The sequence below is a fragment of the Sphingomonas sp. Leaf198 genome (assembly GCF_001424005.1).
Classification (GTDB): Bacteria; Pseudomonadota; Alphaproteobacteria; order Sphingomonadales; family Sphingomonadaceae; genus Sphingomonas.
In genome coordinates, this window is record NZ_LMPX01000002.1 from 1 (window position 1) to 456,478 (window position 456,478).

A 456,478-nucleotide genomic window follows, 5' to 3' on the forward strand; every position below is an offset into this window, starting at 1 on the left:
ACACTCGCATAACCCTCTCTTCCGAGAAAGCTTGGAGCATCTGGTTTTTTGCGACCGCTTCAGAAGCCGGTGAGGCACTCCGCTGCGGTGACACCCCTCTAAGGCCAACCCACAAACCCGTCAAACACTATTTTACAGTTTTTGGTCGGTTTTCGGGAAAATGAAGCCTGCGGCCCCTGTGACGCTGGGCGGGGCGATATCAGCCTCACCGGGGGTGCAGCTTGGCCAACGCTATACCTGCAAGGTTCTGGGCTCGACCGATATGCCGGATGCGTAGGCGCTCGAACCCAACCGCTAGCTCCATGAACCTGGCCCGGTGTGCTTCGAGTTCGGGCGAGCGACACCGCGCCGTTCGATTGGCTTGGGTCACGACCAGCGTGGAGTCGCCGAGCAGCGTGATATCGCGGTCGCCGTTTCGTGCCGCGATCTCCAATGCCTGGATCGCCGCCAGCCATTCGGCGTCGCTGTTACTCCCGTTACCCAGATCGTGCCGGTAGTGCGCGACCCCCTTGCGGACTACGGCGCATTCGATTGGGCCGGGGTTTGGCCGGCAACCGCCGTCGAAGAACAGCGTGATCGACCGCCCATATGTCATCTGGCCTTGGCTCGCGTTTTCGCTGCCACCTCGTCAGACGCACGCCGCTTCCGGTGCGCTAGCGCTGCGCCAACAGCCATCAGGCAAAGACCCGGGACCGGCGAGCCGCGACAGATCGACCTTAGACCGCCAAGCGCCAGAAGCGATGCTGGTAACCCTGCCTGCATGCCGCTGAAATGGGCTGCGGCCAAGACCCCTACCCTGCCCGGTTCCCCGGGCTGAACAACTGGCTTCGGGTCAATGTCTGTCGCAACCGTATCAGCGACGGTCGCACCTCTCGTTCCCATCGGTGTAGCCTCACCAGTCGTCGTGTCGCTCGTCGTTTGGTGCTCCAGTTCCGAATTCAGCTCTGCTCCGAGCAGGAAAACGTAGGCCGAGAGCCACAGCCACGTGAGGAGCACGATGACCGCGCTCAGCGAACCATAGGTCGCGCCGTAATTTCCAAAACGCGAGACATAGACGCCGAACCCGATCGTCGCACCCAGCCATATAACCGTCGCAGCCAAAGATCCTGGCGTCAGCCACGCCCATTTGGCTTTGTGACGATTGGGGCCGAACCGATACAGGCACGCCGCTGCCGTAACGCCCAGCGAGGCGAGCACGCCGTAACTGACGAGGCGGATCGCCAGAAGCATGATTTCCGGCGCGCCAGGTATCAGGCTGTCGAGTAGCGCAAACGCTGCGGTCGACAGGGCGGCAACCAATGCCAGCATCACCGCCCCACCAGTGATCGCGAAGGCCAGCAGGTTCAACACGATGAACCCCCGCGCTTCCTTCTCTTCATAGGCGATGTTGAGCGCGATGACGATCGACGAGGCACCCTTGGTGCCGCCGTACAAGGCAATCCCCAGCGCGATGACGAGACCGAAGCCCTTCTTGCCTTCCGACGTGCCGACGACGGTCGCCAGCTGATCGCCGATCACGCGGGCCGCATCATCGGGGAGGACGTTGAAAAGAGCACGGATGTTGGCGACGACGGTCGCGGTATCGGCAACCAAGCCATAGATCAGGACGACCGACGCCAGCAACGGGACGATCGCCGCGAACCCGTAGAACGCGGTCCCCGCGGCGATGAGCCCGATATTATCGTCCGCTGCCTCGGCCCAGGTCCGTTTCAGGACCTTCCACCATTCGCCTGCCGACATCGACCAGGGGCTGGTGGCAGTGTTCGGCAAAGCGGTCGTATCGGCCAGAGTCTTGGTCCTCGGAAAACAGTGGTGACGCGAGGATTGCCCCGCATCATGCTAACGCCGCGGGTCAGGAAACGTGCCGCATGTCCGTACGCATTCCTCGTCTAAAGCTCGCGAAGCGCGCGTGCGGGGCGCGCGCCGAGAATTGGCCACGCGCCAATCAGTCCGATCGCCATCGTCAGCCCGGCGCCGCCGACCAGCGTCGCGAAGACCGCTGCGTAATCCGGCAGCCATTCGAACGTGAACAGTTGGGTCACGACATACCACGCGCCGCCGAGCCCCAGCAGCAAGGCAAGCAGCGACAGCACGATGCTCAAAAACGCGTATTCGAGCGCCTGGACCGCGAGCACCTGCCGCCGCGTGGCGCCAAGCGTGCGCAGGATCACCCCGTCATAGGTGCGCACCTCGCGTGCGGCGGCGATCGCACCGATCAGCACGGCGATACCGGCCAGGATCGCGACCGATGCCGCCGCGGTGATCGCCGTCGCCATTTGCGAGACGATCGCGCGAACCTGCCCGAGCACGCCGCGCACCTCGATCACCGAGACCGATTGGAAGCGGGGCAGCAACGCACGCATCACCTTCGCCTCCTGCCCGGGCGCGAGATCGATCGTCGCTGCGAGATTGTGCGGAGCGTCCTCGATCGCGTTTGGCGAGAAGACCATCACGAAGTTGAAGCCAAGCGTATCCCAGCTGATCCTCCGGAACGATGCGATCGTCGCGGTTCGCTCCACCCCGAGCAACGTGTAGCTGAGCGGATCGCCGATCTTCAGATCGAGCACCTTCGCCAAACGCTCGTCGATCGAGACGAGCGGCGCCCCATGGTAGCTTCGCGGCCACCAACGGCCCGCGGTTAGTTCGCTCCCTTCAGGAAGCGTCTCGGAATAGGTCAGCCCGCGCTCGCCACGCAGCGCCCATGCGCCCTCCGGCAACGTCTTCAGGTCGGCGACACGCGTCGTGCCGTAGCCGGTGATCGTGCCGCGCATCGCCGGCACCGTTCGGATCACCGGGTGGGTGGCGACGGCTTCGACGACCCGGCGAAACTCGGCCTCGCGATCGGGTGGGACGTCGAGCGCGAACAACGCGGGCGCGCGCTGCGGCACGGTCCGCTCGATGTTCGCGTCAATGCTGGTGCGGATTCCGGCCAGCAGGACGAACAGCGTCAAGCCCAGACCGAGCGCGACGACCAACGCCCCGGTCCTCGCACCGGGGCGATGCAGACCGGCAACCGCCAAGCGGAGTAACGGGCGCCGCGATCGAGGTAGAAGTGCCGCCCCGCGACGGATGCCCCATCCGAACAGCGCCAGGATCGCAAGCACGCCCGCCACCGCTGCGAGGAAGCCGGCGCTCAGACCGGGCTGTTCGGCGGTGAACAGCGCCAGCGCGACGATCGCCGCACCGGCGCCGATCACCCAGGGAAGCGTCCGGTGGAGCGGTACGCGGCGCTCGCCGGCTAGCCCACGCAGCAACCCGGCGGCAGGAATGCGCCCCGCCTCGATCAAGGGCGGTGCGGTAAAGGCCAGCGCGATCAGCATGCCGTACGCCGCGGCAAGCGCAAGCGGCGCGACCTGGACGACGAACCGCGGCGCGACGGGCAAGACGTCGCCTGCGAGCCACACGATCAACGGCACCGTCACGATCCCGGCGACCGGCCCCGCGGCGATCCCCATCGCCGCGACTACCGCGACCTGCAGGATATAGATTCGCGCGATGATCCCCGAGGTGGCGCCGAGCACCTTCAGCGCGGCGATGCTGCTGCGGCGCGCGGTCAGGTAGGACGACACGCCGTTGCCGACGCCGATCCCGGCGATGACCAGCGCGGAGAGACCGACGAGCAGCAGGAACTGGCCCATCCGGTCGACGAAGCGCTCGGCGCCGGGTGCGGCGCGGTCGCGCGTCTTGGTTTCCCAGCCGCCGGTCGCGAACGCCGCCTTGAAGCGGTCGGTGGCGGTTTGCGGCGACGCGCCTTCGGGCAACCGGACGCGGTATTTGCTTTCGTACAGACTGCCGGGCTGGACGAGGCCGGTCCGTGCGATGCCCGCGAGCGAGACGATCGCGACCGGGCCGAGCGTGAAACCCTCACCCAGCCGGTCCGGCTCGCTCGTGACGATCCCGCCGACGGTGAATTCTGCAGTGCCGAGCCTGACTCTGGCGCCGGGCGCTATCCCGAGGCGCTCCGCCAGCGCGGGCACGACGAGTACAGTCGTCGCGTCGAGTGGTCTTGCCGATCGGCCACCGCGCAAAGCCAGCGCGCCATAGAGCGGATAGGCGGTATCGACACCTTTCAGCTCGATCGGCACGCTGTTGGTGCCGCGCACGGCCATCGCCTGCATCCGCACCGTCTCCGACACGACACCAAGCCGCGCCATCGCCGCACGTTCGGCCGGCGTGGCGGCGCGCTGCGAGGCCGAAAATTCAACGTCGCCGCCGAGGATCGCGCTACCGCGGGAGGCGAGTTCGATATCGATCGCCTGGGTCAGGCTGCCGATCGCAGCGAGCGCCCCGACGCCGAGGAACAGGCACGCGAGCAACAGCCGCAGCCCGCGAAACCGCAGGTCGAGTTCGCGCCGCGCAAGTCGCCACGCCAGCCGCCAGTCGTTCACCGCAAGCGGTCCGCGACGATACGCCCGTCGCCAAGCTCGACGATGCGGTCGCAGCGCGCCGCGAGCGCGGGATCGTGCGTGATGACGATCAGCGTCGCGCCGGTCGCGGCACGGCGATCGAACAGCAGGTCCATGATCGACATGCCAGTCGCGGTATCGAGATTGCCGGTCGGTTCGTCGGCGAACACGATATCGGGCCTTGGCCCGAGCGCGCGGGCGATCGCCACGCGCTGCTGCTCGCCGCCCGACAATTGCGTCGGGTAATGGCCGATGCGGTGCGACAGGCCAACCGCGGTCAGTTCGGCCTCGGCGCGCGCGAACGCGTCGGGCATGCCGGCCAGTTCCATCGGCACCGCGACGTTTTCTAGCGCGGTCATCGTCGGCAGCAGATGGAAGGCCTGGAGGACGATGCCGATCCGCCCGCGTCTCGCCCGCGACAACGCATCCTCGTCGAGCGCCCCGAAATCGAGCCCCGCGACCCGCACGCTGCCGCCGCTCGCCTTTTCGAGTCCGGACAGGATCGCCATCAGCGACGACTTGCCCGATCCCGACGGTCCGAGCAGCGCGATGCTGGTCCCGCGCGCGATATCGAGGTCGATGCCCTTCAAGATCGTCGTCGCCGCGGTTGCCGCGCCGAGCGTCAGGGTGACATCGCGAATGGTGATCACCATGTCGTCTGCGGCGTCGTCTGCGGCATGATCGGGCACGGCGTCGTGCGCATTGTGAGTCATGGGTGGTTGGAGATCTTCACGTTGGAGCGAAATCGAAAAAGCAGGCGTCGGACACTGTATGGGGTCGGCGCGGTCCTTCTCCAAGCCGGGCTGCTCGCCGGGTGCGATCGAAGCGACACGACTCCCGCCCCCTCACCTCCCACCAATGCCGTCGCGCGCGTCGTTGCAACGCCAGCGCCGAAAGGTCCGCAGAAGTTGATCCTCGCCTTCGGGGACAGCCTGTATGCGGGGTACGGGCTCGATCGCGGGCAGAGCCTGCCGGATGCGGTGCAGGCCCGGCTGCGGCGTGACGGGATCAATGCGACGATCGTCAACGCGGGCGTATCGGGGGATACGAGCGCGGCGGGGCGTCAGCGGTTCGCGTTCGCGCTCGACAACATGACGCGCAAACCCGATCTCGTGCTGATCGGGCTGGGCGGGAACGACGTGCTGCGCCAGATCTCGCCTGCCGAGACGCGGGCAAACATGACGGCGATGCTCGACGAAGCGAAACGACGCGGTATCCCGGTGATGCTGACCGGGATGATGGCGCCGCCCAATCTCGGGCCGGACTTCGCCAATCAGTTCAACGCGATCTGGCCGGATTTGGCCAAGCGGTACGATGTTACGCTCTATCCGTTCATTCTGGACGGGGTGATCGGCAATGCGCAGTTGATGCAGGCGGATCATGTTCATCCCAATCCCGGCGGTGTCGCCAAGATCGCAGCAAAGGTCACGCCGGTGGTCGAAACTGCGCTTGGAAAAGCCAATTAACCCCTTCGCTTGAGCAGCGCTGTTCGCAGGCATTGGCAGACGATCTCGTCGCGCTGGTTGATCAGGCGGTGGGTGAAGGTGACGATGCCTGCCTCGGGTCGCGACTTGCTCGGTTTCAGTTCGGTCACATCGGTTTCCGCACGCATCGTGTCGCCGATGAACACGGGCTTCGGGTGTACCAGCTTGTCGTAGCCAAGATTGGCGACGAGCGTGCCGAGCGTCGTCTCACCGACCGACAGCCCGACCATCAGCGCGAAGGTGAAGGTGCCGTTGACGAGTATCCGGCCGAACTCGCTCGCCTTTGCCGCCTCGATATCGAGGTGGAGCGGCTGCGGGTTGTGAGTCATCGTCGAGAACAGGAGGTTGTCCGTCTCGGTCACCGTGCGGCGGATCTCGTGTTCGATCCGGTCGCCGATGCTCCAGTCGTCGAAATAGCGGCCGGCCATCAGGAATCCTTCTCGATGCGGACGAGCATGGCGCCCTCAGTCACCTGCCCGCCCTCGATTGCGTTGAAGTCCGCGACGACGCCGTCGAACGGCGCGGTCAGCGAATGCTCCATCTTCATCGCCTCGAGCGTGACGAGCTTCTGGCCCTTGGTGACGGTGTCGCCGGCCGAAACGTCGACCGCGATGATCCGGCCGGGCATCGGCGACAGGATCGCGCCGTCCGCCGCTCCGCCCGCAGCGACACCAGACGCACGCCAAGACTTGAGCTGCCAGGTCTGGCCGGCTTCGGAGATCAGGACGTCTTCGAACGCCGACGTAGTTCCGGCCTGTCCGTCGAGATCGACCTCGACCGGTTCGCCGTCCAGCAGGAATGTCGCAGTACGGCGCGACGAGGCGTTCAGACGGAAACCCGAGATCGGATCGGTGGAGACGAGCGCGCCCGCGGCCTCGGCCAACGCCTCCTCGGTCGGGTGGGTCGGCGGCATGAGCGCGTCGCCGTCGCGGGCGATCAGTCCGGTGTCGAGCGTGCCCGCCACGAAGTCGGGATGGTCGAGCGCTTCGACGAGGAACCCGGCGTTGGAGCGTACCGGCCAGACGACCGCGCCGTCGAGCGCGTACGCCAAGGCTTCGCGCGCGGTCTCGCGGTCTTCGCCCCAGGCGATGACCTTGGCGATCATCGGGTCGTAGAACGGCGAGATTTCAGCGCCCTGCTCTACCCCGGTATCGACGCGGGCGGTGGTGCCGAGGTCGAAGCGTTCGAGCGTTCCGATCGACGGCAGGAACCCCTTGGCGGGATCTTCCGCATATAAACGCGCCTCCATCGCCCAGCCGTCTATCACCAGTTCGTCCTGCCGCTTCGGCAAGGGCTCGCCGCTGGCGACGCGGAGTTGCCATTCGACGAGGTCCTGGCCGGTGATCTCTTCGGTGACCGGATGCTCGACCTGCAACCGGGTGTTCATCTCCATGAACCAGATGCGGTCGGCGCGGAGGCCTTCGCTGGCGTCGGCGATGAACTCGATCGTGCCGGCGCCGACGTACTCGACTGCCTTGGCGGCCTTGACCGCGGCGGCGCAGATGGCTTCGCGGGTGGCGGCGTCCATACCGGGCGCGGGGGCTTCCTCGATCACCTTCTGGTGGCGGCGCTGGAGCGAGCAGTCGCGTTCGAACAAATGGACGACGTTGCCGTGGCTGTCGCCGAAGACCTGCACCTCGATATGGCGCGGCGACTGAATATATTTTTCCAGCAAAACGCGATCGTCGCCAAAACTGGACGCGGCCTCGCGCCGGCACGATCCGTACGCCACGTCGAACTCATAGATATCCTCGACGAGCCGCATTCCTTTTCCGCCACCGCCGGCAACGGCTTTGATCAACACCGGAAGCCCGAGTTTTTCCGCTTCTGCGATCATGCGGCCAATGGTTTGATCATCGCCCTGATAGCCCGGAGTCACGGGAACGCCGGCGGCAATCATGCGCGCCTTCGCGGCGTCCTTGAGGCCCATCGCGCGGATGCTGTCGGGGTTGGGACCGACCCAGATCAGTCCGGCGTCGAGCACGGCTTGGGCGAAGTCCGCGTTCTCCGACAGGAAGCCGTAGCCGGGGTGGATAGCCTCGGCGCCAGTATCTAGTGCGGCGGTGATGATGCGGTCGGCGACGAGGTAGCTTTCGCGCGCGGGGGACGCACCGATGTGGACGGCTTCGTCGGCCTGACGGACGTGGAGCGCGTTCGCGTCGGCGTCCGAATAGACTGCGATCGTGCGGATGCCGAGCGCCCGCGCGGTGCGGATGATGCGGCAGGCGATCTCGCCGCGGTTGGCGATCAGGAGGGACTCGATCATCGATTCGCTCCGCGGAAGTGCACAAAGTGCAGACGCTCCAGCGATGTGCACATCGGGCTCGAAAGCCGCTCGACGGCAGGAAGATCGGCGGAAAGGATCGACTGGTTCATCATGGTCATCCCGGCATAAGCCGATGCGGGCGGTGTAGGACAGGCCATGTCAGTTCGCGCAGCCGGTGGTGCGCTTCGACCAGGTGATGTTGGCGATCTTCCAGCGGCCGGCCTCGCGGACCATGTCGAAATGGTCGGTGCCGCAATGCGCGACCTTGCCATCGATGGTGAAGACATAGGGCGACCAGACCATCGCGATGTCGCCGTCGATGTCGACCGCGGGATCGGTGAGGCGCTCGGCGTAGCGCTCGGGGCCTGGCTTGATCGATGCGGCGAACTCGGGCCAGCCCGTGCGGCGGACCGAGCGCGTACCGTCGGGCTTTTCCTCGGCGACGGTGGCGCTGCCTTCGGGGCGGACCTGGGTAAGGATGGCCTGCCCGTCGCGCGCGGCGAGCGCGGCGAAGAGCGCGTCGATCGGGACCATGACGCCGGCCTCTTCGGTCATTGCCGCTGGCGGCAGGCCGGTGCCCTTGACGATCGGCTGGACCGGGGTGATCTGACCAGCGGCGAGGAGAAGTGACAGCAGGATCATCGGGTTACATCCTGAACACGCCGAACGCGGGGCGTTCGGGGATGGGAGCATTGAGCGTCGCGGCCAAGGCTAGGCCGAGCACGTCTCGCGTTTGAGCGGGATCGATGATGCCGTCGTCCCACAACCGCGCGGTGGCGTACCAGGGGTTGCCCTCGTCCTCGTATTTCTGGCGGACGGGCGCCTTGAAGGCTTCGGCCTGTTCGGGGGTCCAGCTGTCCGCGTCGCGGTGGACGGTGGCGAGGACCGAGGCCGCCTGCTCGCCGCCCATCACGCTGATCCGGCTGTTGGGCCAGGTGAACAGGAAGCGCGGCGAATAGGCGCGGCCGCACATCCCGTAATTGCCCGCGCCGAAGCTGCCGCCGATCAGGACCGTGATCTTCGGCACGGTCGCGGTGGCGACGGCGGTTACAAGCTTGGCGCCGTGCTTGGCGATGCCCTCCGCCTCGTATTTGCCGCCGACCATGAAGCCGGAGATGTTCTGGAGGAACAGCAGCGGGATGCGGCGCTGGCACGCGAGCTCGATGAAATGCGCGCCCTTCTGTGCGCTTTCGCTGAACAGCACGCCGTTGTTGGCGAGGATCGCAACCGGGATGCCCCAGATATGCGCGAAGCCGCAGACGAGCGACGTGCCGTAGAGCGCCTTGAACTCGTGGAACTCGCTGCCGTCCACGAGGCGCGCGATGACTTCGTGGACGTCGTAGGGCGCGCGGATGTCGCTCGGAACGATGCCGTACAGCTCTTCGGGGGCGAACTTCGGCGGCCTGGGCTGCTGGAGGTTCACCGCGGTCTGCGCCTGCGGTTGCAGCGTCGAGACGATGTCGCGGACGATGGTCAGCGCGTGTTCGTCGTTCTCGGCGACGTGATCGACCACGCCCGAGCGGCGGCCATGCGTGTCGGCGCCGCCCAGTTCTTCCGCGGAGATGACTTCGCCGGTCGCGGCCTTTACGAGGGGTGGGCCGGCGAGGAAGATCGTCCCCTGCCCGCGGACGATGATCGTCTCGTCGGACATTGCTGGGACGTAGGCGCCGCCAGCGGTGCAGCTGCCCATGACGCAGGCGATCTGCGGAATGCCGAGCGCGGACATGTTGGCTTGGTTGAAGAATATCCGGCCGAAGTGATCGCGGTCGGGGAAGACCTCGGCCTGATGCGGCAGGTTGGCGCCGCCGCTGTCGACGAGGTAGATGCAGGGGAGCCGGTTCTCCTGCGCGATCTCCTGCGCGCGGAGGTGTTTCTTGACGGTGAGCGGGTAGTAGGTGCCGCCCTTCACGGTCGCGTCGTTGCAGACGATCATGCACTGGCGACCGGACACGCGGCCGACGCCGATGATCAGGCCGGCGCCGGGGACTTCATCCTCGTACAGGCCGTTCGCGACGAGCTGGCCGATTTCGAGGAACGGCGAGCCTGGGTCGAGCAGGCGTTCGACGCGGTCGCGTGGGAGGAGCTTGCCGCGCGACGTGTGGCGCTCGCGGGACTTGGCGTTGCCGCCGAGTGCGGTGCGGGCGACGTCCTCGCGGAGGGTTTCGGCGAGCGCGCGGTTGTGGGTCGCGTTGGCTCGGAAGGTCTCGCTGTCGGGCGACAGTGCGGAGGTGAGGACGGGCGCGGTCATATGATTCCCCTCCCGCTTGCAGGAGGGGTTAGGGGAGGGAATGCGACCAGGAAGGACGCTCGTGGCAAGCCCTCCCCCGACCCCTCCCGCAAGCGGGAGGGGAGAAGTAGGCGCATCACTGTGCCACCTTGGGGGCGGCCCCGATGAGTTCTCTACCGATCAGCATCCGCCGAATCTCGTTCGTCCCTGCCCCGATGTCGAGCAACTTCGCATCCCGCATGAACCGCTCGACCGGCCAGTCCTTGGTATACCCTGCCCCACCGAGCGCCTGGATCGACTCGAGCGACACCTTCACCGCGCTCTCGCTCGCCAGCAGGATCGCGCCGGCCGCATCGAACCGCGTGGTCTTGCCCGCATCGCACGACTTCGCCACCGCATAGACATACGCGCGCGCCGAACTCAGCGCGACGTACATGTCGGCGACCTTCGCCTGGATCAGCTGGAACTGGCCGATCGGCGTGCCGAACTGCTTCCGCTCGCGCACATACGGGATCACGACATCGAGGCACGCCTGCATGATGCCGAGCTGGATCCCGGCCAGTACGGCGCGCTCATAGTCGAGGCCCGACATCAAGACGCCGACGCCGCCATTCTCGGGGCCCATGACGTTCTCGGCCGGGACCACGCAATCGGTAAAGACGAGTTCGGCGGTCGGCGACCCGCGCATGCCCATCTTGTCGATCTTCTGACCGATCGAAAAGCCCGGCATGTCCTTCTCGATCAGGAACGCGGTGATCCCGCGGGAGCCTTCGCCGGTCTTCGCATAGACTACGAGAGTATCGGCGTAAGTCGCGTTGGTGATCCAGAATTTCGTCCCGTTGAGCACGTACCCCGCGTCGGTCTTGACCGCCTTGAGTTTCATCGAGACGACGTCGGAGCCCGCCCCCGCCTCGGACATGGCGAGGCTGCCGACATGCTCACCCGAGACGAGCTTGGGCAGATACTTGGCCTTCTGCTCGGGATTGCCCCAGCGGCGGATCTGGTTGACGCACAGGTTCGAGTGCGCGCCGTAGCTGAGCCCGATCGAAGCGGACGCGCGCGAGACTTCCTCGACCGCGACGACGTGTTCGAGATAGCCCAGCCCGAGGCCGCCATATTCTTCCTCGACGGTGATGCCGTGCAGGCCGAGTTCGCCCATCGCCGGCCAGAGTTCGCGCGGAAACCAGTCGTCGGCGTCGATCTTCGCCGCCAGCGGCGCGATCTTGTCCGCGGCGAACCGCTGCGTGGACTCGCGGATCATGTCCGCAGACTCGCCCAACGCGAAATCGAAATCGTTCAGCATGCCATCTCCGTGTCGCCTCGCTTGCCGAGGCTTGTTGCGCGGCGACTAGCACAGCGTTTCCTTGCGCGAAACCAGCGGTGAAACGGTCATCCCCCCTTCCCGCTGGGCGATGTTCGTGCGAACGATATTTGCTCATGGGGCGTGGACGTAAGGCACGAAGATGCAATTGAGCGGTTTGATCGCACGGCTGGGTCGACATCTCGACCTGACCGAGGCGGAGCGGGACGCGATCCTGCAGGCGGAAAAGGGCGAGCGACGTCTGAAAGCGGGCGACGTGCTGATGGCGGAGGGTGGTGAAAGCCATGCGCTGTACGTCGTGCGTCAGGGCTGGCTACATTCGTCGACCAAGCTGATCACCGGCGGGCGGCAGATCCTGCGGTTCCATTATGCGGGCGACCTGATCGGGACATCGAGCATGGCTTGGTCGCAGGCGGCGGCGACGCTGACCGCGATCTCCGACTGTATCGTGATCGAGATGCCGAAGAATGCCCTTGGCCAGCTGTTCCGCGCGCAACCGCGGATCGCCGGGTTGCTCTATGCGATCGCCGCGGCCGAGAACGTCGCGATGAGCGACCGGCTGACGACGATCGGCCGGATGGGGGCGAGCGAGCGGCTGTCGACTCTGCTGTTGGACATCATGGCGCGGCTGCGGGTGACCGCGGGCGGGATCGTCGACTCGTTCGACCTTCCGCTCACGCAGACCGATATCGGCGATGCGCTCGGGCTGACCAAGGTCCACGTCAACCGCACGATCCGCGCGCTGGAGAAGTCCGGCGTGATCGAGCGGACCGGGCGGCGGGTCAAGATCGTCGACGAGAAAGCGCTCGTCGCGGCGACCGGGTTCGTCGACCGCTATGGCGAGATCGAGACGGCGTGGCTGCCCGCCGCCGCGTGAAATTCAGGTACGATCGACCACGAACAGCGTGACCCGGTCGTACTTGATGTCGCCGGGATTGAAGATCGCATCGGGGACGAACGGGCGATCGATGACCTCGATATCCTTCAACCCGGCGAGCTTGAACGTGCCGAGCTTGATCTCTTTCGGCGGCTGACCGTCACGCTCGAGCGTGATCGCATCGACGAACACGTCGTCATGCTTGGTGTAGAGGATGTGCGGGGCGAGCGTGCAGACCATCCGGTTATACGTCGCGGTGATGCACTGGCGCAGTGCGATCGCCTGCAACAGCAGGGCGTTCGCGTTGGCGGGCGAGGATAAGTCTGGCGTCGAGGTCATGTTGTGCATCGCAGCATAAGTTTGGGGGATCGGAGCCGTTAGGCCGAACGCGGCGCTCGCGACAAGACCTAACTTGCCGCAAGCGCCCGTTTAGCCCGCGGCGTCGACCTCGTCGGTGTGGACATCGAAGCCGACCAGACGCGCCGGACCGAAGCTGGTGGTGAGCGCGGTATCGGTCGCGTCCCTCCCCCGCGCCATCAGGATCCGGCCGATCCGCGGACGATTGTGGCGCGCGTCGAGCGTGTGCCAGGTGCCGCCGAGATACACGTCGAACCACGCCGAGAAATCCATCGGCGCATCGACCGGCGGGATACCGATATCGCCAAGGTAGCCAGTGCAATAGCGCGCGGGGATGTTCATGCAGCGGCACAGCGTGATCGCGAGGTGGGCGAAGTCGCGGCACACGCCCTGGCGCTCCTGATAGACGTCCCACGCGGTCTTGGTCGAGCGCGCGAAATGATAGCCGAACTCGACATGGTCGTGCACGAAGTCGACGATCGCCTGGACGCGCTGCCAGCCCGCAGGGACGTGCCCGAACAGCGACCAGGCGGTCTCGGACAGCCGGTCGGTCTCGCAGTAGCGGCTGCCGAGCAGGTAGATGAGGACCTCGTCGGGCAGATCCTCGACCGCGTGCTGAACCGCATCGAGGGAGACCGCATCCGGCAAGCCGCTGTCCTCGATCGTGAAGTCGCACGATAGCGTCAGCCCCCCCTTGGGGACGGTGAAGCGCGAGCAGACGTTGCCGAACGCGTCGAGATAATCATAGGTCGGCACGTCGGGATCGGCCGCGAGCCGGTGCGGCGTGACCAGGTCCTTGTTGCGCGACGGATGCAGGCTCAGCATCGCCATCATCGGCGTCGCGACGTCGGTTTCGAAACGAATGTCGTAGCCGGCTCTGATCAGCATCGATGTCCCCCTTGGATGCCTGGTGTCATGCGGATTGCGATGATGGATGCTGGTGACGCGCGACCTCCGCGTCCTCGTCGACGGTGATGTCGACCGACACGCTCATGTCGAGAAAGCTGCCGGGGAAGCCGCTCCAGGTCCCCGAGACCGGAACCGCCTGGTAGATGTCGCGCGCGATCGCGACGCGGACGAGGCCGCGATTGCCGACGATGCCGTTGGTCGGATCGAACTCGACCCACCCCGAGCCCGGCAGGTACACCCGCACCCAGGCATGCGTGTTGCCGCCGCCGGTGCGATGCTCCCGACGTGTAGGGTTGTAGACATAGCCCGACACGAACCGCGCCGCGAAACCGAGCGCGCGGACCGCCTCGATCATCAGCATCGCATAATCGCGGCACGTGCCCTTGCGCGTCGTCAGCGTTTCGATCGGCGACTGCGTGCCCTTCTCCGGGCGCTGGACATAGGTGAATTCGCGTTTAATCGCGGCGGTCATCTCCGACAGCATCGCCAGCGTATCGGTCTTCCCGCCGGTGCCGACGAAACGCCGCGCCCAGCTGTCGATCTGGCGTTGCGGGTCGTGATGCTGGCGCTCGATCGAGCGCAGCAAATCGGGCATTTCCTCCGACGAGTAGGTGAACGGATACTGCCGCGCATAGCGTTCGATATCCACGCGTTGCAGCTCCGCCGGACTATGGTCGAGGCGGACGGTGCTGTCGATCACAAGGTCCTTCGCACGCTTGGCGAAGGTGGCGATCGCGACCGAATTGCCGAAGACGTCGTGCAGCCAGCGCACATCGGACGGCTCGGGGGTGATCGTCAGCGTGGCGTCGATCAGATGCTGATCGTAGCTTTCGCGCGGTCTGACCATGATCCGGTGCTCGCCGAACGCAACCGGTTGGCGATAGGAGTATTTGGTTACATGAGAGAGCGTTAGAGATGGCATCGAGGATCCACGTCGCATGAACAGCACTGCCAGCCAAACGCTGCTTGGGACCGAAGATGCCGCACCGGTCATGGTGGTCAACCCCAAAGGTGCGTCATCGTTCCTGTTGATCGGCGATCACGCCGGAAATGCCGTGCCGAAGCGGTTGAACGCGCTGGGCCTGAGCGAGACAGATCTGGCGCGGCATATCGGCTGGGACATCGGTATCGGCGAACTCGGCGCGATGTTGGCGGAAAAGCTCGACGCGGTGTTCGTCCGCCAGACCTATTCGCGGCTGGTGATCGACTGCAACCGCAACGAGACACAGCCCGACCTGATCGCGGACATCAGCGACGCGACGATCGTCCCGGGCAATGCCGGCCTTGGCGACGCCGACCGCGCGGTACGTCTGGCGGAGATCCATGCGCCGTATCAGGCGGCGATCGCGGCCGAGTTGGCGCGGCGAGATGCGGCGGGGATGCGGACGATACTGGTCGCGCTCCACAGCTTCACGCCCGCGATGCGCGGTGCGTTGCGCGACCAGGCACGACCCTGGCAGATCGGTATCCTCCACAACGGTGGCGACACGGGTTTTGCATACGCACTGCTCGATGTGTTGCGGACCGAGCCCGATCTGACGGTGGGCGACAACGAGCCGTACCGGATGGATCTGATCGATTACACCATCCCACGCCACGCCTATCCGGCGCGAAGGCCTTATGCGGAGATCGAGATCCGGCAGGACCTGCTCGGCTCGACCGAAGGCTGCGCGGGATGGGCGGATCGGCTGGCGCGGTTGCTCCCGGTCGCGGCCGACGCGAGTGCGGGGAGTCGACCTCCCGCAGGTATGACTGGCGTTCGCTGAACGAACGAGCGGCGATCCAAGGGTGACTGCCCCCGCCTTGTCATCCTGACCCAGGGTCACGTGATCCGCTGCTTGATTCTGATTTTAGAGTTCGTCGAGGCGAGCGCCCCCCCGTTCCCAAGGCCGGTCCGTGTTGCATTGCGGTAACAGCCAATGACCGATGTGCGAGCCTCACCCAATTCAATCTTGATATGATGTATCATATAGTTTTAATCATTGGTTCATTCAGGGACGACACGGGGAAATTTGATGAAGACGATGCTGTTTGGCGCCACCGCCCTGGCCGCCCTCCTAGCCGCACAGGCGCACGCGCAGACGACTGCCCCGGATCCGGCCGCTCGACCCGCGGCCCCGACCAATCAGCGTGACATCATCGTCACCGCGCCGATCCAGACCAGCGAGCGCGACGTGTTGCAGGGCACCACCGTTCTCACCGGGCAGGAACTCACGCGCCAGCTGCGTCCATCGATCGGCGAGACGCTCGCACGTCAGCCCGGCGTGTCGGCTTCCTCGTTCGGCCCGAGCGCCTCGCGTCCGATCCTGCGCGGCTTCCAGGGTGACCGCATCCGCGTGCTGACCGACGGGATCGGCTCGATCGACGTGTCGAACACTTCGGTCGACCACGCCGTCATCATCGACCCGCTGCTCGCCGAGCGTATCGAGATCCTCCGCGGCCCCAGCGCGCTCCTGTACGGCACGTCCGCAGTCGGCGGCGTCGTCAACGTCATCGACACGCGCATCCCGCGCACGGTGCCCGAGAACGGCTACCGCGTGAACGGCATCGCCAATTATGGCTCGGCCGCCAACGAGCGCTCCGGCGGGATGGCCGGCGACGTCGCGGTCGGCTCGCATCTCGTGCTCCACGCCGATGGCTCGTACCTCAAGTCAGGCGACCTGCGCACCGGCGGCTACATCCTCTCGCGCGACGCCCGCGCGCAGGCGCAGGCCACGGCCGCCCTCCCCGTCGATCCCAACGAGGCCGACCCGATCGACTACGCTGCATCGGCGCGGTTGAAGGGCAAGCTGCCCAACACGCAGGCCGAAACCTGGACCGCGGGCGCCGGCGCGTCGATCATCACCGACACCGGCAATCTCGGCATTTCGTACAGCCACTATGACAGCCTGTACGGCGTGCCGATCCGCTACGCCACGCAACCCGGCCAGGAGCAGGAAGCGCCCCGCCTCGACGTCGTCCAGAACCGCGTCGACCTGCGCGGCGAGATCGATACCGGCGGCGACGTCATCAGCAAGATCCGCATCCGCGCCGGGCAGGCGAGCTATCGCCATTTCGAGCTCGAGGAGGACAACTCCGTCGGCACCGCGTTCTACAACAAGGGCCTCGAAGGACGACTGGAGGTCATCCAGGCGAACCGTGGCGGCTGGCAGGGCGCGTCTGGCGTGCAGTTCTACAACCGGATCTTCAACGTGGTCGGCGACGAGGCCTTCCTGCCGAAGAACGAGACCAACCAGACCGGCCTCTTCACGCTCCAGCAATACGAGTCAGGCAAGTTCCACGCCGAGGGCGGCGTCCGCTACGAGATCACCGATCTCGCCGCGCGCACGCCGGAAGACGACCTACGCTTCTTCCGCGGCAGCCAGAGTTATCATTCGGTCTCGGGTTCGCTCGGCGCCTCCTACGCGCTGACCGACAGCATCCGCGTCGGCCTTAACGGCTCGCGGACCGAGCGTGCACCGTCGGCCGAAGAGCTGTTCGCGAACGGCGCGCATGCCGGCACGCAGGCGTACGAACTCGGCAATCCGAACTTCCGGCTCGAGAAGTCGTGGGGTTTGGAAGGCACGCTGCACGCGCATGGCGACGGCTTCAGCTTCGACGCGTCGGCCTATTACAACTGGTTCTCGAACTATATCTCGGAGAACCAGGTCGCGTCGTCGGTCTGCCAGACGGCAGCCGATCCGTCGGGCCGCGTCGTCGACCTGCCCTGCTTCCAGTACCAGCAGGCCGATGCCCGCTATTACGGGTTCGAGGCGGACGCGTCGGTGAAGGTCGCGCAGATCGGCGGCTATGCGGTCAATGCCGACGTGCTGGGCGACTACGTCCACGCCAACATCGTCGACCAGGGCCCGGTCCCACGCATCCCGCCGATGCGCGTGCTCGGCGGAATCGAGGCGCAGGGCGACCGGATCAACGGGCGCGTCGAGGTCGAGCACGTGTTCGACCAGAACCGCATCGCCGCGTTCGAGACGAAGACCAACGCGTACACGATGGTCAACGCCTCGATCGGCCTCAGCCCGTTCGGCAAGGATTCCAAGACGACGTTGCTGTTGAGCGCGAACAATCTGTTCGACGTGAACGCCCGCCGCGCGACGAGCTTCCTGAAGGACTTCGCCCCGCTTGCGGGTCGTGATTTCCGCGCAACGCTCCGCTTCGGGCTCTAGGCGAGCGGTCAAAGGAGGTTGGTGTCACTCGCCCGACCCCAACCTCCCAGTCTCGCGATCGACGCTAACGCTGCTGCGAAGACAGCATCTCGACCGATAGCGCGTGTTCTCCGAGCAGATCGGCGAGCAGTTCGCCGGATGCGAGCGCGGTGTCGCCCCACCAATCGCGCGCGTCGATCGCTTCGATATGACGCTCGGCGCAGCGCAACGGGACGACGCAGCGCAGGCTTGCCTCCTTGCCTACCCGCCGGAACGCTATGGCCCGATCCGCGCGAATGCCGGTCAAGCCGACAGGCTCGTAGGCGCCTTCCGAGAACACCGCCGGATGCTCCCGGCGCAGCGCGAGAAGCCGCGTGATCAGCGCCATCTTCGCCGGAGTCTTCGCGGCCGACCGATCGCGAAGGCGCGCATAGTCGACCGGACGGCGATTGTCGGGGTCTACCAGGCTCAAATCGGCCATTTCGGTACCCTGATACAGGTCGGGGACGCCGGGCACGGCATAGCGCAGCGCGACCTGCGCAAGGCTGTTGGCGGCCGCGGCGGGCGCGATCCGGCCTACGAACGCAACGATATCGTCGAGGAACGCGCGAGACCGTGCGGGATCGAGCAACGCGCGAACCAGGTCGTGGCAGCGGGTCTCATACGCATCGTCCGGTGCCTCCCACGACGAGCGGAGCTTGGCCTCGCGCAACGCCTTTTCCTGCCATGCGACGATGCGCTCGGCATACGCAGACAGGCCTTGGGTAGCGCCTGCGGCGAGGTCCTCGGGCCACGCACCGACCAGCGTCTGAAACAGCATATAGGTATCGGTTGGATCGACGTCGTCGGTGAAAGGCGCGGCAAGTTCGATCCATCGTTCGACGCAAGCACGCCACATGTCTGGCGCCTCGCTCAAAACCGCGAGCCGCGCGCGAACGTCTTCACCGCGCTTGTGATCGTGCGTTGCGGTCGCGAGCATCGCCGCTGGCCAATCCCGCGCGCGGTCGATCATCGCGGCGTGGAAGGCATCGATGTCCATGGATAGCCATGCGGCGTCGAAGCCGACGTCGTTGCGCGAGAGCAGGCGACCATAACGGTAGAACGCAGTGTCCTCGACCGCCTTGGCAGCGATCGGCGCGGACAGCTGCTGAAATTTTCGCACCGCCTCGGCCGCGAGTGCAGTGTCGCCGAGGCCTATGCCAGCCAGCCAGCCGAGGATCCGGTCGACGACGGCGCCTTCCCCTGGTGGGACGAACGGCACGATGCGCTGGCGGACGGTATCTCGGATCGTGGCGTCCGATGCCGGTGCGGCGCCGCCCGTTCCGTAAGTTCGGTACACGGGGAAAACCCAAAGCAGGCGTTCGATCGCGCGGTGAAGCATGCCAGCGGTAAGGCCATCGCAGTCGGGTGTGGAGCGCGCCAGCGCGACGAAGGCTGCGACGCACCGGCGGTGCTGCGCGTCGAACTGCCAGGCGAGCAATTCCTGCCGCGCACGCAGTTCCTCGGGTGCGAAGTCGGCGGAGCGCCCGCTTGTCTTTGCCCACAGTTCGGCGAGCGGTTCTGCCCCGGCGGGTGCGTGGAGCAAGGCGGTGACCTGCTCCATGAAGTCGTACCCGCTGGTGCCGTCGACACCCCAGTCGGTGCTGAGCGGTTCGCCGTCGGCGAGGATTTTCTCGATGACGATGTAGGCAGGCCCAGCCGGTGCATCGGCGGGACGTTCGCTCGCATCCAATCGCGAGCGGAGCTGGCGGCAATAGCCGGCGGGATCGGTCAGGCCGTCGACGTGGTCGACGCGGACGCCGTCGATCAGGCCCTCGGCGTAGAGGCGGAAATACAGCGCGTGCGTCGCCTCGAATACGACGGGATCTTCGGCGCGGAGGCCGGCAAGATCGTTGATCGTGAAGAAGCGCCGCCAGTTGAGTTCGTCGTTCGCGACGCGCCACGAGGCGAGGCGGTAGTGCTGACGGTCGATCAGCGCGGCGATGTCGTCGGTTAGCGCGGTGGCCTGGTCCTCGTCGCGGATAGGCAGGCGATGTTCGCCGTATGCTTCGAGGACGTAGCCGCCGTCGACCTGCTCGACCTTTAGCGCGCCGCTGGCCAGTGTTTCCGCGAGCGGATCGCCGAGGATCGGGAGGACCAGCTTCTCGCGCCAGTCGATGTCGAAGTAGCGCGCGAATTCGCTATCATCACCGTGTGTTAGAACGTCGTTCCACCATGCGTTCTCACCACCGGCGACGCCCATGTGGTTGGGGACGATGTCGATGATGACGCCCATGTCGCGCGTGCGGAGGGCTGCAACGAGGCTTCGGAAGGCATCCTCGCCGCCGAGTTCAGGGTTGATGCGGGTCGCGTCGACGACGTCATAGCCGTGAGTGGACCCGCTTCGCGCGGTGGTGATCGGCGAGGCGTAGAGGTGGCTGATGCCGAGGTCGTCGAGATACGGCACCAGCGCTTCGGCGTCGGCGAAGGTGAAGTCCTTGTGGAACTGGAAGCGGTAGGTTGCGCGAGGCGTGGTGGGGGGAGTCATGCGGGTCTCGTGGCGTTGAGCGTGTCGATGCGGGCGGCGACTTCGGGGCGGGCGAGCAGCGCCTCGGTCGTGTCGAGCATGCGGCGGCGCCAGTTGGGGTGCTCGTCGATCGTGCCGGGGAGGTTGGGTTGCTCGACCAGCCCGGCGAGGTCTTCGATCGGGATGATGGCGAGCGCGCAGGGCGTGCTGGCGACGTGCGCGATGGCGGCGTCGACGACCGGGTCGGTGTCTTCGGGGTTTGGCTGTTCGGTGCCGGTGTCGAATGCAGACCAGAGCGCTACGCGGTCCTCGGCGCGAGCGGCGAGGTCCGTGGGTTTGTCGGCAGCGTCGGACTTGCGTCCGAGGTCCCACGTCCAGTCGATATCGCGACCGCTCCACCAGCCGGCGACGGTGGCAAGATCGTGCGTACCGGTCATCGCCACCGCGTCGGGCGACCATTTGGCGGGCGACACGAAGCCGTCCGCGTCGCGCTCGAACCAGAGGACGCGCATACCGAGCATGGCGCGCGCGTCCATCGCCTCGCGGAAGCCATCGGGGACGGTGCCGAGGTCTTCGCCGATGACGATTGCCTTGGCACGCTGCGATTCCATCGCGACGATCCGCATCAGGTCGTCGAACGGCATGTCGAGATAGGCGCCTTCCGCGGCAGACGCGCCTTCGGGAACGACCCAGAGGCGACGGAGGCCGAACGCGTGGTCGATGCGGATGCCCCCGGCGTGCGCGAGCGCCGCGCGGATCGTCGCGATGAACGGGGCGAAGCCAGTATCGCGCAGCGCTTGTGGGTCGAACCCGGTGATGCCCCAGCTTTGCCCGTCTGGCCCGAGCGGATCGGGCGGCGCGCCGATCGAGAGCCCTGTCAGCAAGTCGCTGCGCCGGCTCCAGCCGTGGCTGCCGCCGGGGTCCATGCCGACGGCGAGATCGGCGATGAGGCCGATCGCCATGCCGGAGTCCTTGGTAGCCATCTGCGCAGCGTCGAGGTCCCGGCGCGCTAGCCACTGGAGGAAGATATAGAACGTGACGTCGTCCGCATGCTCCGCGACGAAGCGGCGGACGGTAGGCTTGGCGGGATCGTGATATTCAGCGGGCCATTGCTGCCAGCCGCGTGCGCAGGTGGTCGCGAAGAAGTGCGCGTGGAGGGCGTCGAACTCGGCGTGGCGTTCGAGGTCGCCGCCGCCTTGCCGCCTGAACACTGTCAGCGTTTCCTCAATCTGTGGAAGCACTTGGTCGAAGTTCTTGCTTAGTCGCGCGAGCTTTTCGGGGATCGCGGCGGGCCAGTCGATCAGTTCGGGGAGGTCGCGGTTGTCGGACTGTGCACCGAATGCGGCCGGGTCACCGTACAGCCCGTTGAGGAATTGCCGGCTCGAGGGTGCGTAGGGGCTGTACCGGCTGGCGTCGGCGGGGAACAGCGCGTGCGTCGGGCTGATCGCGAGAGCATCGGCGCCGCGTTGGCCGAACGCGCGGGCGGCGTCGGCTAGCGAAACGAAGTCACCGAACGCCTTCGGCACGTCGGTGCGGAGGCTCGGGATCTGGACGGCGGGCGCCCAGAGTTTGCGGCCCGGTAGCGCATCGGCGATCGTGTAGCAGCGGCGTGGCGCGACGAGAATGTCGATGACTTCGCCATTGATTTCAAGTTTGTGGTAGCCGCTCCTGCCTATCGGACTTAATTCGCCGTCATCGACCGTGACGGAGCGCGTCGTACCGTCTTCGAACGTAAGTCCGGCTTTGCCTGATACCTTCGATGCCAGCCCGATCGGGTCTCCCACATCGACCGACAAGAAACGGACACCCTGCGCGTTTCGCGCTTCGATCGCGGCTAGGCTGTCGGCGATCTGCTTTTCGCTCCCGGACGGATGGCCGAGACGATCCAGGATCGCCTGTAATGCGTCGTTGGCGACGGTCTGGCGACGACCCGCTGCGTCCTGCCACTCGGGCTGCAGGCCGGCCGCGACAGCGAGTGTTCGGAGGCTGCTCATCGATCCAGCCAGACTGCCACGGCAGCGGCCTCCCCTGGTTCGCCCTCGACGAAGATTGGCGAAGGCTTTATTACAGGGAAATCAACGACATCGTCGCCGAGGTTGAGCGCAATTGTCAGGATTGCGCCGTCACCCATTTTCCAGCGCGCAACGACCGCCCCCTCGCCGATCGCCTCGGCGCCTATTGCGGTCGTGTCACGCAGGCGGGGGATGATCTCCTCGTGTCGGATCTTGAGCAGGGTGCGGTACAGGTCCTGCCACTCGGCCGCATCAGCGCCGGGGCGTGCTCGCGATCGGTGGAAGGTTTCATGCGCGTTTGGGTCGGGGATTGCCTCGCGCGCTTCGGGATCGGCGAAGGCGGCGAACTTGGCGAATTCCTTGCGCCGACCTTCGCGCACCGCGTCCGCTAGCTCGTCGTGGAAGTCGGTGAAGAACAGGAACGGGCTTTCGCTGCCGTGGTCGTCGCCGATGAAGAGCAGCGGGATCTGAGGGCCGAGCAGGAGCAACGCGGTGGCGGCGCGGAGCTTCTGGCGGTCGGCGAGCAGCGTCAGGCGTTCGCCCATCGCGCGGTTGCCGATCTGGTCGTGGTTCTGGAGGAACGCGACGAATGCAGTCGGCGACAAATGCGCGCTGGGTTTGCCGCGCGGCTTGCCGTCATGGTTGGGGGAGCCTTCGCCCTGGTAGATGAAGCCTTCGCCCAAGCAGCGCGCGAGGCGTTCGGCGGGGCGGTCGGCGAAGTCGGCGTAATAGGCGCTGGTCTCGCCGGTGAGCAGGACGTGGAGGACGTTGTGGAAGTCGTCGTTCCACTGCGCGTCGAACGCCGCGGGGTGGAGCCGGTCGGCGTCGTTGCCTTCGTTCTCAAGGACGAGGTGGACGTGGCGGCCGGCGGTCTTTGCGCGCAGTTCGGCGGCCATCGCGTCGAGGAAGTCGTCGTTCTCGATCGCGTGGACCGCGTCGAAGCGGAGGCCGTCGAACTTGTACTCGTTGAGCCACATCAGCGCGTTGTCGACGAAATAGCGGTGGACCGGCGCCTGGTCGACCGCGACCGCGCCGCCCCAGGGAGTGTCGACTTCGGGGTGGAAGAAGCCCTTTGCATAGGCGCCGAGGTAGTTTCCGTCGGGGCCGAAGTGATTGTAGACCACGTCGAGGAACACGGCGAGGCCGAGCGCGTGGGCGCGGTCGACCAACGCTTTCAGCTCGTCGGGCGTGCCGTAGCTTTCGGCCGGGGCGTAGGGCAGCACGCCGTCATAGCCCCAGTTGCGGGTGCCGCCGAACGCATTGACGGGCATGAGTTCGATTCCCGTGATGCCGAGTTCGGCGATCGCCGGGAGGTGGTCCGCGACGCCTGCGAAGCCGCCGAGCGTGCCGACATGGACCTCCTGGATGATCATCTCTTCCCACGATCGGCCGCGCCAGTCCGGGGTGCGCCACGCGTAGGCGTCGGGATCGACGACGACGCTCCAACCATGGACGCCGCCGGACTGCGCGTGCGACGCCGGATCGGGAACCGCGAGATCGTCCTTCAGACGGAACCGGTAGAGGCTCCCGGCCCCTACCGGCGCCTTGGCGCTGAACCAGCCTTCCGGTTCAGGGATCATGGGGACCGACGGGCCATCGGCGATCTCGACCATCACTGCGTCGCGATCGGGTGCCCAGAGGCGGAACGTCGTTTCGTCCCCGGTGAGCGTCGGTCCCCAGCTACTCACGCTGCGATCGTCCAGGAGAGTAGTGCTGCACCCTGTGGGGGAAGCTCGTAGCTGTCCTTGATCGGTGTGGTGCCCTGTTCGGGCTTGCTGCTGTCGATCAACACGGTGCGCTCGACCTCTGCTGGCGGCGGCATATGGAACGTCAGCGGACCTTCCGAGGCGTTGAGCAGGAGGGAGATCACCTGCACCTCGCCCGACTCCTGCTCGCAGGCGCGACGCATCACAAGCGCGCGGCCGTTGGTGTTCTCCCAGTCCTCGGGCGTGAGTTGCAGGCCACGCTCGTCCCACCATTCGATGTCCTTGAGGCCTTCCGCGGGCGTGTCCTCGCCGTAGAGGAAGTTACCGGCGCGGAGCATCGGGTAGTCGCGACGGAGTGCGATCAGGCGGGCGGTGAAGTCGATCAACGCGTCGCCGTCGGGAGACTTGGCCTTGTTCCAGTCGAGCCAGCTGATCTCGTTGTCCTGGCAATACGCGTTGTTGTTGCCGTTCTGCGTGCGGCCGAACTCGTCGCCCGCGACCAGCATCGGCGTGCCGAGCGAGGCGAACAGCGTCGTCAGCATCGAGCGCATCACGCGCGACCGGGTCTCGAGGATCGTCGGGTCTTCGGTCGGGCCTTCGACGCCCCAGTTGCGCGAGCAGTTGTTCGAATGGCCGTCGTTGTTGTCTTCACCGTTCGCCTCGTTGTGGCGCTCTTCGTACGCGACGGTGTCGGCGAGCGTGTAGCCGTCATGCGCGCCCAGCAGGTTAACGCTCGCCCAGGGGCGGCGCGCCCGGCGGTCGAACAGGTCGGCGGAGCCGGTCAGGCGCGCGGCGAGACCGGCGCGCTGCGCATGATCACCGCGCCAGAACTTCCGCACGGTGTCGCGGTATTTGTCGTTCCACTCGGCGAAACCGGGGGGGAAGTTGCCGAGCTGATAGCCGCCGGGGCCGATGTCCCAGGGCTCGGTGATGAGCTTCAGCCTACCGAGCACGGGATCCTGGCGGAGTACGTCGAAGAACCCTGCGCCGGGATCGAAGCCGGTGTCCGTCCGGCCGAGCGTCAGACCGAGATCAAAGCGGAAGCCGTCGATGCCGAAGCTGGTCGCCCAGTAGCGGAGCGAGTCTGCGACCATCTGGATCACGCGAGCCTTGGTGAGGTTCAGCGTGTTGCCGGTGCCGGTGTCGTTGATCGAGTAGCGGGGGTCGTCCTTGACGAGGCGGTAGTAGCTGGCGTTGTCGAGCCCGCGCCAAGAAAGCGTCGGCCCCTGTTCGGAGCCTTCGCAGGTGTGGTTGTAGACGACGTCGAGGATTACCTCGATCCCGGCCGCGTGGAGGCGGCGGATCGAGCGACGGAGTTCGTCATGGCTGTCGGTCGCGAAGAACGAGCGCTCGGGCGTGAAGAAGTTGAGGGTGTTGTAGCCCCAGTAATTGCGCAGGCCCTTCTCCTGGAGGAAGCGGTCCTGGATGTACGTGTGGATCGGCAGCAGCTCGATCGCGGTGACGCCAAGCCGCTTCAGGTGATCGATGACCTTGGGGTTGCCGAGCGCCGCGAAGGTGCCGCGCTCGGAGGGCTGGACCTCCTCGAACAGCTTGGTCAGGCCCTTGGTGTGCGCCTCGTAGATCACCGTCTCGGACCAGGGCGTGTTCGGGCGCACGTCGCGCGACCAGTCGAAATGGCTGTCGGTCACGACGCCCTTGGGCATCGTCAGCGCACTGTCGCGCTTGTCGAAGCTCAGGTCCGCGCGCGGCGACTTGACCTGGTATCCGTACATCGCGTCGGTCCAGCGGAGTTCGCCGATCATCTGCTTGGCGTACGGATCGAGCAGCAGCTTGTTCGGGTTGAAGCGGTGGCCTTCCTCGGGCGCGTATCGGCCATGCGCGCGGTAGCCGTAGACGAGGCCGGGCTGCGCGTCGGGGAGGTAGCCGTGCCAGACTTCGTCGGTCCATTCGGGCAGCGGATAGCGCTTCAGCTCGCGGCGGCCGGTCTCGTCATAGACGCACAGTTCGATCTTCTCGGCATTGGCGGAATAGACCGCGAAGTTGACGCCGAGGCCGTCGAAGGTCGCGCCGAGGGGATAGGCCGAGCCGGCGTCGAGCGTGTCGGGCAGTAGATGCAATGCGTGGACCCTTTTCGTGTCGCCGGACCAACTTTATCGCGGTGCAGCATTCCTTGCCGTGAAACCCGCCCGCCCGTTCCTATGTTCCGCAAGCAGCAGCGAGTTTTCGCCGCACCTTCTTACAGATCAAGGAACATGCGCATGCCTTCCATCCGATCGATCGCCGCATGAGCGGCCCGAAACTGTTCGAGCCGCTCAAGGTCGGCAACCTGACGCTCGCCAACCGGATCGTGATCGCGCCGATGTGCCAGTATTCGGCGACCAATGGCTGCATGAACGACTGGCACCAGATCCACCTGGGGCAGCTCGCGCTGTCGGGCGCGGCGCTGCTGACGATCGAGGCGAGCGCAGTGCTGCCCGAGGGGCGGATCACCTATGGCGACGTCGGGCTGTACGACGACGCGACCGAGGCGGCGATGGCGGGCGTGATCGAGAGCGTGCGGCGCTGGTCCGACATGCCGATCGCGATCCAGTTGTCGCACGCCGGGCGGAAAGCGTCGTGCGAGGTGCCTTGGAAGGGTGGCCTACAGATCGCACCGGGCGAGCCGAACGGTTGGCAGACCGAAGGGCCATCGACGGTCCCGTTCCTGCCCGAGGAGAACGCGCCGGTCGCGCTCGACGTCGACGGGCTCGCGCGGGTGCGCGATGCGTTCGTGGCGGCGACGGTGCGTGCGGCGCGGCTGGGGATCGACGCGGTGCAGTTGCATGCGGCGCATGGGTATCTGTTGCACGAGTTCCTGTCGCCGCTGTCGAACCGGCGCGAGGACGAGTATGGCGGCAGTCTGGAGAACCGGATGCGCTTCCCGCTCGAAGTGTATGATGCGGTTCGGGCTGCGTTCCCGGCGGAGCGCGCGGTGACGATGCGCGTGTCGGGGACCGACTGGGCCGCGGGCGGCTGGGAGTCGGAGCAGACGGTGGCCTTCGCGAAGGCGCTGGAGGCACGCGGATGTAGTGCGATCCATGTGTCGAGCGGTGGGATGACGCCGGCGCAGCAGATTCCGGTCGGGCCGAGCTATCAGGTGCCACTCGCGCGGGCGGTGAAGCAGGCGGTGTCGATTCCGGTCGTCGCGGTCGGGCTGATCACCGATTTCGAGCAGGCCGAGGCGATTATCGGGACGGGCGATGCGGACATGATCGCGCTGGCGCGGACGATCCTGTACGATCCGCGCTGGCCCTGGCATGCGGCGGCGCATCTCGGCGGCAAGGTGAAGGCGCCGAAGCAATATCTGCGGTCGCAGCCTCGGCAGTTCAAGGACTTGTTCGAGGGGTAAGCGGACCGTCCGTGTAGCGACGCCGTTCCCGTGCCGACTGAGGAAACGGCGCCAACGCGCTGCATCTGCACTATTACTATCGGCCAAGCTCAGCGCTCACCCCCAGGCGCGGGGACCGCCATCGTCGAGCGCACGATCGAGATAGAAGGCGGCGCTGATCAGCGCGAGATGGCTGAATCCTTGCGGGAAATTGCCGAGGAACGTGCCGTCCTGCGCGATCTCCTCGGCGAACAGGCCGAGATGATTGCCATGCGCGAGCAGCTTTTCGAAGTTGAACCGCGCCTCGTCGAGGCGGCCGGCCCGCGCGAGGCATTCGACGTACCAGAACGAGCAGGCGACGAAGGTCCCCTCCTGCCCCGGCAACCCGTCGTTGATCTTGTAGCGATAGACCTGGCCGTCGTCGGACAGGTCCGCCCCGATCGCATCGAGCGTCGCCAGCCATTTGGGATCGGTCGGGCCGACGAAGCGGACCAGCGGCATCATCAGCAGCGCACCGTCGACCGCCCTGTCCGCCGGCGTATTCCCCGTCGCGCGGACGAAGCGCCCCAGCGTCTCGTCCCAGAAATTGGCCCAGATATCGTCATGGATCGCAGTGCGCGTTTCCGCCCAGCGCACCAGCGGCGCGGGCAGAGAACGCTTCTGCGCCAGCCGCACCGCGCGATCGACCGCGACCCAGCTCATCAGCCGCGAGTGCAGATAATGCTTGGTTGGGCCGCGCACCTCCCAGATCCCGGAATCGGGCGTCTGCCACGTCTCGCAGACCTGATCGACGACCCGGATGATGTTCTGCCAGCTGTCATGCGAGGGCGGCTCGCCATATTTGCTGCCCAGATAGACGGCGTCGAGCAGCGCGCCGTAAATGTCGTGCTGGACCTGAATATTGGCATCGTTGCCGACCACGATCGGGCCGGCGCCTTCGAAGCCGCCGAGTTCGAGCTTGCGTTCGGATGCCACGGGGCCGCCGTCGAGTGCGAACATGACGCCGATGCTGCCGTCCGTGCACTCGGAGGTTCGGTCCATCGCCCAGTGGAGGAAATCGACCGCCTCGCCCTGATAGCCGAGCCGGAGCAGCGCATAGACGGTGAAGGATGAATCGCGGATCCAGGTCGCGCGATAATCCCAGTTGCGGACGCCGCCCGGTGCCTCGGGCAGGCCGAACGTCGCCGCCGCCGCGATCGATCCGTGCTTGCGCGACGTCAGCAGCTTCAACAGCATCGCCGACCGCTCGACCGTCTCGCGCCAGCGGCCGCGGTACATCGATTGCCGGCTCCAGCTCCGCCAATAGCCGATATCTTTTTCGACGACCGCATCGAGCGCGGACGCGCCCAGCGACACGTCGTCGGGGTTGCTGAGCACCAGCGACACGGTCTCGTCTTCGGCAAGCTCGATCTCGGCGACGAGGTCTTGGCCGTCGGCAACGAGCGTCCCCTTGCCATGCAACGCCAGCGCGAGCCCGGTTTCATGATCGAACCGGCCGCGTGACACGCCGGGTGCGCTCCCGTTCTCGTCGGCGGTGAACGACGCCGCAACGGAGGCAGCGCGGCCGACTGCGCCGTAATCGAACCGCGGTGCGCAGCGGATGCGAACCGTGGCGCGCCCGCGCGTGCATGTGATCCGCCGGATCAAACGCGACGGGACCTCGTTCCGATTGTCACCAACCGGCATCAGATCGACGAGATCGACGCTTGCCTGCGTCCCCATCCAGCGGGTCATGAGGATGTTGGTTTCCGGCACGTACATCTGGACGACCCGCGCGCCATCGAGATCGGGTTCGATCGAGAAATGGCCCCCCTTTTCGGCATCGAGCAGGCGCGCGAACACCGACGGACTGTCGAGGCACGGCCAGCACAGATAATCGATAGTGCCCGCGGTATCGACAAGCGCGATCGTCTCCAGATTGCCGATCGCGCCGTGATCGGCGATCTGCGAGACCTCTGGCGTGCCGGACACGTTCCGGTCCGAAGCGCGGCCGCCCGTGACCGGCTTGGCGGCATCAGCCATTGTCGCGGAAGCCTGGATACAGCGACATCGCGCCATCAATCGTGAGCGTCGATCCGACGATATAGTCGGCAGCGTCAGACACCAGGAACAGCGCGGCGCGCGCGACATCGTCGGGATCGCCGATCCGACCATAGGGGATCAGTTCGAGCAGCTTGTCCTGATCGGCGGTCGCATCCGCGTTGATCGCGGTGGCTATCGCGCCGGGAGCGATGCCGTTCACGCGGATACGATCGCCCGCCACTTCCTGCGCGAGCGTCCGCATCAGCATGCCGCTGCCCCCCTTCGAGGCGGCGTAGTTGGCATGACCCGCCCAAGGAATGACCTCGTGCACCGAACTCATGAAGAGGATCTTGCCGATCGCCCGGCTGACGCCGCGGTCGCCCTGTTGGCGAAACCGGCGTACGGCCTCGCGCGTCACCAGGAACTGCCCGGTCAGGTTGACGTCGATGACCTGCTTCCAGTCCTCGAGAGTCATCTCGGCATAGGCCGCGTCCTTCTGCATGCCCGCATTGGCGAAGACGATGTCGACCCCGCCGAAACGCTCGACGGTCTCGTCGAACATCCGGATCACCGCGGCCTCGTCCGACGTGTCCGCCGCACACGCGAAGGCCTTGCCGCCGGCCTGGATGATCTGGTCGACGACCTCGCGCGCCTTGTCCTCGCTGCTGTTGTAGTTGACCGCGACGGCTGCACCGGCGGCGGCGAAGGCGATCGCGGCGGCGCGCCCCAGTCCCGAACTCGCGCCGGTGATGATCGCGGCCTGGCCGGTCAGGTCGATGTGCATGATGGGTCTTTCGTAGGAAACAGTCCTCGCCCAACGCACCGGGTGGCAACTCTTTCCAATCGCAGACAATCTACCTGATCCTGATCAATCGCGCTGAAACGGACGCAACTCAAACGTATCGCCATGCTTTATGACATCGACACAATGGTGGGGCAGCGTGTGACCAAGACTTTCGGTTCAGGGATGCGCGACTGCCGCAGTATCGGTTTAACGGCTGACCGACGAGGTCAAAGCCGGCCACGCGCGATACCGGCCATATCATTTTGAAAACTGCCTCTTTACCGCTATTTACGAAATCAATTGCGTCACAGCGTCATATCGCGATCGCTATCCCAATCAAAAACGAGGAGCAGCATCTCCCCGCCTGCCTCGCTGCGATCGACCGTGCAGCCGAGGTGTTCGGCGGTCGGGTCACGGTCGTCGCGCTGTTGAACGACTGTACGGACGGTACGCTGGAACTCCTCACGCAGTGGCGCCCACGATTTGCCGAGGTGTCCTGGCATGCCGTGTCGCTACTCGCCGGCTTTCGTCACGCGGGGTGGGCGCGCCGCCTCGCCTGGGATGCCGCGGCCGATCTGCTGGACACCGACGACGATCTGCTGCTGTCGACGGACGCCGATACCAATGTCGCGCCGGACTGGATCGTTCGCACGGTGGCGCATATCGACGGTGGCTATGATGCGGTCGCCGGGCGTGCGCTGACGCTGCGTGGAGACCGTGAGCATCTCGGCACCACGGCGCGGCGACGGCTGGACATGATCGGCCGCTATTATACCGCGCTCGATTACCTGCGCGCCGACGCGGAAGCCTCGCCGCACGATCCCTGGCCTCGACACTTCTACGAAGGCGGCGCGAGCATCGCCCTGTCGCGCAGGCTCTACCGCAGGATCGGCGGCGCCCCCACCCCGCCGGTTGCCGAGGATCGCGCGATGTTCGAGCGTATCAGGCAGTACGGCGGTCGCATTCGCCACGCACTCGACGTGAGGGTCTTCACCTCATGCCGCACCTCGGGCCGCGCGCCCGGTGGCATGGCCGATGCGGTCGCCCGCTGGATCGACCAACCGGAGCACGCGCCGCTCCACGAAACCTACGCGGTGGCCGCCGCGCTCGCCCCTGATCGCGCGACCCGTCGCGACCAACTCAGCTTTGCGACCCTGCCTGCCGCGATTGCCGAAGCGCAGCGCCTGATCAGGCTAGCCCGCCGCGCCAAACCGCCAAAGGTCGAGCCGATACGCGTCGTACCGATGACTGCGGACGACGGTGACCGTTTCGCCGAGGGCGACCTGGAGTTCGGCGACCGCGTCGTCCCCGCTTTTGGGATAATCGGTTTCACCGATCCAGTGCACCAGCAGAATGTGCCCGCCGGGTAAGATCGCAGTCCGCAGATAATCCGCCAACCGGCTGATATCGGCGCTGTCCCAGTAATACACGACCTCCGACAGCAGCACGAGATCGAAGGCGCCGTCGGGGGCTTCGGCGGGCAGGCGGCGACGTTCGACGCGAACGTTCGACTGCTTCCCACACCGTGCGCGCGCGGCGGTGAGGGCGGTGTCGGACACGTCGACCGCCAAGAGAGAGTCGCAGCGCTGCGCCAGGCGCGTCGTCAGGACGCCGTTCGCGCACCCGACTTCCAGTGCGCTGCCGAACCGATCGCCGGGCAACGCGGCGAGCGTCGCGTCATATTTCGCGGCTTCGTAGGCGCTGGTCTCGAAATGCCAGGGATCGCCCCGATCCTTGTAGAGCGCCTCGAAATAGGCGGGTTCGATCGAGTGTTCACGACGCAAGGCGGGTCTCCAGCAGCACGGTGTTGGGGCGATCGATCAGGCGAAGCATCGCTCGCGGAAGGCGGAAATTCTCTCGCGCGCCGACTATGCGGCCGCCGCGCTGGCTCCGGTGGCACGCCATCGCACGGCGTTGTTTCGGCCGCCCAGCCTCGCTGTCGATCGCCAAGGCGCGGACCCCGCGCAGGCGCTGGGTCAGCGCATCGACCGTCCAGCCCCAGACCAGATAGTCGTAGAGCCGGCAACGAAGCCGCGCTGCGACCGCCGCCGCCAGCGCCGCCGCGGCCTCGTGATCGCAGTGCGGGTCGCCCGACCACGTCACCGCGATCTGTCGGATGCCGCGTCGCCTGCACCACGCCACCAGTCGGTCGACGCTGCGGGCGAACACCGGATCGCCCGGTTTGGCGGGCGTCGCATCGGGCCAGTCGAGATGTAGCACGTCGGCCACGCCGCCAAGGATGCGTACCGCGGCCTGCGCTTCGCGGCGGCGCAACCCGGCGATCCGCTGCGCGCTCCAGCCGGGTGCATCGGGGTGCGATCCCGACCCGTCGGTCAGGAACGCAGTGTGCACCCTGCCCCCCGCGGCGCTGACCGCGGCGATCAGCGCGCCGCAGCCCAGCGTCTCGTCGTCGGGATGCGGTGCGAGCACGAGCCACGGCCCCTGTCGCGCCGCGTCCTTCGCCGAGATTCGCCGGGCACGCCGCGTCAGTGCACGCCATGCGTCCCCGCCGGGCGCTACCACCACCGATCGTCGCCCCAGCAATCCTCCTCGATCCACGCCGCCGCCGCCCGGTCGCGCGCCTGATCGGGCACCGGCTGACGCAGGTACAGCCCCAGATCGCGCGTGATCCGGTCGATCCGGCTTTTGGCAAAGAACGACGCAGTGCCGACCGACCGTGCGGCGGCCTCCATGGTACGCAACCCAGCCTCCTCGACGATTCCGCGGGTCATGAGCACGAACGGGATCGCTTCCGCCGCCTGCGTCTCGGCGAGATGCGCGGCGCGTCGAACCCACAGCCCTGCGCTGCGCGTCTCGGTGAGACAGGTGGCGAACCGCGCGCGCTGGATCGGATCGTCGGACTTTCCGCTCGCGACGAGGTGATCGCGCAAATGCCGCACCAATGCCTCGACCGCACCGAGTTGCACCGCGGTGAAGCGCCACGCGCCGGCACTGAACCTAGGTTCGCGCTCGTAATCGTTCGCCGCACCGATCACGCCCTCGCGACCGATCGTCATATCGGAAAAGTCGAACGCCCCGCTGCACGTCCCCCGCATCCCGCGAACCTGCCAACCGGTGTTGTCGGCGCGGGCGATTTCGCCGGCGATCGGCACGAGGACCAGTTGCTTGCCGCCGGTTTCGTCGCGCGCGGTGACGAGGATGCGGTCGAGATGCCCCGCCCCGGTCGCGAAGCTCTTCGCACCATCGAGAGTCCACCGATCGTCGGCAACCTTGCGAATCGCGAGACCGGGGGTTGGCTCGGTGTTCCAGACGCCGAACGTGCGTCCAGCCTCGAGATCGATGTCCAGCGTCGCGCGTTGCTCCGCGTCGCCATAGGTCGAGATCAACTGGACCGCGTTGACATGCCCCTCATACACCCGCCCGAGACTGAGATCCGCACCGCCGATCGCGCGCAGCACGTCGAGCAGCGCATCGGTCGAGCCCCCCGGCGTCACTGCTTTAAACGCTGCCAGCGCTCCCGCCTCGGCCAGCGCATGGAGACGCTCGGCGGGAAAATCTTCGTGCGTGTTCTCCTGGTCCCACGATGCCGCGAGGTGGCGGACGGCTTCGAGGACGGACCAGCCTGATGGATATTGCGTCAGTGGATACATCCCGGACCATCCGGTTGCGGGAGCGCACCGGTCACGAACAGACAACGTCGGACGCGCGCGAGCGTTGCGAGTCGCCGTCCGCCGCCGTTCAAACAGTTACGCAGAGGTAAAACGCATGCCAACCATCGGTTAACGCTTGGCCGGCATACTCGCAGCATCGGATAGGACGAGATCGATGGCAAGCACACAGGACGTCTTCACGCTGGTCGGCAAGCGCATGCGCGGCACTCTCGGTGAGCAAGGTCACCGGAGTCGGGCCGTCGAGATGCCGCCGATCGCCGAACTCATCTGCCGGATCGATCGCGCACTGCAGGATCGGCGCGCCGCCTGACCCGGGTCTAGTCGGATCGGTCCGCGACGGCGATTGCAGATGCGTACATCGCCGCGGCCCGACGCTCACGCAGATCCTCGAATGCATCGCGCGGGTCCGGCGCGTCGCCGGTCGAGCGCAACACCGCCCACAGGGCAAAGCGCCGGCCCGGTTCGCGCTCGGTGCCGAACGCGATGGCAACCTTCTCGCGTCCGTCGTCGATCGCGCTCTGATCGAGCGCATCGATATCGGCCGTGCCGAAGAAATGTCGTAGTACCGCGTCGAGATCCATTGCGCTTCCTGTAGCCCGCGTAGCCGAAACGCAACCGGTCCCGCGCGGCGCTGCGGCTCGAAACGGTTGCGATCCCGCCCCCTACCGCTTAGACGCCCGCCGATACACGCGTATCCCGGACGGGTGGCCGAGTGGTTTAAGGCAACGGTCTTGAAAACCGTCGTAGGGGCAACTCTACCGTGGGTTCGAATCCCACCCCGTCCGCCAAATTACGACGCTCGCCGGTGCAAATTCCGAAACGGACAATCAGTTGGTTCGGTCCGGCGGGACGATCGGTAAGGGCAGCGCGGCGATCGGGACGCCCTCTTCGGCCAGAGCCTTGGCCTCGGCGAGGCTGGCCCGTCCGTGGATGGTGGCGTGCTTTTCCTCGCCGAGATGCATGGCGCGGGCGCGATCGGCGAAGGCTGTACCGACCCATTGCGACGATTCGAGTGCCTTGGCCTGCTGTTTCGCCAGCGTCGCCAGGGCGGACTTGATCGCGTCGGGGCTCGGCATCGGCGCCTTGCTGTTGCCTTTTGCCGGGATCGCAGGGGCCATGAGCGCCTTGATGATCGTGCTGTCGTCGCAAATCGGGCAATGGACCTGCCCCGCTTCGCGCTGCGTTTCATACGCAATGCTGGAGCCAAACCAGGCTTCGAAGACATGGCCCCCGCCGCACTTCAGATCGAAGACGATCACCGCACGACCGTGACGGGGGGGATGGCACGACGGTGCGCGATCGCCGGGATGCGCGATCGGACGTCGCGCAGTCGGTCGGCGTCGATCTCGGCAAAACCCAACCCGGACGCCTCACCCATGTCGAGTAAAACATCGCCCCAAGGATCGATGACGAGCGAATGGCCGTAGGTCGTGCGTCCGTCGGCATGCTCACCGGTCTGCGCCGCGGCGACGACGAACGCCCCCGCCTCGATCGCGCGGGCGCGCAGCAGGATGTCCCAATGCGCCGCGCCAGTTGGTCGCGTGAAGGCGGCGGGGACGGACAATATAGTGGCGCCTGCGTCGCTCAAGGCGCGATACAGATCGGCGAACCGAAGATCGTAACAGATCGATGGACCGACCATCCCGACGGGCGTGTCGATCACGGTCGCGGCGTCGCCCGCGATATAGGCGGCGGATTCGCGCCAGCTCTCGCCGGTCGGCAGATCGACGTCGAACAGATGCAGCTTGTCGTAACGCACTCGGATCGTGCCGGTATCGTCGATCACGAACCCGCGATTAGCGAGCCTGCCGTCGGAGCGGCGAACCGCCAACGAGCCCAGATGCACCCATATGCCTGCATCGGCGGCAGCGGCGCAAACCGCTGCGAGCACGCGGTCCTCGGCCTCGCTTACGATCGAAGCGCCCGCCCGGACCCGATCGCGGTCGATCAGGCCCGACATCTCGGGCGTGAACAGCATCGCGGCATCCTCGCCTGCCGCCCTATCGATCGCATCGACCAGCGTCTTCGCATTGACGAGCGGATCGATACCGCTCGTCATCTGGAGAACGCCGATCCTGGCCATCAGGCCAGCAGAGCGTCGAGACCGCCCTTTGCGTCAAGCGCCGCGAGGTCGTCCGAACCGCCGATGTGCTTGCCGTCGATAAAGACCTGCGGCATCGTATTGCGACCGCCCGAGCGCTCGACCATCTCGGCTTTCTTCGGGCCGCCCATCGTCACGTCGAACTGCTCGGGTTCGACGCCCTTCGAGGCGAGAAGTTTCAGCGCGCGCGTGCAGTACGGGCAGAATGCCTTGGTATAGATTTCTACTTTTGCCATGCGCCGGAGATGTGGTTTCCGCCGAGCGCTGTCAACTCGGCGAGGGTAAATTGGGCGGTCAATTCGGCGTCGATCAATCGCTTGCGGTCGGAGACAGCACGCGCGCCCAGCACAATATCGTGACCGATCGCGCGCCCGCCTTGAGCAAGACGCGCGTACAGCCGTCCGTGGTCGCGCCGCTGGTATACACGTCGTCGACGAGCACAACCGACCGCCCCCTAACCCGCTCGGGCGTGCGAACAGCGAATGCACCCGCGACCGCCCTCGCGCGCGCTTTCCCTCCCAATCCTCGCAGCACGAGCGTCCGCCGCGTCCGAACGAGCACATCGCAATCATGGGTGACGCTGGATAATGCCGCCACAGATCGGGCGATCAGCGCCGCCTGGTTGAACCCCCGCGACCAGATCCGCCATCGGTGCAGTGGCACCGGCACGAGCAGGTCGGCATCATCGGGCATCAGGCGATGCATATGCCGCGCCATCGTCTCGGCAAAAGCGATCCGGCCGCCATATTTGAGCCGCAGCACGAGGCTGCTCGCGATGGGTCCGTAGGCGACCGCGGCGCGGACACCGGCATGCCGAGGCGGCTCGGCGAGGCATGGCGCGCAGACGACGCCCTCGCCGCGATCGAAGGCGAACGGGCGGTTGCACGCCACGCACCAGGGCGGTCCGAGAAACCGCAGGCTGCTCCAGCAGGTCGCGCAGAACCGATGATCCTCGGCGACGGGCGTCCCGCAGCCGCCACAGCGCGGCGGTAACGCGAGGCCGATGATCCGGCGAAACGGTCCGGTCATGCCGTATCTCCCCCGCCTTGAAGCCTGCTCCCGTCTGGCTCCCCCTGCGAGACCTTGTCGTGGAAGCCCGACCACGGCACAAGCGCGGTCGTGTCAGACAGCCCTCCCGAAATCTTCGACCGCGCCGCGCGTCGCCTGCGTCGCGACCGCGCCGCACCCGATTATGCCGATCATGCATTTCTTCGCGGGACGATGCTCGACGGAATCGCCGAGCGGCTCGACGCGGTCACCCGCCCGTTCACCGACATCCTCGACCTAGGGTGTTTCGATGGCGCATTCTCGCCGCCGCCGGGCGCCCGCGTAGTGCGGTGCGACGCGGGCTTCGCGTTTGCCGCACGAACCGGCGGGGTACAGGCCGACGAGGATCGCTTGCCGTTCGCCGACGCGTCGTTCGATCTGGTGGTCTCCGCGGGCGTGCTCGACCAGGTCAACGACCTGCCCGGCGCGCTTGCTCTCATCCGACGCGTGCTGCGTCCGGACGGGCTGTTTCTCGGCGCGTTCGTCGGCGCGGGGAGCTTGCACGCGCTCCGTGCGGCGTTGCGGATCGGCGAGAGCGAACGCCCCGCGGCGCGTCTTCATCCACAGATCGACGTGCGGTCGGCAGGGGACCTGCTGATGCGCGCCGGCTTCGCGTTGCCGGTCGCCGACGTCGAGACGCTCGATGTCCGCTATGCCGATCTGAGCCGCGTGTTCGCCGATCTGCGCGGCATGGCGGCGAACAATATGCTCGCGCAACGCCAGCCCCTGACACGCGACGTGCTCGCCCGGACGTTCGCAGCATTTGCAAATGCTGCCGACGATGCGGGAAGAACGCGGGAGACGTTCCAGATCGTCTTCCTGACAGGCTGGTCGCCCGATCCCTCGCAACCCAAGCCCGCGAAACGCGGCAGCGCGACAGCGTCGCTGGGCGACGCGCTCAAGCGCTAGGCGATCAGTCCGTCGCCCTCCGCGGCACGCGCCAGGATGCGTCCCATCGCCTCGAACAGCGCATCCATCGCGACCGGCTTGAAGATCACGTCGTCCGCTCCCGCGGCAAGGCATCGCTGGCGGAGGTCTGGCGCGATATCCGCGGTGACGACGATGATCGGCACGACCGCCTTTGCATCACCTCGGGCGCGGATGTGCCGAATCGCGGTTATCCCATCCATGCCGGGCATCCGCAGATCAACCAGCACGATCGCGAACTCGTCGTCATCGAGGATCTTCAAGCCGATTTCGGCGCTCTCCGCTTCGACCATCGTCGCCCCGGCGACGTCGAGCATGTCTTTGACAACACGCCGGTTCATCCGGTCGTCTTCGATGAAAAGGACGTTCACGAGGTAGGTCGCGAGGGGCGTTTGAAAGGAGGCGAAAGGACCGTCATGCCGCTACGTCTACGCGTCATGCAGCGTGAGATACAAGGTCAGGAATTGAGTGGTTTTTTAAAACTGATCCATGTAAAACTGCCGCGATAAGATCGGCCCCGCTGACCGGCTTTGCCACGACGCGCGTGATCCCTGTCGCGAGCAATTCCTCGCGTTCCCGATCAGCCGAAATGGGCCATAGCAGCGTCGTTTCGACACATGCCGATGCGGCTGCGTAGGCGATCCGAGTCAGCGCTGCGATATGATCGCCCTCCCCTCGTACCGTCGCGTCGTCGATCAGCACGCGCGCGACATTGCCCAGATCAAGTCGAGCGATAGCTTCGTCGACCGACGTCGCGCACCCGACTGGACCACAACGCGGCGTGAGCAACGTCGTGAACATACTGCATGTGATCGGGTTGCGATCGAGTACCAGCGTTACCGTTCCCTCCACAGCGCCGCGTTCGGTGATCGCGATAGGTTCGGCGCGGATCAACGGGAGCGTCAACGTGAACGTCGCGCCGCGACCGATCGCGCTGCCGACCGACACATCGCCGCCCATCGCACGCGCCAGGTTGCGGCAGATCGAGAGACCAAGCCCGGTCCCGCCGAATTGCCGCGTCGTGCCCGCATCGGCCTGTTTGAACGATTCGAATATCTCCTCGAACTTGCCCGGCGAGATGCCGATACCCGAATCCGTGACGGCAATGCGGAGACGGTCATCCGTAGCGACGTCGATCGTCAGCACCACCTCGCCCGATGTCGTGAACTTGAGCGCGTTCGACAGCAGGTTGAACACGATCTGTCGGACGCGCGCAGCATCACCCATGATCATGTCCGGACAGCCGTCCAGGTCGACGACGAACGACAATCCCTTGGCACGGGCCTGCTCGTCCCACATCCGGGTCGCGTCGATCACCGTCGCGCGAAGATCGAACGGCGCGGACTCGATCGTCAAATTCCCCGTCTCCATCTTGGCGACGTCGAGAATGTCATCGACCAGAGCGCGCATCCTGACACCGGCGCCGTGGACGATGTCGAGGCGGTCGCGGATCGCGGTCCCGAGCGCCCGATCCGCGAGCATCACCTGCGTCATGCCGAGAATACCGTTGAGCGGCGTCCGTATCTCATGGCTCGTGGTCGCCAGGAACTCGGTCTTGGCGGCGAGTGCTTTGCCAAGCGCATCGTTGGTCACGGCGAGGTCGTCGTTCGCCGCCCGCACGCGGTCGCGGCTGCGGCGGATCGTGACCAAGCCGACCGCCAACATTGCGATCAGCACCGCCACCGCGGCCGATGTCCCCAGAAACACGTAGCGCTGAGTCTGCGCGCGCGCGCGCTCGAACGCGATGCTGCGTTTAAGTTCTCTGGCCTTGAGTTGACTGATCTTCAGTTCCTGATTCGCGAAGTCGAACCGTGCCGCCATCAAAGCGGTCTTGGTGCTGGTTGCCAGTTTGGTGGCATCATCATCCAGTCGCTTGATCGCCTGAAGCTGAACCAAGGCGCTCGACGCGTCGCCGCTTTTTCTGCTGACATCATAGGCCGTCTGATGGACATCCCTGTATGACATATCGGTGGTCTTCGAATCGATCCCGGACAATGCCGCAGCGATCAACTCATGTGCCGAAGCGATATCGCCGTGCTGCAATGCAGCCTGTGCTTCGGTAGCGAACAGCCGGCTGCGTAGCCCCGCGTCGAGCGAATCAGCGGCCTTGCGCGCCATTCTTAGCGCTTGGTCCGCCCGCGCGAAATTTCCAATCTCCAGTTGGATGCGCGCGGTATTGATATAAATCTCTTCGATGAGATTGCGGCTTCCAAGCTTTTTGGCCATCGCCAGTGCCTGCGCCAGCTCGTCGCGTGCTTGCGGATAACGGCGCATCTGAGCCAGGGAGAGCGCCCGGTTATTATGAATGGCGAGCGAAAGACTGATATCGATCCCGTAGATATCCAATGCCTGCTGATAATATTTGAGCGCCGTCTGCTGCTCTTGGGCTTGGTCGTAGAGCGATGCGATAAACACCAGAGCGCGAGACTGCCCCCGCAGATCGTCGAGATACCGATAAAGTTCGAACGCCCGCTGATAGTCCCGCAACGCGTTGCCCGCCTGACCTCGATTGCTGTCTACCCACCCAAGCGAGAGAAGAAGGTCAGCATGCAGCTTCGACCTCGGTTCGCGCTGCACTACCTCGGTGATAGCACTCCTTACCGCGGCCTCCGCCAAATCTGTCTTGTTCGTCCTTAAATATGCTTCCCCCTGCAGCCACAGCGCAGTTGCCAGCGCGATGTCGCGGCGATCAGCTTGCGGGATGCGTGCGCCGAGACGCTCGGCGTCGATTGCCTTGGTCAGCGCCTCCGTCGGATCGGTCAGCATCGCCTCCTTCGCTGCGGCGACCGCCGTTTCGTAATTTTTGCTGCTCGTCGTCACGCGCGCAAGCGGTGACGCCGTCGCGGATGCGGCGTTCATCAGCAACACCAGCGGCGCCACGAACGTAGCGAAAAATCGGACTAGAGCGTGGGTCAGGCGCGCTTCCACACGGTCGCCAGTCGATTGAATGGCGCCCGGACGTCGGTGGCCAGCGCCAGCGCCTTGCCGTCGTCGAGAAAATGGATCAGCGCATCGATATTGATCGGACGACTGATCAGGAATCCCTGGATCATGTCGCACCCCATCACCGAAAGGAGCGCCATCGCCGCGGGCGTCTCGACGCCTTCCGCGACGACTTCCATTTCCAGCGCATGCGCGAGATCGATGGTCGAGCGAACGATCAGCGGGTCGCGGTTCGAGCTCGTCAATTGAGTCACGAAAAGCTTGTCGATCTTCAATTCTCGCGCCGGCAATTGCTTGAGATACGCCAGTGAAGACAACCCCGCCCCGTAATCGTCGATCGCGATGACGATGCCGATCTCGGCAAAGACCTTGAGGTTCGCGATCGCGCTTTCGGGATCGCGAATGACCGACGTTTCGGTGATCTCGAACCCGAGTTGAGCACCGCTCTGCTCGACCAACGCGCATGCCTGTTTAACGAACCACGCATCTGCCAGAAGCACGCCGGAGATATTGATGAACACCCGCAAATCGTGCCCGGCCTGCGACAATATCTTCTGGTCCTCGATTGACCGTCGTATCGTCCACAGGGTCAGCGCTACAATATCGTGGGTTTCTTCAGCCAATGGAATGAAGTCGCTCGGCAACACCAGTCCGCGTGTCGGGTGGTTCCAGCGAACCAGTGCCTCGACGCTCGTGATCTGCTGCCGCCGAAGGTGGACCTTCGGTTGATACTGCAGAAAGAGTTCTTCGTTTTCGATCGCAACGGGCAAGTCCCGGACGAGTTGAGCCCGATCGATTGCCTCCGTGCTTCCGGCTACGTCGAGCGCAACTGGGGTGCGCTCGATACGCGCCTCCGCCAAAGCCTGTTCCGCTGCCTCGATCAGGTGAACCTCGTCGCGATGCGGGGCCGCCGCGGCACCACCGAGGCGCGCCTGAATATCGTGGACCTCGCCGTCGATATCGAATGGACGTTCGAACGCGCCTTCCAGCGCGGCGATCGCGACATCGAGCGCAAGCCGAGCCCCGCTCTCGAACGCGATTTCCAGGATTTCGCGACCGACCGCAACGATGCGCGCGTCCGGAAGAGCTTCGCTCACTCTCGCGCCGAAATCGACGATCAGTGTCTCCGAACGGGCTTTGCCGAGGTGGCGTCGCAGCGCGGCAAAGTTGGCGATCTCTGCCAGGATCAGGAACCGCCAACCGTTCAACGCCCGATCGCAGATCCCGTCCTGCCGGAGTTCGCCGAGCAACACCGAGTCGACCAGCCGCGCATCGCTTTGCGCCGGGCTGCACTCGATCTGCGAGTACGGATGTTCGCTCATCCGGCCGTGCTATCGGCGAGCCCTAAACATACCCTTAACTGCAAACGACACACACATATAATGTATGGTTAACAGACTATAAAGATGATTGTTTAACGTCGCATTAGTGATATGTTGTGCGAGCACCGGTAACGGTGCTCATAAGGGAGCATAAACATGCTGAATTTCATTGTCTTTCTACTCGGTAACACCATCAAGCCTTGGTGAATAACGTTCGTCGGTCCGGATACAGATTCGCCACCAGTTGGCGCGTCAGGTTTCCGGACCGACATTTAACCGTTATTAGTCAATGACTAACGAGTTTTGATCAGGGCTGTCCAAACGCGCCTTTGATTAAAACTTCTAACGTTACTTCAAATAAAACCTCATTGGCTGCAAGTTGCACCAATTCCGGTTTCTAATCCCTACATTGCCGAACAGCGCTCGTTCACCAGCCGAATCGACGGTTAGGCCGGCGTCACGTAACATGTAGCGGATGAAGCGTTGCCGGGTTCGAGAACCTCATCGAGTCGTCGACCGAGCCGAACTTCAACGCCAGCAGATCCAGCGCGTAATTCTGGTTCAGCTTCCACGGCTTGCGTTCGCCTTGAACCGGCAGAGCCGCAGCGGCGCGCTGCACATAGCCTGAGGTGAAATCCAGGAACGCCTCCTGCTTCATGCTGGGATCGTCGTTGGTTGGTGTCGCCTGCCGCAACCCACGTTTCTTCATCGTGTTAAGCAGGCGGCAGACGTACACCGCGGTCAGGTCCGCCTTCAGCGTCCACGACGCGTTGGTGTAGCCGAAGGTGGAGGACAGGTTCGGCACGCCGTCGAACATCATGCCCTTGTACTGGAGCCGTCCGGCGAGTTCGATCGGCTTGCCGTCGAGGCTGAAAGCGACTCCGCTCATCAATTGCAGTTCGAGCCCAGTGGCGGTGACGATCACATCGGCGGGCAGGTCCTTGCCCGAATCGAGATCGATGCCCTCAGGCGTGATGCGCGCGATCGTGTCGGTGACGATCGAGGCGGCGCCAGCGTTGATCGCGGTGAACAGGTCGCCGTCGGGGACCAGGCAGACGCGCTGGTCCCAGGGGTTGTAGCGCGGGGTGAAGTGCGTCGCGACGTCATAGTCGGGGCCGAGATGATCGCGGACCATGCCGATCATCCGCTCCTTCACCTTGTCCGGCTTCTTCCGCGCAAGACGGTAGAAGACCATCCCCATCAGCACGTTCTTCCACCGCGTGATGCCGTAGGCGGCCTTGGCCGGCAGTTTGCCACGCAGCCAGTTCGCTACGCCGTCCTCGCCGGGCCGGGCGACGATGTACGTCGGCGAGCGCTGGAGCATCGTCACGTGCGCCGCGGTCTTCGCCATCGTCGGCACCAGAGTCACCGCGGTCGCGCCGCTGCCGATCACGACGACATTCTTGCCGCTATAGTCGAGGTCCTCGGGCCAGAATTGCGGGTGGACGATCTGCCCCGCGAAGCTCTCCGCGCCCTCGAACTCAGGCGAATAGGCCTTGGCGTAATTGTAATAGCCCGCGCACATCGAGAGAAAATTGCAGGTCAGCTTTTCCGGACCGTCGGGGCCGGTCGCTTCAACGGTCCAGCGCGCGTCCTCGGTTGACCACGCGGCGGACTTGACGTGGTGGCCGTAGCGGATCTTGCGATCGATCCCGTATTCCTTCGCCGTATCCTCGACATAAGCGCGGATCGAGGGGCCGTCGGCGATCGACTTGGCCGCGGTCCAAGGGTGGAAGACGAACCCCAGCGTGTGCATGTCCGAATCGGAGCGGATGCCGGGATAACGGAACAGATCCCACGTCCCGCCCATCGACTGCCGCCCCTCGAGGATCATGTAGGTCCGGTCGGGGCAGCGCGTCTGGAGGTGGTAGCCGGTGCCGATCCCGGAAATGCCGGCGCCCACCACGATCACGTCGACATGTTCGGTCATGCTGCATCCTCACGCCCCGGCGTTACGCCGTAGGTTTCATAACCGAACCTATCCTGTTGTGATCTTTACTCAATAGTCCTTCGTATATTTCACGCTCGCGCTCTGCCCGCCGCTCGATCCCGCTGCCGACAACAGGCTGAGCGCCTTGGTCAGTGCGATCTCGAGCTGCGTCGAGGTGAAGCCCTTCGCGTCGGTCACGATCTCCACATAAATGTTCTTCGTGATGTACTTGCCCGCAGCAAGGCTCGTCCCGCGACCGGTCGCCTGATCGGCGCCGAGCACGCGCAACCGGTCGAACCCGGTCGCCGAGCGCAGCTTGCCGAGCGGGTTCAGACCACCGCCGCCCGACCCGCGCAGCGAGTTCAGTGCGGAGGCCAGCTGGATCGCCTCGGTCGCCGACAAATTGGCCGGGCTGGACCCGAACAACAGGCGGCTGAGCACCTCGTCCTGCGGCAGTACCGGCGTCGACGTGAACGCGATCTGCGGCTTCTGGCCGGTCCCGGTGACGTTGATGACGACGGTGATGTCGCTGGTGGTCGTGGTCGCCTGGATGTTGATATCGGGATCGGTCAGCGCGCCGCCACGGAAGCGGATCTGGCCCTTGTTCACCTCGAACCGCTTGCCCGAGAACGAATAGGTGCCGCGGACCACGTCCATGCCGCCGGTGACGATCGGCGCGGCCGACGTGCCGCCGATGTGCATGTCCATCTCCCATTCGGATTCGAGGCCCATGCCCGAGACGAACAGCTGGTTCGGCGCCCGGACGCGGAGGTCGAGCTTGAACTTGCCGATCGCAGGCACGTCCGAGCGATCGGTCGAGACCGGCGTACGGATGTCGCTCTTGCGGCGGACACCCGTCAGTTCGGGCACCTCGGCCTGGCCCTGGCGGATGATCTGGTAGCGTGCCTCGGGGATCTGGAGATCGCCTTGGATCAGGCCACCATTGCGCCCGTTGGTGAGGTGGACCGTGCCCGTAGTCGTGGCGCTGATCGCGTCGCTCTTGGCAAGCTGCGCATTGTTCAGCGTCGCGCGGATGTCGATCGGGAAGCCGCTGTCCGCCGCGAACCCGATCGTGCCCTGCGCCTGCACGGTGCCGTCGCCGGCCTTGGCGGTCAGCTGCGTCAGTTGCAGGTCGGTGTTCGAGAACCGCCCGGCGATCCGCATCTGCGACAGGCGCGTGCCATAGGTCTCGTTGTCGTAGGTCAGGTTATCGGCGCGGACGACGCCGTTCAGCTGCGGCGCGGACAGCCTCCCGGAGAAGTCGGCGGCGACCGCAATCGGTCCCGACAGTTGCTGGTTCGGGATCGCGGCAAAGCTGAACAGCACCGCGGACGGACCGTTGTAGCGGATCCCACCCGACAGCGGCGCGGCCATCAAGCGCGTGCTCCAGGAGCCGTTGCCAGCCGGAAGCGGCCGAAGGTTGGCGACCATGCGGCCGATCACCGACGTCCCGCGGCGGACCAGCGCGCGGCCAGTCGCACCCTCGCCGCCGAGCGTCCCGGCGAACACGATGTCGACGGGGTCGGAGACGGCGGCGAGACCCGAGCGGGTGAAGTTGGTGACCGTCACGCGGGCGTCCGCGGTCGGCAGTGCGGCCGAGTTCGCCTGCGAGAAGTCGAGGCTGCCGGTCGCCTTGCCGCCGATGCCGAGGTTGGGGACGAGAGCGGAGAGCGTCGACAGGTCAAGGCGATCGAGCCGGACCTGCGCGTTCGTACCGCGGCCGTAGCTGCCAGCCAGGCGCGCCGAGCCGCCGCCTGCGCCACCGAAGTCAATCCGGGTCGGCGACAGGCGATATTCGCCCTTGACCGCCTGAATACGAGCCGGGTTGACCGTGCGGAAGTCGATGCCGTTCGCCTGCCCCTGTGCGGCGACGAGGTAATTGTTGGGGCTGAGCTTGGCATTGACGGCGAGACGGAACGGTACGCCGTTCGAGCCGGTCAGCAATGCCTGTGCGGTGCCGTTGCCACCGACGTAGTTCACCTTCGCACGTGCCGCGGATAGGACGATCGCGCCGTAGCGCATGTCCGCGACCTGTGCATCGGCAACGATCTGTGGCGTCGGGGTCAGGACGGCTGTGGCGTTGACGATCGCGCGGCCGATGGTGAAGTCGACCATGCCGGGGATCTTCGCGCCGTTGGCACGGGCCGCGACGTCGGCGCGCTGGTAGCCGCCCTGGTTGGCGAGGCGGACGTTGCCCGACAGGCCTTGTCCGGCGAACTGGAGCGCGCCCGCGAACGGGCCGGCCGCAGTCTGGACGATGCGGCCGCTGCCGACGATCCCGGCGAACACCACGCGGCGCACGTCGACCGCGAGTTGCGCGCCCGGTTTGACCAGCACGTCAGCGGTGAATGGCCCGTAGTTGGTGCCACCGCTCGCGGTGACGGCATACGCGCCGCCACGGCCGACGATGCGCGCGTTGAGATTGACGAGGCCAACGCCCACGCCCGGCCGCGGTGCACGCAGGACGACGACCGGCGCCGTCGCGCTGCCCGTGACGCGAGCAGACAAGGGGCCGTAGGCGGTCGAATAGGCGTCGGCATTCACCAGCACGGCGCCGGTGGCCGGATCGAACCGACCTTCGCCGCTCGTCACGCGGAACTGTGGCGCGTTCATGCGGAGATTGCGGAAGGTGACGATGCCTTCGGGGCTGTAGCCGATGTCCGAGCGGACGATCGCGTTGCCGCCGAGGAAGCTGCGCGCGCCTTCGTTAAAGATCTGCGAGGTCTGCGCGACGACGCGACCGGTGATCCCGAAGCCGCCGTTGGGGCCCGGTACCAGCTTGGCGTCGGTCGTCAGGTTGACGATGCCGATCCCGTCGACGCGGTAGTTGTTGATCCGCCCCTTGAGCGCACCCGTATAGCGCCCGGTCGCCATGTTGGCGACGACCACCGCGGTCGCATCGATCTTGTCCGAGCGGATCTTGAGGTTGTCGGAGAGGACGTTGACGCCGGAGATCGCGAAGTCGCCGTCGATCGCGACGTTGGTCGCGAGCCCGCCGACGGCGGCATTGAGCCCCGTCACGCGACGTGCGCGCGCCTTGACCGGCACGAGGATGCGGTCGGAGTTCACGCGCGCGAGACCCTCGGCGTAGAGGTTCTCGACGCCCATGTCGCCGAACGCGATCGTTGCGGCGCGGACCTTGTAGTCAACCGTCGGCGTCGCGAACGCGCCGTCGAGCACGACGCGCGCCGTGACGTCACGACCGCGAAGGTTCGGCAGGATCGCGCCCGGGGTCAGCAGCTTCGCGTTGACCGCGAAATTGCCGAAACGGCTGTTGGCGAGATCGATCAGGCCGCCGGCGTCGACCGCAAGCGCGTCCGACTTCAGCGTCATCCGCGTGTCGGCCTTGCGGTCGTTGAGCGTGGTATCGATCGCGACGTCGAGCTGCGGCGACGTCAGGCGCTCGACCGGACCTTCGAGATACAGGCCGGGACGCGTCGAACCGCGCACTTCGATATGACCGTTCTTCGCGGTCAGGCCAAGGTTGGCGAGTTGCCCGCCGCCGAGCGTGGCAACGGCGCGACCCTGCCACGAGGCCCAGCTGCCGCGACCATCGACGGTTGCCGTCAACGGTGCCTTGAACGACCCCATCGTCGAGACGACGCCGCCGACCGGCGCGGTCAGCTTGACGTTGACGTCGAGCTTGTTCTGTTCGGGCACAGCGTCGAGCTTGAGCACGAGGCGATCGCCACCGGCGATGCCGGGGCCGGTCAGCGCGGTCGCGTTGGTGGTCAGTTGCGCGCGCTTGTCGGCGATGTGGACCGCGCCGTCGATCTTGACGATATGCGTCTGGCCGGTGACCGGCTTGGCGATCAGGAAGCGATCGATCACCAGGCGGTTCACGTCGATGTCGAGATCGGGGAGCAGCGGCGCGTTCGGATCGGTCGGCGTTGCGTTGAGTATCGGGCGGCGCTGCAGCGTGACCAGCGGCGTGGTCAGCGAACGCACATCGACATGGTTCTTGGCGAACGCGAACGGACGCCAGTCGACGGCGAGCTTCGGGCTGGTCAGGAAGACGCCCTTGGGATCCGACACCCGCACGTCGCTGAGCGTCATCGCGCCGTAGATCGAGCCGTCGATCCGACCGACCTTGATGTTGAGGCCGGACGCGGTGGTGTAGCCGCCGATCTGGTCCGCGACGAGGCGCCGCCCCGGATCGGTGTTGATCCCGAACAGCACGATCAGGACGAGCGCGACGAGGCCGACAGCCAGGATCGCGAGCCATTTGAGGATGCGCTGCCATAGCGGGCGACGCTCGACGATCACCGTTTCGGTCTGCTCGAACTGGTCCCGCTCAGCAGGGCCCTGTTCAACAGGTGGAGTGCCGTTTTCGGCCATCAGAATGCCTGCCCGATCGAGATATAGAGGGCGACCTTGCCGTCGCCCTTGCGGGGGTTCAGCGGAGTCGCGACGTCGAACCGCATCGGGCCGAAGCTGGTGTAGAAGCGCCCGCCGATGCCCGCGCCGTAGCGAAGGGACGACAGGTTCGGCGTGCTGCTCTCATAGCTGTTGCCCGCGTCGATGAACGGCACGATGCCGTAATCGCCGAACCGGTAGCGGGCCTCGAGCGCGAATTCGTTGAGCGAGCGCCCGCCGACCGGGTTGCCGTTGGGATCGAACGGCCCGAGCCGCTGATAGCCGTAGCCGCGCACCGAACCGCCGCCGCCGCCGTAATAGCGCCGCGAGGGGGCGAGATCGTCGCGGTCGACGCCCTGGATCGAGCCGGCCTTGGCACGGCCCGCGATGACGATGCTGCTGGAGACGGGATAGTAGAACGTCCCCTCGATCATCGTGCGGACGTATGGCTTCACCGACCCCTGCACCGAGGTCTCGGGGCTGAGGTTGAGCGTGAGGCGATAGCCCTTGGTCGGGTTGAGCAGGCTGTCCGAGCGATCGAACTTCACCTGGCCCGGCAGCGCGACGATGCCGTAGGTGCGGCGGACGTCCTTGCCTTGCGTGAAGTCGTAGACGCTCTCGTTCGTGCCGACGAGTTCGCCGCCATAGTAATAGGTCAGCGGCTTCTGCCAGATCGGCGTGGAATCGTAGCTCCAACGAACGCCGACGCTGGTCGTGAACGCGTCATAGGCGTCGTAATTCGAATGGTTCGCGCCGGCGGTCAGGCTGAACGTCTTGTCGCGCTTGCCCGCGTTGGCGCGGCGGAACGTGCCCGCCAGACCCTGCTCCTGCGTACCGGCGATCACCGACGCGATCAGCGCGCCCTCGTACGGGAACAGGTTGCGGTGCTGCCACGTGCCTTCCGCGCGGAAGCCCTGCCCGGTCGAGAACCCGACATTGCCGCCGAGCGAGCGCGGCTTGCCCTCGCTCTGGCGGACCAGCAGGTCGACCTGCTCGGTGCCATCGGGGTTGATCGTGCCGGTGCGGACCGGCTCGACCGACACCGTCGAAAACAGCGACGTCGCGACCAGCGCATCGCGCAGATCGTCGGTCATCCGGTTGTCGTAGAGTTCGCCCGACTTGAAGCGAGGGAACAGGTTCAGATGCTCCAGGTTGAACACTGGATCGCCTTCGGTGCGAAGCTGCCCGAACGACGAGCGCGGGCCGGTATCGACGGGCAGCGTGTACGCGCCGGTCGGGGTCTGGTCGTCGAGCAGGATGTCGCGCTCGCCGATCTTGACGAACGGATAGCCCTGCTGCGGCAGCGTCAGACTGACATTCGCCTCCGCGCCCTGGATGCGTGCCGCCTCGATCGGATCGCCGACCTTCAGCGGCAATTGCGTACGGACCAGATCGGGGGGCGTCGTCGCGTCCGACTTCACCGTGATCGACGACAGCGAATAGAGCCGGCCGGGTTGCGCGCTGACCGTCGCCTTCAGCCGCGCGGGCTTGGTCTTGTCGGCGTCGGGGATCGTCTCGATCGTCGAGATCGCCGTCGCATCGTAATAGCCGAGCGACTTCAGCAGCCGCACCGCCAGCGCCTCGTCCTCACGCGCGCGCGCTGCGACCTGCGTGGCGTTCGCGGCCTTGCCCTTGCCCTCGGCGAGTGCGGACAGCGCCTTGTATTCGCCTTCGAGCCCGTCACCCGCCTTGTCGAGACCCTTGGTCGCGGTCTCGTAGCGGATCTCGGGCGCGTCCTTGTCCTTGATGTCCGCCGCGGTCTGAAGCGGGGTCGTGTCGAAGCTCGACAGCGGCGTCAGCGGTTGCGCGAGTTGCGGGTCGCTCGGGCCGGTCGGCGGCAGGACGTCGCCGGCCAGCGTGGTGGCGGGGGTCGTCGCGGTTGCGGGCGTCGCGGGTGCCTGGGCAGGTGTCTGCGTCGACGGAGCGGGCAGCGGCGCCATCGCTTCCAACGGCGCGTTCAGGTCACCGCTCAACGGCGGCAGCGCGCTGTCGAACTCGGCGTCCGGCACAATCGGCGCGTCGGCGCGTGGGTCGTTCGACTGCGGCTGATCGCTGGGCTTGGGCGCGTCGGGGCCTTTGGCCGGAGCGGTGCCCGGCTTGGCAAGCTGTGCGGACGCGAGACCCGCAAATCCCCCGGTAAAACCTGTAGTCGACGCTACCAACGCCAGAGCGAGCCAATGATGCCGGCGGTTAGAAGCTGTCACACGATCCCCTTTACAGGCAGCGATCGTGCTCGATTCACCCCCATCTTCGTCCACGTAACGCACATAGGACGGCTTGGTTTCACAAAAATTAACCTCAGACACAGCCGATTAGGCCGCCGACCGGCATGACGATCGTATCGCGGCCGGGGCGGTCGATCCGTAGCGTCGCGGACGTCACGGTCGCGCCGGCGGAGATGTCGGCGCGGACGGCGACCGCCATGTCGAGCGTCGCGGTCACGTCGCCGCCGCGATATTGCGTGACACCGCCAAAGCCGAAGCCGATCGCGGGCGACTGGGTCGTCATCGCATAGTCATTGGTCTTGCCGTCGATCGCCAGGCGGATCTGCGCGGGGTCGGCGGTGGCCATCGCGACGAGTTGTCGGCCGGTGTCCATGCTCCAGAGATACGCGGCGCATCCCTTGGCGGGGAGCTTCTGCGTGCCGATCGCGCCGAGGGGGCCCGGACCCGGATTCGACCCCGGATTGGCCGCAGCAGACGGGGCCGCGGCCTGCAGCGCGAGCATAAGAGCGAGCGAGATCATGGCGTCAGGCCTATCATGAACAGCCACGCGGGATAAGCCGCGATCGCCAGCAACGCGCCGAACGGGAGCGCGGTGTCCGCTGCCATGCTACGCCCCTTGAGGTGTGCGACGAGGACGACGCCGAGCCCGATCATGCTCGCGATCAGCAGGACGGCGGGCAGCATCTGCCACCCGAGCCATAGGCCAATCGCGCCGAACAGCTTGGGATCGCCGCCGCCCATGCCGTCGCGGCCACGGATGTGTCGATAGCCGAACGCGACCAGCCACAGCGTGCCGAACCCGGCGAGACCGCCGATCAGCCGTTCCTGAAGCGGCGGGTCGACACCGAGCGCGGCGCCGACGAGTGCGGCCGCAGCAAGAAGGATCGTCAGTCGATCGGGCAGCCAGAATGCGACGAGGTCTAGGCTTGCCAGCGCCAGAAGCAGCCATCCGAACACCGCGCCAGCGATACCAACCACCCCCGGTGCGACGATCCCCGCAGCCAAGCCGATCACAAGCCCCGCCAACTCGATCCGCCAATGCACCGGACTGATCGCGACGCCGCACCCTTTGCACCGGCCGCGCAGGACGAGCGCGCTTACCAGCGGTACCAGTTCGACCGCGCGGAGCGTCCGCCCGCAGCCATCGCACGCCGAGCGCCCCTGCATCACCGATCGTCCGTCGGGCCAGCGCGTCACCAGCGCCGCGACGAAGCTGCCGATGATCGCCCCGAGCACCCCCAGCACCACCGCCCAGAACCCGGCCTCAGACACCCGTTTTTCGCACCAGGTAGCGATACACGCCGAGGAGGTTGATCCCGAACAACACGATGTTCTGCGTGCCTAGCGCCCAGTCCCCGGTCAAGGCCGCACCGCTCAGCCAGGCGATCGACGAGCCGACGAACAGCACGAACCCCCACCCCGTCACGCGCCGCCCGAAGTCGAGCGACACCATGAACGCGGCGATGACGCCGGACGCTGCGGCGGACCATTTGAGCGTCGTGATGAGTGTTTCCATGACGGGAGGTCTAGGCGCATCCCGCGGTGCTTTGTATTGCCGCACATCAACCCCAGATACGGGGGCAGAAGAATATATGGAGAGTGAAGTGGCCGCCGATCGAGATCCCATCGTCATCCTGTCCTACGCGCGCACGCCGATGGGATCGTTCCAGGGCGCGCTTGCCGGCGCCACCGCAACACAGCTTGGCGCCGACGCGGTGCGCGGTGCGGTCGCGCGCTCGGGTGTGTCGGCGGCGGAGATCGAGCGGATCTACATGGGCTGCGTACTCCCCGCCGGACTTGGCCAGGCGCCGGCGCGGCAGGCGGCGATCAACGCCGGGCTGGGCGATCATGTCGAGGCGACGACGGTCAACAAGATGTGCGGATCGGGGATGCAGGCGGCGATCCTTGCCGCCGATGCACTGGCGGCGGGCTCGGTCGACCTGCTCGTCGCGGGCGGCATGGAAAGCATGACCAACGCGCCGTATCTCTCGAAGAGTCACCGCGGCGGCGCGCGGATCGGCCACGATCGGATGTACGACCATATGTATCTCGACGGGCTCGAGGATGCTTACGAACCCGGCAAGCTCATGGGCAATTTCGCCGAGGATACCGCGCACGAATACCAGTTTACGCGCAAGCAGATGGACGACTACGCGATCGAATCGCTGCACCGGGCGCAAGCCGCGCAGAAGTCCGGCGCATTCGACCGCGAGATCGTCTCCGTCGATATTGCTGGCCGCAAGGGCATGACGACGATCTCGCTCGACGAGCAGCCGGCCAAGGGCGACGTCGCCAAGATCCCGACGCTGAAGCCCGCCTTCTCGAAGGACGGCACGATCACCGCCGCCAACGCTTCGTCGATCTCCGACGGTGCCGCCGCTTTGGTGATGACGCGGGCGAGCGTCGCGGACCGGCTCGGCATCACGCCGATCGCCCGCGTCGTGGCGCATGCCGCACATGCCCATGCACCGGCGCTGTTCACGACCGCGCCGGTGTTCGCGATGCGCAAGGCGATGGAGAAAGCCGGCTGGTCGGCGTCGGATATCGACCTGTTCGAGGTCAACGAAGCCTTCGCCGTCGTCGCGATGATCGCGATGCGCGACCTCGGTCTGCCGCATGAGAAGGTGAACATCCACGGCGGCGCGTGCGCGCTCGGCCATCCGATCGGCGCTAGCGGCGCGCGGATCCTGGCGACGTTGCTGTCGGCGCTGGAGACGACCGGCCAGAAGCGCGGGCTTGCCTCGCTCTGCATCGGTGGCGGCGAAGCGACGGCGATGGCGGTGGAATTGATGAACTGACGGTATCGAGGGGGCACTGCCCCCTCGACCGCTGCCGGGATTAGATTTCCAGCGTGTAATACGCGGCGACGACGCGGTCGCTATAGACCCCGAACGGATCGCATGTCGTAAAACCGGCCTGTTCGTACAACACATGCGCCGCAGCAAAGGACGCTGCCGTTCCGGTTTCGAGGCTGATCCGCCGATACCCTCGGGTCCGGGCCTCGGCGATGACATGATCGAGCAGCCTCCGGCCCACGCCACGTCGTAGATAGTCTGGCGCAGTGCGCATCGATTTCAGTTCGCCGTGGGTATCGTCGAGACGCTTCAACGCCACCAGCCCGACCACTTGATCGCCGTCCCATGCCGACCAGACCGTGACCGTGGGATCGCGCAACCCGGTCAGGTCCAGCGCGAATACGCTGCCCGGCGGCGAATTTGCGTGGGCTGCGCGGAGATGCAGTTCGACCAGTGCGACGACCTCCGGCCTCGTCAGATCGTCACGAACGATCCGCCACGAATCGGACTTCAAGGCAAAACCTCACCAGCCTCGACTCCCCAGAGCCCGCCAACGGCAACAAACCCCGCCTGCCCCTTCACATCCAACCGGCACCAGCCATTGCCGCACCGGCTCAGCCGCCCGACCACGCCCGGCGCTGCACGCCACAGCAATTTGGCGGACGAGACAGGCTTCTCCCGCAATTCCACCGGCCCCGCGCCGTGGACGATCGCGGTGCGCGTACCGCTCAGCAGGTTCGCCTGCATCCAGCCTTCGGTGCCGTCGGGATCAGCGACCTTGCGCCACTCCTTGAAGATCGCGACGACCTTGATCGGCAGATCCTGGCGTTGATACAGCCAACTCGCCGGATACGTCCGTGCCGGCCCGGTCCGCATCCGCGCGCGCGACGCCGAGATTGAGGCGTAATAGGGCACGCTCTTCTTCGTCGCGTCGGCCGCGGTCGCCGGGTCGGGCACCAGCGCGGTGACAACAAGAGCGGAAAGCGCGGCGGCGAGAATGCGCATGGTCATGTCCTAACTGGCGAACCGAACTCCTATCGCGACGAACCGCTTTCCTCAACCGAAGTTGCGGCCCTCACGTTGACGGGACGTTGACGGGCACGAGCGCCTTCGCCAAGCCGTCCCCATGATCGACACACGCCGCTGTCCGAACCCCAAGGTCGTCGTCACCCGCGAGCTGGCCGATACGCTGATGGATCGGATGGAGGCGCTGTTCGAAACGCAGAACAACCGTGCCGACACCAAGCTCGACCGCGAGCAGCTTGCCGCGGCGATGGCCGATTGCGACGTGTTCGTGCCGACCGTGACCGACGATATCGACGCCGACCTGATCGCGGGCGCGGGTGACCGGCTGAAGCTGATCGCGAACTACGGCGCGGGCGTGAACCATATCGACCTGAAGGCGGCGCGCGCCCGCGGGATCATCGTCACCAACACGCCGGGGGTGCTCACCGAAGACACTGCCGACATGACGATGGCGCTGATCCTGTCGGTGCCGCGGCGCTTGGCCGAGGGCGAGAAGCTGGTGCGATCGGGCCAGTGGAACGGCTGGAGCCCCGGCGGGATGCTCGGCCACCGGATCGGCGGCAAGGCGCTCGGGATTGTCGGGATGGGGCGGATCGGCCAGGCGGTCGCGCTCAGGGCGCGCGCGTTCGGGCTGACGATCCATTATCATAACCGCACCCGCCTGCCCTCGGTTCGCGAGGCGCAGCTGGCCGCTACTTTCCACCCGTCGCTCGACGACATGCTGGCCGCCGTCGACATTGTCACGATCCACACGCCCCTGAACGCCGACAGCCGCGACCTGATCGACGCCCGTCGGATCGGCCTGATGCAGCCGCACGTGTACCTGATCAACGCCGCGCGTGGCGGGATCGTCGACGAGGGCGCGCTGGTCGATGCGTTGGAAGCGGGCAAGCTCGCGGGCGCAGGTCTGGATGTCTGGGCACACGAGCCGATAATCGATCCGCGGCTGCTCGCGCTGCCCAACGTCGTGATGCTGCCGCACATGGGCTCCGCGACGCTCGAAGGTCGGATGGCATCAGGCGAGCGCGTCATCCAGAATATCCGGATGTGGGCAGATGGCCATCGCCCGCCCGATCAGGTGCTCGACGGCTGGGTCTGAGCTTCAGCGATCGATCCTCCCCCGCGAGGGTGAGGTGGCGCTGAAGGTGACGGAGGGGAAACGGAACCCACGTTTCGCTTTCCTCCCCCTCCGTCTGGCAAGGGCCAGCCACCTCCCCCTGGCGGGGGAGGATCGCAACGCTTTAAACCGCGCGCATCCAGTGGGTTCGCGCTACCGTCCCGGTCAGGACCTTGGAGCCGAACGCCTTGATGATCTTCGCGGCGTCCGCACTGTTCATCAGCACGACGCGGGTGCCGCCCGACGGCAGCGTCTCGATCGCGCTGATGGTCGCGTCGTGCTTCTTGCACATCGCGACGACCTGAGGCTGTTCGACGCTGACGTTGACCGCGCGCGAGATCGGCACGACCGTTTCGGTGCCCGTCGTCACGATGCGATCCCTGAGGTCACGATGGCTGAAGTGATCGTCATGCGGCATTCCCGGCTCGGAGCGGGAGCGCAAAGCATCTCTCAGTCGCAGCCTGCCCGTACGAAGCGCCGCGATGCCTCGGCTATGCGCGCTATCGCCCCGAACGGCAATGGCGCGGCATGCTTTCGCTATGCCCGCACCCGCAGCAAAGCGAGGCCGAACCCGACGAAGATCGCCCCGGTCACGCGGTCGAACGCGCGCCGCAATGCGGGGCGCGTCAGATAGCGCGCGAGCGTTCGCCCACCGGCTGCATATACGCCGTACCAGAAGCTCTCGACCACCGCGAAGGTACCCACGAGGATCGCGAACTGCGGCGCCTGCGGTGAGGCGCGATCGACGAACTGCGGCAGGAATGCTGCGGCGAACAGCAGCAGCTTGGGATTGCTGATCCCGATCACGAACCCGCCGCGATACAGGCGCCACGCCGACACGGTTGGGAGGAGCGCCACCGGCGACGTATCGTCGCCGACATCGATCGGAGACCCCGCCCCGCGCCACGCCTTGATCCCGAGGAATATGAGGTACGCGACGCCGGCATAGCGCAACGCATCGAACACGCGTGGCCATGCTGCGAGCAACGCGGACACGCCTGCCGCCGACGCCGCCAGCACGAGCACCAGCGCGGTCAGGCACCCCGCCATCGCCGCGACGCTGCGCCGCGCGCCGAAGGCGATGCTGCGCGTCATGACGTGCAGCATGTTGGGTCCGGGCGTTCCGCATAGGAGGAACACCGCGACCACGAACAACCACCAGGCGTGTAGCGTCATGTTTACTCCCCTGCCCTTCATGCGGATGAAGAAGACCTGGCTGCCTACTGGCGCCCGCAGCCTGCTCAGAGCCCTGCCAAAAACAGTCCGTCACCCCGGACCTGTTCCGGGGTCCACGGTGCGGCAAACTCACACTCGAGAGAGCGCGGCACCGTGGATGCCGGAACAAGCCCGGCATGACGAAGAACGTGGCGTGTTGGCACAGCAGCACCGCCGCTAAACTGCGGTTCGCTACTGCCTCCAGCCTCAATCCCCCGTCAAAATCCGATCGACCAGCTGCCCGACGCTCGGCACGAAGCCGTTCGAATAGAACGGGTCCTTCTTGAAATTATACGCGGCATGCCCGGCGAACATCAGGTTCTGGTCGATGTCGCCGCCGTGCGCGATGTCCTGCAGCGTCTTCTGGATGCAGAAGCTGCGCGGGTCGGCCAGGCGGCCGGTCGAGTTGGTCTCGGTATCCGCCCAGCTCGAGAACGAGCATTGCGACAGGCAGCCCATGCAATCGGACTGGTCCTTGCGGATCATGCCCTTCTCGGTCGGGCTGACGAACACCAGCGTGTTGTCGGGCGTCTTGAGCGCATCGGTATAGCCCTCGCCGAACCACTGCCGCGCGCGCAGCAGGTCGTTGCGCGTGACCCAGAAGTTCTTGCCCTTCACGCCGACGTCGAGCTGGAACACGTGATCGCCAGCCTCCTGCGTCGAGAAGGCGATCTGGCGCTCGGAGCGTGCTTCCAAAGAGCGCAGGAACGGATTGCGCACCGCGGACGAATAGAAGCCGGTCGGCGAGAATTTGTGCAGCAGCACGTCGCCGGGCTCGATCTGCGTCAGCGCGTTCTTCCAGCCCTCGGGGATCGGGCTTTCGCGCGTCAGCAAAGGCCGCGTACCGAACTGGAACGCGATCGTGCCGAGCTCGGGATTGTCGATCCAGTCGTTCCAGTCGCGCAGATACCAGACGCCGCCCGCCATCACGATCGGCACGTCGTCCGAAATGCCGCCCTCGCGCATCACGTCGCGCAGTTCCTTCACGCGCGGATACGGGTCCTGCGGCTTCAGCGGGTCCTCGGCATTTGACAGGCCGTTATGCCCGCCTGCGAGCCAAGGATCCTCGTACACCACCGCGGCGAGCCACTCGGCCGCCTTCGAATACGCGCGCTTCCACAGCGCACGGAACGCGCGACCGGAACTGACGATCGGCAGATAGCTGACGCCGTAGGAGGCGGTGATCTCGGACAGCTTGTACGGCATGCCCGCGCCGCAGGTGACGCCGGCAACCTTGCCGCGCGTGCGCTCCAGCACACCGTGCAGGATCCGCTGCGCGCCGCCCATTTCCCACAGGACGTTGATGTTGATCGCGCCCTTGCCGTCGGCGATCTCGTACGCACGCTCGACCTGCTGGACCGCGCCTTCGATCGCGTATTCGACGAGTTCCTCGTGCCGGTCGCGCCGCGTCAGCGCCGCATAGACCTGCGGGATGATCTTGCCGTCGGGATCGTAGCTGTCGGCGTTGACCGCCGAGACCGTGCCGATGCCCCCGGCCGCAGCCCAGGCGCCAGCCGACGCGTGGTTGGTCGCGGCGACGCCCTTGCCGCCCTCAACCAGAGGCCAGACTTCCCGACCGTTATAGACGATAGGCTTCAGGCCCTTGAACACGACGTCACCTCTCCCGGAAAATACGGCCCCCTATATCGCAAGGACGCAGCGTGCGAGCAATATTAAGACCTAGGTTAGTAGATCGCCCAGTGCGCCCGGCCGGCCGAGCGCGTCCTCGTACAGCGTGCGATAGCGAGCGATCATAACCGCTTCGTCGAATTCCGCGCGCGCCTTGGCCTGGTTCGCGGCCCCGACCGAGGCGCGCAACGCCGGATCGGCAACCAGTGCCTGCAACGCGTCGCGCAGCCGGACTTCGTTGGCGATGTCGGTCACGAACGGCAGGTTTTCCGTCGAGACCATCCGCGTGATATCGCCGACCGGATAGCTCGCGATCGGCAGGCCCGCGGCCATCGCCTCGACCACCGCAATCGGGAACTGCTCGCTGCGGGACGACACGGCGAGCATGTCGAAATGGCCGATATAACGGTAGGGACGATCGAGGAATCCGGGCAGCACCAGCTTGTCCGCCATCCCCATCGCGGCGGCGGCTTGCAGGATGTTCGCGCGCTCCGGCCCCTCGCCGACGATCACCAGCCGCACCCGGCCCGAGACGCCACCGACCGCCCGGACCAGCGCGGTCAGGTCCTTCACCTCGCGCAGGCCAGCGAGCGCACCGATCACGGTTTCCTTGGCGTTGCGCGTGAACCCGGGGATCGCCTTGGGCTCGGGCTTCTGCGCGTAATAGGCGGTGCCGATCCCGTTGACGATCCGGTGGACGCGCTCGCGCGGCTGTTTCCAGGTCTTCAACGCGATGCCTTCGAGCACCTCGGACGGCACCGCGAGCGCATGCGCCGCGCCCAGCGCGAGCCGCCGATAGATGTTGCGCTCGATCTTGAGCCCGCTCGCCTCGTCCGCGTTGAACCCGTCCTCGTGGTGTACGAGCGGCGGCGCGCCCTTGGCGAACGCGCGGCGGGCCATCGCCCCGTCGATCGCGCCCCAGTTATACGTCAGCACCAGATCGAACCGCCGCATATACTGCGCGATCGCCTCGTAGCGTTTCACCGACGGCTTGCCGGTCAGCGGCGGTGGAGTCTGCGCGATCTCGTAGCGGATGCCCTTCGCGATCGAGTCCCGCGCGCTGAGCGCATCCGGCATCCCCGACACGATGGTGTGCTTTGCGCGATCGCCGAACGCATTCATCAGCCGGACCGCGCGCGCCTCCTTGCCGCCAAGGTCGAACGACGAGTGGAGATGGAGGATGTTGACGGGTGCGGCCATCCGCGACCGATGCCGATTTTCGCGGCAGCTTTCAAGGTGGCGCAAAGCCGTTTCGGCGGGTGTGGTCTTGCACGATCGATGCCGCGATGCCATTATATGACAACAACGTCATGCGCAGCAAGCAGCGTGACGACACCCGAAGACTGACAGAGAGTTGGACGAGGATTTCGAGCAGCGGTCGCGCTCGATCGATGGTTTTGCCCGCATGCGGCGAGGTCTTCGCGCGGCCCGAACGACAATCCGGTCCCTGAGTCCCGCCCCCGCTGTCGAAGCGCTGGAGGCCGGACAAGACCGCCAACGACGAGGCACGACGATGCGGCTCCCTTCCAACGACGACATGACCACGCCCCAGCTGAACGGCGACTCCGGTGCAGCGACGATCGATACGCGCGTGACCCGGCGCGGGCTGCTTGGGTCGGCGATCACTGCGGGCGGCGCGGCGATGCTGCCGCTGGCGTCCGCCGATGCCGCCCCGACCGAACGCAACGTCGACGTGCTGCTGGTCGGCGGCGGCATCATGAGCGCGACACTCGCGGTGCTGCTCCACCAGCTCGAACCGACCTGGACGATCGAACTGGTCGAGCGGCTCGACAAGGTCGCGGAGGAAAGCTCGAACGGCTGGAACAACGCGGGTACCGGCCACTCGGCGCTGTGCGAACTGAACTACACGCCGGTCAACGCGGCCGACGGCCTGGTCGAGATCAAGAAGGCGATCGAGATCAACGAACAGTTCCAGGTCACCCGCCAGTTTCTCAGCCATCAGGTCGATGCCGGGATGCTCGCCAACCCGCGCTCGTTCATCAACTCGACCCCGCATATGAACCTGGTCTGGGGCGATGCGAACGTAGCGTTCCTGCGCAAGCGCCATGCCGCGTTGCAGGCCAGCCCGTTGTTCTCGGGCATGGAATTCTCGACCGATCCCAAGCAGATCGCGCAGTGGGTACCGGTGATGATGCAGGGTCGCGACCCCGCCATGAAGCTCGCCGCGACGCGCTCGCCGCTCGGCACCGACTGCAACTGGGGCGAGGTCACGCGGCAATATGTCGACGCGATGCGCAAGCAACCGGGCTTCACGCTGACCACCGGCCACGAGGTGCGGTCGCTGGAACGCAGCGCGGACAAACGCTGGCGGGTGACCGCGCGCGACATGAAGAGCGACGAGAAGCGGATCATCAACGCGCGCTTCGTGTTCGCCGGCGCGGGCGGTGGCGCGCTACCGATCCTGCAGAAGTCGGGGATCCCCGAGGCGGACGATTATGCCGGCTTCCCGGTCGGCGGCTCGTTCCTCGTCACCGACAAGCCCGAGGTGGCGCAGCGTCACCTCGCCAAGGTCTACGGCAAGGCCGCGGTGGGCTCGCCGCCGATGTCGGTGCCGCATCTCGACACGCGCTATCTCGACGGCAAGCAGGCGCTGCTGTTCGGGCCGTTCGCGACCTTCTCGACCAAGTTCCTGAAGGAAGGCTCGTATTTCGATCTGCCGGCATCGGTGACGCTCGACAATTTCCGGCCGATGATCGCGGTCGGCTGGGACGATTTCGACCTGGTCGAATATCTCGCGGGGCAGCTGATCATGTCGGACGCCGACCGGATGACCGCGCTGCGCGAGTATTTCCCGGGGGCGAAGGATGGCGACTGGCGCCTGTGGCAGGCGGGCCAGCGCGTCCAGATCATCAAGCGCGATCCGAACAAGGGCGGCGTGCTGAAGCTCGGCACCGAGATCGTCGCGTCGAAGGACGGCTCGATCGCGGCGCTGCTCGGCGCATCGCCGGGCGCCTCGACCGCGCCGTCGATCATGCTCGATTTGTTGAAGAAAGTGTTCCCCAACCACCTCGCGACCGCGGCATGGCAGGGCAAGATCCGCGAGATCGTCCCGAGCTACGGCGTCACGCTCAACGACAAGCCCGACCTGATCGCCAAGACCTGGGCGGCGACCGCGCAGACGCTGCAACTGACGGTGCCATCGCCCGCGGTGTTCGTGTCGACGCAGCCCAAGCCGGCGGCGACGCGCGTCAAGGTCGACCGCAGCCCCGATCTGGCACTGTAAGGGCGGGGCGAGCCAACCCCATTACCGTCATCCCCGCGCAGGCGGGGATCCATACTGGCCGGCTTATCGGTAAATCGCCGGCTCTGAGGGTATGGATCCCCGCCTGCGCGGGGATGACTAATAAGGGAGGGTCAGGCGGCGAACACATCCTTCGGGATATGCGTGATCCGGCAGGCCAGGTCGGCCTCGCCGCTTGCCACGACGTAGAAGTCACCCGCGTCGGCGATGCCCGTCGTGAAGACGACGTTGTCGAGGTACATCTGGTCCTTCAACGGCTCGGTCAGTTCGGGCTTTGGCTCGAGCAGCGCGGTATGCTCGGTCGCGACGGTGATCGAGGGATCGTCCTTGTCGAGGATCGACCAGTACGTCCGGTAGATCCCGACGACGCCCGACGGCTCCACCCCGTGCCACAGCGTCAGCCAGCCACGATCGGTCAGGATCGGGGGCGCGCCGCCGCCCATTCGCGCGGTCGAGACGGTGGCCGAATGCGGCCGGATGCCGGGCTTGTCGTGCGGCTTCCAGTGCAAGGCATCGGGCGAGCGCGACAGGTTGATCGACGGTCCACTCCGCCATTCGCTACCCGGCGGATACGCGAAATACAGGTCGCCGAGCGGGCGGGTCTGCGCCCAATACTGCCCATCGATCAGCCCTTCGAAGATCAGCATGTCCTTGTTCTGGTGATCGAGCACGATCCCCTCGAGCTGCCAGTCGAGCGCGTCGGCGGACGAATACAACGTCGTCGAATGCCGCTCCGGGCTGACCGAGCACGTGGTCATCAGATAGCGGTCGCCGACCTTCGAGATCCGCGCATCCTCGACGCCGTAGCATTGGTACGAGGTGCGCGGCGCGATCGCCTTGTCGTAATGCACCTCGACCACCGATCGCCCCTCGGCGTCGAGTTCAACCGGCAGCAGCCACGACAGCGAGGTTAGCGCCATCACCTTCCATCCGCCGCCGGGGATCAGGAATTTGCGCGGGTCCTTGGTATCGACCATCTGCAGCGGCCACGCATCGAGCAGGTATGCGCCGTCCTGCCAGCGGATCGCGTGGACGTTGCCGTTCTTGACCGGCTGCTTGAGCGCCTCGGCGACGCGCACCATCAGCAGCAGGTTGCCGTTCGCCAGCCGCGTCATCCCGGGATTGAACGCGCCGAGCACATAGGTCTCCGCGCCGACCTTCCCCGCCAGCGGCGAGCGCGACAGGTCGATGTCGGCGGGGGTGAAGACGAGCTGGTCGAACATGCTATTCTCCTTGGTGATACGCGGCGACGCGACCATTCATCGCTACCGTCATCCTGACGAAAGTCAGGATCCAGAGCCGTGAAGGACGCCTCTCCGTTACTCTGGATCCTGACATTCGTCAGGATGACGGGAAGGGCGTGGCGCTCGACGACATACCGCCGAGCCGTCTTGCCTATTCCCCCTCAAGCGCCCGCGGGACGATGACGATCTGCTGGATCACGGTCCGGGTCGGCTGCGTCAGGACAAACTCCACCCCGACTGCGATGTCCTCCGCGCGCAGCATCTGCTCCGCCTCGATCATCTGGCGCTGCTTGTCGTCGGGCACGTCCGGATACTGCATGTTCGAGCCGACCTTGCCGGGCTCGACCAGCGAGACCTTGATCCCCTTCGGCCCGAGCTCACGCCGCAACGCTTCCGAGAAGCCGGCGATTCCGGACTTCACCCCGGCATACACCGTCGAGCTCGGCCCGAGGATATGCGCGCTCAGCGAGCCGATGATGACGATGTCGCTGATCGGCTTCATCCGATGCGCGGCATGATGCGCGCTGAGCAGGTATGCGGTGAAGTCGACCGCGATCGCGTAGCGAAGCTCGTCCTCGCTCATCTGCGTCAGGCCGCCGGCTGCGACCGCCGCGTTGACGACGGTGATGTCGAAGCCCCCGAGATACGCCTCGCCCGCATCGAAGAACGCGCGGACCTTGTCGGGATCGGCGAGCTCGGTGATCATCCCGTCGCCCTCGCCGACTTCGCGAATGCGGGCGAGCGCGTCCTGCAGATACCGTTCGTCGCGGCCGCAGATATAGACCTTGGCGCCCTCCGAGGCGAGCAGCACCGCGATTGCCCGGCCGATCCCGGTGGTCCCCCCGGTGATGATCGCGCGGCGGCCCTTCAGCGGGCGGACGGTGGTGTGGGCGTCGGAGAGTTCGGTCATCAAGTATCCCGGCTTGTCAGCAGATTGGCGGCGAAATGCACGGTGAAACACTGCGCGCCGCCCTCCCCTAAGCGCGGATCGCCGCCCCCTCAAGCGCGCGCGCCAGCAACCGGTCGATCGGCTCCTGCAGCATCGTCTCGCTCAGCGTCGGCGCGTGGCCGACGCCCGGCACCGTCACCACTTCGGCCAAGTCGAGCGACGCCGCCATCCGCTCCGCGGTCGCCGCCGACAGCAGGTCCGAGCGGCCACCGCGCACGATCAGCGTCGGCACGTCGCGCAGCGAGCCCAGCGCCTGCCACATGTCCGGCCCGGCCTCGTTGCCTGGTACGCGAAACGGCTCGGCGATCTTCAGATCGTAATCGAGCACGATCCGGCCCGAACTGTTGAGCCGGTACAGCCGCTTGGCCATCGCCAGCCAGTCCTCGATCTGCCAGTCGGGATAGACGTCGCCGTTATTCTCGGCGACGCAGCGCGCGGCGTGCATCCAGGTCGGGAAGACGCTGGACTTGCCGACATAGCCGCGGATCCGCGCCAACCCCTGCGCGTCGATCTCCGGCCCGACATCGTTGAGCAACGCCGCCGCCATCCGCCCCCGCGACGGCCCCGCCATCAGCATCGTGACGATTCCGCCCAGCGACGTCCCGAACGCGATGTACCGATCGATCCCCTGCTCCGTCAGCAGCGCCTCGACATCGTGCACGTAAGTAAGCGGGACATACGACATCGGGTCCTTGGCATATGCGCTCTCGCCACGCCCGCGAAAGTCCACTGCGATCAGGCGCCAGCGCCCGGCCAGCCTTGCCGCGAGCGCATCGAAATCGCGCGCATTCCGCGTCAGCCCGGCCATGCAGACGATCGGCGGTTGGCCTTCCTCGCCCCCCGGATAGTCCCGTGCGTGCAGTCTCAGCCCGTCGTTGGACCACCAATAGAGGTTTTCGTGTGCGGCCATGGTTGCGTCCTTCGGGTAGCGGCCACCATATCGCCGCATGGCCATCGACCCGCAAGTGTCCCCCTCGGCACGCTATCGCCCCGAAGCAAAGCTCCTCGACCTCGGCGACGGCTTCTTCGATCCCGTCGCGCCCGCCGACTTCCCGGAGACGCGGCTTCGTTTCCGCAACGACCGCGCCGCTGCGCAGATCGGCCTCGATGCGCTGACCGACAACGAATGGACGCGCCATTTCGGCCGGTTCTCACCGCTCCCCGACACGCTCCCCCAGCCCTTGGCCCTCCGCTATCACGGCCATCAGTTCCGCAATTACAATCCGGATCTCGGCGATGGCCGCGGTTTCACCTTTGCGCAGATGCGGGATGACCGAGGCCGGTTGATGGACCTCGGCACCAAGGGATCTGGCCAGACTCCGTGGAGCCGCGCGGGCGACGGTCGCCTCACGCTCAAGGGCGGGATGCGCGAGATCCTCGCCACCGAAATGCTCGAGGCGCTGAACGTCCCTACCTCGCGCACGCTGTCGCTGATCGAGACGGGCGAAGAACTCCAGCGCGGCGACGAGCCCAGCCCGACGCGTTCGGCGGTCCTCGTCCGCCTTAATCACAGCCACGTCCGAATCGGCAGCTTCCAGCGCCTCGCCTACGAACGCGACGAAGCGGGTTTGCGCAAACTCGTCGGCTACACGCTCCGCAACCTCTACGACGAGGACAGCGAAGACCCGGTCCGCCTGCTCGACCTCATCGTCGGCCGTACCGCGCGTCTCGCGGCGCGCTACATGGCGGCGGGCTTCGTCCACGGCGTGCTCAATTCGGACAATATCAACGTCACCGGCGAGAGCTTCGACTATGGCCCGTGGCGGTTCGCCCCGACCTGGGACCCGGCCTTCACCGCTGCCTATTTCGATCATCAGGGGCTCTACGCGTTCGGTCGCCAGCCCGAGGCGATCCACTGGGACGTGATGCAGCTGGCCGTCGCGCTCCGCCAGATCGCCGACAGCGATCCTTTGGTGGCTGCACTCGACGAGTTCGGTCCGCGCTATCAGCCGGAAGTCACACAGGCGATCCTCTGGCGCTTGGGCGTCCGCCCGCGCGATCCCGATACCGACCGCGACCTCGTCCAGGCCACCGAACGCGCGCTCCGCACCTCCGGCGTCGGGATCGACCGGTTCTTCTTCGATGCCTTCGGTGGGGATCTGCCCGACACCTACGCCGAACCCTGGGCCGAAGTCCGCACCGCGCTCGCCACCTACGAATCCCGGAAGGACCGTTCGCACCCGTACTGGGATGGCGAGCCGTGCAGCATGCTGATCGACGAGGTGGAGGCGATCTGGGCGCCGATCGCCGAGCACGACGACTGGAGTGTGCTGAACGCCAAGGTCGCCGCCATCCGCACGATGGGCGAAGCACTCGCCGAGTAATCTCCCCCCTCCCTGGAAGGGAGGGGCTGGGGGTAGGTCGGTTTCCGTGTGGTGCAACGGTTGCGTCGCAAACCGGCCTACCCACCCCCGCCCCCTCCCTTCCAGGGAGGGAGAAGCAAGCCGGGCACACCTCCACGGAACAGACCCCGCATCCGCCAGTGGAAACTCGCCGCGAATCAAGGCAAGAGCGGCGCATGTCCGACGAGATCATCTCCTACGAGCCGGCCACCGGCGCGATTCTCTGGCGTCAACCGATCGGCGACGTCGATGCCGAAGTCGCCTGCGCGCGCGCCGGCTGGTCGAGCTGGGCCTCGAAGCCGCTCGCCTTCCGGATCGAGACGATGCGGCGTTTCGCCAACATCGTCCGGCAGCGCAACGACGCGTTCACCGACCTGATCTCCCGCGAAACCGGCAAGCCGATCTGGGAAGCGCGCGGCGAGGTCGAGACGGTGATCGCCAAGGTCGACATCTCGGTCAGCGCCTATGCCGATCGCACCGCGCAGCGCCGCCTGGAAGCGACGATGGGGTCGCGGATCGCCGTCCGCCACAAGCCGCATGGCGTGCTCGCGGTGCTCGGACCGTATAATTTTCCCGCGCATCTGCCCAACGGGCACATCGTCCCCGCGCTGATCGCCGGCAACGCGGTCGTCTTCAAGCCGTCGGAAAAGACCCCGGCCGTCGGCGCGTTCCTCGTCGAATGCTTCCGCGCCGCCGGCGTACCGCCCGAGTGCATCCGCCTCGTGATCGGCGGCCCGAACGAAGGCAAGGCGCTTGCCGCGCACCCCGATATCGACGGGCTGTTGTTCACCGGTTCGGCGCGCACCGGCCTGGCGCTCAACCGCGCGTTCGCCGACAAGCCCGAGAAGATCCTCGCGCTCGAGATGGGCGGCAACAACCCGATCGTCGTCTGGGACACGCCCGACCTGCACACCGCAGCGATCCTGATCATCCAGTCGGCCTTCACCACCGCCGGGCAGCGCTGCACCGCGGCGCGCCGGCTGATCGTCGACACCAAGCTGTACGACCCGCTGATCGCCACCGTCGACAAGATGGTCGGGCGGATCATCGTCGGAGAACCGCACGCCAACCCCGCCCCGTTCATGGGCCCGGTGATCGACAACGAAGCCGCCGAGCAGCTGAGCGAAAGCTTCCTCGAACTGCTCACGCGCGGTGGCCGCCCGATCCGCCATCTCGAACGCCCGGTCGCGGACCTGCCGTTCCTGAAACCCGCGCTGATCGACGTCTCCGATATCGCCGACCGCCCCGATATCGAGCTGTTCGGCCCGATCCTGCAGGTCGTCCGCGTCGACGATTTCGACGCCGCGATCGCCGAGGCGAACAACACGCGCTACGGCCTGTCCGCCTCGCTGATCAGCCAGACGCCCGCGCTGTACGACCGCTTCTGGGCTAACATCCGCGCCGGCATCGTCAACTGGAACAAGCCCACCAACGGCGCCTCGTCAGGCGCCCCGTTCGGCGGCATCGGCTGGTCGGGCAACCACCGCCCGAGCGCCTATTACGCCGCCGATTACTGCGCCTACCCGGTCGTCAGCAGCGAATCCGAGAGCGCGCGTGCGTCGATCGGCATCGGCCTCGCCGACGGCTGACCGCGTTTCGGCGCGTTCGAAAGCAATCCTACCTCCCGCCAAAGCATCATTCGGTTGCGGTGCAGCGGGTTGCCGTCCATCTCTTATCCTATGGCAAGCCTCCTAGATCCCACCGCCCGCGGGCGCGTCATCCTCGTCGGGGCGGGACCGGGCGATCCCGGCCTCCTCACCGTCCGCGCGGTCGAGGCGCTGAAGACCGCCGACGTCGTCGTCCATGATGGGCTGATCGACCCGCGCGTGCTCGACATCGCGCCGCCGGAAGCCCAGCGCATCTCGGTCGCCAAACAGCGCGCGCGGCATACGCTGCCACAGGAGGCGATCAACGCGCTGATCATCGCGCATGTGAAGACCGGCGCGATCGTCATCCGGTTGAAGGGCGGCGACCCGTTCGTGTTCGGTCGCGGCGGCGAGGAGGTCGAGGCGGTCCGCGCTGCGGGCTTGCCCGTCGAGGTGATCCCCGGCGTCTCGGCCGCGCTCGGCTGTGCCGCCGAAGCGATGCTGCCGCTTACCCACCGCGATCATTCGAGCGCGGTCAGCTTCGTCGCGGGCCAGTGCAAGGGGCTGAGCGAGCAGAACTGGGCGGGGCTGGCTGGGCAGGGCCGGACGCTGGTGATCTACATGGGCATCGCGAGCGCGACCGACATCGCCGACAAGCTGATGACCGACGGCGTCGCCCCCGACATGCCCGTCGCGGTGCTAGAACGCGGCACGCTCGAGGGTTCGCGGGCGATCCGAACGCTGCTCGCCGATCTCGGCGCGATGGTCACGCGCGAGGCGGTGAAAAGCCCCGCGATCATCATCGTCGGCGAGGTCGTCGAACTGTCGGACGCCGAAGACAAACTCGCCCGCTGGGCCCGCGTAGCAGAGGACGCCGCCGCATGAAGCTGTTGACCGGAAACGATCTTCCCACCGGCGACGTCGTCTGGTGGACCGGCAACGGCTGGTCGCGCCACATCGAGGACGCGACCGATGTCGGCGTGGCCGGCGAAGCGATCCTCCAGGCGGAGGAAGGCGCACGCCGCGTCAACGTGCCCTATCTCATCGAGGCGACGCAGACCAACGAAGGCCCCCGCCCCGCCCACATCAAGGACCGCATCCGCGCTTTGGGCCCGACGATGCGGCCCGACCTTACTCTCAAACCCGCCGACCCCAACGCCGGCAGCTGGGTGATATGATTCACGCGAAGGCGCGAAGGCGCGAAGAGGTTAGTGAGAAGGTGTTTCACGCGGAGACGCAGAGACGCGGAGGTGTTGCGCTTGCCGCGCAGCAGCCTTCACACTCCTTAGCCGCTTCAGCTTTGTTGCCCGCTAGCGCGGGTGCTTTCTCCTCCGCGTCTCCGCGTCTCCGCGCGAACAAAATTCTTCTGAATCTCTTCGCGCCATCGCGCCTTCGCGTGAACCAATCCTTCTCCGGGACCTCGCATGTATAAATACGACGAATACGATCAGGCGATCGTCGACCAGCGCGTCGACGAGTTTCGCGATCAGGTCCGCCGCCGCCTCTCGGGCGAGCTGACCGAGGACCAGTTCAAGCCGCTGCGGCTGATGAACGGGCTGTACCTCCAGCTGCACGCGTACATGCTGCGCGTCGCGGTGCCGTACGGCACGCTCGACGGCCGCCAGATGCGGATGCTCGGGCATATCGCGCGCAAGTATGATCGCGGGTACGGCCACTTTACCACGCGCCAGAACATCCAGTTTAACTGGATCCAGCTCGACCAGACTCCGGACATCCTCCAGGAGCTGGCGACGGTCGAAATGCACGCCATCCAGACCAGCGGCAACTGCATCCGCAACATCAGCTCGGACCAGTTCGCCGGCGCTGCCGCGGACGAGGTCGCCGACCCCCGCCCCTGGGCCGAGCTGATCCGCCAATGGTCGACGTTCCACCCGGAATTCACGTACCTGCCGCGCAAATTCAAGATCTGCGTGATCGCGGCGGACGAGGATCGCGCGGCGATGCGGCTGCACGACATCGGCATCGGGTTGCACGTCCGCGACGGCGAACTTGGCGCGAAGATCTTCGTCGGCGGCGGCATGGGCCGCACGCCGATGATCAGCCACGAGATCCGCGACTTCGTGCCGGCCGACGACCTGATGAGCTATCTCGAGGCGTGCCTGCGGGTCTACAATCGCTATGGCCGGCGGGACAACATCTACAAGGCGCGGATCAAGATCCTGCTCCACGAGATCGGCCCCGACGAATATCGCCGCCAGGTCGAGGAGGAGTTCGCCGCGGTGAAGGGCCTCGGTCTCGATCCGCCGCGCGCGGAACTGGAGCGCATCACGAGCCACTTCGGCGCGCCCGACTTCGACGCCAGCGCCTCGACCGACATCGACCGCAGCGATCCCGACTTCGCGGTCTGGCTCGACCAGAACGTGAAGGCGCACAAGCAGCCGGGCTATGCGATCGTCAATATCAGCCTGAAGCCGATTGGCGGCATTCCCGGCGATGCGTCGGCGGACCAGATCGACGTGATGGCGGATCTCGGTACGCGCTACAGCTTTGACGAACTGCGCGTCACGCATGCGCAAAACATCGTCCTGCCGCACGTCCGCATCGCCGATCTGCACGCGGTGTGGTCGGCCCTCAACGAGGCGGGGCTTGCCGAAGCCAATCTCGACCTGATCAGCGATATCATCGCCTGCCCCGGTCTCGATTATTGCAGCCTCGCCAACGCGCGATCGATCCCGCTCGCACAGAAGATCGCGACGCGGTTCGGCAGTCTCGATCGCCAGCGTGACCTTGGCGAACTGAAGCTCAAGATCAGCGGCTGCATCAATGCGTGCGGGCACCACCATGCCGGCCACATCGGCATCCTCGGCGTCGATAAGAAGGGCACCGAGAATTACCAGCTGTCGCTTGGCGGCTCGGGTGCGGAGGACGTCAGCCTCGCGAAAATCACCGGGCCTGGCTTCTCCGAGGACGGCGTGGTCGACGCAATCGAGCGTGTGACCGACCGGTATCTGCAGGTCCGCGATCCCGGCGAACGCTTCCTCGACACCTACCGCCGCGTCGGCTTCGAGACGTTCAAGGAGGCGATCTATGGTTGAGTATCCGGACCAGACGCTGCTCCGCTTCCGCGACGACGAGCCGCATGACGAGCCTGCGGTAACGCTCGATTCGTTCATCGGCCAGAGCAACGCCGCGGCGGTGCGCCTGGAAGCGGGCGACGATGCCCGCGCGCTGCTGCCGCAGATCGACCAGCTCGCGCTGATCGAGGTGAGTTTTCCCGGCTACCGCGACGGGCGTGGGTATTCGTCGGCGCGGATCCTGCGCGAGGCGGGCTATACCGGCGAACTGCGCGCGCAGGGCGACGTGCTGGTCGACCAGATTCCGCTGATGCGGCGGTGCGGGTTCGACAGCTTCGCACCGCAGGCACCGATCGATATCGACGTGCTGCGCGCGAGCCTGGAACGCTACGATACGCCGTACCAGAAGGCGGCGGACGGTGCCGTGCCGGTGTGGAAGCTGCGCCATGGGTGAGCCCGCGCGCCAACTCGACATGATCGACGTCACGCCGGCGTTCACGCGCGCCGATGCGATGGCGATGCAGGAGCGGTTCGAAGGCGTCTCGGCGCAGGAGATGCTGTTCGAGTTGCTGGTCGGCGAGTTGCGCGGGCGGATCGCGGCGGTGTCGTCGTTTGGTGCGGAGTCGGCGGTGCTGCTGCACATGGTGGCGCAGGTCGATGTCGACGTGCCGGTGGTGTTCACGAATACGCAGAAGATGTTCGGCGAGACCTTGGCGTATCGTGACGAACTGGCCGAGAAGCTGGGCTTTACGGATCTGCGCGTGTTCCGGCCTGATCCGCGGTTGCTGGCGATCAAGGATAAGACGGGCCTGCGCTGGTCCTACGATCCCGATGGCTGCTGCGACCTGCGCAAGGTCGAGCCGTTGCGGCGGGCGCTCGCACCATTCGACGCGTGGATTTCGGGGCGGAAGGGCTTCCAATCAGGAACCCGTACCGCGCTGCCCCGGTTCGAGGAGGATGAGGGGCGGTTGAAGATCAATCCTCTAGCGGACTGGAACAAGGCCAAGCTCGACGCCTATTTCGCGGAGCATGATCTGCCGCGGCATCCGCTGGAGGCGCAAGGCTATCTCTCGATCGGCTGCGCGCCGTGCACGACCAAAGTCGCCCCCGGCGAAGACCCACGCGCAGGCCGCTGGCGGAGTTTCGACAAGGTCGAATGCGGCATCCACGCCCCCACCGACTACGACCCGATGATCTGACCACTTTCCCTCGCCCCTTCGGGGAGAGGGAGGGAGGAGCCACTTGGCGACGGAAGGGAGAGGGGAGTTGGGATGCAAAGTCCCGAGCCTCACTCCCCTCTCCCTTCCCACGGCAAGAGCCGCGGGCCCCTTCCCTCTCCCCGAAGGGGCGAGGGAGAAGCGGATCAATACTCGGCGAGATCCGAGAATTTCGTGATCGTCGGATCGAACTTCATCCGGACCTTGCCGGTCGCACCGTGACGCTGCTTCGCGATGATCAGTTCCGCCAGGCCGTAGACCCGCTCCATCTCCGCCGCCCACGACGCATGGTCCTCGAAGATCTTCGAGCTATCGCCTTCCGCCGGCCGCTTGGGCTCCTTCGATGCGACGTAATAATCCTCGCGGTACACGAACCAGACCATGTCGGCGTCCTGCTCGATCGAGCCGGACTCACGAAGATCCGAGAGCATCGGCGTCTTGTCTTCGCGCGATTCGACTGCACGCGAGAGCTGCGACAGCGCCAGCACCGGCACGTTGAGATCCTTCGCCAGCGTCTTCAGCCCGCGTGAAATCTCGGAAATTTCCTGGACGCGGTTGCCATCCTTGCTCTTGCCCGACCCCGACAGCAGCTGGAGGTAGTCGACCACCACCAGCCCGATCTCGTTGTTATGCCGGCGCTGCAACCGGCGCACGCGCGTATGCAGTGCGCCGATCGAGAGACCGCCGGTATCGTCGATGAACAGCGGCAGGTTCTCCAGTTCCGCGGCGGCGGCGGCGAGCTGTGCGAACTCGGTCCGGCTGATCTTACCCATGCGCAGCGATTCGGACGATATCTGCGACTGCTCGGCAAGAATACGCGTCGCCAGCTGATCCGCGGACATTTCCAGCGAGAAGAACGCGACCTTCGCCCCGACCGAATCCTTGGGCGCGATCCCGTCGGCCATGTCGCGCATCCAGCGCCGCGCGGCGTTGAACGCGATGTTGGTGGCGAGCGAGGTCTTGCCCATGCCCGGACGGCCGGCGAGGATCATCAGATCGCTGTGATGCATGCCGCCGATCTTCGCGTTGATCGAATCGATGCCGGTGGTGACGCCCGACAGGTTGCCGCCCGAGTTCAGCGCGCGCTCGGCCATCTTGACCGCCGCGGTGGTCGCCTGCGCGAACGACTTCACCGTGTTCTCGGAGCCGCCATCGGCCGCGACCTTGAACAGCTCTTCCTCGGCCAGCTCGATCTGCGCTCGCGGATTGACCTCTTCCGAGGTGTCCATCGCGCGATCGACCAGCGTGCGGCCGACCGACACGAGCGCGCGCAACATCGCGAGATCGTAGATCTGCTGCGCGAACTGGCGTGCACCGATCAGCCCCGCGCCGCTGCCGGTCAGCCCGGCCAGATACGCCGGCCCGCCCAATTCGCGCATACCCTCGTCCGCATCGAACATCGGCCGTAGCGTCACCGGCGTCACCAGCATGTCGTTGCCGCGCAGCGTCTTGATCGCCGCGAAGATGCGTCCGTGGACGGGCTCGAAGAAATGCCCGGGCTCAAGCTTGTCGACGAGGTCGTCCGCGAGCCGGTTGTCGATCATCATCGCACCGAGCATCGCGGCCTCGGCCTCGACGTTGCGGGGAAGCTGCTGCGGTTCGGGGACCGCGGGAACGGGGAATGCGAGAGTTGCCATGCACCGTACTTACGCGATGCTGACCTTCCGGTCCAAGCGCACTGCGACGGAATGTGGGGATAAGTCGCCTCCTTCTGCGCCCCTCCCTGAAAGGGAGGGGTCGGGGGTGGGGCGGGTTCCGGATCATGGAACGGTTGCGGCCAGAGCTGGCCTACCCACCCCCAGCCCCTCCCTTCCAGGGAGGGGAGCGCGTCTAGCTCTTGGCGTCCGCGTGTTCAGACCAAGTGACAGGCGATACGACCCCCGCTATCGAACCGGTATGGCCGACCCGCGGATCATCGACGTGCAACTCGACGAGACCAGTCTCGGCTGGCGCTCGCCCGACGTCGAGCAGGAGCGGCGGATCGCGATCTTCGACCTGATCGAGGGCAATCACTTCGCCCCGCAGCGCGCCTATGCCGACGGCTATGCGGGGCCGTACAAGATCAAGCTCCAGTCGGAGGAAGGGCGCCTCGGCATCCATATCCACCGCGAGGACGACACGCATCTCGAGACGCTGGTGCTCGCGCTCGGGCGCTTCCGCCGACCGATCCGCGATTATTTCGCGATCTGCGACAGCTATTACCAGGCGATCCGGCAGTCCTCCCCGGCGCAGATCGAGACGGTCGACATGGCCCGCCGCGGCGTCCACAACGAGGCCGCCGAGCTGCTGAAAGAGCGTCTCGACGGCAAGATCGAGGTCGATTTCGACACCGCGCGACGGCTGTTCACGCTGATCTGCGTCCTCCACATCCGCAACTAGAAGACCCATGGCTCACGCACTTTTGAAATTCGCGGCCGCGCTGGCCGCGACCGGCTTCGTCGGTATCTGCGGCTGGACCGCCGCGACCGGGTGGCACCCCGACGTCAAACACTACCCGCTGCAGGGCATCGACCTTGCCGAGAACCCCGGCCCGGTCGAATGGGGCACGGTGCGCGCGAGCGGCGCCGACTTCGCCTATATCGTCGCAACATCGGGGACCGACCGGCGCGATCCGACGTTCGAGGCGAACTGGGCGGCGTTGCCCGACGCCGGCCTGCGCCGCGGCGCGGTGCACGTCTATTCCTTGTGCCAGCGCGCGGACGAGCAGGCGAACGCGTTCAATACCTTCGTGCCGCGTACGTCGGACGCGTTGCCGACCGCGGTCGACATCGCGTTCCACGACGACTGCACCGCACGGCCGGATCGCGCGACGCTGATCGCCGACATCGCGCAGTTCGTGACGATGGTCGAGACGCACACCCGCCAGCCGGTGATGCTGCGGATCAGCAAGGCGGTGGATTCGAAATACACGCTGTCCGACGCCGTCCCGCGGCCGCTATGGGCGGTAGAGAATATCCTCAAGCCCGACTACACCGCGCGACCGTGGCGGATGTGGCGCGCAAGCGACTTCCGCCGCATCGACGGAATTGAGGGACCGGTGAACTGGGACGTGGTGGCATCATGAACGAACAAGCAACGCAACTCGTGGCCGCAGCACGCAACGCCGCGCGCAACGCTCACGCGCCCTACTCGCGGTTCGCGGTCGGTGCCGCAGTGCTGCTAGACGATGGCACGGTGATCACCGGCGCGAACTTTGAGAACGCCAGCTACGGCCTGTCGCTGTGTGCCGAGACCGTCGCGATCGCCACCGCCAGCGCGGCAGGGCGGCTCCGCGATATCGTCGCGATCGGCGTGATCGGCGGCGCGATGGATGCCGATGGCCGCCCGACCGGCACGTCCCCCGTGAGCCCGTGCGGCCGCTGCCGCCAGGTCATCAACGAAGCCGCGCAGATGGGGAAACGCGATCTCCCGGTGTACTGCGGCGCCGCGGAAGGCGATGCGATCCGCACCTATACCGTCTCGGAACTGCTCCCCGACGCGTTCGGTCCGGCGGATCTCGGAATAGGCTGACCGATCAGCGTCGCGTGATTGGCCCGGCCAGTGCGCGGCGGCGGATCGCGTGATGCTCGACACGACGGAGCAATTCGTCGAGGTCCTCCCGACCGACGTCGAGCGTCTCCCCGAGGTCGATCAGCGCAAGATCGAGATCCGCGTCGGTCAGCATCGCCGCTTCGGGCTCGCGCGCGGGTTCGCTGGCCGGCACCGGCCGGTGCGGATAGCGCTGCCCGGTGATCCGATGAAACGCCACGCCCAATCCGACCAACGCGACCGAGTTGACGGCGATCGGCACCAGCGCGAACCCGAACCCCGCGTCCCACACCGCCGGCCCGCCAAGCACCGCTGTCAGTGCCACCGCACCCGCCGGCGGATGCAACGACCGCGTCAGCGACATTGCGAGGATCGCGCCGCCCACCGCGAGTCCGGCCGCAACGACCGGAATCGGCACGAGCTTGAGAGCAGCGACGCCGACGAGCGCCGAGATCACATTGCCGCCGATCACCGACCAAGGTTGCGAGAGCGGGCTGGCGGGCACCACGAACACCAGCACCGCCGCGGCGCCCATCGGCGCGACCAGCAGCAGCAACGATCCGTGCGGGTGGATAATCGTCGCGCTGATGACGCTCGTCAGCGCTATGCCGAGGCACGCACCCAGGCATGCCAGCAGCCGACTGCGTAAAGTGACACCGGCGAGTATCGGAACGAACGCGCGCATCTTGACCCCTGCGATTGATCCGCGTCCGTAGGGCCTCGCGGACGGCAAGTCATCCGCAACGCGATTCTGCGCGCGTTTGCGGTCGTGCGTGGTGTCGCGAGCGTGCCCCCTTGCCGTGACGCCGCATCCGGGCGAAAGCGCACCCCGAAGAGGAGCTACCATGTCCGTGATGTCCGACCGCTGGATCCGCGAGCGCGCGCTCGGCGACGCGATGATCGAACCGTTCCATGAGGCGCAGCGCCGCGATGGCTGCATCTCGTACGGGCTGTCCTCCTATGGCTATGACGCGCGCGTTGCCGACGAGTTCAAGATCTTCACCAACGTAGACAGTGCGATCGTCGATCCGAAGGACTTCGCGGCCAACAGCTTCGTCGATCGCAAGACCGACGTGTGCATCATCCCGCCGAACAGCTTTGCGCTGGCGCGAACCGTCGAATATTTCCGCGTGCCGCGCGACGTCCTGGTGATCTGCCTCGGCAAGTCGACCTATGCGCGCTGCGGGATCATCGTCAACGTGACCCCGCTCGAGCCCGAATGGGAGGGCCATGTGACGCTCGAATTCTCGAACACCACGCCCCTACCGGCCAAGATCTACGCCAACGAAGGCGCCTGCCAGTTCCTGTTCCTCAAGGGGAACGAGCCTTGCAAAGTGAGCTACGCAGACCGCGCGGGGAAATACATGGGCCAGCGCGGGGTGACGTTGCCGCGTCTCTAGGGCTTAGGGCAAACCGAGTCGGGCGACTGCGGATAGTTCGGGACCCGATCCACCTTTGCTCCGGGTCTGCAGATTGCCCGCTTCCGCGGCACCTATCAGGCCAGGACAGTGGGTAAGCCGTATCCGCGTTCAGGGCCGCGCCGGAAGCACTCGCGCTCTCTCGCACTAAGAGCCTGCCATCACGGCCGCGAGGTTACGCTCAGCGAGTCGCGATCTGCTGGGTCTGGCGGGCGAGCGCCCGGTTTGCGAGATCGTGCGACGACGCCACTGCGCCCGACGGCAGGTCCATCGCGACCGCCGGTCGTTCCAGCACCGCCGCATACAGCGCGCGGGCTTCCGAGTCGCGACCGGTCCGATGATACACCGACGCCAGATTGATCATCAGCTCGGGACGTTGCGGGAAGATCTTCCGCTCGGCGACGATGCGCTGTTCCGCCGTCGAGAGGTCGCCCGCTGCGATCGCCGTATAGCCGGTACGATCCACGGTTGCGGACGATCCCGCCAGCGCCGGCGTTGCCGTGCCAAGGATTGCGAGAGCGAACAGAACGGTCTTGCGCATCATCCATCTCCACTGACCTCCGCCGATCCGAAGGTTTCATTTTTGTGACAACGGTGTGTCACTTTGAAGACTGTCATACAAGTACATCGATCAACTTCTCGTGGGGCCCCTGCGCCCCCCGTTCGGTGGCAAACAACAAAAAAAGGGCGGTCCCGGAGGACCGCCCTTTGGACGTTCGATGCTGTACGCCGACTTAGAAGTCGTTGCGGTACTGCTCGTTGCCGATGAAGCCGAGCTTCGTGATCGCGGACCGCTTGATCACCGCAAGCGTGCGATCGACCACTTCATACTTCGCCTGCGGATCAGGCTGGAAGTGGAGTTCGGGCTCCGGCGTCATGCCAGCGCTCTGATCCAGATACTGGCGCAGCGTGACCTCATCGACCGGCGCTCCGTTCCACGCCACGACACCCGCCGGATCGATCGAGATCTTGTTCTTCTCGGGATTGACCGGGTTCTGCGGCTGGTTCGGGCTGTTGACCGGAAGGTCGACCTTGACCGCATGCGTCTGGATCGGGATCGTGATGATGAACATGATGAGGAGAACGAGCAGGACGTCGATCAACGGCGTCATGTTCATTTCCATCATCGGCGCGCCGTCTTCTTTGCCGCCGCTCATTGCCATTTTATACTACTCCTAAATACGTCCGAGCCACCGTCAGCGGTCGGCATCAGCGTTCCGCATCAACGTTCGGTGGTGACGCCGGGAGGCGGTTCGGAGATGAAGCCGACACGGGCGAACCCGGCCTGCTGCATCGTGTAGATCGTGGCGCCGATGCAGCGATACGGTGCGTTCACATCGCCGCGGATATGCGCCTCGGGCAATTCGAGGCCAGCGGCATTGGCACCGCCCTGACGCGCGATCTCCGCCTTCAGCTTATCGACGCCCCGCTGCAGCAACTCTTCGTGAGTCACCGGGGAAAGACCCCAATAGACCTGGCACTGTCCGTTGGCCGACGTCACCGAGAGCGAGACGTTCTCGGGCTTGGTCATCGTCGGATCGAAGCGAACATCCGGCAGCTTCAGCTGCACCGCCTGGACCGCGACCGTAGTCGTCACCAGGAAGATGATCAGGAGCACGAGCATGACGTCGACCAGCGGCGTCGTATTGATGTCCGATATCGAACTCTCGGTGGAATCGCCACCAACACTCATCGCCATGTGCGAACTATCCTATCCATTTGATCGCCACCGGAACTGCCGGCGGCAATGAAGCGGAGCCGCTGCGGACAGCAGCCCCGCCTTTTGCGCATCTTGATTAGCGCGGTACGCCACCGGTCTGGCCGGCAGTCGTGGTCGTCGTGGCAGGCTTCGTCACCGGCTTTGCAGGACCGGCGATCGCCGGGCGAACCGCACCGTTCGACGCCAGGAAGCCGAGCACGTCGTTCGAGAAGGCCGACAGGTCCTCTGCGATCGACTTGTTGCGGCGCTGCAGCCAGTTGTACGACAGAACGGCGGGAACCGCGACGACCAGACCCAGTGCGGTCATGATCAGGGCTTCACCGACCGGCCCTGCGACCTTGTCGATCGACGCCTGGCCCGATGCACCGATCTTAACCAGTGCGCGGTAGATGCCGATAACCGTACCGAACAGACCGATGAACGGCGAGACCGAACCCACCGTCGCGAGGAAGGCGAGACCGCCACCCAGCTTCGAGTTGATCGCGGCTTCCGAACGCGCCAGCGAACCGTGCAGCCAGTCATGCGCCTCGACCGGATCGGTCAACTTCGAATGCTGCTCCTGAGCGGCCAGACCGTCGTCGACGATCTGCTTGTAAGCCGAGTTCTTCTCGAGCTTGGCCGAACCCTCGCGGAGGCTGTTCGACGACCAGAAGGCCTGACGGACGCGCTTGCCCTGGCCGATGATCTTCTGCTGCTCGAACAGCTTCGAGAACAGGATGTAGAACGACACGACCGACATCAGCACGAGGATGCCGAACACGGTCTGCGAAATCAGGCCGCCCTCGCGGAGTGCGGCTTGCAGGCCGTACGGGTTGGCGTCGGCTGCGGCGGGCGCTGCCGCTGCAAGAATGGTGGTGATCATGTTCGGTTAGTCCTCTGACTATAGTCTATGTCTGAAACGAAAGGTGCAGCGTAAACTGACCAGAGTATCGGGCCCAAATCATCAGGCCCGATAATCCCTGGCCCAAATCACTGAGGCGGGATCTTCCACGTCACGCGACGCGAAGAGCTCGACCGGATCGGATTGCCCGCCGTGTCCACTGCCGGCGAATACCGACCACGCCGGGTGATCGCGGCGCAAGCGGCCCGATCCAGCGCGGACGATCCGCTCGACGATGTGACTCGGCAGTTCTCGACGCGACCCTGGGTGTTGATGTCCCAGGCGATCCCGACGGTGCCTTCTTCCTCGGCACGCAGCGAACTCGGCGGATAATCGTCCGTCGAAACCCACTGCGCAGGATCACCCTTCGCACCGGCTGCCTTGCTGACCACCGGAGCGGGCGGCGCTGGTGCCACCGCCGGCGACGGCGGAGCCGGCGGAGCCGTCGGCTGGAACTTCGGGATGATGCTCGACGTCGTCAGCGCGGGCGCTGGCTGCGGCGTTACAACGACCGGCGGCGGCGTCACGACCGTGGTCGGTGGCGGCGGCAGGTTGGGCTGGTCAGGCGGCGGCGGCGGGGGCTCGTCGGGCGGAGGCGGCGGCGGTGGCGGCTCCACGTCGAACGTCGTCATCTTTTCTTGGGCCTTTTTCACGTACTGATACGCGAGGCCCGTGACGAAAGCGTAGCCCAAGGCCGCATGAATCAGCGCGACGATCACGATCGCGACGATTTTGCCTCCGGACATCTTCTGGTCAGTATAGGCCATTCAGAAACGACACTCCCTTAATCTGCCTGCTCCGTACGCACGTGTTCGCACCAAGTGCGCGACGCATACGTCTGCCGTTGGCCGGAATAACCACGGGGCAGTACCCGAGTCCTATCGCCACGTTCCGCGACACGCAAACGCTTTGTCGGACGCAACAAACGTACAACCTCGGGATGGCAGAATTATTTCTGTATCGTTCAGCTCCGATGGCGTAGCGCAAAGCGATGAAAATCTCCTTTCACGTTACGGCTTGCGTCGGCATCATCGCTTTGGCGGCGGGACCGATTTCTGCGTCCCAGACCGCCGTTTCCCCCGGTTATCCGACAAATGCGGCGTCATCCGGCCCGTCGTCCGCGGCATCGCCCTTCCAATATTCCGACCTTGCCGATCTCGTGCTGTCGGCGCCCGTGATCGCCGACGCGACTGTCCGATCGACCGCAAGGATCAAGCCGTCGGAGGCACCTGGTCTCACTTCGGGACAGGTTAGACTTTATGTCGAGGTCGATGTCGGGACGCTGATCCGTGGCGCAAACGGCCTGCCACCCCGAATCGGCTACCTGCTCGACGTCGCCCCCGACGCGCGCGGCCGCATACCCAAATTCAAGAAGGCGCGGGTGTTGCTGTTCGCACGGCCGGTCGCCGGCTCGGTCAACCAAGTGCAGCTCGTCGCGCCGGATGCGCAGATCGACTGGACACCCGCCGCACAGGCCACCGTCCGCCAGATCGCGGAAGCGGCCCTGGCGACCGACGCGCCGCCGGTCATCACCGGTGTCGGCAATGCCTTCCACGTGGCCGGCGCGCTGCCCGGCGAGGGCGAAACGCAGATCTTCCTGACGACCGCCGACCAACGCCCCGTGTCGCTCTCGATCCTGCGTCGCCCCGGCGAGCAGCCGCGCTGGGCGGTGGCGCTGAGCGAGATCGTCGACGAATCGGCCGCACCGCCCAAGCCAGAGACTTTGCTGTGGTATCGCCTGACGTGCGCACTGCCGTCGACGCTTCCGGACCACAGCACCACGTCGCTCGAAGCCGCCGACGCGGTCGTCGCGCGCGAGGACTATGCCTTCGTGCTGAAGGCGCTCGGCCCCTGCGGTCGAACGCGCAAACTCTAGCCGAGCCCAGGCGGGCGGACGTCGATGATCTGACCGGTGGTCGATCGGGCGTGGTCGAGGAAGACCGCCGCGGCATCGACATCGTCCTCGCGCGCGCCCTCCTCGGCAAATACCGCGTTGACCCGGCAGTCCGGCGCGCGCTCGATCGCCAGCGGTGGGATCGCAGCGCGCGCCAACGCAGTCCACAGCGCGTTCGCGGATGCCTGTACGACGACGACGATCGACTCGGCCTCGGCACGCCGGATCAGCGAGACGATATCGCCGTCCGATTCGAGAGTCAGCCGCACCATTCGGCCCCGCGGATCAGCGGCGATGGCGGACGAGAGTCACGCCGATCGCTTCGTCCGCCTCGGCGATCGCCAGCTTCACGATCTTCACTTGGACGCGGAGCACCCGCGCATCCTGCAGGAACAGCGTCTCGCAGATATGATCCGCGACGCCTTCGATCAGCGTGAAATGCACGCCGGGCGGCAGCGCGGTGGTCGCCGCGTTCTTCAGGTCGAGGTAATTCTTCGACGCCGACAGCGGCGTATCCGGGGCGAAGTGCTTCGGGCAGACCATGTCGACGGTCAGCGAGATCCGCAGCGGCTGCGGCAGGTGCGTCTCCTCCGAATAGATGCCGGTCAGGACCTGCACTTCGAGATCGTGGACTTCGAGTTGAAGACTGTCTTCCATCGCCGCGCCTCTAGCAGACGCACGCCGAGATGAAAGTCGGCTCTTCGCCGGGGCGATGCGATGCCGATCCCCTACGCGAGTCTCACCCCCGGTTATACTTGCGTTCAGGCTCGCCAAGGCTAAAGCGCGCTGCCCTCGCCGTTCATGCTCGGACGCCATCGGGGCAGGAGATGCCGGTGATTACGCTCGTCCCCCTCGACACGATCAATCCGACCGCGGTCGAGATGCTGCTCGATGCCGCGTTTGGCCCGGACCGGTTCACCCGAACCGCCTACAAGATCCGGGGCCCCGGCAGGCCGATTGCCGCGCTGAGCTTCGCAGCAGTCGAGGACGGCGCGCTGGTCGGCTCGATCCAGTGCTGGCCGATCGCGCTGATCGACGACGACCGCGAGAGCCCGCTGGTGATGGTCGGTCCGGTCGCCGTCGCCCCGACTAGGCAGGGCGACGGCATCGGCCGCGGCCTCGTCGCGCAGGTCCTCGATGCCGCCACTGCGAACGGCCTCGGCGACGCGCTCATGCTGATCGGCGATCCCGACTATTATGGCCGGTTCTTCGGCTTCACCGCAGACCGCACCGCCCGCTGGAACGCGCCCGGCCCGGTCGAGCGCCACCGCCTGCTCGCACGCGGCGAAGCGGTCCCGGACGGCACCGGAATGCTGGGTCCGCGCATGCCAGTCACCGCATCCGCATAAGCCGCCGCTTTACCTAGCGCCCCTGCCCGCCTAGTCCGCCGCCATGCCCATGGATCCCATCCCCGATATCGCCTCGCTCAGCCTCGCCGAGATCGCGCGGCTGGTCGAGGAAGCCAAGCTCCCGCCCGTCGAGAAATGGAATCCGACGCATTGCGGCGACAGCGAGATGCGGATCGCGCGCGACGGGACCTGGTATCATCAGGGCTCGCCGATCGGCCGCCCGGCGATGGTACGGCTGTTCTCGACGATCCTGCGCCGCGAACCCGATGGCAGCCACGTGCTCGTCACGCCGGTCGAGAAGCTCGATATCGAGGTCGAGGACGCCGCCTTCATCGCGGTCGAGATGAAGGCGGAGGGCAGCGGTCGCGACTCGAAGCTCGCCTTCCGGCTCAACACCGGCGACCTCGTCACCGCAGGCCCCGAGCATCCGCTGCGCTTCGTCGAGGATACGGACGGCCCACGCCCGTACCTCGCGGTGCGCGGCGGGATGGAGGCGCTGGTCGTGCGCTCGGTCTATTACGAGCTCGCCGACCGCGCGATCGCCGACGACGCGACTCCCGCCGGGCTTTGGAGCGATGGCGCGTTCTTCCCGCTGGAGCCGGCTGCATGAACCTGACGGAACGGCTGACCGCGGCGCTGGCGAAGGGCGCCGGGTCGCACATGATCCTGCTCACCGGCGACCAGCATGACGGCGATCTCTCCGCGGCCGATACGCTGCTTCCTGCCGCCGTCCTGATTGCGGTGACCGATCGCGCCGATCCCGGCGTGATCCTGACGCAGCGCACCGACACGATGAGCCGTCACCCCGGCCAGATCGCGTTCCCCGGCGGCCGGATCGATCCCGGCGAGGACGTCGTCACCGCGGCGCTGCGCGAGGCCGAGGAGGAGATCGCCCTCCCCCGCGACAAGGTCCGGGTGATCGGCGAGGCCGACAGCTACCGCACCGTCACCGGGTTCCAGGTGACGCCGGTGATCGGGATCATCCCGCCCGATCTGGTCTTCACGCCGAGCGAAGCGGAAGTTGCGAGCGTCTTCGAAGTCCCGCTCGCGTTCCTGCTCGACGAGGCGAACCATGTCGAGGCGACGCTCGAATGGCAGGGCCACGACCGGCATTATTACGAAATCATGTGGAACGAGCGCCGCATCTGGGGCGCGACCGCGGCGATGATCGTCAATCTCGCCCGCCGTCTGAGGTGGTCTTGATACTCCCGGCTGCGGCGTGGCGCGACCGTGACGGCCTAGACGCACTGACCAAGGTTCTCGGCGCGGCGGAGGGCGAGTCGCGCTTCGTCGGTGGCGCGGTGCGCGATACGCTGCTCGGGATCGACGTCGCCGATGTAGATATCGCCACCCGCCTGCCCCCGCAGGAGGTGATCGAGCGGCTCCAGGATGCGCGAATCAAGGCGGTCCCAACCGGGCTCGCACACGGCACGATCACCGCGGTCACCCCCGCAGGGCCGGTCGAGGTGACGACGCTGCGGCGCGACGTCTCGACCGACGGTCGCCACGCGATCATCGCCTATACCGACGACTGGCGCGAGGACGCAGCGCGCCGCGACTTCACGATGAACGCGCTCTACGCCGATCCCGCGACGGGCGAGATCTTCGATTATTTCGGCGGTCTCGACGACCTCGCGGCACGGCGCGTGCGCTTCATCGGCGACCCGTTGCAGCGGATTGCCGAGGATCATCTGCGCATCCTCCGCTTCTTCCGCTTCCACGCGCGGTTCGGCACCGCGATCGACGAAGCCGGGCTCGACGCCTGCACCGCACGTGCCAACGACTTGATGGCGCTCTCGCGCGAGCGCGTTGCGAGCGAAGTGCTGAAGCTGCTGGTCGCGGTCAACGCCGTTCCAGTGGTCGCGTTGATGGTCGAACGCAGCATTTTCCGCGCGGTTTTGCCGGAGATCGATGTGGCTGGGGCCGAGCGGCTAGCGCTCCTCGCCAAACGCGAAGCTGCGGCAGGCATAGCCCCCGACCCGATCCGCCGCCTCGCGATGACGATCGCTCCCGCTGCGGCCGAAGCCGTCGGCGCACGTCTGAAGCTCTCTAACACCGACCGCAAACGCCTGATCGCCGCCACCGCCGGGCCCGGCACCGAAGGCCCGCAGGCACTCGCCTACCGCACCGGGATGACCGTCGCGATCGACCGCCTCCTGATCGCCGGTGAAGACGTCTCGGCCATTAAAGACTGGACGCCGCTCGTGTTCCCGTTCTCCGGCGGGGCGCTCGTGGAACGTGGCCTGCGCAGGGGGCCGGAGGTCGCCGCGATGCTTCGCCAGGTCGAGACGCGCTGGATCGCCGAGGGCTTTCCCGACGCTGCGAGGGTCGCGGTCATCGCCGACGAAATGGTCGCAGCAGCGGTACTTTAGGCGCTGCTTCCGCCGGCTCCAGCCTTCGCCCCGACGAAAGCCGGGATGACGACGATGCGTTTACCGGGTCTAGCCGGCCTCGGCAGGAACAATCATAGCATACGCCGCATCCGCTTCGAGCGGCCGCGCGTAGAAATATCCTTGCCCATAGGTGCACCCGAGCGCGGTCAGCGTCTGCGCCAGGTCGAACGTCTCGACGCCCTCCGCGGTCGTCTTCATGCCCAGCGCCTGCGCCAGGCTCAGGATCGCGCGGACGATCGAGACCTTGTCGCGGTCTGCGAGCATGCCGGTGACGAAGCTGCGGTCGATCTTGAGCACGTCGATCGGCAGCTTCTGGAGGTAGGCGAGGTTCGAATAGCCGGTCCCGAAATCGTCCATCGCGAGCGTCGTGCCGAGCGCCTTTAGCGCATGCATCGTCTTCGCGATACGATCCGGATCGGTGACGATCGCGCTCTCGGTCAATTCGAGCGTGAACCGGTCGCCCGCGAGTCCGGTCGACGCGAGCGCGGCCTCCACCACCGGTGCGATCGCGTCGCGCTGGAGCTGAATCGCCGACAGGTTCACCGCCAGCCTGACGCCGCAATCGCCGCCAAACCGCGCATCCCAGGCTGCCAGCGTTCGGGCGGCCTCGTCGATCGCCCAGCGCCCCAACGGCACGATCAGGCCGGATTCCTCGGCCACCGGGATGAAGGTGGTCGGGCAATGCCGCTGACCGCTCGCGTCGGTCCACCGCGCCAGCGCCTCGAACGAGACGATCCGGCCACTGGAAAGATCGCAGATCGGCTGATACGCGAGCTGCAGCTCGCGATTCTCGATCGCCCGGCGCAGCGCGGTTTCCATGCTGAACTGCGCGCGCGCGATCGCGAAGTCCTGTGGCAGATAACTCTCGGCGAGGCCGCTCGCCTTGGCGCGCTTCACCGCGAACTGGGCGTGGCGGATCAGCTCGGCGACATCGCTCGCGTCGTCCCCACCATAGGCGATACCCACCGAACACTCGACGCTGATCTCGTAGTCGGTCAGCCGGAACGGCGTGGTCAGCGTCCGCTGGATCCGTTCGGCGAGCGCGTGGGCCTCCTCGCGATCGTCGTCGATGGTCATCAGTATCCCGAACTGATCGCCGCCGATCCGTGCCAGCATGTCGCGTCCGCGCAACGCACCCTTGATCCGCCGCGCCACGGTGATCAGCAGTTCGTCGCCCGCCAGCGATCCCAGGCACGAGTTCAGCCGACCGAACCGATCGATATCGACCGCGAGCACCGCGCTGATGCTACGGTCGGGCACGGTCTCGATCAGTTCCTCGAATCCCTCGCGATTCGGCAACCCCGTCAGGCTGTCGGTCGTCATTTCGCGTCGGAGACTGCGCTCGGTCTGGATCTGCGACGTCTGGTCGATGAAGCTCACGGTGCACCGGTCGTGCATCCAGGCGAACGTCCGCGCCATCGTCACGCGGTAATAGCGGCAATCGACCGCATCGCCCAGCGTCCAGTCGGTATCGATCCGCAGCTGCTGGCTCTCGAGAAACGCCCGAATTCGCGGCCCGAGGTCGACGATCATCGGCGATCGCTCCGCAACCACGCCGAGTCCCGCGAGACGGTAGGCCCGGTTCATCGCAAAGAGCTCGAACGCCCCGTCGATGAGATGGATATGCACGGCCGGAATCGGAATGAGTTCCAGCGCGCGCGAAACCAGATCGGTCGCGGTCGTCAGGTGCGTCGTCGCATCCGGGGCTGTCGATGCCATACCGATTGCATACACGTCCTTCGTTAAGACGAACTGAAGGAACCGCATCGGTTCATTTCGTCATATCGCGTTAAGTCGTTGGTTTACGGTACGCTAGCCAAAGCGATTATCGCGCGGGAACCCGGTCGGTGGCATTCTTCCGGCCGCGCCGCGCGCCGCCCGCCAGGGTCCAAGGTCCGATTCGGTTCTGGTCCGACCGGTTCCGCCGCCCATCGCCCAGCTCAGGCCCTCGGCGAACGTGAACGTGATCGCATCCGCCAGCCCTCCGTCGCGATACCGCTGCAACTGAAGCCCCTGTCCGCGCGTCATCTCGACGAGTTCGGCGAGCGGGAACACCAGCATCTTCCGGTTGTCGCCGATCGCCGCAACGTAATCGTCGTTGGGCCCGATCGGCCGAACGATCTTCAACTGCGCACCCGGCCGCGGCGTCATCACCGTCTTGCCCTTGCGGGTTTCGGCAATCACTTCGGCGCTGCTCACGGAGAACCCACGTCCATCGGTGGCAACGACAAGGAGCTTGGGATGCTTGCTCGCGGGCAGCAGCGCGACGATCCCGACGCTGCCGTCGAGATCGATCATCGCGCGCACCGGCTCGCCGAACCCGCGCCCGCCCGGCAGCTTGTCCGCCGCCAACGTGTAGAACCGCCCGTTCTCCGCCGCGAGCAACAGCTTGTCGGTGGTCTGCGCATGGAATGCATAGGCCGGGCCGTCACCCTCCTTGAACTTCAGCGCCTCCGGGCTCGCCAGATCGTTGTGCCCCTTCATCGCGCGGATCCAGCCGCGCTGCGACAGGATCACGGTGATCGGCTCGCGCTCGATCATCGCCTCGAGCGGGATATCGCGGGTCGGTGCGTGCTCCTCGATCGTCGTGCGTCGTTTGCCGAGTGGGGTCTCCAGCCCGTATCGGTCACGGATCTTCGCCATGTCGCGCTTCATCCGCGCGCGCTGCTTCTTCGGATCCGCCAGCAATGCCGAAAGTGCCGCCTGCTCCTTGTCGAGTTTCTCGCGCTCCGTCTTGATCTCGAACTCTTCGAGCCGCCGCAAAGATCGCAGCCGCATGTTGAGGATTGCCTCGGCCTGGCGATCGGTGAGCGCGAACTCGGCGATCATCACCTTTTTCGGCTCATCCTCGGTGCGGATGATCTCGATCACGCGGTCGAGATTGAGGTACGCGATCAGATAGCCGTCGAGCAGTTCGACCCGGTCGGCGATCTTGGCCAGCCGGTGCTCGGTTCGCCTGCGCAACACGACGAACTGGTGATCGACCCACGCCGCCAACGCCTCGCGCAGAGACATCACGCGCGGCGTGCGATCCTTGTCGAGCACGTTGAGGTTGAGGCTGATCCGCGTCTCGAGATCGGTCAGCCGGAACAACCCGTCCATCAGGATCTGCGGATCGACCGTGCGGCTGCGCGGCTCGAGCACGATGCGGATCTCGGTATCCGATTCGTCGCGCACGTCGGCGAGGATGGGCAGGCGCTTGGCGTTGATCAGATCGGCGATCTGCTCGATCAGCTTGCCCTTCTGCACGCCGTACGGAATCTCGGTGACGATCAGTTGCCAGCCGCCGCCCTTCTCGCGCTCGGTTTCCCAGCGCGCACGGACGCGGAACCCGCCCCGCCCGGTCGCATAGGATTCGCGGATGACCGCGGGCGGATCGACGACGAGTCCACCGGTCGGGAAATCGGGCCCCTTCACATGCTCCAGGATAGCCGCATCGTCCGCGTCCGGCGTATCGATCAGCACGATCGCCGCCTCCAGCAACTCGGCGGCGTTGTGCGGTGGAATGCTCGTCGCCATGCCGACCGCAATCCCGCTCGCGCCATTCGCCAGCAGGTTCGGGAACAGTCCTGGGAACAGCTCGGGCTCGTGATCTTCGCCGTTGTAGGTCGGGCGATACGCGACCGCGTCCTCGTCGAGCCCATCCATCAGGTCGATCGCGACCTGAGTCAGCCGCGCTTCGGTGTAGCGGTAGGCGGCGGCGTTATCGCCGTCGATGTTGCCGAAATTGCCCTGCCCGTCGACCAGCGGATACCGCATCGCGAACGACTGCGCCAAGCGGACCATCGCGTCGTAGACCGACTGGTCGCCGTGCGGATGGTATTTACCGATGACGTCGCCGACGACGCGCGCGCACTTCTTGTAGCCCTGAGCGGGATCGAGCTTGAGCAGCCGCATCGCCCAGAGCAGGCGCCGATGCACCGGCTTCATCCCATCGCGCACGTCGGGCAGCGACCGCGCGGTGATCGTCGACAAGGCATAGACGAGGTACCGCTCGGACAGCGCGCTGTCGAAGGGGGCGTCGACGATGGAGTCGAACGGATCTTTGAAATCGGTGGCCATTGCGCGCAGCGATAGCAGCCGCGAACGAAACGATCAAAGCATGAACGCAACGAACCCTGCGGCGTGCCGCGACGCGACGACATGCCCGCATGACGCGGTCGACCGAGCCCGCTACACCAACCCGATGATCCGCCTCGCCTTTCTCGCGCTCACCGCGATGTCCACGCCCGTCATGGCGCAAACGCCCGCTCCCCCGCCGCCCAAGCTGCTGACCTGGCCAGACCTGACGAAGCGTCCGAAACCGATGCCCGATGCTACCGTCGACTATGGCAGCGACCCGATGCAGAAGGTCGACGTCTGGCTCCCACGCGGCAAGGGGCCGTTCCCGGTCGTCGTGATGGTGCATGGCGGGTGCTGGACGACGAGCATCGCCGATCGCAGCCTGATGAACTGGATCGCCGACGACCTCCGCAACACCGGCGTCGCGGTCTGGAACATCGACTATCGCGGTGTTGACCGCACCGGCGGCGGCTATCCCGGCACCTTTGCGGATGCTGCGACGGGGGCGGATCAACTCACGGTCAACGCGAAGAAGTATAACCTCGATACGCGCCGCGTGCTCGCGATCGGCCACTCGGCCGGTGGTCACCTCGCGCTCTGGCTCGCCGCCCGCCCCAAGATCCCTGCGTCGAGCCCGCTCCATACCGCGCAGCCGCTCCGTATCCGCCACGTCATCAGCCTCGGCGGTCTGCCCGATCTCGAAGCCACCGCGACCAACGCCGACAATGGCTGCGGCACCGAAGTCGTCGCGAAACTGGTCGGCACGCCCACGCCGCAGCATCCGGACGCCTATGCCGACACGTCTGTCCCGCGCCTCCTGCCGCTCGGCGTGAAGCAGGACCTGATCAACGGCCGCGAAGACCGGATCATCCCCTTCGTCATGGCCACCGACTATATCGCCAAAGCAACCGCGGCCGGCGACACCGCAACGCTGCACACCATTCCTGCGACCGGCCATGTCGAACTGATCGCGCCGGAAACGCCCGCCTGGGCCGAAGCCAGACGCCTGATCCTGACCTATTTCGGAAAGACCCAGTGACTCTCGAAGACGCCCGCGCGCTCGACGCGACCGATCCGCTCGCCGCCTACCGCGACAAGTTCGCGCTCCCCGAGGGCGTGATCTACCTCGACGGCAACTCGCTCGGCGCGCTTCCCAAGGCAACGCCCGCCGCGCTCGCCGACGTCGCAACGCGCCAATGGGGCGACCGTCTCATCCGCAGCTGGAACGAAGGGTGGATCGACGCCCCCCAGCGGATCGGTGCGAAGATCGCTCCCCTGATCGGCGCTGGCGAGGACGAGGTGATCATCGGCGACACCACCTCGACGCACCTCTTCAAGGTCTTGGTCGCCGGTCTTCGCAGCACCCCCGACCGCCACACCGTCGTGAGCGAAGCGGGGAACTTCCCCACCGATCTCCACATCGCGGAAGGCGCTGTCGCCTGCGTCCCCGGGGCGCGGTTGAAGGTCGTCGCCCGCGAAGACCTAGCCGCGGCGCTCGACGACGACACCGCGGTGCTGCTGCTCACCCACGTGCACTACAAGACCAGCGACCGCTTCGACATGGCCGCCTGGACCGCGCGCGCGCACGATGCCGGCGCGCTCATGCTCTGGGACCTGAGCCACAGCGTCGGCGCGGTCCCGATCGACCTCGACGGCGCGAACGCCGATCTCGCGGTCGGCTGCACGTATAAATACCTCAACGGCGGCCCCGGCGCGCCCGCATTCCTCTACGTCGCCAAGCGCTGGCAGAACGCGCTCGCCAGCCCGCTCTCCGGCTGGATGGGCCACGCCGCGCCCTTCGCATTCGAGGACGCCTACCGCCCCGCCCCTGGCATGAAACGCTGGCTTGCCGGTACCCCCGCGATGCTCTCGACCGCCGCACTGGAAACCGCGCTCGACCTCTGGGCCGACATCGACCAGCACCTCGTGGCCACCAAGAGCGCGCAACTGTTCGACATCCTCGCCGCCGCCGGCGACGCGCTGGGCCTCAACTGCGTCAGCCCCCGAGACCCCGCCAAACGCGGCAGCCACATCAGCTTCCGCCATCCTCACGCCTACGAACTGACCCAGGCCCTCATAGCGCGCGGCGTAATCGGCGACTTCCGCGATCCAGACATCTTGAGACTGGGCCTCACACCTCTGTATCTCAGCCATGAAAATGTGTGGATCGCTGGCGAAATCCTCCGCGAAATTCTCGAAACCGAAGCATGGCGCGATCCGGCGTTTTCGCAACGGCTTGCGGTCACCTGATTGATCGAACCTCCCAATCCTTGGCCTCGTGGCCTAGTTGGGGACGATGCCCTGCTTATTGCCAGCCATGTGCCAGTGTGATTGATCCAATTCTGTACCAATAGATTTTTAAAAATATTCATCGTCGTGATACGCAGTCCACTATTGCCCCAGGTAAGGACTTTATGATGTCGTGGAGCTGTCAGCAAATAGAGGAGTTTGTTGCCCAACAGAGTGGCGAAAAAACGGAGCGAGCGGTTGAAGGTCCCGCAATTCTTGGAACACATGAGGTATGGCGGGTTTGGACCTTCGCTAATAACGAATACAATGCTCATTACGTTCTCGGAAATGAGTTCATGAATGAGCTGACGCTTTTTGAAAATTTTCAGCCCTTTGCGAATTGGCTCATGAAAGCCTTTAATGCCGCAGATCGCCATAATAGGGGATTGGACTGGCTGCGTAGCACGGTAGCCTCCGTGATAACCTTAACGCTGTTAGCGCTCGTTGTCTGGGCCGTCCTCAGCGGCAAGGCATCCGGCCTAGATTTCAAGTGGCTGGTTGGAGCGCTGGCGACAACTGCTCTCGGATACTTGTTAGGCGGATGGGTCAGAAAATCCCCCTGACATTCCACAACCGTGCGTCGCAACTGGTCATCGAACTGGTCGATCGAGCGCAGCATCTAACGCACGTGCGCCCATTGAAGGCTGACCGTATACGTCATGCCGTTGCAACACCCGCATACCTGATTATCGGCCAAGCAGCGATCCGATTGCACCCCTCGCACCCTTCGCCTATAGGCGCGGCCTATTCCGGCCTCGGCTTCGCGAACGATCTCGCGTAGGCTGGGGCCGCTCGATTTTCACCGCTCGATTTCCAGGGGACCGCGCATGGCTCGCCGCCGCCAGATCTACGAAGGCAAGGCCAAGATCCTCTACGAGGGTCCCGAGCCAGGCACGCTGATCCAGTATTTCAAGGACGACGCGACCGCGTTCAATGCCCAGAAAAAGGGCACGATCAACGGCAAGGGCGTGCTCAACAACCGGATTTCCGAGCACATTTTCACGCTGCTCGATCATATCGGCGTGCCGACGCACTTCATCCGCCGCCTCAACATGCGCGAGCAGCTGATCCGCCAGGTCGAGATCGTTCCGATCGAAGTCGTCGTGCGTAACGTCGCCGCGGGCTCGATCTCGACGCGTCTTGGGATCGAGGAGGGTACCAAGCTGCCCCGCACGATCATCGAATATTACTACAAGGACGATGCGCTCGGCGATCCGATGATCTCCGACGAACATATCGCCGCGTTCGGCTGGGCGAGCCAGGAGGAGATGCACGACATCGCCGACCTCGCGATCCGCGTGAACGATTTCCTGTGTGGGCTGTTCGCCGGCGTCGGCATCCGCCTCGTCGACTTCAAGCTCGAATTCGGCCGCATCTTCGACAACGACTTCGGTCGCATCATTCTCGCCGACGAGATCAGCCCCGATGGCTGCCGCCTGTGGGACATGGAAACCAACGAGAAGATGGACAAGGATCGCTTCCGTCGCGATCTCGGTGGCGAAGTCGAGGCATATCAAGAGGTTGCACGCCGGCTCGGCCTGCTGCCCGAGGGTGCCGACAACGCCGTCCTCGACCTCGAAAAGCATCGCAAGAACCGGGGCAAGTAAATGAAACTCAAGGTTTTCGTGACATTGAAGCCGGGCGTGCTCGATCCGCAGGGCCGGGCAATCCACCACGCACTCGGCAGCCTCGGCTTCGACGGCGTGCAGGACGTACGCCAGGGCAAGTTGATCGAACTGGAAGTCGCCGACGATACCGACGACGCGACCATCGACGGCATGTGCCGCAAGCTGCTCGCCAACACGGTGATCGAGAATTATCGGGTCGAGCGCGCATGAAGACCGCGGTCATCGTCTTCCCCGGCTCCAACTGCGACCGCGACATCGCCGTCGCGCTGGAGGCGGTGACCGGCGTCAAGCCGCTGATGGTCTGGCATGGTGATGCGGATTTGCCGGCGGACGTCGGCCTGGTCGCGGTACCCGGTGGCTTTTCGTACGGCGACTACCTGCGTTCGGGCGCGATCGCGGCACGGTCGCCGATCATGCGCGCGGTCGTCGAGCAGGCGGGCAAGGGCCTGCCGGTCCTCGGCGTCTGCAACGGCTTTCAGGTGCTGACCGAAGCTGGGCTCCTGCCCGGCGCGTTGATGCGCAACGAAGGGCTGAACTTCGTCTGCCGCGACGTCGCGCTTACGGTCGAGACCGCAAGCTCGACCTTCACCTCCGGCTACTCCGCGGGTGAGAAGGTCTCGTTCCCGGTAGCGCACCATGACGGCAATTACTTCGCCGACACCGAGACGCTCGACCGCCTCGAAGGCGAAGGCCGCGTGGCGTTCCGTTACGCCGAGAGCGTCAACGGTTCGGCTCGCAACATCGCTGGTTTGCTCAACGACAAGGGCAACGTGCTCGGCATGATGCCACACCCCGAACGTCGCATCGAAGCGGCGCACGGTGGCACCGACGGACGGCGCTTGTTCGAGGGTCTGCTCGAGGCCGTCAACGCCTAAACCTCCCGACAACCCTCCGTCACCCCTCCGTCACCCCGGACTTGTTCCGGGGTCCACGGTCCCGCGCAATCAATGGCCGGAGAGAGCCCGGAACGGTGGATGCCGGAACAAGCCCGGCATGACGGAGAGGGCGCGGCGGGTCGGGTCGGGTCAAACCCGCGTGCGGAACGGCGAGAAGTCCGTGCCCCGATCATACACATCGACACCCTCGCGGCGCTTTAGCCACCCTACCGCAACATAGGTGAGCGGCGTCAGCAGCACCTCCCAGGATACCTTCAGCAAGAACTGGCTGACCATCACCATGAGCATCGCCTCCACGGGCCAGTCCGGCGCGCCGTAGAACGCGAGCGGGTAGAAGATCAGGCTGTCGAACGCCTGCCCCACCACCGTGCTGCCGATCGTCCGCGTCCACAGCATCCGCCCCTGCGTCCAGATTTTCATCCGCGCGAGTACGAAGCTGTTGGCGAACTCGCCGACCCAGAACGCGCAGATCGACGCGAACACGATCCGCGGGACCTGCCCGAAGACCGATTCGTATGCCGCCTGCCCCGTCCACCCCTTGTCGGGCGGCAGGGCGACGACGACCGCCGACATGAACACCATGAAGATCATCGCGCCGAACCCCGCCCAGATGCAGCGCCGCGCCCGCGCGTACCCGTACACCTCGGTCAGCACGTCGCCGATCACATAGCTGACCGGGAAGAACAGGATTCCCGCGCCGAACGGCCATGCGCCGATGAACGGCAGGTCGATCACCGCGCGCTTGCCCGCGCCGATGACGTTCGACAGCAACAGGATCGTTACGAATGCGGCCATGACGAAATCATAATAGCGGAACTGCCCGCCCGACACGTCGCTCGCGGCGACTCCGATGGCGTCCGCCGGGACGCCCCTGCCCTGATCGATATCCATGCGGCGCATTATGATGACGGTTCCAAGCGCGCGCAATCCACGCTAATCGGTCTTCAGCGCGCGCCCGTAGCTCAGTTGGATAGAGCAAGGAGCTTCTACCTCCTCGGTCGGGGGTTCGACTCCCTCCGGGCGCGCCAATTTCCGCCGCCGATCCCGTATCTCGCGCGGATGATATCGTTACCGTGCCATGTGCGGTCGCGCTCAACGGCGCCTGCTCCTACACGTCGCTGGTACGATATATTCCCGAGGTATACGCAACGGACGATCCTTGCCCCATGCTGTGGCTATGAAGACATCCGACACAATCCCGGTTTACGGCAAAGATCGTATAATTGCGGTTGCACGGGATGGGTCGGAGACAGCATAGCATCCGCGACGGCCAACCGGGGCTTGACGACTCAGCCAAGCAGCATACGGTAACGCTAACAATTTCGGAGAGGATGACATCGTGGACATCGCATTCGCATCGGCGCGGGCGTTGCCTGCCGATTGGGAACAGGCCGCCTTGCTCGGTCGGATCGACCTGGGTGACGGACCGACCCCGGTCATCGTTCGCGGGGGACGCGTATACGACATGTCGTATGTGGCGCCGACCGTCGCGGCGCTGATCGAGGCGGGCAGTTTCGATACGGCAGCCGGCACCGATCTCGGCCATCTCGACGACCTGTCGTTCTCGATCGACGCGGACGCGACGCCGCGCCTGCTGAGCCCGATCGACCTGCACTGCGTCAAGGCGTCCGGCGTGACGTTCGCGGTCTCCGCGCTCGAACGCGTCATCGAGGAACGCGCCCGCGGCGATGCCTCGGCGGCGGCGGCGGTCCGCACGCGTCTCGAAGAACGTGTCGGTGGCAGCATTCGCTCGGTCGTGCCAGGATCGCCCGAAGCGGCCGCGCTGAAGGCCGCGCTGATCGAGGACGGCATGTGGTCGCAATATCTCGAGGTCGCGATCGGCCCGGATGCGGAAATCTTCACCAAGAGCCCGACGCTGTCGACGATCGGCTGGGGCGGCGAAGTCGGTATCCGCTCCGACTCGACCTGGAACAACCCCGAGCCCGAGGTCGTGCTGGTCGTCGACCGCAACGGCAAGACGATCGGCGCGACGCTCGGCAACGACGTCAATCTGCGCGATTTCGAGGGCCGCAGCGCACTGTTGCTCGGCAAGGCGAAGGACAATAACGCGTCCTGCTCGCTCGGGCCGTTCATCCGCCTGTTCGACGACGGCTTCGGGATGGACGACGTCCGCGCGTCGGAGATCGCGCTGACGATCGATGGCGCCGACGGCTACCGGCTCGAAGGCAGCAGCTCGATGGACCAGATCAGCCGCGATCCCGAGGACCTCGTCCGCCAGGCGATGAGCGAGCACCAATATCCCGACGGCTTCGTGCTGTTCCTCGGTACGCTGTTCGCGCCGACGCAGGACCGCGACGAGCCCGGCCGTGGCTTCACGCATGCGGTGGGCGACGTCGTCACGATCTCGAACCCGAAGCTCGGCGCGCTGGTCAATCCGGTGACGACATCGAAGGACGCCGCGCCGTGGAATTACGGGATCGGCGATCTCATGCGCAATCTGGCGGGCCGTGGCTTGCTGGCGCAAACCAAGAACCAGGGAGCGTAACCCCGTGCTGCAGAAGACCCAAGCCGCCGACCAGACGGCGATCTATCCCAGCCTCAAAGGCAAGCGTGTCCTGATCACCGGCGGCGCGTCGGGGATCGGTGCCGGGCTGGTCGAGGCGTTCGCGCGGCAGGGCGCGCACGTCGCGTTCGTCGACATGGCCGAGGACGCCGCGCACGATTTGATCGCGACGCTGACGCCTGCCGTCGCGACCGCGCCGATCTTTCTGCCGCTCGACCTGCGCGATATCGATGCGCTGAAGACGACGGTCGCGGCGATCGAAAGCCGGCTCGGCGGGATCGACATCCTGATCAACAATGCCGCCAACGACGATCGCCATACGATCGAAGAGATCACGCCCGCCTATTGGGACGAGCGGATGGCGACCAATCTGCGCCATCTGTTCTTCGCAGGCCAGGCGGTGGTGCCGTCGATGAAGCGCGCGGGCGGCGGCGTGATCCTGAACTTCGGGTCGATCTCGTGGCATCTCGCGCTGCCCGAACTGATGCTCTATCAGACCGCCAAGGCCGGTATCGAGGGCATGACGCGGGCGATGGCGCGCGATCTGGGCGGCGACGGTATCCGCGTGAACACGATCGTCCCGGGCAATGTCGAGACGCCGCGCCAGCTGAAATGGTACACCCCCGAGGGCGAGGCCGAGATCATCGCCGCGCAGTGCCTGAAGACCCGCGTCCAGCCCGCCGATGTCGCGGCGCTGGTGCTGTTCCTCGCCTCCGACGACGCGCGGATGTGCACCGGTCACGACTATTTCGTCGATGCGGGGTGGCGCTGAGATGGCGAACGACACGGTCGTCGCGACCAGCATCTGCGACGTCGCGGCAACGCTCGGCGAAGGCCCGATCTGGGTCGCTCGCGACAGCGCACTCTGGTTCGTCGATATCAAGGCGCCCTGCGTCTACCGGTTCGATCCCACCTCGGCATCGCTGGACTCTTGGGAAGCACCCGATCAGGTCGGCTGGGTGATCCCGGAAACTAGCGGCGGCTTTCTAGCCGGTGTCCGCGGCGGGCTGCACCGGTTCGACCCGGCAACGGGGTCGTTCGATCTGCTCGCACCCGTTCACGTCGAGACGCCCGGCAACCGCCTCAATGACGCGGCACGCGCGCCCGATGGCCGGGTCTGGTTCGGCACGATGGACAATGCCGAGACTGCCAAGTCCGGGCACGTCTACCACTGGCGTGACGGCACGCTGACGCAGACCGACGTGCCGCCCGTCGCGATTACCAACGGCCCTGCGATTTCACCCGACGGCCGCACGCTCTACACGGTCGATACGCTCGGCAAACGGACCGACGCGTGGACGGTCGGTGCCGATGGCACGCTCGACGATCGTCGCCCGTTCATCGTCGTGGGCCCCGACGATGGCCATCCCGACGGTGCGATCTGCGATTCCGAAGGCGGCGTCTGGGTCGGCTTCTTCGGCGGGTGGGCCGCGCGCCGCTATGCACCGGACGGCACTTGCACCGATGTGGTGCGCTTCCCGGTCGCGAACATCACTAAGATCGCGCTCGGTGGCGCGGACGGCCGGACCGCCTACGCGACGACCGCGGCCAAGGGCCTCGACGCCGCAGCGCTTGCGGAACAGCCGCTCGCCGGCAACCTGTTCACTTTCCGCGTCGCGGTCCCCGGCGTTCCGGTCGAGCCGGTCACACTCTAGAACCCGATACGGCCATCCCGACGAACGGGATGGCCGTAGTGCGCTCAGTGGTTATGCCGCGGCGTTTTCGCGGAAATCCCGCGATACTTCACTGCGAAGTCGAGCACGCCGCCCTCGGCGAGCTGCCCCGTCTTCTCGCGGTACAGCTCTTCCCACGGCGTATTGCTCTCGGGCACCGGTGGCAGCCCCTCGCCCTTGCGCCGCGCGATTTCGTCCGGCTCGACCAGTGCGTCGCACGTGCCCGCGACCAGATCGATCCGCACCACGTCGCCCGTCCGGATCCACGACAGTCCGCCGCCGACCGCACTCTCGGGCGAGACGTTCAGGATCGAAGGACTGTCCGACGTACCCGACTGCCGTCCGTCGCCCAATGTCGGCAGCGCGAGCACGCCGCGCTGGATCAGCGCGTCGGGCGGCTGCATGTTGACGACTTCCGCCGAGCCCGGCCAGCCGATCGGTCCCGCGCCGCGGATCACCAGGATGCATCCCTCGTCGATGTCGAGCGCAGGATCGTTGATCCGGTGGTGATAATCGTCCGAGCCCTCGAACACGATCGCCCGCGCCTCGAACCGATCCTCGGCCCCCGGCGTCGAGAGGTAGCGTGCGCGGAACGCCGGCGAGATCACCGACGTCTTCATGATCCCGAAGTCGAACAGATTACCCTTGAGCACCAGGAAGCCCGCGCGCTCCATCATCGGTGCGTCGAACGGCTTGATCATCTCGCGGTCGCGCGTCTCGCGACCTGCGATGTTCTCGCCGATCGATCGCCCGGTGACGGTCAGGCACGACGTGTCGAGCTTTCCGCCCGCGATCAGTTCGTGGAGCACAGCGGGCACGCCACCTGCGCGGTGAAAGCGCTCGCCGAGATACTTGCCCGCCGGCTGCATGTTGACGAGCAGCGGCAGGTCGTAGCCATGATCCGACCAGTCCTCCGGGTACAGCGTCACGCCGGCATGCTGCGCCATCGCCATGATGTGCGGCTGCGCGTTGCTCGACCCGCCGATCGCGCTGACCACGCGGATCGCGTTGAGGAAGCTGTCGCGCGTGAGGATCTTCGACGGGCGCAAATCCTCATATGCCATCTCCACGATCCGCCGCCCGGTCTCGTACGCCATCTGCCCGCGCTCGCGGTAGGGCGCAGGAATCGCCGCGCACCCGGTCAGCGACAGACCCAAGGCCTCCGCCACCGCGTTCATCGTCGACGCCGTGCCCATCGTGTTGCAATGCCCGGCGGACGGCGCGCTGTCGGTGGCGCGGTTGAGGAACTCTTCCTCGTCGATCTCGCCCGCGGCCAGCTTGCGCCGGCTGCGCCAGATCACCGTTCCCGAGCCGACCAGTTCGCCATCATGCCAGCCGTCGAGCATCGGCCCGCCCGACAACACGATCGCTGGAATATCTACGGTCGACGCCGCCATGATCCCCGACGGCGTCGTCTTGTCGCAGCCGGTCGTCAGCACGACCGCATCGATCGGATAGCCGTACAGCGTCTCGACCAACCCCAGATACGCCAGATTGCGATCGAGCGCCGCAGTCGGACGCCGGCAATTCTCGAAGATCGGATGGACCGGAAACTCCATCGCGATCCCGCCCGCGTCGCGGATGCCGTCGCGCGTGCGCTTGGCGAGTTCGAGATGGATGCGGTTGCACGGGCTCAGGTCGCTACCCGACTGGGCGATGCCGATGATCGGTCGGCCCGAACGCAATTCCGCCGGGGTCAGCCCGTAATTCATGAACCGTTCGAGATAGAGCGCGGTCATGTCGGAGCGGGCGGGATCGGCGAACCAGTCGCGCGATCGGAACGGCCTTACCGGTACACGGTCCACTGCAAACTCTCCTGAACGCCATTCTTCGATGGGAGCGCTACCGCGACGGCCGCCATGCGGTCAAGCGTGGACGCACCCGCATAAACGCCGCCCCGGTGCGGCATCCGATTGATCGCATACCAGATATTTGTCGGGCAGGACACGGTGGCCTGCCTCGCTGCTCGCAGAACGTGGCGCAGGTCCCATGCTCGCGGGAAGCATGCTGGCACGCGATCGACGAAGCTACGTTCGCCAACAGCGTAACCGTCATGCGCCAATCCTCCGTTCGCCGTGCGTATTACCCCGCAATTGCGGACCCCGCCGGCAGTCCTTGGCTTGCGTGTTATCGGTCACACCCTTATTTCGCCTGCGACACCAAGCGATCCGCTACCAAAATGTCGCGACGCGGCCGATGCGCGTCACGACCGACCTGGAGAATTGAAATGGACGGCACCTTCCCGATCGGCGCGCGCGCCGTAAGCAGCGACGTTACCTTCCTCGCGATCGATCCGTCGACCGACGCGAAGATCGAGCCCGCCTTCGCGGTGTCGAGCGAAGCCGATGTCGCCGAGGCCTGTAAGCTCGCCGAGGCCGCCTTCGACGTTTTCCGCGAGATCGACCCCGAGGCCCGCGCCATATTCCTGGAGACGATCGCCGACGAGATCGAGGCGATCCACGATCCGCTGGTCGCGCGCGCGATCCAGGAGAGCGGCCTGCCCCGCCCCCGCCTCGAAGGCGAACGCGGTCGCACCACCGGTCAGCTCCGCCTGTTCGCCAAGCATCTGCGCGCGGGCACCTGGGCCTCGGTCGTGATCGACGAGGCGCAGCCCGACCGCAAGCCGATGCCACGCTCCGACCTGCGCCAGCGCCGCATCGCGGTCGGCCCCGTCGCAGTGTTCGGCGCGTCGAACTTCCCGCTCGCCTTCTCGGTAGCAGGCGGCGACACCGCGTCCGCACTCGCCGCCGGTTGCCCGGTCGTGGTCAAGGGTCACCCCGCGCATCCCGGCACGTCGGTGATGGTCGGCAAGGCGATCCAGGCCGCAGTCGCCAAGTGCAGCCTGCCCGAAGGCGTGTTCTCGCTGGTTCAGGGTCCGGCGAACGAACTCGGCGCGGCGCTCGTCAAGGACGCCCGCATCAAGGCGGTCGGCTTCACCGGCTCGCGCGGCGGTGGCTTGGCCCTGGTGGCACTCGCCGCAGCCCGCCCCGAGCCGATCCCGGTCTATGCCGAAATGAGCAGCATCAACCCGGTGATCCTGTTCCCCGCCGCGCTCGCCGCACGCGGCGAAGCGCTCGGCAAGGCCTATGTCGGATCGCTCACGATGGGCTCGGGCCAGTTCTGCACCAACCCCGGCATCGTCGTTGCGGTCGATGGTCCTGACCTCGACACCTTCGTCGAAGCCGCCGCCGCGGCCCTCGGCGAGGCCGCGCCGCAGGTCATGCTGACCCCCGGAATTCATGCCAGCTACGACCAAGGCGTTGCGGCGCTCGCCGGTCACGACGCGGTCGAGACGCTCGCTCGTGGCACCGAGGCCGAGGGCGCAAACCGCGGTCGTGCGGCTTTGTTCTCGACCACCGGCAAGGCGTTCGTCGCCGATCCGGCGCTCTCGCATGAAGTGTTCGGGGCGGCTTCGATCATCGTTCGCTGCACCGACCTCGCCGAAGTCCACAGCGTGCTCGAGAAGATCGAGGGCCAGCTGACGATCACGTTGCAAATCGACGAAGGCGATTATGCCGACGCCGCAGCGCTGGTGCCTGTACTGGAGCGCAAGGCTGGTCGCATCCTCGCCAATGGCTGGCCGACCGGCGTCGAGGTTGCGCCGGCGATGGTCCACGGCGGGCCGTTCCCGGCAACGTCCGACCCGCGCACGACCTCGGTCGGCACCGCGGCGATCGAGCGCTTCCTGCGCCCGGTCTGCTACCAGGACCTGCCGGACGCACTGCTGCCCAAGGCGGTCAAGCACGGCAACCCGCTGGGCCTGCCGCGCACCGAGGGCTGATCGAATAAGAGAAGGAAGGGCGCGCTACCGAACGGCAGGGCGCCCTTCCTTGTTCTCCCGCGAAGGCGGGAGCCCAGTCTGGGTCCCCGCCTTCGCGGGGAAACAAGTTCGGTAACCTCCACCAGGCACCACCCCAGCGCAGGCCGGGGCCCAGTTGGAGAGGTGGTCGTAATGGGGGACAGCCCTCAGTTAGCCACGTCCCCCAACTGGACCCCGGCCTCCGCCGGGGTGGTACGTGATAGTATGGCGCGCCGAACCTAACGCCGAACCCAACCATGCGTATTTATTGACACGCGTGCGCCACAAACCCACTAGTCCGGCATGACAACTCCAGACTCGTCGCAAGTCTCGTCGCGCACCGTTATCCTGCCCTCCGACCTCGGCAGCTATATCGACGACCTCGCCGCCGCAGGGCATGGCGACGCCACCGCGATCGTCCGCACTGCGCTCGAACGGATGCGCGAGCGCGACACCCCGCCAAGTCCGGCCGAAATCCTGATCGGTGGCGGCGAATGCGGGATGCTGGTGCGCCAGCGCGACTGGAGCGCGACCTCGCTCGGCCCGATCGACTCGTGGCCCGCCGAGCTGCGCGTCACGCTCGCCAACATCCTCAACTCGCCCGTCGCCAAGGTCGTGATGTGGGGCCCCGAGCACATCATGCTTTACAATGATAGCTATCGTGCCGTCGCGGGCGACCGCCACCCCGCCGCGCTCGGCAGCCCGGTCGCGACCGCGTTCCCCGAAGTCTGGGACTGGAACCGCGGCGTCCTCGATGCGGGCCTGCGCGGCGAGATCGTGGCTTACCGCGACCAGCCGATCCTGTTCCAGCGATCCGATGGCCCCGAGACGCTGACGCTCGACCTGTTCTACACGCCCGTCTACTGCGCCAGTGGCCCCACTGGTGGCGCCACTGCCAGCACCGTCGACGGCGTGCTCTGCACGATGGTCGACAACACCGGCCGGGCCGAAGCCGAACACCGCCTCGCCGCCAGCGAAGCCGAACTACGCCGCGTCACCGACGCCGTGCCGATGCTCATCTCGTACGTCGACCGCGACCATGTCTACCGTCTCGCCAACGCGCAATATGATGAATGGCTCGGGATCGACCCCGAGGCGATGATCGGCAAACCGGTTCGCGAGGTCCTCGGCGAGGCAGCCTACGAGAATCGGCGCCCATCGTTCGATCGCGCGTTTGCCGGCGAAAGCTTCACCACTGAAGCGATCTTCCCCCATCTGGACGGCCGCCCGCGCCGGTCCGAATTCCGCTACGTGCCGCATGTCGCGGCGGATGGCTCGATCCCCGGCATCTACATTCTCGGCATCGATGTCGAGGAGCGTGCCGAACGCGAGGCCGCGGTCGGCATCAGCAACGGCCGTTTCCGCACCGCGATGGACGCGGTCCACGGCGTGCTCTGGACCAACAGCCCGGACGGCCGGATGATCGGCGAGCAGCCCGGCTGGGCCGCGCTCACCGGCCAGTCGATCGACGCCTACCAGAATTTCGGCTGGGCCGACGCGATCCACCCCGACGACGTCGCATCGACGATCAAGGCCTGGACCGCCGCTGTGCTCAGCAAGTCGATGTTCGTGTTCGAACACCGCGTCCGCCGCCACTGCGGCACATGGCGCACGTTTGCGGTCCGTGGTTTGCCGATCCTCGACGAGACCGGCGAGGTCCGCGAATGGGTCGGCGTCCATACCGACATCACGCATCAGCGCGCCGCCGAAGCCGCGTTACGCGAACAGGCCGAGGCGCTCGCGCGGCAAGTCCGTCACCGCGAACGTGCCGAGGACCAGCTCCGCCAGCTCAACGAGACGCTCGAAGCGCGCGTCATTCGCGAGATCGACGAACGCCGCCAAGCCGAAGCCAAGCTCGCGCAGTCGCAGAAGATGGAGACGGTCGGCAAACTCACCGGCGGCGTCGCGCATGATTTCAACAATCTGCTCCAGGTCGTTTCGGGCAACCTCCAGCTGCTCGGCAAGAACCTGGCCGGCAACGCGCGTGCCGAACGCTGGGTCGAGAATGCGATGGCCGGCGTGTCGCGCGGGTCGAAGCTCGCGGCCCAATTGCTCGCGTTCGGGCGTCGCCAAGCGCTCGAGCCCAAGGTCGTCAACGTCACGCGTTTCGTGCGCGGGATGGACGACATGCTGCGTCGCGCGATCGGCGAAGGCATCGAGATCGAGACAGTCGTCGGCGGTGGCCTGTGGAACACGTTCATCGACCCTGCGCAGATCGAGAATGCACTCCTGAACCTTGCGATCAACGCGCGCGATGCGATGGACGGCCAGGGCAAGCTGACGATCGAACTCGGCAACGCCCACCTCGACGACGCCTATGCACAGGGTCATGACGAGGTCGAGGCCGGGCAATATGTGATGCTCGCCGTGTCCGACACCGGGACCGGCATGACTCCCGAGATCATCGAAAAGGTGTTCGAGCCGTTCTTCTCGACCAAGAGCGAGGGCAAGGGCTCGGGCCTCGGCCTGTCGATGGTCTACGGCTTCGTGAAACAGTCCGGCGGCCATGTGAAGATCTATTCCGAGGTCGGCGAAGGCACCACGATCAAGCTCTACCTCCCGCGCGCGATGGAGAGCGAGGACGTCGAGGTCGTCGCGGATGCCAGCCCGATCTGCGGCGGCACCGAGACCGTGCTGGTGGTCGAGGACGACGATGAAGTCCGCGGCACCGTCGTCGAACTGCTGACCGATCTTGGCTACAGCGTATTGAAAGCGGTCGATGCGGCCAGCGCGCTGAACGTGGTCGAGAGCGGCGTACCGATCGATATCCTGTTCACCGACGTCGTGATGCCCGGCATGCTGAAAAGCCCCGAGCTGGCGCGGAAGGCGAAGGAACGCCTGCCCGATCTCGCGGTGCTGTTCACGTCCGGCTATACCGAAAACTCGATCGTCCATGGCGGCAAGCTCGATGCGGGTGTCGACCTGCTGTCGAAGCCGTACACGCGGGAGGCGCTCGCGCGGAAATTCCGTCAGGTGCTCGCCAACCGCCAGCGTTCGGGAAGCCCTGCCGCCAAGGCCGCGCGCGACTCCCGAATCGACGCGGACCGCCGCCTCGATACGCCCGCCCGCCGCACCGTCCTGCTGGTTGAAGACGATGCGCTGATCCGCGCCAACACCGCCGAGATGTTGCAGGGCAGCGGCTTCGTCGTCGTCGACGCGGCCAGCGCGGAGGACGCGATGACGGCGCTCCAGACCGTGCCGATCGATGCGCTGGTGACCGACGTGAACCTGCCGGGCGTATCCGGACCGGATTTTGCGCGGACGGCGCGGGCGCTACGACCCGGCGTCGGCATCGTCTTCGCGACCGGAGATACGGCTTCGGTTGCGGACGAGACCGATGCGATCATGCTGGAGAAGCCATACGGGCTCGACGCATTGGCCGCGGCTGTGTTGGCATCGCTCGGCGAGACGGCATTGGCCGATCCGCTCACGTCGCCAGCCAACTCCGACCGGGTTACCAAAGCCGACTGACGCATCCTTCGTCACCCCGGACCTGTTCCGGCATCCACCGTTCCGCGCGCTTATCATTGGCGAGCGTGGGGAACGGTGGATGCCGGAACGGGCCCGGCATGACGGACGGGCCTGTAACGTTCTTCACAACTCTACAGCCGGCGCACGGGCGCAACCGACACCAACACCTCGCCGCCCTGTGCATTTCCGACCGAAATCCTGTCAACAACCCTACACGACGATCAACGCAGCAGCGAAGGATCGCCCGTGACCTACCAGACTCACATCGCCCAGTTGACCAACCTGATCGCCGACCAGAACGGCACGTGGGACGCGATCTCGCCCGAGTCCGTCGCGCGGATGCGGCTCCAGAACCGGTTCACCACCGGCCTCGACATCGCGCGCTACACCGCCGCGATCATGCGCAAGGACATGGCGGCCTACGATGCGGACCCGGCGCACTATACGCAGTCGCTCGGCTGCTGGCACGGGTTCATCGCGCAGCAGAAGATGATCAGCATCAAGAAGCATTTCGGCACCACCGACCGCCGGTACCTGTACCTCTCCGGCTGGATGGTCGCGGCGATGCGCAGCGAGTTCGGCCCGCTGCCCGACCAGTCGATGCACGAGAAGACCAGCGTCCCCGCGCTGATCGAGGAGCTTTACACCTTCCTCCGCCAGGCCGACGCGCGCGAGCTCGGGATGATGTTCCGCGAGGTCGACGCAGCGCGCGCCGCGGGGAATGCAATCGAGGAACAGCGCCTGCTCAACGCGATCGAAAACCACCAGACGCACGTCGTCCCGATCATCGCCGACATCGACGCAGGCTTCGGCAATGCGGAGGCGACGTATCTGCTCGCGCGCAAAATGATCGAAGCAGGCGCCTGCGCGCTCCAGATCGAGAACCAGGTCAGCGACGAGAAGCAGTGCGGTCACCAGGACGGCAAGGTCACCGTGCCGCACGAGGACTTCCTCGCGAAGGTCCGCGCGTGCCGCTACGCGTTCCTCGAACTCGGCGTCGAGGACGGCATCATCGTCACGCGCACCGACTCGCTCGGCGCCGGCCTCACCAAGCAGATCGCGGTCAGCAAGGCAGCGGGCGACCTCGGCGACCAGTATAACTCGTACCTTGACTGCGAGGAGATCGACCCGGCGACCGCGCAGAACGGCGACGTCATCCTCAACCGCGACGGCAAGATGCTCCGCCCCAAGCGCCTCCCCTCGAACCTGTTCCAGTTCCGCGCCGGCTCGGGCGAAGATCGCTGCGTGATGGACTGCATCGCCAGCTTGCAGAACGGCGCCGACCTGCTCTGGATCGAGACCGAGAAGCCGCATATCGAACAGATCGCCGGCATGGTCGACCGCATCCGCGCAGTCGTGCCCAACGCCAAGCTCGTCTACAACAACTCGCCGAGCTTCAACTGGACGCTGAACTTCCGCCAGCAGGTGTTCGATGCCTGGTCCGCCGAGGGCCAGGACGTCTCGGCCTACGATCGCGCCCGCCTGATGAGCGTCGATTACGACGGTACGGCGCTTGCCGACGAAGCCGACGAGCGGATCCGCACCTTCCAGGCGGATTCGGCCAAGCGCGCTGGCATCTTCCACCACCTGATCACGCTGCCGACCTACCACACGGCGGCGCTCTCGACCGACAATCTCGCCAAGGAGTATTTCGGCGATGCGGGGATGCTCGGCTATGTGAAGGGCGTCCAGCGCAAGGAAATTCGCGAGGGCATCGCCTGCGTGAAGCACCAGAACATGTCCGGCTCGGATCTGGGCGACGACCACAAGGAGTATTTCGCGGGCGAGGCGGCGCTGAAGGCTGGGGGAGCGCATAATACGATGAATCAATTTGCGGCGTGATGCAGCAGGCGGAGCGCAAGCTCCGCCGCGCCGGCATCACGCCCGGCCGGCGGGGCGGGTAGCCCCGTCGGACTTAGCCTATCCTGCGCGCCTGCCTTCGCAGGCAGTCGAAGGGCGGCTTTGCCGCGGCGCGCGCAAGATTTGGTTCAATGAACACCATCAGCACCTCCCCGGCGAAGGCCGGGGCCCAATTGGGAAGTTCAGAGTAACGAGGTGCGGCGCTTTGCCCCATCAGCCTTGCCAATTGGACTCCGGCCTTCGCCGGGGAGGTGCAGGTGTTTCACGACGTGCTCTACACCCAAGTCTGGCAACCCACCCGATCCCCCGCTACGCAAGCCCCCATGGACACCGATATCGCCATCGCCCGCAGCGTCGCGCTGCGCCCCATCGCCACCATCGCGGACGGCCTCGGCATCCCCGACGCGGCGATCGAGCCCTATGGTCGCTACAAGGCGAAGATCGCACTCGACTGGCTCGATACGCGTAAAGGCGGCGCGAAAGGCCGGCTGATCCTCGTCACCGCGATCAACCCGACCCCCGCGGGCGAAGGCAAGACCACCACCTCGATCGGCCTCGCCGACGCACTCCGCCATACCGGCCGCAAAGCCGTGCTCGCGTTGCGCGAACCCTCGCTTGGCCCGTGCTTCGGGACCAAGGGCGGCGCGACCGGGGGTGGCCGCGCGCAGGTCGCGCCGATGGAGGACATCAACCTCCATTTCACCGGCGATTTCCACGCGATCACCGCCGCGCACAATCTCCTCGCGGCGATGATCGACAACCATATCCACTGGGGCAACGCGCTCCAGATCGACGTCCGTCGCGTCGTCTGGCGCCGCGTCCTCGACATGAACGACCGTGCGCTGCGCGACATCGTCCAGTCGATCGGCGGCGTCGCCAATGGCTACCCGCGCGAGTCCGGCTTCGACATCACCGTCGCCTCCGAAGTCATGGCAATCCTGTGCCTTGCGAACGACCTCGCCGACATGGAGCGCCGGCTCGGCGATATTGTCGTCGCCTACACCCGCGACCGCCAGCCGATCACCGCGCGCGACCTCAAGGCGGACGGCGCGATGGCGGTGCTGCTGGCGGAGGCAATCAAGCCCAACCTCGTCCAGTCGCTCGAAGGCACGCCCGCGTTCCTCCACGGCGGGCCGTTCGCCAACATCGCGCACGGCTGCAACTCGGTGATCGCGACGCGGGCGGCGCTGTCGCTCGGCGATTACGTGGTGACCGAGGCCGGCTTCGGCGCGGACCTGGGCGCAGAGAAGTTCTTCGACATCAAGTGCCGTCAGGCCGGCCTCGCCCCCGACGCGGTCGTGATCGTCGCCACCGCCCGCGCGCTGAAGATGAATGGCGGCGTCGCCAAGGCCGACCTCGCGCACGAGAATGTCGAGGCGGTCCGCAAGGGCGCGGTCAACCTCGTCCGGCACATCGAGAACATCCGCCAGTTCGGCGTCCCCGCGATCGTCGCAATCAACCATTTCTACACCGACAGCGATGCCGAGATCGCCGCGATCGTCGAGGCGGCCGCCCAGCACGGCTCGCGCGCGATCCTCTGTCGGCACTGGGCGGAGGGTGGCGCGGGTGCGGTCGAACTGGCCGACGCGGTCGCCGAGATCTGCGAGACGCATGGCGGCGGATTCGCACCGATCTACGGTGACGAACTCTCGCTGTTCGACAAGATCGATACGGTCGCACGACGGATCTATCGGGCAGAGCATGCGGTCGCCGAGCCGAGCGTTTTGGCGCAACTCAAGCGCTGGGAGGACGCTGGGTACGGCCATCTCCCCGTGTGCCTCGCCAAGACGCAGTACAGCTTCTCGACCGACCCCGCTCTGTTGGGCGCGCCGACCGGTCACATCGTGCCGGTTCGCGAAGTCCGCCTTGCGGCGGGTGCGGGGTTCGTCGTGGCGATCTGTGGCGAGATCATGACGATGCCGGGCTTGCCGCGGGTGCCGGCAGCGGAGGCGATCCACCTGAACGACGAAGGGCTGATCGAGGGGCTGTTCTGAGGCCCCAGATGCTACCCGCACCTCCGTCATCCTGACGAAAGTCAGGATCTAGGGCAACCGTCGGTGCCCTTCGTGGCTCTGGATCCCGACTTTCGTCAGGATGACGGCGAGCGGGGTGTCAGTCTCGCGTGACGACCAGACCGTCCGGCCCGACCGCAACCGACAACCCTACATAATTGACCACCGTCGGATGTGACGTCGCGACACCGTGCGAGTGCGTGGCCGTAATCACGAGAACATCCGCCCCCGCCGCTTCGCCCGCGGCAATCCCGGCGGCGGCATCCTCGAACACCAGACAATCGCCCGCCGCGACGCCGAGCCGCTCGGCCGCGACTAGAAAGCAGTCCGGTGCGGGTTTGCCGTTCGGGATGTCGTCGGCCGCGATCATGGTGGCAGGCATCGGCAGGCCGGCAGCTTTCAACCGAACTTCGGCGAGCGCGCGCGGGGCGGACGTGACGATCGTCCAGCGTTCGGGGGGCAGGCTGGCCAGAAACGCCGCGGCGCCGGAGATCGGTTCGATGTCGCCGACATCTTCCATCTCCGCAGCGGTGATCGCTGCGGCTTCGGCGACCGGGTCGACGCCGGGGAGGTTCAGGCGTCGAACCGTTTCGACCGACTGGACGCCGTGGATCGTCGGCACGAACGTCGCGGCGTCGAGGCCGTGGGCGATCGCCCATTTGGTCCAGGTGCGCTCGGCCGACGCGATCGAGGTGAGGATCGTGCCGTCCATGTCGAACAGGAAGGCGGCGTAGTTGCGGGTCGGGAGAGTCATGCGGGTGCTCGTGAGGGGGTTTGTGTCGTGGAGCAAGCCCGTTTGGTTCGGCGCTCCGCACCATCCCGGCGAAGTCCGGGGCCCAATTGGCATGTTCGAGGTAACAGCGCGTTACCTGCAATCAGAATCGTCCCCCAATTGGGCCCCGGCCTCCGCCGGGGTGGTGGCAATTCTGATAGTGGCGGCAGCAATAACCTGCCACACAAAGAAAAGGCCGCTCCGGTTTCCCGGAGCGGCCTGTATTCCCGTACCAAGCCGAAGCTTAGATGTCGTCGCCGAGTGCGCCCTTGACGCTGCCCTTGACGTTCTGCGCAGTGCCCTTGGCCTGCTGCGCTTCGCCTTCGGCTACCAGCTTCTCGTTGTCGGTCGCTTTGCCGACGGCTTCCTTGACGTTGCCTGCAACCTTGTTGCCTGCTGCTGCGACCTTGTCGGTGAACTCGCCCATCAGAGCCTCCACTTGCTGTGCGGACCCGCCAACCGGGCCGCTTGAACTTGCAAAGGTATAACGGCCGTCTTTACTGTGGGTTCCGTGACGTTTGCGTCATGACCTATGTTTCAGATCAGTCCCGCCAGCGGGCTCGACGGATCGGCATAGCGGCGCTGGCCCATCCGTCCGGCGCGGTAGGCGAGCCGCCCCGATTCGACAGCGGCCTTCATCGCGGCGGCCATCATCAGCGGGTCCTTCGCTTCGGCGATGGCGGTGTTCATCAGCACGCCGTCGCAGCCGAGTTCCATCGCCACCGCCGCATCCGACGCGGTGCCGACGCCGGCGTCGACCAACACGGGCACCCCTGCCCCCTCGACGATCAGCCGGATCGTCACGCGGTTCTGGATGCCGAGCCCCGAGCCGATCGGCGCGCCCAGCGGCATGATCGCGACCGCGCCGGCGTTCTCGAGGCGCTTGGTGGCGATCGGATCGTCGACGCAATAGACCATCGGCTTGAAGCCTTCGTTCGCGAGGATCTCGGTCGCGCGCAGCGTCTCAACCATGTCGGGATAGAGCGTCTTCGCCTCGCCGAGCACTTCGAGCTTCACCAGCTCCCAGCCGCCAGCCTCGCGCGCCAGCCGCAGCGTGCGAATCGCCGACTCGGCATCGAAACAGCCCGCAGTGTTGGGGAGGTAGGTGATCTTCTTCGGGTCGATGAAGTCGGTCAGCATCGGTGCGTTGCGATCCGACACGTTGACGCGGCGGACCGCCACGGTGACGATCTCCGCGCCTGATGCCTCGACGGCGGCGGCGTTCTGCGCGAAATCCTTGTACTTGCCGGTGCCGACGATCAGCCGCGACCTGAAGGTCTGGCCGGCGACGGTCCAGCTGTCCTCATGCCCGCTATTCTCATGGTCGCCACCGCCAACGAAGTGCACGATCTCAAGGTCGTCGCCGTCCTCGACCATCACGTCCGCCAAGGTCGAGCGAGGCACAACCTCCATGTTCCGCTCGACCGCGATCTTCTCCGGTACGAGCCCCAGTTCGGTCGCGAGTCCCGCGAGGCTCAACCCGGCAGTCACGCGCTTGTGTTCGCCGTTGACGGTAATGGAGACGGTACCATCGGAGTGGGGCATGCAAAACTTTCCGTTCGTTTCGAGCCCCTCGACATGGCTCGGGACAGGCTGATCGAGAAACCCTCCGTCCGCTGCCGGTCTCATGTCTCGACTTCGCTCGACACGAACGGGTAAGGGTGGGACGACGCATATAGGGGGTCGTTCGCAGCCCCCGCAACCAGGAGCTGCCCTTGCCAGATACCGTCACTGCGCCAGATACCGTCACTGCGACAGTGTTCGTCCTGAACGGCCCCAACCTCAATCTGCTGGGAACGCGCGAGCCGGAAATCTATGGCGACGAGACGCTCGACGATATCGCCGGGATGCTGGAGGACCGCGCGCGCGAGCTCGACCTGGAGATCGACATGCGCCAGTCGAATCACGAGGGGCACCTGGTCGACTGGATCCAGGAAGCGCAGGCGCGCGGCGCGAAGGCCGTGATCCTGAACGCGGGTGCGTTCACGCATACCTCGGTCGCGGTGCACGACGCGATCAAGGGCGTGAAGACGCCGGTGATCGAAGTGCATCTTTCCAATCCACATACGCGTGAATCGTTCAGGCATGTGAGCCTGGTCGGTCAGGCGGCGAAGGGTACGATCGCGGGTTTCGGCGCGCTTTCGTATCTGCTCGCGCTTGAAGCCGTCGCACGGTTCTGACAGGAGGCCCCGCCATGAACGATACAACCGAAAACACCGGTGCGATGCAGGTCGACGTGACCCTGGTGCGCCAGCTCGCCGAACTGCTCGACACCACGCAGCTGACCGAGATCGAGGTCGAGGACGGCTCGCGCCGTATCCGCGTCGCGCGCAAGGCCGCGCAGGCAGCACCCGTCGCGCATTACGCGCAGGCGCCCGCTCCTGCCCCCGTCTCGGCACCGCTGTCGATCCCGCAGGCCGAGGTCGGCGCGTCCGCCCCGGCGATCAGCGCGAGTGCGGTCAAGTCGCCGATGGTCGGCACGGTCTATCTCGCCGCCAATCCCGAGGCGAAGCCGTTCTCGACCGTCGGCCAGAAGGTCAATGCGGGCGACACGCTGCTGATCATCGAGGCGATGAAGGTGATGAACACGATCGTCGCGCCTTCGGCGGGCACGGTGACCGCGATCCTGGTCGAGAACGGCCAGCCGGTCGAGTTCGACCAGCCGCTGGTCGTGGTCGAATAATGCCGCAAATCAAGAAGCTGCTCATTGCGAATCGCGGCGAGATCGCGCTGCGGATCCACCGTGCCTGCCACGAGATGGGCATCAAGACGGTCGCGGTGCACTCGACCGCAGACGCCGACGCGATGCACGTTCGGCTCGCCGACGAGGCGATCTGTATCGGACCGCCGTCCGCCGCGGACAGCTATCTGAACATCCCGAACATCATCTCGGCCGCCGAAATCTCGGGCGCGGACGCGATCCATCCGGGCTACGGCTTTCTCAGCGAGAACGCGCAGTTCGCCGAGATCGTTGAGCTGCACAACATCCTGTTCGTCGGGCCAAAGCCCGAGCACATCCGGACGATGGGCGACAAGGTCCAGGCGAAGCGCACCGCGGGCGCGCTCGGGCTGCCGCTCGTCCCCGGGTCTGACGGCGCGATCAGCGACATCGCCGAGGCGAAGCGCATCGCCGAGGACATCGGCTATCCGGTGATCATCAAGGCGGCTTCCGGCGGCGGTGGTCGCGGCATGAAGGTCGTCAACGACCCCGACGATCTCGAAACGCAGATGCAGCAGGCCGGCAGCGAGGCGAAGGCCGCGTTCGGCGACGCCACCGTCTACATGGAAAAATACCTCGGCAATCCGCGGCATATCGAATTCCAGATCTTTGGCGACGGCGAAGGCAACGCGATCCATCTCGGCGAGCGCGACTGCTCGCTGCAGCGCCGCCACCAGAAGGTGCTTGAGGAAGCGCCCTCGCCGATCATCACCGCCGAAGAGCGCGAGCGGATGGGCGGAATCGTCGCCAAGGCGATGGCCGACATGGGCTATCGCGGCGCGGGGACGATCGAGTTCCTGTGGGAAGCGGGCGAATTCTACTTCATCGAGATGAACACCCGGCTTCAGGTCGAGCATCCGGTGACCGAGATGATCACCGGGCTGGACCTGGTGCGCGAGCAGATCCGTGTCGCCGAGGGTCATCCGCTGACGCTCCGCCAGGAAGACGTCCAGTTCCGCGGTCATGCGATCGAATGCCGCATCAACGCCGAGGACCCGCGCACGTTCGCGCCGTCGCCGGGGCTGGTGAAGGTGTATCATGCGCCGGGCGGGATGCATGTCCGCGTCGATAGCGGGCTGTATGCGGGGTATCGCGTGCCGCCTTACTACGACTCGATGATCGCCAAGTTGATCGTCTACGGGACAACTCGGCAGGGTGCGCTGCGTCGGTTGCGGCGTGCGCTCGAGGAGATGGTGATCGAGGGTGTCACGACGACGATCCCACTGCACCGTGCACTGCTCGACGATCCCGAGTTCCAGGAAGGCGCGTACACGATCAAGTGGCTGGAAGAGTGGTTGGCCAAGCAGGGGGCGTAGGAACGATGTCGCGGTGGATGTTGCTTGCCGTTCCGGTCCTGCTGGCTGCGGGACCGGCATCCCCCGATCCGGTCGAGGGATTGGCCGGGCGCTATTACGCCCAGTTTTCCGACGGCACGGTGACCGGCGAAAAATACACCGGCGAGAATGTCGTCGAGATCGTGCCCGTAGCTGCGAACGCAGCCTATGTCCGCGCGCATCTCGATTTCTTTAACGGTCATCAGTGCGACATTGCTGGCATCGCGACGTCCCGCGGGGCGACACTCGTCTATCGCGACCTCGACACGCCGTTACCCGGAGAACCGGCGTGCGTGTTCACCGTCTCGCATGCCGGGTCTTCGCTCAAGCTCGATGACGGCAATCGGGGGTGCAGCACCTATTGCGGCGCACGGGGAAGCCTGACGAACATGAGCGTGCCGTTCGCAAGCCGCCGCCCGATCCGGTACATGCCGCGTCTCAAGGCATCCGAGCAATATCGGCGTGCGATGACGGAATGGCGGACGGGGAAGCCGACATCGTGAAGGCGACGATCTACCACAACCCGCGTTGCTCCAAGTCCCGTGAGGCGCTCGCGCTGCTGCAAGAGGCAGGAGCGGATGTCACGATCGTCGAATACCTCAAGACTCCGCCCTCCCGCGCGGAACTCGTCCGTCTCTACGACCGCGCGGGCATGACGCCGCGCCAGGGGCTCCGCATGGCCGAGGATGGCGCCAAGGCAGTCAAGCATGGCGACGCCGAGGCGATCCTCGATGCGATGATGATCGATCCGCTGCTGATCGAGCGCCCGCTGGTCGAGACCGACAAGGGCGTCCGGCTCGGCCGCCCGATCGCACGTCTGCACGAAATCCTGTGATCGGCTCCCCTGCCCTTGGATTGCGCACGCACCGGCCAGGTGCCGCAATTTCGGGCAGTGAAATCGACGATATTCCGCGGTTGCCCGAGGGCGCCGCGGCTGGCACGCTTGGTGCAAGGCGCCCTTCAGGGCGTACAGCTCGTCCGAAAGGGCGGGGGTTTCAACAATCGGGGGCGTACCTGTGAAAAAGATCGAAGCCATCATCAAGCCGTTCAAGCTGGATGAGGTGAAGGAAGCGCTGCACGAGATCGGCGTGAGCGGCATCACCGTGACCGAGGCCAAGGGCTTCGGCCGGCAGAAGGGTCACACCGAACTGTACCGAGGCGCGGAATATGTCGTCGACTTCCTGCCCAAGGTGAAGCTCGAGGTCGTCGTCGAGGACGGGCTCGCGCAACGCGTCGTCGAGGCGATCGCGGCAGCTGCGCAGACCGGCCGGATCGGCGACGGCAAGATCTTCGTTATTCCGGTCGAGAGCGCGCTTCGCATCCGCACCGGCGAGCGTGACGACGACGCAATCTAGGTCTTACCCACGCATAGGGCGTTGACGACGAGTGACGACATCGTCATTTGACGCAGCGCAACATTGTGTGGAAATCCCGTTCCATACCGCAATTAGATTCCCCGCATGATGCGGCGGAAGTCTCAAAAACGAAGGGCAAGCATCATGGCGAATTCGGCCTCCGACGTTCTACAGATGATCAAGGACCAGGAGATCGAGTGGGTCGATCTGCGGTTCACCGATCCCAAGGGCAAGTGGCAGCATCTGACGATGGTCGCGAGCCTGATCGGCGAAGACGAGCTGACCGACGGCCTGATGTTCGACGGCTCGTCGATCGAGGGCTGGAAGGCGATCAACGAGAGCGACATGACGCTCAAGCCCGATCTCGACGCGGTCTATGTCGATCCGTTCTCGGCGACGCCGATGATGATCCTGATCTGCGACATCGCCGATCCGTCGACCGGCGAGCTGTACGCGCGCGATCCGCGCTCGACCGCCAAGCGCGCCGAAGCCTATCTGCTGACCACCGGCGTCGGCGACACCGTCTATGTCGGCCCCGAAGCCGAATTCTTCATGTTCGACGACGTCCGCTTCGAGAACAGCTATTCGACCAGCTACTACAAGATCGACGACATCGAGCTGCCGGGCAATTCGGGTCGCGAATATGAGGGCGGCAACCTCGGTCACCGGCCGCGCGCCAAGGGCGGTTACTTCCCGGTCGCACCGGTCGACAGCGCCGTCGACATCCGCGGCGAGATGGTCTCGACGATGATCGAGATGGGCCTGCCCTGCGACAAGCATCACCACGAGGTCGCGGCCGCGCAGCATGAGCTGGGCCTGACCTTCGGCACGCTGACGCAGACCGCGGATCGCATGCAGATCTACAAGTACGTCGTCCACCAGGTCGCGCATGCGTACGGCAAGACGGCGACGTTCATGCCGAAGCCGATCAAGGAGGACAACGGTTCGGGGATGCACACGCATTTCTCGATCTGGGAAGGCAAGACCCCGCTGTTCGCCGGCAACGGCTATGCGGGCCTCAGCGACATGTGCCTGTATTTCATCGGTGGCATCATCAAGCACGCCAAGGCGGTCAACGCGTTCACCAACCCGTCGACCAACAGCTACAAGCGCCTCGTACCCGGCTACGAAGCGCCGGTGCTGCTCGCATACTCGGCACGCAACCGCTCGGCATCGTGCCGTATTCCGTACGGCACCGGCCCCAAGGCGAAGCGCGTCGAAGTGCGCTTCCCGGATGCGCTGGCCAATCCGTATCTCGCTTACGCGGCGCTGATGATGGCCGGCATGGACGGCATCCTCAACAAGATCCATCCGGGCGAAGCGATGGACAAGAACCTGTACGACCTGCCGCCGGCAGAGCTCGCGCAGGTCCCGACCGTCGCAGGGTCGCTCCGCGAGGCGCTCGAATGCCTGCTCGCGGATCACGACTTCCTGCTGAAGGGCGACGTGTTCTCGAAGGATCAGATCGAGAGCTATGTCGAGATCAAGTACGCTGAGGTTGCGCGTTGGGAGATGACGCCTAGCCCGGTCGAGTATGACATGTACTACAGCGGATAAGGCGCACGGCGCACGCGGCCAGCGCAAGCTGACCGCGAGACGCCGAAGCCCGGCCGGCGTCGCGAACCGCGACGACCGACGGCGTGGCTTTGCCACGTCGCTGAATTGGAAGAGGGCGCGCGGAGCAATCCGGGCGCCCTTTTTCTGTCAGGTCAAACGAGCTCTCCTGTTCGTCCCGGCCAGTTCAGATGGGCGGGGAGATCAGAACAGTGCCCCCCTCCCGTCATTCCCGCGTAGGCGGGAACCCATACAGGCTGGCCGTGCGATCGACTCGCGAGCGGTCGAGTTTATGGATCCCCGCCTGCGCGGGGATGACGATGGAGGATGGGGTCGAATGCGTCCGCGCCAAGGTTGTCTCCCCGCGAAGGCGGGGACCCAGTCTGGGCTCCCGCCTTCGCGGGAGAACAAGAAGGGGTAGCCTCGGTTAACTTCGCGCGTTGGGTCCGATTGATCGACCGATAGAGCCACCCATATCCCGTCCGAGACGCACCGCCCCCAAAACCCAAGGAACACCCGTGACCGAAGACAGCGGCAACAGCGCCGGACGCGCGATCCCCAGCGGCCGCCTCGCCCGTCTCGGCGTCTTCGGCAAACTCGCGGGCGGCGTCGCCGGCGGAGTCGTCGCAGAAGGCGCCCGCCGCCTCGCAAACGGCGAACGCCCCAAGATCGGCGACCTACTCCTGACCCCCGCTAACGCCACCCGCGTCGCAGACCAACTCTCTCACCTCCGCGGCGCAGCTATGAAGCTGGGGCAAATGATCTCGATGGACGCGGGCGACATGCTCCCGCCCGAACTCGCGACCATCCTCGCGCGCCTGCGCAACAACGCGAACCACATGCCGCCGCAGCAACTTGATCGCGTGCTCGCCGCCGAATGGGGCAAGGACTGGCGCCGTCGTTTCGCGCATTTCCAGGCGCACCCCGTCGCCGCCGCCTCGATCGGCCAGGTCCACCGCGCGCGCCTGCCCGACGGCACGGAACTGGCGATCAAGGTCCAGTATCCCGGCGTGAAGGAGAGCATCGACGCCGACGTGGACAACGTCGCGACGCTGCTGCGCGTGTCGGGCATGCTCCCCAAGTCGCTCGACATCGCGCCGCTGCTCGACGAGGCGAAGAAGCAGCTTCACGAGGAAGCCGATTACCTCCGCGAGGCGCAGATGCTCGCACGCTACGGCGAATTGCTTGCCGACCAGTCGCAGTTCGTCGTGCCCGCGCTCTATTCCGAGCTGACCACGCCACGCGTTCTCGCGATGAGCTTCGTCACCGGCGTCCCCGTCGAGACGCTGGAAACCGCGCCGCAGGACGTTCGCGACCGCGTGATGCACGACCTGATCTCGCTCGTGCTGCGCGAACTGTTCGACTGGCGGCTGATGCAGACGGACCCGAACTTCGCCAACTACCGCTGGCAGCCCGAGACGGAAAAGCTGGTCCTGCTCGATTTCGGCGCCGCCCGTCCCCTCCCTGCCGAAACCGGCGAAGGCTATCGTCGCCTGCTCACCGCGGCCCTCGCCGGCGATCGCGACGCGGTACGCGAAGCCGCGATCGCTGCCGGCTTCCTGGGCGAAGCCGCCGTTATCCAGCACCGCGCACTGGTCGACCGGATGATCGACGTCATCCTCGTCGAACTCGCCAAGCCCGGCCCGTTCGACTTCGGCGACCGCGCGTTCGTCGGCGTGCTCCGCGAACAGGGCACCGAGATCGCGCGCGACCGCGATACCTGGCACCTGCCCCCTATCGACACGCTGTTCGTGCAGCGCAAGATCAGCGGCACCGCCCTGCTCGCCGCCCGCCTCAAGGCCCGAGTCGACGTCCGCGCGTTGATCCAGCATTCCTTCGGCGAAGCAACGCTCTAGGCCGCCACCGATCCTCCCGTATAAGGTCGGGATGACCATTCCGACCCCGCCCGTGCCACTCAAGACCATCGTCATCGTCGGCGGCGGCACCGCGGGGTGGATCGCCGCCGCGATGCTCGCGCGGTTCGTGCCGCGCACGACGAAGATCCGGCTGGTCGAATCCGACGCGATCGGCACGGTCGGCGTCGGCGAGGCGACGATCCCGCAGATCCGCCTGCTCACCGCGGCGCTCGGGATCGACGAGAACGCGATGCTCGCCGCCACGCAAGGCACATTCAAGCTCGGCATCGAGTTCGTCGACTGGACCGGCCCCGACAGCCGCTACATGCACGCGTTCGGCGCGGTCGGGCGCGGCCTGGGCGTCGTCCCGTTCCATCATCACTGGCTCCGCGCGCAAGCGTCCGGGACCGCAGCACCGCTCGGCGATTATATCGCCAGCGCGCGCGCGGCGGCGGACGCGCGGTTCGATCGCCATCCCGACCTCGCCTACGCCTATCACTTCGACGCCACCTTGCTGGCGCGCTGGCTGCGCGGCCTTGCAGAAGCCAGCGGCGTCGACCGGATCGAAGGACGGATCGTCACTGCGCAGCGCGATGGCGAGACCGGAGACCTGACCGGCGTCGCGCTGGACGACGGCCGCGCAGTCGAGGGCGACTTCTTCCTCGATTGCTCGGGCTTTCGCTCGCTCCTCCTCGGCGAAACGCTTGGCGTCGCGTTCGAGGACTGGTCGCACTGGCTGCCCTGCGACCGTGCGATGGCGGTGGCCTGCGAGACGACCGCGCCGCTGCTCCCCTATACGCGCGCGACCGCGCGGCCGGTCGGCTGGCAATGGCGGATCCCGCTCCAGCACCGCACCGGCAACGGCCTGGTTTACGCCGCCGCGCACCTGTCCGACGACGAGGCGGTGTCGCGGCTGCTGGCCAACCTCGACGGCGTAGTGATCGGCGATCCCCGCCCGCTGCGTTTCGCCACCGGCAAGCGCGCGACGTTCTGGGAGCGCAACGTCGTCGCGCTGGGCCTTGCCTCAGGGTTCATGGAGCCGCTCGAATCGACCAGCATCCACATGGTGCAGTCAGCGGTGGCGCGGCTGTTGTCGCTGTTCCCGTCGGCCGGCGACAATGCCGCCGCGCGCACCGCGTACAACCGCCAGACGCATGTCGAATATGACACCGTCCGCGACTTCCTGATTCTTCACTACCACGCCAATCGCCGCCCGGAACCGTTCTGGCAGCGGTGCCGCGACATGCCGCTGCCCGAGCGGCTGGCCGAGAAGATCGCGCAGTTCCGCGCCGCCGCGATCCTTACGCAGGATGTCGCGGATTTGTTCACCGAACCGGCGTGGCTCCAGGTCATGATCGGTCAGGGTATACATCCCGTCACGTGGTCGCCACTCGCCGAGGCGCTGTCCCCGGACCACCTCGCCGGGTTCCTCGCCGACATCCGGGAGCGGCATGCCGCTACGGCCCGCGAGCTTCCGGCGCATGCCGACACCGTCGCGCGTCACTGCATGGCGAAACGCTAGGACGCGACTTCCAGCTCGCTGCATCGCAACATTAAACGAGGATTAAAGGCGCCCTACACGCGATTCTTAAATCCGTAACCGGCGCGCCACGACTGCCCCTTATCGCGCCCATCAAGGCAAAGGTGTCTGAAAAGGGAAATCTCGATGTTGAATGCAGCAAGCCTGCGCGTGCGGTTGCTGGCCGGCGCCGCGCTGACCGCCGCGCTGACGATGGCGATCGCCTCGCCAGCTCTCGCGCATGCCGACCCGGCAATCGCCAAGGACGCCGCCGCGACCGCGCCTGCCGCAACGCCGACCGATCCGGCAGCTGCGCCCGCCGCCGATCCCGCCGACCAGACCGGTCTGGGCGAGATCGTCGTCACCGCGACCAAGCGCGAGACCAACCTGCAGAAGACGCCGATCGCGATCAACGTGCTCAACAGCCAGGCGCTGACCGACCGTCACGTCCAGAGCCTGTACGACCTCGCCGACGGCGCGGTGCCGTCGTTGCGCGTCGCGACGTTCGAGGCGCGCCAGTCCGCGCTGACGATCGGCATCCGCGGCATCGTGCCGCTCGACGCCAACCAGCCCGCGCGCGAGCAGGGCGTCGGCATCTATATCGACGGCGTGTATCTCGGTCGCCAGCACGGCCTGAACGCCGCGCTGTTCGACGTCGACCGGATCGAGGTCCTGAAGGGCCCGCAGGGCACGCTGTTCGGTCGCAACACCGAAGGCGGCGCGCTGAGCATCGTCACCAAGGGCCCGAGCGGCAAATGGGGCGGCAGCGCAACCGCAGGCATCGCCAATTACGGCGGCTATAACGGCGCATTGCGGCTCGATCTTCCCGAAGTCTACGGCGTGTCGCTGAAGCTCGACGGCGTCGTCCAATATCAGGGTGCGACCACCAAGAACCCGCTCGTCGGCCAGACCGGCTTCAATTATTACGATCGCCGCGGCTTCAAGGCGACCGCGCGGATCCACCCGGTCTCGGGCATGACCGCCGATTTCAGCTACGACAACGGCTATGACTCGAACAGCCCGTTCTACAGCCAGCTGCTGAACTTCAACCCGAACGCGTGCAAAGCCGGCGCGCAGGCGGCGTCTTCCGCCTGTGCCCTGCCCGGCACCAACTACGCGACGCTCACCGGCAGCGTGAAGCCGTTGCCGAGCCAGGTCGTCATCAACGGCAACAGCCGCGCGAAGGTCGCCGACATCGGCGTCCCGCAGCAGCCCAGCATCGACAAGACGCACGGCTTCACGTCGAACATCCGCTGGGACGTCGCGCCCGAGATCGAACTCCGCTCGATCACCGCGTGGCGCGGCGTGAACGCAACGCAGTACGATAACAGCGGCGGCTATCACCGCGTCCCCGTCGTCGCCGCGGGCTGCACCGGCACCGCGTGCAACTTCAGCCGCTACAGCCTCGCCGATCTCCACCAGAACCAGTTCAGCCAGGAATTCCAGGCTGTCGGCACGGTCGGCCAGTTCGACTATGTCGCCGGGCTGTACTATTTCAACGAACACATCAGCGACGACGCCGCCACGCCGAACTCGCTGGCGTTCAATTCGACGCTGTCGACGATTTCGGTTCTTGATCCGTGCACCGGCTCGGGCGGTTTCGGATCGCAGCCGGGTTGCCGCTCGATCGATCGTGCGTCGGAAGTCTTCTCCAAGAGCTATGCAGGCTATGGCCAGGTAACGTGGAACGCGACCGACGCGATCCACCTGACCGCCGGCGGCCGCTACACACGCGACGAAAAGCAGGGCGTGCTGCATTATTCGCGCAACCTGAACTATGACACGGCGTCCGCAGCCCAGTTGACCGCGGCGGGTTACAAGCCGCTCGACGCAAGCTGGAACCGCTTCAATCCGATGGCGACGCTCGCCTATGACGCCAGCGACTCGGTACACCTCTACGCCAAATACGCGACCGGCTACCGCGCCGGCGGTGCCAGCTCGCGCACGTCGAACTATCAGACGTTCAACCCCGAGGACGTGAAGTCGTACGAGATCGGCGCGAAGACCGATTTCTGGAACCATCGCGCGCGCCTGAACCTTGCCGGCTACATCATGGACCGCAAGAACAGCCAGGTCGACATCAGCTCGATCCAGACGACCGCGTCGGGCAGCTTCAACAACCTGGTGACGATCAATGCGCCCGGCATCACCAAGATCCGCGGGATCGAGGCGGATCTGACCGTGCAGCCGGTCACCGGCCTGACGCTGACCGCGGGCTATGCGTACACCTACACCAAGATCCCGCCTGTGCTGATCGCGTCGACCGGCGTGTACCAGAACTTCTACATCGTGTTCACGCCGCGCAACGCCGCCAACGGCTCGATCGACTACACGATGCCGGTCGGCGACATGGACCTGAAGTTCCACCTCGACGGGAACTACTCGCAGGCGACGCAAACCTTCGATCAGTTCGCCACCAAGAACGATCCGGCGTTCATCGCCAACGCCCGCCTTGCCCTGGCGAACATCCAGGTCGGCGGCAGCAACGCGGTGACGATCTCGGCGTGGGTCCGCAACCTGTTCGACAAGCAGTATGTGTTCCGCCGCGATCCCTCGAACAGCCTGCCGGGTGCCCCGACGACCAGCACCGCCTCGGGCAGCATCAGCAACGTCCTTGGCGACTACGGCAACTTCAACGCGCCGCGTACCTACGGCATGGAGGCTTCGGTCAAGTTCTGATCGGGCTTACCGCGTAGAAATGGAAACCCGGGCAGGCGCTCAGCCTGTCCGGGTTTCGTCGTTTCAGCCCTTGGGCAGCGCAATGACGACGCGCAGTCCGGGGGCCGCGTCTTCGAGTGCGATCGTGCCGCGATGAAGCCGGACGATCGCCTGGATCAGCGGCAGGCCGAGGCCATGACCTTCGTCGTGGCGGCTGGCGTCGAGCCGTCCGAACCGCCGCAACGCCAGCTTGCGCTGATCCACCGGGATACCGGGGCCGGTATCGGTCACCGTGAGCATGGCGGTCCCGCCGGTGGTCGTGATGCCGATCTCGATGCGTGTGCCGGAAGGCGTATGGCGAAGCGCATTCTCGATGAGGTTCACAAGCATCTGGCCGAGCAGGTGCCGATCACCGAGGATTTCGGCCGGCGCCGCGGCATCGAGAACCAGCGTCCGATCGCCATCGGCGACCACCGGCTGCATCATCGTCGCGACCTCGTCGGCCAGCGCCGCCAGATCGAGCGCCGCGAACGCCGCACGACGATCGCCACCCTCGACCTCCGCGATCCGCAGCATCGCCGCGAACATCTCGAGCAGCTCGTCGCTCATCGCGACCACCGCTTCGAGATCGTCGCGCTGCGCGTCGGTCTCGGCGCGACGCAATGACAGCGCCAACTGGCTCTTCAAACGCGCGAGCGGCGTGCGCAGGTCGTGCGCGATGTCGTTGGAGACGTTGCTGATGCTCGCCATCAGCTCCGATATCCGGTCGAGCATCCGGTTGAACGCCATCGCCTGCTGCGCGAACTCGCCGCCCGACGGGTGGATCGGCACGCGGCGTGCCATGTCGCCGTCGATGATCGCCTCGACCGTCCGCCGCATCTCGCCGATGCGTCGCCGGATCGTGACGACGAAGACCAGCATGCCGGCGATCACGATCAGCACGATCGAGCCGAACCCGAGGAGATAGATCCGCACGCGCGCCGCGTTATAGTCGTCGAACGGCTCCGTTTCGGCGATCGTCGTGAGCGTCATGCCGCGGCCGACATCACGGACCAAGGCGCGCCCCGCCGAGAGACCGGCGATCCGATCCTTCACCGCGACCGTCGAGAAACCGAGCGGCAGGCGGCGCAGCTTGGCGATGTTGCCACCCAGCCGACGGCCGTCCGTGTCGAGCAGCAGGAAGCCGATATCGCCGGTATCGCGCTCGTGCGTGGCCGCGTTGATCCGGCGGACGAGTTCCTCGGGGCTGCGATCACCGAACGTGCCGGCGACCTCGTCACTCACGGCTTCGATGCGACGATCGACCAGCCGTTCGATCGTCTGCTGCGTTACCGTATGGATCGCGAACCCGGTACCGATCGTCGCGACGAGGAACGCCAGCACGAACGCCAGAGTCAGCGCGCGCAGCGACCGGAACCGCATCATCCGCGCAGCATATACCCGACGCCGCGTACCGTGAGGATCGGGTCGCTGCCCCCCGCCGCGGTCAGCTTGACGCGCAGGTGACGGACATAGACGTCGACGATGTTGGTCGTCGGCGCGAAGTCGTATCCCCAGACCCGCTCGACCAGCATCGCCCGGGTCAGCACCGCATCGGCGTTGGCGACGAACTCGCTGAGCAGCTTGAACTCGAGCTTGCCGAGATCGAGCGCGATCCCGTCGCGCCATGCGCGGAACTTGGTCGGGCTGACGACGATATCGCCCGCTCGGATCGTGTCGGCACTGCCCCCGGTCCAGCCGCGCCCGCGGACGACTGCGGCAAGACGTGCGCTGAGTTCGGCGGCGGCGACCGGCTTCACCACGTAATCGTCGGCGCCCGCCTCGAGACCCTCGACCTTCTCGACCGAGCGGCCGAGTGCGGTGAGCATGATCACCGGCAGCGTCATGTTGCCGCCGCGCAACCGCTCGAGCACCGCCATACCGTCGACCTTGGGCAGCATCCGATCGAGCACCACCGCGTCGAACGGGGCGCTGTCGACCGCCGCCAGCGCCTCGCGACCGTCGACCGCGACCGTCACGCAGTGATCGAGCCCGCGCAATTCCTCTGCCAAGGTCTGCGCGAACACCGCATCGTCCTCGACCAGCAACAGATTCAAGCTCATCGTCATCTCGCCGAAAGGGGGCTTTCGCCGTACCGCGATTCGCCCCCGAGGCAAACCACCGGCTTATTCGGGGAGCAAGAGCGTGCTGCCCCAGGTCCCGCCGCTTTCGACCGCGCGGTGCGCGTCGGCGGCGTCTTCGAGCGCGAAGGTCTGGCCGATCTCGGGAGTGATCGCACCGCTGTCGAGCATCGCGAACAGGCGCGCGATGCCGGCCTGCTTCTCCTCCGGCGTGACGTAGTAATCGAACAGCGTCGGGCGGGTGACGAACAGCGATCCCTTCCGCGCAAGGACGCCGATGTTGACGCCGTCGACAACCCCGCCGGCATTGCCGTAGCTGACGATCAGGCCACGCTTGGCCGCGCTGTCGAGCGACGCGTTCCACGTTGCGCCGCCGACACCGTCGAGCACGATCGGGACGCCCTCGCCGTCGGTGATCTCGCGAACCCGCGCGGCGATGTCCTCGGACTTGTGGAGGATGACGTGATCGGCGCCGGCTTTCCGCGTCCGCGCCGCCTTGTCCTCGCTGCCGACGCTGGCGATGACGGTCGCGCCGATCGCCTTCAGCCAGCCGACCAGGATATGGCCGACTCCGCCCGCCGCCGCGTGGACGAGGACAGTCTGGCCCGCCTGTACCTTTGCGCAACGCTCGACCAGGAACTCGGCGGTGGTGCCCTTGAGCAGGATCGCCGCGGCGGTCTGGTCGTCGAGCGTATCGAGGAGCTTGAACAGCTGGCTCGCGGGTACGTTGCGCTCCGTCGCGTAGGCGCCGCGGGACGGGCCGAACGTCCCGACGCGGTCGCCGGGCTCGAACTCGGTCACGCCCTCGCCGACCGCCATCACTACGCCCGCCGCCTCGCTGCCGAGCCCCGAGGGCAGATCGACCGGATACACGCCGCTGCGGTGGTACGTGTCGATATAGTTCAGACCGACCGCGGTGTTGCGCATCCAGACCTCGCCCTTGCCCGGCGGTGGCAGTTGGACGTCGTGCCACTGGATGACCTCGGGGCCGCCGGTCTTCTCGATGAATGCCACTCTTGCCATGCCGGCCTCCTGATGCGTCTGGCGGTCATCCTAGCCGACGCGTTTCGGGTTGCAACCGATCTCCGGCGAGCCCATTCCTGCGCGAGACAAGATGCGGAGAGGCACGATGAAGAGCTATTTGCAGCAGTATATTGACGGCGCGTGGGTCGAGAGCGAGGGCGGCACCGTCTATCAGGTGATCGACCCGTCGACCGAGCAACCCTGCACCGAGATCACGCTCGGCACTGCCGCCGATGTCGACAAGGCCGTGGCCGCAGCGCGCGCCGCGTTCGAGAGCTGGAGCCAGACCAGCGTGCAGGAGCGACTGGAAGTGCTCGGCCGGATCATGACCGAATACAAAGCGCGGATGCCCGATCTCGCCAAGGCGATGTCACAGGAAATGGGCGCGCCGATGGCGCTCGCCTCAATGGCACAGGCACCGACTGGCCTCGCGCATTTCTCAGCGACCGCGAAAGCGCTGGCAGCGTTCGAATTTTCCGAGACGATCGGCAAGGCGACCGTCGTGCACGAGCCGCTCGGCGTCGTTGCGATGATCACGCCGTGGAACTGGCCGCTGAACCAGATCTGCGCGAAGGTCGCACCTGCGCTGGCGGCGGGTGACACGATGATCCTGAAGCCGTCCGAGGAAGCGCCGTCGTGCGCGGTAATTCTGGCCGAAATCATGGATGCGGCGGGCGTGCCGGCGGGCGTGTTCAATCTCGTTAACGGTGACGGTCCAGGCGTTGGCGCGGCGCTGTGCGCGCACCGCGACGTCGACATGGTCAGCTTCACCGGCTCCACGCGGGCGGGCATCGCGGTCGCCTTGGCCGCCGCACCGACCGTCAAGCGAGTCCATCAGGAGCTTGGCGGCAAGGCGGCGAACCTCGTGCTCGAAGGCTCCGATCTAGCCGCGGTGCTGCCGCCGACGGTGGCTGGCGTGCTCGCCAATTCGGGCCAGAGCTGCATCGCGCCGACCCGTTTGCTGGTGCATGCGAGCCAGGTCGCGGAGGCGACTGCGATCGTGAAGTCGATGATGGAGCAGACCAAGGTCGGCGATCCTGCCGAGATGGGCCAGCACATCGGCCCGGTCGTCAACAAGGCGCAGTTCGACAAGATCCAGGGGCTGATCCAGTCGGCGATCGACGAAGGCGCGACCTTGGTGACGGGCGGCGTCGGGCGGCCGGACGGGCGCAACGCGGGATATTACATCCAGCCGACGCTATTCACCGACGTGCGGCCGGACATGCGGATCGCGCAGGAAGAAACGTTCGGGCCGGTCGCGACGATCACGTCGTATGCCGACCAGGACGAGGGGATCCGCATCGCCAACGCCACCGAATACGGCCTGTCAGCGACGATCTCGGGCGATCCGGCGGCGGCGGAGAAGGTCGCACCGAAGTTACGCGCGGGGCTGGTGACGATCAACTCGTGGAGCCCGGACATCGGCGCACCGTTCGGCGGATACAAGCAGTCGGGCAATGGTCGTGAGAACGGGCGCTATGGGCTGACCGACTTCATGGAGGTGAAGACGATCACCGGCCTTCCGGGCGAGGTGCGCGAGGGAAAACCGGCCGAAGCCGGCGCTTAACGTCAGCTTATGGGGGGGCTCGCCAAGGACAAGCCCCCCGTCATCCTGACGAAAGTCAGGACCCAGAGCCATGAAAGCCGCCCGCCGTAATCCTGGATCCTGACTTTCGTCAGGATGACGGACGGGCTGACAGGCAAGCCTGCCTAGTCGAGATTTGGACGAAGCCAGCGTTCGGCGGTCTTCAGGTCCGCACCACGGCGTACGGCATAGTCTTCGAGCTGGTCGCGACCGACGCGAGCGACGCCGAAATACTCCGCCTGCGGGTGGCCGAAATAGAAGCCTGACACCGCCGCGGTCGGGAACATCGCGAAGCTCTCGGTCAGTTCCAGCCCGGTCGCGGTCTCGGCGTCGAGCAGGTCGAACAGGATCGGCTTGAGGCTGTGGTCCGGGCACGCAGGGTAGCCCGGCGCGGGGCGGATGCCACGATATTGCTCCTTGATCATCGCTTCGTTGGTGAGTTGTTCGTCGGGTGCATAGCCCCACAGATCGGTGCGGACGTGCTTGTGGAGGCGTTCGGCGAAGGCTTCGGCGAAGCGGTCGGCGAGTGCCTTCAGCAAGATGTCATTGTAGTCGTCGTTGTCGGCCTTGAAGCGGGCGATGTGGTCGTCGATACCGTGGATGCCCACTGCGAAGCCGCCGAACCAGTCGTCCTGCGTGTCGACGAAATCGGCGAGACACATGTTCGCGCGGCCCTCGCGCTTGGCGATCTGCTGGCGGAGCATGGGCAGGCGGACCTCTTCCTGCTCCCTCTCCCCTCCGGGGAGAGGGGCTGTTCCGGGCGCAGCACTGCTTGGCTGCCCCTCACCCCAGCCCTCTCCCCGAAGGGGAGAGGGGGCAGTGACCACCACGTCATCCCCCTCGCGGCGCGCGGGCCACAACCCTGCTACCCCGCGCGGCGTCAGCCACTTCTCCGCGACGATCGTGTCGAGCATCGCCTGCGCATCCGCATACAGCGAGCTCGCGCTCTCCCCGACGACCTCGTCGGTCAGGATCGCCGGAAAATTCCCCGCTAGCTCCCACGCGCGGAAGAACGGCGTCCAGTCGATATAGTCGCGCAGGTCCGACAGGTCCCAGTCCGCGAACACATGCACGCCAGGCTTCACCGGCGCGGGCGGCTTCATCGCGAAGTCGGCTACGAACCCGCGCTCCCGCGCCGTCGCCAAGGGAAGCAACTCGCTCTGCCCCTTGTTCGCGCGCGAAATCCGCACCGCCTCATATTCGTCCGCGGTCTTCGTCACGAACTCGTCGCGGATCGTGTCCGACACCAAGGTCGACGCGACACCCACCGCGCGGCTCGCATCGAGCACATGCACGACCGGGCCATCATAGGCCGGCGCGATCCTGAGAGCGGTATGGACCTTCGAGGTCGTCGCGCCACCGATCAGCAGCGGCATCGTCATGCCTGCCCGCTTCATCTCCTCGGCGACCGTCACCATCTCGTCGAGCGACGGCGTGATCAGCCCGCTGAGCCCGATCATGTCCGCATCGTTCTCGTTCGCAGACTCGAGGATCTTCGACCACGGCACCATCACGCCGAGATCGACCACATCGAAGCCGTTGCACTGGAGCACGACGCCGACGATGTTCTTGCCGATATCATGCACGTCGCCCTTGACGGTCGCCATGATGATCTTGCCCTTGCCGCGCGCGCCGGGCTCCTTGGCCGCCTCGATATACGGCAGCAGATGCGCGACCGCCTTCTTCATCACGCGTGCCGATTTCACGACCTGCGGCAGGAACATCTTGCCCGATCCGAACAGGTCGCCGACCACGTTCATGCCGTCCATCAACGGGCCCTCGATGACCTCGATCGGCCGTCCGCCATTGCCGGCGATGATCAGCCGCGCTTCCTCGGTATCCTCGACGACGTGGAGGTCGATGCCCTTGACCAGCGCATATTCGAGCCGCTTGTTGACGCCCAGCGAGCGCCATTCCGCTGCCGCCTTCTCGGCGACTACGTCGGTACCGCGATAGCGTTCGGCGAGCGCGACCAGCCGGTCGCCGGCCTCGGGATCCTTGTTGAGCACGACGTCCTCGACCGCCTGGCGCAGCTCCGGATCGATATCGTCGTAGATGTCGAGCTGGCCGGCGTTGACGATCGCCATGTCCATGCCCGCGGGGATCGCGTAATACAGGAAGACGCTGTGCATCGCGCGGCGCACCGGCTCGTTGCCGCGGAACGAGAAGCTGAAGTTCGAGAGCCCGCCCGAGATATGGACGTGCGGGCAGCGCGCCTTGATCTCCTTGCACGCCTCGATGAAGTCGACGCCGTAGTTGTTGTGTTCCTCGATCCCCGTCGCGACCGCGAACACGTTGGGATCGAAGATGATGTCCTCGGGCGGGAATCCGATCCCGACGAGCAGCTTGTACGCGCGCTCGCAAATCTCGACCTTGCGCTCCTTGGTATCCGCCTGCCCGACCTCGTCGAACGCCATCACGACGACCGCCGCACCGTACGCCATGCACTTGCGCGCCTGGGCGAGGAACTGCTCCTCGCCCTCCTTCATGCTGATCGAATTGACGATCGGCTTGCCGCTGACGCACTTCAGCCCGGCCTCGATCACGCTCCATTTCGAGCTGTCGACCATGAACGGGATGCGCGCGATGTCGGGCTCGGCGGCGATCAGCTTCAGGAACGTCGTCATCGCGTGATGCGCGTCGAGCAGCCCCTCGTCCATGTTGACGTCGAGCACCTGCGCGCCGCTCTCGACCTGCTGGCGCGCGACCTCGACCGCGGCGGGATAGTCGCCGGCCATGATCAGCTTCTTGAAGCGCGCCGATCCGGTGACGTTGGTGCGCTCGCCGATGTTGACGAAGGAGGTGGAGGAAGTTGTCATCGGTTCGCTTCTTCTAGCCCCCTCTCCCCTCCGGGGAGAGGGTTGGGGTAAGGGGTAGTTCCGGGCGGCAGCGCTCGTGGCGCCCCTCACCCCGGCCCTCTCCCCGACGGGGAGAGGGAGCAGTGGCCTAAGCCGCCATCGTGAACGGTTCGAGGCCAGCGAGCTTGGTGCGAACTTCTGGCCGAGCAACCGCGCGCGGTTCGAGCCCGCGCACTCCATCGGCCATCGCCTTGATATGCGCCGGCGTCGACCCGCAGCAGCCGCCGAGCACGTTGACCTGCTTGGCTACCGCCCATTCGCCGACCAGCCCCGCCGTCGTCTCGGGCTGCTCGTCATACTCGCCGAGTTCGTTCGGAAGCCCGGCATTCGGGTAGATCATGATCAGCGTATCCGCGATCGCGCTCAACGTCTTCACATGCGGCCGCAACTGTTCCGCGCCGAACGAGCAGTTGAGCCCGATCGTGATCGGCTTGGCGTGCCGCACTGCATGCCAGAACGCCTCGACCGTATGCCCCGAAAGGTTGCGCCCCGACAGATCCGTCAGCGTCATCGACATCATGATCGGCACGTCGCGGCCGAGCGCGTCGCCCGCCTCGATCGCCGCCATTATGCCCGCCTTGGCGTTGAGCGTATCGAACACCGTCTCGATCAGGATGAAGTCGACGCCGACCCCCTCGCCGCCTTCGAGCAACGCGTCGATCTGCTCGCGGTAAACGCCCTTCAAATAGTCGAAGTCGATCTCGCGAAAGCCGGGATCGTTGACGTCGGGCGACAGCGACAGCGTCTTGTTGGTCGGCCCGATCGCCCCGGCGACGAAGCGCGGACGGCCGTCCTTCGCCTCGTACTCGGTGGCGAGCGCGCGGGCGATCCGCGCGGACTCGACGTTGATCTCGCGCACCAGATGCTCGGCGCCGTAATCGGCCTGCGAAATGACGTTCGCGCTGAACGTGTTGGTCGAGACGATGTCCGACCCCGCCTCGAGATATTCGCGGGTGATCGTCTCGGGGACGTCCGGCTTGGTGATCGCCAAAATGTCGTTGTTGCCCTTCTGGTCGTGCGACAAGCCGAGCGACCCTGCGTAAGCCGCCTCGTCGAGCTTCCAGTTCTGGATCTCGGTGCCGAACGCGCCGTCGGTGATCAGGATGCGCTTGGCGGCTTCCGCGTTGAAACGTTCACGTGGTGTCATCGTTTTCACTCCCCCCTCCCGCTTGCGGGAAGGGAGCAGAAGTTACGCCGCGGCGACCTTGTCGACCGGCTTCGCGCGCACACCAAGCATGTGGCAGATCGCGTAGGCCAGTTCCGCGCGGTTGAGCGTGTAGAAGTGGAAATCCTTCACCCCGCCCGCGTAGAGCCGCCGGCACATCTCGGCCGCGATCGTCGCCGCGACGAGCTGTCGCGCCGAGGGATGATCGTCGAGGCCTTCGAACAGCCGATCCATCCACGCCGGAATCTCCGCGCCGCACAGCCCCGCGAATTTCCGCGTCTGCGCGACGTTCGAGACCGGCAGGATCCCCGGCAGGATCTGCGCGGTGATCCCGGCCGCCGCGACCCGGTCGCGGAACCGGAAATATGCTTCGGGCGAGAAGAAGAACTGCGTGATCGCACGGGTCGCACCGGCATCGATCTTGCGCTTCAGATTGTCGATGTCGGCGTCGTGACCGCCCGATTCCGGATGGCACTCGGGATACGCCGCGACCGAGATCTCGAACGGATGCAGCTTCCGCAACCCAGCAACCAAAGCCGCCGCGTTCTCATACCCGCCCGGATGCGCCTGATAGGGCTGACCCAGCGTCGGCATGTCGCCACGAAGCGCGACGATGTGGCGCACGCCCGCCGCCCAATATTCCTCGGCGACCTGGTCGATCTCGGCCTTGGTCGCCTCGACGCAGGTCAGGTGCGCAGCGGCGTTCATCGATGTCTCGCGCTGGATCCGCGCCACCGTCGCATGCGTCCGCTCGCGCGTGGAGCCACCCGCGCCGTACGTCACCGACACGAAATCCGGGCCGAGCGGCTCCAGCGTGCGGATCGCCTCCCAGAGCTGCGTCTCCATCTTCTCGCTCTTCGGCGGGAAGAACTCGAAGCTTAAGCCGACATCACCCGCAAGATCCGCGAACAGCGGTTCTTCGAGCGCGCGGCGCGCTTCGGCCAGTTGGGGGATCGAAATGTTCGTCATGCCGCCTTCACCTCACGCAAGCTCGCGCCGATCTTCCGACCGAGCCATAATTTCACCGTCAACTCGCCGCCCTCGAGCGTTTCCACGCGCGCCGTCTGCAAGCCCGCCGCCTCGAACCACGCCGCCATCTGCTCGTCCGCGAACCCCAGGCGCGTATGCGCATCGCGCAACCGCAGTTCCTCGCGGTCGTGGCTCGCGAAGTCGGCGATCAGCAGTCGCCCGCCGGGAGCGAGCACCCGCGCCGCCTCGCTCACCGCCGCACCCGGCTGCTGCGCGAAGTGCAACACGTGATGCAGGATCGCGACGTCCGCCGCTGCATCCGCCATCGGCAGCGCGTACAGGTCCGCCTGGCGCAGTTCGGCATGCGTCATTTCATGCAGCTTGGCGCGTGCGAGCCGCAGCATCTCCGAACTGCGATCGATGCCGAGCGCGACCGTCGCGCGTCCGCCGAACAGTTCGAGCATCCGCCCCGTGCCCGTACCGATATCGATCAGCGTGCCGACCGGCGCATCGCCGAGCACTACGGCCATCGCCGCCTCGACCTCGCTGTCGGCGACGTGCAGCGACCGGATCGCGTCCCACTCGTCGGCATGCCCTTCGAACCACGCCGCGGCACTCGCTGCCCGGTCCGCACGCACCGCCGCAAGCCGCGCAGCATCCGCCACCGCCCAGTGATCCGGCTCGGCCTTCGCCCAGACATCGAGTGCACCCGCGACCGGCTCGACCACGTCCGAAGACCCGAGCGCGACGAACACCCAGCTGCCTTCCTTGCGACGTTCGGCAAGCCCGGCATCGCACAGGATCTTCACATGGCGCGAGACACGCGGCTGGCTCTGCCCGAGGACCTGCGCGAGCTCGCCGACCGACAGCTCCATCCGCCGCAACAGCGCGAGGATCCGCAACCGGGTCGCGTCCGCCAAAGCACGGAAGATTTCGAGCGCCATCGTCATGCGCAGACATATAAAGAATTCTTTATATGAGGTCAACGCAGGCGTGCGCGTCTTCGACATTGGCCATACCCGCTCGCGACTTATCGCATCCCGCGAGATCGTGACGGATCGGAAACGCTTTATCCGCGTTCGATTGCGCTATGGGCTGGGCATTACCCGGTCCACAAGACGACATCCACGGGAGTAGATACCTATGAAGAAGTTCCTGATCCCCGCCCTCGCCCTGACCGCCGGCCTCGCAGCCTGCAGCAACAACGCGCAGGACCAGACCGCACAGGCCGCCAACGCGATCGCCGCCGATGCCAGCGCGACCACCGCCAATGCCGTCGACGACGTCAGCGCCGCCAGCGATCGCGCGCTGGGTTCCGCCGAGCGCTCGCTCGACAATGCCGGTGCCAAGATCGACAACTCGACCGATCACCTCGACGCTAAGGCCGACCGCGCCGGTGACCGGATCGAAGCCGGTGCAGACCGTGCGGGTGCTGCCATCAGCAACGGTGCAGACCGCGCCGCCCACGCGACAGGCAACGCGCTGACCCGCGCCGGCAACGCAATCAAGGACTAAGCCTTGCCAAGACGCCCCCACTTCCCCGTCATCCCAGCGAAAGCTGGGATCTCCCGGTTCAGGTCACGACGACCGACACGGAAAGATACCAGCTTTCGCTGGCATGACGGTGTGGTCGTGGGGGCGCTGTTTGCAATTTCATCGCTCGCGGCGTGTTCGCCCGCGAGCGAACCCGGCGCCGTCACCGCCGACGAAGCGCACCAGTTGAACGAAGCCGCCGCGATGCTCGATGCGAACAGCGTCGATCTGAATGCGGTCGCCGCCGCTCCTGAAGATACCGAACTCCCCTCGAATCAAAGCGATCATACCCGATGACCCTCCGCCGCCTCGGCTCGACCGATCTGAAGATCGCCCCGCTCGTCCTCGGCGGCAACGTGTTCGGCTGGACTGCCGACCGCGCCGCCAGCTTCGCCGTGCTCGATGCGTTCGTCGCGGGCGGCGGCACGATGATCGACACCGCGGACGTCTATTCGGCCTGGGTCGACGGCCATCAGGGCGGCGAATCAGAGAGCATGATCGGCGAATGGCTGAAGGCTAGCGGCAAGCGCGACGACGTCCTGATCGCGACCAAGGTCGGCATGCTCCCCGGCGACGGCGGCGAGAAGCTTGCCCCTGCGCGCATCGCCGCCGCTGCCGAAGCCTCGCTGAAGCGCCTCGGCACCGATCGCATCGACCTGTATTATGCGCACCAGGACGATGACTCGCAGACGCAGGAGGCTGTCCTCGAAGCGTTCGGCAAGCTGGTCGATGCGGGGAAAGTCCGGGTGATCGGCGCATCGAACTTCCACGCCGCGCGCCTGAAGTCGGCGGTCGAGGCTGCCAAGACGTCGGACCTGCCGCGCTATCACGTGCTCCAGCCCGAATATAACCTCGTCAGCCGCACCAAATTCGAAGGCGAATTGCAGGATTACTGCGTCACCGAGAACATCGGTGTGCTGCCCTATTACGGCCTCGCATCGGGGCTCCTCACCGGCAAGTACCGGACGAAGGACGACCTGAGCCAGAGCGTTCGCGGCGGTCGGATGGGCGAATTGCTCGAAGGTACCGGCAAGGCTGTCCTCGATGCGATGGACTCGGTCGTCGAAGCGACCGGCGCGACCCACGCGCAGGTTGCGCTGGCGTGGCTGATCGCGCAGCCGGGCGTGACGGCACCGATCGCGAGCGCTACGAGCGTGAAGCAAGTCGAAGACCTGTTGCCTGCGATGACGCTGGAACTGTCGAAGGACCAGTTGGACGCGCTGATGGTCGCTGGCGCCTGACTTATTAATCCTCCCCCGCAAGGGGGAGGTGGCTGGCAGTTGCCAGACGGAGGGGGCGGCACGCGCGAACCTCTGTTCGGTGTCCTCCCCCTCCGTCACCTTCGGCGACACCTCCCCCTGGCGGGGTAGGATCGAGAGGGCACCCCTCCCCTCAGTCCCCCGCAAACGTCAGCGCGGACGTCCGTCGTTCCCGCTCGTTGATCAGCAGCGCCCGCCCGGCCGGCGCGACAGACCGTTGCGGGCAATCGTTGCGAAAACAGGCGCGGCAGCCGAGCCCAATGGGCATCGCCCTCCCCGCCAGATCGAAGCCGCTCGCCGCCGCAAGCACGCCCGCCTGCGCCGCCGCAACGCCGAGACCGATCGCGAACTCGGCATGCACTGCGCCGAAGCGGCTGCCCTGCGGCGTCACGGTGCGCGCCATCGTCAGCCAGCGCGCGCCATCCTCCAGTTCGACCAGCTGCACCATCAGGCTGCCCGGGCGGTCGAACGCATGATGCAACCGCCACAGCGGACAGCGCCCGTCCGCCTCGACCAGCGCCGCACCGCTGGCGCCGGGATAGCGCTTCGACGCCTGCCCCGCCCTATCGATACGGATCATGAAAAACGGCAAGCCGCGTGCGCCGACCCGTTGCAACGTCGTCAGCCGGTGCGCGACCTGTTCGAAGCCAGCACCGAACCGGCGTTGCAGCAGCTCGATGTCGTACCCCGTCGTCTCGCACCCGCGGAGGAACCGGGCGTAGGGCATCATCAGCGCGGCGGCGAAATAGCCGAGGAGGTGGCGGCGATAGAGCCGTTCCGCCGCGCGATCGGTGAACCCAGCGCCTTTCGCCAGCGCATCGATCTCCGCTTTCGCCTCGATCTGGCCGAGCTGGAACGCGACCGCGAACGTGCGCGAGGCGGGGTCGAGCATCTCGCTCAACTGCAACTGGCGCGCGTGCAGGTCGAGGCGGCGCAGCGTGTCGGGGAGCACGTCGGCGGGCAGTACGCGGATGGTCAGGCCGTGCTTCGCACGCAACCGCTCGGCGATGGCGCCGTAGAGATCGCCTGCGCCGAGCCGCAATTCGTCGGCCAGCGCTTCGGCCGCCGCGTCGAGGTCGGCGAAATGATTGCGCCAGCGCTCGATCTCGCGACGGACCAACCTGACCGGATCGTCGCCTGCTTCGACCACGGCGCCACCGCCGATCCGGTCGAACACGCGTGCGAATGCCGCCGCGCCCCCGGGCGCACTGGCGAGCCATTCCTCGACTTCGTTGCGGTCGATCTCGAGATCGGCGAACATCGGGTCGGCCAGCCGTCGCCGGATCGCATCCGCGCCGCCGCCCGGTTCGCCCGCCGCGAGCGATCGCGGATCGAAGTCGAAGCTCTCGGCGAGCTTGATCAGCAACGTCGCGGAGATCGGCCTCTGGTTGCGCTCGACGAGGTTGAGATAGCTCGGGCTGATCGCGAGCATGTCGGCCATCGCCGCCTGGGTCAGCCCCGCCCCGCGCCGCAAGCGACGGATCGCATGCCCCGCCAGCAATTTACGTTCCGCCATCGCAAAGCCTCCTGTCACGATGTTTACAGAACGACACGTGTTCCACAAGCTGAACGGACACCACGACGTTGCGGCGGCTCGGGGCGGCCTTCCAACTTGCCGGCCTCGAACGCTATTGCCTGTGCATCGCCTCTCTCGGCACATGATGCGTGTAAAGAGAGAGACAAGACGATCATCGAAGGAGGCAAGCCATGCAGACGACCACCGAACAACCCCGCGCCCGCGCCGTCTTCTCGACCAACGATTTCGCGCTGATGAAGGAAGTGCTCGGCGAGATGATCAGCAAGACGTCGATCGACGACGAACGGCTGACGCGGATGAGTGCGCTGTACCACCGCCTCGGCCGGCTCGGCTAAACCGCTTCACACAGTTTCCTGGGGAGGAAAGTATCCCGCCGGTGGCTCGTCCATCGGCGGGTATTCCTGTTTAAAAGGACGGGGCGCTCCCGAAGCCCGTCATCCTGACTTTCGTCAGGATGACGGAGCGGGGGTGGCGGGTGCGTCCGCCTACCAGGGCACCGTCGACCTCACGCCGGATTAAGCATCCTCAACGCGTTGCGAAGGCCGCCCTTTCCAACCCCGCCCCCTCGTGTAGGACGGCGACATGGCCAAGACACTGACCGCTCGCATCAAGGACGACATCGTCCTCTATGGCGCCCTCGCCGCCAATCTCGGCATCGGCGTAGCGAAATTCGTCGCCGCCGGGATGACCGGATCGTCGTCGATGCTGACCGAAGGGTTCCACTCGGTGGTCGACAGCGGCAACCAGGTGTTGCTGCTCTACGGTCAGAAAAAGGCCAAGCGCCCGGCGGACGAAGCGCACCCGTTCGGCTATGGTCGCGAGCTGTATTTCTGGGCGTTCGTCGTCGCGATCCTGATCTTTGCGATCGGCGCGGGCGTGTCGATCTTCGAGGGCTGGCGGCATATCCGGCAGCCCGAACCGCTTACCAGCCCGACCATCAACTACGTCGTCCTCGCAATCTCGTTCGCGCTCGAGGGCAGCAGCTGGACGATTGCGGTGCGCGAATTCTCGAAGTCGAAGGGCGACATGGGTTGGTGGCAGGCGATCCACCGGTCGAAGGACCCTGCCGGCTTCATCGTGCTGTTCGAGGATTCCGCGGCGCTGGCGGGACTCGTCATCGCCGGGATCGGCATCTGGGCGAGCCATGCGTTCAACGATCCGCGGATCGACGGCGCCGCCTCGATCGCGATCGGCCTGATCCTTGCGCTGGTCGCCGTGCTGCTGGCGCGCGAATCGAAGGGCCTTTTGATCGGCGAGCGCGCCGACCCGGCGGTGATCGCGACGATCCGCAAGATCGTGTCCGCGCATCCCGCGATCGTCTCGGTCAACCACGTCCGGACGATCCACACCGCACCCGAGAGCATCTTCGCCGCGATCAGCGCCGACTTCGACGATTCGGTGACGATGGGCGACGGCGAGACGCTGATCGAGGCGATCGAGACCGAATTGCGCGCTGCCGTCCCAACGCTGTCGTCGATCTACATCCGGCCCGAGAAGCGCGAGAACGCGACGCTCGCGCCGGTATCGACCGCCACTCCGAAACCCGTCTGAACTGCGACGCGTCGCTAACCGAAGTCAGACCGAACCACGGCGCCGGCGGTCGCGTGCTAGCTGGCGGGGACCAGTTCGACGACGTCGAGCACCGATTCAAACCGGGGATAGGGCAGCACTACGCGCCAACGCTCCGTCCCGATCCGTTCGATCAACCCGGCCATGTCGCGGTTGGCGTCGCGACCATAGCGCATCGGTCGTTTTTCATCTCCGAGCTCCATCGTTCCGAGAAAGACGGCGCGGAAATCGGTGTCGGCGAAGACCGTACCGACCGGGCGCTGCGATCCGTCGAGCTTGACGAGGCTGACCACGCTCTCGCCATCGTCGTCGCTGGCGCCGAACCGGCAGGCGAACCAGCCTGACCGCGTGAAGGTCGGACCGATCCCTGCGCGGGCACCAAGCTTGTAGGTGCGGCACCGGTACGCACCCGTGGGCGGCAACGGGTCGACCAGCGAACGATCGGGATCGAACAGGACGGGATCGCTCGTCACTTCGCGGGGATCGACCTGCGCAAGCGCGTTGACCCATGCTTCGCGCCAGCTCCGCAGCCGCGCGCGGTCTGCGGTGGTGGCGACTCGGCGCCAGTCGAGGCTCGCGCGGGACGGATAGGCCCCCGCCGTTCCGACGCCGATACCGGTCGATCCGCAGACCGCGATCATCACGCACGAAGCAGTTCCGAACCAAGTCCGCATCGTCTGGTGTCCCCATGGCTTGACCGAGGCTACCCGCGCATCCCCTTGAACGACAATGATTTTTCGAACGCCCCCGCAACTAACGTTCACGCCGCGGTCCAGCCTCCATCCATCGACAGGTTCGCGCCGGTGATCGCCTTCGCCTCGTCGCGACACAGGAACAGCGCGAATGCCGCGACCTGTTCGGGCGTGACGAATTCCTTGGTCGGCTGTGCGGCGAGCAGGACATCGTTCATCACCTGATCGCGCGTCAGCCCGCGCGCCGCCATCGTGTCGGGAATCTGGTTCTCGACCAGCGGCGTCCAGACATAGCCCGGCGAGATGCAGTTGACGGTGATGCCATCGGTCGCGGTCTCAAGCGCGATCGTCTTGGTCAGCCCGGCGATCGCGTGCTTGGCCATGACGTAGGCGGACTTGTTCGGGCTCGCGACGAGCGAGTGCGCGGACGCGGTCGAGATGATCCGCCCCCAGCCCTTCGCGCGCATCAACGGGACCGCGGCGCGCATCATGTGCCACGCCGAGGACAGGTTGATCGCGATGATCGCGTCGAACTTGTCGACCGGGAAGTCGGCGATCCCCGCGACATGCTGGATGCCGGCGTTGTTGACGACGATGTCGACGCTGCCCGTTTCCGCCGCAGCGCGCGCGACCATCGCGGCGATCTCGTCGGGCCTGGTCATGTCCGCGGCATCGTAGAGCGCGGCGGCACCGCTTGCCTGCGCCAGCGCGGCGCGGTCGCGCTCGATCGCATCCGCATCGCCGAAGCCGTTGAGCACGATCGCGGCGCCCTCGGCTGCGAACGCCTTGGCGTAGGCGAGCCCGATACCCGAGGTCGATCCGGTGATGACCGCGGTCTTGCCCTTCAGGAACATACGCACTCCTCGCTTCTCGCGTTCGGCCGATACGATGGCCGTGCAACCCTAGCGCCACCTTGCGCATTTCGTTCCCAAGCAGAAACGAAAAGGGGCATATTCATGCGGCTCGACGATTACGATCCGAACATCAACGTCGAGGACCAGCGCGGCTCGGGCGGCGGCGGCGGTGGCTTTGGCGGCGGTGGCGGCGGCCTGCTGATGGGGCTGTTGCCGATGATCGGCAGCCGCTTCGGCTGCGGCGGGATCGTCGTCGTGCTGATCCTGATGGCGGTGTTCGGCGGCATGGGCGGGCTTGGCGGCCTGCTCGGCGGCGGGCAGTCGTCGGCGCCGACCACGCAAAGCGGACCACGTGCAGGAACCAACACGGCGTCCAGCTGCAATTTGACTCCCGAGAGCAAGGCGGCGTGCAACGCGTTCAGTTCGGCCGACAACACCTGGGAGGCGATCTTCCAAAAGAACGGTCAAAAATTCGAAGCGCCCAAGCTCGTCTTCTATTCGGGTAACGGTCGCTCGGGTTGCGGCGCGGCGCAGTCGGCGATGGGGCCGTTCTACTGCCCGACCGATCAGGGTATCTATCTCGACACGAGCTTCTTCTCCGAACTCGCCAACCGCTTCCACGCGCAGGGCGACTTCGCACAGGATTACGTGATCGCGCACGAATTCGGTCACCACATCCAGAAGCTGCTCGGCACCAACGCGCAGGTCCAGCAGGCGCAGCGTCAGGCGAGCGAGACCGAAGGCAATGCGCTGTCGGTCCGGCTCGAGCTGCAGGCGGATTGCTATGCAGGGGTATGGGCGGCGGCGAACAAGTCGCGGCTCGAGGCCGGCGATATCCAGGAAGGCATGACTGCGGCGCAGGCGATCGGCGACGATACGCTGCAGAAGGAGACGCAGGGTCGCGTGGTCCCCGACAGCTTCACGCACGGGACGTCGGCACAGCGCCAGTCGTGGCTAAAGCGCGGGCTCGACAGCGGCGATCCGCAGCAGTGCGATACGTTCTCGGGCGCGATTTAAGCTGAGAGTTTCTATCCTCCCCCGCCAGGGGGAGGTGGCTGGCACTCGCCAGACGGAGGGGGAGGAAAGGGAACCATCTGTTCCGTGTCCTCCCCCTCCGTCGCCGTAGGGCGACACCACCCCCTGGCGGGGGAGGATTCAAAATGCCCCGCGTTGTCCTACTCGACCGTCACGCCCTTCCAGAACGCATACCGGTCCTTGATCTCCGCCGCCGCCGACTTCGGTTCGGGATAATACCAGACCGCATCGACGTTGCGCTTCCCGTCGACGACCAGCGTCTTGTAGCTCGCCACACCCTTCCACGGGCAGTTCGAGTGCGTCGCACTGTCCTCCAGCAACGCCGGATCGACGCTGTCCGCGGGGAAGTAATGATTGCCCTCGACGACGACGGTATCGTTCGATCGTGCGATCTCTTGGCCATTCCATGTAGCGACAGGCATTCTCGTCTCCTTCAGGCGCGCCCCAGCCCCGCCCCCTCATACGCCTCGGGCTTGAACCCGACCAGCAGCGTCTCGCCGGTATCGAGCACCGGGCGCTTGATCATCGACGGCTGCGCCAACATCAGCGCCATCGCCTTCGCCCCATCCAGATCCGCCCGGTCGGCGTCGGGAAGCTTTCGAAACGTCGTCCCCGCACGGTTGAGCAACACCTCCCAACCGACCCGATCGATCCAGTCGTGCAGATGCGCAACGTCGATTCCCGCCGTCTTGTAGTCGTGAAAAGCGTAGGGAACTTGGTGCTCGTCGAGCCAGGTCCGCGCCTTCTTGATCGTGTCGCAGTTCTTGATCCCGAACATCGTGATCGTCAAAATCGTCTCCTGTGTCATCGCGACCGATTTTACTCGGCCTTGCCCGCGTAGATCGCCCGCGCGTCGCGCTTGAATGCGGCGCCGCTGTCCTCGCGGCTGTAGAACATGTGCCCGCCCGGATAGACGTTGAGCTTTACGCGCTCGGTCGCGCCGAAGCTCGGCATCTGGTCGACGATCAGCCGCGAGGCGAAGAACGGGCAGGACAGGTCGTCCCAGCCATGCACGATCATCACCGCCATCTTGGGATCGTTGGCGATCGCTTTCCGCAGATCGGTGACGGGGGTGTCGTCGGGCTTGCCGCGATCCCACGCCGAATTCACCTCGTAGGACAGCGCATGATAGCGCGCGTCGGTCTTCCACCCGACGACGCGCGTGACGAAATCGACCATCGCGCTGGTCGTCGGCGCGATTAGCGCGTCGAGGATCGGGTCGTTCGACTGGCGCTGCGCGGACCAGGGAAACGGATCGAACGCGGTCACGTTCGAATCGTAGACGCTGCCGATCGTCCCGTCCGCGCGGTGGATCTCGCGCAGGAACGTCGCGGAATCGACGCGGCCGCCCATCTTCTGCACCAGCGCCGGATCGAGTCCCGTCAGCCGGCTGACATTGGTGACGAGCCGCGAAACCGCCTGCGGATCGGTGCGTCCGCGCAGCAGATCGGTCGCGAACGCCCCGCGGGTGTACGCCTCGACGTCGACCATCGCGGCGGGGGTCAGTTGATGCTGCTGCTCGAGATGCGCCGCCGCCATCGACGGCAGGTCGATCATCCACGGCAACGGCGACAACGCCGTCGCGCCGTCGCCCGAGGCGGGATCGAGATACGGTGAGACCATCACGATCCCGTTGACCCCGACGCCGATCTGCGACTGGAGTTCGTACGCGATGCGCGGCGCGCGGTAGCCGCCATAGCTTTCGCCCATCACGTATTTCGGCGAGCGCAGCCGGCCGGCCTTCACGAGCCAGTCGTAGACCACTTTCGACAGATATTTGATGTCGGGATCGTTGGCGTAGAACGCCTTCTTGGTCTTCTCCTCGTCGACCAGGCTGCGACTGAAGCCCGTGCCGACCGGGTCGATGAAGACCAGATCGGTGAAGTCGAGCCAGCTGTTCGGATTGTCGGTGGTGATCGGCGCATCGGACGGCGCATTGCCTTGGGCGCCGAACTGGACGCGCTTGGGGCCCACCGCGCCGAGGTTGAGATACACCGACGATGCACCCGGCCCGCCGTTGAACGCGAACGTCACCGGGCGGTTGGCGGCTCCACCGGTCGCGACATAGGACGTGTAGACGACCTGGCCGATCTCCTTGCCCTTGTCGTCGCGCACCGAGATCGTCCCGATCGTCGCGTCGTAGGCAATCGACCGGCCGCCGATCGACGCCGACTGGCGCACCGTCTTGTCGGCGGGGAGCGGCGGGAACTTCACCTCGTCGTCGACCTTCTTCTCGACGGTCGAGGTCTCCTTCTTGTCCTGCGCCGCGATCGGGGCAGCGAGCAGGCTGGTTGCGGCCAGCGCGGTAACGAGGCGCGCGATCACTTCGCCGCCCCGCCGCCGACCGCGATCCACGAGTCGATCTTGCGTTCGAGCACGGGCATCGGCAGCGATCCGGTATCGAGCACCTGCGCATGGAAATCGCGCGGATCGAACTTCGCGCCGAGCGCCGCCTGCGCCTTGGCCTTGGTCCGCGCGATCGTCAGCTGACCGATCTTGTAAGCGAGTGCCTGGCCCGGAATCGCGATGTAGCGCTCGACCTCGGCGGTCGCATCGGTCCGCGCCATCGGCGAGTTGGCGAGCATGTAGTCGATCGCCCGATCGCGCGTCCAACCCTTGGCGTGAATGCCGCTGTCGACGACCAGCCGCATCGCGCGCAGCATCTCGTCGTTCAGCCCACCCATCCGCTGATACGGATCAGTCTCCATCCCGAGTTCCTTCCACAGGCTTTCGGCATAGAGCGCCCAGCCCTCGACATACGCCGTGTTGCCGCCGAACCGCATGAAGGCGGGCAGCGCGGTGTTCTCCTGCGCGAGACTGATCTGGAAATGATGCCCCGGCACGCCCTCATGCAGGAACAGCGTCTCCATCTCCCACATGTAGCGCGAGGGCAGGTCGTAGCTGTTGTAATAGAACACGCCCGGCCGCGATCCGTCCGGCGTGCCGCCCTCGTACGAGCCGCCCGCCGCGGTCTTCTCCTTGAACGCCGGGACCGGGCGGATTTCGAGCGCGGTCTTCGGCGTCAGCGAGAACTGCTCGGGAATCCGCTGATAGATGCGCTTCTCGATCGCCTGATAGCCGTCGCGCAGCTGCGCGACCGAACTTGGCTGGAACTGCTTGTCGGTGCGCAGGAAGGTGAAGAACGCCGGCAGATCGCCCTTGAACCCGACAGCCTGCTTCTGCGCCTCCATCCCCTTCAGGATCCGCGCGACCTCGGACAGGCCGAGCTGGTGGACCTGCTCGGCGGTCATCGGCAGCGTCGTGCGCTGCTGGATCAGGTAGGCGTAATACGCATCGCCGCCGGGCAGTGCGGACAGCCCGACCGTGTCGCGCGCGACCGGCAGATACGTCTTGGCGAGGAAATCGCGCATCCGCTGGTGCGCGGGCGTGATGACGTCGCGGATCTGCTTCGCAAACGCCGCCTTGAGACGCGTCTGGTCGGCCGCCGAGATCGTCGCGGGGAAGGTCTTCACCGGGCCGTAGAAGGTCGAGCCCTCGACGCCTTCCGCGATCAGATTGTCGAACTCCTGGATCATGTTGGTGACGACCAGCTTGGGCTGGACGATCTTGTCCTTCATGCCCTGGCGGAACAGTCCGATCGCGCGGTCGAGCACCGCGGCATATTGCGCGTTGCGCTTGAGGTTGTTCTCATAGTCGGCGAGCGTCTTGAACGGCGCGGCGCCCTTGCCCGACGCGAAGTCGGGATAGAAGGTCTGGAAGCCGCCGAAATGGTCGATCGGCAGGTCGCGCTGGACCTTCAGGATCGCGGACGCGTAGCCAGCGAGGTCGGTCTCGTTGCGCGTCTTGAACACGTCATAGGCGATCTGGTCGGTCGGCGTCAGCTTCGTCCGGTCGATCGCCTTCAGCGCGGCGAGGTCATGCTCGATCGCCGCACGTTCGCCGGCGAGATAAGCATCGGTCAGATAGTCGCCGAGCCGGTCGGCATAGCGCAGATCGCCGCGGAAGATCGCATCGATCGGATTGCGCTTCAGGCTCGCCTCGTCGCTGTCGTAGAACAGCCGCTTGAGCCGCGCATCGTCGGCGCTCTCGCCGAGTTGCGCGGTCGGCGGCGGCAGCGCCTGCGCCGTGGCCGTGGCCGTCGACGTCGACGTCGCGGCGGCGACGGTCAGCGTGGTGGACAACAAGGCGGCAATCACCAGTTTAACGGACAAAGGCGTTCCTTCGAATACGACGGCACCGGGGGTAGGATGCGCCGGGTGTCGCCGCAAGCGCCTGCGAGCGGCCGGGGACATCGAGATGTGAATCTCCCGGATCCCGTGCGTCACAGCATGCCGAGATCCTGCAACCATTGCCGTACCTGCCCCGGCCATTCGCGGGTAACCGGGTCCGTCGTCGGCCGCATGCCGAAGGCGTGGCGTCCCTTCGCATAGAGGCGCAGATCGACCGGCACGCCGACCTCGTTCAGCGCGAGCGCATACGCCATCGCATGCCGGACATTGTCGGTCGGATCGTTCATCGCGTGGATCAGCAGCGTCGGCGGCGCCTTCGCACTGATCGTCACCCACGGCGCCAACCCCAGATCGGTCTTGGCGTTGCTCCGATCCCAGAGTCGCCCGGTATAGGCCAGCACGGCGAAGTCGGGTCGTGACGGCGCGCGGTCGGCTGCGTCGATCGTCGGATAGGTCCGGCGCTCGGCATTGCTCAGCGACGCCGCCACGTACGCGCCCGCGGAAAACCCCATGACGCCGATCTTGTGCGGATCGATGCCGTAGCCGGCCGCCCCATGTCGCAGTAGCCCGACGGCACGCTGGGCATCCTGCAAGGCCAGCAGGATTTCGGGCCGTCGACCGAAGCCCGTCTTCTTGTCGACGGTCCATTCCTGGGGTGCGCGGTATTTCAGGATAACGCAGGTCATGCCCTGGCGGACGACCCAGTCGGAGATTTCGGTGCCTTCGAGATCGATCGCCACCGCTGAAAACCCGCCGCCCGGCAGGACCAGGATCGTCGCTCCGCCAGTCTTCCGTTTCGGTCGATAGATCGACATGGTCGGTCGCGAGACGTAGCTTGCCCAATGCCACGCCCGCCCCCCGACGAGCGGCGAGCCGTTGCCGGTTTCTTCGGGATGATCGCCGCTGTCGGGCTTCAGGATCGCAAGGTCGTTCGGCCACAGCGGCACCTGCGTACCGCCCGGTCCCGGTTGCCACACCCCGACCGTCGCGACCTTCGCGATCTCCGTCGGCGGATCGGCGATCGGTTTAGTCTGGGCTGGCGCGATCGCGACCGCGCCGATCGTCAGCAGCGATGCCGAGACTAGGACCAAGATACGGTTCAAACCTGCAACTCCTTTTGCGCGCCGACGACGCAAGCCGGTGGCGTGACGCGGGCTTGGCGTTTATCGGTACGGGTATGACGCATCCGTTCTTCGCGATCCATCGCCACGGCCTGATCCGGGTTGCCGCCGCCACGCCGCGCGCGTCGGTGGGGGATACTGCCGCCAACGCAGACGCGACAATCGCGTTGGCGAAGGAGGCCGACGCGCGGGGCGTCGACTTGGTCGTGTTCCCCGAACTGAACCTTACCTCCTATGCGATCGACGACCTGCATCTCCAGACCGCGCAGCAGCGCGCGACGCTGGCAGCGATCGCGACCGTGGTCGAAGCCAGCGCCGAGATGCGGCCGGTGCTGCTCGTCGGCGCGGCGCTGGTTCGGAACGGGCGGTTGTACAATTGCGCTTTAGCGATCGCGCGGGGCCGTGTGCTCGGCGTGGTGCCGAAGACGTTCCTGCCCAACTACCGCGAGTTCTACGAAAAGCGCTGGTTCGCGAGTGGCGCCGGGATGACCGGACTGACAATCGACCTCAATGGCGAAGACGTTCCGTTCGGGACCGACCTGGTTTTCGCGGCGCGCGACCTGCCTAGTTTCGTCTTCCATGCCGAGATCTGCGAGGATTACTGGGCCCCCACCCCGCCCTCGACCGCGGGTGCGCTGGCCGGCGCGCTGATCTGCTGCAACCTGTCCGCCTCGAACATAGTCATCGGTAAGGCGCGCGACCGAGCGATGCTGGCCGCGGCGCAATCGGCGCGCGCGGTCTGCGCCTATGTCTATTCCGCAGCGGGACCAGGCGAGAGCACCACGGAGGTCGCTTGGGACGGCCAGGGACTGATCCACGAACTCGGTGAGCAGATCGCGGAGTCGGCGCGGTTCTCCACGGAGCCCGAACTGGTCGTCGCCGACGTCGACTGCGAACGGATCACGCAGGAGCGCCTGCGGACCGGCACCTTCAACGATGCCGCCGTGTTCGCCGGTAACCCGGAAACGCGCTTCCGGCGGATCGCGTTCGATCACGCGCCGGTGCTCGCCGACAGCGGCCTCGAACGCGCCATCCGCCGCTTCCCGTTCGTCCCGAACGATCCGGCGCGGCGCGATGACGATTGCTACGAGGCGTTCAACATCCAGGTGGAGGCGTTATCGAAGCGCCTCGTCGCCGCGCATGCCGAGACGATCGTGATCGGCGTCTCCGGCGGCCTCGACTCGACGCACGCGCTGATCGTCGCGGCGAAGGCGATGGACCGCCTCGGCCGTCCCCGCAGCGCAATTCTCGGCTTCACGATGCCCGGCTTCGCAACCGGCGAAGGGACCAAGGCGAACGCCTGGGCGCTGATGCGCGCGCTCGGCATCACCGCGGAAGAGATCGACATCAAGCCCGCCGCGCGCCGGATGCTGGAGGATATCGGTCACCCCTTCAGCGAAGGCGAACCCATCTACGATATCACCTTCGAGAACGTGCAGGCGGGTCTGCGCACCGACTACCTCTTTCGCCTCGCCAATCAGCGTCGCGGGATCGTGCTGGGCACCGGCGATCTCAGCGAGATGGCGCTCGGCTGGTGCACCTACGGGGTCGGCGACCAGATGAGCCATTACGCGGTCAACGCAGGCGTGCCCAAGACGCTGATCCAGTTCCTGATCCGCTGGTGTATCCGCACCGACCAGTATGACGCCGCGACCGACGCGATCCTGTCGACGATCCTCGCGCAGGAGATTTCGCCCGAGCTCGTGCCGGCGGGGGCGGACGGCGCGTTGCAGAGCACCGAGTCGATGATCGGGCCGTACGCGCTGAACGATTTCTTCGCGCATTACGTGATCCGCTACGGACTCGCGCCGTCGAAGATCGCGTTTCTTGCCTGGCACGCGTGGCGCGATGCGAGCGTCGGTGCCTGGCCGGAAGACCTGCCGGCAGATGCGCGCGTCGCCTACGACCTGCCGACGATCAAGGCGTGGCTGAAGAAATTCCTGGTCCGGTTCTTCACGACCAGCCAGTTCAAGCGATCGGCGATGCCCAACGGGCCGAAGGTCTCGGCGGGCGGCGCATTGTCGCCGCGCGGCGATTGGCGCGCGCCCTCGGACGGGATCGCAACCACTTGGATCGAAGAATTGCGGTCAAGCGTTCCGTAAGGTTCGTTGCACTACCTTGCATAAATCGCCCGCGCGGCGCATTATGAAAATCCTATGACAGTGGCTCCACCGGATGGATCGCGCGATCGCCGGATCGAGATCCCATCTAACCTTTGGCTGATTCATCCGGCGGGCCGTGCGCTGCTGCCGGTCGCGCTTGCGCGTGGTATTTCGGCGAATGCGGTCTCGGTGGCGGGGCTTTGCCTCGGAGGCGCCGCGGCTTTTGCCTATGCGCAATGGCATAGCTGGGCGCTCGCGCTGGTCGGTTTGGTGCTGTCGATCGGCTGGCTGATCGCCGACGGACTCGACGGCATGGTCGCGCGCGCGACCAAGACCGCGAGCCCGCTCGGGCGGATGCTCGACGGGCTGTGCGATCATGGTGTCTTCGCGCTGATCTACACCGCGCTGGCGATCACGATCGACACGCCCGAGGGCTGGATCCTCGCATTTGCCGCGGGTGGTGCGCATGCTGTGCAGTCGAACATGTACGAAGGCGAGCGTTCGCGCTTCCATCGTCGCATCAAGGGCGTGGCGCTCGAAGCCCCCCCCGTGCCGACCGGCAACGCACTCGTCCGCTTCTATGACGGGGTTGCTGGCAGCATCGATCGGATCGCCATGCCGTTCGAACACACGCTCGGCCAGTCGAGCGATCCGGTCGCGCTTGGCACGCTCTACGGTGCCCGTGCCGTCGCGCCGTTGCGCTTCATGGCCTTGCTTACCGCGAATGTCCGGGTATGGGCGATCTTCGTCGCCTGCTTCGCGGGCAACCCGCGCATCTTCTGGTGGTTCGAGATCGTCCCTCTGACGCTCGTCGCCATCGTCGGGCTCGTCTGGCACCGTCGTGTCGAACGCGCCTTCGTTCGTCGTACTTCCGCAACGCGACCAAAGACCGCGTCGCGCATGCATCTTTCGTAAGGAACAGGGTCAGTAATGAATAGCATTCGGATCGCCGTGGTCGGCATCGGCAACTGCGCGAGCTCGCTCGTCCAGGGCCTCGAGCATTATCGCGAGGGGGCAAACGACCAGGTTGGCCTGATGCATTTCGACATGGGTGGCTACAAGCCGAGCGACATCAAGGTCGTCGCGGCCTGGGACGTCGATCGTCGCAAGGTCGGCAAGGACGTCGCCGAGGCGATCTTCGCCAAGCCCAACTGCACCGCGGTGTTCGCACCCAATGTCGGCAACACCGGCACGATCGTGAAGATGGGCAAGAAGCTGGACGGCGTCGCCGACCACATGGCCGACTTCAAGGACGACCGCACGTTCCTGGTCTCCGACGCTGCCGAGCCAACGCGTGAAGAGGTCATCGCCGAGCTGAAGGCGTCGGGCGCAGACGTTCTCATGAACTACCTCCCGGTCGGTTCGCAGGAAGCGACCGAATTCTACGCCGAGTGCGCGATCGAAGCGGGCGTGGCGTTCGTCAACAACATCCCCGTGTTCATCGCCTCGAACCCGGTCTGGGCGAAGAAGTTCGAAGACGCCGGCGTCGCGATCATCGGCGACGACATCAAGGCTCAGCTCGGCGCGACGATCGTCCACCGCGTGCTGACCGACCTGTTCGCCAAGCGCGGCGTGAAGCTGGATCGCACCTACCAGCTCAACACCGGCGGCAACACCGACTTCCTCAACATGTCGAACCATCGCCGTCTCGAGTCGAAGAAGATCTCGAAGACCGAAGCGGTCCAGTCGGTCGCGGCAGAGCGGATGGACGACGACAACGTCCACATCGGTCCGTCGGACTATGTGCCCTGGCAGAACGACAACAAGGTCTGCTTCCTGCGCATGGAAGGCCAGCTGTTCGGCGGCGTGCCGATGAACATCGAGCTGCGCCTCTCGGTCGAGGACAGCCCCAACTCGGCAGGCGTCGCGATCGACATGATCCGTTGCGCCAAGATCGCCAAGGATCGCGGCATCGCCGGCGTGATCGACCCTGCATCGGCCTATTTCTGCAAGCACCCGCGCACGCAGATGACCGACGATCTCGCGCAGATCGAAGTCGAGCGGTTCATCAAGGCCGCCTGACATGATCGATACGCCCCGGATTCAAACGGCGATCATCCTCGCCGCCGGGGAAGGCAGCCGCCTTCGCACCTCCGCCCCGTACAAGCCGCTCTGCGCGGTTGCGGGGCGGCCGTTGATCGCCCACGCGCTTGAGGGGCTGGCCGAGGCCGGTTTCTCGCGCGTGATCGTGACGGTGAGCTATGGGCGTGAGGCGATCGAAGCGTATCTCGGTAGCCGGCGCTGGCCGCTGGCCGTCGAGACGGTTTTAGCGGATCACCGCGAACCCAATGGCGTCTCGGTGTTGGCGGCGCGCGAGGCGCTGGCGGGCAGCGAAGCTATCCTGGCGATGTGCGACCACCTCGTCAGCCCCGAACTTTACGCGCGCATGGCGAAGGCCGGCGCTGGCGGAGGCTTGCGGCTCGGCATCGACCGGCGCCTCGGCCATGACTGGGTCGACCCCGAGGACGTCACCTGCGTCGCGACCGAAGGCGACCGCATCGTCGCGATTGGCAAGGGCCTCGAACCGCACGACTGCTACGACACCGGCGTCTTCGCGATCGGCCCTGCGCTGTCGGATGCGCTGGCAACGCTGGCGAGCCCCTCGCTCACCGAAGGCGTCCGCCTGCTCGCCGCACAAGGCCTCGCCCGAATCGTGGATTGCAGCGACATCGACTGGATCGACGTCGACGACGCCCCCGCGCTGGCCAAGGCCGAGGCGTGGATGGCAACCAAGGCGGATGCCGTAGCGGCCTGAAACTCCCGCTCTCCTGCGAACGCAGGAGAACCAAACCCGTCATCCTGACGAAAGTCAGGATCCAGAGTTACGAGTGGTGCCCTTTGGGCTCTGGATCCTGACTTTCGTCAGGATGACGGGATGTCGTCAGGACGACGAGGCTTCCTCGACCCGCGGATCGGGCACGTCCAGAGTCGCGCACGTCCCCACCGCCGCGTTCTCGATGGTCACCGTCCCGCGCAACTGCCGCGCAAGGCTGCCGATCATCCGCATCCCGAGACTCTTGCGCGACGCCGTCTTCAGGTCGAAGTCCGCCGGCAACCCATCGCCCTCGTCCGACACGGTCAGCACAATCCGCCCGTCGACACTCCGCACCGTGACCAGGATCACGCCGCCGTCGTCGCCATACGCATATTTGATCGCGTTGGTGACCAGTTCGGTAACCAGCAACCCCATCGGAATCGCCACGTCCGCACTGATCAGGATCGCCTCGATATCGCATTCGATCCGGTGGTTGGGCGACTGCTCCCCCAGCCCGGTCGCGATCCCGCAGACCAGATCGTTGAGCGCGACGATCCCCACCTGATCGCCACGCCAAAGCTGGTCGTGCGTCTGCGCGATCGCCGTGATCCGCGCCTGCGCGTCGCCCAGCAGCCGCCGGATCCGCGGATCGTCGTCCTCCTGCATCTGCAAGTTGAGCATCGCCGACACGAGCGCAAGGCTGTTCTTCACCCGGTGGCTAGCCTCCCGCGTGAGCAACTCCTGATGCTCCATCGCCTCGCTAAGCCGCTGCTCGGCCTGCTGCCGCTCGATCGCCACGCCGATGAGGTTGGCGAAGCCCTGCATGAACGCGAAGTCGGCCGGCTCGAACTGACCCTCGTCGGGGCTGTCCACTTCGAGCACACCGAAGCGCTTGCCCGACGTCTCGACCAGCACGTTGATCGCGCGCCGGATATTGTGTCGCGCCATGAACTCGGGCGTGCGGAAACGCTGTTCGTTCTCGAGATGGTTCGAGATCACCGGCAAGCCCGTCTCCAGCGCAAACCCCGCGGGCGAGCCAAGGTCGGTCCGCATCTCGGTCGATCCGACCACGCCCGGCTCCCAGCCGATGCCGGCGCGCACCAGCAGCGTATCCTGCTCGGGGCGATATTCGAGGAACTTGCAGTATTTCGAGCGCATCCCCTCGCCGCACAATTCGGTCGCGCGCTGCAACATCGGCTGCAGATCCCGTGCGCGCAAAGCCTCGATCCCGAAATCGGCCAGGATCGATTGCTGACGCAGGCGATACTCAAGCTCGCCCGCACCGGCAGGCGCGTCACCGCCCGGGGAAGTTTCGATGACTGCCACGCATACTCCGTTCGTCGATACCAAGCGCCTCTCCTACCGACCTTCGCGAAAGGATCAACATTGCGCTCGCATGACGGCCGTTGGGTGCGACGATCGGCCGTGATACAAGGTGGGCGTGAACGTCCATGCGCCCATCCTGCATCGCGACCCCGTTCCGCTGACGGTCGATGATTTCGTCCTGCTGAAGCGGGCGGGCAGCTTTACCGGCTATGGCAAAGTCGAGCTTCTCGACGGTGAATTGTCGGGCGTCCGGCTCCAGCATGACGATGAGCCGGAATATGATGGCTCGGAACCGGTCAGGCTGGACGGTCACGCATATCGGCTGCTCGCAGACGCGGGATCTTTGCAAGGTCATGGCAAAACGGAGCTGCTCGATGGCGCGATCTACGCGATGAGTCCGCAATATCGTCCGCACGGCTTCGTGAAGGACGAGATCGCCTATCGATTGCGACGCGCCTTGGAAGCGGTGGGATCGTCGCTCCACGTAGCGACCGAGCAATCCGCGGCGCTGTCTTCATTCGACGAGCCGCAGCCGGATATCATGCTGACCCGCGAACCGCGTGGCGAGGGCCCAATACCGGGCGCGTCGATCGCTCTGATCTGCGAGGTATCGGCGAACACGCTGGCGTTCGACCTCCGCGAGAAAGCACGCATTTATGCGCAGGCCGGCATTCCGGAATATTGGGTGGCCGATGTCGGGGCAAAGCTGGTCCACCAGATGTGGATGCCTGTCGGTGATCGCTTTACCCAGTCGCGCGATGTTCCCTTCGACGCGGGGATGGAGTCGACGACAATTCCAGGCCTGACGATACACACGGTCGCGCTTTGATTATCGCATCGCTTGCCTGACGAAGGTTTCGGCACGCGATCGATTGAGCAACGCCAACGTGCCGCCCTGAAAGTCCAGATCATACGTGACCTCGGACCTAGCCCATTCGGGTGGCTGCGCGGCCGCCAGCGACGCGGCGTCAGGCTGCTCGATCTCGGCTAGCTCGAGCCCGGCGAGCGCCCCTTCGAACAGATCGATTCCGAACTCGCCCGACGCGCTCGGCACGGCATGCCGCCGCTTGCGGAGCCAGTGGCCCGGCAACGCCGCGAACAGCGCGTATTCCTCAGGGGTCAGATACGTGGTCACCAACGGCCGCGCGAGCGGATCGGCGACGTCGTATTTCTTCGACAGCTTGAGCACCACGCGTCCGCCGACGCTGTCGGTCATCCGCCGCAGCCGGCACCGTGTGTCGGTAATGTAGAGATCCTCGATCAGGATCGACCGGCAACCGTCCAGCGACGGTCGCCGCAGAGGATCGACGAGGAACCGCCGCTCGCGCTCGACATGCGAGTATTTGTGAGCCGCCAGTTCCTCGTCGAGGCCTCTCAGCACGCCATGATCAGCGCGTCAGCTTCTTGTAGGACAGCGCGGTCGGACGATCCGCCGCATCGCCCAGACGGCGGCGCTTGTCCTCTTCGTAGGATTCGAAATTGCCTTCGAACCATTCGACATGGCTGTTGCCCTCGAACGCCAGGATGTGCGTGGCGAGACGATCGAGGAAGAAGCGGTCATGGCTGATCACCACCGCGCACCCTGCGAAATTCTCGATAGCTTCCTCGAGCGCGCCCAACGTCTCGACATCGAGATCGTTGGTCGGTTCGTCGAGCAGCAGCACGTTGCCGCCGCGCTTCAGCATCTTGGCGATGTTGACGCGGTTGCGCTCGCCGCCCGACAGCTTGCCGACGTTCTTCTGCTGGTCCTGGCCCTTGAAGTTGAACGCCCCGACATAGGCGCGCGTCGACTGGTCGAACCCGTTGACCTTCATCGAGTCGAGGCCGTCGGAAATCTCCTCCCAGACGTTCTTCTTGTCGTCGAGATGATCGCGGCTCTGGTCGACATAGCCGAGCCGCACGGTCGAACCCTTGTCGATCGTGCCGCTGTCCGGCGTCTCCTGCCCAGTGATCAGCTTGAACAGCGTCGACTTGCCGGCGCCGTTGGGACCGATGACGCCAACGATACCGCCCGCGGGCAGCGTGAACGAGAGATTCTCGAACAGCAGCTTGTCGCCGTAAGCCTTGGAGACGTTCTCGAGCTCGATCACCTTGCCGCCGAGACGCTCGGGCACCTGGATGACGATCTGCGCCTTGCCCGGCGAGCGGTTCTCCTGTGCGGAGACGAGGCGTTCGAAGTTGGCGATACGCGCCTTCGATTTCGTCTGCCGCGCCTTGGCACCCTGACGAATCCATTCGAGCTCGTTCTTGATCGCCGTCTGACGACCGGACTCCTCACGATCCTCCTGCTCGAGACGCTTGGCCTTCTTCTCGAGATAGGTCGAGTAATTGCCCTCGTACGGGAAATACTTGCCGCGATCGAGTTCGAGCACCCAGCCGACGACGTTGTCCAGGAAATAGCGGTCATGGGTGATCATCAGCACCGCGCCCGCATAATCCTTCAGATGATTCTCCAGCCACTGGACGCTCTCCGCGTCGAGATGGTTGGTGGGCTCGTCGAGCAGCAGGATACCCGGCTTCTGGATCAGCAGGCGGGTCAGCGCGACTCGGCGCTTCTCACCACCCGACAGCTTGTCGACCGGCCAGTCGCCCGGCGGGCAGCGTAGCGCTTCCATCGCGACCTCGAGCTGGTTGTCGAGCGTCCAGCCGTCGACCGCATCGATCTTTTCCTGGAGCGTGCCCATCTCTTCGAGCAGCGCGTCGAAGTCGGTGTCGTCCTGGGGATCGCCCATCTCGGCCGAAATCGCGTTGAAACGGTCGACCATGTCCGCAACGCCGCGCGCGCCGTCCTTGACGTTCTCCAGCACGGTCTTCGAGGCGTCGAGCTGCGGCTCCTGCTCCAGATAGCCGACCGTGACGTTCTCGCCCGGCCATGCCTCGCCGGTATAATCCTTGTCGATGCCGGCCATGATCTTGATCAGCGTCGACTTGCCCGCACCGTTGGGGCCGACGATGCCGATCTTGGCGCCATGATAGAATTGCAGGTTGATGTTCGACAGCACCGGCTTGGGCGCGCCGGGGAAGGTCTTCGTCATGTCCTTCATGACATAGGCGTATTGGCCGGCCACGGGGGTCTCCGTTCGGGTGTTCGTGAGGGCGGGATTGATCTGCGCATGTAAGGGCAGGCGCGAAGGTTGGCAACGCGCGCGCTCGGACCTAACGGTGGGTCGACACCAAGGGGAATAGCCGATGACGCGTATCGCACCATTTCTGGCGGCCTGTGCCGTCATCACCGCCGTTCCCGTCGTGGCGCAGCGCACCGCCGCCCCGGCGACCGCCGGCGATGCCAAGGTCGCGGCGTTGCGCGACAAGGCGCTGACCGACGATACCGCGTACCAGATCGTCGAAGGACTGACGACCGAGGTCGGCCCGCGCATGACCGGCACCGAGGCGGAAGCGCGCGCGCGCGTCTGGTCGGTCGCCAAGCTGAAGGCGCTGGGGTTCAAGAACGTCAGGATCGAGACCTACCAGCTGCCAATCTGGCAGCGTGGCGCCGAGAGTGCCGAGATCGTCTCGCCCTACCCACAGAAGCTGCGGCTGGTCGGCCTCGGCAATTCGGGCGCGACGCCGCCCGCCGGTCTGACGCTGCCGGTGACGTATTTCGCGAGCTACAACGACCTTGCGTTGGCGCCAGAGGGGAGCCTGAAGGGCCGGATCGCCTTCGTCTCGAATTCGATGCAGCCGACGCAGGACGGGTCGAGCTATGGCAGCCAGGGTACCGCGCGGTTCGTCGGTCCCAACGTCGCTTCGAAGAAGGGCGCGGCGGCGATCGTGATCCGCTCGATCGGCACCGACCAGGGCCGCGGGCCGCATGCCGGCACGACCAATTTCGAACCCGGCGTCACGCCGATCCCGGCAGCGGCGCTGTCGGTCTCCGACGCGGCGAACCTCGAACGGATGATCAAGCTCGGCAAGCCGGTGAAGATGCGGCTGATCCTCGACGATCATCAGGTGGGCATGCGGGAGTCGGGCAACGTCGTCGCCGAAGTCCCCGGCACCGATCCCAGGGCCGGGATCGTGCTGGTTGGGGGCCATCTCGACAGCTGGGATCTCGGTACCGGTGCGATCGACGACGGCGCGGGCATCGCGATCACCGCGGCGGCCGCCAAGATCGTCATGGACGGCGGCCAGCGCCCACGCCGCACGATCCGCGTCGTCTGGTTCGGCGACGAGGAGAGCGGCGGCTTCGGCGGGCTCGCCTACGCCAAGGCACACGCCGGCGAGCGCCATGCGACCGCTGCCGAATCGGATTTCGGGGCCGATCGCGTCTGGCGGTTCGAAAGTAGCCTGCCCGCCGCCGCCAAGCCTATCGAGGATCGCCTGGCCGTCGCACTAGCCCCGCTCGGGATCATTCGCGGTGCCGATGCACCCCACGGCGGCACCGATGTCGGCCCGACGATCGCCACCGGGGTGGCCGGGATCGACCTCAACCAGTCAGGCCAGCGGTACTTCGATTACCACCACACACCCGAGGACACGCTGGAGCGGATCGACCCTGAGCAGCTTCGCCAGAACGTCGCGGCGTGGACCGCGATGATCGCGACGGTCGCCAATGCGCCCGAGGAAATCGGCCCGATCGTGCCCGGAAAGTGACCAGTCGCTGCAACCGAAACGTCATCGTTCTGCCGCAAACCTTGCGGAGAGATGAATTTAGCGGATTGACCCCCCGCCGGGGTCCGCTATTTGACGTGACTTCGCGACGGCAATCGGGTCGGCCGCGAGTGAAACTATGCTTGGGAGCATTCGAATGAAGAAGATCGTTCTGATCGCTGCTGCCGCCGGCCTGATGTCCGTCGCAGCCTGCAGCAAGTCGCCAGAAGCCGCCGCCGTTGAGAACAACGCGGACATGCTGGCTGACAACATGGAAATGCAGGCTGACAACATGGACGCCATGGCGGACAACACCTCGAACGGCGTCGCAACCGACGTTCTCGAGAACGCAGCCGACAACATGAACGCTGCTGCCGACAACGTCCGTGACGCTGCCGACGCAAAGACCGACAACATGAACTAAGACCCTGTCGGGCGTTCGCGCTCGATAGAGTTTCAGGGTCGGAAAGGGCGTTCCTTCGGGAGCGCCCTTTTTCTTTGTGTCCGTTGCTTTGCGCTCTTTTGCGGGCTGGACGCTTGCGCTAACGCAGGCACCGGTGGGGCCTGTAGCTCAACGGTTAGAGCTGGCCGCTCATAACGGCTAGGTTGCGGGTTCGATTCCTGCCGGGCCCACCAATTCATTCGCATTCTGTGCTCCCCCCAGTCGGGACGTCCGGTTCGACGTCCCTCGCGGCGCGCGAGCCATAGGGTTGCAGCCAAGAGCCGCTCCTGCCCGTGCACTACAGCGCCGATGGCGAGTATGCGTAATGATCGCAGATCTGACGCACGCGATCCGCGCGGCTGACCATATGCCGTCGTGTCGGCTTCGCTCAGACGCGCTTCTTGGTACCGATCGCCACCCAGTACGGCACCCCGTCACGGAACCGCACATCCTCCAAGCCGGCAGCCTCCATCATCGCCTGGATCTGAGCCTTCGTGAATCGCTGCTCCAATCGCGTTCCAAAGCGATCGAGCGCATCGGTCCGCATGGTATAGAAGCTGTATTTTCGATAGGAACTCAACGGAATCGCATCGACGTTCCCACCCAGCCGGTCGACGACGGTCGCGACTTTTGCGGCCGGCCAATACACGGTGGCGGCGATCATCGAGGTGATGGCTTTGCGCGGACCGATCGGCAGCTTCGATATGCCGCGCCGGACCGTATCCGACGCTTTCCAGGTCGCGCGAAACCACGCCGGCCGCTGATCGAACGCATAATATAGATAGGTGAGGAAAGGCGCTCCCGGCTTCAGCTTGGTGACCGCGTCCCTGAGGGCCTGTGCCGTATCGGGAATATGGTGCAGCACGCCCAGCGAATACCCGAAATCCTGGCTGCCATCGGCGAGCGGTATGGCTGCAGCATCCGCAAGATGGAACTGGACGTTCGTGCTATCTTTCAGGCGGCGCCGGGCGACGTCGAGCGCCGCGGCGGCGGGGTCGATACAGTGCAGCTTACCGACTTTTGGCACGACTCCGGCCGCCCATCGGCCCGAGCCGCACCCGAGATCGAATCCCTCGGCTTTCGCAGGCAGACGCGAAAAGTCGAGCAGCGAGAAATAGCCATCGAAATGGTGCTGCCATTCCTCGTGCGACATGGCCGTCTGATCGAACGCCGCCCATTCCTCGCCGAATCCCTCGACAGTCGCCTTGTCAATATTCTGCACGCCCAGCCTCTCTCGTCCTCGGCACGAAGGCCTGTCTGTCCTGTGTTCGGCTGCAACCGGTCTTTTCGATCGCCGCAAAATGTGTTCGAAGCCCGACCCTCACGGAAGTTTCGCGTCTGCAGACGACGCGTTCCGCCGACAGCCGAAATCATCACCGATCGCACGTGAAACGCGCCGGATCATCTCCTGCCGGACGAACCGGCGAAACATGCCGAACCGTCGCCTCCAATTTTTATGCCAAGTAGTTCTTCGTTTTTTACTGGTCGGCGCAATATTCGCCCAAACCTGATAACGCAAGCCATAACAAGCACATACATGTTGTGCTGTGCCGTTATTACCGGTGATACGAATTTCCAGCTGTCGCTATCGATCGGGCGAGAGCATGTCTGCGCGGAGCGCCAGGCGATCGCATTTTACGGCCTCGCCGCATTCGGAAATACCGGTGGCGTTTCATAGCCCACCCGTGTCGCGCGATCGTCTCGACCACGTCATGGAGGACGCGGCGGGCGTTGCGCATCACGGCCATCCGACGCACTCGTTGTCCCATGACTGTCGATCCGCCGGACAGACCGATCTACGGGCCATGCAAAGCCACATGCGCAACCGACGCTACGATGCGCGGACAGCCGGGCATCATAGCGTCGGTTGGTGGGACGCAGCTTAGAGGGTGACGACCGACAGCGGGCGCGCGGCGGCCTTGGTCAGCGTGTTGCGCAGCGGCAGCGTGAACGGCGCGGCCTCGATTTCGAAGACATCGCCCTCGCGCGTCGTCACGCCATCCGCGAACGACAGCGTCGCGGTCCCGAAGAAATGGACATGGACGTCGCCGGGCCGGCGGAACAGGTCGTATTTGAAATGATGCGCCTCGAGGTTGGCAATCGTGTGCGACATGTTCGCCTCGCCCGACAGGAACGGCTTTTCCCACAGCAGTGCGCCGTCGCGGTGGATGCGGCTCACGCCCTCGATATGCTCGGGCGGCGTGCCGACCAGCAGTTCGGGGCCCAGCGATGCCTGCCGCAGCTTAGAATGCGCGAGCCACAGGTAATTGTGCCGCTCGGTCACATGGTCGCTGAATTCGTTGGCAAGGCACAGCCCGAGCCGGAACGGCGTCCCGTCCAGACCGATCAGGTAGATCCCGGCAAGCTCGGGCTCCTCGCCGCCATCCTCGGCGAAATCGGGCATCGTAAGCGCGGCCCCGGGCGCGACCAGGCCCGAGCCATCGCCCTTGTAGAACCATTCGGGCTGCTGACCGCGCTGGCCGGGTGCGGGCTTGCCGCCCTCGACGCCTTCGAGGAACATCCGCATCGAGTCGGTCTGCTTGGCCGCGTCCGCCGCCGCGCGGTGCATCTTGTCGCGCCCCTCGGCCGAGCCGAGATGCGTCAGGCCGGTACCGGTCATGATCAGATGCGCCGGATCGACATGGTCGATCGGCGACACGATCCGCCCGGCCGCCAGTTCGGCCACGATGTCGACGCTCGCGCCGGTACCGCACGATGCCACGGCCGCGGCGAGGTCGCTGCCCTCAGCGATCGCCTTAGTGGCGAGCCCCCGGACGCTGTCGACGCCCTTCACGATAGCCGCCCCCTCGGCGGTCGCGGCGATCACCGAGCGCGTACCGTCGGCGCCGACATGCTGCAGCAAACGTAACGTCATCATTCTCTCCTAACGGATCCGGCGGTGACGGATTGCACCAACCCAGGGCGCGATTTCGTCGTCAGATACACCAACGCCTCGACCAGCCGGAAGCACGATCGAGGCGTATATATCGTATAAGTGCATCCAGCAGAATAGTCCGACATGACAGCGGGCAACGGTTACCCCCTGCCCGCGTTGTCATGCGCCCGATTATGCCACGGTCTGATCGGGCAGCGGATCGGTGACCTTCGATCCCCATACCGCGTAGAACAGCACGTAGAGTTCGCACGCGGCGGTCAGCAGGAACGACGACTGCAAGCCGTAATTGTCAGCGAGCCAGCCCTGCACGATCACCAGCGCACCACCGGCGATCGCCATTATCAACAGCCCCGAGCCCTCCTCGGTCAGCGGCCCGAGGCCCTTGATGCCAAGCGTGAAGATCGTCGGGAACATGATCGAATGGAACAGGCCGACCGAGATCAGCGCCCACATCGCGACATGGCCGGTGGTGAAGGTCGCGATCAGCATGACGACGCACGCGCCGATGCTGGCGATCGCGAGCACGCGTTCGGCGGGCACGGTGCGCATGACATAGCTGCCGACGAGTCGACCGACCATCATCCCGCCCCACAGGATGAACAGGTAATGCGACGCCTGTTCGTGGCTCAGATTGCCGATCTGCGGCTGGCTGACGAAGTTGATGAACAGATTGGCGACGCCGATCTCGGCGATCAGGTAGATGAAGATCGCGGGAATGCCGAACACCAGGTTGCGATGCGACCAGAGCGACAGGCCCTTGCGCGCCTCCTTGGCGGAACGCTGCGTCGACGATCCCATCGCCGGCAACGGGAACCGCGCGATCACCACCGCGAGCACGACGAGGACGCCCGCGACGATCAGATACGGCAACACCACCGATTGCGCATCCGCGAGTCGCTCGGCGGCGGTCAGCGTCGTGGTCGATCCGGCCGCAGCCGTACCCGAGGTCGAACGGCCGAGGATGAGATAGCCACCAAACAGCGGCGCGAGCGTCGCGCCCGCCGAATTGAACGCCTGGACCAGGTTCAACCGCGACGACGCGGTCTCGGGCGGACCGACGACCGCGACATACGGGTTCGCCGCGACCTGCAGCAGCGTGATCCCGCTGGCGATGATGAACAACGCAACGAGGGTAACGCCATAGGACGGGATCCGCGCGGCCGGCACCATCAACAGCGCACCGCCCGCCATCAGCGCGAGGCCGAACACCATCGACTTCTGATAGCCGATCCGCTCGATCAGCTTGGCCGACGGGATCGACGCGAAGAAATAGGCGATGAACCAGACGCTCTCGATCAGCGTCGTCTGCGTATAGCTCAGGTCGAACACGCTGCGCAGGTGCGGCAGCAGCGTGTTGTTGATGACCGTGATGAAGCCCCACATGAAGAACAGGCTGGCAAGCAACGTCAGCGCCGAGCGATAGCTCGGCCCCGCGCCCTGCGCCCCCGCTCCCCCGGGCTCTCCGGCGGGTCGTGCGTGTGTAGGCTGTATCGGCATCGCCATGATCGTCCATCCTCCGTGCCATGTCGGCGACCGATCGACAGTCTTTTACCGCATGGCTTGCTCAGAAATATATTGTCGGACTATATACCCCGACAAGGCGCGTCAACGGCGTCGGACGATTAAGGATGGGAACCGAAATGCGCGCATTGGGGACGACGGGGATCATCGTGGCGACGTTACTGGCGGTCATGCCGACACAAGCCGCGCACGCTGCCGAGGCGAAGCGTTCGCCCGCGGGCACGCTGCAGGACGGCACTGCGATCGAGGCGATCACGCTCAGCAACGCGCACGGCATCTCGGCGCGCGTCCTGTCCTACGGCGCGACTCTGCAATCGCTGATGGGCCCGGACCGCAGCGGCAAGATCGCCGACGTCATGCTCGGCTATGACGACCTGGCCTCGTACGTCGATCATCCCAATTTCTTCGGCGTGACCGTCGGCCGTTTCGCCAACCGCATCGCTGGCGGCCGCTTCACGCTCGACGGCAAAGCCTATCAATTGCCGCTCAACGACAAGGTCAACTCGCTGCACGGTGGCGGCAAGGGTTTCGACAAGGTCGCTTGGAAAGTGCTCTCGTTGAAGAGCGGCCCGACCGCGACCCTCGTGCTTGGCTATCGTAGCCCGGACGGCGACTCCGGCTATCCCGGCAACCTCGACGTCACCGTCACCTACACGCTCGACGAAGCCGGCAACCTCGGCATCGCCTATGACGCGAAAACCGACAAGCCGACGATCGTCAACATGACCAACCACGGGATCTTCGATCTCGGCGGCGAAGGCTCGCGGATCGGCACCTACGGCCATCGCCTGACGATCCCCGCCAAGGCGATCACGCCGGTCGACGACAAGCTGATCCCGACCGGTGTCCTGCAACCCGTCGACGGCACGGTGTTCGACTTCCGCGCTGGCCGCATCGTCGGCGATGGCATCCGCGACGGCCGCGACCAGCAGATCCGCTACGGGCATGGCTACGATCATAACTTCGCGCTCGACAAGGGCCTGACCGCCAAGCCGGAACTGGCCGCGCGGCTCGAGGATCCGGCGTCCGGCCGCGTTCTCGAGGTGCTGACGACCGAACCTGGCGTGCAGTTCTACACCGGCAATTTCCTTGACGGGACGTTCGTCGGCAAGCACGGCCATCTCTACCGGATGGGTGACGGGATCGCGCTCGAACCGCAGAAATTCCCCGACGCCCCGAACAAACCGAACTTCGTCTCCGCGCGCGTCGATCCGGGCAAGCCGTATCACCACGCGATGATCTACCGCCTTTCCGTCGCCCGCTGACACCCGATCTCCAGAAAGCCCCCGATGACCGACATGCCCAACCCTCTCCAGAAGCTCCGGAGCCGCGCGTGGTTCGACAACCCCGAGAACATCGACATGACCGCGCTCTATCTGGAGCGCTATCTGAACTTCGGGCTTAGCCTCGAGGAACTGCGTTCGGGCAAGCCGATCATCGGCATCGCGCAGACCGGCAGCGACCTGTCGCCGTGTAACCGCCACCATCTCGTGCTCGCCGAACGTCTGCGCGAGGGCATCCGCGAAGCCGGCGGGATCGCGCTCGAATTCCCGGTCCACCCGATCCAGGAAACCGGCAAGCGCCCGACCGCCGGGCTCGACCGCAACCTCGCTTATCTGGCGCTGGTCGAGGTGCTGTACGGCTACCCGCTCGACGGCGTCGTGCTGACGATCGGTTGCGACAAGACAACGCCGGCCTGCCTGATGGCCGCCGCGACCGTCAACATCCCGGCGATCGCGCTGTCGGTGGGGCCGATGCTCAACGGCTGGCACAAGGGCGAGCGGACCGGGTCAGGCACGATAGTGTGGAAGGCGCGCGAACTGCTCGCGACCGGCGCGATCGACGATGAGGGCTTCATCAAGCTCGTCGCGTCGTCGGCGCCGTCGACCGGCTATTGCAACACGATGGGCACCGCGACGACGATGAATTCGCTCGCCGAGGCGCTCGGCATGCAGCTGCCCGGTTCGGCCGCGATCCCCGCACCATACCGTGACCGTCAGGAGGTCGCCTATCGCACCGGCAAGCGGATCGTCGACATGGTTTCGGAGGATCTGAAGCCGTCGGACATCCTCACCAAGGAGGCGTTCCACAACGCGATCGTCGTCAATTCGGCGATCGGCGGCTCGACCAACGCGCCGATCCATCTGGCTGCGATCGCGCGTCACATCGGCGTCGACCTGCCGATCGACGACTGGCAGACGCACGGCCACAAGGTGCCGCTGATGGTCAACCTCCAGCCCGCCGGCGAGTATCTCGGCGAGGATTATTATCATGCCGGCGGCGTTCCCGCGGTGGTGGCCGAGTTGATGAAGCAGGGCCTGATCCACGAAGACGCGATGACCGCCAACGGCAAGACGATGGGCGACAATTGCCGCGATGCGACGATCGAGGACGAGCGCGTCATTCGCCCGTTCGCGACGCCGCTGCTTCAGGACGCGGGCTTCATCGTGTTGCGCGGCAATCTGTTCGACAGCGCGATCATGAAGACCAGCGTGATCTCGCCCGAATTCCGCGCGCGCTACCTTTCGAACCCCGCCGATCCCGAGGCGTTCGAAGGCCCCGCGGTCGTGTTCGACGGGCCCGAGGATTATCACCATCGGATCGACGATCCCTCGCTCGGCATCACCACCGACACGTTGCTGTTCATGCGTGGCGCGGGGCCGATCGGCTATCCGGGTGCCGCCGAAGTCGTCAACATGCGACCGCCCGCGTATCTGATCCGCGAAGGCGTCCATGCGCTGCCGTGCATCGGCGACGGGCGCCAATCGGGAACGTCGGGATCGCCATCGATCCTCAACGCCAGCCCTGAAGCGGCGGCGATGGGCGGCCTCGCGCTGATCCGCACCGGCGACCGCGTCCGCATCGATCTCGGCAAGGGTACCGCCGACGTGCTGATTTCGGCCGAAGAGCTCGCCGAACGCCGGCGGACGCTGACCGCCGCGGGCGGCTATGCCTTTCCCGGCTCGCAGACCCCGTGGCAGGAAATCCAGCGCGCCACCGTCGGCCAGCTACAGACCGGCGCGATCCTCGAAGGTGCCGAGAAGTACCAGCGCATCGCGCAGACCATGGGCCTCCCCCGCGACAACCACTGATTGCGGTAGACGTAGCGCCCACGACTCTTCCCCCCTCCCTGGAAGGGAGGGGTCGGGGGTGGGTCGGCTTCCGCATTATCGAACGTCGGCGGCCGAAACGAACCAACCCACCCCCAGCCCCTCCCTTCCAGGGAGGGGAGCACGTCTCTACCGTGGCGAGGCCAGTGGCATCTCCACCCGCTCAAATCCCAACGCCCCGCCCAATCTAACCGATTGCCCAACGCAGTCGCCGATGCGAAACAATGCCATGACGCACGGACAGCATCGGCGGTGAAACGGGTCACGATACGCGACGTCGCGACCGCCAGCGGAACGTCGATCAAGACCGTCAGCCGCGTCCTCAACAAGGAACGCTATGTCGGCGCCGAAACGCGCGAAAGAGTCGAGCGCGCGGTCGCGGACCTGAACTTCCGCCCCAGTTTCGCTGCGCGGACGCTCGCCGGGCATCGGTCCTTCCAGGTCGCGCTGGTCTGCGACAACCCCAGCCCTGCCTATGTCTATGCAATGCAGCAAGGCATCCGCGACCGGTGCGAAGTCGACGGCGTCCGCGTCCTCACCCAGCCCTACGACCGGGGCTCGCCGCGTCTGCTCGCCGATCTCGACGCGCTGATCGCGACCAGCGGCCCCGACGGGATCATCCTGACGCCGCCGCTGTCGGATAACGACGACGTGCTGGCGCTGCTCGCGGCGCGGGCGATCCCCTTCGTCCGCGTGTCGCCCGGAACGCGGGCGGGCCTCGCGCCGGCGACGTTCATCGACAACGTCACCGCCGCGCACGAACTGACCGCGCACCTGCTCGAGCGTGGTCACCGCCGGATCGCACACATCGCCGGTCCGCGCGACTATGCGACGAGTGCGCAACGGCGTGCCGGCTACGAAGCCGCGCTGCTGGCGGCCGGCATCGCGCCCGAGACCGAACTGATCGTCGAGGGGCGCTACGACTTCGCCAGCGGCGCGGAGGCCGCGGAAGTGTTGCTCGCACGCCCCTCCCCGCCGACCGCGATCTTCGCGGGCTCGGACGAGATGGCGGCGGGTGCGTTGATGGTCGCGCATCGCCGTGGCCTGCGCATTCCCACCGACATCGCGATCGCCGGGTTCGGCGACGATGCCCTGGCGAGCTATGTCTGGCCACCGCTGACGACGGTCCGCCAACCGGTCCGCGACCTCGCCTGGCAGGCAGCGGACCTGCTGCTGAGCCGTGCCGATCCAGACGAACGCCGCGAAGTCGCGCACTCGCTCGTGGTCCGCGCCTCGACCTGACCGATCATCCGCGGGGGCGCTTCGCGTGCCGGGCGACGTTGCGAACTGACGCCGGGGGCGGCATGAGGGCGCATGCGACAAGGGTCGAGCGCGATCGAACGCGCTGTGGCACCGCTATCGGACCGTTGAAACCAGGAGAGCCTATGTCCACCGATCGCCGGCGCTGGATCATCGTCGCGCTCGTCTTCGTGGCGATCATGCTGAACTATGTCGACCGCCAGATCCTCTCGCTGCTGAAGCCGACGCTGGAGGCTGAGTTCCACTGGTCGGACCAGGATTACGCCAACATGCTGTCGGCGTTCCAGGTCGCGGCGGCGGTCGCGTTTCTCGGCACCGGATGGTTCATCGACCGGGTCGGCTTGAAGCTCGGGTTCGCGCTCGGCGTCGCGGTATGGAGCCTCGCCGGCATGGCGCATGCGGTAGTCAGCAGCGTCGGCGGCTTCATCGCCGCGCGCGTCGTGCTCGGCGGCGCGGAGTCGATCGGCACGCCCGCCGCGGTCAAGTCGGCCGCGACCTATTTCACGCAACGCGAACGCTCGATCGCGCTCGGCATCGGCAACACCGCGCCCAATATCGGCGCGGTCATCACCCCGCTGGTCGTCCCAGCGCTGGCTGTCGCCTATGGCTGGCGCGCAGCGTTCCTCGCGGCCGGTGCACTTGGGCTCGTCTGGGTCGTGGTGTGGTTCTCGGTGCGGATCCCCGCGGTCGCCGAGAGCAGCGTGCGGCCCGCTCCGATCCGCTGGTCCGATCTGTTCAAGCGCCGCGAAACCGCCGCGATCGCGATCGCCAAAGTGCTGTCGGATCAGGTCTGGTTCTTCATGCTCGCCTGGTTGCCTGACCTGTTCCACCGGATGTTCGGCCTGCCGCAAGGGACCGTCGGGCTCCCCGTCGCGCTCGCCTATGCGATGGCGGCGGCGGGGGCGCTGACCGGTGGCTGGCTGCCGACCCGGCTAATGGCGCGCGGCTGGAGCGTCGATCGCGCGCGCAAGGGCACGATGCTGCTCTACGCGCTGCTCGTGCTGCCGGTGACATTGGTGCTGGTGGTCGACGATGCGTGGTCGGCGGCGCTGCTGCTCGGGCTCGGGCTGTTCGCGCATCAGGGATTTTCGACTAACGTCTTCGCGCTCGCCACGGACATAGTCCCCGCGCGCGCGGTCGGCTCGACCATTGGGATCGCGGCGTTCTGCGGCAACATGTGGTCGATCGTGCTGATCCAGCTGGCCGCGGTGTCGCTTGCAGCGGGCTATGGCTATGGCCCGCTGCTCGGCGTCTGCTCGGTGTCATATTTGCTCGCGCTGGGGCTGGTACAGCTCATCATCCCGACCATCGTCGCGGTGCCGGACGACGGGTCGGACGTCATTGCGATAGCGCACTGACGTGCGACCTCGAGGTCAGAAGTTGATCCGGCCGGTGACGCCGTAATAGCGATCCGCCTCGCGCGGGATGATGTAGCGATACGCGCCCCCCGGCCCGCCGCTCGTGATTGCCGAGGCGAAGCTCGTGTCGAACACGTTCTTCACCGCGAAGGTCAGGCGGAACCGGTCGTCGCGCTCGACGAGCCCGGCCGACAGATCGAGCAGGCCATACCCCTTGATCGTCGTCGCCTCGCGGATGACGGCGCTCGCGTCGAGCTGCGAGATCTGCTTCGACTGGTAGCTGCCCTGCGCGCCCAGCGCGAAGTCGATCCGCCCGCCGGTGCGATAGCGATAATCCGCGCCGAGCGACCCCTTCCATTTCGGCGCATAGCCGAGCGGCGTGCCCGACGGCACCACGCCCGTCGTCACGCCGTTGGTCGGCACCTTGAACTGGTCGATATGCGCGTCGGTATACGCGAGCCCACCCGAAAAGCTGAGGTCGCGGACCGGCTGGAACACCAGGTCCAGTTCGCCGCCGCGCGTCGAGATCTCGCCCGCGTTAGTGAAGCGCGTCACCAGCACGCCCGCGACGATGTCGGGGTTGTTAGCCTGGAAATTATGATATTTCGCGTAGAATGCCGCGAGGTTGACGACCAACTTGCCGCCGAACAGCGTGTTCTTCAGGCCAAGCTCGTAGCTGTCGGCGGTCTCCGGCGCGATCACGTTGGTCCCGGTCGCGGTCAGATTGTAGAAAATGTTGAACGCCGGCCCTTTATAGCCGCGCGAATAGGTGGCGTAGGCGGTCGACTGCCGGACGATGTCGAACTGCACGCCGCCCTTACCCGACCAGTTGTCGTTGGTGGTCTTGGCGGTGAACGGCACGCCGTTCGAGGACGCGACGGCCTGCGTCGCGGCAAGGTCCGGACGGATGCCCTGCCCGACCAGCCGGACATAGGCGTCGTTCACGCCCTGATCGAAATTGGGGTTGATGCCGGGGCCGGTCAGCGTCGTGCGACGGATATGCGACACGTCGAGCTGGTCGGTGGTATAGCGGATCCCGCCGATCAGGCGCAGGCGATCGGTAAGCCGCAGCGTTCCCTGCCCGAACAGCGCGAAGTTCTTGAACACCGAACCGAACTCCGCAGTCCCGGTCGGTCGCGTTGTGACCGTACCGGTCGTTCCGCACGGGATCAGCACGGTCGTCGAGGTCGCCCCGGTGCACGCGATGTCGTTGCGCGTGAAATTCCGCTCGGTCTCGGCGCGCGAATAATAGGCACCCAGCACATAGCTGAAGAACTGGTTCGACGGCGACGTCAGCCGCAGTTCCTGCGTCAGCGTGTTGCTCACCTGCGGCCCGAAATCATGCAGCTGGTTCAGCCCGACATAGGCGCGCGGCAGCCAGTCGCCGTCGCGGATCTCCTCGTTGTCGTACTCGCGGTACGAGCCGATATAGGTCAGCGTCTGGTTGCCGAGCGTCCAGTCGACCTGACCCGAAGCCCCCCAGCTCTTCTCGTTCGAGCGCGTGACCAGATCCTGGTTGATCACCCGCGACTTGTCGCCACGCGGCGTCGGCAGGACGGTGGCGGACAGGTTGTTGGGCACGGTACCGATCACCTCGGCGCAGCAATTGTCCTTGCTCCGGCGATAGTCGGCGATCAGCGTGATCGTCAGATCGGGCGTCGGATCGGCGACGACGATCCCGCGCACGCCGTAATGCTTGTAGCCGTTGACGCGATCATTGCCCTGCGCAAGGTTGCGGATGTTGCCGTCGTAATGGCCATAGAAGCCCGTAATCCGGCTCTTGATGATCCCCGAGATCGGCAGATCGACCGCACCGCGCACGCGGTACTCGCTGCCGTTGCTGTAATACCCGCCCTCGACATAGCCGCCGAAGTCGTTGCCGGGTCGTTTGGTGACGATGTTGATGACGCCCGCGCTGGTGTTCTTGCCGAACAGCGTGCCCTGCGGTCCGCGCAGCACCTCGATCCGGTCGACGTCGATCAGGTCGCTGAACGCTTCGCCGGCGCGGCTGTAGACCACGCCGTCGACCACCGTGGAGATCGACGGCTCGCCTGCGATCGAGAAGGTCGAGGTGCCGACCCCGCGCAGGAACAGCGACTGGTTGATCGCGGTGCCCGATTTCCGGAAATTGAGCGTCGGCACGAGATATTGCGCGCTTTCGAGGTTGGTGCCGCCCTTGGCGCTGATCGCATCGCCAGAGATCACCGAGACCGCGACCGGCACGTCCTGCAGACGCTCGGACCGCTTCTGCGCGGTAACGACGATGTCGCCGGGCTGATTCTGAGCGCCAGCAGTCGGCGCCTCGGCAGCTGCAACCGGCGCAGGCTGAGCCGCATCGGTCGGCGGGGTCGCCGGCGCCTGTTGCGCGAATGCGGGGCCGGCAATCGCCAGCGCGGCCAGGGCTACGCCCGTCAACAATCCCGTGTTCAAATCGGCTCTCCCTTTTCCTACCTGACCGGTAGGTTATATTTCAAACGCCGCCTTGTCGTCGGCGGTTCGTCTTTGGTCCGGGCAAGGCCTGCTATCGTCGAACCCGGCGTTAAACCGGGCGTCGAACCCGACGTCAGAAGCCCAGTTCGCGCATTTCCACCACGCGGTGTTCGCGCGCGCTGATCTCGGCCGCGGTGCCGATCGCGACCGCCATCAAACCGTCGCGCGCCGTCACTTCGACGGCCCCCTCGCCGCGTACCGCCGCGATGAATTTCTGGTGTTCGTAGAAGGTCGATCCGTGATGGCTGCCCGCGTCGAGTGCGACCGGATCGACCGCGACGACGCGTCGCGTCGCCCGCTTTGGGTTGCGAAAGCCGACACGCGGCGAGTGGATCAGCGCCCCCTCGGGGATCAGCACTTCCAGCCGCGCCGCATCGCCGACTGCGGCGATCTCCTCCTGGTTCTCCGCGCCGTCGGCGAACATCGACAGGTCGAGCATCGCGCGCACGCCGTTGGCGAAGTCGATCGTCGTGTAGCTGTTGTCGATGATGTCGGGCCGCGCGCCGTCATAGCGCTCGTCGAGATGGTTCACGTCCATCGCGCCCGAACAATAGACGCGGACGGCCTCGGACTGCGTGATCAACCGCATCAGATCGAAGAAATGGCAGCATTTCTCGACCATCGTGCCGCCGGTGTTGCGCGCGAACCGGTTCCAGTCGCCGACCTTGGGCAGGAAGGGAAAGCGGTGCTCGCGGATCGACAGCATCTTCAGCGCACCGATCGCGCCACCGTGGATCTCGTCGATGAACGCAGCGGCGGGCGGCATGTAGCGATATTCCATCGCGGTCCAGAACGGCGCGGTGCTCGCCTCTGCCTGTTCGACGATCCAGCGCGCATCGTCGATCGTCGTCGCGAGCGGCTTCTCGCACAGGATCGCGATCCCCTCCCCGAACAGCGGCGTCAGCACGTCGCGGTGCGTGTTGTTGGGGCTCGCGACGATCACCGCATCGACCAGACCACTGGTCGCCAATGCCTTCGAGTCCGCAAACGCCGTGACCCCGCCCACGCGCTCCGCGCCCAGCGCTTCGCGGGCCCAGCCAAGCGACGCCTCGGTCGGATCGGCAATCGCGGTCACCACCGCGCCGGGCATGACGGCGAGGTTGGCGAGATGCTCCACGCCCATCATGCCGGTGCCTACCAACCCGTAACGGACTTGCTCAACCGGCATTCGCACCCCTATCATGACAACGATGTCTGACCTTCATGTTACACCTGATTCGCGTCCCCTCGGCAAGAGCGGAATCCTCGTCTCACCGGTCGCCTGGGGCATGTGGCGGTTCGCCGGCAACACTGAGAGCGAAGGCCTTGCGCTGATCGACGCAGCCTTCGAAGCGGGCGTGACGCTGTTCGACACCGCCGACATCTACGGGTTCGACGGCAGCGGCGGGTTCGGCGATGCGGAGACATTGCTCGGTCGCATCTTTGCCGCATCGCCGGGTTTGCGCGACCGCATGGTGCTCACCACCAAGGGCGGCATCACCCCGCCCGTGCCCTATGACTCAAGCCGCGACTATCTGATGGCGGCGCTCGATGCGTCGCTCGAGCGGATGCGGGTCGGGCAGGTCGATCTCTACCAGATCCACCGCCCCGATATCCTGACGCATCCGCACGAAGTGGCGCGCACGCTCGAGGACATGGTGACGTCGGGCAAGGTGCGCAGCATCGGCGTGTCGAACTACACGCCCGCGCAGACCGCGACGCTCGCGTCATTCCTGACGAACGTACCGATCGCGACGCAGCAGCCCGAATTCTCCCCGCTGTTCCTCGATCCGATGACCAACGGGCTGTTCGATCAGGCGATCGAGCATGACATCACCGTCCTTGCCTGGTCCCCGCTTGGCGGTGGCAGGATCGCCAAGCCGACGACCCCGCACGAAACTGCGGTCGCCGATGCGCTCGACACGGTCGCGGCGAAGTTCGGCGTCAGTCGATCGATCGCCACCTACAGCTGGATCATGGCGCATCCGGCGCGCGTGATCCCGATCGTCGGCACGCAGAACGCCGGCCGGATCGCCGAACTACGCGACGTGTTCAAGATCAGCTGGTCGCGCGACGACTGGTACGCGGTGCTGACCGCCGCGCGCGGAGAGCCGCTGCCATGACGATCGGCCCTTGCGAGGTTTCGTGGTTCTCGGCGCTGTGCGACGACGATTACGAATTCCTGGGTCAGCCCGACCCTGCGCTCGCGTCGAGCTGGGAGCATTGCCGCGACATCGTGATGCAGGCCGAGACCGGCGGCTTCGACAATATCCTGCTGCCGTCGGGCTATGCGCTCGGGATCGACACGACCGCGTTCGCCGCGGGCATCGCCGCGCTGACCAAGCGGATCAAGCTGCTGATGGCGGTGCGCGTCGGCGAATCCTGGCCGCCGCAGCTCGCGCGCCAGATCGCGACGCTGGACCAGATGACCGGCGGTCGCCTGACGATCAACATCATCTCCTCGGACATGCCCGGCGAACAGCTCTCCTCGGCGCCCCGCTACGCCCGCACGGTCGAGGCAATGCATATCCTCAAGACGCTGCTCAACGGCGAGGCGCTCGATCACCAAGGCGAGTTCTGGCAGCTCAAGGTCGATCCGCCACGTATCCGTACGGTCTCGGGCAAGGCGCCGCTGCTCTATTTCGGCGGCCTGTCGCCCGACGCGCGCGAGGCGGCAGCCAAGGGCTGCGACGTCTTCCTGATGTGGCCCGACAAGAAGGAGACGGTCGCAGCGATCATCGCCGACATGACCGCACGCGCCGCCGCACACGGGCGCACGCTCCGCTTCGGCTACCGCGCGCACGTCATCGTCCGCGATACCGAGGCCGAGGCCCGCACCTATGCCGACCGCCTGCTGTCGAAACTCGACGCGCAACAGGGTGCCGAGATCCGCGCGAAGTCGCTCGACTCCAACTCGGCCGGCGTCGCCGCGCAGGCCGCGCTCCGCGAAACCGCCGCCGACGACGGCTATGCCGAGGAGAATCTGTGGACCGGCGTCGGTCGTGCCCGCTCGGGCTGCGGCGCTGCGATCGTCGGCGATCCCGATCAGGTGCTCGCCAAGCTGCGGATGTATCAGGACATGGGGATCGAGGCGTTCATCCTGTCCGGCTATCCGCATGCCGCCGAGGCCGACCTGTTCGCGCGTCACGTCCTGCCCCGGATCGATCACGCCCCCCTGACGCGATAATCATACCGGGATCGCACCGGCGTTGGCGTGTCCCAGCCGACATTTATACCCGTCGCACTGGTAGTTTCGGATCGTTCGCCGCGCCAAAAATGGCCGTAGGCATGCGCCACCCAAACACGGGTGGTGGCCATGACGGATCTGTACGACGGCGGCGCAACGACTGCGCCCGACGACTTCATCGACGACGACGCGACATACTTTCGCACGCGCGCGGCATGGCATCGTGCCCGCGCCTCGGTCGCGCCGGACTCCCCGACGCGCAACCTCCATCAGAAATTCGCGACGCTGTATGAAGCGCGTTCGCTCTCCTGACATGGTACATCCCGCTTGGTCTTTGTGAGAAAAGTACCAGGAACCAATCGGTTACGCTCGGGTTTATCCGCCTGATCCGATTGCACATCGCTCTCGGACGATCGCTGGAGCGTTGCCGATGAAGCGCCTGTTCGAAATCGCCGAGGTCTCGACCTCGCGCGGACCGTCGCCCGCCGCACTGCTCCCTGGTCGCGACGCGGCAGCCGGGTAACGGCGGCATCCTGTTTCAGGATCCGCCCCCTCTCCGCTTCGACATCTCCGTCTCACCACGCCGTGCTCGTCAGAGCCGCTCGCGACGTATTCCAGCAAAGGACACCAGCATGAACAAGGACGAATTCCAGGGCGGTGCACGCTATGTCGGCGGCAAGGTCGAAAAGGCCATCGGCGACACCGTGAACAGCCGCGACTGGCAGGTTGATGGCGTCGTCGACCAGGTCGCCGGTGGCGCGCAGAACCTGTACGGCCGCGCAAAGTCGGCGGTCGAGGACATCGTCGACGGTGCCCCCGAACTTTCCTACAAGCTGGGCAGCGAAGCGCGTCACGCCGCCGATCGCACCGCGAAGGTCGCTCGCAAGGGTGCGCAGACCGCGCAGGATTCGGCCAAGGACGCGCCCCTGCTCTGGGCACTGGGTGCGGCGGCGATCGGCTACGGCCTCGCCTGGCTCGTTCACGGCCAGCGCGACTAAGCCTGTGACGTTGGTCCCGGTCCTCAAGTCTCTTCGCGACTCCGCCGATCTGCGCCATTTGCGCCAGATCATCGCGGGGCTCGACGAGGGCGTGATCCTGATCGATCCCGACCAGTCGATCCTGTGGGCGAACGCTGCGGCGCTCGCGATGCACGGGGTCGACTCGGTCGAGGCTATCGGGGCCGATGTCGACGATTACCGCGGACGGTTTCAGCTGCGGTATCGCAACAACCACCGGCTGAGCGGCGCCGACTACCCGATCGAACGAGTCGTGTCGGGCGAGGCGTTCTCGCAGGTCGTGGTCGAAGTCGCGGTTGCTGGCGAGGACGACCCGCGCTGGGTCCACCAGGTCCGCAGCCTCGTCCTGACCGACGACGACGACGCGCCCGAATGCCTCATCCTGATCATCCAGGACGTCTCCGCGCAGTTCGAGGCGGAAGACCGGTTCGAACAGTCGTTCAACGCCAACCCGGCGCCCGCGGTGATCTGTCGCCTGAGCGACCTCAGGTTCGTGAAGGTCAACCAGGGGTTCGTCGAGATGACGGGCCACGACAAGGCCAATGTGCTGTCGCGCACCGTCTACGATATCGACGTGCTCGAACGCGCCGAGAAGCGCGATCTCGCCAAGCAGCGGCTGTCCGAAGGCCGCACCATTCCGCAGATGGAGGCCGAACTCGATCTGCCGGACGGCACGACCAAGCTCGTCATCGTCGCGGGCCAGCCGATCGACATGGGTGACCAACCCTGCATGCTGTTCACGTTCGCGGACCTCGAACCGCGTCGCAAGGCCGAGAACGCGCTGCGACAGAGCGAAGAGCGGTTCATGCGGACCTTCTCGCTCGCCCCTGTGGCGCTGGCGATCGGTTCGCTCGACGGCCACCGCCTGTGCGACGTCAACGAGGCGTTCACCGCGCTCACCGGCTATGCCTCGCAGGAGATCATCGGCCGCCCGCTCGGCGAAGTCGGACTGTGGGAAACGCCAGCGCTCCGCACCGCGATCGAGGCGGACATCGACGCGGGCGTGGCGATCCGCGACCGCGAGACGCGCATCCGCGAGAAGGACGGCGATGTCCTCGACTGCATGATCTCGGCCGAACCGATCCATCTCGGTGACGAGCCCTGCGTGTTGTGGGCGATGCGCGACATCAGCACGCGCAAGGCATCCGAACGCGAGCTGGTCAACGCGATCGAAGCGGTGATGAAGGACACCAGCTGGCTCAGCCGTTCGATCATGGAAAAGCTCGCCCGGATCAGGACCCCGGAAGCGACACAGCCGGGCGTCGGGCTCGATGAACTGACGCCGCGCGAGCGCGAGGTCTTGGCGCTGATCTGTCGCGGGCTCGACGACAAGTCGATCGCCCGCACGCTCGACGTCTCGGGCAACACGGTGCGCAATCACGTCGCCCGGATCTATTCGAAGATCGGCGTCAACCGTCGCAACGCGGCCGCCGCCTGGGCGCGCGCGCGCGGGTTCGACGGCGACTCGATGCCGCCGCCGCAGCGCCCCGTCGCGCCCGCCAAGGAGATGGCAGCATGACCAGCAAGAAAGACGAAGCCGTGGTCCGCCAGACCAAGGGCTCCGTCCAGGAAGCCATCGGCAAGATCATCGGCGACGTCGCTGTGGAAAAGCAAGGCTCACGCGAAAGCAAGGCCGGCGCGAAGCAAGCAGACGCCGAGACCCCCATCGACCCGAACGACAAAACGTAAGCGTTCGTCGAAACTTTAGAATCAACAGGAGTGACTATGGCTATCAATACGACAACCGGCATTTTGCCGGAGCATGAGGCACGCTTTGTGAAGACGCCCGCGCGCATCTCGTGGGGTGCGATCTTTGCCGGCGTGGTGATCGCGATCGCGGTGCAACTCGTCCTCGGCATCCTCGGTACGGGCATCGGGCTCACCATGGTCGATCCAGTCGAGGGCACCACGCCCGGCGCAGCGGGCTTCGGGATCGGCGCAGGGATCTACTGGATCATCACGACGATCATCGCGCTGGGCGCCGGCGGCTATTCCGCCGCCCGTCTCGCCGGTGTCCATGACCGCTTCGACGGCCTGGTCCACGGGTTGGTCGTGTGGGGCGTCACGCTGATCCTGACGCTGTACCTGCTCACCTCGGCAGTCGGCGGCATCATCGGTGGCGCCTTCCGCACCGTCGGTTCGGTCGCGACCGCAGCCGGTAGCGGCATCGGTGCTGCAGCCCCCAAGGTTGCCGATGTCGCTGGCGTCGATACCGGCGATGTCCGCGACGAGGCGTCTGCCTATCTGTCGACGGCACCGTCGGATCCCGCCCAGATGACCCCCGAGCAGGCGCAGAAGGAAATCGCCAAGGAACTGCCCGCCCTTGCCCGCGGTGGCCAGGACGGCGCGCAGGCTGAAAGCCGCATCGTCGACATCGTCGCCGCGCAGCGCAAGATCAGCCGTCCCGAGGCACAGGCTCAAGTGACGCGCGCCAAGGCGCAGTTCGTGAAGACCAAGGACACCGCGATCCAGACCGCGAAGTCGGCAACCGACAAGGCCGCCGGTGCCGCCGCCGGAACCTCGTTCATGGTCGTGATCGCGCTGCTGATCGGCGCAGCCGCAGCGGGCTTCGGGGCGACGGCCGCCACGCGCCGCCGCGTCTGATTTCGACACTTGATATCGATGGGGACGGTATCGGCCACACCGATACTGTCCTCGCTCGACCGACAATCCAACGACGATAACTTGCGCCGCTGCCGATGACCTCGTGCAGCGGCGTAGTCGTATGGGGACACAGCCAAAGCAGCGACTCCATCTGAACTATGCTCGCCGTATGACCAGTTCTAAGAATAATCTATGCCAGATAACAACGACTGCGTGCCGGACATCATACTACTCTCAAGCGCTCACGACGCTTCTCGGTACTTATAGATTTTACGACGCAGTATTAATAAAATTAAACCGAATCTGAACGGGCGCATTCAGCTTTGCGTGCCATCGCTCCGGTATGCCGAACTCTACCGAGCCATCCATCTCGGTACGGTTTGATGAAAAGATGTTCACGCTGGAACTTACCGTCTTCAAATCGTCTTTCCGACCCCGACTGAAGCGATGCGAGGACGTGCAACAATGGCAAGCAAGGCGCTGACGCCGTCCGGCGAACGGCAAAGCGATGCCGGCCGCGCGAAGACGGCGCTGCAATCGCTCAATTTCTTCATGGCGGACATGCAGGCGGGCATCGGCCCGTTCCTCGGCGTGTTCCTTCAGCAGCGCGGTTGGTCGACCGGTCCGATCGGCACGGTGATGACCGCGGGCGGCGTCGCCGGGATGATCATGACGGTCCCGGCCGGCGCCTTCATCGACCACACCGAGAAGAAGCGGATGGTGGTGATCGTCACCGGCATCTGCACGGTGATGGCGTCGTTCCTGATCCTGTTGTCGCAATCCGCCTGGGTCGTCACCGTCAGCCAGGTCGCGACCGCGATCGCCGGCGCCGCGATCGGCCCCGCGGTCGCGGGCATGACGCTCGGCGTCGTCCGCCAGCGCGGGTTCAACGCGCAGAACGGCCGCAACCAGGCCTGGAACCACGCGGGCAACATGATCGGCGCGGGACTGTCCGGCTATCTCGGCTGGAAATTCGGCATGCCGGCGATCTTCTATCTCGCCGCGGTGTTCGGCGTGCTCGCGATCGCCAGCGTGCTGATGATCCCCGAAAAGGCGATCGACCACCGCGCCGCGCGCGGTCTCGAAGCCGCCGACGACGATACCGGTAGCGCGGGAGAAGGCGGCAAGGCGGAAGGCTTCAAGGCGCTGCTCCGCAACAAGCCGATGCTGATCCTGGCGGCCGCGCTCGCATGCTTCCACCTCGGCAACGGTGCGATGCTGCCGCTGTACGGGCTGGCGGTGGTCGGCGCGGGCAAGGGCAACGCCGCGCTCTTCACCGCCGAGACCGTCGTCGTCGCGCAGGCGGTGATGATCGTCGCGTCGTTGCTGGCGATGCGGATGTCGGCAGGCAAGGGCTATTGGCTGGTGCTGCTGATCTCGTTCGCCGCGCTGCCGTTGCGCGGATTCCTTGCCGGCACCTTCATCGAACATTGGGGCGTCTGGCCGGTCCAGGCGCTCGACGGGATCGGTGCGGGACTGCAGAGCGTTGCCGTGCCCGGACTGGTCGCGTGCCTGCTCGACGGCACCGGCCGCGTGAACGTCGGCCAGGGTGCGGTGATGACCGTACAGGGCGTCGGCGCCTCGCTCAGCCCGGCGATCGGCGGCTGGCTCGCGCAGGAACTCGGCTACAACATCGCCTTCTATATCCTCGGAAGTTTCGCGATCGTCAGCGTTGCGCTGTGGGTCGGTTTCGCGGGAACCCTGCGCCCCGCCTGTTCGGGATCACGATCGCAGCCGAAGGAACAAACGGCATGACGCCCTCGCTCACGTGGGTCCATATTGGCGATCTCCACATGGACGAGGCGAACGGCTGGCAGAGCCGCGACCGGCTCGCCGCGATCGTCGCCGAGATCAACGCGCATATCGGCGACGCCGTTGATTTCGTCTACCTGCCCGGCGACAACGCGAACCACGCGACCGCCGAGCAATACCGCGTCATCACCGACACGCTCGCGCCGCTGTCGCTCCCCTACCGCGTCATCCCCGGCGATCATGATTTCGAGCTCGGCGATCTCGCCAATTACGAGGCCGCATTTCCCAAGGCCAACCGACCCGAGGCGGAGGTCATCGCCGGCCATCGCTGCATCTTTCTCGATATCATTTCGGCCGGCGCGGGCGGTCCCGACTTCCGGCTGACGATGCACCACCGCAACCGCTTGCTCGAAGAACTTGCGCGCGCCGAAGCCGAGGGCCAGACCCCGGTCGTCTTCATGCACGCCTATCCCGGCGATCTCTCCGCCGATGGCGAGGACATCGCCCGCACGCTGGCCGATGCGCGCGTCGCGTTCGTAGACACCGGCCACACGCATTACAACGAACTGCTCAACGACGGCCGCGTGATCTACGGTGCGACCCGCTCGACCGGCGAAATCGAGGAAGGCGATGGCAAGCCCGGCTTCTCGATCACGACGATCCACGGCCGCGTGCCGAGCTGGCGGTTCAAGGAAACCGGCGGCGATTGGCCGTTCGTCCAGATCGTCGCGCCCGCCGACCTCCGACTGGTCACGCGTCCCGCCGATCCGACGCAGGTCCCGCGCCCCGGCGAGGTCGAGATCATCGCCAAGCTGTTCGGCGCCACCGCTGACCCCGTCACGATCTCGGTCGATAGCGCCGTCGCGCAACCGATGATCCCGACCCCCGGCACTGCATTCTGGACCGCCCGAGTCCCGCTCGACGCCGGACTGCACCGAGTGGAAGTTTCCGTCGGCACGGATCGCGACGTGATCGACATTCTCGTCCGCGGCGAAAAGGACATTCCCCGTCGCGGCATGCCGATCGCGCCGGGCCGCGATATCCACAGTATCGGACCATGGCCCGAACACGGTATCGAAGCGTCCAGGCTCGGCCCCAACAAGAACGGAAAGCATTGGTGATATTGGCGACGGGCGCGACTTGGGGAATTTGCGCCGCCTCGACCGCCGCGGTGATCGCGCGACCATTCCGCTGGCCTGAGGCGATCTGGGCGGTCGCCGGTGCTGCGCTGCTGCTGCTGTTCGGCCTGATGCCCTTCCCCGCGGCGCTGCATGCGGTCGAAAAGGGCATGGACGTCTATCTGTTCCTGATCGGCATGATGCTGCTGAGCGAAACCGCGCGCGCCGAAGGACTGTTCGACTGGGTCGCGGCCACCGCGGCGATCCACGCCAAGGGATCGCGCGCGCGCCTGTTCGCGCTCGTCTACGTCACGGGCATCGTCACCACGACGTTCCTGTCCAACGATGCGACCGCGGTGGTGCTGACGCCGGCGGTGTACGCGGCGGCGAAGAAGGCGAAGGCGGACCCGCTGCCGCTGTTGTTCGCCTGCGCGCTGATCGCCAACGCGGCGAGCTTCGTGCTGCCGATCTCCAACCCCGCCAACCTCGTGCTGTACGGGGGCAAGATGCCGCCGCTCGGCCAGTGGTTCGCCTCGTTCGCGCTGCCGTCGCTCGCCTCGATCCTCGTCACCTTCCTGGTCCTGCGCTGGCTCGAGCGCAAGCGACTGGCGGGCGAGTGCGTCAGCGATGTCGAGCGCACGCCGTTGACCGCCGGCGGCAAGGCCGCGTTCGTCGGGATCGTCGCGACCGCAGTCGTCCTGCTGGTCGTCTCCGCGCTCGACATGGAACTGGGCCTGCCGACCGCGATCGCCGGGATCGTCACGACGCTGGCGGTATCGGCGATCGCAAAATCGTCGCCGCTGAAACTCGCGCGTGAGATTTCGTGGAGCGTGCTGCCGCTCGTCGCCGGCCTGTTCGTGCTGGTCGAGGCGCTCGACCTGACCGGCGTGATCGCACAGGTCGCACAATTCCTGCGAACGCTGTCGGTCGATCCCGCGCACGGTGCGGCGGTGTCGGGGACGATCCTCGCCTTCGGGTCGAACCTGATGAACAATCTTCCCGCCGGCCTGGTCGCAAGCACCGCGGTCGCGCAGGCGCATCCGCCGCGCCTGATCGTCGACGGTCTGCTGATCGGCGTCGACCTCGGCCCGAACCTGTCGATCACTGGCAGTCTCGCGACGATCCTGTGGTTGCAGGCGATTCGTCGCGAGGGCGAGGATGTCGGCTTCTGGCGGTTCCTGAAGGTCGGCGCGGTCGCGATGCCGCTTGCGTTGCTCGCCGCGCTCGGCACGCGTATCGCGCTCGGATGACCCGCACCCGCCCCTGGCGCAAAGCCCTGATCGCGCTGTTCGTCGCCGTCGTCGCGTTTACCGGCTATCACGCGGTCCGCACCGTCAGCGACGCGATCTACTGGAACGCGCACCGTGACGAGCCGATCGAACGCTGGATGACGATCGGCTATGTCGCGCATTCCTATCACGTGCCCCCGCACATCCTGCATCAGGCGCTGAACCTGCAGCCGGCCCCCGACCACCGCACGCTTGGCCGGATCGCGCGGCAGAGCGGCCGGACGATGACGCAGGTCCAAGACAAGCTCACCTACGCGATCGTCCATGCGCGCCCACCCTATCCGCCGCCCGGCCCGCCGCCACGACCGTTCCAGCCTGCGCCGTCGCCCAAACCGTGACGGAACAACTCCTCGAACTGCTGACCACCTACGGCCTGCCCGCGCTGTTCGGCGCGATGGTGCTCGCCGCCGCGGGCATGCCGTTCCCGAGTTCGCTTACGCTGGTCGCGATGGGATCGTTCGTCGCGCAGGGCGAGCTGTCGTTCTGGCCAGTGGTATTCGCCGGCGCTACCGGCGCGATCGTCGGCGACCAGATCGGCTATGCGTTCGGTCGCTACGGCGGGCGCCCGCTGCTCGCGGCGGTGACACGGCGGATCGGCGGCGCCGACAAGGTCGAGCAGGCGGAGGCCTATTCACGCAAATGGGCAGGCTGGGGCATCTTCTTCAGCCGCTGGCTGATCGGGCCGCTCGGACCGTGGATCAACGTGACCAGCGGCCTGACCGAATATCCGTGGATGCGCTTCATCGCGCTCGACATCGCGGGCGAATTCCTGTGGCTGCTGATCTACGTGTCGCTCGGCCGCGCGTTCAGCGACCAGGTCCAGACGATCGCGAGCCTGCTCGGCAACCTCACCTGGGTCATCGTCGGAGTGTTGGTAGCCGGCCTGCTGGGCTGGAAGCTGTTCGCCAAATCTTCGAACGGCGAAACCGCCGCGGAATCCGACGAACGGACGGTAACGAAGCACTGATGCTGGCATGATGTGGAGCGGGTGAAGGGAATCGAACCCTCGTCACTTGCTTGGGAAGCAAAAGCTCTACCATTGAGCTACACCCGCATAGCCTTGAGATTACCGCGTAATGTCAGGCACCGGCGGTTGCTGTGCAACACGCCGATGCCCCGCCTCTATCCGCTGCCCGTGACCGGCGCAAGAGTCGCTTTTGCGCATGCGGCGGAGCGCTTTCCTGTTACGGTGAGGGTATGGACGAACTGACACTCAGCGTGGTCGGCATCGACTTTCCCAATCCGGACCGGAGCAAGAGCAACCGGCGCATGGAACTGCTGCTCTGCGCGCCCGGCGAACCGGTCGACCTCCGCCGCGAGCCGAAGAACCCGCACGACGCCAACGCGGTGGCAGTGTTCAGCACCCGTGGTATCCAGATGGGCTATCTCTCCGCCGAGCGCGCACCGATGATCGGCCGACGGATGCAGCAGGAGGAGCATGTCGCGGTGTTCCAGGCACTGACCGGCAGCATGGGCTACGTCCGCATCCGATTCGGTGGCGGCGCGCCGAGCTTGCCGGATCCAGAAGCGCCTACATCTTCAAAATCTCGCGCGGCAACGTTTGACCCCGACGCCTTCTACCCCGATCCCGAAGGACCCGAATGGGGCGCCTGACCGCAAACCTCTGATCCTCCCCCGCCAGGGGGAGGTGGCCGGCTCTTGCCGGACGGAGGGGGCGGACACGCACCAGAGGTTGTCGCCCCCTCCCCCTCCGTCGCTATGCGCCACCTCCCCCTGGCGGGGGGGAGGATACCTCAATAACCTAAATCGCCTGAGCGCTGACCGTCCGACCCGTCGCTTCAAGATCGCGCGTCAGGTCGGCGAGGCAGCGGTCGACCAGCGCCTCGTCCGAACTCCGCACCACGAAATTCGCCCCCGTCCTGCCATCGCGAAAGAACGGATAGCTGCCGATTGCGACGCCTTCGTGTGTCTTCTCGGCGTCGCGCAGGATATCGGCGACCTCACTTTCCGCGACCCAGCACCCGATCGTCTTCGACACCACCGGGCGTCCGCCCTCCAGCGTCCCCGTCAATGCGTCGAGCATCCCTGCGGTAATGTGTGGCACGCCCGCCATGATGAAGATGTTGCCGATCTTGATCCCCGGTGCGCCCGACACCTTGTTGTGGATCAGGTCCGCGCCGACCGGCACCCGCGCCATCCGTGCCCGCGCCTCGGTCAGCCCGCCGCGCGTCGCGTAATACGCCTCCAGCACCGCCATCGCACGCGGATGATGCTCGACCGCGACGCCCAGCGCCTCGGCGATCGCATCCACCGTGATGTCGTCGTGCGTCGGCCCGATCCCGCCGGTCGTGAACAGGTAATCGTTCCGCGCGCGCAAGATGTTGACCGCCTCGACGATCGCCTCGGTCTTGTCGGCGACCACGCGCACTTCGGCGAGGCGGATACCCTGCACGTTGAGCCAAGCCGCGATCTGCGCGACGTTCTTGTCCTGCGTGCGGCCCGACAGGATCTCGTCGCCGATGATTGTCAGCGCGGCCGTCCAGATGCGTTCCTCTGTCATGCCCCTCGCATAGCCTCGCAAAACCTCGCCCGCCACGCTATATCGCGCGTCATGACCGAATATGTAACCGTCACCTCGGACCAGCCCGACGCGCGCACCGGCGCCATCAAGCTGCACGGCCCCGCCGCCTTCGAAGGCATGATGAAGGCGGGCAGGCTCGCCGCCGAGACGCTCGACATGATCGTGCCGCACATGGTGCCGGGCGTGACCACGGCCGAGATCGACCGGCTGATCTACGACTTCATCGTCGCCGGCGGCGGCGTCCCCGCGACGCTCGGCTATCGCGGCTACACGCACAGCGTCTGCATCTCGATCAACCATGTCGTCTGCCACGGCATCCCAAGCGAGAAGACGCTGAAGTCGGGCGATATCGTCAACGTCGACGTCACGCCCTTGCTGGACGGCTGGCATGGCGACACGAGCCGGATGTACCTGATCGGCGACGTACCGATCAAGGCGCGCCGCCTCGTCGAAGTCACCTACGAATGCCTGATGATCGGCATCGAGCACGCCAAGCCCGGCAACCGCATGGGCGACGTCGCCAACGCGATCCAGCGCCATGCCGAGAAGCACCGCTACGGCGTGGTCCGCGATTTCTGCGGCCACGGCGTCGGCCGCCTGTTCCACGACGCCCCCGAAGTCGTCCATGTCGGCAAGCCGGGCACCGGCCCCGAGCTTCGCCCCGGCATGATCTTCACGATCGAGCCGATGATCAACATCGGCCGCCCCGATGTGAAGCTGCTCGACGATGGCTGGACCGCGGTCACGCGCGATCGCTCGCTGTCCGCGCAGTTCGAGCATTCGATCGGCATCACGGAAGACGGCTGCGAGATCTTCACGCTGAGTCCGAAGGGTTACACGCAGCCGCCTTACGCCTGATATCAGTGTTATACTCGGGGTTCAGGCCGTCGAGACGTTCTTGACCGAACAGTCGCTGATCACGTGCGTGTTGTAGGTGAACGATCCCTTGCCGTTCCAGTCCTTGGAAACAGCCAACGCAGCGCTGAACTGCGCCAGATACGATCCGATCGCGGGCGGCGGCACGGAAATTACATACTGGCCGGTGAGATGGACGAGCAGCGTATCCTCACCGAAGCCGGTATGGAGTACCGCGCCCGTGACGTACGGAATCACCGTCTCGCCGTAAGGTGGTGGAAGTGCCTGCGTGATCGTCGCCGAACCGCTAACCTGGCCGGTGACCGCGTTCACGCCGAGATCGAGATGGAGCACCGGCGCGCCAAAGAACCCATCATGCTGAACTTGAAGCTTTACTTGATAAAACCCGACCTGATCTGCCACGATTATTTCCTCCTGCGGATCCAGTATGATCCGTTACTGGAAGGTCCTCCCGGAAGGACTGTAGAGTCCAGACCGACTCGGTCCAAAACGAACCGGCACGCTGGTCACTCTGGCCGTCCCGACGGTCCTTTTGCGAGGCTCGGAAGAATCTGGTCACGCACAGGGTGACGCGGGCCGCCGCCGCCGCTATCTGCCGCGCATGACCGAGATCACACCGCAGATCGTCGCCGACCACGGCCTGTCCCCCGAAGAATATGAGCGCGTCCTGCGCGCCATCGGCCGCGAGCCGAACATGGTCGAGCTCGGCATCTTCTCCGTCATGTGGTCCGAGCATTGCAGCTACAAATCCAGCAAGATCCACTTGATGAAGCTGCCCACCAAGGGTCCGCGCGTTATCTGCGGCCCGGGCGAGAATGCCGGCGTCGTCGATATCGGCGACAATCAGGCGGCGATCTTCAAGATGGAGAGCCACAACCACCCGTCCTATATCGAGCCGTACCAGGGTGCTGCGACCGGCGTCGGCGGCATCCTGCGCGACGTCTTCACGATGGGCGCGCGGCCGATCGCCAACCTCAACGCGCTCCGCTTCGGCCGCCCCGACCATCCCAAGATGCGCCACCTGATCTCGGGCGTGGTCCACGGCATTGGCGGCTACGGCAATTGCGTCGGCGTCCCGACCGTCGGCGGTGAGGTCAATTTCCACAGCGCCTATGACGGCAACATCCTCGTCAACGCGATGACCGTCGGGATCGCCGACCAGGACAAGATCTTCTATTCGGCGGCCAGCGGCATCGGCAATCCGATCGTCTATGTCGGCAGCAAGACCGGCCGCGACGGCATCCACGGCGCGACGATGGCCTCGGCCGATTTCGGCGAGGATTCGGACGCCAAGCGCCCGACCGTGCAGGTCGGCGACCCGTTCACCGAGAAGCTGCTGATTGAAGCCTGCCTCGAGTTGATGGCGACCGACGTCATCGTCGCGATCCAGGACATGGGCGCCGCGGGCCTCACGTCTTCGGCCGTGGAAATGGCGTCGAAGGGCGGCGTCGGCATCGAGCTGACGATGGACGACGTGCCACAGCGCGAGACTGGCATGACGCCGTACGAGATGATGCTCTCGGAATCGCAAGAGCGCATGCTGATGGTCCTCAAGCCCGGCCGCGAGGCCGAGGCCGAGGCGATCTTCAAGAAATGGGAGCTCGATTTCGCGGTGATCGGCCGAGTCACTGACACCGGCCGCATGGTGCTGACGTTCAAGGGCGAGACCGTCTGCGACATCCCGCTCGGGCCGCTCGCCGACGAAGCGCCGCTGTACGACCGCCCGCATGTTCCGACACCCAAGCCCGCGCCGCTCGCCAACGCGCCGCACAGCAGCGACATCGCCGCCGACCTTCTGACGCTGATGGGTTCGCCGGACATCGCCTCGCGCCGCTGGATCTGGGAGCAGTACGATCACATGGTCGGCGCCGACACCGTGCAGCGCCCCGGTGGCGACGCCGCGGTCGTCCGTGTCCATGGTACGCAGAAGGCGCTGGCGATGACCACCGACTGCACGCCGCGCTATTGCTTTGCCGATCCCGTAGAGGGCGGCAAGCAGGCGGTCGCCGAAGCCTGGCGCAACCTCACCGCGGTCGGCGCGCTGCCGCTGGCGGTGACGAACTGCCTCAACTTCGCCAACCCGCAGCGCCCCGAGATCATGGGCCAGATCGTGGGCTGCCTCGAAGGCATGAGCGACGCCTGCATCGCGCTCGACTTCCCGATCGTGTCGGGCAACGTGTCGCTCTACAATGAGTCCAAGGCGACCGGCGGCGGTTCGGCGATCCTGCCGACGCCGGCGATCGGCGCGATCGGGTTGCTGGCGGACTGGCAGAAGAATGCGACGATCGCGTTCAAGGGCTCGGGCGACATCATCCTCGCGGTCGGCACGCGCGGTGGCCATCTCGGCCAGTCGCTGTGGCTGCGCGAATGCCACGGCCGCGAACAGCTCGACGCCGGCCCGCCGCCGCCGGTCGATCTCGCCGCCGAACGCCGTGTCGGCGACCTGATCCGCGAAGCGATCGCGCTGGGCCAGTTGACCGCGGTGCACGACGTTTCCGACGGCGGCATCGCCGTGACGCTCGCCGAGATGGCGCTCGCCGGCGGGATCGGCGCGATGATCGACCGGAAGCAGCCATTCGACTGCGCGCGCTCGTTCTTCGCGGAGGACCAGGGCGTCTACATCGTGACGGTCGACGACCATTCGCTGCTCGACTTCCTCGGCGCCGCGCATGCCGCCGACGTCGAGGCCGAGCCGCTCGGCCGCACTGGCGGCAAGCGCCTGATCTTCGAACGCCCCGACCGCGACGACGTTATCGCGCTCGACACGCTGCGCACGGCGCACGAGGGGTTCTTCCCGAAACTGATGGGGGTCAACGCAGCACTGGCTTAAGGCAACGCGGCGGCGGGCGAACTGAAACGCAGTCCGCTGCCGGCGACCGCTGCCCGCCACGGCCCGCCCCCACAGGCGCCACCCCGGCGAAGGCCGGGGCCCAGTTGGGAAGGCCGAGGTAATTGAGCACCCCGCTCATCATCGTCGTTCCCCAACTGGGCCCCGGCCTCCGCCGGGGTGGTGAATTTAATGCGGGGATAGGCTCAAACACAGAGTGTTTCCCCGCGAAGGCGGGGACCCAGTCTGGGCTCCCGCCTTCGCGGGAGAACAAGGAGCGGAGAGGTGTCGTCCGAGCGAGCTCTCGTCAGGTTTGGCTACCTCCCCCTCTCCGTCATCCCAGCGAAAGCTGGGATCTCCCGCACCGGGCCGCAGCGCTCGCCAACAGAGATACCCCAGCGTTCGCTGGGGTGACGGGGCGGATCGGCTTCGGGTGCGACAGCCAAGGAGGACAAAAGGCGAGATACGGCGGAGTATTGTCTAGGGACGACAGGTCAAGCAGATGACCTACCGGCTGGCCCACACACCAAGCCGCGAGGCATCTGACACCAAGATGCCCCTCAAAGCGGCCTGTCCTACACCACCCCGATATGCCAGCGTCGAACCATGACCGAAGCATTCCAAGCCTACAGCGCTACCAAGACGCGTCGACCGGATCCGAGCATCGATCGAGCACCACCTATGTCAGCCAGCCTCCGCCGAGACCCCCACTCTTGCAACGCCGCCGAGCGCGATCATGCCGTCTTCCAGCGTGGACAACGACCTCACGAAAATGCTGCGCGAGCGTCTACACTTCCTATACTTCACTTTTCCCGCAGGCCCCCCGCCCCCGCCAGAACCACTACGCTCGACCTCGTCCGCGGAGGCGCCGTCAGCAGCATGCTCGCCGTCGAAATCGGCTTATCCCAAGCGATACGACACTCCCACGAAACGCTGCGCGAGCGTCTACACTTCCTATACTTCACTCTGCCCGCATGACCCCCGCCCCCATCAGAATCGCGACGCTCGACCTCATCCGCGGCGTCGCCGTCATGGGCATTCTCGCATCAAACATCGCCGCATTCGGCTTCCCCGAATTCGCCTACATGACCCCCGCCTCGATGGGCGCGCCGAGCACACCGGACCTGATCGCCTGGACCACGACCTTCATCGTCATCGACGGCAAGATGCGCGGGTTGTTCTCGTTCCTGTTCGGCGCATCGATGCTGCTGGTCATCGACCGGGCCGAGGCGAGCGGCGAAGACCCGGCGACCGTCCACCTGCGCCGCATGGCATGGCTGTTCGTGTTCGGCATAGCGCATCTGTACCTGCTGTGGTGGGGCGACATCCTCGCGCACTACGCAATGGTCGGCGCGCTCGCGTACATGTTCGCGGGGTTGCCGGTTCGCTGGATGATCGGCGTCGGGCTCGCCTGCATCGCGTTCCAGACGGTCGAGCTGACGACGCTCGTCGCCTACACGTTCGACCTCCACGGCGCCGCGCACCGGCCGGGCGCAACGGCGCGAGTCATCACGAACTGGCAGCTGTTGGCGGATCAATTCGGCCAGCCCTCCCCCGCCTCCGTCACCCGCGAACTCGCCATCGGCCGTGGCGGATGGCGTCATCTGGTCGCGTGGCGCTGGACGCACGCCGCTGGGCCGATCACGTCGCTGACCGCTACTGGTCCGGAGACGCTAGGCTTCATGCTGTTCGGCATGGCGGGGCTGCGATCGGGGTTCCTGACGGGGGAATGGTCGCGGCGACGCTACACCGTGATTGCGGTCGTCGGGATCGGACTTGGCTGGATTTGCTATGCGGCCATCGCGGCGTTCGACATCGCCCACGGGTTCGACGCGCGCTATGTCGCGCTGTCGTGGCTCGCGCTCGCAACCCCGCTTCGGCCACTGACGATCATGGGGTACGCCGCGGCAATCATCCTGCTCGCACGGCCCGGCGGCTGGCTCACGACCCGAGTCGCGGCGGCAGGTCGAATGGCGTTCTCCAACTATCTCGGCACGACGGTCCTCTGCACCACGCTGTTCTATGGATATGGGTTCGGGCTGTACGGCGCATTGTCGCGAGCCCAGCTCTATCTCGTGGTCGTGCCGATCTGCCTGCTGATGCTCCTATGGTCGAAGCCCTGGCTCGATCGATTCCGCTATGGTCCGCTCGAATGGCTGTGGCGCAGCCTGTCGCGATTCGCGTGGCAGCCGATGCGCGGTTCGGCGTTCACGACGAACCGATCGGACTAGTTGCGAATAAGACGCAAAACAGCTTGCGAGTGGTTCGCATTATCCGTATCCCGTGCTTACAGCTAGGGAGTTCCCATGGTCGTCTGCGTTTGCAATGCCATACGAGAATCCGACGTTCGCAACTGCGCACGCGGCGGTTGCACGACACCGTGCCAAGCCTTCCGTTCGATGGGCCGGAAACCCAAATGCGGCCAGTGCACATCGATAGCGCGAGCGATTATCGACGAGGAACGCGCCGCTGCATAAGCGTCGCAACAGCTAAGAAAGCCCGGAAAACCGCCATTTTTGGGGGTTGTGCTAATCTGTGTCAGCCCGCTACATGCTCCTCAGAGGTGACGGAGATATGGCCATGCGCGGCGACCCACAAGTAATCGAATTCCTGAACGAGGCGCTCAAGAACGAGCTGACCGCGGTCAATCAATATTGGCTCCATTACCGGATGCTCGAGCATTGGGGCGTCTACAAGCTCGCCCAGTACGAGCGGATGGAATCGATCGACGAGATGAAGCACGCCGACTGGCTGTCGGAGCGCATCCTGTTCCTCGATGGCCTGCCGAACTTCCAGCTGCTCGGCCGCCTCCGCATCGGCGAGACCGTCGAGGAGGTCCTGAAGTCGGATCTGGCGCTCGAAGTCGAGGCCACCGTCCAGCTCAAGGGCGCGATCGCGTACTGCGAAGAGGTCAAGGACTATATCAGCCGCGACCTGTTCGCGCGCATTCTCGCCAGCGAGGAAGAGCATGTCGACACGCTCGAGCGCCAGTTCGAGATGATCGCGCGGATGGGTATCCACAACTACATTCAGCTCAACTCGATCTCGGAGCATGATTCGCCAAAGGCCGGCGCGGCTCCGTATCTGAAGGAGTGACCTAGCCCCCGTCGTCCTGACGAAAGCCAGGATCGAGGGCCGAGGGTGCGAATCCTTGCGGCTCTGGATCCCAGCTTTCGCTGGGATGACGGATTTAGTTTATTGTCCTCTTGTCGAGGCTTCGATGAGCCCCGCATCGACGGCGTTAATCTTCGCCGAAGCCGGTCGGGACGGCGCGGCGACCGAAGCCGACAGCGGTGGGCTTGCGCGCGACGATCGGGTTGGCTTCGCGCTCCAGCAACGTCAGCGTCTCCCTGAACAACGGCCGCAACCGAACAATATGCTCGAGCGCCTCGTCCGGCGTATCCTGCATTTCGACACACTCGCGCGCGATGACCTCGATCGCTTCGGCCAGATCGGCCAGCGGCTCGGCCCCGAACTGCAACGCTTCGCCCTTGAGCGTGTGCGCCGGAATCACCATCGCCGCCGCATTGAGCGATCGCATCGCCGCTTCGATCGCGGCGACCGACTTCACGCCGTCCTCGCGAAAATAACCGAGAATGCGGCCAAATCCCGCACCCAGTTCACTGCGCGCCTGCGAAAACGCCGGCCAGTTGATCACGGTGCTTCCTTCGAACGACACTGTCGCCTTCTCCCGTTGAGCAATAGCGCCATGAAGGTCAGGGCCGCATCTTACCCCGTTCAGGTAAATACAATGTTGTCATACTACCGACAAGTTACGACATACGTCCGGTAAGTTTCATCCAAAATGATCTCGATCGTCGCATCGTTCGCTTTGGCAACCGCCGCAAGTTCGGCCGACGCCTGCGGATCGTCGGCATGGACCTCGACCATCCGCGCGCCGTCACGCAGCACGCGGGCGAGCCGCACCGCCGGCCAGGGGCAGCGCATACCCCGGGCGTCGATGCGGACCATGCCGGACGCCACCGCCTAGCTGCCACCGCCACCCCTGCCGTTGTCGTCATACGGATTCTTCGGCGCACGGAACATCAGACGCACCGGTACCGCACCGAACCCCAGATCCTTGCGCATCGAATTGACGAGATAGCGCTCGTAGCTCGCCGGGAGCTGATCGACGCGCGTGCCGAAGATGACGAAGCTGGGCGGACGCGTCTTGACCTGCGTGACGTAGCGCATCTTGATCCGCTTGCCGCCCGGGGCTGGCGGCGGAGTCGCCTCGATTGCCCGCTCGAACCAGCGGTTGAGTTCGCCCGTACCGACTCGCTTCGACCAAGCGTCGCGCGTGTCGAAACAGGCTTGTAGCAACTGGTCGATGCCCTTGCCGGTCGCACCGGACACGGTCATCACCGTGACGCCCTTGACCTGGCTCAGGCCGTCTTCGAGCGCCCGCTTGACGCCGTTGAACAGCGACGAGGCGCTTTCGGCGATATCCCATTTGTTGAGCGCGATGACTAGCGCACGGCCCTCCTGCAGCACCTTGTCGGCGATGCGGAGATCCTGCGCCTCGAGACCCAGCGTCGCATCGAGCAGCAGCACGACGACCTCGGCGAAGTCGACCGCGTGGAGCGCGTCCTCGACCGACATCTTCTCGAGCTTGTCCTGCACCTTGGCCCGCTTGCGCATGCCGGCAGTGTCTATCAGCCGGACTTTGCGTGCTTCGCCACCAGTCGGGTGCCAGTCGTAGTCTACGCTGATCGAATCGCGCGTGATACCAGCTTCGGGGCCGGTGATCATCCGGTCTTCGCCGAGGATGCGGTTGACGAGCGTCGACTTGCCGGCATTCGGACGGCCGACGATCGCGAGCTTCAGCGGGCCCTCATATTCGTTGTCGGGCTGCTCCTCGGGCGGCTCTTCCTTGCCTTCGAGCAACGGCAGCAGGCCTTCGAAGAGGTCGCCCAGGCCTTCGCCGTGCTCGGCCGACAGCTGGACCGGATCGCCGAAGCCGAGCGCGAGCGATTCGAGAATACCGTCTTCGCCTGCCCGGCCCTCTGCCTTGTTGGCGACGAGGATGACGGGGACATCGGCGGTGCGCAGCCAGCGCGCGATCTCCTCGTCGAGCGGCACGATACCCGCGCGGGCGTCGAACAGGAACAGCGCGACGTCGGCCTGCTCGACGGCGGCTTCGGTCTGCTGGCGCATGCGGCCGGGCAGAGTCTGCGCGTCGTGATCTTCGTAGCCGGCGGTGTCGATGATGCGGAATTCGAGCCCGATCAGCGACGCGTCGCCCTCGCGGCGATCACGCGTGACGCCGGGCCGGTCGTCGACCAGCGCAAGCTTCTTGCCGACTAGGCGGTTGAACAGGGTCGACTTGCCGACATTGGGGCGGCCGACGATCGCGACCACGGGGAGTTTGGACATGGCGTGCCCTTAGCGCGGGAACGCGCTGGCGTCACCTAGTCCCTCACCCCCTCCGGGGAGGGGGAGGGAGGAGCGAAGCGACGGAAGGGTGCGGGGAGTTGTAGATACCGTTCCGAGCCTCATTCCCCTCACCCTTCCCACCCGGCTTCGCCGTGCGGGCCCCTTCCCTCTCCCCGGAGGGGAGAGGGAGCCGAAGGTCACCGGTACGCGGTGACCTTGCCCTTCTGGTCGAGCGTGTAGAGCGTCGAGTTGGCGACGATCGGCGACAACGAGAACGGCGTCTTGGTCTCGATCGTCGAACTCACCGAACCATCGGTCGGCGAGACGAAATTGATCTCGCCGCGTGAGTTGGTGAGCACGAGGTGATTGCCGGCGAGGACCGGACCGAACCACGTGATCGCATTGCTGCGCTTCTTCTCGTTCTGGAACCGCGGCAGCTGGGAGATCCAGCGTGCCTTGCCGTTCGAGCGCGAGAGACAAACAAGCTTGGCGTCGTCGGTCACCACGAACAGCCATTCGCCCGCGATCCACGGCGTCGAGATACCTGCGAAGTTCTGCTCCCACAGCCGCTGGCCGGTCGCCAGTTCCAGCGCGACCATCCGGCCACCCTGCCCGACCGCATAGACGCGACCGCCATCGATCACCGGCGCCGCGTCGATATCCGACAGGCTCGACACCGAGGTCGTGATCGACGTGCGCGACAGCGCGTCCTGCCACAGGATACGACCGTTCTCGTAGCGATAGGCGCTGAGTTCGCCGCTGGAGAAGCCGGCGACGACGGTACCCTGGCTGACCGCAGGCGCCGCGACGCCGAACACGCCCTGCGTTTCGAGCGTGCCGGACTGGACCCACTGGACCTTGCCGTCGGTCTGGTTGAGCGAGAACACCTGGTTGTCCTGCGTCAGAACATAGACAGCGCCGTTGGCGACGGTCGGCGACCCGCGCAGCGGCGCGCCGGGCTTGGCCCGCCACAGGATCTTGCCATCCGCCGCGCTCATGGCGACGACATCGCCGACGCCGTCGGTCGCGTAGAGCTTGCCGTCGTCATAGCTGACACCGCCGCCGAAGCGGGCTGCACGGTTGATCTTGCCTTCGGTGATCGCCGCACTCCACAGCGCCGCGCCGGTATCGGCCTTGAAAGCGTGGATCGTCGCGGTCACGTCGCTCACGAACAGCATGCCGTCGGCAACGACCGGTGGTGCACCCAGGCGCTCACGGTTCGAGCCACCGTCGATCGACGCCTGCCAGGCGCGCTTGGGTTGGTCGCCGAGCGCAAGTTGGCCCATCGATTTGGCGGGGTTACCGCCGGGCTGCGCCCATGCGTCGTTGACCGCAGGCGCAGGCAGCAGAACCTGGACGTCGGCGATCGCCTTGTCGGTCTCGACCTGGTTCTCGGACACCAGGATCGATACGCGATCGCCCACCGTCGGGGTCTTCTTGCCGCCGCCCTTGAAGATACCACACCCGCTCAAGGCTACCAGCGCGGCGACGGCGACCGTCACCCGATATGTCTTCATCATTGCGCCTTGGTATCCTCGTTTGATGCAGCCGTTTTGGTCGTTCCGGCACGTGCCTCGGTGCTCGCAACCGCGTCGACCCCCAGTACGCCGGCCATCTGAACCGCGCGTTGACGGATCGTGTCGGGCACGGTCGCGTCACGCGCGATCTGCCCGAACATCGTGCCGGCCTGCTGACGCTGGTTCATGCGGAGATAGGCGATCGCGACCATCTCGCCAGCGCTACCCAGCCATGCGCCACCCGGTACCGCCAGCGGCCGCAGCCGTTCGACCACGACCTGCGGCTTCAGCGTATCGAACTCGGCCGACGTCTGGCGGACCAGCGCGAGATCGCGGAAGGGCTTGGCCAGCGAAGTATCCGCGGCGATCGCACCGAGCTTGGCAGCGGCGCCCTTCAGATCGTCCTTCTGCAGCAGCACGTCGGCCTGGGTGAACTGGGCGAGCGCGCGGTAGCCGTCGCGGTTCGACTTGGCGAGTTCGGCCAGCGGCTTCGCAGCGGCCGCGGCGTTGTTCGCGCCGAGGGCGTCATACGCCACCTGAAGCTGTTCGCCCTCGACCCCGGCCGCTTCACCATTATGGTGCTGCCAGTACAGGAAGCCGGCGAGTGCGGCGAGCGCGGCGACGACGCCGATCGCGACCCAGACGCCCCAGTTCGTCCAGAACCCGGCGAGTTGGTCGCGTCGGAGTTCTTCGTCGACCTCGCGCAAAAATGCTTCATCGGTTTTCGGCGGGAGGGCCAAGGACAGCTCCGGAATATTGGGGATGGACGGCGCGGACCTTAGCCGCGCGGGAACCGAAACGGAAGCGGATCAATCCTTGGGCGCGTAGACCTGCTCCGGCCCCGGAAATGCGCGGCTCCGAACGTCGTCTGCATAGGTCTGTGCCGCCGATGAGATCGTGTCGGCGATGTCGGCGAACCGCTTCACGAACTTGGCGGTGCGATCGAACATCCCGAGCATGTCCTCGGCGACCAGGACCTGCCCGTCGCACTGCGCCGACGCGCCGATGCCGATTGTCGGGCACGCGATACTGTTGGTGATCTCGATCGCGATCGGCTCGACCACGCCCTCAATCACCAGCGCGAACGCCCCCGCCTCGGCGATGTCCTGCGCGTCGGCAACGATCTTGGCGGCCTCCTCAGGCGTGCGACCGCGAGCGCCATAGCCGCCGAGCACGTTCACCGCCTGCGGGGTCAGTCCGACATGCCCCATCACCGGGATGCCGCGCTCGGTCAGGAACTTGACCGTCGGCGCCATCGCCGTGCCGCCCTCTAGCTTCACCGCCGCCGCGCCGGTCTGCTTCAGCAGATACGCCGCGCTCTCGAAGGCTTTCTCGGGCGACGCTTCATAGCTGCCGAACGGCATGTCGATCACCACGACCGCGTGATAGCTACCGCGCACGACCGCCGCGCCGTGCGCCGCCATCATCTCGAGCGTCACGGGGACGGTCGACGGCAGCCCGTAGATCACCTGCCCTAGGCTGTCACCGACCAGCAGCATGTCGCAATGCGGATCGAGCAACTGCGCAGTCCGCACGGTGTAGGCGGTCAGCATGACGAGCGGCGTTGCGCCCTTCTGACGACGAATCGCGGGCACGGTGAGGCGCTTCAGCGGCGCGGGTGTCGGATTGGCGCGACTCGTCGCGGTGTCGAGCGTGTAGGTCGTGGACATGCGGGCGTTCTAGCGATTGTCAGTGGGCTAGCCCAGCCGTCGAAATTTCATATGACCCACGGTCGCGTTTCGGACCGGGAAGAGCGGGAGCTTCCGACTGCAACTCTTCCCGGCGTCGCATTAGGAAACTGCGATGCGGCGTATGAACCTGCGCTGAGTGGACTCGGCACCTACTCAGGCGGACACTTCCTTTGGGTACGCCTCCACTACCGCGAAGGCGTACCGACCAGTCAGACCAGGCGACTTTGCTTGACGGCAGCCTCAATGAAGCTCGCGAAAAGTGGGTGCGGGTCGAAGGGTTTCGACTTCAGCTCAGGGTGGAACTGGACGCCGACGAACCAGGGATGATCCGGGCGTTCGACGATCTCGGGGAGCGTGCCGTCGGGTGACATGCCGGAGAAGACGAGGCCGCCCTGTTCGAGCGCCTCCTTGTACCCCGTGTTGACCTCGTAGCGGTGACGATGACGCTCCGAAATCTCGGTGCCGCCGTAGATCGACGCCACCACGCTGTTGCCGTCGAGCTTCGCGTCATACGCGCCGAGCCGCATCGTGCCGCCCATGTCGCCTTCGGCCGCACGCGTTTCGAGACCTTCGCGGCCCATCCATTCGGTGATCATGCCGACCACCGGTTCGTCGGTCGGGCCGAACTCGGTCGACGAGGCATTGGGGATGCCGGCGAGATCGCGCGCGCCCTCGACGCAGGCCATCTGCATGCCGAAGCAGATCCCGAAATACGGGATCTTCCGCTCGCGCGCGAACTTCACGGACGCGATCTTGCCCTCCGCGCCACGCTCGCCGAACGCACCGGGGACAAGGATCGCGTCGCACGGCTCGAGCTGGCCTGCGATGTCGCTCTCGGCGTTCTCGAACAGCTCGGCGTCGATCCAGCGGACGTTGACCTTCACCCGATTCGCGATGCCGCCGTGAACCAGCGCCTCGTTAAGTGACTTATATGCATCCTGAAGCCCGACATATTTGCCGACAACGCCGATCGTGACTTCGCCCTGCGGGTTGGTCAGGCGGTCCATGATCTCGGTCCAGCGCGACAGGTCAGGCGCCTCGGCGGGTTCGATCCCGAACGCGCGGAGCACTTCGATGTCGAGGCCTTCGCCGTGATACTGGAGCGGCACGGCGTAGATGCTCTTCGCGTCGAGCGCGGGGATGACCGCGCTGGCGGGGACGTTGCAGAACAGCGCGATCTTGGCGCGCTCCGATGGCGGCAGCGGATGTTCGCAGCGGCAGACGAGGACGTCCGGCTGCACACCGAGCGCGGCGAGTTCGCGCACCGAATGCTGCGTCGGCTTTGTCTTAAGTTCGCCCGCGGCGGCGATGTACGGCACCAGCGTGACGTGAATGCTGATCGCCTTGCCGCGGCCTTCCTCGTTCTTGAGTTGGCGAATCGCCTCGATGAACGGCAGCGATTCGATATCGCCGACGGTGCCGCCGATCTCGCACAGGACGAAGTCGATATCGTCGGTCTCGGCGCGGGCGAACGCCTTGATCGCGTCGGTGACGTGCGGAATGACCTGCACGGTGGCGCCCAGGTAATCGCCGCGACGCTCGCGCGTGATGATCTGCTGATAGATACGCCCCGAGGTGACGTTGTCCGACTGGCGCGAGGGAACGCCGGTGAAGCGCTCGTAATGGCCGAGGTCGAGATCGGTCTCGGCACCATCGTCGGTCACGTAGACCTCGCCATGCTGATACGGCGACATCGTGCCGGGATCGACGTTCAGATACGGATCGAACTTCCGAATCCTGACGGTATACCCGCGTGCCTGGAGGAGAGCGGCAAGCGATGCCGCCATGAGACCTTTACCGAGCGACGAAACCACGCCCCCGGTGATGAAAATGTACCGAGCCATGGGAAGAGTCTCGTAGCGTGTGTTGGGGACGAACGACAAGAGCCCCGCGGATCACGCGAGGGTCTTTTATCGGCGAATGGAGTGTTTAGTTGGCTAGCGGGACCGCGCCGTTGTCGGCGGGCTTGGTCGTGCCGGCCGGGACGCCGGCGTTCTCAGCGCCACCGGCGAACGGAGCCGCATCGCCCTTGGGCTGCGCAGTCGGAACGGCAGTCGCCGCCGCCGGGGTGCGGGCGAGCGACGTATCGATCGTGGTCGTACGGTGATTCGCCGCAAGGACCGCGAGCAGGATCGAGAACAGCACGAACATCGTCGCGAGGACGCCGGTCGCGCGGGTCAGGAAATCGGCCGCGCCGCGTGCCGACATGAGGCCCGACGGACTGCCGCCCATGCCCAGACCGCCGCCTTCCGAGCGCTGCATGAGGATCACCGTGACGAGGGCGGCCGCGATGATCGCGTGGATGACGAGCAGAAAGGCGAACATTGCGCGGAAAACCCCGGAACTTTTGCGAAGGCGCGCACATAGGCGACGTCGCGGTTTCGATCAACCGCAACACGGGCTCCGCATATCGCAAGCCAATCGCAAAACTACGGAAACATGACGTCCGGGCGGCGTTGTGAACCCGTAACGACGCCCATGACTGGGCATCGTGTTTATAAATTCAGATGGCGGATCAACGCTGTGGCATCAATGGCAGCCAATACCTTATCAACCTGGATGACCGCTCTGGTGGACTATGTCCGTTCGGGCGAACCCGATCTGACCAATCGGCAGATGGCGCTTCTTCTGCTCGTATATCTCAAACCGGGGCCACACACGGTGCGCGGCCTGGCCCGTGCACTGAACGTATCGAAGCCGGTCGTCACGCGCGCCTTGAACAGATTGGGTGCCCTCGGCTATCTGCGCCGGCAACGCGACGATAGCGACAAGCGCAACATCTTCGTCGCGCGCACGACCGAAGGGGCAGATTTTCTTGAAGAGTTCGGGCAATTCATCGGCGACGGCCCCGCCCCTGCTGGTTCCAACGGGCGCGCAGCCGCTCACGCTTGAGCCATTCGACGACCAGGCCCGTACGAGCTTTTCGCTGACGGGCCGCTCGGTCGACCTCGACCCGCGCACCCACGCGGTTCGCCGCGACATCGCCGACATTCGTCTCGCCGAATACGTATTCGCTCCACACTATGCCGTGCCGATGATACGGCCCGTCGCGCGCACAGCTTTGTTGCGCAGCGGACGAGACGAAGCGAGCGATACGATGGTCGACCTCAACCCTGGCGACAGTTTCGAAGTGCTGGAGATTGCCGGCGTGTCCGCGTGGGGCGTTGCGCGGCCGAGCGGACTGGTCGGCTATGTCGAGGCTGCTGCGCTCGACCTTTCGACGACGGACGCGGCATGACGACGGTCTTCATCGATGGCGCGGTCGGCACCACCGGGCTCGAGATCCGCGAGCGGCTTGCCGGGCGGACCGACATCACGCTGGCGTTGCTGCCGGAGGATCGGCGCAAGGATCCGGCGGCGCGGCGCGAGGCGCTGAACGATGCCGATTTCGTCATCCTCTGCCTGCCAGACGACGCGTCGCGCGAAGCCGTCACGCTGATCGACAATGCGCGCACCCGCGTCATCGACGCATCCAGCGCACACCGCGTCGCTGTCGGCTGGACCTACGGCTTCCCCGAGTTGCCGGGCCAGGCGGAGAAGGTCGCGACCGCAACGCGCGTGTCGAACCCTGGCTGCTACCCCACCGGTTTCCTCGCGCTCGTCGCGCCTCTGGTCGCGGCCGGTCTCATCCCCGCCGACCTCCCGCTGAGCGTCAACGCGACCTCGGGTTACTCCGGCGGTGGCAAGGCGATGATCGCCGCGTTCGAGAACGGCGAGCCTGCGACAGCCTTCCGCGCCTACGCGCTAGGCCTCGCGCACAAGCATATCGCAGAGATGACACAGCATGCGGGCCTCACGCACGCACCGATCTTCGCGCCCGCCGTCGCTAATGCGTATCGCGGCATGGTCGTCGAAGTGCCGTTGCACCTCCACGCCCTGCCCGGCCGCCCTACGCTCGCGGCGATCGAAGACGTACTGCGCGGTGCGTTCGATGGCTCGAAGCTCGTCTCGGTCGCTCCCGGCGATACCGGATCGGTCGATATCGAGGAGAACGCTGGCACCGATCGTCTGACGCTGAGGGTCTGCGGCAACGCCGCGGTCGGCCATGCGCGGCTGGTCGCGACGCTCGACAATCTGGGCAAGGGCGCCGGCGGTGCCGCGGTCCAGAACCTCAACATCATGGCCGGGGTCGATCCCGTAGCCGGCCTCGTTTTCTAGGACCGGCGTTTCTCGCCCGGCCCATCGGCAAATCTTGGAGCTTCCATGCACCGTAATCCCGTAGCCAAGCTGCTCCTGTTCGGCGCGACCGGCGATCTCGCGCAGCGCATGCTGCTGCCGTCGCTCTATGGCCTGCACGCCGACGGGCTGCTGCCCGAGGAACTGACGATCACCGGCGCCGCGCGTCACGAGCATGACGACAAGGATTACCGCAAGTTCGCGAAGAAGGCGCTCGACGAGTTCCTGCCCGAGGATCGCAAGGACGAGGCTGCGATCGGGACGTTCCTCGACCGGATCTTCTACCAGCCGACCGACCTGTCGGACCCTGCGAGCTTCCAGCCGCTGGCGGACAAGATCGGCGATATCTCGGGCGGTCTCGCGATCTATCTGTCGACCGCGCCCTCGCTGTTCGAGGCGGCCATCGAAGGGTTGCACAAGGTTGGGCTTGCTGGCGAGACGGTCCGCGTCGGCCTCGAGAAGCCACTCGGCTACGACTTGGAGACGAGCCGCGAGATCAACGATGCGGTGGCGAAGGCTTTCCCCGAGGAGCGGACCTACCGGATCGATCATTATCTCGGCAAGGAAACCGTCCAGAACATCCTCGCGCTGCGGTTCGGCAACTCGTTCTTCGAGCCGGTGTGGAATGCTCAAGGGATCGACAACGTCCAGATCACGATCTCCGAGACGGTCGGGCTCGAAGAGCGCGCGGGCTATTACGAGACCGCGGGTGCGTTGCGCGACATGGTCGCCAACCACATGCTCCAGCTTCTCGCGCTGATCGCGATGGAGCCCCCTGCGCGCTTCGAGGGCACCGACGTCCGCGACGAGAAGTCGAAGGTGTTTCGCTCGCTGCGCATGATCAAGCCCGAGGAAGTGCCGAACGTCACCGTGACGGGACAGTATGGCGAAGGCGCGGTGAAGGGGAAGTTCGTCAAGAGCTACTCGGACGAACTCGGCCAACCGTCGACCACCGAGACGTTCGTCGCGATCAAGGCGCATGTCGACAACTGGCGCTGGCAGGGCGTGCCGTTCTACCTGCGCACCGGCAAGCGCATGGCGACGCGTCGCAGCGAGATTGCGATCCAGTTCAAGGCGGTGCCGCATTCGATGTTCGCGGGGCGTGGCGGGTTGCTCCAGCCCAACATGCTGATCATCCGCCTCCAGCCGGAGGAATATATCCAGCTGCTGGTGATGGCGAAGGAGCCAGGCCTCGACCGCGAGGGCGTCCGCCTTCGTGAAGTGCCGCTGAACCTCAGCATGGATGCCGAGTTCGCAGGCTCGCGTCGGCGGATCGCGTATGAGCGGCTGCTGCTCGACCTGATCGAGGGCGACCAGACGCTGTTCGTCCGCCGTGACGAGGTCGAGGCGCAATGGACCTGGATCGACGCGATCCGCGAGGGCTGGAAGGCCAACGCGATGAAGCCCAAGAGCTATGCGTCTGGCAGCTGGGGTCCATCCGCCGCGATCGCGCTGACCGAGCGCGACGGCGTGACCTGGCAGGACGACTGAGTTTGGTTTCTTCCGTTCGTCCCGAGTAGCCTTCGAGCTAAGTCGAGAAGGCGTATCGAGGGATCGGCCGAGTGTGGCATTGTACCTCGATACGGGGTCTCGGCTTCGCTCGATCCCTACTCGGCACGAACGGCATTTTTTGACAGCAATTTTCTGAGTGAGTTCAAGTTTATGACCGAAATCGAATGGTGGGATTACGAGGATTCCGACGAGCTCGCCAACGCAGTCGCAGGCGATATCCAGTTCGTTATCGAGAGTGCGCTCGACGCGCGGGGCTCGGCGGTGATCGCGCTGGCGGGCGGCAAGACGCCGTTCGCCGCGTATGAAAAGCTCGCTCAGGCGAAGCTCGACTGGAAGAAGGTCACGATCATCCCCGGCGACGAACGTATCGTGAAGCTCGGCGATCCGCTGTCGAACGTGACGGCGCTGGCGAAGATATTCCTCCCCAAGGGGGCGCGCGTGAAGCCGATCGTTCCGGAGGCGATGTCGGACTACAAGGCTGCCGGTCGTTCGGCGGATGCGCTGATGCAGGACCTGCACTGGCCGCTCGACTTCTGCCTGCTCGGCATGGGCGGCGACGGGCATACCGCGTCGATCTTCCCCGGCCCCGATTACGACGAGGCGCTGAGCGGTCCCAAGGAACGCCGTGCGCTCGGCGTGATGCCAGATCCGCTGCCGCCCGAGGCTCCGCTGGCGCGCGTAACGCTGTCGGCGGCGGCGATCGCTTCGTCGAAGGCGCTGATGATCATGATCACCGGCGACGCGAAGAAGAAAGTCCTCGAGAAGGCCATCGAACAGGGGCCGTCGTCGTCCTACCCGATCGGCCGCGTGCTGGCCGAAGTCGAGCTGCCGGTCGACGTGCACTGGGCGCCGTGACGATGCTCAACGCCGTCGTCTCCGCGGTCACCGACCGGATCATCGAGCGCTCGCGCGACAGCCGCGCCGCCTACCTCGCGCTGATCGAGCGCGAGGCGGCGGCGCAGGTCCGGCGTCCGGGTCTAGGCTGTGCAAACCTCGCGCACGCCTATGCCGGGACCGAGGAAGACCGCGACGCGATGAAGGCCGATGCGGGCATGAACATCGGCATCGTCACCGCGTATAACGACATGCTGTCGGCCCACGCGGTCTACTATCGCTACCCCGAGCTGATGAAGATCTGGGCGCGCGAAGCGGGCGCGACGGCGCAGGTCGCGGGTGGCGTGCCGGCGATGTGCGACGGCGTGACGCAGGGCTATCCGGGCATGGAGCTTTCGCTGTTCAGCCGCGACACGATTGCGCTGAGCACGGCGATTGCGCTGTCGCATGGGACGTTCGAGGGTGCCGCACTGCTCGGCATCTGCGACAAGATCGTGCCGGGCCTGCTGATGGGTGCGTTGCGCTTCGGGCATTTGCCGATGGTGCTGATCCCAGGTGGGCCAATGCCGACCGGCTTGCCGAACAAGGCGAAGGCGGCGGTCCGCGAGAAATTTGCCGAGGGCCTGGTCGGGCGTGACGAATTGCTCGAGGCCGAGATCGGCGCGTATCATTCGAAGGGCACGTGCACCTTCTACGGCACCGCGAACACCAACCAGATGATGATGGAGGTCATGGGCCTCCACATGCCCGGTGCGGCGTTCGTCAATCCGGGTACCAAGCTGCGCCAGGAACTGACGCGGGCGGCGGTGCACCGGCTGGCGAAGATCGGCGCGCGCGGCGATTCGTATCGACCGCTCGGGCATTGCGTCGACGAGAAGGCGATCGTGAATGCTGCGGTCGGCCTGCTCGCGACCGGTGGCTCGACCAACCATCTGCTCCATGTGCCGGCGATCGCTCGCGCGGCGGGGATCATCATCGACTGGGAGGATTTCGACCGCCTCTCCTGCGCGGTCCCGCTGATCGCGCGCGTGTATCCCAACGGCTCGGCGGACGTGAACGCGTTCGAGGCGGCGGGCGGCATGCCCTATGTGATCCGCGAGCTGCTCGGCGAAGGGCTGTTGCACGGCGACATCATGACGATCGGCGGCGACGACCTGTCAGCCTATGCGAAGACCGCGGTCGTCGAAGGCGATACGCTCGCCTGGCGCGATACGCCGGACAGCGGCGACGAGACGATTCTGCGTCCTGCGACCGCGCCGTTCTCGCCGGATGGCGGCATGCGGATCCTCGCGGGCAATATCGGCCGTGCGTGCATCAAGGTGTCGGCGGTCGAGCGCGAGCGCTGGATCGTCGAGGCGCCCGCGATGGTGTTCGACGACCAGCTCGACGTGATCGAGGCGTTCAAGCGCGGCGAGTTGGAGAAGGACGTCGTCGTCGTCGTCCGCTTCCAGGGCCCGCGGGCGAACGGGATGCCGGAACTGCACAAGCTGACGCCGCCGCTGGGGGTGTTGCAGAACCGCGGGTTCAAGGTGGCGCTGGTCACTGATGGCCGGATGTCGGGCGCGAGCGGGAAAGTGCCGTGCGCGATCCATTGCTCGCCCGAGGCTCTGCTCGATGGTGCGATCGGGTTGATTCGCGATGGCGACATGATCCGGGTCGATGCGGTCAACGGTACGCTCGAGGCGCTGGTCGACGCGGATGTGTGGGCGACGCGTGAGATGGTCGCAGTGCCGCCACCGGTTAGCGGGATGGGCCGCGAGCTGTTCGGCATGTTCCGCGGGCTGGCCGACGAGGCCGAGAAAGGCGCGTCGGCAATACTGGCGGGCGCTGGGCTGTAAGTAGGATTCCGTTCGTCCCGAGTAGGGATCGAGCGAAGTCGAGAGCCCGTATCGAAGGACACCCCCCGTGGCATGTCCGTCGATATGCCATCTCGACAAGCTCGATGGCTACTCGGGACGAACGGAAGTATGTTGGAGAGAGACAAATGGAAATCGTAGCGGCAGATATCGGCGGAACGCACGCCCGCTTCGCGATCGCCGAGGTCGAGAACGGCCGCGTCGTGTCGCTCGGCGAGCCGGCGACGCTGAAGACCGCGGACCACGCATCGCTCCAGACCGCGTATCAGTCGTTCGAGGCCGGGCTTGGTCGCCCCCTCCCCCGCGCGCTCGCGATCGCGGTCGCGTCGCCGGTCGCGAACGACGTCATCCGGCTGACCAACAACCCGTGGATCATCCGCAAGTCGCTGATCACCGAGCGGCTGAAGGCGGACCAGTGGGTTGTGGTCAATGATTTCGGCGCGGTCGGTCATGCCGTCGCGCAGGTGCCGAGCAGCGACTTTATACACCTTTGCGGTCCCGATACGCCGCTGCCATCCGAAGGCATCACGACGATCTGTGGCCCCGGCACTGGGCTCGGCGTCGCACAGTTGCTGCGACGCAAGGACGGGTATCAGGTCCTCGAAACCGAGGGCGGGCACATGGACTTCGCCCCGCTCGACGGGATCGAGGACGCGCTGCTGAAGCGCCTGCGGAAGACGTTCACGCGCGTCTCGGCCGAGCGAGTCGTCGCCGGGCCGGGCATCGTCGCGATCTACGAGACGCTTGCCGCGCTGGAGGGCCGCGCGGTTCCCAGCCATGACGACAAGACGATCTGGACCGAGGCGATCGACGGCACCGATTCGATCGCGCTCGCCGCGCTCGACCGCTTCTGCCTCGCGCTCGGCGCGGTAGCGGGCGATCTGGCGCTGGCGCAGGGCGCCAAGGCGGTCGTGATCGCGGGCGGGCTCGGCTTCCGGATCAAGGATCGTCTGATTCGCTCGGGCTTCGACCAGCGCTTTGTCGCCAAGGGCCGCTTCCAGGGCATGATGGCAGCGATGCCCGTCAAGCTCATCACTCATCCCCAGCCCGGCCTGTTCGGCGCCGCGGCCGCCTTCGCACAGGAACATACCCAATGACCGCAACTATCGCCGACATCATGCAGACCAGCGCCGTCATCCCGGTGCTGGTGATCGAGGACGCGGCGCTCGCCCGCCCGCTCGCCGAAGCACTGGTCGCGGGCGGCCTGCGCGTGCTTGAGGTGACGTTGCGCACCGGCGCGGCGCTGGAGGCGATCGCCGAGATGAAGAAGGTGCCGGGCGCGATCGTCGGCGCGGGCACCGTTGTCAACACGCAGCAGTTCGCGCAGGTCCGCGATGCGGGGGCGGAGTTCATCGTCTCGCCTGGCCTGACCGAACGACTCGCCACGCCGATCATCGAGAGCGGCATTCCGTTCCTGCCGGGCATAGCCAACGCGGCGGATATCATGACCGGGCTCGACTTGGGCCTGACGCACTTCAAGTTCTTTCCCGCCGAAGCGAATGGCGGGTTGAAGGCGCTGAAGGCTCTGGCTGCGCCGTTCTATCAGTGCAGCTTCTGCCCTACCGGCGGGATCACGGAGGCGAGCGCCTCCGAGTGGCTGGCGTTCAAGCCGGTGCTGTGTGTTGGCGGGAGCTGGGTGACTGGCGGGACGATGGCCGAGATCGAGATCAAGGCGCGCGCGGCTAACGCTCTGCGGGGGTAATTCTTCCCCGGCACGGGGAGGGGGACCGCGACGCGCAGCGGCGGGGTGGAGGGGGAGCGTCACGAGAGTCCCGCCCCGCGGAATCCCGCCCCACTGACGGTACGCTCGCGGTGAGCCCCCTCCACCATCCTGCGGATGGTCCCCCTCCCCGTTCCGGGGAGGATTACATCTCGCCGCGGGCTTTGCGGATGGCGTACCATTTCTTCACGTTGGCGTTGTGTTCGGCCAGCGTGTTCGCGAACACGTGCCCGCCGGTGCCGTCCGCGACGAAATACAGCGCTTGGGTCTGCGCCGGGTCGAGCACCGCGTCGATCGAGGCGCGGCCGGGGTTGGCAATCGGGCCGACTGGCAGGCCGGCTTCGGCATAGGTGTTGTAGCCGTTTTTCGCATGCAGTTCCGACCGCAGGATACGGCGGCCTAGCGGACGGCCCTTGGTGATCGGGTAGATTACCGTGGGGTCCGCCTGAAGCGGCATGCCGCGCCGCAGCCGATTGCCGTAGACCGCGGCGACGGTGCGGCGTTCGGACGGCTTGCCGGTTTCCTTCTCGACGATCGAAGCGAGGATGATCGCCTGTTCGGGCGTCGTCACCGCGATGCCGGGCTTGCGCGCGGCCCAGGCGGTGGCGAGGTAGGTCTTCATCGCCGCCTGCATCCGCACGACGACCGAGGCGCGGGTGTCGCCGGCCTGGAAGGCGTAGCTGTCGGGGAGGATCGAGCCTTCCGCGGGGACCGGCACGGTACCGATCAGACCGTCCGCCTTCGCCAGCGCGTCATGGACGAGGACCGAGGGATAGCCTTCGGGGACGACGACGAGGCGCTGGACGACCTTGCCACCTTGCATCAGTTTGAGGATGTCGGACTGGCTGGTGTGTGGCGCGATGCGGTATTCGCCGGCCTTGATCGGGTCGCCCGAGCCGAACACGCGGGCGTACAGACGGAAGCGTCGCGCCGAGGGGATCGCGCCGGCCTTTTCGAGTTCGGTGGCAGCGCCGGCCAGCGTGCTGCCTTCGCCGATCTGCACGGTCATCGTGCGCGATGCTGGGCCTGCGCCGCCCCAGCCTTGAACGACCAGGAACAGCCCGACGACGGCCGCCAGGCCTAAGACGAGTCCGAAACAGTCGACCTTGCGCATTGATACTCCTTGGATCCCCGCGAAGGCGGGGACCCAGACTGGGCCCCCGCCTTCGCGGGGGAACAAGGTTTTTAGCGGACCTTCGTCATCACCAGCGACGCATTCGTGCCGCCGAAGCCGAACGAGTTGTTCAGCACTGCGCGGACTTCGCGCTTCTTGGCCACGTGCGGGACGAGGTCGACCCCAACGCAGCTGTCGCTCGGATTGTCGAGGTTCAGCGTCGGTGGCACGATCTGGTCGCGCAGCGCGAGGATGCAGAAGATGCTCTCGACCGCGCCGGCACCACCGAGCAGATGCCCGATCGCCGACTTGGTCGACGACATCGACAGACCCGAGATCGCATCGCCGAACAGGCGACGGACCGCGCCAAGTTCCAGCTCGTCGCCCAGCGGCGTCGAGGTGCCGTGCGCATTGATGTAGTCGATGTCCTCGAGCTTGAGGCCCGACTTCTTGATCGCCATCTGCATCGAGCGGAACGCACCGTCGCCTTCCGGATGCGGCGCGGTCACATGGTACGCGTCGCCCGACAGACCGTAGCCGATCACCTCGGCATACATCTTCGCGCCGCGCGCCTTGGCGTGCTCGTATTCCTCGAGCACCAGCACACCAGCGCCCTCGCCCATCACGAAACCATCGCGATCCTTGTCGTAGGGACGCGAAGCCTTCTCAGGCGAATCGTTGAAGTTGGTCGACAACGCGCGCGCCTGTGCGAACCCGGCGATGCCGAGCGGGCAGACCGTGCCCTCCGCGCCGCCCGCGAGCATCACGTCGGCGTCGTCCATCGCGATCATCCGCGCTGCATCGCCAATGGCGTGCGCGCCGGTCGAGCAGGCGGTGACGACCGCGTGATTCGGACCGCGCAGGCCGTATTTGATCGAGACCTGACCCGAGATCAGGTTGATCAGGCGGCCATGGACGAAGTGCGGCGAGACGCGGCGCGGGCCCTTGGTGTGGAGCACGATCGATTCGCTCTCGATGCCCGGCAGACCGCCGATGCCCGAGCCGATCGACACGCCGGCACGCCAGCTCTCCTCGAGCGTCATCTCGGTCAGCCCGGCGTCTTCCAGGGCCTGACCAGCGGCGTCGATGCCGTAGATGATGAACGGATCGACCTGGCGCTGGACCTTGTGGTCGACGCGCTTGCCGGGGTCGAAGCCGTACTCGTGGTCGGCAGGCTTCACCTCGCAGGCGATGCGGCACACCTGATCCGACGCGTCGAAGCGCGTGATCGGGCCCGCGCCCGACTTGCCGGCGAGGATATTCGCCCAGGCCGTTTCAACATCCGCCCCCAGGGGGGTGACCAGGCCTAGCCCGGTTACGACGACACGCCGCATGGCTTCAAACTCCGTCTGCTCTCAAAACGAAACGGCTCCCCGCCCTCTTTGCCCAAGGACGGGGAGCCGCTCAAATCACACCCTTCAGGGCAGGTCCAAAGGTTTGAACCCTAGACCCTGATCAGGCCTTGTGCTCGTCGATGTAGGTGATCGCGTCCTTGACGGTCGCAATCTTCTCGGCGGCATCATCGGGGATCTCGACGCCGAACTCTTCCTCGAACGCCATGACGAGTTCGACGATGTCGAGGCTGTCTGCGCCCAGGTCGTCGATGAAGCTCGCGTCCTCGGTCACCTTGTCGGCTTCGACGCCGAGATGCTCGACGACGATCTTCTTCACGCGGTCAGCTGTCTCGCTCATGGTAGTTCCCTCTTCAAATCTGGGGGTTTTCGGTATTTCCTGAACGCACCTAGAACGCGGCAGTTCAGCGCGCAAGTTCAGATCATCGCCATCCCGCCGTTCACGTGCACGGTTTGTCCCGTGACGTAACCGGCTTCACGGCTTGCAAGGTACACGATCGCGGCGCCAATGTCTGCGCCTTCGCCGAGGCGACCGGCAGGAATCTTTGCGGTGAGCGCTGTCTTCTGCGCATCGGGCAGCGCGTCGGTCATCGGCGATGTGATGAAACCGGGGGCGACGCAGTTGACGGTGATGCCGCGGCTGGCGAGTTCCTGCGCCATCGATTTGGACATGCCGATCAGGCCGGCCTTCGACGCGGCGTAATTGGCCTGGCCGGGGTTGCCGGTGACGCCGACGATCGAGGTCACCGAGATCATCCGGCCGAAGCGCGCTTTCATCATCGGCTTGGCGGCGGCGCGCATGAGGCGGAACGCGGCTTCGAGGTTGACGCGGATGACGCTGTCCCACTCGTCGTCCTTCATCCGCATCGCGAGATTGTCGCGGGTGACGCCGGCGTTGTTGACGAGGATGTCTAGCTTGCCGAGCTTCTCCACCGCTTGGGGAACGAGCGCGTCGACTGCGGCGGCGTCGGAGAGGTTGCAGGGGAGCGCGACGTGGTCGCCGCCGAGGGTGGCACGGAATGCTTCGAGCTTGTCGGCGTTGGAGCCGGATACGGCCAGGCGTGCGCCTTGGGCGGTCAGGGCCTTGGCGATCTCGGACCCGATCCCGCCGGATGCCCCGGTGACGAGGGCGGTCATGCCTGTGAGGTCGAACATTGGTCAGTCTCCAAGAAGATTGTTCACGCGGAGACGCGGAGCCGCGGAGGGGCGATGGTCATTTACGATCCGTCGCACGCCTTCTTTTAGCGTTGCGCCACCGAAGTTGATCAGCAGCCCTACGGGCTGTCTGGTAAGGCGGAGATAGGTCAGCAATTGTTTGCCGTGGACTGCGTTCAACTGCTCTACCGATTTGATTTCAACGAGAAGGCGTTCATCGACCAGCAGATCAATCCTGAAGGCCGCTTCGAAGCGCATCCCTTCAAACTCGACGTCTACCGATCGCTGCCGTGCCACGTGGTAACCCAGACTGGCTAGCTTACCCGCCAACACCATCTCGTAGACGCTTTCGAGGAGACCCGGACCCAAGTCGCGATGGATGCGGAGGGAGAGATCGAGCACATCGCCGCTGATCTGATCGATCTCTCTCAAATCTTCTCTCCGCGTCTCCGCGTCTCCGCGTGATCACATCTTCTTCACGAATTCCTCGATTTCGTCCATCGTGATGACGCTGGTGGTCTCCACGTCGGGGGTGATGCGTTTGACCATGGGGCTGAGCACCTTGCCGCCGAATTCGACGAAGTGGTCGACCCCCGCAGCATGCATCGCCAACACCGATTCGCGCCAGCGGACCATGCCGGTGACCTGCTGGACCAACAGGTGACGGATAGCGCCAGGGTCGGCGACGGCGGTGGCGTCTACGTTGGCGAAGACGGGGACCAGGGGCGCGCGGAGGTCGGCGTCGAGGAGCGCGGTTTCCATCGCTTCGGCGGCGGGTTGCATCAGGGGGCAGTGGAAGGGGGCGGAGACTGGCAAGAGCACCGCGCGCTTGGCGCCGAGGTCCTTAGCCAGCGCGATCGCCTTTTCGATGGCAAGTCGGTGGCCGGAGATGACGACCTGCGACGGATCATTGTCGTTGGCGACGGTGCAGATCAGTTCGGGACCGCCTTCCGCGAGGATCGCGTCGACTGCGGCGCCGGCGATGACCTGCGCCTTTTCGAGGTCGGTGCCGAGCAACGCGGCCATCGCCCCCTCGCCTACCGGGACGGCGGCCTGCATCGCCCGGCCGCGAAGTTTCAGGAGGCGGGCGGTGGTGGACAGGTCGAGTGCACCGGCGGCGCACAAGGCGGTGTATTCGCCGAGGCTGTGGCCAGCGACATAGTCGGCCTTGTCGGCGAGGCGGATGCCGCCTTCCTTCTCGGCGACGCGCAAGGTGGCGATCGCGTTCGCCATGATTGCGGGCTGCGCGTTCTCGGTGAGAAGCAGGTCATCCGCTGGACCTTCGCTCATCAGGCGGAACAGGTGCTGGCCGAGCGCGTCGTCGACTTCGGCGAAGACCTCGCGGGCGGTGGCACTGGCGTCGGCGAGCGCCTTGCCCATGCCGACAGACTGGCTCCCCTGGCCGGGGAAGATGAACGCGCGCATGGCCTCTCCTCTGTGTTGGGTCTTCGTTTGAGCGCGGGGCCTATAAAGGTGCGGCCTGAGTTGCAACCTGAACGAACCCCGCGGCCTTGCGACAATATGCGACCATTTCGCCGGCCTTGCGACAAGCGCCTGCGACAATCGGCTCCCAGATTATGGAGGACGCCGCAGCAACGGCGCCGTGTTTTCAACGGGAGATTATCATGAAGAAGTTCATCCTCAGCGCACTTGCCGCCACCCTCGTCGCCAGCCCACTGCTCGCCGCAGCGCCTGCCGAAGCGCAGCAGCGTCGCGAAGTCACCACCGTGCGCCACAACGACAACGGCCGCACCGTCGTTACCAAGCGCACCGTCGTCCGCACGCCGCAGTATCGCAACTGGCGCGCCGGCCAGCGCTTCGATCGTCGCCAGGCGCAGAACTACCGGGTCATCACGACGTACCGCAACTATCGCCTTGCACCCCCGCCGCGTGGCAGCCAGTGGGTCCGCTCGGGCAACGACGCGCTGCTGATCAACGGTCGCGGCAACGTGGTGCAGGTTCGTGGCGGCGCGTTCCGGTAAACCTGAACACCTTGCCTTTCCCCGATAAACGGGTAAGGCCCTCTGCAACCGGGGTGAGAGATTCGCGTCTCTCGCCCCTGTTTGCATTCTAGACGACAGCCGGAGGGGTGCACGCATGGGGCGTGTATCAGCGATCGGCCAAGACGAAGGACAAGACATGGCTCTTTACGAGCACGTGTTCCTTGCGCGCCAGGATCTGGCACAAGCGCAGGTGGACGCACTGGCGGAAATCGCCACCAAGATCGTGAACGACAACGAAGGTCGGGTCGTAAAGACCGAGAACTGGGGCCTGCGTTCGCTGGCGTACAAGATCGCCAAGAACCGCAAGGCGCACTATGTCATGCTCGAGATCGATGCCCCGGGCAGCGTGATCGCAGAGCTGGAGCGCCAGACCCAGATCAACGAAGACATCATCCGTTACATGACGGTCAAGGTCGACACCCTCGAAGAGGGCCCGACCGTGATGATGCGCAAGCAGGATCGTGACCGCGAGCGTCGTGGCGACCGTGAAGGTGGCCGTGAGGGCCGTCCCGATCGTGGCGATCGTCCGGATCGTGGTCCCCGTCGTGACCGCGAAGAGGGAGCTGAATAATCATGGCACGTCCATTCTTCCGCCGCCGCAAGAGCTGCCCGTTCTCCGCCAAAGACGCTCCCCGGATCGACTATAAGGACGTCCGGTTGCTGCAGGGCTTCGTGTCCGAGCGTGGCAAGATCGTCCCGTCGCGTATCACTTCGGTGGCCGCAAAGAAGCAGCGCGAACTGGCCCAGGCCATCAAGCGTGCGCGTCATCTGGGCTTGCTGCCCTACATCGTTAAGTAAGGAGCGCCCACATGGACGTCATTCTGCTTGAGCGCGTCGAAAAGCTTGGTGCTATCGGCGACGTGGTGAAGGTCAAGGACGGTTACGCACGTAACTTCCTGCTTCCCAACAAGAAGGCGCTTCGTTCGAACGAAGCCAACCGCAAGGTGTTCGAGTCGAACCGTGCGAAGATCGAATCGGACAACGCATCGCGTCGCAGCGATGCCGAGACCGAAGCGAAGACCTTCAACGACGCGACCGTGACCCTGATCCGTCAGGCGTCGAACACCGGTCAGCTCTACGGTTCGGTCGCGGTTCGCGATCTGGTCGATGCGCTGGTGGCCGACGGTCACAAGGTCGGCAAGTCGGCGATCGTGCTCGACAAGCCGATCAAGGCGATCGGTGTCTACACCGTCAAGGTCTCGCTGCACCCCGAGGTGTCGGTGGCCGTCAAGGTCAACGTCGCCCGCTCGCCTGAAGAGGCCGAGATGCAGGCTTCGGGCGTCGACGTGATGTCGTCGATGTTCGAGCGCGACGAGGCTGGCTTCGTCGAGGATTACGATCCGAACGCAGAGCCCGGCGCGACCGCCGAAGCACCGCGCGACCAGGAGGAAGAAGCGCAGGGTTGATCCCTTCGCTTCCCTTCTTGGCTTGCATAGAAAGGCCCGCCTGGAGAGATCCGGGCGGGCCTTTTCTTTTGTGTCTGCGCGACGGGCGTCAGGGGCAGGTTACGCAGGCGCCAATCATTGCTGCGAAGGGGATCAGGGCGCAGAGGATGGGGACTAGGTGTTTCATGACCGGGTGACTCTTGGGGGTGTTATCCGGTTAATGCGCAGGGTCGAGAAAGGTTGCCGGGACGTGAACGAATTTTGTACCGATCGGTTTTCGGTGCCAAACAAGCCGCGCTGCACCACCACCCCGGCGAAGGCCGGGGCCCAGTTGGGAAAGCTTGAGTAACGGATCGCAGCGTCCATCATTCGGGTCCCCCAATTGGGCCCCGGCCTTCGCCGGGGTGGTTCACAACTGCTAGTCCCAGCTTTCGACGTTCTCTGGCTTCTCGATCAGCGCGGGCCCCTCGCCTAGCGCCAGCGCGTCGACCGAGGACACGTCTTCAAGATCCCGCGCGCCGGTCTCGATGTTCAAGTCGCGGAATTTCCGGCCGGTCACCATCAGGCGGCCGTTGAAGGAGTTGGTGAAGCCGTTGAAGTTCTTCACCGCGCTGTTGAGGCCGACGCCGACCTTCCGCAGGTCGTCTGCCACCTTGGCCAGGCGATCGTGCATTTCCTTGCCGAGTTCGCCGATCTTCCGCGCTTCGTTGGCGAGTTTCTCCTGGCGCCAGACCGCCGCAACCGTGCGGGCGATCGCGATCAGGTTCGTCGGTGTCGCCAGCAACACGCGCTTTTCGAAGGCGAAATCCCAGAGCGTCGGGTCGTGTTCGAGTGCGGCGGAGAGGAAGTGTTCGCCGGGGACGAACATGATGACGTAGTCGGGCGTGTCGGCGAACTGGCTCCAATAGGCCTTGTTGCCGAGGCCATTGACGTGTGCTCGCATCGACGCCGCGTGGGCAGCGAGTCCGATCAGGCGCTCGGCATCGTCGACCGCACCGAATGCGTCCTGATACGCATTGAGCGACACCTTTGCGTCGATAACCAGCGCACGGCCGCCGGGGACGCGGATGATCGCGTCAGGTCGCAACCTTGCCCCGTCGTCGCCGACTGCGACCGAGACTTCGGTCTGGAAGTCGGTGTGTTCGCTGAGGCCGCAGGTTTCGAGGACGTTCTTCAGCTGCTGCTCGCCCCAGCGGCCGCGGGACTTGGGGGCGTTGCGGAGCGAGTTGACGAGCTTGGCGGCTTCGGTGGAGACCTTTTCCTGGCCCAGGCGCATTTGTTCGATCTGGCCCTTGAGGTCGCCGAATGCGTCGCGGCGCTCGGCCTCGACCTTGGCGACGCCTTCCTCGTAGCGTTGCAGGCGGTCGCTTACCGGTTGGAGCATCGACTTGAGGTTCAGGCCGGCGGATTCTTCGGACTGGCGGAAGCGCGCGTCGGCGCGTTCGAGGAAGGTCTTCTGCGCGTCGCTCAGCAGCTTGTTGGCGACGTCACCGAACTGTGCTGCCATGACGTCCTTCGCCTCGCGGAGCTCGAGCAGGCGCGCTTCGAATGCCTCGCCTTGTGCTTTAAGCGTCGCGATTTCGGTGCGGGCGGCGTCGCGGTCGGTACGGATCGTGGCGAGGTCGAGGCGGAGGCGATCGGTGTCGGTGGCGCGCTCGGCGTTCTGGGCGCGGAGCGTGGCGAGGTCCTGCATCGCCGCGTTGCGCTCGCGCTCGACGGCGTCGCGGGCGGTGCGGATGAGGTCGGCGTCGGCGACCTTGGTTTTGGCGACGGCGAGATCGGCGGCGAGGGTGGCGGCTCGGCGGGAGGCTAGCAGCCAGCCGAGGAGGATGCCGGCGGCTAGCGCGAGGACGGCGATGATGGCGAACTCAGCCACTTTGCGCAGCCGAAACTGGAGTGAAGTATAGGAAGTGCAGACGCTGGCGCAGCATTTCCTCGGGGGGAGATGGGCGGGTTAGCGGGCGGGTTTGGGGAGCGAATGGGGACGTCATGCTTGGAACATACGTCGAACGGTTGATGTAGGACAATCGGAATATTGTTTTGCCGAGGAGGCGGGAGTCCGAAGTTACTGACGGTGGTGCTTGTGGTCCTGGGCCCCCGCCTTCGCGGGGGAACTAGGAGGGACGGGTCGGCAACTTCGGAGAGTCGGCACCCTCTCTAATAATACCACCCCGGCGCAGGCCGGGGCCCAATTGGAAATGTCGTCGTAACGGAGGAATGCGCTCCGTTAGCGATGTCCCCCAAGTGGGCCCCGGCCTTCGCCGGGGTGGTAGCGTGTTGGGTGAACGGGTGCCCACCCTCAAGCGCTCGTGCTCGTGCTCGAGCTTGCCCCGCCCCTCACCCCAGCTTGCGCTGCTTCGCAAGCTTCTTCAGCACCATGTCGCGCTTGAGGCGGCTGATGTGGTCGATGAACAACACGCCATCGAGGTGGTCGATCTCGTGCTGCATGCAGGTCGACAGCAATCCGTCGAAATCTTCCTCATGCGCAGCACCGGTCTCGTCGAGCCATTTCACACGGCACCGCGCCGGGCGCGCGACCTCGGCATACTGCTCGGGGATCGAGAGGCAGCCCTCGTTGTACGTGGAGACCTCGTCGCTGACCGACAGGATCTCGGCGTTGATGTACGCCTTGGGGTTCTTGATCGGCTTGTCCTCCTCGTCTTTCTCCTCTTGGAGATCGATGACGAGGACACGCTTCTGGACGCCGACCTGGGTCGCGGCGAGGCCGATGCCGTTGAAGTCGTACATCGTCTCGATCATGTCGGCGACGAGCGTGCGGGTGGAGTCGTCGACCGTCTCCACCGGCTCGGCGACGAGGCGCAGGCGGGGATCGGGGACTTCGAGAACGGTCATGACGGTCATAGCGCGTTCGCTAAGGTACGCATGCCGGGTGCGTCAAGGACTTGGCTCAAGCCATTGGCCGCCTTGCCCTTAACGCCTGCGCCAACGTGCCTTCGTCGAGATAGTCGAGCTCGCCGCCGACCGGGAGGCCGTGCGCGAGTTGGGTGACCCGGACGGGGAAGCGTTCGATGCGCTCGGCGATGTAGTGCGCAGTGGTCTGACCTTCGAGCGTGGCGTTCATCGCAAGGACGACTTCATCGATCCCGCCGGCTTCGATGCGGCGGACCAGGCTGTCGATGCTGAGATCCTCGGGGCGGATGCCTTCGAGCGCGGACAGGCGGCCGCCGAGGACGTGGAAGCGGCCGGGGAACAGCCGCGATCGGTCGAGCGCCCAGAGATCGGCGACCTCCTCGACCACGCACAGCGAACGCTGGTCGCGGCGCGGGTCGGCGCAGATCGCGCAGGGGTTGGTGGTGTCGACATTGCCGCAGGTCGAGCAATTCTCCAGTCGCTCGTCGACCGCGGTCAGCGCCTCGCGCAACGGGCCCAGCGCCGCATCGCGCTTCTTGAGCAGATGCAGCACGGCGCGACGGGCGGACCGGGGGCCGAGGCCGGGGAGCCGGGCCAGCGCCTGCGTCAGCGCCTCGATCTCGGGGGATGCCATAGGGAACAGATAGGGGGTTGCGCCGCTCCCCGCCAGCGTGTTCGAGAGGGCCATGCGGATCATCTTCATGGGAACGCCGGACTTCGCAGTGCCGGTGCTGGAGGCCCTCGTCGCGGCGGGGCATGAATTGGTGGCGGCGTATTGCCAGCCTGCCCGGCCAGGGGGCCGGCGTGGGCGCGAGCTGGTGCCTTCGCCGGTGCAGGTTCGGGCGGAAGCTCTCGGCATCGAGGTGCGGACGCCGGTATCGTTCAAGGCGTCGTTGCCGGAGGGGCTGGAGGCTCGCGAGGCGTTTGCGGCTTTGGGCGCGGATGTGGCGGTAGTGGCCGCTTATGGTCTTATTCTGCCGCGCGCGGTGCTGGAGGCGCCGCGGTTCGGGTGCCTCAACGTGCATGGGTCGCTGTTGCCGCGGTGGCGCGGGGCGGCGCCGGTGCAACGGGCTATCCTCGCGGGCGATGCCGAGACGGGCGTCGGTATCATGCAGATGGAGGCTGGGCTGGATACCGGGCCGGTTCGGCTCGAGGGCCGTACGCCGATCGTCGGCAAGACCGCGGGGGATCTGACGTCCGAACTCTCGGCGATGGGGGCTCGGTTGATGGTCGAGGTGCTGGCTGATCTCAACGCCTACCCTGCCCGGCCACAGCCCGAGGAAGGCGTTACCTACGCCGCCAAGATCGACAAGGCGGAGGCGCGGATCGATTTCGAGCGGTCGGCGGTCGAGGTCGAGCGGCTGGTGCGGGCGATGAACCCGGCGCCGGGAGCTTGGTTCGAGGTTGCTGGCGAGCGGGTGAAGGTGCTGGCGGCCGACGTGTTGCCGTTCTCGTTTCTCGGGTGCGAGGGGCTGACGGTCAATGCCGAGCTGACGATCGGGTGCGGCGACGGGGCGATCCGGCCGACTTTGGTGCAGCGCGCTGGGCGTGGTGTTACCTCGGCCACGGAATTGCTGCGCGGATTTCCGATTCGCTCGGGGACGCAGCTTTGACGCGGTTCGCGTTGACGGTGGAGTTCGATGGGCGGCCGTTCATGGGCTGGCAGCGGCAGAAGCACGGGCCGAGCGTGCAGGCGGCGCTGGAGGCGGCGGTGTTGAAGATGACCGGCGAGACCGCGTCGGTGCAGGCGGCGGGGCGGACCGATGCGGGCGTCCACGGGATGGCGATGCGCGCGCATGTCGATATCGCGAAGCCGCTCGCGGCGTTTCGATTGATGGAGGGGCTGAATGCTCTGGTGAAGCCGGCGCCGGTTTCGGTGCTGGCGTGCGAGGTGGTCGACGACGACTGGCATGCGCGGTTTTCGTGCATCGGGCGGTCGTATGAGTACCGGATCGTCAACCGGCGATCGCCGCTGACGTTCGAGGCGGGGTTGGCTTGGCAGGTGCCGCAGCCCCTGGATGCTGGGGCGATGGCGGAGGCTGCGGGGGCGCTGGTCGGGCGGCATGACTTCACGACGTTTCGGTCTGCGCATTGTCAGGCGGATAGTCCGGTGCGGACTCTCGACCGGCTTGAGGTGGTGCGGGAGGGGGAGCGGCTGTTCGTCTATGCGGCGGCGCGGGCGTTCCTGCACCATCAGGTGCGGTCTATGGTCGGGTGCCTGGCGCTGGTGGGTATGGGCCGTTGGGCGGTTGGCGATGTTGCGGCTGCGCTGGAGGCGAAGGATCGCGCGATGCTGGGGCTGAATGCGCCGCCCGATGGGTTGTTTTTTGTGAGTGCAGTTTATCCACCCCCGTCATCCCGGACTTGATCCGGGATCCAGAGTTACAAGGCGCGGCATCGGTGGCTCTGGATCCTGACTTTCGTCAGGATGACGGTTAAGGAGCGTTGCGGACGAACTTGGCCGCGAGTTCTACGTGCGTGGACCAGCGGAACTGGCCGACCGGCTGGACCCAGTCGATTCGCCAGCCGGCGTCGCACAGCTCCTTCGCATCGCGCGCGAAGCTGGCCGGGTTGCACGAGACATAGGCGATCACGGGCGTCTTGCACTCGGCCAGCGCAGTTGCCTGTTCGCGGGCGCCAGAGCGGGGCGGATCGATCACTACCGCGTCGAAGCGGTCGAGTTCGGCCACCGTCAGCGGGCGGCGATAGAGATCGCGGTGCTCCGGGTAGACCGGACGTTGCGTGCGGTGCGCGGCGGCCTTGAGCGAGCCTAGCGCGTCGCGCGCGCCTTCGGCCGCATAGACCTTGGCGGGGATCGCGAGCGTGAAGGTGCCGAGGCCGGCAAACAGGTCGGCGACCGTCGCGGGCTTGCCGATCGCTTCGAGCACGGCGGCGGTCAGCGCGGCCTCGCCGTCGGGCGTGGCCTGGAGGAACGACGCGGGCGGGAGCGGCACGGGGACGCCGCCCAAGGTGATCGTTACCGCGTCGGGTTCCCACCGCGTCTCGGGCCCGAGACCGTCGTCGAACGCCACGCGGGCGATCTTGTGATCTTCGCAAAATTTGGTGAGCGCTTCGGCGGCGGGCAGGCCTTCGGGGGCGAACCCCGTGATCAGGATGTCCGCGCCCTGGTCGGCGAGCGTCAGGTGGATGTCCGCACGGCGGCGGAAGTTGAGGCGCTTTAGCAGCTGGCGGAGCGGCTGGACGAGCGCGAACAGGCGCGGATCGAGGATCCAGCATTCCTTGATGTCGACGATCGTGTGCGCTTTCTCCGCGGTGAAGCCGAGCGTGATCTTGCCCCCCTTGGCCTCGGCGTGGAGCGTCGCGCGGCGACGGCTGCGTTCGGGGGAGATGTGCGGCGTGCGGATCGGCGCGGACAGGTCCTGGCCGTCGAGCGCGGAGGCGATGCGGTCGGTGACGAACTCGGCATAGGCCTGGTCGTCGAGATGCTGGAGCTGGCAGCCGCCGCAGGTCGGGAAATGCACGCAGGGGGGCGTCTGGTGGTGCGGGCCGGGGATCACGGTGCCGTCGGGCGCGAGCGTGTCGCCGGGCGCCGAGAAGGCGGCGTGGCGGCCGTCGGCGGTCATGCCGTCGCCACGCGCCGCGACGCGGATGATGGTGTCGATATTCGGTTCAGAGGTCGAGTCAGTGGTCATGGGGCCGCTCTGGCCGACCGGAGCGCTTCCGCCAAGTCGTCGGCGATGAAAGCCGCGCCCAATCGGCGGGCAGCGTCATCGTGGAGCCACACTCCGGCGCAGGCAGCGTCGAGCGGATCGATCTTTGCGGCGAGCATCGCGCCGATCGCCCCGGCAAGGACGTCGCCGGTGCCGGCGGTGGAGAGCCAGTCGCTGGCGCCTTCCGCGATGCGGACGCGGCCGTCGGCGGCGGCGATGACGGTGTCGGCGCCTTTGAAGACGACGATGGCGTTGGTGCGGGTGGCGGCGTCGCGGGTTCGGGTGATCTTGTCGGTGTCGGATTTGCCGAAAAGCGCGTCGAACTCGCCTGAATGCGGGGTGAGGATCACGGGGACCTTGAGCGCTTTGATTCGGTCGGGGTCGAGCAGGCGGAGCGCGTCGCCGTCGATGATGAGGGGATGGCCTGCGTTAAGCGCCGCTTCGAGCCAGGCTCTGGCGGTATCGTCGCGACCGAGGCCAGGGCCGATGACGAGCGCACCAATCCGGTCGTTGGCGAGCGCATGGTCCGAGAACCGCGTGCGAACGAGCGCGTGCGGCGGGCCTTGGCTGTCGCCAAGCAGGGTCACGTAGCCGGCGCCTGCGCGCATCGCAGCGAGGGCTGCGAGGTCGGCGGCGCCGGACATGGTGCCCGCGACGATCGCGACCATGCCTCGGGTATATTTGTGCGAGTCAGGTCCGGGGGTTGGGAGCGACGGGGTTTTGAGAACCTCGGCTTGGCTGGCGGTGGGGACGTCGATGTGGAGCAGGCGAAGCTCGCCGCAATAGCGCGCGGCGGGTTGGAGGAGATGCGCTGGTTTTACCGCGCCAAGCGCAAGGGTAAGGTTGAAGACGGGCGGCGTGCTGAGCGCCTCGCCTGTGTCCGTGGCAAGGCCACTGGGCAGGTCGACCGCGATGCTGAGCTGCGCGGCATTGGCTAAAGAGTGGAGCAGCGCCGCCACCGATACCCCCCCGGCGGAGGCCGGGGTCCAGTTGGGTGAACCGGTCGGTTTATCGATAGCGTTGCCCAAATGGGCCCCGGCCTCCGCCGGGGTGGTATTCGAGGTAGGTCGGGTGTGCGCATCGAGCGAGCGCGTCAGGCCGGTGCCGAACAGCGCGTCTACCACGACCGGCGCGGGTTTTGCCTCCGCCAGCGTTTCGACAGGGCTTAGCCACCCTGCCCTCGCCGACTTCGCCGCATCCGTCTTGGGCTCCGACAGCGCCGCGACCCTTACCGCCACGCCCATTTCCGCCAGCACACGGGCCGCAACATACCCGTCGCCACCGTTGTTGCCGGGGCCGCAGAGGATCAGGACGTCGTTCGCGCCAGCCAACCGGCGCACTGCGTGCGCGATCGCGGTGCCCGCGCGGTCCATCAGCATCTCCACCGAGACGCCGGTGGCAATCACCGCGTCTTCCGCTGCACGCATTTCGGCGGCGGTCAGGATGGGGCGGCCTTCGATCCCGATCATCACTGCGGCGTGACGCCCCGGACCGTGGCGGGCAACCGGTAGCGATCGCCGCCGAGCGCGACCTCGATGCCGTCCCTACCCACTACGGTAACCGTTGCGACCTCGGCCCCGTCCGCCGCGATCACGCCGCGACCGTCCTGCGTGACGAGCAGGCGGCGAAACGCGCCATCGGCATGCCGCACCGTGAGGATCAGGCCACCCTTGCCCAGCGCCTGTTCGACGGTGCAGGTCGGGGCCAGCGCAGCCGTACCGCGCGCACATGGGATCTGGCGGTCGCCGGCGGTTTCGGCCTTCTGCTTGGCCTCGACGTCCGCGCTGGACGGCCCCCGCCCGCATGCTGAGAGCGGGAGCGAGAGAAGCGCGGCAACCGCCAGTATTCGCCTAGATATCTGCGTAGACATGGGTTTCGGCTGCCGCTCCAGGGTGCGTGACGGCACCCTTGTACGCGGGGCCGACGGTCTTCGCATAGCGCCAGAGTGCGCCCGACCCGTAATCGTTGGTGCGCGGCACCCACGCGGCGCGGCGCTCCGCCATCACGGCCTCGGGAACGTCGAGGTCGATCGTGCCGGCTTCGGCGTCGATGTGGATGATGTCGCCGTTCTCGACCAGCGCGATCGGGCCGCCGTCCGCCGCTTCGGGACCGACATGGCCGATGCAGAAGCCGCGCGTACCGCCGGAGAAGCGCCCGTCGGTGATCAGCGCGACGCTCTCGCCCATGCCGAGGCCGTAGAGCGCGGCGGTGGTCGACAGCATCTCGCGCATACCGGGGCCGCCCTTGGGGCCTTCGTAGCGTATAACGATGACTTCGCCTTCGTTGATCTCGCGGTTTTCGACCGCGGCGAAGGTGTCTTCCTCGCAGTCGAACACGCGGGCGGGCCCTGAGAACTGGAGGCGGTGCATGCCGGCGACCTTCACGATCGCGCCGTCGGGGGCGAGGCTCCCGCGCAGGCCGACAACGCCGCCGGTCGGGGTCAGCGGGGTCTTGATGTCGTAGATGACCTTCTGGTCGGGGTTCCACGTCACCTGGTCGATGTTCTCGCCGAGCGACTTGCCCGTTACGGTCAGGCAGTCGCCGTTGAGGAACCCGCCGGCTAGCATCGTCTTCATAAGCATGTAGACGCCGCCCGCCTCATACATGTCCTTCGCCACATACTTACCGCCGGGTTTGAGGTCCGCGATGTAAGGCGTTGTCTTGAATATCTCCGCGACGTCGAACAGGTCGAACTCGATGCCCGCCTCGGAGGCCATCGCGGGGAGATGCAGCGCGGCGTTGGTCGAGCCGCCGGTCGCGGCGACAACGCGCGCGGCGTTGATGAACGCCTCGCGCGTGCAGATGTCGCGCGGGCGGATATTGTCGGCCAGACAGTACATGACCTGCGCGCCGGCCGCCACGGCGATCTGCTCGCGCGTGGTGTAGGGAGCGGGCACCATGTTGCTGTTTGGGATCGACAAACCGATCGCCTCGGCGACGCAGGCCATCGTGTTGGCGGTGTACTGGCCGCCGCACGCGCCGTGGCCCGGACATGCGACCTTCTCGATCGCGTGGACTTCGGACAGCGGGCAAGCGCCGGCAGCGTATTTGCCGACGATCTCGAACACGTCGACGACGGTGACATCGCGGTCCTGATAGCGACCCGGTAGGATCGAGCCGCCATAGACGAACACCGACGGGATATTGAGGCGGAGCATCGCCATCATCATGCCGGGGAGCGACTTGTCGCAGCCGGCGAACCCGACGAGCGCGTCGTAGCAATGACCGCGGACCGAGAGTTCGACCGAATCGGCGATGACTTCGCGGCTCACCAGGGAGGCCTTCATGCCCTGATGGCCCATCGCGATGCCGTCGGTGACGGTGATCGTGTTGAACCGGCGCGGCATGCCGCCGCCCTGGATGACGCCGGCCTGCGCGGCATCGGCCTGCGCGTCGAGCGTGGTGTTGCACGGCGCGGAGTTGTTGCCGGCGGATGCGAGCGCGACGAACGGGCGCGCGATCTGCTCCTCGTCGAGGCCCATCGCATAGTAATAGCTGCGGTGCGGAGCGCGTTCGGGGCCGACGGAGACGTGGCGGCTCGGCAGGCGCGATTTATCGAATGTGCGGGTCATGGCGAACGCCTATGTCGCGGGAGGGGGCATTTGCGCAAGAGAGTTGCGGGGCCGAACGGGCAATTTAGTGGACGAGCGCCATCAGGGCGATGAGCAGGACCATGACCCCGATCGTGACGACGAAGAGCATTGCGAGGATCAGAAACGTGCCGCTGTCGTTGTCGAAAGCCCAAGCGACCGGGGGGAGAGCGAGGATTGCGACGGCTGTCGCGACGCTGCTGCCGCCGAAACCATAGCCTACGACCAGTGCTACCAGCGTGCACGACAGCGTGACCGTCCGGGCTCGCGAAAGTCGCATCAGGTCTGAAGTAGCAAATACATAGGAACGCAGCGTGAGGCTGAGACAGTGTTTGTGCAATACGGTGGCATCGATTCGCCAACGTGCTTCATTCCGACGAGGCCAGAACCCAAGGTTACTGACGATGCGCCGCCTGGCTCTGGGTCCTGACTTTCGCCAGGATGACGGTCTGGATGGAGGTTACTCTCACCAAGCGCCCCCGGCCTCACCTTTTCAAGAAGGAGAAGGAGTCAGAGGCCTTCGAGGGCCTTGGCTACGCCGTCCATCGTGAACGGCTTCTGCAACCGCGGGCGGTCGCGGAATTCAGGGGCCACGCCGTCATCACCGCCACCGGTGGCGAAGACGAAAGGGACGCCCCGCGCGGCCAGGGCCTCGGCGACCGCCGTGCTCTTTTCGCCGCCACGGAGGTTGACGTCGAGGATGGCGCCATCGACGCCGCCCTCTTCGATCCGCTTGAGCGCGTCGGCGACGGTATCGACCGAGCCGGCGACTCCCTTGTCCAGCACCTCGAGGAAATCCTCGAGCATCATGGCGATCAACGGTTCGTCCTCGACGATCAGAATCTGCTGCGGGAGGATCTGCTGGGAAGCGGTCATGCCATGCGCATAGTCGGGATTGTTACGACTTGCCAACATCTTGTTCAATTCATTCCGGTTTCGTTTCACCGCGTGGCGAGCACGTCCCGCGCCGCTTCGGCGAGTTCCTGGACCGAGAAGGGTTTCGGCAGGAACGAGACGTTGTCCAGATCGATCGATTTGCGCAGCTGCTCCTCCGCATAGCCCGACATGAACAGGATCGGCAGGTCGGGATATTTCTCGCGCACGTGGCGCACCATCGTCGGGCCATCCATCTGCGGCATGACGACGTCGCTGATCAGCAGATCGGGGCGGCCGTGTTTCTCCAGCACCTCGAGCGCAACCTCGCCGTTCTCCGCGGTCAGTACCGTATAACCCTGACGCGAGAGCGCGCGCTCGGCAACCGCCCGGACCATGTCCTCGTCCTCGACCAGCAGGATCGTGCCGGTGCCCCAGAGATCGACGGGCTTCGGCGCGGGCTTCACGATCGCGGGCCGCGTCGCGGCGGGGGCCGAATGAACCGGCAGATACATCGTGAAGGTGGCGCCCTGCCCCAGCTTGCTGTCGGCGAAGATATAGCCGCCGGATTGCTTGACGATCCCGTAGACGGTGGAAAGGCCGAGGCCGGTGCCCCTGCCGAATTCCTTGGTCGTGAAGAACGGTTCGAAGATCTTGGGCAACACGTCGGGCGGGATGCCGGTGCCGGTGTCCTGGACGATCAGCGCGGTGTAGTCTGCGACGGGCAGGATGTCGGAGGCCATCGCGCGGACCTCGGACGCATACACCGCGCGGGTGGTGATGGTCAGCACGCCCCCGCCGCGTGCGTTGGCCGAGACGATTGCGTCGCGCGCATTGACGGCCAGGTTGACGACGACCTGCTCGAGCTGGCCGGGATCCGCGCGGACCGGGCCAAGGTTGCGGCCGTGCGTCATGTCGAGGCGGACGTTCTCGCCCATGAGGCGCTTGAGCAGGTTCGAGACTTCGGAAACGACGTCGGGAAGTTGCAGAATTTGTGGGCGTAAGGTCTGCTGGCGCGAGAAGGCGAGCAATTGCCGCGTCAGGCTGGCGGCGCGGTTCGAGTTGGTACGGACCTGCTGGATGTCGTCGTAATCGCTGTCGCCGGGCGAATGGCGCATCAGCATCAGGTCGCAGTGGCCGATGATCGCGGTCAGGATGTTGTTGAAATCATGCGCGACGCCGCCCGCGAGCTGGCCGACTGCCTGCATCTTGGTGGCCTGTGCCACCTCGCGCTTGAGGCGGCTCTCCTCGCTATTGTCCTTGAGGCTGAGCAGCACGGCGGCATCGCCCAATCCGCGCGCGCCGGCGATGGTGAGCGCGACCGGCTCGTCGGGGTGATCCTTGAGACGGACCGCCATGTCGGCGGAATGCGTCGCGCCGTTCGCGAACTTGCGGATCGCGTCGGCGACCGCGGCCTTGTCCTCGCGGACGACCAGATCGCCCGGATACAGCGGCGGGGCGACCGGATTGACCCCCGCCGCGCGCAGGAACGACGTGTTCATCTGAAGAAACCGGCCGTCACGATCCACCAATGCCATCCCGAACGGCATCAGGCTGACCAAGCTTCGGACGTGCGCCGCCGCACTCGCGCCGACCGGCGGAGCGGCCTCCTCGTCGTCCAGCAGCGCGACGAGAACCGGCGCATCGTCGCCTTCGAGAAACGGCACCTGGAGAACGCGAAGCGGCGTGCCTTCGAGACCCTCGCGTTCGAAGCGGACGAAGCCGCGGCTGTCGGTGATGAGAAAGCTCGCGAAATCGCGTCCGTCGATCGATTCGTGATCGTTGCCGCTGGCGCGCGCGCGCAATACGCGGTTGGCGGTCCGCACGCGGCCGTCGGTGGAGAGCAACGCCGCCATGATGCCGCTGCCGCCGAGCCGGTCGCCGGTGGGGCCAGGCAGCAGCGCCGCCAGCGTCTCGGCGAGATCGTGATCCTGCGCAGTGACGAATCGCCAGACGAGCATGTCCGCTTCATCCCCGGCGCGTGCGATGTGCGCGGACAGGCAGATCCCGCGGGCGTTGAGGCGCTCGACCCTCGCAATCCCGTCGCGCCAGGCGGTTCGGCCGGCATCGGCGAGCGCCGCCGTGCCGACATCATCGAGCGGCAATCCCGGGGGTGTCGGAAAGCCTGCGAACAGCGCATCGTATGCGTCGTTGGCGCAGACCAGTCGGCCGGCGCGGTCGGTGATCGCGATGGCGTCGGTGCCGGCTTCGGCGACGGTGCGGGTGAGGTCCCAGTCGACCGGGCGCGGCGCGTCCTTCGCGACCGGGTTCAGCAGACGCCAGGCTATCAGCGCACCGATGACGATGGCAGCCGCGGCGAAGAACCCGGCGGCGACGATCCAGCTGCCGACGAGCAGGAGCACGATCGCGGCGGCGACGACGCCGGACGCGATGGCGACGAGCGCGGCGTTGCGGGCGGGGGTGGGTAAAGCGAGCGATGCCATCGGGTGGGTCATCCGCTCAAGCGGGGCTGGGCGTCAAGCGGGTTGGTTGGTTTGGGGGGCCGGGCAGCGGCGGGGTGGCGCGGATTTATCGAACCTCGTCCGCTAGGGAGGATATTGAGCCCGCTCCTGTCAGACTGCGTGGGATCAAATGTCACCGTCCCGCTGCGGATGCAGGGGGCAGAGCTACGCATAGTTGCGGTTGATTCCTGGGTCCCCGCCTTCGCGGGGGAACCGGTCGTCACCAGTGGAGCGCTTGAGGGGCGAATCGATCTCTTCTGCTCCTCTCCCTGGAAGGGAGGGGTTGGGGGTGGGTCGGCCTGTTGGCGGACGTCGTTCCTCCCAAGCGGCCTACCCACCCCCTGCCCCTCCCTTTCAGGGAGGGGGGACCGTTGGGGGTTGGGCGGACTTGGGCGCTTTGCTTTGCAGAGAGCGTCGTCGCTTCCGCTCCCCCGTAGTCCAGGGGAGTCGCCTATTACCAGATCCGAACGCGCTGTTCCGGCGTCAGGTACAGCTTCTGCCCGGGCGTCGGCTTGTACGCTGCATACCAGGGGTCGAGGTTGCGCACGACCCACGCACGCTGCTGCGACGGCGAGTGAGGATCGGTCAGCAAGCGGTTGCGAAGGTTCGCCTCACGGTAGTTGCGGCGCCAGACCTGCGCCCAGCCGAGATAGAAGCGCTGATCACCAGTAAACCCGTCGAGCACCGGCGCCGTCTTTCCACCAAGCGCAGTGTGATACGCATCGTACGCCACCGTGAGGCCCGCGAGATCGGCGATGTTCTCGCCCATCGTCAGCTGACCCTTTACATGCATGCCGGGAAGCGGTTCGTAGGCGCCGTACTGCGCGCCGAGCTTGCCCGTCAGCGCCTTGAAGCGCGAGACGTCCTGCGGCGTCCACCAGTCGGTGAGCTGGCCCTTGGCATCATACTTCGAGCCCTGATCATCGAAATGATGGCTCAGCTCGTGACCGATCACCGCGCCGATGCCGCCGTAATTGACTGCGTCGTCGGCCTTCGGATCGAAGAACGGCGGTTGCAGGATCGCGGCGGGGAAGACGATCTCGACCATGCCGAAATTGGCGTAGGCGTTCACCTCCATCGGCGTCATGCCCCATTCCCAGCGCTGGAGCGGCTTGCCGAGCTTGGCGATGTTGTCCTGGTGCTGCCATTCGTTCGACCGCCATTCGTTGCCGAACGCGTCGCCCGACGTGATCGTCAGGCCGGAGAAATCCTTCCACTGGCTCGGATAGCCGATCTTCGGGGTGAACGCAGCGAGCTTGGCGTGCGCCTTGACCTTGGTCTCGGGCGCCATCCATTCGAGCTTGTCGATCCGGCGGCCCATCGCGGCGAGGACGTTCTTGACGAGCTTGTCCGCCGCGGCCTTGGTCTCGGGCGGGAAATACTGTGCGACGTAGAGCTTGCTGACCTCGTCATCGAGCGCGCCGGAGGTGAACTGGACGCCGCGCTTCCAGCGGGCCTCCTGCTCAGGCGTGCCGCCGAGCACGGTGCCGAAGAACGCGAACTGCTCGGCGTCGAAGGCCTTGGGGAGGACGTCGGCATAGCCATCGAGCGAGCGCAGGATCAGCTGGTCCTTGAGCACGCCGATCGGCGCGGTCGAGACGAGCTTGGCGATGCCGGTGATCGCCGAGGGCTGCGCGACGATGACGGTCGGGACGGGCGTGCCGATGCCGTTGAAATACGCGGCGAAATCGAAGCCGGGTGCGCGTTTGGCGAGATCGACGACGGTCATCTTGTTGTAGGTCTTGGTGGCGTCGCGGCTGTCGACTCGGGTCCAGCTGACCTTGGCGATCTCGGTCTCGAACGCGAGCAGCGCGGTGGCGCGCGCCTCGGCATTGGGTTCGCCGGCGAGCGTCAGCATCTTGACGATGTGCGCGCGGTAGGCGTTGCGCGCCTCGACCAGTTTCGCGTCGGTGCTGAGGTAGTAATCGCGGTCGGGGAGGCCGAGGCCGGACTGGCCTAGCGAGAGCGCGTATTGCTCAGGGAGCTTGTCATCCTGGCCGACGCCGCCGCCGAACGGGCCGCCGATCCCGGCGCGGTCTGCCTCGGCGAGGAGGGCCGGATAGCCCGCACGGTCCTTCAGCGCGGCGATCTTGCCGAGCCAGGGCTTGATCGGGGCGAGGCCCTTGCCTTCGATGGTGCCGGTGTCGAGGAACGTCGCGTAGGCGCGGCCGATCTTCGAGTTCGGGTCCTTCGCGGCGGTGTCGAGGATGCCGCGGGTGCGGCTCTCGGACAGGTCGGAGAGGAGATTGAACGAGCCGTAGTTCGACTTGTCGGCGGGGATCGGATTGGTCTTCGCCCAGTTGCCGTTGGCGAAGGTGTAGAAATCGTCGCCTGGCTGGACGGTCTTGTCCATGCCCTTTTCGTCGAAGCCGAACGTCCCGTATTGCGCGCCGGTCGGGGCAGCGGGAGCGGGCTTTGGTTCAGAGGTTTGCGAGATGGCGGCGGTGACGCCGGTGATGGCGGTTGCGGCCAGCAGGCCGGCGACGATGAAGGACTTCATGTTTCTCTCCAAACTTCGTCATCCTGACGAAAGTCAGGATCCAGAGCCGACAGCGTTACGGGCGTGGCTCTGAATCCTGGGTCGAGCCCAGGATGACGGGGCTCTATCGGACGGCGTCAGTTACCAGATACGGACGCGGTTGGCGGGGGCGAGGTAGCTCTTCTCGCCCGGCTTGGCGCCGAACGCGGCGTACCAGGGGTCGAGGTTGCGGACCGTGAGGACGCGCTGGTGGCCCGGCGAATGCGGGTCGGAAAGCAACGTCTGTTGGAGCGCAGCGTCGCGGAACTTGGTGCGCCAGACGCCGGCCCAGCCATAGTAGAAGCGCTGGTCGCCGGTCGTGCCGTCGATGATCGGCGCCTGCTTGCCGCCGAGCGACTTGTGGTACGCATCGTAGGCCACCGTCAGGCCAGCGAGATCGGCGATGTTCTCGCCGAGCGTCAGGCCGCCCTGGATGTGCTGGCCGGGAAGCGGTTCGTACGCATCGTACTGCTTCACGAGCGCGTCGGTGAACACCTTGAAGCGCGCGACGTCCTGCGGCGTCCACCAGTCGGTGAGCTTGCCGTTGAGGTCGTATTTGCGGCCCTGGTCGTCGAAGTGATGGCTGATCTCGTGGCCGATCACCGCGCCGATGCCGCCGTAATTGACCGCCGGGTCCGCCTTCGGATCGAAGAACGGCGGCTGGAGGATCGCGGCCGGGAACACGACCTCGTTCATGGTGGGGTTGGCGTAGGCGTTGATCGTCATCGGCGTCATGAACCACTCGCCGCGATCGATCGGCTGGCCCAGTTTCTTGAGGTCGCGATCATATTCGAACGCGTTGGCGCGCGCGACGTTACCGACGAGATCGCCGCGCTGGATCTGGAGTGCGGAATAATCGCGCCACTTGTCCGGATAGCCGATCTTCGGCGTGAACGCGGCGAGCTTCGCGAGCGCCTTGGTCTTGGTCTCGGGCGCCATCCATTCGAGGTTCTTGAGACGCTCGCCCATCGCCGCGATGACGTTCTTGACGAGGTCGTCGGCGGCCGCCTTCGATGCGGGCGGGAAATACTTCGCCACGTACTGCTGGCCGATCGCCTCGCCCATCGCGCCCGACACGGTCGTGACACCGCGCTTCCAGCGGACCTGCTGCTCGGGCGTGCCCGACAGCGTGGTGCCGTAGAACGCGAAGTTGGTCTTGTCGAAATCGCTCGACAGATACGGCGCGTACGCGCGCAGCACCTTGAGCATCGCATAGTCCTGGAGGACGTTGACTGGCGTGTCGGCAAAGACCTTGGCCTCGCCGGTCACCGCACTCGGCTGTGCGACGAGGTAGAACGGACGGCCGGTGACGCCCATCGCGGTCATGTACTGCGCCCAGGGGAAGCCCGGTGCCTTCGCGGCGAAGTCGGCGGCGGTCCATTTGTTGTAGGTCTTGTCGGCGTCGCGGCTTTCAATCCGCGTCCAATGCGCGGTCGCGAGCCCCTTTTCCATATTGAAGACGGCGGCGGCGCGGGCGGCGGCGTTTGGCTCGCCGGCTAGCGTCAGCATCCGCGCCAGATACGCCTGGTACGCGGTGCGAACGGTCGCGAGCTTGGTGTCGTCCTTGAGGTAATAGTCGCGGTCGGGGAGGCCGAGGCCGCTCTGCCCGAACTGGACGACATAGGTGGTCGGGTCCTTGTCGTCCTGCGACACGCCGACGCCGACGAGGCCGCCGACGCCCTGGCGCTGCAGCTTGGCGATCTCGGTGACGAGCGCGGTCTTGTCCCCGGTCGCCTTCAGCGCGGCGAGCATCGGCTTGACCGGCGTCACGCCCTTCGCGTTGACCGCGGCCTCGTCCATAAAGCTCGAGTAGAAATCGCCGACCTTGTCGCCGGGTTTGGTGGCTGCGGCATCGAGGATCGTGCGGGTCCGGGCGAGCGACAGGTCCTGGAGGACGTGGAACATGCCGTAGGACGAGCGATCGGCGGGGATCGGCGTGGTCTTCACCCAGCCGCCGTTCGCGTACTCGAAGAAGTCGGTGCCCGGCGTCACGCTGGTATCGCGGCCCGCCATGTCGAAGCCGAAATCGCCGATCTGCGGCTTGTTCGCGTCCCTGGCCGCCACGGGGCCTTTCGCGGCCTTCGCCAGCACGGGCGATGGGCGGTTGGTGCTGGGTTTCGTCTGGGCGAAAGCCGATGCGGCGGACGCGAGCAGGATCACGGTAACAATCGACTTGCGCATCAAGAACCTCGGAGAAAGATCGTCAGGATGCGGTGTGTTCTACGCCGATAGGACGGTCCGTCAATTCCAACCGGTGTCAAATGTTACGAAACATGACCGTGACGATTATCATGCCGGTGCCGCCACTTGCGCGCGATCCACAGACGCCAGCCGAGCGCGCTGAGCGCATAGCCGCCGACCGAACACACGACCGTGATGACCAGCAGGCCGAGCGCGGTGGCCGGCCCCGCCTGCATCAGCCACGGGATCCATTCAGTGCGTGCCGCGGCGTCCGCGACGGGCTGGCCGGGGACATGCGCGTCGAGCCTGAGCAGCGACGAGCCGATCCAATAGGCCGCGATCCAGAGCGGCGGCGTGGTCAGCGGGTTGGTGATGAACGTGGTCAGCGCCGCGGTCGGCACGTTGGCGCGGAACGGCAATGCGAAGATCGCCGCGACGGGCGTCTGCGCGACCGGGATCAGGATGCCGGCGACCATCCCCAGCGCAACGCCGCGCGGGACCGAGCGGCGTGTGAAGCGCCAGAGTTCGGGTGCGAGCACGCGGTGCGCGACCGGACGAAGAAGACGGTTCCGCTCCATCGATTCGCGGGTCGGCAAGTTGCGATGCGACCACGCCGCGAGGCGCCCGAAGATACTGCCCGGCGCCTTGGACACAGGTTATCCGCGATCCCGCATGATCCGGCCCTGCTCGCGCTTCCAGTCCTGTTCCTTCACCGAATCGCGCTTGTCGTGGTTCTGCTTGCCCTTGGCGAGCGCCAGTTCGATCTTCGCACGGCCCTTCGAATTGAAGTAGATCATCAGCGGCACGAGCGTCATGCCCTGGCGCGCGACCGCACCGAACATCTTGTTGATCTCGCGCTCGTGGAGCAGCAATTTGCGCGGGCGCTTGGGTTCGTGGTTGAAGCGGTTGCCGTGGCTGAATTCGGGAATGTTCGAATTCACCAGGACGACGTTCTTGCCCTTCACTTCGGCATAGGCCTCGGCGATCGAGCCCTCGCCGCCGCGCAGCGCCTTCACCTCGGTGCCGGTGAGCGCGATGCCCGCCTCGAACACCTGCTCGATATAATAATCATACCGCGCGCGCCGGTTCTCGGCGACGATCTTGGTCTTCTCGAAGGTCGGGGGTTTGGGACGTGCCATGGGACGCGCGATGTAGGAGGTCGGAGGGCTTAGGGGAAGCGGTGGTGGTCGTTATTAACTGCCTCCTCCTCTTCTCCGCCCTTCCCTGGAAGGGAGGGGTTGGGGTGGGTCGGGTTCCGCATATCCGAACCGTGGCGGCTCGAGCTGGCCTACCCACCCCCTGCCCCTCCCTTCCAGGGAGGGGAGACCGTTGTGGTTGGTTCAAACGAGGTTCGCGTTCGCCAGGGCGGCGTAGACTGCGGCACAGGCCACCGTCTTACGACACCCCAACCAAACGTTCACACGCCTACACACACATGATTGCCGCCCCCCAGCCATTGGGTTAGCTCACGCCATGAACGTCACTGAACGCTACGACCAAGACGGCTATGCCGCCGTTCCGCGACTGATCGCGCCATCGGTCGCCAACGCCTTCCTCCGCCAACTCATCACCGACATGGAGGCGAAGGGCACGCCGCTAACCGCGCAGAAGAACGGCTCGGCGTTGCTGCGGCGTGACGCGATCGAGGTCTACGGGTTCCACTACCCGCCGATGCTGGGGCTGCTGTGGGGCCTGACGCCGTTCGTCGCCACCGCAATCGGGCGCGACCTGCTGCCGGCGTACAGCTATTTCCGGATCTACCAAGAAGGCGACATCTGCCGCGTGCACAGCGATCGGCCGTCGTGCGAGCACAGCCTGTCGCTGACGCTGGATTACAGCGACGGTGTGGCGTGGGATCTGGAAATCGGCACCGACCACATCGCCGTGCCCAAACCCGTGGTCGAGGATGATTTCGGTTCGGCGGGGTTCGCATCGGTCAGCATGGAGCCCGGCGACGGAGTCCTGTACCAAGGCGTGCACCGTCGGCACGGCCGGATCACGCCCAATCCCAATGCGTGGTCCGCGCACCTATTTCTGCACTGGGTCGAGCGCGGTGGGCCCAACGCCGCGTTCGCCTTCGATGGCAACCATGCGGCGACCCGGCCCGTCGACCTCGCCTTGTAGCAGCAGGCTTCAGACCAGCCGGGCGTGTGCGAGCGCGGCGTCCACCGCCCCGCGCGAGGCTTCGCCGGCGGGGGTCATCGGCAGCCGCAGGGTTTCGGGGAAGCCGGCACGCACCTTGGTCATCGCGTACTTCACCGGCCCCGGCGAGGCATCGGTGAACAGCGCCTCGTGCAGCGGATAGAGCTGGTCCTGATACGCCAGCGCCTTGACGAAATCGCCCGCCTGACAGGCCGCCTGGAATTCCGCGCAGAGCTTCGGCGCGACGTTGGCGCTGACGGAGATGCAGCCGGTGCCGCCCATCACGTTGAACGCCAGCGCAAGGTCGTCATTGCCCGAAAGCTGGCAGAAATCCGCGCCGCATGACGCGCGGTGCTGCGAGACGCGGGCGAGGACGCCGCTGGCATCCTTCACGCCAACGAACACGTCCGGGAACGCTGCGACGATCCGGGCCAGCGTCGCCGGCTGGATATCCGTCACCGTCCGTGCGGGGACGTTGTAGAGGATGATCGGCAGCGGGGTCGACGTCGCCAGCGCCTCGAAATGGCGGAAGATCCCCTCCTGCCCCGGCCGGTTGTAATAAGGCGGGACCATCAGTGCGGCATCCGCGCCGGCGTCCTTGGCAGCGCGCAGGTTGGCCGAGGCGACGCGCGTGTCGTTCGAGCCGGCACCGGCGATGACGGGGACGCGGCCCTTCGCCTGGTCGACGCAGACGCGGACCACATGGAAATGCTCGTCGTACGACAGGGTCGCCGCCTCGCCGGTGGTCCCGCAGGCGACCAGCCCCGACGAGCCCTCGACGATCTGCCACTCGATGAAGTCGCGATAGGCGGGTTCGTCGAAACTGCCATCGGCGGCGAACGGCGTGACGAGCGCGGGAATCGATCCTGAAAACATGCGGTGGCCTGCGGTCCTAATTCGCCAGATCCTGGGACGTATCTGGATTTCGTTCAGGACAGATACGGGTTCGATGCGTATGCTGTCCACATGGTAGCATCGATGTTCAAAACGAGCCTTCTTCTAGCCGTGGTCGCGGGGACGGCTGTTTCGTCCGGCGTGTTGGGCCAGGGCGGCGAGCAGACGCTGGATCGCTACAGCACGCGGCTCGCCAATATGGGGCCACAGGCTCAGCCGGTCGCGAACCCGACGATGAGCGACGGCGCGATCGCCTCGACCATCGCGCAGTGGCGCGCGCTGCAGCAGACCGATGCGTTGCCGTTCGACAGCTATGCGGGCTTCCTGATGGCGCATCCGGGCTGGCCGAACGAGGCGGCGAACCGGCGTGCGGCCGAGCGCAAGGCGGCCACCGGATCGCCGATGAGCGTCGTCGCGTTCTTCCGCCGCTATCCGCCGCAGTCCGCGTCGGGCGGGGTCGGCTACGCGCGGGCGTTGATGGCGACGGGTGCGCGCGATCAGGCGTATGCGGCGGTGCGGACCGCGTGGCGGAGCAGCGGGCTGACGCCGACCGACGAGGCGATGGTGCTGTCGGGCTTTCCGGGTGCGCTGACGCCGGACGACCAGGATGCGCGGATGGATGCGCTGTTGTGGGCGGGCCAGACCGGCACCGCGCAACGGCAGCTGGCGTGGACGAGCGCGGCGCGGCGGCCGATCTTCGAGGCGCGGCTGGCGTTCCGGACGAATGCGCCGAACGCGTCGGATATCTCTGCCTCTACTCAGACCCTGTACGCGAACGACGCGGGCTATGTCGCGGACCGGGCACAGTGGTTGCGTAATTCGGGGGCAAGCCCGTCCGCCCGCGCGTGGCTGGCGCGGCCGCGGTCGCTGGTGACGCGGCCGGGCAATGCGGCGGAATGGTACGAGGTGCTCGTCACCAACGCGAACGGCGCGGCGAACGACGGGCAATATCAGACCGCCTACGATATCGCGCGGCAGATCGACGACGCGTATCCGTATGGCGCGGACGTCTCGACGAAATCCTATGCCGAGCGTGACGAATACACCAACCTCGCCTGGCTCGGCGGGCGGGTGGCCATGAAGCAGCTCGGTAGGCCGGCGGACGCGATGACGCTGTTCGACCGGTACGCGCGCGGCTCGCGCTCGCCGCAGGTGCGGTCGAAAGGCTATTACTGGGCGGGCCGTGCGGCGGAGGCGGCCGGGTTGGCGCCTCAGGCGGCGGCGTTCTACGGTCAGGCGGCGGGGTACCGCGATCAATATTACGGGCAGCTCGCGAACGAGCGCACCGGCCGCGCGCTGGTTGCGCCGCCGTCGGTCGCGTCGATCGCCGTCGATCCCTCGGCACGCGCCGCATTCGATCGGCGCGAGGTGGTGCGTGCGGTGAAGTTCCTTGGGCAGATCGGCGACTGGCAGGACCAGACCGCCTTCATCCGCCAGATCGCGGCGGATGCGACCACCGATACCGATCACCTGCTCGCCGCCGAACTGTCGAAGACGATCAACCGCCCCGATCTCGGCGTGATGGTCGGCCGGAGTGCGCTGGCGAACGGCCTCAGCGACTATTCCGCGGTCGGCTTTCCGATGGTGTCGGTGCCGGCGGGGTATGAGGACAATTGGACGATCATCCACGCGATCTCGCGGCAGGAGAGCCAGTTCGATCGCGCCGCGGTGAGCCACGCCGGCGCGCGCGGGCTGATGCAGCTGATGCCGGCGACCGCGCGCGAGCAGTCGGGGAAGATCGGCCTCGCGTATAACCAGGCGGCGCTGACGACCGATCCGAACATGTCGATCATGCTGGGGTCGAGCTATTTCCAGCGGGTGTATGCGACTTACGGCAGTTATCCGCTCGCGGTGGCGGCGTATAACGCGGGCGGCGGCAACGTGAACAAATGGCTCCGCGCAAACGGCGATCCGCGAACCGGCGCGGTCGATATGGTCGATTGGGTCGAGGCGATCCCGTACCAGGAAACGCGCAACTATGTGCAGCGCGTGCTGGAGAATGCGGTTGTGTACGACCTGATGAACCCCGCGCGGGCGAAGAGCCGGGGGGCGGCGCGGTTGTCGTGGTATCTGGGGAAGAACCGGCCGGGTTGAGGTCTCGCTACCGCATAAGATTGTTCTCCCGCGAAGGCGGGAGCCCAGTCTGGGCTCCCGCCTTCGCGGGAGAACATGGTAGGGAGGCGCATGGATCGCCCCAACTACATCACCCCTGCCGGCTACACGATTCTTCGCGAGGAATATGAGCATTTGCTCGCTGGCGAACGGCCGAAGCTGGTCGAAGTCATCTCGTGGGCGGCGGGAAACGGCGACCGGTCCGAGAACGGCGATTACATTTACGGCCGCAAGCGCCTGCGCGAGATCGATCGCCGGCTCGGCTGGCTGTCGAAGCGGATGAAGGCTGCCAAGGTCGTCGACCCCGCCGCGCAGGAAGATCGCTCGCGCGTGTGGTTCGGCGCGTGCGTTACGGTCGCGGACGACGATGATATCGAGCGGATACTGACCTTGGTCGGCGACGACGAGACCGACGCGAGCAATGGGCGGATCGGCTGGAACTCACCGTTCGCACGGGCCTTGCGCGGCGCTGCGATCGGCGACGTGCGGCGCGTGGATTTGCCCGCTGGGGAGCGTGAGTACGAGGTGATGGCGATCGCTTATCCCTGACTTCGCGATCCTCCCCCGCTAGGGGGAGGGGTCGCCGAAGGTGACGGAGGGGGCCGACGCACAACAGTGGTCACCCCTTACCTCCCCCTCCGTCTGGCAAGCGCCAGCCACCTCCCCCTAGCGGGGGAGGATCGTGAGAGCGCGTCCTGTCAACGATCCGTTTCGATCTACGCGAATTGACCTCGCGCCGCCCCCGTGTGACGTTTCGCCCACGCAACGACACTCGAGGATACCCCATGCCGATACCCGCCACCTGGTCCGCCCGCCTGCTCAGCGTCATGCGCATCGTCGTCGCGCTGGTGTTCTTCAGCCACGGCATCTCGAAATTCTTTGGCCTGCCGCCCTTCCCGATGCCGATGAACCCGTTGCTGACGATCGCGGGCGTGCTCGAAGTCGTTGGCGGCGGGCTGTTGATCGTCGGCCTGTTCACGCGGCCGGTCGCGTTCGTGCTGTCGGGCATGTCCGCGGTCGCGTATTTCATGGCGCACATGCCGAAGGGCCCCTTCCCGATCGCCAATGGCGGCGAGGCCGCGGTGCTCTACTGCTTCGTCTTCCTGTACCTCGCTGCGGCCGGTGGTGGCGCGTGGAGCGTGGACGCGGCGCGCGCGCGGGGCTAACCTTGCGCGCATGATCGATACCACAACGCGCAACGTCGCCCTCCTGATCGACGCGGACAATGCGTCCGCGGCGACCCTCGACCCGGTGCTGACCGTCCTTGCCGAGCTCGGCACGGTCAACGTCCGGAGGGTCTATGGCAACTGGTCGAAGCCCGCGCTGAAGGCGTGGAGCGACATGTCGATCAAGCACGGCATCGAGCCGCAGCAGCAGTTCGACCTGACCAAGGGCAAGAACGCGACCGACATGAAGATGACGATCGACGCAATGGACCTGCTGTTCCGCGGGCGCATCGACGGGTTCGGGATCATGTCGTCGGACAGCGACTTCATGCCGCTCGCGACGCGCATCCGCCAGGACGGGATACCGGTCTACGGCTTCGGCACCAGCCGCACGCCCGAGGGATTCCGCCAGGCCTGCACGCGGTTCATCGACGTCGGCGCGCTGAACGAGACGTCGCAGGCTATGCCCGCGCCAGTGCCTGCTCCGGTGGCTGGCGAGAAGCCCGCTACGCCAGCGCCGGTCGCTCGGCCAAAGACCGCGCAGCCGATCGACGAGCAGGTGATCAAGCTGCTGATCGATGCGTACAATGCGGTGAAGCGCGACGAGAAGGGGTATGCCAGCGTCGCCGAACTCGGCCAGCTCGCGGGGAACCGGTCGAGCTTCGATGCGCGCAATTACGGGTTCAACCGGCTGTCGGACCTGATCGAAACGATCCCGAACTTCCAGCATGAGCGTCGCGAGGGTGGCCGGTCGTTCGTCAAGCGGCTGCGGTAGGCAGGTCAAGCCTGACAAAAAGGTGCCCCCCCCGGCGGAGGCCGGGGCCCAGTTGGGGAACATTGCTAACCGATCGCCGTGCTTCGTTACTGCAACCTTTCCAACTGGACCCCGGCCTCCGCCGGGGAGGTGGCTTTGATCTAGCGAGGCCAAATTTCGGTCTCACCCGGTAGGCTGCAACCGCCCGCCTGGCTCGCTCATCCCGTGCGCCTGTTCCTCGCTGTCGTCGGGCACGACGAGCGCGCCCTTCCGCCAGTTGCCGTACCGATAATACCACGCGGCGATCGCCAGCGTCGCGAGCGACCCTAGCGGAAAGCTCCACCACAGCGCATCCGCCCCCAACCACGGTTTGGCCAGCAACGCAAAGCCGATCCGCACCGGATACAGCGCGACGATCAACGCGATCAGCGGCGCGATCACTGCGCCGTTCGCGCGGACGGTCGAGAACAGCACCATCGTCGCGCCGAACAGGATGAAGTTCCAGCTCGCGATCAACTGGATATGCCGCGCGATCGGCAGCGCGGGGCTCGCACCGCCGATGAACAGCGTCATGACCGGACGATCGAAAAGGATGACCACGCCGACCATCGCTCCGGTCAGCGCGATGTTGAAGAGCAGGCCGTACTTCGTGATGTCGCCAACCCGGTCCCAGCGCCCCGCGCCGATATTCTGCGCCGCCATCGAACTGACCGCCGCGCCGATCGCCAGCGCGGGCATCTGGATATAGGTCCAGAGTTGCTGCGACACGGCATAGGCCGCCGCGGTATCGACTCCGAGCCGGTTGACCAGCCCAACCATCGCGAGGCCGGCGGTCGACATCACGAGCATCTGCGCGCCCATCGGCAAGCCCTTGCGCACGATGATACCGGTCAGCGCACGCTCCGGGATCAGGTAGCGGAACTCGCTCCCCCGAAGACGGATCGGCAGGTCACGGCGGTAGATATAGGCGACCAGACCGAACAGCGCGATATGACCGGCGATCAGCGATGCGGTGGCCGAGCCCGCGATCCCCATCCGCGGGAACGGGCCGATCCCAGCGATGAACAGCGGGTTGAGCGCGCTGTCGAGCACCGCGCTGAGCAGCATGAACCAGAGCGGCGTCATCGAGTCGCCGGTCCCGCGCAGACCCATCATCAGCAGAATCATCAACATCGACGCAGGCAATCCGAGAAAGATCACCCGCAGATACGCGAGCGCGAGCGGCATTGCGTCGCCGGGGGTGGCGAGCAGGTGCAGGATCTCCGGCGCGAACACCCAGCCGAGAGCGGCGATGACGATCGCGCCGCCGAGCACGAGGCCTACTGCGGAGCCGAACGCTCTCCGCGCGCCCTCCAGATCGTGGCGGCCGAAGCTCTGGCCGACCAGGATCGTCGCCGCCATCCCGAAGCCGAACACCGCGCCGAAGGTGAGGAACATGATGATGTTCGCGTTCGAGGTCGCGGCGAGCGCACCTTCGCCGAGGTAGCGACCGACCCAGATCGCGTTGATCGAGCCGTTGAGGGATTGCAGGATGTTCGAGCCGAGCGTCGGGAGCGCGAACGCTAGGAGCGTGCGGCCGATATGTCCGGCGGTGAGGTCGCGCTGGCCGGGTTTGCCGCGGGGGCGGTCGGGCTTTGGGCTTAAGGGCGCGCGTGGGTCGGCGCTGGTCTCGGCGTCGGATGGAAGGTCGCTCAAACAGTCTCTCCGTCAGGCCAAATCCGGTCCGGCATATACCGGTGAACGGGCAGGCGCCCTGTCATGTCGACGCCTAGCCGCGGAGTGAACTCCGGAACAAGGTGGTAGGTCCCGAGCCCCGAACGAAGCGTATGTTGTTTCCCCGTGAAGGCGGGGAAACAGACTGGGCCCCCCGCCTTCCCGGGAGAACAAGAAGATGGTCGGATCCTCTGTACGGCAGAGCCACCCCGCCTCAAACCGTCACCCCAGCGAAAGCTGGGGTATCCAAGTTGTCGGGTGGCCGGTGTGGTTACTCACCGGGATACCCCAGCTTTCGCTGGGGTGACGAGCTTAGTTTGAAGGAGACGGCGGTAAAGCACGCATTCCCCTCCCGCTTGCGGGAGTGGTCAGGGTAGGGCGCGACGTACGTACTGGCGTCCGGTTTTTAAGGCACGCCCCTCCCCCAACCCCTCCCGCAGGCGGGAGGGGAGCAGGTCAGGTCAGCCTAAACGGCCCAGTGCCGCTTGCAACCGAGCGGCTTCGGCAGCCTTGTCGGCGTGGTCGGCCTTGGCTTTTTCCACCGCTTCGGGCTTGGCGCGTTCGACGAAGCTGGCGTTGCCCAGGCGGCCCGACAGCGCGTCGCGCTCTTTCTCCGCCGCCGCGATCGCCTTGGTCAGGCGGGCGCGCTCAGCGTCGATGTCGATCACACCCTCAAGAGGGAGGATGAACGTTACATCATCGACGACAATCTGTGGACCCAACACCTTGGCGCTTGTTTGCTCACGAGTGCGATCAAGATGCTCACCCGTATCCAAATCAATCTCGGTCCCAGTATTTAGAAACACTGCGTTATCAATTCGGGCGAGACGTCGAAGCGGAGCACGCAGTCTTTCGATCCGCTGGATCAGTTCAGTGGGCACAGCAGGAGGTGCGTCCGCAGAATACCCAGCATAGGGCGTTGTAAGTACCATCAAGTCGGTTCTTGCACCCGGTGGTACATTCGTCTCATTCCGCGCGGTACGGATTTCCTGAACCAGGCGGATCAGCCAATCGACCTCCTTGCTCGCCTCCGGATCGAGCGCACGTGCGTCCGCCATTGGCCATTTCGCGACGATCAGGTCGTGATCGCGCGGGCCCATCGCGTGCCACAGTTCCTCGGTGATGAACGGCATGAACGGGTGGAGCAGGACCAGGATCTGGTCGAGCACCCAGCCGGCGACCGCCTTGGATTCGTCATCGATGACGCCGCGCTCGTCGCCGACCATCTGCGGCTTGATCAGTTCGAGATACCAGTCGCAGAAGCGACTCCACGCGAACTGGTAGATCGCGTTGGCGGCGCCGTCGAAGCGGTAGTCGGCGAGCGCGAGGTCGACCGTCTGGACGGTCGCGATCGTCTCGGCGATGATCCACTTGTTGACGGCCAGTTCCGCACGCGGCGCCTCCAGCGTCGTGCTGGCGACGATGCCGTTGGCCTGCGCGAACCGGGCTGCGTTCCACAGCTTGGTGGCGAAGTTGCGATAGCCCTCGACGCGCTTCTCATCCATCTTGATGTCGCGGCCCTGGCTCTCCATCGCCGCCATGAAGAAGCGCAGCGCGTCGGCGCCGTAGGTGTCGATGAGCCCGAGCGGGTTGACGACGTTGCCCTTCGACTTCGACATCTTCGCGCCGTCCGCCGCGCGGACGAGGCCGTGGAGGTAAAGCGTGCGGAACGGCACGTCCTTCATGAAGTGCAGCCCCTGCATCATCATCCGCGCGTTCCAGAAGAACAGGATGTCGAAGCCGGAAATCAGCACGTCGTTCGGGTAGCGGCCGCCTAACTGCTTCTGCTCCCTCTCCCCTGCGGGGAGAGGGTCGGGGTGAGGGGCTGTACCGGGCGCTGCGCTGCTTGGCTGCTCCTCACCCTGGCCCTCTCCCCGCAGGGGAGAGGGAACGGCACCCTCCTCGGGCCAGCCGAGTGTGGCGAACGGCCAAAGGGCGGAGGAGAACCAGGTGTCGAGCACGTCGGGATCGCGCGTTAGCGTCACGCCCTCGCCCGCAAGAGCCTGCGCTTCCGCCTCGGTCTCCGCCACATACGGCGTTCCGTCAGGTCCGAACCACGCCGGGATCTGGTGACCCCACCACAGCTGCCGCGACACGCACCAGGGCTGGATGTTGTCCATCCAGTTGAAGAACGTCTTCTCCCACGTCTTCGGGACGATATCGATCGCCCCCGTCCGCACCGCCTCGATCGCGGGCTGCGCGAGCGTCTTCGCGTCGACATACCATTGGTCGGTCAGCCACGGCTCGATCACCACGCCCGAGCGGTCGCCATATGGCGTCTGGATCGTGCGCGGTTCGGCGTCGTGCTCTTCGCCGTCCTTGTCGACGTGCGGAATGAGGACGCCTTCGGCCTTCAACCGCGCGACGACGGCTTTCCGCGCCTCCGCGGTCGTCAGCCCGAGCAGCTCGGCCGGGATCAGCCCGTCGGACACCTGCACGACGCGCGCTTTCGCATCGAGCATGTTGAGCATCGACCCGGCGGCCATCCCTGCCCGCTTGCCGACCTCGAAATCGTTGAAGTCGTGTCCCGGCGTGATCTTCACCGCGCCCGAGCCGAGTTCCGGATCGGCATGGTCGTCGGCGATGATCGGGATCAGGCGTCCGGTGATCGGCAGCTTCACCTGCTTGCCGATCAACGCGGTGTAGCGTTCGTCGGACGCGTTCACCGCCACCGCCATGTCGGCGAGCATCGTCTCGGGCCGCGTGGTCGCGACCTCGATGAAGCCCGATCCGTCTTCGAGCGGATAGCGCAGGTGCCAGAAGCTGCCCTTGATCTCGCGCGTCTCGACCTCGAGATCGCTGATCGCGGTGCCGAGACCAGGATCCCAGTTCACCAGACGCTTGTCACGGTACAGCAGGCCCTGCTTGTGGAGGTCGACGAACACCTTCAGGACGGCCTTCGAAAAGCCCTCGTCCATCGTGAAGCGCTCGTTCGCCCAGTCCATCGAGCAGCCGAGCCGGCGGAGCTGTTGCGTGATCTCGCCGCCGCTCTCTTCCTTCCACGCCCAGACCTTCGCGACGAATTCCTCGCGCGTCATGTCGGTGCGCTTCTGCGGCGGGGTCAGCGCGCCCATCTGGCGCTCGACCACCATCTGCGTCGCGATTCCCGCGTGATCGGTGCCGACCACCCACAAGGCATCCTTGCCCTTCAGGCGCGCGTGGCGCGTGAGGATGTCCTGCAGCGTGTTGTCGAGCGCGTGGCCGATGTGCAGCGAGCCCGTGACGTTGGGCGGCGGGTTGACGATCGTCCACGGCTCGGCGTTCGGACGGTCGGGGCGGAACTGGCCGCTCGCCTCCCAATGCGCATACCAGCGCGATTCGATGGAGGCCGGGTCGAAGGTTTTGGGAAGCTCGCTCATGGGTCGAGCCTTAGCGAGCGTGCCCGCGCTAGGCCAGCCTCAGGTACGCCCGCTCAGGTACGGGGCCTCAGGTACGGGCCCCCGGCTTGTCGAGCACCTGACGGATCCGCTCGTTCAGTTCGTTGCGGCGGTACGGCTTGCGGATCAGCTCGAACGACCGGCTCCCCTCGTCGATCGCCTCGTCGGCGAACCCGGTGGTCAGCAGCACCGCGGTATGCGGGTAATCGCGCCTGACCGACTGCGCGAGTGCGACGCCGTTCATCCCGCCTGGCATGAGGATATCGGTGAACAGGAGCTTGAAGTCGGAATCGCCCGCCAGGGTATCGAGCGCACTGCGCGCGCTGTTCACCAGCACGACTTCATAGCCGAGATCCTCGAGAATCGTCCGGCCGAGTTCGCCGACCTCGATCTGATCCTCGACCATCAACACACGTTCGGCCCCACCGGTGCGCGACGCGAGCGGTGCGGCAGGCTTGCGCTCCACCGCACCACTCGCGCGCGGAAAATACAGCGAGAACTCCGCGCCGCCGCCCGCGCCATTGCGGACGGTCGCGAGGCCGCCCGACTGGCGCATGAAGCCGTACACCATCGCGAGGCCGAGCCCGGCGCCCTTGCCCATTTCCTTGGTGGTGTAGAACGGTTCGAACAGCTTGTCGGCGGTCGTCAGGTCGACGCCGGGGCCGTCGTCGCAGATGCTGACCACGACATATTCGCCGGGTTCGAGCTTGGCGAGGCTCGCATCCTCGGGCAGCACCGCGTTGCGCGTCGCGATCGTGACCTTGCCCGCGCCGCCGGTGGCATCGCGCGCGTTGGCGATGATGTTGAGCAACGCCATCTCAGCCTGGACCGGGTCGACGCGGCAATTCCACAGATCCTCCGCCAGATCGCGCTTGAGCGTGATGCCGCTGCCGACGCTGCGTTCGAGGATCACCCGGAAATCGCCGATCAGCTGGTTGAGGTTCATCAACCGGTCGCGCAATTCCTGTTTCCGCGCGAACGCGAGCAATTGCTGCGTCAGGGTCGCAGCGCGCGTCGCCGAGGTCGAGATCGCATCGACCGCGCGGCGAGCCGACTTGTCGTCGGGATCGATCCGCGCGTCGAGGATGTCGGCATAGCCCTGGATGACCTGCAACAGATTGTTGAAATCGTGCGCGATCCCGCCGGTCAGCTTGCCGACCGCTTCCATCCGCTGTGCTTCGTGGAGCGCCTCCTCGGCCTCGCGCCGACGCGAGATGTCGAGCTGGCTGGCGAAGAAATATTTGAGCGTACCGTCTTCGCCGAACACGGGTGACACGAACAACGCGTTCCAGAAGGTCGAGCCGTTCTTGCGGTAGTTGAGGATCTCGACCGCGACTTCCTCGCGGTTCGCGATCGCCGCGCGGACTTCGGCGACCGCGGTGCGGTCGGTCTCGGGACCTTGCAGGAAGCGGCAGTTGCGGCCGAGGATCTCGTCCTGCGAATAGCCGCTCATGAACGAGAACGCCTCGTTGCAGAAGATGATCGGGTTGTCGTCGCGGTGCGGGTCGGTGACGACCATCGGCATCCGCGTGGTCTTCACCGCGGCGAAGAAGATATCGCTGTTGGTGTCCGCGGACGAAAAGTCGTTCTGCCCGCCATGCGACGCAGGAATTGCCGGTTTTTCGGCGGGGCTAACGATCTCGGTATCGGACATGGATAGTCAAACACCGCATCGCACGGCGTTGTTCCGCAGCGATAAAACCAGATCGACCGCGTCGGCAACCCATTTGGGGTGGCAGCGATATGAACGGCAGACGCGCGCGTCCGCCGCTCCGATCAGGGCTGTTGGTTCATGATCTTGGCGATCTCGCGCGCGACCATGTCCTCGACGAGGCCGGGCAGGTTCGCGTCCATCCATTCGCGCAGCATCGGCCGCAGCATTTCGCGGACGAGGCCTTCGAGCGTGCCGTCGCTGTTGGCATCGGGTTTCACCATCATACGCGTCAACGCTTCGAGCGGCGCACGCGTTGCAGCGGCGGTTTCGCGCGAGACGATCGGGCGATCGGTCGGTGCCGCCGCCGCCGAGGGCGCATCGGCGGGCTGCGGCTTCGGCGCGGACTGACGCGACTCGGGGACCGCATCGACGGAAGACAGCACCGGAGATTTCGGGGTGCGGGGCGTACGGTCGACCATCGGCATGGGATCGCTCAGTTCGAGGATTTCGTCGTCGTCAGCATCGGCGCCGCCGTCCAGATAGGCGTCGCGATCGACCGGCGACGGCATCGGCCGCGACGGACGGCGGTTACGACCGGGCATCGTATCGCCTTCTTCGGCAATGATCCGTTTGATCGACGAGAGGATTTCCTCCATCGACGGCTCTGCGCTGATATCCCCCATCCGGACCATCCCAAACCCCGTAGCCGCGCGACGCCCCTATCGGCGGCTCGGCGCGTCCATACCTGTCGTCAATGCCGGGTTCCTGTCAACTGGCGTTGCGAGCAACGGATCGCTTTGCGGCTGGACATGCGCGTCCTGCGCGGGCGATTGCGCGGTGCTGGTCGCGACCGCAGCAGGTTCGCCGTCGCCGCCGAAGTCCCAGATCTTGTGGCTGACCCGCTTGTAATTGGCGACCGGATCGTAGAGCACGCCGCCGTCGAGACCCAGGTCGCGCGCCTCCGCCTGCCCCATCGCGGCGAGCAACGCGAAGCCCGCGACATACGCATCGCGCCGCGCCGTCACGAGCGTGACCTGGCTGTTGAGCAATTCCTGCTCCGCGTTGAGGATATCGAGGATCGTCCGCGTCCCGACGCTGTTCTCGGCGCGCACACCTTCGAGGCTCAGCTTGTTCGCGTTGACCGCGGTCTCCGACGACTGGATCACCTGCTCCGACGAGCGCCAGACCGCATAGGCCGAGCGCGCCTGCGAGATGACGTTGCGCTCGGTCGCAGTCACGTTCTCGATCGCGCGCGAGCTGAGCGCTTCGGCCTGCCGCACCTGTGCCGCGGGACGCCCGCCCTGGAACAGGGGCAGAGTCAGCGACAGCCCGCCCTGCACGGTCTTGTTCGCGTTGGGAAACGCGGCGACGCCGTTGGTCTTGCTGATCGATCCCAGATAGTTGGTGTAGCCCGCACCGCCCGTCGCGCTGATCTGCGGCAGGCGGGTCGCGCGCGCCACGCCGATGTCGTAGCGGGTCGCGTCGCGCTCCTTGGCGGCGGCGAGCAGGGTCGGATTATTGTCGATCGCCACCGTTACCGCCGATGCCGGGCTGTCGGGCAGATGCGGCAACACCGGCGGTGGCTCGAGCGTGCCGGGCGGCGTGCCGACCAGCTGGATGTAATTTTCCCGGCTGGAGATCAGCTGCGCCTGCGCGGACTGGAGCTGCGCGCGGGCGAGCGCGAGACGCGCCTCGGACTGCGCGACGTCGGTACGCGTCAGGTCGCCGACCTGGAACCGATCGCGGCTGGCCTGGAGATTGACGTCGAGCACGCGGACGTTCTGCGTGTTGAGCCCGACGATCGATTCGTCGCGAATGACGTTCATGTACGCACTGACGACGTTGGTGAAGAGATCCGCCTCGGTCCCGCGCAACGTCGCGCGCCCGCCCTCGACGCGCGTCTTGGCGGCGGCGACCGAATTGCGGACCTGACCGCCGAGATACAGCGGGATCGACACGTTGGCGCGCGCCACCGCCTGCCGAGGGGGCGCGATGAAGCTGTTCTGCGCGGTCACCACGAACTCGGTATAGTCGCCGGTCGCATTCACCGACGGCAGCCCGGTCGCGCGCGCGATCGGCACGTTCTCGTCGCTCGCGCGCAGGGCGGCGCGCTGACCGGTGATCGTCGGGTTGGTGTTGTACGCCTTGACCAGCGCCTCGCGCAGCGTTTCGGCGCCAGCCGGTGCAGCGCCGTAAACCAGCGCAACACCCAGAAACAAACGACGAATATGAGCGGTGCGCGGCATGGTCTGCCTCAGAACTTGAAGGATTTGGGCGTATCGAAGCCGGGTAGCGTGACGCATTCGACATCGACGAAGGCCACCAAGGCGAACCCGCCGTCGGTCTTTCGTCCTGCCGCCAACCGGGTCAGCCCGCGCTCGGCGATCCCGGCGACGACCCGGCCGCCCGGACGGACCTGCGCGATCAGCACCTCGGGCACCGATTCGACCGCGCCGTCGACGATCAGCACGTCATAGGGTGCCCCGGCAGCGCTGCCGTCGGTCATCGCCCCCTCGACGAGCTCGACGTTGCCGACCCCGGCCAGCGCCGCGCGCGCGGTGGCGACCAACGCCGGATCGCTCTCCACCGCGACCACCGAGGCGACGATCTCGGACAACACCGCGGCGGTGTAGCCGCTCGCCGCACCGATCAGCAGCACGCGGTCGCTGGCCGTCAGATACGCTTCGGTCAGCAGCCGGCCGGTCGCCATCGGCAGGTTGGCATAGCGACCGCCGCCGAGCGGGATCGCGGTGTCGCGGTACGCGATCGACCGGACGGCCTCGGGCATGAACGTCTCGCGCGGCACCCGCGCCATCGCCGCGACCACGCGCTGGTCGTTGACCGCGTTGGTGCGCAACTGGCTGGCGACCATCGCGTGGCGCATGCCGTCGAATGCCGATGCGGTGGGGCCGGTGTCTGCGCCGCCGATCGGGCGCGTGGCGGGCTGGGCGGTGTCGATGCTCATCGTCGTCATGGCTTATCCTGTCGCACAGCTGTTTTACATGTGCAATACACTAGTTGTCGTGATGACCTGATATCGCGCGCCCCGCGCTACGCCAAGCGCGCGTTTGGTTCAAAACAGGCGGAAGCCCCCGCACGACGCGACGAAGTGCGGAGGATGACCGATGCTGGGAGGGTGACGCCCCGCCCGCCCGTGTGACACCGAGATGCCGCGGGCGGGACGTCGAGGGCGCATGCGGAAGTCCACGGCAACACCTCTGGGCCTCCCCTAGCAAGCAAACCGACCGTCGTCCCGCGCAAATCGCCCGCGCGCCCTGCGGCTCACCGCATCCACTGCACTGCGACCGTCGTGACCAGACCGCGCTCCGAGGCACGGCCGGTCGGTTTGCATGCCCCCGCCACGCCGATCGCGAGAATTCGACGCGATCCGCAAACTCCCGGTTGACCCGCCGCACAAAACGAAGCATTTGCGCCGCCTTCACGCATCGGGGCCCGATGGCGGAGTGGTGACGTAGAGGACTGCAAATCCTCGCACCCGGGTTCGATTCCCGGTCGGGCCTCCAAATCAGCTAACCTTGATTTTCAGTTACTTAGCGCTGGCTAACTAGTTCTAATCGCGAATTTCGTCGACTGCTGGTCGGCTGGAATGTCTGAAATGGAGAGGAAAGCGGACGTTAGGCCGCCAGGCGAACGATGATGCTGCCTATCCCGAAATAAAGAGCCAAGACGCCGACCATAACGGCAATCCCAGATAGGCCTGACTTAACCGTGCTAGGGAACCAGCGTCCGCCTTGTTCCAGAAGCCGCTGTTGAACGACGGCATTGATCGCGGCAGCCGAGAAGACTGCGACACAAACGATGAGGATTGTTACGGCCAGCATCGGGTTAGACTGCCACCGCCCCCCGCCTCGCGCAACGTCCGCTTGTGGGCGATAGCGGAATGGCCGAGATGGGAAGGTTAGCGGACGTTCGAAAGGTGGGTCATGAGTTTGCCGACCGCTGCCTGCCCGAGGCGAACGGTAGTTGCGATCAGCAGCACCAGCGGGGCGGCCCATAGGCCTCGCCTATCCCAGCCCCACCCGAGTCCGAACGCATAGTCTAGGAGCGTCAAAACCCACATAAGGCTAGCGACTGCGACGATCGACCAGAAGGTCATGCTGGTATCCTTTCGGAACCAAGCTGCAAAGCGGGCGTAGCGCATGGCTACACTTTGGCCTTGCCAGCGAATGCCCGCAAGTGGGCGAAAGCGGCCGTCGATAACCGCGGAGAACGGTTAGCCACCGTACGCGGGACAGGAGGGGTATTCGTCGACGTATCCGGCCAAGTTAGACAGCCTAAGTTATTGTAATAGCTACATTACTCAAGGCCCGGTCGGGCCTCCAAATTAGCTAACCTTGATTTTCAGTCACTTAGCGCTGGCTAACTAGTTCTAATCGCGAATTTCGTCGACTGCTGGTCGGCTGGAATGTCTGAAATGGGAGGAAAGCAGCCCGGCTGCTTTTGGTAAAATTGAGGGAAAGCAGCCATTGGTTGGCAACCCCCTATCACCTACGGTCAGGGGATGACGCTCTACCGCAAAGCATGGCTGTTCACGGGGTGGACGATGCTCGTGTTCATTACTTCGCCGCTTTGGCTGTTTTGGCCGTTCATGACCTTGGGTCTCATTGGAGCCCTGCCGGGAATGGCGTTGTGGCTAGCGCACGGCGCAGCGTTCCTGTGGCTTTTCCGCTGTCCCGAGTGCGGCACATCTCCGTTCACAACGCGGCTTGGCTCCGTCGGAATCAGCTATCCATGGCCTCGCCGTTGCTGCTCGAAATGCGGCAAAAACCTTACGACGAATTAGGTCTGCTTTGGGGAACGCGGAAAGGCTGCTTTCGGCTGAACGCTGCTTAAAGCGGACGATTAGATGATGACGCCCTGCCGATAGGCGAGCTTGGCATCGCCGCGAACTCGCGTTCCGCGCCGCGTCACCTCGATCCCTATCGGGCGATCTATTCGGGTCATTAGTACGCCGAGGCAGTCATACTTTTCCATGCTGACCTCCCGGTTAGTTTCCACATGAATGGCAATACGTTCAGGTTTTCCGCTGAAATTACGCAGCACGACGTCGTCGCCGAGGAACCGCCGGATCGTTTCGCTGATGAACCTCGCTACCTCCCCAGTCAGAGGAACCGGAGCGATCGGCGCGGCCTGTGGACGGGCGGCTGGCATAGAGAACAAGGTAGCCGATTTACCAATGTCCGCAATTGGTAACGGCAGCGGGGGTTATGAGCGGCCGAGATTAGGCGAAAGCGGACGGCCGGAATGGGGAGGATAGCGGACATAACTACCTTCGGCCATAACGCACCCTTAGTTTGGGGTGCGGACAAGCCATGGAAGAGACGTATCAACGCCTTCGCGCGGGATGGGACGCGGGCGATCGCGATCGAGGATCAGCCCTGCATCTGCTATTCCTGACTTGGTGGCATTGGGCGGAGCCCGATTTTCTTACCGGACTCTCTCATGATCCGGCCGCTCCCAAACTATGGCGGGATGTGTTCGACCACTTCGGGGGTGAAGCCTCATCGGACGCGGAGTTCCTGTTTGTGGGAGCTATCATGGTCGCGATAACACCGTGGATCTTCGAAGATGACGCCGTTTCGAAAAATCTTGCCAAAGCGATGGAGACACGATCACTGGTTCTGCAACCAACTGGCTTTCACGCAGAGGCATTCGAAGGTCGAGGCGACTACGGCGAGTACTTTGCCCACCAAGCCCGCACGCCCCGGCCATAAGTATGGAACGACCGGGTGTGGGGAAAGCGCACATTACCAGATCGGTGCATTCAAATCGTCTCCGGCCTCATATCTCAACGTGCTAATCCGTTTGAACGCGGCTTCCCAAGCTCGTGTTTGCGCACGATCGCCATCGTCACGGGCCTTTTTGAGTTGCTCCGCCGCATCCCTGTGCCGCGCTCGTAGAGTAGGGATTAGGTCGCTTCTTTCCGTAGAGGCCATTCGAGCATCATCGAACGTCTCTCGAATGTCTGCAAGTGGGCGTTCCTTAAGCGGAATGGCCGGTGTGGGAAGTAAGCGGAAGGGCCGCTTTCGAACACGTCAGCGGCGATCGCTGCCACTGCGCGGCGGGGCCGCCTTTCTCGCAGTGCTGATCGATCACCCTTACTGGCTGCCACAGCCTTGGACCTTCGGCTCATGCAGGATCGGCTAGGCCGGTCGAAACGGTTGGACTTCGCGATAAAGTACCGATTCGGCCAGATGCGGCCAGGGTAGTTGCCTTGTAGAAGCTTGCTCCGCGCTCTGCTCGCCGCCGGAGCCATTTTCTCCCGCGGCGACCGAACGAGGTGCTCCCGACATGACCAGCATTCTCAAGATATTCGAGACTCACGAGCGTCTGGAAATCAAGCCAGCCGAGGCCACGGTGGTAGTGCCCCGATGAATATCAAGGACCGCGTCGACCGCATTCCGGGTGGCATGATGATAGTGCCACTGTTCATTGGCGCATTGTGCCGAACGCTGGCCCCAGGCGCGCCGCCGTATTTCAGCGGCTTTACCCAGGGGCTCATGACCGGGATCATCCCCATCCTTGCGGTCTGGTTCTTTTGCATCGGCGCATCCGTCCACCTCAGCACGACCACGACGGTGCTCCGCAAATCCGGTTCTCTGTTGCTGACCAAGCTTCTTACGGCTTGGGTGATCGTTGCCATCGCGTCCCGGTACATTCCACCGGACGGTGTTCAGACAGGATTTTTTGCCGGCATGTCGCTTCTCGCGATCGTGTGCGCAGTCGATATGACCAATGGCGGACTGTACGCGTCGCTGATGCAAAGTTTCGGGAGCAGCGAGGAATCCGGGGCTTTCGTCCTGCTCTCGATCGAGTCCGGTCCGCTGATGAGCATGCTCATACTCGGCGCAACTGGCGTAGCGCATTTCAAATTCGCGGTGTTTATCGGCGCCGTATTGCCATTTGTGGCGGGCTTTGCTCTTGGGAACCTCGATCCGAAGCTACGCGATTTCTTTTCGCCGGGATGCAAGATCTTGATCCCCTTCTTCGCGTTCGCGCTAGGCAATACGATCGATCTGCATACGTTGCTGTCACCATTGGCTGCGCTTGGGATCGTTTTCGCGCTTTTTGTAATCGTCGCGACTGGCGTGCCGCTGATCATCGCGGACATTCTGGTCGGCGGAGGCACCGGCACTGCTGGCATCGCCGCATCGTCTACCGCCGGCGCCGCAGTGGCCAACCCTCTGGCAATCGCCGCCGTCGCACCGAAATTCATGCCGGTCGCCAAAGATGCCACGACGTTGGTCGCCATCTGCGTGATCATGACATCGATCATAGTGCCGATTATCACCGGGCTTTGGCACAAGCGCTTCGGCCAGGGCCGCAACGCCGCAAAGGGCCAAGTTTCTGCAGGTCGTTTTCCCTAGATGTCCCCCGGGTCGGTCGGACGCCATACGACGGCAGTGACGTTGGCCTGGTGGTTGCAACCCCGATCGCAGTTGCGGCTAACCGAGCCGGATCGCCCCGATTCAGATCAGCGCGTCGAGCAGGCCGATCAGCGGACGGTCCGCGGGGGGCATCGCCAGCGCGTGCATCTCGACCGGCCTGACCCAGCGCAACGCGGTCGCTTCGAGCGCGCGCGGGACACCGCTCCATTTGCGCGTCACGTACAGCAGCAACAGCAGGTGGCGATCGCCCAGCGGTGCACTCGCGAACGTCGCCGGGGCGAGGCAGGCGTGCGGGACCGCGATCCCGAGTTCCTCCTCGAGTTCGCGAATCAAGGCGACTTCGGGCGTCTCCCCCGGTTCGACCTTGCCGCCAGGAAATTCCCAGAGGCCGGCGAGCGACTTTCCCTCGGGCCGTTGCTGGAGCAGCACCCGCCCCTCCAGGTCGACGAGCGCCGCAGCCACCACGGGCAACAATCGCGCGGGAACACTGTCGTCGTTGGTCATTCTTTAATCTCCTACGCCTACACGTGCGAGCATGCGTTTCCTGTCGTCCAGATCGAACCGGGTGCCCCGCACCGTCGTTAGCATCGTCCGCGATTCACGCGGCGCGACGGCGATCGAATATGGCCTGATCCTCGGTCTCGTGGTGATCGCGATGATCGTCGGGCTGTCCGCCATGGCGGGCTCGACGATCGGCATGTGGAACACCGTCGAGACCAAGGTGTCGCAGGCGCGCTGACCCGCGGGGCGCCATCGCGGCCCCCATGTATCGGCACCGCCAAAACTATCGATCGCGACCTTAAACCTTTCTCAACCAGACACTTGTATCTGTCGATGCGCTGTTCCGGTCCATCCGGCCAGCCGGGTGACACTGAAGCAATCCAACAATGGAGACCGGAATGAAGACGATCCGCAAGTTTTTCAAGAACTCCAAGGGCGCAACCGCAATCGAGTACGGCCTGATCGCCGCGCTGATCGCCGTCGCCGCCATCGCCGCGATGCAGGGCCTGGGCAACAGCCTGAACAAGACGTTCAACAACGTCTCGACCAAGCTGAACACCTCGACCACGTAATCGAGTTACCAGTAGCGTACGTAAAAGGGCGGCGAAACTTCGGTTTCGCCGCCCTTTTTCGTTGCGCTGTCCGGCGAGGTGCGGCCGGGCGGGCAACCGCGTCAGAGGCGGCCCATCTTGAGGAATTTCGCCTGGCGATCCTTGCGTAGGTCGGCCGGCGCGAGCGGTGCCAGCTCGCCCAGCGCGGACGCCACAGCATTGCCGAGCGACTCGATCGCCACCACCGAGTCGCGGTGTGCGCCGCCGAGCGGTTCTGCGACGATCTCGTCGATCACGCCGAACGCCTTGAGGTCCTGCGCGGTGATCCGCATCGCTTCGGCGGCCTCGGGGGCCTTATCGGAGGTGCGCCACAAAATCGACGCGCAGCCTTCGGGGCTGATCACCGAATAGACCGCATGCTCGAACATCAACACGCGGTTGCCCGCGGCGAGTGCGACCGCGCCACCCGAACCGCCCTCGCCGACGATCACCGCGACGATCGGCACACCGGCGTTGAGACATGCCTCGGTCGAGCGGGCGATCGCCTCGGCCTGGCCGCGCTCTTCGGCCTGGATGCCGGGGAACGCGCCGGACGTGTCGACCAGCGTGACGATCGGCAAGCCGAATCGGTTGGCGAGTTCGACGAGGCGGATCGCCTTGCGATAGCCTTCGGGCTTGCCCATGCCGAAATTGTGGCGGAGACGGCTCGCGGTGTCGTCGCCCTTCTCATGGCCGAGCACCATGATCTTGCGGCCCCGGAACGTCGCGAAGCCACCGAGGATCGCCTGGTCGTCGCCGAACGCGCGGTCGCCCGCGAGCGGCACGAACTCGTCGAACAATGCGGCGACGTAATCCTTGAAGTGCGGGCGCTCGGGATGGCGCGCGACCTGCGTCTTCTGCCACGGCGTCAGCCGCGCGAAGGTGTCCCTCAGCAGCTTGTCGGACTTGGCTTGCAGACGGGCGATATCGACCGACAGGTCGACGCTGCCTTCGGCGGCGGTGTCGCGGAGTTCGTCGATCCGGCCCTGGAGTTCGGCGATCGGTTTCTCGAAGTCGAGGAAGCTAGGCATGTGCGGCGGTTACGGCGCGGCGCCGTCCGCGTCAACGCGCCGCCCTGTTCGCGTCACCGCGGGGGCATATCCGCGAGGGGGTGATGGGTGTTGACGAGCTCGACCAGGCGGCTCGAATCGACGTGCGTGTAGATCTCCGTCGTCGCGATATCGGCATGACCGAGCATCGACTGCAGCGCGCGCAGGTCGGCACCGCCGGCGAGCAGGTGCGTCGCGAACGCGTGGCGCAGGACATGGGGGCTGACTCGGTCGGGGGGGATGCCGGCTTCGGCGGCGAGCGCCTTGACGATCTGGTACAACCGGATGCGCGACAGATGTCCCTTGCCCGACGGGAACAGCCAGGCGCGATCGGTCGTGACATGGGTCCGCCACAGCGCCACGGCGGCGCGCGCACGGTCGGAGATCGGGACAAGACGCTCGCGCCCGCCCTTGCCGCGCAGGATCAGGAACGGGCGATCGGGATGCACCGCGTTGCGCGGCAGGCTGACCAGTTCGGTCGCGCGCAGTCCGGATCCATAAAGCAGCTCGAACAGCGCGGACAGGCGCAGGTCGTTGGGGTCGAGCGGATCGCGCGCGGCCCGTTCGGCGATCGCCGCGAACAGCCGGTCGACATCGGCGTGGCTCAATATCCGGGGCAACGCGCGGACGGTGCCGGGCCGAGGGAGCGCGTTGCCGGGATCGTCGGCGCGGTGGCCCTCGTCGGCAAGGAACGCGAAGAAACGCCGGAGCGACGCGGACTTCCGTCCGACCGTTGCGTTCGACAGTGCGGACCATTCGCCCGCGAGCGTCGCCAGCGCATCCGCATCGGCATCGACCAAGCCGCCTTCAAGCTTTTGCGACGCAAGCGACAGGTCGCTGCGATACGCCGCGACGGTGTTCGCTGCCGCGCCGGCCTCCGCCGTCATCATTTCCAGGAAGCGATCGATCAGCGCGCGATCCCGACCGTGCGTCACGCCCGCGCGATCGCCTCAGCCGCGATCATCCGCGCTTCGCCGTCGAGCCCGACCGCGCGCAGCGCACCGACGATCCGGTAGAGCGCCTCAGGCGGAATGCCCTTCCAGTTCGGCGCCTGCATGCCGATCGCCGAAAGCAGGACGACGGTCCCCGCCTGACCGTCGCGCGCGGCACGATCCAGCGCGCGCGTCCAGGCATTGGCGGCACCAATCCGCACGCCGAGAGTCTGCGCGGCGCGCTCGATATCGCTCTGCGAAAGCCGGCCCATCCCGGCGAGGCCCGCGAACAGCATCCGCTGCTTCAACGCCGAATCACCCGCGCCGCCCGAATAGGAGGCAAGGTCGGCGTAACTCAGCCGGCGATACGCATCGGGATCGCTCAGCACGATCATCGCCCAGGCGTCGCTGCCGCTCGGCACCGTACCGAGCCAGCGCGCCGCGGTCCGGTCGAGCCCGGCGGTCAGCATCGACGCGACCAGATGATCGGCGTCCGCCTTGCCCGAGTTCGGGTCGATCCGCGCCGCCGCCCGCGCGGTCAGCACCAGCCGCGCATAGGCAGGTTCCGCATCCTTGACGCCCCACAACTGGCGCAGTGCGGTCAGTCGCGTCTCGGCGTTGCGATCTGCATAGGCGGTCTGGAGATCGTTCGCCGTCGCGCTCGCGCCACTCTGCGCGTCGTCGTCGGTCGCGGTCGCCGCATACAGGTCGACCAGCGCGGCGCTGGACAGCACGCCCTGCCCCGCCGCCGCCTCGGCAGGCGCGAGCCGGTCACCCAGCGCGACCGACGGGGAGAGCGCCTGCCAGTATCGCACCTGCGGCCCGGCGCTCGCATAAAGCTCGTCGGGCACCGCAACGCCGGTCGCCATCGCCAGCCCGAACCGCCACGCGGTCAGCTGGTCGACGCCGTCCCATTCGATCGTCACCGCCTGGCGTCCTTGCGCCCCGGCACCGACGACCTTCTGCGCCAGCAGCATGTCGACGCCGCTGGCGACGTTGCGGCGCTTGGCGGTCGCGATCAGCGGGGTCGCCTGCGCCGGATTGCCCGACAGCCCCGCGCATATCGCCTGCGCCATCGTCCAGCCGCGCGACGGGGCATAGCGCATCGCGCCGGGCACCAGCGGGCAGAACCCGGCAGGATCGCCGGTCGCCAGCGACGCGTTCATCGCGACCTGATACAGCTTCGGCGTGTAGTTGAAGGTATCGACGTTCTGCGTGACCGCCCGCGCGGCGACCGATTCGCCCATCCGCAACAACAGCCATGCCCGCTCGGCGGCGAAGTCCGCGCCGTTGGTATGGCTCGGCGTATCGACATGCGACACCAGCGCGCGCCGCAGCAGGATCGACATCCACCGCGACGGCAGCGGCGCGGTCAGCCGCCGCATCAGCGTCTCGACATACTGGCCATCGGCATCGCCGAACGCATCCGTCTCCAGCCCGCCCTCGCTCGCCGTGACCGGTCCGACCGTCTCGAGCGAACGCCGCGCGGATTCGGGCATCTCGTAGCGCGCGAGCACGCTCGGATCGACCGGTGCGGGCGTGGCGACGGGCGGTGGAACCGGCAGCCCGTCCGGCGTCGTCGACGGCAGCGGCTGGATCATCGCGGTGGAGGGCGATGGGGATGTCGATGAGGGAGGCGATGATTGCGCCGGCGTGGTCGGGCGCGTCGGCTGCGGTGCGTTTGCAGGCGCGTTCGGTCGCGACGCGGGGGCCGGCGACGGGGTCGTATCGCCGAAGCCCGGCGGCAGGATCGATTCGGGGCGATCCTGGCCGATCGCGGGTGCCAGCGCGACGAGCGCCCCGACAGCGACGGCCGCCGCCAGCGTGGCCTTAAGAGAGGTTCGCAAGCGTCACGGCCTTTTCGACGTGGCTCTGCGGACGCTCGGTCGCGCGGCCTGCCAACAGGAACAGGCCGCCGACCACGACCACAAGAACGACGACGACCGAGACGATGAAACGGGACATACGACGTAACCTTGTAGTGGACGGGGGTAGTGAACGGGGCAGAAAATCGCGCGCCAAGAGCTTTTGCCCTCGCGCGGAGCCGCTGTATAGCGCGGGCTACGATGTTGCAAAGCCACAACCCTTCAGGCGGGCCCTCGGGCAGTCGCCGCCCTGCCCCGATCGATCGCCCGATCGTGCTCGTCGGGCTGATGGGCGTCGGTAAGACCACCGTCGGCCGCCGCCTAGCGCTGCGCATGAACCTGCCGTTCGTCGATGCCGACCACGAGATCGAGGCGGCGTCGGGGATGACCGTTGCCGAGATCTTCGCGAAATACGGCGAAGAGTATTTCCGTGACGGCGAGCGCCGCGTGATCGCACGGCTGATCGACGGCACGCCGAAGGTCATCGCGACCGGCGGCGGCGCGTTCATCAACGACGACACGCGCGCGCTGATCCTGCGCGATACGGTGTCGGTGTGGCTCAGCGCGCATCCCGACATCCTGGTCGAGCGCGTCGGCCGCCGCGACAGCCGCCCGCTGCTGCGCAACCGCGATGCGGGGAAGGTGCTCACCGAACTGGCGCGCGTGCGGAACCCGATCTACGCGCAGGCGAAGATCCATATTGTCAGCAACAAGACGCCGCACGAAGCGACCGTCGCCGCTATCCTGAGGGCGCTTGGCCGATGAAGACCGTTACCGTCGAACTGGGTGCGCGGACCTATCCTATTCATATCGAAGCGGGGTTGCTCGCGCGGGCGGGCGAGTTCCTTGCGCCGCTTGCGAAGGGCCGGCGTGTGGCGATCGTCACCGACGAAAATTTATCGGTGCACCTCGCCACATTGCAAACCTCGCTGACCGCGGCGGGGATCGCGTCGGAGGCGATTATTCTCGCACCCGGCGAGGGCAGCAAGAGCTGGGCGACGCTGGAGATGCTGTGCGACCGGCTGCTCGAACTCGGCGTCGAGCGCGGTGATCATGTCGTTGCGCTGGGTGGCGGCGTAATGGGGGATCTGGTCGGGTTCGCCTGCTCGATCATGAAGCGTGGGTGCAACTTCGTGCAGATCCCGACGACCCTGCTCGCGCAGGTCGACAGCTCGGTCGGCGGCAAGACCGCGGTCAACACGAAGGCCGGCAAGAATTTGATCGGCGCGTTCCATCAGCCCGTGATGGTGCTGATCGATCCGCAGGTGCTCGACACGCTGCCGATCCGCGAGCTGCGCGCAGGTTATGCCGAGGTCGTGAAATACGGCTTGATCGACGACTTCGCGTTCTTCGAATGGTGTGAGGCGAATGGCGCCGCGTTGCTGGGCGGTGACATCGGCCTGCGTGAGTACGCGATCGCGCACAGCGTTTCGGCCAAGGCCAGGATCGTCGCGGCGGACGAGCATGAGACGAACGGGACGCGTGCGTTGCTCAATCTCGGGCACACGTTCGGACACGCGCTGGAGGCGGAGACCGGGTTCTCGCAGGCGCTGATCCACGGCGAGGGCGTCGCGGCGGGCTGTTCGCTGGCGTTTGGTTTTTCCGCGGCCCAGGGGATTTGCTCGGGTCAGGATGCGGAGCGCGTTGCCGCACACTGGCGCGACGTCGGGCTTCCCGACGGTCTCGCAGCGGCGAAGATCGGCGCGAGCGGTGCGCGGCTGGTCGATCACATGCGGCACGACAAGAAGATGGCGGCGGGCACCCTCCCCTTCCTGCTCGCGCTTGGGATCGGCCAGACGTATCTCGACAAGACGGTCGACCTCGCCGACGTCGAGACCTTCCTCGACGCGCAGCCCCGCTGATGCCCAACGGTGTCGCCAAGCAGAATTTGCCGACCAAAGTCTGTCCAGCGTGCGAGCGGCCGTTCACGTGGCGGAAGAAGTGGGCGCGCGACTGGGACAGCGTGATCTATTGTTCGGACGCGTGCCGGAAGAAGCGGTAGCGTTCTGGAAGCAGCAGAAAGATTGTTCACCCGCGAAGGCGGGTGCCCAGACTGGGCACCCGCCTTCGCGGGTGAACAATTTTGTCTAGCCGCGCGCACTCCAAGCCAGCCACAACCAGCCACCAATCAGCAGCGCGCCACCGATCGGCGTGATCGCACCGAACCAGCGCGGCGCGCCCAGCGCCATCGCATAGAGCGTCAGCGCGAAGATCGCCGCGCCGATCACGAACAGCCATGCCGGCCCACGCGCCTCCATCCGCACCGCAACCAGCGCCGCCACGACGTGGACGAGCTGATACTGCGCGCCGGTCTTCAACCACTCCGCCGCCGAGCCACTCGCACCGTGCGCACCGAATGCCCCCGCCGCGACTGCGATCGCGCCCGACAACGCGGCAAGTATGACGAGTATCATGTCGCGTCGTTCCCCCACGGAAAGCGTTCGGCGGTTTCGGCACGCGCCGCGCGCATGTCGCCCGAATCGATCTGAAGCTGCAACCGTTCCTTGTCTCGCGCCCGGTACATGTCCTCGGCACGGTCGATATCCGCGCTCGCGACGCCGAGCCCGTCCATCGCCAGCCGCGCCATCTTCACCGCCGATTCGAGCACCTCGCGGATGACATACTGCGCCGACGTGTTCTTCAGCTTGACCAGCGCGCGGCGGTCGAATGCGCGGACATAGATCGCGGCGTTCGGGAACGCCTCGTGCACGCCCTCGATCGTGTCGGGTTCGAGCTGATCGCCATCCATGCAGAAACAGATCAGTTCGGCCTCCGCCGCCCCCGCCTGCCGCAACAGGTCGAGCCGCGTGCCGTCGCCATAATAGACTTTCGCGCCGAACTCGCCGGCGATGTCGATCATCTCGATATCGGTATCGATCAGCGTCACCGGGATATCCTGCGTCAACAGCATCTGACCGACCGTCTGCCCGAACCGGCCATAGCCGACGATGATCGCGTTCGAACCATCGGTCTTGGGCCCGTCGCGTTCCTGGTTCTTCGCCAATGGTTCGGTCCGGAAGCGGCGGGTGATGCCCATCAGGAACGGCGTCGTCGCCATCGACAGCGTGATGATCGCGCCGAACAGGCTGGCCGCCTGCGGTTCGATCAGCAGCCCCGCCTGCGCCTGCGCGAACAGCACGAAGCCGAACTCGCCGCCCTGGCTGAGCAGCAGGCCAAGCGCGAACGCCTGCCGCCACGTCATCTTGAACGCCATGCCGATCAGCATGATGACGCTGGTCTTGGTCGCGATCAGCGCGGCGGCCATCGCCATCACGAACACCGGCCGCTCGGCGATCGCGTTGAGATCGAGCACCATGCCGACCGCGAGGAAGAACAGGCCAAGCAGGATCGAGCGGAACGGCTCGACATCGGCTTCGAGTTCATGCCGATACGGGCTGTCCGCCAGCATCACGCCGGCGATAAACGCGCCGAGCGCGGTCGACAGCCCGAGCCATTCCATGATCGCGGCGCTAGCGATGACCGTGAAGAGCCCCGCGAACACGAACATCTCGCGCTCGCCGAGATTGCCGATCAGGCGGAAGAACGGGCGCAACAGGAATCGCCCTGCGACGACCAGCCCGACGACTGCGAGCACGGTGTAGATCGCCAGCAGCCAACCGGGAGGCGCATTCGCGTCGGCCGGGTTGCGGCTCATCGCGGCGACGATCGTGATGAGCGGCACGATCGACAGGTCTTGGAACAACAGGATCGAGAACGCGCGTTCGCCGAACGGCGTGCGCATCCGCCCCGAGGAGCGCAGCATCGGCAGCACCTGCGCGGTCGACGACAATGCGAGCGGCAGGCCGAGCGCGAGCGCGGCGGGGAGCGAGAACTTTGCCCCGACCCAGACGATCGCGGTAATCGCCAAGCCACAGATCGCGACTTGGAGCAGGCCGAGACCGAAGATCTCCTCCTTCATCTTCCACAGTCGCGACGGGTTCAGTTCGAGCCCGACGATGAACAGCAGCAGCGTGATGCCGAGTTCGGCGAACCCGAGCTTCGACTCCGCATCGCCGACCAGACCGAGGACGTGCGGCCCGACGACCGCACCCGCGACGAGATACCCCAGCGTCGCGCCGAGCCCGAGCCGCCGGAACAGCAGCACGAACATGAGACCGAACCCGAGCAGCACGACGCCGTCCCGCAGCAGCGACGGGGCCGTGCCCTCCGCCATCAGACCTTCGCCTTTGCAGCGGTATCGGCAGCCTCGGCCGCGGCTTCGAACGCGAGCCGGATCGACGGGTGGCGGGCGGTATAGTCGAGAGCGGGAGTGAAGATATCCATCCCCGGCCAATCGGGCGCATCGCCCTCGCGCGCAAGCCATGCCGTCAGCGCATCGCGCGCCGCCGCCAGTTCGGCGGGGGTGCGGCCGAGGATATTGGCGGCGAGCAACGACGACGACGCCTGGCCGAGCGCACAGGCGCGGACCAGCAGGCCGACCTCACTGACCCGCCCCTCATCATCAACCGCGACGTCGATCGTCACGCGGCTGCCGCAGATCGGCGATCGTTTCTCCGCGGTCGCCATCGGCTCGGCCAGGCGTTCCTGATGCGGGATCGTCGCGGCGAGGCGCAGGATCTCGGCGTTGTAGAGGGGCGCGCTCATGATTTCGGGTCGCTTGCGTTGTCGGAATGGGAAGGCGGCGTGCGGGCGCCGAAGACGGGCTGACCGCGGCGACGGCGGTCGACGAAATCGGCGATTCCCGCACTGGTCGCGTTGAGCAGCGGATAGGTGCGCGACCGCGTCATCCATTCGGGCCGGCGCGACGGTCCGCCGCTCATCGTGTCGATCACGAGGGTGGCGAGCAGGAAGACGAGGCTGGCAAGGATAAGCCCTTTCAACGCGCCGAACCCGAAGCCGAGCGCGCGATCGACCGGCCCCAGGATCGAGGTCCGCGTCCGCGCGCCGATCGCGTTGGCGACCAGCCGGCCGCCGATATAGGTGACGCCGGTGATGATCGCGAACGCGAGCACGGCGGCCCCTCCGACCGTGCCGATCATCGGCGAAAGCGCGGCGGCGAGCGGGATGTGGAAAAGCTTCAGCATCGCCACCATCGCGACCCAGGCAAACATCGACAGCACTTCAGTGACGAACCCGCGCACGAGCCCCAGCACCGCGGACCCGGCGACGGCGATCAGGACGACGATGTCTAGGGCGGTCAGGTTCATACAGTCTGGAATAGGGACGCGGCGCGCGAACCGCTAGTGCACGCGGCGATCGACGCGCTCTAGTGGTTCAACCGAACACACCGTAGCGTTCGCGCCATGCGGCGACCTCGTCCTGCAAATGCCGAGGTGCAGCCTCCCCCGAGAGGACGAAGCGCGCAACGTCGTTGTCGGGATGCATCAGCATCTTCTTCGACCCGTCGCTGAACCAGACCGGGACCAGTTGGTCGCACACGCTGTCCAACACGGTGGCCGCCATGCCATTCGCGATTGCGTCGCTGCCAGCGAGCACGCGGACGTTGATCGAGACGCCTTCGAGGCAGTTCTGCGGTTCTTTGACGAAATTGAGCGACACGAGAAGCCCGGACCGGTCGGGCCGCGCCGCGTCAGGCAGACGCGCAACCCGTCGCCACGCGCAGAACCATGTCCGACAGATGCGCGGGCGGACGGCGTGGATCCCGCACCCCTTATCGGAGAGGTGGGTGCACGGCGTTCCCGCGGGTTTGGCGAACTCAGGCGTGTTCACCGTCAGCACGGTGCAGCACGCGGTGCAATCGCCGCACTCTCGATCAGGCAGGATCGGCCCGAGCAACGTGGTTTCCACGTCGGCTTGGGGCTGCATCTGCGCGCGTGGGTCGACCGGGGTCGGGGTATCACGCCGATCCACGGTTCAATTCCCTTCGGAATCCACCGTGAAGACCATCGGCTTGCCGCGCGACATCGGCTCCCATCCCGCGGCCAACGCCGCCCGTACGCCGCGCGCGATCGTCGCGTCGTCGATCTGAAGCCGCCCGCGCGGCAAGCCCTTCAACAGGCGTTTCGGCGCAGGGAATTCGAGCAGGGCTTCGCGCTGCGCATCGTCCTGCAACAGCGAGATCGTCATGCCCTTCCACCCGTCGGCATCCGTGTGTTGCGGCTCGCGCTCCAGGTTCCAGTCGTATCGCGTGCCGTCGACCTCGACGGTGCCGGTGTTGCTTTTGGTGTTTGCCATGGCGGCGGCCATAGCATGGCTGTCGCTAGAGGCCACGCGTTGAGGTTGCGACGGATTTGCGGGGCGCGGTGCCGTTGCGCGGTTGGGTCGATCAGTGCGTGACGATCGCAGTTAGTGCCCCACCCCGGCGGAGGCCGGGGCCCAATTGGAGAGGTCGTGATAACGAAGCGCAGCGGTCGCCAGCAGCGTTTCCCAATTGGGCCCCGGCCTCCGCCGGGGTGGTCCCTAGCAGGGACGTTAACAACGAACCGGAGCTATCCCCGTCGTAAAGGTACTCCTGATCCAACACCGTCCCTAACGCTGCCGTGTTCTCCCGCGAAGGCGGGAGCCCAGTCTGGGTCCCCGCCTTCGCGGGGAAACAATCTGCCTTCCTGAGCGCTTACCCCCGTCCCATCATGTGATCGACGAACGACGCCAGCGTCTTGAAGCCCGACAGCTTCATCCCGCTCTTCTCGCCGGTCATCGACGCCGGCACCAACGCGCGTTCGAACCCGAGCTTGCTGGCCTCCTTCAATCGCAACGGACCATGCGCGACCGGGCGGATCTCCCCCGACAGCGCGACTTCGCCGAACGCCACCGCATCGACCGGCACGGGACGTTCCGACATCGCCGAGATCAACGCCGCCGCCACCGCCAGATCCGCTGCCGGGTCCTGCACGCGGTAGCCGCCGGCGATATTGAGATACACCTCGGCGTTCGAGAAGCTCAGCCCGCACCGCGCCTCCAGCACCGCAAGGATCATCGCCAGCCGCCCCGAATCCCAGCCGACCACCGCACGCCTTGGCGTCGCACCGGACGCAAGTCGGACGGTCAGCGCCTGAATCTCCACCAGCACCGGCCGAGTCCCCTCCAGCGCCGGAAACACTGTCGCCCCCGTCATCGCATCGTCGCGGTGCGTGAGGAACAGCGACGAAGGATTGCCGACCTCCGCCAGCCCCTCGGTCTGCATCGAGAACACGCCGATCTCGTCGGTGCCGCCGAAGCGGTTCTTGATCGCGCGAAGGATACGATACTGGTGGCTGCGCTCGCCCTCGAACGACAGCACCGTGTCGACCATGTGCTCCAGCACGCGCGGACCGGCGATCGAGCCGTCCTTCGTCACATGCCCGACCAGCACGACCGCCGTACCGCGTTCCTTGGCGAAACGGATCAGTTCCTGCGCGGAGGCCCGCACCTGGCTGACGGTGCCGGGCGCACCCTCGATCAGGTCGGAGTGCATCGTCTGGATCGAATCGATCACCAGCATCGCCGGCGGCTTGGTCTGCAACGTCGTCAGGATGTCGCGCGTCGAGGTCGCCGCCGCCAGTTGCACCGGCGCGTTGCCCAAGCCCAGCCGCCGCGCGCGCAGGCGGACCTGATCCGCCGCTTCCTCGCCCGAAACATACGCGACCGACTGCCCGGCGAGCGCCATCTTCGCCGCCGCCTGCAACAGCAGCGTCGACTTGCCGATCCCCGGATCGCCGCCGATCAGCGTCGCCGAGCCCTCGACGAAGCCGCCACCCAGCGCACGATCGAGTTCGGCGATCCCGGTCGCCATCCGATCGGGAAGCTTGATCTCCGCATCGAGTCCGACGAGCTGGATCGCCCGCCCGCCGGTCTGCAGATTGTGCTTCGAATGGAACGGCGTGGCGGCGGTGTTCGCCTCCTCGACCAGCGTGTTCCACTCGTTGCAATCGGCGCATTGCCCCGCCCAACGGTGCGACACCGATCCGCAGGCCTGACACACATAACGCTTCTGGGGTTTCGCCATATCGACGATGTACGAGAACGATACGGGAACATCAATGGGCGAGGACATGCACGGTGGCCAAGCTATCGTGCGGATTTAGTGGCGCTTCACCGCACCCGGCGTTATCCGCGCGGCGATGGACGCCACCGACCTGCGTATTGCCCTGTTCAGCGGCAATTATAATTATGTTCGCGACGGCGCCAACCAGGCGCTGAACCTGCTCGTCGGGCATTTGCTGTCGCAGGGCGCAAAAGTGCGTATCTATTCGCCGACCAACGCCAAGCCCGCCTTCCCGCCGACCGGCGATCTGGTTGCGGTTCCGTCGCTGCCGCTGCCGGCCGGGCGCGGCGAGTACAAGATGGCGCGCGGGCTGCCCGCCGCGATCCGCCGCGATCTCGATGCGTTCGCGCCGAACCTGATCCACGTCTCCGCACCCGATTTCCTCGGTCACCGCGCGATCGCCTATGGCCACCGCCACGGCCTCGCCACGATCGCGTCGCTGCACACCCGGTTCGAGACGTATTTCCGCTACTACAAGATGGCGTTCTTCGAACCCGTCATGATCAGGATCCTGACGCGCTTCTACAACCGCGTCGACGAAGTGCTGGTGCCGGGGCGCGGCATGGCCGAGATCGTCCGCGAGTGGGGCGTGACGACGCCGACCGCGATCTGGTCGCGCGGCGTGAACCACGATCGCTTCACGCCGACCCGCCGCGATCTCGCCTGGCGCCGCGAACACGGCATCGCGGACGGCGAAGTCGCGGTCGGGTTTCTCGGCCGGCTGGTGAAGGAGAAGGGCCTCGACGTCTTCGCCGACGTGATCCGCACGCTCGAGACGCGCGGCATAGCGCACAAGGTGCTGGTGATCGGCGAAGGTCCGGCGCGCAACTGGTTCGCCGAGCGCGTGCCCGGCGCAGTCTTCGCCGGGTTCCAGTCGGGCGACGATCTCGGCCGCGCGGTCGCGTCGATGGACGTGTTCTTCAACCCCAGCGTCACCGAGACGTTCGGCAACGTCACGCTGGAAGCGATGGCCTCGGGCGTACCCGTCGTGGCGGCGCGCGCCTCGGGCGCGGTCGGCCTGGTCGACGACGGCGTCACCGGCTTTCTCGTGCCGCCGACTGACATCGCGGGCTATGCCGACGCGATCGGCCGGATCGTCACCGAGCCAGGCCTGCGCGAAACGATGGGCTGGGCCGGCCACGACAAGGCCGCGGGCTATCTGTGGGATACAATCAATCAGACGGTGCTCGACACGTATTTGCAGGTGATGGCCCGCCGGGGAGCGTAGTTCGCTCTGACCCGGACGCTCAGGATGGCGATCCGGCTCTCGAGAACCATTCGTTCAGCGCGATCGGCGGAATGAGTGTCCCGCTATGGTGTCAAAATCGGGACCGAGCATGGTCTAACCGGCACCTCCAGCCACGGCGCTGATAGCGATCGCAATCTGGTTGGTATCATGTGGTCGCGAGGTAAGTTTGGCTCACTCAGTCAGGGGGCGAAAAGGTTGCAGCTTGTCCATGCGTCGACCCATCCTGGTCGGTTAACTGCCAAATACAACCGTCATCAATTGAGAATCGGCGACCGGATTTCGTTATTCTTACGCCGCAATATCCAGAGTAATGTCCGTCTTTTTTGACCTTATCCAGCAGGATCTGTCGATCCGCACGATTGATCGGCTCTGCGGATAGACGTGACGGTAGCGATGTAAACTCGCTCCATCCGTAACCGAAACAGCGCTGAGCTGCGATATTGGCGTAAATGAAAACGGGATCGGGATCGGCGTTGTGAGCGACCACAGCGAACGGCGCTTGATTATAAAGCCAATATTCATCGCAGTTTTCAGTAAATAGGGCATTGCCTACGATGCGGCGGTAACTACCGACCAACAGCTCGAAGAACGCCTTATCGAGGTAGATTTGGCCAGTCGGTCGAGCGGGCGGCGAACCTGAGGCCTCCGCTGCTTCGATTTTCTGACCCTTGTGAGCCTCGATGTTCTGGAGAATGCCGGTCATTTCGGAAGCTCTTCTTTCGATCGCTGCGGGAAAAGACGGATTGGGCTAGGACCGGAGCACGAAGCACGCTTCTACAGCGCAATCACGCCGCGCGCATCTGGCCGAACCGGTACTTTATCGCAGGGTTCGACCGGTTTGACTGGGCTCGCCAGCCCTGAATGATCCGCACATCGACAGGGCTAGCGGCTTGCAATGATGGGCGAATGACCACAACCGGCACTGCACGATTGAAAGCCAGCTGTCTGCAACCCGCGTCATCCCCCATTTGCCGGATATCCCCTCCGCCTCCGCCGCGATTTTTGCGGGTTCTGGCGCGGGCCATGCGCGCGTCGTGCGTGCCAAGGCGGCCGAACTTCGCGATGAAGTACCGATCCGGCCGGATGCAGGCGGTGTGATTACCCTGTAGAAGCACCGCATCCGTACAGATTGCGGTTACGCAAAAGCCTGCCTCCAAGCTCGAAACGAGGATGTCCGCGTATGAACGTCTTGACCGATCACGCCGAACTTGATGGCCATGACCAGCTCGCAGCCTTGATGGCAGCCAATGTTCACCCGCCGATCCACGAGACGCTGGATATCGTTTTGGTCGAACTCGAGCGTGGTCGCGTGGTGTTCGAGGGTTCGCCGTCGCGCAAGGTCTACAACCCGATCGGATCGGTGCATGGCGGCTATGCGGCGACGTTGCTCGACAGCGCCTGCGGCGCCGCGGTCCATTCCAGCCTGCCCGCGGGTCAGGGTTTTACGACATTGGAACTCAAGGTGTCGTATCATCGCGCGCTGAGCGAGACGAGCGGACCAGTGCGTGCCGAGGGCAAGGTTGTTTCGCTAGGGCGCCGTGCCGCTTTTTCCGAAGCTCGACTGCTGGATGTACAGGGACGACTATGCGCATCGGCGACATCGACCCTGCTGATCTTCCCTATGGCGGCTTCCACTGCGTGACCCGATCGAGCGTGAGCAGGCTATGCTCGCATGCGACTTTAGCCTGCCGACCTGATAAATTGGTATCGAGAAGCAGACCGTAACCGCAGTTGACGGGCGTTATCGAAAAAGGCGGCAGCGTCGCGCGATGGTGGCGATCGCGATACCCCCGCCCGGAAGCGGGCGTTCCGCTTTCCTCTCCAAACCGGCCAATCCGCTCACGCTTGAGACTTCCCCTGGGCGGACCGGACGCCCCTACCCTAGAGGGTAGGAGGATCGGTTTAAACCGCCTCCGTCCAGTCGAACGTCAGCGGCGCTTCGCGGAAGGCGAACCGGTCGAGGTGGCTTGAGACCACGTCGCGCATGCGGTCGACGTCCTCGCCCGCCGGGACCGTCAGCGCGACGTCGAGCGTCGCGGTGTCGGCGCGCATCTCGAGCACCGCGCCGTTCGGGAAGGCGATGCGGCCCTCTTCGGCCGAGAACGTCACCTCCATCTTGTGGCTCCAGTGCTTGGCGAGTTGCTGGAGATACTTGCTGGCGGATTGCGTCGGCACGCGTGCGACCGAAATGATGGGCGAGACGCTCACTTGAGTCGCTCGATCTTCTGCGCCGCCTCGTCGAGCAGGCCCGCGACCGCGTGCAGCGTGTCCTCGTTCACGTCCTCGCGCATCAGCCGCGTCTGCAGCACCTGGCGCAGATTGCCCATCGCGCGGCGGATCGGCGCGCCGTCGGTCCGTTCGGACTCGGCGCCGACGGCGGCCAATCGGGCGAACAGCGCCTCGACGATCTCGGCATTGTCCTTCAGCAACTGACGCCCTTCGTCGGTCACCGCGAAGCGCTTCTTCGCGCCTTCCGACTTCTGCTCGTCGATCAGCCCCATGTCGTCGAGCGTGCTGAGCGTGGGATAGATCACGCCCGGGCTCGGCGCATAACTGCCACCCGCCAGTCCTTCGATCTCGCGGATCAGGTCGTAGCCGTGGCGAGGTGCATCCGCGATCAGCTTCAACAGCACGAGCTTCATCTCGCCGCCGTCGAAGACCCGGCGGCCACGACCGCGTGGCCGCCCGCCCGCCTTCCAATGGGCATGGTCCTCACCATGCTCGCGACGGCCGTGGCCGCCATGCCGGGGGCCGCCGCTCCACGGTCCAAATCCCATTTCGTTACGCATTCAAGTATTCTCCGATATCTCCAAGATGGTCTGAGATATATCTCAGAATATTCCATATTCAAGGGATGCACTGAATTTTGTTCGATCTCGCCGAGCAGCAGTCCAGAGGTCGTACCGCGCCGCCAAGGGTTCAATGTCGGCACCACACCCCTTATGTTCTCTCAGGCGAACGCACTGCCGCAGCGATGTCGGCGATTGCCGTGCGCCGCGGTATCGCCCGCTGCTTCCCTCGATCCGTGGAACCCGAGACCCGATGGCCGACACGCTCTTCAGCGCCAACGCACCGCGACCGCTCGCGGAAATCCTGCGCCCGCGCCGGTTTTCGGACATTATCGGTCAGGAACACCTCGTCGGACCCGAGGGCGCGCTGGCGCGGATGATCGCCGCTAAGCGGCTGTCCTCGTTCATCCTCTGGGGCCCGCCCGGGGTTGGCAAGACGACGATCGCGCGGCTGATGGCGGACGAGGTCGGCTACAACTTCATCCAGCTGTCGGCGGTGTCGACCGGTATCGCCGACCTGCGCAAGGCGCTGGCGGAGGCCACGCGATTGCGCGAATCGGCGTCGAAACCGACCGTCGCGTTCGTCGACGAGCTTCACCGGTTCTCGCGGCCGGTGCAGGATGCGCTGCTCCCCGCGGTCGAGGACGGGACGATCGTGCTGATCGGCGCGACCACCGAGAATCCGAGCTTCAGCCTGGTATCCGCACTGTTGTCGCGCGCGAAGGTGTACACGCTCAACCGCCTCGCCGCCGCCGACCTCCACCGCGTGATCGCGCGGGCGGAAGCGCATTTCGAACGCCCCCTGCCGCTCACCGAAGATGCGCGCGACGCGCTGGTGGCGATGGCGGACGGCGACGCGCGCTATCTGCTCGGGCTGTGCGAGGATATCGTCGCGACCGATCACCCCTCCGATCTCGATACCATCGCGCTGGCCACCTTGGTGCAGCAACGCGCACCGCTCTACGACAAGGGGCAGGAAGAGCATTTCAACCTGCTCAGCTGCTTCCACAAGAGCCTGCGCGGCAGCGATCCCGATGCGGCGCTGTACTGGGCGGCGCGGATGATCGCCGGTGGCGAGGACCCGTCGGTCGTGTTCCGCCGGCTGTGCTGCGCCGCGTCGGAGGATGTCGGGCTGGCCGATCCGCAGGCGCTGGTCCAGGTGATGACCGCATGGCAGGCGTTCGAGCGAGTCGGCCTGCCCGAGGCGCGGTTGTTCCTCGCGCAGGCGATCAACTATGTCGCGACCGCGCCGAAATCGAACGCCTCGTACCGCGCGTTCGACAAGGCCAGCGCGCTGGCGAAATCGACCGGGTCGATCGCGCCGCCCAAACGCATCCTCAACGCGCCGACCAAGCTGATGAAGGAGCTCGGCTACCACGACGGGTATCAATACGACCACGATCACCCCGATGCGTTCGCGGGGCAGAGCTTCTTTCCCGACGAGCTGGGCGGGCACGATCACCCGGTGCTCTACGAACCGAACGAGCGCGGCTTCGAACGCGACGTGAAGAAGCGCCTCGAATTCTGGAACCGCCGCCGCAAACAGGCGCCGGAAGCCAAGGACTGACGCGCGATTGGACAGCGGCGCGCGCCGATCTGCGTCGCGATGCGTTGGGGGTGCTCGTCCTGCCATCCCCAAGTCGTGAGATCCTCATGTCCATCATCGACCCCGCGCGCGACTATGCGACGCGCGACGCCAGCATCGTCGTCAACAGCTACACCACCGTGCTCCGCCGCCCGGGCGTTCCGCATGAGGTATTCGCGACCTATTGGCGCGACGTCCACGGCCCGTTGTGTTCGCGCATTCCGGGGCTGGGCTGGTACGTTCAGACGCATCTGAACCGGGAGCAGGACGCGCATCTGTGGCCGGCGATCGACGGCATCGCGCCGTTCGACGACTATGTCTTGGATGGCGGCGTCGAGATCGGCTTCGCCTCACCCGAGGACCAAGAGACGTTCAACGATTCCTGCGCGATCCTGTTCGCGGACGAACAGAACATGTTCGCGGCGACCGTCGCCTATGCGCTGCCGAAGGGGTCACGGACGCTGGTCGACCGCGCCCCGGACCCGATCCCGAACGGCGACGACGGTCTCGACCGCCTCCATGTCCATTTCGGCGCGCGCCACGACGACGCGGCGGGCTTTGCCGCGTACATGACGCAGTTCGCCGAGACGCTGGCGGGCAATCCGGCGGTACTGAAGGTGCGGGTCCATTTGCCCGAGCGCTACGACAATGCGGACCCCGCCCCGCCCGCGCCCAACGTCGATCATAGCGTGCCGCCCGAACGCGCGCTGGTCGCGATCCTCGACATCGCGTTTGCCACGCCGATGACGCGCCGCACATTCTACGCGTCCGACGCGTTCCAGCGCACTACCCCGGGTCAGAAGGCGCATATCGCCCACACCTCGGCGTTCGCGGTCAGCGGGGTCTACACCTATGTCCGCGACGGCGCGCTGACGGTCGCGGGTCTGCGCGGCAGCCGCCCCGCGCAGCTGATCGAACGGCTCGGCGCCGCCAACCAGGTCGCCGACGACGCCCACCACCTGCTCTTCACGGGCAACCTCAAGGACTAGGCGCGGCTCGCGGCACCCTTTGCCCGGCGGCTGGCCAGCGTGCTGCCGGGCACCGAACGCCCGGCCGAGCCGTCGATCCGATAGCGGACCATCACGCCGATATGATCCGACAACATCGCGTTGTCGGGACCGCGACCGAACGGCGCACTGAGCGCGAGCGGCTGGATGGCGGCGGCGGTCGACGGACGGTACAGCAGGAAATCCTTGGCGCGCCCGGTCGAGTAGGCGATGTCGGCGGGCTGCGTCACCAGGCAGGTCCGCGACTCCCGGCACTTCAGCGAGCCCCCGGTCAGCGCGGTCGCGCCGCCGAACATGTGCTGCGCGAAATAGGCGCGCCGTGCGATGTCGCGGCCGACGTTGAAGTCGCCCGCCACCAGCATCGTCCCGCCAGGCCGCGCCATCGAACCGATGAACCCGCTGAGCACGTCGATCTGGCGCCGGTACGCGTACAGCGCGCGGGGCTCGGAAACACCGGTCGCGCCGTTCGAGTTGAGATGCGTGTCGATCACCGTGACCGGCCCCGCGACACCGGGCACCGCGATCAGCGCGGCCATCGCGCCCTTGTTCGCGAGGCAGTCATAGCCCGCACAGACCGGATAGCTGATCCGCCGCACCGCCAGGATCGGATAGTCGGAGAAGATCGCGAGGCCGCTGCCGACATGCTTGCCGACCCGCTCGCCGCGCAGCATGCTGCCGTCGGCGACGAACTGCCGGTCCTGTGCGGTTGCGGGTTCCGCGGTCGCCTCGGCCGGCGCGCCGAACGCGACGTAGCGATAGCCTGCCGCGGCACCGATCGCCTTGGCCTCGGGCACGAACGATTCCTGCAACGCGACGATTCCGGGTTGCCGCCCCTCGGCGCGCATCGTGCGAAGCTGCGCGGCGATCGCCGACAACGCGCTCGATCGGTCCTCCGCGACCGGCCAGGGCACGCCGTGGACGTTGTAGGTCATCACCGACACGCTCGTGCCGGGCGCAGTCATGGCGGAGGACGGCACCGCGGCGGGCGCTGCGCTTCCGACCAGCGCGGCGATACCGACACCCAAACTCGCGATCCGTACCGACACCGTGCGATCTCCCTGCTCTTGCTTCGACGACGAGACGCCGCCGCCGCATCGGTTCCGCATGTCCCGAGTAAAACTTCCGCGATTTTCGGTGCGCGACACTGCGGATCGATCGCCTCGTCGGCGTCTCCCAAGCAACGCCAAGGGGAATGTCATGACGGCTCGCGATCGCGCCACGCTCGCCAAGGTTGCCGCCAAGGTGCCGGCGGTGACGACGGCGTTCTGGATCATCAAGATCCTCGCCACCACGCTCGGCGAGACCGCGGGCGACACGGTCAGCATGTCGCTGAACCTCGGCTATCTCACCGCCACAATCGTCTTCGTCGCGATCCTGCTGCTGTTGGTGTGGCAACAGGTTGCGGCGGACCGCTATCGCCCGGCGCTCTACTGGGCGACGATCATCGCCTCGACGACCGCGGGCACGACGCTCGCGGACTTCGCCACCCGCTCGCTCGGGATCGGCTATCCCGGCGGATCGCTGCTGCTGCTCGGCTGTGTCGTCGCGTCGCTGGCGCTGTGGTACACCCGGCTCGGCTCGGTGTCGGTCGCGACCGTGCATGAATCTCGCGCGGAACTGTTCTACTGGCTGACGATCACGTTTTCGCAGACGCTGGGCACCGCGCTCGGTGACTGGACCGCGGATACCGGCGGGCTCGGCTACGGCGGTGCCGCGACCCTGTTCGGCATCGTGCTCGCCGGGATCGCAGGCCTGTATCTGTGGACAGCGGTCGACCGGGTCCTCCTGTTCTGGAGCGCGTTCATCCTCACCCGCCCGCTCGGCGCCGCGGTCGGCGATTTTCTCGACAAGCCGGTCGATCATGGCGGGCTCGCGTTCAGCCGACCCTATGCGTCCGCGGTGCTGGTGATCGCGATCGTCGTCCTGGTGCTGCTCAAACCCTTGTACCCGTCCGGACGCCGCGCCACCTGAACCGCGATGCCGAGCCCGCCGCCTGTAAATTCCGAAACCGGCGAGGCGACGCGTTTTACCCGGTTCACCGCGATCGACTGGTCGGGCGCTCGGGGTCATCGCCACAAGGGTATCGCAGTCGCGACCTGCGGGATCGGCGATGCGGCGCCGATATTGGTGTCGCCGCCCGGCTCAGCGGCTTGGTCACGCGCTGACGTGCTCGACTGGATGCTCGATCATCGCGGTTCGGCGATGCTAATCGGGCTCGATCTCTCGCCGGCGTTTCCCTTCGTCGATCAGGGCGGCTATTTCCCCGGCTGGCAGCAGAGCCCCGGCGATGCGCGCGCGTTGTGGGACCTGGTGGAGACGCTGTCGTCGGCCGATCCGTATCTCGCGGTCGACACCGTGTTGCGCGATCCCGACATCCGCCGCCATTTCCGCCAGCACCGCGATTGCGGCGATATGTTCGCGGGCGGCGCGGGCCGGATGCGCGTCTGCGAGCTGGGCCAGCGCGCGATGGGCTTCGCGCCGACCAGCTGCTTCAACCTGGTCGGCGCGGCGCAGGTCGGCAAATCGAGCCTGACGGGGATGCGCGTGCTGCACCGGCTGGCGGGCCGAATCCCGGTATGGCCGTTCGACCCATTGCCCGATCACGGTCCGGCGATCGTCGAAATCTACACCACGATCGCCGCGCGCGCCGCCGGGATCCGCAAGGGCCTGAGCAAGATGCGCGACGCCGCCGCGCTCGATGCGGCGCTGGCAGGGCTCGGCAGCAATCCGCATACGCCGCTGCCGCGCTACGACGATCACGCCACCGACGCGATCCTGACCGCGGCGTGGCTGCGCGCGAACGCCGATCGCGCCGATCTCTGGGCACCGGCAGCCATGACGCACGATATCGCCCGCACCGAGGGCTGGACCTTCGGCGTTTCTTGAAGCATTGGAGCGCAACGTCGCGGACGCCTTGCCGCTGCGCACGTGGGCCGGTTTAGCTCAGTTGGTAGAGCGCCAGTTTTGTAAACTGGATGTCGCGGGTTCGATTCCTGCAACCGGCACCATTTTTCACCGTGATTGGACGGACAGTCGAAACTCTTCGACGGACACGGCCTCCATCTCAACGCCCTGAAGCCCCGCGCCAAAGCGCCCGCCCCGCCTCGTCGAACAAGGGTTCGCCCGTCGAGGACAATAGGGTTGCGCCGCAATCTTGCGCGCGTTGACATTACGGCGTGGGTCCACGATGGTATTCGCATGTACGCTCCTGCGACACATAAGCGTTTTCGCGACCACGCCGGCCAACTCGCCGCACGCGGTTAGCCCGAGCTCGCGGCCAATGCCGCTTGAGTTCGGGCTTTATTCGATCTGACCTTTGGGACGCGCGCTGCGCGCCCATGATCTCGAATGTGCGGAAACCGTAAAATGGCCGACAATATCTCGAAATCCGACGATCCTTCTGCGAGCGATCAGAAGCCGCCGGTTCGCAGCCCGTCGCCGCAGCCTTTTCTGAGAATGCGCCCCAAACACTTCTTCTCGAACAAATTCGACATGGAAATCGTCGAGGACTATTCCAAAGCCGATGCTGCGGGCGTGCCGGAGGGGAAGCGGAACTGGCTCGGTAGACTTATGGAGCTGAACCTTCTGCTTCTGATCCTTTTGATCGGCGTGCCGGTACTGGTGTATTGCATCCTGTCGTCGGCGGCCTGACCCGGAACCGGGCCTCCACGCCCACCCGGCTCGGCGGGCCACGGGCCGCGCCGCGTACCTGGTCCATCTGCCCCCGGCGCGTATTGTCTTCGCCAGGGGGACGCTTCACACCGCAAGCCATGCCTTCCAGCCGACCCGACATGGCCGATTTCACCTATTTCCTGGCGATCGCGCGACACCGCAGTTTCAGTCGCGCTGGGCTCGAACTCGGCGTCACCGCTTCGGGCCTGAGCCATGCGCTGAAGGGGCTGGAAGGACGGCTTGGCGTGCGTCTGCTCAACCGCACCAGCCGCAGCGTCACGCTCACCGCGGCCGGGGAGGCGCTGCGCGATGCGGTCGAAGGACCGTTCGCCGAGATCGCTGTGGCCGTGGAAGGCCTCAACCGCTTTCGCGATACGCCGGCCGGGCGAATACGCCTCAACGTCGTTGCCGACGCTGCGACCTTGCTGCTCGGGCCGGTGATGTCGGCGTTCGCCGACCGCTATCCCGACGTCGAGGTCGACATCGTCGCCAGCAACCGGATGATCGATGTAGTCGATTCCGGGTTCGACGCGGGCATCCGTCATGGCGGCACGGTGCCGGAGGACATGATCGCACAGCGGCTGTCCGCCGACCTGCGCTGGGTGGTCGCGGCTGCGCCGGCGTATCTCGCGCGGTTCGGTACGCCGGCGACCCCCGCCGATCTCGTTCGGCATCGCTGCATCGGCGTGCGGCTGGGGGACGATCGCATCTATCGCTGGGAGTTCGAGGGACCGGACGGGGAGTTCGCCGTGCCGGTCGCGAGCCGGATCACCGCCGACGATGGCCGCGCCATGCTGGCGATGGCGCTCGGCGGCGCCGGACTGGTCTATGGCATCGCGCCGATCTTCGCGCCTTATGTCGCATCCAGTGCGCTGTCGCTGGTGCTGGAGTCCTGGTCGACGACCGGCCCCGGCTACGAGTTATATTACCCGAGCCGCCGCCATGTGCCGACCGGGCTCCGGGCATTGATCGACTTGATCAGGGAATTGCAGCCGCTCGGGCGGTGATGCGAAACGTTGAGCGTTGCTCACAGGTCCTTGGAGCGCATCGGGGCTAATCGCCGTCGCTGAACAGGCTTATCTCGCCCGGGAAAGACGCTGCCGCGTTCCGAGGAGAGCTTCGCTGACTACCGCAACCCTGATCGAAGCCGAGCACGGCCGCGCGTCGCAAGCCCCCGCATGGGGCGCCGTGTACGCGATGACGCTCTGCACCTTCGTGCTGGTGGCATCCGAGTTCATGCCGGTCAGCCTGCTCAGTCCCATTGCAGCCGATCTCCGACTCTCTACAGGCCAGACGGGCCAGGCGATCGCGATCTCGGGCCTGTTCGCGATGATCGCCAGCCTGTCGCTCGGCCGGGTGATCAACGGCATCGATCGCCGCGTCGTCCTGCTCGGGCTGACCGCCTTGCTGATCGTGTCCGGCGCCGTGGTGGCCTGCGCGCCGAGCTACGCGATGCTGATGCTCGGACGCGCGGTGCTCGGGATCGCCATCGGCGGCTTCTGGTCGATGTCCGCGGCGATCGCGATGCGGTTGGTGCCGACGGAGGCGGTGCCCAAGGCGCTCGCCATGCTCAACGGCGGCAACGCGCTCGCCACGGTGATCGGCGCGCCGCTGGGCAGCTTTCTCGGTGGCCTGATCGGCTGGCGGGGCGCTTTCTTCTGCGTGGTGCCGATCGCGATCGCCGCTACTGCGTGGCAGGCCTTGGCGCTGCCGTCGCTACCCGCCGAACGACGCGTCGGGGGCAGCGGCATGTTGGTCCTGTTGCGGCGCAGGACGGTCCTGCTCGGGCTGGCCGGCGCGGTGTTGCTCTTCATGGGCCAGTTCGCGCTCTACACCTATCTGCGTCCGTTCCTCGAACAGGTGACGCGCGTCGGGCTGGGCACGTTGTCGACGCTGCTGCTCGTGGTCGGCGTCGCGGGGTTCGTCGGCACGACGCTGATCGGTCGCCTGATCGGCCGCCGGCTTCACCTCCTGCTCGCGGCGATCCCGGCGATCATGGCCCTCGTCGCGGTCGGCCTGGCGATCTTTGGGAGGTCGGTCGCCATCGTCGCGGTGCTGCTCGCCGTCTGGGGCTTCGTCGCCACCGCGGCCCCGGTCGGATGGTGGACCTGGTTGACTCGCGCCGCGCCCGACCATCCCGAAGCCGGTGGCGGGCTGATGGTCGCGGTGGTCCAGTTCGCAATCATGTCCGGGGCGACCATCGGCGGCCTGGCGTATGATGCCACCGGACCGAGCACGGAGTTTCTCGGCTGCGCGGCGATCCTCGGCGCGGCAGCAGCGGTCGCGCTGTTCTGCGGCACCGACCGGGCCACCGCCTGACCGCGTCCCGCACCCCCTCGCGCCGGTACGCGCACTATCTCTCGCGGCCGACGAACCCACCGAAGCCCGCAACGCATGCGGCGATATCTCGCCTAAATCACCCACAAGGAGTCGTTCGATGCACCTCAAGCGCGCAGGATCACAGCCGTCGCAACCCGGCCCAGCCGAGTATTTCACCGGCAGCGTACGTATCGACCCGCTGAACGCGCCACCTGCCCCCGCCCGTCATTCCTGCGCGGCGGTGACGTTCGAGCCCGGCGCGCGGTCGCACTGGCACACCCATCCGCTCGGTCAGACTCTGATCGTCACCGCCGGCTGCGGCTGGACGCAGTGCGAGGGCGAAAAGATCGTCGAAATCCGCGCCGGCGACGTGATCTGGTGTCCTCCAGGCCACAAGCACTGGCATGGTGCGACCCCGACGACGGCGATGACCCATATCGCCGTCCAGGAGGCGCTCGACGGCAAGAACGTCGAATGGCTCGAACCCGTCACGGATGCGCAATATGCCGGCGTTCGGGACGACGCCTGAGACCGTGCCGCGCCGCTCGCCCCATCCACCAGATTCGCGAACCGGCTAATAGGGTGTGGAACACGGATGCGCGGCTTGATAGCTTGGGCAATGCCTATAATTTCCGCCACGCGCATCGCTTCCCTGCTGGTACTTACGACGCTCGGCGCATCGGTCATGGCCAGAGAAGACAGTCCGGCGCGGACCGTCCGCTTCGTGGGACCGGTCGAGCGGGTTATCGCCGCCAGCCTCCCCAACTTGTCCTCTAGTCTGGCCCGGCTGGAAGCGATCGATCCGACGCAGCCGCTGGGCGACGGGAGCACCGCACAGACGCTGAGCCTGTTCGGCCGGGAAGACCTGATCGCGGCGAGCAGCAAGGATTATCAATCGAAGGCATGCGCGCCGGTCGCGGCTGCGACGGACGTCCTGACCGAGATCGAGCGACGCGCACGGACGACCTCGATCGTCATCATCACCGAGAGCCACGAACGCACCGACCATCGCGGATTCAGCGCCGCGGTCGCCACGCGGTTGCGGCCGCTCGGGTACGATACGCTGGCACTGGAGACGCTGTCTGCGTCGATGCCCGGCACGCCGACGCGATATCTGCCGGCGTTCGTCCGGCAGCCGGCGCTGCCGTTTTTCGAGGACGGCGACGGCCATTATCTCTCGGAGGCGGGATACGGGCGGCTCGGTCGACGTGCCAAGGCGCTCGGCTATCATCTCCTGGCCTACGAGTTCATCGATGAACATCAGGCGGCGGACGCGACGATGGACCAGCGGATCGCAACGCGTGAGGAAGGGCAGGCGCGCAACCTTGCCGCCTACGTACACGATCATCCCGGCGCCAAGCTGCTGGTCCATGTCGGCTACTCGCACGCCGCGGAGGTGCCTCGGGCCGACGACACCCGGTGGATGGCCGCGCGGCTCAAGGCGACGACCGGAGTCGATCCGCTCACCATCTCGCAGACGACGTGTCGCGGCGGCGGCGGCGAGGTGCGGCTGGCCGCGCTGCCGAACGACGAGCCGCCCGGCACGTTCGACCTGGTCGTCGATCACCCCACCGCGCGCTTCGTTCGCGGACGCCCCCTATGGCGGCAGCGGGCCGGCGACCTGCCGGTCATCATCCCGCGCGGGCTGTATCCGGCAAGCGGCTGGCGCGTGGTCGAGGCCCGCCCGGTCGGCGAGCCCGCCGCCTCCGTGCCACTGGACCGGATCGCGATCCGCGCGGGCGATGATGTCGCGCTGATGCTGCCGGCAGGACGCTATCGGTTGCGGGTGATCGACTTGGGACCGGCGCGAGGATCGGAAACGCCGGGTAAGCAGGCCCTGTGAACGGCAGGCTTCACGCTTGATCCCTGCGCGCCAGCGCGTCCGCAAATCCAGCCCGCTCAGCGGATCGTGACGATCACCTGGTCGGCGGCGCGACCGGCTGCATCGACGAGCCGCAACCGGTGCCGGCCCGGCGGAGCGAAGAACAGCAGTTGTTGCGCGGCGGGGCCGAGGTCGCGATTGTCGAGAAACACGTGGTGCGCGCGGACGTCGCCGGTGGTCTCGATCGCGAGGCGCTGGCGGTCGGCGGGGATGTCGGGGTCGATCGCGTAGACGCTCCCCGAGGCGGGGTTGACGATCCGCGCGCGCCGGGCGGTCGCTGGCGCCGCGGCGATCAGCGACTGGCCGGTGCCGCGGAGAAAATAGTCCATGCGGGGCTGCTCGATCGCGTCGGCGAACGCGATCCGGCGACGTTCGACACCAGCCGGCATCGGTGGTCCTCGATCGTCGTCGCGTCCGAGCGCCAGCATCACGTCGCGCCACACCGGCGCCGCGCCGCTGGTGCCCGAGACCGCGCGCATCGGATCGCCCTCGACGTTCCCGACCCAGACCGCGACCGTATAGCGGCGCGAGAATCCGACGCACCAATTGTCGCGCATGCCTTTCGAAGTGCCCGTCTTCACCGCGGTCCAGAACGGCAGGCGTAGAGCCGAGTCCAAGCCAAAGGTGGCGGCGCGGGCATTGGGGTCGGCCATCATGTCGGCGACGATCCAGGCGGCGGCTGGCGTCGTGACCGGGCGGGGTGCGCTGCGGGGCGCATCGGCGGTGAGCCTTAGCGGGGACCAGCGGCCGTCATTCGCGAGCGACCGGTACGCGTCGGCCTGTTCGAGCAGAGTCACCTCCGCCGATCCGAGCGCAAGGCTGAACCCGTAGTAGTCGCCGTCCTCGACGAGCCCACGATAGCCCGTATCCCACAGCCGATCGCGAAACGGCTCGACCCCGACCAGCAACAGCGTCCGCACCGCGGGCACGTTGAGCGATCCCGCGAGCGCGCTGCGCACCGATACGCGCCCCTTGAACCCGCGATCGTAGTTCTGCGGGACGTAGAGCCCCGACGCAGTATCGAGTTGCACCGGGGAGTCGTCCAGCACCGAGGCCGGGGTCAGGTATCCGCGCTCGATCGCCTGCGCGTAGAGGAACGGTTTCAGGGTGGACCCGGCCTGGCGATAGGCGTTCGCGGCATCGACCGCTGGCGCGGTCGAGGCACCGCCGATCCCGCCGACATAGGCGAGGACGTCGCCGCTCGCATTGTCGATCACCACCGCAGAACCGTCGCGCGCGCGCGATCCGCCGAGCCCGAGCAGCTGGCGACGCAGCGCGGCGGCAACGGTGCGCTGGAGCGCGGCATCGAGCGTGGTGGTGATCCGCAGACCGGGCTTGGTCAGCAGGCGATCGGCGAGATGCGACGCGAGTCCCGGATCGAGCGCCAGCGTCCGCACCGGGCCGAGCATCGACGCGGCCTCGCTAGCGAACCGCGCGCAATCGCCCACGCCCCCCAATCGGCAGGCCCGCGCGGCGATGCGGGGAGCGGGCGCCTGCGGATCGGGGAGCAGCGCGGTCAGCAGCAGCGCGTCGTCGCGTGCCATCGCCGCGGGGGTCTTGCCGAACAGCGACAGCGCCGCTGCACCGATCCCCTGCGCCTCGCCGCGGAACGGCGCGAGGTTGAGATACGCCTCAAGGATCTGGTCCTTGCTCCAGGTCATCTCCAGCGATCGAGCCGCGCGCATCTGGCGAAGCTTGTCGCGCCAACCGCGTGCGCCGGGCATGGCCAGCGTCGGCGACAGGAAGGCCGCGACCTGCATCGACAGCGTACTGGCGCCCCTGCCCCGCTCGCCCTTCGCGCGCGCACCAACCGACCCGAGGATCGCCAGCCAGTCGACGCCGCCGTGGCTGCGGAAGCGGGCGTCTTCCGCCGCGACGACGGTGGCGGGCACGACCGGCGCGATCTGGTGGAGCGGTACCCACGCCAGCCGACGCGCGGCGAAATTGACGCGGGCGCTGTCGATCAGCACGCCGTGGCGATCGTAGAGCCACGCCTCAGACGGCTTCCACGCAGCGCGCACCTGCGCATAGCCTGGGAGCGGCGGTGGGAACGTCGCCCAGTCGAACCCGACCGCGGCCAGGATCAGCACCAGCAGTCCGGCAAGCGCCGCGCGCTGCCTCATCGATCCGCGACGACCATCGTCTGGTTCGGCACCGCGGCGCGAATTGCGGGCGAGTACATCGCCTCGACCCGGCTAGGCGGCATCTGGAACCGGCCGGCACCGTTGAGCCGCAGCGTGTATGTCACGGTGGTTGTCCCCTTGGGCAGCCAGGCGAAATAGGCGCGCCACGTATCGCGGCCGCGTTCGACATAGCTCGGCCCCCCGCCCTCACTTTCGCCGGCGCCGCCCTGCTGAAGCAGTTGCGACTGGCCGCCTAGATCGCCGATCACGGTCGCGCCGGCGGGCACCGGATCGCTGATCGCGACCCAGTTGCGCTCGGCGGTCGCCTCGACCGACAGCGTCACGCGGAGCACGTCGCCCGTCGTCAGCCGCCCTGCCGTGCGCGCCTGCACGACGTCGACTTTCCGCGTCAGGCGATAGCCCGCGAACAGCGGTTGCCGCAGCGGCACGGCCGCCGAGATCGACACGGTCGCCCACGGCCCCGCCCCGCCGCCTTGCGCCAACCGCAGCGGTCCGGCGGCAGCGAGCGGGAACGACACCGTCCGCGCCGGTTCCGGCAGCGGCCAGCCGCGCGCAACGCTACGCCCGGCATAGGACAGCATCGTCGTCCCCGTGACCGCCTGCGCCGGATACACCTGCGCGAACCGCCGTGCGGCGATCGCCCCCCAGGCGTTGGCGGTGGTCGTGTCCCAATGCCCGCGCGACTGGCGCAGCGCCGTGCCGACCATCAACCGCGGCGCATCGTCCTGCCAACCCGGCCGCCCGAGCACCGCCGCGGTCGCCTTGTTCGCCGCCTCGTCCGCCGACGACATCAGCCACCACGACGCGTCGGCCGAGTCCGACAGGTCGAGCCGCGTACCCTCGAACACCAGCCGCGTGCGCAGCACCGCCTCGGCCTGCGCCTTGGCTTCGGTCGACGCACCAGGGATCGCCGTCAGTGCGGTGATATAGTCGGCAAGGCTCGCGGTCGGCATCTCCGCGGGCGTCATCCCGATCTGGCCGAGCATCGCCGGGGTGGCCTCGCCCTGCCGCGCCAAGGCCGCCAGCGCTGCGACCTTGGTCAGGCGGACGTCGCCATAATCCTCGTGTCGCAAGCGTCCGTCGAGCACTGCCTTCATCGCCTCGATCATCCGCGCGCGCTGCACCGGCGGCAGCGACAGGTTCGCCGCGCCCGTCATCGACAGCACATAGGCAGTCAGCGCCTCCGACCCCTGCAGGCTGTCGCCGGGGAAGTAGCGGAGCAAGCCGTCGGGCGCCTGATAGGTCGGGATTTCGCCCGCCAGCGTCGCCCAGCCCGCCATGTCGCCGAGCACGACGATCCGCGACAGCCGCTGTTCGAAACAGTTGAACGGATAGCGGCTCATGTAGTCGCGGACCCCGGCGAGCGACGGCGCCAGCGTATCGGCAAGGCGGATGTCGACGCTGCCGCGACCCGGAAGCGCCCCCATCGGCGGCGCGATCGGGATCAGCGTATTCTCCCCGACCTGCGCGAGCGTCGCCGCCCAGATCTCGGTCGGCACCGCCGGGATGACGTCCTGCGTCACCGTAACCTGATCGGTCGCGCGGCCGTCGTTGCTGCTGGCACGCACCGTCCAGCGCAACGTATCGACTCCGGACGGCGCAGTGAGGTTCCACGCCACCGGTGCCGCACCACCCGCGGGAATGGTGACGGTGAGCGGCTTGCCCTGCGCGATCCGTGGGAAGACGTCGACGTTCGCCGTGACCGTCATCGCGCGGTCCGATCCGTTGCGGAGCGTGAACCGCGCGCCGTAGAAATCACCCGATCGGACGAGCGGCGGCATGCCGGCATAGAGCGACAGATCCTGCGCGGTACGGATGTCGGTGCTGCCGGTACCGAACGCCTGCGCGCCATCGGTGGCGATCGCGACGAGCTTGAACGACGACAGCGCATCCGACAGCGGCACGGACACGCGCGCACGCCCTTGCGCATCGAGCGGGACATGACCCTTCCACAACAGCACCGGTTGGAAGTTCTCGCGGTTGAGCCCCGACAGGTCGCCGCCGCCACCGCCGCCACCCGCTTCGAGCGCCTTGCGGCCATAATGCCGTTTGCCGACGACCTGCATCTGCGCGGTCGCGGTCAGGACGGACAGCGGGCGATCGCCCATCATCGCGTCGAGGATGTTCCAGCTGTCGTTCGGCGCGAGTTGCAGCAGCGCCTGGTCGACCGCGGCAAACGCGACATCGGCCTCGCGCGCGGGGCTGCCATCGGGCTTCCGCACTTGGATCGCGACATTGGCCGTGCCCCGCGGCGCATAACGCTCGCGGTCCGCCTTGACCGCGACGGCGAGCGTATGGCCTTCCCAGCCGACCTTCACCTTGGCGATGCCGAGGCGGTAGGCGGGCTTGGCGAGATCGACCAGCGCGGTCGGCTCGGCTGCGTCCTCGGGCGTATCCGACAGCCCGAGCGTCCGCGCGATGCGGTGAATCCAGCTCCAGAACCCGCTCTCGACGCGACCGCGCACGACCAGCACCGAGACATAGACGTCGGGCGCATAGGCCGCGTCCATCGGCACCTCGATAACCGGGTCCCTGCCCGACAGCTCGGTGACGAAGCTCGACAACACCCCCTCGCGCTCGACGCTGACCAAAGCGGTGGCAGAGCGGAACGGCATCCGTACCTGGAAACGCGCGGTCTCGCCCGACGCATAGGTGAGCTTTTCTGGCACGACGTCCATTCGGTCGCCATTGTCGCCGCCGAACCACCAGTCGTCGTTCCCCGCGAGCCACACCGACTTCACCGCGCGGGCGACGTTGCCGTCGGCATCGGCGGTGGTGACGACCGCGTAGATCTCGCCCGAGACGCCCGGATCGGCCTTGCACTGCGCGAGCCCCTGCGCATCGGTCGTCGCGCTGCACGAAGCCGACAGCTTGGTCGTCCGCATCCGGTTGTCATAGGCGTAGAACCCGCCGATCAGCCGCCGCCGAGCGGTCAGGATCTGGCGGCTGTAGAGCGCGACGGATAGCTTCTGCCCCTTGATCGGTTTGCCGTCGGTATCGAGCGCGACGAAGCGCAGGCGCAGATCGTCCGCGCGCATCATCCAGCCATCGGTCGCGACGCCGAGCTGCACGGCCGAGGCGTAGATCGGGATCGATTTCGACGCGGTCAGCGTCTCGCCGTTCGCATCGCGGTAATCCATCTCGACCTGCATATCGGTCGTGCCGGGGAGGGTCTGCGGCATGTCCACCGTCATCCGCCGCGTACCGTCGCTGCCGAGCGTTGCGGGCAGCATCTGGGTCGGCGGCAACGGCGTCTTCGCATCCTCGCCTTCGCCGTCGAGCGGCTTGACGCCCTCGCTGATCGGTTCGCCACCAAAGCTGAACTTGTCGTAGCCGACAGGCGTCGCACTATGCGCGAACCAGCCGATGCGGACGTCGACCGGCAGGCCGGGGGCACCGCCGCCCGAGAGATAACCTGCGAACAGATCGAGCTGTGCGGTGCGCGGCTTCACGAGCGCGGTCTTCGGGCCGGTGACGCTCGCGCGCATCGTCGGCAGGCGGTATTCGTCGACCTTGAACGACTGCGCGGATTCGGTGGTGGTGTTGCCGACCACGAAAATTAGGTCGTAATCCCCCATTGGCGCGCCCTTCGGAGCGGTCCAGACAGTCTCGCCGGTGCCGTTCGCGCCGATCGTCACGGGCATCTCGAACTGCGTGTCCGAGCCGCGATGCGACAGCCTGAGCGTGCCGGTGAAGCCCGGCGCCAACGAGAAGCCGCGCGCGTCGGGGCGGCGCAGGATATGCTTCATGTGGATCGTCTCGCCCTGGCGGACCAGGGCGCGATCGAACACGGTGTGGATGATGTCGGTCGCCGCCGAATAGCCATAGGACAGGTCGAAATCGAACGGCCGGATGCCCTCGCCCCAGTCGGTCAGCGTGAAGCTGAAATCGTCGCCGGTACGCGCCGAGATCATCAGCGGATGCGACGAACCCTCGCCCTTGCAGCTGCCATAGGTCTCGGGTTCGGGCAGCCCGCGCGCGACCATTAGCCCGCCGCTCTTGTCGGTCGCCCCGCGTGCGAGCGGCTTGCCCGTGCAGCTGTCGCTGACCTGCACCACCGCGTTCGCCACCGGCTTGCCGGTCGACAGCCGCGTGACCCACGCGAGCGAGCGATCGCGCCCCCATTCGAAATGCACCGCCAGATCGGTGACCAGCGCGGCGCTTGCCACATAGCGCGGCACGTCGCGACCGAGAAGCGCACGGCCGAGCGTCGGGCTGGCGAGTTCGACGACGTAGAAGCCGGGCTTGCCGAGCGGCAGGCCGACGACCTCGAAGTCCTTGCCCTTGCCCGGCAGGTCGAGCTTGAAGGGGTCGCCTTCCCCACCGCTAGCCCCGCCGCCGCCACTCCCGAACAGCAGCGGTTTCTCGCCGGTATGGTTGATCTGGAGCGGTTCGGCACCCTTGCGCTCGATCGTCTGATAGTCGGTCTTGCCCGCCTCCTCGACGCGCCGCAGCCACGCGGCGATCTCGCCGTCGGTGCCGCCCACGCGCAGCCGCTGGCCGCCGATCCCCGCGGTCTGGCCTTGCAGCGACGGCTCGACGTTGCGGACGGTGACGGGCAGCACGCCGCCCTGTTTCGCCTCGAGTATCCCGAAATCGGCCGCGAACTTGACGAGCGGCGGCGCCTCGTCGAACTTCACCTCGAGCGGAAAGCGTTCGCGGTTGGCGAGTATCCGGCCGCTCTCGTCCTTGAGGTCGGCGGGGATCGACACGTTGCCACGCGTCGCGAAGGGCAATGGTGCCGCGAACGTGACCTGCTCGATCGTCGCGCGGGTCTTTTCCTCGTCGCTGAACACGGGCGCGATCGACTTGCCGTCGGCGAGCGTCAGGCGGACCTGCGTCGCCGCGCTCATCGGGACCGGCGCAGAGAACCGCAGATACGCCTTCTCGACCGGGCTGCATCCCGCCGCGGTATTGACGCGCGAACATTCGAACCGCGCGGTGAAGGGTTTCCGAACGGTGAAGTCGAACCGCTGGTCGGCACCGGCGAGCTTGCCCCCGGCGCTCGCGATGTTCGCGCCCCACACCAGCGCCATGTCGCGGCCCGGCGGCAGCGGGCGGCGGCATTTCAGCGCGGTAATGCCGGCCAGCGCGCGCTGGCGCGATGCGGTATCGGCGGGAATCGTCTTGGGCAGCCCGGCGCTTTCGAGGAAATTGCTGACTGCGTAGTTGTTGCCCAACCCGGCGAGCAGCTTCCCCGGCAGATCGGGCGCGAGCACGTCGACCGCGATCTTCTCGCCGATCCCGTCGACCGCGCAATAGGCGTTGGCGGCGATCGATTCACGGGTCGCGAGCATATTCGCGGCGACCAGGAACACCTGGTCCTCCTCGATATCACCCTCGCCGGGTAACACCGCACGGGCGATCGGACCGCCGGCATCGACGGTAAAGCTCTCCGCATCGACGCCGTAGCCCGCCGCGCTCTTGAGTCCCTCGCGCGTCGCGAGCGTACAGCGCGTTCCGCCGGGCAGGCCTTGCGCGAAGTCCCAGACATAGGTCTGCGGATCGACCCAGCGCCCTTCGCCCGACACCGCGCACTCGACCTTCAGCGGCGAGGCGGCGCGCGGATCGCCCAGCGGGACGATCGCGTCGCTGAACCGCACGGTAAAGCGCGTGATCGCGCCGTCCGAGATGTTGGGCGTGGCAAGCGTGACGTGCGGCGTATCGCCCCCGAACGCGGCAACCGGCGCAACGACGATCGCTAGCGCCGCCCACAGTCTAGCAAATCGCATCCCCGCTCTCCCCGCCGCCAGAATAGGGATCCGGGAGCGCTAGTCCAGACCGTTCCCGTCGAGATTAAAATACGGCGTCACGCTGTACCCACGAATAGCCCGTTCGACAGGGCGTACATGACCATGATGGCATTGAATACACGCAGGAGTCTTGGGCGGGTATCGCGGAGCTTCCCGATAACTCAGTATGTTCACCGGCAACGCGCGGGATCGAAAGTATAAATTGCGCAATGGTAGCGCTCTCTTTATCGTGACGACCAATAACGATAAAACAGGGGAGAGCGATCATGGTACACGTGATGAGCAACAACGCGTCAGGTGGGGGCGTGCGCCGTCGCCGTTCGGGATTCGGGCTGGCGCGACTCGGTTTCGCCGCAGCGATGATCCTGGCGACTCCGGTCCAGGCGCAGTCCGACCAGATGACGCCGATCGCGATTCCCGCGCAGACCGACGCGATCGTTCTCGGCACCGGCAAGCTGCCCGGCGCGACCGCACCCGAAGCCTGGCACAGCCAATATGGCAGCGTGTTCGCGCGCAACGTCACGATCGCCACGCTGACCCCGTTCCTGCCCGACCCGTCCAAGGCGACCGGCACCGCGGTGATCGTCGCGCCGGGCGGCGGCTTCAAGACGCTGTCGATGGAAAACGAGGGTTATGACGTCGCGCGCGCGCTGGCCGCGAAGGGCGTCGCCGCGTTCGTGCTCAAATACCGCCTCAATCCGACGCCCGAGGCGATGCCCGCGTTCGAGAAATCGATGACCGCGATGTTCTCGTCGATCGCGCGGGCGCCCCGCCCCAAACCCGATGCGATGATGGCGGGACTCGCGCCGCAGATCGCCGACGCGCGGGCCGCCTTCGCGCTGGTCCGCAAACGCGCCACCGAATGGCATGTCGATCCGACGCGCATCGGCATGGTCGGGTTCTCCGCCGGCGCGATGCTGACGATGGCGACCACCGTCGCGGGGGGCGATGCGAAGCCCGCGTTCATCGGCAACATCTACGGACCGCTCGCGGCGATGACCGTCCCCGCCGGCGCCCCGCCGCTGTTCGTCGCCCTCGCCGCGGACGATCCGTTCTTCGGCAATAGCGGGTTCGGGCTGATCGAAAGCTGGCATGCGGCCAAGCGTCCGGTCGAGTTCCACCTGTTCGAACAAGGCGGCCACGGCTTCGGCATGTACCCCAAGACCACCACCAGCACCGGCTGGTTCGACGAGTTCACCCGCTGGATGGCGATGCACGACCTGCTCAAGCCCGCGAAGTAACCCCACCAAGACCTTGACGACCCGGCGGCCCCGCGAGCGCTCGATAGAAGCGCCGCCGCCGGACGAAACTGCAGACATCATCAGGGAGAGGCCTGTGCCAAGATCGGCGTTTATCGCTTTGCTCGCATCCGTCGGTGCGTGCGTCGTTCCAGCATTTTCCGGAGGCGCCGGAACGGCCTCCGCCCAATCACTTACCGCGACGCCGGCCGGGACGCTGGAAACGCAGGGGCTGTCGGTGATCATCGACCAGAACCAGTTCAGCCCGATCTTCTTCGACGAGAAGAACGCCGGTATCCAGATCGTCCTGCACGGCAATCGCCTCGCGACCGACGGCGCCGTGCGGCTCGATCCCACCCCCGAACAATGGGCGCGGGTGCCCGCGTTCGTCAGCCATACCAAAGGCAGCGAACCCAACCAGATCGTCGTCCGCTCGACCTACAAGGACGTGAACCTCGCTTATGCGGTGAAGGTGACCGCGGAGGGCGACGGCTTCCAGATAGCCGTCGATCTCGAACAGCCTTTGCCCGCCAGCCTCGTGGGCAAAGCTGGGTTCAACCTCGATTTCCTACCGACCGCCTATTTCGGCAAGACCTATCTGATGGATGCCGCGCCGGGCCTGTTCCCGCGCCATCCGACCGGACCGATGGCGAAGGACGGCTCGGGCGATCCGCTGCCGATGGCGAGCGGCGGCAAGTCGGTCACGCTGTCGCCCGAGGATCCGCTGACCCGCGTGACGATCACCTCGGATCAGGGGCCGCTGTCGCTCTACGACGCGCGCAATCGTGCGCAGAACGGCTGGTTCGTCGTCCGCTCGATGATCGCCGCGGGTGCGAAGGAGAATGCGGTCGTCTGGCATGTCCGGCCCAACGTCGTGAAGAACTGGGTGCGCGAGCCGGTCGTGTCGTTCAACCAGGCGGGCTACACGCCGAACCGGCCCAAGATCGCGCTGATCGAACTCGATCCCAAGTTCAAGGCACCCGCCGACGCTGCTCTCGTCAGGCTGACCGCCGATGGCGGCCAGCAGACCGTGCTGCGCGCCCGGACGCAATCGCGCGGCCGTTGGACACGCTACGATTACGCGGCGTTCGATTTCTCGACGGTGCGCGAACCCGGCATCTACGCGATTGCCTATGCGGGCAAGACGACCAACCCGTTCCGGATCGCCGCCGACGCGTATGACCGGATCTGGCAGACCTCGCTCGACACCTTCATCGCCGAACAGATGGATCATGTCGGCATCAGGGAACAGTACCGCGTCTGGTCGGCGCCGTCGCATCTCGACGATGCGCGCCAGGCGCCGCCGAACATAACCCATTTCGACGGCTACAAGATGGGCGCGACCCTCGACTCGCCGTTCAAGGCGGGCGAGCACATCCCCGGCCTCGCGGTCGGCGGTTTCCAGGATGCCGGCGATTACGACATCCAGACTCCCGAGAACGCCTCGGTGGTGCGCGATCTCGTCTGGGCGCGCGAATTGTTCGGGCTCGACTGGGACGAGACCAGCGTCGACGAGGCCGCGCGAGCGGTGGAGATCCGCAAGCCCGACGGCGTCGAGGACGCGGTCCAGCAGATCCGCCACGGTACGCTCCAGCTGCTCGCGCAGTACAAGGTGTTCGGGCACGCGATCGTCGGCATCGTCGACCCGGCGCTGCGCCAATACGCGCATCTCGGCGAAGCGGGATCGCAGACCGATGGGCTGCTATACGACGCCGCGCTGAAGCCGACCGAGCGCAAGGGTGGCGCGTCGGGGGCACAGGACGATCGCTGGGCGTTCACCACCGACCTGCCCGCCAACAATTTGCTCGTCGCCGCTGCGCTCGCCGCCTCGTCGCGCGCACTGGCGTCGAGCGATCCGGCGATGGCGAAGGACGCGCTGACCGCGGCGACGGCGATGTGGGCCAAACAGCAACGCGGCATCGCCAAGTCGGGCGACGGTCGTGATGACTCCTCATCGCCGCGCTCGGCCGAGGCGGCCAACGTCGCGGCGACGATCGAACTGCTGATCACCAGCAAGGGCGACAAGGCCTATGCCGATCGCCTGCGCCAGTTGTTGCCCGTGATCCGCCAGAATTTCGGCTGGATCGGCGGCGTCGCGGTGCGGGCGATCCCGTTCATGGATGCGGACTATCGCGCGCAGTTCGCGCCGCTCGTCCAGCAGTTCAAGGCGAAGGCCGATAGCGACCGGGCGCGCAATCCGTTCGGGGTGCCGATCAGCGACGGCTCCTGGGCCGGATCGAACCAGGTCGTCAGCTTCGGCACCTCGATGTACCTGATGCACAAGGCGTTCCCCGAGCTGATCGGCACGGGCTATACGCTCGATGCGCTAGACTATGTGCTCGGGCGCCACCCCGCCAACAACCTCTCGCTGGTATCGACCGTCGGCACCGACTCGAAACTGATCGGCTATGGTCACAACCGCGCCGACTACAGCTTCATCCCGGGCGGGATGGTGCCGGGCGTGCTGATCGTCAAACCCGACTTTCCCGAGTTGAAGACCGACTGGCCGTTCCTGTGGTTCGAGAACGAATACACCGTCAGCACGACCTCGGCCTATATCCTCGCGGCGCGCGCGGCGATGGCGGCCGCGGCTGAAGCCAAGTGATGCGCGCCCTCTGGGCGATCGCGGCGCTGGTCGTGGCGGGGTCGGCGGCGGCACAGGACCCCGCGCCGGTGCCGGCTCCGACCTACACGTCGATCCCGCTATGGCCGAACGGCGCCCCTGGATCGACGGGACGCCGCAAGGAGGCGGAGGTCGGCCGCGACTATTGGGTGCGCAACATCCACGATCCTTCGCTGCTCGCCTTCCCCGCCGCGCCCGCGCACCGCAACGGCGCGGCGATCGTCGTCATCCCCGGCGGCGGCCACAAGCTGCTCGTCTGGACCAACGAGGGGACGAAAGTCGCCACCGCGCTCAACCGCATGGGCGTCACCGCGTTCGTGCTAAAGTACCGGTTGGCGAACGAACCGGGCTCGCCCTATTCGGTCGAGGGCGACGCTGCCGACGATGCAAGGCGCGCCGTGCGCTGGGTCCGCGCGCACGCCGCCGACTACGGAATCGATCCGCACCGCGTCGGCGTGATGGGCTTTTCCGCAGGCGGTGAACTCGTGTCGCTGATCGCCGACAACCCAGAGCCACCTGCCCGGCCCGTGGTCGACGCGATCGACCGCCAGTCCGAGCGCCCCGATTTCCAGGTCCTCGTGTTCCCCGGACCGCGCGGCATACCGGCAAAGGCGATCGCCAGCGCGCCACCCGCGTTCCTGATCGCCGGCAGTCGCGACGCCTGTTGTGCCGCACCGCCGGTCGCGCTCTACGAACAATTGCGCAAGGCGGGCGTCTCGGCCGAGCTGCACATGTATGCGGACAGCGATCACGCGTTCAATCTCGACGAGTCCGACCGCATCTCGATCCTGCACTGGCCCGACCGGTTGAACGACTGGCTCGCCGACAGCGGCTGGCTGTCCCCCAAACCTGCCACACCGCGGAAGTAGCGCGATAATTGTTCGCGGGCGCGCGGACGAAACGCCGGGCCATGCGTTGGGTGATGTCTGATACTGGACGAAGGACGCAGCGTGCCGCACTTTCTCGTCGCCGAGAGCGAAACCGCCGACGAGCGTGACGCACGCCGCCAGCATACCGGCAAAAGTTCGGGCGAAAGCTACGCCGCCACGCTCGAACAGCTTCGTCCCGATGCCAGGATCACGATCGTCGCCCCGGCGGACGACGATGCGGAGGTCTACGACGCGACCGAGATCGCAGCGTTCGACGCGGTTTTCGTCACCGGTTCACCGCTCCACGTCTACGACGACACCCCCGAGGTTCGCCGCCAGCTGAGCTTTATGCGCAACGTCTTCGCCTCGCGCACGCCGTCATTCGGATCGTGCGCTGGCCTGCAACTCGCGGTGGCCGCAGCGGGCGGCACGGTGCGGAAAATGCCCGGCAAGCTCGAGGCCGGGCTCGCCCGCCGGATCACGCCGACCGACTCGGGGCGCAGCCATCCGTTGCTCGCGGGCCGGGCAGCCAGCTGGGACGCGCCTGCGATCCACGGCGACGAGGTCGAGCGCCTCCCCGACGATGCCCCCCTGCTCGCCAGCAACGCCGTCACGACTATCCAGGCGGCGGAAATCCGCCACGACGGCGGGATGTTCTGGGGTGTGCAATATCATCCCGAACTGGCGCCCGGCGAGATCGCGGTGGCGCTACGCCGACAGTCCGACGACCTGATCGAGGCGGGTCTGGCAGACACGCCCGAGGACGTCGAACGCCGCGCCGCGCAACTCGACGCGTTGCACGACGACCCCGGTCGCCGATCGATCCTCTGGGCGCTCGGCGTAGACAACGAGTTCGCGCAGGAAGCGAGTCGCCGGATCGAGCTGACCAACTTCCTCGATCATTTCGTCGCGACGAGCGCCGATCGTTCCGATCACCAACACCAGTCCAACGCCCCCCTTCCCGCTTAACCCAAGGAGTTCCCATGCCCACGACCCTCAAAGCCAAGTTCGACACCCGCCGCGAAGCCGAGATGACCGTCGAGCGTCTCGTCCAGGAGCAGCACATCGAGCGGACCGACATCTTCATCACCACCGACGGCCCCGCCAACAGCGCCGGCAGCGAGACGGCGGGCGCGGACACCGAAGGCCAGGACCCCTCGCCTGCATCGCGCGACGACGCGGCCCTGGAGGACAAGATCGTCGTCTCGGTCGATATCGCCGACGAGGCCAAGGCCGCCAAGGTCAAGGCTGCGTTCGCCGAGTTCGACGCGAGCGACATCGCGCAAGGCTGAACGCGCACGCCGACGCGGGTCGATCCCGCGTCGGCCCACCTACCGCTTTGTCGTTTCGCGAGCATAACGCCGCAACCCAATTCCCGGACGCCGCGTTAAGCCCCCACGCATGATCAAGGTCGCCAGCTACAATATCCACAAGGGCATCGGGCTCGACCGTCGGCGCAATCCCGAGCGCGTGGTCGAGGTGTTGCGCGAAATCGATGCCGACGTGATCGCGCTGCAGGAGGCGGATCGACGCTTCGGCGCAAAAGCCTGCGTCCTCCCGCACCATCTTCTCGACGAACATAGCGACTGGAAACCGGTCGATTTCGGCCTGCGTGCGCTCAGCATGGGCTGGCACGGCAATGTCATTCTCGTCCGCAAATCGGCGCGTATCGTGGCGAGCGAACCCCTGCATCTGCCCGCGCTCGAACCCCGCGGCGCCGTGATGGCGGACATCGAACTCGCCGGCGCGACGCTACGCGTACTCGGCATGCACCTCGACCTGTCGGGGCTCTGGCGCCGCAAGCAGGCCGCCGCGATCATGAACCACGTCGACGCCTGCGCGCACCGCCACCCGACCGTGATGATGGGCGATCTCAACGAATGGAGCGCCGGCGCCGGGTGCCTGCGCGATTTCGGGCGCGACTATGCGTTTGCCGAAACCGGCGCGAGTTTCCATTCCAGGCGGGCGATCGCACGGCTCGACCGGATCATGGTCTCGCGTGACTTGCACGTCGCCGACTGCGGCGTGCATGCAAGCCCGGCGGCGCGGAAGGCATCGGATCATCTGCCGATCTGGGCTATTCTGCAGCCGACATAAGCGCGGTACGAACGACGATGCGGGACGGGATCTAGGATGCGCGAGAAGGAACTGCGACTGGCGCTCGTCTGCTATGGCGGGATCAGCCTGGCGGTCTACATGCACGGCATCACCAAGGAGATCTGGCGCCTCGTCTGCGCCAGCCGCGCGTTCCACGACGGCGAAACCGCAGTCGGCGGCAGCCAGGGCGTCTATCACGCGCTGCTCCAGGAAATCGAAGAGCATGCGTCGATCCGCGTCCGCGTGCTCGCCGACATCATCGCCGGCGCGAGTGCGGGCGGGATCAACGGCATCTTCCTCGCGCAGGCGATCGCCACCGGCCAGAGCCTCGATCCGCTGACCGACCTCTGGATGACCTCGGCCGATGTCGAGGCGCTGATCGATACCGAAGCGGCGCCGAAATCGCGGCTGTCGAAGGTCTGGGCGATGCCGCTAGCCTGGATGGCGGCGGGGCGCAGCACCGACAAGGTCGAGGAACTCGACGAGCCGACGCGCGAGGAGGTGCGGGCCAAGCTGTCGCACTTCATCCGCTCGCGCTGGTTCGAGCCGCCATTTGGGGGGAAGACCTTCACCAATTTGCTGCTCGACGCGTTCGACGCGATGGCGGCGAGCACGCGCGGCCCCCGCCTGTTGCCGCCCGGACAGCCGCTCGACCTGTTCGTGACCGTCACCGATTTCTCGGGCCATCCCGAGCGGTTGCAGCTCAACTCGCCCGCCGAGGTGGTCGAGACCGAGCATCGGCTGGTGGTCGACTTCACCGACAATGGCGGCGCGACCGATACGCTCGCGCCGCGTGCAGAACTGGCCTTTGCGGCCCGTGCGACGTCGAGCTTCCCCGGCGCGTTCCCGCCGTTCACCGTCGCGGAACTCGATACCGTTCTCCAGACCCGCCAGATCGCATGGCCCGGGCGTGGCGCCTTCCTCAAGCGCGTTCTGCCACGTCATGCCGCGGCGAAAGCGGCGGAGACCGCGGTGCTGATCGATGGATCGGTGCTCGCCAACGCGCCGTTCCGGCCCGCGCTCGATGCGCTCAAGGAACGGCCGGCACGGCGCCAGATCGACCGTCGCTTCATCTACATCGACCCCTCGCCGGGCATCAAGCTGCGGCTCAATCGCGGCGAAGGCACGCCCGGTTTCTTCCAGACGATCATCGCCGCGATCAGCGACATCCCGCGCCAGCAGCCGATCCGCGACAATCTGGAGGCGATCGCCGAGCGTTCCGCGCGGATCGATCGGATGCGCGGAATCGTCACTGCGATCCGCCCCGATGTCGAGGCCGATGTCGAATCGCTGTTCGGCCACACGCTGTTTCTCGACCGCCCGACCGCCCCCCGGCTGATCGCGTGGCGCAGGCGCGCGCAAAAGGCGGCCGCGTCGAAGGCAGGGTACGGCTTCGTCGCCTACGGGCACGTCAAACGCAGCGCGGTGATCGAGACGATGGCCAGCCTGCTGTTTCACGCGGGCCGTCATCATCGTCCACGCCGCCTTGCCCAGATCAGATCGGCGATCGTGGCGAGCGTCGTCGCGACCGGCGCCGATCAGCTCGGCTCGAACTATCCCGGCGGCGCCAGCCCCGCGTCGATCGCGTTCCTGCGCACCTTCGACATCGGCTTTCGCATCCGCCGCTTGCGGCTGATGGCGCGCCGGCTGGCGGAGGTCGAGACGCAGGCCGACGAGCCCGAACTCGCCCCGATGCGCGACGCGATCTACGAATCGCTGTCGCCGTATCTCGATCGGATGCGCGGCGAGATGCATGCCGGACAGCATGACGCGGTCCGCGCGATGCGCGGCGATGCGACCGAGGTGCTGGCGACGCTTGGCCGGACCTTCGACCTCGATCGGCTCGACGCCGAGACCGACCAGCGTCTCGCCGCGGCGTTCGCGCAACTCGCCAAGCCCGCCCGCCGTGCGATGTTGCTCGCCTATCTCGGCTTTCCGTATTTCGACACCGCCACGCTGCCGCTGTTGCAGGGTGAGGGACTCGACGAGTTCGATCCGATCAAGGTCGACCGCATCGCCCCCGACGACGCCACCGCGATCCGCTCGGGCGGTGCCGACGCGACGTTGAAGGGAATCCAGTTCGGTACGTTCGGCGCGTTCTTCAGCCGCGCCTACCGCGAGAACGACTATCTCTGGGGCCGCCTGCACGGCGCGGAACGGATGATCGACATCACCGTCTCGACGCTGCCGAAGACGGTGCGGATGAAGCCCGGTCGCGTCGCCGCGATCAAGCGCGCTGCGTTCGTCGCGATCCTCGACGAGGAGGAACCCCGGCTTACCGCAGTCCTGCCACTGATCGCCCAGATCAGGACCGAAATCGGCTGAAACCCGACTTGTTCGGCACAAGACTGGCCAAACCGGCCGCTTGGCGGTAGCTCTGGCACACCCATCGGCGCTTCGGCGCGGAGGGACGCGATAGAGGTGGCCGCATGCAGTTCCTGAAAATCCTGTTCTGGTGTCTGTTGGCGTTCATCGCCGCAGTCTTCACGATCTCGAACTGGAATGCCGTCCAGATCCAGCTTTGGGGCGGGCTGATCGCCGACGTGAACCTGCCGCTGCTGCTGTTCGTCACGTTCCTGATCGGGTTCGTGCCGACGATGCTGTACAATCACGCGATCCGCTGGCGGCTGCGGCAGCGGCTCGCGACGTGCGAGCGCTCGCTGGCCGAACTGCGCACGCCGCGGCCCGAGCCGGTGGCGTTCGCGCCCGCCGAGACACCGGTTGCGCCGATCACCCCCGTTGGCCCAGCCACGGACATGTCGACCGCCACCCCGCCGGGCTCGCTGCTGTGAGCAACCGCATCTACGTCGCGCTCGACACGCCCGATCTCGCCAAGGCCAAGGCGATCGCATCGCGCGTCCGCCATCATGTCGGCGGCATCAAGCTGGGACTCGAATTCTTCTCCGCACACGGCCAGTCGGGCGTCCATGCGATGGCCGAACTCGGCCTGCCGATCTTCCTCGACCTGAAGCTCCATGACATTCCCAATACCGTCGCCAAGGCGGTGCAGGCGCTCGGCGCGCTCGAACCCGCGATCCTCACCGTCCATGCGAGCGGCGGCCGGGCGATGCTCGAGGATGCGAAGGCAGCCGCGCCGATCGGCACGAAGGTGATCGCGGTGACGATGCTCACCAGCCTCGACGCATCAGATCTCGCCGCAACGGGCGTCGTCGGCAGCGCGCACGACCAGGTTTCGCGGCTGACCGAACTGGCGTGCCAGGCGGGGGTCGACGGCATCGTCTGCTCGGGGGCCGAGGTCGCGGCGGCGAAGAAGATCTGGCCGAAGGGGTTCTTCGTCGTGCCGGGCGTACGCCTGCCCGATGGCCAGATCGGCGACCAGAAGCGTGTCGTCACGCCGCGCCAGGCGATGGACGCCGGCGCGTCGATCCTCGTGGTAGGTCGCCCGATCACGCAAGCCGAAGACCCCGACACCGCCGCCCGCGCGATCGGCGCGACGCTCTAAGCTCACGTCGTCATCCTGACGAAAGTCAGGATCCAGTGCCAAAGTTGACAGCGCTCGTTACTCTGGATCCTGACTTTCGTCAGGATGACGGGCGCTTGAGCGCTACGAAGTAATCGATCGCTGCTCCGTCCCGAACATCCGCTACCGTTGGCAAAGGCCGAGAGAAGACCATGACCACCGCCAAGATCTGCGGCCTCTCCACGCCCGCGACACTTGACGCCGCGATCCGGCACGGCGCGAGCCATGTCGGGTTCGTGTTCTTCCCCGCCTCGCCGCGCCACGTGACGTTCGCCAAGGCTGCCGAACTTGCCGCACGCGTACCGGGCCATGTCGCCAAGGTCGGCGTGTTCGTCGATCCGGAGGACGACATGCTCGAACAGGCCGTCGGTTCGGCGGCGCTGGACGTGCTGCAACTCCACAAGGTGGCCCCGCCACGCGCCGCCGCGATCCGCGCGAAGTTCGGGATCGAGACCTGGGTTGCGGTGGCGGTTCGCACGCGCGGCGATCTCGACGCGGCGCACGGGTTCGTCGGAGTCGCCGACCGCATTCTCTACGACGCGAAGACGCCGGACTCGGCCGCGCTGCCCGGCGGGATGGGCTTGCGGTTCGACTGGGACCTGCTCGACGGGTTCAAGCATCCGCTGCCCTGGGCACTCTCGGGCGGGCTCGATCCGACGAACGTGGCGGAGGCGATCCGGCGGACCGGCGCGGAACTCGTCGACGTGTCTTCCGGGGTCGAAAGCGAACCCGGTACCAAGGACGAAGCCAAAATTGCGGCGTTCCTGAGGGCGGTCGCCACGCGCTAGCACCACCCCGGCGAAGGCCGGGGCCCAATTGGAAAGGTCGCGGTAACGGAGCATCCGACTCGCCAAAAAGCCTTTCCCGATTGGGCCCCGGCCTCCGCCGGGGTGGTCTTTAGCGGAAACGGAAGGGGTGACAGCGATTTACGAAGTGCTAAACGCCCCTGCATGAACGCTCCCCTCGCCCCCAACTCCTACCGCGCCCAGCCCGACGAGCGCGGCCATTTCGGCGACTTCGGCGGCCGCTATGTCGCCGAGACGCTGATGCCGCTCGTCCTCGAACTCGACGAGGCGTACCGCGCCGCCAAGGCCGACCCCGCCTTCAAGGCGCAGTTCGACGACCTGCTCGAACATTATGTCGGCCGCCCGAGCCCGCTCTATTACGCCGAACGCCTGACCGAAGCGCTCCGCGAGTCCGCCCCCGAGGGCATGGGTGCGCAAATCTGGTTCAAGCGTGACGAACTCAACCACACCGGCGCACACAAGATCAACAACTGCATTGGCCAGATCCTGCTCGCGATGCGGATGGGCAAGACCCGGATCATCGCCGAGACCGGCGCGGGCCAGCACGGCGTCGCCACCGCCACGGTCTGCGCGCGCTTCGGCCTCCCTTGCGTGATCTACATGGGCGCCAAGGACGTCGAGCGTCAGGCCCCCAACGTGTTCCGCATGAAGCTGCTCGGCGCCGAAGTCCGCCCCGTGACCAGCGGCGCGCACACGCTGAAGGATGCGATGAACGAGGGCATGCGCGACTGGGTCGCGAACGTCCACGACACCTTCTACATCATCGGCACCGCCGCCGGCCCGCATCCGTATCCCGAGATGGTCCGCGATTTCCAGAGCGTGATCGGTACCGAGGCGCGCGCGCAGATGCTGGAGCGGGTCGGTCGCCTCCCCGACATGCTGGTCGCGGCGATCGGTGGCGGCTCGAACGCGATCGGGTTGTTCCATCCGTTCCTAGACGATGCCGACGTCCAGATGCTCGGCGTCGAAGCAGCGGGCCACGGCCTCGACAAGCAGCACGCGGCGAGCCTAGCGGGCGGTTTCCCTGGCGTACTTCACGGCAACAAGACCTATCTGTTGCAGGACGAGGACGGCCAGATCACCGAGGCGCACTCGATCTCGGCCGGGCTCGACTATCCCGGCATCGGCCCCGAGCATGCGTGGCTGCGCGACATCGGCCGCGTCCAGTATGACAGCGCGACCGACACCGAAGCGCTCGACGCGTTCCAGCTGCTGTGCCGCACCGAAGGCATCATCCCCGCGCTCGAACCGAGCCACGCGATCGCCACGGTGACGAAGAAGGCCCGCGAGATGCGGCAAGACCAGATCATCCTCGCCAACCTGTGCGGTCGTGGCGACAAGGACATCTTCACGGTGGCCGAAGCACTCGGGGTGGCGATATGAAACTGGACTGGCGCCAGGGAATTACGAGCGTCGTGGTTGGTGGATGTACCGCGGGCGTGGTGAGTTGGCTTGCCAGCCGCGTGGTCGACAACGGTCACTCCGTGTCTGCGCTCGCGATCGGTTTGGGCATCGGCGCGTCGCGCCTCGTCGTGAGTGACAAGCGATGAGCCGCCTCGCCGCCACCTTCGCGCGCACCGCCGCCGCCGGTCGCGCTGCACTCGTTGCGTTCGTCACCGCGGGTGACCCCACGACCGAGGCGACCGGCCCAATCCTGGACGCGCTCGTCGCGGGCGGCGCGGACGCGATCGAGCTCGGCATGCCGTTCACCGATCCGATGGCCGACGGCCCCGCGATCCAGGCCGCGAACATCCGCAGCCTCGCGCAAGGGACGCGCACCGCGGACATCCTCGCCGCCGCCACCGCCTTCCGCGCACGCCATCCGGACGTGCCGCTGGTCCTGATGGGCTATGGCAACCCGATGCTCCGGCGCGGTGCGGACTGGTTCGCCGAAGCGGCTGCCAATGCCGGTGTCGACGGCGTGATCTGCGTCGATGTGCCGCCCGAGGAAGACGATGCGCTCGGCCCGCAGTTGCGTGCCGCCGGGATCGACCTGATCCGCCTCGCCACGCCCACAACCGACGCCGCTCGCCTGCCGACCGTGCTCGATGGTGCGAGCGGGTTTCTCTATTACGTCTCGGTCGCCGGAATCACCGGACTCCAGCAGGCGCAGCAATCCTCGATCGAGGACGCCGTCGCCCGCCTGAAGGCACAGACCGACATCCCGATCGCGGTCGGCTTCGGTATCCGCACCCCCGACCAGGCGGCCAATGTCGCGCGCGTCGCGGATGGCGTCGTCGTCGGCTCGGCGATCGTCGAACTGGTCGCGCAACACGGTGCCGCTGCGGCCGAGCCGGTCCGTGCCTATATCAAGTCTCTCGCCGACGCCGTCGCTTCGGCTCGAAAGGTCCCCGCATGAGCTGGCTCAACAGCGTCCGCAACGTCCTGCCGTTCGTCGCGAAGCGCGAGACGCCCGAGAATCTCTGGCACAAGTGCAAGGGCTGCGGGCAGATGATCTTCACCAAGGAGCTCGAGGACAATCTCTACGTCTGCCCGAAATGCGATCACCACGACCGCATCGGGCCGAAGATCCGCTTTGCGCAGCTCTTCGACGAGGGCAGCTGCAGCGAACTTCCGGCGCCGAAGGTTCCCGAGGACCCGCTGAAGTTCCGCGACCAGAAGCGCTACACCGATCGCCTCAAGGCCGCGCGGACCGACAACAGCGAGCAGGACGCACTGATCAACGCACGCGGCGCGATCGACGGCCACCGCGTCGTCGTCGGCGTGCAGGATTTCGGCTTCATGGGCGGCTCGATGGGCCTCGCGGTCGGCGAGGCCTTCGTGCGCGGCGTCGAGGCGGCGATCGAGGACCGCGTGCCCTACGTGATCTTCACCGCGAGCGGCGGCGCGCGCATGCAGGAGGGTATCCTCAGCCTGATGCAGATGCCGCGCAGTACGGTCGCGATCCAGATGCTCCACGACGCCGGCCTGCCGTATATCGTCGTGCTCACCGACCCGACCTCGGGCGGCGTGATGGCAGCGTATGCGATGCTCGGCGACGTCCAGATCGCGGAACCCAAGGCGACGCTGGCGTTCACCGGGCGCCGGGTAATCGAGAGCACGATCCGCGAGAAGCTGCCCGAGGATTTCCAGACGTCGGAATATTATCTCGAACACGGGATGATCGACATGGTCGTCCACCGCAAGGACCTGCGCGAACAGCTCGGCACAGTCATCGGGTACCTCAGCGCGCGCGAGGCCGCGTAAAGCACTCCCTCTCCCCTCCGGGGAGAGGTCGGGGTGAGGGGCAGCCCAGCAGTGCTGCGCCCCGGTACAGCCCCTCACCCCAGCCCTCTCCCCGGAGGGGAGAGGGAGTCTAGAAGAATGCCCGACCACGCGACGTCCTCGTCTCCCGCAGTTCAGGCCCAGCTCGACCGGCTGACCGCGCTGTCGCCCGGCGCCGACATCCTCGGCCTCGAGCGCATCACCGCGCTCCTGAGCCGCCTCGGCGACCCCCACCTCAACCTCCCCCCGGTGTTCCACGTCGCCGGCACCAACGGCAAGGGCTCGACCTGCGCCTTCCTCCGCGCCGCGATCGAGGCCGCCGGGCACAGCGTCCACGTCTATTCCTCGCCGCACCTCGTCCGCTTCAACGAACGCATCCGCCTCGCGGGCAAGCTGATCGAAGACGACCTGCTCGCCGCCTTGCTGTCGGAAGTGCTCGACCACGCCGCCGACCTGCAGGCGAGCTTCTTCGAAGTCACGACCGCCGCCGCGTTCCTCGCCTTCGCCCGCACGCCGGCGGCAGCGACGATCGTCGAAGTCGGCCTCGGCGGCAGGCTCGACGCGACCAACGTCATCCCGAACCCGGTCGTCACCGGCATCGCCGCGCTCGGCATCGACCACCAGTCGTTCCTCGGTGACACGCTGCTGGAGATCGCCGGCGAGAAGGCGGGGATCGCCAAGGCCGGTGTCCCCCTCGTCACGATGGACTATCCCAAGGCCCTCCGCGCGAATATCGCAGCCATCGCCGCAGCCGCCGGCGCACCCGTCGTCGCCCGCGGCACCGCCTGGACCAGTGAAACCGCGCGATCGACCGTCCGCTACGAGGATACCGGCTTTTCGGTCGTCACCAACCGCCCCCGCCTCGTAGGTGCACACCAGTCACGCAACCTCGCGCTCGCGATCGCGATGCTCCGGAACCAGGGCGCGCTGCATATCCCCGAAGCCGCGATGCGCGCCGCCGCCGACTGGGCGCAATGGCCGGCGCGCATGCAGCGGCTCTCGGACGGCCCGCTCCTCGCGCGCCTCCCCGCCGGCAGCGAACTATGGCTCGATGGCGCGCACAACCCCAACGCCGCCAAGCCGGTCGAAAGGACGTTGCGCCGGATCGCGCAAGGTCGCCCCGTCACGCTCGTCATGGGGATGCTGGCAAACAAGGATGCCGACGCCGTCCTCCGTATTCTGTCGCCGTCGCTGGCCCGGATCATCGCCATCCCCGTCGAAGGGCACGCGCATCACGCCCCCCACGCGCTGGTCGAGATCGCCGCCCGGTACGGCGTCCAGGGCGACGTCGCTCCGGGCATTGCGGACGCGCTCGATCGCCTGTCCACGCAGGGTCCATCAGTCGTGCTGATCGCAGGATCGCTATACATTGCAGGCGAAGCGCTCGTCGGAAACGACCAGCCGCCGGACTGACCTCTTATTGCTATTGACTATCAATAACCAACAGGCGAGTTTGGCGCGACCACCACGGAGTCGCGTGAATGACCGATGTTCGAACCGCCACCGCCCTGCTTCCGCACGCGTTGCCCGACTGTGAAAACGCGCGGATCGCGCTGTTCGCGATGCGGCGGATGGGCGCGAACGGCCTTGCCGACGCGCGCGCCGCGCACACCCTGTTCACCGCGTTCGGCCAGAGCTTCCGGCGGCCGCTCGTCCTGCTGCGCGCGTTGATGGCGGATCTCGCGGGTACGTCCGCGGGCACGATCGCGATCGCGCCGTGCTGCTGCGCGCGAATGACGCCTGCGGAGGCGGCGATGCTGTCGATCCTGGCGCGGATAGAGACTGCGCCCGAGACCGCCCGCCTGCTGATGGCCGATCTGCTCGGCGTGCGTCGCGTCGATGGCGTCCTGGCGAGCGCCGCCGCCGTCGCCGCAGCCTTTGCCGACGAAGGGCGCCCCGTCACCGCCTAGCGCGGGTCAGTCTGCGGCGATCGATCTACTGATGCCGGACGAAGGCCGGCATCCACGGTGCAGCAAACTCGAAGGATCGTTGCCGTCCTCGATCAATATCCCAGCACGTGCGCCAGCGTCAGCAGCAGCCAGTACAGCCCCCCCGACAGCAGCATCGCCACCGGCAGCGTCATCACCCAGGCCAGCGCCATGTTCATCACCGTGCGTCGCTGCAACCCGGCGCCATTCGCGACGCTGGCCCCCGCAACGCCCGACGACAGGATGTGCGTCGTCGAGACCGGCAGGCCGTAGCGGACCGCCAGCAGGATCGTCGCCGCCGCGACCAGCTCGGCGGACGCGCCCATCCCGTAGGTCAGATGCGACTTGCCGATCTTCTCGCCGACCGTGACGACGATCCGCTTCCATCCGACCATCGTCCCGAGCCCGAGCGCCAGCGCGACCGAGATCTTGACCCAGGTCGGGATGTAGCGCGTCCCCTGCTCCAGCTGCCCGCTATAGCTTTTGAGCGTCGTGATCTCCTGCGCGGTGAAGCGGCTCTGCGCAGCCGTATCGGCGGTGATCAGCTTGGTCGTATCGAGCAGCAGATACATGTCGTTGCGCAGGTTCGGCGTCGCCGCGGCGGGCACCTTGCCGAGCGAGCCATAACCCGCGATCCGCGTCGACACGTCGTCCGACAGCGTCGACAGCGCACCATAGACGACCGGATCGGCGACATGCTTGGTCTTCAGCGCACGCGTAACCTCGACGCGCGCGGCGGCGACGTCTCCGGGCGCGCCGTTCGCATGCGCCACGAACGCGGTCGACGCGTCGTGCGCAGCCTGTACGAACGCCGGCGTCGCGCTCTCGGGCATCGTCCGGTTCAAGGCATAGGCGGTCGGCGCGCAGCCGATCAGGATGAGCATGATTAGCCCCATCCCCTTCTGCCCGTCGTTGCTGCCATGCGCGAAGCTGACCGCGGTGCAGGTGCCGATCAACAGCGCGCGGATGCCGCGCGGCGGCGGCGTATCGCTCTTGGGCGCCTCGTACAGCGCGCGATCGCGCAGGAACCGCTTCATCACGAGCAGCATCAGCAGCGCGCCGACGAAGCCGACGACCGGGCTGAACGCGAGCGCCGACAGCACTTTCCAGACCTGCGCCATGTCGACGCCCGACGTGCCGTCAGCGCCGCCCTTGATCATCTGATTGGCGAGGCCGACGCCGAGGATCGACCCGATCAGCGCATGGCTCGACGAATTGGGCAGTCCGGCCGCCCAGGTCGCGAGGTTCCACACGATCGCCGCGAGCAGCAGCGCGAAGATCATCGCGAACCCGCCGACGCTGCCGACGTTGAGGATCAGGTCGACCGGCAACAAGGTGATCACCGCATAGGCGACCGCCCCCGACGACAGCATCACGCCGAGGAAATTGAAGAACCCCGACCACACCACCGCGAGCGGCGCGGGCATCGAATGCGTGTAGATGACGGTGGCGACCGCGTTGGCGGTATCGTGAAACCCGTTCACGAACTCGAACCCCAGCGCGATCAGCAACGCGAGCGCCAGGAACGCGAACGCCCCGCCCGCGAGCGACTCGCCGACCTGCGCGGTATCGATCGCGATGCTGAACCCGGCATAGGCGAGCCCGCCGATCAGCACCGCGAGGAAAATCCAGCGGCCGGACGGATGGATCGCATGATCGAGTTTGGGACCGGTGCGCGGGGCCGACGCCGTAGCGCTCGAATCAGCCGTCATCGCATCGGGTGCAAATGTGGAGGTTGCCATGAGGATGTGCAGTCGGCCCTAACGATGACAATCTTATGACAGATGTAAATCAAGTGATGGTCCGCCCTGATTTGGGACGAGGCCGTCACCGATCCTCCCCCGCCAGGGGGAGGTGGCTGGCTCTTGCCAGACGGAGGGGGAGGAAGCGGTAACTTCTGTTCCGTGTCCTCCCCCTCCGTCGCCCGCGGTGCCACCTCCCCTGACGGGGGAGGATCGTTGGGCGCCGACCTTCTCACCGACCGCTACAGCTCACCGCCCCGCGCCGATGCTGGCGAGTTGCGTCCCGTTGCGGCCGAGGATCGCGGCGAACTTGACGCGCGCATCGTCGGTCATCTCCTGACGGCACTGGCGCGCATCGGCGAGCGCATCGAGGCCGTTGGTACGCGGCTGGCAGGCGCTGGCGATCGCCGAGCGCAGGCGGTGCTGGAACGCGGTCCGCCCGGCGTCGCTGGTCAGGTCGAGTCCGCGATGCGACACGCGCACCGACACCGGCTCGCGCACGGCGCTGGCCGATGCCCCCGCCGAGAACAGGCACGCGCCAAGGATCGCCGCCGAAACGACGCTGTTGAAAAGCTTCATGATGATGGTCCTCAAATGGTCCTGCGGTCCGCAGGGCGCTGCCTGCGGGACGACGGCGCCAGTGCGTCGGGCAGCCTTTCTGGATGCGGCTGCTCCGACCACGAACCACGTCGCTGCGCCGTCTCTAGGCGCGCTTCATGACGCCCGCGCGACGATTCGGCGACGTTTCAAAGGTTGCCCGATCGCGCCGCGTTCCCTACCTGTTCACCGGTGAACCAGATCGCCCAAACGTCCGCGCCGCAAGCAGAGCCTCCTTATCTGCGCGGTCTCAACCCGCCGCAGCGCGAGGCGGTGCTGACCACCGACGGCCCCGTGCTGATCATCGCCGGCGCCGGCACCGGCAAGACCGCGGCGCTCACCGCCCGCCTTGCGCACCTGATCTTCACGAAGAAGGCATGGCCTTCGGAGATTCTCAGCGTCACCTTCACCAACAAGGCCGCGCGCGAGATGCGCGAGCGGGTCGGACGTCTGGTCGGCGATGCGGTCGAGGGCATGCCGTGGCTCGGCACCTTCCACGCGATCGCCGCGAAGATGCTGCGCCGCCACGCCGAGCTCGTCGGGCTGCAATCGAACTTCACGATCCTCGATACCGACGACCAGCTGCGGTTGCTCAAGCAGCTGATCCTCGCCGCGGACATCGACGAGAAGCGCTTCCCGACGCGCAGCCTCGCCGGGCTGATCGACCAGTGGAAGAACAAGGGACTCGTCCCTGCCGATATCGATGCGGGCGAGAGCGAGCGTTACGCCAACGGCCGCGGCGGCGAGTTGTACCAGCAATACCAGGCGCGGCTGATCGCGCTCAACGCGTGCGATTTCGGCGACCTGCTGCTCCACATGCTGGTCATCCTGAAGACGCACCGCGACGTGCTCGCGCAGTATCAGCAGCGCTTCAAATACATCATGGTCGACGAGTATCAGGACACCAATTCGTCGCAATATCTCTGGCTGCGGCTGCTCGCGCAGGAGCGCAAGAACATCGCCTGCGTCGGCGACGACGACCAGTCGATCTATTCGTGGCGCGGCGCGCAGGTCGAGAACATCCTGAAGTTCGAGCGCGACTTTCCGGGCGCGAAGGTCATCCGCCTTGAACAGAATTACCGGAGTACGCCGCATATTCTCGGCGCGGCATCGGGCGTGATCGCCAACAACGGCGGGCGCCTTGGCAAGCAGCTCTGGACCGAGCGCGACGTCGGCGAGAAGGTGAAAGTCATCGGTGTCTGGGACGGCCCCGAGGAAGCGCGCCGCGTCGGCGAGGAGATCGACATCGTCCGCCGCGCCGGCAAGAGCCTCGATGAAGTGGCGATCCTGGTCCGCGCGCAGCACCAGACCCGCGAGTTCGAGGACCGCTTCATCGCGATCGGCATGCCGTACAAGATCGTCGGCGGCTTCCGCTTCTACGAACGCGCCGAGATCCGCGACGCGCTGGCGTATCTGCGTGTCGTGAACCAGCCCGCGGACGACCTCGCCTTCGAACGCATCGTCAACGTCCCCAAGCGCGGCCTCGGCGACAAGGCTGTCGCGCGCATCCACCAGCTCGCCCGCGCCACCGGCACGCCGCTGACCACCGCCGCCGCGCGCATTCTCGACACCGACGAACTGACCGGGGCTGCGAAGAAGTCGCTCGGCCGGCTGGTCGGCGACATCGCCCGCTGGCGCGACATGGCGACCAGCCTGCCGCACGCCGAACTCGCCCGCCAGTTGCTCGACGAGAGCGGCTACACCGCGATGTACCAGGCCGAGAAGTCGGTCGAGGCGACCGGCCGCCTGGAGAACCTCAGCGAACTCGTCCGCGCGATGGAGGAGTACGACTCGCTCGGCGCGTTCCTCGAACACGTATCGCTGGTGATGGACAACGAGGGCGGCGCGCAGGATCCGCAGGTCACGATCATGACCATCCACGCCGCCAAGGGCCTCGAATACGACACGGTGTTCCTGGTCGGATGGGAGGAAGGCCTGTTCCCGTCGCAGCGCTCCTTGGACGAAGGCGGCGTAAAGAGCCTCGAAGAGGAACGCCGCCTCGCTTACGTCGCGATCACGCGCGCCCGGCGACTGGCGGTCATCATCCACGCCGCCAACCGCCGCATCTACGGGCAGTGGAACTCCTCGATCCCCTCGCGCTTCGTCGCCGAACTCCCGCCTGAACATATCGACACGGAAACCACGATGTCGGGCGGCGCGAGCCTGTGGCAAGCCAACTGGTCCGACCGCGCCGATCCCTTCGCCGACGTCGCGCGCGGCACCGGCCGAGGCCCCGGCTGGCAACGCGCGTCCGGCACCGGCAGCACCTTCTCCACCAAACCCGCCCGCGTCGTCGAAAGCCGGTCCAGCGCGATCAGCCTCGGCAACAAGGGCCGCGACGACCTCTCGCTCGGCATGCGCGTGTTCCACCAGAAGTTCGGCTACGGCGCGATCGCGGAGATCGAAGGCAACAAGCTGGAGATCGACTTCGAACAGTCCGGGCGCAAGCGGGTGATGGATAGCTTTGTGACGATAGGATGAAGTAAAGCGTCGAGAGGCGCGCGATGCCGAACTGGACGGGAAATTTTTTACACGTTCCCGTAAACTTGCAACTTTCGGTCAAGTTTGAGATCATCACTCCAAGACTTCGAGTCGAGGACAGATGTATGTCGGGTAACAAGCGAACGATTCCGCAGATACGTTCTCGACTTCGCGAGATTGCAGACGAGTACGGAATCGAAGAACTTCACGATCTAGCCGACGAAACGTATCGAAACTCGCCCGTCACGCGCGCCTCGGTGCGAAGCGCACATTTCACGCCAGAACTCGCAGAGGATATCAGGGTATTCGCTGCCAGATATCCAAAGCTACACCAGCGTGACGTGGCGCAGAAATTCAATGTAAATCCGGGACGAGTATCTGAGGCGTTGACCCACCAGATGTAAAACGATCCTGATGTGATCGATGGTGAGCCGCTTAAGCCGCCACGCGTTCAACCTCGATCTCCCCCTCACGCGTCCGCGCTAGTGCCAGATCATATGCCGCCTGCATCCGCATCAGCGTCTCAGCCTGCAGCCCGAACGCCTTCTCGAACCGGATCGCCATCTCAGCCGACAGCCCGGCCCGGCTGCCAAGCAAGTTGCTCATCGCCTGCCGAGTCACGCGCAGTTTGGCGGCGGCGTCGGTCACGCTCAGCCCATGCGGCGCGACAATTTCAGCCCGCAACCAAGCGCCTGGGTGAACCGCAAAACTCGCATGAAGCTTGATCGCCATCAGTGATAATCCTCCAGATCGAGATCCTCGATGCCACCCGCATCGTTGATCCAAAACGTCATCCGCCAGTTCTTCGTCACCGTCAGCGACCATAGGCCTGCCCGATCACCCGCCAGGCGATGCGCGCCGAAATTGGGTGGCACCGTCAGTTCGTCCGCGGCTTCGACAGCGGCGAGATACGCCAGCATATTTCGCAATCGATCGACGAGATTGCCCGGCAATCCCCTCGACCGGCCGGTCTCGGCGAACGACCGCAACGCCTTATGCCGAATGCTTTCGATCAACATGGTAAAGCGTGCGCTATTCGAAGCTACACGTCAACCGTCGCTTGTCGCTTTACACCGGAGCTTCAATCGGCGGCTGGAATGATGCCAAACCTGTACCGCAGCCGACAACCTCGTTCAGGAACGATGTCACTCGATAGCCGTATCACCGGCACATCCCGATTGTCGGGTTCGAGAGGACATCTCATGAAGTTTACCGATCTCATCGCCGCCGGGCTGGCCTTCGCAACGCTCGGTCTCGGCGCCGCCGCACCGGCCGAGGCGCAGCGCGATCGCGGGCATAGCGAGCAGTATCGCGACAACGACCACCGTGGCGACCATCGCGGGGACCGCCGTGATTTCCGCCGGAACGATCACCGCGGCGATCGTCACGACGACCGTCGCTATCGTGGCCGCGACCATGATCGTCCCAACTGGAACAACAATCGCCGCTGCCGCACCGAATGGCGCAACCATCGTCGCGTGCAGATCTGCCGCTGATGTAAGGTGTTCCGGCGCGTGAAATCGCGCGCCGGGAAAGGTGGACGGTGGTATCATGCTGCCGTCCGCCGTTGCGTTCGACCCTCGATAAGGATTTCAGTCATGAAGCGTTTGTTCGGTACGGTTGCAGTGATTGCGGCGACGTGCCTTTCCGTAGCGACACCGGCGCTCGCGCAGAGCAGCGCCGACGACGCGCGTTTCGCCGCCGCACAGTCGCGTCTCGACAGCGAATTGCAGATCTTCCGCCAGGAATTCGATCGCTACCAGTCGGTCCGCAATCGCGGCGGCTATGCGCCACAGGGCGGCTATCGCACCGCACCCGACCGTGGTTACCAGGAAGCCTATCCGGACGAGCGCGACGAAGGCAATTACGATCCCTCGCGCTATTACCGCGCCGGCCCGAACTATCAGGAGCGCACGCTGTCGACCAACGACCGCGTCTATGCGGGTCAGGACGGCAAATATTATTGCAAGCGTAGCGACGGCACCACCGGGCTGATCATCGGCGCGGCCGGTGGCGGTATCCTCGGCAACGTGATCGACGGCGGTCGTTCGCGGACGGTGGGTACGCTGCTGGGTGCAGCGGTCGGCGGCCTCGCCGGGCGTGCCGTGGATCAGAACAACAGCCAGGTCCGCTGCCGCTGATCCGCACCCCCATCCCGTCATCCTGACGAACCTCCGTCATCCTGACGAAAGTCAGGATCCAGAGCCACGAGCATAACGCTTCGTGGCTCTGGATCCTGGATCAAGTCCAGGATGACGGCTTTCTTGGGGCCGCCCCTTACTTCGCCGGCCCGACCAGCTTCTGCGTGAAATACGTCATCTGCAAAGCCTGCAACCGGGCCCCCTGCTCGATATCCGCATCGCCCGAATGCCCGCCCGCCGTATCCTCATAATACAGATACGGCAGCCCATATTCCTTCAACCGCGCCGCGAACTTGCGCGCATGCTGCGGCCCGACGCGGTCGTCCTTGGTCGTCGTCCAGATATACGGCTCCGGATACGCGACGCCCTTCTTGATGTTCTGATAGGGCGAGATCTTTTCGAGAAACGCCTTCTCCTCCGGCACGCTCACCGAGCCATATTCGTCGACCCACGAAGCCCCTGCCGCGATCCCCTCGTACCGGATCATGTCGAGCAACGGCACTTGGATCGTCACCGCCTTCCACAAGTCCGGATGCTGGTTGAACTCGACGCCCATCAACAACCCGCCATTAGATCCGCCATAGATGCCCAGCTTAGCCGGACTCGTCAGCTTCCGCGCAAACAGGTCCTTCGCCACTGCGGCAAAGTCGTCATAGATCACCTGCCGCTTCGTCTTCCGCCCGGCATCATGCCACTTGGGCCCGAACTCCCCGCCGCCACGAATGTTGGCGAGCACGTACGACCCGCCCCGCTCCAGCCACAGCTTGCCGGTGCTCCCCGAATAGCTCGGCGTCATCGACACCTCGAACCCGCCATAGGCGGTCATGATCGTCGGCGTCGTCCCGTCGAGCACGATGCCCTTCTTGTGGACTACGAAATACGGCACCTTCGTCCCGTCGGTCGAGGTCGCCTCGAACTGCTCGACGACATCGTTCGACGCATCGAACTTCGGCGGCAAAGTCTTGATCGACTTCGGCGCAGCGCCCGTCGCCGCATCCAGCGAGTAGAGCGAGGTCGGCGTGAGGAAACCGGTCACCGTCAGATAGGCGTCGTCGCTGCGATCGGTCGTGCTCACGACATCGATCGAGGCATTGTCCGGCAGCGCGATCGGCTTGGCAGTCCAGCCGTGCGCGCCGTGCGAATAGACCGACGCGCGGCCACGGACGTTGTCCGACACCACCAGCAACAGCTTTGACCTGGTCAGCCCCATCCCGTCGACCGACTGGCGCGGCCCCGGTGCGAACACGATCGTCGGGTTGATCGTCCCCTTCTCGACCTCGGCAAGCGGTGCGGAAGCAACCGCACCCTCGGGGATCTTGCCCCATAGATCGCTGGTCGAGAAGATCACCTGGCCGTCGATCATCCCCGCCGGAAACGTCCGGTCAGGCAGATCGAGCGGGCGCGTACCCGTCGGCGTCCACACCAGCTTGTCCGCGCCGAAGAACGTCTTGCGCCGCTGGATCACGATCAGGCGATGGCCCTTCTCGTCGGTCAGCACGTTGGTCGCGGTGCTGCCCTGGTCGGTCGCCGCCCCGCGATAGACTTCGGTCGCGGCGGTCAGCGGCTGGCCGCGCTTGAGCGTCTTCATCACGAACGCATAGCCCGACTGGGTTGTCGTCCCCGCCCCCCAGTCGCGCGCGACCAGCAGCGTATCCTTGTCGACCCACGCCGCATCCTGCTTCGACCGCGACAGCAGAAAGCCGCCCTCGACGAACTGTCCGGTCGACAGGTCGAATTCGCGATACGTCACCGCGTCCTCGCCGCCCTCGGAGAGCGCGACCAGGCACAGCCGCTGCTCGGGCTCGAGGCAGGTCGAGCCCTTCCAGACCCACTGTTTGCCCTCCGTCTTGCCGAGCGCATCGAGATCGAGCGCGGTCGTCCATTTCGGCGTCGCCGACGCGTAATCGGCAGCACTCGTCCAGCGCCACAGCCCGTGCGGATGATCGGCATCGCGCCAGAAATTATAGATCCGCCCGAACATCTGGTTCGGCATCGGGATGCGATCCTTCGCCGACGCGATCGCCAGCGCCTCGGCATAGAAGGTCTTGTAGCGCGGATCGTTCTGGAGCCGCGGCAACGTCTTCGCATTCTCCGCCTCGACCCAGGCCAGCGGCTTCACGCCATCCTTGTCCTCGAGCCAGATATACGGGTCGGCGGCGGTGTTCGTCTTGGTCATCGGTGCGACCTGGGCGGTGGCTGCGGCCCCCGCAAGCAGTGTCGCCGCCGTCGCAAACAAGATACCACGCATATACAACTCCCTACCGTCACCCCGGGCTTGTTCCGGGGTCCACCGATCCGCATAACAAATCCTGTCGAGTGTGCGGCACGGTGGTCCCCGGAACAAGGCTCTCCTGAGGAAAGTTGAAGGATCCGCGGTAACGAAGCGAGTTCAAGAAAATGCAGGACGGCCTGCCCAAACCCCGCCGCTTCGTCGCCATCGCCGCGATCTCGGCGGGGACCGCGCTGACGATCATCGACGGCGGCATCGCCACCGTCGCGCTGCCAACGATCGCACGTGACCTGCATGTCGGTAACAGCGCGGTGGTGACCGTCGTCACCGTGTACCAGCTGATCCTGGCGATGGCACTGCTCCCGTTCTCCGGGCTCGGCGACCGCATCGGCCTGAAGCGCATGTACCAATACGGCCAGCTGCTGTTCACGGTTGCGACGTTGCTGTGTTTCTTTGCCAAGAGCCTGCCGTTCCTGCTCGTCGTCCGCGCCGCGCAGGCCCTGGGTGCGGCGGCGGCACTGAGCGTTTCGTCGGCGCTGATCCGCTCGATCTATCCCACCAAGCAGCTTGGCCGCGGGCTCGGCATCAACTCGGTCGTGGTCTCCAGTTCCGCGGCACTCGCCCCGACGATCGGCGGTCTCGTCCTCGCCATCGCCCCCTGGCCCTGGGTGTTCGCCAGCGCCGTACCGTTCGCGATCGCGTCGCTGCTGCTCGGACGCGCGCTACCGGAACCGCGGAAACACGACGAACCCTTCGACGTCCTCGGCGCGGTAATGTGCGCGGCGATGATCGGCCTCGTCATCGGCGGGGCGGAAAGCGCGGTCCACGGCGACAGCCCGATCGTCTCGGCCGCGATCGTCCTGACCGGCGTGGTGATAGGCTGGTTCTTCGTGAAGCGCGAACAGGGCGAGACCAAGCCGATCCTGCCGATCGACCTGCTCGCTCGGCCCGTCCTCGCGCTGTCGGCGATCGGTGCGTACACCGCGTTCATCGCGCAGATGACGCTGCTGCTCTCGACCCCGTTCCGCCTGACGCACGCCTACGGGTTCAGCGCGGCGGAGGTGGGCGCCGCGATCGCGCCGTGGCCGCTGGCGAACATGTTCGTCGCGCCACTGTCTGGGTGGCTGTCGGATCGCTATCCCGCCGGGCTGCTCGGCGGGATCGGCATGGGCGTGTCGATCACTGCGCTGCTGCTGATCGCGTACATGCCCGCAGACCCCGGATATTTCGACATCGCATGGCGAATGGCGTTGTGCGGCTCGGGCTTCGGGATGTTCATGGCCCCGAACGCGCGCCTCATCATCGGCTCCGCCCCCCGCGAACGCGCCGCAGCAGCTGGCGGGCTAGTCTCGACGGTGCGGCTGGTAGGCCAGACCACCGGCGCCACCCTGGTCGCCGCCCTCCTGGCCATGGGCGTAGGCGCTGGCATGATCCCGCCGCTCGTAGCAGCAGGCCTGGCGCTAGTGGCAGGCCTATGCAGCCTAAGCCGCCTCCGCCCCTCGATCCGCAATCCACCAACCGAAGAAACGCAAGACGTCCAGCCCGCGCAACAAACGCGGTGACCTACTCCCTCTCCCCTCCGGGGAGAGGGTCGGGGTGAGGGGCAGCCAAGCAGCGCTCAGCCCGGAACAGCCCCTCACCTCAGCCCTCTCCCCGCAGGGGAGAGGGAGCAGAAAGAAGAAGAATGTTCACCCTGCTATTCCTCCCCGGCACGGGGAGGGGGACCGCCGCTCGCAGAGCGGGGGTGGAGGGGGATCACCCGGAGCGTAACGCCTCGAAGAACGAACACTCCGGGAGCCCTGCCGCCTGCAAACCTTGAGCATCCACCACCGTAACTCTCGGGGTGAGCCCCCTCCACCAGCTTCGCTGGTCCCCCTCCCCGTTCCGGGGAGGATACCCATCAAAACGCCGCCGTCGCCTTGGCCTCCCCCATCATCGCAGCCCGCACCAAAGGAATCGGCGGCCCCCCATAACTCAAGAATTGGTCATGGAACGCCTTCCAGGCCTTCCTTCCACCCCGCGTCGCCGTCCAGTCCGCCCGCAACTTCCGGATCATCAACTTACCCATCGTATAGTTCAGATACGCCGGATCATACGTCCCCCGCGCCGCCTGCTGCTTCGCGTTCCCCTCGTCCTGGTAACACTCGTCGACGAACATCCGGAACGACTGCTCCTGCGTCATCCTCTTCGCATGCATCCGGATCGCAGACAGATACCGGCAATCCCGCAGCAGAGCGTTCGAGATCTGGCCGACATGCGTCTCCGCATCACCGTTGTTGAGCCCAGCCTCGAACATCATCTCCTCGGCGTAATGCGCCCACCCCTCGGCAAACGCATACCCCACGAACAACCGCCCGAAGAGCGACGGCGAGCGGTTCGCATGCAGGAACTGGACGAAATGCCCCGGCATCACCTCGTGCACCGAGGTGAACAGCAGGTCGTTCTTGCCCGGCACGAACGCGTCCTGCACCGCCTTGGTCCAGCTCGGATCGGGCGGCGAGATGTAATAGATCGACGGCACGCCCTTATCGAACGGCCCCGGCGGATCGATATACGCCGAGTTCTGCCGGTTATACGGCGGCGATTCCTCGACCAGCGCCTGCTCGGTCCCCGGGATCGTCACCAGGTCGTGATCCACGACGAACTTCCGCAGCGTCGGGATCTGGCGCCGCGCCTCGGCGACCGGGCCGCCGACCGGCTTGTTCGCGTTCATCTTGTCCATGCACGCGAGGATCGTCTGCCCCTTGGCGAACACCCCGCACGCCTGCGCCAGCGCCGCCTGGTTGCGCTTGAGATCGGCGACACCCGCCGCCTCGAGCTGGTCGAGCGGCGTATCGACGCCTTCGGTCATCGCCACCATCCGCGAGAACTTGTTCGCCCCGAGCGCGAAATCCTGCGTCGCGGTCGCGCGCTGGCCCTCGGTCCACGTCCCCAGATCGCGCATCGCCTTCGACGCCGCCTGCGCCGCATCGGTCAGCTGCTTCTGCGCCGCCGCATCCTTCACGCTTGCGAACGCCTTCACCGCGTCGCCCGCATAATAGTCGGCAAAGCCGTTGAACGCCGCCGTCCCGTAATTGACGTAGCTGAGCGGCATCGGCGTCTTGAGGTTCGCCTTGATGTTGCCCGCCGCCGCCGGGATCTTCTGCAGGAACGCGGTCAGCGCCTTCATCCGCGTCGGCGCATCGGCATAGTTGCGCGCAATATACGTGTTCGGATCGAGCCCCGCGCTCACATACCACGCCGGATTGTGATGCGGCTGGTCGGCATCCTCCAGCCAGAACAGCTTCCCCTTGGCGACCTGTACCAGATAGTCGCGCTCGAACGCCTCGGCGGGCTTCAGATCCTTGAACGCCCCCGCCTTGTCGATCGCGCCATGCAGGAAGTCCGCCTGCCGCTTCAGCCCCGCTGCGCTCCAGTCGCCCAAGCCGCCGTCATACTCGTGCTTGCCCTGATAGACCGCGTTCGCCGGATCGATCTTGAACCAGCCGTCGATGAAGCCATCGCGGAACCCCGCCCAGTCGCCCGTCGCAGCAGTCGTCGGCGCGGCAGGAGCCTGCGTGTTCGCAGTCGTCTGCGCAGGGCCGCACGCGCTCAAGGCGAGGACTGCGCCAAGCGCCGTCGTCAAAAGTCCGATCCGCATCCTGTCTCCAATTCCGATTCGTCTGGGACCATGCTGCCAGTCGAAGCTTCGGTACGCCAGCGTGCGGAACGGCGGGCGCGATGAGCCGTTGAGCGCACACCTCCCTAGAGAGACTGGATAGCTTGATGCCCTACGTAAAAACCCGTGACGGTACCGATATTTACGTCAAGGATTGGGGCACGGGACGCCCGGTGATCCTGACGCATGGCTGGCCACTCAACGCCGACAGCTGGGACGCGCAGGCGATGGCGCTCGCGCACGCCGGCTTCCGCGCGATCGCGTATGACCGCCGCGGGTTCGGTCGCTCGGGCCAGCCCTGGACCGGCTACAACTACGACACGCTGACCGACGATCTGGCCGACGTGATGGAAGCCACCGGCGCGAACACCGACGCGACGATCGTCGGCTTCTCGATGGGTGGCGGCGAGATCGCGCGCTACATGAGCCGCTACGACGGCAAGGGCGTGGTCGCCGCCGGGCTCATCTCGTCGGTGGTGCCGTACATGCTCAAGACCGACGACAATCCCGACGGCGTCGACGAGGAAACGCTGGCCAGCATCGGCGCGAACATCGAGGACGACCGCCCGGCGTTCTTCAAGACCTTCCTCCAGCAATTCCTCGGCGTCGGGTTCATCACCTCCCCGGTCAGCGACGAGGTCGTCGACTGGGCCTGGAGCCTAGCGATGCAGGCGGGCCTTCACCCGACGCTGGAATGCGCCAAGGCATTCGGCCACACCGACTTCCGCGGCGACCTGGCGGCCTTCCGCGTACCGACGCTGGTCGTCCACGGGACGAGCGACAAGACAGTCCCGATCGACGCCACCGGCCGCGCCGCCGCCAAGGGCATCGCGGACTCGCAGCTGGTCGAATATGACGGCGCCCCGCACGGCCTGACGATCACCGAAAGCGATCGCTTCACCAACGACCTGCTGACGTTCCTGGGTCGGTAACGCCCCGCCCGTCATCCTGACGAAAGTCAGGATCCAGAGCCACGAGCGGAATCGCAAATGGCTCTGGATCCTGGATCAAGTCCAGGATGACGGCGCGCTCAGTTCCCCAGCGGAACGATAACCTCGTCCGGATGCGCGACGTTCAGTTCCTTGCGGACCATCTCGTCGACCATATCCGGGTTCGCATGATCCGGGTTCAGCAACGCCACCCGGTTCTTCAAGACCTCGCGCTTGCGATCGAGCGCGGCGTAATCCTGTTCACGCTTCGCAAGCTGGCGCTTGTAATCGCCATACGCGAACATCCCGTTCGGCCCGAGCACGGCATACGCGCCGAAGAACGCCATCAGCGTCAGCCCCAGCGCCGGCCACGCGGCCTTGCGCATCGTCTTCCGCAACTTGCTGGTCTTCGTCGTCACGCGTGCCATGTCGTCCTCCGGTACTCCAAACTCCGTCTACCACTCACTCCGTCACCCCGGACTAGTTCCGGGGTCCACCGTTCCGCGCAATCAAGTCTGTCGAATATGCGGGACCGTGGATGCCGGAACAAGGCCCTCCTGAGCTAGTCGAAGGGCCCGGCATGACGGATGGGCAATCAGCCCCCGATCAGGATGTCGCGCCCAGCATAACGCGCCGCATCACCCAGCTCTTCCTCGATCCGGATCAGCTGGTTGTACTTCGCCAACCGGTCCGACCGCGCGAGACTGCCCGTCTTGATCTGACCGCAATTGGTCGCGACAGCCAGATCGGCGATCGTCGAATCCTCGGTCTCGCCCGACCGATGCGACATCACCGCGGTATACTTCGCGCGCTGCGCCATCGACACCGCCTCCAGCGTCTCGGTCAGCGTGCCGATCTGGTTGACCTTCACCAGCAGCGAGTTCGCGATACCCTGGTCGATCCCGCGCTTCAGACGCTTCGGGTTGGTCACGAACAGATCGTCGCCGACCAGCTGGACCTTGTCGCCGATCAGGTCGGTGAGCGTCTTCCAGCCCTCCCAATCGTCCTCGCCCATGCCGTCCTCGATCGAGAAGATCGGGTAGCGGCGCGTCAGGTCCGCGAGATACTCCGCCATCTCGGCGCTTTCGAGGATCCGGCCCTCGCCCGAGATGTCGTACTTGCCGTTCTTGTAGAACTCGGTCGCCGCGCAATCGAGCGCGAGCATCACGTCCTCGCCGGGCTTGTACCCCGCCTTCTCGATGCTCGACATGATGAAGTCGAGCGCCTCGGTGGTGCTGCCGATGTTCGGCGCGAAGCCGCCCTCGTCGCCGACGCTGGTCGACAGGCCCTTCTCGCTCAGGCCCTTCTTCAGCGTGTGGAAGATCTCCGAGCCGCAGCGCACCGCCTCGAGGATGTTCGACGCGCCGACCGGCACGACCATGAACTCCTGGAAGTCGATCGGATTGTCGGCATGCTCGCCGCCGTTGATGATGTTCATCATCGGCACCGGCAGCAGATGCGCCTGCACGCCGCCGACATAGCGGTACAGCGGCAAACCACGCGCTTCGGCTGCGGCCTTGGCGACCGCGAGGCTGACGCCGAGGATCGCGTTCGCACCCAGCCGGCCCTTGTTCTCGGTGCCGTCGAGTTCGATCATTGCGCGGTCGAGGTCCGACTGGTCCTCCGCGTCCATGCCGAGCACGGTGTCGGTGATCTCGTCGTTGACCGCATCGACCGCGCCATCGACGCCCTTGCCGCCCCAGCGGGCCTTGTCGCCGTCGCGGCGCTCGACCGCCTCGTGCGCGCCGGTCGAGGCGCCCGACGGGACAGCCGCGCGGCCGAAGCTGCCGTCTTCGAGCAGCACGTCGACCTCGACGGTCGGATTGCCGCGGCTGTCGAGGATCTGGCGTGCATGAAGGTCGATGATTGCGGTCACGTAACGATGCTCCTACAAATCCCGGTGCCGGGTCGTTCGCGCCGCCTCTACCGTCTCACGCCATATCGGGCAATCGCGCGCGCTTCGGGAACCGCGCTTCAACGACGGTGTTGAGGGCGTAACAATTCTGAAAGGGACCGTCATGGCCGACTCCAGCGTAAACGACACCGTCAACGACCTGAAAACGACCGCGAACGAGGTCGGGACCGAGCTCAGCAAGACGATCGATAACGGCGATGTCTCGGCCAAGGCCGGCGATGCAAAGCAGGCGATCAAGGACGGCGCGAACAAGTACACCGCGCAGGCGACCGACAAGGTCCGCACCTTCGCCGAGGACGGCAAGGCACGCGCAAGCGGTGCTCTGGAGCAGGTCGCTCAGTTGCTGACCGACGCCGCCGGCCAGGTCGATGAGAAGCTCGGTTCGCAATACGGCACCTATGCGCGCAGCGCCGCCGACAGCGTCTCCGGTTTCGCCGATCAGGTGAAGGCGAAGGACATCGACGAGCTGTTCGACGACGCGCGCGAACTCGTGCGGAAGTCGCCCGCGATCGCCGTGGGTGCAGCAGCCGCCATCGGCTTCGTCGTCGCACGACTGGTGCAGTCGGGCGTCGATGCCAACTCGAAGGTCTGACGTCTTGGTCGACCCACTGACGTTCGCAACCGGCGAAGACGAGAGCCTAGCGTCGATCGTCGGTCGCCTCGCGACTGAGACGAAGAGCCTCGCGACCGCGGAAGTCGCTGTCTACAAGGCGAAGTTCGGCGAGACGGCGAGCGCGTACAAGTCGGCCGCGATGTTCTTCGCGGTCGCCGGCGTACTGGCTCTCGCCGCGCTGATCGCACTGCTGGTCGGTGCGATCTTGACGGTGGCGACGCTGGTGGGGCCAGGATGGGCGACCGCCATCGTCGTGGTGGCCGTCCTCGCAGTGGCGGCGATCCTGGCGATGATCGGCAAGTCGAAGCTTCAGACGAAGAGCGAGCCCGTATCATGACATCCGCCAAAGTCGCCGCCGCAGAGATTGAATCGGCCCTCGCCCGCCAGCGCGTCATGATGACGATCGGGCAGTTGCAGGACCGGCTCAATCCGCGAAAGCTTGCGCTGAACGCCAGCCGCGACATCGCCGATGCCGGCACCGCCGCGCTCAGCGCCAGCGTGGAGACCGTGAAGCGCAATCCGGGACCGACCGCGGGGTTCGCCGCGGTTGCCGGACTGTTCCTCGCGCGCCACCGGATCGTCGGACTGTTCCGCCGCGGGCGCTAGGCCCGTTGAAACCTTGAAGTCCCGGCTCGCGTTGAACCCTCATTGCATTGAACGGCGAGCAGCTTGCCACCAGAAGGACATTTCCATGACCGACGCAAAGACCACCGCTAACGAAGGCGCCCACGAGACCGAGAGCCGCCTGCGCGAGGGCCTCGACACCGTCCGCGAGACCGCATCGAAGGTCTATCACGACGCTGGCGACAAGGCTTCCGAGGTTCTCGAAGTCTCGCGCGAGAAGACCAAGCGCGTCGTTAACAACCTCGAGTCCAACCCGCTCGGCATCCTCGTCGGCGGTCTGGCCGTAGGCGCGCTCGCCGGTGCGCTGCTCCCGCGTTCCGCGCGTGAGAAGGAACTGCTCGCTCCGGTCGGCAAGCGCCTCAGCGAGACGCTCGTCGCGGCGACTGCGGCAGCGAAGGACGCCGGTCGTTCTGAACTGGGCGAACTCGGCCTGACCAAGGACAATGCTCGCGATCAGGCCAAGGGCCTGCTCGACGGTATCGTCAAGGCCGTCACGACGGCCGGTACCGCAGGTGCGAAGGCGGTTTCGCAAAAGCCTGCCGTCTGAGGGTTCAAACCGCGGGTCGAACACGCTAGGGAGGCGGCAACCCCCTCCCTAGGAAAGCAAGCGCATGAGCAAGCTCCACCTCGTATTCGGCGGCCGCGTCAGCGACCCGCGCACCCTGGATTTCAACGATCTGAGCAAGATCGAGTTCGTCGGCGTGTTCCCCGACTACGCTAGCGCCGAAAAGGCCTGGCGTGCTGCGGCGCAGCGTACCGTCGATGACGCGGAGATGAAGTTCGTGGTGGTGCACCTGCACCGGATGCTCGAGCCGAACCTGGGCGCGACAGTAGCCTGAACTACACCTGAGCCGTCATTCCCGCGAAGGCGGGGACCCACACTGGCTGACGTCGCGACATGATCGCAACGACATAGGCTATGGATCCCCGCCTCCGCGGGGATGACGGTTTTGGGATACCTGCCTGACGAGCAAGTTCGCGTGAAACGGCGCCTTCCCTCTCCCGTTCGGGAGTGGGAGACGCCAAAGGCAGCGCACCCTTTCCGTTCGTGCTGAGTAGAGACCGAGTAGGCTCGAAGAGCCGTATCGAGGGCTCGTATCGAAGCACAGGTCCCGCGCGCCAACCCATCCTTCGATACGCCGCTTCGACAAGCTCAGCAGCTACTCAGGACGAACGGTGTGGGTTTACATCAGCGTGGAGTGGAACGAAGTGGGGTTAGTTGCGAGCTAGGTGCTCAAGCCGCCCGGTAATGCCAGAGCAACAACGGCCGAGCCAGCACCAGCCCCGCCAAGAACCCACCGATATGCGCGCCAATGGCAATCGGCCCGCTAGCCCCAACCGAAGCCCCAAACCCGGCCAGCCCCATTAGCAACTGGATCCCGATCCACGCCGCAGCCAGCCACACCACATGCACGACCCCAGCCGGCACCGGCCCGATCGCCTGCGCCCGCCGCTCGCCATACAATAGCGCATAAGCCCCAACGACCGCCGAAATCGCACCGCTGGCGCCAATCATCGGCGCGGTAGACTCAGGCCCGAACGCCCAATGCCCCGCCGCCGCCGCATACGCGCCCAGCACGTACAGCACGACCAATCCGACCGTTCCCAGCGCCTTCTCGACGAACTGCCCGCAATACACCAGCATCACGAGGTTCAGCGCGATGTGCGCCCAGCCACCATGGATCAAGGTCGCGGTCAGCGGCGTCGCCCAGGACGGCACGACGAACATATGCTCGCTAGGAATACCGAGATCGGTCATCCGCAACGGAATGAACCCGGCGTTCACCGCCCAGTACCCAAGCGACCCGCTCAGCACCAGAAATCCCGAGACGATGACCGTCACGATCGTGATGATCGCCGTCGCCCGCGTCTCGAAGAATTGCATAAGGCTCAGATGAACTCGATCTTGGAGACGACGTAGTAACGCTCGCCCGCCGGCACCGTGACCTCGACCTCTTCGTCGAGCTTGCGCCCGATCAGCCCACGCCCCAGCGGCGAATTGTACGAGATCCGCCCGGTCTTGGCATTCGCCTCGGTCTGGCCGACGATCTGATACTTCACCGGCTTGTCGTTCTCGTCGAGCAACGTCACCGTCGCGCCGAACACGACCTTGTCGCCCGACAGGTCCTTCGGGTCGATGATCTGCGCACGCGACAGCTTGTCCTCGATGTCCGAGATCGATGCCTCCACCTGTCCCTGACGTTCCTTCGCGGCATGATATTCCGCGTTCTCGCTCAGGTCGCCGTGCGCGCGCGCCTCTTCGATCGCGTCGACGATCGTCGGACGTTCGGCTTTCAGGCGCTTCAGATCCGCGCTCAGCGTCTCATAGCCTTCCTGCAGCATCGGCATCTTTTCGACGGTCGCCATCATCTCGTCCCCAAATCCATTTCCCCGCGCGAGGCCCTGTACCAGCCCCGCCCACACATCATTCTCATGTCGGGATCAGTCGTGCGACTGCGAATAATAGGATTGCAGCGGCCGTACTTCAAGGCTGTGCGTCGAAAGCTTGGCGATCGCCTTCGCCGCTTCGAGCGAAGCCGGCGCGGTCGTGAAGTACGGAATACGCTGGCCGAGCGCCGAAGCACGGATAGGCTGCGAGTCCTTCAGGCTCTGCCACCCCTCGGTGGTGTTGAAGATCAGCGCGATATCGCCGTCCTTGATCCGGTCGACGATATGCGGCCGACCCTGGGCCACCTTGTTGACTTTCTCGACCGGTAAGCCGGCAAGCGCGAGATGATCCGCCGTCCCGCCGGTCGCGACGATCGAGAAGCCGGTGTCGACCAGCGCCTTCACAGCCTCGACGATCATCGCCTTGTCGCCGTCCTTCACGCTGACGAAGACATTGCCCTTGGTCGGCAGGATCGTCCCCGCGCCAAGCTGAGCCTTCGCGAACGCGATCGTGAAATCGGGATCGATTCCCATCACTTCGCCGGTCGACTTCATTTCCGGTGACAGCACCGGATCGACGCCGGGGAACTTGTTGAAGGGGAACACCGCCTCCTTCACCGCATAATAGTCGATATGCCGGTCGATCTTCGGCAAATTGACCAGCTTCTCGCCCGCCATCACGCGTGCGGCGATCTTGGCGATCGGCGCACCGATCGCCTTGGCGACGAACGGCACGGTGCGCGACGCGCGCGGGTTGACCTCGATGAGGTAGACCAGGCCATCCTTCACCGCGAACTGGATGTTCATCAGGCCGACCACCGACAAGGCATGCGCAAGCGCCACCGTCTGCCGCTCGATCTCGGCGATGATCTCCGCCGACAGCGAGTAAGGCGGGATCGAGCAAGCCGAGTCACCCGAATGGACGCCCGCCTCCTCGATATGCTGCAACACGCCCGCGACCACCACGTCGGTCCCGTCGCAGATCGCGTCGACATCGACCTCGATCGCATCGCGGAGATACTGGTCGATCAGCACCGGCGAGTCGCCAGACACCTGCACCGCGGTCGCGATGTAATGCTCGAGCTGCCCGATCGTATCGACGATCTCCATCGCCCGTCCGCCGAGCACATAGGAAGGCCGCATCAGCACCGGATAGCCGATGCGCTCCGCCGCCGCGACCGCCTCGTCCCGGCTCCGTGCGAGACCATTCGCCGGCTGCAACAGCCCGAGCTTGGTGATCAGCGCCGCAAACCGCTCACGGTCCTCCGCCAGATCGATCGCGTCCGGCGTCGTCCCCAAAATCGGGATGCCCGCAGCCTCCAGCGCGCGCGCAAGGTTCAGCGGAGTCTGCCCGCCGAATTGCACGATCACGCCCACCAGCGTACCGTTCTGCTGCTCGACATGCAGGATCTCCAGCACGTCCTCCGCGGTCAGCGGCTCGAAATACAGCCGGTCCGACGTGTCGTAGTCGGTCGACACCGTCTCCGGGTTGCAGTTGACCATGATCGTCTCATAGCCCGCGTCCGCCAGCGCAAAGCACGCATGGCAGCAGCAATAATCGAACTCGATCCCCTGCCCGATCCGGTTCGGCCCACCGCCCAGGATCACGATCTTCTTCCGGTCAGTCGGCTCGGACTCGTTCTCGGGCTCGCCGAAGCTCGGCGCCTCGTAGGTCGAATACATATACGGCGTCTTCGCATCGAACTCGGCCGCGCACGTATCGATCCGCTTGAACACCGGCCGCACGCCGAGCTTCAGGCGATGCTGGCGCACCTCCTCCTCGGTCACGCCGCCGGTCATCGCCTTGACGACCTCGTGGATCAGCCCCGAGCCCCGCGCGATCCCGCGGTTCATGCCCCGCAGATTGGCGGACTGCAGCGCCAGCCATGCGAGCCGCTTGTCGCTGAACCCCATGCTCTTCAGGCGACGCATGCCGGGCGCGTCGATCGGCAGCCCGTCCTTCATCACCTCGGCCTCGGCCACGATGATCTCGGCGATCCGCTCGAGGAACCACGGATCATACTTCGCGATTGCATGAACCTCGGCGACCGTGAAACCCTCGCGCAAAGCCTGCGCCGCCACCAGCAACCGGTCCGGCGTCGCGACGGCCAGCGCCGCCTCGATTTCCGCCCGCGGCGCACCGACCAGATGATCGACCTGGTTGAACCCCGACAGGCCCGTCTCAAGCCCGCGCAACGCCTTCTGCATCGATTCGTGGATGTTGCGACCGATCGCCATCACCTCGCCGACCGACTTCATCGCGGTGCCAAGCGTATTCGACGCGCCCTTGAACTTCTCGAACGCGAACCGCGGAATCTTCGTGACAACGTAATCGATCGTCGGCTCGAACGCGGCAGGCGTAGCGCCGGTGATGTCGTTCTCGATCTCGTCGAGCGTGTAACCGACCGCCAGCTTCGCCGCGACCTTCGCGATCGGGAAGCCGGTCGCCTTCGACGCCAGCGCGGACGAGCGCGAAACCCGCGGGTTCATCTCGATGACGACCAGCCGGCCGTCCTTCGGATTGACTGCGAACTGGACATTCGAACCGCCTGTTTCGACACCGATTTCGCGCAACACCGCGATCGATGCGTTGCGCATGATCTGGTATTCCTTGTCGGTCAGCGTCAGCGCCGGCGCGACCGTGATCGAGTCGCCGGTGTGGACGCCCATCGGATCGACGTTCTCGATCGAGCAGATGATGATCGCGTTGTCGTTGCGATCGCGCACCACCTCCATCTCGTATTCTTTCCAGCCGAGCAGCGATTCCTCGATCAGCACCTCGGTGGTCGGCGACAGGTCGAGCCCGTTACGGACGATCGCAATGAATTCCTCGCGGTTGTACGCGATGCCGCCGCCCGAGCCGCCCATCGTGAAGCTCGGCCGGATGATCGACGGAAGCCCCGTCTTCTCAAGGCCTTCGAGCGCTTCCTCGACAGTGTGTGCGATCGCCGAGCGCGCGCTTTCCAGCCCGATCCGGTCCATCGCATCGCGGAACTTCAGCCGGTCCTCCGCCATGTCGATCGCATCGGCATCCGCCCCGATCATCGTCACGCCGTACTTCTCCAGCGTCCCGTCATGGAACAGCGCCAGCGCGGTATTCAACGCGGTCTGCCCGCCCATCGTCGGCAGGATCGCGTCAGGGCGCTCCTTCTCGATGATCTTGGCGACGATCGCGGGCGTGATCGGCTCGACATAGGTCGCGTCGGCCAGCTCGGGATCGGTCATGATCGTGGCGGGGTTCGAATTGACGAGGACGATACGATAGCCCTCCTCCTTCAACGCCTTGATCGCCTGCGTGCCCGAATAATCGAACTCGCACGCCTGGCCGATGACGATGGGTCCTGCGCCGATGACGAGGATCGAGGAGATGTCGGTGCGTTTTGGCATTACTCAGTCCATTCCCAGATATAGCTGACGTGCTTCGCGCCAGCCGCCGTTAGCGCCTCATCGACCTTGTTAAGGGCTGCATTAAAGCAGTGATGCGCGTTACTCGGCTGTGTCTCTTTGGAAAAATTGATAAGTGGCTCGTCGAGAAACAAGCCATCTCTACGGAGATAAGTCGTCTGCTTAAGGCCGCAGATGTTCACGGCCTTCTTGAAGATCGTTTCCGGCATCGCAGGGGCACTCTGACCGCAAGCTACTAAAAATAGCGAACCTGATGTCACGAGCGCCCCGCTCTTAAGCACGCGGGAGTTGTCCGACGAACTTCTCGAACAGATACAAACTATCCTGCGGACCCGGGCTAGCTTCGGGATGATACTGCACGGAAAATGCTGGCTTGTCGGTGAGTTCAAGCCCAGCATTCGATCCGTCGAACAGCGACACATGCGTCTCGCGGACGTTCGCCGGCAGGCTGTCGCGCTCGACCGCGAAGCCGTGGTTCATGCTGGTGATCTCGACCGCGCCGTCGGACAGGCGCTTGACCGGGTGGTTGGCGCCGCGGTGGCCTTGGAACATCTTCGTCGTGGTCGCGCCGACCGCGAGGCCGAGCAGCTGGTGGCCGAGGCAGATGCCGAACAGCGGCTTGCCCGTCTCCAGCAGCTGGCGGATCACCGGCACCGCGTATTCGGCGGTCGCGGCGGGATCGCCGGGGCCGTTCGAGAGGAAGATGCCGTCGGGGGCGAGGGCCATCACGTCGTCGAAGCTGGCGGTGGCGGAGACGACCGAGACTTTCGCGCCTGCCTCGACGAGGTTGCGGAAGATGTTGCGCTTCGAGCCGTAATCGATCGCGACGACATGGGGGCGGGCCTTCTGCTCCCCTCCCGCATCGCGGGAGGGGTTGGGGGAGGGCATGGCCTCAGGCAGGGTCGGCGCTGATTGGCCAGCCCCTCCCCCGACCCCTCCCGCAAGCGGGAGGGGAGCAGAAGCGCCCTCTCCTGCTTGCGAGCTATCCCCGTAGCCGAAGCCCAGCTTCCAGACACCGCCGGGCGCATACTCACCCCAGACATAATGCATCTCGGTCGACACGTCCTTGGCGAGGTCCATGCCCTCCAGCCCCGGCCACGCGCGCGCCATCGCCAGCAGCGCAGCCACGTCGAACTCGCCGCTAGCCGAATGCGCGATCACCCCATTAGGCGCGCCCGCCACCCGGATCCGCCGCGTCAGCGCGCGCGTGTCGACGCCCGACAGCCCGATCCGCGCATGCCGCTTCATCCAGCCATCCAGCCCCTCGACCGCGCGGAAGCTCGACGGCTGCGTCACGTCCTCGCGGACGATGATGCCGAGCGCGTGCGGGTCGTCCGCCTCGACGTCGTCGGGGTTCGCGCCGACATTGCCGATATGCGGGAAGGTGAAGCAGATCATCTGCCCGGCGAACGACGGGTCGGTCAGCACCTCCTGATAGCCGGTCATCGCGGTGTGGAAGCACACTTCGCCGACCGCACTGCCCTCTGCGCCGAACCCGCGACCCCAGATCACGTCGCCATTGGCGAGGACGAGGACGCCTGTTGCACCGGCAGGCATGGCTATAGGCTGGGCGTCGGCCATCAGGCTGGGCACTCTCTTTACGTTGACGATGTCGCTAAGTGGTGTCCGCTAAGGCCGGCGTGCCGCAGCGTCAATCTGTTAAACGGGCGGCGGACGCGCTATCCCGTCGGGCTATCCCGAACCGCCTGAAAGACCAGTACATGATTCGCGACGACATCAAGGCTGCGCAGCTGACCGCCATGAAGGCCGGCGACAAGCAGAGCCGCAACGCTATCTCGTTGATCCAGGCCGCGATCAAGAACCGCGACATCGAGGCGCGGACCGGAAAGGCGCCCGATAGCGACGACGCGCTGGTGGTCGAAGTGCTTCAGAAGATGGTCAAGCAGCGCCGCGAGTCGATCGAGATGTTCTCGAAGGGCGGCCGCCAGGAGCTCGCCGATGCGGAGGCGGCGGAGGTCGCCGTGATCGAACGCTTCTTGCCCCAGCAGATGAGCGAGGCGGAAACCGCAGCGGCGATCGAGGCGATCAAGACGGAACTCGGCGCGACCGGCATGAAGGACATGGGCCGCGTGATGGCGGAGCTGAAGGCACGCCACGCCAGCGAGCTGGACATGAGCAAGGCGAGCGGCCTGGTAAAGGCGGCGCTGTCGTAAATTCTGCTCCCCTCCCGCTCGCGGGAGGGGTCGGGGGAGGGCAGTGCCCAAAAGGAGACGGAGCATTGGAACAACGCACCCGCATCCGAGACCTCCGCGCCAACCCGACGCGTGCAGAGAGCGCGCTGTGGCAGCATCTAGCTGCCCGGCGAACGTCCGGCGTGAGGTTCAATCGCCAGGTACCGATCGGCCCGTTCATCTGCGACTTCGTTTCCCGCGCTACGAAGCTCGTCGTCGAAGTCGATGGCGGCCAACATGATTGGCAGTCCGACGACGATGCGAGGCGGACGCGCTTCATAGAACACCAAGGCTACCGCGTGATCCGGTTCTGGAACAACGACGTGCTGGAGCGGATGGAGGGCGTGGTGGCCGAGATCGGGCGCGTGCTTGCGGAACGCCCCTCCCCTAACCCCTCCCGCAAGCGGAAGGGGGACTCGGTCGTGAACTCCGCGAACGCAGCCCCCCTTCTGCTCCCCTCCCGCCTGCGGGAGGGGTCGGGGGAGGGCAGTGCCGCAAACACCACCCCCACAAAAGCAACCCCATGGCGCTAACCCCACAATTCCTCGACGAACTCCGCGCCCGCACCTCGCTCTCGGCGCTCGTCGGCAAGACCACCAAGCTCACCAAGGCCGGTCGCGAGCACAAGGGCTGCTGCCCGTTCCATAACGAGAAGACCCCCTCCTTCTACGTCAACGACGACAAGGGCTTCTACCACTGCTTCGGCTGCTCGGCGCACGGCGACGCGATCAAGTGGATGACCGACCAGCGCGGCCTCCCCTTCATGGACGCGGTCAAGGAGCTCGCGCAGGCCGCCGGGATGGACATGCCCGCGATGGACCGCCAGTCCGCCGCCAAGGCCGAGCGCGCCAAGGGCCTGCACGAGGTCATGTCCGACGCCGCCGACTGGTTCACCGAGCAGCTCAACGGCCTCCCCGGCACCGACGCCCGCGCACTCCTCAACCGCCGCGGGATCAAGCCCGAGACGGCGCGTGCGTTCGGCATGGGGTTCGCCCCCGACAGCCGCGGCAAGCTCAAGACCGCGCTGAAGGACTACGGCGACCCCATGCTGGTCGAGTCCGGCATGCTCATCTCGGTCGAGGGAAAGGACCCGTACGACCGGTTCCGCGGCCGCCTGATGATCCCGATCCGCGACCCCCGCGGGCGGACGATCGCGTTCGGCGGGCGCGTGCTCGACGGTGGCGAGCCCAAATACCTCAACTCCCCCGACACGCCGCTTTTCGACAAGGGCCGCACGCTCTATAATCTCGATCGAGCCGCCCCCGCCTCGCGCAAATCGGGCCGCGTGCTGGTGGTCGAAGGCTATATGGACGTCATCGCGCTCGCCCAGGCCGGCTTCGGCGAAGCGGTCGCACCACTGGGCACGGCATTGACCGAAGCGCAACTCGAACGACTGTGGCGGATGGTCGACGTGCCCCTGCTCTGCTTCGACGGCGACGGCGCCGGTCAGAAGGCGTCGCTCCGGGCTGCCCACCGCGCGCTGCCTCTACTCGCCCCCGGCCGCAGCCTCGCGTTCGTCACGCTCCCGCAAGGCCAGGACCCCGACGACCTCGTCCGCGCCGGCGGCCCCGGTGCGTTCGAGGCGTTGCTGAAAACCCCCGAACAGCTCGTCGACCGGCTCTGGGCCACCGAAGTCGCCGCCGAGGCGCTGGACACCCCCGAACAGCGCGCCGGCCTCAAGCGCCGCCTCCACGAACTCGCGGAGGGCATCGCCGACCCATCGGTGAAGCAACAATATCACGCCGAGTTCAAGAACCGCTTCTACGAGCATTTCAAACCGGTGCGCGCGCCCTTCGTGCCGCGCGGCGAGCGTCCCAAGGGCGGCTGGAAGCCCCCCGCCGCGCCCGTCACCGAGGATGCAAAGGCCTTCCTCGCCACCGGCATCGACCGCGTATTGGCGAAGGCCGTCCTCGCCGGGCTGATCCGCCACCCGGTCGAGATCGCGCGGCACATGGAGGTGCTCGGCTCGCTCCAAATGATCGACGGCGCGCTCGGTCGATTGTTCGAAGCGGTCGTAGATGTTGCACTTGAGGACCAGAAGCTTGATAGCGGGCGCTTGCTCACCATATTGGCGAGGTCCGGTTTCAATTCAGTCGCGAGTGACCTGTTGAGAGCCGATACGATGCCCTATTCGTTCACGCAGACCACGGCCGATCCAGCCCGCGTCCGTGCCGACCTCGACGAGGCGATCGCGATCATGGTCGCCCGCCCTGAGGTAGACGCGGCACTCAAGCAGGCGACCGCGGCGATGCAGACGCACTTCACCGAAGATGCGTTCGAACGACAAGTGGCTATGGTAAGAGAGAAACAGGCGTTGGAAGTCCGACTTGCAAATCTTGTACAGTCGAACGAAGACGCCCGAGCGTTGGGTACCGAGGGCGATTGATGGCTAAGGCGAACATGGCGGAACCCGCCGAGACGAACGAAACCGGCGATGCGCCGCTGATCGACATGAACGATGCGTCGATCAAGAAGGTCATCGCGCGCGCCAAGAAGCGCGGCTACATCACCTATGAGCAGCTCAACGAAGCGCTGCCGCAGGGCGAGATGTCGTCCGACCAGATCGAGGACATCAGCGCCGCGCTGAGCGAGATGGGGATCAACATCGTCGAGAACGACGAAGCCGGCGAGGACGGCGAAACCGAGCCCGCCAAGGATGACGAGGACGAGCCGGAGGCCGCCGACGCGGATGCCGACACAGGCCCCGCGATCGAGAAGAAGAAAGAGACGATCGATCGCACCGACGATCCGGTCCGCATGTACCTGCGCGAGATGGGCGCGGTCGAGCTGCTCAGCCGCGAGGGCGAGATCGCGATCGCCAAGCGCATCGAGGCGGGTCGCGACACGATGATCCTCGGTCTGTGCGAATCGCCGATCACCTTCAACGCGATCATCGACTGGTCGACCGCGCTGAACGAAGGCACGATGCAGCTGCGCGAGATCATGGATCTCGACGCGATGCTGTCGAAGGATCCCGCCCCCGAAGCGATGGCCGAGGACGGCGAAGCTGACGACGGCGAGATCAGCGAGAAGAACGCCGGCCCCTCGTTCAAGGAAGAGGCCGAGCCCGAAGAGCCGTCCGCCGACGAGGACGAAGACGGCGAGCGCCGGGCCCCCCGCGCATCGGACGACGAGGAGGAGGACAACACCCTCAGCCTCGCGCAGATGGAAGAGCAGCTTAAGCCGATCGCGCTCGAGCGGTTCGCCAGCATCACCGCGCTCTACAAGAAGTTCAGCAAGATTCAGCAGTCGCGCGTCGACGCGATGGGCATCGGCGGCGATTTCTCCGCGGCCGACGAGCGGAAATACCAGAAGCTGCGCGAGGAACTCACGGCGGAAGTCGAGAGCGTCCAGTTCCACAACGCCAAGATCGAATATCTGGTCGATCAGCTCTATGCCTATAACCGTCGCCTGACCGCGCTGGGCGGCCAGATGCTGCGCCTCGCCGAGCGCCACAAGGTGCCGCGCAAGGACTTCCTCGATCGCTATATCGGTCACGAGATCGACGAGAACTGGCTGACGACGGTCAACAAGGTCGACAAGAAGTGGACCGCGTTCGTCGCCAACGAGGGCGAGGCGGTCGAGCGCATCCGCGCCGAGATCGCCGACATCACGCAGCAGACCGGCATGGCGCTCACCGAGTTCCGCCGGATCGTCAACATGGTCCAGAAGGGCGAGCGCGAGGCGCGCATCGCCAAGAAGGAGATGGTCGAGGCGAACCTGCGGCTGGTGATCTCGATCGCCAAGAAATACACGAACCGCGGCCTGCAGTTCCTGGATCTCATCCAGGAGGGCAATATCGGCCTGATGAAGGCGGTCGACAAGTTCGAGTATCGCCGCGGCTACAAGTTCAGCACCTATGCGACGTGGTGGATCCGTCAGGCGATCACCCGCTCGATCGCGGATCAGGCGCGGACCATCCGCATCCCGGTCCACATGATCGAGACGATCAACAAGCTGGTCCGCACCAGCCGCCAGTTCCTCCACGAGCAGGGCCGCGAACCGACTCCGGAAGAGATGGCCGAGCGCCTCTCCATGCCGCTCGAGAAGGTGCGCAAGGTGATGAAGATCGCCAAGGAGCCGATCAGCCTCGAGACGCCGATCGGCGACGAGGAGGATTCGCATCTCGGCGACTTCATCGAGGACAAGAACGCGATCATCCCCGTGGATGCCGCGATCCAGGCGAACCTCAAGGAGACGGTCACGCGGGTGCTGGCGTCGCTGACGCCGCGTGAGGAGCGCGTGCTGCGGATGCGCTTCGGGATCGGGATGAACACCGATCACACGCTCGAGGAAGTCGGCCAGCAGTTCTCGGTCACCCGCGAGCGCATCCGCCAGATCGAGGCGAAGGCGCTGCGGAAGCTGAAGCACCCGTCGCGTAGCCGGAAGATGCGGAGTTTCCTCGACCAGTAAGGGTTGGGGATTGCTGATCGAACGAATGGGCCGCGGTGGAAACACCGCGGCCTTTTTAACGTAATTATTACACCGTTCCTCAGGTTAATGGCCAAATTTTACGATCAAGCAGAAAATTGTCGTCGACCATATACGAACTGAAAAATTCATCGTGGCCAAACAGGTTATCGATACCCTGCTTATAACTTGCTTCTCGTACCAAATTTGAAAATATACACGCCAACCATCGGACCACTGCCAACGTGTAAAATCGGCCATATCTTTGCGCCCACTTCGTCTGCCCTGTTCGCTCCGAAGCAGTTTCGACGTCGGACATTAAACGCCCATTTTCGTCAGTATGCCTGACAAACGCCATGTCACCGATCAGCGCGTTGATGAACTTGGCTCTATCTTTGACGCCAGCCTCCGCACGCCTTCCACTATAATGCTTGTCCAAAATTGGTTCGATGACATCGTTCCACCACTTCGTGACTGGTTCAGTTCGAGGATCAAAATGAGGATTTCCAATAGCTTGGAAATTTGCGTACCGTCCCTTTGACGCATCCGCAAAAGAGCCAAGACACTCTATTACGGCAGCGCAAATTGGCTCAGATGGGCCGATGTGCTTGACTACAATACTTCTACTCTTAGCTATCTCATCAGCTTTTTCAATTAATCCGCTGATATTATGACCAAACTTTTTGACGACCGCCTGCGATGGCAAGGCCCCATTGTTGTTCATAGCAAAGTTCGAGATTAATATTAACTTCGCCAACCTTTCTATTCCAATCGATAGCCCAAAGAACGCTGTGTAGTACTCTCCGAACCCGCTCCCGTAGCTTGCTCGTCCTAATGCGGTAGCACCAGAACCGATCAGCTGACTGACTAAAGATGCCTCGCGATGGAGTGCTTGCCAATCTGGCAAGTCGAAAGGATCGGGTCGGCTTGACATAAGCACTCCTCGTAAGGCGATAGATTTGCTTGCTAGAGCTAAAAGCGTAGACGGTGCTTTGTGCGTAGCAAGAGGCAGATAGATTTCAATTTTGCGATCCTCCCCCGCAAGGGGGAGGTGGCACCGAAGGTGACGGAGGGGGAGGACGCGGAGCAAAGGTTTCCCTTTCCTCCCCCTCCGTCTGACAAGCGCCAGCCACCTCCCCCTGGCGGGGGAGGATTGTTTGGCTTCGACGTTCGGGGATGACGGATCGCCCTACCGCAATCCGACCTGCTGATCCTCCCCTGCAAGGGGAGGTGGCGCGAAGCGACGGAGGGGTGATGCCCTATCGTGAGCGGGCCACCCCTCCGTCAGCGCTATGCGCTGCCACCTCCCCTTGCAGGGGAGGAATTACGGTCGAACCCGATCGACAATGCCCCTAAAGCCTCACCATGCCCCGAGTAATCCTGTTCAACAAACCGTACGACGTGCTCAGCCAGTTCACCGACGTGAACAGTCCGACCCCGCGCGCGACGCTGTCGCAGTTCGTCGATGTGCCGGGGGTCTATCCGGCGGGGCGGCTCGACCGCGATAGCGAAGGGCTGTTGCTGCTGACCGACGACGGCCGCCTCCAGGCGCGGATCGCGGACCCGAAGTTCAAGCTGGCCAAGACCTATCTCGTGCAGGTCGAGGGCGATGCCGGCGAGGACGCGCTCGATCGGTTGCGGGGCGGCGTCCTGCTGAAGGACGGCCCTGCCCGCGCCGACGTCGAGCGGATCGCTGCGCCCGACCTCTGGCCGCGCCTGCCGCCGATCCGGGTCCGCGCGAGCATCCCCGATTGCTGGCTGAAGATAACGATCCGCGAAGGCCGCAACCGCCAAGTCCGCCGCATGACCGCCGCGATCGACCACCCCACGCTGCGGCTGGTCCGGTGGAGCATCGGCGACTGGACCGTGGCGGGTCTGGAGCCCGGCACGTGGCGCGACGCCTGACGGGCGCTTGAGGCGGGCTGACGGCCGCCTGCGGGCCACCGGAGGCACGGGCGCCCATGGGCACCCTTCAGACGACAGCGTTCGCGACTGCAAGCGGAACGCCTCCCCACCCACGCCGTCATCCTGACAAAAGTCAGGACCCAGAGCCAAGCAGCGCGGCGTTCGTGATCCTGGGTCCTGACTTTCGTCAGGATGACGAGGCAGCGGGGGTTAGGTCATCCCCAACCAACGCTCGTCATTCCCGCGGAGGCGGGAACCCAGACTGGCTGGCCTCGCACCACAATCACCGGCCCCCGAGGATATGGATCCCCGCCTGCGCGGGGATGACGACGCGTTGCGTGATGCGCAGGCGTTGCATGATAGTGATGATGGCGATGGCAGCGCAGAACAAACACTCCCTCCCCTTCAGGGGAGGGTCGGGGTGGGGCATGTCCACGCGAGTGCGCTCCATGTGGCAAGGCCTCGTGTAGTCCAGACAGAGACCATCCCAATCCCCGAGCAAAGCGTGTTTCCCCACGAAGGCGGGGACCCAGACTGGACTTTCGCCTTCGCGGGAGAACAAGGAAGCGCAAGTTGGCCTGCGCAGGATCGCGCGTCCATATCCGACCCGACAACCACCCCCGACCACCCGAAGGACGGGGGAAGCGCCCAGACACCGCCGCCGCTGGCCGACGTGCAAATCCGCTGTCCTACACGCGCCTCGGAGCGCACCCTCAGCGGATGCCCAACCCCGCCCCTATCCCGCATGCATCACCTTGGCCCAGAACGCCCCTATCGAACCCCATATCGGGCGATGTGCAGAACGCTGTGAGACTGTGAACTTCGTGCACTTCCGCACTGCAGCATCGGCGCAAGACACTGATTTCAGGCGCACAACGAAAAAGGGCGCGGGGACCATCGCCCCCGCGCCCTTCTCCAACGCAAACAGTCTCCGATTACTCGGCGGCTGCAGTACCCTTGGCAGGGCGCATGTCGCGACGCTCGGCGATACGCGCTGCCTTGCCGGTGCGGCCACGCAGGTAATACAGCTTGGCGCGACGCACGGCGCCCTTGCGGACGACTTCGATCGAATCGACGTTCGGCGAGTAGAGCGGGAAGACGCGCTCGACGCCCTCGCCGAAGCTCATCTTACGCACGGTGAAGTTCGAGCCCATGCCCTTGTTCGAGCGCGCGATGCACACGCCCTCGTAGTTCTGAATACGCGTGCGCTCGCCTTCGACGACCTTCACGCCGACCTTCAGCGTGTCGCCGGGGCGGAAATCGGGGATCGTCTTGTTGGCCAGGAACTTCGCGATGTTCTCGGCTTCGATCGTCTGCAACAGGTTCATGTCTCGTCCTCGTGTCGCTGCGCGCCAGAGGGCGACTGGACCCGAACGCCCTCATGGCGCTCCCAAAGGTCCGGTCGCCGTGACCGTGTATCGATCTCCGCGCGGCGTTTGCGCCATGCAGCGATCTTCGCATGATCCCCCGATCGCAGCACCTGCGGGATCGTGCGCCCTTCCCATGATTGAGGTCGGGTATAATGCGGATATTCGAGCAGCCCCGTTTCGAAGCTCTCGTCATCCCCACTAGAAGCCGCGCCCATTACGCCGGGCAGCAGCCGAATGCAAGCATCGAGCAGCACCAGCGCGCCCATCTCGCCGCCCGACAGGATGTAGTCGCCGATCGAGACCTCCTCGATCTCGCGTGCCTCGAACAGCCGTTCGTCGAACCCCTCGAACCGGCCGCAGAGAATGGTGACGCCGGGACCCTGCGCGAGCTCCCGCACCCGCTCCTGGGTCAGCGGTTTCCCCCGAGGCGTCATCGCCAACACCGGCCGCCCATCCGCAACGCTGTCAATCGCCGAGGCCACCACGTCGGCCCGAAGCACCATCCCAGCCCCGCCCCCCGCCGGCGTATCGTCCACCGACTTGTGCTTGTCCGTCGCAAAGTCCCGGATCTGCACCGGCGAGCAAGACCACCGCCCCTCCCCCAGCGCCCGGCCCGCAAGCGACGTCCCCAGCGGCCCCGGAAACATCTCCGGATACAGCGTCAATATCGTGGCAGCGAAAGTCACGGCGTCCAATTCTCTATGCGGTTGCGCCATCGTGCGGCGCCGAATGCGCCCAGCACCTATACGGATCGGCGCAGTGGAACAATTACGCTGGCGAAACGCTCGCGGCGAATGGACGATTGCATCATCATCGGCGCCGGCCCGGCAGGTCTGACCGCGGCGATCTATCTCGCGCGGTTCCACCTCTCGATCCGCCTGTTCGATTGCGGCAGCAGCCGCGCCGCGCTGATCCCGTGCACGCACAACCATGCCGGCTATCCCGAAGGTATCCGCGGCACGGACCTGCTAGCGCGAATGCTGGCGCAGGCGGAAACCTATGGCGCAGTCCGCGAGGGCGTACGGGTCGACGCGATCGAAGTCGACGACGACGGCTTCACCATACGGCTCGGCGATCGCCGCGTGCGAGCTCGGAGCGTGTTGCTCGCCACCGGGGTCGTAAACAACCGTCCAAACATGCAAGACGCCATCCACGACGAAGCGCTCGAAGCCGGCCTCCTCCGCTACTGCCCGATCTGCGACGGCTACGAAGTCACCGACAAGCGCGTAGGCATCATCGGCACCGGCGACCACGGCATGCGCGAGGCCCTGTTCCTGCGCGGTTACACAAATGACGTAACGCTGATCGCGCCCGAGGGCGGCCACGATCTCGATGCGGCATGCGAAGCGGCGCTAAACGAAGCCGGGATTATCCGCGTCGGAGGCCCCTGCGGCAACTATGCGATCGAGGGAGACAAATTGGCTTTGGACACGGTCGAGGGGCGGCTCTCGTTCGACAGCATCTATCCAGCGCTCGGATCGGTCATCCGTTCGGAACTGGCCGTTGCAGCAGGCGCGCGCGCATCCGAGGACGGGTGCCTGGAAGTGGACTCGCACCAGCGTACGTCGATCCCCGGCCTGTTCGCCGCGGGCGACGTGGTTAAGGGGCTCGACCAGATCAGCCATGCGATGGGGGAAGCCGGCGTCGCTGCGACGACGATCCGTAACACGCTCGCCGAGCAGCGCCCGCTTCGGCGGTAGCCTGCGCGACAAGGAAAGAGTGTTTCCCCGCGAAGGCGGGGACCCAGACTGGACTCCCGCCTTCGCGGGAGAACAAGACTTACTCAGCGGCGAACGACGCTTCGACGATAAGCCGATCGGCATCCCATTCAGGAACGGCCTCGGGTCGCATCGGTATCATGAACCGCTTGCCGGGCTTGTCATCCACGGGCGGCCGCTCGATCTCGATCACGTCACCCGCACCGAAATTATCGATCGCCACGACGCGCCCGATAGCCTCGCCATCGGTCGAGACGACATCGAGCCCGATCACATCCGTATGATAGTATTCACCGTCTTCGAGTGGCGGCAGCGAAGACCGCGGCACCGTCAGTTCGGTCCCGCGCATCGCCTCGGCAGCATTGCGATCAGCCACTTCGGCAAAGCGCGCGATCATGCCGTTGTTGCCGTTACGGGCGGATTTCAGCGACAGCGCACCGTTGTTGAAGCTCTTATAGCTCCCGAAATTCTCGGCGAAGACCTTCAGCCGCACTTCGCCACCGATGCCGTGCGCACCGATGACGACGGCGAGCGTCACGTCAGCCTTGCGCGGAGCCTTCATCGCGGCCGGGGGTGTCGTCGGAGCCTTCGGCGGGGTCGTCGGCGGAGACGCCTTGGTTGGTGGCATCTTCGATGTCCTCGGGTGCGGGGGCTGTGCGGGGGTCGGATTCGGGGGCCATCATGCGCTCCTGTTCGGGGTTACCGATTGAGAGAACGCATGAACGGCCGATCGGGTGCGGTTGGCGACCCGTAGTCGGAACGGGAGTTACCCTCCCGCACCTTCGTCACCCCGGACTCGTTCCGGGGTCCACCGTTCCGCGCACCCAATTCTCTCGAATCCGCGGACGGGGGGTTGCCGGAACAAGCCCGGCATGACGGAGAGGGGTAGGACGATCACGCCCTGCCCCACTCCGGAAGCGCTGTCTTACGAAGCGGCTTCTTCGGTCTCGGCAGGAGCAGCCTCTGCCTCGGCAGCAGGCGCCGCCTTCGCAGCAGCTTCAGCCTCGGCAGCTTCGGCCGCCTTGGTCGCACGCTCTTCAGCGCGCTCGGTGGCCTTCTCGCCGGGCTTGCCCTTGTTCGGGTTGTTGCGCGCCGAACGCTCGAGCACGCCAGCCTGGTCAAGGAAGCGCGCGACGCGGTCGGTCGGCTGCGCGCCGACGCTCAGCCAATGCTTCGCGCGGTCGGCGTCGAGCTGCACGCGCTGCTCGTTGTCCTTGGCGAGGAGCGGGTTGTAGTTGCCGATCTTCTCGATGAAGCGGCCATCACGCGGCGAACGCGCATCGGCAACGACGATCTTGTAGTAAGGACGCTTCTTGGAGCCACCGCGCGCGAGGCGAATGTTGATTGCCATGATATTTTCCTTCGTTTTCTAGATAGATCCCCGAGCGAAAGCCGAGGTGTCGTGGTTGGATAAGGAGGTTATTTCTTCTTCAGAAAATCGTCGAAACCGGCAGGCATCTGCGGCATCTTGGGGCCACCAAGCCCCGGCAGACCGCCGCCGCCCATACCGCCGCCGCCGCCCGGCAGGCCACCAGCGCCAGCCTTGTTGAGCATATCGCCCATCTGCGGCCCGCCGATCGCATTGCCGATGCCGCCGAGACCGCCGCCAAGGCCGCCCTTGCCGAGCATCGCCATCATGCCCTTCATGCCGCCCATCTTCTTGATCTTCTTCATGGCGGTCGACATTTCGAGGTGCATTTTCAGCAGCTTGTTGACCTCCTGGACGGTCGTCCCGGAGCCCTTGGCGATGCGGATCTTGCGCTTGGCGTTGATCAGTTCGGGCTTGTTGCGCTCCTTGATCGTCATCGATCCGATCATCGCGTCCATGTGCACCAGCACCTTTTCACCACCGACCGACGCGACCGCGCCTTGCGCCTTCTTCATGCCGGGGATCATCCCCGCCAGCGCACCGAGCCCGCCCATCCGCTGCATCTGCGCGAGCTGGGCTCGCAGGTCGTTCATGTCGAACTGACCCTTGGCCATCTTGGCGGCCATCCGCTCGGCGTCTTCGGCCTGGATCGACTCCGCGGCGCGCTCGACCAAGCTGACGACGTCGCCCATGCCGAGGATGCGACCGGCGACGCGCTCCGGATGGAACGCCTCGAGCGCATCGAGCTTCTCGCCGGTACCTGCGAACTTGATCGGCTTGCCGGTGACCGCGCGCATCGACAGCGCCGCGCCGCCGCGGGCATCGCCGTCCATGCGGGTCAGCACGATACCCGTCAGCGGCACCTGGTCGGAGAAGTTCTGCGCGACGTTGACCGCGTCCTGGCCGGTCAGCGAGTCGACGACGAGCAGGATCTCAGCCGGGTTCGCGACGTCGGCGACCGCCTTCATCTCGTCCATCAACGCCTGGTCGACATGGAGTCGGCCTGCGGTGTCGAGCATAAGGACGTCATAGCCCTGCAGCTTGGCCGCCTGCATCGCGCGGCGGGCGATATCGACCGGCTGCTGGCCCTGCACGATCGGCAGCGTCGCAACGTCGATCTGCGTGCCGAGCGTCGCCAGCTGCTCCTGCGCGTTCGGGCGATTGACGTCGAGCGACGCCATCAGCACCTTCTTGCGCTCGCGACCGGCCTGTCCGAAATTGGCCTGCCCCGCCGCCAGCCGCTTGGCGATCTTGGCGGTCGTGGTCGTCTTGCCCGAGCCCTGTAGGCCGACCATCATAATGACGGCCGGCGGCGTAACGCCCAGCTCGAGCTCGACGGCATCCGAACCGAGCATCTCGACCAGCGCATCGCTCACGATCTTGACGACCTGCTGCCCCGGCGTAACCGAGCGCAGGACGTTCTGGCCGATCGCCTTCTCGGTCGCCTTCTCGACGAACTCGCGCGCGACGGGCAGCGCGACGTCGGCTTCGAGCAGCGCGACGCGCACCTCGCGCATCGCCGCACGCACGTCCGCTTCGGTCAGCGCACCCCGGCCGCGAAGGCGGTCGAAGACGCCGCCAAGTCGATCGCTCAGGCTTTCGAACATCGAAATACTCCCATACACCGCCATGGAGACACAAAGAACGCCAAACGCAAAAGCGCCGGCGGGCGAAACCTCGCCGGCCAGCGTGCATCCTTGGATGCTCGTCCAATGCGCCCCGTAACGGAACGTGGGCCGCCACCTACGGGAAACGCGCGCGAAGTGCAAGGCAGGCGTGATCCCGAAGACCCGCCGACAGCGTACGGCGTCCTGCGTGTTCCCTTCACCGCAGCATATCAACGCCCCGGCGCAACGCCGCGGACCTTAACCTGTCCTACATATCTCACGGAGCACATCGGATGCACCAAGGACCCTACAGGCCGTTTTATCGATGATTTTACCGCCGGCGACGACCCGTTCGCTTCGCCTCATCAGCCGGGAATTCATGACCGGCGCGCTCACGGGCGCCGCACTGCTGCTGTTCATCGGCACCGGCGGGGGCGTATTGCTGGAAGCGATCGAGCATTTGAAGGGCGGCAACGCCGTCATCGATCGCACCCTGATCGCGGCCATGTTTCTCAACGTCGCGCTGATCCTGTTCGGCTGGTTCCGGTATCGCGGCCTCGCCGAAGAACTGTCGCAACTGTCGGACGCGGATCAGCGCGCGAAGCTGCTGTCGCAATATGATCCGCTGACCGGCTTCCTGAATCGCCGAAGCCTGATCGAGGAAGGCGCCGCGCTGTTCACCGGATCGCTTCGCCGGGGCAAGGCCTTGGCCCTGCTGACCATCGATCTCGATCACTTCAAGACGGTCAACGACGTGCACGGTTATGCCATCGGCGATGCGCTGCTCACGCTCGTTGCCGAAAAGATCAGCGCATTGGTCCCCGGGTCGAGCCTGCTCGCGCGCCTCAACGCCGACGAGTTCGCCTGCGCGGTGGTGTTCGATGCCGCCTATCCCGGGGTCGTCGATCGGATCGCCGACCGGCTGATCGCGGACCTCTCGAAACCGTTCCTCATCGGCGAGACCGAAGTCCACGTCAGCACCTCGATCGGCATTGCCCGCTCGGACATCGATTGCACGTCGATGGACGCGCTGTTGCGAACGTCGGACATGGCGTTGCATGCTGCCAAGGTCGCCGGGCGCAATCGTCATGCCTGGTTCGATGGCGCGATGGAGCGATCCGTCCAGTTGCGCGGCGAACTCGAGGCCGGGTTGCGCGTGGCGGTCCCCAACGATGCGATCGTGCCGTTCTTCGAACAGCAGGTCGATCTGACGACCGGCTGCATCACCGGGTTCGAGGTGCTCGCGCGGTGGGAGCATCCGACGCGCGGCGCGATCGGGCCGGAAGTTTTCATTCCGATCGCGGAGGGTATCGGCCTGATCGGCGATCTGTCGCTGTCGGTCATGCGTCAGGCGTTCACCGCCGCGCGCGACTGGGATGCAGGCCTGTCGCTGTCGATCAACATCTCGCCGGTGCAGTTGCGCGACGCGTGGCTGGCGCAAAAGATCATCAAGACGCTGGTCGAGACCGGCTTTCCCGCCAGCCGGCTCGAGATCGAGATCACCGAAAGCGCGTTGTTCGACAATCTGCCGCTCGCGCAGTCGATTGTTGGCAGCCTGAAGAATCAGGGCATCCGCATCGCGCTCGACGATTTCGGCACCGGCTATTCGAGCCTCGCGCATCTGCGCGCGCTGCCGTTCGACCGGATCAAGGTCGACAAGAGCTTCGTCGGCTCGATGCTCGACAACCCCGACAGCATGGCGATCGTCAACACGATCGTCCGGCTCGGCGACAGTCTCAACCTTCCGACCACCGCCGAGGGAATCGAGAACGCCGCAATCGAAGAGCGACTGCGCGGCATGGGATGCGCAAAGGGCCAGGGCTATCTGTACGGGCGGCCGCTGTGCGCTGCGCAGGTGCGCCGGCTGCTCGCGGAAAAGCGGCTGCTGGCGCAACGACCGGACATCAGCGCGCCGCCTCAGCGCGGCATCGCGCCAAGGTTGGCGGGCTGATCGACGGCAGCCGGGCCAGACCCGAACCACAAAGCGTGGACTTCGCCCCCTACGGCTCCTAAATCGCGCGCATGTCACCCGCCCCCGCGCCAGAGGTCATCAGCCTCGGCTGCCGCCTCAACATCGCCGAAAGCGAGACCATCCGCGCACTCGTCGCCGGGCGGGACATGGTCGTGGTCAACAGCTGCGCCGTCACCAACGCGGCGGTGAAGGCAACGCGCGTCGCCATCCGCCGCGCGAAGCGCGACCGCCCCGAGGCACAGATCGTCGTCACCGGATGCGCCGCGCAGATCGATCCTGCCAGCTTCGCTGCGATGGCCGAAGTCGACCGCGTCGTCGGCAACGCCGACAAGCTGACGTTTTCAGCCTGGCAGACGGATGACGCAGTGGTGGTCTCCGACATCATGCAGGTCCGCGAGACCGCGCCGCATCTCGCCGCGAGCTTCTCCGCGCACGCTCGCGCGTTCGTCGAAGTCCAGAACGGCTGCGACCACCGTTGCACCTTCTGCGCAATCCCGTTCGGCCGCGGCCCCAGCCGCTCGGTGCCCGCCGGCGCGGTCGTCGACCGGATCGCCAGGCTCGTCGACGCAGGCCACCGCGAGATCGTCCTGACCGGCGTAGACCTCACCAGCTACGGCCCCGACCTCCCCGGCGCGCCGACGCTCGGCCACCTCGTCGAGCGCATTCTGCACCACGTCCCCAACCTGGAACGCCTGCGTCTATCCTCGCTCGACGGCATCGAGATCGACGACCGCCTCTTCGCGCTGCTGACGACGGAGCGCCGGATCATGCCGCACATCCACCTGTCATTGCAGGCCGGCGACGACATGATCCTCAAGCGCATGAAGCGCCGCCATTCGCGCGCCGAAAGCGTCGCCCTCGTCGAGCGCCTCAAAGCCGCCCGCCCCGACATCGCGATCGGCGCGGACCTGATCGCCGGCTTCCCGACCGAGGATGCGGCGATGTTCGCCAACACGCGCGCGCTGATCGACGACTGCCACATCGTCCACCCTCACATCTTCCCCTACTCGCCCCGCGCCGGCACCCCCGCCGCGCGGATGCCGCAGGTCGAACCCGAAGTCCGCCGCCAGCGCGCCGCCCTCCTCCGCGAGGCTGGCGAAACGTCGCGAGCGAACTGGCTGCAAACGCTGGTCGGCACGTCGCAGGATCTGCTCGTCGAACGCCCTGGCGAACGCGGCCATATCGGCAATTTCGCAGAAGTCCTGCTGGACGAACCCGCCATACCCGGCGACATCGTCCGCATCACGATCACCGGCGCCACGTCCGACCGCCTCAGCGCAACACGAGAACCATCATGAGCACCACCCCAACCTGGCACGACAAGCTGATCGGCGGCTTCAAGCGCACCTCCGACCGGCTGGTCGGCAACCTCGCCGGCCTCGGCGGCGCACGGCTCGACGATTCGACGCTCGACGACATCGAGGAGGCACTGATCGCCTCCGATCTCGGCCCCGAGACCGCCGGCCGCATCCGCCGCCGCCTGTCCGAGGGCAGCTTCGAGCGCAACATGGAAGAACTCGGCATCCGCGTGATCGTCGCTGAGGAGGTCGAGAAGGTCCTCGCCACGGTCGCCAAGCCGATCGAGATCGACGCCTTCCCGCGCCCGCAGGTGATCCTCGTCATCGGCGTCAACGGCTCGGGCAAGACCACCACCATCGCCAAACTCGCGCATCTGTTGATGGAGCAGGACTACGGTGTGATGCTCGCCGCCGGCGACACCTTCCGCGCCGCCGCGATCGGCCAGCTCCGCACCTGGGCCGAGCGCGTCGGCGTGCCGATCGTGACCGGCCCCGAGGGCGGCGACGCGGCGGGCGTAGTGTGGGACGCGGTCAAGAAGGCGACAGAGACCGGCATAGACGTACTGATCGTCGACACCGCCGGCCGCCTCCAGAACAAGCGCGAGCTGATGGACGAACTGGCCAAGATCCGCCGCGTGCTGGGCCGCATCAACCCTGAAAGCCCGCACGATATCGTGCTCGTGCTCGACGCGACGACCGGCCAGAACGCGCTCCAGCAGATCGAGGTCTTCAAGGAGGTCGCGGGCGTCACCGGTCTCGTAATGACCAAGCTCGACGGCACCGCGCGCGGCGGCGTGCTGGTTGCGGCGGCCGAGAAATACGGCCTGCCGATCCACGCGATCGGTATCGGCGAGGGCATGACCGACCTCCGCCCGTTCGATGCGAACGAGGTGAGTCGGATCATCGCCGGCGTGGAAAGCGTTCGAAAGTAACACTCGGAACTGTCCTTCGATACGCCATCTCGACAAGCTCGACGGCTACTCGGGACGAACGGCATGAGCTGATAAACGCCCTCCCGAACCACCCCGTTCGTGCCGAGTAAGGATCGAGCTTGTCGAGAGCCTGTATCGAGGTACATGCCCGCACGCACCCGCCCCCAGGAAGCGAAAACCCAGTGACCCCAACCAAGCCCCCCCTATCCCCCGGCCTCCGCATGGCGGTCGACTACGGCCCGCTCGCGGTCTTCTTCGCGGTGAACTTCCTCACCCCTGGCCTGCCGATCGTCCGCGTCGTCGCCGCCACCACCGCGTTCATCATCGCCACGGTAGCCGCGATGATCGTGTCGAAGGTCAAGACCGGCCACATCTCGCCGATGCTGTGGCTGTCGGGCGCGCTGATCGTCGTGTTCGGCGGGCTGACGATTTATTTCCACGACCAGCGCTTCATCCAGATGAAGCCAACGATCATCTACGCGATGTTCGCGGCGATCCTGACGTTCGGGCTCGTCACCGGTCGCCCACTGCTCCAGTCGCTGCTCGCCACCGCTTACCCCGGTCTGTCCGCGGAAGGTTGGCGTAAGCTGACGCGCAACTGGGCGGTGTTCTTCGTGTTCATGGCGGTGCTGAACGAGGCGGTGTGGCGCAACACGACCTGGGATTTCTGGGTCGGCTTCAAGCTATGGGGCGCGATCCCGCTCACGCTGCTGTTCGCGTTCGCCAACATTCCGATGCTGCTGAAACACGGATTGCAAACGGGCGACAAAGCCGTGACCGACCTGCCGCCCGAAGGGTAACCTACTCCCCTCCCGTTCACGGGAGGGGTCGGGGGAGGGCCGGACCAAACAAACCGGACGCCGGTACGTACGCCGCGCCCTCCCCTAGCCCCTCCCGCAAGCGGGAGGGGGATTAAGGTCAGCCCGCGACCTTCGCGTAACGCTCAGCCACGACGTCCCAATTCACGATGTCCCACCAGGCCTTCAGATAGCCCGGACGATCGTTCTTGTACGTCAGGTAATAGGCGTGCTCCCACACGTCGTTACCGAGCAACGGCGTGCCAGGCTCCTTGGCGTCGTCCATCAGCGGGTTGTCCTGGTTCGGCGTGCTCGTCACCTTCAGCTTGCCGCTGCCGTCCGCGATCAGCCATGCCCAGCCCGAACCGAACTGTCCCGCACCCTTGGTGTTGAACTCTTCCTTCAGCTTGTCGAGGCTACCGAAGTCGCGATTGATCGCCTCGGCGAGCTTGCCCGACGGTGCCTGGCCGTTCTTGGCCGCCATCGTCTTCCAGAAGAAGTCGTGGTTCCAGAAACCGCCGCCATTGTTGCGGACCAGCGGTGGCTGCGACGAGATCATGCCGAGGATGTCCTCGATCGACTTGCCCGCCAGCGCGGAATCCTTCTCGACGCCTTCGTTCAGCTTCGCGGTGTACGCCGCGTGATGCTTGTCGTGATGAAACTTCATCGTTTCCTGGTCGATCACCGGCTCGAGCGCGTCATAGGCATACGGCAGCGGTGGGAGTTCGAAAGCCATGGGGGTTCTCCTTTATGGGGTCGGACGCTCAACGTCCGCACGTCGCAAATGGTCCCGCAAAAGTCGTTGCGCAAGCGTATCCAGCGGCCGAAACGCCGCGACCCGACAGCATCATCGGTCAGGCGGCGGTCTTGCCGTATTCCTGCCGTGTCACGGGATGGCTCGACGAGAGGCCGCCGTCGACCGCGATCGCCTGGCCATTGATGTAGCTGGCGTCGTCGGAGGCGAGGAACAGCGCGACCTTGGCGAGTTCCTCGGGCTGCGCGCCGCGGTGAAGCGGGTTGAGGCGGCCGACGCGGTCCATCTTGTTCGCCTCGCGCGCATAGTCGAACACGGGTTTGGTCATGCCGGTCTCGGTCAGGCCGGGGCAGATCGCGTTGACGCGGACGTTCGAGCCTGTGAGTTGCTGGGCAGAGACGGCGGCAAGGTTGATGACGCCGGCCTTCGACGCGGAATAGGCGGGCGAGCCAGCGCCAGAGCGGATGCCGGCGACGCTGGCAGTGAGGACGATCGCGCCCTTCCCTCGCTCGGCGATCCGCGGCGCGGCGTGCTTGATCGCAAGGAACGGGCCGATCAGGTTGACGCGCAGCACTTCGGTGATGAGCGCGACGTCGGTGTCGAACAGGTTCGCCATGCCGCCCGAGATTCCCGCATTGGCGAACATCACGTCGAGCCCGCCGAAGCTGTCGCAAGCGAGCGCGATCGTGCGGATCACGTCGTCTTCGAGCCCAGCGTCGATGCGGATCGCCTTCGCCGTGCCGCCGGCCTGCACGATCAGGTGCGCGGTTTCGTCCGCCCCCTCGGTCTTGTCCGCGACGACGACCCTGCCCCCTTCGCTCGCGAACAGGAGCGCGGCGGCGCGGCCGATGCCGGAACCTGCTCCGGTGACGATGATGGATTTGTCCGTAAAACGCATCGCATGGTCCTTCGCTTAGATCGTGACGCCGCCGTCGATGACCATCGTCTGGCCGGTCATGAAATTGCTTGCCGACGACGCCAGAAAGACGACCGCGCCCGCGATTTCTTCCGGCTCGCCGATCCGGCGGAGCGGCACGCTGGTGTTCGCTGCCTCGATCCGCTGCGGGTCTTCCCACAAGGCGCGCGCGAAATCGGTCTTGATCAGGCCGGGCGCGATGCTGTTCACGCGGACGTTGGACGGGCCGAACTCGACCGCGAGGTTGCGCGCGAGTTGCATGTCGGCGGCCTTGCTGATGCAATAGGCGCCGATCACCGGCGAGCCACGCAGCCCGCCGATCGAGGATATGATGATGATGCTGCCGCTGCGGCGCTCCAGCATCTCGGGCGCGACCATCTGGATCAGCCAGTGGTTCGAGACGATGTTGTTGTCGAGGATCTTCCGGAACTGGTCGTCGGCGATACCGGCCTGGGGCCCGTAATAGGGGTTCGATGCGGCGTTGCAGACGAGGATGTCGATGCGACCGAACGTCGCGCGGGTCTCGTCTACCAGATGCTGAAGCCCCGCCTTGTCGGAGATGTTCGCGGCGATGGCGATCGCGGTGCCGTCGCCATGCCTGGCGTTGAGTTCCGCCGCGACCGTGTCGCACGCGTCCTGCTTGCGGCTGGAGATCACGATTTTCGCGCCGTGCTCGGCGAGTTCGCGCACGGACGCCAAGCCGATGCCGCGCGAGGAGCCGGTGACGATGGCGACCATGCCGGTCAGGTCGAACTGTGACATTGTCTTCTGCTCACCTTCCGCTTGCGGGAGGGGTCGGGGGAGGGCCCGACCTTTCCGCAACGTTTCATGCCGGGGGAGGTCACCCCCTCCCCTAACCCCTCCCGCAAGCGGGAGGGGAATCAGGCCCCCGCCTTCACCGCGAACCCCCAAGCCGCATCCGCCAACCCGTGAATCTTCGCGACCGTCTTCTCTGCCTGCGCGCTCGACGCGGTGCCGTCGATGATGCGCTTCTTGATACCCTGGACGATGCCGGTCAGGCGGAAGAGGTTGTAGGCGAAATACCAGTTCAGATCAGGCACGCCGTCGCGACCGGTGGCGGCGCAATAGCGGTCTACGACCTGCTCGATCGTCGGAATGCCCGTCTCCGGCCCAGTCATGCCGAGCACGCCCGAGCGTCCCTCGGGTTCGGTCACCCAGCTCATCAGCAGATACGAGAAGTCCGCCAGCGGATCGCCCAGCGTCGACAATTCCCAGTCGAGCACCGCGATGACCTTTGGCTCAGCCCCGTTCGAGTTAGGGGCCGCGAAGATCATGTTGTCGATCCGGTAGTCGCCGTGAACGATCGAGGTACGCGTCTGCTCGGGCAGCGTCCGCGGCAGCCACTCGATCAGGCGCTCGACCGACTCCATATGCTCGGTCTCGGCGGCGCGATACTGCTTGGTCCAGCGGCCGACCTGGCGCTCGAAATAATTGCCGGGCTTGCCGTACTCCCCTAGCCCCGCCGCCGCGTAATCGGTGTTGTGGAGCGCGGCGAGCGTGTCGACCATCGCCTCGTAATGCGCGTTGCGCTCAGGCGGAGTCGCGTCGGGCATCGCGCCGTCCCAGATCGTCCGGCCCTCGACCATCTCCATCACGTAGAAGGCCGAACCGATGACCGCCGCGTCCTCGCAAAGACCATAGGGCCGCGGCACCTGGAAGCCGGTCGGATGGAGGCCCGCGATGACGCGGTATTCACGATCGACGGCGTGCGCGCTCGGCAGGATCGGGCCGAACGGTTTCCGGCGCAGCACGTACGCGCGCTCCGGCGTGTCGAGGCGGTAGGTCGGGTTCGACTGGCCGCCGGCGAACTTCGCGTAGGTCAGCGGACCGGCATAGCCGGGCACGTTGGCGGTCATCCACGCGCCAAGCTTGTCGAGGTCGAGACGGTCCTTGTCGCCGACCGCAATCGTGCCGACCATGCTGGTCGATGCGTCGCTCACGAGAAGGTAATCACGCTGCGGGTCGTGTCGCCGCGGCGGAGTTCGTCGAACGCATCGTTGATGCGCTCGAGCGGCATCCGGTCGGCGATGATCGTGTCGAGATCGAGCAACCCGCGCATGTAGAAATCGACCAGCCGCGGGATGTCGACCGGGAAGCGGTTCGACCCCATGAAGCCGCCCTGCAAGCGCTTGCCCGACAGCAGGTCCATCGCCGACAGCCCGACCTTCTCGCCAAGCGGCATCATCCCGAGGATCGTCGCGGTCCCGCCACGTCGCAGCACCTTCACCGCGGTTGCCGCCGATTGCGCGCGCCCGACCGCCTCGATCGCGTGATGCACGCCGCCCTTCGTGATCGCGACCACCTCCTCCGCGGCAGTGTCGGACAACGCATCGATGCTGTGCGTGGCGCCGAGTTTCTCCGCCATCGCGCGCTTCTCGGGTACCGGATCGAGCGCGATGATCTTTCCCGCGCCGGCGATCTTGGCCGCGTTGACCGCCGCGAGGCCGATGCCGCCGCAGCCGACCACGCATACCGTCTCGCCCGGCGTCACATCCGTAGTGTTGAACACCGCCCCCGCCCCGGTCGTAATCGCGCAGCCGAGCAACGCCGCACGGTCCATCGGCATGTCGCGGTCGATCGCTACGCAGGCGTGCTCGTGAACCAGCATCATCTCGGCATAGGCTGACAAATTGAGCATCTGCGCGATCGGCCGGTCGCCGAGCATGAGCCGCGGTGCGGCCCCCTTCGGACGGCGCACGCTGGCGTCGATGCACAGCGACATCCGCCCGGTGACGCAAAACTCGCACTGACCACAGAATGCCGACAGGCACGTGACGACATGATCGCCGACCTTCACGCCGCGCACTTCGTCGCCCACCGCCTCGACAATGCCGCAAGCCTCATGCCCCGGGATCGTCGGCATCGCATGCGGATAGGCGCCGTCGACGAAATGCAGGTCGGACCGGCACACGCCGACCGCGACCGTGCGGATCAGCACTTCATGCGCCGTCGGCTTCGAGATGTTCACGTCCTCGATGCTGAGCGGGGTGTTGGCTTCGAAAAGGACTGCGGCTTTCATGGGTAGGTGCGCTCCGAAACGAGACCGTCATCCTGACGAAAGTCAGGACCCAGAGCCGAGATCGTCACGCTTGTGGCTCTGGGTCCTGGGTCGAGCCCAGGATGACGAAGAAGAAAGACGGACGGGGCTGGGTTTATCGGCTCACCCCGACATCCCCGCTGGACACGCCACCCTTGCGGAAGTCGCCGTACTTCCCGAACTCGTTGCGCGCGATCGAGCGGTTGTGGACCTCGTCCGGGCCATCCGCGAAGCGCAGCGTCCGCATCGCCGCCCAGTCATGCGCCAGCCGGAAATCGCCCGACACTCCGCCGCCGCCATGCGCCTGGATCGCGTCGTCGAGGATGCGCAACGCCATGTTCGGCGCGGCGACCTTGATCATCGAGATCTCGATCTGCGCGGACTTGTTACCGGCCTTGTCCATCATGTCCGCCGCCTTGAGGCAGAGCAGCCGCGTCATCTCGATATCGATCCGCGCGGTGGCGATGCGTTCCTCCCAGACCGAGAAGTCGGCGATCCGCTTGCCGAACGCGACACGGTCGAGCAACCGGCGCGCCATCGCCTCGATCGCAGTCTCGGCAACACCGATCGTCCGCATGCAGTGATGGATACGGCCCGGCCCAAGCCGTCCCTGCGCGATCTCGAACCCGCGCCCCTCGCCGAGCAGCACGTTCTCGACCGGCACGCGGACATTCTCCAGCACGACCTCGCCATGCCCGTGCGGCGCATGATCGTACCCGTACACGCTGAGCATCCGCTTGATCGTCACGCCGGGCGTACCCATCGGCACCAGGATCTGGCTCTGCTGCTGGTGCCGCGATCCCTCAAAGCTCGTCTTGCCCATTACGATCGCGATCTTGCAGCGCGGATCGCCGACGCCGCTCGACCACCATTTGGTGCCGTTGATGACGTAGTGATCGCCGTCCCGCACCATCGACGTCTCGATGTTGGTCGCGTCCGACGACGCCACCGCAGGCTCGGTCATCAGGAACGCCGAGCGGATCTCGCCGCGCATCAGCGGGCCGAGATAGGCCTCCTTCTGCTCACGCGTGCCATAGCGGTGAAACACCTCCATGTTGCCGGTATCGGGCGCCGAACAGTTGAAGCACTCGCTCGCCCAGCTGATCTTGCCCATCTCCTCCGCGCATAACGCATATTCGAGATTGGTCAGCTGCGTGCCCTCAAACGCGAACGAATCGTCGACATGCGTCTGGCCAGAATGCGGCGGCATGAAGAAATTCCAGAGCCCGGCGGCCTTGGCTTTCTCCTTCATCTCCTCGATCACCGGAATCACCTTCCAGCGCTCGCCCTCATGCGCCTGCTGGTCGTAATCGGCCTGTCGCGGGCGGATATTCTGGTCGATGAAATCCCGGACCCGATCCCGGAAATACATCTCTCGTTCGCTCAGCGTAAAATCCATGCGGGCTCTCCGTTCGTCATCGCTTTGAAGGCGAGGTAGACCATACCGCACATTCGGTAAAGCGTGTGACGGGCCCCGGAAAGCATGTTTTCAAGTCCGCCCTGAAAGCGCCTAAAAAGCACTGTATCTTCAAATCGAAGCTGTTAGGGTGTTTCGATGAAGGTTCCGGCAGAGGCCAGCGACGAGAGCGAACAGGGCACCAAGCGCTTCCGTGCGAAGCGTGACGCGATCCTCGCCGCGGCGGCAGAAGCGATCAACGAACAGAGTGCCAAGGGCATGACGTTCGCGGACGTGGCGCGGCGCGTCGGACTCAACACGACGAGCGTTACCTATTATTTCAAGCGCAAGGAAGACCTCGCGGCGGCGGCGTTCGAGAACACGCTCGAATCGCTGATCGCGATGCTCGACGTCGCGGCGGAAGAAGCGACGCCGGAGGACCGCGTTCGGCGCTATCTCGCGCTCAACATGGACCGGCTCGGGCGGATTCAGCGCGGCGAGGAGAAGGCGTTCGCGGTCCTGTCGGATCTGCGTGCGACCGAAGAGCCGATGCGCGGCCGGCTGATGGCGGGCTGGCGCGAGGTGTTCCGTCGCACGCGGCTGTTGTGGGGGCCGACTTCGTCGCGCGCGCAGACCGATCTCAACGGCGCACGCGCGCATGTGCTGCTGGAAAACACGTTCTGGCTGCCGATCTGGCTGACGCGGTACGAGCCCGATCAATATGGCCGCGTCGAGGAACGGCTGATGGGCGTGTTCGCGCACGGCATCGCGGGCAAGGACGCCAAATGGTCCCCTACCCTGCTCGATCTCAGCCATGACGAGGCCGAGCCGGGGCGCGAGGCGTTCTTGCTGGCGGCGACGCGCCTGATCAACGAACTCGGCTATCGCGGCGCGTCGGTGCAGAAGATCGCATCCGAGCTGAACGTCACCAAGGGCAGCTTCTACCACCATCTCGATGCGAAGGACGATCTCGTCATCGCGTGCTACCGCCGCAGCTTCGACACGATCGCCGATGCGCAAAGCCGCGGCGAGGCCGAGGGCGGGAGTTACTGGCACAAATTGTCGAGCACCGTCGCGACCTTGCTCGACGTGCAGTTCGCCGAGCGCGGGCCGTTGCTACGAACGACGGCGTTGAGCGGCCTACCGGTCGGCGTACGCAACGCGATGGTCGACCGCTCGAACGGCATCGCGCGGCGCTATGCGGGGATGATGATGGACGGCATCGGCGAAGGCTCGATCCGCGCGGTCGATGCCCTGATCGCGGCGCAGGCGTTGATGGCGCTCCAGAACGCCGCGTTCGACATGCGTAAATGGGCCTCGACGATGCCGCGCGAGCGGGCGATCGCGATGTACGCCTCGACGCTGATGTTCGGGCTGTTCGACGATCGGATGGCGAAGGCCTGACGCCGGTCGCCACGACGACATCGGCGGCGACAATCGCACTCGTAACGGTTTGGTTACGCGTCGTTAACGCCGAGCGGCCGATCCCGACACCTCCACGGAGGGCGTCATGCACACGATCACGACCGATCTCGACACCGGCATCATCGAGGTCGAGGCGTCCGGATTCTGGACGATCCCGCATGTCGAGGGCTTCCTCCGTGATCTGGACGGCGAGGCGCGACGCGTGCTGGCGACCGGCAAGCGTCACATGCTGCTGGGCAATTTCTCGCGGTCCGCGATCCAGCCTCAGGAAGTGGTCGCGATGCTCCAGCGCGTGGCTCTGACCATCCCGCTGAAATCGCGGAAAGTCGCCTTGTTCACCGACGGCAAGCTCGCGCGGTTGCAGGTGAAGCGGATCGTCGCGGTGCGCGACGACATGGCGGTGTTCGATGACCGGACAAGCGCGATGACATGGTTGTTGGCGGATGCGTTGGCCCACCCTGTCGCGGCGGCCGCCTCTCCACCGGCCTGACGAAGAGGCGGTTACCTCGCAGCATCCTCCGCGCGCTTCAGCAGAACCCCGGCGCGCCAATAGTGGAAGAGCGCCCACGGCGTCATCAGCACGATGATGATCAGCGCATAGCGCAGCGAATCCTCGCCGAAGCCGGGCTTCAACAGATCGCTCAACCACCCGACCATCGTCGGCCCAAGCCCCAGCCCGACCAGATTGATGACCAGCAGCGTGATCGCCGCCCACATCGCACGGATCTGCAACGGCGCGAGGTGCTGGATCAGCGCGAAGCTCGGCCCGAGATACGAATTGGCGAAGATCAGCGAAACGAAATAGCTGCCGATCGCGATCACCGGCGCATCGATCAGGTAGAAGGCGAGCGCGAACGGGAGCGAAAGGCCCTTCATCACCAGCACCACCCAGGCCTGGACGTGAAGCCCGTGACGCCTGGCGAGCATGTCGGCGATCTTGCCGCCCGCCAGCGCGGAGACCGCACCGAACAGCGCCCCCGGCAGCGCGATGTAGCGCGAGATGTCGAGCATCGAGATGCCGAGCGACCGCTGGATATAGCTCGGACCCCAGCCGGTCAGCGCGTAGCCGATCATCGACGTCAGCGTCACGCCGACCACCAGATGCCGCGCCGGGGCACTCGCCCACATCGACGCAAACCCTTGTGCGACGCTCGGCATCGGCGTCGCTACAGCGCGGGCGGCGTCGGACAGGCCGCGGCGCGGCTCGACCATGAAGAGGCGAACGAGGATGGCGAGCGCGATCCCCGGCAAGCCGACGGTCATCATCGCGATCCGCCAGCCGTACGAGTGCGCGACAACCCCGCCGATCAGCGTGCCGAAGCCAGCGCCGAGCACCACGCCAAGCGAATACACCGCCATCGCGCTCGCACGCTTCTCGGGCGGATAGAGATCGGCGATGATCGAATGGCTGGGCGGGCTCGACCCCGCCTCGCCGATCCCGACGCCAATCCGGAAGAGCATCAGCTGCGTGAAGTTCTGCGCAAGCCCGCACAGCGCGGTCATCGCGCTCCAGATCGTCAGGCTGGCGGCGATGATGTTGCGGCGGCTGGTCCGATCCGCGAGTCGCGCGACCGGAATGCCGAGCGTAGCATAGAAGATCGCGAAGACGAGTCCGGACAGCAGCCCGAGCTGCGTATCGGTCAGCACCAGGTCCGCCTTGATCCGCTCGAGAAGGATCGCGAGGATCTGACGGTCCATGTAACTGAAGAAATAGGTGAAGGTGAGCAGCGCGAGCGTCAGGCCCCGTCGCTTCATCGCCAACGCGTCGGCGATCTCGGGATGGGACTGATACGCTACTGCCATTACGATACCTCGACATCGAATATTGCCCGAGGCTAAGGCATTGGTCGCGTACCAGACAAGCCAAACTTGCATCATGGCGCGGCTAGCGACTACCACGGCACGCGCAAATCGGCTGAAGCGCGCGCCGCTGGCGGGGTTTTTGACGCGTCTGGCGTGAAACGGTGGGATGCGAAGAAGGACGGCGGAAGATGCGACCTCCGTGGGTCGCTCTTCCGCCTTATCCCCTCTCCAACCTCGTGGCCGGGCTCGTCGGTCCATCGACGATGGAGCGGAGCGTCCGGGCAATCTGAATACCGGGTATGCGGCTCCCTCGCACAGAAAACCGGGATTGCAAAGGGTCTTTTCGTACATGCGCTAGACCGATCGCATCGTGCCGGACGCCTGCCGGCTCGTCAGTCGCTGATCGTCCACCCCAGACGCGGATCACCGCCACGGACGGGTTGCGCGGCAGCGAGACGCTGCGCCAAGGTTCCATAGGCGACGTAGGCGGGCGCGAGTTTAGGAGCAGCCATGGAGGCAGCATCCCCGAATAGCGGTCCGTTCGACCCCACACGCTCGAACATCGCGTTGCGCATAGCGGGCATCGTGACGGGCGGAACGAACCGCGCCATCCGAACGGTCGGGCGGGCGATCGGAGTCGCGGCGCCGGTAAAGGCGGTGAACTCGCGGCCTTCTTCGAAGATCGCGTGATGACCTGTGACGAATGCGCCAGCGACGACTCCGCCGATCAGGATCGTACCGATCGTCTCGCCGGTCCGCCCGTCGCCTGCGGCATGATAGCGACCGACCACCGGAACCATGCGTCCCCCGACGTCGACCGACCTTAGCTCGATATCGATCTTGCCCGATTTGCCGAACGCGCCCTTGCCGGTGCGATAGGTCACGGCACCCGTTCCCGCGGTGCCGCGTGGGATCACCACCAGACCGTCGACAACGACATCGCGCGCCACCGAGACGGCGACCGGCTGGCCGACGCGAGCGCGGTCGGAGCCGATTTCCTCGTCCAGCCGCAACATCATCTCGGTATGCGCGGGCACGACGATCTGCGAAACCGGGGCGACCGCCACGGAGGCGATACCGGGCCGTACATCTTCGGCCAATGCCGCCGTCGGCAGCGCGCAGATCGCTCCGATTAGTAACGCCGCTTTCATCGATGCTCCCCGAACTGTGCAATCAGCCTGCCGGAAGTTTTAGGTCGCGATGACTGCGATCTCGTCAAACGAGTTGGTTAATCCAGCCTGTTCGCATCAAGATAGCTCTACGCACTCGCGCTGGGGCGCGCCGACGCACGTGCGTGCCAGGCCTTCAGGTGCGCCAGATCGTCGGGCATCGCGATGCCGACGAACTTGGCGAAGTCGATCGTCGTGAGCAGAACGATATCGGCGATCGTATAGCGTTCGCCATCAAGCCAATCGCGACCGTCCAACGCGTGATCGAATTCCGCCATCGCCGCGAGCACGCGGGGGCGCTGGCTCTCGCCGAACTCGGTATATTGCGGCTGGACGATGCGCGCGGTCCAGGGATGCGTGTGCAGCCAGACCATCGACAGCGGGGTCATCAGCCGCAATTCGATCCGCCGCGTCCACATGTCGATCTCGGCGATGTTGTGCGCACCGTGCCCGAACATCGGCGGTTCGGGGTGCAGCAACTCGAAATAGCGGCAGATCGCAACACTCTCGGTCAGCACGCGGCCATCATCGAACGCGAGCGCGGGCGTCTGGCCAAGCGCGTTGACCGACAGGAACGCGTCCGCCTTGTGCTCGGCCTTGGGGATCGAAATCTGCGCCATCGGTACGCGGACATGCTTTTCAGCCAGAAATATGCGGACCCGGCGCGGGTTGGGCGCTGGCAGCGCGCTATCGTAGAACAGCAACGGCGTCTCCTCGAGTCCGGTTTTCGAATATACCGTATGGCATTGCCGGACGCGTTCGCCTAGCGATGCGCGGATGACGATCGCCGCAGACATGCTCGCCACCGGCTTTGCCACCCTGCCCGATCTGATCCGTGCGCACGCGCTCGAACGGGGGGATCGCATCGCGGTGGCCGACGCGCAGGGCAGCATCGACTATCGGACGCTGGACGCGATGATGGACCGGGTCGCGGCGGCGTTGCAGCGCGACGGCGTGGCGCCGGGGACTGCGGTAGCGATCGTCGCGGCGCCGACGACGGAGTATGCGGCAATATTCCTTGGTGCGGTACGTGCGGGGTGCGTCGCGACGCCGATCGCGCCATCCGCTACGCCGGCGGCGATCGCGGCGATGATTGTGGACAGCGGTGCGCCGTTGGTGTTCCTGGATGCGGAGAATGCGCGGGCGTTGGAAGGTCAAACTTTTGCAGCCAACGTCGTATTGTTCCCCCGCGGAGGCGGGGCCCCCGCCTTCGCGGGAGAACAATCTTTTGATGCGTGGCTCACTCCTCCAGAGACCAAACCAACCCCCGTCACGATCGCACCCGAAGACCCGTTCAACATCATCTATTCCTCCGGCACCACCGGCACGCCGAAGGGCATCGTCCAGAGTCACGCGATGCGCTGGGCGCATATCTCGCGCAACACCGCCGCCGGGTTCGACACCGCCGTGACGATGATCGCCACGCCGCTCTATTCGAACACCACGCTGGTCAGCTTCCTGCCGACGCTCGGCTGGGGCGGCACCGTAGTGCTGATGAAGAAGTTCGAGGCGCGCGCGTATCTAGACCTTGCCGAGCGGTACCGCGCCACGCACACGATGCTGGTCCCGGTCCAGTATCAGCGGATCATGGCGCTGCCCGATTTCGACAGCTTCGACCTCTCCGCATTCCGCTTCAAGACCAGCACCAGCGCGCCGTTCTCCGCGACGCTGAAGGCCGATGTCGTCGCGCGCTGGCCGGGCGTGCTCGTCGAGTTCTACGGCATGACCGAGGGCGGCGCGAGTTGCGCGCTGAACGCGACCGCGAACCCGACCAAGCTCCACACCGTCGGCCAGCCGATGCCGGGCCACGAGATCCGCCTGATCGACGACGACGGCATCGAGGTCGCGCCGGGCGAGATGGGCGAGGTCGTCGGCCGCAGCCCGGCCATGATGAACGGCTATCACGGGCGCACCGAGGCGACGCGCGACGCAGAATGGCATGACGCAGACGGCAATCGTTATATCCGTCACGGCGATGTCGGCCGGTTCGACGAGGACGGTTTTCTCACGCTGATGGACCGGAAGAAGGACCTGATCATCTCGGGCGGGTTCAACATCTATCCGTCGGACCTGGAGGCGGTGCTCGCCCAGCATCCCGCGGTGGCGGACTGCGCGGTAATCGGGGTGCCGTCGGAGGCCTGGGGAGAGACGCCGGTGGGGTTCTACGTGCCGCGCGACGGCGTAGGCGAGGATGGGACGGCGATCCTCGCCTGGGTCAACGGTCAGCTCGGCAAGACGCAGCGACTGTCTGCACTCCACATTACCAACGAACTCCCCCGCAGCGCGATCGGCAAGGTCCTCAAACGCGACCTGCGCGATCGGCTGGCCGCCTTCCTCCCGTCATCCTGACGAACGTCAGGATCCAGAGCCACGAATGCTCCGATGCTTGGCTCTGGATCCTGGGTCGAGCCCAGGATGACGAAGACTGAAAGGATTACAGTGACCAGTCTTAAACACGCGATCGACGCGCTCGAGCCGATCGAAGGTGGCTGGCGCGGCACCGTGCCGGAGAACTGGACGCAAGGCCGCACGGCGTATGGCGGATTCTCCGCGGCGCTTGCCCTCCACGCTGCGCAGAAATCCGACGTCGATCTGCCGCCGCTGCGGTCCGCGCAGGTGTCGTTCATCGGGCCCTTGTCGGGTGACATCACGATCCGGGCGCAGCGGTTGCGGCGCGGGCGCAACGCGGCGTTCGTCCAGGCCGATGTCGAGAGCGAGGCCGGGCTCGGCTTGCGCGCCACGTTCGTGTTCATGCGCGCGGTGGAGTCGCGGGTCGATCACCAGACCGGCCGCGCCCCCGACTTCCCGATGCCGGAGCCGGACACGCAGACCTTCCGCGGCCACAGTGCAGTGGCGTTCTCGCGCAACTTCGATCTGCTCGATCGTCGCGACGACAGCGTCGGGCCCGCCGAGTGGCTGCGCTGGGCGCGCCTGGTCGAGCGCGAGGGGCTCGATCCGATGGTCGAGCTGATCGCGATCGCGGACTGCCTGCCGCCTGCCGCGGTGAAGCTGCTCGGCGGCCCCGCCCCGCTCAGTTCGATGACGTGGCTGCTCAACATCCTCGGGCCTCAGCCGGTGACGCAGGACGGCTGGTGGCTGCTCCGCGCGACCACCGACTACACGCGGGAGGGGAGTTCGAGCCAGCAGATGGCGATCTGGAACGCCGGCGGCACGCCGGTCGCCGAACAGATGCAAAGCGTCGCGATCTTCGCCTGACGCCGGCACATCTTGCGACACATTGGCGGCCCGGCGGCAAAACCCTGCGACAACCGGGGTTTAGACCGGCGTCATTCGATGGGAATTCGTCCCACACAGCCGGAGTCCGACATGCGCAAGACCGTCCTCACCCTGATGCTCGCCGCCAGCGCGATCACCTCCGCCGCCAGCGCGCAGACCGCACCTGCAACTCCGCGCCCGCCGATGCGGCAGGATGCGAACCACGATGGCGTCGCCACACGCGCGGAAGCGATCGCGCAGGCCGACGCCCGGTTCGCACAAATGGACACCGACCATGACGGCCGGGTAAGCGGTGGCGAGATGCAGGCCTATCGTGCGGCGCTGCACGACCGGATGGTGGCCAGCGGCCGCGACGTACCCGTACCCCCGCCCGGTGGTCGCAAGCACGACGGCATGGGCCGGCGGATGGATCCGAACGGCGACGGCAGCGTCACGCGCGAGGAGTTCGAGGCGCGCGCGCTCAAACGGTTCGACCGGATGGATGCCAATCACGACGGCACGATCGACGCGACCGAACGCGCCAACGCCGCCGAGATGCGCCACGTCGATCGTCGCGAACGCCGCGAGCGCGTCACCCCGCCCGCACCCGCGCCCACCCCCGCGCAATAATCGGAAAGGGGGGGAAGCACCACGCCCCGGTGCTTCCCCTGGACAGCCGCCATGCTAGACACTGCCCCGATGGGAGATATGCCGCATCTGCTGCTCGTCGACGACGAGCGCTCGATCCGCGAGCCGCTGGCCGCGTACCTCACCAAACAGGGGTTTCGCGTCACGCAGGCGGGCGATGCGGAGAGCGCGCGGACGCGGCTGACGGCGTATGCGATCGATCTCGTCATCCTCGACATCATGATGCCGGGCGAGGACGGGCTGTCGCTGTGCCGCCACATCGCCGCGACCAGCGACGTGCCGGTGATCCTGCTGACCGCGCGGACCGAGGAGACCGACCGGATCATCGGGCTCGAAATGGGCGCCGACGATTATGTGGTGAAGCCGTTCTCGCCGCGAGAGCTGGCGACGCGGGTAAAGGTCATCCTGCGGCGCGCGACCGCGGGCGGTGCACGCCAGCATGCGCCCGAGGCGAACGCCTATGCGTTTGCGGGCTGGGTGCTCAAATCGGGCGAGCGCGCGCTGGTCGACCGCGAGGGCGTGTCGGTGCCGCTGTCGACCGGCGAGTATAATCTGCTGCTCGCCTTGGTCACGCGCCCACGCCAGGTGCTCACCCGCGACCAGTTGCTCGACCTGACTCAGGGACGCGAAGCCGCGGCGTTCGATCGCGCGGTCGACAATCAGGTGAGCCGGTTGCGACGTAAGATCGAGACCGATGCCAAGACGCCCGAGTTGATCAAGACGGTCTGGGGCGGCGGCTATACGCTGGCCGCCGAAGTGACCCGCCTGTGATCGCCCGTCTGTGATCGCCCGCCTGTGATCGCCCGCCCGTGATCCTACGCTCATGACCCGCCCCTGGCCGCCGAATCTGGCCGGGCAGATGGCGTTGCTGATCGCGCTCGCGCTGTTCGTCGCGCAGGCGATCAACTTCGGTCTGGTCCTGCGCGATCGGATCGAGTTTCGTCTCTCGCAGGCAACCCGCCCGGTCGCGACCCGGATCGCCGATGCGCTCGACCGCGAGGCGCATGGCGGGCGTCCCCTGACCGCGGATCGCGGCCGCGTCCGCCGTCTTCCCGCCGATCCGATCCGACGGATCGGAAACGCCGGAAACGAGAGCCATCCCGAGGTCGCCGCCGAACTTCGCCGCCAGCTCGCGGATCAGGGCGTGACGGTCGGGCGGATCGATACCGGGCTGCAGCCCTCGACGCTCGACGACGACAGCGACCGCGACAATCGCCGCCGCGCGGGGATCCGCCGCGGCGAGCGCGATGGCGCCACGCTGTTGATCGCGGTCGAACAACCCGGCCGCGGCTGGCTGACGATCACCGCGCCGTGGCCGCAACCCGGCGCGCGCCTGCTGTTCGCGTTGCTGAGCCAGACCGCGATCCTCTACATCATCGTCCTGCTGCCGGTGCTGTGGATCGTCCGCCGGCTGTCACGACCGTTGCGCGACCTGCGTGTTGCGGCGGAGCGGTTCCGACCGGGCGAGCCCGGCGCGCCGATGCCAGCGGAAGGGCCCGACGACGTCGCCGCGCTGATCGCCGCGTTCAATGCGCTGCGGTTGCGCGTGACGGGCATGCTCGACGAGAAGGACCGCATGCTCGGCGCGATCGGGCATGACCTGCGGACGCCTCTCGCCGCGCTGCGGGTGCGGATCGAGTCGGTCGAGGACGATACCGATCGCGCGAAGATGATCGATACGGTGGCGGAGATGAACCGGACGCTCGACGATATCCTGTCGCTGGCGCGGCTTGGGCGGCCGAGCGAGCCGCCGACCGATGTCGATCTGGCGGCGCTGGTCGATGCGGTGGTCGAGGATTTTCGCGACATCGGCAGCGATGTGAGCTTCGTCGAGGCGGACCGGCTGCGGATGCGGTTGCGCCCGTCGCTGATGCGCCGCGCGGTACGCAACCTGATCGAGAATGCGGTGAAGTATGGCGTCTCGGCGGAGGTGCGGGTCGAAGCTGGGGCGAAGACCGTGGCGATCGTCGTCGCGGACCAGGGGCCGGGGATCCCCGAGGACCGGATGGGCGACGTGTTCGATGCCTTCACGCGGCTGGAGAGCTCGCGCAACCGGGAGACGGGGGGTATCGGGCTTGGACTGGCCTTGGCCCGCGCGATCGTGCGCGAGGCTGGGGGAGAAATCCGACTGGTGAACCGCGCCCCGTCAGATCAGGCTGGCGGCGGCCTCGACGCGATCATCGAGCTCCCGCGCTAATTCCTTCTCCCTCTCCCCTCCGGGGAGAGGGTCGGGGTGAGGGGAAGCCAAGCAGTGCCACCCCTGGAACAGCCCCTCACCCCAGCCCTCTCCCCGAAAGGGAGAGGGAGCAGTAAGTTCAATCCTCGACGATCTGGCTGTTCGTCCGCGTGTCCTTCATGCGCAGATACACGACCAGCGACACCGCGATCATCGCCGTCACGTACCAGTAGAAGCCGCGTTCGAAGCCCGCGCCCTTGAACTTCAGCGCGACGAACTCCGCGGTCCCACCGAACAGCGTATTGGCCAGCGCATAGGGCAAGGCGACACCCAGCGCGCGAATGTGCGCCGGGAACAGTTCCGCCTTCACGACCGCGTTGATCGACGTGTAGCCCGTCACGATCACCAGCGCCGCCATCACCAGCAACCCGGCATAGATCGGGTTGGTCGCGGTCTCCAGCGCGGCGAAGATCGGGTAGGTGAACAGCACGCCGGCAATACCGAACCCGACCATCAGCGGTTTCCGCCCGATCTTGTCCGAAAGCCCACCCGCGATCGGCTGCAACAGCATGAACACGAACAGCGTCGCGGCGTTGATCTGGCTCGCCACCTCGCGGCTGAACCCGCTGGTGTTGACCAGGAACTTCTGCATGTAGATCGAGTAGGCGTAGAAGGCGAGCGTACCGCCCGCGGTCAGCAGCATGACCGTGATCGTCTCGCGCGGATGCTTGGTGATCAGCTGGATGAAGCCCGACTTGGGCTTGCCGTCGCCCGCATCGGCCTTGGCATTCTCGAAGCTCTGCGTCTCGGCGAGGCCACGACGGATGTAGAACACGACCACGGCGAGCACCGCGCCGATCGCGAACGGAATGCGCCAGCCCCAGGAATCGAGCGCCGCCTCGCTCATCGTCGACTGCAGTACGAGCAGCACGCAGATCGCGAGCAGCTGGCCCGAGATCAGCGTGACGTACTGGAACGACGAGAAGAAGCCGCGGCGGTTCTTGCCCGCCATCTCGGTCAGATACGTCGCCGACGCGCCGTATTCGCCGCCGACCGACAGACCCTGCATTAACCGCGCGATCACCAGCATCGTCGGTGCGAAGACGCCGATCGTCTCATAGCCCGGCGTGCACGCGATGATCAGCGAGCCCGCGCACATCAGCGTGACCGACACCGTCAGCCCGGCCTTGCGACCATGGCGATCCGCATAGATGCCCATGATCCATGCACCGATCGGCCGCATCAGGAAGCCGACCGCAAAGACCGCCGCCGTGCTGAGCAACTGCGCGGTGCGATCGGTCGACGGGAAGAAATGCGGCGCGAAATACAGGGTGAAGGCGGAATAGACGTACCAGTCGAACCACTCGACCAGGTTGCCCGTCGATCCACCGATGACGGCCTTGAGGCGCGTTTTCTGATCGGGTGCCATTACTTCGTCCCCTGCGGAGCTTGTGTCGGAAAGCCGCGCTTCTTGAGCAGCGCGTTCACATCGGGATCACGCCCCCGGAACGCGCGATACGCCTCGGCCCGATCGGTCTCGTTGCCGGTCGACAACAGGATCTTGGCGAACCTGTCCGCCGTCGGCTTGTCCCACGGACTGCCCGCCTCCTCGAACGCCGCGAAGGTGTCGGCGTCCATCGTCTCGGACCAGAGGTAGCTGTAATAGCCCGCCGAATAGCTGTCCGACGCGAACAGATGCTGGAACTGCGGCACGCGGTGACGCATCACCAGCTGCTGCGGCATGCCGATCTCGGCGAGTGTCGCCGCCTCGAACTTGTCGGGGTCGATCACGCCGTCGGGCACGGTATGGATCTTCATGTCGACGATCGCCGACGACAGATATTCCGCGGTCTTGAAGCCTTCGTTGAACTTGTTCGACTGCTCGATCTTGTCGAGCAACGCCTGCGGCATCGCCGCCTTGGTCTGGTAGTGCCGCGCATATTTGTCGAGCACGTCGCGGGTCAGCAGCCAATGCTCGTTCACCTGGCTCGGATATTCCACGAAGTCGCGCGGCGTGCCGGCGAGCCCCGGATAATAGACGTTCTGGAGCATGGCGTGGATCGCATGGCCGAACTCGTGGAACAGCGTCTGCGCATCGTCGAGGCTGATCAAAATCGGCTCGCCGGGCGCACCCTTGGCGAAATTGTTGTTGTTCGACGACAGCACGAGCTGCGCCGGCGCGAGGCCCCGTTGCCCACGATACGTGTTCGCCCACGCGCCCGATCGCTTGCCGGTCCGCGCGAAATCGTCACGGTAGAACAGCCCGACGTCCTTGCCGTTCTTGTCCGTCACGCTCCACACGCGCATGTTGGGCTCGAACACGGGAACGGTGCCGGTGATCTCCTTGAAGTTCAGCCCGTACAACCGGTTGGCAGCGTACAGCGAACCCTGAATGATGTTGCCGAGCTCGAAATACGGCTTCAGCTGCGCCTGATCGAGGTCATACCGGGCCTTGCGCACCTTTTCCTGGTAGAAGCGGTAGTCCCACGGCTCGATCGTCAGCGAAGTGCCGGCGACCTTCTGCATGTCCGCGACTTCCTCGGCCACGCGCGCCTTGGCGGCAGGCCAGACGCGCATCATCAGGTCCATCGCCGCGGCGGGGGTCTTCGCCATCGTGTCCTGCATGCGCCAGTCGGCATGCGTCTTGAACCCGAGCAGATGCGCGCGGTCGGCGCGGAGCTTCACGATCTGCGCGATCGTCGTGTTCGTGTCGTTCGCATCGCCATTGTCGCCACGGTTGACGAACGCGCGCCAGACCTTCTCGCGAAGTGCCCGATCGGTGGCGTAGGTCAGCACCGGATCGACCGCCGACCGCGTGTTGACGATTGCGAAGCCCGGCAGCTTCCGCTCGGTCGCAGCCGCCTTGGCCACCGCCTTCACGCTGTCGGGAAGCCCAGCGAGTTGCGCCTCGTCGGTAACCGAGATGGCTTTGCTCTCGTCGGCGAGCAGCTTCTCGCCGAAGGTCGAGAACGCGGTCGCGAGTTGCTGGTTATACTGCGAAAGCTGCGTCTTCTGCGCGTCGGTCAGCTTGGCGCCCTGGCGTACATAGCTGTCGTAGATCCGCGTCACGAGCCGGATCTGCTGCGCGTTCAACCCGCTCGAATTGCGCGCTGCATAGATCGCCTGGATGCGCGCGAACAATGGCTTGTCGAAGGTTATCGCATCCGACGCCGCGGAGAATTTGGGCGACCATTCGCGGTCGAGCTTCTGATACGCCGGGGTGTTCATGTTGCCGGTCATCACGCCGAACAGCGTCATCACCTGACCGTAGCGCTTGCCGGCCAGCTGCATCGGCACGATCGTGTTGGCGAAGGTCGGCTTGGCGCGATTGTCGGCGATCTTGCGGTAGTCCGCAGCGCGCTCGGCGAGCGTCGTCTCGAACGCCTGCGGGAAAAGCTCGGGGCGAACCTTGTCCCACGGCGGCACTCCGCCCAGCGGCCCGGTCCAGTCGGCGAGCAAGGGGTTCGTGGCAGGCGTCGTCGGTGGCTGGGCGGCGGGCGCGAGCTGCGCGACGACGGAGGTAGACGCCATCAGCGCGAATGCGCTGGCGGCGAAGTATAGAAATTGCACATGGATCTCCCGGTCGATGTCCCGGGTAGCATAGTGATAAAGTCACAATGCGGAACCCTGCCGCAGGATCGGGCGCGATCTTCGCCGATCCGCGACACTATTCCGGTTCACCCGTCCGTGTGCGTGCCGTACAGATACTGCGGTTCGAATTCGGCAAGCTTGGCGAGTTTCTGCTGGTCGAGAATGCAGACCTGCCCGCCCTTGAACGTCAGCAATTCACGCTCGCGCAGCACGCGCAACACGCGGTTGACGTGGACTCCCGTCAACCCCGTCGCCTCCGCCAGATCCGGCTGCGTCATCGGCAGCATGAACTGTCCGTCCTCGGCCATCCCGATCATCTCGAGCCGCGCGTTCAGTTCGCAGAACAGATGCGCGATCCGCCCTTCGGCGCCGAGCCGCCCGAGCCGGAAGATCCACTCGCGGTGCATCGCCGCATCGAGCAGCGTGCTGAACCAGAGCTTTTTCGTCAGATGCGGATAGCGCTCGGTGATCGTCTGGAGCGTGCGGTGTTCGAAACAGGCGATCTTCACCGGCCCTAGCGTGGCGATGTCGTGATCGAGCCGCTTCATCGGGAAGGCGTGGAGGTCGACGAAATCGCCCGGGACATGCACCGCGACCAGCTGACGCTGGCCTTCGCGGTCGTCCATATACCGGCACACGAACCCCTCGATCAGCAGCGTGCTCGTCTCGATCAGGTCGCCTGCGCGGACGATCTGTTTGCGCGCGGGCACCTGCCGCACGGATTCGATGCCGTCTTCCAGCACCTGCTTTTCTTCGTTGCTCAGCTCATGGCGGCCGCGCCCCATGAGGAATTTTTCCGAGATCATCGACACCCCTTCATCACCCGGCCTCGTACCGCCCCGCGCGATAGAAGAACAGATCGGGATTCGTACTGATCAATATCAAAGGTTATGCCGGATGCGAAACATTGCGGCGGTTCGCGGGTTCCTCCCCGACCATGTACCAGCCAATCTTTCAGAACGATCATCCGCTCGCGCGCAAGTTCATCGAAACGGTGCAGGCGCCGCAGTTTCCGTGTGTCGGCGCGAAATCGGCGCTCGCCAAGGGCCAGATGGATATCCTGGTCGCCCGTGACGTGCGATCTGCTTGGGACGACATGAGAATTTCTCCCGCGCTGGGTGAAACGGTACGGAAATACCGCGAAGACCGCGCGATCTTCCGGACGCTCATCATCCTGTTCGAGGCGCCCGCCCTGCTGTCCGAAGAAGAATTCGAAGCGCATCTTTGGGCGCGTGCCCAGTCGCTCAGCGACAAGGACGAGTGGCTTGGCTATCGTCCCGACCCGTCGGTGAGCAGCGATCCCGACGATCCACATTTTTCGTTGAGCTTTGCAGGGGAAGCCTTCTTCGTCGTCGGTCTGCATCCGAATGCGAGCCGCCCGGCGCGCAAATTCGAGTCGCCGGCGATGGTGTTCAACCTGCACGATCAGTTCGAGGTGCTGCGCGACCAACAACGCTACGACAAATTGCGCTCGTCGATCCTCGCGCGTGATCTGGAATATGCTGGTTCGATGAACCCGATGCTGGCGCGCCACGGCGAATCGAGCGAAGCGCGACAATATAGCGGACGCGTCGTCGACGAATCCTGGAAATGCCCTTTCAAGCGAGGCGAAGCCCGTGGCTGACATCAAGACGATCCCGCCGCGTTCGGGAGCCGGGTTCACGCTCGACAAGGGGCAGACGCTGACCGTGATCGACCCCGAAGGCCGCCAGGTATCGGACTTGCTCGCCTACAACCGCGCCGACGTTCGCGAGGCGATCTCGTCGGGCCGGACGCTCGATTATGCGAGCCGGTTGTACCTGACGACCGGCGACCTGCTCTATTCGAACCGCAGCAACGTGATGCTGGAGATCGTTTCCGACGATGTCGGGCGGCATGATTTCCTGCTGACGCCGTGTTCAAAGGAAACGTTCGCGATCATCTATGGCGACACTGATCCGCATCGCGGGTGCTTCGGCAACCTGGCCGAGGCGCTGGCGCCTTGGGATATCGAGCCCGACCAGATCCCGGTGGCGTTCAACTGCTTCATGAACGTGCCGATCAATGGCGAAACGGGCACCTTCACGGTCGAGCCGCCGTTGAGCAAGGCCGGCGACACGATCGTCTTCCGCGCGGCGATGGACCTGGTGATCGGCATGACCGCCTGCTCCGCGCTGCAATCGAACGGCGGCAGTTTCAAGCCGATCCAGTACCGCATTGATTGAGCGGCTCAGCGCGGTTGGCGGACCGCGCCGGCCGCGCGCACGTCGGCGATGCTCGGGTATCCGTTGACCGCCATCAGCAGATCGGCCTCGGCGAGCAGGCACTTCAGGACGTGCGCCGCACCGTCCGCGCCATCGAGCGCCAGACCGTAGCTATAGGGGCGGCCCACCCCGACCGCGGTGGCACCGAGCGCGAGCGCCTTCACGACATCGGTGCCCGACCGCACGCCCGAATCGAACAGCACCGGCGTCGAGCCCGAGGCGGCAACGATATCGGCAAGCATGTCGATCGCGGCGATCCCGCCATTCGCCTGGCGTCCGCCGTGGTTGGAGCAGTAGATCCCGTCCGCGCCCTCGTCGATCGCGCGCCGTGCATCGTCGGGGTGGCAGATGCCCTTCAGCACGATCGGCAGTGTGGTGAGCGAACGCAGCCACGGCATGTCCGCCCAGGTCAGCACGCGTCCGAAGGTCGCGGCCCACGCGCCGATCGCCGCCGCGGGATCCTCCTCGGGCGGTTTGGCGAGCAGTTTGCGGAAGGCGGGGTCGGAGAAGTAGTTCATCAGCACATGGCCGCGAAGCTGCGGGAAGTTCGCCGCATTCAGGTCGCGCGGTCGCCAACCGGTCACCCAGGTGTCGAGCGTCACGACGATCGCCTTGTACCCCGCCGCCTCGGCGCGGTGCACCAGGCTCTCGGCGACACCGACGTCCTTCGGCGTGTAGAGCTGAAAGAACCCCGGCGTATCGCCCAACGCCTGCGCCACGGTTTCGAGCGGATCGTTCGACAGCGTCGACGCCATCAGCGGCACGCCGGTCATCGCCGAAGCGCGGGCGGCGGCAAGATCGCCGTGCTGATCCTGCGTGCAGATGCCGTTGATCCCGACCGGCGCCATGAACAGCGGCGTCGGCAGCGTCATCCCGAACAGCTCGACCGACAGATCACGCGTCCGGCAGTCGACCATCATCCGCGGTACGAGGCCCCAATGGCTGAAGGCGCGCGCATTCTCGTCCTGCGTGAACTCATCCCCGCACCCACCCTGGAGATACGACAGCACCGCGGGCGGCAGCGCCGCGCTCGCGCGCCGTTCGAGCGTTGCGAAATCGACCGGCAGCTTCGGCACGACACCGCGCAGCCCAGCACCATAGATCGCGTTCTGGAAATCACCGTACTGCGCCATCGGACCCTCTCGCGTTTTTTATTGCGGCGATCGTGCAGGAGTGGAGCGGCGCGGGCAAGCGGCGGAATACCCGCATGAAATACCGGAGCGGTAACATCGCTGAACAGTATCCAGCGATATCCGCGAAATCGGACTTGCCCGACCCGCCCTCCTCCTGCACGGCTTGGATCATGAGCGAACCCGCGCCCCTGTTGTCGGTCAAGGCGCTCGGCAAATCGGTGCCGGGGCCGCGGCGGCTATTTGAGCATCTCGATCTTGAGGTCGCGGGCGGCGAGCTGGTCGCGATCATCGGCGAATCGGGGGTCGGCAAGTCGACCTTGCTCAACATCCTCGCCGGGCTCGACGACGCCGATGAAGGCAGCGTGGCGATCGACGGCGTGGTGCTCGGCCCGCTCGACGAGACCGCGCGGACGCGGCTGCGGCGCGAGCGGATCGGCTTCGTGTTCCAGGCTTTCCACATCCTGCCGTATCTCACGTTGCAGCAGAACATCGCGCTGCCGCTCGCGTTGATCGCGCCGGACGCAGCCGCGGCGAAGTTGCGCGCGGAAGCGATGCTCGATGCGGTCGGCCTTGGTGGCCGCGGCGACGGCTATGCGCGCGATCTGTCGGGCGGCGAATTGCAGCGCGTCGCGATCGCCCGCGCGCTCGTCCACCGGCCTGCGCTGATCCTCGCCGACGAACCGACCGGCAATCTCGACCCAGAGACGGCGGCGCGCGTGCTCGCGCTGTTCGCCGACGCGGTGCGCGGCAACGGCGCGGCGGGGATCATGGTGACGCATTCGGCAGCGACCGCGGCGATCGCCGACCGCGTGCTGACGCTCGGACGCGACGGGCTGGTGGAGCACCGTGGCGTTTAAGCCAGGCGAACGGGGTGAACCAGGCCTCCGCTCGAGCCGCCTCGCGCTCGGCTGGCTGATCGGCGGCGAGTGGCGGTTCCACCCTGCCCGCTTCCTGTTGACCGCGGTCGCGATCCTGGTCGGCGTGGCTCTCGGATTTGCAGTGCATCTCGTCAACGGATCGGCGCTGGCGGCGTTCGACGGGGCGATGCGCGGCGTGAGTGGTGCCGCCGAACTGTCGGTCCGCGCGACCAGTCCGCTGGGGATCGACGAGCGCCTCTATCCACACGTGGCACGCGCCGACGGCGTCGCCGATGCGAGCCCGGTCGTTACGCTGGAGGCGCGTATCGGCAAGACCCGACTGACGCTGCTCGGGGTCGACGTGATCCGCGCGGCGATGGTGACGCCGTCGCTGATCGGCGTGCGTCCGCCGGGTCTGGGACAGGACGCGTCCAACGACACCCCGTTCGACGAGGACTCGGTGTTCCTGTCGCGCGCCGCGCTGACGCAGGCGAACACAGCTGTAGGGCGGCGCATCGTGGTGACCGCGAACGGCCGGTCGGTGCCGCTGCGCATCGCCGGCACGCTGCCCGCGTCCGATGCCGCAACCGCAGTCGCGGTGATCGACATTGCCGCCGCGCAGTGGCGGTTCGGGCGCCTCGGCCGGATCGATCGGATCGACCTGGCGCTGGCCGATCGGCCCGCCGCGGAGTCGGCATTGCGCGCGATCCTTCCCGCCGATGCGATCCTCTCCACCGCGCAGACGCAGAACGCGCAGGGCGACTCGCTGTCGCGCGCGTACCGGGTCAACCTCGACATGCTGGCGCTGGTGGCGCTGCTGACCGGCGGCTTCCTTGTCTACTCGGCGCAGTCGCTGTCGGTGGTGCGTCGCCAGCGCGCGTTCGCGTTGCTGCGGACGCTCGGCATGCCGCGCGGCGGGATCGTCGCGGCGGTGGTGGTCGAAGGGCTGGCGATCGGCCTGGTCGGCGCATCGGCAGGGCTTGCCGCGGGCTATAGCCTCGCCTGGGCGGCGCTGCACTGGTTCGGCGGCGACCTCGGCGCGGGCTATTTCGGTGGTGGCGCGGCGCACGTCGTGTTCCAGCCGGAAGCGGCACTCGGCTTCTTCGCGCTCGGGCTGCTCGCCGCGGTGCTCGGCAGTGCGCTCCCCGCACGTGCCGCCGCCCGCGCCGCGCCCGCCGCCGCGTTGAAGAACGCAGGCGACGTCCTCGACCCGCGTCGCGCCGTGCCGTGGTGGCCCGCCGCCGCGCTGTTGCTGGTCGGTGGCGGCGTGGCGATGCTGCCAGCGATAAACGGGCTCCCGCTGTTCGGTTTCGCCGGGATGGCGGCGATGCTCGCGGGTGGCGTCGCCGGCGTGCCCTGGTTCGCCCGGACGCTGCTCGCGCCGATGGCGAAGCGAACGCGCGGTAGCGTGCCCGGGATGCTGGCGATCCGCCATCTCCACGGTGCCCCCGGCGAAGCGGCGACCGCGCTGTGCGGGATCGTCGCGTCGACCGCGCTGATGATCGCGATGGCGACGATGGTGACCAGCTTTCGCGGCGCGGTCGACGAATGGCTCGGGCAGGTGCTCGGTGCCGATCTGTATCTGCGCACGACCGCGGGGGCGAGTTTCGATCCGGCGACGCGGACGCGTCTCGGCACCACGCCCGGCGTCGCGCGGCTCGCCTTCAGCCGCCAGATCCCGCTGACCATCACGCCCGACCGTCCGCCGATCAGCCTGATCGCGCGGCCCGAACGCGGCGGTCGCGATCCGCTGCTGGTCCTGATCGCGAAGGGGTCGGCCTTGCCCGCCAACGCTCTGCCCGTCTGGGTCTCCGAACCCGCGCAACGGCTTTACGGCTGGGATCCGGATGAGACCATCACGCTGCCGATCGCCGGACGGACCCGGTTCGTGGTTGCCGGGGTCTGGCGGGATTACGGACGGCAAGCGGGCGCGGTGCTGATCGACGAGGGCGATTACCAACAGCTCACCGGCGACGAGGGCCGCGACGAGATATCGGCAATGGTCGCGCCCGGCCAGGATATCGGCAAGGTCGCCGACGCAATGACCGCGCGGTTGCCGGCGAGCCTCCGCGACCAGGTCGAGGTAGGTCGCCCGGCGACGCTCCGAAAACTCGCACTCACGCTGTTCGACCGGAGTTTCGCGGTAACCTATCTGCTCGAAGCGGTCGCGATTCTGGTCGGGCTTGCCGGCGTCGCGGCGACGATGTCGGCACAGACGATCGCGCGGGAACGCGAGTTCGGGATGCTGCGGCATCTCGGGCTGACGCGGCGCCAGTTGACCGCAATGCTGGGAATCGAAGGCGCGATCGTCGGGCTGACGGGTGCGCTCGCGGGGATCGGGCTCGGGCTGATCCTGTCGCAGGTACTGATCCACGTCATCAACCCCCAGTCGTTCAACTGGACGATGACGACGCGAATTCCCTACGAGACGCTGCTCGGGGTCGCCGCGGCGTTGACCGGGGCGGCCGCGATCACCGCCGTGCTGGCAGGACGCCGCGCGACCGCGAACAGCGCGGTGCAATCGGTACGGGAGGATTGGTGATGCGCCGCAAGCTGCCGCTATTGCTCGGCTTGATCGCGACGGTCGGCGTCGCCGCTCCCGCCGCGACGCCCTACCCCGTCGTCCGGCCCGGCATCGTCCTGCGCTTCCCGGCCGATCACGGCGCACATCCGCAGTTTCGCACCGAATGGTGGTACGTCACGGGCTGGCTGAAGACCGATGCGGGCGAGGATCTCGGCTTTCAGGTCACCTTCTTCCGCACGCGGCCACCGGGCGACGCGCGCAATCCGAGCCGGTTCGCGCCGAACCAGGTGCTGTTCGCGCACGCCGCACTGTCCGATCCCGCGACCGGCCGGCTGCTGCACGGCGAACGCGCCGCGCGCGCCGGCTTCGGTCTGGCGCAGGCGCGTACCGGCGATGCCGATATCGCGATCCGCGATTGGCGGATGCTGCGTGCGAAGGACGGGCATTGGACGACGCGCGTGACCGCCGACGGTTTCGGCCTGGCGCTCGATCTCCAGCCGACGCAGCCGCCGCTGCCGCAGGGTCGTGGCGGCTACAGCCAGAAGGGGCCGCGGCCCGAGGAAGCAAGCTATTACTACTCGATCCCCCATCTGCGCGTGACCGGGCGGGTGATGCGTAGCGGGCGGGCGGTCGCGGTACGCGGCGAGGCGTGGCTCGATCGCGAATGGTCGTCGAACTATCTCGCGCCGACCGCGCAAGGCTGGGATTGGACGGGGCTGAACTTCGACGACGGCTCGGCACTGATGGCGTTCCGGATCCGCCGCAAGGGGGGCGGGATCCTGTGGTCGGGCGGGTCGCTGCGCCGCGCGGATGGCACGACGACGGTGTTCGGGCCCAACGACGTCGCGTTCCGCCCGCTCGCGACATGGCGGAGCAAGGCGACCGGTGCGACCTATCCGGTGGCACAGGAGCTCAGCGTGCGTATCGCCAACCGGATCCAACGCTGGCGCCTGACGCCGATGTTCGCCGCACAGGAACTCGACGCGCGCCGCAGCGGATTGCCGGTCTATTGGGAGGGTGCGGTTCGCACGCGTGGCGGCCGGGGGTATCTCGAACTCACCGGCTACGATCGCGCGCTGGCGATGTAGGGCGCGCGCCTCAGAAGCCCGCGGCCGAAAGCTGCGACCGGAAGCTCAGCCGGTCGTGCTCGGAAATCGGCGGCAATTGCCGTGCGGCCTTCCCCTTGCGCAACCGCGCGCGATCCTTCTCGGACGGTTCGACGCGGCGCACCCGCACCGCAGCCAGACCACCGGTGCGTATGCCGAGCAGTTCGGCGGCGCCGCGCGACAGGTCCAGGATCCGCGCATGACCGGCAAAAGGCCCGCGATCGTTGATCCGGACGATGATCCGCCGTCCGGTGTCGAGCGCGGTGACCTCGACATAGGTCGGCAGCGGCAGCGTGGTATGCGCGGCGGTCGGCCACTCGGCACGGAAACGCTCGCCATTGGCGGTCCGGTTGCCCGATTCGCTACCGTACCAGCTCGCATAGCCCAGCACGTCGTAGCTCGGATCCGCGGCCGGAACATAGGTCGTGCCGCGGACCCGATAAGGCCCGCCGAGCTTGACCTGCGCGTCGCTGACCGGACGGTACGATCCGCCTGCGCACCCCGCCACGAGGAACACGGCGAGGCAGGCGACCCTGGCCAGCGGTGTCGAAAATCTGTGCATGCAGGTCATCGCCGTTGATAGAAGATATGGGACTCGACGATCGCCACCTTGACGAGCGAGCTGCGCCAATACGGCACCATCCAGTCGGTATGATAGTGCGTCGCGCGGCCGACCGGCGCGTAGACATAGCCACTGAGCGCACGACGGGCGGCACGCCGCGCCTGTTCCCAGCCGTCATGTTCGGGCCGCCGCGTGCGCGACCCGTCGCAGCTGAACGAGAACTGGCACCCGGTCGTCCGGTTCGCCCCCTGATAGACGACGCCGCACACCGTCTTGGGAAAGCCCGCCGCGCCGACGCGGTTGAGCACGACCTGAATCACCGCGCGCTGCGCGTCGCGGTCGTCGCCCGCCTCGTACAGCGCGACGGTCGCGAGGCATTCGGTCGCCTGGAGCCGCGCGGCCGGACCGCCACGGAAGCGGAACGGCGCCGCCGCCCGGCGCTTGGCGGTCGCGATCGGGACGAGCGCATTCGAAGCGCGCGCCTGCGCCATCGTCAGCCGCGGTTTCCGGTTGCCCGTGGTGGTTTCGGTCGGCCAGGGCACATCGGTCAGCCATCCGATGACGACCGCGAACGCAACGACCGCGCCGAGCAGGAGGAGCCAATGCTCGGACGATGGCCTCAGCCCGGATCGCTTGCGCCGTCGCGACGAGACATATCGGACCGGTCGCTTCGCCATCCCGCGTCCTTACCCACGAAATTTTCGCAAGGGAACGGTGGGTATGACGCTCGCCCGAGGGTCGAAGCGTGATCGTCGGAGAGAGATGGTGCCCCTGGCCGGAATCGAACCAGCATGCCTTGCGGCAACCGATTTTGAGTCGGTCGCGTCTACCAATTTCGCCACAGGGGCAGCGGCGGGTTGGCTAGACGAAGCTTTCGTTCGCCGCAAGCCATCTCGGCGAGGAATTGTGACCGTTCAGTTTCTCGGCGGTTGGCGGCGGTAGCTGAGCGCCTCGGCGATGTGGATGCGGCCGACGGTCTCGCTGCCGGCGAGATCGGCGATGGTGCGGCCGACACGGAGGATGCGCGTGTAGCCTCGCGCGGTCAGCCGCATCGCTTCGGCGGCTTGGGCGAGAAGCTTGCGGCCGGCTTCGTCGGGCGTGGCAACGGCGTCGAGCAATGCGCCGTCAGCCTCCGCATTCGTGCGAACCGGGTGGTCTCGATACCGGTCTGCCTGGATCGCACGGGCGGCGGCGACGCGAGCGGCGACTTCGGCCGAACCTTCGGTCGGCGGCGGGAGGATCAGGTCGGCGGCGCTGACCGCCTGGACGTCGATGTGCAGATCAATTCGGTCGAGTAGCGGACCGGAGACCTTCGCCTGATAATCCGCGGCGCATTTCGGGGCGCGCGCGCAGGCTAGGCTCGCATCGCCGAGGTGGCCGCATCGGCACGGGTTCATCGCTGCGATCAATTGCACGCGAGCAGGGAACGTTACGTGCGCGTTGGCCCGCGCGACGCTGACCGTGCCGGTTTCCAGCGGTTGCCGCAGCGAATCGAGCACGGCGCGCTGGAACTCGGGGAGTTCGTCGAGGAACAGCACGCCGAGATGCGCGAGGCTGACCTCGCCCGGCTTCACCTTCAGCCCGCCGCCGGTAAGTGCCGCCATCGATGCAGAATGGTGCGGCGCGCGGAACGGGCGGGTTCGGGTCAAACGCCCGCCTGAGAGAGTGCCGGCGACCGACTGGACCATCGACACTTCCAGCGCTTCGGCCGGGTCTAGAGGCGGAAGGATGCCCGGCAGGCACGACGCCATCAGCGATTTGCCGGAGCCGGGCGGGCCAACCATCAGCAAATTATGCGATCCGGCGGCAGCGATCTCCAGCGCGCGCTTGGCAGTCTCCTGCCCCTTTACCTGCCGCAGGTTCGGGCCACGGTCGGACTGTTCCGCGACGCCGGGCTTGGGTGGGCTGAGCAGGCCGTGGCCCTTGAAGTGGTTGAGCAGCGACAAAAGGTCCGGCGCGGCGATCACCTCGATCTCGCCGGCCCATGCCGCCTCCGATCCTTGCGCCGCCGGACAGACGAGCCCCTTCCCCACTTCCGACGCATGCAGCGCCGCGAGCAGCACGCCCGGCGACGCGGTGATCCGCGCATCGAGCCCGAGTTCGCCAACGATCACGTAGTCCGCCAACGCTTCGGCATCGACCACGCCCATCGCTGCGAGCAACGCTAGCGCGATAGGAAGATCGAAATGCGATCCTTCTTTCGGGAGATCGGCGGGCGACAGGTTCACCGCGATGCGTTTCGGCGGCAGCGACAGCCCCATCCCGGCGATCGCGCCCCGCACGCGTTCGCGACTTTCGCCGACCGCCTTGTCCGCGAGGCCGACGACGTTGAATGCAGGAAGTCCTGGAATCAGTTGGACTTGCACCTCGACCGCGCGTGCTTCCAGCCCGAGATACGCCACCGTCGCCACGATCGCCGCCATGCCCGCTCCCCCGCGACACGACGTCACGCCTTATTCATACCCGATTTGCCATGTCTGCAAGGACGCGTCGCACCGATCGCCCCACCGTCTTGCCATCCTAATACACCGGACCCACATGCCTTCCGTGAAAGCAGTCCGCTCCCCCGTTCTTCGCTTCGGCCAGTTGCTGCTCGGGATCGTGCTGATCCTGAGTGCGCCGATTCTCGCGCCGCTGCCGGGACCGGCGGGGATATTCCTGTTCGCGGGTGGGATGGTGCTGGTGCTGCGCAATTCGCGCTGGGCGCGGCTGAAATGGGCGCGGCTGAAGCGGCGCTGGCCGAAGACCGGGCATTTCGTCGATCGGATGATGCGTCGGCAGAGCGCGATGCGCCGGCACGAGCGCGCGAAGGCGGCTAAAAGCGCCACTGCCGCGACCGGTGTGAATTGACTTCCCCGGCCCCTTTCCGTAAGCGCCCAGCCATCAAGGCCGTCCCCGTGGCGGCCGTTTTCTATTTGATGACCTAGGGAATGACCAATGAAGCGGACCTTTCAGCCGAGCAACCTGGTACGCGCACGCCGTCACGGCTTCCGCGCACGGATGGCGACGGTCGGCGGCCGGGCAGTGATCCACGCACGCCGCGCCCGCGGTCGCAAGAAGCTGTCGGCCTAAAAATTCTCGACAAGCGCCGCGATTTTCTCGCGGCGAATGCGGGGAAGCGCGCACCGATGCCGGGATTCGTCCTGCTCATGCGCCCCCGCGATGACGGTGACGAGACGATGCGAATCGGCTTCACCGTCACCAAGAAGATCGGCAACGCCGTCGTCCGCAACCGCATGAAACGGCGGTTGCGGGCGCTGGCGCGCGAGCTGTTGGCGGAACGCGGCGTTGCTGGGGCCGATCATGTTTTGATCGGGCGTAACGGCGGGGTCGAGCGGGATTACGCTTTGTTGCGGACCGAGCTTGAAAAGGCGTTTCGCAAGGTTACGCCGCAAGCTGCTGCGAACACCTCAGCAGAAACTACCAGCCCAGCACAGGCCACCACCCCGGCGAAGGCCGGGGCCCAAGTGGGAAAGCGGCCGTGATGAGTGGCTGCGCCTCTTTACCAATGTCCCCCGATTGGGCCCCGGCCTTCGCCGGGGTGGTTTTGGGGTTGGGATGGCGGAAGAACGAGTGTTACTCGACGCGCCTCCCCCGCTCCTTGTTCTCCCGCGAAGGCGGGAGCCCAGACTGGGTCCCCGCCTTCGCGGGGAAACACGCTATTGACGTGCGCGAGCGTCGGTTTTGACATGCTAGCCCGCCTCCTCATCCTCCTCGCCCGCGCATGGCAACTCGGGCCCTCGCTCGTCCTGCCGTCGAGTTGCCGCTACGATCCTTCGTGTTCCGCCTATGCAATCGAGGCCGTTGGGCGCTATGGCGCGCTCAAGGGGGGCTGGTTGGCGGCGAAGCGTATCGCGCGTTGTCATCCGTGGGGCGGGTACGGCCCCGATCCGGTCCCAGATATCGACAAGAAACTGAAAGACGCCGCCCTGTGAAAGACGACAAGCAGAATTTCGTGCTGTTCGCGGTGATCGCGGCGCTGATCCTGTTCGGATGGCCGCTGATCCAGGGCAAGTTCTTCCCGACCGCGAATCCGCCGGTCACGAAGATCGAAGCCGGCAAGACCAAGGCCGTCGCCAACCCCGCCGCCGATCCGGCCGCGGACGGTGCCGCCGCGGTGCGCGATCGCGCCGCGGTGATCGCCGAAACGCCGCGCATCCGCATCGAGACTCCGCGCGTGTCCGGTTCGATCAACCTGAAGGGCGCGCGGATCGACGATCTCGTGCTCAAGGGCTATGACGAGACGGTCGCGAAGAACTCGCCGCCGATCCGCCTGCTCTCGCCCGCCGGCGCGCCCGACGCGTATTTCGCAAGCTTCGGCTGGCGCGCGCAAGGGCTGACCCCGCCCGCCGCCGACGCCGTCTGGACGCCCTCGGGCGCGACCACGCTGACGCCGACCACGCCGGTCACGCTCGACGCGACCAACGCCACCGGGCAACGGTTTCGCATCCAGATCGCGGTCGACCAGGATTACATGTTCACGGTCCGCCAGACCGTCCTCAACGCCGGCACCGCGCCCGTCCCCGTCGCCACCTATGGCCTCGTCAACCGCGTCGGGATCTCGAAGGATCCGTCATCGATGACGATCCATGTCGGGCCGATGTCGGTCGACAATGGCGGCGCGCATTACCGCCCGAACTACAAGGACATCGACGCCGCCGCGCAGAAGTTCACGACGACCGGCGGCTGGCTCGGCTTCACAGACAAATACTGGCTGACCGCGATCATCCCCGACCAGGGTCAGTCGTTCGACGGCCAGTTCCGCGCCGGCGCCAACAAGGCGTACCAGGCCGATTACGCGCTCCAGCCCAAGCAGCTCGCACCCGGCCAGGCGATCACGCAGACCTCGCGCTTCTTCGCGGGCGCCAAGGAAGTCCGGCTGCTCGATCGCTACACCGACAAGGAAGGCGTCGCGAAGCTCGACTACGCGATCGACTGGGGCTGGTTCCGGATCGTCGAGAAGCCGATCTTCTATTACTTGGACCTGTTGTTCCGCACGATCGGCAACTTCGGTGTCGCGATCATCCTGCTGACCGTGACGATCCGCGGCCTGTTGTTCCCGATCGCGCAGCGTCAGTTCAAGTCGATGGCGGCGATGCGCGCCGTCCAGCCCAAGGCGAAGGCGCTTCAGGAAAAGCACAAGGACGACAAGGTCCGCCTGCAGCAGGAGACGATGGCGCTGTACAAGGCCGAGGGCGTCAACCCGCTCGCCGGTTGTGCCCCGACGCTGCTCCAGATCCCGATCATGTACGCGCTGTACAAGGTGCTGATGCTGACGATCGAAATGCGTCATCAGCATTTCGTGCTGTGGATCAAGGATCTGTCCGCACCCGATCCGCTGACGCCGCTCAACCTGTTCGGCCTGCTCGCCTTCACGCCGCCGCACATGATCGCGATCGGGGTCGTGCCGATCATCCTCGGCATCAGCATGTACTTCCAGTTCAAGCTGAACCCGACGCCGATGGACGACACGCAGAAGCAGGTCTTCGCGCTGCTGCCATGGGTGCTGATGTTCGTGATGGCGCCGTTCGCGGTCGGCCTCCAGGTCTACTGGATCACCTCGAACTGCCTGACGATCATCCAGCAGAAGCTGCTCTACGCCCGCCATCCGGGCCTGAAAGTGCCGGTGACCAAGTGAACGACGTTCCCAACTTAGGTCCTGACCTCGAGCAGACCGACGCACCGTTCACCCCCGAGATGCTCGAGCACGCGCGCAAATTGTTCGCGGGGCATGTCGGCTTCCTGAAGTCGGCGCCGACGCTCGAGTTCCTGCCCGACGCGTCGGTGCCGGAAGTGGCGTTCGCGGGTCGCTCGAACGTCGGCAAGTCGTCGCTGTTGAACGCGCTCACCGGGCGCAATTCGATGGCGCGCACGTCCAACACGCCGGGCCGCACGCAGGAGCTGAACTTCTTCGACGTCGGCGCGCCGCTCGCGTTCCGGCTCGTGGACATGCCCGGCTACGGGTTCGCCAAGGCGCCCAAGGACGTCGTCAAGAAATGGCGCTTCCTGATCAACGACTTCCTGCGCGGGCGTGACGTCCTCAAGCGCGCACTCGTGCTGATCGACTCGCGCCACGGCATCAAGGACGTCGACCGCGAGATTCTCGAGATGCTCGACAAGGCTGCCGTGAGCTACCGCATGGTCCTGACCAAGGCGGACAAGATCAAGGCGTCCGAGCTGGTCGAGGTGACGGAGCGCACCGCAATCGAGGCGCGCAAGCGTCCGGCCGCGCATCCCGACATCCTCGTCACGTCGAGCGAATACGGCATGGGTATCCCCGAACTCCGCGCTGCGGTGGTCGAAGCGGTCAGCTAAAAGAACGATTGCGGATCGATCGACTGATTCCGCCTGACACCGTTCGTCAAACTCCGTAACGCCCCGTCAAAGGGGAGAATACGGGATGCGTATGCGTGCAGGGGCGATGCTGGCGATGGCGGCTATGCTGTCGGGTTGCGGGGGTAGCGACAGCGGGTCGGTCTCGACGGGAGGCAGCACATCCGCGACACCAACCCCGACTGCGGGCTGCTCGTTACGGGAGCGCCAGGACTGGGCCGCCGCACAATTGCGCGAATGGTATCTCTTCCCGGACACGTTGCCCGCAACCCTGAGCCCCGCGGCGTACAGCACGGTCGACGATTACATCGATGCGCTGACCGCCACCGCGCGGGCGCAGCGCAAGGACCGGTATTTCACCTATCTGACGTCGATCAAGGAAGAGACCGCCTATTATACGTCGGGGTCGAGCGCGGGGTTCGGCATCCGGTTCGCGCTCGATCAGACCGGCCAGCGGCTGTTCGCGACCGAGTCGTTCGAGGGGGCTCCCGCACTTGCAGCCGGGATCGATCGCGGCACGGAGATCCTGGCGATCGGCACGACGGCGGCTAATCTCCGCACGGTCAGCGCGATCATCGCCGCCGAAGGCACCGCAGGACTGACCACGGCCTTGGGTCCCGACACCACCGGCACGGCGCGCGTATTCCGCGTGTCCGATGCTGCGGGAGCCCGGAACGTGACGGTTGCCAAGGCCGACTTCACCTTGCTGCCGGTGTCGACGCGGTACGGCGCGAAGATCATCGACGATAACGGCCAACGCGTCGGCTACATCAACCTGCGCACCTTCATCTCGACCGCCGAACCCGCGCTGAAGGCTGCGTTCGCCGATTTCCGCGCCAAGGGCGTGACCAACGTCATCGTCGATCTGCGCTACAATGGCGGCGGGCTGGTCGGGACCGCCGAGTATCTCGGCGACCTGCTCGGCGGCGGCCGATCGACGTCGGAAGTGTTCGACTACACGACGTTCCGCACCGAGAAGGCGTCGAACAACACGACGCGCTTTTTCGCGCCACAGCCCGAATCGATCGCCCCGACACGGATCGCGTTCATCGGCAGCGGGGGGACGGCATCGGCGAGCGAACTCGTGATCAACGCGTTCACCCCCTATCTCCACGCCAATGCCGCGCTGATCGGCACCAACACCTATGGCAAGCCGGTCGGCCAGATAGCGCTCGACAAACCGGCCTGCGACGATCGCCTCCGCGTGATCGCGTTCGCCACGCAGAACGCGGCGCGCAACGGCAATTACTTCGATGGCCTGGCATCGACCGTCGAGGCGACCTGCCGCGCGGACGACGACATCGGCTATCCGCTCGGCGATTCGCGTGAAGCCTCGACGCGTCGCGCGCTCGACTTCCTCGCCGGCCGCACATGCTCGGCGATCACCAGCGATGTCAGCGCGCAATCGGCACGGACCACCGCGAGCACGCGGAAGGACCTGCTGATCCCCGCCGCCCCGACCACCGCACAACGGATGGTCCCCGGCTCGTTCTAACAAGGGGTCGCATACCGGGGACGTCGCCTGCATAGCAACAGGCGACGTCCCGCGGGTGAACCGAGGCCCACTCGATCCCGTTCAGCCAAGCGAAAGCTGATCCGGCCGACGGGGGTCGCTTGTTTTTCCCGATGTGATACGCGTTCGCCGACCATGAGTGACGTTTCCATTACAGCCACCCGGCCGCGCGCCGCCGAGTACCGTACCACCGCGCCCGCGAACGCCAGCCTGCCCGACTACGGGTGGTGGGTCGGCGGCGGGATGATCCTCAGCCTGGCGCTGTTGACCGCGATGATGCGCATCGCCGGTCTCTCGATCGACCCGTACGACGCGGACAACATGCCGTTCTACGTCAGCGGCATTGGGCTGTTTGCCTTGCGCTTCGGCCTTCGCGACCGGCCCTGGCGCCACGCCCGAGCGATCGCCGATTGTGCCGAATATTACGGCGTCTTCACACTGCTGGCGTTGATGGGCGCGGTCGCGAGCTATCCCGTCGCGGCGATGACCCACGGGTTCCACGACGCCGCGCTGCAGCGGATCGACGCGTTGCTGCAGTTCGACTGGCTCGCTTGGTACCGGCTCGTCGCGGCGACGCCGATCCTGCAATCGCTCGGTCTCGCGGCGTATCGAAGCATCTACCTGACGCCCGTCATCCTGTTCGCGACCTTCGCCTTCACCGGCGACCGCGTTGCTGCACACCGTTTCCTCGCGACGTTCTGGCTGACCGCGATCGGCACGCTGATCCTTTACGCGTTCATGCCGGCGATCGGTCCGTTCTCGTATCTGTGGCACGGCCCGATCGCCTACATGCCGGAGAGCGAGCAGTGGCAGCAGGGGCTGATCCCGGCGCTACGCGATCACAGCGTGCGCGTGGTCGATCTCGGTCATCTGCGCGGCATCGTTTCGGCGCCGAGCTTCCACGCCGCCGCCGCGACGCTCTACATCAACGCCGCATGGCGGTTGCCGCGACTGCGCTGGCCGGTCGTCGCGATCAACACCGCGATGCTGCTGTCGACACCGGTCGAAGGCACGCATTATCTCATCGACATCATCCTCGGCACGGTCGTGGCGCTGGCTGCCATCGGTGTGCTCCACCGGATCATGCCGCGTGAACGCGCTGGCGTCGTGCCGATGCCCGACGTTGCCCCCGCCCGCCGACGCGGCTAGCACCGCTGCCATGAAACTGATCATCGGCAACAAGGCCTATTCGTCCTGGTCGCTTCGCGGCTGGCTCGCCTGCAAACAATCCGGGCTGCTCTTCGAAGAGGTGGTCGTGCCGATGTACGACGCCGACTGGGAAAAGCGCCGCTCGGGCGACGAGTTCGCGCCGTCCTCGGGCAAGGTGCCGATCCTGTGGGACGGCGACGCGGTGGTCTGGGACAGCCTGGCGATCGTCGACTATCTCGCCGACAAGGTCGGTCGCGACCGCTTCTGGCCCGAGGACAATGCCGCACGTGCGATGGCACGGTCGATGGCGGCCGAGATGCATTCGAGCTTTGCCGCGCTGCGTCGCAAGCACAGCATGAACGTGCGCCAGGTGTTTCCGGCAAGCACGCCCGACGACGACGTGCTCGCCGAGTTGCAGCGGGTCATGGAGATCTGGGCGCAGGCGCGCGCACGTTTCGGTGGCGGCGGCGATTTCCTGTTCGGCCAGTTTGGGGCGGCAGATATTATGTTTGCGCCGTTGGTGACGCGGATCGTCACGTACCAGCTGCCGATCGCACGCTTTGCGGCGGGCTACATGCAGGCGATGTTCGAACACCCGTTCATGCAGGACTGGATCGCTGCGGCGCAGGAAGAGGAATGGGTCCTCGAACAATTCGAGCAGCCGGTTCCGACGCCTGCATGAGCGGGCCGATCGACCCGGTCGCGCTGACACAGGCGCTGCTCCGCGCGGATAGCGTCACGCCCGCGCGCGGTACCGTCTTCGATGTGCTGGAAGCCGCGCTCGTCCCGCTCGGTTTCGCGGTCGATCGCTTCATGAGCGGCGATGCGCCCGACGGGCCGGTCGAGAATTTGCTCGCGGTGCGCGGCGACGGCCCCCGCCATCTCGCCTTCGCCGGCCATGTCGATGTCGTGCCGCCCGGCGAAGGCTGGACCGGTTCGCCCTGGTCCGGCGAGGTCCGCGGCGGTCTGCTATACGGTCGCGGCGCGGTTGACATGAAGGGCGCGGTCGCCGCGTTCGTCGCTGCCGCCAGCCGGAGCGATGCCGGTACGCTGTCGCTGATCATCACCGGCGACGAGGAGGGCCCCGCCACCTACGGCACCGTGGCGTTGATGGAGCGGATGGCGGCGCGCGGGATCGTGCCGGACTTGTGCCTGGTCGGCGAACCCACCTCGACCGCGCGGCTTGGCGACATGATCAAGATCGGCCGGCGCGGTTCGGTCAACATCTGGATCGACGTACCGGGACGCCAAGGTCACGTCGCCTACCCGCATCTCGCCGACAATCCGATCCCGCGGCTGATCGCGATCCTCGCGGGGATCGACGCCGTGGTGCTCGACGAGGGGACCGACTGGTTTCAGCCGTCGAACATCGAAGTCACCGACATCACCGTCGGCAACCCCGCGCACAACGTCATCCCCGCCAAGGCGTCCGCACGGCTCAGCATCCGGTTCAACGATCGCCACCGCGGGGCGGACCTGATCGACCGTATCCGCACGATTGCCGAGCGACACGCGCCGGGCGTGATGGTGACGGGCAAGGTGTCGGGCGAATCGTTTCTTACCGCGCCGGGGGCGTTCTCGACGCTGTTGTCGCAGGCCATTGCGGGCGCAACCGGGATCACCCCGGAACTGTCGACCACCGGCGGCACCTCCGACGCGCGCTTCCTCTCGAAGCTCTGCCCGGTGGTCGAGTTCGGGCTGATCAACGCGACGATGCACAAGGTCGACGAGGCGGTCGCGGTCGAGGATTTGCGGACGCTGACGGATATCTATGCGGACGTGATCGCGCGCGCACTGGCCTGAGTCGGATATTCCCGTTCGATCCTTCCCGCCAGGGGAGGATCAATGCACTCGTCTACTCCCGGCCGCGGCGCAGGACGATATACAACGCGCCCTGCCCGCCGTGTCGCGGATGCGCGCCGCGGACCGCAGCGATCGAATCCGCATGACGCGAACCTGCCAGCCAGTCGGCGACCGCGGACCGGATAGCGCCTCTGGCGTGCGGGCGTTCGCTTTCGGGCCGCGGCGGCTTTCCCGTGACCAGCAGCAACACGCGGTCGCCACGGGCGATCGCCCGGCCCAGGCCGACATCGAGCAGCGCATGCGCGGACGCCAGCGTATGCCCGTGCAGATCGATCGAACTGTCAGGGCTCACCACACCTCGCGTGAGGCGCTTGTCCCAGCCGCCATCGAGCGTGTTGGCGGTGATCGGTTTGGCCGCCGGCCGCGCGACGACAGGTTTGCCCCCCGCGCCGCCCCCCGCCCTTGCCGCGTACGGCGTCACGACGGTACGAACGAGCGGCTTCACCCGCCCCATCGGCGCAGGCGGCGCGGGCACGATCTTGCCGTTCGGACCGATGACCGGCTTTGGCGGTGGCGGCAAAGGCGGCGCGCGCTCAGGAATCCGCACGGCGACCACGCGCATCGGTCGCACGGTCTGCATTACCCTCGCCCAAAGCTGGGCTTCGTCAGGGTTGAGTGGTCGGCCCGCCATATCGCGCCCCATTACCCTGAGCGTTCAACCGCGCGACCGTCCCGATCGGCAGCAGCAGGTACGCGGTGCCGCGTCCGGCCATGCCGCCGGCAGTCGCTTCGGCTGCCGCGCCCGCACCCCAGAAGGTGTCGAAACGATTGCTGCCCTTGATCGCGCCGCCGGTATCCTGCGCGATCCACAGGCCGCTCGCGTCTTGACGATCGAGCGACAGGAACACGGGCGCACCGAGCGGCACGAACTTGACGTCAGCGGCGGCGCTCACCTGACCCGTGACGGGCAAGCCGAGTGCCCCCAGCGGTGCCCCCTCCAGTTCGCGGAAGAACACGAAGCTCTTGTTCTCGCGCATGATTGCCTGCCCGTCGGCGGGATGCGCGTGCAGCCACGCGACGATGCCCTGCATCGAGGTCTGGCCCGGTTGGAGCAGCCCGCGCGACTTCATCAGCGCGCCGATGCCCGTATAATCGCGGCCGTTCTGCGTCGCATAGCCGATCCGCAGGATTTCGCCGTCCGGCAGCCGCAACCGCCCGGAGCCCTGGATCTGGAGGAAGAACAGCTCGACCGGATCGCGCGCCCAGGCAAGGATCGGCGCGCGCCCCGAAATCGCACCCTGCTCGATCGCAGTCCGGTCGTAATAGGGTACGAGGTTGCTGCCATCGACGCGACCGCGAACCTTCTTGCCCTTGAGCGCGGTCGAAAACGCGCCGAGATCGACATCGATCAGATCGTTCGGCCGTCCGTAGATCGGCGCATAGCCATCGCGGCGCTCGAGCGACCCGGCGATCTCGGGTTCGTAATAGCCCGTCGCGAACGCCTTGCCGTCACCGACCTGCGCCGCCTCGAACCATTGCGCGAAGAACGCCCGGGCATCGCGACGATCGGTGGACGCCGCCGCGGTGCATGCCGGTTGCCAATCCGCACCCCGCGTCAGACCCGAGGAATCGTTTCGGCGCATCAGCGACGGACAGCTCGTCACGAACGCTGCCAGCGCGGCCTGCGCCTGGCCGTCATCGATCGGCAGCGTGGCAACGGCCGGGCCCGGCACCACGCCAGCGGCCGCAGCATTCAAAGGCTCGATCGCAGGCACGACCGGTGCTGCCAGCATAGGCACCGCACCGACGATCCGCGCCGGCATCTGTATCCCACGAATGTTCGGGGAAGCCCCGGTATCGCGCGACGGATGGACGCGGACCGGTTCGCTCGGTCGCTTGGCTGGGCCGTCGATCGGTGCCGGCCCGGATCGGGGCGGTTCGACGCCGCCGACGCACGCGCTCAACAGCAGCGCCAGTCCCAGGCCCGCGAGCCCGCCCCCCCTGAAATCGCGCATCAGGCTTCGTCGGTGTCCGCGAGCTTCCAGTTCGGATCGCTGCTCTTCAGCGTCCGCGCGAACGTCCAGACGTCATGCGTCTCGACGGCATCGGTCAGCGAGCCGGCGAGGACGACGCCCTCCGCGTCCCGCGTGACCGCCGCGATGTCCGCATCGAAGCGTACCGTGATCTGGGCATCGCGCCCGGAAACACTGGCATCGGCGATCACCGCGCGTTCGATCGACACGAGCCGGTTGTCGAGCACTTCGCCTGCCTCGCGACGCGCGGCGATCGCCTCGACGAACGCGGCGCGGACGTCGTCGATCGCGAGATCGGCCAGCGCATCCTCGTCGCCCTTCCAGAACGCTTCGAGGATCATGCGGTACGCGGCCTGCGACCCTTCGAGGAAGCGGCCGACGTCGAAGCCCGGCTCGCCCGCGACGATCGCGCGAAGCCCGGCTTCCGCCTGCGGCTCGATATTGCGGTTGGCGACGTCGCGCGGTTCGGCGACGGCATCAATCGTCCGCGGCACCGACACGGGCACCGGACGCTCTTCGGCCGCGCGCGGCAACGGCTGTTCATGCCCGGTTCGCTTACCAAGCACGCTGTAAAGACGCATGGCGAGGAACCCGGCCACCATCGCGAGAAGAACTACGTAAAACAACGGTGCCTCCGATCTTGCGTCCAACATAGGCCAAAGCTGTGGTTATTCAAACCCGCGCCCGTTGAAACACCCCCCCGGCACTGCTAATCGCACCGGCTCGACCGATGGGAACGCGCCAGCGCTCCGGTTCGGTCCCGATTTTACGGCCTAGCCACAGCTTCAAGGACATGACGAATGGATGACCAGGATAACGGCGTGACGACGCCCGACCAGATGCTGGCGAATGGCGAGGACACGATCCCCGCCGCCGGGCTGATCTCGCAATACGTCAAGGACCTGTCGTTCGAGAACCCGAACGCGCCGGCCGTCTACCAGAACCAGACCCCGCCGGCGATCGACGTGCAGTTCAACATCGGCGCTGCGCAGGTCGGCGACGAGGTGCACGAGGTCGTGCTCAAGATCGACGTCCGCGCCGAGAGCGAGGGCCAGGTCGCGTTCATCGTCGACCTTTCGTACGCGGGCCTGTTCGGGCTGCGCAACATCCCGGCCGAGCACGTTCAGCCGTTCCTGCTGGGCGAGGCGCCGCGCCTGCTGTTCCCGTTCGCCCGCCGCGTGCTGTCGGATGCCGTGCGTGACGGTGGCTTCCCGCCGCTGCTGCTCGAGCCGATCGACTTCGGCCAGCTGTACCTGACGCAGTCGGAGCAGCAGGGCGTCCAGCCGAACGTCGGCGATTTCGGCCAGGCCTGAGCGACCGGAGGCGGAATAAATGAACCTTACCAAGGCGCTGGGATCGGTCGGCGGGCTGACGCTCGCCAGCCGGATCCTGGGGCTGGTACGCGACTCGCTGTTCGCGCGGTTCGTCGGCGCGGGGTTCGCGTCGGACGCGTACCTGATCGCGTTCCGCCTTCCCAACATGTTCCGCGCCCTCTTTGCGGAGGGCGCATTCTCCGCCGCGTTCATCCCGATGTTCAACCGGAAGGTCGGCGACAAGTCCGGCCGCGGGCTGCCCGACGGGATCGCGTTCGCCGAGGATGCGCTGTCGGTGCTGCTGCCGACGCTGATCCTGATGACCGTGCTCTTCGAGATCGCGGCATGGCCGCTGACGTGGCTGCTCACCTTCGGCTTCAACGGCGCGAGCGCCGAGCGGTTCGACTATGTCGTGCATCTTTCGCGGATCATGCTCCCCTATCTGCCGCTGATCAGCCTCGTATCGCTGCTCGGCGGCATCCTCAATTCGCTGCACAAGTTCTGGATCAACGCGGCCGCGCCGATCCTGCTGAACGCGACGCTGATCGCCGCGCTGCTGCTGTTCCACGAGCACCAGCCGCTGCTGACGGCCCGCAACCAAGCGATCGCGGTAACCGTTTCCGGCGCGCTACAGTTGCTCTGGCTGATCTACGCGTGCCGATCATCGGGCGTGAAGCTCCGGCTCAAGCGTCCGCAGATGAACCCCGACGTGAAGAAGCTCATGTCGCTGATCTGGCCTGCTGCCGCCGGCGCGGGCGCGGTACAGATCAACCTCGTCGTCTCGACCGCGCTGGCCGCTGCGTTGCTGCCCGCGGGCTCGGTCTCATACATCTATTTCGCCGACCGGCTGAACCAGCTCCCACTCGGGCTGATCGGGATCGGCCTCGGCACCGTCCTGCTGCCGACCATCTCGCGCCAGCTCGGCCGCGGCGAGGACGCCGAGGCGATGACCACGCAGAACCGCGGGATGGAGTTGGCGCTGTTCCTGACCCTGCCGGCGACGGTCGCGCTGATCGTGTGCGGCGGGCCGATCATCGCCGCGCTCTTCCAGCACGGCAAGTTCACCGCCGCGCAGACGCTGCCGACCGCGCAGGCGCTCGCCGCCTTCTCGATCGGACTGCCCTCGTACATTCTCGTGAAGGTCCTGACGCCGGGCTATTACGCGCGCTCCGACACGAAGACCCCGGTCCGCTATGCGACGATGTCGATGGTCGTGAACCTCGTCCTCAACCTCGCCTTCATCAAGCCGCTCGGCCATATGGGCCCGCCGCTCGCCACCGCGATCGCCAGCACGGTCAATGTCGCCATGCTGTACCGGACGCTGGTCCGTCGCGGACACTTCACGCCCGACGCGCGGCTGCGCCGGCGAACGTGGCGGCTGCTCGTCGCCGCACTGATCATGGGCGTCGTGATGTATTTCCTCAACGACCTGTTCCAGCCGTTCGTGACGGGCATCAGCATCCAGCGCTGGGGGGCGATGCTCGTGCTGGTGACGACCGGCGGTGTCGTCTATGCGATCGCGACCCTGCTCACCGGCGCGTTCCGGCTGGGCGACATCTCCACGCTTCTGCGTCGTTCCAAGTAAGGTTTCTCCATGCGCGTCGTTTCCGGCATCAAGCCCACCGGTAATCTCCATCTCGGCAATTACCTGGGGGCGGTGAAGCAGTGGGTGACGCTGCAGGACGACGTCGCGGCGCAAGGCGGCGAGTCGATGTTCTTCATCGCCGATCTCCACGCACCGACCGAATGGATCGCGCCCGCCGAGCTGTCGTCGCACACGATCGAGGTCGCCGCGACGATGATCGCCGCCGGCATCGATCCGGCGAAGTCGATCCTGTTCAACCAGGCGCGCGTGCCGGCGCATAGCGAGATGGCGTGGCTGCTCAACACCGTCGCGCGCGTCGGCTGGCTGAACCGCATGACGCAGTTCAAGGACAAGGCGGGCAAGAACCGTGAGGGCGCGAGCGTCGGGCTGTACGATTATCCGGTGCTGATGGCGGCCGACGTGCTGCTCTACAACGCGACGCACGTGCCGGTCGGCGAGGACCAGAAGCAGCATCTCGAACTCGCGCGCGACATCGCCACCAAGTTCAACGGCGACTACGGCGTCGACCTGTTCACGCTCCCCGCCCCGCTGATCAGCAAGGCCGCGCCGCGGATCATGTCGTTGCGCGATGCGTCGGCGAAGATGTCGAAGTCGAACCCGTCCGAGCAGTCGGTGGTCAAGCTGATCGACAGCGACGACACGATCGCCGACAAGTTCCGCAAGGCGAAGACCGATCCCGACGTGCTGCCCGCGACGGTCGAGGAACTAGGCGACCGCGCCGAGGCCCGCAACCTGCTGACGATCTACGCGGCGTTGGCGGATAGCGATGTGGCGACGGTGCTCGGCGAGTTCGGCGGCAAGGGGTTTGGCGCGTTCAAGCCCGCGCTGGCGGATCTCGCGGTGGCGAAACTTGGCCCGATCCGTGACGAGATGGTGCGGCTGCTGGACGATCGCAGCGCGGTGACGGCGGTGTTGCAGGCGGGTGCAGAAAAGGCACGCGCGCTGGCGGCACCGGTGCTGAAGCAGACGCAGGACGCGATGGGGTTGCAGGTCTAACGACCGCTTCCCCGGTCCCGTCATCCTGACGAAAGTCAGGATCCAGAGCCATCAAGCGCAGCGTCCGTAACTCTGGATCCTGACTTTCGTCAGGATGACGGGGGAGTTTATGGTGTGCCCGGTCCCGCGGCCACATGCCGCGATATCGCGCACACAAGCTTGTTCCCCCGCGAAGGCGGGGGCCCAGTCTGGGCTCCCGCCTTCGCGGGAGAACACGGAGAGCCCGCCTAGCCTTCCAACTCGCGCATCAGCACGCGAACCGCGGCGTCGATATCGCGGTCCGAATCACGCAGCTCCTCGATCTTCCGCACCGCATGGATCACCGTCGAGTGGTCACGTCCCCCGAATTTCCGCCCGATCTCCGGCAGCGACCGCGTCGTCAGCCGCTTAGCCAGGTACATCGCGATCTGCCGCGGCCGCGCGACAGCCCGGGCGCGCCGCGCGGAAATCAGATCAAGCGGCTTCAGTTCGAAATGCGCCGACACCAGCTTCTGGATCTCGTCGATCGTCACGCGCTTCTGCGCGCCGCGCAACACTTCGCCCAACGTCGCCACCGCGAAGTCGAGGTCGATCGTGTCGCCGGTCAGCTGCGCATACGCCACCACCCGATTCAGCGCGCCCTCCAGCTCGCGGATATTCGCATGGATGCGCGCCGCGAGCAGGTCGAGCACGTCGGTCGGCACCCGCATGTCGGGCAGGTCGACGAGTTTCCGGTCGAGGATCGTCCGGCGCAAAGTAAGATCAGGCGCCTTTATATCCGCGACCAGGCCAACCGACATCCGGCTGACGATCCGCGCCTCGACGCCTTCGAGCGCTTGCGGGCAGCGGTCGGCGGAGATCACCAGCCGCTTGCCCGCCGCCATGATCTCGTTGACCGTATGGAAGAATTCTTCCTGCGTCGCATCCTTGCCGGCGATGAACTGGAGATCGTCGATCAGCAGCAGGTCGGCACCGCGCAGCCGCTGCTTGAACGCATGCGTATCGCGCGCGCGCATCGACGCGACGAAGTCGTACATGAACCGCTCGGCGGACATGCACAGCACGATCGCGTTCGGGTTATGCTCGAGGAACGCGTGACCAATCGCGTGCATGAGGTGGGTCTTGCCCTGCCCCGTGCCGCTGTGGAGGAACAACGGGCTGAACCGGACCGGGCCCGGCTCGGCGAGCACCTTGGCGGCGTTGAACGCGACCTTGTTCGACGGATCGACGACGAATCGCGCAAACGTATAACGCGGATCAAGTGGTGGCCGCTCGGCCGGCACGCCGACCGGCGCGGCGGCCACGACAGGCGCCGGCGCAGGCTTCAGCGACGGATCGACGCCGAACTTCATCGAGACCTGCGCAGGCTCCGCGACCGGCTTGGGAGCCGGCTTGGCCTCGACCGGTACCGGATCGGCGACGGGCTTGGCTGGAATGGCGTCGGCGACCGGCTCGATCGCGAGCACGACGGGCGCGCGACCCGGCGCCCGGGTCTCGATCTGAACGGTGCGGACGTGGGGCAGGATCTGCTTGAATTCGAGCACGAGTCGGTCGGCATAGTGATTGCGGACCCAGTTCGTCATGAACGCCGAGGGCAGCGCCAGCCGGATCGTATCGCGATCGTCACCCGGAACGAGTTCGATCGGTTTCAGCCACTGCTCGAACAGGCGTGCCCCCGCCGACTCGCGCAAGGATGCACGCACGCGGGCCCAGGCCTTCTCGGCCTCGGTCGCGTGCGTCATTGATCCTTGCCACTTCGTCACGCGCACGCTTCTCCGACCCCGCGAGATTGCTCGCGCGGGTGATATAGTCCCGACAGAAAATGGTCCCCCGACGACCCCAAGGGTCATCCGGCATCTTCGCCCTGTGTGTTTGATGCAGCGGTGGAAACCACCGTCGCTGTGAGCCCCGTTATGAAGCGATCGGCGATCCGGGCAAGACCCCGACGCGTCACATTTTCGAAATAAAGCGGGTTGACTTGATCAAGCCGCGGAAATGCGTCGATATTTTTATAAGTGGCTGTGTTTACGTATTTTTTGCGAATTCAATCATTCCATGACTTGACTTCGGACCACTCGAATCGCGGGGAATCCGTGGGTTACGTACCGCCGCACTTGGTTCCCTTCGCAGACGCAAAAAACCCGCCGGGAATGTCCCGACGGGTGATCCGCTTTCGACTGTGATCGGTCGCTTAGGCGAGCCCGGTCACGGCCTTGGTCAGACGCGCGAACTTGCGGCTCGCGGTATTCTTGTGCAGCACGCCCTTGGCGACACCACGCTGCAGCTCAGGCTGTGCGGCCGCGAGTGCGGTGGTCGCTGCGCCCTTGTCGCCCGATGCCAGTGCGGCCTCGACCTTCTTGATGAAGGTACGGATACGGCCGACGCGGTTGCCGTTCACTTCCGCGCGACGGTCGTTGCGACGGATACGCTTTTTCGCCTGCGGCGTGTTCGCCATGAAGCCCTCTGGATGTTCGAATGAATAAAAAGGGGCGCCGGATTGCTCCTACGCCCTCTCGAAGCCGCGGCCCTACCCACTTTGCTCCAGCGCGTCAACCGAAACGCTCAGCCGCGTTGGCACTTCGCACACCAGAAGGTCGAGCGCCCGCCCTCGGTACGCCGTTTGACGACGGCACCGCATTCGCACGCCTCCCCTTCACGCCCATAGACGCGCCATTGCTTGGAAAAATAACCCAGTTCGCCGTCGGGTCGTACGTAATCGCGCAGCGACGATCCGCCGGCCAGGATCGCGGCGGTCAGCACCGTTCGAATCGCCTCGACGAGTCGCTCGAGTCGAAACAGCGAGATCCGCCCCGCCGCGCGTGACGGCGCGATCTTCGCCATGTGCAGCGCCTCGCACACATAGATGTTGCCGAGCCCTGCGACGATTCGCTGGTCGAGCAGCATCGCCTTGATCGAAGCCCCCCGCCCTTCGAGCGCCTCAAGCAGATACGCCGCCGTCAGGTCGGGTCCAAGCGGCTCCGGCCCCATGCTGAGGAACGGCGGGTAGTTCGCGATGTCCTCCGTCGCCCACAGATCGAGAAAGCCGAATCGCCGCGGATCGTTGAGCGCGACCGTCCGGCCCGCCTCGGTGCCGATCAGCAGGTGATCGTGCGCGAGCAATTCGCTCGGATCGACTCGCCAGCGCCCCGACATGCCGAGATGGAAGACGAGCGTGTCGCCGCGATCGGTATCGATCAGCCCATATTTCGCACGCCGTCCAAGCGTCGTGACGGTCGCCCCGGTCATCCGCTGGCGCAGGTCGACCGGGATCGCTTTGCGCAGGTCGGCGCGGCGCGGCTCGACCGAGGTCAGGCGCTGGCCCTTCAGCACGGGCTCCAGCCCGCGCACGGTGGTTTCGACTTCTGGTAATTCTGGCACGGTTTGCAGCTAGGTTGCGTTTGCTCGCGCCACAAGGCGCGGCTAGAGCGCAGGATATGAACGACTTGATCGCGCCCGCGCCCGCACTCACGCCCGATACCGTCTCCTTCGGCTACGAAGACATCCCCGCCACCGAGAAGACCGCCCGCGTCGGCGGCGTCTTCTCGAACGTCGCAGGCAAATACGATTTGATGAACGATGCGATGTCGGGCGGCATGCACCGGCTGTGGAAGGACCGCTTCGTCCGCCGCGTAAAGCCGCGCGAGGGCGAGCAGATCCTCGACATGGCCGGCGGCACCGGCGACATCGCGTTCCGCATGGAGCCGTCGGGCGCGTCGATCACGGTCGCCGACATCAATCCGCAGATGCTCGAAGTCGGCATGCAGCGCGCGCAGAAGCGCGGCATCGACGGCCTCGTCTGGACCGAAGCCAACGCGGAAACGCTGACCTTCCCCGACAAGTTCTTCGACGCCTACACGATCGCGTTCGGCATCCGTAACGTGACCGACATCCCCAAGGCCCTGCGCGAAGCCCACCGCGTCCTGCGCCGAGGCGGACGCTTCTACTGCCTCGAATTCTCGACCACCGTCTGGCCCGGCTTCGCCGAGGTCTATGATGCCTATTCGCACAAGATGGTCCCGAAGCTCGGCCAGCTTCTGGCGCAGGACGCCGACAGCTACCGCTACCTGATCGAATCGATCCGCCGCTTCCCCGACATGCCCAAGTTCAAGGGCATGATCGCGGACGCCGGCTTCGTACAAACGAAGGTCGAACCTTTGTTGGGTGGCCTCGTCGCGATCCACAGCGGTTGGAAGATCTAGTGATCACGCGAAGGCGCGAAGGCGCGAAGAGTGGTTCACGCGGAGGCGCGGAGACGCGGAGAGTAAGTGGGCGCGAAGGCGCCAGGTCTTGCGCGCGTCAGCGCTTTGCTAGCCATTCGCCAATAATAAAAAGCCGCATCCGCGGCGAAGCCAAACACCCCCGCGCCTCTGCGCCTCTGCGCGAACCAGTTCTTCCTTCTCTCCGCGTCTCCGCGTCTCCGCGTGAACAAATCTCTCTTCGCGCCTTCGCGCCTTCGCGTGAACAAAGCCATTCTCAAGGCGCGTTCGCCCAGTGACCGCGTCCACAACCCACGTTTGGCGCCTCCTCAAATGGGGCCGCATCCTCGCCCGCCACGGAGCATTGCGGGGCATCGAACGTGATCCGAACACCCCGCCACCCGTTCGCCGCCTCGCACGGATCGCGCGGTTCGGGGCGCGGGTGCCCGCGGTGCCGCGCTATGCGGATGCGTTCCAGGCGATCGGGCCGGCAGCGATCAAGCTCGGGCAGACGCTCGCCACGCGGCCGGATCTCGTCGGCGAGGACGCCGCGCACGACCTGCTCAGGCTCCAGGACCAGCTCTCCCCCGTCCCCTACGAGACGATCGAGGCGGCGATGCTGGCGAGCTTCGGCAAGCCGCTGGAGACGTTGTTCTCGCGGATCGAACCGATCCCGGTCGGCGCCGCGTCGATCGCGCAGGTCCACCGCGCCGTCACCACCGACGGCCGCCAGGTCGCGGTGAAAGTCCTCCGCCCCGGCGTCGAGGACGATTTCGCGCGTGCGATCGACACCTACAGCTGGGCCGCCGCGCAACTCGAGGCGCTCAGCCCCGAGGCGATGCGCCTGCGCCCGCGCCTGACGATCGAGACGTTCAAGCGCTGGACCCTGCGCGAACTCAACTTCCGCCGCGAAGCCGCGTCCGCCTCCGAACTCGCGGAGGGCATGACCGCCGAGCCCGATTTCGTCATCCCCGCGATCGACTGGGCGCGCTCGACCGCCAAGGTGATGACGATCGAGTGGATCGACGGCATCAAGCTGTCCGACCGCGCGGCGCTGGTCGCCGCCGGCTACGACCTCCCCGCGCTCGCCCAGACCCTAGTCCGCGCGTTCCTGCGCCAAGCGATCGCCGACGGGTTCTTTCACGCCGACATGCACCAGGGAAACCTGTTCGCGCTGCCCGGCAACCGCATCGCCGCGATCGACTTCGGCATCATGGGCCGGATCGACCGTCGCGCACGCGTCTGGCTCGCCGAGATCCTCTACGGCCTGATCACGGGGAACTACAAACGCGTCGCCGAGATCCATTTCGAGGCGGGCTACGTCCCCGCGCACCACGACGTCGCCGAGTTCGCCACTGCCCTCCGCGCAGTCGGCGAGCCGATGCGCGGCCTGCCGGTCAAGGACATGTCGATCGGCATGATGCTCGACAGCCTGTTCTCGATCACGCGCGATTTCGACATGGTGACGCAGCCGCACCTGCTGCTGCTCCAGAAGACGATGGTGATGGTCGAGGGCGTCGCGACCAGCCTCAACCCCGACATCAACCTGTGGGAAACCGCCGAGCCGTTCGTCCGCGACTGGATCCGCGGTGAACTCGGCCCCGAGGCGATGATCGCCGAACGCCTGATCGCCGACGTCCAGACGCTGACGCGGCTCCCCGAACTGGTCCGCCGGATCGAGGCGCACTACCCCGCCCCCGGTGGCGCTCCCCCGACGATGCCGCTCCGCGAGATCGAGGTGATCCGGATCGGTGGCGGCTGGCGTTACGGTCTGGTCGCGGTGCTCGCTGCCGGTGCCGGGGTCGCGACGACGCTGCTTCTTGGTTGAGGGCATGAAGACGCGCCGCGGCGCTCCGGTATGGGCGACCGGCGCGACCCGGTTCGCGGGCATGCCGTCGGCGCACGCGCGGATCGGTATCCTGGTGTTGCTCGTGTTCCTGGTGGCGTGCCTCGGCGCGATCACCTCACCCGGCCCGCGACCGAGCAGCGCGTCCGGGATCGCCGCCGGTTCGGTCGCTGCCGACCCGCCGCCGCCGGGCCAGACCGACCTCCTGCTGTACCAGTCGATCGTTGCCGGAATCCGCGGCGGCTCGCCCTACTACACGGCCGCCGCCGAGGCGCAGCGCATGGGGCATTACCCCCTGAAACCCTTCTTCGCGGTCCGCCTGCCGACGCTGGCGGTCGTCGAGGCGGCTTTGCCCCCGATACTGGTGAACGTGCTGCTGCTGGGGTTGTGCGTCGGAACGATCCTCGCCTGGGTCGCGCGGCTTCGTCCGGCGATGACCGGCTTCGTGCCGCTCGGTGCGGCGGGCTTGCTCGCCGTCGCGGGGCTCTTCGTAAACCTCGATCCGAGTTTCGTGGTGTTCCACGAGGTGTGGGCGGGCCCGCTGATCGCAGTGTCGCTCGCGCTGCGCCGTCCCGGCCACTGGTTGCCCGCGGTCGCGTTCGGGCTGTCGGCGATGCTGATCCGCGAGACCGCGTTGCTGTACGTGGCGATCATGGCCGTCTTCGCGTGGATCGAGGGCGAGCGCCGCGAGACGCTTGGCTGGCTCGGCGCGATCGCCATCTTCGCGGTCGTCCTTGCCGCCCACGCGCACGCGGTGTCGCTGGTCAGCGGGCCGCTCGACCGCGTGTCGGAAGGCTGGAGCGGGCTCGAAGGGTTCGGGTTCTACGTCCGGCTCGCGACCATCTCGTCGGGCCTCGACATCCTGCCGCAATGGCTCGCTTCGCTGGTCCTCGGCATGGCGCTGTTCGGCTGGCTCGCGTGGCGCGATGCGGTCGCGACGCGCGCGCTGGTCGTGTTCGCCGCCTATGCCGCGCTGATCTCGCTGTTCGCGCGCAGCGACAATTTCTACTGGGCGCTGATGACCACGCCGGTGCTGCTGGTCGGGCTGGTGTTCGCGGTCGACGGCCTGCGCGACATGATCGCCGCCGCACGCGATACGCGACGCATTACGGTGACGCGCGTTATCCGCTAGAACTGCGCCGATGAAACGTATCCTCCTGATCGTCGGGGGCGGGATCGCGGCCTACAAGGCCGCCGAACTCATCCGCCTGCTCAAGACCAGCGGCCACGCGGTACGCTGCGTGATGACCGAGGCGGCGCATCATTTCGTGACGCCGATGACACTCGCCGCGCTCAGCGAGGACAAGGTCTACACGACGCTCTGGGACCTGAAGGACGAGGCGGAGATGGGCCATATCCAGCTCAGCCGCGAGGCCGACCTGATCGTCGTGGCCCCCGCGACCGCGGATCTGATCGCACGTATGGCGACCGGCATGGCGAACGATCTCGCGACGACGCTCCTGCTGGCGACCGACACGCCGGTGCTGGTCGCGCCGGCGATGAACGTCCGCATGTGGCAGCACGCCGCGACCGTCCGCAACGTGGCGCAGCTTCGGGCCGACGGGATTACCGTCCTGCAACCCGACGAGGGGATGATGGCGTGCGGGGAATTCGGCCCCGGCCGCCTGCCAGAACCGCCGGCAATCGCCGCCGCGGTTCAGGCGATGCTGGCGCCGCCCCGCCCCCTGAGACTGAGCGGTCGTCGTATCCTCGTCACCGCCGGCCCGACGCATGAGCCGATCGACCCGGTTCGCTACATCGCCAACCGATCCTCAGGCAAACAGGGGTTCGCGATCGCTGCGGCGCTGGCGGATCTCGGCGCGCGCGTCACGCTGGTCGCAGGCCCGGTCACGCTTCCCACGCCTGCCGGAGTCGACCGGATCGACGTCGAGACCGCGCGGCAGATGGCGAGCGCGGTCGACACAGCGTTGCCCGTCGACGCCGCCGTGATGGTCGCGGCGGTCGCCGACTGGCACGTCGACGCCGCCCCGCAGAAGATCAAGAAAAACGGTGCGACCCCGCTGCTCTCGCTCGCGGAGAACCCGGACATCCTCGCCACGCTTGCCCACAGCCCACAGCGCCCGCGTCTGGTGATCGGCTTTGCCGCGGAGACCGAAAACGTGATCGAACACGCGACCGCCAAGCGCCTCCGCAAGTCGGCCGACTGGATCGTCGCGAACGACGTATCGGGCGACGTGATGGGCGGCGCCGACAACAGCGTCCACCTGGTCACCGCGACCGGCGTCGAAAGCTGGGAGCGGCTGCCGAAGGATACGGTCGCGGCCCGACTGGCGGACCGCATCGCCGATGCGCTAGAACCCGAGTCATGATCGGGATCGAACTCAAACGCCTGCCGCACGGCGAAGGCCTGCCGCTGCCTGCTTATGCGACGGATGGCGCCGCCGGAATGGACGTGGTCGCCGCCGAAGCGCTGACTCTCGCGCCCGGCGACCGCGCTGCGGTCGCGACGGGGTTCGCGATCGCGATCCCGCCCGGTCACGAAGTCCAGGTCCGCCCGCGCTCTGGTCTCGCGCTGAAGTACGGCATCACCTGCCTCAACACGCCCGGCACGATCGACAGCGACTACCGCGGCGAAGTGAAGGTGATCCTCGCCAATCTCGGCCGCGAGCCGTTCGCGATCGCGCGCGGCGACCGCATCGCGCAGCTCGTTCCCGCGATCGTCCTGCGTGCGACGCTGATCGAAGTCGCGACGCTCGACGACACGACGCGTGGCGCGGGCGGCTTCGGATCGACCGGACGATGATCGGCGCCCTGTTCGCCCTCCTCCAGGTCGTCGCCCCCCCCGGTGCGATCCTACCCACGCCTCCGGCTGCCCAGACATCGCCTAGCATGCCGTCGGGCGGCGGGGCCTCTGCCGGCGTACCGCTGGCGCCGCAGGATTGGAGTGCCTTGCCGGTCCTGCGCATCCGCCAACGCTCGACCACGCTGGCCAACACCTCGGCCTATGTGCACGGCGAAGTCGTGGCCGGGCGGTGCGCCAGGGCGATCCGGACGACACAGGGCTGGACGCTCAGCATCGACCTTGCGGTGCTGATGACCCCCGACGGCCGCGTCCGGCGGATCACCCCGCGTGCGATCGACTGCCCGACCGTGGAGCAATATGCGGCCGGCGTCATCCTCGGCGCGCGCGATGCGATCGACGTGGTCGATACCGATACCGACACCTGGTATCGCACCAGCCTGACGTTCGCCTGGGGCGCATGATCCTCTCCGACCACGAACTCACCCGGTATGCGCGGCATATCGTCCTCAAGGAATTCGGCGGCACCGGCCAGGCCCGACTGAAGGCCGCGACCGTCGCTATCGTCGGTGCGGGCGGGATCGGTTCGCCCGCGCTCCAGTATCTCGGCGCCGCCGGGATCGGTCGCCTGATCCTGATCGACGACGACTCGGTCGAACCGTCCAACCTGCAGCGCCAGACGATCTTCACCACCGCCGACACCGGCCTCGCCAAGGTCGACGCGGCGGCGGCGGCGGTCGGGCGGATCAATCCTTACGTCACGGTCGACGTGCACCGCACGCGCATCGACCCGACCAATGCCGCTACACTGTTGGCGGGCGCCGACGTCGTGCTCGACGGGTGCGACAATTTCGCGACCCGGTTCTGCGTCGCGGATGCCGCCTACGCGGGACGCATCCCGCTCGTATCGGCCGCCGTCGGCCAGTTCGAAGGGCAGCTCGCAACCTACCGGGGGTGGGAACTCGACAAGCCATGTTACCGCTGTTTCGTCGGCGACGATCCCGAGCGCGCGGAGACAAGCTGCGCGGAGGATGGCGTACTCGGCCCGGTCACCGGCGTGCTGGGCAGCCTCGCCGCGCTCGAAGTCCTGCGCGCGATCGCACCGTTCGGCGACGATCAGGCGGGCAAGTTGCTGCTGATCGACTTGCTCGGCCTGCGGTTTCGCACGATCCGATTGCCCAAAGACCCCGGATGCCGCGGCTGTGGGCGAGACGCCTCGCAGCCGGCTACCGCAGCAGACTGATCGACCCGCCCTGTTCCTGCGAAGGTACAGGGCGGGCCGGTTCGGGTCAGCCCTGAAGCAGACCCTTGGCGAAGTCGCGAACCGCCGGACCAATATCGGCGCGCGACAGCGCGATCGCCAGATTGGCCTGGATGTAGCCGGCCTTGTCGCCGCAATCGTAGCGCTGGCCGTCGAACGTGAAGCCGTGGAACGGCTGGTTGCCGATCAGCTGCGCCATGGCATCGGTCAGCTGGATTTCGCCACCAGCACCCTTTTCCTGCGTCTCGAGGATCCGCATCACGCCGGGCTGCAGGATGTAGCGGCCGGGGATCATCAGGTTCGACGGCGCCGAACCCTGCTTGGGCTTTTCGACGAGCGCCTTCACTTCGGTCAGCCGGCCATCGATCGCGCCGGGCGAGATGATGCCGTACTTGTCCGTCTCCGAATCGGCGACTTCGAGCGCACCGATCACGTTGCCGCCGACGCGGTTATACGCCTCAACCATCTGCTTCATGAAGCCAGGCTTGCCGACCATCAGCTCGTCGGGCAGCAGCACCGCGAACGGCTCGTCGCCCACGATCTCGCGCGCACACCACACAGCATGGCCAAGGCCGAGCGGCTCCTGCTGGCGAACGTAAACAGGCGAACCCGGCTTCATCCGGATATGGCTGATCGCATCGAGCGACTTGCCGCGCGCCTTCATCGTCGCTTCGAGCTCGTACGAGATATCGAAATGATCCTCGAGCGCGCCCTTGCCGCGGCCGGTCACGAAGATGATCTGCTCGATCCCCGCTTCCAGCGCTTCCTCGACCGCGTACTGGATCAACGGCTTGTCGACGACGGTCAGCATTTCCTTGGGCATCGACTTGGTCGCCGGCAGGAAGCGCGTGCCGAGTCCGGCGACGGGAAATACGGCCTTGCGAAGCGGCTTGATCGTCATTCGGAGCTCCAATTATGTCGTCGAGGTCGTTTAGTTGCGGTGCACCATTTACCGATCGTTACGCACCCGCGCAATTCCGAACAGCCGACCAAAGAAACGCTGTAACCGGTTAGCGCGTCCTTAAATATCCTGGGCTAGAGAGGTTCCATGTCCAAGATCCTCGTCATTTTCGGAACGCGCCCCGAAGCGATCAAACTCTTTCCGGTGATCCGCGCGCTGGCGGCGATATCTGGGCTCACGGTGCGAACCTGCGTGACCGCGCAACATCGCGGCTTGCTCGATCAGGTGCTCGCGATCGCCGACCTCGCCCCCGACATCGATCTCGACCTGATGGAGCCGGGCCAGACGCTCGACCGCCTGACCGCTCGCCTGCTGACCGGGCTCGGCGAAGTGATGGACGCCGAACGCCCCGATCTGGTCGTCGTCCAGGGCGACACCGCCACCGCGATGACCGGCGCGCTCGCCGCCTATTACCGCAAGGTGCCGGTGGCGCATGTCGAGGCCGGGCTGCGCTCGGGCGACATCTACCAACCTTGGCCCGAGGAAGTGAACCGCCGGATCGTCGCGCCGATCGCCGCGCTCCACTTCGCGCCGACCGACACTGCGGCCGAGGCGCTGCGCCGCGAGACGATCGCCGCCGAGACGATCCACGTGACCGGCAACACGGTCATCGACGCGTTGCACTGGACCGCCGACCGGGTCGCCGCCGATCCTTCGCTGGCTGCCGGGCTCGACGACATCGCGATGCGGTTCGCGGGGAAACGCCTGATCCTGGTGACGACGCATCGCCGCGAGAATTTCGGCGACGGCATGGCGGCGATCGCGCGCGCGATCGGGCGAATCGCGGCGCGCGAGGATGTCGCGGTCCTGTTTCCGGTCCATCCCAACCCGAACGTCGTCTCGGTGATGGACGCGGTCCTCGGCGACCGCGCCAACGTCGCGCGGATCGCGCCGCTCGATTACCCGCATTTCGTCCGCGCGCTCGGGATGGCCGACATCGTCCTGACCGACTCGGGCGGCGTGCAGGAGGAGGCGCCCGCGCTCGGCAAACCCGTCCTGGTAATGCGCGAGACGACCGAGCGACCCGAGGGAATCGCCGCCGGCACCGCCAAGCTGATCGGCACAGACGAGGACCGCATCGTAACCGAGATCTTCGCCCTCCTCGACGATCGCAGCGCCTATGCCGCGATGGCGCGCGCGCACAATCCGTTCGGCGACGGTCACGCCGCCGCGCGGATCGCCGACGTCATCGCCCAGACTCTCACCCCAAAGGACGCCGCCGCGCATGCTTTCTGATCCCGAACTCTCCGTCGTCGTCATGGGCCTAGGCTATATCGGCCTCCCGACCGCGGCGGTGATCGCCCGCACCGGCGCGCGCGTACTCGGCGTCGACGTGACCGAATCGGTGGTCGAGACCGTCAATTCGGGCCGCGTGCATATCGAGGAGGTCGATCTCGACGGCCTCGTCTCCGGCGTCGTCGCGCGCGGCACGTTGCGCGCGTCGATGACGATCGAGCCGGCCGATGTGTTCGTGATCGCCGTCCCGACGCCGTTCGACGCCGATCATGCGCCCAACATCGGCTATGTCCTCGACGCCGCGACGACCATCGCGACGGTGCTCAAAGCCGGCGACACGATCATCCTCGAATCGACGTCCCCCGTCGGCACCACCGAACAGGTGCGTGACGTATTGGCCAAGCTGCGTCCCGATATCCGGGTGCCCGGACGCGCGGGCGAACAGGCCGACATCGCGATCGCCTATTGCCCCGAACGCGTGCTGCCCGGCCGCATCCTGGTCGAGCTGATCGACAACGACCGCGTGATCGGCGGGATCACGCCGCGGTGTGCGCGCAAAGCGCTGACCTTCTATCGCCGATTCGTCCGCGGCGCCTGCGTCACCACGACCGCGCGCGCGGCGGAGATGACCAAGCTCACCGAGAACGCGTTTCGCGACGTGAACATCGCGTTCGCCAACGAATTGTCGCTGATCGCCGATACGATGGGCGTCGACGTGTGGGAGGTGATCCGCCTCGCCAATCGCCATCCGCGCGTGAACATTCTTCAGCCCGGCCCCGGCGTCGGCGGACACTGCATCGCGGTCGACCCGTGGTTTTTGGTCCACGCCGCGCCCGACCAGACCCCGCTGATCCGGACCGCGCGCGAAGTGAACGACGGCAAGACCGACCATGTCATCGCGCAGGTCTCGGCGCTGGTCGACTCGACGCCCGATGCGGTGGTCGCCTGCCTAGGCCTCGCGTTCAAGGCGAACATCGACGACTTCCGCGAAAGTCCAGCGCTGAAAGTTGCACAGGCGGTGGCGGACGCGTTCGGCGACCGCGTGCGGATCGTCGAGCCCTACGCCAAGTCGCTGCCGGTCGCGCTGGCCGAGACGGGGGCGATACTGATCGACGTCGATAGCGCGATCGAGACGTGTGCGATCATGGTCGTGCTGGTCGACCACGACGTCTTCAAGTCGATCCCGCTGGAGGAACGTGCCGACAAGACCGTGCTAGATACGCGCGGCATCTGGCCGGACCAGCCGCGCCCGGTCCTCCCGCCCCGGCACTGATCACCTACCCGAACGAAAAAACGCCCGGCGGCATAGGCCGCGGGCGCTTTTTTCATGTCTCGATCATAAAGTCGATAAGCCGGAGGACCGTCCGGCTTACATCGCAGCGGCTTACTGCTGCGGCTGGTTCTGCGCGCCACCCGGCATACCGGCCGGACCACCCGGAACGCCGCCTGGCATCGCGCCCGGTGCGCCACGCCCCATCTGCGCCTGTGCCTGCATCTGCTGCACGACGCTCTGCGGTAGGAAGTCGAGCAGCTCGACATCGAACACCAGCGTCGAGTTGGCCGGGATCGGGCCGGCGGCCTTGTCGCCATAACCCAGCGACGGCTTCATCCAGAAGCGGTACTTCGACCCCTTGGGCATCAGCTTCAGCGCTTCGGAGAAGCCTGGGACGACGCCGGTCACCGGCATCGGCATCGGCTGCTGCGACTTGTCGAAGGTCGTGCCGTTGAGCAGCTTGCCCTCGTAGTTGACCAGCGCGACGTCCGCATCGGTGGGCTTGGCCGCACCGGGCTTGCCGGGCGCGATCACCTTGTACTGCAACCCGGACGCGGTCACGACCACACCGCGTGCGCGTGCATTGCGGGCCAGCGGATCATCGCCTTGGCGCGCAAGTGCGACCGCGGCGATCAGCGCGAGCGCGATACCGACCCAGAGATAGACGAGGTAGCTGCGCTTTGTAGGCTGCAGCGGCACTGCGGTGACGGTCGACATCGGATCAGGCCCCGGTCATCTGGTCACGCCGGAGCGCCGTGCGTGCCGTTGGAAAGCAAACGGGGGCGCCGATCACGACACCCCCCGAAACTATCGGCCTGCCCGTTCGCCGGGCGTGGCCGACCAATCTTACCGTGCGCCGTCGCGCTCTGCGCGCTTGCGGTCGAGCTTGCGCGAACGACGAATCGCCGCCGCACGCTCGCGCGCCCGCTTCTCCGACGGCTTCTCATAGTGCCGGCGCAGCTTCATCTCGCGATACACGCCTTCGCGCTGCAGCTTCTTCTTGAGCGCGCGAAGGGCCTGGTCGACGTTGTTGTCGCGTACGATGATCTGCATAAACCCGTTAAGCTCCGGTCGAATAGATTTTTGCCGTCGCGAATAGGTCCGCGCCGCATGAACTGGGGCCCCTATCAGGGGAGTGCGGGGGTTTCAAGCCAAACCGCGCGTGCCGGTACGGCGACACGCCACTTTGCCCGCTTTGCGGCAGGACCAATGCATCGCTAAGAGCGGCCGCATGACCCGCATCCCCCTGACCCTGTATAACAGCCTCACGCGCCAGCTCGAGACGTTCCAGCCGATCGACCCGACCGATGTCGGGCTCTACACCTGCGGGCCGACCGTCTATAATTACCAGCATATCGGCAACATGCGTGCCTTCCTGTTCGCCGACACGCTGGGCCGCGTGCTGCGGTGGAAGGGATGGCCGACGACTCACATCATCAACATCACCGATGTCGGGCACCTGACCTCCGACGCCGATGTCGGCGACGACAAGATGGAGAAGGCTGCCGCCGGACAAGGACGTTCGATCTGGGAGATCGCGGCCTATTACACCGACGTGTTCAAACGCGATGTCGCGCGCCTCAACATCGTTTCGCCAGCACGCTGGGCGGTCGCGACGGATCATATCGCCGAGATGATCGCGTTCGCCGAACAGATCGCACCGAAGCACTGCTATATGCTCGACAGCGGGCTGTATTTCGATGTGGCGACGGTCCCGGACTATGGCCGCCTCGCACGTGCCGGGAACGACGACATCGAAAGCCGAATCGAACCCGTCGCCGGCAAGCGCAACCCGCAGGACTTCGCGATCTGGCGCACCTCGACTCCGGGCGAGAACCGCCAGATGGAATGGGATTCACCCTGGGGTCGCGGCGCGCCGGGCTGGCATCTCGAATGTTCGGTGATGAGCAAGCATTACCTCGGCGCGCATTTCGACATCCACACCGGCGGGATCGATCACCGCGAGATCCACCATCCCAACGAGATCGCGCAGAACCAGGCGCATTGCGAGTGCGCCGATACCGGTGCGAGCCTCTGGATGCACAACAACTTCCTGGTCGAACGTGCAGGCAAGATGTCGAAGTCGACCGGCCAGTTCACGACGATCCAGACGATCGTCGACCGCGGCTTCCACCCCCTCGCCTACCGGTTGATGTGCCTCCAGGCGCACTATCGCAGCGAGCTTGAATTCTCCTGGGAGAACCTCGCGGCGGCAGCGATCCGCCTGAAGCGGATGGTGCAGGCGGTCGAGACGTTGCGTGCCCGCGAGCCCGGCGGTCCGTCGGGCAGCGCGCATGCCTATGCCGATCGGCTGGAAGAGGCCGTGTCGGACGATCTCGCAACTCCTCGCGCGCTGCCGATCCTCGACGAACTGCTCGCGGACAAGCGAGTCGCGCCAGCGGACCGGATCGCCGCGCTGGACGATTTCGACGCGGTGCTGGGACTCGATCTCGCGACGATCAGCCGCGAGGACCTGCGGATCCGCCCGGTAACGGCAACGATCGACGAAGCCACCATCGCCGCACGCCTCTCGGACCGTCGCGACGCGCGCGCCGCGAAGGATTTCGGACGGTCGGATGCGATCCGCGACGAACTCGCCGCCGCCGGAGTCGAGGTGATGGACGGCGACTCGCTCGGCTGGGACTGGAAGATCGCGCTTTAGGTAAAGCCGACCTGCTTCGGCGCTATTCGATCCTCCCCCGCCAGGGGGAGGTGGCTGGCCCTTGCCAGACGGAGGGGGAGGAAAACGCAACCTTTATGCGTGCCCCCCCCTCCGTCGCCTACGGCGCTACCCCCCCCTGGCCGGGGAGGATGGAGAGTCGTACGCGAACCAACTCGCTCCCCATCCCGGCACAACTTGACATGCCCCGCCGCGCGCCGATGCTCTGCACATGAAAGCCGTCCTCCCCGCCGCCGCCCGCCCGCTCCTCGAACCGCACCTCCCCGCGGACATCGACATCGCCTGGTTCACCAAGCCCGCCGAGGCGAACGCGATGATCGCCGATGCGGACATCGCCTGGGTCGACATGCAGCCGACCGAGCTCGTCGCCGACGCGATCCGCCACGCCGGACCGACCCTCAAATGGGTCTCGACGATCTACGCCGGGCTCGACGCGTTCCCACTCGACTGGTTGCGCGACAACGGCGTCACGCTGACCAACGGTGCCGGCATCAATGCCGTCGCAGTCGCCGAATACGCCGTAATGGCCGTGCTCGTCGTCGCCAAGCGCTTCGACACCGTCGTTCGTGCGCAGGACCGCCACGAATGGCTGAAGGACGCACCCGGCAAGATCGAACTCGCAGGCACCAGGGCCCTCGTCATCGGCTACGGCACGATCGGCAAGATGATCGGCGATCGCCTGAGCGCGTTCGGCGTCGACGTCACCGGCGTCACGCGCACCGGCCGCGACGGCACGCTTACGCCGGACGCGTGGCGCGATCGGCTCGGCGACTTCGACTGGATCATCCTGGCCGCCCCCTCGACCGGCGCCACGCACGCGATGATCGGCCGCGACGAACTCGCGGCGATGAAACCGTCCGCATGGCTGATCAATATCGCCCGCGGCGACATGATCGACGACGACGCGCTAATCGCCGCGCTCACCGGTGGCGGCATTGCGGGCGCGGTGCTCGACCCGACCAACCCCGAACCCCTGCCCCCCGAGCATCCGCTCTGGTCGACGCCCAACGCCATCGTGACGATGCATCTGTCGGGCCGCAGTCAGACTACGATGTTCGCGCGCGGCGCGACACTGTTCCTCGAAAACCTCGCGGCATTCCTCGCCGGCAGCCCAATGAGGAACGTCGCGGACCTCGACGCGGGCTATTGAAGCCGGCTGCGATACCCGCCCCAAAGCTTTACTTCATTGCGCGAAAAGGCATTTTCCCGCATGGCCAGCCCCACAATTCATCGATCGGACGACATGATATGGCCGCGAACTGGGCCCCCGACAGCTGGACGCGTCACGAAGCACGACAGCTCCCCTCTTATCCCAACGCCGCAGCGCTGACCGCCGCGACCGACCAGCTGGCCACGTTCCCGCCGCTCGTCTTCGCCGGCGAAGCGCGCAACCTGACCGCGCAGCTCGCCGAAGTCGCCGCCGGCAAGGCATTCCTGCTCCAGGGTGGCGACTGCGCCGAGAGCTTCGCCGAGCATAGCGCGAACAACATCCGCGACACGTTCCGCGTGATCCTCCAGATGGCCGTGGTGCTCACCTACGCGTCGAAGCTGCCGGTCGTGAAGCTCGGCCGCATGGCCGGCCAGTTCGCCAAGCCGCGCTCGACCGACACCGAGACGATCGGCGGCGTCGAGCTGCCCTCGTACCGCGGCGACAACGTCAACGACATCGCCTTCACCGCAGAATCACGTGCGCCCGACCCGCAGCGGATGATCCGTGCCTATTCGCAGTCGGCCGCGACGCTCAACCTGCTGCGCGCCTTCGCGCAGGGCGGCTACGCGAACCTCCACCAGGTCCACCGCTGGACGCACGACTTCATGGGCCGCAGCCCCTGGTCGAAGAAATACGCCGAGACCGCTGACCGGATCGGCGAGGCGCTCGAGTTCATGGCCGCCTGCGGGATCGATCCCGAGACCGTGCCGCAGCTCGCGCAGACGCATTTCTATACTAGCCACGAGGCGCTTCTCCTCCAGTACGAGCAGGCGCTGACCCGGCAGGATTCGCTGACCGGCGACTGGTACGATACCAGCGCGCATTTCCTCTGGATCGGCGATCGCACGCGTTTCGAGGGTTCCAGCCACGTCGAATATCTGCGCGGCATCGGCAACCCGATCGGCATCAAGTGCGGCCCGAGCCTCGATCCCGATGCGTTGCTGCGGATGCTCGACACACTCAACCCCGGCCGCATCCCTGGCCGGATGACGCTGATCACGCGCTATGGCTATGACAAGATCGAGGCGAACCTGCCCCGCCTCGTCCGCGCCGTCACGCGGGAGGGCCATCCGGTGGTGTGGAGCTGCGACCCGATGCACGGCAACGTCGTCAAGGCCGCCAACGGCTACAAGACGCGGCCGTTCGATCGCATCCTCGCCGAAGTCCGCGGCTTTTTCGCGGTCCACCGCGCGGAAGGCACGCACGCCGGCGGCATCCATGCCGAGATGACCGGGCAGAACGTGACCGAGTGCACGGGCGGTGCGGTCGACGTGACCGAGCAGTCGCTAGCCGACCGCTATCACACCCATTGCGACCCCCGCCTCAACGCCAGCCAGAGCCTCGAGCTCGCCTTCCTGCTGGCCGAGATGCTCAACGAGGAAATGGCCGAGCGCAAGAAGGCCGCCGCCTGACAAAACGGACGCCTGAAAAAACGGGCGGGCGTCTACGGAATTATCGGCAAGCGTCTTGACGCCTGCCACACCATTCCGTAGACGCCCGCATCTGCTAACGGCCCCTTCGTCTAGCGGTTAGGACGACGCCCTCTCACGGCGTAAGCACGAGTTCGATTCTCGTAGGGGTCACCAGCTCTTCCTGAGAATACGTGGCGCTAGAATATGCGCCGTCGTTCAATATCCCAAAGTACATAATTAGCGGGCCACGACGTCCGCAGCATAACGCATGCCGGTCCGCCTATTTTCCAGTCAGCGGCTTAACCCACCCTCGCTAGGCGTTCGATTTTTTCTGACGAACAGCATGATCGGCAGCACGAGCGGTCAGCGCCATGAACGTCAGTGACGGGTTCACGCACGAGATCGACGCCATTTGCGCCCCGTCGGTGACGTAGAGGTTCGACGCGGCATGCGCCTGGCTCCACTCGTTGAGCACCGACGTGCGCGGGTCGCGGCCCATGCGCGCGCCGCCCATTTCATGGATCGCGTCGCCGGGAACGTGCTCGCTTTCCGTGCTTTTCACATTGGTCAGGCCCGCCCCCCTGAGCATCGCCTCACCTTGCGCCCTCGCGTCGGTCATCATCTTCAGTTCGTTCTCGCGGAAGCGAACGTCGAAGCGCATCAGGGGGACGCCGTACCGGTCGACGTTGTTCGCATGCAGCGAAACCTTGTTGTCGGCATAGGGCAGGCATTCGCCGAACGCGCCCATGCTGAACCGCCACGGCGCGTATTTGCGCATGCCCTGCTTCATCGATGCGCCGAACCCGACCGGGGCGGCGGGGTTGCGATAGGCGCTGCCCTGATAGCCATAGCCACGCTTGAAGCCGACACCCTCGTCGCCGCCGATATTGCGGAAGCGGGGCACGTAGACGCCGCCCGGACGGCGACCGAACTCGATGAACTCCTCCATGCCGGGGATGTCGCCCTCGATCCCGACGCGGAAGATGTGGTCCATCACATAGCGCCCGAGCGTGCCGCTATCGTCGAAATAGCTTCGGTCGCTGCCCGGCGCGCGCGAGTTCAGCATGATTTGCGTGGATGCGATCGCCGACGCGCAGAGGAAGACGAGATCGGCGTTGACCGTCTCCGCCTGGCCGGTCTTCGTATCGATGTAGCGGACGCCGGTAACCTTCTTCCGCGCCGCGTCGTAGACAAGGTTGGTGACGACCGAGTCCGATTTGAGCGTCAACCGTCCGGTCGCGCGTGCGGCCGGCAACGTCACTGCCTGGGTCGAGAAATAGGCGCCGAACGAACAGCCATTGCCGCACTGGTTTCGGAACTGACACTTGGTCCGGTTCTGGTCGGCCTTGTCCTCGGTCATGTTGGACAGCCGCGTGTTGATCAGCTTCCGGCCCGGAAATTTGGTTTCGAGACCGTGCTTCAGCCATTTCTCGGCGACGTTCATCGGCATCGGCGGCTGAAATTCGCTGTCGGGGAGATAGGCGAGGTTCTCGCGCGAACCCGAGACGCCGATGTATTTCTCGACATAGCTGTACCACGGCGCGACATCGTCATAGCGGATCGGCCAATCGCCATCGATGCCGTCGCGCTTGTTCGCCTCGAAATCCTCAGGGCTCCAGCGGAAGCACCAGCGGCCCCAGATCAGCGACTTGCCGCCGACCGCGCCCGGCCGGATCCAGTAGAACTTGCTGCCTTCGTCATAAGCATAAGGGTTCAGCCGGTCGTCATTGTGGAACTCGCGGTTGCTGGGCTGGACATAGCCGTGCTTGCCGATGAAGTAATCGCTGTCGAGCAACGCCTTGGGCATGATGTTGCGCGCGGGCACCTCGTAGGCGGGCTTGCCGTCATAGGTGTAGCCCTCGCCATGCTCGACCATCTTGCCGCGGTCGAGCATCAGGACGCGCAGGCCCTTTTCCGTCAGTTCCTTGGCAGCGAAACCACCGCTTACGCCAGACCCTATGACGATCGCGTCGAACCTGTTGGTCTCGGCCATGATCTTCCTCTCCTACTACTTAGAAACGCACCCAATCAGAAACGCTGCCGGTCAGAAGCGCGGCCGGTCAGAAACGAAGCGCGCGCAACGTCCGGAAACTCGTGGTGATGTCGGGCAGATAGGGCGCGGGGGCCTCGTCGTTCTCGACGTAGAAATGCCGGACGCCGGCGCTGCCCTTCAGCTTGAACAGCGCGGCGAAATCGATCGTGCCCTGCCCGACCGCGGTCATGCTCCGATCGGGGCGCATGTCCTTGACGTGGTAGGCGTAGATCCGTTGCGACAGGCGCTCGATCAGCGTCGCCAGGTTTTCACCAGCGTGCAGCGCCCAGTAGAGATCGAGTTCGAGCTTCACGAGCGTGGGGTCGGTTTCCTTGAGCAGCCGCTCGTACAGGCTGACGCCGCCCGGCTTGGTGGTGAACTCGAAATCGTGGTTGTGATAGGCGAAACCCAGCCCGGCCTTCTTCAGATCGGTCGCGAACCGGTTGAAGTTCGGCAGCGCTGCGGTCCAGCCCGCCTCGTTGCGATGCTCGTCGGTCATATACGGCAGCACGACCGTGGTGGCGCCGAGCGTCTTGGCCATCGTCACGGACTGGTCGAACCGCTGGAGCAGCGCGTCGTAGCCGATGTGCACGGAGGGCGCGGTCAGGCCGAGCTTGTCCATCGTCCGGCGCAGCATCGCATGGTCCATGCCCTCGAAGCCGCCACCGCCGAACTCGACCTCGCGGTAGCCAATCTTGGCAACCTGCCCGAGCGTACCGACGGGGTCCTTCGAGAAGATGTCGCGGATCGTGTAGAGTTGCAGGCCTATCGCCTTCAACTGTGCCGCGGAGGCGGTCGGCACGAACGCGAGCGCGGCGACCGCGCCTGAGCCGGCGAGCAGGTTTCTACGGCTGAGGATCATGCGGAATACACCTTGTTGACCTGAGAATAGGGGAATGCGCCGTTATACTCGCCCGGCACCGGCAGATATTCGCGCTCCTGCGTCATGCCGATTTCCGACGTGTAGTAACCGGTGATGACGAGCTGGCGGAACGCCTCGAAGAAGACGCCGCCGGACGGGATCTGGTCGTTCATCGCCAGCGTGAGGAGCGCGTCGTGCTGTGCCGCAGTCGCCTTGGCGGCGGGGACCTTGTAGTCTTTGAGGCTGCGCGCCTCGATCGCGTCGAGCCCAGCTAGGATCGGGACGCGGTCGACGGGTGCGGCCCAGTCGGCGAGCAGCTTTTCGATATAGGCCGGCACGCCCGCGGCGATCGCACCGGGCGTATCGGTGGTCGGCAGCACGCGTTCGCTGAGCGCGGTCATCAGCGCGCGCTGGGGGACGGTGAAGACCGCGACGCTGGGCGGGCCTTCGCTGATGACAGGGATGCCGGCGGCGGCGCCCGGTGTTGCCGCGATCCCGGCGGCGCGTGCGATCGGCGCATACAAAGCCGTGCCGAACATGGCGACGACGCCAGCGAGGGCAGTTCTGCGGTCGATCATTTACCGTCCTTTCCAAGGTCCTGCGCGATCGCCGCTTCGGTCAGCGGACGGACCCAGATGTTGCGAAACGACACCGGTGAATCGTGATCCTGGAGCTGGATCGGTGCGGCATCGGCATGCGCAGTGTAACTGGCCACCTTGCGCCAGATGGTGGTGCCGAGCATCGCCTGGTGGTTCTGGACGAGCACGCCGTTGAGCAACGCGGTGACGTAGGCAGGGCGGAGCAGGCTGCCGTCGGCGGCGAAGCGGGGGCGCTCGAACACGATGTCGTAGGTCTGCCATTCGCCGGGACGGCGCGCGGCGTTCACCAGTGGCGGCTTCCAGCCATAGACCGCGCCGACCGTGCCATCGGCATAGGTCGGGTTCTGCGAGCCATCGAGGATCTGCAGCTCGTAACGCTGCATGAACCAGATCCCGCTGTTGCCGCGATCCTGCGAGCTTTTCGTCGGCGGGTTGGGCGAGCGAAATTCGAGGTGCATCTGCACGTCGCCGAAGCTCTGCTTCGAGACGAGGTTGTTCTCGCCGCCGCTTTTCGCGCGCGAGGGGATCGTGAGGACACCGCTCGCGATCGGCCAAGCGATGCGATCTGGCTTCCACGCGCCGAGCGATCGGCCGTCGAACAGCACGACCGCGTCGGCGGGCGGACCACCGTGGGTAGCGGCTGGCGCAACCACGATCGGTGCGGGGCGGTCGGTATCATGGACGTGCCACTGGCCGCCGGGCAACATCGGCGTGTCCTTAAAGCCGGGCTTGTCCTGCGCCGCAACTGGTCCCGCCAGCGCTACGACGACGCTCGCCATCAACACCGTCTTCATCCCCATCCCCCTCATGCTGCGTCGATCTCGCGATAGGCGGCGATCAGGCGATCTTCGCCTGCGCGGCCTGCGATCGAATTGCCGTGTTCCATGCCGATCACGCCGGTGTAGCGTTGCGCCTTCAGCCACTTCACGACCGAGGCGAAGTTGATCTCGCCAGTCGAGGGCTCGTTGCGGCCCGGATTGTCGCCGAACTGGATATAGCCGATCTCGCTCCAGCAGGTCGCCAGCGTCGGGATCAGATTCCCCGACTGGATCTGCTCGTGATACAGGTCGGCGAGGATCTTCACCGCCGGACTGTTGGCCCCGCGCGCGACCGCATAGCCCTGCGAGATCGTCTGCATGTAGACGCCGGGATGATTGGTTCGCGTGTTGAGCGGCTCCATCACCATTGCCGTACCCGACGGCGCGACGATATCGCCCGCGCGGCGCATTACGTCGATCACGCGGGCGGTCTGGATATCGACCGGCACCTTCGGGTCCATGAACCCGGTGACGACGGTCATCCGCAACGCGTTCAGCCGCTTGGCGACGTCGAGCGACGCGCGAATGTCGGCGAGGAACGCCTCGCGCTCGGCGCCGTCATTGGCGCCGAGGAGCGGCCGCGACTGCGACCATTTAGGCATGCTGGCCACGAACACGCCCATCGTCATGCCGCGTTGCGCGAGTGCCTTGGCCATCTGCTCCTGCTCGGCCACCGAGCGCGTTGCCGCCTCGTTGTCCTCCCAGGCGGTGAAGCCCTGATCGGCGGCGTAGGCGATCTGCTCGATCCGTCCGCCGCGACTGGCGAAGCTGCCCTCGTGCGGCGCATAGCCGAGCGAGAAGCGTGCGGCGTTGCTGCCGCGACGCTGGGCGGCAATCCCGGCGGGTACCAGCGATGCCGCTGCACCAGCGGCGAGCAAGGTACGGCGCGAGAGCGTCATGCGCGCCGCGCGATCACTTCGCGCCCTCCGCCTTGAGGTACGCGATGATCGCAGCCCGCTTGGCCGCATCGGGCGTCGCGATCGGCATCCGCGTTCCGGGCACCTTCTTCTGGGGGGCGGCGAGATACTCGTTCAGCGTCTGCTCGTCCCAGCGCAGCTTCGACGCCTTCATCGCAGCCGAATAGTTGAAGCCGGGTGTAGCGGCGGCCGCACGGCCAACCACGCCGTATAGGTTCGGGCCGATGCCGTTGCGGCCGCCCTTCGCCACGGTATGACAGGCGCGGCAAGCGGCGAACGCCGGGGGCGAGGCCGCGGTCGACTGTGCAGTGGTCGGCGCGGATATCGTGACCGCCGCAACCGCCGCGATGCTTCCCGCGACCAAGGCCATGAGCAACTTCATTCAGAGTCTCCCGGATTTACTGAAGTCCATTTCTGGTCCGATGCGGCGTTGGCGATCACCGCTTCGATGAAGCGCATCGTGTGCAGGCCATCGGTCACGCCTGGAAACCAACGGTCGTTGCCATCGCTGCGGATCGCTGAAACGAATGCGCGGTAGAGGTTGGCGAACGCCTCGATATAGCCCTCGGGATGCCCAGCCGGAGTCCGCACCAGCGTGGCGGTGGCGTCGAGCATGCCGGGCCCGCCGGTCCGTACGATCTCGGCCGGACGATCCAGCCAGCGGAGTGTCAGCGTGTTGGGCTCCGTCTGTGACCAGTCGAGCCCGCCGCGTTCGCCGTGGATGCGCAGTCGCAGCCCGTTCTCCTCGCCGGCCGCGACCTGGCTCGCCTTCAGCACGCCGCGCGCGCCGCCCTGGAACCGGAGCAATGCGCTGACGTCGTCGTCGAGCCGCCGGCCCTCGACATGCGTGGTGAGGTCCGCCGAGACCGACTCCACCGACAGGCCGGAGACATGCTCGGCAAGCTGGAACGCATGCGTGCCGATGTCGCCGAGACAGCCGCCGAGACCGGCGCGCGCGGGATCGGTCCGCCATTCGGCCTGCTTGTTGCCGTCGGTGTCGATCGGTTGGCTGAGCCAGCCTTGCAGATATTCGACCTGCACCAACCGGATCGCGCCGAAATCGCCACGCGCCACGCGCGCGCGCGCTTCCTCGATCAGCGGATAGCCGCTGTACGTGAACGCCAGCGCGAACTGGCGACCGCTGGCCTTGGCGGCTGCGGCGATCGCTTCGGCCTCGACGACGCTCATCGCCATCGGCTTTTCGCAGAACACGTGGACGCCGGCGTCCAGTGCCGCAATCGCCATCGGCGCGTGAAGGTGGTTCGGCGTGACGATCGCGAGCGCCTCGATCCGTTCGTCCAGGGGCAGTGTGCGTTCGTGCGCGATCAACGCGTCGAGCGATGGGTAGACCCGCCGCTGATCCAGTCCGAGCCGCTCGCCGGTGCGCGTGTTGCGCCCGCCATCGGTGCTGAACGCACCCGCCACCAGGTCCCAATCGCCGTCGAGCGCCGCCGCCATCCGGTGGACGGCGCCGATAAAGGCCCCTTCCCCGCCGCCGGCCATGCCGAGACGAAGCCGGCTCATGCCTGCTTCTCCGACAGCCCGAGCAGCTTGCGTATCGATGCCCGGTCGATGCCGCTGGCGGCGAAGTCGTCGAACGGGCGTTCGGTCTTGCGGATCATGTGGTCGCGGATGAACGGCGCGCCTTCGCGGGCGCCGTCATCGGATCGTTTGAGCGCGCACTCCCATTCGAGAACCGCCCAGCCGTCATAGCCGTATTGCGCCATCTTGCTGAAGATCGCGGAGAAATCGACCTGCCCGTCGCCGAGCGAACGGAACCGGCCGGCGCGGTCGACCCAGTTCTCGTAGCCGCCATAGACGCCGGTGCGCCCGTTCGGGTTGAACTCGGCATCCTTGACGTGGAAGCACGAAATCCGGTCGTGATAGCGGTCGATGAAGTCGAGATAGTCGAGCTGCTGCAACACGAAATGCGACGGATCGAACAGCAGACGAGCACGGGGATGGTTGTCGACTGCCGCCAGGAACCGCTCCCAGGTCGCGCCGTCATGGACGTCCTCGCCCGGATGCACCTCGAACGCGCAATCGACGCCGACATCCTCGAACACGTCGAGAATTGGGGTCCAACGCCGCGCTAGTTCGGCAAAAGCTTCCTCGATTAGGCCGGCGGGGCGTTGCGGCCATGGATAGACGTACGGCCATGCCAGCGCGCCGGAGAAGGTGGCGTGCGCGGACAGGCCGAGATTGGCGCTGGCGCGCGCGGCGAGCTTGACCTGTTCGACCGCCCAGAGCTGGCGCTCGGCAGGTTTGCCGTGGACTTCGGGGGGCGCGAAGCCGTCGAACAGCGTGTCATACGCCGGGTGCACAGCGACGAGCTGGCCTTGCAGATGCGTCGACAATTCGGTGACTTCGATGCCGTGCTCGGCGAGCGTCCCGCGAAGGTTGTCGCAATAGGTCTTGCTCTCGGCGGCGAGCTTCAGGTCGATCAACTGCGCGTTGCAGGGGATCTGGACGCCGACATAGCCGAGCCCTGCCGCCCATTCCGCCAGCCCGTCGAGCGTGTCGAACGGCGCTTCGTCGCCAAGGAACTGGGCGAGGAATATCCCCGGCCCCTTCATGCCGGTCATGCTGCGATCTTCCTGGTGTCGTCGCGGAACGTGAACTGGAACAGCAGCGCGATCACCGCCGCGGCGATGGCGGGATACCACCACATATGCTGCCAGTCGGTGATGGTCGGCGAGGCCGGCAGTTGCGCATACAGCAGCGCGCCGATCTGCGACCCGAGCAGCATGCCGACGCCGTAGGTGAACAGCGTCAGCATCCCCTGCGCCTGCGCATTGACCCCCTTCGGCGTGGCGATCGTACCGGTGTAGATCGCGCCGGCGACGAAGAAGAAATCATAGCACACGCCGTGCAGCGCGACGCCGAGATACACCGCCCAGATCGACGAACCGCCATCGCCGATCGCGAACAGGGCGTAGCGCAACGCCCAGGCGGCCATGCCGACCAGCAGCAGCGGCTTCACCCCGAACCGGCGATACAGCCACGGCATCGAGAACATGAACACCAATTCGGACATCTGGCCGATCGCGAGCGTGCCGCCGACGTTGCTGATGCCGGTCGCGCCGACATAGGGCGAGGCATAAGCGTAATACATCGCCAGCGGGACGGAGATCAGCGTCGCGCAGTTCATGAAGATCAGGAACGAGCGCTGGCGGAGCAGCCCGAACGCCTCCACGCAGAACACTTGGCGGAGAACGCTCTCGTCGCGCGGCGCGTCTGCCGTCACGTTCGGCAAGGTGAAGCTGTAGAGCCCCAACGCGATCGAGACGACCGCCGCGACGCGGAAGATCTCCGGGCTCGCCGACAACCCTGCCCATCCGATGATCAGCCCGGCGGTGATCCAGCCGAGCGTACCGAACGCCCGGACGAACGGGAACTTGTCGGTCCGCTCGCCAAAGCTCTTCAGCGCGATCGTGTTTGCGAGGCCGACCGTCGGCATGTAGAGGATCATGTAGCAGAGCAGCAGCCAGACGAAGGTGCCGCCATTTTCCGGCGTGACCAGCGACGGCAGCACGAACAACAATACGCCGCCGATCAGGTGCAGGGTCACCATCAGCATCCGCGGGCTGACATAGCGCGCTGCCGCCATGCCAAGCAGGAACGACCCGACGATCGACGCGATCGGCCCGACCGAAAACGCGTTGCCGATGAGGTTGCCGATGCCGACGGTCTGCATGACGAGGCCGAGCGTGACGGTCCAGGCGCCCCAGACGAAGAACTGCATGAACATCATCACGCTCAGGCGGCCGGTCAGCATCCCACCGACGGCGGGCGCGGCCTGAAATCCATCGTTCGTCACGGCCATTCGCCACCTCTCCGATCGCAGTTTTCCTGCTTGTCGGACACAAGGCTACGGAGGCGTGAAACGAATGTAAAGGATTACATCGGATATATATCGACACTGCCCCCAACCGGATCCATGACGAACCGATGCCGACGATTATCGAAGTGGCCGCACTCGCGGGCGTCTCCACCGCCACCGTGTCGCGCGTACTGAGCCGCCCCGAACAGGTGTCCGAGGAAACACGGCGGCGGGTGCTCGCGGTCGTCCGCGAGTCGGGGTATGCGCCCAATGTCGCCGCGCGCAGCCTGCGGACTTTGCGCGCGGCGAAGATCCTGCTGACGGTCCCCGACATCTCGAACGCGTTCTTCGCCAGCGTCATCCGCGGCGCGGAGGAGGCGGCGCGAGACGCGGGGTATTCGGTCGTCGTCGGCGACACGCGGCACGATCCAGACGTCGAGGATCAGTACGCCGATATGCTCTCGCGCCGCGAAGTCGACGGGCTGATCTTCCTCGGCCACCGCCTGCCCGCCAGCCTTGCCCCGCTGCTGGCACGCAAGGGGACCGCTGCGCCGATCGTCAACGGCTGCGAATACAGCCCGGATCTGGGCGTCCCCAGCGTCCATATCGACAACGCCGCGGCGAGCGCCGACGCGATCGAGCATCTGATCGTGCTCGGCCACCGCACCATCGGTGTCATCACAGGCCCCGAGATAAGCCCGATCAGCCGCGACCGCCTCGCCGGCGCGATCATCGCCGCGACCCGCGCCGGCCTGCGCGACAGCCTGCACATCCGCATCGGCGACTATTCCGCCGGATCCGCGGTCGATCACACCCGCGACCTGCTCGCACACGACGTCACCGCGCTATTCTGCTTCAGCGACGAAATGGCGATGGGCGCGCTCAAAGCGATCGGCGATGCGGGGCTATCGTGCCCCGCCGACATCTCGGTGATCGGCTTCGACGACCTGCCGCTCGCCCGTTATTTCCAGCCGCCGCTGACCACCATCGCCCAGCCCAAGGGCATGATCGGGCGCCGCACGGTCGAACTGCTCGTCGACATCCTGCGCGGCGTCGACGGCCCCCCGCAGCAAGTCACACTCCATCACGAACTCGTGGTGAGGAAAAGCACCGCGGCACTTCGCCCTCGATGATAGAAATCGGCGACAGGATTGTATGCCCGAGACTGACCGTCGTTTACTCTTTCGGGTAACGCACGCTGCGTCTCTGGATCAAAGCTTAGCCGAACTGAAGCGGGCTATCGGCGGTGGCTCCAATAACGCTATGGGCGCCCCCGCTGAACGGAGATCCGTCCGAGATTTACAGACGTTCGAGCCTTCAATGTCCTGAACCCCGCCGATCGAGACCAATTGGCAGACTTCGCGCATACGCTACCGGACCGGCCGTTCGCGAGGTATCGCGGGCCATGCCCGACTCAGACCCGACGCCCCCGATTCCTGCAGCGACGTTGATCGTGTTCCGCGAAGCATCGGTAGGGCCACCCCAGATCCTGATGGTCGAGCGCGCGAAGGCGATGGCGTTCGCGGGCGGCGCACTCGTGTTTCCAGGCGGGCGGGTCGATCCGGGCGATCATACGCTGGCTGCGTTGCTGGGGCGTCCCGACGCCGATACCGCCGCGCGGATCGCAGCGATCCGCGAGACAATCGAGGAAGTCGGACTGGCGATCGGCCTGTCGCCGGCACCGTCGGCATCGACGCTCGCGACGCTCAGGGCCGCCTTGCACGCGGGGTTCCCGTTCGCGCAGGTGCTGGCGGAGGCCAAAACGCGGGTCGATCTCGATGCGCTCGAGTATTTCGCGCGATGGCTGCCCGCGCACGCCGCCGTGCGGATCTTCGACACGCGCTTCTATCTGGCCCGCCTGCCCGCCGGTGCGCCCGCACCCCGCGTCGACGCAACGGAGAATGTCCGCCTGTTTTGGTCCACCGCCGCCGACGTGTTGGCGGATGCCGATGCAGGCCGGGCCACGATCATCTTCCCGACCCGTCGCAATCTCGAACGGCTGGCGCAATTCGCCGATGTCGAGGCGGCAATCGCGCAGGCGCGGAGTCACCCGGTTCGCACGATTACCCCGTGGATCGAGACGCGCGACGGCGTCGATCATCTCTGCATTCCCGACCATCTCGGCTATCCCGTGACCGTGGAGCGGCTCAGCGACGCGGTCCGCGGCTGATCGCATGCGGGCGCTTCGTCGTACGATCGGCGGGCTTACGGGGCTCGCATTGCTGGTCGCGCTCTGCCTCGTGCTGTGGGCCAACCTGCGGGGGCGACCGCAGGACCTGCCGTGGACTCCGCTCGATCTCGGCCAACCGATCGGCGCGTTCACCGGCCGCAAGCTGACGGCGCTGACCCGGGATTTTCCAGCATGCCGGGCGCTGCTCGACCAGGCCGGCGTGTCCTATGCGGTCCTGCCGCCCCTTCGGGACGGGGATCGATGCGGCTATGCCGATGGGGTTCGCCTGGTCGAAGATCCCCGCACGGCAGATGGCAATGTTCGGCGGGTCGCGTTCATCCCGGCGGGATTGCGCCTATCCTGCCCGGTCGCGGCGGCGCTAGCGATGTGGGAGTGGAATGTCGTGCAGCCTGCCGCACAGCGGCATTTTGGCGCCCAAGTCGCACGGATCGATCATCTCGGCAGCTATAGTTGCCGCCGCATCTTGGGCAGCGGCGCGACCGGCTGGAGCGAGCATTCGACCGCGGACGCCGCCGACATCGCGGGGTTTCGGCTCAGCGACGGCACGCGCATCACGATCGCGCGCGACTGGCGGGGCGACACGGCGAAAGCGGCGTTTCTTCACGACGTGCGCGACGGCGCATGCACGCTGTTCGCGACGACATTGTCACCCGATTACAATGCCGCACATGCCGACCATCTCCACCTCGACCAGGCCGAACGCGGATCGATCGGCTGGCGCGCGTGTCGTTAAGTCTTCGATCAGTTCGCCAGCGTCGTCCCCGAATCGACCTTCTCCACCCAATATGGAAAGAACGCGGGTTGACGGTTCGACCAGCCCGACGCGGTCGCCGCGGCTTCGCTGATCGACTGGAGCAATTTTCGCCGGAGTTCGGGATGCAGATGCGGCAGCGCGGCGGCAGCGCAGAACGCGGACGGCAGCCACGGCCGGACCTCCGCCCCGATCAGCCGCTCGTACAGGAAGCGCAATGCGGAAAAGCTGGTCAACCGCCCCTGCCCCAGATCGAACGCGACGAGGGTCATCAGCGGAGCGAGGAAAGGCTCGATTGCGTCGAGACCGCTGTCGTCGGGCACCATGACGCGAAGATCGGGCAGCGCATTGTAGAGTCTCGCCTGGGCACGGATGCTTGCCGCCTCGACGACATCGCGGGACCACCGCTCGGTCGCGTCGTCACGGTCCAGCCCGACATCCAGAGACCGTCGGATGTAGCGCTGCGCAGCGCTCGGAAAAGCCGCGAATTCCTTCATTTCGGCGAGGGTCATCGACCCCTGTGCCGGTTTCATTCTGGAAGCCATGTCGTCACCCCGCTCTCGTCAAGGAACCGGCAGACTATGCGCTCAGATGGTTAACAACGACCCTATCGCGCGTCATCTTTCCGTAACACCAAGCGACCATGAAAGCTGTTGCGCTGCAACAAGGCTGCGACGAACCGAACGAAACTAAGCGATTTGATCGTCTTGCGCGGCGTTTGGGCAACAAAAAAGCGCCGGTCGTTGCCGACCGACGCCCGTTCGTTGAGCAGATGCGAGGCTTACGCCTGCTTTTCGCGCAGCGCCCGCTCGGCATCCTCGTCATAGCCCGACGACTTCGCCGGCTCGGTACCAGACCCCGGCTGCGTCGCCGAAATCGGATCGCTGCCGTCCATCGACTCGTCGAGCCCGTTGTCGAGACGCGCGTCGGCGCTGTCGGGGTTCTTCTGCAGGCGCTTGCCGATCGACTTGTCCTGGCCCGCTTCCTGGCGCGGATCGCGACCCGAGCTTTTGCCCTCCGCATCCTTGTCGTCGGGCGCTACGGACAGGCTATCCAGCGCGCTCTTGTCTATGTCGGTCATTGCGACGTCCCTTTTTAATCTTGGCGGTGACCAACGGTCGAAGGGCGCTTTGTTTCCCCCGAACCGCGCCGGGGAGCGGCTCAATCCAGCGGCGTCACCTTCACCGTCTGCTCCCACAGATACGCCTGACCAAACACCGTCATGAACGCGATATCGGTCGCATCGCGCCCGACGCAAACTCGCGCGATATCGCTGCACGTCGCCATCTTCGTCGCATCGATCAACCGCCAGTCGCCTGCCAGCCACAGCTCCGCGACCGCATGGAAGTCGGGCGGATCGACCCCCGGTGCATAGGCCGACACGCACCGAGCCGGGATCCCGCCCGCCCGCGCGAGCGACACCAGCAGATGCGAATAGTCCCGACACACCCCAGACCTAGAAGCAAACGTATCGAGCGCGGTCGTCTCGCCACTGCTCGACCCGCAGCGATAGTCGAGCGACTGGTACACCCACTCGGTCAGCGCCGCCGCCAGCGGACCGCCTTCCAGCCCCCCGAACTCGCGCGCGACGAAGCCCTCGAACCGGTCCGACGGACAATAGCGGCTCGGCATCAGATACGGCGTCAGCTCGCCATCGAGCATCCGCGGCGGCGTCGCCGGATACAGCTCGAGCTGCACCCGCTCGCGATTTACGGCGACGATGGCCTTATACTCGGCCGTGAACCGCCCATGCCCGCGCGACCAGCAACGCTGGCCGATCCCGTCCTCGCCGCGCACCGCCCGGATCGGACTGTCGGACCACAGGGTAAGGGACTCGGACTCGATCGTCTGGTCGACCATCGCCGCAGCCTCGATCTGGAGGAGCACATCGGCATCCCCCGTGATCCCGTAATCCAGACGCACGTCGATCGAGAGCCGCATTGCGCGTCCCATTCCTGTCCCGAGGCCAAAAGAAAAGGGCCCGGCGGTGTCCCGCCGAGCCCTGCGTTCGTCACACCCTTAGCGGGAGTTAGTTGCGGCTGCTACCAAACAGACGCAGCACGAACATGAACATGTTGATGAAGTCGAGGTAGAGGCTCAGCGCCGACATGATGACGACCTTGCCGACCATGTCCGTGCCCGCGACCTGCGCGTACAGGCTCTTGGTACGCTGCGTGTCGTAGGCGGTGAGGCCCGCGAACAGCAGCACGCCGACGCCGCTGATGACCAGCTGCATCACGCCCGACTGCAGGAACATGTTGATCAGGCTCGCGACCAGCAGGCCGACGACACCGATGATCAGGAACGTCCCGAACGCCGACAGGTCGCGCTTGGTGGTGTAGCCGTACAGGCTGAGACCAGCGAAACCGGCTGCAGTAGCGAAGAACGCACCCGCGATCGACGTGCCGCTATAGACCAGGAAGATGGTCGACATCGACAGGCCCATCAGGACGGCAAAGCCCCAGAAGAGCATCTGCATCGTGCCGGTCGACATCTTGTTCTGGCCGTAGCTCATGCCGAACACGATCGCGAGCGGCGAGAACATGATGACGTACTTCAGGATGCCACCGCTCATGAACACCTGTGCGGCAGGCGACTCTGCGCCGCCCCATGCGAACAGCATCGCGACGATGCCCGTCAGCAGGACAGCCGAGCCCATGTAGTTATACACGGACAGCATGTACGACCGGAGACCAGCGTCATAGGCCTCGGTACGCTGGCCCGTGGCCGTCGTTCCGAACGGCGCGGCGCGGGGCCGGGGGTCAGACCAATTAGCCATGGTGAAATCAGCTCCTTTGTCCGGCATGGTGCCGGTTACAGTGAATATCGTCTTTTACAGGACGCTTTTCAAGCAGAGTGGTTGCATCGGCATGGTGGTTCGCGGTTAACCTGCCGCAATCCATGATCCGCCTTTTTGTCGCCCTCCGCCCGCCGCCCGCTATCCGTCAGAGCTTGCTCGACATAATGGAGGGCGTGCCCACCGCACGATGGCAGGACGAGGAGCAGCTGCACGTGACTCTCCGCTTCATCGGCGAGATCGAACGACCGGTCGCCGAGGACGTCGCCGTCGCTTTGAGCCAGATCGTCGCGCCGGTACCGAGCGTCGCGCTCACCGGAGTCGGCCGCTTCGAGAAGCGCGGACGGACAGATACACTATGGGCCGGCGTGTCGCCGCACGAGGCGCTCGCCGCCCTCCACCGCAAGGTCGATCAGGCATGCGTCTGCGCCGGCCTCCCGCCCGAACATCGCGCCTATCTCCCGCACATCACCGTCGCGCGGCTGGCACGGTCGGCGGGCGTCGGGTTCGCGCTCGAGGACTGGCTCGCGACGCATGCCGCACTGTCGAGCGCGCCCTTCCCGCTGCCCCATCTCGTGCTGTACCAGAGCTATCTCGGCCGCGACGGCGCGACGTACGAACCGGTCGCGCGCTGGGCGCTCGATACCGGGGGTGGAACCTGAGCCACGGCGAAGGGTTCGCCAAGAGACAACAGGGAGAGACACTATGCGGATTGCGACACTGGCATTGCTCGGCGCGGCGACGATCGGGCTGACCGCCTGCGAGAAGAATGGCATGGAGACCGGCGCACCCGTCGCAGGCGGCCAGCGCGCCACCGCCACGCTCCAGACCGCGACCGGCACCGACGTCGGCCGCGCCACCGCCACCGAAGTCGCGGGCGGCCTCCGCTTCACGCTCGACGCCAAGGCGATGCCCCCCGGCACGCACGGCGCACACATCCACATGGTCGGCCGCTGCGAAGCCCCCGACTTCACGACCGCGGGCGGGCACTGGAACCCGACCGGCATGAAGCACGGCAGCATGAACCCGCAGGGCCCGCATGAAGGCGACCTGCCCAACCTCGTGATCGGCACCGATGGCCGCGGCACGATCGGTATCACGATCCCAGGCGCGACGATGGCCGGCCTGATGGATACGGACGGCTCGGCATTCGTGGTGCACGCGAGTCCGGACGACCTGATGACCGATCCGTCCGGCAACAGTGGCGGGCGCATCGCCTGCGGGGTGTTCCAGGCGGGGTAAGCACGTAGCCCCTCCTAACGCTTCGGGAGGGGCGTGTTCGCGTGTATAATTTCCGTTCGTGCTGAGTAGAGACCGAGTAGTCGCCGAAGGCGGCGTATCGAGGGCTCGTATCGAAGCACATCTCTCGCGCACTGACCTGCCCCTCCCCGTTCGCCCTGAGCGTAGTCGAAGGGCACGCCCCAAGCGTAGGTACTTCGACTTCGCTCAGCACGAACGGAAGAGGGTGGCCGGGATGGGGTCAACAGGAGCGGTTAAACCGCCTCCCCCGCGGCCCGCGCTCGGGCCTCCCGCGTAGCTTCAGCCCCAGGTGCCAGCCGATACGCCGCAACCGCGCACGCCAAGGTAATCGGCGTCACCACCAGCAACGATAGCATCCCGATCGACAAGCTCCCGGTCAGCGTCGACACACGCCCCGCCATATATGGCCCAAGCGCGAGCCCGATCAGCGTCGTCCCGATAAAGAACGTCGCGGTCGCCGTCCCCCGCATCCGCGGCAACACCATGTCCTGCGTGGTCGCCGCCGCCGCCCCGAGCGCACACGACGCGGTCAACTGCGCGAGGAATATCCCGGTATAGAACGCGACCGGTGACGACGCGGTGAAGGCAAGGATCAGGAACGGCACCGGCACCACCGCACCGAAGATCACCACCCACAACCGCCCCGCCGGATTCCCTTGCCGCAACCGATCGGACACCACCCCGCCGATCGTCAGCCCCAGGAAACCCGCGGTCGCGCCGAGGCTGCCGATCATGAACCCCGCCGACGCCGGCGTCGCGCCAAGCTCGCGCAACGCATAGGGCGCCGCCCAGAAACTCGCGGCATAGCTCAGGAACGCGTTCAGCCCATACGCCACCACCGTGCAGAGAAACGCGGGCGTCCCTACGATCAGCGCGAAGGTCGGCGGATCGCGCCGCTTCAGCGCCGAGGCCCACGAGAACACCGCATACACGCCGATCCCGATTGCCACCCATTGCGGCCAGGGCTCGCCCGCCGCGACCAGCCCCGACACCGCCGCGACCACCGCCGCAAGCGCAACCAGATTATACCCGAGCGCTCGCGCTCCCCCCATCGCCGCGCCGATCAAGGTCAGCGGCGGCACGATCGTCACCAGCTCGGCCCCGAACGCGCGGAACGGCGCCGGATGCTTCTCCGGCTCGGGCAGACCCTCGACCAGCCCGCGGATCGGCTCCTTCAGCGTCGCAATCCACACCGCCAACAACAGTCCCGGCACGCCGACCGCCATGAACGCCGCCTGCCAGCCGACCAGCCCGAGCGGTCCGCCGCCGGGATAGGCCTTGTTCCAGCCCTGCACGATCAGCCCGCCGATAAACAACGAACAGCCGCCACCGACGTACAATCCAGCGGAGTAGATCGACAACGCCGTCGCGCGCAGCCGCTTCGGGAAATAATCGGAGATGATCGAATACGCCGACGGACTCGCGGTAGCCTCGCCGATCCCCACCCCAATCCGCGCCGCGGCAAGATGCCCGCCGGTCTTCGAAAAGCCCGACAGCGCGGTCATCACCGACCACAGCGACAACCCGATCGTCATCAGCCTGACGCGGTGCCAATTGTCCGCCAGCCGCCCGAGCGGGATGCCGAACAGCGAATAGAACACGCCGAAAGCGGTGCCATACAGGAACCCGAGATCCTGGTCCTTGAGCCCGAGGTCGCGCTTGATGTCCTCCGCCAGGATCGAGATGATCTGCCGGTCGACGAAGTTCAGCACATAGACCAGGAACAGCACCGACAGCACGTACCAGGCGTAGCGCGATGCGCCCTGTTCGGAGGGCGGGACGACGCCCGAGCTATCGCCCGACCGGTCAGCAAGCTCGTCTATAGTCGCCGCCATGATCCCTCCTCGATGTTTTCGAAGCTTGGGTATCAGAGCTTACCAGATAGAAAAAGCTGTTTCGACCCTATCGGGTACGCCCGGCCCTCAGTGTGCCCCAAGCCGCCGCCGACGGCTCGCGCCCTTCTCAAGCCGGCGTAACAAGGTCTCGATCGTTTGCGGCTGCGCCGCCTCGTTGGGGGGCGTGGTCGGCTCGGCCGGGGGCGTTGCCGGGGCGACGACGGTCGGCTCCTGCATCGGCAGTTCGGTATCGGCGTGCCCCTTCGCCACAGGCACGTCCCCCGGCTCGAGCATCGCCACGGGATCGGCGTTGCCGGCTGCCGCCCTTCTGTTGAGGGCGACGCTCTCCGTCGCGTTCAGCGAGATGTGGATCAGCGACGACACCGGTCGAGCCGGTGCCATCGGTGTCGGCAGGATCGCCGTCGGATCGAACGCGGCCAGCGGAAGATCGAGATCGACCGGAATGCCGCGCTCGTCACGCGCCTTGCCGACGCCGACCTCCATCATCGGCGTGCCGAGATCGGCAGCCGACATCGGTTTGCGCGGCGGAGCGTCGGGATGCGCATCGGCGCGACGGACCACGGGCAGATCATCGTCGCGTCGCGGCCGCCGGACGAGCAAACCGCCAGGCCCTACCAACAGGAACATCGACGACCACAGCAGCGCCGCGGCCAGCATGCCACCGCCCAAGGCCAGCAACAGGCGCGCCGTCATGCCGAGCGGCGGTGCGGCGGCCGGGATCAACGACGCAACCCCGGTGGTCCAGACCAGGCCTTCGAGGGTGGTGGTCGGCGACAGGAAGACGCCGCCCGCGACGATCACGGCGCCGACGACCGCGCCGTAGACGGGGACCGAACGGATCAGGCGTTGGCGGAGGAATGCGACCATCAATTTTCCCGTGCCGCGGCTGAAACGAGCCGCTGATAGACAGGTGCATAGCGTAGAATGTTTGACGACCAGTTACGCTCCGCCTGCACGAAGGCGCGGCCCTGTGCTCGCCGCGCGTCCCAACCCGTGCGATCGTCGAACATCGCACCCAGTGCCGCGGCGATCGCGGCGGGATCGTCGGGCGCGAACAACGTGCCGGTATCGCTCGCCTTGCCCTCGGCGCGGATCAGTTCGCGGTGACCGCCGACATCCGACGCCGCGACCAGCCGCCCCTGCGCCATCGCCTCGAGTGGTTTCAACGGCGTGACCAGCTCGGTCAGCCGCATCCGTTTGCGTGGATAGGCGAGGATGTCGACCAGCCCGTAATAGCGCTCGACCGCGTCGTGCGGGACGCGGCCGATAAAGCGGATCGCGTCGGCGACCGGCGATGCCCCCGCCTGCGCGCGCAACGCAGCCTCCATCGGGCCACCGCCGACCATCAACAGGCGTGCGTTCGGACGCCGCGCCACCAGCATCGGCATCGCCGCGATCAGGTCGTCCAGTCCCTCGTAATCGTAGAAGCTGCCGATGAACCCAATCACGTCCGCGCCATCGAGCCCCAGTTCCGCGCCCAGCGCATCGTCGCGTGGCGGGGCGGTCCCGAACAGGTCGAGATCGACGCCATTGGGCGACACGATGATCTTGTCCGCCGCGATCCCGCGCACGACCAGGTCGCCGCGCAGGCCCTCGCAGATCACCGCCACCGCATCCGCGCGCCGCACCGCCCACGTCTCGAGCGCGCGCGTCGCCCGGTAGCGCAGCGACGTCGCCGTACCGGTTCCGTTGCCGACCGCCGCATCCTCCCAGAACGCACGGATCTCATACACCAGCGGCAGCTTCCGCTTACGCGCCACGATCAGCGCGGCGAGCGCATCGATCACCGGCGAATGCGCGTGGAGGATGTCGGGCTTGAAGGCATCGACCGCGGCCTCGATGCGCCGGGCAAACGCGGCGATCCCAGCGACCTCGCCGATCGGGCCGGACGTCAGCGCCGCCGGCGTGCGATGAAAGGTCAGCCCGTCGACCGACTCCACCGACGCCGACGCGTCGCCGTGCCGCGGCCCGGTCACCGCCGCGACGGTCCACCCTAGCCCCTCCTGCGCCTTGAGGATCGCCCGCGTGCGGAACGTATAGCCGCTCTGCAACGGAAGGCCGTGATCGAGGATATGAAGAATGCGCATCGTGCTATCCGCTTGCCACCACATCGCTTAACGGCGCGTCAACCGACCCGACCTAAAGCTGTCGGTCCTAGCATCGTTGCCGGAAGGAGGCCGCCTTATGATCGACAATCTCGCACTCGGCCTCAGCCACGGGCTGATGATGCTCGCTGCGTTCCTTTTGCTCAAGCGCCCCGACCTCGATCGCGAGCCGAGCCCGCACGATACGCCCGAGAAGCCCGCCCCGAAGACCCGCCCCGGTGCGTGATCTCGCCTTCATCGCGTTCCTGCTGGCGTTTTTCGGGATGGGCTTCCGGCGGCCGTTCCTGCTGGTACTGGTCTACGTCTATATCGATATCGTCTCGCCGCAGCGCCTCACCTACCTGCTGCTCAACACCATCCCGATCTCGTTGATCGCGGTTGCGCTCGCGGTCGGCGGCTGGGTGCTCGCCGACGACAAGCGCGATACGCGGGTCGGCGCGCGGTCGATCCTGATCGTCGTGCTGATGCTCTATTGCTGGGCCACCACGCTCGCAGCCGACTTCCCGGTCGAGGCACTGGAAAAGTGGGACTGGGTGTGGAAGGCGCTGATCTTCGCCGCGTTCCTGCCGCTGACGCTGCGGACGCGGTTGCGGATCGAGGCGCTGCTGGTGTTCATGGTCCTGTCCGCCTCGTCGATCATCATCGTCGGCGGGATCAAGACGATCGCCAGCGGCGGCGGCGGCTATGGCCAGTTGAACCTGATGGTCGATAATAATTCCGGCCTGTACGAGGGCAGCACGATCAGCACCGTCGCGATCGCGATCATCCCGGTGATCTTCTGGTTCATGGGGTATGGCACGATCTTCAAGCGCGACTGGCGGCTGAAGGGCTTCTGCCTCGCGCTGGTCTTTGCGTGCCTGCTGATCCCGGTCGGCACATCGACCCGTACCGGGCTATTGTGCATCGGCCTGCTGGCGCTGCTGTCGTTGCGCGCGGTCAAGCGCAAGGGTCTGTATCTGGCGGCGATTGCCGCGCTCGGGGTTGCCGCCGTGCCGTTCCTCCCGTCGACCTTCACCAACCGGATGAACACCATCAAGACCTATCAGGCGGACGAATCCGCCTCGACCCGGCTGGCGGTGTGGAAATGGACGATCGACTATGCGAAGGATCATCCGTTCGGCGGCGGGTTCAACGCCTTTCTCGGCAACCGGATCCGCTACGACCTGAAGACCGCAGAGGGTGGCGCGATCACCGGCGGAACGAAGGTCGAGGTCGACAAGGCGCGCGCGTATCACAGCGCCTATTTCGAGATGCTTGGCGAACAGGGCTATCCGGGGCTGGCGCTCTGGCTGGCGATCAACCTGATCGGCATCGTCCGGATGGAGGTACTGCGCCGCCGCTACCGCGATCCCGACGACGAACTCGCCTGGGCCGGACCGCTCGCCGCCGCATTGCAGAGCGCACATATCGTCTATCTGCTGGGCGCCGCGTTCATCGCGATCGCGTTCCAGCCGTTCATCTACATGCTGATCGGGGCGCAGATCGGCCTCGACACGTATCTCGGCCGCAAGCGCAGCGAGCAGACGTTCCGGCCGATGCGCCGCGTACCGCAATCGCGACCCGCCCCCCTGTGAAGACCTGCGCGTGAAGACCGAGCTTCGGGCGCTGACCGGCGCGCGCGGTCTCGCCGCGTGGCTGGTCGTCCTCTACCACATCAGGCTGTCGATCGCCGGGCTTCCGCAGGCGGCGCTCGTCATCATCGCCAAGGGCTATCTCGCGGTCGACTTCTTCTTCCTGTTGTCCGGTTTCGTGATCTGGCTGACCTGGCATGAACGCCTGCGTGTGCAGGGCGTCGCCGGGATCGGCCCGTTCCTGCGCAAGCGGATCGCGCGGATCTGGCCGCTGCACATCGTTGTGCTGGCGGGTGCGGTGGCGCTAGCGCTGGTGTTCGTCGCGACCGGCCGCGCCGACCCGGTCGATTATCCCTTCGCACGACTCCCGCTCGACATACTGCTCGTGCAGAATTGGGGGTTCACGGACCGCCTGGCCTGGAACAATCCGAGCTGGTCGATCAGCGCCGAACTCGGCGCCTATCTGCTGTTTCCGCTGCTGATTGCGACGGTCGACTGGCGGCGGCTAGCCAGCCCGGTCTTGCTGGTCGTCGCACTGGCGATCCTCGTGCTGCTCTACCTCACGACGGCCGCCCCGACGCTCGGTACCGATATCCCGCGCTACGGATTGCTGCGATGCCTGACCGAGTTCGCGACCGGTACGATCGTGAGCGCGCTCTGGCTGCGGTGGCGTGATGCTAGGAAAAGGCCGATCGTTATCGCTGCGTCGACCGCAGGCATCGCGCTTCTCGCGGCCTGGGCGGCTGGAGCACCCGAAACGCTGATGGTCCCGGCTGCGTTCGCTTGCCTGCTACTCGTATTGGCGCTCACAACCGCGGCAAATCACAATCCGCTCTCCAGCCGGACGATCCACTATCTTGGCGAGATCAGCTACGCCACGTATCTCGGCCATTTCATGCTGTGGGTGGTGTTCAAGTTGCTGTTCGTCAGCAACGTGGCGGCTGTCCCGCCGATATTGATCGCGCTATACCTCAGCCTGGTACTGCTGGCCTCGATCGCGCTCTACCACCTGGTAGAACGCCCCGCGCAACGCAAACTCAACAGGCCCCCCTCCCGCCTGCGGGAGGGGTCGGGGGAGGGGCTGCGATAAAAGCCGCAACCCCGTCCCCTCCCCTAACCCCTCCCGCAAGCGGAAGGGGAACACATCAGTCGACCGGCTCGTCAGCCAGTTCTTCCTCCAGCGCATCGATGATCGCCTTGTTGAACGCAGGAATATCATCCGGCTTGCGGCTCGTGATCAGATTGCCGTCGACCACGACCGCCTCGTCCACCACGTCCGCCCCCGCATTCTCCAGGTCCGTGCGGATCGACGGGAAGCTCGTCACGCGGCGTCCGTCGATCACGTCCGCCTCGGCCAGCAGCCACGGCGCATGGCAGATCGCGGCGATGATCTTGCCGTCCTCCATGAACTCGGTGATGATCTCGATCGCGCGCTCTTCCTGGCGCATCGTGTCGGGATTGGCGACGCCACCCGGCAGCACCAGCGCGTCGTAATCGTCGGTATCGACCTCGTCGAGCGTCAGGTCGGGCGTCGCCGTCTCGGCCTTGTTGATGTCGCCCTTCATGCCCTGGATCGGATCGGTCTTGATCGACGCGAGCGTCACCTTCGCGCCCGCCGCCTCCAGCGCTTTGCGCGGTTCGAACAGTTCGACGGTCTCGAAACCATCGGCAGCGAGCATCAATACGCGAGCTTGGGAAAGATCGGCCATGTCATGTCTCCAGTGAAATCCCGTGCTCCCTCAACCAAGCGCAGCCCGCCTCGTTCCGGAACGATGCGCCTTCCCGAACATTTGCAGAGATAGTCAGAATCAGACGCCCCCAAGGGACCACCGCATTGCCCACCAAGATCGTGTATTCCGACGACTCCAAGCCCGGCATCACCCGCAAGAAGATGCGGAACGGCTGGGGCTATTGGGATGCCAAGGGCGAACGCATCACCGACCGCGAAGAAATCGACCGGCTCGACGCAGTCGGCCTTCCCCCCGCCTACCGCGATGCCTGGTTCTGCCCCAAGCCCAACGGTCATATCCAGGCGGTCGGCTGGGACGAGAAGGGGCGCAAGCAATACCGCTACCACCTCGGCTTCCGCGAGGCACAGGAAGCCGCCAAGTACGAACGCTGCGCCGACTTCGGCCACGCCCTCCCCAAGATCCGCAAGGCGGTCGAGGCCGACCTCCGCAAACGCTCGCTGACCCGCGAACGCGCGGTCGCCGCGGTCATCCGCCTGCTCGACGGCGGCCACATCCGCATCGGCAACGAAGCCTATGCCGAAGCGAACGAAAGCTTCGGCGCCACGACGCTGCGCAAGCGCCACGGCGAGGTGAAGGGCTCGACCCTGAAGCTCCAGTACAAGGGCAAGTCGGGCAAGATGCGGACGCTCAGGATCACCGACCGATCGCTCAGCAGCTTCGTCAAGAAATGCCAGGACCTCGACGAACAGCATCTGTTCGCATGGCTCGACGATGCCGGCGTCGCGCACCCCGTCACCTCGACCGACGTCAACTGCTACATCCGCGACGTCACGGGCACCGATTTCACTGCCAAGAACTTCCGCACCTGGGCCGCCAGCGTTGCCGCGTTCGAGGCGCTCGCGTCCGCCGAGCGGGACCTCAGCCTCAAGACGATGCTCGAACCCGTCGTCGCCCGCCTCGGCAACACCCACGCGATCGCGCGGAAAAGCTACGTCCACCCGTCGCTGATCGCGCTGGTGAAGACCGGGCAGTCGACTTTCCGCAAGGCGCTCCGCCTTCCGCGCGCCAAGCGCTATCTCAGCCGCGAGGAATGTGGCCTGATCACCTTCCTCGAAGCCGGCACGCCCGCTGTCGCGACACTGGCCAAAGCGGCCTGACGAGTATTCCCATGACCAATACCACTGCCGCCGCCAAGCAACCGATCTTCGACGCGGGCGATGTCGGCGACCAGGCCCAGGGCTTCGTCACCGCCAGCTTCGCCTGGGTCCAGGCCTATTGGCTCCAGATCCTGATTGCGTTCGGGATCGGCGCGGTGATCGTCGTCGCGCTCCACACTGCACGCCGCTTCGGCAGCAAGCTCTGCGAACGCCCGCGTGCGCTGAACGGCTGGGGCATCGTCGTCGGCAAGGCGATCGCCCGCACCGGCAATTTCTTCATCGTCATGCTAGCCGCCAAGCTGGTCGCCGGATACTCCGCCGCCCCGGGCGAAGTCGCGACGACGATCAACTTCCTCTTCACCGTCGCCGCGGTGTTCCAAGCCGCCGTCTGGGTCCGCGAGATCATCCTCGGCGCGATCGAGCACCGTACGCAGTCCGAACATTATTCGGGTGAAGCGTTGCTCTCGGCGATGGGCCTGATCCGCCTGCTAGTCACGTTCGTGGTGTTCGCGGTCGCGCTGGTCGTGGTCCTCGACAATCTCGGCGTCAACGTCACCGGCCTCGTCGCGGGTCTCGGCGTCGGCGGCATCGCGATCGGCCTGGCGGCACAAGGCATCTTCGCCGACCTGTTCGCCGCGCTCGCGATCATCTTCGACCGCCCGTTCCGCCGCGGCGACTCGATCAGCTACGACACCGCCTCGGGTAGCGTCGAAGCGATTGGCCTCAAATCGACGCGCATCCGCGGCATCGACGGCGAAGAGCGCGTGATCTCGAACAAGAACCTCCTCAACAAGGAGATCCTCAACAACACGCAGCGTAACCACCGCCGCGCGAAGTTCGTCATCGGCGTCACCTATTCGACGCCGCCCGAAGTCTGCTCGCGCATCCCCGCGATGCTGAAGGAGATCGTCGAGGCCAACGACAAGATCTTCACGCGCGCCGGCTTCACCGGCTTCGGCGCGTCTAGCCTCGATTTCGAGGTCCAGTTCGACAGCAAGGGCCCCGATTATGCGAGCTTCTACGATGGTCGCACCGCGGTCGGAATCGCGATCCTGAAGCGCTTCAACGACGAAAAGATCGAGATAGCCTTCCCGACGCAGGTCAACATGATGGCGGCACCCGATGGCTCGGTGGTGATGCCGTATCCCGAAGGGCGACGGGCGGAGACGCAAGCAACGCCGGCCTAAACCCCGTCACCCCGGGCTCCACGGCTCCTCAATCTCCACGCCCGAGAATATTTGAAACCGTGGATGCCGGGACAAGCCCGGCATGACGGGTTTCACGCTCCGCCCCCCAATCACCACCCCGGCGAAGGCCGGGGCCCAGTTGGGAGGCGCCTGTGATGAAGGACGCGCACCGTTACTGCGGCCTTTCCAACTGGACCCCGGCCTCCGCCGGGGCGGTGTACTTGGTCAAACGCTAGGCATTTTCCCTTCGATCAGCGTGTTTCCCCGCGAAGGCGGGGACCCAGACTGGGCTCCCGCCTTCGCGCGAGAACACCAATGCGGAACGAGCGATCAAATGCCGTCGCTCGCCCTCTTTAGAACATCGGGTTCGCCGCCTCACCTCCACAAACCCACCATTTTCCTCTTCCCGGTCAACCCGGCCTTGCGATACCCCCGCCGACGCGCCTAAAGACGCAGCAGCGCCCAGCGCCAACCAGAGAGGAACCCCGTGGCCACGATCACCACTGCCGAAATTCAGGCCCGCATCGGCACCGAGACGGTCTCCGACTGGGTCGAGGTCACGCAGGCCATGATCGACAAGTTCGCCGACGCGACCGGCGACCACCAGTTCATCCACATCGATCCTGCACGCGCGGCGCAGACCCCGTTCGGCGGCACGATCGCGCACGGTTTCCTGACGCTGTCGCTGATGCCTCTGCTGTCGTCGAAGGTCCCCGATGCGCCGACCATCGAAGGCGCGAAGATGGGCGTCAATTATGGCGGCAACTCGGTCCGCTTCCTGACCCCCGTCCGCTCCGGCTCGAAAGTCCGCGGCCGGTTCAAGCTGCTCTCGTTCGACGAAAAGCGCCCCGGCCAGTGGCAGCAGACCAACGCCTTCTCGGTCGAGATCGAAGGCCAGGAAAAGCCCGCCCTGATCGCCGAATGGATCAGCCAGATTTTCGTTTGAAACTAATTCCCCTCCCGCTTGCGGGAGGGGTCAGGGGAGGGTCCGAGATAGCCGCGATTGCGCCGGCTGCTCTGCCCCCCCCTCCCCCAACCCCTCCCGCAAGCGGGAAGGGAGCAGATAAGGATAAAATCATGCGTTCAGCCGTCATCGTCTCCACCGCCCGCACCCCCATCGGCCGCGCCTACCGCGGCGGCTTCAACAACACCCCCGCCCCCACGCTCGCCTCGCATTCGATCAAGGCCGCGGTCGAGCGCGCCGGCATCGACGGGGCGGAAGTCGACGACGTCGTCTTCGGCTGCGCGCTCCAGCAGGGCCACCAGGCCGGCAACATCGCCCGCACCTCGCTGCTGCGCGCCGGGCTCCCCGTCACCGTCTCGGGCATGTCGGTCGATCGCCAGTGCGCATCCGGGCTCATGGCGATCGCCACCGCGGCCAAGCAGATCATCACCGACAACATGGACATCACGATCGGCGGCGGCGTCGAGAGCATCAGCCTCGTCCAGACCCCGCAGATGCGCGTCGCCCCCGATCCCCAGCTGATCGCGATGCACAAGGACGTCTACATGCCGATGCTGCAGACCGCCGAGGTCGTCGCCAAACGCTACGGCATCAGCCGCGACGCGATGGACGCGTACGCGCTTCAGTCGCAGCAACGCACTGCCGCCGCGCAGGCCGCTGGCTATTTCGACGCGGAGATCGTCCCCGTCGACGCCAACATGGCGATCGTCAACAAGGAGACGAAGGAAGTCACGTACAAGGACGTGACGATCACCAAGGACGAGGGCAACCGCGCCGACACCACGCTGGAGGGGCTCCAGTCGCTGAAGCCAGTGATGGGCCCCGACTTCACGATCACCGCGGGCAACGCATCGCAGCTGTCGGATGGCTCGTCGTCGTCGGTACTGATGGAAGAGAAGATCGCCTCGCAGCGCGGTCTCCAGCCGCTCGGTCGCTATGTCGGCATGGCGGTCGGCGGCACCGAACCCGACGAGATGGGCATCGGCCCGGTCGTGGCGATCCCCAAGCTGCTTAAGCGCTTCGGCCTCAAGATGGACGATATCGGCCTGTGGGAACTGAACGAGGCGTTCGCGGTGCAGGTCCTGTATTGCCGCGACCATCTCGGCATCCCCGACGAGCTGCTCAACGTCAGCGGCGGCGCGATCTCGATCGGCCACCCCTACGGCATGACCGGCGCCCGCGCGACGGGCCACGCTCTGGTCGAAGGCAAGCGGCGCGGCGCGAAGTATGTCGTCGTCACGATGTGCGTCGGCGGCGGCATGGGCGCAGCCGGGTTGTTCGAAGTACTGTGACCTTGAAATCCACGCCGGTGTAGCGCATGTACTATACCGGCGTTGCATACACCGCCTTTCTTGTCTGAGCCTCGGTCGTGCTAGCGGCCGGGGCTCAATACGTTTGGGACTCGACTGCTAGATCGAGCCCCTCCCGTGCACCTAGCCTTTGCGTGACACTTCGATGATCTTCACGACTAATGTCGCGAAGGCGAAGAGCATGCCGAGGATGAGGCACAGATCGGCAAGTTGCATACACCTTACCTTTCTTGTTCGGCAGCAGAACTACTGCCGTCGCCATCATGGCGCCCTCCGCGCGCTTTCACCAAGCAGCATCGCATAAGCCGATCCGGCCGCCCCCGCGCAACCAACCTCCGCCCCGCCCGTTCTCAGTGGCAATCCAAGCCAATAGGAGAATGACGATGGCCGACAAGGATACCCCGCAGGAAGTCGCAGCGAAGTTCATCGACAAGCTGAAGGCCAGCCCGTTCGTGATGATCGGCTTGCATGACGGCCAGCATTCCGAGCCGATGACCGCGCAGATCGACGACGATCAGCCCAACACGCTGTTCTTCTTCGCCGGCCGCGACAACCGCATCGCCAAGGGCGGCGCGGCGATGGCGCAGTTCGTCGGCAAGGGCCATGATTTCTTCGCGTGCATGGCCGGCGACGTCTCGACGTCGAACGACCGCACGCAGATCGACAAGCTCTGGAACAACCAGGTCGAGGCATGGTTTCCGGGCGGCAAGGAAGATCCCAACCTCACGCTGCTGCGCTTCGACATCGATAGCGCCGAGCTGTGGGAAACCGACATCTCGATCGGCGGCCGCCTCAAGATGCTGTTCGGCGGCACGATCCGCTCGGACGAGTCGAGCAGCCACGCAGTGGTAAACTCGATCGCGTAACGACTGCGGGCAGCCTGCAAGGGCTGCCCGTTTTCCATCACCCGTTCGCGGTGATGAACTCTTCCACAGCGGGCGCGATCTTGTCGCGCCAGCGCGACCCGTTGAAGATGCCGTAATGACCGGCCCCTTCCGCCATCAGATAGCGCTTCTTCTCGTCGGGTAGCGCAGTCGCCAGCGTCAGTGCCGCCTTGGTCTGGCCCAAGCCCGAAATGTCGTCGCGCTCACCCTCGACCGCGAGCAGACCGATATCGGTGATCGCCGCCGGATCTACCAGCCGACCACGATGCGTCATGATCCCACGCGGCAGCGCATGGCTCTGGAACACGACGTCGATCGTCTGGAGATAGAACTCCGCGGTCATGTCGCAGACCGAGCGATATTCTTCGTAGAAATCCTGGCTCTGCGACGCGCTTTCGCCATCGCCTTGGACGAGATGCTTATACATCTCCCAGTGCGAAACCATGTGGTTGCCCAGATTCATCGACATGAACCCGGCGAGTTGCAGGAAGCCGGGATACACCTTCCGCCCCGCACCCGGATAATTGCCCGGCACGGTCGCGATGACGTTCTGCTCGAACCACGCATGCGGCCGCTCGGTCGCCAGCGTGTTGACCGACGTCGGCGCCTCGCGCGTATCGACCGGTCCGCCCATCATCGTCAGCGTCTTGGGACGACACGGGTTCTTGTCCGCACTCATCAACGCGACCGCGGCATAACATGGCACCGAGGGCTGGCAGACGGCGAGCATGTGCGTGCCCCCCTGCCCCTCGTTGGGACCGATCTTTTCCAGGAAGGCGATCAGATAATCGATGTAGTCGTCGAGATCGAACCGCCCCGCCGACAGCGGCACGCTGCGCGCATCGCGCCAGTCGGTGATGTAGACGTCGGCGAACGGCAGCATCCGCTCGACGGTGCCGCGCAGCAATGTCGCGTAATGGCCGGACATCGGCGCCACGATCAGCAGCTTCGGACCGCCCTCGACGACCCCATTGTCATCGGCGCGCACGAAGCGCTTCAGCTGCCCGAAGCCCTTCCGCAGCACGATCTCCTCGCGCACCGCGACCTCGCGCCCGTCGATCGTCGTCGTGTCGAGACCAAAGGCAGGCTTTCCCCGCGTCGCATTCGCGTGTGCGAACACTTCGAGCGCCGATGCGACCACCGTGCCGCCGCCCAAATAGGCGAACGGGTTTGCCGGATTGTTCAGCATATCCGCGCCGAAGCTCGCCATCTTGCTGGCGCCGGCCATCATCGAACGCTGGAATTCATAGGCATCGTAGAGCATGCGGTATCCTCTCGCCTCATCGGGCTTTGCACGGTGGTAACGCAATTTTGCCGCAGTGCAACGCGCGATCGACCGCCGCTCCGTCCCGCGCGACCGGATCACCGCTCGCTGCGACGCCCGGTTCTCGTTGAGCGCCACCCCCGCCACTGCTAGGCACCGCGCATGGCCAAGCCGATACCCGAAGAGAAGACCTCCCGCCGGATCGGCGATCTCGCGATGGTGTGGCGTCACGCCTCCCAATACCCCCGCCAGATCGCGTTCGCGGGGCTCGCGCTGATGATGACCTCGGCCGCGACGATCGGAATTCCCTACGGGTTCAAGCGAGTGATCGACCGCGGCTTCGGCCCCGGTGCGGGCGGTTCGGTCGCCAACTCGTTCCACTATTTGCTGATGATCGTCGTCGTACTCGCGCTCGCAACCGCAGTGCGCTTCTACTACGTGTCGTGGCTCGGCGAGCGCGTCGTCGCGGATATCCGCACCAACGTGCAACGCCACCTGCTCCGCCTGACGCCCCGCTTCTTCGAGGAGAACCGCCCGTCGGAAATCGCCTCGCGCCTCACGTCAGATACTGCGCTGATCGAACAGGTCGTCGGCAGCACGGTGTCGATAGCGCTCCGCAACACCTTTACCGGCATCGGCGGGCTGATCTACCTGTTCGCGATCTCGCCCAAACTCGCGGGCATGCTGATGATCGGCATCCCGCTGATCATCCTGCCGATCGCGCTGCTCGGCAAGCGCGTGCGCAACTACTCCCGCACCTCGCAGGACCGTGTCGCCGACGTCGGCTCGATCGCTACCGAGACGCTCGGCGCAATGAAGGTCGTGCAGGCATTCGGGCAGGAAGACCGCGAGGCGATCCGCTTCTCCGACGCGGTCAGCGCGACCTTCGCCGCGGCTCGCGCTCGGATCATGCTCCGCGCCGTGATGACCGCGATCGTAATCGGCCTCGTCTTCGGATCGATCACATTGGTCCTGTGGGAAGGCGCGATCGACGTCGCCGCCGGGCGCATCAGCGGCGGCGCGATCGCCGCGTTCGTCCTGACCGGCGGCATCGTCGCCGGCGCGTTCGGCGCGCTGACCGAAGTGTACGGCGACCTGTTGCGCGGCGCCGGTGCCGCCGGACGCCTGTCCGAACTCCTACGCGAAAAACCCGAGATCGCCGCGCCCGCCAACCCTGTCGCCCTGCCCCAGCCGCCACGCGGCGCGCTCGCGTTCGAGGGCGTGCAGTTCCACTATCCGACGCGGCGCGACGTCGCCGCCCTCAACGGCTTCTCGCTCGACGTGAAGCCCGGTGAGACGGTCGCCGTCGTCGGCCCCTCCGGCGCAGGCAAGACGACCCTCTTCCAGCTGGTCCAGCGCTTCTACGACCCTGACGCCGGCCGCGTGACGCTCGACGGCATCGACCTGCGCGATGCCGACCCCGCCGACATCCGTGCACGCATCGCAATGGTCCCGCAGGAGACGATCATCTTCGGCGCCTCGGCCCGCGACAATCTCCGTTACGGCGACTGGTCGGCAACCGATGACCAACTCTGGGCCGCCGCTGAAGCCGCCAACGCCGCCGAATTCCTACGCAAACTCCCCGAAGGCCTCGACACGTTCCTCGGCGAGGGCGGCGCACGCCTTTCCGGCGGCCAACGCCAGCGCGTCACGATCGCGCGCGCGCTCCTCCGCGATGCGCCGATTCTGCTGCTCGACGAGGCCACCAGTGCGCTCGATGCCGAAAGCGAGCGACTGGTGCAGGAAGCGCTCGAACGGCTCATGGCGAACCGCACCACGCTAGTCATTGCGCACCGCCTAGCGACCGTACGCGCGGCCGAGCGGATCATCGTGATGAGCGATGGTCAGATCGTCGAGGAAGGCTCGCACGCGTCGCTGATGACCAACAGCGGGCTGTATGCGCGGCTGGCGAGCCTGCAGTTCAACGAGGCCGCCTAAACCTTCGTGGGCTTGGGCTTCTTCGGTTTCGGCATCGGCAGTTCCGCGGTCGAGATACGGACGAGTTCCGCCAGCCACTCGGCATCGTCCCAGCGGTCCGCGTCGACCAGCAGGCACGGTTTCGCGCCCGGATAGGGCGGCGCTTCCTCGATCGCCCCCGCGAACGCGCGGCCGCCCGGTGTCGGCTTCACGAACAGCTGGTCGTCGCAGATCAGCGCGACCATTTTGCCGTCGCAATAGACGCCGTATTCGCCGAACATCGGCTTTGCGGAGACCTCCCCCGCCGCGGCGAGCTGGTCGACGATGAATGCGACGGTCTTGCGATCGGATGCCATCAAGCAATCCTCGCAGATCGCCGCGGCCTTGGCGAGCCATGCCGACGACGGCGTTCCACTTGCGATGCCATGCCCGCGCGCGCAAACTCGGCAAAACAGGAGATGGATATGCGCGACTTCGACATCGTCATCTACGGCGCGACCGGGTTCACCGGGCGACTCGTGGCGGAGTATCTCGTCCAGACCTACCCGACCGGCGTTCGCTGGGCGATGGCCGGGCGATCGTTCGCAAAACTGCAGGAGGTCCGCGACCTGATCGGTGCCCCCGCCGACACGGCGCTGATCGCTGCCGACTCGGACGATCCCGCCAGCCTCCGCGCGATGGCCGAACGCGCCACCGTAGTTATCTCAACGGTCGGACCGTACCAACTGTACGGCTCCAACCTCGTCGCCGCCTGCGCCGCGACCGGCACCGGTTACGTCGATCTATGCGGCGAGCCGGCCTGGATGCGACACATGATCGACGCGCACGAAGGCGAAGCGACGCGGACCGGTGCGCGCATCGTGTTCTCCTGCGGGTTCGACTCGATCCCATTCGATCTCGGCGTGCTGACATTGCAGGAGGCGGCGAAGGCCAAATACGGCGCACCCGCACCCCGCGTGAAAGGCCGCGTGCGCAAAATGCAGGGCACGTTCTCCGGCGGCACCGCGGCCAGCCTAAAGGCGACGCTCGCCGCCGCCGCCCGCGATCCCGGCATCGTCAAGCTGCTGACCAGCCCGTTCGCGCTCACCCCTGGCTTCCAGGGGCCGCACCAGCCCACCGGGCTGCTCCCCGAATACGACACGACCCTCTCGGCGTGGGTCGCGCCGTTCGTGATGGCGCCGATCAATACCAAGAACGTCCACCGCACGAACTTCCTGCTCGGCGAGGCGTATGGCGCGGACTTCGTCTATGACGAGATGATGGTCGCCGGCCTTGGCGATATCGGCAAGGTCGCGGCGGAGGCGATCGCGAAGTTCAATCCATTCTCGGGCGACAAGGGGCCGAAGCCAGGCGAAGGGCCGTCGAAGGAGGAGCGCGACGCCGGCCATTACGACCTTCTGTTCGCAGGCATCATGCCCGATGGCGAGCGGATCGACGCGGTCGTCACCGGCGACCGCGATCCGGGCTATGGCTCGACCAGCAAGATGATCGCCGAGGCGGCGCTGTGCCTCGTCCAGGACGTGGAGGGCGATGGCGGGATCTGGACGCCGGGTGCGCTGATGGGGGCGAAGTTGCGCGATCGGCTGGTGGCGAAGGCGGGGCTTACCTTCACGGTCGGGTGATCAACTGCGGAAGAACCGCGTGGCGATCCAGGCGATCAGCACCGACACGATGATCGCGATCGGCACGGCGAGACGTCGGCGTCGCTCGATCGCAGCATAATGCGCGTCGAGATCGAAATAGAAGCGGCCTGGTGCGGTTCCGCGGACAATGCCGTTGGCGCGCAGCCGATCGAACGTTGCCTGCTCCGAAGCGTTACGAGGTTGGAACGCGATCGCATCGTCGGGTCCGATCGCGTGGCGCGCCAGAAACAGCGCCGGGATCACTCCACGGATCCGATGCGGACGCAACGCCATCGGCACGCCGGATGGGCGCGGATTTACCGGCGAGAGCCTATTCGGCAAGCGCGAAGACCGTCGCCGCCGCCGCAACGCTTGCAGCGACGCCCGATACTCCGACGATCGCTGCGGCTCGAAGTCGTACCGAAGCGCGAAATGCGCCAAGTTTGCGGGCGTCGAGATGGTAACGCCCGGCCCCGTCGTCGACGATCGCGCCATAGACTCGAAGTCGGCGAAATATCCGCGCGTCGTTCGCGACATAGGGGATCGCACGACCAGCCGACGTGGCCCGTGCCGCAACGAAATCCTTGACGATCCGTCGACGCGATCGGCCTAGAATAAGTCCCCTCATATTCTTCCCCCCGCGCCGATCTCGCATAGCGCGGGGGGTTTGCGCAAATCCTAACGTCGCTTGCCTTGGTGGCGGATGTTCGCCGGGCGACCACGCCGCTTGATCTCGCGCACCGGTTTGCGTCCGCCACGGGGAGGCTGGGCCGCGCCTTTCCCCTCGGGCATCTCGAAGCGTAGCGCACCCGACACCGGGTTCGCTTCTGCAAGCCGCAGTTCCAGCGTCTGGCCCTGCGCGAAAACGTCACCACTATGCTCGCCGGTCAGCGTGCGCGCGCCCTCGTCGAAGCGGAAATACTCGCCGCCGAGATCACGCACCGGCATCAAGCCATCGCCACCGATCCCCTCGACCGTCGCGAAGAATCCGAAGTTGGTGACGCCGGTGATCCGCACGTCCATCACCTGGCCGATGCGCTCCGACAGGAACGCCGCGACATAGCGATCGGTGGTGTCGCGCTCGGCCTCCATCGCGCGGCGCTCCAGCCGGCTGATGATCTCGCCGACCGACTCCATGTTGGCCGCATCGTCCGCCGGCAACCCGCCCTCGCCGAGGCCATAGGCGGACACCAGCGACCTATGAACGAGCAGATCGGCATAGCGCCGGATCGGCGAGGTGAAGTGCGCGTAGCTGCCGAGACTAAGCCCGAAATGCCCGTGATTGCCCGGCGCGTAATAGGCCTGGGTTTGCGTGCGGAGGATCTGCTCCATGACCTGAGGGCGGAAGTCCGCATCGCCGATCCGCTCGATGATGTGGTTGAACGTCGCCGGACGAACGACTTGCCCGAACGCGAACGGCACGTCGAACGTCTCGAGATATTCCTTCAGCGCCGCCAGCTTCTCGCGGCTCGGCGGCTGGTGGATGCGGTACATCACCGGCGCCTTCTTCTCCTCCAGCGCCTTGGCGGCGGCGACGTTGGCGGCGATCATGTAGTCCTCGATCAGCCGGTGCGCATCGAGCCGTTCGCGCGGGGACACCGACATGATCCGCCCCTGCTCGTCGAGCACCACGCGACGTTCGGGGAGATCCAGATCGAGCGGCGCACGGGCGTCGCGCGCCTTCGCCAGCGCATGCCAGCAGGCCCAGAGGGGGACCAGCGATGCGGCCACGCGCTCGTCATCCCAGCGAAAGCTGGGACCTTGTGCGGCAGGGGCACCCTCCGTGGAATGAGACCCCAGCGTTCGCTGGGGTGACGGGGTGACGCTGTCGGCCGTAGACGCATCTCGCGCCATTCCATCGATGATCGCCTGCGCCTCTTCATACGCAAGGTTCGCGGCGATCCGCACCACCGCGCGCGTAAAGCGCCACGACTTGAGCGAGCCATCCTTGCCGATCCGCAAATGGCACGCGAGCGCGGCACGGTCGGCACCTTCCTTCAGCGAACACACCTCCGCCGACAGGATTTCCGGCAGCATCGGCACGACGCGGTCGGGGAAATACACCGAGTTCCCGCGCCGCCGCGCCTCGCGATCGACCTCCGACTTCGGCCGCACGTAAAAGCTGACATCGGCGATCGCCACGATCGCCTTCCACCCGCCCGCATTGGAGGGATCGTCGTCCGCCTCGGCCCAGACCGCATCGTCGTGATCGCGCGCATCCTCGGGATCGATCGCGACGATCGGCAGGTCGCGCAGATCTTCACGCCCCTCCCCAAGCGGCAGCTTCGAGACCCGCTCCGCTTCGTCGAGCGCGTCCTGCGAGAACACATCCGGAATACCGAGCTTGTGGATCGCGATCAGCGAGAAACTGCGCGCCGCAAACGGATCGCCAAGCTTCGACACCACACGTGCGGTAATCTTCGGCGGCTTGCCCGCGAGTTCCGCCAACACCAGATCGCCCGGCGCCGCGCCACCTGCGTCCGCAACCGCGAACTCACGCCGCTCGCGCTTGTCGACGCCCGTCAGCCAGAGCCGCCCCGCCTCTTCGCGCAACACGCCCAGGACCTGCTCGGACGCCGGCGCGAGCACCTTCATCGGATGCGCGATCCAGCCATTCCCGGCCTCCTCGGTGCGCGCGAGGATCCGCTCGCCAACGCCCAGCGCCCCGCGTTTCCGTTCGCGCACGCGCAGACGCGGCGGCGGCACGCCCTCTGCCTCCCAGCGCTCGGGAACCGCCCAGACGTTGCCGCCATCGTCGACATCCGCGATCCGCAGCACCGTCACCTTCGGGATCCCGCCCATCTTGTGGAACGCGCGGCCTGGAGCGCTGTCGATCAGCCCCTCGTCCGCCATGTCCTTGAGCAAAGCCTTCAGCCCGATCTTGTCCTGCGCGCTGAGCCCGAAGCCCTTGGCGATCTCGCGTTTGCCCGCGGGCACGTCGGACGTGGCGATGAAGTCGAGGATCTGCTCGCGCGTCGGAAGACCGGCTTTTGGTTTGTACATCGCACACAGATAAGCACGCCAACCCGTTCCGTCACCCCGGCTTCACTCGGACCGACAGCATCCGGAAGGAATGGCAGATAACTTATCCGGTACGGGATTGATGCTCGAAACGCCTGCCGACCGGAAGGATAGTCCTCCGGTTTCGAGCAATCGGTACGCCATTTTTGGCTTTAGGGCTTGCAACGGGTCCAGATGGGCATAGTCTACTGAAAACATTGAAGGAGAGGCATGATGGCAACGCCCCTGAAGCTCGAAGCGGACCCCGAGGACAAAAACCTCGTCATCCTGCAAAGCCTCATCTGCCTGCTGCGAGAGAAGAACGTTCTCTCGCGCGCGGATATCGAGGAGTTGTGCGACAAGGTTCAGGCCCGGGTCGCCAATCACGATAGCGATCCACTCCCTTGCCAGATGAACGGCGCGCTCGCCGCAGCCACCGAGGTCGCACAGATCGGCGATTATATCGGGCGCAAATACGGTGGAAAGCATCGTCGCGTGGTGTGATGCCCTAGCGGGTCGCCAAGCCCGGCAAAGACGATCGACTGTGCGATAGCGTCGCGCGACCGTAGCGCGACGCGCACAACCTCAAGCAGAGCGCCGTGCGCGAGGCCGGCCGCACCTTGGCGGTGTCATCACGCCACTGAACCGTGCGCGAATAGATCTATGACAACCGGCGTCCAGCCGACCTCAGCAGCAAACAGTCAGCACCCGCCGATTGCCACAGCTCTTAGCTGGCGACGAAGCAAGTCTCGCCAGCGACCCGCAACCGGCCACAGATATCCGCCGCCTGGTTCGCGCTCCCCGCGTTCACGCGCAGACGATACAGAGTCCGACCGCCCGTCGCGACCGGCTGGACCGACTTGCCGAGCGCGCCGACATACGCGAACCGCTTCGAGAAGTTCGTCCAGGCCGCGTTGGCGACTGCTTCGCTCGGATACGCACCGAGCTGGACCAGCGAACCGCCAGTAGCCGCGCCAGCGCCACTCGGCTTCGACGCTGACAGCGGTGCCGTGGCGACCAGCCGACCACCCGATGCGGGAACCTGTGCGACCGCGTTGCGACCCGCTGCGTCGTCAGCCTTGGCCGCGACCGCACGCTTGCCGTCGACCGGCGCTTCCGGCACGCCGCGCAGATCGATCGCGCCGTTGCCGGACTTGCCTGCACTGGTCGCGATCGCCGAGTCGCCCTCGCCCTTGACCTTCAGGCCGCCGGCGTCGTCGGGCTTGACCTTGTAGTCGCCTTCCTGTGCGACGATCATCTGGCCGTCGCCGGTCGGGGCGCGCTGTTGCAGCTTGTAGATGCCGAAGATGATCGCCGCGAGCACCGCGAGACCGAGCACGACGAGCGCAATGACGCGGCCGATGCCAACGGTTTCCTGCTCGTCCGGCTCGACGGTTTCGAGCCAGGGGAGCCGGTCTTCCTCGCGCAGATCCATATCTTCGGCCATCACTTCATCTCCGAAACCGCTTCGACACCCATGATGGCGAGGCCGTTATGAATAATCTGCCCTATAGCGGACGCCAAGAAAAGCCGTGCCGCGGTCGCCTGTGGATCCTCGATCACCAGGAAACGACGGTCGGGACGGTCGTTTCCGACATTCCATAGCGCGTGGAACGCTGCCGCCAAGTCGTAGAGATAGAACGCAATTCTGTGTGGCTCGCGCGCGGTCGAGGCGATCTCGACGAGCCGCGGAAACTGCGCTGCAAGCTGTACGAGAGCAAGTTCGTCCGTATCAAGCCGGGACAAATCCGCAGAAATAGGTGTGATTCCCGCCTCTTCCGCACGCCGATGCAGCGATGCGATACGAGCATGCGCGTACTGGACGTAGAAAACCGGGTTGTCCTTCGACGCCTCGACCACCTTGGCGAAGTCGAAATCCATCTGCGCATCCGACCGCCGCGTCAGCATCGTGAAGCGCACGACATCCTTGCCGACCTCGCGCACGACATCCGCCAGCGTGACGAAATTGCCCGACCGCTTAGACATCTTGACCGGCTCGCCGTTGCGCAGGAGCCGGACCATCTGGACGAGCTTGACGTCAAACCGCGTCTTGCCGCCGGTCAGCGCCGCCACTGCCGCGACGATCCGCTTGACTGTGCCGCCATGATCCGCGCCCCAGATGTCGATGAGCTGATCGGCGCTCTGGCTCTTCTGGAAATGATAGGCGAGATCGGCGCCGAAATAGGTCCACGACCCGTTCGACTTTTTGATCGGGCGATCCTGGTCGTCGCCGAACTGCGACGAGCGGAACAGCGGCAGCTCGACCGGCTCCCAATCGTCGGGCGTCTCGCCCTTCGGCGCTTCGAGCACGCCGTCATAGACCAGATCGCGCGACCGCAATTCCGCCTCGGCTGCCTCAGGCTTCTTCGCAGCCTGAAGTTCGGCCTCCGACGCGAACACCTCGTGCTCGATCCCGAGCAAGGCCAGATCGGCACGGATCATCACCATCATCGCGGCGACTGCCTGCGTGCGGAAGATGACCAGCCATTCGCTCTCGGGCGCGCCGACATAGCGGTCGCCGAACTCCTTCGCGAGCGACTGGCCGACGGGGACGAGATAGTCGCCGGGGTACAGCCCCTCGGGGATCTCGACGGTTTCGCCGAGCGCCTCGCGGTAGCGGAGGTGGACCGAGCGCGCGAGCACGTCGACCTGACCACCGGCATCGTTGACGTAATATTCGCGGATCACCTTGTGGCCGGCGAATTCGAGCAGGCTGGCGAGCGCATCGCCGACGACCGCACCGCGGCAATGCCCCATGTGCATCGGACCGGTCGGGTTTGCCGAGACATACTCGATGTTGACGGTGATCCCGTCGCCCTGCTTCGACCGGCCGTAGTCGGCGCCCGCCTCGGGGATCGCGGCCAGTTCGGCGCGCCAGGCGTCGTCCGTGAGCTTCATGTTGATGAAGCCCGGTCCCGCGACGCTCGCCGAGGCGACGTCCTCGAGCTTCGACAGTTCGACGACCAGCGCATCGGCGAGCACGCGAGGATTGGTCTTGGCGGGCTTGGCCAGAACCATCGCAGCGTTGGTTGCGAGATCGCCGTGGCTCGTGTCGCGCGGCGGCTCGACCGTGACGTTCTTGCGGTCGAGCCCAGCCGGCAGCGTTCCCGCGTCGGTCAGGGTGTCGAGCGCCGCATCGATATGCGCGGCGAAACGGGTGTAGAGCGTCATGGCAGTCCCGGTACGTCAAGGAAACGCGCGCTCTAGACCATCGCGGCTTTGCGCTCAATTTTAATCCCGCCGGGGGGCGGCGTGATACGTGTCGACCAGTCTCACCGTCATTCCCGCGAAGGCGGGAACCCATACTGGCTGGCCGTGCGAGGTGTAGCTGCCGTCCGAGAATATGGGTCCCCGCCTCCGCGGGGATGACAGATAGGATGAGGCACATTTTTAGGCGACCACCCCCGTCATCCTGACGAAAGTCAGGACCCAGGGTTAAAAGGGGCGACGTAGTAGTGCTCTGGGTCCTGACTTTCGTCAGGATGACGGACTTGGTGAAGGTTGCGGCTCTTCCGGTAAAGAAGCGCGGGCGAGCGGCGACTCGGTCGGGCGCATCTACAGCCCCCCAACACTCAGACCCGCACCAGCCCCTCAACCACCGCCGTCCTTGCGCTCGCAGGAAACAACGCGGCCATCGCGCGGACCGGCTCGACGTCGAAATGCGACGACACTGCGCCGCCGATGAACGCGTCGAGTTGCATCGTCGGTTTCAGATCGCGCGCCTCGTACAGCGCGGTGGGCGCGAGGCCCGGCCAGTCGGACACTACCCTGCCCCCTTTCACGCCGCCGCCGAACAGCATCGCAGACGTCCCCGTGCCGTGATCGGTTCCGCCGGTGCCGTTGACCGCGACGGTCCGCCCGAACTCTGTCGCGACCAGCACCATCGTGTCGGCCCATAACGGTCCCAGCCCCGCCTGTAGCGAAGCGACCATCGCGTCGAGGCCCTTCAATTGCGCGGTCAGTCGGCCGCGTTGGCCGGTGTGCGTATCCCAGCCGCCGGTCTCGATCATCGCGATCCGCGCGCCGGTGTCGGGCTTGAGCAAGCGCGCGGCGAGCGCGCCGGTCGCCGCTGCATTGCGCCCGCCATCCTGCGCGAGATCGCTGGTGAGTTGCCGCGTGGCCATCGCCTCGCTCCACAGGCCGTGAAGTTGCTGATCGCCCTCGTACAGCATCGCGACGCGTTGCAGCAGATAGTCGGACGCGTCCGGCAAGCTCGACGGCGCATAGGATGCCACCTCGCGCCGCCCCCGCAGCGCCATCGGCACGGTCGCCGCGACCGCGATCGCGCGTGCCTCGTCGGCCGGCAGCACGCCGAGCAGCCGGTTGAGCCAGCCGTCGCGGACCTGGTATGCGCTCGCGCCGCCGGTCTCGAGGACGTTCTGGCCATCGAAATGCGAGCGATCGCGGTAGGGCGAGGCGATCGCATGCGCGAACAGCGCCTGACCTTGTTTGTAAAGCCCGGCACTCGCGGTCATCGCCGGGTGCAGCGTGAACATGCCGTCGAGCTTGGCGCCCGTGGCGAAGTCCGCCGCGAGATCGCCCCGTGCGCCCGCAAACGCCGGATCGCCGACCGCGCCGATCGTGCCGAGACCATCGGCCGCGCCACGCTGGATGATGAAGACGAACCGCTTGTCGGTCGCCGCGCGCGCAAAGGCGATGCGAGGCGCGAAGGCGGACGCCAGCACGCCAAGCGTCCCGGTGGTGAGGAAGGAACGACGGTCAAGCATGACTATCTCCGCAGCGATTCGGGGGCAACGAGCAACAGTGCGAGCGCCTGCGCGGGGCTTTCCGCGCGCGACAGGCCCTGCGCAGTGGTGGGACTGAGCGAGGCGGGGTACAGCGTCGGCGCCAACGCCCGCGCATCGACCGGCCCGGCACGTGCCGCGAACCGCTCCGCTGCCTCTACGCGCCGCAGGATCGCGTCGGGACCGGCCCAGGCTGCGGCGACGTCATCATATCCGATCGGCTGCCCCGGCTGCCATATCGGCTGGCCGAGCTGGTTCATCATTCCGACCGTGACGCCGGGCTGGACAACAGTCGTGCCGAGCGCGCGCTGCGTGGAGAGATACCATTCCCAGGGCGACTTGAACTTGATCCGCTGCGGCACCCACGCCTCGGGCGACGCGACAAGCGCGCGATAGACCGTCGGCAGGTCGCCGCCCGACTTCAGGAAGGCCGTCTTCAGCCGTGCGACCATCGCAGGCGGCGGCGTATCGCCGGCAAAATGCCGTGCAAGCTTCGTCGCGATGTGCGTCGCCGTCGCGGGGTGGACCGCGAGATCGGACAGCACCGCCTGTGCCTGCGTTTCCCCCGCCGCGGGATAGAGCTTGCCCATGACGGTTCGATCGCCGGGCTGATGAACGTCGTCGAGGAAAAGGAAGGCGCCCGCGCGCGAATCGTCCTGGACGCGCGCACCGGGACCGCGCCCGATGCCCGCGACCGTCCAGCCGGTCATCGCGCGCGCAAACTCGGTGACGTCGGCCTGGCTGTAGCCGCTGCGGACGCCGAGCGTGTGCAACTCCATGATCTCGCGCGCTAGATTTTCGTTCAGCCCGGTGCGACGCCGGGTCTTCCGTACCGCGAATGGACTGTCCGGGCCGATCGAAACCGCCTGGTCGAGATACAGCAGCATCGCCGGATGCCGCTCGACCGCGTTCAGCATGTCGGCGAAACTGCCGAGCACATGCGGACGGATCGCGTCGAACTCCATCGGCCCGGCGAGCGCCATCACCTCGAACTTCTCGGTCGAGACCGCGAAATGGTTCGCCCAGAAATGCACGAGGCGCTCGACGAACGGTGCCTCGCCGGTCAGCGCGGCCATCGTCCGCGCCGCGACCGCCGCGCCGTAATCGTTGCGGCTCTGCTTGCCGATAACCTGTCGCGCCTCCTGCCGCGCGGCCGCTCCGGGATCGAGCGCGCCCGGCATGGCAGGAGGCTGCGCCGTCGCGGGGAGGGCAACGCCCAGGGACACGGGGGCGGGACTCATCGCACCGGGCATTGTGGGACCGGAAACCGCAGACTTCCCATCCATGCCGATCGCAGCTTTCGGCGTGCGGGGTCCGAACTGCGCCTTGATCGCCTTTTCCTGCGCATAATAGGCGACGAGCCCGACCGAAATCCCGGCAGTCGAGGGCGCGGTTGCAATCACCGCCGGCCGCGGCTCGAACCCTTCGCACTGTGCCAACACCCACTTCGCCGGATCGCCGGCAATGGTATCACCGGGCCGTGCGCCGAGGCCAAACCGATTGAGCGCGATACTGGAAGCAGACACGACGCTTCTCCTTCGTCACCCGGCGTACGCGTCAAATGTCGTGCAAGTATGTCACGCACGCCGCTCGTCGCATCCGGGCGGCAATTCATCGTTGCACGGTACGCAATCGCGACGGATAGGTTTGCAATTGCAACTGATGCTGCACCGCAATATTTCATTGGATCGAGAGTTGGGTGGAGACTTGATCCGGCTCGATGCACCACGCGGGAGACACGATCATGCGCAACGCTATCAAGATCATCGCAGCAGCAGCGGCAGCCCTCACCTCGACGATCGGCATGGCCGCCGACGCAAAGCAGAGCTTCGTCCACGAGGGCAGCACGTATGTATATACCTCGACGCAGGACGGCAGCCGCCAGGTCATCGATGGCCGTCGCTATCCGTCGGGTCAGAAGTTTCACCTGATCGTCCACGGCGATCGCGTATCGGGTGTGTCGGGCGGCGTTCCGGTCGCGTTCAAGACCATCGAGGCCAATGGCGCGGCTGGCGGCATCGCTGCGGTTACGCGCTGAGCTGAGTTTTTCCTAAGACGACATGACGGCGGTCGGACTTAGGTCTGGCTGCCGTTTTGCGTTTGGTTTCAGACACCCCCGTCATCCTGACGAACGTCAGGATCCAGGGTAACGAACGATGTCCTTAGCGGCTCTGGATCCTGACTTTCGTCAGGATGACGGACGAACGATGTCCCTGCCTCAAAACCCTTCGGGCAGGTCGATCGGGCCGACCAGTTCCCGGTAGCGCGATACGGCATACCGGTCCGTCATGCCCGCGATGAAATCCGCGATATGCCGGCTGCGGTCAGGATCCTCCGCCGGCAGCCGCTCGCGCCATTCCTCGGGCATGGTCATCGGATCGTCGCGATAGACCGCGAACAGCCCCGACACGATGCCATGCGCCGCATCGGCCGCCGCCAGTTGCCGCGGATGATGATAGAGATTGGCGTACATGAACCGCTTCAGGTCGCGCTCCGCCTCGCGCATCTCGGGCGAGAAGCCGACCAAGCATTGGCCCGCATCGCGGACGTCGTCGACGCTGGTGACGCCGCTCGCCGCGATCCGCTGGCGCGTCTCGGCGATCAGGTCGTTGACCATCGTCCCGATCTGCGTGCGGACGAGTTCGCCGACCAGCCGCTTCGGCTCGATGTCGGGGAAGCGCCGCCGCACATCGTCCCAGCCGCGCGCGACCAGCGGCACCGCGAGCATCTGGTCGAGCGTCAGCAGCCCGGCGCGAAGACCATCGTCGATATCGTGATTGTCATAGGCGATATCGTCCGCGATCGCCGCGACCTGCGCTTCGAGCGAAGAAAAGCTGGTCAGCGCGAGGCCGAACTCGGCATCCGCCGCGGCAAGCGCCCAGCCCGGATGCCGCACCGGTCCATTATGCTTGGCCAGCCCTTCGAGCGTTTCCCATGTCAGATTCAGCCCGTTCCACAACGGATACGGCCGCTCGATCGTCACTAGCGTGCGCAGCGTGTGGCCGTTGTGATCGAACCCGCCCTGCCCCTTCAGCGCCGCCTTCAGCGCATCCTCGCCGGCATGGCCGAACGGCGGATGACCGATGTCGTGCGCGAGACACAGTGCTTCGGTCAGGTCCTCGTTCAGCGCCAGCGTCCGCGCGATCGTCCGGCCGATCTGCGCGACCTCGAGACTGTGCGTCAGGCGGACGCGAAAATGATCGCCATCGGGCGCCATGAACACCTGGGTCTTGTGGCGCAGGCGACGGAAGCTGATCGAGTGGATGATCCGGTCGCGGTCGCGCTGGAAGGCATCGCGAGGCCCGCGGACGGACCCGTTCTGTTCCTCGTGAAGGCGTCCTTTGCTGCGCGCCGGGTCCGAAGCCCAGGGCGCGCGGTAGCTCACTTCGACTGCCCAAGCGCGAACGCGCTCATTTCGAAGGGAGCTTCGTGATGATCTCGCCGGGATCGCTGGTGAAGGTGAACGTCGAGACGCCTTCCTTGGCGAGTTGGTTGACGAACGTCCGCGCCTCGGCATCGGTCTTGAAAGGGCCGGCGAGCACGCGGTTGGTAGCCTTCCACGGCGCGGTCCAGCCGCCGCGAGTGCCGAACACGGTCGGCGCCTTGGCCTTCGCCTTCTTCCACGCCTTGGGCAGATCGCCCTCGGTCGCGCCGGTCGACACCTGCACCCAGACCCGCTCGGGATTGGCGCGCGCGATCCGCTTTTCCTCGGCCGCGGCCTTGTCGGCAGCCAGCTTCTCCGCCGCGGCGGCCTTCTTCTCGGCGAGCGCCTTCTTGTCCGCGATGACTTTTCGCGCGGCTGCCTTCTTATCGAGGGCAGCCTTCTTGTCTGCGGCGAGCTGCTCAGCGGCGATCTTCTTGGCCGCAGCGTCACGCTCGGTCTTGGCCTTGGCCTCCGCAAGCACGCGTTCGGCATCGTCGGGCATCGGCACCGCAGCCTGCGTCACGACGGGCGCGGGATGCATCGGTGCGACACCGAGTTCGGAAGCGGGTATCGACAGCCCCGCGACGATCCGCGCGAGGATCGAATCCTCGCTCGACGCGACCGCGCGCGGCGGGATCGCAGCCGCCACCTCGACCGGCGGCGTCGAGGGTGTCGCACCAGCGGAGAAACCGGGGCTCGGCAGCGGCGCGGCG

The 456,478-nt window shown here is 66.0% G+C and carries 424 protein-coding genes, 8 tRNA genes and 1 pseudogene (1 of these 433 cut by a window edge); 218 read left to right on the forward strand and 215 right to left on the reverse strand.

The window, feature by feature from the left end; genetic code table 11:
• Window positions 1–205: 205 nt before the first annotated feature.
• The 4 genes from ASG20_RS07065 to ASG20_RS07080 all read right to left on the reverse strand — a co-directional run bounded on the left by ASG20_RS07065 (window position 206) and on the right by ASG20_RS07080 (window position 5,059).
• Window positions 206–595, reverse strand: coding sequence for a reverse transcriptase-like protein (locus ASG20_RS07065; RefSeq protein ID WP_056050577.1), 390 nt, complete (start codon window positions 593–595; stop codon window positions 206–208).
• Window positions 592–1,770: a YihY/virulence factor BrkB family protein gene (locus ASG20_RS07070; protein ID WP_231420910.1), complete on the reverse strand. Its 1,179-nt coding sequence runs from the start codon at window positions 1,768–1,770 to the stop codon at window positions 592–594. Before ASG20_RS07070 ends, ASG20_RS07065 begins: the two co-directional genes overlap by 4 nt.
• 119 nt (window positions 1,771–1,889) lie before the next feature.
• Window positions 1,890–4,388: an ABC transporter permease gene (locus ASG20_RS07075; RefSeq protein ID WP_056050578.1), complete on the reverse strand. Its 2,499-nt coding sequence runs from the start codon at window positions 4,386–4,388 to the stop codon at window positions 1,890–1,892.
• Entirely contained in the window at window positions 4,385–5,059 is a 675-nt protein-coding gene (locus ASG20_RS07080) for an ABC transporter ATP-binding protein (protein ID WP_056052726.1), read from the reverse strand. The genes ASG20_RS07075 and ASG20_RS07080 overlap by 4 nt, the downstream gene beginning before the upstream one ends.
• Before the next feature lie 255 nt (window positions 5,060–5,314).
• Here ASG20_RS07080 and ASG20_RS07085 point away from each other — a divergent pair, with 255 nt between their 5' ends.
• Window positions 5,315–5,872 carry an arylesterase gene (locus ASG20_RS07085; RefSeq protein WP_231420908.1) on the forward strand — a complete coding sequence of 186 codons (558 nt, stop codon included), beginning with the start codon at window positions 5,315–5,317 and terminating at the stop codon, window positions 5,870–5,872.
• Here the strand turns inward: ASG20_RS07085 and ASG20_RS07090 are convergent.
• From ASG20_RS07090 to ASG20_RS07110, 5 genes are all read right to left on the reverse strand, one after another.
• The gene (locus ASG20_RS07090) at window positions 5,869–6,318 is read right to left on the reverse strand and encodes a MaoC family dehydratase (RefSeq protein ID WP_056050581.1); all 450 of its coding nucleotides are present in this window, start codon (window positions 6,316–6,318) and stop codon (window positions 5,869–5,871) included. The two genes, ASG20_RS07085 and ASG20_RS07090, sit on opposite strands and share 4 nt — an antisense overlap.
• Complete coding sequence (locus tag ASG20_RS07095) at window positions 6,318–8,156, reverse strand: acetyl/propionyl/methylcrotonyl-CoA carboxylase subunit alpha (RefSeq protein ID WP_056050583.1); 1,839 nt, start codon at window positions 8,154–8,156, stop codon at window positions 6,318–6,320. The genes ASG20_RS07090 and ASG20_RS07095 overlap by 1 nt, the downstream gene beginning before the upstream one ends.
• Before the next feature lie 159 nt (window positions 8,157–8,315).
• Window positions 8,316–8,798: a nuclear transport factor 2 family protein gene (locus tag ASG20_RS07100; RefSeq protein ID WP_056050585.1), complete on the reverse strand. Its 483-nt coding sequence runs from the start codon at window positions 8,796–8,798 to the stop codon at window positions 8,316–8,318.
• Window positions 8,799–8,802: 4 nt separating this feature from the next.
• Window positions 8,803–10,404, reverse strand: coding sequence for a carboxyl transferase domain-containing protein (locus ASG20_RS07105; RefSeq protein WP_056050589.1), 1,602 nt, complete (start codon window positions 10,402–10,404; stop codon window positions 8,803–8,805).
• Between the two features lie 115 nt (window positions 10,405–10,519).
• Window positions 10,520–11,686, reverse strand: coding sequence for an isovaleryl-CoA dehydrogenase (locus ASG20_RS07110; protein WP_056050591.1), 1,167 nt, complete (start codon window positions 11,684–11,686; stop codon window positions 10,520–10,522).
• 166 nt (window positions 11,687–11,852) lie between these two features.
• Between ASG20_RS07110 and ASG20_RS07115 the strand changes: the two genes are divergently transcribed.
• On the forward strand, window positions 11,853–12,581 hold the full coding sequence (locus ASG20_RS07115) for a Crp/Fnr family transcriptional regulator (protein ID WP_162237258.1): 729 nt from the start codon (window positions 11,853–11,855) through the stop codon (window positions 12,579–12,581).
• 3 nt (window positions 12,582–12,584) lie between these two features.
• On the opposite strand, the gene ASG20_RS07120 is transcribed toward ASG20_RS07115, so the two are convergent.
• The 3 genes from ASG20_RS07120 to ASG20_RS07130 form a co-directional block, all read right to left on the reverse strand.
• Complete coding sequence (locus ASG20_RS07120) at window positions 12,585–12,920, reverse strand: hypothetical protein (RefSeq protein ID WP_056052732.1); 336 nt, start codon at window positions 12,918–12,920, stop codon at window positions 12,585–12,587.
• 90 nt (window positions 12,921–13,010) lie between these two features.
• Entirely contained in the window at window positions 13,011–13,826 is an 816-nt protein-coding gene (locus ASG20_RS07125; protein ID WP_056050595.1) for a transglutaminase-like domain-containing protein, read from the reverse strand.
• A 25-nt stretch (window positions 13,827–13,851) separates the two neighbouring features.
• Window positions 13,852–14,769, reverse strand: a complete 918-nt coding sequence (locus ASG20_RS07130) for a transglutaminase family protein (protein WP_056050597.1) — start codon at window positions 14,767–14,769, stop codon at window positions 13,852–13,854.
• 16 nt (window positions 14,770–14,785) lie between these two features.
• Between ASG20_RS07130 and ASG20_RS07135 the strand changes: the two genes are divergently transcribed.
• Window positions 14,786–15,613, forward strand: coding sequence for an N-formylglutamate amidohydrolase (locus ASG20_RS07135; RefSeq protein ID WP_056050599.1), 828 nt, complete (start codon window positions 14,786–14,788; stop codon window positions 15,611–15,613).
• Between the two features lie 249 nt (window positions 15,614–15,862).
• Entirely contained in the window at window positions 15,863–18,010 is a 2,148-nt protein-coding gene (locus ASG20_RS07140; RefSeq protein WP_056050601.1) for a TonB-dependent receptor, read from the forward strand.
• A gap of 64 nt (window positions 18,011–18,074) precedes the next feature.
• On the opposite strand, the gene treY is transcribed toward ASG20_RS07140, so the two are convergent.
• The 4 genes from treY to glgX are packed head-to-tail and all read right to left on the reverse strand — an operon-like array spanning window position 18,075 to window position 26,291.
• The gene (treY, locus tag ASG20_RS07145; RefSeq protein WP_056050603.1) at window positions 18,075–20,516 is read right to left on the reverse strand and encodes a malto-oligosyltrehalose synthase; all 2,442 of its coding nucleotides are present in this window, start codon (window positions 20,514–20,516) and stop codon (window positions 18,075–18,077) included.
• On the reverse strand, window positions 20,513–22,489 hold the full coding sequence (gene malQ / locus ASG20_RS07150) for a 4-alpha-glucanotransferase (RefSeq protein WP_056050606.1): 1,977 nt from the start codon (window positions 22,487–22,489) through the stop codon (window positions 20,513–20,515). Before malQ ends, treY begins: the two co-directional genes overlap by 4 nt.
• Window positions 22,486–24,195: a malto-oligosyltrehalose trehalohydrolase gene (gene treZ / locus ASG20_RS07155; protein ID WP_056050608.1), complete on the reverse strand. Its 1,710-nt coding sequence runs from the start codon at window positions 24,193–24,195 to the stop codon at window positions 22,486–22,488. The genes malQ and treZ overlap by 4 nt, the downstream gene beginning before the upstream one ends.
• Window positions 24,192–26,291: a glycogen debranching protein GlgX gene (glgX, locus tag ASG20_RS07160; RefSeq protein WP_056050610.1), complete on the reverse strand. Its 2,100-nt coding sequence runs from the start codon at window positions 26,289–26,291 to the stop codon at window positions 24,192–24,194. Before glgX ends, treZ begins: the two co-directional genes overlap by 4 nt.
• Before the next feature lie 167 nt (window positions 26,292–26,458).
• Between glgX and ASG20_RS07165 the strand changes: the two genes are divergently transcribed.
• Window positions 26,459–27,562, forward strand: coding sequence for an NADH:flavin oxidoreductase/NADH oxidase (locus ASG20_RS07165; RefSeq protein ID WP_056050612.1), 1,104 nt, complete (start codon window positions 26,459–26,461; stop codon window positions 27,560–27,562).
• A gap of 96 nt (window positions 27,563–27,658) precedes the next feature.
• Here the strand turns inward: ASG20_RS07165 and ASG20_RS07170 are convergent, their stop codons facing one another.
• Window positions 27,659–29,563 carry a glycoside hydrolase family 15 protein gene (locus ASG20_RS07170; protein WP_156364166.1) on the reverse strand — a complete coding sequence of 635 codons (1,905 nt, stop codon included), beginning with the start codon at window positions 29,561–29,563 and terminating at the stop codon, window positions 27,659–27,661.
• A complete protein-coding gene (locus ASG20_RS07175; RefSeq protein ID WP_056050614.1) occupies window positions 29,556–30,347 on the reverse strand; it encodes an SDR family oxidoreductase in 792 nt (263 codons plus the stop codon). Before ASG20_RS07175 ends, ASG20_RS07170 begins: the two co-directional genes overlap by 8 nt.
• A 263-nt stretch (window positions 30,348–30,610) precedes the next feature.
• Between ASG20_RS07175 and ASG20_RS19875 the strand changes: the two are divergent.
• Window positions 30,611–31,042, forward strand: a pseudogene (locus ASG20_RS19875) (glycosyltransferase); the annotation flags it as partial.
• Between the two features lie 498 nt (window positions 31,043–31,540).
• On the opposite strand, the gene ASG20_RS07185 reads toward ASG20_RS19875, so the two are convergent.
• From ASG20_RS07185 to ASG20_RS07195, 3 genes are read right to left on the reverse strand one after another with little or no spacing between them, the layout of a single operon-like run.
• Window positions 31,541–32,131, reverse strand: a complete 591-nt coding sequence (locus ASG20_RS07185; RefSeq protein ID WP_056050618.1) for a class I SAM-dependent DNA methyltransferase — start codon at window positions 32,129–32,131, stop codon at window positions 31,541–31,543.
• Window positions 32,121–32,873: a PIG-L deacetylase family protein gene (locus tag ASG20_RS07190; protein WP_231420906.1), complete on the reverse strand. Its 753-nt coding sequence runs from the start codon at window positions 32,871–32,873 to the stop codon at window positions 32,121–32,123. Before ASG20_RS07190 ends, ASG20_RS07185 begins: the two co-directional genes overlap by 11 nt.
• The gene (locus ASG20_RS07195; protein ID WP_056050623.1) at window positions 32,864–33,958 is read right to left on the reverse strand and encodes an acyl-CoA dehydrogenase family protein; all 1,095 of its coding nucleotides are present in this window, start codon (window positions 33,956–33,958) and stop codon (window positions 32,864–32,866) included. The genes ASG20_RS07190 and ASG20_RS07195 overlap by 10 nt, the downstream gene beginning before the upstream one ends.
• Window positions 33,959–34,133: 175 nt before the next feature.
• Between ASG20_RS07195 and ASG20_RS19335 the strand changes: the two genes are divergently transcribed.
• Window positions 34,134–34,289, forward strand: coding sequence for a hypothetical protein (locus tag ASG20_RS19335; RefSeq protein ID WP_156364170.1), 156 nt, complete (start codon window positions 34,134–34,136; stop codon window positions 34,287–34,289).
• A 7-nt stretch (window positions 34,290–34,296) separates the two neighbouring features.
• Here ASG20_RS19335 and ASG20_RS07200 read toward each other — a convergent pair whose 3' ends face one another.
• Window positions 34,297–34,560 (reverse strand): hypothetical protein, encoded by a 264-nt coding sequence (locus ASG20_RS07200; protein WP_056050625.1) that lies wholly within the window; start codon window positions 34,558–34,560, stop codon window positions 34,297–34,299.
• A 117-nt stretch (window positions 34,561–34,677) separates the two neighbouring features.
• On the opposite strand from ASG20_RS07200, the gene ASG20_RS07205 reads away from it, so the two are divergent.
• A tRNA-Ser gene (locus ASG20_RS07205) sits at window positions 34,678–34,767 on the forward strand.
• Between the two features lie 39 nt (window positions 34,768–34,806).
• Here the strand turns inward: ASG20_RS07205 and ASG20_RS07210 are convergent.
• The 4 genes from ASG20_RS07210 to ASG20_RS07225 form a co-directional block, all read right to left on the reverse strand.
• The gene (locus tag ASG20_RS07210; protein WP_056050627.1) at window positions 34,807–35,238 is read right to left on the reverse strand and encodes a DUF1178 family protein; all 432 of its coding nucleotides are present in this window, start codon (window positions 35,236–35,238) and stop codon (window positions 34,807–34,809) included.
• The gene (locus ASG20_RS07215; RefSeq protein WP_056050628.1) at window positions 35,235–36,062 is read right to left on the reverse strand and encodes a carbon-nitrogen hydrolase family protein; all 828 of its coding nucleotides are present in this window, start codon (window positions 36,060–36,062) and stop codon (window positions 35,235–35,237) included. The genes ASG20_RS07210 and ASG20_RS07215 overlap by 4 nt, the downstream gene beginning before the upstream one ends.
• Window positions 36,062–36,316, reverse strand: coding sequence for a glutaredoxin 3 (gene grxC, locus ASG20_RS07220; RefSeq protein WP_056050631.1), 255 nt, complete (start codon window positions 36,314–36,316; stop codon window positions 36,062–36,064). The genes ASG20_RS07215 and grxC overlap by 1 nt, the downstream gene beginning before the upstream one ends.
• A gap of 73 nt (window positions 36,317–36,389) precedes the next feature.
• Entirely contained in the window at window positions 36,390–37,109 is a 720-nt protein-coding gene (locus tag ASG20_RS07225; RefSeq protein ID WP_056050633.1) for a ComF family protein, read from the reverse strand.
• 90 nt (window positions 37,110–37,199) lie between these two features.
• On the opposite strand from ASG20_RS07225, the gene ASG20_RS07230 reads away from it, so the two are divergent.
• Window positions 37,200–38,036, forward strand: coding sequence for a class I SAM-dependent methyltransferase (locus ASG20_RS07230; protein ID WP_082470929.1), 837 nt, complete (start codon window positions 37,200–37,202; stop codon window positions 38,034–38,036).
• Here the strand turns inward: ASG20_RS07230 and ASG20_RS07235 are convergent.
• The 9 genes from ASG20_RS07235 to ASG20_RS07275 form a co-directional block, all read right to left on the reverse strand.
• Complete coding sequence (locus ASG20_RS07235; protein ID WP_056050637.1) at window positions 38,033–38,425, reverse strand: response regulator; 393 nt, start codon at window positions 38,423–38,425, stop codon at window positions 38,033–38,035. The genes ASG20_RS07230 and ASG20_RS07235 overlap by 4 nt on opposite strands.
• 64 nt (window positions 38,426–38,489) lie before the next feature.
• Window positions 38,490–40,913: a tetratricopeptide repeat-containing sensor histidine kinase gene (locus ASG20_RS07240; protein WP_236698771.1), complete on the reverse strand. Its 2,424-nt coding sequence runs from the start codon at window positions 40,911–40,913 to the stop codon at window positions 38,490–38,492.
• Between the two features lie 53 nt (window positions 40,914–40,966).
• The gene (locus tag ASG20_RS07245) at window positions 40,967–42,319 is read right to left on the reverse strand and encodes an EAL domain-containing protein (RefSeq protein WP_082470843.1); all 1,353 of its coding nucleotides are present in this window, start codon (window positions 42,317–42,319) and stop codon (window positions 40,967–40,969) included.
• A 457-nt stretch (window positions 42,320–42,776) separates the two neighbouring features.
• Entirely contained in the window at window positions 42,777–44,249 is a 1,473-nt protein-coding gene (locus ASG20_RS07250) for a flavin-containing monooxygenase (protein ID WP_056050642.1), read from the reverse strand.
• A 69-nt stretch (window positions 44,250–44,318) separates the two neighbouring features.
• On the reverse strand, window positions 44,319–48,587 hold the full coding sequence (locus ASG20_RS07255; RefSeq protein WP_056050645.1) for a translocation/assembly module TamB domain-containing protein: 4,269 nt from the start codon (window positions 48,585–48,587) through the stop codon (window positions 44,319–44,321).
• Window positions 48,587–50,809, reverse strand: a complete 2,223-nt coding sequence (locus ASG20_RS07260; protein ID WP_056050647.1) for an autotransporter assembly complex protein TamA — start codon at window positions 50,807–50,809, stop codon at window positions 48,587–48,589. Before ASG20_RS07260 ends, ASG20_RS07255 begins: the two co-directional genes overlap by 1 nt.
• Window positions 50,810–50,903: 94 nt before the next feature.
• On the reverse strand, window positions 50,904–51,350 hold the full coding sequence (locus tag ASG20_RS07265) for a hypothetical protein (RefSeq protein ID WP_056050649.1): 447 nt from the start codon (window positions 51,348–51,350) through the stop codon (window positions 50,904–50,906).
• On the reverse strand, window positions 51,347–52,102 hold the full coding sequence (locus ASG20_RS07270; protein ID WP_056050650.1) for a prepilin peptidase: 756 nt from the start codon (window positions 52,100–52,102) through the stop codon (window positions 51,347–51,349). The genes ASG20_RS07265 and ASG20_RS07270 overlap by 4 nt, the downstream gene beginning before the upstream one ends.
• Window positions 52,095–52,346 carry a hypothetical protein gene (locus ASG20_RS07275; protein WP_056050651.1) on the reverse strand — a complete coding sequence of 84 codons (252 nt, stop codon included), beginning with the start codon at window positions 52,344–52,346 and terminating at the stop codon, window positions 52,095–52,097. The genes ASG20_RS07270 and ASG20_RS07275 overlap by 8 nt, the downstream gene beginning before the upstream one ends.
• Window positions 52,347–52,434: 88 nt before the next feature.
• Between ASG20_RS07275 and ASG20_RS07280 the strand changes: the two genes are divergently transcribed.
• Entirely contained in the window at window positions 52,435–53,628 is a 1,194-nt protein-coding gene (locus ASG20_RS07280) for an acetyl-CoA C-acyltransferase (RefSeq protein WP_443025904.1), read from the forward strand.
• Window positions 53,629–53,668: 40 nt separating this feature from the next.
• On the opposite strand, the gene ASG20_RS07285 is transcribed toward ASG20_RS07280, so the two are convergent.
• Window positions 53,669–54,139 (reverse strand): GNAT family N-acetyltransferase, encoded by a 471-nt coding sequence (locus tag ASG20_RS07285; protein ID WP_056050655.1) that lies wholly within the window; start codon window positions 54,137–54,139, stop codon window positions 53,669–53,671.
• Window positions 54,136–54,636: an SH3 domain-containing protein gene (locus tag ASG20_RS07290; RefSeq protein WP_082470844.1), complete on the reverse strand. Its 501-nt coding sequence runs from the start codon at window positions 54,634–54,636 to the stop codon at window positions 54,136–54,138. Before ASG20_RS07290 ends, ASG20_RS07285 begins: the two co-directional genes overlap by 4 nt.
• Window positions 54,637–54,751: 115 nt before the next feature.
• Between ASG20_RS07290 and ASG20_RS07295 the strand changes: the two genes are divergently transcribed.
• The gene (locus tag ASG20_RS07295; protein WP_056050656.1) at window positions 54,752–55,750 is read left to right on the forward strand and encodes a 2-hydroxyacid dehydrogenase; all 999 of its coding nucleotides are present in this window, start codon (window positions 54,752–54,754) and stop codon (window positions 55,748–55,750) included.
• Between the two features lie 142 nt (window positions 55,751–55,892).
• Here the strand turns inward: ASG20_RS07295 and ASG20_RS07300 are convergent, their stop codons facing one another.
• The 4 genes from ASG20_RS07300 to ASG20_RS07315 form a co-directional block, all read right to left on the reverse strand.
• On the reverse strand, window positions 55,893–56,138 hold the full coding sequence (locus tag ASG20_RS07300) for a hypothetical protein (protein WP_231420905.1): 246 nt from the start codon (window positions 56,136–56,138) through the stop codon (window positions 55,893–55,895).
• 167 nt (window positions 56,139–56,305) lie between these two features.
• On the reverse strand, window positions 56,306–56,944 hold the full coding sequence (locus tag ASG20_RS07305; RefSeq protein ID WP_056050658.1) for a LysE family translocator: 639 nt from the start codon (window positions 56,942–56,944) through the stop codon (window positions 56,306–56,308).
• Window positions 56,945–57,190: 246 nt separating this feature from the next.
• On the reverse strand, window positions 57,191–58,594 hold the full coding sequence (locus ASG20_RS07310; protein WP_056050660.1) for an NAD(P)H-dependent flavin oxidoreductase: 1,404 nt from the start codon (window positions 58,592–58,594) through the stop codon (window positions 57,191–57,193).
• A gap of 69 nt (window positions 58,595–58,663) precedes the next feature.
• The gene (locus ASG20_RS07315) at window positions 58,664–59,812 is read right to left on the reverse strand and encodes a glycosyltransferase (protein WP_056050662.1); all 1,149 of its coding nucleotides are present in this window, start codon (window positions 59,810–59,812) and stop codon (window positions 58,664–58,666) included.
• Window positions 59,813–60,125: 313 nt separating this feature from the next.
• On the opposite strand from ASG20_RS07315, the gene mqo reads away from it, so the two are divergent.
• On the forward strand, window positions 60,126–61,856 hold the full coding sequence (gene mqo, locus ASG20_RS07320; protein ID WP_082470845.1) for a malate dehydrogenase (quinone): 1,731 nt from the start codon (window positions 60,126–60,128) through the stop codon (window positions 61,854–61,856).
• 131 nt (window positions 61,857–61,987) lie between these two features.
• Here the strand turns inward: mqo and ASG20_RS07325 are convergent, their stop codons facing one another.
• From ASG20_RS07325 to ASG20_RS07335, 3 genes are all read right to left on the reverse strand, one after another.
• Window positions 61,988–63,097 (reverse strand): glycosidase, encoded by a 1,110-nt coding sequence (locus ASG20_RS07325; RefSeq protein WP_056052750.1) that lies wholly within the window; start codon window positions 63,095–63,097, stop codon window positions 61,988–61,990.
• Between the two features lie 172 nt (window positions 63,098–63,269).
• Entirely contained in the window at window positions 63,270–64,028 is a 759-nt protein-coding gene (locus ASG20_RS07330) for an SDR family oxidoreductase (RefSeq protein ID WP_056050664.1), read from the reverse strand.
• 67 nt (window positions 64,029–64,095) lie between these two features.
• The gene (locus ASG20_RS07335) at window positions 64,096–64,977 is read right to left on the reverse strand and encodes an alpha/beta fold hydrolase (RefSeq protein WP_056052753.1); all 882 of its coding nucleotides are present in this window, start codon (window positions 64,975–64,977) and stop codon (window positions 64,096–64,098) included.
• Between the two features lie 37 nt (window positions 64,978–65,014).
• Between ASG20_RS07335 and ASG20_RS07340 the strand changes: the two genes are divergently transcribed.
• From ASG20_RS07340 to ASG20_RS07370, 7 genes are all read left to right on the forward strand, one after another.
• Window positions 65,015–66,391, forward strand: coding sequence for a protein adenylyltransferase SelO (locus tag ASG20_RS07340; RefSeq protein ID WP_056050666.1), 1,377 nt, complete (start codon window positions 65,015–65,017; stop codon window positions 66,389–66,391).
• 194 nt (window positions 66,392–66,585) lie between these two features.
• The gene (gene astD, locus ASG20_RS07345) at window positions 66,586–67,998 is read left to right on the forward strand and encodes a succinylglutamate-semialdehyde dehydrogenase (protein WP_056050669.1); all 1,413 of its coding nucleotides are present in this window, start codon (window positions 66,586–66,588) and stop codon (window positions 67,996–67,998) included.
• A gap of 90 nt (window positions 67,999–68,088) precedes the next feature.
• Window positions 68,089–68,880 (forward strand): uroporphyrinogen-III C-methyltransferase, encoded by a 792-nt coding sequence (gene cobA / locus ASG20_RS07350; RefSeq protein WP_056050670.1) that lies wholly within the window; start codon window positions 68,089–68,091, stop codon window positions 68,878–68,880.
• The gene (locus tag ASG20_RS07355; RefSeq protein ID WP_056050671.1) at window positions 68,877–69,173 is read left to right on the forward strand and encodes a DUF2849 domain-containing protein; all 297 of its coding nucleotides are present in this window, start codon (window positions 68,877–68,879) and stop codon (window positions 69,171–69,173) included. Before cobA ends, ASG20_RS07355 begins: the two co-directional genes overlap by 4 nt.
• A 246-nt stretch (window positions 69,174–69,419) precedes the next feature.
• Window positions 69,420–71,051: a nitrite/sulfite reductase gene (locus tag ASG20_RS07360; RefSeq protein ID WP_056050672.1), complete on the forward strand. Its 1,632-nt coding sequence runs from the start codon at window positions 69,420–69,422 to the stop codon at window positions 71,049–71,051.
• Entirely contained in the window at window positions 71,044–71,484 is a 441-nt protein-coding gene (locus ASG20_RS07365; RefSeq protein WP_056050673.1) for a DUF934 domain-containing protein, read from the forward strand. Before ASG20_RS07360 ends, ASG20_RS07365 begins: the two co-directional genes overlap by 8 nt.
• Window positions 71,477–72,229, forward strand: coding sequence for a phosphoadenylyl-sulfate reductase (locus ASG20_RS07370; protein WP_056050674.1), 753 nt, complete (start codon window positions 71,477–71,479; stop codon window positions 72,227–72,229). Before ASG20_RS07365 ends, ASG20_RS07370 begins: the two co-directional genes overlap by 8 nt.
• Window positions 72,230–72,393: 164 nt before the next feature.
• On the opposite strand, the gene ASG20_RS07375 is transcribed toward ASG20_RS07370, so the two are convergent.
• A complete protein-coding gene (locus ASG20_RS07375; RefSeq protein WP_056050676.1) occupies window positions 72,394–73,884 on the reverse strand; it encodes a replicative DNA helicase in 1,491 nt (496 codons plus the stop codon).
• 259 nt (window positions 73,885–74,143) lie between these two features.
• Between ASG20_RS07375 and ASG20_RS07380 the strand changes: the two genes are divergently transcribed.
• The 3 genes from ASG20_RS07380 to cdd are packed head-to-tail and all read left to right on the forward strand — an operon-like array spanning window position 74,144 to window position 75,757.
• Window positions 74,144–74,626 (forward strand): UPF0262 family protein, encoded by a 483-nt coding sequence (locus tag ASG20_RS07380; protein WP_056050677.1) that lies wholly within the window; start codon window positions 74,144–74,146, stop codon window positions 74,624–74,626.
• Between the two features lie 7 nt (window positions 74,627–74,633).
• Entirely contained in the window at window positions 74,634–75,311 is a 678-nt protein-coding gene (locus tag ASG20_RS07385) for a glycoside hydrolase family 25 protein (RefSeq protein WP_056050678.1), read from the forward strand.
• Entirely contained in the window at window positions 75,308–75,757 is a 450-nt protein-coding gene (gene cdd, locus ASG20_RS07390; protein ID WP_056050679.1) for a cytidine deaminase, read from the forward strand. The genes ASG20_RS07385 and cdd overlap by 4 nt, the downstream gene beginning before the upstream one ends.
• A gap of 4 nt (window positions 75,758–75,761) precedes the next feature.
• Here cdd and ASG20_RS07395 read toward each other — a convergent pair whose 3' ends face one another.
• The gene (locus ASG20_RS07395; protein ID WP_056050680.1) at window positions 75,762–76,460 is read right to left on the reverse strand and encodes an HPP family protein; all 699 of its coding nucleotides are present in this window, start codon (window positions 76,458–76,460) and stop codon (window positions 75,762–75,764) included.
• Window positions 76,461–76,620: 160 nt separating this feature from the next.
• Between ASG20_RS07395 and dcd the strand changes: the two genes are divergently transcribed.
• Window positions 76,621–77,175: a dCTP deaminase gene (gene dcd / locus ASG20_RS07400; RefSeq protein WP_056050682.1), complete on the forward strand. Its 555-nt coding sequence runs from the start codon at window positions 76,621–76,623 to the stop codon at window positions 77,173–77,175.
• Between the two features lie 199 nt (window positions 77,176–77,374).
• Here the strand turns inward: dcd and ASG20_RS07405 are convergent, their stop codons facing one another.
• The 5 genes from ASG20_RS07405 to ASG20_RS07425 form a co-directional block, all read right to left on the reverse strand.
• Entirely contained in the window at window positions 77,375–77,734 is a 360-nt protein-coding gene (locus tag ASG20_RS07405) for a tetratricopeptide repeat protein (RefSeq protein ID WP_056052755.1), read from the reverse strand.
• 193 nt (window positions 77,735–77,927) lie between these two features.
• Window positions 77,928–78,356, reverse strand: coding sequence for an ExbD/TolR family protein (locus ASG20_RS07410; protein WP_056050684.1), 429 nt, complete (start codon window positions 78,354–78,356; stop codon window positions 77,928–77,930).
• A 59-nt stretch (window positions 78,357–78,415) separates the two neighbouring features.
• A complete protein-coding gene (locus ASG20_RS07415; RefSeq protein ID WP_056050686.1) occupies window positions 78,416–78,892 on the reverse strand; it encodes an ExbD/TolR family protein in 477 nt (158 codons plus the stop codon).
• A 97-nt stretch (window positions 78,893–78,989) separates the two neighbouring features.
• A complete protein-coding gene (locus tag ASG20_RS07420) occupies window positions 78,990–79,775 on the reverse strand; it encodes a MotA/TolQ/ExbB proton channel family protein (protein WP_056050688.1) in 786 nt (261 codons plus the stop codon).
• Window positions 79,776–79,882: 107 nt separating this feature from the next.
• Window positions 79,883–80,560, reverse strand: coding sequence for an energy transducer TonB (locus ASG20_RS07425; protein WP_056050690.1), 678 nt, complete (start codon window positions 80,558–80,560; stop codon window positions 79,883–79,885).
• A gap of 224 nt (window positions 80,561–80,784) precedes the next feature.
• On the opposite strand from ASG20_RS07425, the gene ASG20_RS07430 reads away from it, so the two are divergent.
• Window positions 80,785–81,669, forward strand: coding sequence for a hypothetical protein (locus ASG20_RS07430; RefSeq protein WP_056050692.1), 885 nt, complete (start codon window positions 80,785–80,787; stop codon window positions 81,667–81,669).
• On the opposite strand, the gene ASG20_RS07435 is transcribed toward ASG20_RS07430, so the two are convergent.
• Together ASG20_RS07435 and ASG20_RS07440 are read right to left on the reverse strand one after the other, a co-directional pair.
• Window positions 81,666–81,959, reverse strand: a complete 294-nt coding sequence (locus ASG20_RS07435; protein WP_056050694.1) for a Rossmann fold domain-containing protein — start codon at window positions 81,957–81,959, stop codon at window positions 81,666–81,668. The genes ASG20_RS07430 and ASG20_RS07435 overlap by 4 nt on opposite strands.
• 13 nt (window positions 81,960–81,972) lie before the next feature.
• The gene (locus ASG20_RS07440; RefSeq protein ID WP_056050696.1) at window positions 81,973–82,344 is read right to left on the reverse strand and encodes a dihydroneopterin aldolase; all 372 of its coding nucleotides are present in this window, start codon (window positions 82,342–82,344) and stop codon (window positions 81,973–81,975) included.
• A gap of 176 nt (window positions 82,345–82,520) precedes the next feature.
• Between ASG20_RS07440 and ASG20_RS07445 the strand changes: the two genes are divergently transcribed.
• Genes ASG20_RS07445 through ASG20_RS07460 form a run of 4 tightly spaced genes read left to right on the forward strand, consistent with a single transcriptional unit; the run spans window position 82,521 to window position 85,408 of the window.
• Window positions 82,521–83,036: a GNAT family N-acetyltransferase gene (locus ASG20_RS07445; RefSeq protein ID WP_056050698.1), complete on the forward strand. Its 516-nt coding sequence runs from the start codon at window positions 82,521–82,523 to the stop codon at window positions 83,034–83,036.
• Between the two features lie 43 nt (window positions 83,037–83,079).
• The gene (locus tag ASG20_RS07450; protein WP_056050700.1) at window positions 83,080–83,646 is read left to right on the forward strand and encodes a DUF1285 domain-containing protein; all 567 of its coding nucleotides are present in this window, start codon (window positions 83,080–83,082) and stop codon (window positions 83,644–83,646) included.
• Complete coding sequence (locus tag ASG20_RS07455; RefSeq protein ID WP_056050702.1) at window positions 83,643–84,239, forward strand: CoA pyrophosphatase; 597 nt, start codon at window positions 83,643–83,645, stop codon at window positions 84,237–84,239. Before ASG20_RS07450 ends, ASG20_RS07455 begins: the two co-directional genes overlap by 4 nt.
• Window positions 84,230–85,408 (forward strand): CCA tRNA nucleotidyltransferase, encoded by a 1,179-nt coding sequence (locus ASG20_RS07460; RefSeq protein WP_056050704.1) that lies wholly within the window; start codon window positions 84,230–84,232, stop codon window positions 85,406–85,408. The genes ASG20_RS07455 and ASG20_RS07460 overlap by 10 nt, the downstream gene beginning before the upstream one ends.
• 69 nt (window positions 85,409–85,477) lie before the next feature.
• On the opposite strand, the gene ASG20_RS07465 is transcribed toward ASG20_RS07460, so the two are convergent.
• Entirely contained in the window at window positions 85,478–87,148 is a 1,671-nt protein-coding gene (locus tag ASG20_RS07465; protein WP_056052758.1) for a putative bifunctional diguanylate cyclase/phosphodiesterase, read from the reverse strand.
• Between the two features lie 93 nt (window positions 87,149–87,241).
• A complete protein-coding gene (gene parC / locus ASG20_RS07470; RefSeq protein ID WP_056050706.1) occupies window positions 87,242–89,491 on the reverse strand; it encodes a DNA topoisomerase IV subunit A in 2,250 nt (749 codons plus the stop codon).
• Between the two features lie 40 nt (window positions 89,492–89,531).
• Here parC and ASG20_RS07475 point away from each other — a divergent pair, with 40 nt between their 5' ends.
• From ASG20_RS07475 to purQ, 6 genes are all read left to right on the forward strand, one after another.
• Window positions 89,532–90,530, forward strand: coding sequence for an alpha/beta hydrolase family protein (locus tag ASG20_RS07475; protein WP_330218662.1), 999 nt, complete (start codon window positions 89,532–89,534; stop codon window positions 90,528–90,530).
• Window positions 90,527–91,741 (forward strand): kynureninase, encoded by a 1,215-nt coding sequence (kynU, locus tag ASG20_RS07480; RefSeq protein WP_056050708.1) that lies wholly within the window; start codon window positions 90,527–90,529, stop codon window positions 91,739–91,741. The genes ASG20_RS07475 and kynU overlap by 4 nt, the downstream gene beginning before the upstream one ends.
• A gap of 167 nt (window positions 91,742–91,908) precedes the next feature.
• A complete protein-coding gene (locus tag ASG20_RS19340) occupies window positions 91,909–92,343 on the forward strand; it encodes a hypothetical protein (RefSeq protein ID WP_156364172.1) in 435 nt (144 codons plus the stop codon).
• Between the two features lie 264 nt (window positions 92,344–92,607).
• Window positions 92,608–93,387, forward strand: a complete 780-nt coding sequence (gene purC, locus ASG20_RS07490; protein ID WP_056050712.1) for a phosphoribosylaminoimidazolesuccinocarboxamide synthase — start codon at window positions 92,608–92,610, stop codon at window positions 93,385–93,387.
• Window positions 93,388–93,618: a phosphoribosylformylglycinamidine synthase subunit PurS gene (gene purS, locus ASG20_RS07495; protein ID WP_056050714.1), complete on the forward strand. Its 231-nt coding sequence runs from the start codon at window positions 93,388–93,390 to the stop codon at window positions 93,616–93,618.
• Window positions 93,615–94,283 carry a phosphoribosylformylglycinamidine synthase subunit PurQ gene (gene purQ / locus ASG20_RS07500; RefSeq protein ID WP_056050715.1) on the forward strand — a complete coding sequence of 223 codons (669 nt, stop codon included), beginning with the start codon at window positions 93,615–93,617 and terminating at the stop codon, window positions 94,281–94,283. The genes purS and purQ overlap by 4 nt, the downstream gene beginning before the upstream one ends.
• A gap of 150 nt (window positions 94,284–94,433) precedes the next feature.
• On the opposite strand, the gene ASG20_RS07505 is transcribed toward purQ, so the two are convergent.
• Window positions 94,434–95,195, reverse strand: coding sequence for a queuosine precursor transporter (locus tag ASG20_RS07505; protein WP_056052762.1), 762 nt, complete (start codon window positions 95,193–95,195; stop codon window positions 94,434–94,436).
• A gap of 60 nt (window positions 95,196–95,255) precedes the next feature.
• Here ASG20_RS07505 and ASG20_RS07510 point away from each other — a divergent pair.
• The 4 genes from ASG20_RS07510 (at window position 95,256) to ASG20_RS07525 (ending at window position 98,483) form a co-directional block, all read left to right on the forward strand.
• Window positions 95,256–95,332: transfer RNA gene (locus tag ASG20_RS07510), tRNA-Arg, on the forward strand.
• A gap of 311 nt (window positions 95,333–95,643) precedes the next feature.
• Window positions 95,644–96,810 carry a fumarylacetoacetate hydrolase family protein gene (locus ASG20_RS07515; protein WP_231420289.1) on the forward strand — a complete coding sequence of 389 codons (1,167 nt, stop codon included), beginning with the start codon at window positions 95,644–95,646 and terminating at the stop codon, window positions 96,808–96,810.
• A 4-nt stretch (window positions 96,811–96,814) separates the two neighbouring features.
• A complete protein-coding gene (locus ASG20_RS07520) occupies window positions 96,815–97,600 on the forward strand; it encodes an SDR family NAD(P)-dependent oxidoreductase (protein WP_056050719.1) in 786 nt (261 codons plus the stop codon).
• 1 nt (window position 97,601) lies between these two features.
• Window positions 97,602–98,483 (forward strand): SMP-30/gluconolactonase/LRE family protein, encoded by an 882-nt coding sequence (locus ASG20_RS07525; RefSeq protein ID WP_156364174.1) that lies wholly within the window; start codon window positions 97,602–97,604, stop codon window positions 98,481–98,483.
• Window positions 98,484–98,527: 44 nt separating this feature from the next.
• Here ASG20_RS07525 and ASG20_RS07530 read toward each other — a convergent pair whose 3' ends face one another.
• Entirely contained in the window at window positions 98,528–100,306 is a 1,779-nt protein-coding gene (locus tag ASG20_RS07530; protein ID WP_056050724.1) for an IlvD/Edd family dehydratase, read from the reverse strand.
• Window positions 100,307–100,728: 422 nt separating this feature from the next.
• Here ASG20_RS07530 and ASG20_RS07535 point away from each other — a divergent pair, with 422 nt between their 5' ends.
• From ASG20_RS07535 to ASG20_RS07550, 4 genes are all read left to right on the forward strand, one after another.
• The gene (locus ASG20_RS07535) at window positions 100,729–102,282 is read left to right on the forward strand and encodes an aldehyde dehydrogenase (NADP(+)) (protein ID WP_056050725.1); all 1,554 of its coding nucleotides are present in this window, start codon (window positions 100,729–100,731) and stop codon (window positions 102,280–102,282) included.
• 321 nt (window positions 102,283–102,603) lie between these two features.
• Window positions 102,604–105,771 carry a response regulator gene (locus ASG20_RS07540; protein ID WP_082470847.1) on the forward strand — a complete coding sequence of 1,056 codons (3,168 nt, stop codon included), beginning with the start codon at window positions 102,604–102,606 and terminating at the stop codon, window positions 105,769–105,771.
• A gap of 246 nt (window positions 105,772–106,017) precedes the next feature.
• Window positions 106,018–107,613, forward strand: coding sequence for an isocitrate lyase (locus ASG20_RS07545; RefSeq protein WP_056050727.1), 1,596 nt, complete (start codon window positions 106,018–106,020; stop codon window positions 107,611–107,613).
• 341 nt (window positions 107,614–107,954) lie between these two features.
• On the forward strand, window positions 107,955–109,625 hold the full coding sequence (locus ASG20_RS07550) for a formate--tetrahydrofolate ligase (RefSeq protein WP_056050729.1): 1,671 nt from the start codon (window positions 107,955–107,957) through the stop codon (window positions 109,623–109,625).
• 118 nt (window positions 109,626–109,743) lie between these two features.
• Here the strand turns inward: ASG20_RS07550 and ASG20_RS07555 are convergent, their stop codons facing one another.
• The 3 genes from ASG20_RS07555 to thiS form a co-directional block, all read right to left on the reverse strand.
• The gene (locus tag ASG20_RS07555) at window positions 109,744–110,397 is read right to left on the reverse strand and encodes an HAD-IA family hydrolase (protein ID WP_056050731.1); all 654 of its coding nucleotides are present in this window, start codon (window positions 110,395–110,397) and stop codon (window positions 109,744–109,746) included.
• Window positions 110,398–110,659: 262 nt separating this feature from the next.
• Window positions 110,660–110,842, reverse strand: coding sequence for a CsbD family protein (locus ASG20_RS07560; protein WP_056050734.1), 183 nt, complete (start codon window positions 110,840–110,842; stop codon window positions 110,660–110,662).
• Between the two features lie 110 nt (window positions 110,843–110,952).
• Window positions 110,953–111,960, reverse strand: coding sequence for a sulfur carrier protein ThiS (gene thiS, locus ASG20_RS07565; RefSeq protein ID WP_082470848.1), 1,008 nt, complete (start codon window positions 111,958–111,960; stop codon window positions 110,953–110,955).
• A 170-nt stretch (window positions 111,961–112,130) separates the two neighbouring features.
• Between thiS and aroQ the strand changes: the two genes are divergently transcribed.
• The 10 genes from aroQ (at window position 112,131) to ASG20_RS07615 (ending at window position 123,431) form a co-directional block, all read left to right on the forward strand.
• Entirely contained in the window at window positions 112,131–112,595 is a 465-nt protein-coding gene (gene aroQ / locus ASG20_RS07570; protein WP_056050736.1) for a type II 3-dehydroquinate dehydratase, read from the forward strand.
• A gap of 14 nt (window positions 112,596–112,609) precedes the next feature.
• Window positions 112,610–113,098, forward strand: a complete 489-nt coding sequence (gene accB / locus ASG20_RS07575; protein ID WP_056050738.1) for an acetyl-CoA carboxylase biotin carboxyl carrier protein — start codon at window positions 112,610–112,612, stop codon at window positions 113,096–113,098.
• Complete coding sequence (gene accC, locus ASG20_RS07580) at window positions 113,098–114,450, forward strand: acetyl-CoA carboxylase biotin carboxylase subunit (protein WP_056050740.1); 1,353 nt, start codon at window positions 113,098–113,100, stop codon at window positions 114,448–114,450. The genes accB and accC overlap by 1 nt, the downstream gene beginning before the upstream one ends.
• A 17-nt stretch (window positions 114,451–114,467) precedes the next feature.
• Entirely contained in the window at window positions 114,468–114,971 is a 504-nt protein-coding gene (locus tag ASG20_RS07585; RefSeq protein ID WP_231420288.1) for a hypothetical protein, read from the forward strand.
• Window positions 114,968–115,303, forward strand: coding sequence for an arsenate reductase family protein (locus tag ASG20_RS07590; RefSeq protein WP_056052772.1), 336 nt, complete (start codon window positions 114,968–114,970; stop codon window positions 115,301–115,303). Before ASG20_RS07585 ends, ASG20_RS07590 begins: the two co-directional genes overlap by 4 nt.
• A gap of 181 nt (window positions 115,304–115,484) precedes the next feature.
• The gene (locus ASG20_RS07595; RefSeq protein WP_055875939.1) at window positions 115,485–115,823 is read left to right on the forward strand and encodes a P-II family nitrogen regulator; all 339 of its coding nucleotides are present in this window, start codon (window positions 115,485–115,487) and stop codon (window positions 115,821–115,823) included.
• 144 nt (window positions 115,824–115,967) lie between these two features.
• Window positions 115,968–117,380, forward strand: coding sequence for a type I glutamate--ammonia ligase (gene glnA, locus ASG20_RS07600; RefSeq protein ID WP_056050744.1), 1,413 nt, complete (start codon window positions 115,968–115,970; stop codon window positions 117,378–117,380).
• Window positions 117,381–117,895: 515 nt separating this feature from the next.
• The gene (locus ASG20_RS07605; protein WP_056050746.1) at window positions 117,896–119,233 is read left to right on the forward strand and encodes an ABC1 kinase family protein; all 1,338 of its coding nucleotides are present in this window, start codon (window positions 117,896–117,898) and stop codon (window positions 119,231–119,233) included.
• Between the two features lie 52 nt (window positions 119,234–119,285).
• A complete protein-coding gene (locus tag ASG20_RS07610) occupies window positions 119,286–120,755 on the forward strand; it encodes a tryptophan halogenase family protein (RefSeq protein ID WP_330218664.1) in 1,470 nt (489 codons plus the stop codon).
• A 144-nt stretch (window positions 120,756–120,899) separates the two neighbouring features.
• On the forward strand, window positions 120,900–123,431 hold the full coding sequence (locus ASG20_RS07615) for a TonB-dependent receptor (protein WP_056050751.1): 2,532 nt from the start codon (window positions 120,900–120,902) through the stop codon (window positions 123,429–123,431).
• Between the two features lie 63 nt (window positions 123,432–123,494).
• Here ASG20_RS07615 and ASG20_RS07620 read toward each other — a convergent pair whose 3' ends face one another.
• The 3 genes from ASG20_RS07620 to ASG20_RS07630 all read right to left on the reverse strand — a co-directional run bounded on the left by ASG20_RS07620 (window position 123,495) and on the right by ASG20_RS07630 (window position 126,553).
• Window positions 123,495–124,835: a sensor histidine kinase gene (locus tag ASG20_RS07620; protein WP_330218665.1), complete on the reverse strand. Its 1,341-nt coding sequence runs from the start codon at window positions 124,833–124,835 to the stop codon at window positions 123,495–123,497.
• Window positions 124,832–125,512 carry a response regulator transcription factor gene (locus tag ASG20_RS07625; RefSeq protein WP_183129156.1) on the reverse strand — a complete coding sequence of 227 codons (681 nt, stop codon included), beginning with the start codon at window positions 125,510–125,512 and terminating at the stop codon, window positions 124,832–124,834. Before ASG20_RS07625 ends, ASG20_RS07620 begins: the two co-directional genes overlap by 4 nt.
• Before the next feature lie 63 nt (window positions 125,513–125,575).
• Complete coding sequence (locus ASG20_RS07630) at window positions 125,576–126,553, reverse strand: quinone oxidoreductase family protein (RefSeq protein ID WP_056050755.1); 978 nt, start codon at window positions 126,551–126,553, stop codon at window positions 125,576–125,578.
• A gap of 106 nt (window positions 126,554–126,659) precedes the next feature.
• Here ASG20_RS07630 and ASG20_RS07635 point away from each other — a divergent pair, with 106 nt between their 5' ends.
• Window positions 126,660–128,120, forward strand: coding sequence for an aldehyde dehydrogenase family protein (locus ASG20_RS07635; protein WP_056050757.1), 1,461 nt, complete (start codon window positions 126,660–126,662; stop codon window positions 128,118–128,120).
• Window positions 128,121–128,263: 143 nt separating this feature from the next.
• On the opposite strand, the gene metH is transcribed toward ASG20_RS07635, so the two are convergent.
• The 4 genes from metH to ASG20_RS07655 all read right to left on the reverse strand — a co-directional run bounded on the left by metH (window position 128,264) and on the right by ASG20_RS07655 (window position 134,080).
• Window positions 128,264–130,957, reverse strand: coding sequence for a methionine synthase (gene metH / locus ASG20_RS07640; protein ID WP_056050759.1), 2,694 nt, complete (start codon window positions 130,955–130,957; stop codon window positions 128,264–128,266).
• Window positions 130,958–131,084: 127 nt separating this feature from the next.
• Window positions 131,085–132,143, reverse strand: coding sequence for a homocysteine S-methyltransferase family protein (locus tag ASG20_RS07645; protein WP_056050761.1), 1,059 nt, complete (start codon window positions 132,141–132,143; stop codon window positions 131,085–131,087).
• A 42-nt stretch (window positions 132,144–132,185) separates the two neighbouring features.
• Window positions 132,186–133,130, reverse strand: a complete 945-nt coding sequence (metF, locus tag ASG20_RS07650) for a methylenetetrahydrofolate reductase (protein ID WP_056050763.1) — start codon at window positions 133,128–133,130, stop codon at window positions 132,186–132,188.
• The gene (locus ASG20_RS07655; protein WP_056052776.1) at window positions 133,127–134,080 is read right to left on the reverse strand and encodes an ArsR/SmtB family transcription factor; all 954 of its coding nucleotides are present in this window, start codon (window positions 134,078–134,080) and stop codon (window positions 133,127–133,129) included. Before ASG20_RS07655 ends, metF begins: the two co-directional genes overlap by 4 nt.
• Window positions 134,081–134,273: 193 nt before the next feature.
• Between ASG20_RS07655 and ASG20_RS07660 the strand changes: the two genes are divergently transcribed.
• On the forward strand, window positions 134,274–134,645 hold the full coding sequence (locus ASG20_RS07660; protein ID WP_056050765.1) for a hypothetical protein: 372 nt from the start codon (window positions 134,274–134,276) through the stop codon (window positions 134,643–134,645).
• Window positions 134,646–134,783: 138 nt separating this feature from the next.
• On the opposite strand, the gene ASG20_RS19790 is transcribed toward ASG20_RS07660, so the two are convergent.
• Window positions 134,784–134,951 (reverse strand): hypothetical protein, encoded by a 168-nt coding sequence (locus ASG20_RS19790; protein WP_156364176.1) that lies wholly within the window; start codon window positions 134,949–134,951, stop codon window positions 134,784–134,786.
• A gap of 5 nt (window positions 134,952–134,956) precedes the next feature.
• On the opposite strand from ASG20_RS19790, the gene ASG20_RS07670 reads away from it, so the two are divergent.
• Window positions 134,957–135,904 (forward strand): aldo/keto reductase, encoded by a 948-nt coding sequence (locus ASG20_RS07670; protein ID WP_056050769.1) that lies wholly within the window; start codon window positions 134,957–134,959, stop codon window positions 135,902–135,904.
• Window positions 135,905–136,055: 151 nt separating this feature from the next.
• On the opposite strand, the gene ASG20_RS07675 is transcribed toward ASG20_RS07670, so the two are convergent.
• The gene (locus ASG20_RS07675; protein WP_056050773.1) at window positions 136,056–137,438 is read right to left on the reverse strand and encodes a helix-turn-helix domain-containing protein; all 1,383 of its coding nucleotides are present in this window, start codon (window positions 137,436–137,438) and stop codon (window positions 136,056–136,058) included.
• 191 nt (window positions 137,439–137,629) lie between these two features.
• On the opposite strand from ASG20_RS07675, the gene ASG20_RS19630 reads away from it, so the two are divergent.
• Both ASG20_RS19630 and ASG20_RS07680 read left to right on the forward strand, forming a co-directional pair.
• Window positions 137,630–137,794 carry a hypothetical protein gene (locus ASG20_RS19630; RefSeq protein WP_164913371.1) on the forward strand — a complete coding sequence of 55 codons (165 nt, stop codon included), beginning with the start codon at window positions 137,630–137,632 and terminating at the stop codon, window positions 137,792–137,794.
• Between the two features lie 247 nt (window positions 137,795–138,041).
• Window positions 138,042–139,010 carry a cation diffusion facilitator family transporter gene (locus ASG20_RS07680; protein ID WP_056050774.1) on the forward strand — a complete coding sequence of 323 codons (969 nt, stop codon included), beginning with the start codon at window positions 138,042–138,044 and terminating at the stop codon, window positions 139,008–139,010.
• A 56-nt stretch (window positions 139,011–139,066) separates the two neighbouring features.
• On the opposite strand, the gene ASG20_RS07685 is transcribed toward ASG20_RS07680, so the two are convergent.
• On the reverse strand, window positions 139,067–139,702 hold the full coding sequence (locus ASG20_RS07685; RefSeq protein WP_082470849.1) for a DUF4893 domain-containing protein: 636 nt from the start codon (window positions 139,700–139,702) through the stop codon (window positions 139,067–139,069).
• A gap of 86 nt (window positions 139,703–139,788) precedes the next feature.
• On the reverse strand, window positions 139,789–140,574 hold the full coding sequence (locus tag ASG20_RS07690) for a 3-hydroxybutyrate dehydrogenase (RefSeq protein WP_056050777.1): 786 nt from the start codon (window positions 140,572–140,574) through the stop codon (window positions 139,789–139,791).
• A gap of 102 nt (window positions 140,575–140,676) precedes the next feature.
• Between ASG20_RS07690 and ypfJ the strand changes: the two genes are divergently transcribed.
• Complete coding sequence (gene ypfJ / locus ASG20_RS07695; protein WP_056050780.1) at window positions 140,677–141,591, forward strand: KPN_02809 family neutral zinc metallopeptidase; 915 nt, start codon at window positions 140,677–140,679, stop codon at window positions 141,589–141,591.
• A 158-nt stretch (window positions 141,592–141,749) separates the two neighbouring features.
• Here ypfJ and ASG20_RS07700 read toward each other — a convergent pair whose 3' ends face one another.
• From ASG20_RS07700 to ASG20_RS07720, 5 genes are read right to left on the reverse strand one after another with little or no spacing between them, the layout of a single operon-like run.
• Window positions 141,750–142,031, reverse strand: coding sequence for a DUF427 domain-containing protein (locus ASG20_RS07700; RefSeq protein ID WP_056050782.1), 282 nt, complete (start codon window positions 142,029–142,031; stop codon window positions 141,750–141,752).
• An 11-nt stretch (window positions 142,032–142,042) separates the two neighbouring features.
• Window positions 142,043–142,399 carry an ArsC family reductase gene (locus ASG20_RS07705; RefSeq protein ID WP_056052782.1) on the reverse strand — a complete coding sequence of 119 codons (357 nt, stop codon included), beginning with the start codon at window positions 142,397–142,399 and terminating at the stop codon, window positions 142,043–142,045.
• Between the two features lie 29 nt (window positions 142,400–142,428).
• On the reverse strand, window positions 142,429–143,964 hold the full coding sequence (locus ASG20_RS07710; RefSeq protein WP_236698759.1) for a S10 family peptidase: 1,536 nt from the start codon (window positions 143,962–143,964) through the stop codon (window positions 142,429–142,431).
• Window positions 143,931–145,862, reverse strand: coding sequence for a DUF885 domain-containing protein (locus ASG20_RS07715; protein ID WP_082470933.1), 1,932 nt, complete (start codon window positions 145,860–145,862; stop codon window positions 143,931–143,933). Before ASG20_RS07715 ends, ASG20_RS07710 begins: the two co-directional genes overlap by 34 nt.
• 29 nt (window positions 145,863–145,891) lie before the next feature.
• A complete protein-coding gene (locus ASG20_RS07720) occupies window positions 145,892–146,902 on the reverse strand; it encodes an alpha/beta hydrolase (RefSeq protein ID WP_056050784.1) in 1,011 nt (336 codons plus the stop codon).
• 74 nt (window positions 146,903–146,976) lie between these two features.
• On the opposite strand from ASG20_RS07720, the gene ASG20_RS07725 reads away from it, so the two are divergent.
• From ASG20_RS07725 to ASG20_RS07740, 4 genes are read left to right on the forward strand one after another with little or no spacing between them, the layout of a single operon-like run.
• Window positions 146,977–149,022, forward strand: coding sequence for an NAD(+) synthase (locus tag ASG20_RS07725; protein ID WP_056052792.1), 2,046 nt, complete (start codon window positions 146,977–146,979; stop codon window positions 149,020–149,022).
• Between the two features lie 54 nt (window positions 149,023–149,076).
• Window positions 149,077–149,937, forward strand: a complete 861-nt coding sequence (locus ASG20_RS07730; RefSeq protein ID WP_056050785.1) for a CDP-alcohol phosphatidyltransferase family protein — start codon at window positions 149,077–149,079, stop codon at window positions 149,935–149,937.
• Between the two features lie 15 nt (window positions 149,938–149,952).
• Window positions 149,953–151,044, forward strand: a complete 1,092-nt coding sequence (locus tag ASG20_RS07735; RefSeq protein WP_056050788.1) for an inositol-3-phosphate synthase — start codon at window positions 149,953–149,955, stop codon at window positions 151,042–151,044.
• Window position 151,045: 1 nt separating this feature from the next.
• A complete protein-coding gene (locus ASG20_RS07740) occupies window positions 151,046–151,777 on the forward strand; it encodes a phosphocholine cytidylyltransferase family protein (protein WP_056050790.1) in 732 nt (243 codons plus the stop codon).
• Window positions 151,778–151,903: 126 nt separating this feature from the next.
• On the opposite strand, the gene ASG20_RS07745 is transcribed toward ASG20_RS07740, so the two are convergent.
• Window positions 151,904–153,103 (reverse strand): sensor histidine kinase, encoded by a 1,200-nt coding sequence (locus ASG20_RS07745; RefSeq protein ID WP_231420286.1) that lies wholly within the window; start codon window positions 153,101–153,103, stop codon window positions 151,904–151,906.
• A gap of 115 nt (window positions 153,104–153,218) precedes the next feature.
• Here ASG20_RS07745 and ASG20_RS07750 point away from each other — a divergent pair, with 115 nt between their 5' ends.
• The gene (locus ASG20_RS07750) at window positions 153,219–153,932 is read left to right on the forward strand and encodes a Uma2 family endonuclease (RefSeq protein ID WP_056052799.1); all 714 of its coding nucleotides are present in this window, start codon (window positions 153,219–153,221) and stop codon (window positions 153,930–153,932) included.
• Here the strand turns inward: ASG20_RS07750 and ASG20_RS07755 are convergent, their stop codons facing one another.
• Together ASG20_RS07755 and ettA are read right to left on the reverse strand one after the other, a co-directional pair.
• Entirely contained in the window at window positions 153,933–154,484 is a 552-nt protein-coding gene (locus tag ASG20_RS07755) for a hypothetical protein (RefSeq protein ID WP_056050791.1), read from the reverse strand.
• 7 nt (window positions 154,485–154,491) lie between these two features.
• Window positions 154,492–156,171 (reverse strand): energy-dependent translational throttle protein EttA, encoded by a 1,680-nt coding sequence (gene ettA, locus ASG20_RS07760; protein ID WP_056050793.1) that lies wholly within the window; start codon window positions 156,169–156,171, stop codon window positions 154,492–154,494.
• A 121-nt stretch (window positions 156,172–156,292) separates the two neighbouring features.
• Between ettA and ASG20_RS07765 the strand changes: the two genes are divergently transcribed.
• The 3 genes from ASG20_RS07765 to ASG20_RS07775 all read left to right on the forward strand — a co-directional run bounded on the left by ASG20_RS07765 (window position 156,293) and on the right by ASG20_RS07775 (window position 158,329).
• A complete protein-coding gene (locus ASG20_RS07765) occupies window positions 156,293–157,696 on the forward strand; it encodes a M20/M25/M40 family metallo-hydrolase (RefSeq protein ID WP_056050795.1) in 1,404 nt (467 codons plus the stop codon).
• 154 nt (window positions 157,697–157,850) lie between these two features.
• Window positions 157,851–158,117, forward strand: coding sequence for a hypothetical protein (locus ASG20_RS07770; protein WP_056050797.1), 267 nt, complete (start codon window positions 157,851–157,853; stop codon window positions 158,115–158,117).
• Between the two features lie 136 nt (window positions 158,118–158,253).
• A tRNA-Ile gene (locus ASG20_RS07775) sits at window positions 158,254–158,329 on the forward strand.
• Between the two features lie 194 nt (window positions 158,330–158,523).
• Here ASG20_RS07775 and ASG20_RS07780 read toward each other — a convergent pair.
• The 3 genes from ASG20_RS07780 to ASG20_RS07790 form a co-directional block, all read right to left on the reverse strand.
• Window positions 158,524–159,357 (reverse strand): class I SAM-dependent methyltransferase, encoded by an 834-nt coding sequence (locus ASG20_RS07780; protein ID WP_056050799.1) that lies wholly within the window; start codon window positions 159,355–159,357, stop codon window positions 158,524–158,526.
• Window positions 159,358–160,017: 660 nt separating this feature from the next.
• Window positions 160,018–161,010, reverse strand: coding sequence for an AraD1 family protein (araD1, locus tag ASG20_RS07785; RefSeq protein ID WP_056052802.1), 993 nt, complete (start codon window positions 161,008–161,010; stop codon window positions 160,018–160,020).
• A 192-nt stretch (window positions 161,011–161,202) separates the two neighbouring features.
• On the reverse strand, window positions 161,203–162,534 hold the full coding sequence (locus ASG20_RS07790; RefSeq protein WP_156364178.1) for a sugar MFS transporter: 1,332 nt from the start codon (window positions 162,532–162,534) through the stop codon (window positions 161,203–161,205).
• Window positions 162,535–162,722: 188 nt separating this feature from the next.
• Between ASG20_RS07790 and ASG20_RS07795 the strand changes: the two genes are divergently transcribed.
• From ASG20_RS07795 to ASG20_RS07810, 4 genes are all read left to right on the forward strand, one after another.
• Window positions 162,723–163,817 carry an aldose epimerase family protein gene (locus ASG20_RS07795; RefSeq protein ID WP_443025936.1) on the forward strand — a complete coding sequence of 365 codons (1,095 nt, stop codon included), beginning with the start codon at window positions 162,723–162,725 and terminating at the stop codon, window positions 163,815–163,817.
• A gap of 24 nt (window positions 163,818–163,841) precedes the next feature.
• Window positions 163,842–165,644 (forward strand): IlvD/Edd family dehydratase, encoded by a 1,803-nt coding sequence (locus ASG20_RS07800; RefSeq protein WP_056050801.1) that lies wholly within the window; start codon window positions 163,842–163,844, stop codon window positions 165,642–165,644.
• 270 nt (window positions 165,645–165,914) lie between these two features.
• Window positions 165,915–166,904: a LacI family DNA-binding transcriptional regulator gene (locus tag ASG20_RS07805; protein WP_056050804.1), complete on the forward strand. Its 990-nt coding sequence runs from the start codon at window positions 165,915–165,917 to the stop codon at window positions 166,902–166,904.
• A gap of 143 nt (window positions 166,905–167,047) precedes the next feature.
• Window positions 167,048–168,280, forward strand: coding sequence for an MFS transporter (locus ASG20_RS07810; RefSeq protein ID WP_056050806.1), 1,233 nt, complete (start codon window positions 167,048–167,050; stop codon window positions 168,278–168,280).
• A 15-nt stretch (window positions 168,281–168,295) separates the two neighbouring features.
• On the opposite strand, the gene ASG20_RS07815 is transcribed toward ASG20_RS07810, so the two are convergent.
• A complete protein-coding gene (locus tag ASG20_RS07815) occupies window positions 168,296–170,710 on the reverse strand; it encodes a TonB-dependent receptor (RefSeq protein ID WP_056050808.1) in 2,415 nt (804 codons plus the stop codon).
• A 133-nt stretch (window positions 170,711–170,843) separates the two neighbouring features.
• On the reverse strand, window positions 170,844–171,938 hold the full coding sequence (locus ASG20_RS07820; protein WP_056050809.1) for a Gfo/Idh/MocA family protein: 1,095 nt from the start codon (window positions 171,936–171,938) through the stop codon (window positions 170,844–170,846).
• Between the two features lie 22 nt (window positions 171,939–171,960).
• Here ASG20_RS07820 and ASG20_RS07825 point away from each other — a divergent pair, with 22 nt between their 5' ends.
• The 12 genes from ASG20_RS07825 to ASG20_RS07875 all read left to right on the forward strand — a co-directional run bounded on the left by ASG20_RS07825 (window position 171,961) and on the right by ASG20_RS07875 (window position 182,682).
• On the forward strand, window positions 171,961–172,872 hold the full coding sequence (locus tag ASG20_RS07825) for an aldo/keto reductase (protein ID WP_082470935.1): 912 nt from the start codon (window positions 171,961–171,963) through the stop codon (window positions 172,870–172,872).
• Window positions 172,869–173,936: an LLM class flavin-dependent oxidoreductase gene (locus ASG20_RS07830; protein WP_056050812.1), complete on the forward strand. Its 1,068-nt coding sequence runs from the start codon at window positions 172,869–172,871 to the stop codon at window positions 173,934–173,936. The genes ASG20_RS07825 and ASG20_RS07830 overlap by 4 nt, the downstream gene beginning before the upstream one ends.
• Window positions 173,937–174,065: 129 nt before the next feature.
• Complete coding sequence (locus ASG20_RS07835) at window positions 174,066–174,248, forward strand: hypothetical protein (RefSeq protein WP_056050815.1); 183 nt, start codon at window positions 174,066–174,068, stop codon at window positions 174,246–174,248.
• Window positions 174,249–174,568: 320 nt separating this feature from the next.
• Complete coding sequence (locus ASG20_RS07840) at window positions 174,569–174,934, forward strand: CsbD family protein (RefSeq protein WP_056050817.1); 366 nt, start codon at window positions 174,569–174,571, stop codon at window positions 174,932–174,934.
• A gap of 4 nt (window positions 174,935–174,938) precedes the next feature.
• The gene (locus tag ASG20_RS07845) at window positions 174,939–176,471 is read left to right on the forward strand and encodes a PAS domain S-box protein (protein ID WP_082470850.1); all 1,533 of its coding nucleotides are present in this window, start codon (window positions 174,939–174,941) and stop codon (window positions 176,469–176,471) included.
• Complete coding sequence (locus ASG20_RS19635) at window positions 176,468–176,641, forward strand: hypothetical protein (RefSeq protein ID WP_165899582.1); 174 nt, start codon at window positions 176,468–176,470, stop codon at window positions 176,639–176,641. The genes ASG20_RS07845 and ASG20_RS19635 overlap by 4 nt, the downstream gene beginning before the upstream one ends.
• A gap of 36 nt (window positions 176,642–176,677) precedes the next feature.
• Window positions 176,678–177,556, forward strand: a complete 879-nt coding sequence (locus tag ASG20_RS07850) for a hypothetical protein (RefSeq protein ID WP_056050819.1) — start codon at window positions 176,678–176,680, stop codon at window positions 177,554–177,556.
• 465 nt (window positions 177,557–178,021) lie between these two features.
• The gene (locus tag ASG20_RS07855) at window positions 178,022–179,311 is read left to right on the forward strand and encodes an MFS transporter (RefSeq protein WP_056050821.1); all 1,290 of its coding nucleotides are present in this window, start codon (window positions 178,022–178,024) and stop codon (window positions 179,309–179,311) included.
• On the forward strand, window positions 179,308–180,429 hold the full coding sequence (locus ASG20_RS07860) for a metallophosphoesterase family protein (RefSeq protein ID WP_056050823.1): 1,122 nt from the start codon (window positions 179,308–179,310) through the stop codon (window positions 180,427–180,429). Before ASG20_RS07855 ends, ASG20_RS07860 begins: the two co-directional genes overlap by 4 nt.
• Complete coding sequence (locus ASG20_RS07865) at window positions 180,426–181,676, forward strand: arsenic transporter (RefSeq protein ID WP_056050825.1); 1,251 nt, start codon at window positions 180,426–180,428, stop codon at window positions 181,674–181,676. The genes ASG20_RS07860 and ASG20_RS07865 overlap by 4 nt, the downstream gene beginning before the upstream one ends.
• Window positions 181,673–182,053, forward strand: a complete 381-nt coding sequence (locus tag ASG20_RS07870; RefSeq protein WP_056050827.1) for a hypothetical protein — start codon at window positions 181,673–181,675, stop codon at window positions 182,051–182,053. The genes ASG20_RS07865 and ASG20_RS07870 overlap by 4 nt, the downstream gene beginning before the upstream one ends.
• Window positions 182,050–182,682 (forward strand): DedA family protein, encoded by a 633-nt coding sequence (locus ASG20_RS07875; protein ID WP_056050829.1) that lies wholly within the window; start codon window positions 182,050–182,052, stop codon window positions 182,680–182,682. The genes ASG20_RS07870 and ASG20_RS07875 overlap by 4 nt, the downstream gene beginning before the upstream one ends.
• Window positions 182,683–182,695: 13 nt before the next feature.
• Here the strand turns inward: ASG20_RS07875 and ASG20_RS07880 are convergent.
• Window positions 182,696–182,769 (reverse strand) — tRNA-Gly (locus tag ASG20_RS07880).
• A 143-nt stretch (window positions 182,770–182,912) separates the two neighbouring features.
• On the opposite strand from ASG20_RS07880, the gene ASG20_RS07885 reads away from it, so the two are divergent.
• Entirely contained in the window at window positions 182,913–183,329 is a 417-nt protein-coding gene (locus ASG20_RS07885) for an HIRAN domain-containing protein (protein ID WP_056050832.1), read from the forward strand.
• 148 nt (window positions 183,330–183,477) lie between these two features.
• Here ASG20_RS07885 and ASG20_RS07890 read toward each other — a convergent pair whose 3' ends face one another.
• Window positions 183,478–184,236 (reverse strand): competence/damage-inducible protein A, encoded by a 759-nt coding sequence (locus ASG20_RS07890; RefSeq protein WP_056050834.1) that lies wholly within the window; start codon window positions 184,234–184,236, stop codon window positions 183,478–183,480.
• A gap of 51 nt (window positions 184,237–184,287) precedes the next feature.
• Here ASG20_RS07890 and map point away from each other — a divergent pair, with 51 nt between their 5' ends.
• Window positions 184,288–185,115, forward strand: a complete 828-nt coding sequence (map, locus tag ASG20_RS07895) for a type I methionyl aminopeptidase (protein ID WP_056050836.1) — start codon at window positions 184,288–184,290, stop codon at window positions 185,113–185,115.
• Between the two features lie 21 nt (window positions 185,116–185,136).
• Here map and ASG20_RS07900 read toward each other — a convergent pair whose 3' ends face one another.
• A complete protein-coding gene (locus ASG20_RS07900; protein ID WP_056050838.1) occupies window positions 185,137–185,535 on the reverse strand; it encodes a DUF1842 domain-containing protein in 399 nt (132 codons plus the stop codon).
• A 199-nt stretch (window positions 185,536–185,734) separates the two neighbouring features.
• On the opposite strand from ASG20_RS07900, the gene purL reads away from it, so the two are divergent.
• The 4 genes from purL (at window position 185,735) to bfr (ending at window position 191,056) form a co-directional block, all read left to right on the forward strand.
• Window positions 185,735–187,963, forward strand: coding sequence for a phosphoribosylformylglycinamidine synthase subunit PurL (gene purL / locus ASG20_RS07905; protein WP_056050841.1), 2,229 nt, complete (start codon window positions 185,735–185,737; stop codon window positions 187,961–187,963).
• A gap of 971 nt (window positions 187,964–188,934) precedes the next feature.
• Window positions 188,935–190,191 carry a DUF418 domain-containing protein gene (locus ASG20_RS07910; RefSeq protein WP_056050843.1) on the forward strand — a complete coding sequence of 419 codons (1,257 nt, stop codon included), beginning with the start codon at window positions 188,935–188,937 and terminating at the stop codon, window positions 190,189–190,191.
• Window positions 190,192–190,266: 75 nt separating this feature from the next.
• Window positions 190,267–190,437: a (2Fe-2S)-binding protein gene (locus ASG20_RS19885; protein WP_082441433.1), complete on the forward strand. Its 171-nt coding sequence runs from the start codon at window positions 190,267–190,269 to the stop codon at window positions 190,435–190,437.
• Window positions 190,438–190,540: 103 nt separating this feature from the next.
• A complete protein-coding gene (gene bfr, locus ASG20_RS07915; protein ID WP_056052814.1) occupies window positions 190,541–191,056 on the forward strand; it encodes a bacterioferritin in 516 nt (171 codons plus the stop codon).
• Between the two features lie 145 nt (window positions 191,057–191,201).
• Here the strand turns inward: bfr and ASG20_RS07920 are convergent, their stop codons facing one another.
• The 8 genes from ASG20_RS07920 to secG form a co-directional block, all read right to left on the reverse strand.
• The gene (locus ASG20_RS07920) at window positions 191,202–191,639 is read right to left on the reverse strand and encodes an Hpt domain-containing protein (protein WP_056050845.1); all 438 of its coding nucleotides are present in this window, start codon (window positions 191,637–191,639) and stop codon (window positions 191,202–191,204) included.
• Between the two features lie 83 nt (window positions 191,640–191,722).
• Window positions 191,723–191,932, reverse strand: coding sequence for a sulfurtransferase TusA family protein (locus ASG20_RS07925; protein WP_082470851.1), 210 nt, complete (start codon window positions 191,930–191,932; stop codon window positions 191,723–191,725).
• 15 nt (window positions 191,933–191,947) lie between these two features.
• Window positions 191,948–193,336 carry a ribosome biogenesis GTPase Der gene (gene der / locus ASG20_RS07930; protein WP_056050847.1) on the reverse strand — a complete coding sequence of 463 codons (1,389 nt, stop codon included), beginning with the start codon at window positions 193,334–193,336 and terminating at the stop codon, window positions 191,948–191,950.
• 197 nt (window positions 193,337–193,533) lie between these two features.
• Window positions 193,534–194,856, reverse strand: a complete 1,323-nt coding sequence (locus ASG20_RS07935; protein ID WP_056050849.1) for an outer membrane protein assembly factor BamB family protein — start codon at window positions 194,854–194,856, stop codon at window positions 193,534–193,536.
• The gene (locus ASG20_RS07940; protein ID WP_056050851.1) at window positions 194,853–195,593 is read right to left on the reverse strand and encodes a tetratricopeptide repeat protein; all 741 of its coding nucleotides are present in this window, start codon (window positions 195,591–195,593) and stop codon (window positions 194,853–194,855) included. Before ASG20_RS07940 ends, ASG20_RS07935 begins: the two co-directional genes overlap by 4 nt.
• Before the next feature lie 69 nt (window positions 195,594–195,662).
• Window positions 195,663–196,523 carry a 3-methyl-2-oxobutanoate hydroxymethyltransferase gene (gene panB / locus ASG20_RS07945; RefSeq protein ID WP_056050853.1) on the reverse strand — a complete coding sequence of 287 codons (861 nt, stop codon included), beginning with the start codon at window positions 196,521–196,523 and terminating at the stop codon, window positions 195,663–195,665.
• Window positions 196,524–196,753: 230 nt separating this feature from the next.
• Complete coding sequence (locus tag ASG20_RS07950) at window positions 196,754–198,388, reverse strand: CTP synthase (RefSeq protein WP_056050854.1); 1,635 nt, start codon at window positions 198,386–198,388, stop codon at window positions 196,754–196,756.
• Between the two features lie 85 nt (window positions 198,389–198,473).
• Window positions 198,474–198,869, reverse strand: a complete 396-nt coding sequence (gene secG, locus ASG20_RS07955) for a preprotein translocase subunit SecG (protein WP_056050855.1) — start codon at window positions 198,867–198,869, stop codon at window positions 198,474–198,476.
• Between the two features lie 234 nt (window positions 198,870–199,103).
• On the opposite strand from secG, the gene ASG20_RS07960 reads away from it, so the two are divergent.
• The 8 genes from ASG20_RS07960 (at window position 199,104) to eda (ending at window position 206,624) form a co-directional block, all read left to right on the forward strand.
• On the forward strand, window positions 199,104–199,436 hold the full coding sequence (locus ASG20_RS07960; protein WP_056050858.1) for a MarR family transcriptional regulator: 333 nt from the start codon (window positions 199,104–199,106) through the stop codon (window positions 199,434–199,436).
• Window positions 199,437–199,641: 205 nt separating this feature from the next.
• The gene (locus tag ASG20_RS19890) at window positions 199,642–199,782 is read left to right on the forward strand and encodes a hypothetical protein (protein WP_236698760.1); all 141 of its coding nucleotides are present in this window, start codon (window positions 199,642–199,644) and stop codon (window positions 199,780–199,782) included.
• Complete coding sequence (gene argC, locus ASG20_RS07970; RefSeq protein WP_056050860.1) at window positions 199,779–200,702, forward strand: N-acetyl-gamma-glutamyl-phosphate reductase; 924 nt, start codon at window positions 199,779–199,781, stop codon at window positions 200,700–200,702. The genes ASG20_RS19890 and argC overlap by 4 nt, the downstream gene beginning before the upstream one ends.
• 45 nt (window positions 200,703–200,747) lie before the next feature.
• Window positions 200,748–202,211, forward strand: coding sequence for a glucose-6-phosphate dehydrogenase (gene zwf / locus ASG20_RS07975; RefSeq protein ID WP_056050862.1), 1,464 nt, complete (start codon window positions 200,748–200,750; stop codon window positions 202,209–202,211).
• A gap of 171 nt (window positions 202,212–202,382) precedes the next feature.
• Window positions 202,383–203,087: a 6-phosphogluconolactonase gene (pgl, locus tag ASG20_RS07980; RefSeq protein ID WP_056050865.1), complete on the forward strand. Its 705-nt coding sequence runs from the start codon at window positions 202,383–202,385 to the stop codon at window positions 203,085–203,087.
• Window positions 203,088–203,089: 2 nt separating this feature from the next.
• Window positions 203,090–204,904 (forward strand): phosphogluconate dehydratase, encoded by a 1,815-nt coding sequence (edd, locus tag ASG20_RS07985; protein WP_056050867.1) that lies wholly within the window; start codon window positions 203,090–203,092, stop codon window positions 204,902–204,904.
• Window positions 204,905–205,050: 146 nt separating this feature from the next.
• Window positions 205,051–206,019, forward strand: a complete 969-nt coding sequence (gene glk, locus ASG20_RS07990) for a glucokinase (protein ID WP_056050869.1) — start codon at window positions 205,051–205,053, stop codon at window positions 206,017–206,019.
• On the forward strand, window positions 206,016–206,624 hold the full coding sequence (gene eda, locus ASG20_RS07995; protein WP_056050871.1) for a bifunctional 4-hydroxy-2-oxoglutarate aldolase/2-dehydro-3-deoxy-phosphogluconate aldolase: 609 nt from the start codon (window positions 206,016–206,018) through the stop codon (window positions 206,622–206,624). Before glk ends, eda begins: the two co-directional genes overlap by 4 nt.
• Window positions 206,625–206,787: 163 nt before the next feature.
• Here the strand turns inward: eda and mltG are convergent, their stop codons facing one another.
• The 6 genes from mltG to fabD all read right to left on the reverse strand — a co-directional run bounded on the left by mltG (window position 206,788) and on the right by fabD (window position 211,688).
• Window positions 206,788–207,756 (reverse strand): endolytic transglycosylase MltG, encoded by a 969-nt coding sequence (mltG, locus tag ASG20_RS08000; RefSeq protein WP_056050873.1) that lies wholly within the window; start codon window positions 207,754–207,756, stop codon window positions 206,788–206,790.
• 71 nt (window positions 207,757–207,827) lie between these two features.
• Entirely contained in the window at window positions 207,828–209,090 is a 1,263-nt protein-coding gene (fabF, locus tag ASG20_RS08005) for a beta-ketoacyl-ACP synthase II (protein ID WP_056050875.1), read from the reverse strand.
• 121 nt (window positions 209,091–209,211) lie between these two features.
• Window positions 209,212–209,448 (reverse strand): acyl carrier protein, encoded by a 237-nt coding sequence (locus ASG20_RS08010; protein ID WP_031393971.1) that lies wholly within the window; start codon window positions 209,446–209,448, stop codon window positions 209,212–209,214.
• Window positions 209,449–209,525: 77 nt separating this feature from the next.
• A complete protein-coding gene (fabG, locus tag ASG20_RS08015; RefSeq protein ID WP_056050878.1) occupies window positions 209,526–210,263 on the reverse strand; it encodes a 3-oxoacyl-[acyl-carrier-protein] reductase in 738 nt (245 codons plus the stop codon).
• A 3-nt stretch (window positions 210,264–210,266) separates the two neighbouring features.
• On the reverse strand, window positions 210,267–210,695 hold the full coding sequence (locus ASG20_RS08020; protein WP_056050879.1) for a GxxExxY protein: 429 nt from the start codon (window positions 210,693–210,695) through the stop codon (window positions 210,267–210,269).
• A 33-nt stretch (window positions 210,696–210,728) separates the two neighbouring features.
• Window positions 210,729–211,688, reverse strand: a complete 960-nt coding sequence (fabD, locus tag ASG20_RS08025; protein WP_056050881.1) for an ACP S-malonyltransferase — start codon at window positions 211,686–211,688, stop codon at window positions 210,729–210,731.
• Window positions 211,689–211,888: 200 nt separating this feature from the next.
• Between fabD and ASG20_RS08030 the strand changes: the two genes are divergently transcribed.
• From ASG20_RS08030 to rplI, 4 genes are all read left to right on the forward strand, one after another.
• Complete coding sequence (locus ASG20_RS08030; protein ID WP_056050883.1) at window positions 211,889–212,245, forward strand: RcnB family protein; 357 nt, start codon at window positions 211,889–211,891, stop codon at window positions 212,243–212,245.
• 157 nt (window positions 212,246–212,402) lie between these two features.
• The gene (gene rpsF / locus ASG20_RS08035; protein WP_056050884.1) at window positions 212,403–212,837 is read left to right on the forward strand and encodes a 30S ribosomal protein S6; all 435 of its coding nucleotides are present in this window, start codon (window positions 212,403–212,405) and stop codon (window positions 212,835–212,837) included.
• A gap of 2 nt (window positions 212,838–212,839) precedes the next feature.
• Entirely contained in the window at window positions 212,840–213,064 is a 225-nt protein-coding gene (rpsR, locus tag ASG20_RS08040; RefSeq protein ID WP_031393978.1) for a 30S ribosomal protein S18, read from the forward strand.
• Window positions 213,065–213,075: 11 nt separating this feature from the next.
• Window positions 213,076–213,672 carry a 50S ribosomal protein L9 gene (gene rplI / locus ASG20_RS08045; RefSeq protein WP_056050886.1) on the forward strand — a complete coding sequence of 199 codons (597 nt, stop codon included), beginning with the start codon at window positions 213,076–213,078 and terminating at the stop codon, window positions 213,670–213,672.
• Window positions 213,673–214,069: 397 nt separating this feature from the next.
• Here rplI and rmuC read toward each other — a convergent pair whose 3' ends face one another.
• The 3 genes from rmuC to recR all read right to left on the reverse strand — a co-directional run bounded on the left by rmuC (window position 214,070) and on the right by recR (window position 217,156).
• Window positions 214,070–215,527 (reverse strand): DNA recombination protein RmuC, encoded by a 1,458-nt coding sequence (rmuC, locus tag ASG20_RS08050; RefSeq protein ID WP_056050888.1) that lies wholly within the window; start codon window positions 215,525–215,527, stop codon window positions 214,070–214,072.
• Window positions 215,528–215,988: 461 nt separating this feature from the next.
• The gene (gene def / locus ASG20_RS08055) at window positions 215,989–216,513 is read right to left on the reverse strand and encodes a peptide deformylase (protein WP_056050890.1); all 525 of its coding nucleotides are present in this window, start codon (window positions 216,511–216,513) and stop codon (window positions 215,989–215,991) included.
• A 46-nt stretch (window positions 216,514–216,559) separates the two neighbouring features.
• Entirely contained in the window at window positions 216,560–217,156 is a 597-nt protein-coding gene (gene recR / locus ASG20_RS08060; protein ID WP_056052820.1) for a recombination mediator RecR, read from the reverse strand.
• A 52-nt stretch (window positions 217,157–217,208) separates the two neighbouring features.
• Between recR and fmt the strand changes: the two genes are divergently transcribed.
• Both fmt and truA read left to right on the forward strand, forming a co-directional pair.
• Window positions 217,209–218,135: a methionyl-tRNA formyltransferase gene (fmt, locus tag ASG20_RS08065; protein ID WP_056050892.1), complete on the forward strand. Its 927-nt coding sequence runs from the start codon at window positions 217,209–217,211 to the stop codon at window positions 218,133–218,135.
• A complete protein-coding gene (truA, locus tag ASG20_RS08070) occupies window positions 218,132–218,890 on the forward strand; it encodes a tRNA pseudouridine(38-40) synthase TruA (RefSeq protein WP_056050894.1) in 759 nt (252 codons plus the stop codon). Before fmt ends, truA begins: the two co-directional genes overlap by 4 nt.
• A 67-nt stretch (window positions 218,891–218,957) precedes the next feature.
• Here the strand turns inward: truA and ASG20_RS08075 are convergent, their stop codons facing one another.
• The 11 genes from ASG20_RS08075 to smpB form a co-directional block, all read right to left on the reverse strand.
• Window positions 218,958–220,175, reverse strand: coding sequence for a class I SAM-dependent RNA methyltransferase (locus ASG20_RS08075; RefSeq protein WP_056050896.1), 1,218 nt, complete (start codon window positions 220,173–220,175; stop codon window positions 218,958–218,960).
• On the reverse strand, window positions 220,172–221,662 hold the full coding sequence (locus tag ASG20_RS08080) for an NAD(P)H-hydrate dehydratase (protein ID WP_056050898.1): 1,491 nt from the start codon (window positions 221,660–221,662) through the stop codon (window positions 220,172–220,174). The genes ASG20_RS08075 and ASG20_RS08080 overlap by 4 nt, the downstream gene beginning before the upstream one ends.
• On the reverse strand, window positions 221,662–222,063 hold the full coding sequence (locus ASG20_RS08085) for a hypothetical protein (protein WP_056050900.1): 402 nt from the start codon (window positions 222,061–222,063) through the stop codon (window positions 221,662–221,664). Before ASG20_RS08085 ends, ASG20_RS08080 begins: the two co-directional genes overlap by 1 nt.
• Window positions 222,044–223,765 (reverse strand): dihydroxy-acid dehydratase, encoded by a 1,722-nt coding sequence (gene ilvD, locus ASG20_RS08090; RefSeq protein WP_056050902.1) that lies wholly within the window; start codon window positions 223,763–223,765, stop codon window positions 222,044–222,046. The genes ASG20_RS08085 and ilvD overlap by 20 nt, the downstream gene beginning before the upstream one ends.
• A 64-nt stretch (window positions 223,766–223,829) precedes the next feature.
• Complete coding sequence (locus ASG20_RS08095; RefSeq protein WP_056050905.1) at window positions 223,830–224,063, reverse strand: hypothetical protein; 234 nt, start codon at window positions 224,061–224,063, stop codon at window positions 223,830–223,832.
• A gap of 230 nt (window positions 224,064–224,293) precedes the next feature.
• Entirely contained in the window at window positions 224,294–224,659 is a 366-nt protein-coding gene (locus ASG20_RS08100) for a response regulator (RefSeq protein ID WP_056052823.1), read from the reverse strand.
• Between the two features lie 65 nt (window positions 224,660–224,724).
• Complete coding sequence (locus tag ASG20_RS08105; protein WP_056050907.1) at window positions 224,725–227,100, reverse strand: hybrid sensor histidine kinase/response regulator; 2,376 nt, start codon at window positions 227,098–227,100, stop codon at window positions 224,725–224,727.
• Window positions 227,101–227,572: 472 nt separating this feature from the next.
• Window positions 227,573–229,618, reverse strand: coding sequence for a M13 family metallopeptidase (locus ASG20_RS08110; RefSeq protein WP_056050909.1), 2,046 nt, complete (start codon window positions 229,616–229,618; stop codon window positions 227,573–227,575).
• Between the two features lie 120 nt (window positions 229,619–229,738).
• Window positions 229,739–231,817, reverse strand: coding sequence for a M13 family metallopeptidase (locus tag ASG20_RS08115; RefSeq protein ID WP_082470852.1), 2,079 nt, complete (start codon window positions 231,815–231,817; stop codon window positions 229,739–229,741).
• A gap of 83 nt (window positions 231,818–231,900) precedes the next feature.
• Complete coding sequence (locus tag ASG20_RS08120; RefSeq protein ID WP_426280744.1) at window positions 231,901–232,470, reverse strand: DUF2062 domain-containing protein; 570 nt, start codon at window positions 232,468–232,470, stop codon at window positions 231,901–231,903.
• A gap of 3 nt (window positions 232,471–232,473) precedes the next feature.
• Window positions 232,474–232,956 (reverse strand): SsrA-binding protein SmpB, encoded by a 483-nt coding sequence (gene smpB, locus ASG20_RS08125; protein ID WP_055879372.1) that lies wholly within the window; start codon window positions 232,954–232,956, stop codon window positions 232,474–232,476.
• 334 nt (window positions 232,957–233,290) lie between these two features.
• On the opposite strand from smpB, the gene ASG20_RS08130 reads away from it, so the two are divergent.
• Complete coding sequence (locus ASG20_RS08130; protein ID WP_056050911.1) at window positions 233,291–233,941, forward strand: hypothetical protein; 651 nt, start codon at window positions 233,291–233,293, stop codon at window positions 233,939–233,941.
• Between the two features lie 9 nt (window positions 233,942–233,950).
• Here ASG20_RS08130 and dapA read toward each other — a convergent pair whose 3' ends face one another.
• Complete coding sequence (dapA, locus tag ASG20_RS08135) at window positions 233,951–234,835, reverse strand: 4-hydroxy-tetrahydrodipicolinate synthase (RefSeq protein WP_056050913.1); 885 nt, start codon at window positions 234,833–234,835, stop codon at window positions 233,951–233,953.
• A 90-nt stretch (window positions 234,836–234,925) separates the two neighbouring features.
• Here dapA and ASG20_RS08140 point away from each other — a divergent pair, with 90 nt between their 5' ends.
• The 4 genes from ASG20_RS08140 to ASG20_RS08155 all read left to right on the forward strand — a co-directional run bounded on the left by ASG20_RS08140 (window position 234,926) and on the right by ASG20_RS08155 (window position 238,906).
• Window positions 234,926–236,947 (forward strand): lytic transglycosylase domain-containing protein, encoded by a 2,022-nt coding sequence (locus ASG20_RS08140; protein WP_056050915.1) that lies wholly within the window; start codon window positions 234,926–234,928, stop codon window positions 236,945–236,947.
• 90 nt (window positions 236,948–237,037) lie between these two features.
• Window positions 237,038–237,514: a transcription elongation factor GreB gene (gene greB, locus ASG20_RS08145; protein ID WP_056050918.1), complete on the forward strand. Its 477-nt coding sequence runs from the start codon at window positions 237,038–237,040 to the stop codon at window positions 237,512–237,514.
• Window positions 237,515–237,750: 236 nt separating this feature from the next.
• Window positions 237,751–238,131, forward strand: a complete 381-nt coding sequence (locus ASG20_RS08150) for a DoxX family protein (RefSeq protein WP_056050920.1) — start codon at window positions 237,751–237,753, stop codon at window positions 238,129–238,131.
• Between the two features lie 10 nt (window positions 238,132–238,141).
• Window positions 238,142–238,906, forward strand: a complete 765-nt coding sequence (locus tag ASG20_RS08155) for an NYN domain-containing protein (RefSeq protein WP_056050921.1) — start codon at window positions 238,142–238,144, stop codon at window positions 238,904–238,906.
• A 162-nt stretch (window positions 238,907–239,068) separates the two neighbouring features.
• Here ASG20_RS08155 and ASG20_RS08160 read toward each other — a convergent pair whose 3' ends face one another.
• From ASG20_RS08160 to ASG20_RS08185, 6 genes are all read right to left on the reverse strand, one after another.
• A complete protein-coding gene (locus ASG20_RS08160; protein WP_082470853.1) occupies window positions 239,069–240,580 on the reverse strand; it encodes an MATE family efflux transporter in 1,512 nt (503 codons plus the stop codon).
• A gap of 479 nt (window positions 240,581–241,059) precedes the next feature.
• The gene (locus tag ASG20_RS08165; protein WP_056050923.1) at window positions 241,060–243,957 is read right to left on the reverse strand and encodes a valine--tRNA ligase; all 2,898 of its coding nucleotides are present in this window, start codon (window positions 243,955–243,957) and stop codon (window positions 241,060–241,062) included.
• Window positions 243,958–244,024: 67 nt separating this feature from the next.
• Window positions 244,025–245,629, reverse strand: coding sequence for a histidine kinase famiy protein (locus tag ASG20_RS08170; protein ID WP_056050925.1), 1,605 nt, complete (start codon window positions 245,627–245,629; stop codon window positions 244,025–244,027).
• A gap of 122 nt (window positions 245,630–245,751) precedes the next feature.
• The gene (locus ASG20_RS08175; RefSeq protein WP_082470936.1) at window positions 245,752–246,312 is read right to left on the reverse strand and encodes a DUF2497 domain-containing protein; all 561 of its coding nucleotides are present in this window, start codon (window positions 246,310–246,312) and stop codon (window positions 245,752–245,754) included.
• Window positions 246,313–246,348: 36 nt separating this feature from the next.
• Window positions 246,349–247,875, reverse strand: coding sequence for a TolC family outer membrane protein (locus tag ASG20_RS08180; protein ID WP_056050928.1), 1,527 nt, complete (start codon window positions 247,873–247,875; stop codon window positions 246,349–246,351).
• An 8-nt stretch (window positions 247,876–247,883) separates the two neighbouring features.
• Window positions 247,884–248,513, reverse strand: a complete 630-nt coding sequence (locus tag ASG20_RS08185; RefSeq protein ID WP_056052838.1) for a protein-L-isoaspartate O-methyltransferase family protein — start codon at window positions 248,511–248,513, stop codon at window positions 247,884–247,886.
• Between the two features lie 566 nt (window positions 248,514–249,079).
• Here ASG20_RS08185 and ASG20_RS08190 point away from each other — a divergent pair.
• Window positions 249,080–249,153 (forward strand) — tRNA-Cys (locus ASG20_RS08190).
• 111 nt (window positions 249,154–249,264) lie between these two features.
• Here the strand turns inward: ASG20_RS08190 and ASG20_RS19640 are convergent.
• From ASG20_RS19640 to ASG20_RS08205, 3 genes are all read right to left on the reverse strand, one after another.
• Window positions 249,265–249,471 (reverse strand): hypothetical protein, encoded by a 207-nt coding sequence (locus ASG20_RS19640; protein ID WP_056050929.1) that lies wholly within the window; start codon window positions 249,469–249,471, stop codon window positions 249,265–249,267.
• 77 nt (window positions 249,472–249,548) lie between these two features.
• Window positions 249,549–249,746 carry a hypothetical protein gene (locus ASG20_RS08200; protein ID WP_056050931.1) on the reverse strand — a complete coding sequence of 66 codons (198 nt, stop codon included), beginning with the start codon at window positions 249,744–249,746 and terminating at the stop codon, window positions 249,549–249,551.
• Between the two features lie 746 nt (window positions 249,747–250,492).
• Window positions 250,493–250,801, reverse strand: coding sequence for a hypothetical protein (locus tag ASG20_RS08205; protein WP_056050933.1), 309 nt, complete (start codon window positions 250,799–250,801; stop codon window positions 250,493–250,495).
• A gap of 161 nt (window positions 250,802–250,962) precedes the next feature.
• Between ASG20_RS08205 and ASG20_RS19350 the strand changes: the two genes are divergently transcribed.
• Together ASG20_RS19350 and ASG20_RS08210 are read left to right on the forward strand one after the other, a co-directional pair.
• A complete protein-coding gene (locus tag ASG20_RS19350) occupies window positions 250,963–251,364 on the forward strand; it encodes a hypothetical protein (RefSeq protein ID WP_133030558.1) in 402 nt (133 codons plus the stop codon).
• A 657-nt stretch (window positions 251,365–252,021) separates the two neighbouring features.
• Entirely contained in the window at window positions 252,022–253,017 is a 996-nt protein-coding gene (locus ASG20_RS08210) for a 2-keto-3-deoxygluconate permease (RefSeq protein ID WP_056050935.1), read from the forward strand.
• A gap of 102 nt (window positions 253,018–253,119) precedes the next feature.
• On the opposite strand, the gene ASG20_RS08215 is transcribed toward ASG20_RS08210, so the two are convergent.
• Window positions 253,120–253,542: a (deoxy)nucleoside triphosphate pyrophosphohydrolase gene (locus ASG20_RS08215; protein ID WP_056050936.1), complete on the reverse strand. Its 423-nt coding sequence runs from the start codon at window positions 253,540–253,542 to the stop codon at window positions 253,120–253,122.
• Window positions 253,543–253,573: 31 nt separating this feature from the next.
• Between ASG20_RS08215 and ASG20_RS08220 the strand changes: the two genes are divergently transcribed.
• Window positions 253,574–253,777: a Flp family type IVb pilin gene (locus ASG20_RS08220; protein ID WP_056050939.1), complete on the forward strand. Its 204-nt coding sequence runs from the start codon at window positions 253,574–253,576 to the stop codon at window positions 253,775–253,777.
• 160 nt (window positions 253,778–253,937) lie between these two features.
• Complete coding sequence (locus ASG20_RS08225) at window positions 253,938–254,111, forward strand: Flp family type IVb pilin (RefSeq protein ID WP_055879343.1); 174 nt, start codon at window positions 253,938–253,940, stop codon at window positions 254,109–254,111.
• Window positions 254,112–254,212: 101 nt separating this feature from the next.
• Here ASG20_RS08225 and ASG20_RS08230 read toward each other — a convergent pair whose 3' ends face one another.
• Genes ASG20_RS08230 through ASG20_RS20025 form a run of 4 tightly spaced genes read right to left on the reverse strand, consistent with a single transcriptional unit; the run spans window position 254,213 to window position 258,075 of the window.
• Window positions 254,213–255,160 carry an acetyl-CoA carboxylase carboxyltransferase subunit alpha gene (locus tag ASG20_RS08230; RefSeq protein ID WP_056050941.1) on the reverse strand — a complete coding sequence of 316 codons (948 nt, stop codon included), beginning with the start codon at window positions 255,158–255,160 and terminating at the stop codon, window positions 254,213–254,215.
• Between the two features lie 53 nt (window positions 255,161–255,213).
• Window positions 255,214–256,113, reverse strand: a complete 900-nt coding sequence (locus ASG20_RS08235; protein WP_269083209.1) for a tyrosine recombinase — start codon at window positions 256,111–256,113, stop codon at window positions 255,214–255,216.
• Window positions 256,110–257,957 carry a hypothetical protein gene (locus ASG20_RS08240; protein WP_236698761.1) on the reverse strand — a complete coding sequence of 616 codons (1,848 nt, stop codon included), beginning with the start codon at window positions 257,955–257,957 and terminating at the stop codon, window positions 256,110–256,112. Before ASG20_RS08240 ends, ASG20_RS08235 begins: the two co-directional genes overlap by 4 nt.
• On the reverse strand, window positions 257,941–258,075 hold the full coding sequence (locus ASG20_RS20025; protein ID WP_258191373.1) for a hypothetical protein: 135 nt from the start codon (window positions 258,073–258,075) through the stop codon (window positions 257,941–257,943). Before ASG20_RS20025 ends, ASG20_RS08240 begins: the two co-directional genes overlap by 17 nt.
• Before the next feature lie 101 nt (window positions 258,076–258,176).
• Here ASG20_RS20025 and ASG20_RS08245 point away from each other — a divergent pair, with 101 nt between their 5' ends.
• From ASG20_RS08245 to ASG20_RS18990, 3 genes are read left to right on the forward strand one after another with little or no spacing between them, the layout of a single operon-like run.
• Window positions 258,177–258,740 carry a shikimate kinase gene (locus ASG20_RS08245; protein ID WP_056050943.1) on the forward strand — a complete coding sequence of 188 codons (564 nt, stop codon included), beginning with the start codon at window positions 258,177–258,179 and terminating at the stop codon, window positions 258,738–258,740.
• A complete protein-coding gene (gene aroB, locus ASG20_RS08250; protein WP_056050944.1) occupies window positions 258,737–259,837 on the forward strand; it encodes a 3-dehydroquinate synthase in 1,101 nt (366 codons plus the stop codon). The genes ASG20_RS08245 and aroB overlap by 4 nt, the downstream gene beginning before the upstream one ends.
• Window positions 259,837–259,977, forward strand: coding sequence for a DUF2256 domain-containing protein (locus tag ASG20_RS18990; RefSeq protein WP_082444318.1), 141 nt, complete (start codon window positions 259,837–259,839; stop codon window positions 259,975–259,977). The genes aroB and ASG20_RS18990 overlap by 1 nt, the downstream gene beginning before the upstream one ends.
• An 85-nt stretch (window positions 259,978–260,062) precedes the next feature.
• Here the strand turns inward: ASG20_RS18990 and ASG20_RS08255 are convergent, their stop codons facing one another.
• From ASG20_RS08255 to radA, 7 genes are all read right to left on the reverse strand, one after another.
• Window positions 260,063–260,389 carry a DUF423 domain-containing protein gene (locus ASG20_RS08255; protein WP_056050946.1) on the reverse strand — a complete coding sequence of 109 codons (327 nt, stop codon included), beginning with the start codon at window positions 260,387–260,389 and terminating at the stop codon, window positions 260,063–260,065.
• A complete protein-coding gene (locus ASG20_RS08260) occupies window positions 260,386–262,149 on the reverse strand; it encodes a cation:proton antiporter domain-containing protein (protein ID WP_056050948.1) in 1,764 nt (587 codons plus the stop codon). Before ASG20_RS08260 ends, ASG20_RS08255 begins: the two co-directional genes overlap by 4 nt.
• A complete protein-coding gene (locus tag ASG20_RS08265; RefSeq protein WP_056050949.1) occupies window positions 262,149–262,580 on the reverse strand; it encodes an iron-sulfur cluster assembly scaffold protein in 432 nt (143 codons plus the stop codon). Before ASG20_RS08265 ends, ASG20_RS08260 begins: the two co-directional genes overlap by 1 nt.
• Window positions 262,577–263,143 (reverse strand): CvpA family protein, encoded by a 567-nt coding sequence (locus ASG20_RS08270; RefSeq protein WP_056050952.1) that lies wholly within the window; start codon window positions 263,141–263,143, stop codon window positions 262,577–262,579. The genes ASG20_RS08265 and ASG20_RS08270 overlap by 4 nt, the downstream gene beginning before the upstream one ends.
• A 67-nt stretch (window positions 263,144–263,210) precedes the next feature.
• The gene (locus tag ASG20_RS08275) at window positions 263,211–263,762 is read right to left on the reverse strand and encodes a YkgJ family cysteine cluster protein (RefSeq protein ID WP_056052847.1); all 552 of its coding nucleotides are present in this window, start codon (window positions 263,760–263,762) and stop codon (window positions 263,211–263,213) included.
• 48 nt (window positions 263,763–263,810) lie between these two features.
• A complete protein-coding gene (locus tag ASG20_RS08280) occupies window positions 263,811–264,143 on the reverse strand; it encodes a hypothetical protein (RefSeq protein WP_056050954.1) in 333 nt (110 codons plus the stop codon).
• A 367-nt stretch (window positions 264,144–264,510) separates the two neighbouring features.
• Window positions 264,511–265,881, reverse strand: coding sequence for a DNA repair protein RadA (radA, locus tag ASG20_RS08285; RefSeq protein ID WP_056052850.1), 1,371 nt, complete (start codon window positions 265,879–265,881; stop codon window positions 264,511–264,513).
• Window positions 265,882–265,996: 115 nt separating this feature from the next.
• Between radA and ASG20_RS08290 the strand changes: the two genes are divergently transcribed.
• The gene (locus ASG20_RS08290; RefSeq protein WP_056050955.1) at window positions 265,997–267,148 is read left to right on the forward strand and encodes a glycosyltransferase family 4 protein; all 1,152 of its coding nucleotides are present in this window, start codon (window positions 265,997–265,999) and stop codon (window positions 267,146–267,148) included.
• Window positions 267,149–267,344: 196 nt separating this feature from the next.
• Here the strand turns inward: ASG20_RS08290 and ASG20_RS18995 are convergent, their stop codons facing one another.
• Window positions 267,345–267,872 (reverse strand): MEKHLA domain-containing protein, encoded by a 528-nt coding sequence (locus tag ASG20_RS18995; RefSeq protein ID WP_082470854.1) that lies wholly within the window; start codon window positions 267,870–267,872, stop codon window positions 267,345–267,347.
• 477 nt (window positions 267,873–268,349) lie between these two features.
• On the opposite strand from ASG20_RS18995, the gene ASG20_RS08295 reads away from it, so the two are divergent.
• Complete coding sequence (locus tag ASG20_RS08295; RefSeq protein ID WP_056050957.1) at window positions 268,350–268,811, forward strand: PaaI family thioesterase; 462 nt, start codon at window positions 268,350–268,352, stop codon at window positions 268,809–268,811.
• A 260-nt stretch (window positions 268,812–269,071) separates the two neighbouring features.
• Here the strand turns inward: ASG20_RS08295 and ASG20_RS08300 are convergent, their stop codons facing one another.
• Together ASG20_RS08300 and ASG20_RS08305 are read right to left on the reverse strand one after the other, a co-directional pair.
• Complete coding sequence (locus ASG20_RS08300; protein ID WP_056050960.1) at window positions 269,072–269,377, reverse strand: DUF2218 domain-containing protein; 306 nt, start codon at window positions 269,375–269,377, stop codon at window positions 269,072–269,074.
• Window positions 269,374–269,958 (reverse strand): PadR family transcriptional regulator, encoded by a 585-nt coding sequence (locus ASG20_RS08305; protein ID WP_056050962.1) that lies wholly within the window; start codon window positions 269,956–269,958, stop codon window positions 269,374–269,376. The genes ASG20_RS08300 and ASG20_RS08305 overlap by 4 nt, the downstream gene beginning before the upstream one ends.
• A gap of 253 nt (window positions 269,959–270,211) precedes the next feature.
• On the opposite strand from ASG20_RS08305, the gene ASG20_RS08310 reads away from it, so the two are divergent.
• Both ASG20_RS08310 and ASG20_RS08315 read left to right on the forward strand, forming a co-directional pair.
• The gene (locus tag ASG20_RS08310; protein ID WP_056050965.1) at window positions 270,212–271,525 is read left to right on the forward strand and encodes a replication-associated recombination protein A; all 1,314 of its coding nucleotides are present in this window, start codon (window positions 270,212–270,214) and stop codon (window positions 271,523–271,525) included.
• Window positions 271,526–271,611: 86 nt separating this feature from the next.
• Window positions 271,612–272,532: an EthD domain-containing protein gene (locus ASG20_RS08315; RefSeq protein ID WP_056050968.1), complete on the forward strand. Its 921-nt coding sequence runs from the start codon at window positions 271,612–271,614 to the stop codon at window positions 272,530–272,532.
• Here the strand turns inward: ASG20_RS08315 and ASG20_RS08320 are convergent.
• Complete coding sequence (locus ASG20_RS08320; RefSeq protein WP_168371613.1) at window positions 272,529–273,596, reverse strand: endonuclease/exonuclease/phosphatase family protein; 1,068 nt, start codon at window positions 273,594–273,596, stop codon at window positions 272,529–272,531. The genes ASG20_RS08315 and ASG20_RS08320 overlap by 4 nt on opposite strands.
• A gap of 151 nt (window positions 273,597–273,747) precedes the next feature.
• On the opposite strand from ASG20_RS08320, the gene ASG20_RS08325 reads away from it, so the two are divergent.
• The 8 genes from ASG20_RS08325 to ASG20_RS08360 all read left to right on the forward strand — a co-directional run bounded on the left by ASG20_RS08325 (window position 273,748) and on the right by ASG20_RS08360 (window position 280,384).
• Complete coding sequence (locus ASG20_RS08325) at window positions 273,748–274,521, forward strand: COG4705 family protein (protein ID WP_056050974.1); 774 nt, start codon at window positions 273,748–273,750, stop codon at window positions 274,519–274,521.
• 6 nt (window positions 274,522–274,527) lie between these two features.
• Entirely contained in the window at window positions 274,528–275,436 is a 909-nt protein-coding gene (locus ASG20_RS08330; protein ID WP_056050976.1) for a hypothetical protein, read from the forward strand.
• A gap of 46 nt (window positions 275,437–275,482) precedes the next feature.
• A tRNA-Thr gene (locus ASG20_RS08335) sits at window positions 275,483–275,558 on the forward strand.
• Window positions 275,559–275,916: 358 nt separating this feature from the next.
• Complete coding sequence (locus tag ASG20_RS08340; protein ID WP_056050978.1) at window positions 275,917–276,201, forward strand: hypothetical protein; 285 nt, start codon at window positions 275,917–275,919, stop codon at window positions 276,199–276,201.
• Window positions 276,202–276,341: 140 nt separating this feature from the next.
• Window positions 276,342–277,229 (forward strand): LysR family transcriptional regulator, encoded by an 888-nt coding sequence (locus ASG20_RS08345; RefSeq protein ID WP_231420279.1) that lies wholly within the window; start codon window positions 276,342–276,344, stop codon window positions 277,227–277,229.
• A gap of 190 nt (window positions 277,230–277,419) precedes the next feature.
• Entirely contained in the window at window positions 277,420–278,541 is a 1,122-nt protein-coding gene (locus ASG20_RS08350) for an MFS transporter (RefSeq protein WP_056052852.1), read from the forward strand.
• 118 nt (window positions 278,542–278,659) lie between these two features.
• Entirely contained in the window at window positions 278,660–279,070 is a 411-nt protein-coding gene (locus ASG20_RS08355) for a (R)-mandelonitrile lyase (RefSeq protein WP_056050983.1), read from the forward strand.
• 90 nt (window positions 279,071–279,160) lie between these two features.
• Window positions 279,161–280,384 carry a hypothetical protein gene (locus ASG20_RS08360; protein WP_156364184.1) on the forward strand — a complete coding sequence of 408 codons (1,224 nt, stop codon included), beginning with the start codon at window positions 279,161–279,163 and terminating at the stop codon, window positions 280,382–280,384.
• A gap of 56 nt (window positions 280,385–280,440) precedes the next feature.
• Here the strand turns inward: ASG20_RS08360 and pbpC are convergent, their stop codons facing one another.
• On the reverse strand, window positions 280,441–282,546 hold the full coding sequence (gene pbpC / locus ASG20_RS08365; RefSeq protein ID WP_056050986.1) for a penicillin-binding protein 1C: 2,106 nt from the start codon (window positions 282,544–282,546) through the stop codon (window positions 280,441–280,443).
• Window positions 282,543–288,299: an alpha-2-macroglobulin family protein gene (locus tag ASG20_RS08370; protein WP_056050987.1), complete on the reverse strand. Its 5,757-nt coding sequence runs from the start codon at window positions 288,297–288,299 to the stop codon at window positions 282,543–282,545. The genes pbpC and ASG20_RS08370 overlap by 4 nt, the downstream gene beginning before the upstream one ends.
• 287 nt (window positions 288,300–288,586) lie before the next feature.
• Here ASG20_RS08370 and ASG20_RS08375 point away from each other — a divergent pair, with 287 nt between their 5' ends.
• The 16 genes from ASG20_RS08375 (at window position 288,587) to ASG20_RS08445 (ending at window position 304,569) form a co-directional block, all read left to right on the forward strand.
• Window positions 288,587–289,561, forward strand: a complete 975-nt coding sequence (locus tag ASG20_RS08375; RefSeq protein WP_056050988.1) for an alpha/beta hydrolase — start codon at window positions 288,587–288,589, stop codon at window positions 289,559–289,561.
• A gap of 94 nt (window positions 289,562–289,655) precedes the next feature.
• Complete coding sequence (locus tag ASG20_RS08380; protein ID WP_231420278.1) at window positions 289,656–292,163, forward strand: glycoside hydrolase family 9 protein; 2,508 nt, start codon at window positions 289,656–289,658, stop codon at window positions 292,161–292,163.
• Window positions 292,163–293,050, forward strand: coding sequence for an alpha/beta hydrolase (locus tag ASG20_RS08385; protein WP_056050990.1), 888 nt, complete (start codon window positions 292,163–292,165; stop codon window positions 293,048–293,050). The genes ASG20_RS08380 and ASG20_RS08385 overlap by 1 nt, the downstream gene beginning before the upstream one ends.
• 81 nt (window positions 293,051–293,131) lie before the next feature.
• A complete protein-coding gene (locus ASG20_RS08390) occupies window positions 293,132–294,019 on the forward strand; it encodes a type 1 glutamine amidotransferase (protein ID WP_156364186.1) in 888 nt (295 codons plus the stop codon).
• 14 nt (window positions 294,020–294,033) lie between these two features.
• Window positions 294,034–294,342 (forward strand): hypothetical protein, encoded by a 309-nt coding sequence (locus tag ASG20_RS08395; protein WP_056050991.1) that lies wholly within the window; start codon window positions 294,034–294,036, stop codon window positions 294,340–294,342.
• A gap of 109 nt (window positions 294,343–294,451) precedes the next feature.
• The gene (locus ASG20_RS08400) at window positions 294,452–295,147 is read left to right on the forward strand and encodes an endonuclease/exonuclease/phosphatase family protein (RefSeq protein ID WP_056050992.1); all 696 of its coding nucleotides are present in this window, start codon (window positions 294,452–294,454) and stop codon (window positions 295,145–295,147) included.
• Window positions 295,148–295,183: 36 nt separating this feature from the next.
• Entirely contained in the window at window positions 295,184–297,472 is a 2,289-nt protein-coding gene (locus tag ASG20_RS08405; protein ID WP_056050994.1) for a patatin-like protein, read from the forward strand.
• Between the two features lie 104 nt (window positions 297,473–297,576).
• Window positions 297,577–297,939, forward strand: coding sequence for a LapA family protein (locus ASG20_RS08410; RefSeq protein WP_056050995.1), 363 nt, complete (start codon window positions 297,577–297,579; stop codon window positions 297,937–297,939).
• Window positions 297,936–298,610 carry an orotidine-5'-phosphate decarboxylase gene (gene pyrF / locus ASG20_RS08415; RefSeq protein WP_056050998.1) on the forward strand — a complete coding sequence of 225 codons (675 nt, stop codon included), beginning with the start codon at window positions 297,936–297,938 and terminating at the stop codon, window positions 298,608–298,610. The genes ASG20_RS08410 and pyrF overlap by 4 nt, the downstream gene beginning before the upstream one ends.
• A gap of 170 nt (window positions 298,611–298,780) precedes the next feature.
• A complete protein-coding gene (locus tag ASG20_RS08420; RefSeq protein ID WP_056051000.1) occupies window positions 298,781–299,416 on the forward strand; it encodes a phosphoribosylanthranilate isomerase in 636 nt (211 codons plus the stop codon).
• 162 nt (window positions 299,417–299,578) lie between these two features.
• Window positions 299,579–300,817: a tryptophan synthase subunit beta gene (trpB, locus tag ASG20_RS08425; RefSeq protein WP_056051002.1), complete on the forward strand. Its 1,239-nt coding sequence runs from the start codon at window positions 299,579–299,581 to the stop codon at window positions 300,815–300,817.
• Window positions 300,814–300,984: a hypothetical protein gene (locus tag ASG20_RS19645; RefSeq protein WP_168371614.1), complete on the forward strand. Its 171-nt coding sequence runs from the start codon at window positions 300,814–300,816 to the stop codon at window positions 300,982–300,984. The genes trpB and ASG20_RS19645 overlap by 4 nt, the downstream gene beginning before the upstream one ends.
• On the forward strand, window positions 300,981–301,793 hold the full coding sequence (gene trpA, locus ASG20_RS08430) for a tryptophan synthase subunit alpha (RefSeq protein ID WP_056051004.1): 813 nt from the start codon (window positions 300,981–300,983) through the stop codon (window positions 301,791–301,793). Before ASG20_RS19645 ends, trpA begins: the two co-directional genes overlap by 4 nt.
• A complete protein-coding gene (gene accD, locus ASG20_RS08435; RefSeq protein ID WP_056051006.1) occupies window positions 301,790–302,641 on the forward strand; it encodes an acetyl-CoA carboxylase, carboxyltransferase subunit beta in 852 nt (283 codons plus the stop codon). Before trpA ends, accD begins: the two co-directional genes overlap by 4 nt.
• 117 nt (window positions 302,642–302,758) lie before the next feature.
• Window positions 302,759–304,072 (forward strand): bifunctional folylpolyglutamate synthase/dihydrofolate synthase, encoded by a 1,314-nt coding sequence (locus tag ASG20_RS08440; protein WP_056051008.1) that lies wholly within the window; start codon window positions 302,759–302,761, stop codon window positions 304,070–304,072.
• Window positions 304,073–304,140: 68 nt separating this feature from the next.
• Window positions 304,141–304,569 (forward strand): DUF6628 family protein, encoded by a 429-nt coding sequence (locus tag ASG20_RS08445; RefSeq protein ID WP_056051010.1) that lies wholly within the window; start codon window positions 304,141–304,143, stop codon window positions 304,567–304,569.
• Between the two features lie 92 nt (window positions 304,570–304,661).
• On the opposite strand, the gene ASG20_RS08450 is transcribed toward ASG20_RS08445, so the two are convergent.
• The gene (locus ASG20_RS08450) at window positions 304,662–306,299 is read right to left on the reverse strand and encodes an inorganic phosphate transporter (RefSeq protein ID WP_056051011.1); all 1,638 of its coding nucleotides are present in this window, start codon (window positions 306,297–306,299) and stop codon (window positions 304,662–304,664) included.
• A gap of 279 nt (window positions 306,300–306,578) precedes the next feature.
• Window positions 306,579–306,908: a UrcA family protein gene (locus tag ASG20_RS08455; protein ID WP_056051013.1), complete on the reverse strand. Its 330-nt coding sequence runs from the start codon at window positions 306,906–306,908 to the stop codon at window positions 306,579–306,581.
• 219 nt (window positions 306,909–307,127) lie between these two features.
• Here ASG20_RS08455 and ASG20_RS08460 point away from each other — a divergent pair, with 219 nt between their 5' ends.
• The gene (locus tag ASG20_RS08460) at window positions 307,128–309,407 is read left to right on the forward strand and encodes an ATP-dependent helicase (protein WP_056052855.1); all 2,280 of its coding nucleotides are present in this window, start codon (window positions 307,128–307,130) and stop codon (window positions 309,405–309,407) included.
• A 435-nt stretch (window positions 309,408–309,842) separates the two neighbouring features.
• On the opposite strand, the gene ASG20_RS08465 is transcribed toward ASG20_RS08460, so the two are convergent.
• Complete coding sequence (locus ASG20_RS08465) at window positions 309,843–310,139, reverse strand: HigA family addiction module antitoxin (protein WP_056051015.1); 297 nt, start codon at window positions 310,137–310,139, stop codon at window positions 309,843–309,845.
• On the reverse strand, window positions 310,139–310,426 hold the full coding sequence (locus ASG20_RS08470) for a type II toxin-antitoxin system RelE/ParE family toxin (protein WP_056051017.1): 288 nt from the start codon (window positions 310,424–310,426) through the stop codon (window positions 310,139–310,141). Before ASG20_RS08470 ends, ASG20_RS08465 begins: the two co-directional genes overlap by 1 nt.
• Before the next feature lie 183 nt (window positions 310,427–310,609).
• Here ASG20_RS08470 and ASG20_RS08475 point away from each other — a divergent pair, with 183 nt between their 5' ends.
• Both ASG20_RS08475 and ASG20_RS08480 read left to right on the forward strand, forming a co-directional pair.
• Window positions 310,610–310,903 carry a hypothetical protein gene (locus tag ASG20_RS08475; RefSeq protein ID WP_056051019.1) on the forward strand — a complete coding sequence of 98 codons (294 nt, stop codon included), beginning with the start codon at window positions 310,610–310,612 and terminating at the stop codon, window positions 310,901–310,903.
• A gap of 102 nt (window positions 310,904–311,005) precedes the next feature.
• Window positions 311,006–311,548, forward strand: coding sequence for a glycine zipper 2TM domain-containing protein (locus ASG20_RS08480; RefSeq protein WP_056051024.1), 543 nt, complete (start codon window positions 311,006–311,008; stop codon window positions 311,546–311,548).
• A 136-nt stretch (window positions 311,549–311,684) separates the two neighbouring features.
• On the opposite strand, the gene ASG20_RS08485 is transcribed toward ASG20_RS08480, so the two are convergent.
• Window positions 311,685–313,796, reverse strand: coding sequence for a prolyl oligopeptidase family serine peptidase (locus tag ASG20_RS08485; RefSeq protein ID WP_056051026.1), 2,112 nt, complete (start codon window positions 313,794–313,796; stop codon window positions 311,685–311,687).
• A gap of 149 nt (window positions 313,797–313,945) precedes the next feature.
• Here ASG20_RS08485 and ASG20_RS08490 point away from each other — a divergent pair, with 149 nt between their 5' ends.
• Window positions 313,946–315,340 (forward strand): MFS transporter, encoded by a 1,395-nt coding sequence (locus ASG20_RS08490; RefSeq protein WP_056051027.1) that lies wholly within the window; start codon window positions 313,946–313,948, stop codon window positions 315,338–315,340.
• Between the two features lie 338 nt (window positions 315,341–315,678).
• On the opposite strand, the gene ASG20_RS08495 is transcribed toward ASG20_RS08490, so the two are convergent.
• Window positions 315,679–317,418 carry a DUF885 domain-containing protein gene (locus ASG20_RS08495; protein WP_056051029.1) on the reverse strand — a complete coding sequence of 580 codons (1,740 nt, stop codon included), beginning with the start codon at window positions 317,416–317,418 and terminating at the stop codon, window positions 315,679–315,681.
• A gap of 125 nt (window positions 317,419–317,543) precedes the next feature.
• Here ASG20_RS08495 and ASG20_RS08500 point away from each other — a divergent pair, with 125 nt between their 5' ends.
• Entirely contained in the window at window positions 317,544–318,368 is an 825-nt protein-coding gene (locus tag ASG20_RS08500; protein WP_056051031.1) for an alpha/beta fold hydrolase, read from the forward strand.
• A 98-nt stretch (window positions 318,369–318,466) separates the two neighbouring features.
• Here the strand turns inward: ASG20_RS08500 and ASG20_RS08505 are convergent, their stop codons facing one another.
• Window positions 318,467–318,793 carry an FtsB family cell division protein gene (locus tag ASG20_RS08505; protein ID WP_055878455.1) on the reverse strand — a complete coding sequence of 109 codons (327 nt, stop codon included), beginning with the start codon at window positions 318,791–318,793 and terminating at the stop codon, window positions 318,467–318,469.
• 167 nt (window positions 318,794–318,960) lie between these two features.
• Window positions 318,961–320,241: a phosphopyruvate hydratase gene (gene eno, locus ASG20_RS08510; protein WP_056051033.1), complete on the reverse strand. Its 1,281-nt coding sequence runs from the start codon at window positions 320,239–320,241 to the stop codon at window positions 318,961–318,963.
• Between the two features lie 142 nt (window positions 320,242–320,383).
• Between eno and ASG20_RS08515 the strand changes: the two genes are divergently transcribed.
• From ASG20_RS08515 to ASG20_RS08535, 5 genes are all read left to right on the forward strand, one after another.
• Window positions 320,384–320,872, forward strand: coding sequence for a hypothetical protein (locus ASG20_RS08515; protein ID WP_056051036.1), 489 nt, complete (start codon window positions 320,384–320,386; stop codon window positions 320,870–320,872).
• Window positions 320,873–320,876: 4 nt separating this feature from the next.
• Entirely contained in the window at window positions 320,877–321,230 is a 354-nt protein-coding gene (locus ASG20_RS08520) for a phage holin family protein (RefSeq protein ID WP_231420276.1), read from the forward strand.
• Window positions 321,227–321,499: a hypothetical protein gene (locus tag ASG20_RS08525; RefSeq protein ID WP_056051039.1), complete on the forward strand. Its 273-nt coding sequence runs from the start codon at window positions 321,227–321,229 to the stop codon at window positions 321,497–321,499. The genes ASG20_RS08520 and ASG20_RS08525 overlap by 4 nt, the downstream gene beginning before the upstream one ends.
• 85 nt (window positions 321,500–321,584) lie before the next feature.
• Window positions 321,585–322,064 carry a hypothetical protein gene (locus ASG20_RS08530; protein ID WP_056051041.1) on the forward strand — a complete coding sequence of 160 codons (480 nt, stop codon included), beginning with the start codon at window positions 321,585–321,587 and terminating at the stop codon, window positions 322,062–322,064.
• 64 nt (window positions 322,065–322,128) lie between these two features.
• On the forward strand, window positions 322,129–322,356 hold the full coding sequence (locus tag ASG20_RS08535) for a DUF4170 domain-containing protein (RefSeq protein WP_056051043.1): 228 nt from the start codon (window positions 322,129–322,131) through the stop codon (window positions 322,354–322,356).
• A 395-nt stretch (window positions 322,357–322,751) separates the two neighbouring features.
• Here the strand turns inward: ASG20_RS08535 and ASG20_RS08540 are convergent, their stop codons facing one another.
• From ASG20_RS08540 to carA, 4 genes are all read right to left on the reverse strand, one after another.
• Window positions 322,752–323,402 (reverse strand): rhomboid family intramembrane serine protease, encoded by a 651-nt coding sequence (locus tag ASG20_RS08540; protein ID WP_056051044.1) that lies wholly within the window; start codon window positions 323,400–323,402, stop codon window positions 322,752–322,754.
• Between the two features lie 5 nt (window positions 323,403–323,407).
• A complete protein-coding gene (gene greA, locus ASG20_RS08545; RefSeq protein ID WP_056052861.1) occupies window positions 323,408–323,884 on the reverse strand; it encodes a transcription elongation factor GreA in 477 nt (158 codons plus the stop codon).
• Between the two features lie 75 nt (window positions 323,885–323,959).
• Complete coding sequence (gene carB, locus ASG20_RS08550) at window positions 323,960–327,292, reverse strand: carbamoyl-phosphate synthase large subunit (RefSeq protein WP_056051046.1); 3,333 nt, start codon at window positions 327,290–327,292, stop codon at window positions 323,960–323,962.
• A 291-nt stretch (window positions 327,293–327,583) separates the two neighbouring features.
• Window positions 327,584–328,891, reverse strand: coding sequence for a glutamine-hydrolyzing carbamoyl-phosphate synthase small subunit (carA, locus tag ASG20_RS08560; RefSeq protein ID WP_056051050.1), 1,308 nt, complete (start codon window positions 328,889–328,891; stop codon window positions 327,584–327,586).
• 140 nt (window positions 328,892–329,031) lie between these two features.
• Here carA and ASG20_RS08565 point away from each other — a divergent pair, with 140 nt between their 5' ends.
• From ASG20_RS08565 to rpoD, 4 genes are all read left to right on the forward strand, one after another.
• Entirely contained in the window at window positions 329,032–329,484 is a 453-nt protein-coding gene (locus tag ASG20_RS08565; RefSeq protein WP_056051052.1) for a GatB/YqeY domain-containing protein, read from the forward strand.
• Between the two features lie 65 nt (window positions 329,485–329,549).
• Window positions 329,550–330,035, forward strand: coding sequence for an endonuclease domain-containing protein (locus tag ASG20_RS08570; protein ID WP_082470858.1), 486 nt, complete (start codon window positions 329,550–329,552; stop codon window positions 330,033–330,035).
• A complete protein-coding gene (dnaG, locus tag ASG20_RS08575) occupies window positions 330,026–331,888 on the forward strand; it encodes a DNA primase (RefSeq protein ID WP_056051054.1) in 1,863 nt (620 codons plus the stop codon). The genes ASG20_RS08570 and dnaG overlap by 10 nt, the downstream gene beginning before the upstream one ends.
• On the forward strand, window positions 331,888–333,915 hold the full coding sequence (rpoD, locus tag ASG20_RS08580; RefSeq protein ID WP_056051057.1) for an RNA polymerase sigma factor RpoD: 2,028 nt from the start codon (window positions 331,888–331,890) through the stop codon (window positions 333,913–333,915). The genes dnaG and rpoD overlap by 1 nt, the downstream gene beginning before the upstream one ends.
• A gap of 79 nt (window positions 333,916–333,994) precedes the next feature.
• Here rpoD and ASG20_RS19355 read toward each other — a convergent pair whose 3' ends face one another.
• Window positions 333,995–334,846 (reverse strand): hypothetical protein, encoded by an 852-nt coding sequence (locus ASG20_RS19355; protein WP_156364188.1) that lies wholly within the window; start codon window positions 334,844–334,846, stop codon window positions 333,995–333,997.
• A gap of 431 nt (window positions 334,847–335,277) precedes the next feature.
• On the opposite strand from ASG20_RS19355, the gene ASG20_RS08585 reads away from it, so the two are divergent.
• A complete protein-coding gene (locus ASG20_RS08585) occupies window positions 335,278–335,817 on the forward strand; it encodes a pseudouridine synthase (RefSeq protein ID WP_056051059.1) in 540 nt (179 codons plus the stop codon).
• A gap of 935 nt (window positions 335,818–336,752) precedes the next feature.
• Here the strand turns inward: ASG20_RS08585 and rplS are convergent.
• Together rplS and trmD are read right to left on the reverse strand one after the other, a co-directional pair.
• On the reverse strand, window positions 336,753–337,145 hold the full coding sequence (gene rplS / locus ASG20_RS08595) for a 50S ribosomal protein L19 (RefSeq protein WP_031395442.1): 393 nt from the start codon (window positions 337,143–337,145) through the stop codon (window positions 336,753–336,755).
• A complete protein-coding gene (trmD, locus tag ASG20_RS08600) occupies window positions 337,142–337,873 on the reverse strand; it encodes a tRNA (guanosine(37)-N1)-methyltransferase TrmD (protein ID WP_056052865.1) in 732 nt (243 codons plus the stop codon). The genes rplS and trmD overlap by 4 nt, the downstream gene beginning before the upstream one ends.
• Window positions 337,874–337,981: 108 nt before the next feature.
• Here trmD and ASG20_RS08605 point away from each other — a divergent pair, with 108 nt between their 5' ends.
• Window positions 337,982–338,887 (forward strand): NAD(P)/FAD-dependent oxidoreductase, encoded by a 906-nt coding sequence (locus tag ASG20_RS08605; RefSeq protein WP_056051065.1) that lies wholly within the window; start codon window positions 337,982–337,984, stop codon window positions 338,885–338,887.
• A gap of 79 nt (window positions 338,888–338,966) precedes the next feature.
• On the opposite strand, the gene rimM is transcribed toward ASG20_RS08605, so the two are convergent.
• From rimM to ffh, 3 genes are all read right to left on the reverse strand, one after another.
• Window positions 338,967–339,467 (reverse strand): ribosome maturation factor RimM, encoded by a 501-nt coding sequence (gene rimM, locus ASG20_RS08610; protein ID WP_056051068.1) that lies wholly within the window; start codon window positions 339,465–339,467, stop codon window positions 338,967–338,969.
• Window positions 339,468–339,830: 363 nt separating this feature from the next.
• Window positions 339,831–340,256 (reverse strand): 30S ribosomal protein S16, encoded by a 426-nt coding sequence (rpsP, locus tag ASG20_RS08615; protein ID WP_056051069.1) that lies wholly within the window; start codon window positions 340,254–340,256, stop codon window positions 339,831–339,833.
• A gap of 68 nt (window positions 340,257–340,324) precedes the next feature.
• Window positions 340,325–341,881 (reverse strand): signal recognition particle protein, encoded by a 1,557-nt coding sequence (gene ffh, locus ASG20_RS08620; RefSeq protein ID WP_056051072.1) that lies wholly within the window; start codon window positions 341,879–341,881, stop codon window positions 340,325–340,327.
• Between the two features lie 379 nt (window positions 341,882–342,260).
• Here ffh and ASG20_RS08625 point away from each other — a divergent pair, with 379 nt between their 5' ends.
• The 4 genes from ASG20_RS08625 to ASG20_RS08640 all read left to right on the forward strand — a co-directional run bounded on the left by ASG20_RS08625 (window position 342,261) and on the right by ASG20_RS08640 (window position 346,883).
• A complete protein-coding gene (locus ASG20_RS08625; protein WP_082470938.1) occupies window positions 342,261–343,832 on the forward strand; it encodes a putative bifunctional diguanylate cyclase/phosphodiesterase in 1,572 nt (523 codons plus the stop codon).
• A gap of 71 nt (window positions 343,833–343,903) precedes the next feature.
• Window positions 343,904–345,151, forward strand: a complete 1,248-nt coding sequence (gene mtaB / locus ASG20_RS08630; RefSeq protein ID WP_056051075.1) for a tRNA (N(6)-L-threonylcarbamoyladenosine(37)-C(2))-methylthiotransferase MtaB — start codon at window positions 343,904–343,906, stop codon at window positions 345,149–345,151.
• A complete protein-coding gene (gene ftsY, locus ASG20_RS08635; RefSeq protein WP_056051078.1) occupies window positions 345,148–346,083 on the forward strand; it encodes a signal recognition particle-docking protein FtsY in 936 nt (311 codons plus the stop codon). Before mtaB ends, ftsY begins: the two co-directional genes overlap by 4 nt.
• A 182-nt stretch (window positions 346,084–346,265) precedes the next feature.
• Complete coding sequence (locus ASG20_RS08640) at window positions 346,266–346,883, forward strand: septation protein A (protein WP_269083210.1); 618 nt, start codon at window positions 346,266–346,268, stop codon at window positions 346,881–346,883.
• Window positions 346,884–347,001: 118 nt separating this feature from the next.
• Here the strand turns inward: ASG20_RS08640 and ASG20_RS08645 are convergent, their stop codons facing one another.
• From ASG20_RS08645 to ASG20_RS08670, 6 genes are all read right to left on the reverse strand, one after another.
• Complete coding sequence (locus ASG20_RS08645; RefSeq protein ID WP_056051085.1) at window positions 347,002–347,616, reverse strand: superoxide dismutase; 615 nt, start codon at window positions 347,614–347,616, stop codon at window positions 347,002–347,004.
• Window positions 347,617–347,734: 118 nt separating this feature from the next.
• Window positions 347,735–348,532 (reverse strand): SDR family NAD(P)-dependent oxidoreductase, encoded by a 798-nt coding sequence (locus ASG20_RS08650; RefSeq protein ID WP_056051089.1) that lies wholly within the window; start codon window positions 348,530–348,532, stop codon window positions 347,735–347,737.
• A 15-nt stretch (window positions 348,533–348,547) separates the two neighbouring features.
• Window positions 348,548–349,312 (reverse strand): SDR family oxidoreductase, encoded by a 765-nt coding sequence (locus ASG20_RS08655; protein WP_056051092.1) that lies wholly within the window; start codon window positions 349,310–349,312, stop codon window positions 348,548–348,550.
• Between the two features lie 119 nt (window positions 349,313–349,431).
• Window positions 349,432–350,490 carry a phosphotransferase family protein gene (locus tag ASG20_RS08660; protein ID WP_056052867.1) on the reverse strand — a complete coding sequence of 353 codons (1,059 nt, stop codon included), beginning with the start codon at window positions 350,488–350,490 and terminating at the stop codon, window positions 349,432–349,434.
• Between the two features lie 17 nt (window positions 350,491–350,507).
• Window positions 350,508–351,590 carry a Zn-dependent alcohol dehydrogenase gene (locus ASG20_RS08665; RefSeq protein ID WP_056051094.1) on the reverse strand — a complete coding sequence of 361 codons (1,083 nt, stop codon included), beginning with the start codon at window positions 351,588–351,590 and terminating at the stop codon, window positions 350,508–350,510.
• A gap of 133 nt (window positions 351,591–351,723) precedes the next feature.
• Complete coding sequence (locus tag ASG20_RS08670; protein WP_056051097.1) at window positions 351,724–353,007, reverse strand: acyl-CoA dehydrogenase family protein; 1,284 nt, start codon at window positions 353,005–353,007, stop codon at window positions 351,724–351,726.
• A gap of 156 nt (window positions 353,008–353,163) precedes the next feature.
• On the opposite strand from ASG20_RS08670, the gene ASG20_RS08675 reads away from it, so the two are divergent.
• Together ASG20_RS08675 and ASG20_RS08680 are read left to right on the forward strand one after the other, a co-directional pair.
• Window positions 353,164–354,408 carry a TetR/AcrR family transcriptional regulator gene (locus tag ASG20_RS08675; protein WP_056051100.1) on the forward strand — a complete coding sequence of 415 codons (1,245 nt, stop codon included), beginning with the start codon at window positions 353,164–353,166 and terminating at the stop codon, window positions 354,406–354,408.
• Window positions 354,409–354,514: 106 nt separating this feature from the next.
• Window positions 354,515–354,919 carry a hypothetical protein gene (locus ASG20_RS08680; protein ID WP_056051104.1) on the forward strand — a complete coding sequence of 135 codons (405 nt, stop codon included), beginning with the start codon at window positions 354,515–354,517 and terminating at the stop codon, window positions 354,917–354,919.
• Window positions 354,920–354,930: 11 nt separating this feature from the next.
• Here the strand turns inward: ASG20_RS08680 and ASG20_RS08685 are convergent, their stop codons facing one another.
• The 3 genes from ASG20_RS08685 to ASG20_RS08695 all read right to left on the reverse strand — a co-directional run bounded on the left by ASG20_RS08685 (window position 354,931) and on the right by ASG20_RS08695 (window position 358,198).
• On the reverse strand, window positions 354,931–356,232 hold the full coding sequence (locus ASG20_RS08685; RefSeq protein WP_056051106.1) for a spinster family MFS transporter: 1,302 nt from the start codon (window positions 356,230–356,232) through the stop codon (window positions 354,931–354,933).
• A 392-nt stretch (window positions 356,233–356,624) separates the two neighbouring features.
• The gene (locus ASG20_RS08690) at window positions 356,625–357,383 is read right to left on the reverse strand and encodes a hypothetical protein (RefSeq protein WP_056051110.1); all 759 of its coding nucleotides are present in this window, start codon (window positions 357,381–357,383) and stop codon (window positions 356,625–356,627) included.
• Window positions 357,384–357,490: 107 nt separating this feature from the next.
• Window positions 357,491–358,198, reverse strand: coding sequence for a glutathione S-transferase family protein (locus ASG20_RS08695; RefSeq protein ID WP_082470859.1), 708 nt, complete (start codon window positions 358,196–358,198; stop codon window positions 357,491–357,493).
• Between ASG20_RS08695 and ASG20_RS08700 the strand changes: the two genes are divergently transcribed.
• From ASG20_RS08700 to ASG20_RS08720, 5 genes are all read left to right on the forward strand, one after another.
• Complete coding sequence (locus ASG20_RS08700; protein WP_056051113.1) at window positions 358,179–359,750, forward strand: class I adenylate-forming enzyme family protein; 1,572 nt, start codon at window positions 358,179–358,181, stop codon at window positions 359,748–359,750. The two genes, ASG20_RS08695 and ASG20_RS08700, sit on opposite strands and share 20 nt — an antisense overlap.
• 90 nt (window positions 359,751–359,840) lie before the next feature.
• Entirely contained in the window at window positions 359,841–360,617 is a 777-nt protein-coding gene (locus ASG20_RS08705; protein WP_056051116.1) for an acyl-CoA thioesterase, read from the forward strand.
• A gap of 111 nt (window positions 360,618–360,728) precedes the next feature.
• Window positions 360,729–361,247: an EF-hand domain-containing protein gene (locus tag ASG20_RS08710; protein WP_056051119.1), complete on the forward strand. Its 519-nt coding sequence runs from the start codon at window positions 360,729–360,731 to the stop codon at window positions 361,245–361,247.
• A 69-nt stretch (window positions 361,248–361,316) separates the two neighbouring features.
• Window positions 361,317–362,036: a response regulator gene (locus ASG20_RS08715; RefSeq protein WP_056051122.1), complete on the forward strand. Its 720-nt coding sequence runs from the start codon at window positions 361,317–361,319 to the stop codon at window positions 362,034–362,036.
• Between the two features lie 52 nt (window positions 362,037–362,088).
• Entirely contained in the window at window positions 362,089–363,462 is a 1,374-nt protein-coding gene (locus tag ASG20_RS08720; RefSeq protein WP_056051125.1) for a sensor histidine kinase, read from the forward strand.
• 118 nt (window positions 363,463–363,580) lie between these two features.
• Here ASG20_RS08720 and ASG20_RS08725 read toward each other — a convergent pair whose 3' ends face one another.
• The 3 genes from ASG20_RS08725 to ASG20_RS08735 form a co-directional block, all read right to left on the reverse strand.
• Window positions 363,581–364,870, reverse strand: coding sequence for an MFS transporter (locus tag ASG20_RS08725; protein WP_056051129.1), 1,290 nt, complete (start codon window positions 364,868–364,870; stop codon window positions 363,581–363,583).
• Complete coding sequence (locus ASG20_RS08730; RefSeq protein WP_082470862.1) at window positions 364,870–367,011, reverse strand: M3 family metallopeptidase; 2,142 nt, start codon at window positions 367,009–367,011, stop codon at window positions 364,870–364,872. The genes ASG20_RS08725 and ASG20_RS08730 overlap by 1 nt, the downstream gene beginning before the upstream one ends.
• A 107-nt stretch (window positions 367,012–367,118) precedes the next feature.
• Complete coding sequence (locus ASG20_RS08735; protein WP_056051132.1) at window positions 367,119–367,838, reverse strand: Crp/Fnr family transcriptional regulator; 720 nt, start codon at window positions 367,836–367,838, stop codon at window positions 367,119–367,121.
• Between the two features lie 131 nt (window positions 367,839–367,969).
• Here ASG20_RS08735 and gntA point away from each other — a divergent pair, with 131 nt between their 5' ends.
• A complete protein-coding gene (gene gntA, locus ASG20_RS08740) occupies window positions 367,970–368,656 on the forward strand; it encodes a guanitoxin biosynthesis heme-dependent pre-guanitoxin N-hydroxylase GntA (RefSeq protein ID WP_056051135.1) in 687 nt (228 codons plus the stop codon).
• Window positions 368,649–369,236 (forward strand): DUF1989 domain-containing protein, encoded by a 588-nt coding sequence (locus ASG20_RS08745; protein WP_056051138.1) that lies wholly within the window; start codon window positions 368,649–368,651, stop codon window positions 369,234–369,236. Before gntA ends, ASG20_RS08745 begins: the two co-directional genes overlap by 8 nt.
• A gap of 5 nt (window positions 369,237–369,241) precedes the next feature.
• Here the strand turns inward: ASG20_RS08745 and ASG20_RS08750 are convergent, their stop codons facing one another.
• Window positions 369,242–370,408 carry an alpha-hydroxy-acid oxidizing protein gene (locus ASG20_RS08750; protein ID WP_056051141.1) on the reverse strand — a complete coding sequence of 389 codons (1,167 nt, stop codon included), beginning with the start codon at window positions 370,406–370,408 and terminating at the stop codon, window positions 369,242–369,244.
• 170 nt (window positions 370,409–370,578) lie between these two features.
• Between ASG20_RS08750 and ASG20_RS08755 the strand changes: the two genes are divergently transcribed.
• Genes ASG20_RS08755 through ASG20_RS08765 form a run of 3 tightly spaced genes read left to right on the forward strand, consistent with a single transcriptional unit; the run spans window position 370,579 to window position 374,877 of the window.
• Window positions 370,579–371,265: an ABC transporter ATP-binding protein gene (locus ASG20_RS08755; RefSeq protein ID WP_156364192.1), complete on the forward strand. Its 687-nt coding sequence runs from the start codon at window positions 370,579–370,581 to the stop codon at window positions 371,263–371,265.
• The gene (locus tag ASG20_RS08760; protein ID WP_056051147.1) at window positions 371,255–373,807 is read left to right on the forward strand and encodes an FtsX-like permease family protein; all 2,553 of its coding nucleotides are present in this window, start codon (window positions 371,255–371,257) and stop codon (window positions 373,805–373,807) included. The genes ASG20_RS08755 and ASG20_RS08760 overlap by 11 nt, the downstream gene beginning before the upstream one ends.
• Window positions 373,807–374,877 carry a lipocalin-like domain-containing protein gene (locus ASG20_RS08765; protein WP_056051150.1) on the forward strand — a complete coding sequence of 357 codons (1,071 nt, stop codon included), beginning with the start codon at window positions 373,807–373,809 and terminating at the stop codon, window positions 374,875–374,877. Before ASG20_RS08760 ends, ASG20_RS08765 begins: the two co-directional genes overlap by 1 nt.
• A gap of 10 nt (window positions 374,878–374,887) precedes the next feature.
• On the opposite strand, the gene ASG20_RS08770 is transcribed toward ASG20_RS08765, so the two are convergent.
• The 4 genes from ASG20_RS08770 to ASG20_RS08785 all read right to left on the reverse strand — a co-directional run bounded on the left by ASG20_RS08770 (window position 374,888) and on the right by ASG20_RS08785 (window position 377,880).
• Window positions 374,888–375,457, reverse strand: a complete 570-nt coding sequence (locus ASG20_RS08770) for a septal ring lytic transglycosylase RlpA family protein (protein ID WP_056052876.1) — start codon at window positions 375,455–375,457, stop codon at window positions 374,888–374,890.
• Window positions 375,458–375,462: 5 nt separating this feature from the next.
• Complete coding sequence (locus ASG20_RS08775; protein ID WP_056051155.1) at window positions 375,463–376,134, reverse strand: cell wall hydrolase; 672 nt, start codon at window positions 376,132–376,134, stop codon at window positions 375,463–375,465.
• A gap of 86 nt (window positions 376,135–376,220) precedes the next feature.
• Window positions 376,221–376,305 (reverse strand) — tRNA-Leu (locus tag ASG20_RS08780).
• A 66-nt stretch (window positions 376,306–376,371) separates the two neighbouring features.
• Complete coding sequence (locus ASG20_RS08785; RefSeq protein ID WP_056051157.1) at window positions 376,372–377,880, reverse strand: YifB family Mg chelatase-like AAA ATPase; 1,509 nt, start codon at window positions 377,878–377,880, stop codon at window positions 376,372–376,374.
• A gap of 115 nt (window positions 377,881–377,995) precedes the next feature.
• Here ASG20_RS08785 and ASG20_RS08790 point away from each other — a divergent pair, with 115 nt between their 5' ends.
• The 10 genes from ASG20_RS08790 to dapE all read left to right on the forward strand — a co-directional run bounded on the left by ASG20_RS08790 (window position 377,996) and on the right by dapE (window position 386,255).
• The gene (locus ASG20_RS08790) at window positions 377,996–378,307 is read left to right on the forward strand and encodes a hypothetical protein (protein ID WP_056051160.1); all 312 of its coding nucleotides are present in this window, start codon (window positions 377,996–377,998) and stop codon (window positions 378,305–378,307) included.
• An 87-nt stretch (window positions 378,308–378,394) separates the two neighbouring features.
• Window positions 378,395–378,529: a 50S ribosomal protein L34 gene (gene rpmH, locus ASG20_RS08795; RefSeq protein WP_031393806.1), complete on the forward strand. Its 135-nt coding sequence runs from the start codon at window positions 378,395–378,397 to the stop codon at window positions 378,527–378,529.
• A gap of 56 nt (window positions 378,530–378,585) precedes the next feature.
• The gene (rnpA, locus tag ASG20_RS19000; RefSeq protein ID WP_231420272.1) at window positions 378,586–378,942 is read left to right on the forward strand and encodes a ribonuclease P protein component; all 357 of its coding nucleotides are present in this window, start codon (window positions 378,586–378,588) and stop codon (window positions 378,940–378,942) included.
• Window positions 378,943–379,146: 204 nt separating this feature from the next.
• Complete coding sequence (gene yidD, locus ASG20_RS08810) at window positions 379,147–379,392, forward strand: membrane protein insertion efficiency factor YidD (RefSeq protein ID WP_056051180.1); 246 nt, start codon at window positions 379,147–379,149, stop codon at window positions 379,390–379,392.
• A complete protein-coding gene (gene yidC, locus ASG20_RS08815; protein ID WP_056051183.1) occupies window positions 379,389–381,095 on the forward strand; it encodes a membrane protein insertase YidC in 1,707 nt (568 codons plus the stop codon). The genes yidD and yidC overlap by 4 nt, the downstream gene beginning before the upstream one ends.
• 59 nt (window positions 381,096–381,154) lie before the next feature.
• On the forward strand, window positions 381,155–381,772 hold the full coding sequence (gene yihA, locus ASG20_RS08820) for a ribosome biogenesis GTP-binding protein YihA/YsxC (RefSeq protein WP_056052878.1): 618 nt from the start codon (window positions 381,155–381,157) through the stop codon (window positions 381,770–381,772).
• Window positions 381,773–381,857: 85 nt separating this feature from the next.
• On the forward strand, window positions 381,858–383,285 hold the full coding sequence (locus ASG20_RS08825; RefSeq protein ID WP_231420271.1) for a S41 family peptidase: 1,428 nt from the start codon (window positions 381,858–381,860) through the stop codon (window positions 383,283–383,285).
• A gap of 153 nt (window positions 383,286–383,438) precedes the next feature.
• Window positions 383,439–384,452 (forward strand): phosphatase PAP2 family protein, encoded by a 1,014-nt coding sequence (locus ASG20_RS08830; RefSeq protein ID WP_082470864.1) that lies wholly within the window; start codon window positions 383,439–383,441, stop codon window positions 384,450–384,452.
• 10 nt (window positions 384,453–384,462) lie between these two features.
• Complete coding sequence (locus tag ASG20_RS08835) at window positions 384,463–385,134, forward strand: glutathione S-transferase (protein ID WP_056051211.1); 672 nt, start codon at window positions 384,463–384,465, stop codon at window positions 385,132–385,134.
• Window positions 385,131–386,255 (forward strand): succinyl-diaminopimelate desuccinylase, encoded by a 1,125-nt coding sequence (gene dapE, locus ASG20_RS08840; RefSeq protein WP_056051212.1) that lies wholly within the window; start codon window positions 385,131–385,133, stop codon window positions 386,253–386,255. The genes ASG20_RS08835 and dapE overlap by 4 nt, the downstream gene beginning before the upstream one ends.
• Window positions 386,256–386,307: 52 nt before the next feature.
• On the opposite strand, the gene ASG20_RS08845 is transcribed toward dapE, so the two are convergent.
• Genes ASG20_RS08845 through ASG20_RS08855 form a run of 3 tightly spaced genes read right to left on the reverse strand, consistent with a single transcriptional unit; the run spans window position 386,308 to window position 388,914 of the window.
• Complete coding sequence (locus tag ASG20_RS08845; protein ID WP_056052885.1) at window positions 386,308–386,946, reverse strand: Smr/MutS family protein; 639 nt, start codon at window positions 386,944–386,946, stop codon at window positions 386,308–386,310.
• Entirely contained in the window at window positions 386,921–388,270 is a 1,350-nt protein-coding gene (gene mltA, locus ASG20_RS08850; RefSeq protein WP_082470865.1) for a murein transglycosylase A, read from the reverse strand. The genes ASG20_RS08845 and mltA overlap by 26 nt, the downstream gene beginning before the upstream one ends.
• Window positions 388,270–388,914 carry a Tim44/TimA family putative adaptor protein gene (locus ASG20_RS08855; RefSeq protein ID WP_133030444.1) on the reverse strand — a complete coding sequence of 215 codons (645 nt, stop codon included), beginning with the start codon at window positions 388,912–388,914 and terminating at the stop codon, window positions 388,270–388,272. The genes mltA and ASG20_RS08855 overlap by 1 nt, the downstream gene beginning before the upstream one ends.
• A 174-nt stretch (window positions 388,915–389,088) precedes the next feature.
• On the opposite strand from ASG20_RS08855, the gene secB reads away from it, so the two are divergent.
• Genes secB through trpS form a run of 3 tightly spaced genes read left to right on the forward strand, consistent with a single transcriptional unit; the run spans window position 389,089 to window position 392,203 of the window.
• Window positions 389,089–389,601: a protein-export chaperone SecB gene (gene secB / locus ASG20_RS08860; protein WP_056051217.1), complete on the forward strand. Its 513-nt coding sequence runs from the start codon at window positions 389,089–389,091 to the stop codon at window positions 389,599–389,601.
• A gap of 19 nt (window positions 389,602–389,620) precedes the next feature.
• A complete protein-coding gene (murJ, locus tag ASG20_RS08865) occupies window positions 389,621–391,186 on the forward strand; it encodes a murein biosynthesis integral membrane protein MurJ (protein WP_056051219.1) in 1,566 nt (521 codons plus the stop codon).
• Window positions 391,187–391,195: 9 nt separating this feature from the next.
• Window positions 391,196–392,203: a tryptophan--tRNA ligase gene (trpS, locus tag ASG20_RS08870; protein ID WP_056051221.1), complete on the forward strand. Its 1,008-nt coding sequence runs from the start codon at window positions 391,196–391,198 to the stop codon at window positions 392,201–392,203.
• 227 nt (window positions 392,204–392,430) lie between these two features.
• On the opposite strand, the gene dnaA is transcribed toward trpS, so the two are convergent.
• The 3 genes from dnaA to mutM form a co-directional block, all read right to left on the reverse strand.
• On the reverse strand, window positions 392,431–393,924 hold the full coding sequence (gene dnaA, locus ASG20_RS08875) for a chromosomal replication initiator protein DnaA (RefSeq protein WP_056051223.1): 1,494 nt from the start codon (window positions 393,922–393,924) through the stop codon (window positions 392,431–392,433).
• 449 nt (window positions 393,925–394,373) lie between these two features.
• Window positions 394,374–394,637, reverse strand: coding sequence for a 30S ribosomal protein S20 (gene rpsT / locus ASG20_RS08880; protein ID WP_031394736.1), 264 nt, complete (start codon window positions 394,635–394,637; stop codon window positions 394,374–394,376).
• Window positions 394,638–394,744: 107 nt separating this feature from the next.
• On the reverse strand, window positions 394,745–395,560 hold the full coding sequence (gene mutM / locus ASG20_RS08885; protein ID WP_056051225.1) for a bifunctional DNA-formamidopyrimidine glycosylase/DNA-(apurinic or apyrimidinic site) lyase: 816 nt from the start codon (window positions 395,558–395,560) through the stop codon (window positions 394,745–394,747).
• Between the two features lie 56 nt (window positions 395,561–395,616).
• On the opposite strand from mutM, the gene ASG20_RS08890 reads away from it, so the two are divergent.
• From ASG20_RS08890 to ASG20_RS08920, 7 genes are all read left to right on the forward strand, one after another.
• Window positions 395,617–396,381 (forward strand): class I SAM-dependent methyltransferase, encoded by a 765-nt coding sequence (locus ASG20_RS08890; RefSeq protein ID WP_056051226.1) that lies wholly within the window; start codon window positions 395,617–395,619, stop codon window positions 396,379–396,381.
• Window positions 396,382–396,673: 292 nt separating this feature from the next.
• Window positions 396,674–398,206: a 2-polyprenylphenol 6-hydroxylase gene (ubiB, locus tag ASG20_RS08895; protein ID WP_056051228.1), complete on the forward strand. Its 1,533-nt coding sequence runs from the start codon at window positions 396,674–396,676 to the stop codon at window positions 398,204–398,206.
• A gap of 4 nt (window positions 398,207–398,210) precedes the next feature.
• Window positions 398,211–399,356 (forward strand): hypothetical protein, encoded by a 1,146-nt coding sequence (locus ASG20_RS08900; protein WP_056051230.1) that lies wholly within the window; start codon window positions 398,211–398,213, stop codon window positions 399,354–399,356.
• 10 nt (window positions 399,357–399,366) lie between these two features.
• A complete protein-coding gene (gene coaBC, locus ASG20_RS08905) occupies window positions 399,367–400,554 on the forward strand; it encodes a bifunctional phosphopantothenoylcysteine decarboxylase/phosphopantothenate--cysteine ligase CoaBC (protein ID WP_056051232.1) in 1,188 nt (395 codons plus the stop codon).
• Window positions 400,551–400,988, forward strand: coding sequence for a dUTP diphosphatase (gene dut, locus ASG20_RS08910; RefSeq protein WP_056051234.1), 438 nt, complete (start codon window positions 400,551–400,553; stop codon window positions 400,986–400,988). Before coaBC ends, dut begins: the two co-directional genes overlap by 4 nt.
• Complete coding sequence (locus ASG20_RS08915; RefSeq protein WP_121904146.1) at window positions 400,985–401,449, forward strand: hypothetical protein; 465 nt, start codon at window positions 400,985–400,987, stop codon at window positions 401,447–401,449. Before dut ends, ASG20_RS08915 begins: the two co-directional genes overlap by 4 nt.
• Window positions 401,446–402,228: a HesA/MoeB/ThiF family protein gene (locus ASG20_RS08920; protein WP_056051237.1), complete on the forward strand. Its 783-nt coding sequence runs from the start codon at window positions 401,446–401,448 to the stop codon at window positions 402,226–402,228. The genes ASG20_RS08915 and ASG20_RS08920 overlap by 4 nt, the downstream gene beginning before the upstream one ends.
• A gap of 46 nt (window positions 402,229–402,274) precedes the next feature.
• Here ASG20_RS08920 and galU read toward each other — a convergent pair whose 3' ends face one another.
• The gene (gene galU / locus ASG20_RS08925; RefSeq protein ID WP_056051238.1) at window positions 402,275–403,147 is read right to left on the reverse strand and encodes a UTP--glucose-1-phosphate uridylyltransferase GalU; all 873 of its coding nucleotides are present in this window, start codon (window positions 403,145–403,147) and stop codon (window positions 402,275–402,277) included.
• Between the two features lie 147 nt (window positions 403,148–403,294).
• Here galU and wecB point away from each other — a divergent pair, with 147 nt between their 5' ends.
• Both wecB and wecC read left to right on the forward strand, forming a co-directional pair.
• Window positions 403,295–404,443 carry a non-hydrolyzing UDP-N-acetylglucosamine 2-epimerase gene (gene wecB / locus ASG20_RS08930; protein WP_056051240.1) on the forward strand — a complete coding sequence of 383 codons (1,149 nt, stop codon included), beginning with the start codon at window positions 403,295–403,297 and terminating at the stop codon, window positions 404,441–404,443.
• Entirely contained in the window at window positions 404,433–405,716 is a 1,284-nt protein-coding gene (gene wecC, locus ASG20_RS08935) for a UDP-N-acetyl-D-mannosamine dehydrogenase (RefSeq protein ID WP_056051241.1), read from the forward strand. Before wecB ends, wecC begins: the two co-directional genes overlap by 11 nt.
• A 111-nt stretch (window positions 405,717–405,827) precedes the next feature.
• Here the strand turns inward: wecC and ASG20_RS08940 are convergent, their stop codons facing one another.
• Both ASG20_RS08940 and rpsU read right to left on the reverse strand, forming a co-directional pair.
• Window positions 405,828–406,433, reverse strand: a complete 606-nt coding sequence (locus ASG20_RS08940; protein ID WP_056051243.1) for an FKBP-type peptidyl-prolyl cis-trans isomerase — start codon at window positions 406,431–406,433, stop codon at window positions 405,828–405,830.
• A 129-nt stretch (window positions 406,434–406,562) separates the two neighbouring features.
• The gene (rpsU, locus tag ASG20_RS08945; RefSeq protein WP_055878578.1) at window positions 406,563–406,769 is read right to left on the reverse strand and encodes a 30S ribosomal protein S21; all 207 of its coding nucleotides are present in this window, start codon (window positions 406,767–406,769) and stop codon (window positions 406,563–406,565) included.
• A 178-nt stretch (window positions 406,770–406,947) separates the two neighbouring features.
• Between rpsU and cysS the strand changes: the two genes are divergently transcribed.
• From cysS to ASG20_RS08965, 4 genes are all read left to right on the forward strand, one after another.
• Window positions 406,948–408,378 carry a cysteine--tRNA ligase gene (gene cysS / locus ASG20_RS08950; protein WP_056051244.1) on the forward strand — a complete coding sequence of 477 codons (1,431 nt, stop codon included), beginning with the start codon at window positions 406,948–406,950 and terminating at the stop codon, window positions 408,376–408,378.
• Window positions 408,379–408,607: 229 nt separating this feature from the next.
• Window positions 408,608–409,546, forward strand: coding sequence for a D-2-hydroxyacid dehydrogenase (locus ASG20_RS08955; protein ID WP_056051246.1), 939 nt, complete (start codon window positions 408,608–408,610; stop codon window positions 409,544–409,546).
• Window positions 409,547–409,644: 98 nt separating this feature from the next.
• A complete protein-coding gene (locus ASG20_RS08960; protein ID WP_056051248.1) occupies window positions 409,645–411,018 on the forward strand; it encodes a class II 3-deoxy-7-phosphoheptulonate synthase in 1,374 nt (457 codons plus the stop codon).
• 99 nt (window positions 411,019–411,117) lie between these two features.
• Window positions 411,118–411,192 (forward strand) — tRNA-Glu (locus tag ASG20_RS08965).
• A 139-nt stretch (window positions 411,193–411,331) separates the two neighbouring features.
• Here ASG20_RS08965 and ASG20_RS08970 read toward each other — a convergent pair.
• The 9 genes from ASG20_RS08970 to ASG20_RS09010 form a co-directional block, all read right to left on the reverse strand.
• Window positions 411,332–413,011: a GMC oxidoreductase gene (locus ASG20_RS08970; RefSeq protein ID WP_056051249.1), complete on the reverse strand. Its 1,680-nt coding sequence runs from the start codon at window positions 413,009–413,011 to the stop codon at window positions 411,332–411,334.
• A 67-nt stretch (window positions 413,012–413,078) separates the two neighbouring features.
• The gene (locus tag ASG20_RS08975; protein WP_056051251.1) at window positions 413,079–413,912 is read right to left on the reverse strand and encodes a sugar phosphate isomerase/epimerase family protein; all 834 of its coding nucleotides are present in this window, start codon (window positions 413,910–413,912) and stop codon (window positions 413,079–413,081) included.
• A complete protein-coding gene (locus ASG20_RS08980) occupies window positions 413,909–414,490 on the reverse strand; it encodes a gluconate 2-dehydrogenase subunit 3 family protein (RefSeq protein ID WP_056051253.1) in 582 nt (193 codons plus the stop codon). The genes ASG20_RS08975 and ASG20_RS08980 overlap by 4 nt, the downstream gene beginning before the upstream one ends.
• A complete protein-coding gene (locus tag ASG20_RS08985; protein WP_231420266.1) occupies window positions 414,487–415,305 on the reverse strand; it encodes a 3-keto-disaccharide hydrolase in 819 nt (272 codons plus the stop codon). Before ASG20_RS08985 ends, ASG20_RS08980 begins: the two co-directional genes overlap by 4 nt.
• Window positions 415,306–415,316: 11 nt before the next feature.
• A complete protein-coding gene (locus ASG20_RS08990; RefSeq protein WP_056051257.1) occupies window positions 415,317–416,228 on the reverse strand; it encodes a hydroxypyruvate isomerase family protein in 912 nt (303 codons plus the stop codon).
• Between the two features lie 13 nt (window positions 416,229–416,241).
• A complete protein-coding gene (locus ASG20_RS08995) occupies window positions 416,242–416,628 on the reverse strand; it encodes a c-type cytochrome (RefSeq protein ID WP_082470866.1) in 387 nt (128 codons plus the stop codon).
• Entirely contained in the window at window positions 416,625–417,770 is a 1,146-nt protein-coding gene (locus ASG20_RS09000) for a Gfo/Idh/MocA family protein (protein WP_056051258.1), read from the reverse strand. Before ASG20_RS09000 ends, ASG20_RS08995 begins: the two co-directional genes overlap by 4 nt.
• Window positions 417,767–418,831, reverse strand: a complete 1,065-nt coding sequence (locus tag ASG20_RS09005) for a sugar phosphate isomerase/epimerase family protein (RefSeq protein ID WP_056051260.1) — start codon at window positions 418,829–418,831, stop codon at window positions 417,767–417,769. Before ASG20_RS09005 ends, ASG20_RS09000 begins: the two co-directional genes overlap by 4 nt.
• Window positions 418,828–420,072, reverse strand: a complete 1,245-nt coding sequence (locus tag ASG20_RS09010) for an MFS transporter (protein WP_056051262.1) — start codon at window positions 420,070–420,072, stop codon at window positions 418,828–418,830. Before ASG20_RS09010 ends, ASG20_RS09005 begins: the two co-directional genes overlap by 4 nt.
• Window positions 420,073–420,197: 125 nt before the next feature.
• On the opposite strand from ASG20_RS09010, the gene ASG20_RS09015 reads away from it, so the two are divergent.
• From ASG20_RS09015 to ASG20_RS09025, 3 genes are all read left to right on the forward strand, one after another.
• On the forward strand, window positions 420,198–421,202 hold the full coding sequence (locus ASG20_RS09015) for a LacI family DNA-binding transcriptional regulator (protein WP_056051263.1): 1,005 nt from the start codon (window positions 420,198–420,200) through the stop codon (window positions 421,200–421,202).
• Between the two features lie 272 nt (window positions 421,203–421,474).
• Window positions 421,475–422,239 carry an NUDIX hydrolase gene (locus ASG20_RS09020; RefSeq protein WP_056051265.1) on the forward strand — a complete coding sequence of 255 codons (765 nt, stop codon included), beginning with the start codon at window positions 421,475–421,477 and terminating at the stop codon, window positions 422,237–422,239.
• Window positions 422,240–422,243: 4 nt separating this feature from the next.
• Window positions 422,244–422,993 (forward strand): extensin-like domain-containing protein, encoded by a 750-nt coding sequence (locus ASG20_RS09025; protein WP_056051267.1) that lies wholly within the window; start codon window positions 422,244–422,246, stop codon window positions 422,991–422,993.
• An 8-nt stretch (window positions 422,994–423,001) separates the two neighbouring features.
• Here ASG20_RS09025 and ASG20_RS09030 read toward each other — a convergent pair whose 3' ends face one another.
• The 4 genes from ASG20_RS09030 to ASG20_RS09045 form a co-directional block, all read right to left on the reverse strand.
• Entirely contained in the window at window positions 423,002–423,556 is a 555-nt protein-coding gene (locus tag ASG20_RS09030; protein ID WP_056051270.1) for a hypothetical protein, read from the reverse strand.
• A gap of 236 nt (window positions 423,557–423,792) precedes the next feature.
• Window positions 423,793–424,092: a hypothetical protein gene (locus tag ASG20_RS09035; RefSeq protein WP_056051272.1), complete on the reverse strand. Its 300-nt coding sequence runs from the start codon at window positions 424,090–424,092 to the stop codon at window positions 423,793–423,795.
• An 80-nt stretch (window positions 424,093–424,172) separates the two neighbouring features.
• Window positions 424,173–424,952 (reverse strand): transglutaminase-like domain-containing protein, encoded by a 780-nt coding sequence (locus ASG20_RS09040; protein WP_056051274.1) that lies wholly within the window; start codon window positions 424,950–424,952, stop codon window positions 424,173–424,175.
• An 88-nt stretch (window positions 424,953–425,040) separates the two neighbouring features.
• The gene (locus ASG20_RS09045; RefSeq protein WP_056052897.1) at window positions 425,041–425,790 is read right to left on the reverse strand and encodes a Bax inhibitor-1/YccA family protein; all 750 of its coding nucleotides are present in this window, start codon (window positions 425,788–425,790) and stop codon (window positions 425,041–425,043) included.
• A gap of 122 nt (window positions 425,791–425,912) precedes the next feature.
• Here ASG20_RS09045 and thpR point away from each other — a divergent pair, with 122 nt between their 5' ends.
• Together thpR and ASG20_RS09055 are read left to right on the forward strand one after the other, a co-directional pair.
• Complete coding sequence (gene thpR / locus ASG20_RS09050; RefSeq protein WP_056051276.1) at window positions 425,913–426,470, forward strand: RNA 2',3'-cyclic phosphodiesterase; 558 nt, start codon at window positions 425,913–425,915, stop codon at window positions 426,468–426,470.
• 43 nt (window positions 426,471–426,513) lie between these two features.
• The gene (locus ASG20_RS09055) at window positions 426,514–427,050 is read left to right on the forward strand and encodes a superoxide dismutase family protein (RefSeq protein WP_056051278.1); all 537 of its coding nucleotides are present in this window, start codon (window positions 426,514–426,516) and stop codon (window positions 427,048–427,050) included.
• A 251-nt stretch (window positions 427,051–427,301) separates the two neighbouring features.
• Here the strand turns inward: ASG20_RS09055 and ASG20_RS09060 are convergent, their stop codons facing one another.
• From ASG20_RS09060 to ASG20_RS09070, 3 genes are all read right to left on the reverse strand, one after another.
• Complete coding sequence (locus ASG20_RS09060) at window positions 427,302–428,903, reverse strand: spinster family MFS transporter (protein WP_056051279.1); 1,602 nt, start codon at window positions 428,901–428,903, stop codon at window positions 427,302–427,304.
• An 87-nt stretch (window positions 428,904–428,990) separates the two neighbouring features.
• Window positions 428,991–429,791, reverse strand: a complete 801-nt coding sequence (locus tag ASG20_RS09065; RefSeq protein ID WP_056051281.1) for a hypothetical protein — start codon at window positions 429,789–429,791, stop codon at window positions 428,991–428,993.
• Complete coding sequence (locus ASG20_RS09070) at window positions 429,791–431,011, reverse strand: TIGR04063 family PEP-CTERM/XrtA system glycosyltransferase (RefSeq protein ID WP_056051283.1); 1,221 nt, start codon at window positions 431,009–431,011, stop codon at window positions 429,791–429,793. The genes ASG20_RS09065 and ASG20_RS09070 overlap by 1 nt, the downstream gene beginning before the upstream one ends.
• Window positions 431,012–431,108: 97 nt before the next feature.
• Here ASG20_RS09070 and ASG20_RS19655 point away from each other — a divergent pair, with 97 nt between their 5' ends.
• Genes ASG20_RS19655 through ASG20_RS09080 form a run of 3 tightly spaced genes read left to right on the forward strand, consistent with a single transcriptional unit; the run spans window position 431,109 to window position 433,690 of the window.
• Window positions 431,109–431,255: a hypothetical protein gene (locus tag ASG20_RS19655; protein WP_168371616.1), complete on the forward strand. Its 147-nt coding sequence runs from the start codon at window positions 431,109–431,111 to the stop codon at window positions 431,253–431,255.
• Complete coding sequence (locus ASG20_RS09075; protein ID WP_056051285.1) at window positions 431,248–432,603, forward strand: putative O-glycosylation ligase, exosortase A system-associated; 1,356 nt, start codon at window positions 431,248–431,250, stop codon at window positions 432,601–432,603. Before ASG20_RS19655 ends, ASG20_RS09075 begins: the two co-directional genes overlap by 8 nt.
• Window positions 432,604–432,613: 10 nt before the next feature.
• Entirely contained in the window at window positions 432,614–433,690 is a 1,077-nt protein-coding gene (locus ASG20_RS09080; RefSeq protein ID WP_330218667.1) for an acyltransferase family protein, read from the forward strand.
• A gap of 55 nt (window positions 433,691–433,745) precedes the next feature.
• Here the strand turns inward: ASG20_RS09080 and ASG20_RS09085 are convergent, their stop codons facing one another.
• Entirely contained in the window at window positions 433,746–434,309 is a 564-nt protein-coding gene (locus ASG20_RS09085) for a type 1 glutamine amidotransferase domain-containing protein (protein ID WP_056051289.1), read from the reverse strand.
• Between the two features lie 182 nt (window positions 434,310–434,491).
• Between ASG20_RS09085 and ASG20_RS09090 the strand changes: the two genes are divergently transcribed.
• The 5 genes from ASG20_RS09090 (at window position 434,492) to ASG20_RS09110 (ending at window position 439,775) form a co-directional block, all read left to right on the forward strand.
• Entirely contained in the window at window positions 434,492–435,448 is a 957-nt protein-coding gene (locus tag ASG20_RS09090; protein WP_056052902.1) for a DNA topoisomerase IB, read from the forward strand.
• Window positions 435,449–435,459: 11 nt separating this feature from the next.
• Window positions 435,460–436,635, forward strand: a complete 1,176-nt coding sequence (locus tag ASG20_RS09095; RefSeq protein WP_056051294.1) for a mechanosensitive ion channel family protein — start codon at window positions 435,460–435,462, stop codon at window positions 436,633–436,635.
• 487 nt (window positions 436,636–437,122) lie between these two features.
• Window positions 437,123–437,581 carry a MaoC family dehydratase gene (locus ASG20_RS09100; protein WP_056051297.1) on the forward strand — a complete coding sequence of 153 codons (459 nt, stop codon included), beginning with the start codon at window positions 437,123–437,125 and terminating at the stop codon, window positions 437,579–437,581.
• 131 nt (window positions 437,582–437,712) lie between these two features.
• Window positions 437,713–438,891: an acetyl-CoA C-acyltransferase gene (locus ASG20_RS09105; RefSeq protein ID WP_056051299.1), complete on the forward strand. Its 1,179-nt coding sequence runs from the start codon at window positions 437,713–437,715 to the stop codon at window positions 438,889–438,891.
• A gap of 401 nt (window positions 438,892–439,292) precedes the next feature.
• Complete coding sequence (locus tag ASG20_RS09110; protein ID WP_056052905.1) at window positions 439,293–439,775, forward strand: pyridoxamine 5'-phosphate oxidase family protein; 483 nt, start codon at window positions 439,293–439,295, stop codon at window positions 439,773–439,775.
• A gap of 37 nt (window positions 439,776–439,812) precedes the next feature.
• On the opposite strand, the gene ASG20_RS09115 is transcribed toward ASG20_RS09110, so the two are convergent.
• Window positions 439,813–441,057 (reverse strand): polyhydroxyalkanoate depolymerase, encoded by a 1,245-nt coding sequence (locus tag ASG20_RS09115; protein ID WP_056051300.1) that lies wholly within the window; start codon window positions 441,055–441,057, stop codon window positions 439,813–439,815.
• Window positions 441,058–441,219: 162 nt separating this feature from the next.
• Here ASG20_RS09115 and ASG20_RS09120 point away from each other — a divergent pair, with 162 nt between their 5' ends.
• On the forward strand, window positions 441,220–442,995 hold the full coding sequence (locus tag ASG20_RS09120; RefSeq protein WP_056051302.1) for an ABC transporter transmembrane domain-containing protein: 1,776 nt from the start codon (window positions 441,220–441,222) through the stop codon (window positions 442,993–442,995).
• Here the strand turns inward: ASG20_RS09120 and ASG20_RS09125 are convergent.
• Window positions 442,992–443,330, reverse strand: coding sequence for a TfoX/Sxy family protein (locus tag ASG20_RS09125; protein WP_056051304.1), 339 nt, complete (start codon window positions 443,328–443,330; stop codon window positions 442,992–442,994). The two genes, ASG20_RS09120 and ASG20_RS09125, sit on opposite strands and share 4 nt — an antisense overlap.
• Window positions 443,331–443,438: 108 nt before the next feature.
• Between ASG20_RS09125 and ASG20_RS09130 the strand changes: the two genes are divergently transcribed.
• Window positions 443,439–444,596: a saccharopine dehydrogenase family protein gene (locus ASG20_RS09130; RefSeq protein ID WP_056051307.1), complete on the forward strand. Its 1,158-nt coding sequence runs from the start codon at window positions 443,439–443,441 to the stop codon at window positions 444,594–444,596.
• Here the strand turns inward: ASG20_RS09130 and ASG20_RS19360 are convergent, their stop codons facing one another.
• The 3 genes from ASG20_RS19360 to ASG20_RS09140 all read right to left on the reverse strand — a co-directional run bounded on the left by ASG20_RS19360 (window position 444,597) and on the right by ASG20_RS09140 (window position 447,599).
• A complete protein-coding gene (locus tag ASG20_RS19360) occupies window positions 444,597–444,860 on the reverse strand; it encodes a hypothetical protein (protein WP_156364194.1) in 264 nt (87 codons plus the stop codon).
• Between the two features lie 67 nt (window positions 444,861–444,927).
• A complete protein-coding gene (locus ASG20_RS19365; RefSeq protein WP_156364196.1) occupies window positions 444,928–445,224 on the reverse strand; it encodes a hypothetical protein in 297 nt (98 codons plus the stop codon).
• Between the two features lie 50 nt (window positions 445,225–445,274).
• On the reverse strand, window positions 445,275–447,599 hold the full coding sequence (locus ASG20_RS09140; RefSeq protein ID WP_056051309.1) for a ribonuclease R family protein: 2,325 nt from the start codon (window positions 447,597–447,599) through the stop codon (window positions 445,275–445,277).
• Between the two features lie 231 nt (window positions 447,600–447,830).
• On the opposite strand from ASG20_RS09140, the gene ASG20_RS09145 reads away from it, so the two are divergent.
• Window positions 447,831–448,100 carry a hypothetical protein gene (locus ASG20_RS09145; protein ID WP_056052907.1) on the forward strand — a complete coding sequence of 90 codons (270 nt, stop codon included), beginning with the start codon at window positions 447,831–447,833 and terminating at the stop codon, window positions 448,098–448,100.
• Window positions 448,101–448,323: 223 nt separating this feature from the next.
• On the opposite strand, the gene ASG20_RS09150 is transcribed toward ASG20_RS09145, so the two are convergent.
• The 4 genes from ASG20_RS09150 to ASG20_RS09165 form a co-directional block, all read right to left on the reverse strand.
• Window positions 448,324–449,043, reverse strand: a complete 720-nt coding sequence (locus ASG20_RS09150) for an SPOR domain-containing protein (protein WP_056051312.1) — start codon at window positions 449,041–449,043, stop codon at window positions 448,324–448,326.
• Entirely contained in the window at window positions 449,043–450,767 is a 1,725-nt protein-coding gene (gene argS / locus ASG20_RS09155) for an arginine--tRNA ligase (protein ID WP_056051317.1), read from the reverse strand. The genes ASG20_RS09150 and argS overlap by 1 nt, the downstream gene beginning before the upstream one ends.
• A gap of 401 nt (window positions 450,768–451,168) precedes the next feature.
• A complete protein-coding gene (locus tag ASG20_RS09160) occupies window positions 451,169–452,323 on the reverse strand; it encodes a DUF1501 domain-containing protein (RefSeq protein ID WP_056051318.1) in 1,155 nt (384 codons plus the stop codon).
• 2 nt (window positions 452,324–452,325) lie between these two features.
• A complete protein-coding gene (locus ASG20_RS09165) occupies window positions 452,326–453,867 on the reverse strand; it encodes a DUF1800 domain-containing protein (protein WP_056051319.1) in 1,542 nt (513 codons plus the stop codon).
• Between the two features lie 218 nt (window positions 453,868–454,085).
• Between ASG20_RS09165 and ASG20_RS09170 the strand changes: the two genes are divergently transcribed.
• Window positions 454,086–454,379, forward strand: coding sequence for a hypothetical protein (locus ASG20_RS09170; RefSeq protein ID WP_056052910.1), 294 nt, complete (start codon window positions 454,086–454,088; stop codon window positions 454,377–454,379).
• Window positions 454,380–454,559: 180 nt separating this feature from the next.
• Here the strand turns inward: ASG20_RS09170 and ASG20_RS09175 are convergent, their stop codons facing one another.
• Together ASG20_RS09175 and ASG20_RS09180 are read right to left on the reverse strand one after the other, a co-directional pair.
• Window positions 454,560–455,726: a deoxyguanosinetriphosphate triphosphohydrolase gene (locus ASG20_RS09175; protein WP_056051320.1), complete on the reverse strand. Its 1,167-nt coding sequence runs from the start codon at window positions 455,724–455,726 to the stop codon at window positions 454,560–454,562.
• A gap of 25 nt (window positions 455,727–455,751) precedes the next feature.
• A protein-coding gene (locus ASG20_RS09180) for a tetratricopeptide repeat protein (RefSeq protein ID WP_056052913.1) crosses the window boundary here: on the reverse strand, window positions 455,752–456,478 show its end. The gene runs 1,463 nt beyond the window's last position; only the last 727 of its 2,190 coding nucleotides appear in the window; the start codon falls outside the window, past its right edge; it ends in the stop codon at window positions 455,752–455,754.

Excerpts from the sequence above, each read along its gene's own strand:
- ASG20_RS08360 (WP_156364184.1), top strand. The coding sequence starts at position 279,161 with ATGCCTATAATTTCCGCCACGCGCATCGCTTCCCTGCTGGTACTTACG.
- ASG20_RS07820 (WP_056050809.1), bottom strand. The coding sequence starts at position 171,938 with ATGCCGGTTGAGCAAGTCCGTTACGGGTTGGTAGGCACCGGCATGATG.
- ASG20_RS07435 (WP_056050694.1), bottom strand. The coding sequence starts at position 81,959 with ATGGTGCGGCTGACTCTCGAATCGGACGGCGATATCGTCTCGCTGATC.
- ASG20_RS08295 (WP_056050957.1), top strand. The coding sequence starts at position 268,350 with ATGAACGTCTTGACCGATCACGCCGAACTTGATGGCCATGACCAGCTC.
- ASG20_RS09010 (WP_056051262.1), bottom strand. The coding sequence starts at position 420,072 with ATGGCCGTGACGAACGATGGATTTCAGGCCGCGCCCGCCGTCGGTGGG.
- ilvD (WP_056050902.1), bottom strand. The coding sequence starts at position 223,765 with ATGACCCGCACATTCGATAAATCGCGCCTGCCGAGCCGCCACGTCTCC.
- ASG20_RS09125 (WP_056051304.1), bottom strand. The coding sequence starts at position 443,330 with ATGGCATCCGATCGCAAGACCGTCGCATTCATCGTCGACCAGCTCGCC.
- ASG20_RS07960 (WP_056050858.1), top strand. The coding sequence starts at position 199,104 with ATGACCGCTCTGGTGGACTATGTCCGTTCGGGCGAACCCGATCTGACC.
- ASG20_RS08725 (WP_056051129.1), bottom strand. The coding sequence starts at position 364,870 with ATGGCACCCGATCAGAAAACGCGCCTCAAGGCCGTCATCGGTGGATCG.
- ASG20_RS09110 (WP_056052905.1), top strand. The coding sequence starts at position 439,293 with ATGGCCGACAAGGATACCCCGCAGGAAGTCGCAGCGAAGTTCATCGAC.
- ASG20_RS08170 (WP_056050925.1), bottom strand. The coding sequence starts at position 245,629 with ATGTCCGATACCGAGATCGTTAGCCCCGCCGAAAAACCGGCAATTCCT.
- ASG20_RS07465 (WP_056052758.1), bottom strand. The coding sequence starts at position 87,148 with ATGGCATCGACAGCCCCGGATGCGACGACGCACCTGACGACCGCGACC.
- ASG20_RS07630 (WP_056050755.1), bottom strand. The coding sequence starts at position 126,553 with ATGGCAAGAGTGGCATTCATCGAGAAGACCGGCGGCCCCGAGGTCATC.
- ftsY (WP_056051078.1), top strand. The coding sequence starts at position 345,148 with ATGAGCACCACCCCAACCTGGCACGACAAGCTGATCGGCGGCTTCAAG.
- fmt (WP_056050892.1), top strand. The coding sequence starts at position 217,209 with ATGCGGATCATCTTCATGGGAACGCCGGACTTCGCAGTGCCGGTGCTG.
- ASG20_RS08970 (WP_056051249.1), bottom strand. The coding sequence starts at position 413,011 with ATGGCCGAGACCAACAGGTTCGACGCGATCGTCATAGGGTCTGGCGTA.
- ASG20_RS07740 (WP_056050790.1), top strand. The coding sequence starts at position 151,046 with ATGATCGATACGCCCCGGATTCAAACGGCGATCATCCTCGCCGCCGGG.
- ASG20_RS07625 (WP_183129156.1), bottom strand. The coding sequence starts at position 125,512 with ATGAGCTTGAATCTGTTGCTGGTCGAGGACGATGCGGTGTTCGCGCAG.
- ypfJ (WP_056050780.1), top strand. The coding sequence starts at position 140,677 with ATGCGGCTCGACGATTACGATCCGAACATCAACGTCGAGGACCAGCGC.
- ASG20_RS08325 (WP_056050974.1), top strand. The coding sequence starts at position 273,748 with ATGACGGCTCGCGATCGCGCCACGCTCGCCAAGGTTGCCGCCAAGGTG.
- galU (WP_056051238.1), bottom strand. The coding sequence starts at position 403,147 with ATGACGATCAAGCCGCTTCGCAAGGCCGTATTTCCCGTCGCCGGACTC.
- murJ (WP_056051219.1), top strand. The coding sequence starts at position 389,621 with ATGAACCTTACCAAGGCGCTGGGATCGGTCGGCGGGCTGACGCTCGCC.
- ASG20_RS08750 (WP_056051141.1), bottom strand. The coding sequence starts at position 370,408 with ATGGCGCAGTACGGTGATTTCCAGAACGCGATCTATGGTGCTGGGCTG.
- ASG20_RS09030 (WP_056051270.1), bottom strand. The coding sequence starts at position 423,556 with ATGGCTTCCAGAATGAAACCGGCACAGGGGTCGATGACCCTCGCCGAA.
- ASG20_RS08185 (WP_056052838.1), bottom strand. The coding sequence starts at position 248,513 with ATGCGCCACGCGATGGTCGCCAGCCAGTTGCGCACCAACGCGGTCAAC.
- rimM (WP_056051068.1), bottom strand. The coding sequence starts at position 339,467 with ATGAAGGCTCCGCGCAAGGCTGACGTGACGCTCGCCGTCGTCATCGGT.
- ASG20_RS19335 (WP_156364170.1), top strand. The coding sequence starts at position 34,134 with ATGGCAAGCACACAGGACGTCTTCACGCTGGTCGGCAAGCGCATGCGC.
- ASG20_RS08280 (WP_056050954.1), bottom strand. The coding sequence starts at position 264,143 with ATGGCCGCCGCCATGGCAAACACCAAAAGCAACACCGGCACCGTCGAG.
- ASG20_RS08645 (WP_056051085.1), bottom strand. The coding sequence starts at position 347,616 with ATGGCTTTCGAACTCCCACCGCTGCCGTATGCCTATGACGCGCTCGAG.
- rplI (WP_056050886.1), top strand. The coding sequence starts at position 213,076 with ATGGACGTCATTCTGCTTGAGCGCGTCGAAAAGCTTGGTGCTATCGGC.
- ASG20_RS08495 (WP_056051029.1), bottom strand. The coding sequence starts at position 317,418 with ATGCGGATCGGACTTTTGACGACGGCGCTTGGCGCAGTCCTCGCCTTG.
- edd (WP_056050867.1), top strand. The coding sequence starts at position 203,090 with ATGCTCAACGCCGTCGTCTCCGCGGTCACCGACCGGATCATCGAGCGC.
- ASG20_RS07365 (WP_056050673.1), top strand. The coding sequence starts at position 71,044 with ATGGTTGAGTATCCGGACCAGACGCTGCTCCGCTTCCGCGACGACGAG.
- ASG20_RS07525 (WP_156364174.1), top strand. The coding sequence starts at position 97,602 with ATGGCGAACGACACGGTCGTCGCGACCAGCATCTGCGACGTCGCGGCA.
- ASG20_RS07325 (WP_056052750.1), bottom strand. The coding sequence starts at position 63,097 with ATGTTCGACCAGCTCGTCTTCACCCCCGCCGACATCGACCTGTCGCGC.
- ASG20_RS07840 (WP_056050817.1), top strand. The coding sequence starts at position 174,569 with ATGAACAAGGACGAATTCCAGGGCGGTGCACGCTATGTCGGCGGCAAG.
- ASG20_RS07680 (WP_056050774.1), top strand. The coding sequence starts at position 138,042 with ATGGCCAAGACACTGACCGCTCGCATCAAGGACGACATCGTCCTCTAT.
- ASG20_RS08675 (WP_056051100.1), top strand. The coding sequence starts at position 353,164 with ATGAAGGTTCCGGCAGAGGCCAGCGACGAGAGCGAACAGGGCACCAAG.
- ASG20_RS18990 (WP_082444318.1), top strand. The coding sequence starts at position 259,837 with ATGCCCAACGGTGTCGCCAAGCAGAATTTGCCGACCAAAGTCTGTCCA.
- ASG20_RS09130 (WP_056051307.1), top strand. The coding sequence starts at position 443,439 with ATGCGCGACTTCGACATCGTCATCTACGGCGCGACCGGGTTCACCGGG.
- ASG20_RS07830 (WP_056050812.1), top strand. The coding sequence starts at position 172,869 with ATGACGATCGGCCCTTGCGAGGTTTCGTGGTTCTCGGCGCTGTGCGAC.
- ASG20_RS08225 (WP_055879343.1), top strand. The coding sequence starts at position 253,938 with ATGAAGACGATCCGCAAGTTTTTCAAGAACTCCAAGGGCGCAACCGCA.
- ASG20_RS07405 (WP_056052755.1), bottom strand. The coding sequence starts at position 77,734 with ATGCGCAAGACCGTTCTGTTCGCTCTCGCAATCCTTGGCACGGCAACG.
- ASG20_RS08465 (WP_056051015.1), bottom strand. The coding sequence starts at position 310,139 with ATGGCGATCAAGCTTCATGCGAGTTTTGCGGTTCACCCAGGCGCTTGG.
- ASG20_RS08095 (WP_056050905.1), bottom strand. The coding sequence starts at position 224,063 with ATGCGACTTTCGCGAGCCCGGACGGTCACGCTGTCGTGCACGCTGGTA.
- ASG20_RS09065 (WP_056051281.1), bottom strand. The coding sequence starts at position 429,791 with ATGGTCGCATTCCTCCGCCAACGCCTGATCCGTTCGGTCCCCGTCTAC.
- purC (WP_056050712.1), top strand. The coding sequence starts at position 92,608 with ATGGCTCGCCGCCGCCAGATCTACGAAGGCAAGGCCAAGATCCTCTAC.
- ASG20_RS08625 (WP_082470938.1), top strand. The coding sequence starts at position 342,261 with ATGACCGGCGCGCTCACGGGCGCCGCACTGCTGCTGTTCATCGGCACC.
- ASG20_RS07360 (WP_056050672.1), top strand. The coding sequence starts at position 69,420 with ATGTATAAATACGACGAATACGATCAGGCGATCGTCGACCAGCGCGTC.
- ASG20_RS08410 (WP_056050995.1), top strand. The coding sequence starts at position 297,577 with ATGCAGTTCCTGAAAATCCTGTTCTGGTGTCTGTTGGCGTTCATCGCC.
- map (WP_056050836.1), top strand. The coding sequence starts at position 184,288 with ATGACCGAATATGTAACCGTCACCTCGGACCAGCCCGACGCGCGCACC.
- ASG20_RS07770 (WP_056050797.1), top strand. The coding sequence starts at position 157,851 with ATGAAGAAGATCGTTCTGATCGCTGCTGCCGCCGGCCTGATGTCCGTC.
- ASG20_RS08490 (WP_056051027.1), top strand. The coding sequence starts at position 313,946 with ATGCAGGACGGCCTGCCCAAACCCCGCCGCTTCGTCGCCATCGCCGCG.
- ASG20_RS07505 (WP_056052762.1), bottom strand. The coding sequence starts at position 95,195 with ATGGATATCGATCAGGGCAGGGGCGTCCCGGCGGACGCCATCGGAGTC.
- ASG20_RS08305 (WP_056050962.1), bottom strand. The coding sequence starts at position 269,958 with ATGCGTAACGAAATGGGATTTGGACCGTGGAGCGGCGGCCCCCGGCAT.
- zwf (WP_056050862.1), top strand. The coding sequence starts at position 200,748 with ATGCACCGTAATCCCGTAGCCAAGCTGCTCCTGTTCGGCGCGACCGGC.
- ASG20_RS07455 (WP_056050702.1), top strand. The coding sequence starts at position 83,643 with ATGAACCTGACGGAACGGCTGACCGCGGCGCTGGCGAAGGGCGCCGGG.
- ASG20_RS07685 (WP_082470849.1), bottom strand. The coding sequence starts at position 139,702 with ATGCGGACTTGGTTCGGAACTGCTTCGTGCGTGATGATCGCGGTCTGC.
- cdd (WP_056050679.1), top strand. The coding sequence starts at position 75,308 with ATGAACGAACAAGCAACGCAACTCGTGGCCGCAGCACGCAACGCCGCG.
- ASG20_RS07765 (WP_056050795.1), top strand. The coding sequence starts at position 156,293 with ATGACGCGTATCGCACCATTTCTGGCGGCCTGTGCCGTCATCACCGCC.
- ASG20_RS08215 (WP_056050936.1), bottom strand. The coding sequence starts at position 253,542 with ATGACCAACGACGACAGTGTTCCCGCGCGATTGTTGCCCGTGGTGGCT.
- argS (WP_056051317.1), bottom strand. The coding sequence starts at position 450,767 with ATGACGCTCTACACCCGTTTCGCCGCGCATATCGATGCGGCGCTCGAC.
- ASG20_RS08475 (WP_056051019.1), top strand. The coding sequence starts at position 310,610 with ATGAAGTTTACCGATCTCATCGCCGCCGGGCTGGCCTTCGCAACGCTC.
- ASG20_RS08585 (WP_056051059.1), top strand. The coding sequence starts at position 335,278 with ATGCCCCGAGTAATCCTGTTCAACAAACCGTACGACGTGCTCAGCCAG.
- rpsR (WP_031393978.1), top strand. The coding sequence starts at position 212,840 with ATGGCACGTCCATTCTTCCGCCGCCGCAAGAGCTGCCCGTTCTCCGCC.
- ASG20_RS07195 (WP_056050623.1), bottom strand. The coding sequence starts at position 33,958 with ATGTATCCACTGACGCAATATCCATCAGGCTGGTCCGTCCTCGAAGCC.
- ASG20_RS08260 (WP_056050948.1), bottom strand. The coding sequence starts at position 262,149 with ATGGCGGAGGGCACGGCCCCGTCGCTGCTGCGGGACGGCGTCGTGCTG.
- ASG20_RS07265 (WP_056050649.1), bottom strand. The coding sequence starts at position 51,350 with ATGATCTCGCTCGCTCTTATGCTCGCGCTGCAGGCCGCGGCCCCGTCT.
- dut (WP_056051234.1), top strand. The coding sequence starts at position 400,551 with ATGATCGGGATCGAACTCAAACGCCTGCCGCACGGCGAAGGCCTGCCG.
- ASG20_RS07690 (WP_056050777.1), bottom strand. The coding sequence starts at position 140,574 with ATGTTCCTGAAGGGCAAGACCGCGGTCATCACCGGATCGACCTCGGGT.
- ASG20_RS08375 (WP_056050988.1), top strand. The coding sequence starts at position 288,587 with ATGGTACACGTGATGAGCAACAACGCGTCAGGTGGGGGCGTGCGCCGT.
- ASG20_RS08525 (WP_056051039.1), top strand. The coding sequence starts at position 321,227 with ATGACATCCGCCAAAGTCGCCGCCGCAGAGATTGAATCGGCCCTCGCC.
- ASG20_RS08030 (WP_056050883.1), top strand. The coding sequence starts at position 211,889 with ATGAAGAAGTTCATCCTCAGCGCACTTGCCGCCACCCTCGTCGCCAGC.
- def (WP_056050890.1), bottom strand. The coding sequence starts at position 216,513 with ATGACCGTCATGACCGTTCTCGAAGTCCCCGATCCCCGCCTGCGCCTC.
- ASG20_RS07340 (WP_056050666.1), top strand. The coding sequence starts at position 65,015 with ATGGCCATCGACCCGCAAGTGTCCCCCTCGGCACGCTATCGCCCCGAA.
- ASG20_RS07395 (WP_056050680.1), bottom strand. The coding sequence starts at position 76,460 with ATGCGCGCGTTCGTTCCGATACTCGCCGGTGTCACTTTACGCAGTCGG.
- ASG20_RS08085 (WP_056050900.1), bottom strand. The coding sequence starts at position 222,063 with ATGTCTACGCAGATATCTAGGCGAATACTGGCGGTTGCCGCGCTTCTC.
- ASG20_RS19645 (WP_168371614.1), top strand. The coding sequence starts at position 300,814 with ATGAAACTGGACTGGCGCCAGGGAATTACGAGCGTCGTGGTTGGTGGA.
- ASG20_RS08205 (WP_056050933.1), bottom strand. The coding sequence starts at position 250,801 with ATGCCAGCCGCCCGTCCACAGGCCGCGCCGATCGCTCCGGTTCCTCTG.
- ASG20_RS07290 (WP_082470844.1), bottom strand. The coding sequence starts at position 54,636 with ATGACCATGCGCATTCTCGCCGCCGCGCTTTCCGCTCTTGTTGTCACC.
- radA (WP_056052850.1), bottom strand. The coding sequence starts at position 265,881 with ATGGCGAAACCCCAGAAGCGTTATGTGTGTCAGGCCTGCGGATCGGTG.
- ASG20_RS09000 (WP_056051258.1), bottom strand. The coding sequence starts at position 417,770 with ATGAGCCGGCTTCGTCTCGGCATGGCCGGCGGCGGGGAAGGGGCCTTT.
- ASG20_RS07385 (WP_056050678.1), top strand. The coding sequence starts at position 74,634 with ATGGCTCACGCACTTTTGAAATTCGCGGCCGCGCTGGCCGCGACCGGC.
- ASG20_RS07585 (WP_231420288.1), top strand. The coding sequence starts at position 114,468 with ATGTTGCTTGCCGTTCCGGTCCTGCTGGCTGCGGGACCGGCATCCCCC.
- ASG20_RS07535 (WP_056050725.1), top strand. The coding sequence starts at position 100,729 with ATGGACGGCACCTTCCCGATCGGCGCGCGCGCCGTAAGCAGCGACGTT.
- ASG20_RS07475 (WP_330218662.1), top strand. The coding sequence starts at position 89,532 with ATGAACGCAACGAACCCTGCGGCGTGCCGCGACGCGACGACATGCCCG.
- ASG20_RS07295 (WP_056050656.1), top strand. The coding sequence starts at position 54,752 with ATGATCGACACACGCCGCTGTCCGAACCCCAAGGTCGTCGTCACCCGC.
- ASG20_RS08110 (WP_056050909.1), bottom strand. The coding sequence starts at position 229,618 with ATGAAGTCCTTCATCGTCGCCGGCCTGCTGGCCGCAACCGCCATCACC.
- ASG20_RS08480 (WP_056051024.1), top strand. The coding sequence starts at position 311,006 with ATGAAGCGTTTGTTCGGTACGGTTGCAGTGATTGCGGCGACGTGCCTT.
- ASG20_RS07120 (WP_056052732.1), bottom strand. The coding sequence starts at position 12,920 with ATGACCTCGACGCCAGACTTATCCTCGCCCGCCAACGCGAACGCCCTG.
- ASG20_RS08290 (WP_056050955.1), top strand. The coding sequence starts at position 265,997 with ATGGACGCCACCGACCTGCGTATTGCCCTGTTCAGCGGCAATTATAAT.
- ASG20_RS08220 (WP_056050939.1), top strand. The coding sequence starts at position 253,574 with ATGCGTTTCCTGTCGTCCAGATCGAACCGGGTGCCCCGCACCGTCGTT.
- ASG20_RS08100 (WP_056052823.1), bottom strand. The coding sequence starts at position 224,659 with ATGACCGCTTCCCAGCAGATCCTCCCGCAGCAGATTCTGATCGTCGAG.
- ASG20_RS08395 (WP_056050991.1), top strand. The coding sequence starts at position 294,034 with ATGCCCACGACCCTCAAAGCCAAGTTCGACACCCGCCGCGAAGCCGAG.
- purQ (WP_056050715.1), top strand. The coding sequence starts at position 93,615 with ATGAAGACCGCGGTCATCGTCTTCCCCGGCTCCAACTGCGACCGCGAC.
- ASG20_RS08150 (WP_056050920.1), top strand. The coding sequence starts at position 237,751 with ATGCCGATACCCGCCACCTGGTCCGCCCGCCTGCTCAGCGTCATGCGC.
- ASG20_RS08140 (WP_056050915.1), top strand. The coding sequence starts at position 234,926 with ATGGTAGCATCGATGTTCAAAACGAGCCTTCTTCTAGCCGTGGTCGCG.
- ASG20_RS08775 (WP_056051155.1), bottom strand. The coding sequence starts at position 376,134 with ATGGCGAAGCGACCGGTCCGATATGTCTCGTCGCGACGGCGCAAGCGA.
- ASG20_RS08735 (WP_056051132.1), bottom strand. The coding sequence starts at position 367,838 with ATGATCTCGGAAAAATTCCTCATGGGGCGCGGCCGCCATGAGCTGAGC.
- ASG20_RS08270 (WP_056050952.1), bottom strand. The coding sequence starts at position 263,143 with ATGAACCTGACCGCCCTAGACATCGTCGTCCTGATCGCCGTCGCCGGG.
- mtaB (WP_056051075.1), top strand. The coding sequence starts at position 343,904 with ATGTCACCCGCCCCCGCGCCAGAGGTCATCAGCCTCGGCTGCCGCCTC.
- ASG20_RS07675 (WP_056050773.1), bottom strand. The coding sequence starts at position 137,438 with ATGGCGGAACGTAAATTGCTGGCGGGGCATGCGATCCGTCGCTTGCGG.
- ASG20_RS08830 (WP_082470864.1), top strand. The coding sequence starts at position 383,439 with ATGAGTGACGTTTCCATTACAGCCACCCGGCCGCGCGCCGCCGAGTAC.
- ASG20_RS08470 (WP_056051017.1), bottom strand. The coding sequence starts at position 310,426 with ATGTTGATCGAAAGCATTCGGCATAAGGCGTTGCGGTCGTTCGCCGAG.
- recR (WP_056052820.1), bottom strand. The coding sequence starts at position 217,156 with ATGGCATCCCCCGAGATCGAGGCGCTGACGCAGGCGCTGGCCCGGCTC.
- ASG20_RS09150 (WP_056051312.1), bottom strand. The coding sequence starts at position 449,043 with ATGGCCGAAGATATGGATCTGCGCGAGGAAGACCGGCTCCCCTGGCTC.
- ASG20_RS08450 (WP_056051011.1), bottom strand. The coding sequence starts at position 306,299 with ATGACGGCTGATTCGAGCGCTACGGCGTCGGCCCCGCGCACCGGTCCC.
- ASG20_RS07125 (WP_056050595.1), bottom strand. The coding sequence starts at position 13,826 with ATGCTGATCAGAGCCGGCTACGACATTCGTTTCGAAACCGACGTCGCG.
- ASG20_RS07275 (WP_056050651.1), bottom strand. The coding sequence starts at position 52,346 with ATGGAAACACTCATCACGACGCTCAAATGGTCCGCCGCAGCGTCCGGC.
- ASG20_RS07105 (WP_056050589.1), bottom strand. The coding sequence starts at position 10,404 with ATGACCGCGCCCGTCCTCACCTCCGCACTGTCGCCCGACAGCGAGACC.
- ASG20_RS07810 (WP_056050806.1), top strand. The coding sequence starts at position 167,048 with ATGTCCACCGATCGCCGGCGCTGGATCATCGTCGCGCTCGTCTTCGTG.
- ASG20_RS08665 (WP_056051094.1), bottom strand. The coding sequence starts at position 351,590 with ATGAAAGCCGCAGTCCTTTTCGAAGCCAACACCCCGCTCAGCATCGAG.
- ASG20_RS07315 (WP_056050662.1), bottom strand. The coding sequence starts at position 59,812 with ATGGCCGCACCCGTCAACATCCTCCATCTCCACTCGTCGTTCGACCTT.
- ASG20_RS07790 (WP_156364178.1), bottom strand. The coding sequence starts at position 162,534 with ATGGCGATGCCGATACAGCCTACACACGCACGACCCGCCGGAGAGCCC.
- ASG20_RS07715 (WP_082470933.1), bottom strand. The coding sequence starts at position 145,862 with ATGTCCCCGGCCGCTCGCAGGCGCTTGCGGCGACACCCGGCGCATCCT.
- ASG20_RS07855 (WP_056050821.1), top strand. The coding sequence starts at position 178,022 with ATGGCAAGCAAGGCGCTGACGCCGTCCGGCGAACGGCAAAGCGATGCC.
- ASG20_RS08345 (WP_231420279.1), top strand. The coding sequence starts at position 276,342 with ATGGCCGATTTCACCTATTTCCTGGCGATCGCGCGACACCGCAGTTTC.
- ASG20_RS08655 (WP_056051092.1), bottom strand. The coding sequence starts at position 349,312 with ATGTCACAGTTCGACCTGACCGGCATGGTCGCCATCGTCACCGGCTCC.
- ASG20_RS08890 (WP_056051226.1), top strand. The coding sequence starts at position 395,617 with ATGAACGACTTGATCGCGCCCGCGCCCGCACTCACGCCCGATACCGTC.
- secB (WP_056051217.1), top strand. The coding sequence starts at position 389,089 with ATGGATGACCAGGATAACGGCGTGACGACGCCCGACCAGATGCTGGCG.
- ASG20_RS07250 (WP_056050642.1), bottom strand. The coding sequence starts at position 44,249 with ATGACCGAACATGTCGACGTGATCGTGGTGGGCGCCGGCATTTCCGGG.
- ASG20_RS07100 (WP_056050585.1), bottom strand. The coding sequence starts at position 8,798 with ATGATCCTGCTGTCACTTCTCCTCGCCGCTGGTCAGATCACCCCGGTC.
- ASG20_RS09170 (WP_056052910.1), top strand. The coding sequence starts at position 454,086 with ATGCGCAACGCTATCAAGATCATCGCAGCAGCAGCGGCAGCCCTCACC.
- ASG20_RS08080 (WP_056050898.1), bottom strand. The coding sequence starts at position 221,662 with ATGATCGGGATCGAAGGCCGCCCCATCCTGACCGCCGCCGAAATGCGT.
- rpsP (WP_056051069.1), bottom strand. The coding sequence starts at position 340,256 with ATGGCAATCAACATTCGCCTCGCGCGCGGTGGCTCCAAGAAGCGTCCT.
- trpS (WP_056051221.1), top strand. The coding sequence starts at position 391,196 with ATGCGCGTCGTTTCCGGCATCAAGCCCACCGGTAATCTCCATCTCGGC.
- ASG20_RS08915 (WP_121904146.1), top strand. The coding sequence starts at position 400,985 with ATGATCGGCGCCCTGTTCGCCCTCCTCCAGGTCGTCGCCCCCCCCGGT.
- accC (WP_056050740.1), top strand. The coding sequence starts at position 113,098 with ATGCCGCAAATCAAGAAGCTGCTCATTGCGAATCGCGGCGAGATCGCG.
- ASG20_RS07925 (WP_082470851.1), bottom strand. The coding sequence starts at position 191,932 with ATGGTCCGCATCGACGCCCGGGGTATGCGCTGCCCCTGGCCGGCGGTG.
- ASG20_RS19790 (WP_156364176.1), bottom strand. The coding sequence starts at position 134,951 with ATGATCGCTTTGATTCGAGGGGAGTTCGGTATCTTCAGGAGCGGCGGC.
- accD (WP_056051006.1), top strand. The coding sequence starts at position 301,790 with ATGAGCTGGCTCAACAGCGTCCGCAACGTCCTGCCGTTCGTCGCGAAG.
- ASG20_RS07090 (WP_056050581.1), bottom strand. The coding sequence starts at position 6,318 with ATGGCCGGCCGCTATTTCGACGACTGGAGCATCGGCGACCGGATCGAA.
- greA (WP_056052861.1), bottom strand. The coding sequence starts at position 323,884 with ATGGCGACCGTCGAAAAGATGCCGATGCTGCAGGAAGGCTATGAGACG.
- mltA (WP_082470865.1), bottom strand. The coding sequence starts at position 388,270 with ATGCGCGATTTCAGGGGGGGCGGGCTCGCGGGCCTGGGACTGGCGCTG.
- yihA (WP_056052878.1), top strand. The coding sequence starts at position 381,155 with ATGCTCGAGCACGCGCGCAAATTGTTCGCGGGGCATGTCGGCTTCCTG.
- rpsU (WP_055878578.1), bottom strand. The coding sequence starts at position 406,769 with ATGCAGATCATCGTACGCGACAACAACGTCGACCAGGCCCTTCGCGCG.
- ASG20_RS07375 (WP_056050676.1), bottom strand. The coding sequence starts at position 73,884 with ATGGCAACTCTCGCATTCCCCGTTCCCGCGGTCCCCGAACCGCAGCAG.
- ASG20_RS08670 (WP_056051097.1), bottom strand. The coding sequence starts at position 353,007 with ATGGATTTTACGCTGAGCGAACGAGAGATGTATTTCCGGGATCGGGTC.
- dcd (WP_056050682.1), top strand. The coding sequence starts at position 76,621 with ATGTCCGTGATGTCCGACCGCTGGATCCGCGAGCGCGCGCTCGGCGAC.
- rpsT (WP_031394736.1), bottom strand. The coding sequence starts at position 394,637 with ATGGCGAACACGCCGCAGGCGAAAAAGCGTATCCGTCGCAACGACCGT.
- ASG20_RS07860 (WP_056050823.1), top strand. The coding sequence starts at position 179,308 with ATGACGCCCTCGCTCACGTGGGTCCATATTGGCGATCTCCACATGGAC.
- ASG20_RS07225 (WP_056050633.1), bottom strand. The coding sequence starts at position 37,109 with ATGACCGGACCGTTTCGCCGGATCATCGGCCTCGCGTTACCGCCGCGC.
- ASG20_RS07440 (WP_056050696.1), bottom strand. The coding sequence starts at position 82,344 with ATGGAAGACAGTCTTCAACTCGAAGTCCACGATCTCGAAGTGCAGGTC.
- ASG20_RS08180 (WP_056050928.1), bottom strand. The coding sequence starts at position 247,875 with ATGCCGCGCACCGCTCATATTCGTCGTTTGTTTCTGGGTGTTGCGCTG.
- ASG20_RS07240 (WP_236698771.1), bottom strand. The coding sequence starts at position 40,913 with ATGAACGCCGCATCCGCGACGGCGTCACCGCTTGCGCGCGTGACGACG.
- thiS (WP_082470848.1), bottom strand. The coding sequence starts at position 111,960 with ATGCCCCACTCCGATGGTACCGTCTCCATTACCGTCAACGGCGAACAC.
- ASG20_RS07450 (WP_056050700.1), top strand. The coding sequence starts at position 83,080 with ATGCCCATGGATCCCATCCCCGATATCGCCTCGCTCAGCCTCGCCGAG.
- thpR (WP_056051276.1), top strand. The coding sequence starts at position 425,913 with ATGATCCGCCTTTTTGTCGCCCTCCGCCCGCCGCCCGCTATCCGTCAG.
- ASG20_RS09085 (WP_056051289.1), bottom strand. The coding sequence starts at position 434,309 with ATGGCCGATCTTTCCCAAGCTCGCGTATTGATGCTCGCTGCCGATGGT.
- ASG20_RS08765 (WP_056051150.1), top strand. The coding sequence starts at position 373,807 with ATGCGCCGCAAGCTGCCGCTATTGCTCGGCTTGATCGCGACGGTCGGC.
- fabF (WP_056050875.1), bottom strand. The coding sequence starts at position 209,090 with ATGCGGCGTGTCGTCGTAACCGGGCTAGGCCTGGTCACCCCCCTGGGG.
- ASG20_RS07795 (WP_443025936.1), top strand. The coding sequence starts at position 162,723 with ATGCCGACACAAGCCGCGCACGCTGCCGAGGCGAAGCGTTCGCCCGCG.
- ASG20_RS09145 (WP_056052907.1), top strand. The coding sequence starts at position 447,831 with ATGGCAACGCCCCTGAAGCTCGAAGCGGACCCCGAGGACAAAAACCTC.
- ASG20_RS08210 (WP_056050935.1), top strand. The coding sequence starts at position 252,022 with ATGAATATCAAGGACCGCGTCGACCGCATTCCGGGTGGCATGATGATA.
- ASG20_RS07425 (WP_056050690.1), bottom strand. The coding sequence starts at position 80,560 with ATGGCCTATACTGACCAGAAGATGTCCGGAGGCAAAATCGTCGCGATC.
- ASG20_RS09095 (WP_056051294.1), top strand. The coding sequence starts at position 435,460 with ATGACCAATACCACTGCCGCCGCCAAGCAACCGATCTTCGACGCGGGC.
- ASG20_RS08340 (WP_056050978.1), top strand. The coding sequence starts at position 275,917 with ATGGCCGACAATATCTCGAAATCCGACGATCCTTCTGCGAGCGATCAG.
- ASG20_RS09040 (WP_056051274.1), bottom strand. The coding sequence starts at position 424,952 with ATGCGGCTCTCGATCGACGTGCGTCTGGATTACGGGATCACGGGGGAT.
- ASG20_RS07080 (WP_056052726.1), bottom strand. The coding sequence starts at position 5,059 with ATGGTGATCACCATTCGCGATGTCACCCTGACGCTCGGCGCGGCAACC.
- ASG20_RS07700 (WP_056050782.1), bottom strand. The coding sequence starts at position 142,031 with ATGCCTGTCGCTACATGGAATGGCCAAGAGATCGCACGATCGAACGAT.
- rnpA (WP_231420272.1), top strand. The coding sequence starts at position 378,586 with ATGCCGGGATTCGTCCTGCTCATGCGCCCCCGCGATGACGGTGACGAG.
- ASG20_RS07620 (WP_330218665.1), bottom strand. The coding sequence starts at position 124,835 with ATGATGCGGTTCCGGTCGCTGCGCGCGCTGACTCTGGCGTTCGTGCTG.
- panB (WP_056050853.1), bottom strand. The coding sequence starts at position 196,523 with ATGTCCACGACCTACACGCTCGACACCGCGACGAGTCGCGCCAATCCG.
- ASG20_RS07660 (WP_056050765.1), top strand. The coding sequence starts at position 134,274 with ATGAAGAAGTTCCTGATCCCCGCCCTCGCCCTGACCGCCGGCCTCGCA.
- ASG20_RS07910 (WP_056050843.1), top strand. The coding sequence starts at position 188,935 with ATGACCCCCGCCCCCATCAGAATCGCGACGCTCGACCTCATCCGCGGC.
- ASG20_RS08530 (WP_056051041.1), top strand. The coding sequence starts at position 321,585 with ATGACCGACGCAAAGACCACCGCTAACGAAGGCGCCCACGAGACCGAG.
- ASG20_RS08770 (WP_056052876.1), bottom strand. The coding sequence starts at position 375,457 with ATGCACAGATTTTCGACACCGCTGGCCAGGGTCGCCTGCCTCGCCGTG.
- ASG20_RS07415 (WP_056050686.1), bottom strand. The coding sequence starts at position 78,892 with ATGGCGATGAGTGTTGGTGGCGATTCCACCGAGAGTTCGATATCGGAC.
- astD (WP_056050669.1), top strand. The coding sequence starts at position 66,586 with ATGTCCGACGAGATCATCTCCTACGAGCCGGCCACCGGCGCGATTCTC.
- eda (WP_056050871.1), top strand. The coding sequence starts at position 206,016 with ATGACCGCAACTATCGCCGACATCATGCAGACCAGCGCCGTCATCCCG.
- treY (WP_056050603.1), bottom strand. The coding sequence starts at position 20,516 with ATGACTCCCCCCACCACGCCTCGCGCAACCTACCGCTTCCAGTTCCAC.
- ASG20_RS07255 (WP_056050645.1), bottom strand. The coding sequence starts at position 48,587 with ATGGCCGAAAACGGCACTCCACCTGTTGAACAGGGCCCTGCTGAGCGG.
- ASG20_RS07950 (WP_056050854.1), bottom strand. The coding sequence starts at position 198,388 with ATGGCTCGGTACATTTTCATCACCGGGGGCGTGGTTTCGTCGCTCGGT.
- dnaG (WP_056051054.1), top strand. The coding sequence starts at position 330,026 with ATGGCGCTAACCCCACAATTCCTCGACGAACTCCGCGCCCGCACCTCG.
- ASG20_RS08710 (WP_056051119.1), top strand. The coding sequence starts at position 360,729 with ATGCGCAAGACCGTCCTCACCCTGATGCTCGCCGCCAGCGCGATCACC.
- ASG20_RS19350 (WP_133030558.1), top strand. The coding sequence starts at position 250,963 with ATGGAAGAGACGTATCAACGCCTTCGCGCGGGATGGGACGCGGGCGAT.
- rplS (WP_031395442.1), bottom strand. The coding sequence starts at position 337,145 with ATGAACCTGTTGCAGACGATCGAAGCCGAGAACATCGCGAAGTTCCTG.
- ASG20_RS09015 (WP_056051263.1), top strand. The coding sequence starts at position 420,198 with ATGCCGACGATTATCGAAGTGGCCGCACTCGCGGGCGTCTCCACCGCC.
- glk (WP_056050869.1), top strand. The coding sequence starts at position 205,051 with ATGGAAATCGTAGCGGCAGATATCGGCGGAACGCACGCCCGCTTCGCG.
- yidD (WP_056051180.1), top strand. The coding sequence starts at position 379,147 with ATGCTAGCCCGCCTCCTCATCCTCCTCGCCCGCGCATGGCAACTCGGG.
- bfr (WP_056052814.1), top strand. The coding sequence starts at position 190,541 with ATGCGCGGCGACCCACAAGTAATCGAATTCCTGAACGAGGCGCTCAAG.
- ASG20_RS08920 (WP_056051237.1), top strand. The coding sequence starts at position 401,446 with ATGATCCTCTCCGACCACGAACTCACCCGGTATGCGCGGCATATCGTC.
- ASG20_RS07885 (WP_056050832.1), top strand. The coding sequence starts at position 182,913 with ATGGACGAACTGACACTCAGCGTGGTCGGCATCGACTTTCCCAATCCG.
- ASG20_RS07215 (WP_056050628.1), bottom strand. The coding sequence starts at position 36,062 with ATGGCCAGGATCGGCGTTCTCCAGATGACGAGCGGTATCGATCCGCTC.
- ASG20_RS07130 (WP_056050597.1), bottom strand. The coding sequence starts at position 14,769 with ATGCCATCTCTAACGCTCTCTCATGTAACCAAATACTCCTATCGCCAA.
- ASG20_RS08975 (WP_056051251.1), bottom strand. The coding sequence starts at position 413,912 with ATGATCCTCAGCCGTAGAAACCTGCTCGCCGGCTCAGGCGCGGTCGCC.
- ASG20_RS08605 (WP_056051065.1), top strand. The coding sequence starts at position 337,982 with ATGGACGATTGCATCATCATCGGCGCCGGCCCGGCAGGTCTGACCGCG.
- ASG20_RS08230 (WP_056050941.1), bottom strand. The coding sequence starts at position 255,160 with ATGCCTAGCTTCCTCGACTTCGAGAAACCGATCGCCGAACTCCAGGGC.
- ASG20_RS07355 (WP_056050671.1), top strand. The coding sequence starts at position 68,877 with ATGAAGCTGTTGACCGGAAACGATCTTCCCACCGGCGACGTCGTCTGG.
- ASG20_RS08985 (WP_231420266.1), bottom strand. The coding sequence starts at position 415,305 with ATGAAGACGGTGTTGATGGCGAGCGTCGTCGTAGCGCTGGCGGGACCA.
- ASG20_RS08565 (WP_056051052.1), top strand. The coding sequence starts at position 329,032 with ATGATTCGCGACGACATCAAGGCTGCGCAGCTGACCGCCATGAAGGCC.
- ASG20_RS08940 (WP_056051243.1), bottom strand. The coding sequence starts at position 406,433 with ATGTCGACCGTCACCGCAGTGCCGCTGCAGCCTACAAAGCGCAGCTAC.
- ASG20_RS08715 (WP_056051122.1), top strand. The coding sequence starts at position 361,317 with ATGGGAGATATGCCGCATCTGCTGCTCGTCGACGACGAGCGCTCGATC.
- parC (WP_056050706.1), bottom strand. The coding sequence starts at position 89,491 with ATGGCCACCGATTTCAAAGATCCGTTCGACTCCATCGTCGACGCCCCC.
- dapA (WP_056050913.1), bottom strand. The coding sequence starts at position 234,835 with ATGTTTTCAGGATCGATTCCCGCGCTCGTCACGCCGTTCGCCGCCGAT.
- ASG20_RS18995 (WP_082470854.1), bottom strand. The coding sequence starts at position 267,872 with ATGACCGGCATTCTCCAGAACATCGAGGCTCACAAGGGTCAGAAAATC.
- ASG20_RS08265 (WP_056050949.1), bottom strand. The coding sequence starts at position 262,580 with ATGAGCGCGCCCCTCTACAACGCCGAGATCCTGCGCCTCGCCGCGACG.
- ASG20_RS07165 (WP_056050612.1), top strand. The coding sequence starts at position 26,459 with ATGAGCGGCCCGAAACTGTTCGAGCCGCTCAAGGTCGGCAACCTGACG.
- ASG20_RS07170 (WP_156364166.1), bottom strand. The coding sequence starts at position 29,563 with ATGGCTGATGCCGCCAAGCCGGTCACGGGCGGCCGCGCTTCGGACCGG.
- rpoD (WP_056051057.1), top strand. The coding sequence starts at position 331,888 with ATGGCTAAGGCGAACATGGCGGAACCCGCCGAGACGAACGAAACCGGC.
- ASG20_RS08400 (WP_056050992.1), top strand. The coding sequence starts at position 294,452 with ATGATCAAGGTCGCCAGCTACAATATCCACAAGGGCATCGGGCTCGAC.
- ASG20_RS07065 (WP_056050577.1), bottom strand. The coding sequence starts at position 595 with ATGACATATGGGCGGTCGATCACGCTGTTCTTCGACGGCGGTTGCCGG.
- ASG20_RS07555 (WP_056050731.1), bottom strand. The coding sequence starts at position 110,397 with ATGACTCTCCCGACCCGCAACTACGCCGCCTTCCTGTTCGACATGGAC.
- ASG20_RS08405 (WP_056050994.1), top strand. The coding sequence starts at position 295,184 with ATGCGCGAGAAGGAACTGCGACTGGCGCTCGTCTGCTATGGCGGGATC.
- ASG20_RS08155 (WP_056050921.1), top strand. The coding sequence starts at position 238,142 with ATGATCGATACCACAACGCGCAACGTCGCCCTCCTGATCGACGCGGAC.
- ffh (WP_056051072.1), bottom strand. The coding sequence starts at position 341,881 with ATGTTCGAAAGCCTGAGCGATCGACTTGGCGGCGTCTTCGACCGCCTT.
- ASG20_RS08980 (WP_056051253.1), bottom strand. The coding sequence starts at position 414,490 with ATGATCGACCGCAGAACTGCCCTCGCTGGCGTCGTCGCCATGTTCGGC.
- ASG20_RS07380 (WP_056050677.1), top strand. The coding sequence starts at position 74,144 with ATGGCCGACCCGCGGATCATCGACGTGCAACTCGACGAGACCAGTCTC.
- coaBC (WP_056051232.1), top strand. The coding sequence starts at position 399,367 with ATGAAACGTATCCTCCTGATCGTCGGGGGCGGGATCGCGGCCTACAAG.
- ASG20_RS07870 (WP_056050827.1), top strand. The coding sequence starts at position 181,673 with ATGACCCGCACCCGCCCCTGGCGCAAAGCCCTGATCGCGCTGTTCGTC.
- ASG20_RS07540 (WP_082470847.1), top strand. The coding sequence starts at position 102,604 with ATGACAACTCCAGACTCGTCGCAAGTCTCGTCGCGCACCGTTATCCTG.
- ASG20_RS08355 (WP_056050983.1), top strand. The coding sequence starts at position 278,660 with ATGCACCTCAAGCGCGCAGGATCACAGCCGTCGCAACCCGGCCCAGCC.
- ASG20_RS07655 (WP_056052776.1), bottom strand. The coding sequence starts at position 134,080 with ATGACGATGGCGCTCGAAATCTTCCGTGCTTTGGCGGACGCGACCCGG.
- ASG20_RS07835 (WP_056050815.1), top strand. The coding sequence starts at position 174,066 with ATGACGGATCTGTACGACGGCGGCGCAACGACTGCGCCCGACGACTTC.
- ASG20_RS19640 (WP_056050929.1), bottom strand. The coding sequence starts at position 249,471 with ATGCTGGCCGTAACAATCCTCATCGTTTGTGTCGCAGTCTTCTCGGCT.
- ASG20_RS19885 (WP_082441433.1), top strand. The coding sequence starts at position 190,267 with ATGGTCGTCTGCGTTTGCAATGCCATACGAGAATCCGACGTTCGCAAC.
- araD1 (WP_056052802.1), bottom strand. The coding sequence starts at position 161,010 with ATGACGTTACGTTTGCTGCAGCATGTCGGCGCCGACGGTACGCGCTCG.
- ASG20_RS09160 (WP_056051318.1), bottom strand. The coding sequence starts at position 452,323 with ATGCTTGACCGTCGTTCCTTCCTCACCACCGGGACGCTTGGCGTGCTG.
- ASG20_RS07135 (WP_056050599.1), top strand. The coding sequence starts at position 14,786 with ATGAACAGCACTGCCAGCCAAACGCTGCTTGGGACCGAAGATGCCGCA.
- ASG20_RS08315 (WP_056050968.1), top strand. The coding sequence starts at position 271,612 with ATGTCCATCATCGACCCCGCGCGCGACTATGCGACGCGCGACGCCAGC.
- ASG20_RS19890 (WP_236698760.1), top strand. The coding sequence starts at position 199,642 with ATGGTCGACCTCAACCCTGGCGACAGTTTCGAAGTGCTGGAGATTGCC.
- ASG20_RS07730 (WP_056050785.1), top strand. The coding sequence starts at position 149,077 with ATGACAGTGGCTCCACCGGATGGATCGCGCGATCGCCGGATCGAGATC.
- ASG20_RS19340 (WP_156364172.1), top strand. The coding sequence starts at position 91,909 with ATGTCGTGGAGCTGTCAGCAAATAGAGGAGTTTGTTGCCCAACAGAGT.
- ASG20_RS08445 (WP_056051010.1), top strand. The coding sequence starts at position 304,141 with ATGACCGATGTTCGAACCGCCACCGCCCTGCTTCCGCACGCGTTGCCC.
- argC (WP_056050860.1), top strand. The coding sequence starts at position 199,779 with ATGACGACGGTCTTCATCGATGGCGCGGTCGGCACCACCGGGCTCGAG.
- ASG20_RS08275 (WP_056052847.1), bottom strand. The coding sequence starts at position 263,762 with ATGCAGCCCCAAGCCGACGTGGAAACCACGTTGCTCGGGCCGATCCTG.
- ASG20_RS09140 (WP_056051309.1), bottom strand. The coding sequence starts at position 447,599 with ATGTACAAACCAAAAGCCGGTCTTCCGACGCGCGAGCAGATCCTCGAC.
- ASG20_RS07725 (WP_056052792.1), top strand. The coding sequence starts at position 146,977 with ATGACGCATCCGTTCTTCGCGATCCATCGCCACGGCCTGATCCGGGTT.
- ASG20_RS09120 (WP_056051302.1), top strand. The coding sequence starts at position 441,220 with ATGGCCAAGCCGATACCCGAAGAGAAGACCTCCCGCCGGATCGGCGAT.
- aroB (WP_056050944.1), top strand. The coding sequence starts at position 258,737 with ATGAAGACCGTTACCGTCGAACTGGGTGCGCGGACCTATCCTATTCAT.
- ASG20_RS07850 (WP_056050819.1), top strand. The coding sequence starts at position 176,678 with ATGGCTATCAATACGACAACCGGCATTTTGCCGGAGCATGAGGCACGC.
- ASG20_RS08650 (WP_056051089.1), bottom strand. The coding sequence starts at position 348,532 with ATGCGTTTTACGGACAAATCCATCATCGTCACCGGAGCAGGTTCCGGC.
- ASG20_RS08755 (WP_156364192.1), top strand. The coding sequence starts at position 370,579 with ATGAGCGAACCCGCGCCCCTGTTGTCGGTCAAGGCGCTCGGCAAATCG.
- ASG20_RS09035 (WP_056051272.1), bottom strand. The coding sequence starts at position 424,092 with ATGACCGACATAGACAAGAGCGCGCTGGATAGCCTGTCCGTAGCGCCC.
- ASG20_RS09045 (WP_056052897.1), bottom strand. The coding sequence starts at position 425,790 with ATGGCTAATTGGTCTGACCCCCGGCCCCGCGCCGCGCCGTTCGGAACG.
- ASG20_RS08515 (WP_056051036.1), top strand. The coding sequence starts at position 320,384 with ATGGCCGACTCCAGCGTAAACGACACCGTCAACGACCTGAAAACGACC.
- ASG20_RS07615 (WP_056050751.1), top strand. The coding sequence starts at position 120,900 with ATGTTGAATGCAGCAAGCCTGCGCGTGCGGTTGCTGGCCGGCGCCGCG.
- metH (WP_056050759.1), bottom strand. The coding sequence starts at position 130,957 with ATGACAACTTCCTCCACCTCCTTCGTCAACATCGGCGAGCGCACCAAC.
- ASG20_RS07200 (WP_056050625.1), bottom strand. The coding sequence starts at position 34,560 with ATGGATCTCGACGCGGTACTACGACATTTCTTCGGCACGGCCGATATC.
- ASG20_RS07175 (WP_056050614.1), bottom strand. The coding sequence starts at position 30,347 with ATGCACATCGACCTGACCGGCCAGGCCGCGATCATCACCGGCGCGAGT.
- ASG20_RS08995 (WP_082470866.1), bottom strand. The coding sequence starts at position 416,628 with ATGAAGTTGCTCATGGCCTTGGTCGCGGGAAGCATCGCGGCGGTTGCG.
- ASG20_RS08500 (WP_056051031.1), top strand. The coding sequence starts at position 317,544 with ATGCCCTACGTAAAAACCCGTGACGGTACCGATATTTACGTCAAGGAT.
- ASG20_RS08700 (WP_056051113.1), top strand. The coding sequence starts at position 358,179 with ATGACGATCGCCGCAGACATGCTCGCCACCGGCTTTGCCACCCTGCCC.
- ASG20_RS09020 (WP_056051265.1), top strand. The coding sequence starts at position 421,475 with ATGCCCGACTCAGACCCGACGCCCCCGATTCCTGCAGCGACGTTGATC.
- trpA (WP_056051004.1), top strand. The coding sequence starts at position 300,981 with ATGAGCCGCCTCGCCGCCACCTTCGCGCGCACCGCCGCCGCCGGTCGC.
- trpB (WP_056051002.1), top strand. The coding sequence starts at position 299,579 with ATGAACGCTCCCCTCGCCCCCAACTCCTACCGCGCCCAGCCCGACGAG.
- ASG20_RS09055 (WP_056051278.1), top strand. The coding sequence starts at position 426,514 with ATGCGGATTGCGACACTGGCATTGCTCGGCGCGGCGACGATCGGGCTG.
- ASG20_RS07095 (WP_056050583.1), bottom strand. The coding sequence starts at position 8,156 with ATGATCGAGTCCCTCCTGATCGCCAACCGCGGCGAGATCGCCTGCCGC.
- fabD (WP_056050881.1), bottom strand. The coding sequence starts at position 211,688 with ATGCGCGCGTTCATCTTCCCCGGCCAGGGGAGCCAGTCTGTCGGCATG.
- ASG20_RS08955 (WP_056051246.1), top strand. The coding sequence starts at position 408,608 with ATGAAAGCCGTCCTCCCCGCCGCCGCCCGCCCGCTCCTCGAACCGCAC.
- ASG20_RS07670 (WP_056050769.1), top strand. The coding sequence starts at position 134,957 with ATGACCCTCCGCCGCCTCGGCTCGACCGATCTGAAGATCGCCCCGCTC.
- cobA (WP_056050670.1), top strand. The coding sequence starts at position 68,089 with ATGGCAAGCCTCCTAGATCCCACCGCCCGCGGGCGCGTCATCCTCGTC.
- ASG20_RS08660 (WP_056052867.1), bottom strand. The coding sequence starts at position 350,490 with ATGGTCGGCACGATTGCGGTCGGCGACAAGGACCGTCTCGACCTCGAC.
- ASG20_RS08385 (WP_056050990.1), top strand. The coding sequence starts at position 292,163 with ATGCGCGCCCTCTGGGCGATCGCGGCGCTGGTCGTGGCGGGGTCGGCG.
- ASG20_RS08105 (WP_056050907.1), bottom strand. The coding sequence starts at position 227,100 with ATGGCATCGCTCGCTTTACCCACCCCCGCCCGCAACGCCGCGCTCGTC.
- ASG20_RS08200 (WP_056050931.1), bottom strand. The coding sequence starts at position 249,746 with ATGACCTTCTGGTCGATCGTCGCAGTCGCTAGCCTTATGTGGGTTTTG.
- ASG20_RS19630 (WP_164913371.1), top strand. The coding sequence starts at position 137,630 with ATGCAGACGACCACCGAACAACCCCGCGCCCGCGCCGTCTTCTCGACC.
- ASG20_RS07410 (WP_056050684.1), bottom strand. The coding sequence starts at position 78,356 with ATGGCAATGAGCGGCGGCAAAGAAGACGGCGCGCCGATGATGGAAATG.
- ASG20_RS07560 (WP_056050734.1), bottom strand. The coding sequence starts at position 110,842 with ATGGGCGAGTTCACCGACAAGGTCGCAGCAGCAGGCAACAAGGTTGCA.
- ASG20_RS09005 (WP_056051260.1), bottom strand. The coding sequence starts at position 418,831 with ATGACCGGCATGAAGGGGCCGGGGATATTCCTCGCCCAGTTCCTTGGC.
- ASG20_RS07635 (WP_056050757.1), top strand. The coding sequence starts at position 126,660 with ATGAAGAGCTATTTGCAGCAGTATATTGACGGCGCGTGGGTCGAGAGC.
- ASG20_RS07420 (WP_056050688.1), bottom strand. The coding sequence starts at position 79,775 with ATGATCACCACCATTCTTGCAGCGGCAGCGCCCGCCGCAGCCGACGCC.
- ASG20_RS08690 (WP_056051110.1), bottom strand. The coding sequence starts at position 357,383 with ATGAAAGCGGCGTTACTAATCGGAGCGATCTGCGCGCTGCCGACGGCG.
- gntA (WP_056051135.1), top strand. The coding sequence starts at position 367,970 with ATGTACCAGCCAATCTTTCAGAACGATCATCCGCTCGCGCGCAAGTTC.
- carA (WP_056051050.1), bottom strand. The coding sequence starts at position 328,891 with ATGGCCGACGCCCAGCCTATAGCCATGCCTGCCGGTGCAACAGGCGTC.
- purS (WP_056050714.1), top strand. The coding sequence starts at position 93,388 with ATGAAACTCAAGGTTTTCGTGACATTGAAGCCGGGCGTGCTCGATCCG.
- ASG20_RS08330 (WP_056050976.1), top strand. The coding sequence starts at position 274,528 with ATGCCGAGCCCGCCGCCTGTAAATTCCGAAACCGGCGAGGCGACGCGT.
- ASG20_RS09070 (WP_056051283.1), bottom strand. The coding sequence starts at position 431,011 with ATGCGCATTCTTCATATCCTCGATCACGGCCTTCCGTTGCAGAGCGGC.
- ASG20_RS09105 (WP_056051299.1), top strand. The coding sequence starts at position 437,713 with ATGCGTTCAGCCGTCATCGTCTCCACCGCCCGCACCCCCATCGGCCGC.
- dapE (WP_056051212.1), top strand. The coding sequence starts at position 385,131 with ATGAGCGGGCCGATCGACCCGGTCGCGCTGACACAGGCGCTGCTCCGC.
- rpsF (WP_056050884.1), top strand. The coding sequence starts at position 212,403 with ATGGCTCTTTACGAGCACGTGTTCCTTGCGCGCCAGGATCTGGCACAA.
- mltG (WP_056050873.1), bottom strand. The coding sequence starts at position 207,756 with ATGCGCAAGGTCGACTGTTTCGGACTCGTCTTAGGCCTGGCGGCCGTC.
- ASG20_RS07735 (WP_056050788.1), top strand. The coding sequence starts at position 149,953 with ATGAATAGCATTCGGATCGCCGTGGTCGGCATCGGCAACTGCGCGAGC.
- ASG20_RS08455 (WP_056051013.1), bottom strand. The coding sequence starts at position 306,908 with ATGAAGCTTTTCAACAGCGTCGTTTCGGCGGCGATCCTTGGCGCGTGC.
- ASG20_RS07890 (WP_056050834.1), bottom strand. The coding sequence starts at position 184,236 with ATGACAGAGGAACGCATCTGGACGGCCGCGCTGACAATCATCGGCGAC.
- cysS (WP_056051244.1), top strand. The coding sequence starts at position 406,948 with ATGACCCGCATCCCCCTGACCCTGTATAACAGCCTCACGCGCCAGCTC.
- mqo (WP_082470845.1), top strand. The coding sequence starts at position 60,126 with ATGCGGCTCCCTTCCAACGACGACATGACCACGCCCCAGCTGAACGGC.
- ASG20_RS19655 (WP_168371616.1), top strand. The coding sequence starts at position 431,109 with ATGATCGACAATCTCGCACTCGGCCTCAGCCACGGGCTGATGATGCTC.
- wecC (WP_056051241.1), top strand. The coding sequence starts at position 404,433 with ATGCTTTCTGATCCCGAACTCTCCGTCGTCGTCATGGGCCTAGGCTAT.
- ASG20_RS19355 (WP_156364188.1), bottom strand. The coding sequence starts at position 334,846 with ATGTCAAGCCGACCCGATCCTTTCGACTTGCCAGATTGGCAAGCACTC.
- ASG20_RS08695 (WP_082470859.1), bottom strand. The coding sequence starts at position 358,198 with ATGTCTGCGGCGATCGTCATCCGCGCATCGCTAGGCGAACGCGTCCGG.
- ASG20_RS08505 (WP_055878455.1), bottom strand. The coding sequence starts at position 318,793 with ATGGCACGCGTGACGACGAAGACCAGCAAGTTGCGGAAGACGATGCGC.
- ASG20_RS08130 (WP_056050911.1), top strand. The coding sequence starts at position 233,291 with ATGAACGTCACTGAACGCTACGACCAAGACGGCTATGCCGCCGTTCCG.
- ASG20_RS07800 (WP_056050801.1), top strand. The coding sequence starts at position 163,842 with ATGACCGACATGCCCAACCCTCTCCAGAAGCTCCGGAGCCGCGCGTGG.
- secG (WP_056050855.1), bottom strand. The coding sequence starts at position 198,869 with ATGTTCGCCTTTCTGCTCGTCATCCACGCGATCATCGCGGCCGCCCTC.
- rpmH (WP_031393806.1), top strand. The coding sequence starts at position 378,395 with ATGAAGCGGACCTTTCAGCCGAGCAACCTGGTACGCGCACGCCGTCAC.
- glnA (WP_056050744.1), top strand. The coding sequence starts at position 115,968 with ATGGCGAATTCGGCCTCCGACGTTCTACAGATGATCAAGGACCAGGAG.
- purL (WP_056050841.1), top strand. The coding sequence starts at position 185,735 with ATGACCGAGATCACACCGCAGATCGTCGCCGACCACGGCCTGTCCCCC.
- ASG20_RS08535 (WP_056051043.1), top strand. The coding sequence starts at position 322,129 with ATGAGCAAGCTCCACCTCGTATTCGGCGGCCGCGTCAGCGACCCGCGC.
- ASG20_RS08720 (WP_056051125.1), top strand. The coding sequence starts at position 362,089 with ATGACCCGCCCCTGGCCGCCGAATCTGGCCGGGCAGATGGCGTTGCTG.
- ASG20_RS07430 (WP_056050692.1), top strand. The coding sequence starts at position 80,785 with ATGAAAATCTCCTTTCACGTTACGGCTTGCGTCGGCATCATCGCTTTG.
- malQ (WP_056050606.1), bottom strand. The coding sequence starts at position 22,489 with ATGAGCAGCCTCCGAACACTCGCTGTCGCGGCCGGCCTGCAGCCCGAG.
- ASG20_RS08960 (WP_056051248.1), top strand. The coding sequence starts at position 409,645 with ATGGCCGCGAACTGGGCCCCCGACAGCTGGACGCGTCACGAAGCACGA.
- ASG20_RS08165 (WP_056050923.1), bottom strand. The coding sequence starts at position 243,957 with ATGAGCGAGCTTCCCAAAACCTTCGACCCGGCCTCCATCGAATCGCGC.
- ASG20_RS07245 (WP_082470843.1), bottom strand. The coding sequence starts at position 42,319 with ATGAGCGAACATCCGTACTCGCAGATCGAGTGCAGCCCGGCGCAAAGC.
- ASG20_RS07335 (WP_056052753.1), bottom strand. The coding sequence starts at position 64,977 with ATGGCCGCACACGAAAACCTCTATTGGTGGTCCAACGACGGGCTGAGA.
- ASG20_RS08440 (WP_056051008.1), top strand. The coding sequence starts at position 302,759 with ATGCCCGACCACGCGACGTCCTCGTCTCCCGCAGTTCAGGCCCAGCTC.
- ASG20_RS08825 (WP_231420271.1), top strand. The coding sequence starts at position 381,858 with ATGCGTATGCGTGCAGGGGCGATGCTGGCGATGGCGGCTATGCTGTCG.
- ASG20_RS07935 (WP_056050849.1), bottom strand. The coding sequence starts at position 194,856 with ATGATGAAGACATATCGGGTGACGGTCGCCGTCGCCGCGCTGGTAGCC.
- ASG20_RS07330 (WP_056050664.1), bottom strand. The coding sequence starts at position 64,028 with ATGACCGAACTCTCCGACGCCCACACCACCGTCCGCCCGCTGAAGGGC.
- wecB (WP_056051240.1), top strand. The coding sequence starts at position 403,295 with ATGTCCAAGATCCTCGTCATTTTCGGAACGCGCCCCGAAGCGATCAAA.
- ASG20_RS08175 (WP_082470936.1), bottom strand. The coding sequence starts at position 246,312 with ATGGGGGATATCAGCGCAGAGCCGTCGATGGAGGAAATCCTCTCGTCG.
- ASG20_RS07370 (WP_056050674.1), top strand. The coding sequence starts at position 71,477 with ATGGGTGAGCCCGCGCGCCAACTCGACATGATCGACGTCACGCCGGCG.
- ASG20_RS08685 (WP_056051106.1), bottom strand. The coding sequence starts at position 356,232 with ATGGCAGTAGCGTATCAGTCCCATCCCGAGATCGCCGACGCGTTGGCG.
- ASG20_RS09025 (WP_056051267.1), top strand. The coding sequence starts at position 422,244 with ATGCGGGCGCTTCGTCGTACGATCGGCGGGCTTACGGGGCTCGCATTG.
- ASG20_RS08255 (WP_056050946.1), bottom strand. The coding sequence starts at position 260,389 with ATGATACTCGTCATACTTGCCGCGTTGTCGGGCGCGATCGCAGTCGCG.
- dnaA (WP_056051223.1), bottom strand. The coding sequence starts at position 393,924 with ATGACGCACGCGACCGAGGCCGAGAAGGCCTGGGCCCGCGTGCGTGCA.
- ASG20_RS20025 (WP_258191373.1), bottom strand. The coding sequence starts at position 258,075 with ATGTCCCGTTTCATCGTCTCGGTCGTCGTCGTTCTTGTGGTCGTGGTC.
- ASG20_RS08540 (WP_056051044.1), bottom strand. The coding sequence starts at position 323,402 with ATGCAATTCTTCGAGACGCGGGCGACGGCGATCATCACGATCGTGACG.
- ASG20_RS08835 (WP_056051211.1), top strand. The coding sequence starts at position 384,463 with ATGAAACTGATCATCGGCAACAAGGCCTATTCGTCCTGGTCGCTTCGC.
- ASG20_RS07305 (WP_056050658.1), bottom strand. The coding sequence starts at position 56,944 with ATGACGCTACACGCCTGGTGGTTGTTCGTGGTCGCGGTGTTCCTCCTA.
- ASG20_RS08785 (WP_056051157.1), bottom strand. The coding sequence starts at position 377,880 with ATGGCGGCGATCGTGGCGACGGTGGCGTATCTCGGGCTGGAAGCACGC.
- ASG20_RS08245 (WP_056050943.1), top strand. The coding sequence starts at position 258,177 with ATGTTGCAAAGCCACAACCCTTCAGGCGGGCCCTCGGGCAGTCGCCGC.
- ASG20_RS08370 (WP_056050987.1), bottom strand. The coding sequence starts at position 288,299 with ATGCGATTTGCTAGACTGTGGGCGGCGCTAGCGATCGTCGTTGCGCCG.
- ASG20_RS09090 (WP_056052902.1), top strand. The coding sequence starts at position 434,492 with ATGCGGAACGGCTGGGGCTATTGGGATGCCAAGGGCGAACGCATCACC.
- ASG20_RS08845 (WP_056052885.1), bottom strand. The coding sequence starts at position 386,946 with ATGGCGGGCCGACCACTCAACCCTGACGAAGCCCAGCTTTGGGCGAGG.
- ASG20_RS07550 (WP_056050729.1), top strand. The coding sequence starts at position 107,955 with ATGGACACCGATATCGCCATCGCCCGCAGCGTCGCGCTGCGCCCCATC.
- fabG (WP_056050878.1), bottom strand. The coding sequence starts at position 210,263 with ATGTTCGACCTCACAGGCATGACCGCCCTCGTCACCGGGGCATCCGGC.
- ASG20_RS08485 (WP_056051026.1), bottom strand. The coding sequence starts at position 313,796 with ATGCGTGGTATCTTGTTTGCGACGGCGGCGACACTGCTTGCGGGGGCC.
- der (WP_056050847.1), bottom strand. The coding sequence starts at position 193,336 with ATGTCCAAACTCCCCGTGGTCGCGATCGTCGGCCGCCCCAATGTCGGC.
- accB (WP_056050738.1), top strand. The coding sequence starts at position 112,610 with ATGAACGATACAACCGAAAACACCGGTGCGATGCAGGTCGACGTGACC.
- ASG20_RS08990 (WP_056051257.1), bottom strand. The coding sequence starts at position 416,228 with ATGACGCTCTCGCGCCGTACCTTGCTCGCCGCTGGTGCAGCGGCATCG.
- ASG20_RS19635 (WP_165899582.1), top strand. The coding sequence starts at position 176,468 with ATGACCAGCAAGAAAGACGAAGCCGTGGTCCGCCAGACCAAGGGCTCC.
- ASG20_RS08075 (WP_056050896.1), bottom strand. The coding sequence starts at position 220,175 with ATGACCACTGACTCGACCTCTGAACCGAATATCGACACCATCATCCGC.
- ASG20_RS07140 (WP_056050601.1), top strand. The coding sequence starts at position 15,863 with ATGAAGACGATGCTGTTTGGCGCCACCGCCCTGGCCGCCCTCCTAGCC.
- ASG20_RS08900 (WP_056051230.1), top strand. The coding sequence starts at position 398,211 with ATGAAGACGCGCCGCGGCGCTCCGGTATGGGCGACCGGCGCGACCCGG.
- ASG20_RS07110 (WP_056050591.1), bottom strand. The coding sequence starts at position 11,686 with ATGCTGAACGATTTCGATTTCGCGTTGGGCGAGTCTGCGGACATGATC.
- ASG20_RS08115 (WP_082470852.1), bottom strand. The coding sequence starts at position 231,817 with ATGCGCAAGTCGATTGTTACCGTGATCCTGCTCGCGTCCGCCGCATCG.
- carB (WP_056051046.1), bottom strand. The coding sequence starts at position 327,292 with ATGCCAAAACGCACCGACATCTCCTCGATCCTCGTCATCGGCGCAGGA.
- ASG20_RS08010 (WP_031393971.1), bottom strand. The coding sequence starts at position 209,448 with ATGAGCGAGACAGCTGACCGCGTGAAGAAGATCGTCGTCGAGCATCTC.
- ASG20_RS09060 (WP_056051279.1), bottom strand. The coding sequence starts at position 428,903 with ATGGCGGCGACTATAGACGAGCTTGCTGACCGGTCGGGCGATAGCTCG.
- ASG20_RS07825 (WP_082470935.1), top strand. The coding sequence starts at position 171,961 with ATGTCTGACCTTCATGTTACACCTGATTCGCGTCCCCTCGGCAAGAGC.
- pbpC (WP_056050986.1), bottom strand. The coding sequence starts at position 282,546 with ATGAGGCAGCGCGCGGCGCTTGCCGGACTGCTGGTGCTGATCCTGGCC.
- smpB (WP_055879372.1), bottom strand. The coding sequence starts at position 232,956 with ATGGCACGTCCCAAACCCCCGACCTTCGAGAAGACCAAGATCGTCGCC.
- metF (WP_056050763.1), bottom strand. The coding sequence starts at position 133,130 with ATGACGAACATTTCGATCCCCCAACTGGCCGAAGCGCGCCGCGCGCTC.
- ASG20_RS08350 (WP_056052852.1), top strand. The coding sequence starts at position 277,420 with ATGACGCTCTGCACCTTCGTGCTGGTGGCATCCGAGTTCATGCCGGTC.
- ASG20_RS08420 (WP_056051000.1), top strand. The coding sequence starts at position 298,781 with ATGACCACCGCCAAGATCTGCGGCCTCTCCACGCCCGCGACACTTGAC.
- ASG20_RS19365 (WP_156364196.1), bottom strand. The coding sequence starts at position 445,224 with ATGAGGGGACTTATTCTAGGCCGATCGCGTCGACGGATCGTCAAGGAT.
- ASG20_RS08790 (WP_056051160.1), top strand. The coding sequence starts at position 377,996 with ATGCCTTCCGTGAAAGCAGTCCGCTCCCCCGTTCTTCGCTTCGGCCAG.
- ASG20_RS08310 (WP_056050965.1), top strand. The coding sequence starts at position 270,212 with ATGGCCGACACGCTCTTCAGCGCCAACGCACCGCGACCGCTCGCGGAA.
- ASG20_RS07645 (WP_056050761.1), bottom strand. The coding sequence starts at position 132,143 with ATGACACCACGTGAACGTTTCAACGCGGAAGCCGCCAAGCGCATCCTG.
- grxC (WP_056050631.1), bottom strand. The coding sequence starts at position 36,316 with ATGGCAAAAGTAGAAATCTATACCAAGGCATTCTGCCCGTACTGCACG.
- greB (WP_056050918.1), top strand. The coding sequence starts at position 237,038 with ATGGATCGCCCCAACTACATCACCCCTGCCGGCTACACGATTCTTCGC.
- ASG20_RS08680 (WP_056051104.1), top strand. The coding sequence starts at position 354,515 with ATGCACACGATCACGACCGATCTCGACACCGGCATCATCGAGGTCGAG.
- ASG20_RS09115 (WP_056051300.1), bottom strand. The coding sequence starts at position 441,057 with ATGCTCTACGATGCCTATGAATTCCAGCGTTCGATGATGGCCGGCGCC.
- pgl (WP_056050865.1), top strand. The coding sequence starts at position 202,383 with ATGACCGAAATCGAATGGTGGGATTACGAGGATTCCGACGAGCTCGCC.